Source organism: Streptomyces sp. NPDC002776 (assembly GCF_053592195.1).
Genome location: NZ_JBSFVG010000001.1, coordinates 503,130 through 863,353 on the forward strand (window position 1 = coordinate 503,130; position 360,224 = coordinate 863,353).

351 protein-coding genes, 4 tRNA genes, 1 rRNA gene, 3 pseudogenes and 2 riboswitches (1 of these 361 only partly in view) are annotated in these 360,224 nt (G+C 70.6%); of the genes and pseudogenes, 114 read left to right on the forward strand and 245 right to left on the reverse strand.

Annotation, left to right across the window (positions count from 1 at the left end):
* From ACWD11_RS02295 to ACWD11_RS02310, 4 genes are all read right to left on the reverse strand, one after another.
* A protein-coding gene (locus ACWD11_RS02295; protein ID WP_451280772.1) for a hypothetical protein crosses the window boundary here: on the reverse strand, window positions 1-147 show its 5' portion. The gene continues 909 nt to the left of window position 1, outside the view; 147 of the gene's 1,056 nt are visible here — the first part of the coding sequence; it begins with the start codon at window positions 145-147; its stop codon lies beyond the left edge, outside the window.
* A 106-nt stretch (window positions 148-253) separates the two neighbouring features.
* Window positions 254-1,432, reverse strand: coding sequence for a VWA domain-containing protein (locus ACWD11_RS02300; protein WP_451280774.1), 1,179 nt, complete (start codon window positions 1,430-1,432; stop codon window positions 254-256).
* 157 nt (window positions 1,433-1,589) lie between these two features.
* The gene (locus tag ACWD11_RS02305; protein WP_451280775.1) at window positions 1,590-3,962 is read right to left on the reverse strand and encodes a DUF5682 family protein; all 2,373 of its coding nucleotides are present in this window, start codon (window positions 3,960-3,962) and stop codon (window positions 1,590-1,592) included.
* A 66-nt stretch (window positions 3,963-4,028) separates the two neighbouring features.
* Entirely contained in the window at window positions 4,029-5,159 is a 1,131-nt protein-coding gene (locus ACWD11_RS02310) for an ATP-binding protein (protein ID WP_451280777.1), read from the reverse strand.
* Between the two features lie 133 nt (window positions 5,160-5,292).
* Between ACWD11_RS02310 and ACWD11_RS02315 the strand changes: the two genes are divergently transcribed.
* On the forward strand, window positions 5,293-6,648 hold the full coding sequence (locus tag ACWD11_RS02315; protein ID WP_451280779.1) for an SWIM zinc finger family protein: 1,356 nt from the start codon (window positions 5,293-5,295) through the stop codon (window positions 6,646-6,648).
* 151 nt (window positions 6,649-6,799) lie between these two features.
* Window positions 6,800-8,461: a DUF5691 domain-containing protein gene (locus ACWD11_RS02320; RefSeq protein ID WP_451280781.1), complete on the forward strand. Its 1,662-nt coding sequence runs from the start codon at window positions 6,800-6,802 to the stop codon at window positions 8,459-8,461.
* On the opposite strand, the gene ACWD11_RS02325 is transcribed toward ACWD11_RS02320, so the two are convergent.
* The gene (locus tag ACWD11_RS02325; protein ID WP_186281212.1) at window positions 8,437-8,859 is read right to left on the reverse strand and encodes a cobalamin B12-binding domain-containing protein; all 423 of its coding nucleotides are present in this window, start codon (window positions 8,857-8,859) and stop codon (window positions 8,437-8,439) included. The genes ACWD11_RS02320 and ACWD11_RS02325 overlap by 25 nt on opposite strands.
* A gap of 572 nt (window positions 8,860-9,431) precedes the next feature.
* Here ACWD11_RS02325 and ACWD11_RS02330 point away from each other — a divergent pair.
* The gene (locus tag ACWD11_RS02330; RefSeq protein ID WP_451280783.1) at window positions 9,432-10,292 is read left to right on the forward strand and encodes an esterase/lipase family protein; all 861 of its coding nucleotides are present in this window, start codon (window positions 9,432-9,434) and stop codon (window positions 10,290-10,292) included.
* A gap of 225 nt (window positions 10,293-10,517) precedes the next feature.
* Window positions 10,518-12,002 carry a M23 family metallopeptidase gene (locus ACWD11_RS02335; RefSeq protein WP_451281134.1) on the forward strand — a complete coding sequence of 495 codons (1,485 nt, stop codon included), beginning with the start codon at window positions 10,518-10,520 and terminating at the stop codon, window positions 12,000-12,002.
* Between the two features lie 48 nt (window positions 12,003-12,050).
* On the opposite strand, the gene pcrA is transcribed toward ACWD11_RS02335, so the two are convergent.
* Window positions 12,051-14,534 (reverse strand): DNA helicase PcrA, encoded by a 2,484-nt coding sequence (pcrA, locus tag ACWD11_RS02340; RefSeq protein ID WP_389415352.1) that lies wholly within the window; start codon window positions 14,532-14,534, stop codon window positions 12,051-12,053.
* Between the two features lie 351 nt (window positions 14,535-14,885).
* A riboswitch (cyclic di-AMP (ydaO/yuaA leader) is annotated at window positions 14,886-15,039 on the forward strand.
* 7 nt (window positions 15,040-15,046) lie between these two features.
* Between pcrA and ACWD11_RS02345 the strand changes: the two genes are divergently transcribed.
* Entirely contained in the window at window positions 15,047-16,237 is a 1,191-nt protein-coding gene (locus ACWD11_RS02345) for an NlpC/P60 family protein (protein ID WP_451280785.1), read from the forward strand.
* A 99-nt stretch (window positions 16,238-16,336) separates the two neighbouring features.
* Window positions 16,337-17,347 carry a tellurite resistance/C4-dicarboxylate transporter family protein gene (locus tag ACWD11_RS02350; protein WP_451280787.1) on the forward strand — a complete coding sequence of 337 codons (1,011 nt, stop codon included), beginning with the start codon at window positions 16,337-16,339 and terminating at the stop codon, window positions 17,345-17,347.
* Here the strand turns inward: ACWD11_RS02350 and ACWD11_RS02355 are convergent.
* Window positions 17,325-17,678: a hypothetical protein gene (locus ACWD11_RS02355; RefSeq protein WP_451280789.1), complete on the reverse strand. Its 354-nt coding sequence runs from the start codon at window positions 17,676-17,678 to the stop codon at window positions 17,325-17,327. The two genes, ACWD11_RS02350 and ACWD11_RS02355, sit on opposite strands and share 23 nt — an antisense overlap.
* A gap of 502 nt (window positions 17,679-18,180) precedes the next feature.
* Between ACWD11_RS02355 and ACWD11_RS02360 the strand changes: the two genes are divergently transcribed.
* Complete coding sequence (locus tag ACWD11_RS02360) at window positions 18,181-19,245, forward strand: NlpC/P60 family protein (RefSeq protein WP_451280791.1); 1,065 nt, start codon at window positions 18,181-18,183, stop codon at window positions 19,243-19,245.
* Window positions 19,246-19,285: 40 nt separating this feature from the next.
* Here the strand turns inward: ACWD11_RS02360 and ACWD11_RS02365 are convergent, their stop codons facing one another.
* Together ACWD11_RS02365 and ACWD11_RS02370 are read right to left on the reverse strand one after the other, a co-directional pair.
* On the reverse strand, window positions 19,286-19,996 hold the full coding sequence (locus tag ACWD11_RS02365; protein WP_389415357.1) for a LuxR C-terminal-related transcriptional regulator: 711 nt from the start codon (window positions 19,994-19,996) through the stop codon (window positions 19,286-19,288).
* The gene (locus ACWD11_RS02370; protein WP_451280794.1) at window positions 19,993-21,285 is read right to left on the reverse strand and encodes an ATP-binding protein; all 1,293 of its coding nucleotides are present in this window, start codon (window positions 21,283-21,285) and stop codon (window positions 19,993-19,995) included. The genes ACWD11_RS02365 and ACWD11_RS02370 overlap by 4 nt, the downstream gene beginning before the upstream one ends.
* A 179-nt stretch (window positions 21,286-21,464) precedes the next feature.
* On the opposite strand from ACWD11_RS02370, the gene ACWD11_RS02375 reads away from it, so the two are divergent.
* Window positions 21,465-22,904, forward strand: coding sequence for a PspC domain-containing protein (locus ACWD11_RS02375; RefSeq protein ID WP_451280796.1), 1,440 nt, complete (start codon window positions 21,465-21,467; stop codon window positions 22,902-22,904).
* The gene (locus ACWD11_RS02380) at window positions 22,891-23,151 is read left to right on the forward strand and encodes a hypothetical protein (RefSeq protein ID WP_389415359.1); all 261 of its coding nucleotides are present in this window, start codon (window positions 22,891-22,893) and stop codon (window positions 23,149-23,151) included. The genes ACWD11_RS02375 and ACWD11_RS02380 overlap by 14 nt, the downstream gene beginning before the upstream one ends.
* 231 nt (window positions 23,152-23,382) lie before the next feature.
* On the opposite strand, the gene ACWD11_RS02385 is transcribed toward ACWD11_RS02380, so the two are convergent.
* Both ACWD11_RS02385 and ACWD11_RS02390 read right to left on the reverse strand, forming a co-directional pair.
* On the reverse strand, window positions 23,383-23,910 hold the full coding sequence (locus ACWD11_RS02385) for a DoxX family protein (protein ID WP_389415361.1): 528 nt from the start codon (window positions 23,908-23,910) through the stop codon (window positions 23,383-23,385).
* Between the two features lie 179 nt (window positions 23,911-24,089).
* Window positions 24,090-25,367 carry a hypothetical protein gene (locus ACWD11_RS02390; protein WP_389415635.1) on the reverse strand — a complete coding sequence of 426 codons (1,278 nt, stop codon included), beginning with the start codon at window positions 25,365-25,367 and terminating at the stop codon, window positions 24,090-24,092.
* A gap of 165 nt (window positions 25,368-25,532) precedes the next feature.
* Here ACWD11_RS02390 and ACWD11_RS02395 point away from each other — a divergent pair, with 165 nt between their 5' ends.
* Window positions 25,533-26,447, forward strand: a complete 915-nt coding sequence (locus tag ACWD11_RS02395) for a DUF4429 domain-containing protein (protein WP_451280798.1) — start codon at window positions 25,533-25,535, stop codon at window positions 26,445-26,447.
* On the opposite strand, the gene ACWD11_RS02400 is transcribed toward ACWD11_RS02395, so the two are convergent.
* Complete coding sequence (locus ACWD11_RS02400; protein WP_389415363.1) at window positions 26,444-27,238, reverse strand: class II aldolase/adducin family protein; 795 nt, start codon at window positions 27,236-27,238, stop codon at window positions 26,444-26,446. The two genes, ACWD11_RS02395 and ACWD11_RS02400, sit on opposite strands and share 4 nt — an antisense overlap.
* Window positions 27,239-27,401: 163 nt before the next feature.
* On the opposite strand from ACWD11_RS02400, the gene ACWD11_RS02405 reads away from it, so the two are divergent.
* Complete coding sequence (locus tag ACWD11_RS02405; protein WP_451280800.1) at window positions 27,402-28,028, forward strand: hypothetical protein; 627 nt, start codon at window positions 27,402-27,404, stop codon at window positions 28,026-28,028.
* 42 nt (window positions 28,029-28,070) lie between these two features.
* Window positions 28,071-28,544 carry a pyridoxamine 5'-phosphate oxidase family protein gene (locus ACWD11_RS02410; RefSeq protein ID WP_451280802.1) on the forward strand — a complete coding sequence of 158 codons (474 nt, stop codon included), beginning with the start codon at window positions 28,071-28,073 and terminating at the stop codon, window positions 28,542-28,544.
* Between the two features lie 6 nt (window positions 28,545-28,550).
* On the opposite strand, the gene guaA is transcribed toward ACWD11_RS02410, so the two are convergent.
* Entirely contained in the window at window positions 28,551-30,125 is a 1,575-nt protein-coding gene (guaA, locus tag ACWD11_RS02415) for a glutamine-hydrolyzing GMP synthase (RefSeq protein WP_389415366.1), read from the reverse strand.
* Window positions 30,126-30,432: 307 nt separating this feature from the next.
* Between guaA and ACWD11_RS02420 the strand changes: the two genes are divergently transcribed.
* The gene (locus tag ACWD11_RS02420; RefSeq protein WP_389415367.1) at window positions 30,433-30,720 is read left to right on the forward strand and encodes a chorismate mutase; all 288 of its coding nucleotides are present in this window, start codon (window positions 30,433-30,435) and stop codon (window positions 30,718-30,720) included.
* Window positions 30,721-31,302: 582 nt separating this feature from the next.
* Entirely contained in the window at window positions 31,303-32,367 is a 1,065-nt protein-coding gene (locus ACWD11_RS02425) for an LPXTG cell wall anchor domain-containing protein (protein ID WP_451280805.1), read from the forward strand.
* 110 nt (window positions 32,368-32,477) lie between these two features.
* Here the strand turns inward: ACWD11_RS02425 and ACWD11_RS02430 are convergent, their stop codons facing one another.
* From ACWD11_RS02430 to ACWD11_RS02465, 8 genes are all read right to left on the reverse strand, one after another.
* On the reverse strand, window positions 32,478-34,253 hold the full coding sequence (locus tag ACWD11_RS02430) for a GMC oxidoreductase (RefSeq protein ID WP_451280807.1): 1,776 nt from the start codon (window positions 34,251-34,253) through the stop codon (window positions 32,478-32,480).
* Between the two features lie 12 nt (window positions 34,254-34,265).
* Complete coding sequence (locus ACWD11_RS02435) at window positions 34,266-35,879, reverse strand: succinic semialdehyde dehydrogenase (protein ID WP_389415370.1); 1,614 nt, start codon at window positions 35,877-35,879, stop codon at window positions 34,266-34,268.
* A gap of 104 nt (window positions 35,880-35,983) precedes the next feature.
* The gene (locus ACWD11_RS02440) at window positions 35,984-37,582 is read right to left on the reverse strand and encodes a serine/threonine-protein kinase (RefSeq protein ID WP_451280809.1); all 1,599 of its coding nucleotides are present in this window, start codon (window positions 37,580-37,582) and stop codon (window positions 35,984-35,986) included.
* A complete protein-coding gene (locus ACWD11_RS02445; RefSeq protein ID WP_451280811.1) occupies window positions 37,579-39,336 on the reverse strand; it encodes a serine/threonine-protein kinase in 1,758 nt (585 codons plus the stop codon). The genes ACWD11_RS02440 and ACWD11_RS02445 overlap by 4 nt, the downstream gene beginning before the upstream one ends.
* A gap of 81 nt (window positions 39,337-39,417) precedes the next feature.
* Window positions 39,418-40,524 carry a serine/threonine-protein kinase gene (locus tag ACWD11_RS02450; protein WP_389415372.1) on the reverse strand — a complete coding sequence of 369 codons (1,107 nt, stop codon included), beginning with the start codon at window positions 40,522-40,524 and terminating at the stop codon, window positions 39,418-39,420.
* A 73-nt stretch (window positions 40,525-40,597) separates the two neighbouring features.
* Entirely contained in the window at window positions 40,598-42,223 is a 1,626-nt protein-coding gene (locus ACWD11_RS02455) for a serine/threonine-protein kinase (RefSeq protein ID WP_451281136.1), read from the reverse strand.
* A 129-nt stretch (window positions 42,224-42,352) separates the two neighbouring features.
* On the reverse strand, window positions 42,353-45,454 hold the full coding sequence (locus ACWD11_RS02460; RefSeq protein ID WP_451280813.1) for a protein kinase: 3,102 nt from the start codon (window positions 45,452-45,454) through the stop codon (window positions 42,353-42,355).
* Window positions 45,455-45,628: 174 nt separating this feature from the next.
* Window positions 45,629-47,530, reverse strand: coding sequence for a serine/threonine-protein kinase (locus ACWD11_RS02465; protein ID WP_389415374.1), 1,902 nt, complete (start codon window positions 47,528-47,530; stop codon window positions 45,629-45,631).
* 170 nt (window positions 47,531-47,700) lie between these two features.
* Here ACWD11_RS02465 and ACWD11_RS02470 point away from each other — a divergent pair, with 170 nt between their 5' ends.
* A complete protein-coding gene (locus tag ACWD11_RS02470) occupies window positions 47,701-48,744 on the forward strand; it encodes a serine hydrolase domain-containing protein (protein WP_451280816.1) in 1,044 nt (347 codons plus the stop codon).
* 125 nt (window positions 48,745-48,869) lie between these two features.
* Here ACWD11_RS02470 and ACWD11_RS02475 read toward each other — a convergent pair whose 3' ends face one another.
* Window positions 48,870-50,576: a glycerol-3-phosphate dehydrogenase/oxidase gene (locus tag ACWD11_RS02475; protein WP_451280818.1), complete on the reverse strand. Its 1,707-nt coding sequence runs from the start codon at window positions 50,574-50,576 to the stop codon at window positions 48,870-48,872.
* A gap of 292 nt (window positions 50,577-50,868) precedes the next feature.
* Here ACWD11_RS02475 and ACWD11_RS02480 point away from each other — a divergent pair, with 292 nt between their 5' ends.
* Window positions 50,869-52,077 (forward strand): nucleotide sugar dehydrogenase, encoded by a 1,209-nt coding sequence (locus ACWD11_RS02480; RefSeq protein WP_389415377.1) that lies wholly within the window; start codon window positions 50,869-50,871, stop codon window positions 52,075-52,077.
* Between the two features lie 62 nt (window positions 52,078-52,139).
* Here ACWD11_RS02480 and ACWD11_RS02485 read toward each other — a convergent pair whose 3' ends face one another.
* The 4 genes from ACWD11_RS02485 to ACWD11_RS02500 all read right to left on the reverse strand — a co-directional run bounded on the left by ACWD11_RS02485 (window position 52,140) and on the right by ACWD11_RS02500 (window position 56,479).
* The gene (locus tag ACWD11_RS02485; protein ID WP_389415378.1) at window positions 52,140-53,264 is read right to left on the reverse strand and encodes a GuaB3 family IMP dehydrogenase-related protein; all 1,125 of its coding nucleotides are present in this window, start codon (window positions 53,262-53,264) and stop codon (window positions 52,140-52,142) included.
* A gap of 104 nt (window positions 53,265-53,368) precedes the next feature.
* Window positions 53,369-54,877 (reverse strand): IMP dehydrogenase, encoded by a 1,509-nt coding sequence (gene guaB, locus ACWD11_RS02490; protein ID WP_389415379.1) that lies wholly within the window; start codon window positions 54,875-54,877, stop codon window positions 53,369-53,371.
* Between the two features lie 142 nt (window positions 54,878-55,019).
* Window positions 55,020-55,607 carry a sigma-70 family RNA polymerase sigma factor gene (locus ACWD11_RS02495; protein ID WP_389415380.1) on the reverse strand — a complete coding sequence of 196 codons (588 nt, stop codon included), beginning with the start codon at window positions 55,605-55,607 and terminating at the stop codon, window positions 55,020-55,022.
* 260 nt (window positions 55,608-55,867) lie between these two features.
* Window positions 55,868-56,479, reverse strand: a complete 612-nt coding sequence (locus tag ACWD11_RS02500; RefSeq protein WP_003948568.1) for a response regulator transcription factor — start codon at window positions 56,477-56,479, stop codon at window positions 55,868-55,870.
* 381 nt (window positions 56,480-56,860) lie between these two features.
* Here ACWD11_RS02500 and ACWD11_RS02505 point away from each other — a divergent pair, with 381 nt between their 5' ends.
* On the forward strand, window positions 56,861-57,190 hold the full coding sequence (locus ACWD11_RS02505; protein ID WP_389415381.1) for a WhiB family transcriptional regulator: 330 nt from the start codon (window positions 56,861-56,863) through the stop codon (window positions 57,188-57,190).
* 41 nt (window positions 57,191-57,231) lie between these two features.
* On the opposite strand, the gene ACWD11_RS02510 is transcribed toward ACWD11_RS02505, so the two are convergent.
* On the reverse strand, window positions 57,232-58,167 hold the full coding sequence (locus ACWD11_RS02510; RefSeq protein ID WP_451280821.1) for a LysR family transcriptional regulator: 936 nt from the start codon (window positions 58,165-58,167) through the stop codon (window positions 57,232-57,234).
* An 80-nt stretch (window positions 58,168-58,247) separates the two neighbouring features.
* On the opposite strand from ACWD11_RS02510, the gene ACWD11_RS02515 reads away from it, so the two are divergent.
* The 3 genes from ACWD11_RS02515 (at window position 58,248) to ACWD11_RS02525 (ending at window position 60,556) form a co-directional block, all read left to right on the forward strand.
* Window positions 58,248-58,916, forward strand: coding sequence for an MOSC domain-containing protein (locus ACWD11_RS02515; protein WP_389415383.1), 669 nt, complete (start codon window positions 58,248-58,250; stop codon window positions 58,914-58,916).
* 88 nt (window positions 58,917-59,004) lie between these two features.
* Window positions 59,005-59,778: an SDR family NAD(P)-dependent oxidoreductase gene (locus ACWD11_RS02520; protein WP_389415384.1), complete on the forward strand. Its 774-nt coding sequence runs from the start codon at window positions 59,005-59,007 to the stop codon at window positions 59,776-59,778.
* 70 nt (window positions 59,779-59,848) lie between these two features.
* Window positions 59,849-60,556, forward strand: coding sequence for an ester cyclase (locus tag ACWD11_RS02525; RefSeq protein ID WP_451280824.1), 708 nt, complete (start codon window positions 59,849-59,851; stop codon window positions 60,554-60,556).
* Window positions 60,557-60,610: 54 nt separating this feature from the next.
* Here the strand turns inward: ACWD11_RS02525 and groL are convergent, their stop codons facing one another.
* From groL to ACWD11_RS02545, 4 genes are all read right to left on the reverse strand, one after another.
* Window positions 60,611-62,239, reverse strand: coding sequence for a chaperonin GroEL (gene groL, locus ACWD11_RS02530; protein ID WP_389415386.1), 1,629 nt, complete (start codon window positions 62,237-62,239; stop codon window positions 60,611-60,613).
* A 118-nt stretch (window positions 62,240-62,357) separates the two neighbouring features.
* Window positions 62,358-62,666, reverse strand: coding sequence for a co-chaperone GroES (gene groES, locus ACWD11_RS02535; RefSeq protein WP_149511938.1), 309 nt, complete (start codon window positions 62,664-62,666; stop codon window positions 62,358-62,360).
* A 196-nt stretch (window positions 62,667-62,862) separates the two neighbouring features.
* Window positions 62,863-63,558: a polysaccharide deacetylase family protein gene (locus ACWD11_RS02540; protein WP_451280826.1), complete on the reverse strand. Its 696-nt coding sequence runs from the start codon at window positions 63,556-63,558 to the stop codon at window positions 62,863-62,865.
* Entirely contained in the window at window positions 63,555-64,478 is a 924-nt protein-coding gene (locus ACWD11_RS02545; protein ID WP_389415388.1) for a polysaccharide deacetylase family protein, read from the reverse strand. Before ACWD11_RS02545 ends, ACWD11_RS02540 begins: the two co-directional genes overlap by 4 nt.
* Before the next feature lie 90 nt (window positions 64,479-64,568).
* Between ACWD11_RS02545 and ACWD11_RS02550 the strand changes: the two genes are divergently transcribed.
* Complete coding sequence (locus tag ACWD11_RS02550; RefSeq protein WP_451280828.1) at window positions 64,569-65,729, forward strand: THUMP-like domain-containing protein; 1,161 nt, start codon at window positions 64,569-64,571, stop codon at window positions 65,727-65,729.
* On the opposite strand, the gene ACWD11_RS02555 is transcribed toward ACWD11_RS02550, so the two are convergent.
* The 5 genes from ACWD11_RS02555 to ACWD11_RS02575 all read right to left on the reverse strand — a co-directional run bounded on the left by ACWD11_RS02555 (window position 65,717) and on the right by ACWD11_RS02575 (window position 71,089).
* Complete coding sequence (locus tag ACWD11_RS02555) at window positions 65,717-66,970, reverse strand: RNA polymerase sigma factor (RefSeq protein WP_451280830.1); 1,254 nt, start codon at window positions 66,968-66,970, stop codon at window positions 65,717-65,719. The genes ACWD11_RS02550 and ACWD11_RS02555 overlap by 13 nt on opposite strands.
* Before the next feature lie 43 nt (window positions 66,971-67,013).
* Complete coding sequence (locus ACWD11_RS02560; RefSeq protein WP_389415391.1) at window positions 67,014-67,370, reverse strand: YciI family protein; 357 nt, start codon at window positions 67,368-67,370, stop codon at window positions 67,014-67,016.
* Between the two features lie 97 nt (window positions 67,371-67,467).
* Window positions 67,468-68,511 (reverse strand): LCP family protein, encoded by a 1,044-nt coding sequence (locus tag ACWD11_RS02565; protein ID WP_451280832.1) that lies wholly within the window; start codon window positions 68,509-68,511, stop codon window positions 67,468-67,470.
* 73 nt (window positions 68,512-68,584) lie between these two features.
* On the reverse strand, window positions 68,585-69,937 hold the full coding sequence (locus ACWD11_RS02570) for an endo-1,4-beta-xylanase (protein ID WP_451280834.1): 1,353 nt from the start codon (window positions 69,935-69,937) through the stop codon (window positions 68,585-68,587).
* Window positions 69,938-70,024: 87 nt separating this feature from the next.
* On the reverse strand, window positions 70,025-71,089 hold the full coding sequence (locus ACWD11_RS02575; RefSeq protein ID WP_389415394.1) for a LacI family DNA-binding transcriptional regulator: 1,065 nt from the start codon (window positions 71,087-71,089) through the stop codon (window positions 70,025-70,027).
* A 121-nt stretch (window positions 71,090-71,210) separates the two neighbouring features.
* On the opposite strand from ACWD11_RS02575, the gene ACWD11_RS02580 reads away from it, so the two are divergent.
* Window positions 71,211-73,505 carry a beta-xylosidase/alpha-l-arabinosidase gene (locus ACWD11_RS02580; protein WP_451280836.1) on the forward strand — a complete coding sequence of 765 codons (2,295 nt, stop codon included), beginning with the start codon at window positions 71,211-71,213 and terminating at the stop codon, window positions 73,503-73,505.
* Between the two features lie 18 nt (window positions 73,506-73,523).
* Complete coding sequence (locus tag ACWD11_RS02585; protein ID WP_451280837.1) at window positions 73,524-74,039, forward strand: hypothetical protein; 516 nt, start codon at window positions 73,524-73,526, stop codon at window positions 74,037-74,039.
* Here the strand turns inward: ACWD11_RS02585 and ACWD11_RS02590 are convergent.
* The 4 genes from ACWD11_RS02590 to tsaB are packed head-to-tail and all read right to left on the reverse strand — an operon-like array spanning window position 73,990 to window position 76,493.
* Window positions 73,990-74,247, reverse strand: coding sequence for a hypothetical protein (locus tag ACWD11_RS02590; RefSeq protein ID WP_389415397.1), 258 nt, complete (start codon window positions 74,245-74,247; stop codon window positions 73,990-73,992). The two genes, ACWD11_RS02585 and ACWD11_RS02590, sit on opposite strands and share 50 nt — an antisense overlap.
* Entirely contained in the window at window positions 74,244-75,329 is a 1,086-nt protein-coding gene (gene tsaD / locus ACWD11_RS02595) for a tRNA (adenosine(37)-N6)-threonylcarbamoyltransferase complex transferase subunit TsaD (RefSeq protein ID WP_389415398.1), read from the reverse strand. The genes ACWD11_RS02590 and tsaD overlap by 4 nt, the downstream gene beginning before the upstream one ends.
* On the reverse strand, window positions 75,322-75,819 hold the full coding sequence (gene rimI, locus ACWD11_RS02600; RefSeq protein WP_389415638.1) for a ribosomal protein S18-alanine N-acetyltransferase: 498 nt from the start codon (window positions 75,817-75,819) through the stop codon (window positions 75,322-75,324). The genes tsaD and rimI overlap by 8 nt, the downstream gene beginning before the upstream one ends.
* Window positions 75,820-75,836: 17 nt before the next feature.
* The gene (gene tsaB / locus ACWD11_RS02605; RefSeq protein ID WP_389415399.1) at window positions 75,837-76,493 is read right to left on the reverse strand and encodes a tRNA (adenosine(37)-N6)-threonylcarbamoyltransferase complex dimerization subunit type 1 TsaB; all 657 of its coding nucleotides are present in this window, start codon (window positions 76,491-76,493) and stop codon (window positions 75,837-75,839) included.
* Between the two features lie 108 nt (window positions 76,494-76,601).
* On the opposite strand from tsaB, the gene ACWD11_RS02610 reads away from it, so the two are divergent.
* On the forward strand, window positions 76,602-77,156 hold the full coding sequence (locus ACWD11_RS02610; protein ID WP_389415400.1) for a hypothetical protein: 555 nt from the start codon (window positions 76,602-76,604) through the stop codon (window positions 77,154-77,156).
* Between the two features lie 3 nt (window positions 77,157-77,159).
* On the opposite strand, the gene ACWD11_RS02615 is transcribed toward ACWD11_RS02610, so the two are convergent.
* The 5 genes from ACWD11_RS02615 to ACWD11_RS02635 form a co-directional block, all read right to left on the reverse strand.
* Complete coding sequence (locus tag ACWD11_RS02615; RefSeq protein ID WP_451115057.1) at window positions 77,160-77,318, reverse strand: hypothetical protein; 159 nt, start codon at window positions 77,316-77,318, stop codon at window positions 77,160-77,162.
* Window positions 77,319-77,488: 170 nt separating this feature from the next.
* Window positions 77,489-77,995, reverse strand: coding sequence for a tRNA (adenosine(37)-N6)-threonylcarbamoyltransferase complex ATPase subunit type 1 TsaE (gene tsaE, locus ACWD11_RS02620; RefSeq protein WP_389415402.1), 507 nt, complete (start codon window positions 77,993-77,995; stop codon window positions 77,489-77,491).
* On the reverse strand, window positions 77,967-79,193 hold the full coding sequence (locus tag ACWD11_RS02625) for an alpha/beta fold hydrolase (RefSeq protein WP_389415403.1): 1,227 nt from the start codon (window positions 79,191-79,193) through the stop codon (window positions 77,967-77,969). The genes tsaE and ACWD11_RS02625 overlap by 29 nt, the downstream gene beginning before the upstream one ends.
* Before the next feature lie 21 nt (window positions 79,194-79,214).
* Window positions 79,215-80,402, reverse strand: a complete 1,188-nt coding sequence (gene alr, locus ACWD11_RS02630; RefSeq protein WP_389415404.1) for an alanine racemase — start codon at window positions 80,400-80,402, stop codon at window positions 79,215-79,217.
* 49 nt (window positions 80,403-80,451) lie between these two features.
* Window positions 80,452-81,315, reverse strand: coding sequence for a L,D-transpeptidase family protein (locus ACWD11_RS02635; protein ID WP_451280840.1), 864 nt, complete (start codon window positions 81,313-81,315; stop codon window positions 80,452-80,454).
* 97 nt (window positions 81,316-81,412) lie between these two features.
* Between ACWD11_RS02635 and ACWD11_RS02640 the strand changes: the two genes are divergently transcribed.
* Together ACWD11_RS02640 and ACWD11_RS02645 are read left to right on the forward strand one after the other, a co-directional pair.
* A complete protein-coding gene (locus tag ACWD11_RS02640; protein ID WP_250071011.1) occupies window positions 81,413-81,784 on the forward strand; it encodes a holo-ACP synthase in 372 nt (123 codons plus the stop codon).
* 22 nt (window positions 81,785-81,806) lie between these two features.
* Window positions 81,807-83,246 carry an NAD(P)H-hydrate dehydratase gene (locus ACWD11_RS02645; protein WP_389415406.1) on the forward strand — a complete coding sequence of 480 codons (1,440 nt, stop codon included), beginning with the start codon at window positions 81,807-81,809 and terminating at the stop codon, window positions 83,244-83,246.
* 15 nt (window positions 83,247-83,261) lie between these two features.
* Here ACWD11_RS02645 and glmS read toward each other — a convergent pair whose 3' ends face one another.
* The 3 genes from glmS to ACWD11_RS02660 all read right to left on the reverse strand — a co-directional run bounded on the left by glmS (window position 83,262) and on the right by ACWD11_RS02660 (window position 87,005).
* On the reverse strand, window positions 83,262-85,109 hold the full coding sequence (gene glmS, locus ACWD11_RS02650) for a glutamine--fructose-6-phosphate transaminase (isomerizing) (RefSeq protein ID WP_389415407.1): 1,848 nt from the start codon (window positions 85,107-85,109) through the stop codon (window positions 83,262-83,264).
* Between the two features lie 79 nt (window positions 85,110-85,188).
* Entirely contained in the window at window positions 85,189-85,998 is an 810-nt protein-coding gene (locus tag ACWD11_RS02655) for an ABC transporter permease (RefSeq protein ID WP_389415408.1), read from the reverse strand.
* Window positions 85,999-86,000: 2 nt separating this feature from the next.
* Window positions 86,001-87,005, reverse strand: coding sequence for an ATP-binding cassette domain-containing protein (locus ACWD11_RS02660; RefSeq protein ID WP_451280843.1), 1,005 nt, complete (start codon window positions 87,003-87,005; stop codon window positions 86,001-86,003).
* Window positions 87,006-87,189: 184 nt separating this feature from the next.
* Here ACWD11_RS02660 and coaA point away from each other — a divergent pair, with 184 nt between their 5' ends.
* Entirely contained in the window at window positions 87,190-88,158 is a 969-nt protein-coding gene (coaA, locus tag ACWD11_RS02665) for a type I pantothenate kinase (protein WP_389415410.1), read from the forward strand.
* An 18-nt stretch (window positions 88,159-88,176) separates the two neighbouring features.
* Complete coding sequence (locus ACWD11_RS02670) at window positions 88,177-89,118, forward strand: DUF389 domain-containing protein (RefSeq protein ID WP_389415411.1); 942 nt, start codon at window positions 88,177-88,179, stop codon at window positions 89,116-89,118.
* 69 nt (window positions 89,119-89,187) lie between these two features.
* Here ACWD11_RS02670 and glmM read toward each other — a convergent pair whose 3' ends face one another.
* The 4 genes from glmM to ACWD11_RS02690 form a co-directional block, all read right to left on the reverse strand.
* A complete protein-coding gene (gene glmM / locus ACWD11_RS02675) occupies window positions 89,188-90,546 on the reverse strand; it encodes a phosphoglucosamine mutase (protein ID WP_389415412.1) in 1,359 nt (452 codons plus the stop codon).
* Between the two features lie 188 nt (window positions 90,547-90,734).
* Window positions 90,735-91,247: a 30S ribosomal protein S9 gene (gene rpsI, locus ACWD11_RS02680; protein ID WP_389415413.1), complete on the reverse strand. Its 513-nt coding sequence runs from the start codon at window positions 91,245-91,247 to the stop codon at window positions 90,735-90,737.
* A 42-nt stretch (window positions 91,248-91,289) separates the two neighbouring features.
* Entirely contained in the window at window positions 91,290-91,733 is a 444-nt protein-coding gene (rplM, locus tag ACWD11_RS02685) for a 50S ribosomal protein L13 (protein WP_250070999.1), read from the reverse strand.
* Window positions 91,734-91,936: 203 nt separating this feature from the next.
* Window positions 91,937-93,121, reverse strand: a complete 1,185-nt coding sequence (locus tag ACWD11_RS02690) for a glycosyltransferase family 87 protein (RefSeq protein ID WP_389415414.1) — start codon at window positions 93,119-93,121, stop codon at window positions 91,937-91,939.
* Between the two features lie 74 nt (window positions 93,122-93,195).
* Between ACWD11_RS02690 and ACWD11_RS02695 the strand changes: the two genes are divergently transcribed.
* Window positions 93,196-94,086 carry a hypothetical protein gene (locus tag ACWD11_RS02695; RefSeq protein ID WP_389415415.1) on the forward strand — a complete coding sequence of 297 codons (891 nt, stop codon included), beginning with the start codon at window positions 93,196-93,198 and terminating at the stop codon, window positions 94,084-94,086.
* A 4-nt stretch (window positions 94,087-94,090) separates the two neighbouring features.
* Here ACWD11_RS02695 and ACWD11_RS02700 read toward each other — a convergent pair whose 3' ends face one another.
* On the reverse strand, window positions 94,091-95,512 hold the full coding sequence (locus tag ACWD11_RS02700; protein ID WP_389415416.1) for a cellulose binding domain-containing protein: 1,422 nt from the start codon (window positions 95,510-95,512) through the stop codon (window positions 94,091-94,093).
* 289 nt (window positions 95,513-95,801) lie between these two features.
* Here ACWD11_RS02700 and ACWD11_RS02705 point away from each other — a divergent pair, with 289 nt between their 5' ends.
* Entirely contained in the window at window positions 95,802-97,073 is a 1,272-nt protein-coding gene (locus ACWD11_RS02705) for a nucleotide sugar dehydrogenase (protein WP_451280848.1), read from the forward strand.
* Window positions 97,070-98,992 carry a glycosyltransferase gene (locus tag ACWD11_RS02710; RefSeq protein ID WP_451280850.1) on the forward strand — a complete coding sequence of 641 codons (1,923 nt, stop codon included), beginning with the start codon at window positions 97,070-97,072 and terminating at the stop codon, window positions 98,990-98,992. The genes ACWD11_RS02705 and ACWD11_RS02710 overlap by 4 nt, the downstream gene beginning before the upstream one ends.
* A gap of 3 nt (window positions 98,993-98,995) precedes the next feature.
* On the opposite strand, the gene ACWD11_RS02715 is transcribed toward ACWD11_RS02710, so the two are convergent.
* Window positions 98,996-100,390: a polysaccharide deacetylase family protein gene (locus tag ACWD11_RS02715; protein ID WP_451280852.1), complete on the reverse strand. Its 1,395-nt coding sequence runs from the start codon at window positions 100,388-100,390 to the stop codon at window positions 98,996-98,998.
* 239 nt (window positions 100,391-100,629) lie between these two features.
* Here ACWD11_RS02715 and ACWD11_RS02720 point away from each other — a divergent pair, with 239 nt between their 5' ends.
* Window positions 100,630-102,435 (forward strand): hypothetical protein, encoded by a 1,806-nt coding sequence (locus ACWD11_RS02720; protein WP_451280854.1) that lies wholly within the window; start codon window positions 100,630-100,632, stop codon window positions 102,433-102,435.
* A gap of 42 nt (window positions 102,436-102,477) precedes the next feature.
* On the opposite strand, the gene truA is transcribed toward ACWD11_RS02720, so the two are convergent.
* The 49 genes from truA to ACWD11_RS02965 all read right to left on the reverse strand — a co-directional run bounded on the left by truA (window position 102,478) and on the right by ACWD11_RS02965 (window position 144,868).
* On the reverse strand, window positions 102,478-103,320 hold the full coding sequence (gene truA / locus ACWD11_RS02725; protein WP_451280856.1) for a tRNA pseudouridine(38-40) synthase TruA: 843 nt from the start codon (window positions 103,318-103,320) through the stop codon (window positions 102,478-102,480).
* A 143-nt stretch (window positions 103,321-103,463) separates the two neighbouring features.
* Entirely contained in the window at window positions 103,464-103,973 is a 510-nt protein-coding gene (gene rplQ / locus ACWD11_RS02730; protein WP_389415422.1) for a 50S ribosomal protein L17, read from the reverse strand.
* Window positions 103,974-104,057: 84 nt separating this feature from the next.
* Window positions 104,058-105,080 (reverse strand): DNA-directed RNA polymerase subunit alpha, encoded by a 1,023-nt coding sequence (locus tag ACWD11_RS02735; RefSeq protein ID WP_003966937.1) that lies wholly within the window; start codon window positions 105,078-105,080, stop codon window positions 104,058-104,060.
* 130 nt (window positions 105,081-105,210) lie between these two features.
* Window positions 105,211-105,615, reverse strand: a complete 405-nt coding sequence (gene rpsK / locus ACWD11_RS02740) for a 30S ribosomal protein S11 (RefSeq protein ID WP_003956432.1) — start codon at window positions 105,613-105,615, stop codon at window positions 105,211-105,213.
* Window positions 105,616-105,681: 66 nt separating this feature from the next.
* Complete coding sequence (gene rpsM / locus ACWD11_RS02745) at window positions 105,682-106,062, reverse strand: 30S ribosomal protein S13 (protein WP_389415423.1); 381 nt, start codon at window positions 106,060-106,062, stop codon at window positions 105,682-105,684.
* A gap of 193 nt (window positions 106,063-106,255) precedes the next feature.
* Window positions 106,256-106,369, reverse strand: coding sequence for a 50S ribosomal protein L36 (gene rpmJ, locus ACWD11_RS02750; protein ID WP_003974245.1), 114 nt, complete (start codon window positions 106,367-106,369; stop codon window positions 106,256-106,258).
* 59 nt (window positions 106,370-106,428) lie between these two features.
* Complete coding sequence (gene infA, locus ACWD11_RS02755; RefSeq protein ID WP_003948620.1) at window positions 106,429-106,650, reverse strand: translation initiation factor IF-1; 222 nt, start codon at window positions 106,648-106,650, stop codon at window positions 106,429-106,431.
* Between the two features lie 195 nt (window positions 106,651-106,845).
* Window positions 106,846-107,682: a type I methionyl aminopeptidase gene (gene map, locus ACWD11_RS02760; RefSeq protein WP_389415639.1), complete on the reverse strand. Its 837-nt coding sequence runs from the start codon at window positions 107,680-107,682 to the stop codon at window positions 106,846-106,848.
* A gap of 148 nt (window positions 107,683-107,830) precedes the next feature.
* Entirely contained in the window at window positions 107,831-108,493 is a 663-nt protein-coding gene (locus ACWD11_RS02765; protein WP_389415424.1) for an adenylate kinase, read from the reverse strand.
* Window positions 108,493-109,806 (reverse strand): preprotein translocase subunit SecY, encoded by a 1,314-nt coding sequence (gene secY, locus ACWD11_RS02770; protein WP_250070977.1) that lies wholly within the window; start codon window positions 109,804-109,806, stop codon window positions 108,493-108,495. The genes ACWD11_RS02765 and secY overlap by 1 nt, the downstream gene beginning before the upstream one ends.
* Window positions 109,807-110,040: 234 nt before the next feature.
* The gene (rplO, locus tag ACWD11_RS02775) at window positions 110,041-110,496 is read right to left on the reverse strand and encodes a 50S ribosomal protein L15 (RefSeq protein ID WP_053846784.1); all 456 of its coding nucleotides are present in this window, start codon (window positions 110,494-110,496) and stop codon (window positions 110,041-110,043) included.
* Window positions 110,497-110,498: 2 nt separating this feature from the next.
* The gene (gene rpmD / locus ACWD11_RS02780) at window positions 110,499-110,681 is read right to left on the reverse strand and encodes a 50S ribosomal protein L30 (protein WP_053846785.1); all 183 of its coding nucleotides are present in this window, start codon (window positions 110,679-110,681) and stop codon (window positions 110,499-110,501) included.
* The gene (rpsE, locus tag ACWD11_RS02785; protein ID WP_013001409.1) at window positions 110,681-111,289 is read right to left on the reverse strand and encodes a 30S ribosomal protein S5; all 609 of its coding nucleotides are present in this window, start codon (window positions 111,287-111,289) and stop codon (window positions 110,681-110,683) included. The genes rpmD and rpsE overlap by 1 nt, the downstream gene beginning before the upstream one ends.
* Before the next feature lie 38 nt (window positions 111,290-111,327).
* Window positions 111,328-111,711 (reverse strand): 50S ribosomal protein L18, encoded by a 384-nt coding sequence (gene rplR / locus ACWD11_RS02790; RefSeq protein ID WP_067018998.1) that lies wholly within the window; start codon window positions 111,709-111,711, stop codon window positions 111,328-111,330.
* Between the two features lie 3 nt (window positions 111,712-111,714).
* On the reverse strand, window positions 111,715-112,254 hold the full coding sequence (gene rplF, locus ACWD11_RS02795) for a 50S ribosomal protein L6 (protein ID WP_389415425.1): 540 nt from the start codon (window positions 112,252-112,254) through the stop codon (window positions 111,715-111,717).
* Window positions 112,255-112,278: 24 nt separating this feature from the next.
* On the reverse strand, window positions 112,279-112,677 hold the full coding sequence (gene rpsH, locus ACWD11_RS02800) for a 30S ribosomal protein S8 (RefSeq protein ID WP_015658459.1): 399 nt from the start codon (window positions 112,675-112,677) through the stop codon (window positions 112,279-112,281).
* A gap of 213 nt (window positions 112,678-112,890) precedes the next feature.
* Window positions 112,891-113,076: a type Z 30S ribosomal protein S14 gene (locus tag ACWD11_RS02805; protein WP_003948630.1), complete on the reverse strand. Its 186-nt coding sequence runs from the start codon at window positions 113,074-113,076 to the stop codon at window positions 112,891-112,893.
* Between the two features lie 5 nt (window positions 113,077-113,081).
* On the reverse strand, window positions 113,082-113,639 hold the full coding sequence (gene rplE / locus ACWD11_RS02810; RefSeq protein ID WP_250070976.1) for a 50S ribosomal protein L5: 558 nt from the start codon (window positions 113,637-113,639) through the stop codon (window positions 113,082-113,084).
* Complete coding sequence (gene rplX / locus ACWD11_RS02815; RefSeq protein ID WP_053674523.1) at window positions 113,639-113,962, reverse strand: 50S ribosomal protein L24; 324 nt, start codon at window positions 113,960-113,962, stop codon at window positions 113,639-113,641. The genes rplE and rplX overlap by 1 nt, the downstream gene beginning before the upstream one ends.
* Before the next feature lie 2 nt (window positions 113,963-113,964).
* Complete coding sequence (gene rplN, locus ACWD11_RS02820; RefSeq protein ID WP_003998823.1) at window positions 113,965-114,333, reverse strand: 50S ribosomal protein L14; 369 nt, start codon at window positions 114,331-114,333, stop codon at window positions 113,965-113,967.
* 126 nt (window positions 114,334-114,459) lie between these two features.
* Entirely contained in the window at window positions 114,460-114,744 is a 285-nt protein-coding gene (gene rpsQ / locus ACWD11_RS02825) for a 30S ribosomal protein S17 (RefSeq protein WP_004984524.1), read from the reverse strand.
* Window positions 114,741-114,965: a 50S ribosomal protein L29 gene (gene rpmC, locus ACWD11_RS02830; RefSeq protein ID WP_030831683.1), complete on the reverse strand. Its 225-nt coding sequence runs from the start codon at window positions 114,963-114,965 to the stop codon at window positions 114,741-114,743. The genes rpsQ and rpmC overlap by 4 nt, the downstream gene beginning before the upstream one ends.
* Window positions 114,965-115,384, reverse strand: a complete 420-nt coding sequence (rplP, locus tag ACWD11_RS02835; protein ID WP_004927269.1) for a 50S ribosomal protein L16 — start codon at window positions 115,382-115,384, stop codon at window positions 114,965-114,967. The genes rpmC and rplP overlap by 1 nt, the downstream gene beginning before the upstream one ends.
* Window positions 115,385-115,389: 5 nt before the next feature.
* Window positions 115,390-116,217: a 30S ribosomal protein S3 gene (gene rpsC / locus ACWD11_RS02840; protein ID WP_250070974.1), complete on the reverse strand. Its 828-nt coding sequence runs from the start codon at window positions 116,215-116,217 to the stop codon at window positions 115,390-115,392.
* The gene (gene rplV, locus ACWD11_RS02845) at window positions 116,217-116,564 is read right to left on the reverse strand and encodes a 50S ribosomal protein L22 (protein WP_003974262.1); all 348 of its coding nucleotides are present in this window, start codon (window positions 116,562-116,564) and stop codon (window positions 116,217-116,219) included. Before rplV ends, rpsC begins: the two co-directional genes overlap by 1 nt.
* Window positions 116,565-116,608: 44 nt before the next feature.
* Complete coding sequence (rpsS, locus tag ACWD11_RS02850; RefSeq protein WP_003992359.1) at window positions 116,609-116,890, reverse strand: 30S ribosomal protein S19; 282 nt, start codon at window positions 116,888-116,890, stop codon at window positions 116,609-116,611.
* Window positions 116,891-116,902: 12 nt separating this feature from the next.
* Complete coding sequence (gene rplB / locus ACWD11_RS02855; protein WP_059192905.1) at window positions 116,903-117,739, reverse strand: 50S ribosomal protein L2; 837 nt, start codon at window positions 117,737-117,739, stop codon at window positions 116,903-116,905.
* A 38-nt stretch (window positions 117,740-117,777) separates the two neighbouring features.
* Window positions 117,778-118,197 carry a 50S ribosomal protein L23 gene (gene rplW, locus ACWD11_RS02860; protein WP_389415426.1) on the reverse strand — a complete coding sequence of 140 codons (420 nt, stop codon included), beginning with the start codon at window positions 118,195-118,197 and terminating at the stop codon, window positions 117,778-117,780.
* On the reverse strand, window positions 118,197-118,853 hold the full coding sequence (gene rplD, locus ACWD11_RS02865; protein ID WP_389415427.1) for a 50S ribosomal protein L4: 657 nt from the start codon (window positions 118,851-118,853) through the stop codon (window positions 118,197-118,199). Before rplD ends, rplW begins: the two co-directional genes overlap by 1 nt.
* 8 nt (window positions 118,854-118,861) lie before the next feature.
* The gene (rplC, locus tag ACWD11_RS02870; RefSeq protein WP_062706771.1) at window positions 118,862-119,506 is read right to left on the reverse strand and encodes a 50S ribosomal protein L3; all 645 of its coding nucleotides are present in this window, start codon (window positions 119,504-119,506) and stop codon (window positions 118,862-118,864) included.
* A gap of 17 nt (window positions 119,507-119,523) precedes the next feature.
* A complete protein-coding gene (gene rpsJ / locus ACWD11_RS02875; RefSeq protein ID WP_003948644.1) occupies window positions 119,524-119,832 on the reverse strand; it encodes a 30S ribosomal protein S10 in 309 nt (102 codons plus the stop codon).
* Between the two features lie 445 nt (window positions 119,833-120,277).
* Window positions 120,278-120,793 carry a hypothetical protein gene (locus tag ACWD11_RS02880; RefSeq protein ID WP_451280861.1) on the reverse strand — a complete coding sequence of 172 codons (516 nt, stop codon included), beginning with the start codon at window positions 120,791-120,793 and terminating at the stop codon, window positions 120,278-120,280.
* Window positions 120,781-125,409, reverse strand: a complete 4,629-nt coding sequence (locus ACWD11_RS02885) for a DUF6531 domain-containing protein (protein ID WP_451280862.1) — start codon at window positions 125,407-125,409, stop codon at window positions 120,781-120,783. Before ACWD11_RS02885 ends, ACWD11_RS02880 begins: the two co-directional genes overlap by 13 nt.
* A gap of 143 nt (window positions 125,410-125,552) precedes the next feature.
* Window positions 125,553-126,746, reverse strand: a complete 1,194-nt coding sequence (tuf, locus tag ACWD11_RS02890) for an elongation factor Tu (protein ID WP_217237702.1) — start codon at window positions 126,744-126,746, stop codon at window positions 125,553-125,555.
* A gap of 156 nt (window positions 126,747-126,902) precedes the next feature.
* Complete coding sequence (gene fusA, locus ACWD11_RS02895; protein WP_250070966.1) at window positions 126,903-129,029, reverse strand: elongation factor G; 2,127 nt, start codon at window positions 129,027-129,029, stop codon at window positions 126,903-126,905.
* Window positions 129,030-129,068: 39 nt separating this feature from the next.
* Window positions 129,069-129,539 carry a 30S ribosomal protein S7 gene (gene rpsG / locus ACWD11_RS02900; protein WP_003998848.1) on the reverse strand — a complete coding sequence of 157 codons (471 nt, stop codon included), beginning with the start codon at window positions 129,537-129,539 and terminating at the stop codon, window positions 129,069-129,071.
* A 2-nt stretch (window positions 129,540-129,541) separates the two neighbouring features.
* Window positions 129,542-129,913 (reverse strand): 30S ribosomal protein S12, encoded by a 372-nt coding sequence (rpsL, locus tag ACWD11_RS02905; RefSeq protein ID WP_003948652.1) that lies wholly within the window; start codon window positions 129,911-129,913, stop codon window positions 129,542-129,544.
* Between the two features lie 315 nt (window positions 129,914-130,228).
* Window positions 130,229-130,747 (reverse strand): DUF1707 and DUF4190 domain-containing protein, encoded by a 519-nt coding sequence (locus ACWD11_RS02910; protein WP_451280865.1) that lies wholly within the window; start codon window positions 130,745-130,747, stop codon window positions 130,229-130,231.
* 139 nt (window positions 130,748-130,886) lie between these two features.
* Entirely contained in the window at window positions 130,887-131,495 is a 609-nt protein-coding gene (locus tag ACWD11_RS02915) for a hypothetical protein (protein ID WP_451280867.1), read from the reverse strand.
* 167 nt (window positions 131,496-131,662) lie between these two features.
* Window positions 131,663-135,562, reverse strand: coding sequence for a DNA-directed RNA polymerase subunit beta' (locus tag ACWD11_RS02920; RefSeq protein ID WP_451280869.1), 3,900 nt, complete (start codon window positions 135,560-135,562; stop codon window positions 131,663-131,665).
* A gap of 94 nt (window positions 135,563-135,656) precedes the next feature.
* On the reverse strand, window positions 135,657-139,142 hold the full coding sequence (rpoB, locus tag ACWD11_RS02925) for a DNA-directed RNA polymerase subunit beta (RefSeq protein ID WP_389415433.1): 3,486 nt from the start codon (window positions 139,140-139,142) through the stop codon (window positions 135,657-135,659).
* A gap of 593 nt (window positions 139,143-139,735) precedes the next feature.
* Complete coding sequence (gene rplL / locus ACWD11_RS02930; RefSeq protein ID WP_389415640.1) at window positions 139,736-140,122, reverse strand: 50S ribosomal protein L7/L12; 387 nt, start codon at window positions 140,120-140,122, stop codon at window positions 139,736-139,738.
* A 121-nt stretch (window positions 140,123-140,243) separates the two neighbouring features.
* Entirely contained in the window at window positions 140,244-140,774 is a 531-nt protein-coding gene (gene rplJ, locus ACWD11_RS02935) for a 50S ribosomal protein L10 (RefSeq protein WP_389415434.1), read from the reverse strand.
* A gap of 280 nt (window positions 140,775-141,054) precedes the next feature.
* Entirely contained in the window at window positions 141,055-141,915 is an 861-nt protein-coding gene (locus tag ACWD11_RS02940; protein ID WP_451280871.1) for a DUF1396 domain-containing protein, read from the reverse strand.
* Between the two features lie 156 nt (window positions 141,916-142,071).
* A complete protein-coding gene (gene rplA / locus ACWD11_RS02945) occupies window positions 142,072-142,797 on the reverse strand; it encodes a 50S ribosomal protein L1 (RefSeq protein ID WP_389415436.1) in 726 nt (241 codons plus the stop codon).
* 81 nt (window positions 142,798-142,878) lie between these two features.
* Window positions 142,879-143,313, reverse strand: coding sequence for a 50S ribosomal protein L11 (gene rplK / locus ACWD11_RS02950; protein ID WP_250070948.1), 435 nt, complete (start codon window positions 143,311-143,313; stop codon window positions 142,879-142,881).
* Between the two features lie 159 nt (window positions 143,314-143,472).
* The gene (gene nusG, locus ACWD11_RS02955) at window positions 143,473-144,321 is read right to left on the reverse strand and encodes a transcription termination/antitermination protein NusG (RefSeq protein WP_451280873.1); all 849 of its coding nucleotides are present in this window, start codon (window positions 144,319-144,321) and stop codon (window positions 143,473-143,475) included.
* Between the two features lie 81 nt (window positions 144,322-144,402).
* Complete coding sequence (secE, locus tag ACWD11_RS02960; protein ID WP_389415438.1) at window positions 144,403-144,687, reverse strand: preprotein translocase subunit SecE; 285 nt, start codon at window positions 144,685-144,687, stop codon at window positions 144,403-144,405.
* 108 nt (window positions 144,688-144,795) lie between these two features.
* Window positions 144,796-144,868 (reverse strand) — tRNA-Trp (locus tag ACWD11_RS02965).
* Between the two features lie 251 nt (window positions 144,869-145,119).
* Here ACWD11_RS02965 and ACWD11_RS02970 point away from each other — a divergent pair.
* Both ACWD11_RS02970 and ACWD11_RS02975 read left to right on the forward strand, forming a co-directional pair.
* Window positions 145,120-146,343: a pyridoxal phosphate-dependent aminotransferase gene (locus ACWD11_RS02970; protein ID WP_389415439.1), complete on the forward strand. Its 1,224-nt coding sequence runs from the start codon at window positions 145,120-145,122 to the stop codon at window positions 146,341-146,343.
* A 131-nt stretch (window positions 146,344-146,474) separates the two neighbouring features.
* A complete protein-coding gene (locus tag ACWD11_RS02975; protein ID WP_389415440.1) occupies window positions 146,475-147,515 on the forward strand; it encodes an adenosine deaminase in 1,041 nt (346 codons plus the stop codon).
* On the opposite strand, the gene ACWD11_RS02980 is transcribed toward ACWD11_RS02975, so the two are convergent.
* The 10 genes from ACWD11_RS02980 to ACWD11_RS03025 form a co-directional block, all read right to left on the reverse strand.
* Window positions 147,460-148,152: a hypothetical protein gene (locus ACWD11_RS02980; protein ID WP_389415441.1), complete on the reverse strand. Its 693-nt coding sequence runs from the start codon at window positions 148,150-148,152 to the stop codon at window positions 147,460-147,462. The genes ACWD11_RS02975 and ACWD11_RS02980 overlap by 56 nt on opposite strands.
* Window positions 148,153-148,239: 87 nt before the next feature.
* Window positions 148,240-149,358 (reverse strand): UDP-N-acetylmuramate dehydrogenase, encoded by a 1,119-nt coding sequence (locus tag ACWD11_RS02985; RefSeq protein ID WP_389415641.1) that lies wholly within the window; start codon window positions 149,356-149,358, stop codon window positions 148,240-148,242.
* Between the two features lie 3 nt (window positions 149,359-149,361).
* A complete protein-coding gene (locus tag ACWD11_RS02990; protein WP_389415442.1) occupies window positions 149,362-149,742 on the reverse strand; it encodes a DUF3291 domain-containing protein in 381 nt (126 codons plus the stop codon).
* A gap of 10 nt (window positions 149,743-149,752) precedes the next feature.
* Window positions 149,753-151,189, reverse strand: a complete 1,437-nt coding sequence (locus ACWD11_RS02995) for an MFS transporter (RefSeq protein ID WP_389415443.1) — start codon at window positions 151,187-151,189, stop codon at window positions 149,753-149,755.
* Between the two features lie 93 nt (window positions 151,190-151,282).
* Window positions 151,283-151,852: a TetR/AcrR family transcriptional regulator gene (locus ACWD11_RS03000; protein ID WP_451280876.1), complete on the reverse strand. Its 570-nt coding sequence runs from the start codon at window positions 151,850-151,852 to the stop codon at window positions 151,283-151,285.
* Window positions 151,853-152,003: 151 nt separating this feature from the next.
* On the reverse strand, window positions 152,004-152,432 hold the full coding sequence (locus ACWD11_RS03005; protein WP_389415642.1) for a MaoC family dehydratase: 429 nt from the start codon (window positions 152,430-152,432) through the stop codon (window positions 152,004-152,006).
* Window positions 152,433-152,440: 8 nt separating this feature from the next.
* On the reverse strand, window positions 152,441-152,893 hold the full coding sequence (locus ACWD11_RS03010) for an FAS1-like dehydratase domain-containing protein (RefSeq protein WP_389415445.1): 453 nt from the start codon (window positions 152,891-152,893) through the stop codon (window positions 152,441-152,443).
* Window positions 152,894-153,018: 125 nt separating this feature from the next.
* Window positions 153,019-153,183: a 50S ribosomal protein L33 gene (gene rpmG / locus ACWD11_RS03015; protein ID WP_003948671.1), complete on the reverse strand. Its 165-nt coding sequence runs from the start codon at window positions 153,181-153,183 to the stop codon at window positions 153,019-153,021.
* An 87-nt stretch (window positions 153,184-153,270) separates the two neighbouring features.
* Window positions 153,271-153,343 (reverse strand) — tRNA-Met (locus tag ACWD11_RS03020).
* A 46-nt stretch (window positions 153,344-153,389) separates the two neighbouring features.
* Window positions 153,390-153,462 (reverse strand) — tRNA-Thr (locus ACWD11_RS03025).
* Window positions 153,463-153,733: 271 nt separating this feature from the next.
* Here ACWD11_RS03025 and ACWD11_RS03030 point away from each other — a divergent pair.
* Window positions 153,734-155,008, forward strand: a complete 1,275-nt coding sequence (locus ACWD11_RS03030) for an amidohydrolase family protein (protein WP_451280878.1) — start codon at window positions 153,734-153,736, stop codon at window positions 155,006-155,008.
* Window positions 155,009-155,228: 220 nt separating this feature from the next.
* Window positions 155,229-155,885, forward strand: coding sequence for an SDR family oxidoreductase (locus tag ACWD11_RS03035; RefSeq protein ID WP_451280880.1), 657 nt, complete (start codon window positions 155,229-155,231; stop codon window positions 155,883-155,885).
* Window positions 155,886-155,898: 13 nt separating this feature from the next.
* Here ACWD11_RS03035 and ACWD11_RS03040 read toward each other — a convergent pair whose 3' ends face one another.
* Window positions 155,899-156,111: a hypothetical protein gene (locus ACWD11_RS03040; RefSeq protein ID WP_250070935.1), complete on the reverse strand. Its 213-nt coding sequence runs from the start codon at window positions 156,109-156,111 to the stop codon at window positions 155,899-155,901.
* A gap of 87 nt (window positions 156,112-156,198) precedes the next feature.
* Window positions 156,199-156,280: transfer RNA gene (locus ACWD11_RS03045), tRNA-Tyr, on the reverse strand.
* Between the two features lie 224 nt (window positions 156,281-156,504).
* Here ACWD11_RS03045 and ACWD11_RS03050 point away from each other — a divergent pair.
* A complete protein-coding gene (locus ACWD11_RS03050) occupies window positions 156,505-156,993 on the forward strand; it encodes a YajQ family cyclic di-GMP-binding protein (RefSeq protein ID WP_389415448.1) in 489 nt (162 codons plus the stop codon).
* Between the two features lie 19 nt (window positions 156,994-157,012).
* Here ACWD11_RS03050 and ACWD11_RS03055 read toward each other — a convergent pair whose 3' ends face one another.
* Together ACWD11_RS03055 and ACWD11_RS03060 are read right to left on the reverse strand one after the other, a co-directional pair.
* On the reverse strand, window positions 157,013-158,371 hold the full coding sequence (locus tag ACWD11_RS03055) for a tyrosine-type recombinase/integrase (RefSeq protein ID WP_451280883.1): 1,359 nt from the start codon (window positions 158,369-158,371) through the stop codon (window positions 157,013-157,015).
* Window positions 158,364-158,996 (reverse strand): helix-turn-helix domain-containing protein, encoded by a 633-nt coding sequence (locus ACWD11_RS03060; protein WP_451280884.1) that lies wholly within the window; start codon window positions 158,994-158,996, stop codon window positions 158,364-158,366. The genes ACWD11_RS03055 and ACWD11_RS03060 overlap by 8 nt, the downstream gene beginning before the upstream one ends.
* A 166-nt stretch (window positions 158,997-159,162) precedes the next feature.
* Here ACWD11_RS03060 and ACWD11_RS03065 point away from each other — a divergent pair, with 166 nt between their 5' ends.
* The 17 genes from ACWD11_RS03065 to ACWD11_RS03145 all read left to right on the forward strand — a co-directional run bounded on the left by ACWD11_RS03065 (window position 159,163) and on the right by ACWD11_RS03145 (window position 169,092).
* Complete coding sequence (locus ACWD11_RS03065) at window positions 159,163-159,366, forward strand: helix-turn-helix transcriptional regulator (RefSeq protein ID WP_451280885.1); 204 nt, start codon at window positions 159,163-159,165, stop codon at window positions 159,364-159,366.
* A 125-nt stretch (window positions 159,367-159,491) separates the two neighbouring features.
* The gene (locus tag ACWD11_RS03070; RefSeq protein ID WP_451280887.1) at window positions 159,492-160,106 is read left to right on the forward strand and encodes a hypothetical protein; all 615 of its coding nucleotides are present in this window, start codon (window positions 159,492-159,494) and stop codon (window positions 160,104-160,106) included.
* Complete coding sequence (locus ACWD11_RS03075; RefSeq protein ID WP_451280889.1) at window positions 160,106-160,543, forward strand: DUF2742 domain-containing protein; 438 nt, start codon at window positions 160,106-160,108, stop codon at window positions 160,541-160,543. The genes ACWD11_RS03070 and ACWD11_RS03075 overlap by 1 nt, the downstream gene beginning before the upstream one ends.
* Window positions 160,544-160,545: 2 nt before the next feature.
* Window positions 160,546-161,637 carry an AAA family ATPase gene (locus ACWD11_RS03080; RefSeq protein WP_451280891.1) on the forward strand — a complete coding sequence of 364 codons (1,092 nt, stop codon included), beginning with the start codon at window positions 160,546-160,548 and terminating at the stop codon, window positions 161,635-161,637.
* Between the two features lie 200 nt (window positions 161,638-161,837).
* A complete protein-coding gene (locus ACWD11_RS03085; protein WP_451280893.1) occupies window positions 161,838-162,080 on the forward strand; it encodes a hypothetical protein in 243 nt (80 codons plus the stop codon).
* 269 nt (window positions 162,081-162,349) lie between these two features.
* Entirely contained in the window at window positions 162,350-162,727 is a 378-nt protein-coding gene (locus tag ACWD11_RS03090) for a hypothetical protein (protein WP_451280895.1), read from the forward strand.
* Complete coding sequence (locus ACWD11_RS03095; RefSeq protein ID WP_451280897.1) at window positions 162,711-163,124, forward strand: helix-turn-helix domain-containing protein; 414 nt, start codon at window positions 162,711-162,713, stop codon at window positions 163,122-163,124. Before ACWD11_RS03090 ends, ACWD11_RS03095 begins: the two co-directional genes overlap by 17 nt.
* The gene (locus tag ACWD11_RS03100) at window positions 163,121-163,267 is read left to right on the forward strand and encodes a hypothetical protein (protein WP_451280899.1); all 147 of its coding nucleotides are present in this window, start codon (window positions 163,121-163,123) and stop codon (window positions 163,265-163,267) included. The genes ACWD11_RS03095 and ACWD11_RS03100 overlap by 4 nt, the downstream gene beginning before the upstream one ends.
* Window positions 163,264-164,016 carry a hypothetical protein gene (locus ACWD11_RS03105; RefSeq protein WP_451280901.1) on the forward strand — a complete coding sequence of 251 codons (753 nt, stop codon included), beginning with the start codon at window positions 163,264-163,266 and terminating at the stop codon, window positions 164,014-164,016. Before ACWD11_RS03100 ends, ACWD11_RS03105 begins: the two co-directional genes overlap by 4 nt.
* Window positions 164,017-164,030: 14 nt before the next feature.
* Window positions 164,031-164,312 carry a hypothetical protein gene (locus ACWD11_RS03110; RefSeq protein WP_451280903.1) on the forward strand — a complete coding sequence of 94 codons (282 nt, stop codon included), beginning with the start codon at window positions 164,031-164,033 and terminating at the stop codon, window positions 164,310-164,312.
* A 14-nt stretch (window positions 164,313-164,326) separates the two neighbouring features.
* Window positions 164,327-165,061 (forward strand): hypothetical protein, encoded by a 735-nt coding sequence (locus tag ACWD11_RS03115; RefSeq protein WP_451280905.1) that lies wholly within the window; start codon window positions 164,327-164,329, stop codon window positions 165,059-165,061.
* Window positions 165,062-165,244: 183 nt separating this feature from the next.
* Window positions 165,245-165,505: a hypothetical protein gene (locus tag ACWD11_RS03120; protein ID WP_451280907.1), complete on the forward strand. Its 261-nt coding sequence runs from the start codon at window positions 165,245-165,247 to the stop codon at window positions 165,503-165,505.
* A 146-nt stretch (window positions 165,506-165,651) separates the two neighbouring features.
* Complete coding sequence (locus ACWD11_RS03125) at window positions 165,652-165,855, forward strand: hypothetical protein (protein WP_451280909.1); 204 nt, start codon at window positions 165,652-165,654, stop codon at window positions 165,853-165,855.
* Between the two features lie 5 nt (window positions 165,856-165,860).
* Complete coding sequence (locus ACWD11_RS03130; protein ID WP_451280911.1) at window positions 165,861-166,397, forward strand: DUF6879 family protein; 537 nt, start codon at window positions 165,861-165,863, stop codon at window positions 166,395-166,397.
* Window positions 166,394-167,236, forward strand: coding sequence for a helix-turn-helix domain-containing protein (locus tag ACWD11_RS03135; RefSeq protein WP_451280913.1), 843 nt, complete (start codon window positions 166,394-166,396; stop codon window positions 167,234-167,236). Before ACWD11_RS03130 ends, ACWD11_RS03135 begins: the two co-directional genes overlap by 4 nt.
* Window positions 167,237-167,323: 87 nt before the next feature.
* Entirely contained in the window at window positions 167,324-167,785 is a 462-nt protein-coding gene (locus ACWD11_RS03140) for a hypothetical protein (RefSeq protein ID WP_451280915.1), read from the forward strand.
* Window positions 167,786-168,549: 764 nt separating this feature from the next.
* Window positions 168,550-169,092, forward strand: a complete 543-nt coding sequence (locus tag ACWD11_RS03145; protein WP_451280917.1) for a hypothetical protein — start codon at window positions 168,550-168,552, stop codon at window positions 169,090-169,092.
* Between the two features lie 72 nt (window positions 169,093-169,164).
* Here the strand turns inward: ACWD11_RS03145 and ACWD11_RS03150 are convergent, their stop codons facing one another.
* From ACWD11_RS03150 to ACWD11_RS03185, 8 genes are read right to left on the reverse strand one after another with little or no spacing between them, the layout of a single operon-like run.
* A complete protein-coding gene (locus ACWD11_RS03150) occupies window positions 169,165-169,560 on the reverse strand; it encodes a hypothetical protein (protein WP_451280919.1) in 396 nt (131 codons plus the stop codon).
* Window positions 169,557-170,078, reverse strand: a complete 522-nt coding sequence (locus tag ACWD11_RS03155; RefSeq protein WP_451280921.1) for a hypothetical protein — start codon at window positions 170,076-170,078, stop codon at window positions 169,557-169,559. Before ACWD11_RS03155 ends, ACWD11_RS03150 begins: the two co-directional genes overlap by 4 nt.
* Window positions 170,079-170,085: 7 nt before the next feature.
* Entirely contained in the window at window positions 170,086-170,232 is a 147-nt protein-coding gene (locus tag ACWD11_RS03160; RefSeq protein WP_451280923.1) for a hypothetical protein, read from the reverse strand.
* 2 nt (window positions 170,233-170,234) lie between these two features.
* Window positions 170,235-170,576, reverse strand: coding sequence for a helix-turn-helix domain-containing protein (locus ACWD11_RS03165; protein ID WP_451280925.1), 342 nt, complete (start codon window positions 170,574-170,576; stop codon window positions 170,235-170,237).
* Window positions 170,576-170,761: a hypothetical protein gene (locus tag ACWD11_RS03170; RefSeq protein ID WP_451280927.1), complete on the reverse strand. Its 186-nt coding sequence runs from the start codon at window positions 170,759-170,761 to the stop codon at window positions 170,576-170,578. The genes ACWD11_RS03165 and ACWD11_RS03170 overlap by 1 nt, the downstream gene beginning before the upstream one ends.
* A complete protein-coding gene (locus ACWD11_RS03175; protein ID WP_451280928.1) occupies window positions 170,758-170,955 on the reverse strand; it encodes a hypothetical protein in 198 nt (65 codons plus the stop codon). The genes ACWD11_RS03170 and ACWD11_RS03175 overlap by 4 nt, the downstream gene beginning before the upstream one ends.
* Window positions 170,955-171,329: a DUF6907 domain-containing protein gene (locus ACWD11_RS03180; RefSeq protein ID WP_451280930.1), complete on the reverse strand. Its 375-nt coding sequence runs from the start codon at window positions 171,327-171,329 to the stop codon at window positions 170,955-170,957. Before ACWD11_RS03180 ends, ACWD11_RS03175 begins: the two co-directional genes overlap by 1 nt.
* Window positions 171,326-171,652: a hypothetical protein gene (locus ACWD11_RS03185; protein ID WP_451280932.1), complete on the reverse strand. Its 327-nt coding sequence runs from the start codon at window positions 171,650-171,652 to the stop codon at window positions 171,326-171,328. The genes ACWD11_RS03180 and ACWD11_RS03185 overlap by 4 nt, the downstream gene beginning before the upstream one ends.
* 484 nt (window positions 171,653-172,136) lie before the next feature.
* On the opposite strand from ACWD11_RS03185, the gene ACWD11_RS03190 reads away from it, so the two are divergent.
* Entirely contained in the window at window positions 172,137-173,381 is a 1,245-nt protein-coding gene (locus tag ACWD11_RS03190; protein ID WP_451281139.1) for an APC family permease, read from the forward strand.
* A 26-nt stretch (window positions 173,382-173,407) separates the two neighbouring features.
* Here the strand turns inward: ACWD11_RS03190 and ACWD11_RS03195 are convergent, their stop codons facing one another.
* The 13 genes and pseudogenes from ACWD11_RS03195 to ACWD11_RS03255 form a co-directional block, all read right to left on the reverse strand.
* Window positions 173,408-173,968 carry an SMI1/KNR4 family protein gene (locus ACWD11_RS03195; protein WP_451280934.1) on the reverse strand — a complete coding sequence of 187 codons (561 nt, stop codon included), beginning with the start codon at window positions 173,966-173,968 and terminating at the stop codon, window positions 173,408-173,410.
* Between the two features lie 94 nt (window positions 173,969-174,062).
* Complete coding sequence (locus ACWD11_RS03200; protein WP_389415450.1) at window positions 174,063-174,464, reverse strand: YccF domain-containing protein; 402 nt, start codon at window positions 174,462-174,464, stop codon at window positions 174,063-174,065.
* Entirely contained in the window at window positions 174,461-175,324 is an 864-nt protein-coding gene (gene htpX, locus ACWD11_RS03205) for a zinc metalloprotease HtpX (protein WP_451280936.1), read from the reverse strand. Before htpX ends, ACWD11_RS03200 begins: the two co-directional genes overlap by 4 nt.
* A gap of 179 nt (window positions 175,325-175,503) precedes the next feature.
* Window positions 175,504-177,027, reverse strand: coding sequence for an NADH-quinone oxidoreductase subunit N (locus ACWD11_RS03210; protein WP_451280938.1), 1,524 nt, complete (start codon window positions 177,025-177,027; stop codon window positions 175,504-175,506).
* Window positions 177,024-178,598, reverse strand: coding sequence for a complex I subunit 4 family protein (locus ACWD11_RS03215; RefSeq protein WP_451280940.1), 1,575 nt, complete (start codon window positions 178,596-178,598; stop codon window positions 177,024-177,026). Before ACWD11_RS03215 ends, ACWD11_RS03210 begins: the two co-directional genes overlap by 4 nt.
* 6 nt (window positions 178,599-178,604) lie before the next feature.
* Window positions 178,605-180,599 carry an NADH-quinone oxidoreductase subunit 5 family protein gene (locus ACWD11_RS03220; protein ID WP_451280942.1) on the reverse strand — a complete coding sequence of 665 codons (1,995 nt, stop codon included), beginning with the start codon at window positions 180,597-180,599 and terminating at the stop codon, window positions 178,605-178,607.
* Window positions 180,596-180,976 (reverse strand): NADH-quinone oxidoreductase subunit NuoK, encoded by a 381-nt coding sequence (gene nuoK / locus ACWD11_RS03225; RefSeq protein WP_389415455.1) that lies wholly within the window; start codon window positions 180,974-180,976, stop codon window positions 180,596-180,598. Before nuoK (ACWD11_RS03225) ends, ACWD11_RS03220 begins: the two co-directional genes overlap by 4 nt.
* A complete protein-coding gene (locus ACWD11_RS03230) occupies window positions 180,976-181,590 on the reverse strand; it encodes an NADH-quinone oxidoreductase subunit J family protein (RefSeq protein WP_451280944.1) in 615 nt (204 codons plus the stop codon). Before ACWD11_RS03230 ends, nuoK (ACWD11_RS03225) begins: the two co-directional genes overlap by 1 nt.
* Window positions 181,590-182,141, reverse strand: coding sequence for a NuoI/complex I 23 kDa subunit family protein (locus ACWD11_RS03235; RefSeq protein ID WP_389415457.1), 552 nt, complete (start codon window positions 182,139-182,141; stop codon window positions 181,590-181,592). Before ACWD11_RS03235 ends, ACWD11_RS03230 begins: the two co-directional genes overlap by 1 nt.
* Window positions 182,141-183,109, reverse strand: coding sequence for a complex I subunit 1/NuoH family protein (locus tag ACWD11_RS03240; RefSeq protein WP_389415458.1), 969 nt, complete (start codon window positions 183,107-183,109; stop codon window positions 182,141-182,143). Before ACWD11_RS03240 ends, ACWD11_RS03235 begins: the two co-directional genes overlap by 1 nt.
* Window positions 183,106-184,929, reverse strand: a complete 1,824-nt coding sequence (locus ACWD11_RS03245; RefSeq protein WP_451280946.1) for an NADH-quinone oxidoreductase subunit C — start codon at window positions 184,927-184,929, stop codon at window positions 183,106-183,108. The genes ACWD11_RS03240 and ACWD11_RS03245 overlap by 4 nt, the downstream gene beginning before the upstream one ends.
* A gap of 277 nt (window positions 184,930-185,206) precedes the next feature.
* A pseudogene (locus tag ACWD11_RS03250) lies at window positions 185,207-185,786 on the reverse strand (NADH-quinone oxidoreductase subunit B); the annotation flags it as partial.
* Window positions 185,777-186,196, reverse strand: a complete 420-nt coding sequence (locus ACWD11_RS03255) for an NADH-quinone oxidoreductase subunit A (RefSeq protein WP_389415460.1) — start codon at window positions 186,194-186,196, stop codon at window positions 185,777-185,779. The pseudogene ACWD11_RS03250 and the gene ACWD11_RS03255, both read right to left, overlap by 10 nt.
* Before the next feature lie 203 nt (window positions 186,197-186,399).
* On the opposite strand from ACWD11_RS03255, the gene ACWD11_RS03260 reads away from it, so the two are divergent.
* From ACWD11_RS03260 to ACWD11_RS03280, 5 genes are all read left to right on the forward strand, one after another.
* Complete coding sequence (locus ACWD11_RS03260; protein ID WP_451280948.1) at window positions 186,400-187,608, forward strand: sensor histidine kinase; 1,209 nt, start codon at window positions 186,400-186,402, stop codon at window positions 187,606-187,608.
* A gap of 112 nt (window positions 187,609-187,720) precedes the next feature.
* A complete protein-coding gene (locus tag ACWD11_RS03265) occupies window positions 187,721-189,058 on the forward strand; it encodes a sensor histidine kinase (protein WP_451281141.1) in 1,338 nt (445 codons plus the stop codon).
* A 236-nt stretch (window positions 189,059-189,294) separates the two neighbouring features.
* Window positions 189,295-189,954, forward strand: coding sequence for a LuxR C-terminal-related transcriptional regulator (locus tag ACWD11_RS03270; RefSeq protein ID WP_389415645.1), 660 nt, complete (start codon window positions 189,295-189,297; stop codon window positions 189,952-189,954).
* 148 nt (window positions 189,955-190,102) lie between these two features.
* A complete protein-coding gene (locus tag ACWD11_RS03275; RefSeq protein WP_389415462.1) occupies window positions 190,103-192,031 on the forward strand; it encodes a 2-oxoacid:acceptor oxidoreductase subunit alpha in 1,929 nt (642 codons plus the stop codon).
* Window positions 192,024-193,103 carry a 2-oxoacid:ferredoxin oxidoreductase subunit beta gene (locus ACWD11_RS03280; protein ID WP_451280951.1) on the forward strand — a complete coding sequence of 360 codons (1,080 nt, stop codon included), beginning with the start codon at window positions 192,024-192,026 and terminating at the stop codon, window positions 193,101-193,103. Before ACWD11_RS03275 ends, ACWD11_RS03280 begins: the two co-directional genes overlap by 8 nt.
* 108 nt (window positions 193,104-193,211) lie before the next feature.
* Here ACWD11_RS03280 and ACWD11_RS03285 read toward each other — a convergent pair whose 3' ends face one another.
* On the reverse strand, window positions 193,212-193,610 hold the full coding sequence (locus ACWD11_RS03285) for a winged helix-turn-helix transcriptional regulator (RefSeq protein ID WP_389415464.1): 399 nt from the start codon (window positions 193,608-193,610) through the stop codon (window positions 193,212-193,214).
* Window positions 193,611-193,704: 94 nt separating this feature from the next.
* Here ACWD11_RS03285 and ACWD11_RS03290 point away from each other — a divergent pair, with 94 nt between their 5' ends.
* Window positions 193,705-194,559: an SDR family oxidoreductase gene (locus ACWD11_RS03290; RefSeq protein WP_451280953.1), complete on the forward strand. Its 855-nt coding sequence runs from the start codon at window positions 193,705-193,707 to the stop codon at window positions 194,557-194,559.
* A 116-nt stretch (window positions 194,560-194,675) separates the two neighbouring features.
* Entirely contained in the window at window positions 194,676-195,689 is a 1,014-nt protein-coding gene (rarD, locus tag ACWD11_RS03295) for an EamA family transporter RarD (RefSeq protein WP_389415466.1), read from the forward strand.
* A gap of 80 nt (window positions 195,690-195,769) precedes the next feature.
* Here rarD and ACWD11_RS03300 read toward each other — a convergent pair.
* A pseudogene (locus ACWD11_RS03300) lies at window positions 195,770-196,924 on the reverse strand (MFS transporter); the annotation flags it as partial.
* A gap of 90 nt (window positions 196,925-197,014) precedes the next feature.
* Here ACWD11_RS03300 and ACWD11_RS03305 point away from each other — a divergent pair.
* On the forward strand, window positions 197,015-197,449 hold the full coding sequence (locus ACWD11_RS03305) for a winged helix-turn-helix transcriptional regulator (RefSeq protein WP_389415467.1): 435 nt from the start codon (window positions 197,015-197,017) through the stop codon (window positions 197,447-197,449).
* 37 nt (window positions 197,450-197,486) lie between these two features.
* Window positions 197,487-197,969, forward strand: coding sequence for a VOC family protein (locus ACWD11_RS03310; protein WP_451280956.1), 483 nt, complete (start codon window positions 197,487-197,489; stop codon window positions 197,967-197,969).
* 14 nt (window positions 197,970-197,983) lie between these two features.
* Here the strand turns inward: ACWD11_RS03310 and ACWD11_RS03315 are convergent, their stop codons facing one another.
* Complete coding sequence (locus tag ACWD11_RS03315; RefSeq protein WP_451281143.1) at window positions 197,984-199,021, reverse strand: tetratricopeptide repeat protein; 1,038 nt, start codon at window positions 199,019-199,021, stop codon at window positions 197,984-197,986.
* 332 nt (window positions 199,022-199,353) lie between these two features.
* Here ACWD11_RS03315 and ACWD11_RS03320 point away from each other — a divergent pair, with 332 nt between their 5' ends.
* The gene (locus ACWD11_RS03320; protein ID WP_451280958.1) at window positions 199,354-199,863 is read left to right on the forward strand and encodes a DUF6668 family protein; all 510 of its coding nucleotides are present in this window, start codon (window positions 199,354-199,356) and stop codon (window positions 199,861-199,863) included.
* Window positions 199,864-199,965: 102 nt separating this feature from the next.
* Window positions 199,966-200,547, forward strand: coding sequence for a flavodoxin family protein (locus ACWD11_RS03325; protein ID WP_451280960.1), 582 nt, complete (start codon window positions 199,966-199,968; stop codon window positions 200,545-200,547).
* Here the strand turns inward: ACWD11_RS03325 and ACWD11_RS03330 are convergent.
* The 4 genes from ACWD11_RS03330 to ACWD11_RS03345 all read right to left on the reverse strand — a co-directional run bounded on the left by ACWD11_RS03330 (window position 200,544) and on the right by ACWD11_RS03345 (window position 204,841).
* The gene (locus tag ACWD11_RS03330) at window positions 200,544-201,407 is read right to left on the reverse strand and encodes an ABC transporter permease (protein ID WP_451280962.1); all 864 of its coding nucleotides are present in this window, start codon (window positions 201,405-201,407) and stop codon (window positions 200,544-200,546) included. The two genes, ACWD11_RS03325 and ACWD11_RS03330, sit on opposite strands and share 4 nt — an antisense overlap.
* Window positions 201,394-202,365, reverse strand: a complete 972-nt coding sequence (locus tag ACWD11_RS03335) for an ABC transporter ATP-binding protein (RefSeq protein ID WP_389415473.1) — start codon at window positions 202,363-202,365, stop codon at window positions 201,394-201,396. Before ACWD11_RS03335 ends, ACWD11_RS03330 begins: the two co-directional genes overlap by 14 nt.
* A 10-nt stretch (window positions 202,366-202,375) precedes the next feature.
* Window positions 202,376-203,569: a LolA family protein gene (locus tag ACWD11_RS03340; RefSeq protein ID WP_451280964.1), complete on the reverse strand. Its 1,194-nt coding sequence runs from the start codon at window positions 203,567-203,569 to the stop codon at window positions 202,376-202,378.
* Between the two features lie 261 nt (window positions 203,570-203,830).
* Window positions 203,831-204,841, reverse strand: coding sequence for a polyprenyl synthetase family protein (locus ACWD11_RS03345; protein ID WP_389415475.1), 1,011 nt, complete (start codon window positions 204,839-204,841; stop codon window positions 203,831-203,833).
* A gap of 549 nt (window positions 204,842-205,390) precedes the next feature.
* A riboswitch (cyclic di-AMP (ydaO/yuaA leader) is annotated at window positions 205,391-205,574 on the forward strand.
* Window positions 205,575-205,577: 3 nt separating this feature from the next.
* Here ACWD11_RS03345 and ACWD11_RS03350 point away from each other — a divergent pair.
* On the forward strand, window positions 205,578-206,060 hold the full coding sequence (locus tag ACWD11_RS03350; RefSeq protein WP_389415476.1) for a transglycosylase SLT domain-containing protein: 483 nt from the start codon (window positions 205,578-205,580) through the stop codon (window positions 206,058-206,060).
* Window positions 206,061-206,069: 9 nt separating this feature from the next.
* On the opposite strand, the gene ACWD11_RS03355 is transcribed toward ACWD11_RS03350, so the two are convergent.
* Entirely contained in the window at window positions 206,070-206,876 is an 807-nt protein-coding gene (locus ACWD11_RS03355; RefSeq protein WP_389415477.1) for an HAD family hydrolase, read from the reverse strand.
* A gap of 319 nt (window positions 206,877-207,195) precedes the next feature.
* On the opposite strand from ACWD11_RS03355, the gene fahA reads away from it, so the two are divergent.
* Both fahA and ACWD11_RS03365 read left to right on the forward strand, forming a co-directional pair.
* The gene (fahA, locus tag ACWD11_RS03360; RefSeq protein WP_451280967.1) at window positions 207,196-208,416 is read left to right on the forward strand and encodes a fumarylacetoacetase; all 1,221 of its coding nucleotides are present in this window, start codon (window positions 207,196-207,198) and stop codon (window positions 208,414-208,416) included.
* Between the two features lie 219 nt (window positions 208,417-208,635).
* Complete coding sequence (locus tag ACWD11_RS03365; protein ID WP_451280969.1) at window positions 208,636-209,574, forward strand: M56 family metallopeptidase; 939 nt, start codon at window positions 208,636-208,638, stop codon at window positions 209,572-209,574.
* A 33-nt stretch (window positions 209,575-209,607) separates the two neighbouring features.
* Here the strand turns inward: ACWD11_RS03365 and recQ are convergent, their stop codons facing one another.
* The 15 genes from recQ to ACWD11_RS03440 form a co-directional block, all read right to left on the reverse strand.
* A complete protein-coding gene (recQ, locus tag ACWD11_RS03370; protein ID WP_451281145.1) occupies window positions 209,608-211,617 on the reverse strand; it encodes a DNA helicase RecQ in 2,010 nt (669 codons plus the stop codon).
* A 214-nt stretch (window positions 211,618-211,831) separates the two neighbouring features.
* Window positions 211,832-213,481: an NADH-quinone oxidoreductase subunit NuoN gene (gene nuoN, locus ACWD11_RS03375; RefSeq protein ID WP_389415480.1), complete on the reverse strand. Its 1,650-nt coding sequence runs from the start codon at window positions 213,479-213,481 to the stop codon at window positions 211,832-211,834.
* Window positions 213,478-215,049 carry an NADH-quinone oxidoreductase subunit M gene (locus tag ACWD11_RS03380; RefSeq protein WP_451280971.1) on the reverse strand — a complete coding sequence of 524 codons (1,572 nt, stop codon included), beginning with the start codon at window positions 215,047-215,049 and terminating at the stop codon, window positions 213,478-213,480. The genes nuoN and ACWD11_RS03380 overlap by 4 nt, the downstream gene beginning before the upstream one ends.
* Window positions 215,050-215,054: 5 nt before the next feature.
* Window positions 215,055-216,968, reverse strand: coding sequence for an NADH-quinone oxidoreductase subunit L (nuoL, locus tag ACWD11_RS03385; protein WP_451280973.1), 1,914 nt, complete (start codon window positions 216,966-216,968; stop codon window positions 215,055-215,057).
* A gap of 14 nt (window positions 216,969-216,982) precedes the next feature.
* On the reverse strand, window positions 216,983-217,282 hold the full coding sequence (nuoK, locus tag ACWD11_RS03390) for an NADH-quinone oxidoreductase subunit NuoK (RefSeq protein ID WP_250070882.1): 300 nt from the start codon (window positions 217,280-217,282) through the stop codon (window positions 216,983-216,985).
* Window positions 217,279-218,097, reverse strand: a complete 819-nt coding sequence (locus tag ACWD11_RS03395; protein WP_451280975.1) for an NADH-quinone oxidoreductase subunit J — start codon at window positions 218,095-218,097, stop codon at window positions 217,279-217,281. Before ACWD11_RS03395 ends, nuoK (ACWD11_RS03390) begins: the two co-directional genes overlap by 4 nt.
* On the reverse strand, window positions 218,094-218,735 hold the full coding sequence (gene nuoI, locus ACWD11_RS03400; RefSeq protein ID WP_389415484.1) for an NADH-quinone oxidoreductase subunit NuoI: 642 nt from the start codon (window positions 218,733-218,735) through the stop codon (window positions 218,094-218,096). The genes ACWD11_RS03395 and nuoI overlap by 4 nt, the downstream gene beginning before the upstream one ends.
* A complete protein-coding gene (gene nuoH / locus ACWD11_RS03405) occupies window positions 218,728-220,089 on the reverse strand; it encodes an NADH-quinone oxidoreductase subunit NuoH (protein WP_451280977.1) in 1,362 nt (453 codons plus the stop codon). The genes nuoI and nuoH overlap by 8 nt, the downstream gene beginning before the upstream one ends.
* Window positions 220,086-222,590 (reverse strand): NADH-quinone oxidoreductase subunit G, encoded by a 2,505-nt coding sequence (locus ACWD11_RS03410; protein ID WP_451280979.1) that lies wholly within the window; start codon window positions 222,588-222,590, stop codon window positions 220,086-220,088. The genes nuoH and ACWD11_RS03410 overlap by 4 nt, the downstream gene beginning before the upstream one ends.
* Complete coding sequence (gene nuoF / locus ACWD11_RS03415; RefSeq protein ID WP_451280981.1) at window positions 222,587-223,936, reverse strand: NADH-quinone oxidoreductase subunit NuoF; 1,350 nt, start codon at window positions 223,934-223,936, stop codon at window positions 222,587-222,589. Before nuoF ends, ACWD11_RS03410 begins: the two co-directional genes overlap by 4 nt.
* Entirely contained in the window at window positions 223,936-224,808 is an 873-nt protein-coding gene (gene nuoE / locus ACWD11_RS03420) for an NADH-quinone oxidoreductase subunit NuoE (protein ID WP_451280983.1), read from the reverse strand. The genes nuoF and nuoE overlap by 1 nt, the downstream gene beginning before the upstream one ends.
* Window positions 224,805-226,127, reverse strand: coding sequence for an NADH-quinone oxidoreductase subunit D (locus tag ACWD11_RS03425; protein ID WP_389415489.1), 1,323 nt, complete (start codon window positions 226,125-226,127; stop codon window positions 224,805-224,807). The genes nuoE and ACWD11_RS03425 overlap by 4 nt, the downstream gene beginning before the upstream one ends.
* On the reverse strand, window positions 226,124-226,861 hold the full coding sequence (locus tag ACWD11_RS03430; RefSeq protein WP_389415490.1) for an NADH-quinone oxidoreductase subunit C: 738 nt from the start codon (window positions 226,859-226,861) through the stop codon (window positions 226,124-226,126). The genes ACWD11_RS03425 and ACWD11_RS03430 overlap by 4 nt, the downstream gene beginning before the upstream one ends.
* Window positions 226,858-227,412: a NuoB/complex I 20 kDa subunit family protein gene (locus ACWD11_RS03435; protein ID WP_056552623.1), complete on the reverse strand. Its 555-nt coding sequence runs from the start codon at window positions 227,410-227,412 to the stop codon at window positions 226,858-226,860. The genes ACWD11_RS03430 and ACWD11_RS03435 overlap by 4 nt, the downstream gene beginning before the upstream one ends.
* Window positions 227,413-227,426: 14 nt before the next feature.
* Window positions 227,427-227,786 (reverse strand): NADH-quinone oxidoreductase subunit A, encoded by a 360-nt coding sequence (locus tag ACWD11_RS03440; protein WP_003974383.1) that lies wholly within the window; start codon window positions 227,784-227,786, stop codon window positions 227,427-227,429.
* Window positions 227,787-228,504: 718 nt separating this feature from the next.
* Here ACWD11_RS03440 and ACWD11_RS03445 point away from each other — a divergent pair.
* Window positions 228,505-229,353, forward strand: a complete 849-nt coding sequence (locus ACWD11_RS03445) for a C40 family peptidase (RefSeq protein ID WP_451280986.1) — start codon at window positions 228,505-228,507, stop codon at window positions 229,351-229,353.
* A gap of 166 nt (window positions 229,354-229,519) precedes the next feature.
* Here the strand turns inward: ACWD11_RS03445 and ACWD11_RS03450 are convergent, their stop codons facing one another.
* Window positions 229,520-230,809, reverse strand: coding sequence for a geranylgeranyl reductase family protein (locus ACWD11_RS03450; protein ID WP_389415492.1), 1,290 nt, complete (start codon window positions 230,807-230,809; stop codon window positions 229,520-229,522).
* 99 nt (window positions 230,810-230,908) lie between these two features.
* Between ACWD11_RS03450 and ACWD11_RS03455 the strand changes: the two genes are divergently transcribed.
* Window positions 230,909-231,430 (forward strand): GNAT family N-acetyltransferase, encoded by a 522-nt coding sequence (locus tag ACWD11_RS03455; protein WP_451280988.1) that lies wholly within the window; start codon window positions 230,909-230,911, stop codon window positions 231,428-231,430.
* Window positions 231,431-231,563: 133 nt separating this feature from the next.
* Window positions 231,564-231,887 carry a PASTA domain-containing protein gene (locus ACWD11_RS03460; protein ID WP_389415494.1) on the forward strand — a complete coding sequence of 108 codons (324 nt, stop codon included), beginning with the start codon at window positions 231,564-231,566 and terminating at the stop codon, window positions 231,885-231,887.
* A 42-nt stretch (window positions 231,888-231,929) separates the two neighbouring features.
* On the opposite strand, the gene ACWD11_RS03465 is transcribed toward ACWD11_RS03460, so the two are convergent.
* The 4 genes from ACWD11_RS03465 to ACWD11_RS03480 are packed head-to-tail and all read right to left on the reverse strand — an operon-like array spanning window position 231,930 to window position 236,409.
* Entirely contained in the window at window positions 231,930-232,625 is a 696-nt protein-coding gene (locus ACWD11_RS03465; RefSeq protein WP_389415495.1) for a demethylmenaquinone methyltransferase, read from the reverse strand.
* Window positions 232,622-233,728: an acyltransferase family protein gene (locus ACWD11_RS03470; protein ID WP_451280990.1), complete on the reverse strand. Its 1,107-nt coding sequence runs from the start codon at window positions 233,726-233,728 to the stop codon at window positions 232,622-232,624. Before ACWD11_RS03470 ends, ACWD11_RS03465 begins: the two co-directional genes overlap by 4 nt.
* Window positions 233,729-235,945 carry a bifunctional polysaccharide deacetylase/glycosyltransferase family 2 protein gene (locus tag ACWD11_RS03475; protein ID WP_451280992.1) on the reverse strand — a complete coding sequence of 739 codons (2,217 nt, stop codon included), beginning with the start codon at window positions 235,943-235,945 and terminating at the stop codon, window positions 233,729-233,731. It abuts the gene before it with no gap.
* A 20-nt stretch (window positions 235,946-235,965) separates the two neighbouring features.
* Window positions 235,966-236,409 (reverse strand): hypothetical protein, encoded by a 444-nt coding sequence (locus ACWD11_RS03480; RefSeq protein ID WP_451280994.1) that lies wholly within the window; start codon window positions 236,407-236,409, stop codon window positions 235,966-235,968.
* Window positions 236,410-236,551: 142 nt separating this feature from the next.
* Here ACWD11_RS03480 and ACWD11_RS03485 point away from each other — a divergent pair, with 142 nt between their 5' ends.
* On the forward strand, window positions 236,552-237,520 hold the full coding sequence (locus ACWD11_RS03485; protein ID WP_389415499.1) for a chitinase: 969 nt from the start codon (window positions 236,552-236,554) through the stop codon (window positions 237,518-237,520).
* Window positions 237,521-237,524: 4 nt separating this feature from the next.
* Here the strand turns inward: ACWD11_RS03485 and ACWD11_RS03490 are convergent, their stop codons facing one another.
* From ACWD11_RS03490 to ACWD11_RS03545, 12 genes and pseudogenes are all read right to left on the reverse strand, one after another.
* A complete protein-coding gene (locus ACWD11_RS03490; RefSeq protein ID WP_451280996.1) occupies window positions 237,525-238,172 on the reverse strand; it encodes an imidazolonepropionase-like domain-containing protein in 648 nt (215 codons plus the stop codon).
* A gap of 7 nt (window positions 238,173-238,179) precedes the next feature.
* The gene (mqnC, locus tag ACWD11_RS03495; RefSeq protein WP_451115218.1) at window positions 238,180-239,379 is read right to left on the reverse strand and encodes a cyclic dehypoxanthinyl futalosine synthase; all 1,200 of its coding nucleotides are present in this window, start codon (window positions 239,377-239,379) and stop codon (window positions 238,180-238,182) included.
* Window positions 239,380-239,452: 73 nt separating this feature from the next.
* Window positions 239,453-240,169, reverse strand: coding sequence for a prepilin peptidase (locus ACWD11_RS03500; protein ID WP_389415502.1), 717 nt, complete (start codon window positions 240,167-240,169; stop codon window positions 239,453-239,455).
* Entirely contained in the window at window positions 240,166-243,114 is a 2,949-nt protein-coding gene (locus ACWD11_RS03505) for a BTAD domain-containing putative transcriptional regulator (RefSeq protein ID WP_451280999.1), read from the reverse strand. Before ACWD11_RS03505 ends, ACWD11_RS03500 begins: the two co-directional genes overlap by 4 nt.
* 191 nt (window positions 243,115-243,305) lie before the next feature.
* Window positions 243,306-243,758, reverse strand: a complete 453-nt coding sequence (locus tag ACWD11_RS03510; protein WP_451281001.1) for a barstar family protein — start codon at window positions 243,756-243,758, stop codon at window positions 243,306-243,308.
* 15 nt (window positions 243,759-243,773) lie between these two features.
* Window positions 243,774-244,175, reverse strand: a pseudogene (locus ACWD11_RS03515) (SUKH-3 domain-containing protein); the annotation flags it as partial.
* Window positions 244,176-244,216: 41 nt separating this feature from the next.
* Window positions 244,217-244,687, reverse strand: a complete 471-nt coding sequence (locus tag ACWD11_RS03520) for a hypothetical protein (RefSeq protein ID WP_389415506.1) — start codon at window positions 244,685-244,687, stop codon at window positions 244,217-244,219.
* A gap of 26 nt (window positions 244,688-244,713) precedes the next feature.
* Window positions 244,714-245,355, reverse strand: a complete 642-nt coding sequence (locus tag ACWD11_RS03525; protein WP_451281003.1) for a hypothetical protein — start codon at window positions 245,353-245,355, stop codon at window positions 244,714-244,716.
* Entirely contained in the window at window positions 245,346-245,888 is a 543-nt protein-coding gene (locus ACWD11_RS03530; protein WP_389415508.1) for a barstar family protein, read from the reverse strand. Before ACWD11_RS03530 ends, ACWD11_RS03525 begins: the two co-directional genes overlap by 10 nt.
* A 7-nt stretch (window positions 245,889-245,895) precedes the next feature.
* Window positions 245,896-250,464 carry an RHS repeat-associated core domain-containing protein gene (locus ACWD11_RS03535; RefSeq protein ID WP_451281005.1) on the reverse strand — a complete coding sequence of 1,523 codons (4,569 nt, stop codon included), beginning with the start codon at window positions 250,462-250,464 and terminating at the stop codon, window positions 245,896-245,898.
* Between the two features lie 102 nt (window positions 250,465-250,566).
* Window positions 250,567-250,968, reverse strand: a complete 402-nt coding sequence (locus ACWD11_RS03540; RefSeq protein ID WP_451281007.1) for a hypothetical protein — start codon at window positions 250,966-250,968, stop codon at window positions 250,567-250,569.
* Window positions 250,969-251,123: 155 nt separating this feature from the next.
* Window positions 251,124-251,771, reverse strand: a complete 648-nt coding sequence (locus tag ACWD11_RS03545) for a hypothetical protein (protein ID WP_451281009.1) — start codon at window positions 251,769-251,771, stop codon at window positions 251,124-251,126.
* 72 nt (window positions 251,772-251,843) lie between these two features.
* On the opposite strand from ACWD11_RS03545, the gene ACWD11_RS03550 reads away from it, so the two are divergent.
* Window positions 251,844-252,179 carry a hypothetical protein gene (locus ACWD11_RS03550; protein WP_389415512.1) on the forward strand — a complete coding sequence of 112 codons (336 nt, stop codon included), beginning with the start codon at window positions 251,844-251,846 and terminating at the stop codon, window positions 252,177-252,179.
* 24 nt (window positions 252,180-252,203) lie between these two features.
* Here ACWD11_RS03550 and ACWD11_RS03555 read toward each other — a convergent pair whose 3' ends face one another.
* The 9 genes from ACWD11_RS03555 to ACWD11_RS03595 are packed head-to-tail and all read right to left on the reverse strand — an operon-like array spanning window position 252,204 to window position 258,593.
* On the reverse strand, window positions 252,204-252,620 hold the full coding sequence (locus ACWD11_RS03555; protein WP_389415647.1) for a Tad domain-containing protein: 417 nt from the start codon (window positions 252,618-252,620) through the stop codon (window positions 252,204-252,206).
* Between the two features lie 29 nt (window positions 252,621-252,649).
* Complete coding sequence (locus ACWD11_RS03560; protein ID WP_451281011.1) at window positions 252,650-253,060, reverse strand: TadE/TadG family type IV pilus assembly protein; 411 nt, start codon at window positions 253,058-253,060, stop codon at window positions 252,650-252,652.
* Window positions 253,060-253,497 (reverse strand): TadE family protein, encoded by a 438-nt coding sequence (locus tag ACWD11_RS03565; protein ID WP_389415648.1) that lies wholly within the window; start codon window positions 253,495-253,497, stop codon window positions 253,060-253,062. Before ACWD11_RS03565 ends, ACWD11_RS03560 begins: the two co-directional genes overlap by 1 nt.
* Window positions 253,498-253,523: 26 nt before the next feature.
* Window positions 253,524-253,775 (reverse strand): hypothetical protein, encoded by a 252-nt coding sequence (locus ACWD11_RS03570; RefSeq protein ID WP_389415514.1) that lies wholly within the window; start codon window positions 253,773-253,775, stop codon window positions 253,524-253,526.
* Between the two features lie 32 nt (window positions 253,776-253,807).
* Window positions 253,808-254,716: a type II secretion system F family protein gene (locus ACWD11_RS03575; RefSeq protein ID WP_389415649.1), complete on the reverse strand. Its 909-nt coding sequence runs from the start codon at window positions 254,714-254,716 to the stop codon at window positions 253,808-253,810.
* An 11-nt stretch (window positions 254,717-254,727) separates the two neighbouring features.
* Entirely contained in the window at window positions 254,728-255,699 is a 972-nt protein-coding gene (locus ACWD11_RS03580; protein WP_389415515.1) for a type II secretion system F family protein, read from the reverse strand.
* 4 nt (window positions 255,700-255,703) lie between these two features.
* Window positions 255,704-257,011, reverse strand: a complete 1,308-nt coding sequence (locus tag ACWD11_RS03585) for a CpaF family protein (RefSeq protein ID WP_389415516.1) — start codon at window positions 257,009-257,011, stop codon at window positions 255,704-255,706.
* Window positions 257,008-257,844, reverse strand: coding sequence for a hypothetical protein (locus ACWD11_RS03590; protein WP_451281013.1), 837 nt, complete (start codon window positions 257,842-257,844; stop codon window positions 257,008-257,010). The genes ACWD11_RS03585 and ACWD11_RS03590 overlap by 4 nt, the downstream gene beginning before the upstream one ends.
* A gap of 17 nt (window positions 257,845-257,861) precedes the next feature.
* Entirely contained in the window at window positions 257,862-258,593 is a 732-nt protein-coding gene (locus ACWD11_RS03595) for a hypothetical protein (protein ID WP_451281015.1), read from the reverse strand.
* 622 nt (window positions 258,594-259,215) lie between these two features.
* Between ACWD11_RS03595 and ACWD11_RS03600 the strand changes: the two genes are divergently transcribed.
* The 11 genes from ACWD11_RS03600 to ACWD11_RS03650 all read left to right on the forward strand — a co-directional run bounded on the left by ACWD11_RS03600 (window position 259,216) and on the right by ACWD11_RS03650 (window position 270,040).
* On the forward strand, window positions 259,216-261,234 hold the full coding sequence (locus ACWD11_RS03600; protein WP_451281017.1) for a hypothetical protein: 2,019 nt from the start codon (window positions 259,216-259,218) through the stop codon (window positions 261,232-261,234).
* Entirely contained in the window at window positions 261,224-262,468 is a 1,245-nt protein-coding gene (locus ACWD11_RS03605; protein ID WP_451281019.1) for a hypothetical protein, read from the forward strand. The genes ACWD11_RS03600 and ACWD11_RS03605 overlap by 11 nt, the downstream gene beginning before the upstream one ends.
* Before the next feature lie 6 nt (window positions 262,469-262,474).
* A complete protein-coding gene (locus tag ACWD11_RS03610) occupies window positions 262,475-263,386 on the forward strand; it encodes a hypothetical protein (RefSeq protein WP_451281020.1) in 912 nt (303 codons plus the stop codon).
* Between the two features lie 243 nt (window positions 263,387-263,629).
* Window positions 263,630-264,301, forward strand: coding sequence for a hypothetical protein (locus ACWD11_RS03615; protein ID WP_451281022.1), 672 nt, complete (start codon window positions 263,630-263,632; stop codon window positions 264,299-264,301).
* Window positions 264,298-265,380 carry a hypothetical protein gene (locus ACWD11_RS03620; RefSeq protein ID WP_451281024.1) on the forward strand — a complete coding sequence of 361 codons (1,083 nt, stop codon included), beginning with the start codon at window positions 264,298-264,300 and terminating at the stop codon, window positions 265,378-265,380. Before ACWD11_RS03615 ends, ACWD11_RS03620 begins: the two co-directional genes overlap by 4 nt.
* Before the next feature lie 24 nt (window positions 265,381-265,404).
* On the forward strand, window positions 265,405-266,046 hold the full coding sequence (locus ACWD11_RS03625) for a hypothetical protein (RefSeq protein ID WP_451281026.1): 642 nt from the start codon (window positions 265,405-265,407) through the stop codon (window positions 266,044-266,046).
* Window positions 266,047-266,108: 62 nt separating this feature from the next.
* A complete protein-coding gene (locus tag ACWD11_RS03630) occupies window positions 266,109-266,414 on the forward strand; it encodes a hypothetical protein (protein ID WP_451281028.1) in 306 nt (101 codons plus the stop codon).
* A 98-nt stretch (window positions 266,415-266,512) separates the two neighbouring features.
* Window positions 266,513-267,745, forward strand: coding sequence for a hypothetical protein (locus tag ACWD11_RS03635; RefSeq protein ID WP_451281030.1), 1,233 nt, complete (start codon window positions 266,513-266,515; stop codon window positions 267,743-267,745).
* Window positions 267,746-267,791: 46 nt separating this feature from the next.
* Complete coding sequence (locus tag ACWD11_RS03640; protein WP_451281032.1) at window positions 267,792-268,442, forward strand: hypothetical protein; 651 nt, start codon at window positions 267,792-267,794, stop codon at window positions 268,440-268,442.
* Window positions 268,439-269,083, forward strand: a complete 645-nt coding sequence (locus tag ACWD11_RS03645) for a hypothetical protein (protein WP_451281034.1) — start codon at window positions 268,439-268,441, stop codon at window positions 269,081-269,083. Before ACWD11_RS03640 ends, ACWD11_RS03645 begins: the two co-directional genes overlap by 4 nt.
* A gap of 318 nt (window positions 269,084-269,401) precedes the next feature.
* Window positions 269,402-270,040: a hypothetical protein gene (locus ACWD11_RS03650; RefSeq protein ID WP_451281036.1), complete on the forward strand. Its 639-nt coding sequence runs from the start codon at window positions 269,402-269,404 to the stop codon at window positions 270,038-270,040.
* Between the two features lie 57 nt (window positions 270,041-270,097).
* Here the strand turns inward: ACWD11_RS03650 and ACWD11_RS03655 are convergent, their stop codons facing one another.
* The gene (locus tag ACWD11_RS03655; RefSeq protein ID WP_186287136.1) at window positions 270,098-270,400 is read right to left on the reverse strand and encodes a WXG100 family type VII secretion target; all 303 of its coding nucleotides are present in this window, start codon (window positions 270,398-270,400) and stop codon (window positions 270,098-270,100) included.
* A 343-nt stretch (window positions 270,401-270,743) separates the two neighbouring features.
* Between ACWD11_RS03655 and ACWD11_RS03660 the strand changes: the two genes are divergently transcribed.
* On the forward strand, window positions 270,744-275,441 hold the full coding sequence (locus tag ACWD11_RS03660) for an FtsK/SpoIIIE domain-containing protein (protein WP_451281038.1): 4,698 nt from the start codon (window positions 270,744-270,746) through the stop codon (window positions 275,439-275,441).
* A 7-nt stretch (window positions 275,442-275,448) separates the two neighbouring features.
* Here ACWD11_RS03660 and ACWD11_RS03665 read toward each other — a convergent pair whose 3' ends face one another.
* Both ACWD11_RS03665 and ACWD11_RS03670 read right to left on the reverse strand, forming a co-directional pair.
* Window positions 275,449-277,227 carry a protein kinase domain-containing protein gene (locus tag ACWD11_RS03665; protein ID WP_451281040.1) on the reverse strand — a complete coding sequence of 593 codons (1,779 nt, stop codon included), beginning with the start codon at window positions 277,225-277,227 and terminating at the stop codon, window positions 275,449-275,451.
* A 47-nt stretch (window positions 277,228-277,274) separates the two neighbouring features.
* Window positions 277,275-278,123: a menaquinone biosynthetic enzyme MqnA/MqnD family protein gene (locus tag ACWD11_RS03670; protein WP_451281042.1), complete on the reverse strand. Its 849-nt coding sequence runs from the start codon at window positions 278,121-278,123 to the stop codon at window positions 277,275-277,277.
* Between the two features lie 284 nt (window positions 278,124-278,407).
* On the opposite strand from ACWD11_RS03670, the gene ACWD11_RS03675 reads away from it, so the two are divergent.
* Window positions 278,408-278,611 (forward strand): cold-shock protein, encoded by a 204-nt coding sequence (locus tag ACWD11_RS03675; protein ID WP_003992177.1) that lies wholly within the window; start codon window positions 278,408-278,410, stop codon window positions 278,609-278,611.
* A gap of 93 nt (window positions 278,612-278,704) precedes the next feature.
* On the opposite strand, the gene ACWD11_RS03680 is transcribed toward ACWD11_RS03675, so the two are convergent.
* A complete protein-coding gene (locus tag ACWD11_RS03680; protein WP_389415650.1) occupies window positions 278,705-279,271 on the reverse strand; it encodes a helix-turn-helix domain-containing protein in 567 nt (188 codons plus the stop codon).
* A gap of 69 nt (window positions 279,272-279,340) precedes the next feature.
* On the opposite strand from ACWD11_RS03680, the gene ACWD11_RS03685 reads away from it, so the two are divergent.
* Both ACWD11_RS03685 and ACWD11_RS03690 read left to right on the forward strand, forming a co-directional pair.
* Window positions 279,341-280,036 carry an AzlC family ABC transporter permease gene (locus tag ACWD11_RS03685; protein ID WP_389415531.1) on the forward strand — a complete coding sequence of 232 codons (696 nt, stop codon included), beginning with the start codon at window positions 279,341-279,343 and terminating at the stop codon, window positions 280,034-280,036.
* Window positions 280,033-280,347 carry an AzlD domain-containing protein gene (locus ACWD11_RS03690; protein ID WP_389415532.1) on the forward strand — a complete coding sequence of 105 codons (315 nt, stop codon included), beginning with the start codon at window positions 280,033-280,035 and terminating at the stop codon, window positions 280,345-280,347. Before ACWD11_RS03685 ends, ACWD11_RS03690 begins: the two co-directional genes overlap by 4 nt.
* A gap of 160 nt (window positions 280,348-280,507) precedes the next feature.
* Here ACWD11_RS03690 and ACWD11_RS03695 read toward each other — a convergent pair whose 3' ends face one another.
* Genes ACWD11_RS03695 through ACWD11_RS03705 form a run of 3 tightly spaced genes read right to left on the reverse strand, consistent with a single transcriptional unit; the run spans window position 280,508 to window position 282,956 of the window.
* Window positions 280,508-281,299, reverse strand: coding sequence for an ABC transporter permease (locus ACWD11_RS03695; RefSeq protein WP_389415533.1), 792 nt, complete (start codon window positions 281,297-281,299; stop codon window positions 280,508-280,510).
* Window positions 281,296-282,255 (reverse strand): ATP-binding cassette domain-containing protein, encoded by a 960-nt coding sequence (locus tag ACWD11_RS03700; RefSeq protein ID WP_389415534.1) that lies wholly within the window; start codon window positions 282,253-282,255, stop codon window positions 281,296-281,298. The genes ACWD11_RS03695 and ACWD11_RS03700 overlap by 4 nt, the downstream gene beginning before the upstream one ends.
* Before the next feature lie 29 nt (window positions 282,256-282,284).
* On the reverse strand, window positions 282,285-282,956 hold the full coding sequence (locus tag ACWD11_RS03705; protein WP_451281045.1) for a DUF4097 family beta strand repeat-containing protein: 672 nt from the start codon (window positions 282,954-282,956) through the stop codon (window positions 282,285-282,287).
* Window positions 282,957-283,200: 244 nt separating this feature from the next.
* On the opposite strand from ACWD11_RS03705, the gene ACWD11_RS03710 reads away from it, so the two are divergent.
* Window positions 283,201-283,941 carry a helix-turn-helix domain-containing protein gene (locus tag ACWD11_RS03710; protein ID WP_389415536.1) on the forward strand — a complete coding sequence of 247 codons (741 nt, stop codon included), beginning with the start codon at window positions 283,201-283,203 and terminating at the stop codon, window positions 283,939-283,941.
* 10 nt (window positions 283,942-283,951) lie between these two features.
* On the opposite strand, the gene ACWD11_RS03715 is transcribed toward ACWD11_RS03710, so the two are convergent.
* Window positions 283,952-284,374 carry an ATP-binding protein gene (locus ACWD11_RS03715; RefSeq protein WP_389415537.1) on the reverse strand — a complete coding sequence of 141 codons (423 nt, stop codon included), beginning with the start codon at window positions 284,372-284,374 and terminating at the stop codon, window positions 283,952-283,954.
* Window positions 284,375-284,489: 115 nt separating this feature from the next.
* Here ACWD11_RS03715 and ACWD11_RS03720 point away from each other — a divergent pair, with 115 nt between their 5' ends.
* Both ACWD11_RS03720 and ACWD11_RS03725 read left to right on the forward strand, forming a co-directional pair.
* Complete coding sequence (locus ACWD11_RS03720) at window positions 284,490-285,344, forward strand: helix-turn-helix domain-containing protein (RefSeq protein WP_451281148.1); 855 nt, start codon at window positions 284,490-284,492, stop codon at window positions 285,342-285,344.
* The gene (locus tag ACWD11_RS03725) at window positions 285,341-285,532 is read left to right on the forward strand and encodes a DUF397 domain-containing protein (RefSeq protein ID WP_389415538.1); all 192 of its coding nucleotides are present in this window, start codon (window positions 285,341-285,343) and stop codon (window positions 285,530-285,532) included. The genes ACWD11_RS03720 and ACWD11_RS03725 overlap by 4 nt, the downstream gene beginning before the upstream one ends.
* Here the strand turns inward: ACWD11_RS03725 and ACWD11_RS03730 are convergent, their stop codons facing one another.
* Window positions 285,533-287,464: an AMP-dependent synthetase/ligase gene (locus tag ACWD11_RS03730; protein WP_389415539.1), complete on the reverse strand. Its 1,932-nt coding sequence runs from the start codon at window positions 287,462-287,464 to the stop codon at window positions 285,533-285,535. It lies immediately after the preceding gene.
* Window positions 287,465-287,717: 253 nt separating this feature from the next.
* Here ACWD11_RS03730 and ACWD11_RS03735 point away from each other — a divergent pair, with 253 nt between their 5' ends.
* A complete protein-coding gene (locus ACWD11_RS03735; RefSeq protein WP_389415540.1) occupies window positions 287,718-288,506 on the forward strand; it encodes a MaoC family dehydratase in 789 nt (262 codons plus the stop codon).
* Here the strand turns inward: ACWD11_RS03735 and ACWD11_RS03740 are convergent.
* The 7 genes from ACWD11_RS03740 to ACWD11_RS03770 all read right to left on the reverse strand — a co-directional run bounded on the left by ACWD11_RS03740 (window position 288,499) and on the right by ACWD11_RS03770 (window position 294,510).
* Complete coding sequence (locus ACWD11_RS03740) at window positions 288,499-289,143, reverse strand: TetR/AcrR family transcriptional regulator (protein ID WP_389415541.1); 645 nt, start codon at window positions 289,141-289,143, stop codon at window positions 288,499-288,501. The genes ACWD11_RS03735 and ACWD11_RS03740 overlap by 8 nt on opposite strands.
* 10 nt (window positions 289,144-289,153) lie before the next feature.
* Entirely contained in the window at window positions 289,154-289,453 is a 300-nt protein-coding gene (locus ACWD11_RS03745; RefSeq protein ID WP_451281049.1) for a DUF4229 domain-containing protein, read from the reverse strand.
* Window positions 289,454-289,635: 182 nt separating this feature from the next.
* A complete protein-coding gene (gene mqnE, locus ACWD11_RS03750; protein ID WP_389415543.1) occupies window positions 289,636-290,799 on the reverse strand; it encodes an aminofutalosine synthase MqnE in 1,164 nt (387 codons plus the stop codon).
* 83 nt (window positions 290,800-290,882) lie between these two features.
* Complete coding sequence (locus tag ACWD11_RS03755) at window positions 290,883-291,338, reverse strand: Lrp/AsnC family transcriptional regulator (RefSeq protein ID WP_250070821.1); 456 nt, start codon at window positions 291,336-291,338, stop codon at window positions 290,883-290,885.
* A 115-nt stretch (window positions 291,339-291,453) separates the two neighbouring features.
* A complete protein-coding gene (locus ACWD11_RS03760; protein ID WP_389415544.1) occupies window positions 291,454-292,101 on the reverse strand; it encodes a UbiX family flavin prenyltransferase in 648 nt (215 codons plus the stop codon).
* A gap of 52 nt (window positions 292,102-292,153) precedes the next feature.
* Complete coding sequence (gene mqnP, locus ACWD11_RS03765; protein WP_389415545.1) at window positions 292,154-293,056, reverse strand: menaquinone biosynthesis prenyltransferase MqnP; 903 nt, start codon at window positions 293,054-293,056, stop codon at window positions 292,154-292,156.
* Entirely contained in the window at window positions 293,053-294,510 is a 1,458-nt protein-coding gene (locus ACWD11_RS03770) for a menaquinone biosynthesis decarboxylase (RefSeq protein ID WP_250070818.1), read from the reverse strand. The genes mqnP and ACWD11_RS03770 overlap by 4 nt, the downstream gene beginning before the upstream one ends.
* An 86-nt stretch (window positions 294,511-294,596) precedes the next feature.
* On the opposite strand from ACWD11_RS03770, the gene ACWD11_RS03775 reads away from it, so the two are divergent.
* Both ACWD11_RS03775 and ACWD11_RS03780 read left to right on the forward strand, forming a co-directional pair.
* Window positions 294,597-294,905, forward strand: a complete 309-nt coding sequence (locus ACWD11_RS03775) for a PLD nuclease N-terminal domain-containing protein (protein WP_389415546.1) — start codon at window positions 294,597-294,599, stop codon at window positions 294,903-294,905.
* Window position 294,906: 1 nt separating this feature from the next.
* Complete coding sequence (locus tag ACWD11_RS03780; protein ID WP_451281052.1) at window positions 294,907-295,779, forward strand: LysR family transcriptional regulator; 873 nt, start codon at window positions 294,907-294,909, stop codon at window positions 295,777-295,779.
* On the opposite strand, the gene ACWD11_RS03785 is transcribed toward ACWD11_RS03780, so the two are convergent.
* Window positions 295,676-296,632 carry a DMT family transporter gene (locus ACWD11_RS03785; protein ID WP_451281054.1) on the reverse strand — a complete coding sequence of 319 codons (957 nt, stop codon included), beginning with the start codon at window positions 296,630-296,632 and terminating at the stop codon, window positions 295,676-295,678. The genes ACWD11_RS03780 and ACWD11_RS03785 overlap by 104 nt on opposite strands.
* Before the next feature lie 82 nt (window positions 296,633-296,714).
* The gene (locus tag ACWD11_RS03790) at window positions 296,715-297,563 is read right to left on the reverse strand and encodes a DUF6281 family protein (RefSeq protein ID WP_451281055.1); all 849 of its coding nucleotides are present in this window, start codon (window positions 297,561-297,563) and stop codon (window positions 296,715-296,717) included.
* 72 nt (window positions 297,564-297,635) lie between these two features.
* On the opposite strand from ACWD11_RS03790, the gene ACWD11_RS03795 reads away from it, so the two are divergent.
* Entirely contained in the window at window positions 297,636-298,085 is a 450-nt protein-coding gene (locus tag ACWD11_RS03795; RefSeq protein ID WP_389415550.1) for a nucleoside deaminase, read from the forward strand.
* Window positions 298,086-298,121: 36 nt separating this feature from the next.
* Here the strand turns inward: ACWD11_RS03795 and ACWD11_RS03800 are convergent, their stop codons facing one another.
* From ACWD11_RS03800 to hemL, 8 genes are all read right to left on the reverse strand, one after another.
* Window positions 298,122-298,517 carry a hypothetical protein gene (locus tag ACWD11_RS03800; RefSeq protein ID WP_451281057.1) on the reverse strand — a complete coding sequence of 132 codons (396 nt, stop codon included), beginning with the start codon at window positions 298,515-298,517 and terminating at the stop codon, window positions 298,122-298,124.
* Between the two features lie 15 nt (window positions 298,518-298,532).
* Window positions 298,533-299,639 (reverse strand): c-type cytochrome biogenesis protein CcsB, encoded by a 1,107-nt coding sequence (ccsB, locus tag ACWD11_RS03805; RefSeq protein ID WP_389415552.1) that lies wholly within the window; start codon window positions 299,637-299,639, stop codon window positions 298,533-298,535.
* The gene (resB, locus tag ACWD11_RS03810; protein WP_451281060.1) at window positions 299,636-301,324 is read right to left on the reverse strand and encodes a cytochrome c biogenesis protein ResB; all 1,689 of its coding nucleotides are present in this window, start codon (window positions 301,322-301,324) and stop codon (window positions 299,636-299,638) included. Before resB ends, ccsB begins: the two co-directional genes overlap by 4 nt.
* A gap of 3 nt (window positions 301,325-301,327) precedes the next feature.
* Window positions 301,328-302,098, reverse strand: coding sequence for a cytochrome c biogenesis CcdA family protein (locus ACWD11_RS03815; RefSeq protein WP_383311253.1), 771 nt, complete (start codon window positions 302,096-302,098; stop codon window positions 301,328-301,330).
* A 1-nt stretch (window position 302,099) separates the two neighbouring features.
* On the reverse strand, window positions 302,100-302,690 hold the full coding sequence (locus ACWD11_RS03820) for a TlpA family protein disulfide reductase (protein WP_451281062.1): 591 nt from the start codon (window positions 302,688-302,690) through the stop codon (window positions 302,100-302,102).
* 66 nt (window positions 302,691-302,756) lie between these two features.
* Window positions 302,757-303,995, reverse strand: coding sequence for a hypothetical protein (locus ACWD11_RS03825; protein ID WP_451281064.1), 1,239 nt, complete (start codon window positions 303,993-303,995; stop codon window positions 302,757-302,759).
* Window positions 303,996-304,133: 138 nt separating this feature from the next.
* Window positions 304,134-304,814, reverse strand: a complete 681-nt coding sequence (locus ACWD11_RS03830; RefSeq protein ID WP_389415556.1) for a histidine phosphatase family protein — start codon at window positions 304,812-304,814, stop codon at window positions 304,134-304,136.
* Window positions 304,811-306,127: a glutamate-1-semialdehyde 2,1-aminomutase gene (hemL, locus tag ACWD11_RS03835; protein ID WP_389415557.1), complete on the reverse strand. Its 1,317-nt coding sequence runs from the start codon at window positions 306,125-306,127 to the stop codon at window positions 304,811-304,813. Before hemL ends, ACWD11_RS03830 begins: the two co-directional genes overlap by 4 nt.
* A gap of 284 nt (window positions 306,128-306,411) precedes the next feature.
* Here hemL and ACWD11_RS03840 point away from each other — a divergent pair, with 284 nt between their 5' ends.
* Window positions 306,412-307,038: a hypothetical protein gene (locus tag ACWD11_RS03840; RefSeq protein ID WP_389415558.1), complete on the forward strand. Its 627-nt coding sequence runs from the start codon at window positions 306,412-306,414 to the stop codon at window positions 307,036-307,038.
* 78 nt (window positions 307,039-307,116) lie between these two features.
* Here the strand turns inward: ACWD11_RS03840 and gcvH are convergent, their stop codons facing one another.
* Both gcvH and ACWD11_RS03850 read right to left on the reverse strand, forming a co-directional pair.
* Window positions 307,117-307,506 carry a glycine cleavage system protein GcvH gene (gene gcvH, locus ACWD11_RS03845; RefSeq protein WP_389415559.1) on the reverse strand — a complete coding sequence of 130 codons (390 nt, stop codon included), beginning with the start codon at window positions 307,504-307,506 and terminating at the stop codon, window positions 307,117-307,119.
* 43 nt (window positions 307,507-307,549) lie between these two features.
* Window positions 307,550-309,400: a glycoside hydrolase family 15 protein gene (locus tag ACWD11_RS03850; protein WP_451281066.1), complete on the reverse strand. Its 1,851-nt coding sequence runs from the start codon at window positions 309,398-309,400 to the stop codon at window positions 307,550-307,552.
* Between the two features lie 227 nt (window positions 309,401-309,627).
* Between ACWD11_RS03850 and ACWD11_RS03855 the strand changes: the two genes are divergently transcribed.
* Window positions 309,628-310,125 (forward strand): hypothetical protein, encoded by a 498-nt coding sequence (locus ACWD11_RS03855; RefSeq protein ID WP_451281068.1) that lies wholly within the window; start codon window positions 309,628-309,630, stop codon window positions 310,123-310,125.
* Window positions 310,126-310,141: 16 nt separating this feature from the next.
* Here the strand turns inward: ACWD11_RS03855 and ACWD11_RS03860 are convergent, their stop codons facing one another.
* Window positions 310,142-312,028 (reverse strand): alkyl/aryl-sulfatase, encoded by a 1,887-nt coding sequence (locus ACWD11_RS03860; protein ID WP_451281070.1) that lies wholly within the window; start codon window positions 312,026-312,028, stop codon window positions 310,142-310,144.
* 178 nt (window positions 312,029-312,206) lie between these two features.
* Here ACWD11_RS03860 and ACWD11_RS03865 point away from each other — a divergent pair, with 178 nt between their 5' ends.
* Window positions 312,207-313,937 (forward strand): DUF2254 family protein, encoded by a 1,731-nt coding sequence (locus ACWD11_RS03865; protein WP_451281072.1) that lies wholly within the window; start codon window positions 312,207-312,209, stop codon window positions 313,935-313,937.
* Window positions 313,938-314,305: 368 nt separating this feature from the next.
* Window positions 314,306-315,145: a YhjD/YihY/BrkB family envelope integrity protein gene (locus tag ACWD11_RS03870; protein ID WP_451281074.1), complete on the forward strand. Its 840-nt coding sequence runs from the start codon at window positions 314,306-314,308 to the stop codon at window positions 315,143-315,145.
* A gap of 40 nt (window positions 315,146-315,185) precedes the next feature.
* On the opposite strand, the gene ACWD11_RS03875 is transcribed toward ACWD11_RS03870, so the two are convergent.
* Together ACWD11_RS03875 and ACWD11_RS03880 are read right to left on the reverse strand one after the other, a co-directional pair.
* On the reverse strand, window positions 315,186-315,713 hold the full coding sequence (locus ACWD11_RS03875) for a sigma-70 family RNA polymerase sigma factor (RefSeq protein ID WP_451281150.1): 528 nt from the start codon (window positions 315,711-315,713) through the stop codon (window positions 315,186-315,188).
* A 247-nt stretch (window positions 315,714-315,960) separates the two neighbouring features.
* A complete protein-coding gene (locus tag ACWD11_RS03880) occupies window positions 315,961-316,671 on the reverse strand; it encodes a hypothetical protein (RefSeq protein ID WP_389415565.1) in 711 nt (236 codons plus the stop codon).
* Window positions 316,672-316,887: 216 nt separating this feature from the next.
* Between ACWD11_RS03880 and ACWD11_RS03885 the strand changes: the two genes are divergently transcribed.
* A complete protein-coding gene (locus tag ACWD11_RS03885; RefSeq protein ID WP_451281076.1) occupies window positions 316,888-318,453 on the forward strand; it encodes a carbohydrate-binding protein in 1,566 nt (521 codons plus the stop codon).
* A 42-nt stretch (window positions 318,454-318,495) separates the two neighbouring features.
* Here ACWD11_RS03885 and ACWD11_RS03890 read toward each other — a convergent pair whose 3' ends face one another.
* From ACWD11_RS03890 to ACWD11_RS03915, 6 genes are all read right to left on the reverse strand, one after another.
* Window positions 318,496-319,758, reverse strand: a complete 1,263-nt coding sequence (locus tag ACWD11_RS03890; RefSeq protein WP_451281078.1) for an ArgE/DapE family deacylase — start codon at window positions 319,756-319,758, stop codon at window positions 318,496-318,498.
* A 104-nt stretch (window positions 319,759-319,862) separates the two neighbouring features.
* Complete coding sequence (locus ACWD11_RS03895; protein WP_451281080.1) at window positions 319,863-321,275, reverse strand: ATP-binding protein; 1,413 nt, start codon at window positions 321,273-321,275, stop codon at window positions 319,863-319,865.
* Window positions 321,276-321,998: a response regulator transcription factor gene (locus ACWD11_RS03900; RefSeq protein WP_389415569.1), complete on the reverse strand. Its 723-nt coding sequence runs from the start codon at window positions 321,996-321,998 to the stop codon at window positions 321,276-321,278. It abuts the gene before it with no gap.
* Window positions 321,999-322,072: 74 nt separating this feature from the next.
* Complete coding sequence (locus ACWD11_RS03905) at window positions 322,073-322,660, reverse strand: FMN reductase (RefSeq protein WP_451281082.1); 588 nt, start codon at window positions 322,658-322,660, stop codon at window positions 322,073-322,075.
* Window positions 322,657-323,745, reverse strand: a complete 1,089-nt coding sequence (locus tag ACWD11_RS03910; protein WP_389415571.1) for an LLM class flavin-dependent oxidoreductase — start codon at window positions 323,743-323,745, stop codon at window positions 322,657-322,659. Before ACWD11_RS03910 ends, ACWD11_RS03905 begins: the two co-directional genes overlap by 4 nt.
* An 88-nt stretch (window positions 323,746-323,833) precedes the next feature.
* Window positions 323,834-324,304, reverse strand: a complete 471-nt coding sequence (locus ACWD11_RS03915) for a hypothetical protein (protein ID WP_389415572.1) — start codon at window positions 324,302-324,304, stop codon at window positions 323,834-323,836.
* Window positions 324,305-324,433: 129 nt separating this feature from the next.
* Here ACWD11_RS03915 and ACWD11_RS03920 point away from each other — a divergent pair, with 129 nt between their 5' ends.
* Window positions 324,434-324,769 (forward strand): YnfA family protein, encoded by a 336-nt coding sequence (locus ACWD11_RS03920; RefSeq protein WP_451281152.1) that lies wholly within the window; start codon window positions 324,434-324,436, stop codon window positions 324,767-324,769.
* A 21-nt stretch (window positions 324,770-324,790) separates the two neighbouring features.
* Here the strand turns inward: ACWD11_RS03920 and ACWD11_RS03925 are convergent, their stop codons facing one another.
* Window positions 324,791-325,219 carry an ester cyclase gene (locus tag ACWD11_RS03925; protein ID WP_389415573.1) on the reverse strand — a complete coding sequence of 143 codons (429 nt, stop codon included), beginning with the start codon at window positions 325,217-325,219 and terminating at the stop codon, window positions 324,791-324,793.
* A gap of 114 nt (window positions 325,220-325,333) precedes the next feature.
* Between ACWD11_RS03925 and ACWD11_RS03930 the strand changes: the two genes are divergently transcribed.
* Together ACWD11_RS03930 and ACWD11_RS03935 are read left to right on the forward strand one after the other, a co-directional pair.
* Window positions 325,334-326,110, forward strand: coding sequence for an SDR family NAD(P)-dependent oxidoreductase (locus tag ACWD11_RS03930; protein WP_389415574.1), 777 nt, complete (start codon window positions 325,334-325,336; stop codon window positions 326,108-326,110).
* Between the two features lie 53 nt (window positions 326,111-326,163).
* Window positions 326,164-327,432, forward strand: a complete 1,269-nt coding sequence (locus tag ACWD11_RS03935; protein ID WP_451281084.1) for a tyrosine-protein phosphatase — start codon at window positions 326,164-326,166, stop codon at window positions 327,430-327,432.
* A gap of 46 nt (window positions 327,433-327,478) precedes the next feature.
* Here ACWD11_RS03935 and ACWD11_RS03940 read toward each other — a convergent pair whose 3' ends face one another.
* A complete protein-coding gene (locus tag ACWD11_RS03940) occupies window positions 327,479-328,672 on the reverse strand; it encodes an RtcB family protein (RefSeq protein ID WP_389415576.1) in 1,194 nt (397 codons plus the stop codon).
* Between the two features lie 170 nt (window positions 328,673-328,842).
* Between ACWD11_RS03940 and ACWD11_RS03945 the strand changes: the two genes are divergently transcribed.
* The 3 genes from ACWD11_RS03945 (at window position 328,843) to ACWD11_RS03955 (ending at window position 331,943) form a co-directional block, all read left to right on the forward strand.
* Entirely contained in the window at window positions 328,843-329,667 is an 825-nt protein-coding gene (locus ACWD11_RS03945) for a DUF3558 domain-containing protein (protein WP_389415577.1), read from the forward strand.
* Window positions 329,668-329,774: 107 nt separating this feature from the next.
* Window positions 329,775-330,629: a DUF3558 family protein gene (locus ACWD11_RS03950; protein WP_389415578.1), complete on the forward strand. Its 855-nt coding sequence runs from the start codon at window positions 329,775-329,777 to the stop codon at window positions 330,627-330,629.
* 78 nt (window positions 330,630-330,707) lie between these two features.
* The gene (locus ACWD11_RS03955; RefSeq protein ID WP_389415579.1) at window positions 330,708-331,943 is read left to right on the forward strand and encodes a DUF2637 domain-containing protein; all 1,236 of its coding nucleotides are present in this window, start codon (window positions 330,708-330,710) and stop codon (window positions 331,941-331,943) included.
* Between the two features lie 84 nt (window positions 331,944-332,027).
* Here ACWD11_RS03955 and lysS read toward each other — a convergent pair whose 3' ends face one another.
* Window positions 332,028-333,773: a lysine--tRNA ligase gene (gene lysS / locus ACWD11_RS03960; RefSeq protein WP_451281087.1), complete on the reverse strand. Its 1,746-nt coding sequence runs from the start codon at window positions 333,771-333,773 to the stop codon at window positions 332,028-332,030.
* Window positions 333,774-333,900: 127 nt separating this feature from the next.
* Here lysS and argS point away from each other — a divergent pair, with 127 nt between their 5' ends.
* Complete coding sequence (argS, locus tag ACWD11_RS03965) at window positions 333,901-335,658, forward strand: arginine--tRNA ligase (RefSeq protein ID WP_389415581.1); 1,758 nt, start codon at window positions 333,901-333,903, stop codon at window positions 335,656-335,658.
* Window positions 335,659-335,728: 70 nt separating this feature from the next.
* On the opposite strand, the gene ACWD11_RS03970 is transcribed toward argS, so the two are convergent.
* Window positions 335,729-336,166, reverse strand: coding sequence for a peptidoglycan-binding domain-containing protein (locus ACWD11_RS03970; protein WP_389415582.1), 438 nt, complete (start codon window positions 336,164-336,166; stop codon window positions 335,729-335,731).
* Between the two features lie 229 nt (window positions 336,167-336,395).
* On the opposite strand from ACWD11_RS03970, the gene ACWD11_RS03975 reads away from it, so the two are divergent.
* Window positions 336,396-337,112 carry a peptidoglycan-binding protein gene (locus ACWD11_RS03975; RefSeq protein WP_389415583.1) on the forward strand — a complete coding sequence of 239 codons (717 nt, stop codon included), beginning with the start codon at window positions 336,396-336,398 and terminating at the stop codon, window positions 337,110-337,112.
* Window positions 337,109-337,852, forward strand: coding sequence for a helix-turn-helix domain-containing protein (locus tag ACWD11_RS03980; RefSeq protein WP_451281089.1), 744 nt, complete (start codon window positions 337,109-337,111; stop codon window positions 337,850-337,852). The genes ACWD11_RS03975 and ACWD11_RS03980 overlap by 4 nt, the downstream gene beginning before the upstream one ends.
* Here the strand turns inward: ACWD11_RS03980 and ACWD11_RS03985 are convergent.
* From ACWD11_RS03985 to hemB, 3 genes are all read right to left on the reverse strand, one after another.
* Entirely contained in the window at window positions 337,849-338,646 is a 798-nt protein-coding gene (locus ACWD11_RS03985; protein WP_451281091.1) for an arylamine N-acetyltransferase family protein, read from the reverse strand. The genes ACWD11_RS03980 and ACWD11_RS03985 overlap by 4 nt on opposite strands.
* A gap of 71 nt (window positions 338,647-338,717) precedes the next feature.
* Window positions 338,718-339,929 (reverse strand): aminotransferase-like domain-containing protein, encoded by a 1,212-nt coding sequence (locus tag ACWD11_RS03990; RefSeq protein ID WP_389415586.1) that lies wholly within the window; start codon window positions 339,927-339,929, stop codon window positions 338,718-338,720.
* 110 nt (window positions 339,930-340,039) lie between these two features.
* Window positions 340,040-341,041: a porphobilinogen synthase gene (gene hemB, locus ACWD11_RS03995; protein WP_389415587.1), complete on the reverse strand. Its 1,002-nt coding sequence runs from the start codon at window positions 341,039-341,041 to the stop codon at window positions 340,040-340,042.
* 867 nt (window positions 341,042-341,908) lie between these two features.
* On the opposite strand from hemB, the gene ACWD11_RS04000 reads away from it, so the two are divergent.
* Window positions 341,909-343,288 carry an FAD-binding oxidoreductase gene (locus ACWD11_RS04000; RefSeq protein ID WP_451281093.1) on the forward strand — a complete coding sequence of 460 codons (1,380 nt, stop codon included), beginning with the start codon at window positions 341,909-341,911 and terminating at the stop codon, window positions 343,286-343,288.
* Window positions 343,289-343,352: 64 nt separating this feature from the next.
* Here the strand turns inward: ACWD11_RS04000 and ACWD11_RS04005 are convergent, their stop codons facing one another.
* From ACWD11_RS04005 to ACWD11_RS04025, 5 genes are all read right to left on the reverse strand, one after another.
* Entirely contained in the window at window positions 343,353-345,053 is a 1,701-nt protein-coding gene (locus ACWD11_RS04005) for a uroporphyrinogen-III synthase (RefSeq protein WP_451281095.1), read from the reverse strand.
* A complete protein-coding gene (gene hemC / locus ACWD11_RS04010; RefSeq protein ID WP_451281097.1) occupies window positions 345,050-346,009 on the reverse strand; it encodes a hydroxymethylbilane synthase in 960 nt (319 codons plus the stop codon). The genes ACWD11_RS04005 and hemC overlap by 4 nt, the downstream gene beginning before the upstream one ends.
* Window positions 346,006-347,697, reverse strand: coding sequence for a glutamyl-tRNA reductase (locus tag ACWD11_RS04015; RefSeq protein WP_451281099.1), 1,692 nt, complete (start codon window positions 347,695-347,697; stop codon window positions 346,006-346,008). The genes hemC and ACWD11_RS04015 overlap by 4 nt, the downstream gene beginning before the upstream one ends.
* The gene (locus ACWD11_RS04020) at window positions 347,694-348,458 is read right to left on the reverse strand and encodes a redox-sensing transcriptional repressor Rex (protein ID WP_389415592.1); all 765 of its coding nucleotides are present in this window, start codon (window positions 348,456-348,458) and stop codon (window positions 347,694-347,696) included. The genes ACWD11_RS04015 and ACWD11_RS04020 overlap by 4 nt, the downstream gene beginning before the upstream one ends.
* A 226-nt stretch (window positions 348,459-348,684) precedes the next feature.
* On the reverse strand, window positions 348,685-348,969 hold the full coding sequence (locus ACWD11_RS04025) for a glutaredoxin family protein (RefSeq protein WP_389415593.1): 285 nt from the start codon (window positions 348,967-348,969) through the stop codon (window positions 348,685-348,687).
* Window positions 348,970-349,143: 174 nt separating this feature from the next.
* Here ACWD11_RS04025 and ACWD11_RS04030 point away from each other — a divergent pair, with 174 nt between their 5' ends.
* The 3 genes from ACWD11_RS04030 (at window position 349,144) to ACWD11_RS04040 (ending at window position 352,682) form a co-directional block, all read left to right on the forward strand.
* Window positions 349,144-350,049, forward strand: coding sequence for an HAD family hydrolase (locus ACWD11_RS04030; protein ID WP_389415594.1), 906 nt, complete (start codon window positions 349,144-349,146; stop codon window positions 350,047-350,049).
* Window positions 350,050-350,439: 390 nt separating this feature from the next.
* A complete protein-coding gene (locus tag ACWD11_RS04035) occupies window positions 350,440-351,213 on the forward strand; it encodes an ECF subfamily RNA polymerase sigma factor, BldN family (RefSeq protein WP_250070768.1) in 774 nt (257 codons plus the stop codon).
* A 233-nt stretch (window positions 351,214-351,446) separates the two neighbouring features.
* A complete protein-coding gene (locus ACWD11_RS04040) occupies window positions 351,447-352,682 on the forward strand; it encodes a DUF5667 domain-containing protein (RefSeq protein WP_451281102.1) in 1,236 nt (411 codons plus the stop codon).
* A gap of 89 nt (window positions 352,683-352,771) precedes the next feature.
* Here ACWD11_RS04040 and ACWD11_RS04045 read toward each other — a convergent pair whose 3' ends face one another.
* From ACWD11_RS04045 to rrf, 9 genes are all read right to left on the reverse strand, one after another.
* Window positions 352,772-353,833, reverse strand: coding sequence for a lysophospholipid acyltransferase family protein (locus ACWD11_RS04045; protein ID WP_451281104.1), 1,062 nt, complete (start codon window positions 353,831-353,833; stop codon window positions 352,772-352,774).
* 14 nt (window positions 353,834-353,847) lie between these two features.
* On the reverse strand, window positions 353,848-354,909 hold the full coding sequence (locus ACWD11_RS04050) for an NAD-dependent epimerase/dehydratase family protein (protein WP_389415597.1): 1,062 nt from the start codon (window positions 354,907-354,909) through the stop codon (window positions 353,848-353,850).
* A gap of 286 nt (window positions 354,910-355,195) precedes the next feature.
* A complete protein-coding gene (locus ACWD11_RS04055; protein WP_003948845.1) occupies window positions 355,196-355,294 on the reverse strand; it encodes a 30S ribosomal protein bS22 in 99 nt (32 codons plus the stop codon).
* A gap of 159 nt (window positions 355,295-355,453) precedes the next feature.
* Entirely contained in the window at window positions 355,454-355,666 is a 213-nt protein-coding gene (locus ACWD11_RS04060) for a helix-turn-helix domain-containing protein (RefSeq protein WP_004984898.1), read from the reverse strand.
* A 129-nt stretch (window positions 355,667-355,795) separates the two neighbouring features.
* Window positions 355,796-356,611: a phosphatase gene (locus ACWD11_RS04065; protein WP_389415598.1), complete on the reverse strand. Its 816-nt coding sequence runs from the start codon at window positions 356,609-356,611 to the stop codon at window positions 355,796-355,798.
* Between the two features lie 251 nt (window positions 356,612-356,862).
* On the reverse strand, window positions 356,863-358,038 hold the full coding sequence (locus tag ACWD11_RS04070; RefSeq protein WP_451281107.1) for an acetoin utilization protein AcuC: 1,176 nt from the start codon (window positions 358,036-358,038) through the stop codon (window positions 356,863-356,865).
* Entirely contained in the window at window positions 357,989-359,251 is a 1,263-nt protein-coding gene (locus tag ACWD11_RS04075; protein WP_451281154.1) for an MFS transporter, read from the reverse strand. The genes ACWD11_RS04070 and ACWD11_RS04075 overlap by 50 nt, the downstream gene beginning before the upstream one ends.
* Before the next feature lie 27 nt (window positions 359,252-359,278).
* Window positions 359,279-359,923, reverse strand: coding sequence for an HAD family hydrolase (locus ACWD11_RS04080; protein WP_389415600.1), 645 nt, complete (start codon window positions 359,921-359,923; stop codon window positions 359,279-359,281).
* A gap of 61 nt (window positions 359,924-359,984) precedes the next feature.
* A 5S ribosomal RNA gene (gene rrf, locus ACWD11_RS04085) occupies window positions 359,985-360,101 on the reverse strand.
* Between the last annotated feature and the right edge of the window lie 123 nt (window positions 360,102-360,224).

Here is a 360,224-nt window from a genome sequence, read left to right on the forward strand (position 1 = left end):
GTCCTCCGCCGCCTGAGCCCGCTGTCCGCCGAGGAGCCCTAGCGCGAACAACCCGCCCACCAGCAGCGCCAGATACAGCACACGCCGTCCGGCCGCCGTGCGCGGGATGCGCACAGCGGCACCGGGCAGGGCTGCTGACCAGGTCAAGGGGGCGGATCCTCCCGTACGGCGGCACGGAGTCGAAGTCGGTGAAGGCATCGATCCTTGCACGGGACTCCTGAGGCCGCGCAAGCCCCCCGTGACCGATGGGTACTCATGTCCGTTTTGCTGCCGCCGGATCCGGTACGGGGATCGGCCGCTTCTCGATCGCCGCCGCCATCACCTCGGGGAACAGATCCGGCGTACACGCGAACGCCGGTGCCCCCAGCGCGGCGAGCGCCGCCGCGTGTTCCCTGTCGTACGCCGGTGCCCCCTCGTCGGAGAGCGCGAGCAGCGCCACGAACTGCACGCCCGACGCCTTCATCGCCGCCACCCGCTTCAGCATCTCGTCGCGAATGCCCCCTTCGTAGAGGTCGCTGATCAGCACGACCACCGTCTCGGCGGGCCGGGTGATCTGCGACTGGCAGTACGCCAGCGCCCGGTTGATGTCCGTACCGCCGCCGAGCTGGGTGCCGAACAGGACGTCCACCGGGTCGTCGAGCTGGTCGGTGAGGTCGACGACCGCGGTGTCGAAGACGACCAGCCGGGTGTCGATCGACCGCATCGACGCCAGCACCGCCCCGAACACCGACGCGTACACCACCGACGCCGCCATCGACCCGGACTGGTCGATGCAGAGCACGACGTCCTTCTTCACCGACTGCGAGGCCCGCCCGTAGCCGATGAGCCGCTCGGGCACGATCGTCCGGTACTCCGGCAGATAGTGCTTGAGGTTGGCGGCGATCGTGCGGTTCCAGTCGATGTCGTGGTGGCGCGGCCGGCTGATCCGCGCGCTGCGGTCGAGGGCGCCGGTGAGCGTGGCCCGGGTGCGGGTGGCGAGCCGCTTCTCCAGGTCCTCGACGACCTTGCGCACGACGGCCCGCGCGGTCTCCTTGGTCGTCTCCGGCATGGCCTTGTTAAGGGAGAGGAGGGTCCCGACGAGATGCACGTCGGCCTCCACCGCCTCCAGCATCTCCGGTTCCAGCAGCAGCGTGGAGAGTCCGAGCCGGTCGATGGCGTCGCGCTGCATGACCTGCACGACGGAGGAGGGGAAGTAGGTGCGGATGTCCCCGAGCCAGCGCGCCACGGACGGCGCCGACGCCCCGAGCCCCGCCGAACGGTCCTTCCCCGTCAGCGGCCTGTCCCCCTTTCCGTAGAGCGCGGTGAGCGCCCCGTCCATCGCGGCGTCCTGCCCGGCGAGCGTGCATCCGGTGCCGTCGGCCGCGTCCCCGCCGAGCACGAGCCGCCAGCGCCGCAGCCGCTCCTGCGCCGGGTCCGTCACGTCCGTCGTCATCCGCGCATCCCTCCGTGCCGTTCCCACAGCGGGATCACCGGCACGATCGTCGCCGGCCGGCCCCCCGCCCGCGTCTCCTGGCCCTGTCCCGGCGCCTGCCGCGCGGCCCGCACCGCTCGGGCCCTCGCGCTCCGCTCCGCCCGTCCTCCGGCCGCCATCACGCCACCCCCACCAGGTCGTCGTCGTCCGTGTCCAGCCCCAACAGCAGCCGCACCACCGGCAGCACGGCGTTCCCGCGCTCCTGGTCCAGTTCGGCCGCGAACCCGGGTACGCCCCCACCCGCGACCGCCGCACCGCCCCGCTGTCCCGGCCCGCGCCGCACCAGCTCCCCGAGCGTTCTGCGCACGCCCGGCTCGTACGCCGAGAAGGTGCGCCTGAGCAGCGGCAGTACGTCGGTGAACGCGTCCGCCGGCACCCCGGTCAGCCAGGCGTCGACCAGGCCGAGCAGCCGCTCGTCGTGTACGAGCAGCATCCCGCCGCCCGAGCCGCCGCAGACGAAGCCCTCGATCCAGGCCGCCGCGTCCCCGGGAGGTGTTCCCGGCGACAGCACGAGCCCCATGAGCCGGGCCGCCTCGTCCTGAGCCAACTCCCCCTCGTCCAGCAGGAGCCGCACGGACCGGCCGCGGATCACGCCGGGAACCGAGTCCCGCAGGGACAGCACCTTGAGCACCGCCCGCCAGCGCCCGCGCAGATCACCGTGGCCCGGCGCGGGCGCGTCCCCGAGCAGCCCCACCGCCCCGTGCACGGCGTCCACATGGCGCCGTAGCTCCTCGGCGGCGTCCGCGTCGAGTCCGGCGCAGGCCGGGGGAAGTCCGACGAAGATCCGCTCGGCGAGACCCGCGGCGACCTCCGCGAGTGCCCCGGTGTCGGTGCCGCGCACGTCGCCGTACCGCAGGGAGCGGACCAGGGCGGGCAGGGCCTGGGCGAGGTGGCCGACGTCCGAGTCGAGCGCGGCCCGGTCGGCCAGCACCCGCATCACCGTCGGCAACGCGTCCGGCAGCTCGGCCAGCAGGCACCGCTCGGCGAGCGCGGTGACGTCGGAGAGGTGCTGCGCCGAGACGGCGTCCGCCTCGGACTTGGCGGTCGCGGCGGCGAGTACGGTCGTCCCCCACACCCCGGCCTCGGCGATCCGCACCGCCAGCTCCGGCTCCCAGCGCAGCCGCCAGGTCTCCCGGAAGGTGCCCGTGCTCCCCCGCGAGGCGGCCGGCTCTCCCCACGGCACGCCCAGCAGCCGCAGCCGGTGCAGCAGCCGGCTGCGCCCGGCGTCGGTCTCCTTGCGCAGGTCGAGCTCCAACTCCCGCTCCAGCGCCTCCGGCTTGAGCCGCAGCCTGCGCTGGATCCGGTCGAGGTCCCGCTGCAGGGGCACCGCGGGCGCGTCCCGCGGCACCTCGCCCAGCACGTCGCCCACAACGAGCCGGTCGTGCACCAGCGCCAGCGGCACGTCCGAGCCGTCGCACATCACCGCCCGCACGGCGTCGGTGGTCTCGCCCAGGCCGGGCAGCGGGCGGCCGCGCATCGCCGCGAGCGTCTCGGCCAGCCGTACCGCCTCGATGACATGGGCGGAGGACACCATCCGGTCCTCGGCCCGCAGCAGCCCGGCCACCTTGGTCAGCCACCGCTCGACGGGCCGGTCGGTGGCGCGGAACAGATGCCCGTACCACCCCGGCGAGTCGATGCCCGCCCCGTAGCCGCTGGCCCGCGCCAGCCTGCGATGCGTCCACGGCACCCAGGTCATGTCCGCCTTGACCTTGGGCAGCCCCTTGAGCAGGGCCCGGTCCGCGGCGACGGTGCTCCGCCCGCCCAGCGCGGGCACGTGCCAGGCCCCGCACACCACGGCCACCGCGTCCCCGAACTCCTTCTGCGCGGCGCGCACTTGGAGCCGCATGTATGCCTCGCGCACCAGGTCCCGGTCGTGTCCGCCGCTGCCGTACACCTCCCGCAGCGCCGTCATGGCCTCGGCCAGCACCGCGAACGGCGCGAGCGGATCCCCCGCCGCACCGACCCCGCGGTGCTCGACGACGTCCTCCCACCAGCGCTCGGCGTCGTCGTATCCGGCGGCGTCGGCGAGCACGGCGAGGGGGTCGACCCGCACGTCGGCGTGCCTCTCGTCCTGCTCCTCCGGGGACTCGGGCGCCGGCGTGCCCCCCTCCTTCTCCCCCGTGTCCTCCTTGTCCTCCTTCTGCCACGCCAGTGTGTGGGTGGCCGGAAGGTCGATGAAGCGGGCCGGTACCTCGTGCTCCAGCGCCCAGCGGATCGCGACCCACTCCGGGGAGAACTCGGCCAGCGGCCAGAACGCCGAGCGGCCCGGCTCGTCCACGGCATGGGCGAGGAGGGCGACCGGCGGCCGCATGTCCTCCTCGGCGGCCAGCGGGATCAGCGCGTCCGCCTCGGGCGGCCCCTCGATCAGCACCGCGCGCGGCCGGGCCGCGTCCAGCGCCGCCCGCACGGCCCGCGCAGAGCCGGGCCCGTGATGCCGTACGCCGAGCAGCAGCGGCCCGGCGGCCGTGCCGGGGTCAGCTCCCGTCGTCACACCGTCCCCCTCGCCTGGCCGGCCACCTGGTGTCGTCGTCCTGCGTGCGGAGCCTCCAGCAGGCGGTCACGCGCTCACCTCCCGGCAGGCGCGGTAGAAGTCGGTCCAGCCGTCACGCTCGCGGACGACCGCCTCCAGGTACTCCTGCCAGACGACCCGGTCGGCGGCCGGATCGCGGACCACGGCGCCGAGGATGCCCGCGGCGACGTCCGCGGGCCGCAGGACGCCGTCCCCGAAGTGGGCGGCCAGCGCCAGGCCGCCGGTGACGACGGAGATCGCCTCGGCCGTGGAGAGGGTGCCGCTGGGCGACTTCACCTTGGTCCGGCCGTCGGAGGTCACCCCGTCGCGCAGCTCGCGGAAGACGGTCACCACCCGGCGGATCTCGTCGACGCCGTCGGGCACGGCCGGCAGGTCGAGGGAGCGGCCGATCTGGTCGACGCGCCGGGAGACGATGTCGACCTCCACCTCGACGCTCTCCGGCAGCGGCAGCACGACCGTGTTGAAGCGGCGGCGCAGGGCGCTGGAGAGGTCGTTGACCCCGCGGTCGCGGTCGTTGGCGGTGGCGATGAGGTTGAAGCCGCGGACGGCCTGCACCTCCTGGCCCAGCTCCGGGACGGGCAGGGTCTTCTCGGACAGGATCGTGATGAGCGAGTCCTGGACGTCGGCCGGGATCCGGGTCAGCTCCTCGACCCGGGCCGTCATGCCCTCCGCCATGGCCCGCATGACGGGGCTCGGCACCAGCGCGTCCCGGCTCGGGCCGTGCGCGAGCAGCTGCGCGTAGTTCCAGCCGTACCGGATCGCCTCCTCCGGGGTGCCGGCGGTGCCCTGGACCAGCAGGGTCGAGTCGCCGCTGACGGCCGCGGCCAGATGCTCGGACACCCAGGTCTTGGCGGTGCCGGGCACTCCGAGCAGGAGCAGGGCGCGGTCGGTGGCGAGGGTGGTGACGGCGACCTCGACGATGCGGCGCGGTCCCACGTACTTCGGAGTGATCACGGTGCCGTCCGGCAGGGTGCCACCGAGCAGATAGGTCGCCACGGCCCAGGGCGACAGCTTCCAGCGGGCCGGGCGCGGACGGTCGTCCTGCGCGGCCAGCGCGGACAGTTCGGCCGCGAAGGCGTCCTCGGCGTGCGGTCGCAACGGCTCGGTCGGTGCGCTCTCGCGTGTTGTCTCGGTCGTCGGGTCCACGGACACGGTCATGGCGAAGTCCCCCTCCAGCTCGGCCGGTTCGGATCTGTCACCAACCGTGCACCACGCCACTGACAATCGGTTCCGACCTGCGCAAACGCGCTCGCCGGACCGATTGTCAGTGGGGGGATCTACCTTCGATGGCATGACTCAGCAGGGGGTGCGCTGGAGCGCGGAGCAGGTGCTGGCACTCGCGCCTGACACCGCGTCACGCAAAGCGGGCAGCAAACTCGGCGCGGCCGGGCCGTGGTCCGAGGCGGGCAGTACCGACGAGGGGACGGTGTGGGGGCTGTGCAAGGGCAGTGGCAGCAAGCCGTATCAGACGGTCGTCGACATCGCGGACGCGTCAGGGCCCGCGTACAAGTGCAGTTGCCCCAGCCGGAAGTTCCCGTGCAAGCACGCGCTCGGGCTGCTGTTGCTGTGGGCGGGCGGGGACGGGGCCGTGCCGCAGGGGCAGCCGCCGGACTGGGCGCGGGAGTGGACCGAGGGGAGAAGGAAGCGCGCGGAGCAGCAGCGGGCGGAGGGCGCTTCCGGTTCCTCGTCCGGCTCGGCCGATCCGGAGGCGGCGCGGCGGCGGGCGGAGCGCCGGGCGGAGAAGGTCACCGCGGGGGCGACGGAGCTGGAGCAGCGGCTGGCGGATCTGCTGCGCGGCGGACTGGCCGGCGCGGAGCAGGCGGGGTACGGGCTGTGGGAGGAGACGGCCGCCCGCATGGTCGACGCCCAGGCGTCGGGACTCGCGGCACGGGTGAGGGAGCTGGGGGCGATCCCGTCGTCCGGACCCGGCTGGCCGGTGCGGCTGCTGGAGGAGTGTGCGCTGCTCCACCTGCTGGACCAGGGCTGGCTGCACCGCGAGCGGCTGCCGGAGCCCCTGGCGGCGACGGTCCGCTCCCGCATCGGTCTGCCCGCCTCGCCCGAGGGCCCGCCGATCCGCGACCGCTGGCTGGTCCTCGCCCAGTACGACACGGCGGACGCCCGCCTGACCACCCGCCGGATCTGGCTCCACGGCGCCGGCTCGGCCCGCACCGCCCTCCTCCTGTCCTACGGCGCCGCGGGCCGCGCCCCTGAGCCGGCGCTCCCGGTCGGGCTGGCCCTGGAGGCGGAGGTGTCCCCCTATCCGGGCGCCGGTCAGCTGCGGGCCTCCCTGGGCGAGCGGTTCGCCGCGCCCGTACCCACCTCTCTGCGCCCGGCAGGGGTGACGACGGCGCAGGCGGCCGCGCGCTACGGGGAGGCGCTGCGGGACGACCCCTGGCTGGACTCCGTCCCGGTGACGCTGGAGCGGGTGATACCGACTCCGGACGGCGAGTCCTGGCAGCTGGCCGACGCCGACACCGACGCGGCCCTGCCGCTCACCCCCACGGCCCGGTCCCGCCCCGGCCTGTGGAAGCTGGTCGCCCTCTCGGGCGGCGAACCGGTGAAGGTCTTCGGCGAATGCGGCCACCACGGCTTCACCCCGCTCGCGGCATGGCCGCAAGGACCGGGCGAGGCGATACAGCTGTGCTGATCCGCCCCCGGCACACCTCAGGACGTCTACGGCCTCACCCCGCCCGCAGCCGGACGGCAAGGACCAGGCAAGGCGATACAGCTGTGCTGATCCGCCCCCGCCGCACCCCCAGCCCTCCACCCGGCAGCACCCCACAGAAGGGACGACCCTCGTGAACACCCCGGACGCGTCTGCCTGGGAAGAGCTCGTCACCACTGCCCTCCTCGGGACCGATCGCCGCACCCCGCCGGGGGCGGACCCGGCCCGGGAGGCGCCGGTCGCGTTGCTGGACGCGGCGGCCCTGGAGACCGTGCGCCGGAGGGCGGGCCTGCTCCCGGCCCGCGCGGCGGCCCGTCCCGAGCCGGCGCCCGAGGACACCCGTCCCGCGCTGCCCCCGGCGGCGGCCCGCAGGCTGGCGCTGCTGCTGGCCGACCGCGGAGGTACCGGCGGCGGACGCAGAGGCACGGCGCCGGACCTCATGGAGCTGCTGCCCCAGTGGCTGACGGCGGCCAACGCCCACGGCTACGCGGCGCCGCCGCAGCTGCTGCCGGCCCTGCTGGACGCGGCCCGGGGCCGCACGGACCTGCGGCCGGCGGCACTGCGCTTCGCGGGCACCCGCGCGGTGTGGCTGGCGCGGCTGAACCCGGACTGGCGGTTCGCCCTGCGCGCCACGCCCGGCGGCGGGACGGCGCTGCCCCGCCCCGAGGAGCGGGAGAGGGTGCGGCGGTTGTGGCAGGAGGGCCTGTTCGCCGAGCGCGTCGCCCTGCTGGCCGCGATACGGGCGCGGGAGCCCGCCGCCGCACGGGAGTTGCTGGCGACGACCTGGGCGACGGAGCGGGCCGAGGACCGGCTGATGTTCCTGGACTCGCTGCGCACCGGCCTCGGCCCGTCGGACGAGCCGTTCCTGGAGCAGGCGCTGGCCGACCGCAGCCGCAACGTGCGGGCGACGGCGGCCGAGTTGCTGTCGGCGCTGCCCGACTCGGCGCTGGCCGGGCGGATGGCGGTCCGGGCCGGGGCGTGTGTGGCCGTGGACCACACCGGGGCCACCGCGACGATCACGGTCGAGGCACCGCACGAGTGCGATCCGAGCATGGAGCGCGACGGTGTGGTGTCGAAGGCTCCGGCGGGACGCGGGGAACGGTCGTGGTGGCTCGGACAGTTGGTGGAGGCGGCACCGCTCGGCGGCTGGCCCGCGCGGCTGGGCGGCCGGACGCCCGCGCAGATCGTGGCGCTGCCGGTCGCGGACGACTGGCAGGCCGAGCTGCACGCGGCATGGTGCCGGGCGGCCGTACGGCAGCGGGACGCCGAGTGGGCGCGGGCGCTGCTCGGGACGCCGTCGGCGCCGGAGGCGGGCGGGCCCGGAGCGGTGTCACTGGCCGAGCGGGCGAAGCTGCTGGGCACGCTGGATCCGGGCGAACGGGCCGAGTGGGTGGCCGGCTTCATCGCGCGGCATGGGCTGTCCGAGGCTTTCCAGCTGCTGGGCGTGTGCGCCGTGCCGTGGGCCGCGCCGCTCGGGCGGGCGGTGGTCGACGCGCTCAACATCGCGCGGGACGCGGGGAGTTACCCGTGGAGTTTCAGCGGCGTGATGGGGCTGGCCGAGCGCTGTCTGGACCCGGCCGAGGCGAGCCGTCTCGACGGCCTGCTGGCGGTGCCCGACGAGACGGAGGACGCCTCGCCGGGGGCCGGAGGATACTGGGCGGAGGCGTTCCAGCGGCTCGTCACGACCCTGCGGCTGCGGGCGGCGATGCTGGAGGAGCTGAGCGGGACCGCGCGGGCCGGCGACCCGCCCGCCCGCGCCGGAACAACCGCTCAGCCTCCGGAGACGCTCGGCTGACGCACGTTCGCGCGGACCCAGTCCACGATCGACTGCGTGGTCGCCCCCGGGGTGAAGATCTCCGCGACGCCCTTCTCCTTCAGCGGCGCGATGTCCGCCTCGGGGATGATCCCGCCGCCGAAGACCAGGATGTCCTCCGCGTCCCGCTCCTTGAGCAGGGCGATCACCGCGGCGAACAGCGTGTTGTGGGCGCCCGAGAGGATCGACAGACCGATCGCGTCGGCGTCCTCCTGGATCGCCGTGTCGACGATCTGCTCGGGCGTCTGGTGCAGGCCCGTGTAGATGACCTCCATACCGGCGTCGCGCAGTGCCCGCGCGATCACCTTCGCCCCGCGATCGTGGCCGTCGAGCCCCGGCTTGGCCACCACCACGCGGATCGGACCGGCTGCCACACCCATCACTGCCTCCATGAAGCGACTACATCCATCCGTACCGTCAAGTACCGCACACATCACTCGCGCCGTACACGCCGCACACGCCGTGGCACGGACGCCCCGCGCCACAGCGCCCGGGGAAGTGAACGAACGTTATCGCCAGCATCGCGCACCCCGCAGTTTCACGGTGGAGACCGAGGGGGAAATCACATGGTGGGACACGTTCGCCGCGCACCGTTCCGACCCTCTGCGGCTCACGGACCGCGGACACACGCGGCCGCCGGGCCACGGCCGGAACCCGCGCAACGGGAGCCGCGACGAGATCGCCGCACCACCGCGCCGCAGGCCGCGCGGCATGGGGGTGCGGCGGGTCGGCGAGGGCACGAGGAGCACGCAGGGCAGGTACGGCACGACAGCGGAGAGCCTCGTCGCCACACCGGCAGGGAGTCTCGTCACGTCATCGGCGTCATGGACGTCACACGCCGCCCCCGCCCCGCGCGGCCCGCTCGCGCACCGTCGGCCGGCCTCGGCGCGACCTCCCATGAGGGCACACGGGGGACACAGACGTCCTCGGGCGTGCCGACAGGAGGTCGGCCATGACGGTCACCAAGGCAGTGCTGCCCCTTCTCCCGCTCTGTCAGCGGCTCCTCCCGAGCCGGCTGACCGGACTGTCCATGGCGCTGTTGAAGGCCACCGCCCTCGAGATCGCGATCCTCGCCGGACACCTCCTGCTCTATCCGTCCGGGATCTCCCCGGAGCGCAGGGCCCCCCTCCCCGCACCGGGCTCCGCGGACACCCCCCGGCTGCCGGCGGAGGCGAAGCCCCCGGTCGTGCTGCTGCACGGTTTCATCGACAACCGCTCGGTCTTCGTGCTGCTGCGCCGCAGCCTCGCCCAGCACGGCAGGCAGCAACTCGAGTCGCTCAACTACTCGCCGCTGACCTGCGACATCCGCACGGCGGCCGAGTTGCTCGGCCGGCACATCGAGGAGATCTGCGCACGCACGGGCACCAGCCGGGTGGACGTCGTCGGACACAGCCTCGGCGGCCTCATCGCCCGTTACTACGTGCAGCGGCTCGGCGGTGACCTCCGGGTGCGGACGCTCGTCACCCTCGGCACCCCGCACTCGGGCACCCGCGTGGCGCCGCTGGCGAACGCGCATCCCATCGTCCGCCAGATGCGCCCCGGCTCGGTGGTGTTGGAGGAGCTGGCCGGGCCCGCGCCCGGCTGCCGAACGCACTTCGTCAGTTTCTGGAGCGACCTCGACCATCTGATGGACCCGCTGGAGACGGCCTGCATCGACCACCCCGACCTGTCGGCGCGGAACGTGCGGGTGAGCGGGGTCGGACATCTCGCCCTGCCCGTGCACCCGGCCGTGGCGGTCGGGATACGGCAGGCACTCGACACCGACTGGACGGAAGCCGAAATCGCCCGCGCCGGCGGTCTGACGGTGGCCTGAGCCGACCCGGATCCGGCGGAAGTCTCGAACAATCTTCGAACACAAGGCCAAAGTCGCGCCCTCTGTCCCCCGAAACACGGCCGAATGCCCGTTTCCGGGAAAGGTGAAACCTGCCGAAGATTGTCGCGCCCGCATACCGCCGGGTACAGTCGCCGCACTGCTCTGGCAGCCCCTGTTGTCGAGGCGAAAGAGAAGTTGGTGAACGACCGTCACCCGTCGGGGATCATGACCCCCCCGGCTCCGGCCTCCGAGGCCGCCTCGGCGCACTACGCGTCGTACGGCACCCAGGAAGCCCAGTACGACGACTTCACCACGCAGGGTCACTACGACGCCACCGGATTTCCGCAGCCCACCGGGACGTTCGACACGGACCCGCTGTTCGGCTCGATGCCGGGCGAGAGCACCGGCGCCTACGACTCGGGCCAGTGGGCCACGGTCGGCCATCAGACCCCGCACTACGACGCGTACGCGGCCCAGCACCACGCCGCCTATGACACCGGCGTCTACGAGACGACCGCCTGGTCGGCCGGCCACCAGCAGCTGCCCGGCGTTCCGCCGCAGGCCACCAGCCCCGACGCCAGTGGCCAGTGGGACGCCAACGCCTGGCTCCAGCCCGACCCGTCCGGCGGCCCCGCCGACCGGACCCAGCACTGGGACTGGGGCACGCAGACCTTCGACACCGGCACCTACGACGCCACGCAGTGGAACTCCGACGGCGCCGCCACCGGGTCCGACGACTACGAGCACCGGGCCGAGTCGTTCGACCAGCAGCCGACGGCGACCTTCGAGCAGGTCGCGGCCGAGGAAGCGTCGTACGACGGGACGTCCTACCGCGAGACCTCGTACGAGGAACCCGCCCCGGGCGAGGGCGAGTCGAGCGACACCGGCGAGATCCCCGACGTGACCCCCCTCCTCGACGACGAGGAGGAGAGTGCCCCCGCTCCGGGTTCCCGCGCCGCCGCCCGCACCGCGTCCCGTTCCCGCCGCCGTCCCCCCGCCAAGCGCTCCGCGCTGCTGACCATCGCCGTGCCGTCGGCGTGTGTCATGGGCGTGGCCGGGATCGCCGCCGCCTCCGTCGGCACGCTGACGCCCGACGAGCAGGAGACCACGGCCACCGCGTCGGACGCGCAGGCGGTCAAGCCCTCGACGGCCAACAACATGCTGGACACCCAGCTGGAGAGCCTCTCGGCCGGCGCCGACGACTTCGCCGACCGGGCCAGCCGGACGCAGGAGCGCATCGACCTCAAGGCCGAGCAGGAGGCCGAGCGGAAGAAGGCGGCCGAGGAAGCGGCCCGCAAGGAGCGGCTGCGCCCGAAGTTCGCGCTGCCGGTGGCCCAGCACGGGCTCAGCGCCTACTACGGCCAGGCCGGCATCAACTGGATGTCCGTGCACACCGGCATCGACTTCCCGGTGGCGTACGGCACTCCGGTGCTGGCCGCGACCGACGGCACCGTGCGCACCCAGTGGAACAGCGCCTACGGCAACATGATGATCGTGACCGCGATGGACGGCACGGAGACGTGGTACTGCCACCTGTCCACGTACCAGGTCGCCTCCGGTACGGCCGTGAAGGCCGGCGACCAGATCGCGTTCTCCGGCAACTCCGGCAACTCGACCGGTCCGCATCTGCACTTCGAGGTCCGCCCGGGCGGGGGGTCGGCCATCGACCCGCTGGCCTGGCTGCGCAGCCACGGCCTCGAACCCTCGTAACTCCCCGGCAGTCCCCCGCCGCCGTTCAGCAGCGGGGGACGAGCGGGACTACAGCTTCTCCACCGGCGCGTAGCGCAGCAGCAGCCGCTTCGGCTTGTCGCCGAAGTCGATCGTCGCCTCGGCGTTGGCGCCCGTGCCCTTGACCGCCGTCACGGTGCCGAGCCCGAACTGGTCGTGCGTGACCCGGTCCCCGACCGCCAGCGAGACGACCGGCTGCTCGGAGGTCCGCCGGGTGGCGAAGCCGGACGCGCCGGAGGCCGAGGAGCGCGACCGGGACGACGACAGCGAGGCCGCCACACCCGACGCGGGCCCGGAGGACACCGGCGAGGTGGCACCGGTGCGCTTCCAGTCGACGTGCTGCGCCGGAATCTCCTCCAGGAAGCGGGAGGGCGGGTTGTACGAGGGCTGCCCCCACGCGCTGCGCATCGACGAGCGGGTCAGATACAGCCTCTCCCGCGCGCGCGTGATGCCGACGTAGGCGAGGCGCCGCTCCTCCTCCAGCTCCTTGGTCTGGCCGAGGGCCCGCATGTGCGGGAAGACGCCGTCCTCCATGCCGGTGAGGAAGACGACCGGGAACTCCAGGCCCTTGGCGGTGTGCAGGGTCATCAGGGTGATGACGCCGGAGCCGTCCTCGGCCTCGTCGGGGATCTGGTCGGAGTCGGCGACGAGCGCGACCCGCTCCAGGAAGTCGGCGAGCGAGCCGGTCGCCTCGCCCTCGCCGGACTCCTGCTCGAACTCCAGCGCCACCGCGGCGAGTTCCTGGAGGTTCTCGATCCGGGTCTCGTCCTGCGGGTCGGTGGAGGCCTGCAACTCGGCGAGGTAGCCGGTGCGTTCGAGCACCGCCTCCAGGACGGTCGCGGGTCCGGCGCCGGACTCGACGATCGTACGGAGCTCCTCCATCAGCGTGTTGAACCGCTTGACGGCGTTGGTGGAGCGCGCGGCCATGCCGTACGCCTCGTCCACGCGCTTGAGCGCCTGCGGGAAGCTGATCTTCTCGCGCTGGGAGAGGGCGTCGATCATCGCCTCGGCGCGGTCGCCGATGCCGCGCTTGGGGACATTGAGGATGCGCCGCAGCGGGACCGAGTCCTCGGGGTTGGCGAGCACGCGCAGGTAGGCCAGGACGTCCCGGACCTCCTTGCGCTCGTAGAAGCGGACGCCGCCGACGACCTTGTAGGGCAGGCCGACGCGGATGAAGACCTCTTCGAAGACGCGCGACTGGGCGTTGGTGCGGTAGAAGACGGCGACGTCGCCGGCCTTCGCGTCGCCCGCGTCGGTGAGGCGGTCTATCTCGTCGGCGACGAACTGCGCCTCGTCGTGCTCGGTGTCGGCGACATAGCCGGTGATGCGCGCGCCCGCGCCCGCGTTGGTCCACAGGTTCTTGGGGCGGCGGGATTCGTTGCGCTCGATGACGGCGTTGGCGGCGGTGAGGATCGTCTGGGTGGAGCGGTAGTTCTGCTCCAGCAGGATCGTCGTCGCGTCCGGGTAGTCCTCCTCGAACTGGAGGATGTTGCGGATGGTCGCGCCGCGGAAGGCGTAGATCGACTGGTCGGCGTCACCGACGACGCAGAGTTCGGCGGGCTGCAGGTCGTCCTCGCCGGGCGGTACGTCGACGGGGTGCTCGGCGGTGCCCACCAGCTCGCGCACGAGCGCGTACTGGGCGTGGTTGGTGTCCTGGTACTCGTCGACGAGGACGTGCCGGAAGCGGCGGCGGTAGTGCTCGGCGACGTCCGGGAAGGCGCGCAGCAGATGGACCGTCGTCATGATCAGGTCGTCGAAGTCCAGCGCGTTCGCCTCGCGCAGGCGGGACTGATAGAGCGCGTAGGCCTGGGCGAGGGTCTTCTCGAAGCCGTCGGAGGCCTGGGCGGCGAAGTCCTCCTCGTCGATCAGCTCGTTCTTCAGGTTCGAGATCTTGGCGCTGAAGGACTTCGGCGGGAAGCGCTTGGGGTCGAGGTCCAGGTCACGGCAGACCAGGGCCATCAGGCGCTTGGAGTCGGCGGCGTCGTAGATCGAGAAGGAGGAGGTGAAGCCGAGCTTCTTCGACTCGCGCCGCAGGATCCGCACGCACGCGCTGTGGAAGGTCATCACCCACATCGCGTTCGCCCGCGGGCCGACGAGCTGCTCCACGCGCTCCTTCATCTCGCCCGCGGCCTTGTTGGTGAAGGTGATCGCGAGGATCTGCCCGGGGTGCACGTTCCGCGCGGCGAGCAGATGGGCGATGCGGTGGGTGAGCACGCGCGTCTTGCCGGAGCCCGCGCCGGCCACGATGAGCAGCGGGGTGCCGGAGTGCACGACGGCCGCGCGCTGGTTCTCGTTCAGCCCCTCGATGAGCGCGGCCGCGTCGAGGGCCGGGCGCGGGGCGCCGTCGCGGTAGTAGGCGTCCCGGTCCGGGGGCACGTCGAACTTCCCGCCGAACAGATCGTCCGGAACCGACTCCGGAGCGTGATCGTCCTCGGGCGGCGGCGGGGGTTCCTCCGCATGGGCCCGAGGGGCCTGGAGGTCCGCCAGGAAGCTGTCGTCAAAGAGGCTGCTCATCGCTCTCCGAGTCTAGGGCTCCCCACTGACAGCCCGCCGCCGCCCTGAGAACATCCCCCGGATCGGCGGCCGGGGATCGTCGCGTCACGCCCGCCGGGCAGGGGGCCTTCACCCCCGTACACCTGCGGCGGAGACCTTGGTCACAGCGTCGGACGGGAGCCGGCCGACGGACAGGTCGCCGCAGATCCGGCCAGATCGATCACGACGGCCGATGCCCTGACCCAAGGTCACGAAAATGTATCGGGCATATCACCCATCAACCTTCACAGGCGCCACACGAGTTGGCTACCGTGCCGCACAGGCCGTACGACCCCCACCGGCGAACCTCGCCGGGCCGCGCGGCCTCCGCCGAGTCCGCTGCCGCCCAGGCAGCCGAGCCGGGGACCCACCGACATTGGGGTGAATCGACCCGACTCCCGCACGGGACACGGTCGTAGGGCAACCCTTCCTAACCACCCGCCCGAACCCGACAGCTAACTCGGTAGGCGGACCATTGGAAGGAGTCGCCTCCCTTGGCGTCGCACCGCAAGTCGCGTCCCGCGGGTACGCGCGTAGCAGGCATACGGACCCCCGCCCTTGCCACGGCCGCCCTCACCTCCGTGGCCCTGCTGTCCCAGACGGCCAACGCCAACCCGGCCACGGACGACAAGCCGAGCCTCGAAGAGGTCGAGAAGAAGGTCGACGACCTCTACCGGCAGGCGGAGACGGCGACCGAGAAGTACAACGCCGCCAAGGAGCGGACCACCAAGCAGCGCAAGCAGGTCGACACCCTTCTCGACGACGTCGCCGAGCGCACCCAGAAGCTCAACGACGCGCGGGAGGAACTCGGGTCCTTCGCCGCCGCCCAGTACCGCACCGGCGCCGCCGCCCCCGACACCGCGACCTTCCTGCTCGCCGATACCCCGCAGGACTACTTCGACCAGACCCAGCTGATGAGCCGGATGACCGGCCGCCAGAAGGAAGCGGTCGACGACTACATCACCGAGCAGTCGGCGACGATGAAGAAGCGCAAGGAGGCCACCGAGAGCCTCCAAACGCTGAACGAGTCGCAGACCGATCTGAAGACCGCCAAGTCCACGGTCCAGAAGAAGCTCGCCGACGCGCGGGAGCTGCTGTCGCAGCTGACGGCGGAGGAGAAGGCGCGGCTCGCCGCGATCGAGCGCAAGCGCCAGGAGGAGGCCGCGCGCAAGGCCGCCGAGCTGGCCGATCAGCAGGCGGCGGAGGAACAGCGCCGCGAGGAGGCCGCAAAGGCGGCGGCCCAGCAGCAGAGCGGCCCCTCCTCCGGTGCGACGGAGACCTCCACCGGCAGCACCGGTTCCGAGGCCACCGCGGACTCCTCCTACGCCACGAAGGCCGAGAAGGCGATCGCCTTCGCCCGCGCGCAGATCGGCAAGCCGTACGTCTGGGGCGCCACGGGCCCCGACTCCTACGACTGCTCGGGGCTGACCCAGGCCGCCTGGAACGCGGCGGGCATCTCCCTGCCGCGCACCACGTACGACCAGGTCGAGGCCGGCACGACGGTCTCCCTCGCCAACGCCCTCCCCGGTGACCTCGTCTTCTTCTACGACGACGTAACCCACGTGGGCATCTACATCGGCAACGGCATGATGATCCACGCCCCGAAGCCCGGCACGTACGTCCGCGAGGAGTCGGTCTACTACGACGGCGAGGGCTCGATCCACAGCGTGGTCCGGCCGGCCTGATCGACGCGGCACGCGCGCGGGGGTGATTCGGTGCCCCGTTTCCCCGCCCACGCGCGCGTGCCCCCTCGCCGGCCGCGCCGCGCTCCTTAGCATCGGCGCATGTCCGGCTCCCTCGCGCTCCGCTCACTTCGCGCCTGGTGGGCGCTGCGTCCTCCGGCGGCCGGGGCGGCGGTGATGGCGACCGGCATCGTGTCGGTCGGCCTGCACCTCACCGGGCACGAGATCCTCTCCCTGATCGCCCTGGCGGTGGGCTGCACGGCCTGGCTGGGCCTGGCCGGGGACTTCGTCGTACGGCTGCTGCGGCAGCCGCGGCGCTGGCGGGAGGAGGCCGGCACCCCCGCCGCGCTCACCGCCGTCGCGGCGACGGCCGTGCTCGGCACCCGTTTCTCCGCCGAGGGATGGCAGGTCCTGGCCGGGGCCCTGCTGGCGGCGGCCGCCCTGCTGTGGGCGGGCCTGCTCGGTGTCGTCGTGCGCCACTGGCACCGCGGTATGCCCGGCGCGGTGTTCCTGGGCTGCGTGGCCACGCAAGGCCTCGCCGTACTCGGCGCCACCCTCGCCGCGGCGGAGTCGGCGGCCTGGCTCGCGCACGCGGCGCTGGTGCTGTTCTGGCTCGGTCTCGTCCTCTACGCCGTCGCCCTGGCCTGCTTCGATCCGCGCCAGGTGGTCGAGGGCGCCGGGGACCAGTGGGTCGCGGGCGGCGCGATGGCCATCTCCGCGCTCGCCGGGTCCAAGCTGATCGGCGCCGACAGCGCGCGCCTGTACCTGTGGAACGACGACGCCGACGACGTCCTGCGCACGGTCACCGCCGGCGTGCTCGCGCTCGACCTCGCCTGGTATGCCGTACTCCTCGCCTCCGAGGTGATCCGGCCGCGGCCGCGCTACGACGTCCGCCGCTGGGCGACCGTGTTCCCGCTGGGCATGACCGCGGCGGCGACCCTGTCGGTCGCCGCCGCGGTGGACGTCCCCTGGCTGCAGACCCCCGGGGAGGTCCTGCTGTGGATCGCGGTCGCGGCCTGGCTCGCCGTGGCCGCGGGGGCGGTGCGGGAGGAGCGGGCCTACGCCGCGTTCGCCGCCCGGGACGCCAGGCTCACGTCCACAGCACCGCGATGAAGACGTTCGCCGTGGTGAGCAGCCCCACCATGCCGAACAGGCCCTTGTCCACCTTCTCGTCGTCCCGCTTCACATAGACGAGCCCGAGGATCACGATCAGCAGGGCCAGCTTCACGCCGATCTTGATGTTGTCGACGGCCTGGTCGTCCGCCTGGTTGAGCCCGACCATGATCACCCCGGTGACCAGCATCGTCAGCGCGCCGTGCAGCATCGCCGGCACGAACCGGGCGGTGCCCTGGCCCATCGCCTTCAGCTGGGTGAGGAATCCGCCCAGCAGGGCGGCGATGCCGATGATGTGCAGGCCGACGAAGAGATGGATGAGTACGTCCATGAGGCCGGAGCCTAATCCGGGGCCTCCGGGACGCCTGACACCGGGCCTCCGGAGCGCTCGGCACCGGCCCGTCTTCCCCACGCGGCGGATCATGCATATATGCGCGCCATAGCACCCCGCCGCCCCCACCCGCCTCGGAAACCCCCACTTCGGTCATCGCTCAGCGTGAAGGCGACCGCCCCGCTCGCGGATCACGGTCACATGCGGTCACCCGATGATCCGCTCATGGCAGTTCCGCACAAGGCGTCACCCACCCGGCACACCCAGGTTTAGCGTCCTCCTCCAGGTGACCGGCTCCCCACCGCCGCCCGGGCCAGGGGCGGCAGCCGGACACCACCGCCGAGAAAGTCCGGCGGCGGACCGCTCCCCCTGTGCGGGCCGCCGCCGGACGCGCGAAGGCCGTGCTCCGCACCGCCGGACGCGTGAGGCCGTACTCCGCTCCCCCTGGCGGCGTGCGGGCCGGGCGGGTCAGAGGAGTCGTGCGAAAGGACGTGCAGTCCCCATGGCAGCGCACCGCAAGCCCCGGCAGCGCTCGGCCGGCGGCACCACCGTCCGTACGGCCGCCACCGTCGCCCTCGCGGGCGCGGCGACCGCGACGGGCTTCGACGGGACCGGGCACGCCGAGCCCGTACGGACACCGGCGCAGGTCAAGGCGGAGGTGGACCGGTTGTACCGGGAGGCGGAGGCCGCCACCGACAAGTACAACGGCGCGAAGGAGAAGGCGGACGCGGCCGAGGCGCGGCTGAAGACGCTGCGGGACGAGGCCGCCCGCAGGACGGAGAAGCTCAACACGGCCCGGGACGCGCTCGGTTCGATGGCGGCGGCACAGTACCGCGACGGCGGTCTCGACCCCGCCGTACAGCTCGCCCTCACCGACGACCCCGAGCGGTATCTGGAGGGCGCCGAGTTCGTCGAGCGCGTCGGCACCCGACAGGCCGCCTCCGTCGCCGACGTACGCGAACAGCTGCGCGCCATCGAGCAGTTGCGCGGGGCCGCGCGGGTCGAGCTGGCCTCGCTCACCTCACGCCAGGCGGAGCTGAAGCGGCACAAGAAGACGATCACCGGGAAGCTGGACGCCGCCGAGCGGCTGCTGTCCCGGCTGTCGGCCGAGGAGCGCGCGGAGCCGGGCGAGGGCACGGGCGAGCGCGCCGCCCGTTCCGCGCCGGACCCGCGCACCCCCCTCGCGGCACCCGGGGCGGCCACCGGCCAGGCGCCCGACTCCCGCGCGGCGGACGCCGTCGCCTACGCCTACCAGAAGCTCGGCAGCCCCTATGTGTGGGGCGCCACCGGCCCGAACGCCTTCGACTGCTCGGGCCTGACCCAGGCCGCCTACCGCGCGGCGGGAGTCTCCCTGCCCCGCACCACCTACGCCCAGATCGACGCCGGCCGCCGGGTCTCCCGCTCCGAACTCCTCCCGGGCGACCTGGTGTTCTTCTACTCCGGCATCACCCATGTCGGCATCTACGTCGGCAACGGACAGATGATCCACGCCCCGAACCCGTCCGCTCCGGTCCGGGTGGCGCCGATCACCGAGATGCCGTTCGCCGGAGCGACCCGGGTCGTGTGAGGCGGGGTGTGCAGGCGGAGTGCGCAGGCGGGTCGCGTGCTCACACCAGCCGTCGGGCCGTCGCCCACCGGGTCAGCTCGTGCCGGTTGGAGAGCTGGAGCTTGCGCAGCACCGCCGAGACATGGGACTCGACCGTCTTCACCGAGATGAACAGCTGCTTGGCGATCTCCTTGTAGGCGTAACCCCGGGCGATGAGCCGCAGCACCTCGCGCTCGCGCTGGGTGAGCCGGTCCAGGTCCTCGTCGACCGGAGGGGCGTCCGTGGAGGCGAAGGCGTCGAGGACGAAGCCGGCCAGCCGCGGCGAGAAGACCGCGTCGCCCTCCTGCACCCGGAAGATCGAGTCGACCAGGTCGGTGCCGGTGATCGTCTTGGTCACGTAGCCCCGCGCGCCGCCCCGGATCACCCCGATGACATCCTCCGCGGCGTCCGACACGGACAGCGCCAGGAAGCGGACGGGTTCCACCGCGTCGGCCATCAACGGGGCGCAGCGGCGCAGCACTTCGACGCCGCCGCCGCCCGGCAGGTGCACATCGAGGAGGACGACCTCGGGGCGGGTCGCGGTGATGACCGTGACCGCCTGGTCGACGTCCGCCGCCTCGCCGACGACCTCGACGCCGGTCTGCTCGGTCTGGCCGATCTCGGCCTGGACCCCCGTACGGAACATCCGGTGGTCGTCGACGAGGACCACACGCACCCGACGCTCACCCGCGCTGCCGGTGGCCTCCGCCGTACCGCTTGCCTCGTCGCTCATGACGTCTTCTCCGCCCTCTCCATCTCCAGTTCGACCTCCGTGCCGCCGTCGGGTACCGCGCGCAACCGCGCCGTACCGCCGTAGCGCTCCATGCGGCCGATGATCGATTCTCTGACGCCCATGCGGTCGGCGGGTATCGAGTCGAGATCGAAGCCGGGACCGCGGTCCCGGACGGACACGAAGACCGTCTTCCCCTCGACCTCCGCGTAGACCTGCACGGCGCCGCCCTCGCCACCGTACTTGGCGGCGTTCACCATCGCTTCGCGCGCCGCCTGCATCTGTGCGCCGATCCTCTCGTCGAGCGGGCAGTCGCCGACGACGACGACCTCGATGGGGACGCCGTGCTTGTCCTCCACCTCGGCGGCGTTGCGCCGGACCGCGTCGGCGAGGGTGTCGGGCTCCTCGGCCTCGTCCTTCCCGGTGCCCTCGGGCTTGTAGAGCCAGGTGCGCAGGTCGCGCTCCTGGGCGCGGGCGAGGCGGCGCACCTCGCCCGCGTTCTCCGCGTTGCGCTGGATCAGGGTCAGCGTGTGCAGCACCGAGTCGTGGACGTGGGCGGCCACTTCGGCGCGCTCCTGGGCGCGGATGCGCATCAGCCGCTCCTCGGAGAGATCCTGGGTCATGCGGACGAGGTACGGGCCCGCGAGGAGCGTTATGCCGACGAGCACCGCGAGGGCCGCCTGGAGCACGGAGCCGAGATGGGCGGCGGAGCCCTGGAGCACGAAGATGCCGGAGACACCGGCGGTGACCAGCAGCACTCCGCCGGCCGCGCGCAGCAGGGTCAGGGTGCGCCGACGGCGGCCGACCTCCATCCAGCGGGCCCGACGGGCGTTGTCCGCCTGCCGCCAGACCAGGGCGACGCCCGCGCTGACGAGGACGGCGGGCCAGAGATAGGCCTGCGCCCCGGTGCCGAGGTCGACGCTGCCCACGAAGACCATGGCGACGACGACCATGAGGAGCAGGGCGACGATCTGGCCCTTGTCCGGCTTGCGGGCGACCAGTCTGCGGCGGCCGTCCGCCGAGGTCTCGGTGCCGACGAGGGAGGGCGGGCGCTGTCCCGCGACGCCGCCGACGCCGAGCGGCACGAAGAACCAGAACGCGGCGTACAGCAGGGCGCCGAGGCCGTCCGCCATGAACAGGCCCACGAAGACGAGCCGCACCCAGATCACCGGCAGCCCGAGGTGCCCGGCGAGCCCCCGCGCCACACCCCCGAGCCAGCGTCCGTCGCTGCTGCGGTAGAGCTTGCGCGGCGGCCGCGGTTCGGCGAGGGGCGCTGCTGCGGCTTCCGACATGCCACCGATGGTCACACGACCGGCAGAGCGGAGCATCAGGGTTGACCCCCGAGACTCCCCCGATCTTCGGGCGGCCATCGGCTCGAACGGGTCCCGGGCGGCGGCTCAGGGGCGATATCAGGGTCCGGCCAGGGTCGTTCCCACTGCCGCCGGGGCGCCGCGCCCGTCACCATGGACCCATGACTGATCACGAGCACGCCGCGACGGGTCCGGGACCCGGCTCCGGCCCGGGCCCCGCCGCGGGAGCCGGGCCGCGGGGTGCCGCGCCCGCCGCGGACTCCGCTCCCGGCGCGGGCTCGCGCGCACACGGGCGGGCGGGTGCGCGGGAAGAGGGGGCGGGCGCCGAGCCGCCCGGCCGGTTCCGCCGGGACCGGCGGCACAAGTTGCTCGCGGGGGTGTGCGCCGGCCTCGGACGGCAGTGCGACATGGACCCGGTGATCTTCCGGATCACCCTCACCGTGCTCTCCGCGACCGGCGGCCTCGGCCTGATCTTCTACGGCTTCGCCTGGCTCTTCGTCCCGTCCGACGACGAGGACGAGAACGAGGTGCGCAAGCTGCTCACCGGCCGGGTCGACGGCCAGGCGCTGGCGGCGGTGCTGTTCGCGCTGGTCGGCTGCGGAGTGTTCCTGACCATGCTGCGGAACGGCGGGGTGCTGTCCTTCGCCGTCATCCTCTCCCTGCTCCTCGCGGGCGCCGGGTACTGGTCGCGGCAGCGCGGCGGCGCCGATCCCGATCCGCTCGCCGCGCAGGCCGTCGCCGACGCCCCGCCGGAGGCCCAGGCGCCCCCGGCGCCCTCCGCCTACCCCTCCTGGTGGCGCGACCCCATCGTCAAGGACGGCACCCATGACGGCGGCACCGGCTATCTGTGGGGCCCCCGCGACTCCCGCGACCGGGACATCACCGCGGTGGTCGACATCAGCCTCGGCGAATACCCCCACGGCCGTGAGGAGCTGCGCGCCCGCCGCCCGGAGCCGCCGAAGCCGCGCGGGCCCCGCTGGATCGGCGGCTGGGTGCTGCTGCTGGCCCTGGTCGCGGGCGGTCTGGGCACCGGCCTGACCTGGCACGAGCATCCGCTCGGCACCAGCCTCCAGACCGGTCTGGCCTGCGCGCTGATGGTGTTCGGCGCGGGCATCGCGGTCAGCGCGTTCCTCGGGCGCACGGGAGCCGGGTCCGTCTTCATGGCCGTGGTCACCGCGGGACTGCTGGCCGCCTCGGCCGCCCTGCCCAAGGACATCGGCACCGAGTGGATACGTACGACCTGGAAGCCGGCCAGTGCGGCGGCCGTAGGGAGCCGGTACGACCTGGGCACCGGTGTCGGCACCCTCGACCTGAGCCGGCTGGAGGTCGCCGAGGGAAGGACGGTGATCACCAGCGCCGAGGTCGGCGTGGGAGAGCTGAAGGTGATCGTGCCTCCGGAGGTGACCGTGAAGGTGAGCATCGCCGTGGGCGTGGGAGACATCCAGCTCCCCGGCGACGACCAGCAGGACGTGGACGTGGCACCGGGCAAGCACAAGGAGGTCACGCTGAAGCCGGCCAAGGGCACCGAGGCGGCGGGCACGATCGAGCTCGATCTGAATGTGGGCGTGGGACAGGCGGAGGTGCGGCGTGCTGCGTCATGAGTTCCAGCCCGGGCGGCTGGTCGCGGGCGCCTTCCTCACCCTCGCGGGCGTCATCTACGCCGGGGACGCGGGCGGGGCGTGGGAGACGCCGTGGTTCGCGGTGATCCCGGTGGTGCTGGCCGGGCTGTGCCTGGCGGGTGTGGCCGCGATCGTGGCCCGGGGCGTCCGCAGGCGCCGCCGGACGGGCCGCGCGGGCGACGGCTCCCGGACGACACCGACACGGGCCGAGCGGGAGGCTGCGCGGTGACGTGGGGAGCGGTACCGGTCGGCGCCTGGCGACAGCGGGTGCCGGTCGCCACCTGGTGACAGCAGGCGCCGGTCGCCGCCCGCCGGTAACCGGTCCCAGCCGCCGCCTGCTGATAGCCGTGCCGACCCGCGCCCGCTGATAGCCGGTCCGGTCGCCGCCCGCCGGTCGCCGCCCGCCGCCGGTAACTGGTGCCGGTCACCGTCTGCTGATAGCCGTCCCGGTCGTCGTCGCCTACTGGTAGCCGGCCCGCTGCCGTCTGCGGGCGTGGAGCAGGGCGTCCAGCGAGAGGTAGGGGGCGCCGGCGAGGACCAGGGGCAGCCAGGCCATCAGGTAGGCGAGGTCGTTGCCGTAGTAGTACGGTTCCGCGGCCCAGCTCACCGTCAGCCACAGGCTGAGCGAGATCAGGGCGCCGCCGAGAGCCGCGAGGCGGGCGAAGAGGCCGAGGAGGGTGCCGATGCCGACGGCGAGTTCGCCGAAGGCGATGGTGTAGCCGAAGGCGACGGGGTTCTCCAGAGCGGTGTCGACCAGGGAGGGGACGGCGGAGGAGTCGCGGACGGCGCGCATCATGTCGCCGATGGAGCCCGAGCCGGAGTCCTGCAGGAAGGCGCTGTCGGTCAGCTTGTCCAGGGAGGCGTAGATGAAGGTGACGCCGAGGAAGATGCGGAGCGGGAGGAGGGCGTAGCGGGTCGCCAGGTCCCGCCAGTCGTGGCCGCCGTCCAGATAGGGGTCGTGTGTGTCGGTACGGAAGCCGTGCGTCATCGGTGCCGCCTCTCGCCCGTCGGGACGTGCCCCTCAAGGGACGATACGTTCACCGACCGGGGCCCACTCAATCCTGACCAGACCATTTTCTCCGGGTTGACGGTTTTTCGCCCCCGTCCTGGACCCGCCCCGCCCTGGACCCGCCCCGGCAGCCCGCCCGGGCCGTCCGCCCCGCGCGGTCACTCCGTCACGTCGATCGCGTACCGCCCGGTCTCCACCCCGGCGGCCGTCACGACCTGTACCTCCACCCTCCCCGGCTCCACATCCGCGGGGACCGGGACCGTGAGGACCGTGTCCGTCGGGTTGCTGAAGCCTCCGGCCACCGGGACCAGCGGGACGTGGACGTTGACCGGGCCGATGCGGACGACCATGCGGGAGAGCCGTTCGGCCGTGCCCGCGCCGGGCGGGACGAAGCCGGCGCCGCGGATCTCGATGTCGTCGCCGGTCCGGATCGGGCCGTCCAGATCGCCGGCCTCGCGGGAGCGGACCACGGAGAGGATCACCGGGCGGCCGCCCTCGGCGTACTTGCCGGCCAGGTAGGTCGCCGCGGAGATCAGGACGACCACCGCCAGGCCCCAGGGCAGGTCCGGGAGTTGGTCGGGGCGGCGGGCCAGGCGTACCGCGGCGAACAGCAGGGCCACCGCGCTGATGACCACGTACTGGATGTCGGCGAAGGTTCCCCGGCCCGCGTCGTCGGTCAGGAGGTCGGCGGCGCGTGGGCGGTCCGCGGGGACCTTCTGCAGGCGCTGGCCCAGCACCCGCAGGCCCACCACCCGGCGTACCAGTACGGCGAGGGCGCAGACCACGGCGAGGACGGTCACCGCACCGGCCCCGCGGGCGAGTTCGAGACCGGAGATCAGGGCGTCGCGTTCGTCGGGGTCGGAGGCGACGGCGAGGCGGCCCACCAGGACCAGTACCGCGTACGCCACGAAGAGCACCCACGCCGCTGCCACCGCGCGGGAGGTGGAGAGCCGGTTGTCCTCGCCGATGACGGGGGCCAGCGCGCCGCCCCGGGCGCGGTGGAGCCACGACGCGGCGGTCAGCGCGCCGGCCGTCACCACCGCCGCCAGCAGTCCGGCCGTACGGGCGCTGGTCCAGCCGGTGCCGATCGCGGTGAGCGACTGGACCAGGAGCAGGGCGACGACCAGGGCCCACACCGTGCACGCGGTGCGGCGCCACAGGCGGGCGAGCCAGGCGTCGCCCTCGGCGCGGCCGCGTTCGGCGACCAGTTCGGCGGACTGGGTGAGCTCCTCGGAGACCCACTGCCGGGACGCCGAGGCCGAGTGGGCGACCGCTGCGGGCAGCCCCTGCCCGGCCGCGAACTCGTCCCGTTTCAGCAGGAATTCGGCCACCGCCCGCCGGTGTCCCGCACGCGCCCCGTGCGGACAGTTCCCGCAGGTGCAGCCACCCGCGTGGGCACCCCCGTCCGAGCCCTGTCTCGCCTCCTGCACCGCCACGTCCGACGCCGCCTTCCTCGCGCTCAGTACCGTCACAACTCCAGTGCGATGACAGCGAATTGTGCCCTACATCACCCCGGCGGCGCCCGGCAGGTCCGGTCCGTGGAAGGCCGGCCGGGAGTGATGTGCGGTCCGCCGTGTTGACCCGGCTGGGAGAATTTCCCCATGGCCGAGATCATCCAGCGCGACGGGACCTGGGCCTTCGACGGCACCACGGTCAGGATCACGCCGGGTCTGCACCGCTCGGTGGCGTTGTTCCGGCAGACGTACGGGGAGATCTCCGTACCGCTGGAGGCTGTCGCCGGTGTCGTCTTCGAACCCGAACGCAGGCGGGGCCGGCTGCGGATGCGGCTGCGGGAGGGCGCCGATCCGCTGCTGCACGCGACCGGCGGACGGCTGCCCGATCCGGCGGACCCGTACCGGCTGACGGTGGACGTCGACCGGGCCGGGGTCGCCGAGTACGTGGCCGAGGAGATCCGCCGCTGCCTGCTGCTGGACCAGATCCCGAACGAGCCCACCAAGGCCTATCTGCTGCCCGGTCCCCCGGTGCCGGTCTCGGTCCGTTCCTCGGACGGCACCGTCTCCTTCGACGGGGTCCAGGTGCGCATCGACTGGGCCGACACCTCCGACCGGGTCAAGCGGGCCACCGGGCCGCGCATCATCGACATCGCCGATGTCGCCGGGGTGGAGTGGCTGCCCAACTCCGGCTACGAGGACGGCTTCCTGCGGTTCGTGACCCGTGAGACGTCCTTCTCCAAGCTGCCGCCGGAGAAGGACCCGTACGCCCTGGATCTGTGGGGCAGCGCGCGCCGCGATCTGCTCACCGCGCTGGTCGCCACCGCGGTGACGGCCCGGCTGCCGCACCCTTCCACCCGCACCGGCGTGCGGTACGCGGAGCCCGTCCATCCGCTCGCGGCGGCCGTGCCGCCCCCGGCCGACCATCACGACGTCCTCCTGCGCAGGCTGCGGGAGCTGGGTGAGCTGCACCGGGACGGCGTGCTGACGGACGAGGAGTTCGCGATGACGAAGGCCGCCGTGCTGCGCGGCTTCCAGAACGAGAACCGGACGGAGCACCGCTAGCTCAGCAGATCCGGCTCGCTGCGGCTGATGTCCTGCCACATCGGCTGGTAGTTGATCCACGCGACCAGGTCCCCGCCGAGCTGTTCGCGGGTCGCCACCGCCGCCTTGTGGTCGATCAGGACCGGCCGGCCCGCCGCCTTCGCGGTCAGCTGCACCTGGCAGGAGCGCTCCAGCGACAGGAACCACCAGGCCGCCGCGTCCACCGAGTCCCCCACGGTCAGCAGTCCGTGGTTGCGCAGGACGAGCGCCTTGTTCGAGCCGAGCGTGCCGGCGATCCGGCGGCCCTCCCGGGCGTCGACGGCGACCCCGCTGTAGGCGTCGTACAGGGCGATGTCCTCGTAGAAGGCGCAGCTCTCCTGGGTGATCGGGTCGGGGAGGTCGCCCAGGGCGGCGAGCGCGCGGCCGTGCACGGAGTGGCAGTGGGCGACGGCGACGACGTCGGGGCGGGCGGCGTGGACCTGGGCGTGGACGGTGAAGGCGGCCTGGTTGACGTGGTAGCGGCCGTCGACGACCTGCCCGTCGGAGTTGGCCAGCACCAGATCGCTGACGGTGACGTGCCGGAAGGGCATCCCGAAGGGGTTCACCCAGAAGCAGTCGCTGAACTCCGGATCGCGCGCGGTGATGTGCCCCGAGACGCCGTCCTCGAAGCCGAGGCGCCCGAAGATGCGCAGCGCGCCGGCGAGCCGTTCCTTGCGGTGCCGGCGTTCGTCCTCGACCGACTCGTGCATCGGCGGCATGGCGAAGCGCAGCCGGTCGGTGGGCAGCGGAGACGGCGGCGTGGACCCGGACATGTGGCAGCCTCCTGCACTGGTTCCGTTACGGCCCGGAAGTTACCGTCGGTCAGGGCAAAAGGGCAGGGCCGAGTGGTGAAGGTGACGCACAACCCTTTCAGGGACTCATGGGTCTGTGATGCGGAACAAGAGATTCAGCGTCACTTTTCAGCCAGGAGCCTTCGTGAGTATCGCCGACCGCCACGTCACCGCCCTCATGCGGCAGCTCGCGTCCCAGGACGTGGTCGAGCTCGTGCATCCCCTCGCCGAGTGGGAGACCCTCGGCGCGCTGGCGTACATCGCCGAGTGCTACGGCTTCCGGTACGCGGACGTCCGCCACGTCGGCAGGCAGAAGACCCTGTACGTCCGCATGGTCCGCGACGCCGACCCCCGGGCCCGGCAGCGCGCGGTGGCCAACGCGGCCGCGTTCCCGCAGGCGGGCGCGGGCGGCCCGGTGCCCGGCATGTACCAGGGCTCGCTGACGCCCGTCCCCGAGGCGCAGCCGGACGTCGACCTGATCGCCACGCTCATCCGGTACGACGCCCTGGGCGCCGCCGCCAACCGCAAGCAGCTGATCACCATGTCCTGGGCGTTCCCGCTGCTGTTCGTGCTGCTGGCCGCCGTGACCGGGAAGTTCGCTGTCCTGCTCACGCTCGCCGCCCTGACCCCGGCGTTCCTGCTGATCACCCTGCGCGTGAACGAGGCCCGGCGCGCCAAGCTGGCCGAGCGCCTGAGGGCGGCGGGCTGCACACCGGCGCGGGACGAGCGGGGCCGGGACACGTACGTACGCCCGCTGCCGTACACCGCCTGATACCGGACAGCAGATGTCGGGTTTCGGCGCCACACTCGTCGTATGACGAACAGCTGGGCCGCCTTCACCGCCGCCGAACCCGACCTCGCGAAGCTCGTCGAGGAGCGCTTCGGCGCCTACACCCACCACATCCTCGCCACCCTCCGCAAGGACGGCTCCCCGCGCACCACCGGCCTGGAGACACGGTTCCTGAACGGGGAGCTGTGGCTCGGCATGATGCCGGGCTCGCTCAAGGCGCTGGACCTGCGCCGCGATCCGCGCTTCGCGCTCCAGGCGAACCCGGGTGAGGGCACCGGCATGGGCGGCGGCGACGTGCGGATCAGCGGGCGGGCGGTCGAGGTCCACGATCCCGCGGAGAAGGCCCGGTACGGCGAAGAGGTGGAACCGCCGGAGCCGTTCCACCTCTTCCGTGCCGAGCTGACGGAGGTCGTGCGGACCTGCGTCGAGGACGACAAGTACCTCGTCCTCCAGGTCTGGAGACCCGGCGAGCCCCTGCGCCTGATCAAGCGGACCTAGTGGGGCCTACTCCCACTCGATGGTGCCCGGCGGCTTCGACGTCACGTCGAGGACGACCCGGTTGACGTCCCGCACCTCGTTGGTGATGCGGGTGGAGATCTTCGCCAGGACCTCGTAGGGCAGGCGCGACCAGTCGGCCGTCATGGCGTCCTCGGAGGAGACCGGGCGCAGCACGATCGGGTGGCCGTAGGTGCGGCCGTCGCCCTGGACGCCGACCGAGCGGACGTCCGCGAGCAGGACCACCGGGCACTGCCAGATGTCGCGGTCCAGACCGGCCGCGGTGAGCTCCTCGCGGGCGATGGCGTCGGCGTCGCGCAGCAGGTCGAGCCGCTCCTTGGTCACCTCGCCGACGATCCGGATGCCGAGGCCCGGACCGGGGAAGGGCTGGCGCTGGACGATCTCCTCCGGCAGGCCCAGCTCCTGGCCGACCATCCGGACCTCGTCCTTGAACAGCTGGCGCAGCGGCTCGATGAGCTGGAACTCCAGGTCCTCGGGGAGGCCGCCGACATTGTGGTGCGACTTGATGTTCGCCGTGCCGGTGCCGCCGCCGGACTCGACCACGTCGGGGTAGAGCGTGCCCTGGACCAGGAACTCCACCGCCGGACCCTCGTCCGCGATGATCTCGGCCTGGGCCTGCTCGAAGACCCGGATGAACTCGCGGCCGATGATCTTCCGCTTCTCCTCGGGGTCGGAGACCCCGGCCAGCGCCTTGAGGAACCGCTCCTCCGCGTCCACGACCTTCAGCTGGACGCCGGTCGCGGCCACGAAGTCCTTCTCGACCTGCTCGGTCTCGCCCTTGCGCATCAGACCGTGGTCGACGTAGACGCAGGTCAGCTGGGAGCCGATGGCCTTCTGGACGAGGGCCGCCGCCACGGCGGAGTCGACGCCGCCGGACAGCCCGCAGATGGCGCGCCTGTCGCCGACCTGCTCGCGGATGGCCGCGACCTGCTCCTCGATGACATTGCCCGTGGTCCAGTCCGGCTTCAGGCCCGCGCCCCGGTACAGGAAGTGCTCCAGCACCTGCTGGCCGTGCGTGGAGTGCATGACCTCGGGGTGGTACTGGACGCCGTAGAGCTTCTTCTCGTCGTTCTCGAAGGCGGCGACCGGGACGACGTCCGTGGAGGCCGTGACGGTGAAGCCGTCGGGGGCGGCGGAGCAGGCGTCGCCGTGCGACATCCAGACGTGCTGCTCGGCCGGGGTGCCCTCGAAGAGGGTGGAGGACGTCCGGGACACACGCAGGTCGGTACGGCCGTACTCGCGGGCGCCGGTGTTGTCGACGGTGCCGCCGAGGCTCTGGGCCATCAGCTGGAAGCCGTAGCACATGCCGAAGACGGGGACGCCGGCCTCGAAGAGCGCGCGGTCGAGCTGGGGGGCGCCCTCCTCGTAGACGGACGAGGGGCCGCCGGAGAGGATGATCGCCGCCGGGTTCCTGGCGAGCATCTCCGCCACCGGCGTGGTGCTCGGCACGATCTCGCTGTAGACCCGGGCCTCACGGACGCGTCGGGCGATGAGCTGGGCGTACTGCGCGCCGAAGTCGACGACCAGGACGGTGTCGGGGGCGGCGGGGGTCGCTGGTGACACGGGTTGCCTTCCGGCGGCTTGAAAGGGGCTGTGCCATCGATTCTACCGGGGCGGCAAACGGCGGATGGCGTCTCAGGATGCGAACCGGGTTGGCGGTCACCGAGGGGAACGGCATACTGACCGCATGCTCACGCACCCGACCTTCCGCTTTACCTATGGCACCCGGCCCGCCGGCTGCCATGGTCGTGCTGCTTGAGCAACTGACAAGCGACTTCCCAGGCGCCCCGGGCCGACAAGGCCCGGGGCGCCTGTCGTTTCCGGACCGTGTCGCCCCGGGGCACCCCACCCCGTACAGGAGACCCCCGGCATGACCGCCACCGCAGCAGAGCAGACCGGCGCCCGTACCGACGAGGCCGCCGGAGTGATCACCGGCGCCCGGCAGCGCATCGACTCCCTCGACGACCGGATCATCGGCCTGATCCAGGAACGGATGGCCGTCTCCGCGGTCGTTCAGGAGGCCCGGATCTCCTCGGGCGGGCGCCGGGTGAACCTCTCCCGCGAGATGGAGATCCTCGACCACTACCGGCAGGCGCTCGGCAAGCCGGGTACCGCCCTCGCGATGACGCTGCTCGAACTGTGCCGCGGTCGCATCTGAGTTCGGGCCCGCCCTCACCCGTACGGCGCGTGACCGGGGGCGAGGCGCTTCGTTGGTGGAGGTGTCCGTGCCAGCCAGGGGCGGGCCCGAGAGAACCACGCGTGGCTCACTGGAGCGATGAGACGTACGGATCGTGCCGTGCGTCGTGGGACCTCGCTCCAGTCGAGTGACCGGACGGCAGGGGACAGCAGCCCGGTCACCCAAGAGAAACGGCCGGCTCCGGGGACGCCCGGGGCCGACCGCCGGAACACACCCTCGCATTGCACTGTGCTGTCGCACCGCAATGCCGCAGGCCGAGATCTCACGGCCCACCACCGGACCAGCGGCGCAACCCCCGGCGCCGCTCCCGGCACCGGCGACGCCCTGACGTCGGTGCTGACGAAGGAAGGGCCCCGCGGCTCCGTCACCGCGGGGCCCTTCGCCGTGTCCGCACCCCGCCGCAGGAGAGTGATCCAGGTCACATAAAGACGGTGTGAGTGCCGGGGCAACCATTCGCAGGGTTCGCGGATCAAACCATGCGAACCGAGGGCCACACCCGCACCCCCAGGCGGAGGCCTCCCGCATCGACTTCCCGAGGTCTTCATGAAGCTTCGCCGTGCCCTGGCCGCCGCGGCCGCGACGGCCGCCATAGCGCCGATCGCGCTGCTGTCCGCACCGGCCGCGTTCGCGACGGACGAGACGTCGCCGGCGCCGTCGACGTCGGAGAGCACGCCCGCCGCCGACCAGTCCACCCCGGCAGGCGACGACAGCACCAGCCCGGCACCCGAGACCTCCACTCCGGCCGGGGACGACAGCACCAGCCCGGCACCCGAGACCTCGACCCCGGCCGGGGACGACAGCACCAGCCCGGCACCGTCGGGCACCACACCGCCGGCCGACCAGAGCACCTCCCCGTCGCCCAGCCAGAGCACCCCCTCCGACAAGGAGTCCGAGGACGAGGACGGCGACGAGGTCGTCGAGGAGTGCCCGGTCGACGAGAACGGCGACCCGGTCTGGGACATCAGCGAGGCGCTGCACAGCTCGCTGTCCGGCCTGCCGGAGACCGTCGTCGCGGGCAGCGGCTGGACGGACTTCCAGTTCAACGTCAGCAACTCCAGCGACGAGACGATCGAGGACATCATGCCCGTCGTCGGCGTCGCCGCGATGGACTGGGAGCTGGAGGACGACTACACCGACCTGGTCACCGTGCAGGTCAGGAGCGGCGGCGGCTGGGTCGACCTCGCCACGCAGTTCGGTGAGGGCGGCGCGCTCAACACCTTCACGCTGGAGGGCGGCCAGTCGATCAGCTACGACCTGCGGGTGAGCATCGCCCGCGAGGTCCCGAGCGCGGTCGGCATCGCCATCGGTCTGGCCGAGTACTCGACCGAGGACGGCTGCTGGACCTCCGAGGACGAGAACTACGGCATCTACTTCTTCGAGGTGCTGCCGGCCGGCTCGAAGCCGGGCAAGCCGGACGACTCCAAGCCGCAGACCGGCGGCAAGGACGAGATCACCGACGTCAGCGAGGTCGACGTCGACGGTGAACTCGCCGAGACCGGTTCGGACTCCGGCCTGCCGGCCCTCGCCACCATCGGCGGGATCGCGATCGTCGCCGGTGCCGGCGTCGTGTTCGCGATGAAGCGCCGCAAGGCGGGTGCCGAGGCGTAAGTCTCACCGGAGGCTCACGCACGAAAAGAGCCTGAGCAAGAACAGAGCCTGACGCAAGAACAGAGAAGGACCTGCGCTCGGAGGGGGGTGCAGGTCCTTCTCGTGTCCCGTCAGTTCTTCGGCGGCACCGCCGGCATCCCCAGGAACGGCAGCCGCAGCGCGCCGAACGCCTCCATCGGGACCGCGGGCGCCTTCGGCTCGACCGGCTGGAGCCGCTGGTACGGCCGGTCCTGCGCCGGACGCGGGTCCTCCTCGCCCTTGTTGGGCCACAGCGACATGGCCCGCTCGGCCTGCGCCGTGATGGTCAGCGAGGGGTTCACCCCCAGGTTCGCCGAGACCGCGGCGCCGTCGACCACCGAGATGCCGGGGTGGCCGTAGAGCCGGTGGTACGGGTCGATGACGCCGGTCTCGGGCGAGTCGCCGATCGGGCAGCCGCCGAGGAAGTGGGCGGTGAGCGGGGTGCCCATCAGCTCGCCGATGTTGGAGCCCGCGAAGCCGTTGATCTCGGCCGCGATCGCCGACGCGCCCTCCGTGGCCGCCTTGATCTGCATGGGGTTCGGGGAGCCGTGGCCCTGGCGAGCGGTCAGCATGCCCTTGCCGACGCCGTCCGGTTTCAGGTACGTCGTCAGGGAGTTGTCCAGGGACTGCATCACCAGCCCGATGATGGTCCGCTCCGACCAGCGCCGGTTGGACAGGGAGCGCAGGACCTGCAGCGGATGCCGGGCCGCGTGACCCAGCCAGGCCGCGACCCGGGAGGAGCCCTCGGTGTAGGGGACCTGGAGGATCGTCAGGCTGCCCATGGAGTTGGAGCCCTTGCCGTAACGGACCGGCTCGATATGGGTGTTCGGGTCGGGGTGGATCGAGGACGTGATGGCCACCCCGCGGGTGAAGTCGACCTTCTTCTCGCCGCTGACCTTGCGGTAGCGCCGGTCGGTGGTCTGCGCGCCCACCAGCGCCTCGGAGTTGGTCCGGGTCAGATCGCCCAGCCGCGGCGAGAGATAGGGCAGGTGCCCGCTCGCCTTCATCCGGTGCAGCAGGGTCTGGGTGCCGTAGGTGCCGGCGGCGAGGACGACCCGGCGGGCCTTGAAGGTGCGGCCCCCGCTCTTCCTGCGGCCCGTCGGCAGGGTGGCGACCGCGTACCCGCCCTGGGAGTCGTCGGTGACCGACACCACCGTCGTCATGGGGTGCACGACCGCGCCCGCCTTCTCGGCGAGGTAGAGGTAGTTCTCGTTCAGGGTGTTCTTCGCGCCCTGGCGGCAGCCCGTCATGCAGCCGCCGCACTCGGTGCAGGCCTGGCGGGCCGGGCCCGCCCCGCCGAAGTAGGGGTCGTCCACGACCTCGCCGGGCTTGGCCTTGACCGTGCCGTCCGCGTCCTTCCCGTCACCGAAGAAGACGCCGACCGGGGCCATGTGGAAGGTGTCCCCGACGCCCATGCGCTGGGCCGCGGCCTTCAGATGGACGTCGGAGGGCGTCATGGTCGGGTTGAGCCGGACGCCGAGCATCCGCTGGGCCTGGTCGTAGTACGGCTTCAACTCCTCCTGCCAGTCGGTGATGTGCCGCCACTGCGGGTCGTCGAAGAACGGCTTCGGCGGTACGTAGAGGGTGTTGGCGTAGTTCAGCGAGCCGCCGCCGACGCCCGCGCCGGCCAGCACCATGACGTTGCCGAGCAGATGGATGCGCTGGAGGCCGAACATCCTCAGCTTCGGCGCCCAGAGGTAGTTCTTCAGGTCCCAGGAGTTCTTCGGGAGGGTGTCGGGGGTGAAGCGGCGGCCCGCTTCCAGGACACCTACCGTGTAGCCCTTCTCCGTCAGGCGCAGGGCGGTCACCGAACCGCCGAAGCCGGATCCGACGACGATGACGTCGTAGTCGTAAGCGTCTTTGCTCACGCGTTCTCCCCTTTACCGGAACCGGAAGGCCTTCATCAGCCGCAGGCTCCTGCTCATGAACCGGGCGTACTTCTCGTCGTCCATGCCCAGCGACGGCGCCATCGGCAGCAGGCGCTGGTGGGCCACCGTCTGGGCCTCGGTGTACTTGAGGATGCCCTCGGAGCCGTGGCGGCGGCCGAGGCCCGAGTCCTTCATGCCGCCCATCGGCGACTGGACGCTGCCGTAGGCGGGGGCGTAGCCCTCGTTGACGTTGACCGTGCCGGTGCGCAGCCGGGCGGCGACCGCGCGGCCCCGGCGGCCGTCCTTCGTCCAGACCGAGGAATTGAGGCCGTACGGCGTGGCGTTGGCGTGCTCGATCGCCTCGTCCTCGCTGGTGAAGCGGTAGACGGAGACGACCGGGCCGAAGGTCTCCTCGGTGCACACCGCCATGGGCGCCTCGACGCCGTCGAGGATGGTCGGCTCGAAGAAGTACGGGCCGATGTCCGGGCGGGCCACACCGCCGGCGACGAGAGTGGCGCCCTTGGCGACGGCCTCCTCCACGTGCCGCTTGACGGTCTCCAGCTGCCGCTCGCCGACCAGGGAGCCCATGTCGGCGCCGTAGGCGAGGGAGCGGCCGAGGCGCATGGCCTTGGTGCGGGCGGCGAAGCGCTCCAGGAAGGCGTCGGCGATCGACTCGTGGACGTACAACCGCTCGATGGAGATGCACAGTTGGCCGGCGGAGGAGAAGCAGGCGCGGACGGCGCCGGCGGACGCCTTCTCGATGTCGGCGTCCTCAAGGACCAGCATCGCGTTCTTGCCGCCGAGTTCGAGGGAGACGCCGACCAGCCGGGCGGCGGCACCCTGGGCGACCTCGCGGCCGGTGCGGGTGGAGCCGGTGAAGGAGACGTAGTCGGCGCGCTTGACGACCTCGGGTCCGACGACCGGTCCGTCGCCGAGCACCACCTGGAACACCTCGGCGGGCAGACCGGCCTCGACGAGCAGGTCACGGGCCCACAGGGCGGTCAGACAGGTCTCCGTGTCCGGCTTCATGACGACGGCGTTGCCCGCGACGAAGGCCGGCAGGGCGTCGCCGACGGACAGCTCCAGCGGGTAGTTCCAGGGCGCGATCTGGCCCACGACCCCGCGCGGGTGGCGCAGTTCGGTCACCTTGGTGAGGGCCGGGATGGCACCGGTGTGCCGCTTGGGCCTGAGGTACGCGGCGGCTCGGCGGCCGTAGTGGCGGGCCGCGACGGCGACGGCCTGCACCTCCTCGTGGGCGTGCAGCCGGGCCTTGCCGGTCTCCAGCTGGATCAGGTCGAGGACCTCGGCCTGGCGGGCCAGCACCAGGTCGTGGAAGCGCAGCAGGACCGCGGCGCGCTCGCGTACCGGGGTCTGCTCCCAGATCGCCTGGGCGGCGCGGGCCGCGGCGAACGCCTTCTCCACGTCCTCGGGCGTGGACTCCGGCAGGTCCGCCAGCTTCTCGCCGGTGAACGGCGTGTGGTTGGCGGTGCGGCCCGATCCGGTCACGCCCTTGGTGAGCTGGGCGACCAGCTCGGGGGTCACCACGTCGGCCGCGGTGCGGACGCCCTCCGGGGCGGGGGCGAGGGGATTCGTGCCGGTCTGTGCCGGGGCCTGCGAGTCCGTCATGACGCGCAGGGTATGCCGCGGCGGAGCCTTTGTGTACCCGTCGGTAACGGGGATTCACCGAGTGCACACATCCCGCCAGCGTCCACTGGCAACAAACGCGCTGATCAGGGCGTTGGGGAAATCTTGAGCCGGTCGCGCGCGCTCTTGAAAACCGCCGTGCCCTCTTTCTCCTCGGCCGTGCCCTTGGGCATCTCCACCCGCAGCTCGTACAGCCGGCCGTCGTCGGTGCGGACGAAGATCTCCATGACGCGGCGGCGGGCGTCCTTGTCTCCGAAGGTGCTGTCCGACTGCACGGCCTCCCAGCCCTTGAGGCTGGTGTGGGTGTACCGCGTACTGGCACCGCCGTAGAAGTCCCAGGTCGCCGCGTGCTGCTCCGCCTGGATCAGGGGGGCGCTGGGGGCCTTGTCCCAGAGGGTGAAGCGGACCTGTACGGCGCCGTCCGGGTCCGCGTACTCGACCATGCGGGGCTGGACGGCGTCGGTGCCCTGGCGGGCGAACTCCTCGTACCCGGCGGGGAGGGCGAGGGTGGCGTGCATGGCCTTCTCGGTGTGCGCGGCCCAGGTGTCGCCGGTGGCGCCGGCACTGGGCGCCGGTTTGCGGGCGGCGGTGTTCCTGGGGGCCGCGCCGCTGTCGGGTCCGGCGAGCAGGGCGATGCCCAGCCAGCAGGAGCCGGCCAGGAGGACGCCCAGGACGGCCAGCGGGAGGGGGCGGCGCAGGAGCGGGCGGCGCCGGGTCGGCGGGGGCTGGGGCGGGGGCTGGGGCGGTCCTACGGGTATCGGCTCGGCGGGTATCGGCTCGGCGGAGGTGGCCTCGTCCGCGGCCAGCCGCATCGTCCTGATGTCGTCCCCGAACTCCGCCAGCCCCGAGGCGTCCTGGGGTGCCGGCTCCCGGGCCTGCTCGGGGACCACCGTCTCCAGCGCCTCCGCGGTCTCCTGCGCGTCCGGGCGTTCGGCGGGGTCCTTGGCCAGCAGCCGGACGAGGAGCGGGCCGAGGGCGCCGGCTCGTTTCGGCGCGGGCGGATCGACGGCGAGGATCGCGGCGAGCGTGGACTCCATCGTCGTACGGCGGAAGGGGGACCAGCCTTCCACGGCGGCGTAGAGGAGGACGCCGAGGGACCACAGGTCGGAGGCGGGGCCCGCGGTGCGGCCGGACATCCGCTCGGGGGCGATGAACTCCAGGGAGCCGACGAACTCCCCGGTGGCGGTGAGGGGTTCCTCGCCCTGGATGTGGGCGATGCCGAAGTCGGTGAGGACGACCCGGTCGTGCGGGCCGAGCAGGACGTTGGCCGGTTTGACGTCCCGGTGCACGATGCCGACGGAGTGCGCGGCGCGCAGGGCGCCGAGGACGGCGAGGCCGGTCCGGGCGGCTTCGGCGGGCTCCAGCGGGCCGCCCCTGAGCCGCTCGTGCAGGGACTCACCGCGCACCAACTCCATGACGATCCAGGGCAGTCCGTCCTCCTCGACGACCACGTCATGGATGGCGACGGCGGACGGATGGTCGACGCGGGCGGCGGCCCGGGCCTCACGGTAGAGCCGGTGGGCGGCCCGCTGGTACGCCTCGTCCTCGGGTTCGCCGGGCAACCGCGGTTGTTTCACGGCGACTTCACGGTCGACGAGTTCGTCGTGCGCGCGCCACACCGTGCCCATACCGCCGGAGCCGATGCGTTCGACCAGCCGGTACCGTCCGCCCACCAGCCGCGTCACAGCGGATTGATCTCCAGCTTCTCGATCACGTTCCTCGCCACCTCGCGGCCCCGCTCGGTGAAGTCGCCCTTGCCCGGGTAGCTGATCGTCACCTTGTACATGTCGTCCTTGGACGTCTTGTAGTAGAAGATCCGCAGTTCGCGCGGGCGCGGGTTCTGGGTGTCGGTCGTGATGTACCGGACCGTGTTCTCGGCCGCCTTCTCGCCCTTGTACCGGGTCTCCGCGGGATCGGTCCTGGGGTCCTCGGGCATGCCGAGGTTGTAGTCGCCGGTGGTCTTGAACTTCTCGTTGTCGTCGTACATCTCGGCGGCGGCGGTGTTCTTGATGGTCCCCGAGGTGTCCTCGGACTTCCTGGCCACGTTCACGCCGACCCAGATGCCGCCGCTCCAGTCGGTGTACGTCACCCAGTTCTTGTCGGTGTCGTCGGCGTCCGGCTTGCCCACCCGGTACTCCTTGGGCACGCTCAGCGTCACACCCAGGTCGGCGTGCGCTCGCTGCGCCCAGGGGTCCGGCGGCTGTTCGTCCGCGAACGGGTCGGCGATCACGACGAACACGGCCGCCAGCGCCATCGCCACGACCGCCGCGACGACGCCGATCAGGGTCTTACGGCCGACGCGGACCCCGCCCTCGGCCGCACCGCCCCCGGCCATCGCACCCCCGGTCATCCCGCCCTCGGCCATCCCGAACGGGACGACCTGCGTCGGCGCCTGCACCGGCGGGTCGGCGGCCCGTTCCAGCAGCGCCCGCGTCTGCGCGGCGTCGGGACGGCGGGCCGGGTCCTTCTGGAGCAGCCCGGTGATGACCTCGGCGAGCGGGCCCTGCGCGGAGGCGGGCGCGGCCGGGGTGGCGTTGAGGACCGACTGCAGCGTGGCCGGGGTGTTGCTGCGGCGGAACGGCGAGACGCCCTCCGTCGCCGCGTACAGCACCACACCGAGGGACCACAGGTCGCTCGCGGGGCCCGGCCGCTGGCCCAGCACGCGTTCGGGGGCGATGTACTCGGGCGAGCCGACGAAGCCGCCGGTGTCGGTCAGATTGGTCTCGCCCTCGATCTGGGCGATGCCGAAGTCGGTGAGCACGACGCGCTCGTGCCGCCCGAGCAGCACGTTGTCGGGCTTCACGTCCCGGTGCAGGATGCCCGCCGCGTGCGCGGCCTCCAGTGCGCCGAGCACGTCGAGGCCGATGCGGGCCGCCTCGCGGGCGCCGAGGGTGCCCTCCTGGAGGACGTCGCCCAGCGAACGGCCCTGCACCAGCTCCATGACGATCCAGGGCCGGCCGTCCACCACGGCGACGTCGTACACATTGACGACGGCCGGGTGGTCGAGCCCGGCCGCGGCGCGGGCCTCGCGGCGCATCCGCTCGAAGGCGTTGGCGCGTTCGCGTTCGGGAAGGTGGTCCGGGATGCGGGGCTCCTTGACGGCCACCTCGCGGCCCACGGTCTCGTCCTTGGCCCGCCACACGGTGCCCATGCCGCCGTGCCCCAGTTTGCTCAGCAGCCGGTACCGGCCGCCGATCAGGCGCCCGGCGCCCGGATCCTGCGCGGGCCGAGGCTGCTCCGGGACGACCTGGGTGGGCGTCGCGTAGGGGTTGCCGGGATGCGGCACACGGTCCGGTTGCGGATCTTGGCCCGGGTGCGGACCGTGGCCCAGGTGCGGCCCATGGGCCGCGTGCGGCACGGCCGCGGCCGGTCTCGGCGGTTGCAGACCAAAACTGGTTGGCTCGTCGGATCCGTAAGGGGCTCCCCCGTTGCTGCTCATGCGTCCATCCATATCGCGCCCGGGGCCCCGCGTTCCACCTCGAACACTGTCCGGTAGCAGACCCGTGACCCGGGGCGGGGCTTATCTCCCATTTATGTACGCGCGGGGGGACAGCGTCGGTGAAGGGGTGACCGAGGGCGAGACGGACGTGCTCACCGAGGGCCGCGGGCCGGTGCTCGACGGGGGCGGTACGGGTCCGTTCCCCTCCCCCTTCACCAGCAGCGCCACCGCCGACACCCCCGCCACCGCCACCGCGGCCACCAGCAGCACGCTCACCAGCACGCCCCGTCGGGAGCGCCAGACCGACGGGGCCGGCGCCGGTCCCGGTGGGCGGCCGGTGGCCAGGAAGTCCCGCAGCATCCACTCGGCCCGCGCCGCGTCCAGGCGCCGCTGCGGATCGCGCTCCAGCAGGCCCCGTACGACGGGCAACAGCGGCGCGGCCTGCGGCGGCGGCCGTATCTCGTCGAAGACGACCGCGTGCAGGATGCCGCCCAACGAGTCGCGCCGGAACGGCGATTCACCGCTGACCGCCGTGCACAGCAGCGCCCCCACCGACCACAGGTCGGAGGCGGGCCCGGTCCTGGCGCCGGACATCCGCTCGGGCGCGGTGTACTCGGGCGAGCCCACGAAGGTGCCGGTCTCGGTGAGGGTGCTGGCCCCCGCGATCCGGGCGACGCCGAAGTCGGTGAGCACGACCCGGCCGGTACCGGAGTCGATGAGGACGTTCGCGGGCTTGATGTCGCGGTGCAGCACCCCGGCCTCGTGCGCGGTGCGCAGCGCGCTCAGCAGGTCGGCGCCGATCCGCGCGGCCTCGACGGCGTCGACCGGCCCGTACCCGGAGATCCGGTCGTCGAGGGAGCCCCCGTCGATCAACTCCATGACGATGTACGTCCGTTCGGCGTGCTCGATGACGTCGTGCACGACGATGATGTGCGGATGCCGCAGCCGCGCGACCGTCCGTGCCTCGCGGAGTGTGCGCTCACGGCGCCGCCGGAGGGCCCCCGGGGTGAGCGATCCGAAGTCGCCCTCGTCGAAGGGGAACTCCTTGACCGCCACGCGCCGTTTGAGCAGTTGGTCGGTGGCCCGCCAGACCACGCCCATCCCGCCGCGCCCGATCCGCTCCTCCAGGCGGTAACGGCCCGCGATGACCCGGAAGTCGCCCTCCCCCTGATCCTCGTGGGTCGCCATACGTCCCATCATGCCGCGCCGGACGCCCGCGCTCCGCGGCGCTGACCGGCCAAACTGTGCCCCCGGTGGGTTCTCAGCCCTCGCGCCAGCTCTGCAGGACGATCTCGAACCGCTCCTCCGCGGCGGCCCACTCGCCGACGGGAGCGGACGCGTAGATCGCGTACTCGACGCCGCTGCGGGCGAGATACATCCGGTCGACGGCGCGGAACGGACCCGGGAAGGGCGAGTCCTTCGCCAGCTGGGTCCAGGTGTACTCCAGCCGCGCGCCCGGGCGGTCGCGGTAGGCACCGCGTTCCAGGCCGACCTGCGTGTAGTCCACCAGCCGCCCGCCCAGCACCTGGCTCAGATCGGCGAGGTGGGCATACGGGTCGTTGAAGTCCGGGGAGCTGTCCATGGTGATCCGCAGCAGGTTCCTGCCGCCGTCGGGCGAGTAGTCGACCCGCTGGAAGTCGCCCGACTTCTCGTAGTTGCTCCGCGACCAGCCCGCGGGCAGGGAGAGGCCGAAACCGAGCGGGTCGTCGACGGGCACCCAGCCTGCCGGGACGGTGCTGTCGGGATTCGCGCTCGCACTGTTCCCGGCCGTGGGCGTCGGGCTCGGCGACGGTGACGTCCGGTTCGTCCGGCGCCCCTCGTCCCACTTCTGGAGGGCCACGACGGTGCCTCCGCCGACCAGCGCGGCCAGCACGACGACCAGGGCGAGCGTACGCATCCGGCGGCGCCGGGAAGGGGCGGCGGGAGCCTGGTTGGCGGTGACAGGCCCGTACGGCGGTCCGCTCGGCGGCGGATACGGCGTGGCCGCGGCCGCTTCCGGGGTCGTGGGCGTCTCGGGCCCGGACCCGGGGCGGGCGTGCTGGGTCGGCACGTACAACTGCGCCGCGTTCGGCCGCCGGCCCTCCGCCGCCTCCGCGAGCATCAGCTCGGCCGCGACCGCGTCGGGGCGCACCGCGGGGTCCTTGTGCAGCAGCGCGGCGACGACCGGGCCGAGCGGACCGGCGTACGCGGGCCGCGGGGCCTCCTCCTCGACCACCGCCTGCATGGTGGTGAGCGGGGAGGTACGGCGGAACGGCGAGCGGCCCTCCACCGCCGTGTACAGGGTGGCGCCGAGGGCCCACAGGTCGGACGCGGGGCCCGGGTCGTGGCCGCGGATGCGCTCCGGGGCGAGGTAGTCGACGGAGCCGACGACCTCACCGGTGCGCGTGATGGTGGTGTCGCCCTCGATCTGGGCGATGCCGAAGTCGGTGAGCAGGACGCGGCCGTCGTCGGCGAGCAGGACGTTGCCGGGCTTGACGTCGCGGTGCAGGACACCGGCCGCGTGCGCGGCGCGCAGGGCGCGCAGCACCCACAGGCCGATCCGGGCGGCCTCGCGCGGCTCGATCCGGCCACGGTCCTTGACCGCGTCGGCCAGCGAGACGCCCTCGACCAGCTCCATCACGATCCACGGCCGGGCGTCGTGGTCGAGCACGTCGTGCACGGTGACGACCGCGGAGTGGTTGATCCGCGCGGCGGCCCGGGCCTCCGCCCGGGTGCGGGCGAGGAGCCGCTCCTGGTCGCTGTCGGAGACGAAGTGCGCGGCGGTCAATTCCTTGATGGCGACGGCCCGGTGAAGTACCTCGTCGTGCGCACGCCACACCCGGCCCATACCGCCGCTGCCGATGGTCTCGGCCAGTCGGTAGCGCCCCGCGAGGAGCTGGCCCTGCATCTGATTCACGTCGCCCCGCAATGTTCTTGACGGGTTCAGATTAGGGACCGGGCCGCGCCCGGGGAACCGGCGGGGTGACACGGAGACAGCACTGTGACGGCTGCCGTCACCCAGCGTCGGGCAGCGCGATCAGCCGGTGACCTGATACGTCGCCGACGCCTGCTCGAACAGCCGGGTCACCTCGTCCCGCTCCGCCTCCGGACCGCGCACCTGCACGACGTGGTACCGGTCGTCGATCAGGATGGCGAGGTTGCGGACGAACCGCTCGCGGCCTTCGTCGTCGGTCCAGGTGAACTGGCCCTCGGCCATGCTCCGTCCGCCCACCTCGATGGTCTTCAGACCGGTGGAGGTGGCCCAGCTGGAGTCCCGGTACGGCTGCAGCTCGGGCTCGTCCTCCCGCTGGTACGCCATCGGGTCGCCGCCGAACTCGTCCGCGGTGTCCCGGCCCGGTACGACGATGAGCTCGAAGTCGCCGTGCGCGTAGACCACTTGTCCGCGGCCGTTCTTCGCCTCCCGGTCCCAGCCGTTGGCGACGGCGACCCGGAAGCCCTCGTCGTCCGCGCGCAGGGTGAAGCCGTCGGCGACATCGGGACCGGTGGTCTGTGAGTCGGTCGAACGCGCCGACTCCGAAGGGCTGTTCCCGGGCTTCTCCGGCTCCTCGCCGGGTGAGGTCTGGTCGGGCCGGGGCTCACTGCTGGCCTCCGGCGCCTGGCCGACCTCGCCCGTGGCGCCGGTCCGGCCGGTGCCCTCGGCGCCGCCGCTCTCGGCCTTCGGCATGAAGAGCATGGCGTACGCGACGGCTCCCGCCATCAGCAACAGGATCAGCACGAGCAGCGTACGGCCCAGGCTGCGCGGCGAACTCTCCTCCTTACGGGCCCGCTTGTGCCGTCCCTGGTGCGCGGGCAGCCCCGCACGCCGCCTGCGCACCAGCTCGCCCCTGCGGCGCACCACCGGCAGCCGGCTGGCGTCGGCGGGCGGCGCGGCGACGACATGCGCCCCGGCCTCCGGCTCGGGCGCGGACCGCACGAGGGAGCGCAGCCAGCCGCGCAGTTCCTCGAAGTCGATCCGCTCGGTGGGGTCCTGGCGCAGCAGCGACTCCACGACCGGTCGGAGCGGGCCGCACTCCTCCGCGAAGGCGGGCGGCTCGGCGCACACCATCTGCACCAGCTCGGCGGTGGACTCCTCGGGGTACGGGGCGTGCCCCTGCACGGCCCGGAACAGCAGCGCGCCGAGCGCCCACAGGTCGGTGGCCGGGCCGATGGGCGCCGCCAACTGCCAGTTCTCGTGCACCGGACCGGCCTGCTCGGGCGCCCACCGCTCGGTGACGGGCCCCACGACGGCCATACGGGCCTGCCGGGCCCGCTCAGCGGCAAGCGCGGTGGCGGGCCCCCGGCGCACGGGGGCGCTAGCGGCCAACTCGTCCCAGCGACTGGGCGACGGGACGACGGGGGCGATCCCGGTGTGGCCGGCGGCACCGGCGGACGGACGTCCAGCGGAGCCCGGCGCACCGGCGGACAGGTGCCCGGCGGAGCCCGGCGAACCGGCGGGCGGCAGCCCCGCGGCACCCGGGGAACCGGCGGACGGGCGTCCAGCGGAGCCCGGCGCACCGGCGGGCGGCAGCCCCGCGGGACCCGGGGAACCGGCGGACGGGCGACCAGCGGAGCCCGGCGCACCGGCGGATCGGTGCCCGGCGGAGCCCGGCGAACCGGCGGGGCGTCCGGCGGAGCCTGGACGGCGGGCGCCCGTGCCCTGGGTTCCGGGGGAAGGGATCAGCGGGCCGTTCCCGGCCGGGGGCAGCGCGGTGCGGCCCGGGCCTGCCTCGACTCCGGGCCGGCCGGCCGACTCCGGGGCCACACCCGGGGCGCCCGGGCGGGGGGCGGCACCGTGCCAGGAACCGGCACGGACACCGTACGGATCGGCAATCTGACCGGGCGTCCCGGCGGGCGGCTGGTGAGCGCCGTCGGCGGAGGGGTACGGCGGCTGCTGGGCCCCACCGGCCGAGGGATACGGCGGCTGCTGGGCGCCGTTCGCGGTCGGATACGGCTGCTGGGCGCTGTTGCCCGAGGGATACGGCTGCTGCGCCCCGTTCGCCGAGGGATACGGCTGCTGCTGCGCCCCACCGCCCGTGAAGTACGGCGACTGCGACGCCCCGTTCGCAGAGGAATACGGCGGCTCCTGGGCACCGTTCGCCGAGGAATACGGCGACTGCGGCGCCCCGTTGCCCTCGGGGGCCGAGCGGGCGCCCGGCAACGCGGCTCGGCCGTTCTGCGCCTCCTGCACCCGGGCCGCGGCCCGCGCCCCCGCTCGGTACGCGGCGATCGCCCCGGCCCGCGCCGCCCGGATGTCCCCGCCGGGCCCGCCCGACCCACCGGACGCACCGGATCCACCGGATCCGCCGGATCCACCGGCCTCCACCGCCCGGGGCCCCGCCGCTCCGGCTCCCGCGCCGATCGGACCGGCGGGCCCGCCCGGTCCGCCGACCGGGGGCAGCCCAGTGGCTTCCCGGGCCTCGATCGCGGCCCGCCGAGCGGCCTCGGGGTCCATCTCCACGGAGACCGAACCGCCGGGGGGACCACCGGATCCGCCGACCCCCGCGCCGCCCTCGTCATCGTCCACCGGCACCGGGTCGTACCCGCACAGCGCCTCTTCCGCGGCCCCGACCGCGAGACCGGTCAGCATCACCCGTCCGTCGTCGCAGACGAGCACGGTCCGGGCGGTGATGTTCCGGTGCACCCAGCCGTGCGCGTGCAGCACCCGCAGCGCCATCAGCACGTCGGAGGCGACCTCGGCCGCCCGGTACGGCGTCAGCGGCTTCTCCGCGAGCAGCGCGGCCAGCGGTCGCGCCGGCACCAGCTCGCTGACGATCCAGAGCGAACCGCCCTCGGCGAACACGTCGAAGACCTGGTCCAGCCGGGGATGGTCCGGAATGCGGGCCGCGGCCTGCGCGGCCTCCACCGCCCGCCGCACGGCCGGATCGCTGGGCCGCCGGGCACTGCCGCGTGGAGCGGGCCGCCGCGCCGCGCCCCGCTCACGCGCGGTGAAACCGTCGGGCAGCCCCTCCGCGTCGAGCACCTCGGCCTCGACGACCTCCGGCAACGGCACCTGCCGGACCAGGACTTCCTGTCCGCTGTAGGTGTCGAAGGCGCGCGTCTCGGTGAGTTCGTACTCGTCGGACGGCGGCAGCGGCAGGCGGTAGCGGTCGGCGAGCACCCGACCCGCATAGTCGTCCACGACGCCTCCCCCGGCCGCCCGGTTGGTCAAATCCGTTCGCCTTGCGTCCCGTTGTGGCCGCATACCTGGATGCGTACGGTCCGCAAGCACTCACGATACGTGCCGTAGGCAACCCATAAAGAGGGGATGCCAGATCTCACGCACCAAACCGTGACCACGCACCATCGCGGTGGATCACGACTCCGGTTCGAAGGACTTCGTCAGCGTCCGCCATGTGTCCTTACGCAGCTCAGTACCCCAATTGGCGGCTTTCGCCGTGTACATCAGCCCATACCCGAGATCGTCGTCCACCACGAACCCACGGTCGATACTCCGGTACTTGGTACCCCCGTCGACGTAGGTGAACTCCCAATCGGCCGTGTTCCAGTCGCGGTAGTCCACCGCCTCTATGCGGATCCGCTGGTACTGGGAGCGCTGCATGGCGCCTTCCTGCGCCTCCCAGTCGGCAACGGGGTCGTCCTTGGGCTCAGTGGTCCAGCCGATGAGCAGCTTCTGCCCGTCGGGCCCGGTGAACCGGTCACCCGCTGCGCTCGTGGACTGGTACTTCCACCCCTTGGGCAGCCCGATGGAGTACCCCTGGCTGCCCTCATGCGTAACCGCCACACCGCCGCCACTTCCGGACGAACCGTCCGAGCCCGCCCCGCCCCCGGCGGAACCGCTCGCACTGGCGCTCGGCGTCGATCCGGTCGACGCGGACGGGCTCGCCTGCCCGTCCGGCGTCGCCGCACCGCTCTCGTCGTCCCTGGTGTCGCCGCTCGCGCTCGCCTCGGCCGAGGACTTGGTGCCCCCACCGCCCGCGGTGCCCTTGGGGTCGTCGTCCCCGCTGAACGCGACCGCCAGCACCACCCCGATGACGGCCAGCACCACGACCGCGGCGATGATCAGCAACGTCCGCCGCGGCACCACATCGGTGAGCGGTGCCCTGGGCGCCGGCCGGGCCGGCAGATCCGGCGGCGTCATCACGGGCCACCCCGAACTACGCCCCCCGCCCTGCCCGTTGCCCCCGGCAGCACCGCGCTGCTCGTCGCCGCCCGCGCCCGAACCGGCCGTCGCGCCACCCGAGTCGGCACGCGAGGCGTCCGCGGCCCCCGCCGAGACGGCGGCCTTGCGCACGGAACGCAGCGCCCCCCGCAACCGCTCCCCGGCGTCCGCCGGCGCCTCCGGCTGGGCCGGCAGCGGCACGGCCTTCGTCGCGTCCTGCACCTCCGCCTCCGCCTTGGGCTCGGGGGCATGGATGACCGCGTTCAGCATCGACCGCGCACCGGCGTCGTCGAGCCGCTGCGCCGGGTCCTTGGTGAGCAGCCCGTGGATGACGTCCCGCAGCGGCCCGGCGTTCTTCGGCTCCTCCAACGGCTCGGTCATCACCGCGGTGAGCGTGGCGATCGCGGAGCCCCTGTCGTACGGCGGCACCCCCTCGACCGCCGCGTACAGCAGACCGCCGAGCGACCACAGGTCGGCCGCCGGTCCCGGCTTGTGCCCGCGCGCCCGCTCCGGGGAGATGTAGGAGGGCGCGCCGACGAGCATGCCGGTGGAGGTGATCGACGGATCGCCCTCGACCTGGGCGATGCCGAAGTCGGTGAGCACGACCCGGCCGTCGTCGGCGATCAGCACGTTCGACGGCTTCACGTCCCGGTGCAGGATGCCCTGACGGTGGGCCGAGCGCAGCACGTCGAGCACCGCGAGCCCGACCTCCGCCGCACGTCTCGGCTTCAGCAGGCCGTCCTCCCGGATGACCTCGGCGAGCGACTTCCCCTCGACGAGCTCCATCACGATCCAGGGCCGGTCGTCCTCGTCGACCACGTCGTAGACCGTCACCGCGCTGTTGTTGCGGATCCGCGCGATGGCCTTGGCCTCCCGCAGCGTCCGCGTGATCAGCCGGCGTTTCTCCTCCTCCTCGATGCTCGAGGGGAACCGCAGCTCCTTCACGGCGACGGTCCGGCCCAACGTCTCGTCCTGCGCACGCCAGACCGTACCCATGCCGCCACGGCCCAGCACATCTCCCAGCCGGTACCGCCCGGCGAGGAGACGACCGCTGTTGTCCTGACGGGATGCTCCCGCCCGCTCCGCCTCCGACATGCGTCCCCTCATGCAACCCGCCCTGACAGAGCCTCCATTGTCTCTCACCCGACAAGTGCCCGACGCCCAGGGTGCCGCTGGTGCGCAAGTGGACCGGGAGTCGGGTGTGCCCCCGGCGGAACCGGCCGTTCCGCACCCTGCATCATGGGCCCCGACAAGGAGGTCCCGCCATGCCGCCACTGCGGACCCTACTGGCCGTTCCCGTGGCCCTGGCCCTGCTGGCGCTCACCCCGTCCACCTCCTCCGTGCCCGCCGCACCGACCACGGACGCGCTGCTTCCGCTGCTGGTCACCCGGGGCGGCGCCCCGGCCGCGGCGCTGCTCTCCCGCGCGGAGGACGGCAGCCGTTACGCCGAGGCCGGCCCCGGCATCGCCGCCGCCGACCACTTCCGGGCGGGCAGCATCACCAAGACCTTCCTCGCCACGGTGGTCCTGCAACTGGCCGCCGAAGACCGGCTGTCCCTGTCCGACCCGGTGGACAAGCACCTGCCGGGCCTGGTGCGCGGAGCGGGCCACGACGGTCGCGCGCTGACCCTGCGTGCCCTGCTCACCCAGACCAGCGGCCTGTACGACTTCACCGCCGACACCGGGGGCCTGGTCCCCCTCTCCCCTCGTCAGGCCGTCCGCCTCGCGCTCACCCACCCCCCGGCCGACCGCGGCCGATTCGCCTACTCCAACACCAACTACGTCCTGCTCGGCCTGGTCGTCCGGCAGGTCACCGGCCGCTCCTACGCGGCCGAGGCCCAACGCCGGCTGATCGCTCCACTGCGGCTGACCGGCACCTCCTTTCCCGGATCACGCACCTCGCTGCCCTCCCCGCACGGCCGCGCCTACACCTCCGGCGGGCGCGATGTCACCGAGCTCGACCCGCGGGTGGCCGGGGCCGCGGGTGAGCTGGTGACCACGCTCGCCGATCTGAACCGCTTCTACGCGGCGCTGCTCGGCGGTGAACTGCTGCCCCCGCACTGGATGCGCGAGATGCTCGACACCCGCGCCGCACACGGCCTGTACGGCATGGGCCTGTTTCCCGTGCGGCTGCCCTGCGGCACCACGGTGTGGGGCCACAACGGGATCATCTCCGGCAGCTTCGTGCGCACCGCGGCCACCGTCGACGGACGCCGTGTCCTGACCTACCGGGTGAACACGACGGCGGTGACGGACCCCGGTCTCGAACCCCGGCTGCTCACCGCCGAGTTCTGCCCCCGCACCCGGTAGAACGGCCGGGTTCCGGGCGAAGATCCCCGCTCCCGCCACTCGTTCGAGTGAACAAAGAGGTGCACGAAAAAGGGCGAACGCAAGGGCCGGCGCAAGCAAGGGCCGGCGCAAGGGCGAGCGAAGGGCTACAGCGGCACGATGTCCGGCGCCCCCAGCCGCGCCGCGTCCGCGGTCAGATCGTCCGGCTGCCGCTGCGACTCCCGCTCCGCCTCCACCCGCTTCTCGTAGTGCTGGATCTCCCGCTCGATGTGGTCCTTGGCCCAGCCGAGGACCGGCGCCATCAGCTCGGCCGCCTCGCGGGCGCTGAGGGTGCCGCGGTCGAAGGTCTCGATGGAGATACGGGTCCGCCGGGTCAGCACGTCGTCCAGGTGCCGTGCGCCCTCGTGCGAGGCGGCGTACACCACCTCGGCGCGCAGATAGTCCTCGGCCGCCCGCAGCGGCTCGCCCAGCGAGGGGTCCGCGGCGATGAGGTCGAGCACCTCCTCCGCCAGCGCGCCGTAGCGGTTCAACAGGTGCTCCACGCGCACCACATGAAGCCCCGTCCGGGCGGCGATGCGCGCCCGCGCGTTCCACAGCGCCCGGTAGCCCTCCGCGCCCAGCAGCGGGACGTCCTCGGTGACGCACTCCGCGACCCGCATGTCCAGCCCGTGCACCGCCTCGTCAACGGCGTCCTTGGCCATCACCCGGTACGTCGTGTACTTCCCGCCCGCCACGACGACGAGCCCCGGCACCGGATGGGCCACGGTGTGCTCGCGCGACAGCTTGCTGGTGGCGTCCGACTCACCGGCCAGCAGCGGCCGCAGCCCCGCGTACACGCCCTGCACGTCGTCCCGGGTGAGCGGCACGGCGAGCACGGAATTCACATGCTCCAGCAGATAGTCGATGTCGGCGCTGGACGCGGCCGGGTGCGCCTTGTCGAGGTCCCAGTCGGTGTCCGTGGTGCCGATGATCCAGTGCCGCCCCCAGGGGATGACGAACAGCACGGACTTCTCGGTCCGCAGGATGAGACCGGTCCCGGAGTGGATGCGGTCCTTGGGCACGACCAGGTGGATGCCCTTGGAGGCGCGCACATGGAACTGCCCCCGCTCCCCCACCATGGCCTGGGTGTCGTCGGTCCACACACCGGTGGCGTTGACGATCTGCTTGGCGCGGACCTCGTACTCCCCGTCGGCCTCGACGTCCTGCACCCGGGCGCCGACCACCCGCTCGCCCTCGCGCAGGAATCCGGTCACCCGCGCGCGGTTGGCCACCTGGGCGCCGTACGCGGCGGCGGTGCGGACCAGGGTGGCGACGTACCGGGCGTCGTCCATCTGGGCGTCGTAGTACTGCAGGGCGCCGACCAGCGCGTCCTTCTTCAAGGCGGGCGCCACCCGCAGGGCGTGACGGCGGCTCAGGTGACGGTGCATGGGCAGGCCCCGGCCGTGGCCGCGGGCCATCGACATGGCGTCGTAGAGGGCGACGCCGGAACCGGCGTACAGCCGCTCCCAGCCCTGGTGCTGAAGGGGGTACAGGAACGGCACCGGCTTCACCAGGTGCGGGGCGAGCCGCTCCAGCAGCAGGCCGCGCTCCTTGAGCGCCTCGCGCACGAGCGTGAAGTCGAGCATCTCCAGATAGCGCAGGCCGCCGTGGATCAGCTTGCTGGACCTGCTCGACGTGCCCGACGCCCAGTCACGCGCCTCGACCAGTCCGGTGGACAGGCCCCGGGTCGCCGCGTCGAGCGCGGTGCCCGCGCCGACCACTCCGGCGCCCACGACCAGCAGATCCAGTTCGCGCTCGGCCATTGCCGCGAGCGACTCGGCGCGTTGCGCCGGCCCCAGTGTCGCTGTCCTCACCGCTGCCTCCCGCTGTAGGTCGTCCCGGCCGCACCGGTGGGCGAAGCCCGGTCCTGTCCCCCATGCCCAAAGTCTGACCGGCTTGCCCGACTTCAGCCACCAGTCGCCCCCAGCCTGTGGACAACCTTCACGGATCTGTCCGCCGGGTGTTGCCCGCCCGCCGGGAAGACACACAGGATCAATCCCGTATTTCGGTCATATTTACTCCTAGTCTGACATTGCGCTCGCCCGTCCTGTCCACAGGGCTTGCGCACCTGTCCCGCTTCGGTTACTGGGAAGGACGGCCCACGCCATGCCCGCAGATCTCGCCGTCATCGGACTCGGCCCGTACGGCCTGCCCCTGGCCCAGGCCGCCGTGGCCGTCGGCATCTCCACGCTCGGTTACCGCACCGGGCCCGAACCCGGCTCGCTCAGCCCCGCGGAGGTGCGCCGCATGCTCGCGGCGGGCTTCCGGCACGCCACCAGCCCGGCCGAACTGGGCCGGGTGCGCACCGCCGTCATCTGCGCGCCCACCCCGCGCGGGGCGGACGGCGGCCTGGACCTCACCCAGGTCGAGACGGCCGCCCGCACGCTGGCCGGGCGCATGCGCCCGCACACCACGGTGATCCTGGAGTCACCGGTGCCCCCGGGCACCACCGAGGACGTCCTGCGCCCGCTGCTGGAGGAGGGCTCGGGGCTCCGCGCGGGCCGCGACTTCCACCTGGCCTACTCCCCCAGCCGAGTGGATCCCGGCAACCGCGACTTCACCCCCGCCAACACACCGAAGGTGATCGGCGGCCTGACTCCCGCGTGCACCGAGTCGGCGGCGGCCTTCTACGCACGCCTCACCGACAAGGTGGTACGCGCGCGTGGCCCGCGAGAAGCGGAGACGGTGCAGCTGCTGGAGACCAACTTCCGGCACGTCAACATCGCCCTCGTCAACGAGATGGCCGCCCTCTGCCACGACATGGGCGTCGACCTGTGGGACGTCATCCGCTGCGCGGAGACCAAGCCCTTCGGCTTCCACTCCTTCCGCCCCGGCCCGGGCGTCGGCGGCCACGCCGTCCCCCAGGACCTGACCGGCCACACCGGCCGCACCCTGCGCATGGTCGAACTGGCCCAGCAGGTCAACAGCCAGATGCCGCGCTACGTCATCCAGCGCGCGGCCACCCTCCTCAACGAGCACGGCAAATCGGCGCGCGGGGCCCGCGTCCTGCTGCTCGGGGTCACCTACAAGGCGGACCTCGCCGACCAGCAGTCCACCCCGGCCGAGGAGATCGCCGTCCGCCTGATGAGCCTCGGCGCCTCCGTCAGCTACCACGACCCGCACATCCCCTCCTGGAACGTCCTGGACCGCCCGGTCCCGCGCGCGGACTCCCTCTACGAGGCAGCGGCCGACGCGGACCTGACCATCCTGCTCCAGCAGCACCGGACGTACGACCTCCAGGGCCTGTCGGTGAAGGCACAGCTGCTGCTCGACACCCGGGGGGCCACGCCCACGGGGGCGGCGCACCGGCTGTGAAGAAGGTCATGGGAAGGGCCGGTCACCGCTCGGGATGACCGGCCCTTCGGACACCGTACGACCTACCGCTTGTGCTGCGAGTCGGCCACCGTGACCTCGACCCGCTGGAATTCCTTCAGCTCGCTGTACCCGGTCGTGGCCATGGCCCGGCGCAGCGCGCCGAAGAGGTTCATCGAGCCGTCGGGGGTGTGCGACGGGCCCGTCAGGACCTCCTCGATGGTGCCGACCGTGCCGAGGTCGACCTTCTTGCCGCGCGGCAGCTCCTCGTTCACGGCCTCCATGCCCCAGTGGTGGCCGCGGCCCGGCGCGTCCGTGGCCCGGGCCAGCGGGGAGCCCATCATCACCGCGTCCGCGCCGCAGGCGATCGCCTTCGGGATGTCGCCGGACCAGCCCACGCCGCCGTCCGCGATGACGTGGACGTACCGGCCGCCGGACTCGTCCATGTAGTCGCGGCGGGCCGCGGCCACGTCGGCGACCGCGGTGGCCATCGGGACCTGGATGCCGAGGACGTTGCGCGTGGTGTGCGCCGCGCCGCCGCCGAAGCCGACCAGGACGCCCGCCGCACCGGTGCGCATCAGGTGCAGGGCCGCGGTGTACGTGGCGCAGCCGCCGACGATCACCGGGACGTCGAGCTCGTAGATGAACTGCTTCAGGTTCAGCGGCTCGTGCGAGCCCGATACGTGCTCCGCGGAGACCGTCGTACCGCGGATGACGAAGAGATCCACGCCCGCGTCCACCACGGCCTTGGAGAACTGCGCCGTGCGCTGCGGGGAGAGCGCCGCCGCGGTGACCACACCCGAGTCGCGCACCTCCTTGATGCGCGCGCCGATCAGCTCCTCCTTGATGGGAGCCGCGTAGATCTCCTGGAGGCGGCGGGTGGCGGCCTCGTCGGGCAGCTCGGTGATCTCGTCGAGCAGCGGCTGCGGGTCCTCGTGGCGCGTCCACAGGCCCTCGAGGTTCAGCACGCCGAGGCCGCCGAGCTCACCGATGCGGATCGCGGTGGCCGGTGAGACGACCGAGTCCATGGGGGCGGCCAGGAACGGCAGCTCGAAGCGGTAGGCGTCGATCTGCCAGGCGATCGAGACCTCCTTCGGGTCCCGCGTACGACGGCTCGGGACGACGGCGATGTCGTCGAAGGCGTACGCCCTGCGGCCGCGCTTGCCGCGCCCGATCTCGATCTCAGTCACGTCTGTGGCCTTTCCCTGATGCGTTTCAGCGTCTTCCAGTATCGCCGACGGGCACGGCGAGGGCGGCCCCGGTGCTCCGGGGCCGCCCTGGAAGAGGCTCGCGCCTACTTGTTACGGCTGTAGTTCGGCGCCTCGACCGTCATCTGGATGTCGTGCGGGTGGCTCTCCTTGAGCCCCGCCGAGGTGATCCGGACGAACTGGCCGCCCGCCTGGAGCTCGGGGACCGTACGGCCGCCGACGTAGAACATCGACTGGCGCAGGCCGCCGACCAGCTGGTGGACGACCGAGGAGAGCGGACCGCGGTAGGGCACCTGGCCCTCGATGCCCTCGGGCACGAGCTGCTCGTCGGAGGCGACGCCCTCCTGGAAGTACCGGTCCTTGGAGAACGACTTGCGGTCGCCGCGGGACTGCATGGCCCCGAGCGAGCCCATGCCGCGGTACGACTTGAACTGCTTGCCGTTGATGAACATCAGCTCGCCCGGCGACTCCTCGCAGCCCGCGAGCAGCGAGCCGAGCATCACCGTGTCGGCGCCCGCGACCAGGGCCTTGGCGATGTCGCCCGAGTACTGCAGGCCGCCGTCGCCGATGACCGGGATCCCGGCCTCCTTGGCGGCGAGGGACGCCTCGTAGATGGCGGTGACCTGCGGGACACCGATGCCGGCGACGACCCGGGTGGTGCAGATCGAGCCGGGGCCGACGCCGACCTTGATGCCGTCCACACCGGCGTCGATCAGCGCCTGGGCGCCGTCCCGGGTGGCGATGTTGCCGCCGATGACGTCGACGCCGGCGGAGTTCGACTTGATCTTGGCGACCATGTCGCCGACCAGCCGGGAGTGGCCGTGCGCGGTGTCCACGACGATGAAGTCGACACCGGCCTCGACGAGGGCCTGGGCGCGCTCGAAGGCGTCCCCGGCCACGCCGACCGCGGCGCCGACCAGCAGGCGGCCCTCGGCGTCCTTGGCGGCGTTCGGGTACTTCTCCGCCTTGACGAAGTCCTTGACCGTGATCAGGCCCTTGAGGACGCCCGCGTCGTCGACCAGCGGCAGCTTCTCGATCTTGTGCTTGCGCAGCAGCTCCATGGCCTCCACGCCGGAGATGCCGACCTTGCCGGTGACCAGCGGCATCGGGGTCATGACCTCGCGGACCCGGCGGGAGCGGTCCGTCTCGAAGGCCATGTCACGGTTGGTGACGATGCCGAGGAGCTTCTTCTCCCCGTCGGTGACCGGCACACCGCTGATGCGGAACTTGGCGCACAGCGCGTCGGCCTCGGCGAGCGTGGCGTCCGGGTGCACGGTGATGGGGTCGGCCACCATGCCGGACTCGGAGCGCTTCACCAGGTCGACCTGGTTGGCCTGGTCCTCGATGGAGAGATTGCGGTGCAGTACGCCGACGCCGCCCTGGCGGGCCATCGCGATCGCCATGCGCGACTCGGTGACCTTGTCCATGGCGGCGGACAGCAGCGGGATGTTGACCCGGACGTTCTTGGAGACGTACGAGGCGGTGTCGATGTCGTCGGGCGCCATGTCGGACGCGCCCGGCAGCAGCAGCACATCGTCGTAGGTCAGCCCGAGTGTCGCGAATTTGGCGGGCACTCCGTCGACGTTGGCAGTCATGACACCTTCCCCAAATGGCCTTGATCGGTGCGGATGTCCATGCTAACGGGAAGCACGGCTAGCAAATTCCACGGTCCTGACCGACCTCGGGCTTCGTATGTTCGTACGGAATCGAGGGGACGCCTGTTCAAGAAAGGGCGGATTACTGCTCCGCCAGCGCCCGCAGCCTGCTCAGGGCCCGGTGCTGGGCCACCCGCACCGCTCCGGGTGACATTCCCAACATCTGGCCCGTCTCCTCCGCGGTCAGCCCCACCGCGATCCGCAGCAGCAGCAGCTCACGCTGGTTCTCGGGCAGGTTGGCCATGAGTTTCTTGGCCCATTCGGCGTCGCTGCTGAGCAGGGCGCGCTCCTCGGGGCCGAGGGAGTCGTCGGGGCGCTCCGGCATCTCGTCGGAGGGGACCGCGGTCGATCCGGGGTGGCGCATGGCCGCCCGCTGCAGGTCGGCGACCTTGTGCGCGGCGATGGCGAAGACGAACGCCTCGAAGGGGCGGCCGGTGTCCCGGTAGCGCGGCAGCGCGAGCAGGACGGCCACGCAGACCTCCTGCGCGAGGTCCTCCACGAAGTGCCGGGCGTCTCCGGGCAGCCGGGACAGCCGGGTGCGGCAGTAGCGCAGGGCGAGGGGGTGGACATGGGCGAGCAGGTCATGCGTGGCCTGCTCGTCCCCGTCGACAGCGCGATGGACGAGTGCACCGATCGCCCCTGCGGCAGTGGCCGCCTCGTCGTCGCGCATCGGTCCATGGTGCCCTGCGGCGCCGCGGTCCGCGGCACCGCGTCCCATGTTGTGCACCGAAGCGTTATGAGCAGGTGCGCCGGAACTCATCTCCTGCGCCCTCCCCTTCCGCTCGACCGACTTGTCCCCGAGAGACTCCACAACTCAAGGATGCGGCATCCGCGACGAAACGAGCACCCGCGCCCCAAACGGGGCGCGGGGAACTGCGCGACCAGCCACAGCCGACCTGCACCGAGGCGAGGGCGAGCACGACCGAGTTCTCAGCGAACCAGGCCCCATCGGAACCCGAGCGCCACAGCGTGCGCCCGGTCAGAGGCACCGAGCTTCTTGAACAAGCGCCGGGCGTGCGTCTTGACGGTGTCCTCGGAGAGGAACAGCTCACGCCCGATCTCGGCATTGGACCGGCCGTGGCTCATGCCCTCCAGCACCTGGATCTCCCGCGCGGTGAGCGTGGGCGCGGCGCCCATCTCCGCGGAGCGCAGCCGACGCGGGGCGAGCCGCCAGGTCGGGTCGGCCAGCGCCTGGGTCACCGTCGCGCGCAGCTCGGCGCGCGAGGCGTCCTTGTGCAGATAACCCCGCGCGCCGGCGGCGACCGCGAGGGCCACGCCGTCCAGGTCCTCGGCGACGGTGAGCATGATGATGCGCGCCCCGGGGTCGGCGGACAGCAGCCGCCGCACGGTCTCGACGCCGCCCAGACCGGGCATGCGTACGTCCATCAGAATCAGGTCCGAGCGGTCGGCGCCCCAGCGGCGGAGGACTTCCTCGCCGTTGGCCGCCGTCGTCACACGCTCCACACCGGGCACGGTCGCGACCGCGCGGCGGAGTGCCTCTCGGGCAAGCGGGGAGTCGTCGCAGACGAGGACGGATGTCATGGCCGCCCTCCGCAGCTGATGCACGTCACCTTGAGCCTCCAGGCTGGTACGAAATCGTCACCTGTGCGGTCGACCGTCTCGGACGCCTGCCCGAGCGCTTGTTGTTTCAACCGCATCCGCACTCTCAACGACGGTCACTCGAAAGAGTTACGGGGCCGTGCGCCGTCTTCGGCACTCTACGTGAGGGGTCGGACACGGTGCAGACATGCACGGCAGACCCTCAAGCTTTCATCACAAGCCATGCCCCATTCAGACCTTTTTCTTCCCATTTCCTGGTGTCTGAGGCTAGATTCGCAATGAGTCATATTTTCATCTACTTAGATCATAGATGTACGGTCGTAGACACCGTATCCGCCCAGAACGGCTACAAGGGGTCACGCAATGGCAGATTTCTCCCGCCTTCCCGGACCGAACGCGGACCTGTGGGACTGGCAGCTCCTGGCTGCCTGCCGCGGGGTCGACAGTTCGCTCTTCTTCCATCCGGAGGGCGAACGCGGTGCGGCCCGGAGTGCTCGTGAGAACTCGGCCAAAGAGGTCTGCATGAGATGCCCCGTCCGTGCCCAGTGCGCGGCGCACGCGCTGGCGGTGCGCGAACCGTACGGCGTATGGGGCGGCTTGACCGAGGACGAGCGCGAGGAGCTCATGGGGCGGGCGCGCCACCGGCTGGTGTCGGCGTCGACCGGCGGCGGGCACACCGCCTCGAACAACTGAAGGAACGTTTCTTCACAGCTGGGGCACGCGCAGGCGTGCCCTTACTTCGTGCACCCCGACTCGCTGTGCGCGTCCCGCACTTGACGGTCCGCCGCCCGCGCCAGTTGCTCCAGCGTCGCCGTCACCGCCGGCACCTGGGCGAGGTCGGGCAGGGTGAGGGCGACGATCTCCCGGCGCACCGCCGGTTCCAGTGTCACCGTGCGTGCACCGCGCGGGCGTACCGACTCCACCGCCAACTGGGGCAGGACCGCCACACCCAGGCCCGCGCCGACCAGGCCGACCACCGCCGGATAGTCGTCGGTGGCGAAGTCGATGCGCGGGGTGAAGCCGGCGCCCTCGCACACCTCGACCAACTGACCGCGGCAGCGCGGGCATCCGGCGATCCAGGGCTCGGCGGCGAGGTCGCCGATCGCCACGGACCGCGCCCGCGCGAGCCGGTGCCGCTCCGGGACCAGGGCGACCAGGCGGTCGGTGAGCAGGGGCCGGACCACGAGGTCGTCCCATTCGCCCTCCTGGGCCGCGCCCTCGTAGCGGAAGGCGAGGGCCAGGTCGCAGTCGCCCTCGCGGAGCAGTTCCACGGACCTCGGCGGCTCGGCCTCCTCCAGGGAGACCCGGGTGCCGGGGTGCGCGGCGCGCAGGGCGGCGAGGGCGGTGGGGACGAGGGTGGAGCTGCCGCTGGGGAAGGAGACCAGACGGACCCGGCCGGCGCGCAGGCCCGCGATGGCGGCGACCTCCTCCTCGGCGGCGGTGAGTCCGGCGAGGATGCCGGCCGCGTGCCGGACGAGGGCCTCGCCCGCCTGGGTCAGCCGCATCTCGCGGCCGCTGCGGATCAGCAGGGGGGTGCCGACGGACGCCTCCAGCGCCTTCATCTGCTGGCTGACGGCGGGCTGGGTGCAGCCCAGTTCGCGCCCCGCCGCGGAGAAGGAGCCGGTGGTGGCGACGGCGCGCAGTACGCGCAGATGTCGGGCCTCGATCACCCCACAAGGATAAGCGAGGCTTTGATCAGGCGCTCCTAAATGCGGTGAACCTTTGACCCTGCTTCGCCTACCGTGCCGCCATGAAGCTTCTCTCTGTGAATCTGGGCCGCCGGACGGCGGTGCCCTACACGGACCACCCCGAGGGTGTGACCGCGATCGACAAGCGGCCGACCGACGCGCCGGTGCGGGTGGCGGCGCCGGGGCCGAAGGGGACCGGGGCGAGCGGGCTGGCCGGGGACGACATATGCGACACGCGGCATCACGGCGGGGACGACCAGGCCGTGTACGCGATGGCGCGTGAGGATCTGGACGAGTGGGAGCGCGAACTGGGGCGTTCGCTGGCGAGCGGCGCCTTCGGCGAGAACTTCACGACCAGCGGCCTGGACGTGTCCGGCGCCCTGATCGGGGAGCGCTGGCGGGTCGGCCCGGAGCTGGTGCTGGAGGTGACGTGCGGGCGCATCCCCTGCCGTACCTTCCAGGGCCACCTGGGTGAGCAGCGGTGGGTGAAGCGGTTCACGGCGAAGGGGGCGCCGGGGGCGTATCTGCGGGTGATCGAGCCGGGTGAGGTGCGGGCGGGCGACGCGATCGAGATCCTGCACCGGCCGGACCACGAGGTGACGGTGGCGCTGCAGTTCCGGGCGGTCACCACACAGCGGGAGCTGCTGCCGCGGCTGCTGCCGGCGGGCGAGGCGCTGCACCCGGAGTCGCTGGCGGCGGCGCGCAAGTACGTGTCGCGGTACGGCGTCTGACGTGACGTCCGGCGGCGAGGTGGGCAGGTCCTGGAAAGGAGCCGGGCAGGGAGCGGATTCGCCCGGTCCGGGTCACTAATCTTGCGTCATGACAACGGCTCTCATCACGGGATCGACCGCGGGCATCGGCGCCGCCTTCGCACGGCGGCTGGCCGCCGACGGACACAACCTCGTCCTCGTCGCACGGGACACCAAGCGGCTGCGCGAGCAGGCGACCGAGCTGCACGACCGGCACGGCATCGAGGCGGAGGTCCTGACCGCGGACCTGGCGACGGACGAGGGCATCGAGGCGGTGGCCGCCCGGCTCGCCGACCGCAGGAACCCCGTCGACCTGCTGATCAACAACGCCGGTTTCGGCAACAAGGGCCGCTATCTCGACGTCTCCATGGCCGACGAGCTGAAGATGCTCAAGGTGCACTGCGAGGCGGTGCTGCGGCTGACGTCCGCGGCGGCCGAGGCGATGCGCGAGCGGGGCCGGGGCGGGGTGGTGAACGTCGCCTCGGTCGCCGCCTTCGTGCCGCGCGGGACCTACGGTGCCTCCAAGGCGTGGGTCGTGCAGTTCACCCAGGGCGCGGCGCGCGACCTGGCCGGCAGCGGCGTGCGGCTGATGGCGCTGTGCCCGGGCTTCGTGCGCACCGAGTTCCATGAGCGGGCCGGGATGGGCACGGACAACATCCCCCGCTGGATGTGGCTGGACGCCGACAAGCTGGTCGCGTCCGCCCTGGACGATCTGGCGCGGGGCAAGACGGTGTCGATCCCCGACCCCCGGTACAAGGTGCTGATGGGCGTCACGAAGGTGGTGCCGCGCGGGATGCTCGGCGGGCTCAGCTCCCGGACTGGGCGCAAGTACGGGCCGCAGTAGGGGCGCGAGTCCGGCCGAGCGGGGACAATGGAGGTGTTCGACCGGACCCTCGGGGGACGGAGGCGACGCCATGACGTTCGTACAGCTCATCGACTGCAGAACAAGCCGGTTCGACGAGATGAACCGGCTGATGGACACGTGGGTCGAGCAGACCAAGGGGAAGCGGACCGCGACGCACAGCGTGATCGGCAAGGACCGGTCCGACGCGTCGCACTTCATCGAGATCGTGGAGTTCCCGTCGTACGAGGAGGCGATGCGGAATTCGAGTCTCCCGGAGACCGGCCGGATCTTCGAGGACATGGTCGCCCTCTGCGACGAGACGCCGACGTTCACCGATCTGGACGTCGTGCGGGACGACCAGCTGGCCGAGGCGACCGTGCGGCGGTTCTTCGAGGAGATAGCCGGGAAGGGCGATGCCCCGACGCTGAATGACGTGCTCGTCGAGGACTATCACGACCACGATCCCGCCAACCCGCAGGACACCATCGGCATCGACGCGATGCGGCGCGAGGTGCGGATGTGGCGCGACGGCTTCGACTTCACGTTCACGATCGAGGACCAGCTGGCCCAGGGCGACCTGGTGTGCACCCGCTGGGCCATCGACGGCCGGCACACGGGCGACTTCATGGGCATCGGGGCCACCGGACGGCAGGTGTCCATGACCGGGTGCACCATCCACCGGTGCACCCCGGAGGGGAAGATCGCCGAGGGCTGGTGGCAGTACGACCGGCTGGGGCTGATGGAGCAGCTGGGCGCGCTGGAGGGGCTGGAGCGGTAGGCAACGCGAAGGCCCGGCACCCCTGGGGGTGCCGGGCCTCAGTGCTGACGTACGTCAGTGGGAGTGGCCGTGGCTGTGGCCGTGACCGGCGGCCGGCTCCTCCTCTTCCTTCTTCTCGACGACCAGGGTCTCGGTCGTGAGGAGGAGGGAGGCGATGGAGGCGGCGTTCTCCAGGGCGGAGCGGGTGACCTTCACCGGGTCGATGACGCCGGCCTTGACCAGGTCGCCGTACTCGCCGGTGGCGGCGTTGAAGCCCTGGCCCTTGTCGAGCTCGGCGACCTTGGCGGTGATGACGTAACCCTCCAGGCCGGCGTTCTCGGCGATCCAGCGCAGCGGCTCGACGACCGCGCGGCGGACCACGGCGACACCGGTGGCCTCGTCGCCGGTCTTGCCGAGGCCGCCCTCGAGCACCTTGGCGGCGTGCACCAGAGCGGAGCCACCACCGGAGACGATGCCCTCCTCGACCGCGGCGCGGGTCGCGGAGATGGCGTCCTCCAGACGGTGCTTCTTCTCCTTCAGCTCCACCTCGGTGGCGGCGCCGACCTTGATCACGCACACGCCGCCGGCCAGCTTCGCGAGGCGCTCCTGGAGCTTCTCGCGGTCCCAGTCGGAGTCGGTGTTCTCGATCTCGGCCTTGATCTGGTTGACGCGGCCCGCGACGTCCTCGGTGTTGCCGGCGCCGTCGACGACGGTCGTGTCGTCCTTGGTGACCGTGACACGGCGGGCGGAGCCCAGCACGTCCAGGTCGGCCTGGTCGAGCTTGAGGCCGACCTCCTCGGAGATGACCGTGGCGCCGGTGAGGACCGCGAGGTCCTGCAGCATCGCCTTGCGGCGGTCACCGAAGCCGGGGGCCTTGACCGCGACCGCGTTGAAGGTGCCGCGGATCTTGTTCACGACCAGGGTCGACAGGGCCTCGCCCTCGACGTCCTCGGCGATGATCAGCAGCGGCTTGGAGGCACCCGACTGGATGACCTTCTCCAGCAGCGGCAGCAGGTCCTGGATGGAGGAGATCTTGCCCTGGTTGATGAGGATGTAGGGGTCCTCCAGGACGGCCTCCATGCGCTCCTGGTCCGTCACGAAGTACGGCGACAGGTAGCCCTTGTCGAAGGCCATGCCCTCGGTGAAGTCCAGCTCCAGACCGAAGGTGTTGGACTCCTCGACGGTGATGACACCGTCCTTGCCGACCTTGTCCATCGCCTCGGCGATGAGCTCGCCGACCTGGCTGTCCTGGGCGGACAGACCGGCGACGGCGGCGATGTCGGACTTCTCGTCGATCGGGCGCGCGGTGGCGAGGAGCTCCTCGGACACGGCGGCGACGGCCGCGTCGATGCCCTTCTTCAGCAGCGCCGGGGAGGCACCCGCGGCGACGTTCTTCAGGCCCTCGCGGACGAGCGCCTGGGCCAGCACGGTGGCGGTGGTCGTACCGTCACCCGCGATGTCGTTGGTCTTGGTCGCCACCTCCTTCACCAGCTGGGCGCCGAGGTTCTCGTACGGGTCGTCGAGCTCGACCTCGCGGGCGATGGTGACGCCGTCGTTGGTGATGGTGGGGGCGCCGAACTTCTTGTCGATGACGACGTTGCGGCCCTTGGGGCCGATCGTCACCTTGACCGTGTCGGCCAGCTTGTTGACGCCGCGCTCGAGGGCGCGACGGGCGTCCTCGTCGAACTTCAGGATCTTCGCCATGACAGCGGGAGCCCTCTCGGATCGGTGGGTTCTCAAAAAGAAACTGCGCCCCGGGCGCCCGGCTTCTTATGTGGTCGCGGGGGCCAGGGGCGCAGCTCGAAAAACTTTGAGGTTGTGGTTACTTCTCGATGATCGCGAGCACGTCGCGAGCCGAGAGGACGAGGTACTCCTCGCCGTTGTACTTCACCTCGGTGCCGCCGTACTTGCTGTACAGCACGATGTCGCCGGTCTTGACGTCGAGCGGCAGACGGTCGCCGTTCTCGAAGCGGCCCGGGCCCACGGCAAGGACGACGCCCTCCTGGGGCTTCTCCTTGGCGGTGTCCGGGATGACCAGGCCAGAGGCGGTGGTCTGCTCGGCGTCGAGCGGCTGGACCACAATGCGGTCCTCGAGCGGCTTGATGGCAACCTTGGAGCTGGTGGTCGTCACGATCCGACCTCCCCCTTCGGAGATCTCACGGGGTTAACTGTCTGAGGTGGCGACCAGGTGGATCCGTCGTCGCGGGTGCCGGACCTGCCCGTCGCGTAGTTGGCACTCTCCAGTGGGGAGTGCCAGACCTGAGACTATGACCGTGATTAGCACTCGGTCAAGCGGACTGCTAATGCCGACGGCTCGGCGCGGCGCGTCACAGGTAGTTCTCGAGCCTGCCGACCCTCAGTCCCCGCTCCCGGATCTCCCCCAGCAGCCGCCGTGTCCGCTCCACCAGCGGCACCCCCGTCGGGTCGTCCGAGGGCAGCGAGACGATGTCGCCGGGGCGCAGGCGGTGGGGGCCCCCGGTGTAGGTCAGCCGGCCGTCGCCGCCCATCGCCGCCCGCCACAGCACCACCGCCGAGATCCCGCAGCCGGCCGCCGCGCGGAGCGTGGTCGTGTCGTACGTGCCGTGCGGGGGGCGGAAGAGGCGGGGGCGGATGCCGAAGCGGGCGCGCAGCTTGTCCTGCTGGCCGCAGATCTCGGCGCGCTGTCCGGCGTACGGCAGGCCGCGCAGGGCCCGGTGGTCGAGGGTGTGGTTCTGGATCGACGCGCCCACCGACTGCAGCCGCGCGAAGTGGCCGTAGCCCGGGCCGACCACGCTGTCCGTGAGGAACATGGCGACCGGGAGCCGCCGCGCACGGACCAGGTCGACGAAGCGGGGGTCCTGCTCGGCGCCGTCGTCGTAGGTGAGGAAGACGACCCGGTCGTCGGTGGCGACGTGCCGCACGACCGGCGGCGGAAAGGCCCCGGGCGGCCCCGGGGGCGGCCGGTCCGAGGGGCCCGCGGCCTGGGCGCAGCCCGTCAGGAGGACGGCCGCCACCGCCCCGGCCAGCGGGCCCCGGGGCCTCACAGGTAGTCCTCGAGACGGGCCACCGCGTACCCCTCGGCGGTGATCCTGTCGAGGAACCGGCGGATCATGTCGGGCATGGTGCCCTTCCAGTGCTCCTTGCCCCGGAAGTGGCTGAGCACGATGTCGCCGGGGTGGATGTCCCGGTCCCACTCGCGGTACTCCCAGCGGTCGACGAAGACCTCCTCGTTCCACAGGGGCACGTGCGTGATGCCGCACGCCTTGGCGGCGCGCAGGGTGGCGGCGTTGTAGTTGCCGAAGGGCGGCCGGAAGAGGTCGGGCCGGGTGCCGTAGCGCTTCTCGATCACGTCCTGCATGCCGCAGATCTCGCGCTTCTGGCGGGCGTAGGACAGGCCGGGCATGAAGGGGTGATGGAGGGTGTGGTTGTGCAGGCCGACCCCTCGGTCGCGCATCCGCTTGAAGTAGGCGTAGTCCTCCTTGACCAGGTAGTCGCTGAGGAAGGCGGTGTACGGGATCCGCAGCTCGGTCATCATCCGCAGGAACGCCGGGTCCTTTTCGGCGCCGTCGTCGATGGTGAGGAAGACGATCTTCTGCTCGGTGGGGACGGTGGTGAAGACCGGCGGGAGGTCGCGTTCGGTGTGCCCGTCGACCTCGAAGCCCTTGCGGGTGGTGATCCTCGGCTTCTTCGCGGGCGGGGCGGGGGCTGTCAGCGGGACCTTGGCCAGGCCCCAGCGCTTCGCGGCGGCGGCCCGGGCCGCGGCGGTGGCGCGCAGCTTGGTGGCGTAGGAGTCCAGGGCGCGGGCGGGCGGCGCCAGGAGGGGCTGCTGGCCGGGGGCCGGGCGGGACGCGGCGCCCTGGGTGCAGCCGGAGGCGATGGCGGCGACGGCGAGCACGGCGATTCCGCCGCGGATCCGGGCCCCTCGAACGGACCGTTTCTTATCATTTTGTCCTACTACTCGCATGGGGTCGGATCCTCCCAGGCACCCCCTCCGACACCCGGCCGACACCGCCGCCGCGGGCGCACCGTCCACCGACTGGCCCACAATGACCCGGTGAACGACCTCGCTCCCCTCCTCACCCCCGAGGGCCGCGCCCTCCTCGACGCGGTGCGCGGCACCGCCCCCGCCGACGAACTCGCGGTCGCCACCCGGCTGCGCCGGGACCACCCCGCCGGCCTGGTGTCGGCGGCGCTCGGCCAGGCGCGGCTGCGGCAGCGGGCGGAAGCCAAGTTCGGCGCCGAGGACGCGGGGCGGATGTTCTTCACGCCGAACGGCGTCGAGCAGTCGACGCGGGCGAGTGTGGCCGCGTACCGGGCCGGGCGCCTGCGGGACCTCGGCGTCACCTCCGTCGCGGACCTGTGCTGCGGGATCGGCGGGGACGCGGTCGCGCTGGCCCGGGCCGGGATCCGGGTGCTGGCGGTGGACCGGGACCCCCTGACGGCGGCCGTCGCCCGCGCCAACGCCGACGCGCTCGGGCTCGCCGGCCTCATGGAGGTGCGCGAGGCGGACGTCACGGAGGTCGACACGGCCGGTTACGACGCCGTGTTCGTCGATCCGGCGCGGCGCGGCGGCCGGGGCCGCATCTTCGATCCCGAGGCGTACTCGCCTCCCCTGTCCTGGGCCGTCCAGGCGGCCCGCAAGGCCCCGCACGCCGCCCTGAAGGTCGCGCCCGGCATCCCGCACGAGGCCGTGCCGGAGGGCGCCGAGGCCGAGTGGATCTCGGACGGCGGGGACGTCAAGGAGGCGGTCCTGTGGTTCGGCACCGAGCCGGGCGCCGTCCGCGCGACCCTGCTCCCCGGCCCGCGCACCCTCCTCGGCCGGGGCCTGCCCGACCCCGCAGTCCGGCCCGTCGGGCGGTACCTGTACGAGCCCGACGGCGCCGTCATCCGGTCCCATCTGGTCGCCGAGGTCGCCGAGGCGGTGGGCGGCGGGCTCATCGACGCGACCATCGCCTACATCACCGGCGACGACCTGCGCCCGACGCCCTTCGCGACGCCCTACGAGATCACCGATCGACTCCCCTTCAACGTCAAGAAGCTGAAGGCCCTGCTACGGCAGCGCGAGGTCGGCGTCCTCACCGTCAAGAAGCGGGGGTCCGCCGTCGAGCCGGAGGAGTTGCGCCGGAAGGTCAAGCCGCAGGGGCCGAACGCGGCGACGGTGTTCCTGACCCGGGTGCGGGGCGCGCCCACCATGCTGGTCGGTCACCCGCTCTGAGCCGCCCTGCGCAGCAGCAGCTCCCGCTCTCGCTCGTTGCGCGTCAGGGAGGCCGCGCGGGCGAACTCCGCGCTCGCCTCCGCCGTACGGCCGAGGCGGTGCAGCAGGTCGCCGCGGACGCTCGGCAGCAAGTGGTAGTCGCGCAGGGCGGGTTCGGCGCCGAGGGCGTCGACGATCTCCAGGGCCTCGGCCGGGCCCACGGCCATCGACACCGCCACGGCCCTGTTGAGTTCGACGACCGGGGAGGGGGCCCGGGCGGCGAGCAGGGCGTAGAGGGTGGCGATGCTCTTCCAGTCGGTCTCCTCGTAGCGGTAGGCGTGGGCGTGGCAGGCGGCGATGGCGGCCTGGAGGGTGTACGGGCCCGGGGTGCCGGCGGTGTCCGTGCGGGCCAGGGCCTCGATGCCGCGGGCGATCAGCATGCGGTTCCAGCGGCGGCGGTTCTGGTCCTTGAGGAGGACCGGCTCGCCGTCCGGTCCGGTGCGGGCGGCGAGCCGGGACGCCTGGAACTCCAGCAGGGCGGTGAGGCCGTGGACCTCGGGCTCCTTCGGCATCAGGGCGGAGAGCACGCGGGCCAGGCGCAGGGCGTCCTCGCACAGGGACGGGCGCAGCAGGTCGTCGCCCGCGGTGGCGGCGTACCCCTCGTTGAAGATCAGGTAGATGACGTCCAGGACGGAGCCGAGGCGGGCCTCGCGGTCGGCGCCGTAGGGGACTTCGAAGGCGACGTTCCTGGTGGCGAGGGTGCGTTTGGCGCGGACGATGCGCTGGGCGACCGTCGGTTCGGGGACCAGGAAGGCGCGGGCGATCTCGGCGGTGGTCAGGCCGCCGAGCAGACGCAGGGTGAGGGCGATGCGGGCCTCGGTGGACAGCACCGGGTGGCAGGTGGTGAAGACCAGCCGGAGCAGGTCGTCGTCGATGTCGTCCGGCCCCGCGGGCTCGACGGGCGGGACCGTGCTGTCCAGCGTGCGGCCGATCTCGGCCAGTTTGCGGGCGTAGTTCTCGCCACGCCGGACCAGGTCGACCGCGCGGCGCCGGGCGGTGGTCATGAGCCAGGCGCCCGGGTTGTCGGGCACCCCGTCCCGGGGCCACTGCTCCAGCGCGGCGACCAGGGCGTCCTGCGCGAGCTCCTCGGCGATTCCGATGTCGCGGACGACGCGGGCGACGGCGGCGACGATCCTCGGGGACTCGATCCGGAAGACGGTCTCGACGGCGCCGCGGGGGTCCGCGGTGGGCTGTGAAGTCACAGCCCACCATGCAACACCCCCGCGCGGCCGGGACCAAGGGGGATCAGCCCTCGGCGATCTCGCGGACCTCGCAGGTGACCGTCCAGTGCGGCTCGTGGACCTTCAGGAAGCGGGTCGTCCACTCGATCGCCTCGGCCCGGTCCTTGCACTGCATCAGGGCGTACCCGCCGATGACCTCCCTGGCCTCGGTGAAGGGTCCGTCCGTGACGGACGTCCGGCCGCCCTCGTAGTGGACCCGCACGCCCTGGGCCGTCGGCGTCAGTCCGGCCGTGTCGAGCAGCACCCCGGCCTTCGTCATCTCCTCGATCAGCTCCCCCATGCGCTGCATCAGGTCGGCGCTGGGGCCCTCGGCGGGGGCGGTCTTCTCGTCGATCTGCACGAGCGACAGGTAGCGGGGCATGGTGGCTCCTCGGATCGGACGGCCGGGTCCTTCCCGGCCTCTCACCCCTGCGTCGAACGGCGACCGCCCGGATCGACACCTCCCCGAAAGAAATTTCTCAGCGCAGCGATTCCCACAGCTCGCCCGCCTCCGGCTCCCGCGCCACCACCCGGTTGGAGTCCTGGGGCGCCGGTACGACGGGCAGGGTCACCGTCCGCACCGCGTCCGCCGAGAGCGCCTCCAGGCTCCGGCCGAGGCGGGTCAGCTCGGTCAGCGAGTCCAGTCCGGTGTCGGTGGTGAGGCTGCCGGTCACCGCGTCGGCGACCCGGTAGAGCTTCGCGGGGTCGGTGAGCAGCTCGGTCGCGGAGATCCGCGCCAGCAGCGCCTTCACCAGCTGCTGCTGCAGGACTATCCGCCCCAGATCGCTGCCGTCGCCTATGCCGTGCCGGGTGCGGGCCAGGGCCAGGGCCTGCTCGCCGTCGAGATGGTGGGTGCCCGCCTCCAGGGTGAGGTGGCTGTCCTCGTCGTCGATGTCCTCCTCGGTGGTGACCGTGACCCCGCCGAGCGCGTCCACCAGCTTCGCGAACCCCGCGAAGTCGATCTCGATGTAGTGGTCCATGCGGACGTCCGTCATCGACTCGACCGTCTTGACCGCGCACACCGGCCCGCCCACCGCGTAGGCGCTGTTGAACATCGCCGCGGAGACGGCCGGGGTGGAGCCGCCGTCCTCCAGCGGGCAGGCGGGGCGGGGGACGAGGGTGTCCCGGGGGATGCTCACCACCGTCACCCCGGAGCGTCCCGCGTCGAGGTGGACCACCATCGCCGTGTCGGAGCGGGCGCCGGTGCTGTCGCCGCCGCCGAGCGCCTGGTTCTCCGCGCCGCTGCGCGAGTCGGAGCCGAGGACCAGGATGTTCAGCGACTCGGTCGGCAGCTCCTCCGCGGCGGCCGTGGCCGACGGGGTGGCCTTCGCCGGCCGGTTGTCGCCGAGCGCGCTGTTGATGTCGACGCTGTGGATGTTGCCGTTGAGCTGCCAGTACGCCCACCCCGCAGCGGCGGCGGCCAGCACCACGACGCCCGCGAGGGTGAGGCCGGCGGCCTTGAGCGCTCTCGACCGCCGGCCCACTGTGCTGCCCTCGTCCCCGCTCGCCTCGTCTCCGGTCACGGACAGGAACGTAAGTCCGAATTATGACAACGAGCGTGCCGGGGACCATTTTCTTCGGAAATTCTCAGACTTCTCAGCCCAGGGTCACCACCGGCACCGGATTGCTCCCGCTCCAGGACGCGTTGAACCCGAAGGTCACCGAACCCCCGTTCGGCACGGTCCCGTTGTAGGAGGCGTTGGAGCAACTGACCGCGGAGCCCGACTGGGTGCAGGTCGCGTTCCAGGACTGGCTGATCCGCTGCCCGGCGCCATAGGCCCAGGTCGCCTTCCAGGACGACAGCGAGGCCCCGTCGCAGGCGATGCGCACCTGGCCGGTGAACCCGGAGTTCCACTGGCTGACGACGCTGTACGTGGCCTTGCAGGCGCCCGTCGGCGGTGTCGTCGTACCGCCGAGGGCCTCAGCGATGGCGTGGTACGCCGGTTTCGGCGCGAAGTTCTCGTCGTACGGGGTCGCCGCGCCCTGCCCGGGGAAGGTGTCCGGGATCCAGGAGTCGGAGTCGGTGAAGCCCCAGACGGTGACGCCGACACAGCGGGCCACGGCCACACAGGCGCTGACCACCTGCTTGTACTCGGTGGCCTGCTGGGCGAGCTCGGCGCTGTCCGCGGGCAGGTTGATCCGGATGTCCAGCTCGGTGATGGCCACGTCGACGCCGAGGTCGGCGAAGCGCTGGATGTTCTGCTGGAGCGTGGACGGCACCTGGCCGAGGATGAGGTGGGCCTGGAGTCCGACGCCGTCGATCGGGACGCCGCGCTCCTTCAGCGACTTGACCAGGTTGTACAGGGCCGTGGACTTCGCGTTGACGCCCTCGACGTTGTAGTCGTTGATGTACAGCTTGGCGCTCGGGTCGGCGGCGCGGGCCGCGGTCAGCGCCTGGGCGATGTAGTCGGCGCCGAGGCCGTTGTACCAGAGCGTCTGCCGGTAGGTGCCGTCCTCGTTGAACGGCTCGTTCACCACGTCCCAGGTGGCGAGCCGCCCCTTGTACCGGCCCACCTCGGTGGCGATGTGGTCGGTCATGAGCTGCCGCAACTGGGCCGCCGTCCAGGTGCCGTTGGTCAGCCAGCCCGGGTTCTGGCTGTGCCAGACCAGGGTGTGGCCGCGCACCTCCTGGCCGTTGGCCTCGGCGAACTCGACGATCCGGTCGGCCTCGGCCCAGTTGAAGCTGCCGCGCGCGGGCTCGACCGACTCCCACTTCATGGCGTTGCCGGGGGTGAGCGCGTTGAACTCACGGGCCGCGATCTCGCCGTAGGTGCCGGTGAGTTTGGAACCAGTGACGGCGGTGCCGATGACCTTGCCCTTGGCGGCGGCGAGGTCGCGCAGCGGTGCGTCGGCGGCCTGCGCGACGGGTGCCGCGAGCAGCAGGCCGCCGAGCATCGCGACGCCCGTGAGGAGTGAAGCCAGGGTGGAGCCCGTTCTCAGCGATCTCATTGCGGGTGCCTCCGAAAGTTTCGGCCGTACAACCGACTGGCTTCGGGCAGTGTGGAGGCGGTACGGGACCCCGTCAATGGGTTCCCGCTAATCGGCGGGCGGCGCTCCCGTACTGCTGCGCACCACCAGGCTCGTGGCCAGCTCCACCCGGGTCGCCGCCGGATCACCGTCCTGCTTGGCCAGGTCCAGCACCAGCCGGGCGGCCGCCTCCGCCATCTCGGTCAGCGGCTGCCGTACGGTCGTCAGCGGCGGCCCGACCCAGCGCGCCACCGGCAGATCGTCGAAGCCCACCACGCTCAGGTCCTCCGGAATGCGCAGCCCCAGTTCGCGCGCGGCCTCGTACAGGCCGAGCGCCTGGAGGTCGTTGCCGGCGAAGACCGCGGTCGGCCGGTCAGGTCCGCGCAGCAGCTTCAGGCCCTCGCGGTAGCCGGTCTCGTGGTGGAAGTCGCCGGGCCGGATCAGCGCCGGGTCGACCGGCAGCCCGGCCGTCTCCAGGGCGGCCCGGTAGCCGTCGAGCCGGGCGCGGCTGCACATCATCCGCGAGGGGCCCGTGATGGCGCCGATCCGGGTGTGCCCGAGCTCGACCAGATGCCGGGTGGCGGCGAGCCCGCCCTGCCAGTTGGTGGCGCCGATGGAGGGCACGTCGGCGCCGGGGTCGCCGGCCGGGTCCATCACCACGAACGGGATGGAACGGCTCATGAGCAGCGCGCGCTGGGAGTCGTCGAGGCCGGACAGCACCAGGATCACCCCGTGCGGACGCCGGGCGGCGACCTGGTCGGCCCAGGTCCGCCCGGGCGTGAGCCGTCCCGCGCTCTCGCTGAGCACCACGCTCAGCCCGGCGTCCCGGGCGACGTTCTCCACCCCGCGGATGACCTCCATCGCCCAGGCGCTCTCCAGCTCGTGGAAGACCAGGTCGATCAGCGGCGAGCGGCTCGCCTCGGCGCGCCGGCGCCGGTAGCCGTGGGCGCGCAGCAGTTCCTCGACCCGGCTGCGGGTGGCGGGAGCGACATCGGCTCTGCCGTTGAGGACCTTCGAAACAGTCGGCGCCGAGACGCCGGCCTCCCGGGCGATCTCGGCGAGCGTCGCGCTCTGCGCGGACCGACCTGTCGCGCGGGCTGTCGTCCGCGTTTCCGCGGGCTCGGAGGGTGTCATGGCGGCGATCGTATCCCTGCGCCCCCTCTTGACGAACCCTTCCCGCCGCCCCTAGGTTCCCGGAACATTCGAGGTGAACAACGAAACATTCGCGAGAGGCATCCGCCCCGACAGGAGTTCCATGACGACCGCCCCCTGGCGCGACCCCGCCCTGCCCGCCTCCGCCCGCGTCGACGACCTGCTCTCCCGGATGACTCTGCAGGAGAAGACCGCCCAGCTCTACGGCGTGTGGGTGGGCGCCGCCACGGACGGCGACGGGGTCGCCCCGCTGCAACGCGAGATGACCGCCGAGTACGACTGGGACGAGCTGATCACCCACGGCCTCGGCCAGCTCACCCGCTCCTTCGGCACCGCCCCCGTGGACCCGGCGCTCGGCGCGCAGGCGCTGGCCCGCGCCCAGCGCCGGATCGCGGCCGCCGGACGCTTCGGCATCCCCGCCGTCGCCCACGAGGAGTGCCTGGCCGGGTTCACCACCTGGCGGGCCACCGCCTACCCGGTGCCGCTGGCCTGGGGAGCGAGCTTCGACGCCCCGCTGGTCGAGGAGATGGCCCGGCGGATCGGCGAGGACCTGCGCTCGGTCGGCGTCCACCAGGGCCTCGCACCCGTCCTGGACGTCGTCCGCGACCCGCGCTGGGGACGGGTCGAGGAGACGATCGGCGAGGACCCGTATCTGACCGGCACCATCGGCACCGCCTATGTGCGGGGCCTGGAGTCCGCCGGGGTGATCGCCACCCTCAAGCACTTCGCCGGGTACGCCTCCTCGGCGGGCGCCCGCAACCTCGCGCCGGTGCGGGCGGGCGTGCGCGAGTTCGCCGACGTGACGCTGCCGCCGTTCGAGATGGCGCTGCGCGAGGGCGGGGCGCGCAGTGTGATGGCGGCGTACACCGAGACCGACGGCGTCCCCGCCTCGGCGGACCCCGGTCTGCTCACCGAACTCCTGCGCGAGCAGTGGGCGTTCACCGGCACGGTCGTGGCCGACTACTTCGGCATCGGCTTCCTGCGGTCGCTGCACCGCGTGGCGGGCACCGACGCCGAGGCGGCGCACGCGGCCCTCGCCGCCGGGATCGACGTGGAACTGCCGAGCCTGAAGTGCTACGGCAAGCCGCTCCTGGACGCCGTCCGCGCGGGCGAGATCCCCGAGGAGCTGGTCGACCGGGCGGCCCGCCGCGTCCTGCTCCAGAAGTGCGAACTGGGCCTGCTGGACGAGGACTGGGACCCGGAACCCGCCGAGCGCATCGACCTCGACTCCCCCGCCAACCGCGCCCTGGCCCGGCGGCTGGCCGAGGAGTCGGTGGTGCTGCTGGACAACCCGGACGGGCTGCTGCCGCTGGCCCCGGACACCCGGATCGCGGTCGTGGGGCCCCGCGCCGCGGACGCCCTGGCGATGCTGGGCTGCTACTCCTTCCCCTCCCATGTCCTCACCCACCACCCCGACGTCCCGATGGGCATCGGCATCCCGACCGTCCTGGAGGCGCTGCGCACCGAACTCCCCGACGCGAAGGTGACGTTCGCCGAGGGCTGCGGGGTCTCCGACCCCGATCTCGCGGGCTTCGAGGAGGCGGTCGCGCGGGCGTCCGAGGCGGATGTCTGTCTCGCCGTGCTGGGCGACCGGGCGGGCCTGTTCGGCCGCGGCACCTCGGGCGAGGGCTGCGACGTGAGCGACCTGCGACTGCCGGGCGTGCAGGGCGAGTTGCTGGACGCGCTGGTGGCGACGGGCGTCCCGGTCGTGCTGGTCCTGCTCACCGGCCGCCCCTACGCGCTCGGCCGCTGGCACGGCCGCCTGGGCGCGGTCGTCCAGGCCTTCTTCCCCGGCGAGGAGGGCGGCCCGGCGGTCGCCGGAGTGCTCTCGGGCCGGGTGAACCCCTCCGGACGCCTCCCGGTGAGCGTCCCGCGGGCACCGGGCGGGCAGCCGTGGACGTATCTCCAGCCGCCGCTGGGCCTCGCGGGCGAGGTCAGCAACCTGGACCCGACCCCGCTGTACGCGTTCGGCCACGGACGCTCGTACACCCGCTTCGCCTGGGAGTCCGACGCGGCGGACACGGAGATCGGCACGGACGGCTCGTACGAGATGAGCGTGACCGTCCGCAACACCGGCGACCGCGCGGGCGCGGAGGTCGTGCAGCTGTACCTGCACGATCCGGTGGCCTCGGTGACCCGTCCGGACGTCCGGCTGATCGGCTACCAGCGGCTGGAGCTGGCACCCGGCGAGGCCCGGCAGGTGACCTTCCGCTTCCACGCGGACCTGTCGGCCTTCACGGACCGCTCGCACGCGAAGGTGGTCGAACCCGGCGTGCTGGAACTACGGTTGGGCATGTCCAGCGCGGAGACACTGCACTCGGCACGCCTGACCCTGACCGGCCCGCCGCGGACGCTCGGCCCCGACCGGCGGCTGGTCTGCGAGACGGTGGTGTCCTGACCCCTGGGGAGGGGCCGGATGGACCGCTACGTCCACCACGAACTGCGGTCCGTCGGCACGGCGTCGGCCGCCGTCGCGGTCTGTGTGCCGGTGACGGCCGGGGTCCACGGGGCGCCGCTCGACGCGGGCGGGCTGGGGCTGTTCGCGGCCGGTCTCCTCGGGTTCGCGGTGCTGTTCACGCTCGCGCAGGCGTCCCGGATCAGATGGCTGAGCGAGGTGCTGGACTTCGAGGCGGCGGAGCCCCTGGCAACGCCGCCCGCCGCGGCGTCCTCGCTCCGGCATCCGGTCAACTGGTGGCTGTTCACCGTGATGACGGCCGGGACGCTCGGCGCCGCGCTCGCCTGGGAGCCCGCCGCGGCCCTGTTCCCGCTGTGGCCGGGGGCGGCCTGGCTGGGCCAGGCCTGGCTGGCCGCCGGCTGGGAGCGCCGCCACGGCAAGGTGCTGTGGCGGGGCCACGACCCCGACCGGCCCTGGCGTCTGGCGGTCAGCCCTCGTCCACTGCCTCGAACCGCCACCGGTGCACCGCCCGAGTGACCAGCTCACCGTCCGGCTCGGGCAGTTCCGGCAGTACGGCGTCGTAGTCGCCGTCCCACCAGGTGATGACCAGCACCCGGTCCCCCGGGGCCCGGAAGGTCTCCCGGCGCAGCGGAGGCTCGGCGAGCCGCTGCCGGGCGACCCAGGCCAGCAGCTCCGCGCCCCGGCCCTCGGCCGCCCGCGCCTCCCACATCAGCGCGACCGTCACGGGTAGAGGTTCCCCTTGCTGACCTCGTGCACATGGTCGTGTGCCGGCACGTGCGGGTCGGTCACCGGCAGCGAGGAGTCGGCGGACAGGTCCCAGCCGGAGGCCGGCCGGCCCCGCGCGACCATCTCCGCGCCGAGCGCGGCGACCATGGCGCCGTTGTCCGTGCACAGCTTCGGACGCGGCACCCGCAGCCGGATCCCGGCCGCCTCGCAGCGCTCCTGGGCCAGCACCCGGAGCCGGGAGTTGGCTGCCACCCCGCCGCCGATCATCAGGTGGTCGACGCCCTCGTCCTTGCAGGCCCGCACGGCCTTGCGGGTCAGCACGTCCACGACCGCCTCCTGGAAGGAGGCCGCCACGTCCCGCACCGGCACGTCCTCCCCCGCGGCCCGCTTGGCCTCGATCCAGCGGGCCACGGCCGTCTTGAGACCGGAGAAGGAGAAGTCGTACGCCGGATCGCGGGGCCCGGTGAGCCCGCGCGGGAAGGCGATGGAGCCGGGGTCGCCCTCGCGCGCGTACCGGTCGATGACCGGGCCGCCGGGGAAGCCCAGGTTCAGCACCCGGGCGATCTTGTCGAAGGCCTCGCCGGCCGCGTCGTCGATGGTGGCGCCCATCGGCCGGACGTCGGAGGTGATGTCGCTCGACAGCAGCAGGGAGGAGTGCCCGCCGGACACCAGCAGCGCCATCGTCGGCTCGGGCAGCGGGCCGTGCTCCAGCTGGTCCACGCAGATGTGCGAGGCGAGGTGGTTCACGCCGTAGAGCGGCTTGCCGAGCGCGTAGGCGTACGCCTTCGCCGCCGAGACCCCGACGAGCAGGGCACCGGCGAGGCCGGGACCGGCGGTCACGGCGATCCCGTCCAGGTCGCGGGCGGTGATGCCCGCTTCCTTCAGCGCGCGTTCGATGGTCGGCACCATCGCTTCCAGATGGGCCCGGGAGGCGACCTCGGGGACCACGCCGCCGAAGCGGGCGTGCTCGTCGACGCTGGACGCGATGGCGTCGGCCAGCAGGGTCGTCCCGCGCACGATGCCGACGCCGGTCTCGTCGCAGGAGGTCTCGATCCCCAGCACCAGGGGTTCGTCAGCCATGGATCTCTGTTCCTTGTTCTGAGGCGGGACCCGTGGCGGAGCCGCCCGTGGAGTCGGTGTTCAGGCGCATCACGAGGGCGTCCACATTGCCCGGCTGGTAGTAGCCGCGCCGGAACCCGATGGCCTCGAAGCCGTAGCGCTCGTAGAGCTTCTGGGCGCGGACGTTGTCGATCCGGCACTCCAGCATCACTTCGGCGCAGTCGAAGGCGGTGGCCGCCCGCAGCAGCTCGGTCAGCAGCCGCCCGCCGAGGCCGGTGCCCCAGTGGTCGCGGGCGACGGCGATGGTCTGGATGTCGGCGAGGTCGCCGGAGGCGGAGAGGCCGGCATAGCCGACGATCCGCTCGCCCGCGACGGCCACGAGATACCGCCGGGTCGCCCCGGCACCGCGTGCGTGGGCCAGCTCGGACCAGAACATCCCGCGGGACCAGGCGTCCTCGGGGAAGAGGTCCTTCTCCAGCTCCAGCACCGGATCGATGTCCCACCAGCGCATCTCGCGCAGCACCGCTGTCACTTGGGGGTGACCACCTTGTAGTTCTTGGGGACCTGGGCGTCGGGCCTGCGCAGGTAGAGCGGTCTGGGCGCGGGGAGTTCCTCGCCCGCCGCCAGCCGCTCGGCGGCCAGCGCGGCGAGGGCCGCCGCCGACACGTGCTCGGGTTCGTGGGCGCGCGGGAAGGTCTCGGGGTACAGCAGCGCCCCGGCCCCGACCGCGGGCAGGCCCGCGACCCGCTCGGCGATCTCGGCGGGCCGGTCGACCGCCGGGTCGGTCAGGCGGGTGCGGGAGTCGGCGTACGTGGCCCAGTAGACCTCCTTGCGCCGGGCGTCGGTGGCCACCACGAAGGGGCCCTCGGCGATGTCGGCGGCGTAGGCGAGGCCGTCGAGGGTGCACACCCCGTGCACGGGGACGCCGAGCGCGAGCCCGAAGGTGTCGGCGGTCATCAGACCGACCCGCAGCCCGGTGTACGGGCCGGGTCCGGTCCCTACGACGACGCCGGTGACGGCGTCGAGCTTCAGCCCCGCCTCGGCGAGCACACGGTCGACGGCCGGCAGCAGCAGTTCGCCGTGCCGGCGGGCGTCCACCTGGCTCGACGAGGCGATGACGTCCGTGCCGTCGTGCAGCGCGACGGTGACGGCGGGCGTGGCGGTATCCAGAGCGAGCAAGAGCACGCAAACAGCCTACGGCTCCCCGCGCCGCCGCACGGCCGCCCGGGCGGAGCGGTCACCGGCTGCTACGGTCGCCGGGAAGCACGACGTACGACAAAGAGGTGGGCGACGGTGGCAAGCAGCAGCTCCGGATTCGTGGCCGGGCTCACCACGGCGGCCCTGGTCACCGTCGGCTACCTCGCCTACCAGGCCTCGGCGAACGTCCCGGCCGACCTGGGCCGGCCGGACGCCGGCAGCACCCCCGCGGCGGCCGCCTCCAAGGCGCCCCGCGACCAGCGCAACCCGGCCGCCCTGCCCGCCGGGTCCGGCAAGGGTGAACGGGTGGTGTACTCGGTGGACGACGACCGGGTGTGGCTGGTCGGCGCGGGCGACAAGGTCAAGCGGACCTTCCAGGTGGACCCGGGCACGGTGGACCCGGCGCCGGGCGTCTACGCGGTCACCTCCCGCTCGAACGCGATCACCGGAACGGACGGCGTCCCGGTCGAGCACGTGGTCCGCTTCACCAGCGTGGGCGGTGTCGTCATCGGCTTCAGCGCGGCGGTCGACGACACGGCCGGGGCCCCGGGCGCGGCGCCCCGCACCGGCGGCATCCGCGAGACCCGGGCGGACGGCGACGCGATGTGGGACTTCGCGACGATCGGACAGAAGGTCGTCGTGATCCGCTGACCCTCAGGCCGCCTTGCGCTCCCGCTGTGGCGGAGCCTTCGGTTCCGGGGCGCGGGGCGGGGTGGACACGGCGGTTGCCGCGGCGCATGCCGCCAGCAGGTCGCGCATGGACACTCCGGGCAGCGGACGCGGCTGCGTCGCGTCCCGTTCCGTGACCGACATGGACGCCTCCTGGGAGCCGGGGGCAGACGTAGTTAGGCACACCTAACTACGGGCTGGGTACCATGTGACCACGCCCGGGACGGCGAACGCAATATCTTCCCGACGTCTTGTCGGAATGTTCATGGAGACCTTGTTACCGGAGACCCCGTTCACGGAGACCCGGGCGGGACTCAGGCGGACAGCGCCGGCAGACCCGCCTCGGCCCAGCGCTTTCCGAGCCCGGTCACCGTCACCTGCCGTACCTCGTCGGTCGTGTCGCCGACGGCCCGGTGGATGACGATCTGGAGCCGGTCGTCGGTCAGCCCCTCGACCTTGCCCTCGCCCCACTCCACGACGATCACCGAGTCCGGCAGCGACACGTCGAGATCGAGGTCCTCCATCTCGTCGAGCCCGCCGCCGAGGCGGTACGCGTCGACGTGGACGAGCGGCGGACCCTCACCCAGCGAGGGATGGACGCGCGCAATGACGAACGTCGGCGAGGTGACGGCGCCCCGGACCCCGAGCCCTTCCCCTAGCCCGCGGGTCAGTGTCGTCTTGCCCGCGCCGAGCTCCCCGCTGAGCATCACGAGGTCCCCGGCGCGCAGCAGCTTGGCGAGCCGGCGGCCGAGCTCCCGCATCTGCTCGGGAGACGTGACCGTCAGCTCGGTCTCAGCCTGGTTGTGCGGTACTGCTTCCATAGCCACCCACGGTAGCGCCCGCCGGCACCGCCCCCGCGCGGGTGAGCAGGTCGGCGAGACGGTCGGTGACCACTTCCGGGTGTTCCAGCATCACCAGATGCCCGGCGTCCGGCACGAGCACCAGCTCGGCGTCGGGGAGCAGATCGGCGATGGCCTCGCTGTGCTCGCTCGGCGTGACCAGGTCCTTGACCCCGGCCAGCACCAGCACCGGCAGGTCCGCGAAGTGGACGAGCGCCTCGGTCTTGTCGTGGTCGGCGAAGGCCGGGTAGTACTCGGCGACCACGTCGATCGGCGTGCCCTCGATCAGCCGCTCGGCGAACCGCGCCACCGCCGGGTCGACGTCCCGGGAGGCGAAGGAGTACCGCTTGATGATCCCGGCGAACAGATCGGCGGTGGCCCGGCGCCCCTTCTCCACCAGCTCGGCCCGCTGCCCCAGCGCCTTCAGCACACCGGGGAGCACGCGCCGCACGGCGTTGACGCCCGCGACGGGCAGCCCGAAGTTGACCTCGCCGAGCCGCCCCGACGACGTACCGACCAGAGCGACGGCGACCACCCGGTCCCGGATCAGCTCGGGGAACTGGTCGGCCAGCGCCATGACGGTCATCCCGCCCATGGAGTGCCCGACGAGCACGACCGGCCCCTCCGGCACGGCCGCGTCGATGACGGCCTTCAGGTCCCGGCCGAGCTGCTCGATGTCGACCGGTACCCCGTCGCGCACCTGCGCGGCGCCCCGCGCGGAGCGGCCGTGGCTGCGCTGGTCCCAGTGCACGGTCCGGACGACGCCGCGCAGCGCCGCCCGCTGGAAGTGCCAGGAGTCCTGGCTGAGGCAGTAGCCGTGGCTGAAGACGACCGTGACGGGAGCCGGGGCCTTGCGTCCGAAGAGGCGGCGCCGGCGGGGGGCGGAGCCGCCCTCGGGCTCGACGTCGTCGACCTCGTAGTACAGCTCGGTGCCGTCGTCGGAGACGGCCTTGCCGGGCATGCCGCGCAGCGCGCCGTAAGGGCCCGCCGAGTCGAGCGCGAGACGGGCCTTCTGCCGCATCCCCCGGCCGACGGTGAGCCGCTCTATGGCGACCCCGGCGGCGGCGCCCGCGGCGACCACGCCTATCGCGGCGCCCGCGAATCCCGTCGCGCGGCGCCAGGCGCCGGCGGAGGCGACGGCCGCGGCGGCCGCGACGCCCTCCGCACTGCTCTCGCTCACGTACCGCTCCTCTTCGCCGGACTACTGCTGCCCGTCAGTCTGGCTCTCGTTCACATAGACGCGCGGAACACGGGTGCCGATCCGGGTGACGATCTCGTACGCGATGGTGCCGGCGGCCTGCGCCCAGTCCTCGGCGGTGGGTTCACCGCCGTCACCGGGCCCGAAGAGCACCGCGCGCGCCCCCGGCTCGGGTTCGTCGCCGCCCAGGTCCACGACGAACTGGTCCATCGCGACCCGCCCCGCGATCGTCCGCCACTTGCCGCCGACCAGCACGGGGCCGGCTGAGGAGGCGTGCCGCGGAACACCGTCCGCATACCCGACGGGGATGAGCCCAAGGGTGGTCGCGCCGGCGGTGGTGTAGGTGTGCCCGTAGCTGACGCCGTGGCCGCCGGGCACCTGCTTGACGAGCGCCACGGACGCGGACAGCGTCATCGCGGGCCGCAGCCCGAAGTCGGCGGGGCTGCCCAGCTCGGGGCTGGGTGAGACGCCGTAGACCGCGATGCCCGGCCGCACCAGGTCGAAGTGGCTGTCGGGGCGGGTGAGCGTGGCCGGCGAGTTGGCGATGTGCCGTACCTCGGGGCGCACGCCCCGCTCCTCGGCGTACCCGGTCATCTCGCGGAAGCGGGCGAGCTGGGCGTCGATGGAGGGGTGTCCGGGTTCGTCGGCGCAGGCGAAGTGCGACCACAGGCCGGTCACCTTCAGCAGCCCGTCGCCTTCGGCGGCGAGCGCCTCCCGGACCAGCCCGGCCCAGTCCTCGCCCGGCTGGCAGCCGCCGCGCCCGAGGCCGGTGTCGGCCTTGAGCTGCACCCGGGCCGGCCGCCCGGCCTCGCGGGCCGCGGCCGTGACCTCGCGCAGGGCCCACAGGTCGCTCACCGAGACGTCGAGGCGGGCCTCGACGGCCTCCCGCCAGGGCCCGCCCGGGGTCCACAGCCAGCACATGATCCGGACGTCGTCCGGCAGCCGCCCCTTGGCCCGCAGCACGAGGGCCTCCTCGGGCGTGGCGGTGCCGAGCCAGGTCGCCCCCGCCTCGACGGCCGCGCGGGCGCACGGCAGCGCGCCGTGGCCGTAGGCGTCGGACTTCACGACGGCCATCAGGGCCGCGTCCGGCGCGAGGGCGCGCAGGGCCCGCACATTGGCCCGCACGGCGGCCAGATCGATCTCGGCGCGGGCCCGCAGGGGCGCGGTCCGCAGGGCAGCAGTTTCAGTCATGGCGCCCTCAGTCTCTCAGAGGGGTCCGACGGGCCGGTCGAGCCCCGGGTCAGCTGCCGGGGCGACGGCCCCAGGCGTACACCCGGTCCCCCTTCTTCAGCACGCTCCACAGCTTCCGGGCGTCCCCGAGGCGCAGATTGACGCATCCCATGGAGCCGACGGTGGTGAAGATCGACCCGTAGACGGCGTGGAAGGCCTGGCCGCCACTGAAGAACTGCGCGTAGGGCATGGGCTGGTGGTACAGCGTGGACACGTGGTTCTTGTGCTTCCAGTAGACCTTGTGCCATCCGGTACGGGTCCGGTACCCGGCCCGGCCGCTGCGCATGGGCACCGGCCCGTACACGACCTTCTTCCCCTTCTGCACCCAGGTCAGCTGGCGGCCGAGATCGACGCAGGCGACGCGGTACGACCGCACCGGGCACTTCCCGGCGGCGTTGGGGTTCTTGCGCGCGCCGACGAGCTGCATGGTGGCCCAGGTGACGGGTCCCGCGAAGCCGATGGCGGGCTTGATCCGGTGCTTGATCTGGAAGGCCCGGATGGCCCGGCAGTCGGCGGCGGACTGCTTCCCGTCCGCCTTCCGCTTCAGCCACCGTTCGACCTGCCGCTGATAGGGCCCGGTCCGCTTGCTGCACGTGACCCGGGCGACGGCGTCCCCGAGGGGCACGTACTCGACCGGATCGTAGGCCCCCTCGGCGGCCTCCCGCGGCTCCACGGCGTCCTCGCGGGCGCTGGGCGTGTACACCACCGGCGGCAGGATCTGGTCGGGCGTGTCCGTCACCCACACCCTGGGCGCCACGCCGGGCACCAACTCCCCCTCCGGGCCGGGCGCGGCGGCCGCGCTCCCCACCGGCAGCACACACGCCGCGGCCATCACCACAGCGACACCCCGACACGTCATACGCGAGCTGATCATGCGATCAGCGAACCGCGCACCCGGACCGTCCGGAGCGTGCCGCGCGGCGGGGTCACCCGGACGTACGCACCGCGGCCCCGGCCGTAGGGTGCTCGGCATGAGCATCATCGGGGTCGGTATCGACGTGGCGGAGATCGACCGTTTCGCGGCTTCCCTGGAGCGCACGCCCGGGATGGCCCGACGGCTGTTCCTGGACAGCGAGTTGCTGCTGCCGAGCGGGGAGCGGCGGGGAGTGGCCTCGCTGGCGGCGCGGTTCGCGGCGAAGGAGGCGCTGGCCAAGGCACTGGGCGCCCCGGCGGGCCTGCTCTGGACGGACGCGGAGGTCTTCGTCGAGGACAGCGGCCGGCCGCGGCTGCGGGTGACGGGGACGGTGGCGGCCCGGGCGGCGGAACTCGGCGTGCGGTCCTGGCATGTGTCGCTCAGTCATGACGCGGGAGTGGCCTCCGCGGTGGTGGTCGCGGAAGGCTGAGGGGCGCGAGAGACTCGACCGCATGCGTACTGCGTACAGCGTGGAGACGGTCAGGGCGGCGGAACGGGACCTCATGGCACGGCTGCCGGAGGGGGCACTGATGCAGCGCGCGGCGGCGGGCCTCGCCGCGGCCTGCGCGGACCTCCTCGGCCGGGTCTACGGCAGCCGCGTCGTGCTGCTGGTCGGCAGCGGCGACAACGGCGGCGACGCGCTGTGGGCCGGTGCCCGCCTGGCCCGGCGCGGCGCGGGGGTCACCGCGGTACTGCCGGCACCGGAACGGGCCCACGCGGCCGGGCTCGCGGCCCTGCGCGGGGCGGGCGGAAGGGTGACCGGCACCGATGCCGCGGCGCCGCTGATCGAGCGGGCGGACCTGGTGCTGGACGGCATCGTCGGGATCGGCGGCAAGGGCGGCCTGCGCCCGGACGCGGCACCGCTGGCCGAGGCCGCCGCGCGGTCCCGGGCCGCCGTGGTCGCCGTGGACCTGCCGAGCGGGGTCGACGCGGACACCGGCCAGGTGCGGGGGCCGGCGGTCCGTGCCGACCTGACCGTCACCTTCGGCACCCACAAGCCGGGCCTGCTGATCGATCCGGCGCGGGAGTACGCCGGTGCGGTCCGGCTGGTCGACATCGGGCTGCAACTGCCGGAACGGGCCGCACTGGAGGCGTTGCAGCACGCGGACGTGGCACGGCTGCTGCCGGTGCCGGGGGCGGAGAGCGACAAGTACCGGCGGGGCGTGGTCGGCATCGCGGCCGGGTCCGCGCGGTACCCGGGGGCGGCGGTGCTGGCGGTGGCGGGCGCGCTGCGCGGCGGTGCCGGAGCCGTGCGGTACGTCGGCCCGGCCGGGGACGCGGTGCTCGCCCGCTTCCCCGAGACGCTGGTCTCGGACCGGGGGCCGCGGAAGGCCGGCCGGGTCCAGGCCTGGGTGGTGGGACCGGGCGCCGGGGACGACGCGGCGACGGTGGCGGAGGTGCTGGAGGCGGACGTACCCCTGCTGATCGACGCGGACGGACTGCGCCTGGCGGACCGTCAGGCGGTACGGGACCGCACGGCGCCGACCCTGATGACTCCGCATGCCGGGGAGGCGGCGGCGCTCCTGGGCGTCGCCCGGGAGGAGGTCGAGGGGTCCCGGCTGTCGGCGGTACGGGAGCTGGCGGCCCGGTACCGGGCGACGGTGCTGCTGAAGGGCTCCACGACGCTGGTGGCGGACCCGGAGGCGGCGACGCCGGTCCGGGTGAACGCGACCGGCACGCCCTGGCTGGCCACGGCGGGCAGCGGGGACGTGCTGTCGGGGCTGTCCGGATCCCTGCTGGCCGCGGGGCTCCCGGCGCGGGACGCGGGCAGCGTGGCCGCGTACCTGCACGGCCTGGCGGGACGGTACGCGGCGGACGGGGCGCCGGTCGGGGCGCACGACGTGGCGGAGGGGATCGCCCGCGCGTGGCGGGACGTGCGGACGGCCCCCTGACCGCCCGGCGCCGGGCTACTCCACCGTCACCGACTTGGCCAGGTTCCGGGGCTGGTCCACCTCGTTGCCCCGGGCCGTCGCCAGCTCGCAGGCGAACACCTGCAGCGGCACCGTCGCCACCAGCGGCTGAAGCAGCGTCGGCGTCACCGGGATGCGGATCAGATGGTCGGCGTACGGCACCACCGCCTCGTCGCCCTCCTCCGCGATCACGATCGTCCGCGCGCCCCGGGCCCTGATCTCCTGGATGTTGGACACGATCTTGTCGTGCAGGACCGACCGCCCCCGCGGGGACGGGACGACCACCACGACCGGCAGGTCGTCCTCGATCAGCGCGATCGGCCCGTGCTTCAGCTCGCCCGCCGCGAAACCCTCGGCGTGCATGTAGGCGAGCTCCTTCAGCTTCAGCGCGCCCTCCAGCGCCACCGGGTAGCCCACGTGCCGGCCCAGGAACAGGACCGTGTTCTTCGCGGCCAGGGAGCGGGCCAGCGCGCGCACCGGTTCCATGGTCTCCAGGACCTGCTCCACCGCGCCGGAGATCTCCGCCAGGTCCCGGACCACCGCCCGGATCTCGTCGCCCCACTTGGTGCCGCGCACCTGGCCCAGGTAGAGGGCCACCAGGTAGCAGGCCACCAGCTGGGTCAGGAAGGCCTTCGTCGAGGCGACCGCCACCTCCGGCCCCGCGTGCGTGTACAGCACCGCGTCCGACTCGCGCGAGATCGTCGAGCCGTTGGTGTTGCAGATCGCCAGCACCCGGGAGCCCTGCTCACGGGCGTGCCGCAGCGCCATCAGCGTGTCCATGGTCTCCCCGGACTGGGAGATCGCGATGACCAGGGACCGCGCGTCCAGGATCGGGTCCCGGTAGCGGAACTCGCTGGCCAGCTCCACCTCGCAGGGGATCCGCGTCCAGTGCTCGATGGCGTACTTGGCGATCAGCCCCGCGTGGAAGGCCGTACCGCAGGCCACCACGACGACCTTGTCGATCTCCCGCAGTTCGCTCGCCGGGATCCGCAGCTCGTCCAGGGTCAGCGAGCCGGTGCCGTCGATGCGGCCGAGCAGGGTGTCGGCGACCGCCTTGGGCTGCTCGGCGATCTCCTTGAGCATGAAGTAGTCGTAGCCGCCCTTCTCGGCGGCCGAGGCGTCCCAGTCGACGTGGTACGAGCGGACCTCGGCCGGGCTGCCGTCGAAGCCGGTCACCGTGACGCCGTCGCGGCGCAGTTCCACGACCTGGTCCTGGCCCAGTTCGATCGCGGAACGGGTGTGGGCGATGAAGGCGGCCACGTCGGAGGCGAGGAACGCCTCGCCCTCCCCCACGCCCACCACCAGCGGCGAGTTCCGGCGGGCGCCGATGACCAGGTCCGGCTCGTCCGCGTGCACGGCGACCAGCGTGAACGCCCCCTCCAGCCGTCGGCACACCAGCCGCATCGCCTCCGCGAGGTCGGCGCAGGAGGAGAACTCCTCCGCGAGCAGATGCGCCACGACCTCGGTGTCCGTCTCGGAGGCCAGCTCGTGGCCCCGCTCCGCCAGTTCGGCCCGCAGCGCCGCGAAGTTCTCGATGATGCCGTTGTGGACGACGGCCACGCGCCCGGCGTTGTCCAGGTGCGGATGCGCGTTCGTGTCCGTGGGTCCGCCGTGGGTCGCCCAGCGGGTGTGCCCGATGCCGGTGGAACCGCTCGGCAGCGGGCGGTCGACGAGTTCCTTCTCCAGGTTGACGAGCTTGCCGGCCCTCTTCGCGGCGGCCAGCCCGCCGTCCGCGAGCACGGCCACACCCGCCGAGTCGTAGCCCCGGTACTCCAGTCGCTTCAGCCCGGCCATCACGACATCGAGCGCCGACTGCGACCCCACGTATCCCACGATTCCGCACATGAACGGCAGCCTACGATCGAATCGAGCGCCAAAGCGGTCACCGCGTGCCCGATTCCGGAAATTTCCGTGCCCTGCTCCCTCATGTCTTGGCCCGGTACGCCCGCATCGCCAGCGGATAGAACACCAGCGCTATCCCGGCCGCCCACAGCAGCGACCACAGCACCGGCTCCGCCACCGGCCCGCCGAGCAGCAACCCCCGGAAGGCGTCCGAGAGATGGGTCACCGGGTTGACGTCGCTCCACGCCTGGAGCCACCCCGGCATCGTGTCCACCCGGACGAACGCGCTGCTGGTGAAGGTGACCGGGAAGATCAGGGTGAACGCGAACGCCTGCACCTTCTCCGCGTCCCCCGCCAGCATCCCGATCAGCACCGCGCACCACGACACCGCCGCCGCGAACACGATCACCAGCAGGGTGCCGAGCAGGAAGCCGTCGAACCCGCCCGTGACCCGGAAGCCGAGCAGCAGCCCGAGCCCGATCATCAGCAGCAGCGCCCACAGGTGCTTGGCGAGGTCGGCGGTGATCCGGCCGATCAGCGGCGCCGAGCGGGCTATCGGCAGGCTGCGCAGCCGGTCGAAGACTCCCTTGGTGAGATCGGTGTTGAGCGCCATCGCCGTGTACATCGTCATGAACAGGGTGTTCTGCACGATGATCCCGGGCAGCGCGTACTTCAGGTACGCCTCGGGCGACCCGGCCATCTGCCCGCCCAGGACATAGGTGAACAGGAACACGAACATGATCGGCGTGATGCTGTAGTCGACCAGTTCGAGCGGGTTGTGCTTGACCGCGACCAGGCTCCGCCAGGCCATGGTGAAGGTCTGCCGGAGGCCGGCGAGCGGCCGCACCCGGCCCGACTTCGTGAGGGGTGCCGTGACGGTGGTGGCGGCCATGATCAGTTCACCGCCCGCGCCGGCTCGGTGTCCTCGCGGACCGACCCGCCGCCGTCCTCCTCCGGTGCGCCCCCGGGCTCGGCGCGGTGGCCGGTCAGCGCCAGGAACACCTCGTCCAGCGAGGAGCGGCGCAGCGCCAGCTCGCCCACCGCTATTCCCTCCCGGTCGAGCGTGCGGACCACGGCCGGCATCAGCTCGGGGTCCTTCACCGGGGCCGTGACCGTCTCGCCCTCGATCTGGGTCTGAGCGCCGGCCGCCTCGGCCACCAGCGCGTGCACCCGCCCCAGCTCCCGGGCGGCCAACGGCCGCACCTGCAGCACCTGGCCGCCGACCTGGGACTTCAGCTGGTCCGGGGTGCCCTCGGCGATCACCCGGCCCTTGTCGATCACCACGATGTCGTCGGCGAGCACATCGGCCTCGTTCAGATACTGCGTGGTCAGCAGGGCGGTCGCGCCGTCCGCGACCAGGCCCCGCAGCAGGTCCCACAGCTCCCCTCGGCTGCGTGGGTCCAGACCGGTCGTGGGCTCGTCGAGGAAGAGGATGCTGGGCCGGCCCACCAGGCTCGCGGCGAGGTCGAGACGCCGTCGCATGCCTCCGGAGTACGTCTTCACCGCCCGCCCGGCCGCGTCCGTCAGCTGGAAGCGCTCCAGCAGTTCCCGCGCCCGCGCCTTCGCCTCGCGCCGCGGCAGGCCCAGCAAGCGGCCGATGAGCAGCAGATTCTCCGTGCCGGTCAGGTTCTCGTCGACGGCGGCGTACTGCCCGGTCAGCCCGACCAGCGCGCGCACGGCCCCCGCCTGCCGCACCACGTCGTACCCGGCGACCCGGGCCCGGCCGCCGTCCGGCCTGAGCAGCGTCGCGAAGATCCGCACGGCCGTGGTCTTCCCCGCCCCATTGGGCCCCAGCAGCCCGAGCACCGAGCCCTGCCGGGCCGCCAGATCGACCCCGGCCAGCGCCTCGGTCTCCCGGAACCGCTTGACCAGCCCTTCCGCCTCGATCGCATACGTCATGGCTCACCCCTCGGGGGTCGGTGGACCCCGGCCTGGGCCCACCTCTCCCACAACTGTGACGCACACCACTGACATTCCCCGCCTTGTCCCGATTCGCCCGGAAATCCCCGGCGCGTGACGGATCCCACCCCGCCGTCCGTTCGTCCTCCCGTAACAATGGACTGTGATCTCTCCGGTCCCACCGATGCCCCGGAGCGCCCACCGGCACAGGCCGGAGGCGACTCCCTACCTCGACCTCACCCGAGCCGAGTGGAGCGCGCTGCGCGACAAGACGCCGCTGCCGCTCAGCGCCGAGGAGGTCGAGAAGCTGCGCGGTCTCGGCGACGTCATCGACCTCGACGAGGTGCGGGACATCTACCTCCCGCTCTCCCGTCTGCTCAATCTCTACGTCGGCGCCACGGACGGCCTCAGAAGCGCGCTCAACACCTTCCTCGGCGAACAGGGCTCGCAGTCCGGCACGCCCTTCGTCATAGGGGTCGCCGGTTCGGTCGCCGTCGGCAAGTCCACGGTCGCCCGCCTCCTCCAGGCGCTGCTCTCGCGCTGGCCGGAGCACCCGCGCGTGGAGCTGGTGACCACGGACGGCTTCCTGCTGCCGACCAGGGAGCTGGAGGCCCGGGGCCTGATGTCGAGGAAGGGCTTCCCGGAGTCGTACGACCGCCGCGCCCTCACCCGCTTCGTCGCCGACATCAAGGCGGGCAAGGAGGAGGTCACCGCCCCCGTCTACTCCCACCTCATCTACGACATCGTCCCGGACCAGCGGCTCACCGTCCGCCGCCCGGACATCCTGATCGTCGAGGGCCTGAACGTCCTGCAGCCCGCCCTGCCCGGCAAGGACGGCCGCACCCGGGTCGGCCTCGCCGACTACTTCGACTTCAGCGTGTACGTCGACGCCCGCACCGAGGACATCGAGCGCTGGTACCTCAGCCGCTTCAAGAAACTGCGCGCCACCGCCTTCCAGAACCCGTCCTCGTACTTCCGCAAGTACACCCAGGTCTCCGAGGAGGAGGCACTGGACTACGCCCGGACGACCTGGCGGACCATCAACAAGCCCAATCTGGTGGAGAACGTCGCCCCCACCCGCGGCCGGGCGGCCCTCGTCGTGCGCAAGGGCCCCGACCACAAAGTGCAGCGGCTGAGCCTGCGGAAGTTGTGAGCTGGTAGAAAGGCGCCCATGCTGCATCTGCGCCTGATCACGCCTCCCGGCAAGACGGACGAGGTGGTCGGCCTGATCGAGTCGACCGTCGGCACCACCCATCTCGTGGTGCTGAAGGGGGCCGCCCGTACCCCCGCCGGTGATGTCGTCATGTGCGACGTGGCGCGCGAGGCGGGGGACGAACTCCTCAACGGGCTGAGGCGGTTGGAGATCGAGGACTGCGGGTCCATCGCCGTCGAGAGCATCGACCTCTCCCTGTCCAAGCGCGCGGACAAGGCCGAGAAGGACGCCCCCGGCGAGGCCGCGGACGCGGTCCTGTGGGAGCAGCTGACGGACGCGACCCACGAGGAGTCGACGCTCTCCGTCACCTACCTCGCGTTCCTCACCCTCGCCACCATGATCGCGGCCTGCGGTGTGGTGCTCGACAACGCCATCCTGATCGTGGGCGCGATGGCCGTCGGCCCGGAGTTCGGACCACTGGCGGGCTTCAGCACGGCGCTGGTGCAGCGCGCCCCGCGGTTGGCGCTGCGGTCACTGGTCGCGCTGCTGGTGGGCTTCGCCGTGGCCATGGCGGTGACGGTCGGCTTCAGCCACTTCATGGACGCGATCGACCTGTTCAGCAGGGAGCAGTTGGACGCCAAGCGCCCTCAGACGGGCTTCGTCTACGCCCCCGACTGGTTCTCGTTCATCGTCGCGATCCTGGCCGGCATGGCCGGCACCCTCTCGCTGACCTCGTCCAAGTCGGGCGCCCTGGTGGGCGTCGCCATCTCGGTCACCACGGTTCCGGCGGCCGCCAACGCGGCGGTGGCCCTGAGCTTCGGCGACACCGAGCAGACCGTGGGCTCGACGGAACAGCTCCTGCTGAACCTCTTGGGCATCGTCCTGGCAGGCACCTTGACGCTGCTGGCCCAGAAGTGGTTCTGGGCACACTCAAGGCGCCGGGCAGGCACACCCACCTAGGGGCGCGGGGAACTGCGCGACAAGCCACGACGGCGCCGCAGCCGGCCAACAACAGCCCCCCGCAGACGCTCAGCCCAGTGCCGACTTCACCACATCGGCCAGCCGCCCGGCAACAGCCCGAGCCTGATCGATGTCCGCCGCCTCCACCATCACCCGGACCAGCGGCTCGGTCCCGGAGGGCCGCAACAGCACCCGCCCGGTGGACCCCAGCTCCGCCTCCGCCTCCGCGACGGCCGCCGCCAGCTCCCCGGACGTCTTCACCCGCGTCCGGTCGACGTCGGGCACGTTGATCAGCACCTGCGGCAGCCGCTCCATCACCGAGGCCAGCTCCCGCAGCGACCGCCCGGTCTCCGCGACCCGCGCCGCGAGCATCAGCCCGGTCAGCGTGCCGTCACCGGTGGTCGCGTGATCGAGGATGATCACGTGCCCGGACTGCTCACCGCCCAGGGTGTACCCGTGCTCCTTCATCTCCTCCAGCACATACCGGTCGCCGACCGCGGTCTGGACGATCTTCAGTCCCTCCCGCTCCAGCGCCAGCTTGAACCCGAGGTTGGACATCACCGTCGCCACCACGGTCCCGGCGCGCAGCGCGGAGCGCTCCCGCATCGCCAGCGCGAGGACGGCCAGGATCTGGTCGCCGTCCACCTCCTCGCCGGTGTGGTCCACGGCGAGGCAGCGGTCGGCGTCGCCGTCGTGGGCGATGCCGAAGTGCGCGCCGTGCTCGACGACGGCGGCCTTCAGCAGATCGAGGTGGGTCGAGCCGCAGCCGTCGTTGATGTTGAGCCCGTCCGGCGAGGCCCCGATCGTGACGATCTCGGCACCGGCCCGCGAGAACGCCTCCGGCGACACCCGGGACGCGGCACCGTGCGCCTCGTCGAGGACGATCTTCAGCCCGTCGAGCCGGTTGGGCAGGACGGCGACGAGGTGGGCGATGTACTTGTCGAAGCCCTCGTCGTACTCCCGGACCCGGCCCACGCCCGCGCCGGTGGGCCGCTCCCAGGGCTCACCGCGCCGGTGCTCCTCGTAGAGGGCCTCGATCCGCTGCTCCAGCTCGTCGTCGAGCTTGTGCCCGCCGCGCGCGAGGAACTTGATGCCGTTGTCCGGCATGGCGTTGTGGCTGGCGGAGAGCATGACGCCGAGGTCGGCGCCGAGCGCGCCGGTGAGATACGCCACGGCGGGCGTCGGCAGCACACCGACCCGCAGCACGTCGACGCCCGCGCTCGCCAGACCGGCGACCACGGCGGCCTCCAGGAACTCCCCGGACGCGCGCGGGTCCCGGCCGACCACCGCGGTGGGCCGGTGGCCCGCGAAGGAGCCCGCCTCGGCCAGCACGTGGGCCGCCGCGACCGACAGACCGAGCGCCATCTCGGCGGTCAGATCCGCGTTGGCGACACCGCGCACGCCGTCCGTGCCGAAGAGTCGTCCCACTTGTCCTCCTGATGAAGCGTCACTTCCGGGGATCGCCCACGATCATGCGATCACATCAGTCTTTGAACGTCTTGTGCCGTTATACGCCCAAGACCGTGATAAACGAACGCCCCGGCGGCACTGTGGCGTGCCGCCGGGGCGTTCGAACGTACTGCTGAAGTGCGAGTACGCGCTGCAGGCAGCGAAGCTTAACGCTTGCTGTACTGCGGAGCCTTACGGGCCTTCTTCAGACCGGCCTTCTTGCGCTCGACCGCACGGTCGTCGCGCTTGAGGAAGCCGGCCTTCTTCAGGGCGCCGCGGTTGTTGTCGACGTCGGCCTCGTTCAGCGCACGGGCGACACCGAGACGGAGCGCACCGGCCTGACCGGAGACACCGCCACCCGCGATGCGGGCGATGACGTCGTAACGACCCTCGAGCTCGAGCACCTTGAAGGGCTCGTTGACTTCCTGCTGGTGCACCTTGTTCGGGAAGTAGTCCTCGAGGGTGCGACCGTTGATCTTCCACTTGCCGGTGCCCGGGACGATCCGGACGCGGGCGATGGCGTTCTTGCGACGGCCCAGGCCGGCGGCCGGCTGGGGCTCGCCGAAGCGGGAAGCCGTGGACTCCGAGGTGTACTCACCCTCGACGGGGACCTCGGACTCGGTGGTGTAGCTGTCGATGTCAAGCTCTTCGAGCGGCTGCTCGGCAGTGGTCTCGGCCACGATTCTCCTCAGATTCTGTTCAGTCTTAGGGGGTGGCCGGACTTACTGCGCGACCTGGGTGATCTCGAACGGCACCGGCTGCTGGGCAGCGTGCGGGTGCTGGTCACCCTTGTAGACCTTCAGCTTCGAGAGCATCTGACGGCCCAGAGTGTTCTTGGGGAGCATGCCCTTGACGGCCTTCTCGACGGCCTTCTCGGGGTTCTTGTCGAGCAGCTCGTCGTAACGGACCGAGCGCAGACCACCCGGGTAACCGGAGTGGCGGTAGGCCATCTTCTGGGTCCGCTTGTTGCCGGACAGGTGCACCTTGTCGGCGTTGATGATGATGACGAAGTCACCGGTGTCGACGTGAGGGGCGTAGATCGGCTTGTGCTTGCCCCGGAGGAGGGTCGCTGCGGTGGTGGCGAGACGGCCGAGGACAACGTCCTGGGCGTCGATGACGTGCCACTGGCGCGTCACATCGCCGGGCTTGGGGCTGTACGTACGCACGGTTCGTAGCCTTCGCTTCGAGTGAATGGTCCTGAACAGGTCACCGAAACGATCACGACAGCCCTGACCACACTGCGGTTGACGCAAACCGCGTGCAGGTCGCTGGTCATCGGCCCGGTGGACCGGTGTAAGGGCCCGTCCCGTGAGAATGAGCAAGCCAATACACAACGAACAGGCAGAATACCTGTGCTGCCCCGGAAGGGTCAAAACGAGGTCGCTGCCTTAACGGGAACCGATTTTACCCCGTCCCCGCGCCGCCCCGCCCAGCCGTGCCCGGCGACCGTGCCCGCCAGCACACACAGCGTGAGCGCGTCCTTGAAGGCCCGCCGCTGCACCGGTTCCAGATAGGGCCAGCTCAGCCCCGGCAGCTGGGGCACCAGCGCGAGCCAGAACCAGGGCGACCGGGCCACCGACCCCGCGCACGGAACAGAGGCGAGCAGCAGCGGCACGACGATCACCAGGTAGTGGTCATACGACGGCCTGGACACCAGGAACGCCGAGAGCATCAGGGCCGCCGCCGTCTCCGTGAGCCTGAGCGGCCCGGCGTCGGCGCGCCGCCAGCGCCGGTACGCGCAGCCCACCCCGACGGCCGCCGCGAGCAGGGCGAGCAGGGCGGCGGGCCCCTGCGGCACCCCGAGCCGGGGCAGCACGGCCGCCGGGGACGCCTCGTAGAGCCGTACGAAGTCGTCGTCGCCGCGCAGCAGGAAGGGCAGGGTGCGGGTGAAGAAGCCGGTGGGGTCGGGGAGGAAGAGGGCCGCGACCGCCGACGCCGTGGCGGGCAGCGCGACCAGCAGGGCGAGGGCCCGCCACCGGCCGGCGAAGACGAACAGCAGCGCCACCGGGACCAGGACCGGCTTCAGCGCGATCGCCGTGCCGAGCACCACGGCGGCCGCCGTCCAGCGGTTCCGGTCCGCCAGGAGCAGTCCCAGCGGCAGGGCGAGCGCCGCCGTCGCCGTCCAGTTCGCCAGGAGGATCAGATGGGCGAAGGGGGCGAAACCGGCGGCGAGGCCGGCCAGGCCCAGGGCGGCCAGGCGGCTGCGGAGCGGGACGCGGTGCAGCCGCAGGGCGCAGGCCCAGCCCGCGGCGAGGCAGGCGGTGACCGCGAGCGGGACCAGCAGGCGCAGCGCGGCCGGGGAGAGCAGGGCCTGGGGGGCGGCGGCCAGGACGGCGCCCGGGAGATAGAGGAAGTGCGGATCGTCGTAGGGGGAGCCGCCCGCCAGCCAGGTGCGCGCGGCCCGCACCACGATGGCGTTGTCCATGCCGCCGTCCCTGGTCACCCGGGTGGTGCGGACCGTCGTGGCGCCGAGCACGGCCGCGAGGAGCGCCCACAGATGCCAGGACGCGGGTCGTACCAACCACCCGGAGATGTCGCTTTTGCGCTCGCTCATCGACGCAACGCTAGGCGTCCCAGGGCCTCTTGAGGCGGAACGGCACACCCCGGGCCCCGTCTAAGATGCGGCGCATGAGCTTCGGGCAGCAGGGGGGACCCCAGTCCCAGTGGGACCCCTGGAAACCGCATTCCCAGCAGCCGTGGAACAGCGGCGGCGACAGCCAGACCCCGGACTGGGCCGCGCTCGCCGAGGCGTCCGAGTCCCGTAACAAGCGGCGCCGGCTGCTGCTGATCGGCGGTGGCGCGCTGGCCACGGTCGGCGTGGCCGCGGCGGTCGCGGTGGCCGTGGTGTCGGCGAACGGCGGCGACGAGGCGTCCGGCAAGCCGAGCGCGCAGCTTCCCGCGACCGCGGACATACCGAGCGGGTCCACGGGCCCGGCGCCGTCCTTCGAGCCGACGAGCGCGCCGCCCCCGCTGGATCCGAACGACTTCATCGCCAGCGCGAAGAAGGACACCGCCCCGCTCAGCCCCGAGACCCTCTTCCCGGGCACCCGGCTGACCGTGGGCGAGACCGTCTACCAGAAGGGCGCGACGGCCGACACCGGGGACTGCTCCTCGGCCGCCCTGAAGACCCTGCCGAAGATCCTCGACGCCAACGACTGCACCCGTCTGATGCGCGTCACCTACGTCCACGACGGCGTCGCGGTCACGGTCGGCGTGGCCGTCTTCGACACCGCGGCCCAGGCCACGAAGGCCAAGAGCGAGACGGACGACAAGAGCATCGTGAAGGCGCTGGCCGGCAAGGGCGTGAAGCCCTTCTGCAGCGGCGCCGTCTGCCGCACCACGCGCAATGCCAGCGGCCGCTACGCCTACTTCACGGTCACCGGCTTCACCAGCGGCAAGGACGTCACGACCAAGGACACCGAGGTGTTCTCGGCCGACGACGACCTCCAGACGTTCACCTTCAACCAGATCCGCCGCCGGGGCGAGGCGCAGGCATCGGCGGCGGCGCAGGCGGGCTAGCCGTTCAGGAGGCGGGCAGGGTGTCGAACCAGCCGACGCCGTTGCCCTGGAACTCCTTGGCGGCCTGCTCGGCCTCCTTCGCGGTGAGCTTCTCGCCGGCCTGGTGGTAGACCCAGTCCACCTTCATGTCCCAGGCGCGGTCGCCGGCGAACGGCAGGTCCACGAACCAGGTGTTGAAGTGGATCGCCATGTCCGCGCGGGGGGCGTAGTCCGCGCCGCTGCGGTAGAGGGTCTCGCCGTCGATGCTGTAGGTGACCGACTTCTTGTCGACCGTGATCACCATGGTGTGCCAGCCGGCGATGCTCCGCTCGGTCTTGTTGGTGACGCGGTCGCCCTCGTCGGCATTGCGCCAGGTGGTGGTGTCCAGCTTCGGTCCGGGCGCGCCCCAACCGCCGTTCGGCATGTACTCGTTGTCGAGTTCGGCGTACTTGCTGCCCGAGCCGCCGATGGTGAAGAACGTCTGGTTGATGTGGTCGCCGTTCTCACCGGTCGTCGGCTTGTCGGTGAAGTGGATCCGGGCCGCGTAGGTGCCGGTGCGGAACTTGGCCTCCTTGGTGCCGAGGGCCGCCTGCGCGGTGCCGGCCTCGGTGCCGTCGGTGGCGGCGCGCAGGTTGAGGACCTGCCCGCCGAGCGCCTCGTCGTCGCCCGGGAACGAGACGCCCTTCGCGGTCCAGGTGCTCTCGATGCCGGGACCGCCCTCGCTGGTGCGCACCAGCCAGCCGTGCTTGAACAGCGCGGTGTCCTTCGGGCCCCGGTAGTTGAAGTCGTCGAAGAAGCCGCCCTCGGGCAGCTCCGGCTCGGTCCGGGACACCGGCTGCGCCGAGGTCTTCCCGTCCCCGCCGCCGGGCTCCTCGCCCCACACCAGGGCGCCGCGCTTGTAGGCGGGGATCCGGTCGGACTCCTTGTAGGTCTTCTTGGAGGCGTCGTAGGACCAGTCACCGTCCTGGTCGACCGGCTTGTGGTCGGTCCGGTAGAGCTGGATCTCCAGGCCCTTGCTGTTGGCGCCGGGCTTCAGCACCCCCGCCTTCTCGGTGAACCCCAGCTCCAGGTAGTGGTCGGCGCCCTCGTGCGGCGTGTCCATGGCGACCACGGCACCGGTCAGATTCGCGCAACCGACCGCCGCTTCCACGCAGTTGAAGCCGTAGGAGGCGTCGTCGTCGGCCGCGAAGTAGTACCGCAGGGCGACCTCGCTCAGCGGGACCGGCTGCTCGGAGGTGTTGAAGACCTCAAGCCACGGGCGGACCGCGTCGGCCTCGGCGGAGGTCTCGGTGCGGTAGCGGACCGTGAGCTCGGGGTCCTCCGGGTTGAAGTGGTTCCACAGCGGCTTGGCGGCCAGCACACCGCCGGCCAGGACGGCCACCACGAGCAGGACCTTGAAAGCGCGGGCTATGCCACTACGCCGGCGGGGTTGACGACGGGACGCCACGTAGGTCTCCTTCAGGGGGCGCGGGGCGTGCGCCCGGCGGATGGAATCGGCAAGAGGGTACCCGTCGCCGGGCCCGGCACCAGGGGTCGGTTCGAAGCGGAATCCGGCGCCGAACGAGCCGACTCATGACCATGCGTAAGGGTTGTACGCGCCTCTAGTGACAATAAAGACGGTGTGCGAGCTGTGAACACATGTGTGGTCGCTGTTAGCCTTCTCGCTCCTGTATTCGATGGATGACTGTGCGCCCGGGCCGGGGGGCCTGGGTGGCGCCGGGGTGGGAAGTATTGCCGTGAACCGAAACACCACTGTCGATCTCGTGATCATCGGGCTCGGCTACGTCGGGCTGCCCCTTGCCCGGGCAGCAAGCGCTTCCGGCCTCAAGGTCGTGGGCCTGGACCGCAGCCAGCCAGTGGTGCAGGGGCTGAACTCCGGTTCCTCGCACGTCGACGACATCAGCGACGCCGATGTACGCGCCATGCTCGACCAGGGCTTCCGCGCGGTCTCCTCGCCCGAGGTCATCGCGGACGCGGCCGCCGTCGTCATCTGCGTGCCGACCCCGCTGACCGAGCACGGCGCGCCCAACCTCGGCGCGGTGGACTCCGCCGTCGCGGACATCGCGGCCCACCTCAAGCCGGGCACCCTGGTCGTCCTGGAGTCCACGACGTACCCGGGCACCACCGACGAGGTCGTCCGCCCGCGCCTGGAGGCCGGCGGCCTGACGGCGGGCGTCGACTTCTACCTCGCCTTCTCCCCCGAGCGCATCGACCCGGGGAACCCGACCTACGGCCTGGAGAACACGCCCAAGGTCGTCGGCGGCACCACCCCGGACTGCACCAAGGCGGCCCGCGCGCTGTACGAGCGCTTCGTGGGCAGCGTGGTGGAGGCCAAGGGCACGCGTGAAGCCGAGATGGCCAAGCTGCTGGAGAACACCTACCGGCACGTGAACATCGCGCTCGTCAACGAGATGGCGATGTTCTGCCGTGAGATCGGTGTCGACCTCTGGGACTCCATCCGCTGCGCCTCCAGCAAGCCCTTCGGCTTCGCGCCCTTCTACCCGGGCCCCGGCGTCGGCGGCCACTGCATCCCGATCGACCCGAACTACCTTTCTTACAAGGTGCGTTCGCTCGGTATACCGTTCCGATTCGTGGAACTGGCCCAGGAGATCAACCAGCGGATGCCCGCCCATGTCGTCGCCCGCGCGGCCGACCTGCTCAACCAGCAGGGCAAGCCGATCCGCGGCTCGCGCGTCCTCCTGCTCGGCGTCACCTACAAGCCGGACATCTCCGACCAGCGGGAGAGCCCCGCGGTGGACGTGGCCGAGCTGCTGCTCGAGCGCGGCGCCGACCTCGCGTACTACGACCCCCGCGTCGAGGGCTGGACCGTCGAGGGCACCGCGGTGCCCCGGGTCGAGGACTACCTCGCCGGTGCGGCCGACGCCGACCTGACCATCCTTCTCCAGCAGCACAGCGAGCTCGACCTGGACGCGCTGGCCGACCGGTGCCGCCTGCTCTTCGACACGCGCGGCAGGTCGGCCGACCATCCCCAGGTGGTCAAGCTGTGACCGACGCCTACATACCGGGGGCCGTCGACACCGACGGCCGCCGCCGTCACAAGCGCCGACGGCATCTGAAGGTCTCGTACTTCTTCTTCCTCGCCATCGCCGCCGTCATCGTCACCAAGCTCGACCCGGACTCGCTCCACTACTACTCGTTCGGCGCGCTCGGGCTGCTCGCCCTCAAGATGTTCGGTGCACTCTTCTACCGGCCCGCCAAGGCGGACCGCGAGGAGCTGATGCTGCTGGACAACTCCTGGGTCACCGCGGTCATCCCGATCTACAACGAGGACCCGGTGATGTTCGAGCAGGGCATGCGCAGCCTTCTCGCGCAGAGCCGGCTCCCCAACGAGATCCACATCATCGACGACGCCAGCGCCGACAACTCCGGCATCAAGGCGGCGAAGAAGATGCGCCGCGAGTTCGAGGCGCAGGGCGTGAAGTACACGGTCAGCGTGCAGCCCGAGAACAAGGGCAAGCGCGAGGCCCTCGCCCTCGGCTTCGAGGCGGCGCCGTACACCGACCTGTTCCTGTGCGTGGACTCGGACACGATCCTGTCCCGGGACACCGTCCGTGAGCTGCTGCTGCCCATGGCCGACCCGAAGATCATGGCCTCCACGGGCATGGTCCTCGCGCTCAACCACGACAGCAACATCTTCACGCGCCTGCAGGACCTGCGGTACGGCAACTCGTTCCTGTTCGAGCGGGCCGCGTACTCCCGGCTGAAGTCGGTGCTCTGCTGCTGCGGCGCGCTCTCGGTGTACCGCGGCACGCTGGTGCGCAAGTACCTGCCGGACTTCCTCAACCAGCAGTTCCTCGGCAAGCCGGCCGTCTTCGGCGACGACCGGCGCATGACGAACTACTGCCTGATGGAGGGCCAGGTCGTCTTCCAGGAGACGGCCGTCGGCTACACCGCCGTCCCCGAGAAGCTGCCGCACTTCCTGCGCCAGCAGGTCCGCTGGAACAAGTCCTTCTTCCGCGAGTCCCTGTGGGCCTTCAGGAACCAGAAGAAGTTCCGGCCCGCCTTTTGGCTGACCTGCATGGAACTGGCGCTGTGGCTGGTCTTCGGCTCGGCGATGTTCTACTCCATGGTCATCCTGCCGATCATGCAGCCGGAGCGGTTCGTCAACCACATCGGCGACTACCTGGTCTTCATGGTCCTCATGGGGTACCTGCGCAACGTCCGGTACCTGGACTTCCCCCGCCGCGGCATGGGCTTCATCAAACGCTTCGGCATGTTCCTGCTGGCCCCGCTGTACGGCGTCATCCAGCTGCTCCTGCTGACCCCGCTGCGCTTCTACGCCCTGCTCACCCTGCACAAGGGCAGCTGGGGCACCCGTCAGGGCGGCGTCGAGGTCTCGGTCGCCGGCGACCACGAGCAGGACGTCTCCGCGGTCTACGAGGAAGAGGACGAGTACTCGTCCCAGCAGGTCTCCTCCACGATCGAGATGATGCGCCTGGAGGGCATCGCCCTCGCCCGTACGGCCCCGCACGCCTCCCCGCGCAACCCCAACGGCATGGCCCACGCCTACACCGGCCACACCCAGGGCGAGCTGCACGACATGGGCCGCAACGCGCCCCAGCAGCAGGTGGCGTGGAACGGCGTGACAGAGCCGCAGCCGATCCCCGAGCAGGGCTACATCACACCGCAGTACCAGCAGCAACAGCCGCAGTACCAGCAGCAGCCGCAGCCGTACGGCGGCCGACCGCAGGGTCCGTACCAGCAGCAGCCGCAGCACCAGCAGCAGGGGTACGACCAGTGGCAGGGCCACCAGGGCCAGCAGCCCTACGTCCCGCAGCAGCCGCAGGGTCCGTACCAGCAACAACAGCAACAGCCGCCGCAGCAACAGCAACAGCAGTGGCCCCCGGAGAACCAGCCGTACGCCCCGGAGCACCAGGACGACGGCTGGTTCAACGACCGCCGCTAGCCGTCAGGCGTAGTACGCCATCGCCTCCTGGACGGTGAGCACCTCGATCTCGCGCTTGTCGATCTCCGCCATCAGCGTGCGCAGACCGGCCTGGCTGATCTCGGTGCTCGCCGCCGGCGTACCGGCCACGATCTTGTGCAGGCACAGGATCAGCCAACTGCCGCTGTTGGCACAGCGGTCCAGCGCTCCGCCCGTGCCGACCACCTTGCTCAGCGCGGTGCCGCCGATTCCCGTTCCGTCGGTGATTCCGGTCAGCGCTTTGAGCCGGTAGGGCATGGCCGGCGCAAAGCTCTCGATGGTCTCGGAAATGATCGAGCGCGCGGTGGTGAAGTGGCGGGCGGCGAGCAGATCGACGGGCACCCCGTCGGTGGTCTTCTGAAATGCGCCGTGCGGATAGGCGAAGTGCTCGCTGGTGAATCCGTTGCCGACGAGCCATTCCCGCAGCTTTGCGAAATCCGCGTCGACCTGCTGGGCGGTGAGCTTGGGGTAACTCGCCGTGTGCGTGGCGTTGGCGTAGGAGTGCCCGGCCATCTCCCAGCCGGAGGAGTCCTGGAGCGAGCGCATCTGGCCGAGGGTCACGAAGGAGCCGGTGCCGATCACATCGGCGATGTTGTACAGCGTGCCCGGCATGCCGTACGGGTCCATGACCGGACGGGCCAGATCGTGCACCGACTTGTGCGAGTCGTCGAAGGTGATGGACACCACGCCCTTGGGGAAGACGGCTTCGGTGTCGGGCACCAGCTCGACCGCCTGGAGGTGGTACGTCACCGGTGCCGCCGCGTCGTCGTAGACCGCGAAGGACATGTCGGTGAAGCCCGTCCGCACCGACGGCTCGCCCGCCGCGGAGAGCGTGTACGTGCCGGACGCGGCGGCCACGTCCGCCCACTGCAGGTGAACCGTCACCCACTCCCCGGACTGCACGTAGTTGGCCCCGGTGCCGGAGTGGGTGTGCACCCGCCAGCTGAAGGCGTTCTTCAGCCCGGAGCTGCCCAGGTAGAAGACGATCCGGCTGAGGTGGGCGGCGTCCGAGACCCGGAAGATCAGCCGGATCATCTTGCCGCTGAGGTCCATGGCGGTCATGCCGGTCTTGCGGACGTACGACTGCACCCCGGTGCCCGCGGTGGTCACCCGGACCGAGGACGTCCCCCGGGTGAAGACGGCGGTGTCGGCCGGGTTCGACGAGGCGGTCCCGGTGCCCCCCGCCGTCCAGCCGTGCCCCGACTGGAACTGCTGGCTCCAGGTCGCCCGGCGATAGCGCGGCCGCACTCCGGTCGGCGCGTACGGCGGCACCCCGAGGCCCTCGGCCGGAGCCGCGTCCGCGGTGGCCAGCGCGCCTATGCCACCCACCGTGACCAGGCCCCCGAACCCCATGGCCCGCAGCGCGGAACGCCGCCCCATCGGAGCGGAGCCCCTTTTACCTCTTCTCAAAATGCCCTCGTTCGTCAAAAGCGTTCACTTATTCATGTGTTCAATGAGACCAGTGTGACAGTAAACTCACAGTAGAACACGTGAGGTTGATGCTTTCGGTCCTACCTTCATTTTTCAAGGGCCTGGACGAGACAGGGGAATCTCGCCGCCTCACCACGACACTTCGCAGGCCCCCGGGGGGGCTGTGTACGTATGACACCGGAGGGTTCATGAACAGGGGTTCAGTCGGCCTGCGCTTCACTGCCGCGGCCGCACTGCTGGTGGCGGGTCTGGGAGCCGGCGGGGCCTTCCCGGCCGCCGCGGCCGGGACCGCACCGTGCAAGCCGACGGAGGGCTTCACCCACTGCAAGATCTTCGACCACTCGGGCGCGGCCGTGGACTTCCAGGTCCCGGCCGGGGTCGAGGAGCTGGACTTCCGCGGCTGGGGCATGGGCGGCGACGGCAATGCCTTCGCCGGCGGCGGCAATGCCGCGTATGTGGGGGGCACGCTGGACGTCACCCCCGGTGAGCACCTGACCGTCAAGGTCGGCGGCGTGCGCATCGGCGGCAAGCTCTACGGCGACGCGCTCGGCGGCAAGGGCGGCGCGGACAGCTGGGGCGGGGGCGGCGGCGCGAGCACCGCGGTCCGCGCCGCGGACGGCACCGCGCTGTTCATCGCCGCCGGCGGTGGCGGCGGCGGGACCGGCAGCCATGACCTGGGCAGCGGTGGAGACGGTGGCGCTCCCGATGGCGGCGACGCCGGCGGCGGCGACTTCGGTGGCAAGGGCGCGAAGGGCGGCCAGGGCGGCGCGGCCGGTGCCGAGGGCGGCAAGCCCGGTGCCGATCACACGCAGGGCGGTGCCGGTGGTGACGGCGGCGCCAAGGCGGGCGGTGGCGGCGCGGGGTACGCGGGTGGCGGTGGCGGCGGCGCCCGGGAGGCGAAGGGCGACGCCGGCAGCGGCGGTGGCGGCTCCAGCTACGTCGACGCCGAGCACACCTCCGACGTACGCCTGGTGAGCAGCAACACGTCCTACCCGGCGGCGAAGGACGACCCGTTCTGGGTGCACAACCCGCTCGACGACAACACGCCCGACCTCTCCGGCATCGGCCAGGGCGGCTCCAACTCCCGCGGCGGCGACGGCCGTGTGGTCTTCCAGTGGAAGGACCCCAAGGGCATCCCCGTGGTGTCCGGGCTGACCCGGGAGTCCGGTGACGATCAGACCATTGATCCGTTCGACGTCTCCGACCCGATGGTCGTCGTGGCCCGGAACAAGGACGGGGAGCCGCTGCCCGACCAGAAGGTGACCTACACCCTGGAGGACCCGAACGGCCTCGGCGTGCGGTGGGACGACTCCACCCCGGCCGAGGTGTACACGGACGCCCAGGGACGCGCCGAGTCCCCCCGCGTCATCACCGAGGAGAAGGAGGGCGCCTTCACGGTCCGCGCGACCTCCGGTGACGCCTCCACGACGTTCACCGCCCACGTCGCGGAACTGAGCCACGCCGTCGAGATCACGGGCGGCGACGACCAGCAGGCGGCCCCCGGTGAGGCCTTCGCCGAGCCGCTGACCGTCAAGGTGACCAAGCACGGTACTTCGGCGGCCGACACCGAGGTGGAGTTCAGCGTCGAGAGCAACACCGATGAGGCCCCGACGTTCGAGGGCGAGCAGTCCGTGAGCGTCACCACCGACGCCGAGGGCGAGGCCACCGCCACCGAGCTGGTCGCGGGCCAGGAGCCGGGCACGTACAACGTCCTCGCGACGGCCGGCGACGCCGGAATCCGCTTCACCGTCGAGGTGACCGAGGAGGGCGCGACCGCCTCCCCGTCCCCGAGCCCGTCCGGCACGTCCGACACCACGACCGGCGGCACCGGCAGCACCGGCGGCACCGGAGGCACCGACACCCAGGGCGACTCGGGCAGCCTCGCCCTGACCGGCGCCGCGGGCATCGGCACCCTGGCCGGGGCGGCCGCGGCCCTGGTCGGTCTCGGCTGGGCCGCGACGCGGCTGCGCAAGCGCCCCCGCACGCAGGACTGACGCCCGCCGAAAGGGGGCCCCGCGGGATTGCGGGGCCCCCTTTCAGTGCACCTGCCCCCGCACCCGCCGAGCCTGCCGCTGCCGCTCGGCGAGCTGATCGGCGGCCGGGTAGGCGACCTCTTCCAGGGTCAGCCCGTGCGGCCGTACGACATGCACGGCACTGTCCCGCAGCCGCGCGTCGAGCACCTTCCGCGGCCACTCCACCCCGCGGTGCCCGTCGCCGACGAACAGCAACGCCCCCACCATGGACCGCACTTGGTTGTGGCAGAAGGCGTCGGCCCGGACCTCGATCTCGACGACCCCGTCGGCGGTCCGCCGCACCTCGAAGTCGAAGATCTCCCGGACGGTCGAGGCCCCCTCACGCTTCTTCGCGTAGGCGGCGAAGTCATGCTCCCCGACGAGGGACTTGGCGGCGGCGTCCATCACCGCGACGTCCAAGTCCCAGTCGTGCCACAGCACATGACTGCGCAGCAGCGGATCCACCCCGCCCGGCCGGTCGGCGACCCGGTAGACGTACCGCCGCCACAGCGCCGCGAACCGCGCGTTGAACCCGTCCGGAGCCTCGCTCAGCGCCCACACCCGCACATCCTTGGGCAGCCGCCCCGCGAGCCGCTTGACCAGCTTCTCCCGGTGCTCCTCCCACAACGCGGCGGGCAGATCCACATGCGCCACCTGCCCCCGCGCATGCACCCCGGCGTCCGTCCGGCCGGCCACCGTCAGGTCGTACGTCTCCTTCGACCGCGTCACGGTCCGCAACGCGGCCTCGACCTCCCCCTGCACGGTCCGCCGCCCCCCGGCCTGCTTGGCCCACCCGGAAAACTCGGTCCCGTCGTACGACAGGTCCAGCCGCACCCGCACGAACCCGGGCTGTACGTCGTCACTCACCCAGAGATCCTCTCCACACCACACAAAAGCGGGCCCGCCCCTCGAAAGGAACGGACCCGCTGAGCGCCCCGAAGGGGCGCGGGGAACTGCGCGAGCAACCACGACAAGGCCGCGGCCGCCGACCAACAGGACCCGGCAGACGCTTACGCGTCCTTCGACTCCTCGGCAGACGTCTCCTCGGCCTCATCGGCCTTGGCCACGTCGACCTTCTTCTCCTCCGCAGCCGGCGTCTCCGCGTCCTTGGCGGCCCGCTTCGTCGCGGCCTCCGCCTCGCCGGTCGCCTCCTGCGCCACGGTCAGCGCCTCCACCAGCTCGATGACAGCCATGGGCGCGTTGTCGCCACGGCGGTTACCGATCTTGGTGATACGGGTGTAGCCACCCGGGCGGTTCTCGTAGCGCGGGCCGATCTCGGTGAAGAGCGTGTGGACGATGCTCTTGTCCGTGATCACCTGGAGCACCTGACGGCGGTTGTGAAGGTCGCCCTTCTTCGCCTTGGTGACCAGACGCTCGGCGTACGGGCGCAGCCGGCGGGCCTTCGCCTCGGTGGTGGTGATGCGGCCGTGCTCGAAGAGGCTCTTCGCCAGGTTCGCGAGGAGCAGCTTCTCGTGCGCGGCACTGCCGCCCAGACGGGCACCCTTGGTGGGCTTCGGCATTTCTTTCTCCTGTGTGTCTGCCCCGGCCGTATCAGGTACCGGGGTCAGGAACCCGGTGAGCGGATGCTCACCGGCAACGACCGATCAGTACTGCTCGGTCTCCACGAAACCCGCGTCCGCGTCGTCGTCGGCGCCGAAGGCGTCGGCAGCGGCCGTGGGGTCGAATCCGGGCGGGCTGTCCTTGAGGGCCAGGCCCATGCCGGCCAGCTTCGCCTTGACCTCGTCGATGGACTTCGCACCGAAGTTGCGGATGTCCAGCAGGTCGGCCTCGGAACGCGCCACGAGCTCACCCACGGAGTGGATGCCCTCACGCTTGAGGCAGTTGTAGGAGCGGACCGTGAGCTCCAGCTCCTCGATCGGCAGCGCCAGATCGGCGGCGAGGGCGGCGTCCGTGGGGGACGGGCCCATGTCGATGCCCTCGGCGTCGATGTTCAGCTCGCGGGCGAGACCGAACAGCTCGACCAGGGTCTTACCGGCGGAGGCCATCGCGTCACGCGGACGCATCGCCTGCTTGGTCTCGACGTCGACGATCAGCTTGTCGAAGTCGGTGCGCTGCTCGACACGGGTCGCCTCGACCTTGTACGTGACCTTGAGCACCGGCGAGTAGATGGAGTCGACCGGGATACGGCCGATCTCCTGGCCCACCTGCTTGTTCTGCACGGCGGAGACGTAACCGCGGCCGCGCTCGACCGTCAGCTCCATCTCCAGCTTGCCCTTGCCGTTGAGCGTGGCGAGGACCAGGTCGGGGTTGTGCACCTCGACACCGGCCGGGGGCGCGATGTCGGCGGCGGTGACCAGACCCGGGCCCTGCTTGCGCAGGTACATCACGACCGGCTCGTCGTGCTCCGAGGAGACGACCAGCTGCTTGATGTTGAGGATCAGGTCGGTGACGTCCTCCTTGACGCCCGGCACGGTGGTGAACTCGTGCAGCACGCCGTCGATGCGGATGCTGGTGACAGCCGCGCCGGGGATGGAGGACAGGAGGGTACGGCGCAGGGAGTTGCCGAGGGTGTAACCGAAGCCCGGCTCCAGCGGCTCGATCACGAACCGGGAGCGGAATTCGTCGACGACCTCTTCGGTCAACGACGGACGCTGAGCGATCAGCATGTGTGGATCAGATCCTTCTGTCAGGGGCGCCCGCTATTTGACGCCCTGATATGTGACAAGGGTACGGGCGATACGACTCGAAGGAGCCGTACCGCCCGAAGACCCAGCCCGCGCGAAGCGGCGCGACGCGTCAGACGCGGCGTCGCTTCGGCGGACGGCAGCCGTTGTGCGGGGTCGGGGTGACGTCCTGGATGGAGCCGACCTCGAGACCGGTCGCCTGGAGCGAACGGATGGCGGTCTCACGACCGGAACCCGGGCCCTTAACGAACACGTCGACCTTGCGCATGCCGTGCTCCTGGGCGCGGCGGGCAGCCGACTCGGCGGCCATCTGCGCGGCGAACGGCGTCGACTTCCGGGAGCCCTTGAAGCCGACGTGGCCGGCGGAGGCCCAGGAGATCACGTTGCCCGAGGGGTCCGTGATCGAGACGATGGTGTTGTTGAACGTGCTCTTGATGTGCGCGTGGCCGTGAGCGACGTTCTTCTTTTCCTTGCGGCGCACCTTCTTGGCAGCGCCCTGACGACCCTTGGGGGGCATCTGTACTCCTACGGGAGGTGGTCGGTCCTACAGCGAAGACCGCTGGACTGCGAAGTCCGCTGAGGACTACTTCTTGCCCGGCTTCTTCTTGCCGGCGATGGCGCGACGCGGGCCCTTGCGGGTGCGGGCGTTGGTGCTGGTGCGCTGACCGCGGACGGGCAGGCCACGGCGGTGCCGCAGACCCTGGTAGCAGCCGATCTCGACCTTGCGGCGGATGTCGGCCTGGACCTCACGGCGGAGGTCACCCTCGGTCTTGATGTTGCTGTCGACGTACTCACGAATCGCGACGAGCTGCTCCTCGGAGAGGTCGCGAACGCGGGTGTTCGGGTCGACGCCGGTCGCAGCCAGCGTCGCCTGGGAGAGGGTCCGACCGATGCCGAACACGTAGGTGAGGGCAACCTCCACGCGCTTGTCGCGCGGGATGTCAACACCGGAAACGCGTGCCATTCAATGGCTCCTGGTGATCTTCGGAGGTCTTCCGCAGAACCGATTCCCAGCCGCCGTACCAGGTACGAACTGGGTCCCCGGCCTCCGAACCGGGGGTGTCAGACGATCGCTCGCCTGGGTTCTGCGTATGAACAAATTCAGCTTGCGTCGCGCGAAGTCTCTGCGAAAGAAGTGCAGAGGGAAAGGTCGTGCGTCAGCCCTGGCGCTGCTTGTGGCGCGGGTTGTCGCAGATGACCATGACCCGACCGTGACGGCGGATCACCCTGCACTTGTCGCAGATCTTCTTGACGCTCGGCTTGACCTTCATGGGATTGAGGTTCTCCGGGTCAGTGCCATCACCCCGCCGAAACGGAGCGCGGGCAAGATCTACTTGTAGCGGTAGACGATCCGGCCACGCGTCAGGTCGTACGGAGACAGCTCCACCACGACCCGGTCGTCAGGGAGGATGCGGATGTAGTGCATGCGCATCTTGCCGCTGATGTGTGCCAGGACCTGGTGGCCGTTCTGGAGCTCGACCTTGAACATGGCGTTCGGAAGAGACTCGACGACAGTGCCCTCGATCTCGATGGCACCTTGCTTCTTGGCCACGCTTCGCCCTTCGAATCGACTACCTTGATCGACTCAGTGCGAGCGCATGCAGACATGCGGGTACACAAGAGCCGACGAGTCAGTCTACGACAGCGCACCCGGAAACACGAATCGACCAAGTCTGCCCTGCCACACAGATCATTAAGCACGCGAACCCAGGGGCACAGAAAACCGCACTCCAGGCCCCCGAGCCGCTCAGGCCAGCGGATCCGGCGCGGCAGTGATTCCGTACTCCGCCAGCTTCGCCTTGCCGCCGTCCGGGGCCGTCAGGACCAGCGGACCCTGCTCCGTCAGCGCGACGGAATGCTCCCAGTGCGAGGACCAGGTGCCGTCCGTGGTGATGACCGTCCAGTCGTCCTCGAGGACCTCGGTCTTCGGGGTGCCGAGGGAGACCATCGGCTCGATGGCCAGGCAGAAGCCCGGCACCAGCTTCGGGCCCTTGCCGCGCCGGCGCTCGACGTAGTTCAGCAGGTGCGGGTCCATGTGCATCTCGGTGCCGATGCCGTGGCCGCCGTAGTCCTCGATGATGCCGTAGCGACCGCCGCCGACCTTGGGCTGGCGGCGGATGTAGGTCTCGATGGCCCGGGAGATGTCGACGAGCCGGTTGCCCGGCTTCATCGCCGCGATCCCGGCCCACATCGACTCCTCGGTCACCCGCGAGAGCTCGACCAGCTCCGGGGCGTGACCGGACCCCACGAACGCCGTGTAGGCGGCGTCTCCGTGCCAGCCGTCCACGATCGCGCCGCAGTCGATGGAGATGACGTCCCCGTCCTTCAGGACGACCTCGTCGGACGGGATGCCGTGGACGACGACCTCGTTCACGGAGGTGCAGATCGTCGCCGGGAACCCGCCGTAGCCGAGGAAGTTCGACTTGGCCCCGTGCTCGGCGAGCACCTTGCGCGCGACCTCGTCCAGGTCCTTGGTGCTGGCCCCGGGCACCGCGGCCTCCCGGGTCGCCGCATGAATGGCCGCGACGACCAGTCCCGCCTCACGCATCTTGGCGATCTGCTCGGGGGTCTTGATCTGCACCATGGCGGCGGGGGCCTTTCTGGAACCGGCGAAGGGGACTACCTCAACCATACGGGCGGCCACGCGCGGCCGTGCCGCCGGAGCGGGACCGCCCACGCAGCAGCCGCGGCCCCCTGACAAGGGAACCGCGGCTGTCGCACCGTACAAAGACCTACTGCGAGGCGCCCTCGCGCTTCAGCGCGGCCAGCGCCCGGCCCGTGACCTCGTCCACCTGACCCATGGCCTCGATCGTCACGACCAGACCCTGCGCCTTGTAGTAGTCGATGATCGGCTCGGTCTGCGTGTGGTAGACCTCCAGCCGCGTCCGGACGGTCGCCTCGGAGTCGTCGTCCCGCTGGTACAGCTCGCCGCCGCAGACGTCACAGACGCCTTCCTTGGCCGGCTTCTTGTACGAGACGTGGAAGACGTGCGCGGAGTCGTTGCGGCAGATGCGCCGGCCGGCGATCCGCTTGACGACCTCCTCCTCCGGGGCCTCCAGGTCCAGCACCGCGTCCAGGGTGATGCCCTCGGTGGTCAGCAGCTCGTCCAGCGCCTCGGCCTGGGACACATTCCGCGGAAAGCCGTCCAGCAGGAAACCGCCCTCGGCGTCCGGCTGCTCCATGCGGTCCTTGGCCATCGCGATGGTGACCTCGTCCGGCACGAGATTGCCCGCGTCCATGTAGGACTTCGCGAGCTTCCCGAGCTCCGTCTGCCGGCTGATGTTGGCGCGGAACAGGTCGCCCGTGGAGATGTGCGGGATGTTCAGCTTCTCGGCAAGGCGCGTGGCTTGCGTTCCCTTACCGGCGCCCGGCGGCCCGACGAGGACGATTCGCATCAGCGGAGGAACCCTTCGTAATTGCGCTGCTGGAGCTGGCTCTCGATCTGCTTCACGGTCTCGAGACCGACACCCACGATGATCAGGATGCTGGTGCCACCGAACGGGAAGTTCTGGTTGGCGCCGAAACCGGCCAACGCAATCGTCGGGACGAGAGCGATCAGACCCAGATACAGCGAACCCGGCCAAGTGATCCGGTTGAGCACGTAGCTCAGGTACTCAGCGGTCGGTCGGCCAGCCCGGATGCCCGGGATGAAGCCACCATACTTCTTCATGTTGTCGGCGACTTCCTCGGGGTTGAAGGAGATCGCCACATAGAAGAACGCAAAGAAAACGATGAGCAAGAAGTACACAGTGATGTAAATCGGATGGTCGCCTGTGACGAGATTCGCTTCGATCCAGGATTTCCAGCCCGAAGTACCGCTCGAGAACTGCGCGATCAGTGCCGGGATGTAGAGCAGCGACGAGGCGAAGATGACGGGAATCACACCCGCCTGGTTCACCTTCAGCGGGATGTACGTGGACGTACCACCGTAGGAACGGCGCCCGATCATGCGCTTCGCGTACTGCACGGGAACGCGGCGCTGGGCCTGCTCGACGAAGACGACCAGGCCGACCATGACGAACCCGACGAGCATGACGGTGCCGAACTCGATCCAGCCGTCGGCCAGGCTGCCCTGCGTCTTGATGGCCCACAGCGCGGACGGGAAGGTGGCGGCGATCGAGATGAACATCAGGATCGACATGCCGTTGCCGATGCCGCGGTCGGTGATCAGCTCACCGAGCCACATGACCATGGCCGTACCGGCGGTCATCGTGATGACCATGGTGACGGTGACGAAGATCGAGCGGTCCGGGACGATCTGGCCGGCGACCGTGCAGCCGGAGAAGAGGGCGCCGCTGCGGGCGGTGGCGACGAGGCCGGTGCCCTGCAGGATGGCGAGCGCCACTGTCAGGTAACGGGTGTACTGCGTGATCTTCGCCGTACCGGCCTGGCCCTCCTTCTTCAGGGCCTCCAGTCGCGGGATCACCACGGTCAGCAGCTGCAGAATGATGCTCGCCGTGATGTACGGCATGATGCCCAGCGCGAAGACCGTGATCTGCAGCAGCGCGCCGCCACTGAACATGTTGACCAGACCGAACAGGCCCTGGTTGCCGGACGCCTCGTCCACACACTGCTGGACGGACGTGTAATCGACACCGGGGATCGGTACATGCGTACCGATCCGGTAGATCACGATGATGCCGAGCGTGAAGAGCAGCTTCTTGCGCAGGTCGGGCGTCTTGAACGCCCGGGCGAACGCGGTGAGCACGGTGCCTCCTGCGACCCCCGCGCTACTGCGTCAAGGGTGACGGTCTTGAGGTTCGACGATTAGGTAACGGTCAACTGCCGCTCAGAGTGCCGCATGTGAAGCACCCAGTAAAAGTTGGCAGTGCAGGCCACCTTACCCGCGAGACTGCCACCCTAGGAACGACCAACCGGGGATACCCCATTTGTGGGGTATCCCCGGTCGGGATCGCTCAAGTCATCGAGACGCCTGATGTGTTCAGACGAGCTCGGTGACGGTACCGCCGGCGGCGGTGATCTTCTCCTTGGCGGAGCCGGAGACGGCGTCGACCGTCACCTGCAGCGCCACGGAGATCTCGCCCTGGCCGAGGACCTTGACGAGGCTGTTCTTGCGAACGGCACCCTTGGCCACCAGACCCTCGACGGTGACCTCGCCACCCTCGGGGTAGAGCGAGGCCAGCTTGTCGAGGTTCACGACCTGGTACTCGGTCTTGAACGGGTTCTTGAAGCCCTTGAGCTTCGGGAGGCGCATGTGGAGGGGCATCTGCCCGCCCTCGAAGCGCTCCGGAACCTGGTAACGGGCCTTGGTGCCCTTGGTGCCACGACCGGCCGTCTTACCCTTCGACGCCTCACCACGACCGACACGGGTCTTGGCGGTCTTGGCGCCGGGAGCCGGACGGAGGTTGTGGATCTTGAGCGGGTTGTTCTCCGCCATGATCAGTCGACCTCCTCGACCGTCACGAGGTGGCGGACGGTGTGCACCATGCCGCGGAACTCGGGGCGGTCCTCCTTGACGACCTGCGTGTTGATGCCCTTGAGACCAAGGGAACGCAGGGTGTCACGGTGGTTCTGCTTGCTGCCGATGTACGACTTCGTCTGCGTGATCCTGAGCTGAGCCATTACGCAGCACCAGCCCCGGCACGCGCACGCAGCAGAGCCGCGGGAGCGACGTCCTCGAGCGGCAGACCGCGGCGGGCCGCGATCTCCTCGGGACGCTGCAGGCCCTTCAGGGCCTCCACGGTCGCGTGCACGATGTTGATCGCGTTCGAAGAGCCGAGCGACTTCGACAGGATGTCGTGCACGCCGGCGCACTCGAGCACGGCACGCACCGGACCACCGGCGATAACGCCGGTACCGGGGGAAGCAGGCTTGAGCAGGACGACGCCCGCAGCCTTCTCACCCGTGATCGGGTGCGGGATGGTGCCCTGGATACGGGGGACCTTGAAGAAGTGCTTCTTGGCCTCCTCCACACCCTTGGCGATGGCGGCCGGCACCTCCTTGGCCTTGCCGTAACCGACACCCACGGTGCCGTCACCGTCGCCCACTACGACGAGCGCAGTGAAGCTGAAGCGACGACCACCCTTCACAACCTTGGCGACGCGGTTGATCGCGACAACGCGCTCAACGTACGCGGTCTTCTCGGCGGCAGCTGCGCCGCCGTCACGGCCCTTCCGGTCCCGCCGCTCGCCGCCACCGGCACCGCCACCGCGGCGCTGGGGTCCAGCCATTGGATTTACCTCTCTCTTTTCCGCTAGCTACGAACGGCTCAGAACTTCAAGCCGGCTTCGCGGGCGGCGTCCGCCAGGGCAGCAATGCGCCCGGCGTACTGATTGCCACCACGGTCGAATACGACAGCCTCGACGCCGGCGGCCTTGGCACGCTCGGCGACCAGGGCTCCGACCTGCTTGGCCTGGGCCGACTTGTCGCCCTCGCCACCGCGGACCGAGGTGTCCAGGGTGGACGCCGACGCCAGGGTGTGACCCTTGATGTCGTCGATCACCTGGGCCACGATGTGGCGGTTCGAGCGGGTAACGACCAGACGGGGACGCTCCGCCGTACCGGCGATCCGCTTGCGGATCCGGATGTGACGGCGCTTGATCGCGGCGCGCTTGTAGGCGTCGCCCTTCAGGATCTTCTGTCCGTATGCCATGGCTTACTTACCCGCCTTTCCGACCTTGCGGCGGATGACTTCGCCCTCGTACTTGACACCCTTGGCCTTGTACGGGTCGGGCTTGCGCAGCTTGCGGATGTTGGCCGCAACCTCGCCGACCTTCTGCTTGTCGATGCCCTCGACCTGGAAACGGGTCGGGGTCTCCACCTTGAAGGCGATTCCCTCGGGGGCCTCGACCGTGATCGGGTGGCTGTAGCCGAGCGCGAACTCGAGGTTCGAGCCCTTGGCGGTCACGCGGTAACCGACACCACTGATCTCGAGCTTCTTCACGTAACCCTGGGTCACGCCGGTGATCATGTTCGCCACCAGCGTGCGGGACAGGCCGTGCAGGGCCTTGTTCTGACGCTCGTCGTTGGGGCGGGTGACGTTCAGAACGCCGTCCTCACCCTTGACGATCTCGATCGGCGCCGAGACGGTGTGGGTCAGTTCGCCCTTGGGGCCCTTGACCTTCACCGTACGGCCGTCGATGGTGACGTCCACGCCGGCGGGAACCGCGATGGGGAGCTTGCCGATGCGCGACATAGCTGTTTCCTCCGTTCCCTTCCGTTACCAGACGTAGGCGAGAACTTCTCCGCCTACGCCCTTCTTGCCGGCCTGCTTGTCGGTGAGGAGCCCGTGGGACGTGGAGATGATCGCCACGCCGAGGCCACCCAGCACCTTGGGCAGGTTGGTGGACTTCGCGTACACCCGGAGACCGGGCTTGGAGATCCGCTTGATGCCCGCGATGGAGCGCTCACGGTTCGGGCCGAACTTCAGCTCGAGAACGAGGTTCTTGCCGACCTCGGCGTCCTCGACCTTCCAGCCCGTGATGAAGCCCTCCTGCTGGAGGATCTCCGCGATGTGCGACTTGATCTTCGAGTGCGGCATCGCCACGGTGTCGTGGTACGCCGAGTTCGCGTTCCGCAGACGCGTAAGCATGTCTGCGATCGGATCAGTCATGGTCATGAATTGGCCTTCGGCCTCTCTCGCCGGGGTTTCCAGGTGCCCATCCCTCTCCTCGATCCGAGACGAGGCGGGTGCGGTGCGGTGGACCTACGGCGTAGTAAGTCGTACGGGCGACCATCAGGCGCCCAACCCTCCAAGCCTAAGCCATGAAGGGGAGGGCGCCTGACACGCCCAGTGCTTACCGAGAGACTCCGGAATCCCTGAAAGCAGGGACTACCAGGAGCTCTTGGTCACGCCCGGCAGCTCGCCACGGTGAGCCATCTCACGAAGGCACACGCGGCACAGGCCGAACTTGCGGTACACGGAGTGGGGACGGCCGCAGCGCTGGCAGCGCGTGTAGCCACGCACGCCGAACTTGGGCTTGCGAGCAGCCTTTGCGATCAGAGCCTTCTTCGCCATCTCGCTCACGCCTCCTTGAAGGGGAAGCCGAGGTGACGAAGGAGCGCGCGGCCCTCAGCGTCGTTGGTCGCCGTGGTGACCACGGTGATGTCCATACCCCGGACGCGGTCGATCTTGTCCTGGTCGATCTCGTGGAACATGACCTGCTCCGTGAGACCGAAGGTGTAGTTGCCCCGACCGTCGAACTGCTTGGGGGACAGACCACGGAAGTCGCGGATGCGCGGCAGCGCGAGCGACAGGGTGCGGTCCAGGAACTCCCACATGCGGTCGCCACGGAGCGTGACGTGGGCACCGATCGGCTGACCCTCACGCAGCTTGAACTGCGCGATGGACTTGCGGGCCTTGGTGACGGCCGGCTTCTGACCGGTGATCGTGGTGAGGTCGCGGATGGCGCCCTCGATCAGCTTGGAGTCGCGGGCGGCGTCGCCCACACCCATGTTGACCACGATCTTGACGAGGCCGGGAATCTGCATGACGTTCTCGTACTTGAACTCTTCACGCAGCTTGCCCGCGATTTCCTCGCGGTACTTCGTCTTCAGACGCGGAGTGGTGGTGGTAGCCATCAGATGTCCTCACCCGTCCGCTTGGCAACGCGGATCTTGTTGCCCTCATCGTCGAAGCGGTAACCGACACGCGTGACAACCTTGTTGCCGTCCTTCTCAACGACCAGCTGGACGTTGGAGACGTGGATCGGCGCCTCGGTCGTGACGATGCCGCCGGCCTGCGAACCGCGAGCGGTCGGACCGGCCTTGGTGTGCTTCTTGACCCGGTTGACACCCTCGACCAGGACGCGCTCGTCGCGCGGGTAAGCGGCAATGACCTTGCCCTGCTTGCCCTTGTCCTTACCGGTGATGACCTGGACCAGGTCGCCCTTCTTGATCTTCATGCTTACAGCACCTCCGGCGCGAGCGAGATGATCTTCATGAACTTCTTCTCGCGCAGCTCACGGCCGACCGGGCCGAAGATACGGGTGCCGCGAGGGTCGCCGTCGTTCTTCAGAATGACGGCGGCGTTCTCGTCGAAGCGGATGTACGAGCCGTCCGGACGGCGGCGCTCCTTGACGGTGCGAACGATGACCGCCTTGACGACGTCACCCTTCTTCACGTTGCCACCGGGGATCGCGTCCTTGACGGTGGCGACGATGACGTCACCGATGCCCGCGTAGCGGCGACCGGAGCCACCGAGCACACGGATGCAAAGGATTTCCTTCGCACCAGTGTTGTCGGCGACGCGCAGTCGCGACTCCTGCTGGATCACGTCTATCTCCTGTTTGTCTGCCGGTTCCCGGGGCGGGGTCTCATGACCCCGCCCCGAGCCTGGCGGAACTGACCTGCGGGATTACCCCCGCAGGAATACCTTGCTTAAGGAATTCCCTTACGGGAATTACTTGGCCTTCTCGAGGATCTCGACGACGCGCCAGCGCTTCGTCGCGGACAGCGGACGCGTCTCCATGAGGAGGACGCGGTCGCCGACGCCCGCGGCGTTCTGCTCGTCGTGGGCCTTGAGCTTGTTCGTACGGCGGATGACCTTGCCGTACAGCGCGTGCTTCACACGGTCCTCGACGGCGACGACGACGGTCTTGTCCATCTTGTCGCTGACGACGAGACCCTCACGGGTCTTGCGGAAGCCTCGGGCCTCTGTGTTCTCAGTCACGTTGTTCTCGCTCATGCGTTCTCCACCGTTTCGATGCCCAGCTCACGCTCGCGCATCAGGGTGTAGATCCGCGCGATGTCCTTACGGACGGCCTTGAGCCGACCGTGGTTCTCGAGCTGACCAGTCGCCGCCTGGAAGCGGAGGTTGAACAGCTCTTCCTTGGCTTCGCGGAGCTTCGCCAGAAGCTCCTCGTCACCCAGTTCGCGCAGCTCGGACGCCTTGGTACCGGCCGACATCACGCTTCACCTGCCTCGCGCTTGACGATCCGGCACTTCATCGGCAGCTTGTGGGCTGCGCGAGTCAGGGCCTCACGGGCGATCTTCTCGTTGGGGTAGGACAGCTCGAACATGACCCGGCCCGGGTGCACGTTCGCGATCCACCACTCGGGAGAACCCTTACCGGAACCCATGCGGGTCTCGGCAGGCTTCTTCGTGAGCGGGCGGTCCGGGTAGATGTTGATCCAGACCTTGCCGCCACGCTTGATGTGGCGGGTCATCGCGATACGGGCCGCCTCGATCTGGCGGTTGGTCACGTACGCCGGCGTGAGGGCCTGAATGCCGTACTCGCCGAACGCGACCGTCGTACCGCCCTTGGCCTGACCACGGCGCTTCGGGTGGTGCTGCTTGCGGTGCTTGACCCTACGGGGGATCAGCATGACGGTCAGGCCTCCGTTCCGGTGCTCTCAGCCGGAGCGGCGGCGGGAGCCTCGGCCTTGGGGGCCTCGGCGCCGGCAGCCTGCTGCGGCTTGCGACCGCGCCGCTCGCCACCGCGGCCACCACGGGCCGGGCGGTCGGAGCCGCCGCCACCGCGAGCCGGGCGGTTACCCGCACGGGCGGCAGCGTTCTCGGCGCGGACCTCGGCGATGTTCTTGACATCGCCCTTGTAGATCCAGACCTTCACACCGATGCGGCCGAAGGTCGTCTTGGCCTCGAAGAAGCCGTAGTCCACGTTCGCGCGGAGCGTGTGCAGGGGCACGCGGCCCTCGCGGTAGAACTCCGAGCGGGACATCTCGGCGCCACCGAGGCGGCCGCCGCACTGGATCTTGATGCCCTTGGCGCCGGCCTTCATCGCCGACTGCATGCTCTTACGCATGGCGCGGCGGAAGGAGACGCGGGAGGAGAGCTGCTCGGCGACGGCCTGAGCAACCAGCTGAGCGTCCGTCTCGGGGTTCTTGACCTCGAGGATGTTCAGCTGGACCTGCTTGCCCGTGAGCTTCTCGAGGTCACCGCGGATGCGGTCGGCCTCGGCGCCACGGCGGCCGATGACGATGCCCGGACGCGCGGTGTGGATGTCCACGCGGACGCGGTCACGGGTGCGCTCGATCTCCACCTTGGAGATACCGGCGCGCTCCATGCCGGACGTCATCATCCGACGGATGGCGACGTCTTCCTTGACGTAGTCCTTGTACAGCTTGTCGGCGTACCAACGGGACTTGAAGTCCGTGGTGATGCCGAGCCGGAACCCATGCGGGTTTACCTTCTGGCCCATTACCGGGTTCCTTCCTTGCTGCTGACGACCACGGTGATGTGGCTGGTCCGCTTGCGGATCCGGTAGGCACGGCCCTGGGCGCGCGGCCGGAACCGCTTCAGGGTCGGACCCTCGTCGACGTACGCCTCGGAGATGAAGAGGCTGTCGGCGTCGGTGTGGTCGTAGTTGTGCGCGGCGTTGGCGATGGCGCTGTCCAGCACCTTGCCGACGGGCACTGAGGCTGCCTGCGGAGCGAATCGCAGAACAGCCTGAGCCTCCGTGGCGTCCATGCCACGGATCAGGTCCACCACTCGGCGGGCCTTCATGGGCGTGACGCGGATGTACCGCGCCTGGGCCCTGGCTTCCATGGTTGTCCCTCTCAGTTACTTACGTGTCTGAATGCGATCCGCTGCTAGCGGCGCTTCGACTTCCGGTCGTCCTTGACGTGACCCCGGAAGGTGCGCGTCGGCGAGAACTCGCCGAGCTTGTGGCCGACCATCGACTCGGTGACGAACACCGGGATGTGGGTCTTGCCGTTGTGCACCGCGAGCGTGTGGCCGAGCATGGCCGGCACGATCATGGAGCGACGGGACCAGGTCTTGATGACGTTCTTGGTGCCGGCTTCGTTCTGGGCGTCCACCTTCTTGATCAGGTGGTCGTCGACGAAGGGCCCCTTCTTGAGACTACGCGGCATCTAAACCCGCTCCTAGCGCTTCTTGTTCGTCTTGCGGCGGCGGACGATGTACTTGTTCGAAGCCTTCTTCGGCGAACGAGTACGACCCTCCTTCTGACCCCAGGGGCTGACCGGGTGGCGACCACCGGAGGTCTTGCCCTCACCACCACCGTGGGGGTGGTCAACCGGGTTCATCGCCACACCGCGAACGGTCGGGCGGACGCCCAGCCAGCGCTTGCGGCCGGCCTTACCCCAGTTGATGTTGCTCTGCTCGGCGTTGCCGACCTCGCCGACGGTGGCGCGGCAGCGCACGTCGACCAGGCGGATCTCACCGGAGGGCATGCGCAGGTGGGCCATCTGGCCCTCCTTCGCGAGCAGCTGCACGGAGGCACCGGCGGAGCGGGCGAACTTGGCGCCGCCACCCGGACGGAGCTCGATCGCGTGGATCGTGGTACCGACCGGGATGTTGCGGAGCGCCAGGTTGTTGCCCGGCTTGATGTCGGCCCCGGGACCGTTCTCGACGCGGTCACCCTGCTGCAGGTTGCGCGGGGCGAGGATGTAGCGCTTCTCGCCGTCGGCGTAGTGCAGCAGCGCGATGCGCGCGGTGCGGTTGGGGTCGTACTCGATGTGCGCGACCTTCGCCGGCACGCCGTCCTTGTCGTGACGACGGAAGTCGATCACGCGGTAGGCGCGCTTGTGTCCGCCACCCTGGTGGCGAACGGTCACACGACCGGCGTTGTTACGGCCGCCCTTGCTGTGCAGCGGGCGGACCAGCGACTTCTCCGGCGTGGACCGCGTGACCTCGACGAAGTCGGCGACGCTGGAGCCACGACGGCCCGGCGTAGTCGGCTTGTACTTGCGGATTCCCATTTCTCAGTCCTCGTCCGATATCGGACGATCCGACCCGCTTACGCGGTCGGACCGCCGAAGATGTCGATACGGTCGCCCTCGGCGAGGGTCACGATCGCGCGCTTGCTGTCCGCACGCTTGCCGAAGCCCGTCTTGGTCCGCTTGCGCTTGCCCTGACGGTTGATCGTGTTGACCCCGGTGACCTTGACCGAGAAGACCGCCTGGACGGCTTCCTTGATCTGGGTCTTGTTGGCACGCGGGTCGACGATGAACGTGTACTTGCCCTCGTCGAGGAGCGCGTAGCTCTTCTCGGAGACGACCGGCTTGAGCAGCACGTCACGGGGGTCCGTGATCGACTTGCTCAGCGGGGTCTCGACGGTGTTCTTGCCCTCCGTGGCGTGGCGACGCGCCTTGGCGACGCGGGCGGCCTTGGCGGCCTTGGCCGCCTTGGAGGCAATGGCGGGGTGACGGATAGCCATCAGGCCTCGCTCCCTTCGGTGTCATTGGCCTTCGGGCCGGACACGAAGGACTCGAAGGCGGCCTGGGTGAAGACCACGTCGTCCGAGACGAGAACGTCGTACGTGTTCAGCTGGCCCGGCTCCAGGATGTGGACCTGGGGCAGGTTGCGGGCGGACAGCCACGCGGCCTCGTCGGCACGCTCGACGACCAGGAGCAGGTTCTTGCGCTCCGAGATCTTGCCGAACAGCGACTTCGCGGCCTTCGTCGAGGGGGTCTCACCCTCGATGACGCCGGAGACGACGTGGATGCGGTTGTTGCGGGCCCGGTCGGTGAGGGCGTGGCGCAGGGCCGCGGCCTTCATCTTCTTCGGGGTCCGCTGCGAGTAGTCACGCGGCACGGGACCGTGCACGACGCCACCACCGGCGAACTGCGGCGCGCGGGTCGAGCCCTGACGGGCGCGACCGGTGCCCTTCTGGCGGTAAGGCTTCCTGCCACCGCCACGGACTTCGCCGCGGGTCTTGGTCTTGTGCGTGCCCTGGCGGGCAGCGGCCAGCTGTGCGACGACGACCTGGTGAAGCAGCGGGACGCTGATCTTCTCTACGTCGAAAATCTCCGCAGGGAGCTCGACGGTACCGGCCTTGTCGCCCGCCGGCGAAAGGATGTCAACAGTGCTCATCGGTTACCTCAGGCCCCCTTGGCCGCGGTGCGGACCAGGACGAGGCCGCCGTTCGGACCGGGAACCGCGCCCTTGATGAGCAGCAGGCCCTTCTCCGCGTCAACGGCGTGGACGGTCAGGTTCTGGGTGGTGACCCGCTCGTTGCCCATGCGACCCGCCATGCGGAGGCCCTTGAACACACGGCCCGGGGTGGCGCAGCCACCGATGGAACCGGGAGAGCGGTGCTTGCGCTGGGTGCCGTGACCGGCGCCGAGGCCCTTGAAGTTGTGACGCTTCATGACACCGGCGAAGCCCTTGCCCTTGCTCTTGCCGGTGACGTCGACCTTCACGCCGGCCTCGAAGACCTCGGCCGTGACTTCCTGGCCGAGCGTGTACTCGGAGGCGTCAGCGGTGCGGATCTCGACGAGGTGACGACGGGGGGTGACGTCGGCCTTGGCGAAGTGACCCTTGAGGGGCTTGTTCACCTTGCGCGGGTCGATCTCGCCGAAGGCGATCTGGACCGACTCGTAGCCGTCGACGTCGTTCGTACGCACCTGGGTCACGACGTTGGGGCCGGCCTTGACGACGGTGACGGGAACAACACGGTTGTTCTCGTCCCACACCTGCGTCATGCCGAGCTTCTCGCCCAGGATGCCCTTGATCTGCTTAGCCATTCTCAGATCACCGACCCTCAGAGCTTGATCTCGATGTCGACACCGGCCGGGAGGTCGAGTCGCATCAGAGAGTCAACGGTCTTGGGAGTCGGGTCGAGGATGTCGATCAGGCGCTTGTGCGTACGCATCTCGAAGTGCTCGCGCGAGTCCTTGTACTTGTGCGGCGACTTGATGACGCAGTACACGTTCTTCTCAGTGGGCAGCGGCACCGGGCCCGCGACCGACGCACCAGTGCGAGTCACCGTCTCGACGATCTTCTTCGCCGAAGAGTCGATGACCTCGTGGTCGTAGGCCTTGAGCCGGATGCGGATCTTCTGTCCCGCCATGGCTACTCAGTAGTCCTTTGTCTCGTAACGCTCTGGAACCCGGTGTTCCTGTCCCTCACTCTCCGCCCCACGCGGTCGGGCGTGTCGCGCTCCCGCTGACACAGATGTCCCTTGTTCGAACATCCCTGCTGGGAATGCACACGGTCCTTCCGGAACCGCAGGCCGAGGGCGAGAAGCCCACCGGGCGCCTGGTCGGTGCCGCACCACACTTCCCGGAAGATTCCCGTACGTCCGCCCCAGCGCTGCCTTGCGGCAGTTAAGGCGACGAGTACCGTGGGACTTGCTTCCAGTCCTCCCGGCGGGAGGCGCGCAGCATCAACACTCGACCGAGCAACTCCGACAGTCTGCCATATGGGGCAGCCGCCTGGCCAATCGAGCCGGAGACAATACCCCGGGAGTGACGCAGGTCAAACACCGGCGGCCCGGAGCCCCGCGGGCAGAGCCGTCAGAGCCACTCCCCCTCGTCGCCCTCCACGCCCTCGCCGCGGTCGCGCACCACCACGACCAACTGGACCGGCGCTTCGGTGTCGTCGTGCTTGACACCGGCCAGCAGGACCTTGTCGGAGAGCAGCCAGGCGGTGTGGTCGATGTAGTCCGCGCCGTCGGTCAGATCCTCGTCGGAGCTTTCCAGCCGGGCCCCCAGGGCGCCGGATTCCAGCTGGGCGGCGATGCGCGGAAGTTCGGCCGAGGCGGTGTCGTACAGGTCGTCGAGGTAGGTGTCCGGGTCCGGCCACTCCTCCTCGACCTCCCGGTACCAGAGCGTGAACTCAACCTGCACGGACGGCCCGTCGCCCTGGATCCACGCGTGCGCGTCCTCGCGCCGCCAGGTCGTCGCCCATTCCTTCGCCGGATTCCTGCGCTCGCCCGTCCAGCCCGCCGCCTCGAGCACCGCGGCCGCCGCGGGGCCGGTGAGTTCGTCGAGTTCGGACAGTCGACCCACTTCCGCGCTTACGTCAACCATTTACTCATTCCGCTCATACCATTGCCGGGCACATGAAAGACCGCCAGCGTACCATTTGCCATTGCCTCCGGGAAATGCGTGCCGAGCACTTCTCGGAAATGCGCCGCACCCGCTTCATTCGATATGGCATAGCGCACGCCTTTCCCGCCGAGTTCTTCATTCAGCTTCAGCAGCTTGGCGGCCTGGTCGGTGATTTTCTGCTCCTTGTAGAAGGAGCTTTCGGGGTTGTAGGCGGACTTGGCCCACTCGCTCTCCCGTCCGCCGGTGAACTTCGCCTCCATGATCCAGCCGTTCGTGGGGCCGCCGTCCACATGGACTTCCCGGCCGTTGGAGAGCTTCCAGATCTGCTCGTAGTCCACGCCGGACACGACCCGCTGGTACCTGAACGAGGGGCGCTTGAGCATCTTGTCGGTCAGCCAGGCGAGCCCCTTGAAGGTGGGGCAGGTCTGCAGACCCAGCGGGTCGGACCAGACCAGCGGATTGACCACGTACGCGTAGTGGTCGGGGCCCGCGGCGAGCCCGAGGGGGTCGGGCGAGAGGTACCGGGAGGTGTACGGGTCGTAGTAGCGGAAGCAGTTGTAGTGGAGTTCGCTCTCGGTGTCGACGTACTGGCCGGGGAACCGAAGCCGACAGGATTCTTCCGATTCGGAGAATTCCCATGGTTCTCCCCACAGGCTCGATCTGTTCTTCCAGACCGCCGCGCCTTCCGGGGAAAGCAATTCACGGGGACTGCCCGCGAGATCGCTCACGATGAGCCGGAATCTCCGGTCCACCTCGTCCTGCGGAGCGTCGCGGAGCCATTCACGGGTGCTCTGCGCCACCGGGCGATGACTGTCGGGGGCGTACTCCCAGGTGACGCTGGTACGGTCACCGGCTCCGCGGTCGTGTATCTCCTCCGCCAGTCGGCTGCCGTCCCAGACGAAGAAGACGGCCTCAGCGACTTCCCCGGCGGAATCCAGGCGTTCCTTCGATATCCGGCGCCCGAGGGGGTCGTAGGCGTAGCGCCAGGTCGTCCCGTCCGGGGTGACCAGACCCGTCAGCCGGTCCTCCGCGTTCCAGCTGTACGTCCAGGTCTTACGCCGGCCCGACAGCGTTCTCCGGGTACGGCGGACCACCCGGCCCTGGGCGTCGTACTCGTAGCCGGTCCGTCCCGCCTGCCTCAGCCGGTTGCCGGAGTACTCGAACCGCTGCTCGGGTTCCTCACCGGCACCGTCCGGCCGCTCCCGGCCGGAGGCGACCAGCCGGCCGCCGGTGTCGTAGGCGTAGTGCTCGGTCCCCGACCGTGCCCCGACCGCGACGGGCCGGCCCACCGCGTCCAGGGCGTAGCGCGTGCTGCCGTCCAGGGCGTCGATCTCCTCGACGGGGCCGGTGGGGCCGTGGACGTACTCACGGTCGACGAAGGCCGCCTCCGTGACGACGGTCTGCCGACGCATGCGGTGCAGCCCGTCCCAGGTCTGCCGCACCGCCGGCCGGTCGCCGAGCCTGATCTCCGTCTCCCGGCCCGCGGCGTCGTGGGTGAAGTGCAGGGCGTGGTCGAAGGCCGCGAGCTCCCGGGGCTGTCCGTCGGGGGTGTAGGACCAGTTGCTCAGCGCTCCGGAGGGGGTGACGCGGGCCGTGCGGCGGCCGGCCAGGTCGTAGCGGAAGCTGCTGGTCCGTCCGTTGACGGTCTCCTCCGTGACCCGCCCGTACTCGTCGTGCGCGAAGGTGAGGTGGACGCCGGGCGAGCGGGCCTCCGCCAGCAGCCCGGCCTCGTCGTACCGGAACACCGTGGTGGCGTCCCCGGCTCGCTTCTCGACGACGTTGCCGACCACGTCACGCAGGTACTCGACCGTCTCTCCGGCGCCGTTGACCTGCCGGACCAGCCGGCCCACCTCGTCGCGCACGTAGCCGATCCGGCGCCCGTCGAAGTCCCGCTCCGCGACCAGGTGGCCCGCCGCGTCGTAGGTGTAGGTCCAGGTGAGCCCGTGCGCGTCGGTGACGCAGGTGAGCCGCAGCTCGGTGTCGTGCGCGAAGCGCAGGGTGGCGCCCGCGGGGTCGGTCCTGCTCACCAGGAGGTCGAAGTGGGAGTACGTCGACACGGTCGTCGCCCCGGCGGCGTCCGTGTACGCGAGGAGGTTGCCCTCCGCGTCCCAGGTCCAGGACTCCCTGCTGCCGTCGGCCGCGACCCGCTCCCTCCGCCTGCCCTCCGGCGTACAGGAGATCCGGGTGATGCCGCCCAGCGGATCCGTCACGGTGTCGACGCGGCCGAACGCGTCCCGGGTGTACTCGACGGCCGCACCGGTGGCACTCGTGACCCGCACCGGCAGGCCGGCGGCGTTCGGCACCAGGGACACCGTCGCCCCCAGGGGATCGGTGATGGCGACAAGGGCGCCCGCGGGGCCGTACCGGAAGGCGGTCTCGGCGCCTCCCGGCTCCACCACGGACGTACGGTTCCCGCGCTCGTCGTAGGCGTAGGTGCGCACGGCCCCGTCGCCACCGACGGTCCTGACCGGCAGGTGCCACTGGTTGTACTCGGCACTGGCCCGGCGGCCGTCGGGGCCGGTGATCGACGTGACGTTGCCGGCGTCGTCGTAGGTGTACGTCGTCTCCCGTCCCACCGGGTCGGTCTGCTTGAGGAGCCGGCCGTGCCGGTCCCACGCGAGCGACTCCCGGCGGCCCAGGGGGTCGGTCACCCGGACGAGTTGCAACAGCTCGTTGTACTCGTACCGGAGGGAATGTCCGAGCGAGTTCGTGTAGGTCGTGCGGCGCCGGGCGGTGTCGTAGCCGATCACGCAGTCGAGGTAGCCGTCGGCGCCCTGCCCCGCCACGCAGCGGTCCGCGCCGTCGTAGGTGAACCGGTACCAGCTGCCGTTGCGGTCGGTCCAGGAGACGACACGTGCCCGGTCGTCGTAGGTGAGCCGGAGCGGCAGTCCTGAGGAGTTGTGGATCTCGGTGAGGTTCCGGTCCGCCGAGTACGCGTACCGACGCACCGTCGTCGTGCCGTCAGCCGCGGCACGGTCGCGCAGCCGCAGCCCCGTCACCAGGCCGTCCGCCGTGTCGACCTCGATGTGGTACCCGCCGGAGTGCCGTACCGCGACCGGGGTGCCGTCGGCGCCCCGGTCAATGTCGATGCGGTTGTCGTTGCGGTCCGTGATGGCGGACAGGGCCAGGGTGTACGGCATGTCCGGCAACGGCTCGGTGACCACCGCGAAGTGACGTGTGACGCCGAGGGCGGGGTCGTGGACGCGCAGGGTGCCGTGGTGCGGCCCCTCCCACTCCAGCGGCCAGCGGGGGCCCTCCAGCGGCATGGTGGGCTCACCGGGGGCGGGCACGGGATAGGCGAGGATCATGCCGTCCTCGGCGGCGAACAGCACACCCTGGTCGTCGAGTTCGACGCGCTCGTCGAGCGTGGACGCCCATGACCTGCCGAACCAGCGTCCTTCCCGGTACGTGGAGATATGGGTGCGCTTCAGCGCCAGCGCCAGGACCCCGGGCAGTTCGACGTCCGTGTCGTACATCAGCATCTCGCCGGTGACCATGTCGATGGGGTCACCGCCCGGGCAGCGCCCCGCGAGCGCCTTGGCTCGCTTCACGAGGCTGCCCGCACCGCCTCTGAGCGACCTGCCGAGCCCCTTGACGCCCGCCGCCATGCCCTTGAGCCCGACCTTCCCGGCGGCTTTGAGGCCCTTGGCGAGCCCGCCGAGGGTGGTGAGCCCCTTCATACCCGGTATGCAGTCCAGCGCGGCCAGCCCCACATCCCATAGGGACGCCCGGCCCTGCGAATACTTGTAGAGCGTGTCCGCAAGCACCACGAGCGCGGCCACCAGCACGATCGCAGCCAGGATCGGCCCCCCGATGATCAGCGCGATCACACCCACCACCGCCACGACGACCTTGCACACCGCGACGATCGTGTCCCAGTTGTCGACGAACCAGTCCCCGATGTCCTCCCACCACGACCGGTTCTGAATCCCCGCGTCCGACGCCTCATCAATCTTCGTCTTCGCGGTCCTGGCCGCCTCCTCACGCATCTTGCGCGCGTCCTCGGCCATCTTCTTCGCCGCATCCAACGCACCCTGCGCATCCGCCACATCACCACGGGCGGTCGCCTGCGCGGACTCCGCCTGCTGGACGTCCCGCGTCGCCGCACGGACCTTCGCCTCATCCGGCTTATCCGCCGCCCTACTGCCCGTGGGATCGTCCTTGTACTTGTCGGCTTCCTTCCCCGCCCGCGTCACCCACGAATCAGCCGTCGACAGCCGCGACTTGGCCGACGCCAGATCCGACCGAGCCTCCCGCCCCCGCGCCAGCGCCCGGTCCGCCAACGCCTGCGCCCGCTCCAGCTTCGGCCAGTAATCCGCCAGCGCATCACCGCACAACTCGTACGACGACTTCAGCTTCTTCAGATTCTTCGGCACATCGGCGAAGTCCTCCTTGAAGACATCAGCCGACTTACCCGCCCACTCCGCGAGCGTGCCCTCCCCCGCCATCCCCTTCACCAGACGCAACGCATCCGACACGTCATCCGCGAAGTCATGCAACTTCTTCGCCAGCTGCCGCACCTGCTGCGGATCCCCCGGCACCGGATCACCCTCCAGATCCAGGACATGCCAATCCGTGGGCCGATGCCCCGCCATACCGCAACCCCCGTCACGTACGCACCACCAACAACCGTATGCACACGGGAACATACGGCAAAGGGGCCCGTACGACCGAAGTCGTACGGGCCCCTTCAAGGAGCTCAGCTATACGGCTGGAGCTACCAGGTCAATCAACAAGCTTACTTGTTGATCTTGGTGACCTGGCCGGCGCCCACGGTCCGGCCACCCTCACGGATGGCGAACTTCAGGCCCTCCTCCATGGCGACGGGCTGGATGAGCTCAACCTTCATCTCAGTGTTGTCGCCCGGCATGACCATCTCCGTGCCCTCGGGGAGGGTCACAACGCCCGTCACGTCCGTCGTACGGAAGTAGAACTGCGGACGGTAGTTGTTGAAGAACGGCGTGTGGCGGCCACCCTCGTCCTTGGACAGGATGTAGGCCTGCGCCTCGAACTCGGTGTGCGGGGTGACCGAGCCCGGCTTGATGATGACCTGGCCGCGCTCGACGTCCTCGCGCTTGATGCCACGGAGGAGCAGACCGACGTTCTCACCGGCCTGGCCCTCGTCGAGCAGCTTGCGGAACATCTCGATACCGGTGACCGTGGTGGTGGTCTTGTCCTGCTTGATGCCGATGATGTCAACGGTCTCGTTGACCTTCAGGACACCACGCTCGATACGGCCGGTGACGACCGTACCGCGACCGGTGATCGTGAAGACGTCCTCGACGGGCATGAGGAACGGCTTGTCGACGTCACGCTCGGGGGTCGGGATCGCCTCGTCGACGGCGGCCATCAGGTCCAGGACCGACTGGCCCCACTCCTTGTCGCCCTCGAGCGCCTTGAGCGCCGAGACCTTGACGACCGGCAGGTCGTCGCCCGGGAACTCGTACTCGGAGAGGAGCTCACGGACCTCGAGCTCGACGAGCTCCAGGATCTCCTCGTCGTCCACCATGTCGGCCTTGTTCAGGGCGACGACGATGTACGGAACGCCGACCTGGCGGGCCAGGAGCACGTGCTCCTTGGTCTGCGGCATCGGGCCGTCGGTGGCGGCGACCACGAGGATGGCGCCGTCCATCTGGGCAGCACCCGTGATCATGTTCTTGATGTAGTCCGCGTGACCGGGGCAGTCGACGTGGGCGTAGTGACGCGTCTCCGTCTGGTACTCGACGTGCGCGATCGAGATGGTGATACCGCGCTGGCGCTCCTCAGGAGCCTTGTCGATCTGGTCGAAGGCCGAGGCCTCGTTCAGGTCCGGGTACGCGTCGTGCAGCACCTTGGTAATGGCGGCCGTGAGGGTCGTCTTACCGTGGTCGATGTGACCGATGGTGCCGATGTTGACGTGCGGCTTAGTCCGCTCGAACTTCGCCTTCGCCACGGGGGTCCTCCTGGGAGTGGTTCTGGTACGCCTTACTTCATCGGCGCCAGGTGATCTTTGCTGGAAAGTCCGGGGTCCTGGGACAAACACCTGCTTTTACGGGTGTTTGCCCCCTGAGGCTCCGGAGTCAAGCCTAAAGCGTGCGAACGCGGTGCGTTACTCGCCCTTGGCCTTCGCGATGATCTCCTCGGCGACGTTCCGCGGAACCTCGGCGTAGGAGTCGAACTGCATGGAGTAGCTGGCCCGGCCGGACGTCTTGCTGCGCAGGTCGCCGACGTAACCGAACATCTCCGAGAGGGGCACGAGGCCCTTCACGACGCGGGCACCGGCCCGCTCCTCCATGGCCTGGATCTGGCCACGGCGGGAGTTGATGTCACCGATGACCTCACCCATGTAGTCCTCGGGCGTGGTGACCTCTACGGCCATCATCGGCTCGAGGAGCACAGGGCTGGCCTTGCGCGCGGCCTCCTTGAAGGCCTGCGATCCGGCGATCTTGAACGCGAGCTCGGAGGAGTCGACCTCGTGGTAGGCACCGTCGAGAAGCGTGACGCGGACGCCCGTCATCTCGTACCCGGCGAGGATGCCGAACTGCATGGCCTCCTGCGCACCGGCGTCGACCGAAGGGATGTACTCCTTCGGGATACGACCACCGGTCACCTTGTTCACGAACTCGTACGAGGCGTCGCCGCCCTCGATCGGCTCGATCGCGATCTGCACCTTCGCGAACTGACCGGTACCACCGGTCTGCTTCTTGTGGGTGTAGTCCACGCGCTCGACGGCCTTGCGGATCGTCTCACGGTAGGCGACCTGCGGCTTACCAACGTTGGCCTCGACCTTGAACTCACGGCGCATACGGTCGACCAGCACCTCGAGGTGCAGCTCGCCCATACCGCCGATGATGGTCTGGCCGGTCTCCTCGTCCGAGTGAACCTGGAAGGAGGGGTCCTCCTCCGCGAGACGCTGGATGGCGACACCCAGCTTCTCCTGGTCACCCTTGGACTTGGGCTCGATGGCGACCTGGATGACCGGCGCCGGGAAGTCCATGGACTCCAGGATCACCGGGGCCTTGTCGTCGCACAGCGTCTCACCGGTCGTGGTCTGCTTCAGACCCATCACGGCGATGATGTCGCCGGCGCCCACCGCGTCGATCTCCTCACGCTTGTTCGCGTGCATGCGGTAGATCTTGCCGATGCGCTCCTTCTTGCCCTTGACGGAGTTCAGCACCGAGGTGCCGGACTCCAGGCGGCCCGAGTAGACCCGGACGAAGGTGAGCTTGCCGAGGTGCGGGTCGCTCATGATCTTGAACGCAAGGGCGGACAGCGGCTCGTCCTCGGACGGCTTGCGCTTGACGACCAGCTCGGGGTCCTTCACGTCGTGGCCCTCGATGGCCTCGACGTCGAGCGGGGTCGGCAGGTAGCGCACGACCGCGTCGAGCAGGGGCTGGACGCCCTTGTTCTTGAACGCGGTGCCGCAGAACACCGGGGTGACCGTGGTGTCGCTGGACTTGCCGGACGCGATGGTGATGCGACGGATCGCGGCGTACAGCTGCTCCTCGGTGGGCTCCTGGCCCTCCAGGTACAGCTCCATGATCTCTTCGTCGTTCTCGGCGACGCCCTCGATCAGCTTGCCGCGGTACTCCTCGGCAGCCTCGGTGTGCGTGGCCGGGATGTCGACGACGTCGTACATCTCGCCCTTGGCGGCCTCGGCGGACCACACGAGCGCCTTCATGCGGACCAGGTCCACGACGCCCTTGAAGTCGGCCTCGGCACCGATCGGAAGCTGCATGACCAGCGGCTGCGCACCGAGGCGGTCCGAGATCATGTCGACGCAGCGGTGGAACTCCGCGCCGGTCCGGTCCAGCTTGTTGACGAAGCAGATGCGCGGCACGCCGTAACGGTCGGCCTGACGCCACACCGTCTCGGACTGCGGCTCGACACCGGCGACACCGTCGAACACCGTCACGGCACCGTCGAGCACACGCAGGGAGCGCTCCACCTCAACGGTGAAGTCGACGTGCCCCGGGGTGTCGATGATGTTGATGGTGTAGTCGTTGTCCTCGAGCGGCCAGTGGCAGGTGGTCGCAGCAGACGTGATCGTGATGCCACGCTCCTGCTCCTGCTCCATCCAGTCCATGGTGGCAGCGCCGTCGTGGACTTCACCGATCTTGTACGAAACGCCGGTGTAGAACAGGATCCGCTCGGTGGTGGTCGTCTTGCCCGCGTCGATGTGGGCCATGATGCCGATGTTGCGCACCTTGGCCAGGTCAAGCGAAGTGGTAGCCATAAGGCTTCAGTCTTCTCTCGGTCTCGATGTGGACTGCGACTACCAGCGGTAGTGCGCGAAGGCCTTGTTGGACTCGGCCATCTTGTGCGTGTCCTCGCGCTTCTTCACAGCGGCACCGAGGCCGTTGGAGGCGTCGAGGAGCTCGTTGAGCAGACGCTCGGTCATGGTCTTCTCGCGACGGGCGCGGGAGTAACCGACCAGCCAGCGCAGCGCCAGCGTGTTGGCGCGGCCGGGCTTGACCTCGACCGGCACCTGGTAGGTGGCGCCACCGACGCGGCGGGACTTGACCTCGAGGGTCGGCTTGATGTTCTCCAGAGCGCGCTTCAGCGTGATGACCGGGTCGTTGCCGGTCTTCTCGCGCAGGCCCTCCATGGCGCCGTAGACGATGCGCTCGGCGGTGGAGCGCTTGCCGTTCAGCAGCACCTTGTTGATGAGGGAGGTCACCAGAGGAGAACCGTAGACCGGGTCGATGATGACCGGGCGCTTCGGGGCGGGGCCCTTACGAGGCATTCTTACTTCTCCTTCTTGGCGCCGTAGCGGCTGCGGGCCTGCTTGCGGTTCTTGACACCCTGGGTGTCAAGCGAACCTCGGATGATCTTGTAGCGAACACCCGGCAGGTCCTTCACACGGCCACCACGCACGAGCACGATGGAGTGCTCCTGCAGGTTGTGTCCCTCACCCGGAATGTAAGCGGTGACCTCGATCCCGCTGGTCAGACGCACACGCGCGACCTTACGCAGGGCCGAGTTCGGCTTCTTCGGGGTGGTCGTGAACACACGCGTGCAGACGCCGCGACGCTGAGGAGAACCCTCGAGTGCGGGCGTCTTGTTCTTCTCGACCTTGTCCTGCCGGCCCTTCCGGACCAGCTGCTGGATCGTAGGCACTACTTCTCCGGTTTCTGTGTGCCGAATGGTGAAGCTAACCTGGAACGTCTCCGACCCACGCGGTCGGGTGTGTCGAATCCGGCGGACTCCCGCCGCAAGGCGAAAAGAGCACAGATTACGGTGGCCACTCACAGCTCGCTATGCGGTTTGAAGGCACGCACGAGAGCCAGGGCACACCCCAGGCACAAGGTCTGAGCGTACCTACCTCATTCGCTGCGGTCAAAACAAATGAGGCCCGCTCACATCTCGGCACGTGTCATGTCAAGACCGTCCGCCGCGATTGATCTTCGAATCCACGAGATCGATCGTCGGGCTCTACGCTCCGGACACGGCCGCGGCCACCATCAGCAGCGTCAGCACGAGCACCCAGCCGGCCGTGGACAGCCAGCCGAGCACCAGCCCGGTCAGCGCCAGCGCGTCACCGCCCTCGCCGGTCCGCCGGATCTCGGCGCGGGCCGAGTGCCCCAGGACGACCGCCGGTATGCCGGTGAGCCCGAAGCTGACCAGACACAGCAGCCCGCACACGCCCGCCCCGACCGCCTTCCCGTTGGTCCGCGGCCGCGGTACGGCGTAATAGGGCGCCGGGTGCGGTACGGCCAGGAAGGGCACCGGCTGCGGCACAGGGCCGTTGGGCAGGTCGGCGACCAGCAGACCCAGCTCCCCCACCGTACGGGCGGCATACGCCCGCGCAACCCGCTTCTCGAACTCGGGCTGCTCCATCCGCCCCTCGCCGAACCCCGCCCTCAGCACATCCACGGCACGCTCACGGTCGGCGTGCGAGGCGAGCATCGAAGAACTGCCGCCCTGCCAGGACGGCCACACCGGTTGCGTCATGGAGCACCTCCCCGTACCGGCCGGAGTTCCTCCATCATGCGCCGAACCGGCATTCCCGGCACAGGGTGCGGCCCCGGAGAAAACCCGGAGACACCCCCGAGCAGCAGAGCAGGGCGAAGGTGATGGCGCCCGGCGGCGCTCAGGGAAGGTCGAACTCGCCCTCGGCCGTGGGCACCACGTCGGAGGGCGTGCCCGGCGTCGGCGCGGTGGTGCTCGGCCCGACGGGCGCCTCGGAGGTAGTGGTCCCCCCTCCCGTCGCCTCCCCGGAGACGGGGGCGGTGACGGTGGACCCGTCCTCCATCGTGAAGGTCAGCTCCCCGCTGTAGGGGCCCGCCTCGGTCGGAGTGACCTGGAAGATCACATCGCAGCCCTCCGGCGGCACCTCGCCCAGGCACTTCTGGATGAACGCGAGCTCCGCGCCGTCGATCTCCCCCGTGACCCCCTGCAGCGGCTTGGGCTTCTCCCCGCTCGACCCCACGACGTGCACCTCCCCCCGGGTGGACTCCCCCACCTCGGTCCGCGGGAGCTTGACCGCCGTCCCGGAACCGCCCCGCGAGTCACTGCCCGGGAAGATCGAGGCCGGCCGGTCCTTCTCCGCGTCCCCGGTCGCCGCCGTGCCGTTCTCCTCGGCCCCCGTGGGCCGCGTCCGCTCCTGGCCCGGGTCGGCGCCCTCGCCGCCGCCCCCGCAGGCCGCCAGCACCGCCGTCATCGCCGCTGCGGCGAACAGCCTGACCATCGCTGACGTCATGTCGCCTCCGCTTCCACCGGGCCGGGTCCGGGCCAACCTCGCACAGCGGCAGGGCGACCGGTGCGGACCCGCCGGGCGGCACCGCACGATCACTCGCACGCCGGGCTCGAACACGCCGAAGGGCGGCCACCCGTGTGGGTGGCCGCCCTTCGCCTCAAGCGACTCGCTTACTGGTTGTACGGACCGTAGTCGTAGTCCTCCAGCGGAACGGCCTGGCCGGAGCCGGTGCCGAACGGCGAGTAGTCGATGTCGTCGTAGCCGACGGCCGAGTACATCGCGGCCTTGGCCTCCTCGGTCGGCTCGACCCGGATGTTGCGGTAGCGGGACAGACCCGTACCGGCCGGGATGAGCTTACCGATGATGACGTTCTCCTTGAGGCCGATGAGCGAGTCGGACTTGGCGTTGATCGCCGCATCCGTGAGGACTCGCGTCGTCTCCTGGAAGGACGCCGCCGACAGCCAGGACTCCGTGGCCAGCGAGGCCTTGGTGATACCCATGAGCTGCGGACGACCGGAGGCCGGGTGACCGCCCTCCTGGACCACACGACGGTTCTCGGTCTCGAACTTCGAGCGCTCGACCAGCTCGCCGGGCAGCAGCTCGGCGTCGCCGGACTCGATGATCGTCACCCGGCGCAGCATCTGCCGGATGATGATCTCGATGTGCTTGTCGTGGATCGACACACCCTGCGAGTTGTAGACCTTCTGGACCTCGCCGACCAGGTGGACCTGGACGGCACGCTGACCCAGAATGCGCAGCACGTCGTGCGGGTTGGTGGCACCCACGGTGAGCTGCTGGCCCACCTCGACGTGGTCGCCCTCGCGGACCAGGACCTTGGCACGCTTGGAGATCGGGAACGCCGTCTCGTCGCTGCCGTCGTCCGGGGTGACGACGATCTTCTTGGTCTTCTCGGTCTCCTCGATCCGCACGCGGCCGGAGGCCTCGGAGATCGGGGCGACACCCTTCGGCGTACGGGCCTCGAAGAGCTCGACGACACGGGGCAGACCCTGGGTGATGTCGTCACCGGCCACACCACCGGTGTGGAAGGTACGCATCGTCAGCTGGGTACCGGGCTCACCGATGGACTGGGCGGCGATGATGCCGACCGCCTCACCGATGTCGACCAGCTTGCCGGTGGCCAGCGAGCGGCCGTAGCACATGGCGCAGGTGCCCACCTGGGACTCGCACGTGAGGATCGAGCGGGTCTTGACCTCCTCGACACCGTGGTGCACGAGCTGGTCGATGAGCACGTCACCCAGGTCCACGTTGGCCGGCGCGATCACCTTGCCGTCGATGACGACGTCCTCGGCGAGCATGCGGGCGTAGACGCTGGTCTCGACGTCGTCCGTCTTGCGCAGGACGCCGTCCGCGCCGCGCACGGCGATCTTCAGCTTCAGACCGCGCTCGGTGCCGCAGTCCTCCTCGCGGATGATCACGTCCTGCGAGACGTCCACCAGACGACGGGTCAGGTAACCCGAGTCGGCGGTACGCAGGGCGGTGTCCGCCAGACCCTTACGGGCACCGTGCGTGGAGATGAAGTACTCCAGCACGGACAGGCCCTCACGGAAGGACGCCTTGATCGGACGCGGGATGGTCTCGTTCTTCGCGTTCGACACCAGACCACGCATACCGGCAATCTGACGCATCTGCATCATGTTGCCTCGTGCACCCGAGTTCACCATCATGAAGATCGGGTTGGTCTTCGGGAAGTTGTCGTTCATCGCCTCGGCGACCTCGTTGGTCGCCTTGGTCCAGATCGCGATGAGCTCCTGCGTGCGCTCGTCCTTGGTGATCAGACCGCGCTCGTACTGCTTCTGGACCTTCTCGTCCTGCGCCTCGTAGCCCTTGACGATCTCCTTCTTCGCCTCGGGAACGACGACGTCGGAGATGGCCACGGTGACACCGGAACGGGTCGCCCAGTAGAAGCCGGACGCCTTCAGGTTGTCCAGCGTCGCCGCCACGATGACCTTGGGGTAGCGCTCGGCGAGGTCGTTGACGATCTCGGAGAGCTGCTTCTTGCCGACCTCGTAGTCGACGAACGGGTAGTCCTCGGGCAGCAGCTCGTTGAAGAGCGCGCGGCCCAGGGTCGTCCGCAGCCGGAACGAGTCGCCCTGCTGCCACTCCGGCTCGCCCTCCTCCCGCACCGGCGGCATCCAGCCACGCGGCGGGATGGTGCCCACCGGGAAGCGGATGTCGATCGGCGACTGGAGCGAGAGCTCGCCCGCGTCGAACGCCATGATCGCCTCGGCGACGGACGCGAAGGAGCGGCCCTCACCCTTGACGTTCCGCATCTCACCGTCGGTGGTGAGGAAGAACAGACCGAGGACCATGTCCTGGGTCGGCATCGTCACCGGACGGCCGTCGGCGGGCTTGAGGATGTTGTTCGAGGACAGCATCAGGATGCGGGCCTCGGCCTGCGCCTCCGCGGACAGCGGCAGGTGCACGGCCATCTGGTCACCGTCGAAGTCCGCGTTGAACGCGGTGCAGACGAGCGGGTGGATCTGGATGGCCTTGCCCTCGACCAGCTGCGGCTCGAAGGCCTGGATGCCGAGGCGGTGCAGGGTGGGGGCACGGTTCAGCAGCACCGGGTGCTCGGCGATGACCTCTTCGAGGACGTCGTACACGACGGTGCGGCCGCGCTCCACCATGCGCTTGGCGCTCTTGATGTTCTGCGCGTGGTTCAGGTCGACCAGGCGCTTCATCACGAACGGCTTGAAGAGCTCCAGCGCCATGGCCTTGGGCAGACCGCACTGGTGCAGCTTCAGCTGCGGGCCGACGACGATGACGGAACGCGCCGAGTAGTCGACTCGCTTGCCGAGCAGGTTCTGCCGGAAACGACCCTGCTTGCCCTTCAGCATGTCGCTGAGGGACTTCAGCGGGCGGTTACCGGGACCGGTGACCGGGCGACCACGACGACCGTTGTCGAAGAGGGCGTCAACGGCCTCCTGAAGCATGCGCTTCTCGTTGTTGACGATGATCTCCGGAGCGCCCAGGTCGAGCAGGCGCTTCAGACGGTTGTTGCGGTTGATCACCCGGCGGTACAGGTCGTTCAGGTCGGAGGTCGCGAAGCGGCCACCGTCCAGCTGCACCATCGGGCGAAGGTCCGGCGGGATGACCGGGACGCAGTCGAGGACCATGCCCTTGGGGCTGTTGGAGGTCTGCAGGAAGGCAGACACGACCTTCAGCCGCTTCAGCGCACGGGTCTTCTTCTGGCCCTTGCCGGTACGGATGATCTCGCGGAGCCTCTCGGCCTCCTCCTCGAGGTCGAAGGACTCCAGGCGCTTCTGCAGCGCCGCGGCACCCATCGAGCCGTCGAAGTAGGTACCGAAGCGGTCCCGCAGCTCGCGGTAGAGCAGCTCGTCGCCCTCGAGGTCCTGGACCTTGAGGTTCTTGAACCGGGTCCACACCTCGTCGAGACGGTCGATCTCGCGCTGCGCACGGTCGCGCAGCTGCTTCATCTCCCGCTCGGCACCTTCGCGCACCTTGCGGCGCACGTCGGCCTTGGCGCCCTCGGCCTCCAGCTCGGCCAGGTCCGACTCGAGCTTCTTGGCGCGGGCCTCGAGGTCGGCGTCGCGCCGGTTCTCGACCTGCTGCCGCTCGACGGAGACGTGCGCCTCCAGGGAGGGCAGGTCGCGGGTGCGGCGCTCCTCGTCGACGTACGTGATCATGTACGCCGCGAAGTAGATGACCTTCTCGAGGTCCTTCGGAGCCAGGTCCAGCAGGTAGCCGAGGCGCGACGGGACGCCCTTGAAGTACCAGATGTGCGTGACCGGGGCGGCCAGCTCGATGTGGCCCATCCGCTCCCGGCGCACCTTGGCGCGGGTCACCTCGACGCCGCAGCGCTCACAGATGATGCCCTTGAAGCGGACACGCTTGTACTTGCCGCAGTAGCACTCCCAGTCCCGGGTCGGACCGAAGATCTTCTCGCAGAAGAGTCCGTCCTTCTCGGGCTTGAGGGTGCGGTAGTTGATGGTCTCGGGCTTCTTGACCTCGCCGTGGCTCCACTGACGGATGTCGTCAGCGGTGGCCAGACCGATCCGGAGCTCATCGAAGAAGTTGACGTCGAGCACTATGCGTCAATCCCTCTCAGGGTTGTAAGTCTTAGGGGTCTGATACGGGGGTCCTGGGGCCGGCGGCCTTCTGGTGAAGGCCGCCGAACTCCCGTCAGACCTCTTCGACGCTGCTCGGCTCGCGCCGGGACAGGTCGATGCCGAGCTCCTCCGCCGCGCGGAAGACGTCCTCGTCGGTGTCACGCATTTCGATGGACATACCGTCGCTGGACAGCACCTCCACGTTGAGGCAGAGAGACTGCATCTCCTTGATGAGCACCTTGAAGGACTCGGGGATGCCGGGCTCGGGGATGTTCTCGCCCTTGACGATGGCCTCGTAGACCTTCACGCGGCCGGTGACGTCGTCGGACTTGATGGTCAGCAGCTCCTGGAGGGCGTACGCGGCGCCGTAGGCCTCGAGGGCCCACACCTCCATCTCGCCGAACCGCTGGCCACCGAACTGAGCCTTACCACCCAGCGGCTGCTGGGTGATCATCGAGTACGGGCCGGTCGACCGGGCGTGCAGCTTGTCGTCGACCAGGTGGTGGAGCTTGAGGATGTACATGTAGCCGACCGAGATCGGCTCCGGGAAGGGCTCACCCGAGCGGCCGTCGAACAGCCGCGCCTTGCCGGTCGGGAGCACCATGCGCTCGCCGTCGCGGTTCGGGACGGTGTGCTGCAGCAGACCCGCGAGTTCGTCCTCACGCGCACCGTCGAAGACCGGGGTGGCGACGTTGGTGCCGGGGGCGACACTGTCGGCGCCGATGGCCTGCAGACGCTGGGCCCACTCGTCGGCGAGGCCGGAGACGTCCCAGCCGCGGCTGGCGAGCCAGCCGAGGTGGATCTCCAGAACCTGTCCCGGGTTCATTCGGGACGGCACACCGAGCGGGTTGAGGATGATGTCGACCGGGGTCCCGTCCTCGAGGAACGGCATGTCCTCGATGGGCAGGATCTTGGAGATGACGCCCTTGTTGCCGTGGCGGCCGGCGAGCTTGTCACCGTCGGTGATCTTGCGCTTCTGCGCGACGTAGACGCGCACCAGCTGGTTCACACCGGGGGGAAGCTCGTCGCCCTCCTCGCGGTCGAAGACACGGACGCCGATGACCTTGCCGATCTCGCCGTGCGGGACCTTCAGCGAGGTGTCACGGACCTCACGGGCCTTCTCACCGAAGATCGCGCGCAGCAGGCGCTCCTCGGGGGTCAGCTCGGTCTCGCCCTTGGGCGTGACCTTGCCGACGAGGATGTCGCCGGCGACGACCTCGGCACCGATCCGGATGATGCCGCGCTCGTCGAGGTCGGCGAGGACCTCCTCGGAGACGTTCGGGATGTCCCGGGTGATCTCCTCGGGGCCGAGCTTGGTGTCACGGGCGTCGACCTCGTGCTCCTCGATGTGGATCGAGGAGAGGACGTCGTCCTGCACGAGGCGCTGCGACAGGATGATCGCGTCCTCGTAGTTGTGACCCTCCCACGGCATGAACGCGACCAGCAGGTTCTTGCCGAGCGCCATCTCGCCGTTCTGGGTGGCCGGGCCGTCGGCCAGGACCTGGCCCTCGATGATCCGGTCGCCCTCGTTGACGATGACCTTCTGGTTGACCGAGGTGCCCTGGTTGGAGCGGGCGAACTTGGCCAGGCGGTACGTGATGTACGTGCCGTCGTCGTTGGCGGTGGTGATGTAGTCCGCGGAGACCTCCTGGACCACACCGGCCTTCTCGGCCTTGACCACGTCGCCGGCGTCGACCGCGGAGCGGTACTCCATGCCGGTGCCGACGAGCGGGGACTCGCTCTTGATGAGCGGCACGGCCTGACGCATCATGTTCGCGCCCATGAGGGCACGGTTGGCGTCGTCGTGCTCCAGGAAGGGGATCATGGCGGTCGCGACCGACACCATCTGGCGCGGCGAGACGTCCATGTAGTCCACGTCGTCACCGGCGACGTAGTCGACCTCGCCGCCACGGCGGCGGACCAGGACGCGGTTCTCGGCGAAGCGCATGTCATCGGTGAGCGTGGCGTTGGCCTGCGCGATGACGAAGCGGTCCTCCTCGTCGGCGGTCAGGTAGTCCACCTCGTCGGTGACCTGGCCGTCGACGACCTTGCGGTACGGGGTCTCGACGAAACCGAACGCGTTGACCCGGCCGTAGGAGGCCAGCGAACCGATCAGACCGATGTTCGGGCCTTCGGGCGTCTCGATCGGGCACATACGGCCGTAGTGAGACGGGTGCACGTCACGGACCTCGAAGCCGGCCCGCTCACGGGAGAGACCACCCGGGCCAAGAGCCGACAGACGGCGCTTGTGGGTGAGACCCGACAGCGGGTTGTTCTGGTCCATGAACTGCGACAGCTGGCTGGTGCCGAAGAACTCCTTGATGGAGGCGACGACCGGCCGGATGTTGATCAGGGTCTGCGGCGTGATCGCCTCGACGTCCTGAGTCGTCATCCGCTCACGGACGACTCGCTCCATACGCGCCAGACCCGTACGGACCTGGTTCTGGATGAGCTCGCCGACGCTGCGCAGACGACGGTTGCCGAAGTGGTCGATGTCGTCGGTCTCGACGACGATCGTGCCGCCGCTGTCACCGGTGGTCTCGGTCTCGCCGGCGTGCAGCTTCACCAGGTACTTGATCGTCGAGATGATGTCCTCGACGGTCAGGATGCCCGCGTCCAGCGGAGCGTCCGCACCCAGCTTCTTGTTGACCTTGTACCGGCCGACCTTGGCGAGGTCGTAGCGCTTCGGGTTGAAGTAGAGGTTCTCCAGAAGCGTCTGCGCGGCCTCACGGGTGGGGGGCTCGCCCGGACGCAGCTTGCGGTAGATGTCGAGCAGCGCGTCGTCCTGGCCCTGGGTGTGGTCCTTCTCCAGGGTGGCGCGCATGGACTCGTACTCGCCGAACTCCTCCAGGATCTGCTCGGTGGTCCACCCGAGAGCCTTGAGCAGGACGGTGACGGACTGCTTGCGCTTGCGGTCGATGCGGACACCGACCATGTCGCGCTTGTCGATCTCCATCTCCAGCCAGGCACCCCGGGACGGGATGATCTTGGCCGAGAAGATGTCCTTGTCGGACGTCTTGTCGATGGAGGAGTCGAAGTAGACGCCGGGCGAGCGGACCAGCTGGGACACCACGACACGCTCGGTGCCGTTGATGACGAAGGTGCCCTTGTTGGTCATGAGCGGGAAGTCGCCCATGAAGACCGTCTGGGACTTGATCTCGCCGGTCTCGTTGTTGGTGAACTCAGCCGTCACGAAGAGCGGGGCAGCGTACGTGAAGTCGCGCTCCTTGCACTCGTCGATGCTGTTCTTCGGCGGTTCGAAGCGGTGGTCGCGGAACGTCAGCGACATCGACCCGGAGAAGTCCTCGATCGGGGAGATCTCCTCGAAGATCTCCTCCAGACCGGACTTGGTGGGGACGTCCTGACCGGACTCCAGAGCCGCCTCGACCCGACTCTGCCAGGCGGAGTTCCCGAGCAGCCAGTCAAAGCTCTCGGTCTGCAGCGCGAGCAGGTTGGGAACCTCGAGGGGCTCCTTGATCTTTGCAAAGGAGATGCGCAGCGGGGCGGTGCTGGCGCCGTTGTTCGTATTCGCGGTCGAGGCAGTGCGCGAGGCGGCCAAGAGGGGGTCCTTCCGAGGGCTCGGACTCACTACGCGCGTACCGGCCCCTCACTCCGGGGCGCAGAGACAGATTCCCCTTTTTGGCTGTTTGGCCAGGTCAGGGATGGTCCGGTCGTCTGTGCTCGGGCGAGGGCATGCCCCTGGTGACGGGCAGGGGACAGCTAACAGGCAGCGCAAAGGGTCAGTGTAGCCAGTTGGCACACTGATGTCCAGTGCGGGTTGTTCGCGACCCTCGTTGTCCTCAACGCCCTCGTTCTCAACGCCCTCGGCATGCACGCCCTCGATGCACGTTCATACTGCCCTCTTCGCCGTCGATCCATGCCTCGGATTCGGATCGTTGTGACGACGCGTCCTGAGAATTGCGCGCTGCGTGCGGTTCGTCAAGGCCCCCCTTGGCAGAACCGGGGGCGTCCGGAGACACGACGAAGATCACCATACCCCTCGTGACCTGAGGCGCAAGGCAACCGCGGCCGCCCCTCCGGGAACGCAGAAGAGCGACCACCCGGATGGATGATCGCTCTTCGGTGCGCTCGCGTTACAGCCCTGCCGGACCGCAATCAGCTCGCTCGGATCCGTACGGATCCGGTGAGGTGTTACTTGACCTCGACGGAGGCGCCGGCGCCCTTGAGGGACTCGGCGGCCTTCTCGGCGGCGTCCTTGGCGACCTTCTCGAGGACGGGCTTCGGGGCGCCGTCCACGAGGTCCTTGGCCTCCTTCAGGCCGAGCGAGGTCAGCTCACGCACGACCTTGATGACCTGGATCTTCTTGTCGCCCGCACCGGTGAGGATGACGTCGAACTCGTCCTTCTCCTCCTCGACGGCGGCGGCCGGGGCACCCGGGGCGCCGGCGGCGGCAACGGCGACCGGGGCCGCGGCGGTGACGTCGAACTTCTCCTCGAACGCCTTCACGAACTCGGAGAGCTGGATCAGGGTCATGCCCTCGAACTCGGCGAGCAGTTCTTCCTGGGTGAGAGCCATGATGGCTTTCCTTCCACTAATTCGGCAGGTGCCGGATGTACATGACTGGCGGGCGTACGTTCGGCCCGCTACGACCGTTGCCCGTGGCCGGAGGCCTCAGGCGGCGATCATGATGCGAGCCGAATTACTCGGCACCGCCCTGCTCGTCCTGCTTGGCGCGAAGCGCGTCCACGGTGCGGACGAGCTTCGACGGGAGCGCCTGGAAGAGCGCGGCAGCCTGGGACTGCTTGCCCTTCATGGCACCCGCCAGCTTGGAGAGCAGAACCTCGCGGGACTCGAGGTCCGCAAGCTTCTTGATCTCATCGGCGGACAGCGCCTTGCCGTCAAGGACACCGCCCTTGATGATGAGATTCGGGTTGTCCTTGGCGAAGTCACGAAGACCCTTCGCCGACTCCACCGGGTCACCGGTGACGAAGGCGACAGCAGTCGGACCAGCGAAGAGCTGGTCGTCCAGCGTGATCCCGGCCTCGTTGGCCGCAATCTTGGTCAGCGTGTTCTTCACCACGGCGTACTGGGCGTTCTCACCGAGCGAACGACGCAGCGTCTTGAGCTGCGCCACGGTGAGACCGCGGTACTCGGTCAGCACGGCGGCGTTGGAGCTGCGGAACTTGTCCGTCAGCTCGGCAACCGCGGCAGCCTTGTCGGGCCTCGCCATAGAGCCTCGGCCTCCTTCCGGGTGATTCGGACCGCGCGGACCCGAAGGAGGACTGGGGAAAACGAAACGCCCCGGCGCAGGCGCTCGGGGCGTGACTCGACCGTCATGAAGATCCATGCGGGAGCAACTTCCACAATCACCTGCGCGGGTCGTCCGCAGTTCAGCGGATCCTTCGGCCACCGCGCCCTCGAACGAGCGCACGGCAACGACCAGCGGTCTTTGGCTTCTGGAAGAGAGTACGTGACCGGATCGCCGTGAAGCAAATCCGGTCATACGGCGCTCAGCTCTCGCCGAGGTCCTTCATCATCTCGGCCAGGTCGACGGTGTCCTCGGCGGGCGGGGCCTGCACGGTCACCGGCTCGTTGTAGTCGAGGAAGGTGATGGTCAGATCGAGCGGGCCCTTGTTGGCGGCGCCCTTCATCCGGAACTGCTTGGTGTGGTCCTCGCCGTCGACCCACATGTCCATCGTGAGCTTGTCGACGCCCATGTCCGCGTACTGCTCGATGCTCTTCTCACGCTTCTCGCGCGTGGCCTTGTCCTCGTCCTTGAGCGAGTCGCGGAGCGCGTCGAGGGTGACGGTGCCCCGGTAGTGGGTCGTCTCGACGCCATCGACCTTCTCGGTGCCGATCTCCCGCACGTCCTTGGCGCCGGTGAGGAACGTGGAGTCGGCCGCGGGGTTCTGCTCGGCCCGGCCGGCGGCGGGGTTTCCCCCTCCGCCGAGCGCGTCCTCGCCGAGCGCGGACATGTCCAGCTTCATCCAGGCCTTGCCGTCCATCTCCTTGGCCATCTCGGCGTTCCCGCCGATGTACATGGCCTTGTCGACGAGCCGGATCTCGGCGGAGCCGTCCGCCCCCTCGTCAAGGGCGGTGATCTTCATGCTCATGGCCAGGGTGGGCTTCATGCGCATGGAGGCCTCGGCCTTGACCCGCCCCTGCTCCGGCACCTCGCCCGTCATGCGGTACCGCAGCGAGGTGATGTCGTCGGAGTTCTTGGCGGCCTTGGCCACGGCCGCCGCGGGCGACATCTTCGGCGACTCCTCGCCCTTGCCGCAGCTCACCGCGCCGGCGGCGAGGGCCACGGCGGCGAGCCCGGCACCGATCGTCCGAGCGCGCGCGGAACGTCGTACAGAAGGCCCCGTCATCGATTCCCCCCAAGGAACACATGAGCGATTCACAGCGAAGCGGTGAGCCTAACCGATGGCGGTGCGAGCGGTCGCTTGAATTGCGCCGGAACAGGAACGGGCCCCGCACCTGGGAAGGTGCGGGGCCCGTAGCCGACTTCAGCGAGCCTCGATGGCTCAGACCGCGGCCGGGTCCTCCTCGACGAGGAGGTTGCGGGTGCGGTTGGGGTCGACCGGAATGCCGGGGCCGATCGTGGTGGTGATGGCGGCCTTCTTGATGTAGCGACCCTTGGCGGCGGACGGCTTCAGACGGAGGATCTCCTCCAGGGCCGCGCCGTAGTTCTCCACCAGCTTGCTGTCGTCGAACGACGTCTTGCCGATGATGAAGTGCAGGTTCGAGTGCTTGTCGACGCGGAACTCGATCTTGCCACCCTTGATGTCGTTGACAGCCTTGGTGACATCGGGGGTGACGGTGCCGGTCTTCGGGTTCGGCATCAGACCACGCGGACCGAGCACGCGGCCGAGGCGGCCGACCTTGCCCATGAGGTCCGGGGTGGCGACGACGGCGTCGAAGTCCAGACGGCCCTTCGACACCTCGTCGATGAGCTCGTCGGCGCCGACGATGTCGGCGCCCGCGGCACGAGCGGCCTCGGCACGGTCACCGGTCGCGAAGACCAGGACCCGGGCGGTCTTACCGGTGCCGTGCGGGAGGTTCACGGTGCCACGGACCATCTGGTCGGCCTTGCGCGGGTCGACACCCAGACGGAAGGCGACCTCGACGGTGCCGTCGAACTTGGTCGTGGAGGTCTCCTTGGCGAGACGGACGGCCTCGAGCGGGGCGTAGAGCTTCTCCCGGTCGATCTTGGCGTCCGCAGCGCGGAGAGACTTGCTGCGCTTGCTCACTACTGCTCCTGGGGTTTTCTTAGGAGTCGTGGTCCGGGCCGAGCAGGCCCTGCCACTACTGCTGGTCTACGAGGTTGGGGCTCAGCCCTCGACCGTGATGCCCATGGAACGGGCGGTGCCGGCGATGATCTTCGACGCGGCGTCCAGGTCGTTGGCGTTGAGGTCGGGCATCTTGGTCTCGGCGATCTCGCGGACCTGCGCCTGGGTGATCTTGGCGACCTTGGTCTTGTGCGGCTCGCCGGAGCCCTTCTCCACGCCCGCGGCCTTGAGGATCATCTTGGCGGCCGGCGGCGTCTTGGTCACGAAGGTGAAGGAGCGGTCCTCGTAGACCGTGATCTCCACCGGGATGACCCAGCCACGCTGCGACTCGGTCGCGGCGTTGTAGGCCTTGCAGAACTCCATGATGTTGACGCCGTGCTGACCCAGCGCGGGGCCGACCGGCGGAGCCGGGTTGGCGGCACCGGCCTGGATCTGGAGCTTGATGAGCCCCGTGACCTTCTTCTTCTTGGGAGGCATAGCTCTCCGGGTCCTTTCGAATCGGGTGTGCCGCCACCCGGGTCGCGTCCCGGATGAAGGCATACCGCACAACGATAACGGGTATAGATGCGCGGCCAAAAACCGAGCAGGTCAGGCGCCCACATGAGCGTTCGCCTGACCTGCTCGGAAGCGTGAGATCTAGTTCTTCTGGATCTGGTCGAACGACAGCTCGACCGGGGTCTCGCGACCGAAGATCTCCACCAGACCCTTGACCTTCTTGGAGTCGGCGTTGATCTCGTTGATCGTGGCCTGGAGGGTGGCGAAGGGGCCGTCGGTGACGGTGACCGAGTCGCCGACCTCGAAGTCCAGCACCTGGACCTCGACCTTGCGCTGCGGCGCCGGCTTGCCCTCGGCCTCGGCGGCCTCGCGGGCTGCCTTCTCCTCGGCCTCGGGGGCGAGCATCTTGACGATCTCGTCCAGGGTCAGCGGGTACGGGTCGTAGGCGTTGCCCACGAAGCCGGTGACGCCGGGCGTGTTGCGGACGACGCCCCAGGACTCGTTCGTGAGGTCCATGCGGACCAGGACGTAACCCGGGAGCTTGTTCTGCTTGATCGTCTTGCGGTCGCCGTTCTTGATCTGGACGACCTCTTCCTGCGGCACTTCGGCCTGGAAGATGTAGTCCTCGACGTTCAGCGAGACGGCGCGCTGCTCCAGGTTGGTCTTCACGCGGTTCTCGTAACCGGCGTAGGTGTGGATGACGTACCACTCGCCGGGCAGGGTCCGCAGCTCTTCGCGCAGGGCGGCGACGGGGTCGGCCGGCTCGGCCGGCTCTTCCTCGGCTTCGGCTGCGGCCTCGATCTCGGTCTCGTCCTCGGCCTCTTCGGCCTCGTCCTCGACGTGGAGGGCCGCTTCCTCCGCGGGCTCGCCGGCCTCGGCGTCGGCAGCCTCGACCTCGTCCAGGTCCTCGTCCGCGCCCTCGACGATGTCGAGCTCGTCTTCGACAGTCTCGTCGGGCTCGATGGCGTCGTTCAGGTTCTGGTCAGACACGGTGGCTGCTTCTTCCTGGATACATAGGGGTGGTACATGCGAAAAGGGGCGCCGGTAACCGCGGCGCCCTTCGCTCTGTGCTCAGCCGAAGATGTACTTGGCGGCGTGGTCGAGCCCATAGTCAATCACGGTCACCAGGCCGATCATGATGACGACGAAGACAATCACCACGGTCGTGTAGGTCGTCAGCTGGCTGCGCGACGGCCAGACGACCTTGCGCAGCTCGGCGACGATCTGGCGGTAGAAGAGGGCAAGACGCTTCAGCGGACCCTTCTTGGCGCGCTTTCCGCCCTTGCGGGTCTTCCGGGAATCCGGCGCCTCGTCCTCGGCATCAGGCATGTCGATGGAGCCCACGGCGTCCGTCACTCGTCCTCACCTGATTCCGGGTCGTGGCCGTGCCGCGCCCGGTCTGAGCCGCACGGCGGTGCATTGCTGTACGTACCTGCGCACACATCCTGGCGAAGGTGTGTGTAGCAGGGCCGGAGGGACTTGAACCCCCAACCGCTGGTTTTGGAGACCAGTGCTCTACCAATTGAGCTACGACCCTTTGTGTGTTCCCCAACGTACCGCATCCACACGGGTGCTCGGTGTGCACCGTACGAGTGCGGGCTGCTGGAGGCCAACGAGGAGAGAGTGTACGTGTTCTCAAGCGCCTCGTCGAACAGAAAGTGCCCCGTGGGAGCCGGGGAGATGGAAGATCGCCCAGCGTGCGCGGCGGATCCGGACGGTTGTTCAGCTGTTGTTCAGTCCGTGAAACCCGCGTGCCGGAGCAGTTTCCGGTCTGAAACGATGGGCTCCATGAGCGCTGCAACCCCTCCCACCGACCGCCGGGTCTCCGCCCGAGTCGGCGCGATCTCCGAGTCCGCCACCCTCGCCGTGGACGCCAAGGCCAAGGCTCTCAAGGCCGCCGGGCGTCCGGTGATCGGCTTCGGCGCCGGTGAGCCCGACTTCCCGACCCCGGACTACATCGTCGAGGCCGCCATCGAGGCGTGCAAGAACCCGAAGTACCACCGCTACACCCCGGCCGGCGGTCTGCCCGAGCTGAAGGCCGCGATCGCCGCGAAGACGCTGCGGGACTCCGGCTACGAGCCCGAGGCCTCGCAGATCCTCGTCACCAACGGCGGCAAGCAGGCCATCTACGAGGCCTTCGCCGCGATCCTGGACCCGGGCGACGAGGTGATCGTCCCGGCGCCGTACTGGACGACGTACCCGGAGTCGATCCGGCTGGCCGGCGGTGTCCCGGTGGAGGTCGTCGCGGACGAGACGACCGGCTACCGCGTCTCCGTCGAGCAGCTGGAGGCGGCCCGTACGGAGCGGACGAAGGTCGTCCTGTTCGTCTCCCCCTCCAACCCCACCGGCGCGGTCTACAGCGCCGCGGACGCCGAGGCGATCGGCCGCTGGGCCGTGGAGCACGGCCTGTGGGTGATGACGGACGAGATCTACGAGCACCTGGTCTACGGCGACGCGACCTTCACCTCGCTGCCCGGGATCCTGCCGGAGCTGCGGGACAAGTGCGTCGTGGTCAACGGTGTCGCCAAGACGTACGCGATGACGGGCTGGCGGGTGGGCTGGATCATCGGCCCGAAGGACGTGGTGAAGGCGGCGACGAACCTCCAGTCGCACGCCACATCGAACGTCTCCAACGTCGCCCAGGTCGCGGCGCTGGCCGCCGTCGCCGGTGACCTGGACGCCGTCGCCACGATGCGCGAGGCGTTCGACCGGCGCCGCAAGACGATCGTGCGGATGCTCAATGAGATCGACGGCGTGGTCTGCCCGGAGCCCGAGGGCGCCTTCTACGCGTACCCGTCGGTGAAGGGCCTGCTGGGCAAGGAGATCCGCGGCAAGCGTCCGCGCAGCAGCGTGGAGCTGGCCGAGCTGATCCTGGAGGAGGCCGAGGTGGCGGTCGTCCCGGGTGAGGCCTTCGGCACGCCGGGCTATCTGCGGCTGTCGTACGCGCTGGGCGACGAGGATCTCGTCGAGGGTGTCTCGCGGATCCAGAAGCTGCTGGCGGAGGCGAAGTAGCCGAGACCGCTGCGGGCAGGGCACCTGGGGCTTCCCGGGTGCCCTGTTCCTTTGTGCTTCCTTTGTGCGAGCAAGACCACGTACGGGGAAAGCGCTACCGGGGCGGCCCGGACGTGCGGCAGGATCCTGGGATGGAGCGTGTACGTGATCTCTCTCAGCTGCCGAAGGCCCATCTGCACCTGCACTTCACCGGTTCGATGCGCCCCGCCACCGTTCTGGAACTGGCCGACAAGCACGGCGTGCGGCTGCCCGACGCGCTGACGGAGGCCCTGACGAGCGGGGAGCCGCCGAGCCTGCGGGCGACGGACGAGCGGGGCTGGTTCCGTTTCCAGCGGCTGTACGACGCGGCGCGTTCGTGTCTGCGGGAGCCGGAGGACATCCAGCGGCTGGTGCGGGAGGCCGCGGAGGAGGATGTGCGGGACGGCTCGGGCTGGCTGGAGATCCAGGTGGACCCGACCTCGTACGCGCCTCGTCTGGGCGGGCTGATCCCCGCTCTGGAGGTCATCCTGGACGCGGTGGAGACGACGTCGCGGGAGACGGGCCTGGGGATGCGGGTCGTGGTGGCGGCGAACCGGATGAAGCATCCGCTGGACGCGCGGACGCTGGCGCGGCTGGCGGTGCGGTACGCGGACCGGGGTGTGGTCGGCTTCGGGCTGTCCAACGACGAGCGCCGGGGCATGGCGCGGGACTTCGACCGCGCGTTCGCCATCGCGCGGGAGGGCGGTCTGCTGTCCGCTCCGCATGGCGGTGAGCTGGCGGGCCCGGCGTCGGTGCGTGACTGTCTGGACGACCTGGACGCGCACCGGATCGGCCACGGGGTGCGTGCGGCGGACGATCCGCGGCTGCTGAAGCGGCTGGCGGACCGGGGTGTGACGTGCGAGGTGTGCCCGGCGTCGAACGTGGCCCTGGGCGTGTACGAGAAGCCGGCGGACGTGCCGCTGCGCACGTTGTTCGAGGCCGGGGTGCCGATGGCGCTGGGCGCGGACGACCCGCTGCTGTTCGGTTCGCGGCTGGCGGCGCAGTACGAGATCGCCCGCCGGCACCACGCCTTCACGGACGCGGAACTGGCGGAGCTGGCCCGGCAGTCGGTACGGGCGTCGGCGGCGCCGGAGGACGTCAAGGCGCGGCTGCTGGCCGGGGTGGACGAGTGGCTGACTCGCCCGGTCGCCTGAAGTGGGCGTACGGCGGATACGGCTTGAAGCAGATCAGGACCTCGTAGGGGTGCCCGCCGCCGGGCGGCTGGGCCAGCGGCAGTCCCGTCATCAGCGCCGAGTGCCCTTGAGCGACCCGCTTGTGGTGCGGCCCGAAGCCTGCGGCGTGGGCGAAGCCGACGGCGGTGTCGGCGAACACGTCCCGGCTGCCGAACAGGAAGAACGTACGGGCGTGCGTGGTGTGGCGCAGCTCGTCGCGGTCCCGCCGGGCCTGCCAGGTCCGCGCGTCCCGGGCGGTGCGCGCCTCGTCGGTGCGGGCGGTCAGGGGAGTGCCCCCGCGCAGCTTGCGGCGGAGTACGGGCCACTGGCTGGGGCGCAGTCCGAGGGTGTGGTGGGCCAGGACGAGGTCGACCCGCTCGCCCCAGCCTTCGTCGGGCGGGACGCCGTCGCGCAGCGGGATGTGGACGATGGTGTGCCGGGAGCAGGCGGCGAAGGAGAACAGGCCCGCCAGCCGGCTGAGTCCGTCGTGGTCGCCGAGCAGCAGGCCGATGGGGTCGGGCGCCGTCAGTGAGGTGTGCCGCAGGGTGGTCCGGGGCTGGACCACGCGGTGTGCGTGGGGTCCGGTCCGCGGCCTGAACTCGGTCAGCCTCAGCCGCATGCGCGATGCCTCATGGCCCCAGGGTCGGGGCTGCCCGCCCTCTCCCGCAACGGAGATTGGGCCGCGAAAGAGCCGCGCTTACAGGCTCTACAGGCTGACGCCGACCGTCACCGGCTCGTTGACCAGGGTGATTCCGAAGGCCTCGCGGACTCCGGCGACGACCTCGCGGGCGAGTGCGAGCAGGTCCTCGGTGGTCGCCGTGCCCCGGTTGGTGAGGGCGAGCGTGTGCTTGGTGGAGATGCGGGCGGGCCCGCTTCCGTAGCCCTTGGTGAAGCCCGCCTTGTCGATCAGCCAGGCGGCGGAGGTCTTGGTGTGCCCCTCCCCCGCCGGGTAGGCCGGGGGCTCCACCGTGTCGCCGAGCCGCTCGTGCACGCGTGCGTGGAAGGCCGCGAACTGTTCGTCGGTGAGGATCGGGTTGGTGAAGAAGGATCCGGCGGACCAGGTGTCGTGATCCTCGGGGTCGAGGACCATGCCCTTTCCGGCCCGCAGCTTCAGGACGGTCTCGCGGGCGTCGGCGAGCGGCACCCGGTCGCCGGGCTCGACGCCGAGGGCGCGGGCGGTCTCGGCGTACTTGATCGGCCCGGACAGTCCGTCCGCGTCCTCCAGGGCGAAGCGGACGCGCAGGACGACGTACCGCTCGGGGTCGGCCTTGAAGCGGCTGTGGCGGTAGGAGAAGGCGCACTCCTCGTTGGTCAGCGTGACGGTCTCGCCGTGGTGGCGGTCGTAGGCGGCGACCTCGGTGATCGTGGCGGAGACCTCCTGGCCGTACGCGCCGACGTTCTGGATCGGGGTCGCACCCGCCGAGCCGGGGATGCCGGCCAGGCATTCGACGCCGGCGAGTCCGGCCTCGACGGTGCGGGCGACGGCGTCGGTCCACACCTCGCCTGCGGCCAGTTCCAGGCGGGTGCCGTCGAGCTCGACGCCCCGGGTGGCGATGGCGAGGGCGGTGCCCGCGAAGCCCTTGTCGCCGATGACCAGGTTGGAACCACCGCCGATGACCAGCAGGGGGGTGCCCGCGGCGTCGGCCTCGCGGACGGCGGCGATCACCTCGGCGTCGGTGGTGGCGGTGATCAGCCGGGTGGCGGGTCCGCCCAGGCGGAAGGTGGTCAGCGGGGCGAGGGGGGCGTCGTGGAGTTCCTGCACGCGCTCAAGGGTACGAGAACGGCCCCACCGGTCCGGGCGGGGCCGCTCCGTTACGTCGTCCAGGACTCAGCCCAGCCGGCGGATCGCCTCGGACCAGTCGAGCGGGAGTTCGTCGCCGCGCACCGTCCAGGTGACGAACTTCGCGTCCCGCATCAGGGGGGCCAGGTCCCGGGAGGCCGGGGCGTGCGGGCCGGAGCGGGCGAAGGTCTTCAGGGCCTGGGGCGACTCCCAGGCGGACAGGGTCCAGAAGGTCCGCCGCAGGGGCTGCGCCCTGAGGGTGGCCCCGTAGGCGCCGGGGGCGCGGCTGACCTGGCGCCACACGCCCGGGGTGCGCAGGAAGAACTTCAGCGCGCCCGCGAGGGTGCGGGTCTCGAAGCGGGAGGCGAAGACGTGCACCTCGGCGCCGTGCTCAGGGGTGTGCGGAGCGGTCCAGGGAAGAGTGGGCATGACGTTCTCCTCAGCGTCCGGCGGTCTCGAGCACGGGGGCGGGGGTGTCCGGGGTCCCGGCGGGCTCGGTGTGCCTCCGGCCGGGGATGATCAGGGCGGCGACACCGGCGAGGGCCACCAGCGCGGCGCCGGTTACCAGGGCGGGCTTCAGTCCGTCGACGAAGGTCTGTCCGGTCTCGTAGCCGCCTTGGGCCGCGAAGATCGACGACATGATGGCGATGCCGAGCGCGCCGCCGACCTCGCGCAGGGCGTTGTTGGCGCCGGAGGCGATGCCCTGCTCGCCGGCCCGGACGCTGGACATGACGAGGGCGGAGGCGGGTGCGAAGAACAGGGCCATGCCGATACCGCTGATGATCAGACCGGGCAGCTGGATGCCGTAGGAGGCGTCCGCGGTGATGACCCAGGCCAGGTAGCCGAGGCCCGCGGCCTGGAGGAAGAGGCCGGTGGCGACGACGGGGCGGCCGCCGATCCGGTCGGAGAGGATGCCGGCGATCGGCGCGACCAGCATCGGCATGCCGGTCCAGGGCAGCATCCGCAGGCCGGCCTCGGTGGGCGAGTAGCCGAGCACGCCCTGCATGTACTGGCTGAGCAGGAAGATCGAGCCGAACATGCCGAGGAACATCAGCATGCTGGCGGCGTTGATCCCGGAGAAGGCGCGGGAGCGGAACAGCCGCATCGGGAGCATGGGGTTCTTGGCGCGGGTGCTGTAGAGGACGAACCCGGCGAGCAGCGCCCCTCCGGCGAACAGGGCGGTCAGGACCGAGGGCGCGGTCCAGCCGTCGGCGGGGCCGCGGACCAGGCCGTAGACGATGCCGAAGAGGCCACCGCTGGCGAGGAGGGTGCCGGGGAGGTCGAGGGCGGCGCCGGTGCCGTGCGACTCGGCGAGGCGGAGGCGGGCGAGCGGGAGCAGGATCAGGCCCAGCGGAACGTTCAGCCAGAAGATCCACTGCCAGGAGATGTGTTCGGTGAGGCTGCCGCCGATGAGCGGCCCGGAGGCCACGGCGAGGCCGTTGACGGCTCCCCATATCCCGAACGCCATCCCGCGCTTGGCGGCGGGCACGGCGGCCGTCAGCAGGGTCAGCGTCAGCGGCATCATGATCGCCGCGCCGACGCCCTGCACCGCGCGGGCGGCGATCAGGGAATCGATGCCGGGGGCCATGGCCGCGCCGGCGGAGGCGGCGGTGAAGATCGTGATGCCGACGAGGAAGAGCCGGCGGCGGCCGAACCGGTCGCCGAGCGCCGCGCCGAACATCAGCAGGACGGCGAAGGTGAGGGTGTACGCGCTCACCGTCCACTCCAGGTCGTGCAGCCCCCCGCCGAGGTCTTCGCGGATGGAGGGCAGCGCGGTGGTGACGACGAGGTTGTCGAGGGCCGCCATGAATCCGGCGACGCTGGTGATGACGAGAGCCCAGACGGGCCCTCCGCGAGGTGCGGTCTGCTGTGACATCTCTCCCCCAGAGGGTGCTCACGCGGCATGGTTAGTTATTGATGACTAACTTTTACGATCATGAAAAGGCGCCGGAAACGCCTCTCCCTGGCGTCAGTGTTCGAGCCGCCCCTTGGTACGGGCGGCCGGGTAGAGCCCTTCCCACACCCGGTGCTCGGGCGGGAATCCCATGGCGACCAGGCAGTTGACGAGCATCCCGTACGCCATGAAGGTCGTCGTCTCCTTGACGTCGGCGCCCAGCGGCAGATGGACGGTGTCCCACAGCCGCATCCAGCCCTCGCGCACCGCGGCGCCGAGCTCCAGCTCGCCCTCCCGCTCGGCGGCCGCCACGGCGACGTACATCTGCATCTGCATGAGCAGCTGCTCAGGATGCTCCGCGATGACCTTGGTGTACGCGTCCGCCATGGCATGCAGGGCCTCCTCGCCCTCCAGCCCCTCGGACGCTTCCGAGAAGGTGCGGATGGAGTCATCCAGACACCGCTCCGCCGCCGCCAGGAAGATCGCCTTCTTGCCCGGGAAGAGCCGGAAGAGATACGGCTGCGAGACACCGACCCGCTTGGCGATCGTCTCGGTCGACGTCCCGTGATAACCGGTGCGGGCGAACTCGCCCATCGCGGCACGGATGACGCTCTCGCGCCTCTCTTCTGCGCTCATCCTGACCATGCCGGTAAGTTAGTACTCAATCACTAACTGAGTCAAGGGCGAGGGAACCGGGCCAACCCCCCACCCGTTGGGGCCGGTAGGGGGCCGCAACGCCGTAAGGGGCGCCCCACCATGGAGAACGCCCCTTACCTCACCCCCAGCGCGCGTGCCGTCAGGCCAGTCGTACGACCGCTCTGGACATGCCGAGCACCTTCTGGCCCGCGCTGGTCGCCGTCAGGTCCACGCGGACGGTGTTGTCGTCGAGCTTGGCCGCGACCTTGCCGCTGACCTCGATCGTGGCGCCCTGGTCGTCGTTGGGGACCACGACGGGCTTGGTGAAGCGGACGCCGTACTCGACGACCGCGCCCGGGTCACCGGTCCAGTCCGTCACCACGCGGATCGCCTCGGCCATGGTGAACATGCCGTGCGCGATGACGTCCGGCAGCCCGACCTCCTTGGCGAACTTCTCGTTCCAGTGGATCGGGTTGAAGTCGCCCGAGGCGCCCGCGTACTGGACGAGCGCGGCACGGGTCACGGGGAACGTCTGCGCGGGCAGCTCGGTGCCGACCTCGACGTCGGCGTACGAAATCTTCGCCGTCATGGGATTGCTCACGCCTCCTCGGCCGCGCGGGCGACCAGCTTCGTCCAGGCGGTCACGACGTGCTCGCCCGCCTCGTCGTGGACCTCACCGCGGACGTCCAGGATGTCGTTGCCGGCGAGGGACTTGATCGCCTCGATGGTCGAGGTGACCGTGAGCCGGTCGCCGGCCCGGACCGGGCGGGCGTAGGCGAACTTCTGGTCGCCGTGCACCACCCGGCTGTAGTCGAGGCCGAGCTGGGGGTCGGCGATGACCTCTCCGGCCGCCTTGAAGGTGATGGCGAACACGAAGGTGGGCGGGGCGATCACATCGGGGTGGCCGAGCGCCTTGGCGGCTTCCGGGTCGGTGTACGCCGGATTGGCGTCCCCCACCGCCTCCGCGAACTCACGGATCTTCTCGCGGCCGACCTCGTAGGGGTCGGTGGGCGGATAGGTCCGCCCGACGAAGGACTGGTCGAGCGCCATGGGCTCGGCACCTCCTGGAGTCAGCGTGTGGTTTCCCGGGATCTGCGAACCGGCCGTCGACCGGCCGACGAAACGACACGAGGCCGCCCCCGGAGTGCGGGGACGGCCTCGTGTACGAGCCTGATTTATCGCGTTTCGCGGTGCGCGGTGTGCGCATTGCAACGCGGGCAGTGCTTCTTCATCTCAAGACGGTCCGGGTTGTTACGCCGGTTCTTCTTGGTGATGTAGTTCCGCTCCTTGCACTCCACGCAGGCCAGCGTGATCTTCGGGCGGACGTCGGTGGCAGCCACGTGAGTGCTCCTTGACGAACGGATAGGACATTAACGCAAGCAAGAGTAGCCGATCGAAGGACCGACCCCGCAATCGGCTACTGTCAGTAGCGGTGACCGGACTTGAACCGGTGACACAGCGATTATGAGCCGCTTGCTCTACCGACTGAGCTACACCGCTGTGATGCGATCAGTTCCCGCCTTGCGACGGGAACCTCTCACACCAGAGCCCCAATACGGAATCGAACCGTAGACCTTCTCCTTACCATGGAGACGCTCTACCGACTGAGCTATTGGGGCGAGCGATGAAGACATTACACGCTCGGCAGCCGTTCACCCAAATCCGTTTCGCGGCGCCCTCGGCACCCTGTTCCGGCGCGCTTCCCAGGCGCCTCGGCCGCCCCCGCCGTAGGCCATCGCCCCAGCTCCCGCACGGCGGACCACACCGGTACGACTATTGCGCTCCTCCCGGCCGCGAGCGGATCACCGTCCTAGGCTCGACGCACTCTGCGTGATCTTGCGTCCCCGCGCAGTCCGCCGCGCAGCCCGAGCAGCGAGCACCTGGAGCGCGATGCCCGACAGCCAGCCCCAGCCGCATCATTCGTCGTCCTCGTCGTCGTCCCCGGGGTCGTCCGGTCCGTCCGATCCGGCCGCCCTGCTGCTCTGCGGGGCACGGCTCGCCGACGGCCGGACCGTGGACGTCCGGCTGGGCGGTGGTCGCATCGAGGCGGTGGGCACGGCGGGAAGCCTGGCGGCGAGCGGCACGCGCGCGTGCGGCTCGCGGGTGGACCTCACCGGCTACCTGCTCCTGCCGGCCCCCGCCGATCCGCACGCCCACGGCGACACCGCCCTCTCCGCCGACGCGGACGGCCCGGTCTCCTACGACCCCCAGGACGTCCAGCGCCGGGTCACGGAGGCGGCTCTGCTGCAGCTCGGCCACGGCGCGACCGCGGTGCGGGCCCACGTGCGGGTGGGCGACGTCCCGGGGCTCGGCGCGCTGTCCGCCGTCCTGCGCGCCCGGCGCTCGCTGCGCGGGCTCACCGAGCTGACCGCGGTGGCGATGCCGCGGCTGCTGACCGGCGTGGCCGGGGCGGACGGGCTGGCGATGCTGCGGGACGCGCTGAAGATGGGCGCGTCGGTGGTGGGCGGCTGTCCGGATCTGGATCCCGATCCGACGGGGTACGTGGAGGCGGTCCTGGAACTGGCCTCCGAGCACGGCTGCCCGGTCGACCTGCACACGGACGCCGACGACCCGGCGCGGCTGTCCCGGCTGGCGGCCATGGCGGGCGGCCTGCGCCCCGGCGTGACGCTCGGCCCGTGCGGCGGCCTGGGGCGCCTCCCGGCCGACGCGGCGGCCCGGACGGCGGACCAACTCGCCGCGGCCGGCGTGACGGTGGTGTGCCTGCCGCAGGGCGGCTGCGGCGGCGTGGAGCAGCGCGGGACGGCGCCGGTACGGCTGCTGCGCGCGGCCGGGGTGCGGGTGGCCGCGGGGAGCGGGGCGCTGCGGGACGTGTCCAACCCGGTGGGCCGCGGTGACCCTTTGGAGGCGGCGTATCTGCTGGCGTCCCGCTACGGGCTGAGCCCCGAGGACGCCTACGACACGGTGAGTTCAGGGGCGCGGACGGTTCTGGGTCTGCCCGAGGTCCGGGTCGAAGCGGGCTTTCCGGCGGACCTATTGGCGGTGCGGGGGGATCGGCTGGCGGGGGCGTTGTCGCTGGCGTACAGCCGGATCGTGGTGCATCGGGGGCGCGTGGTGGCGCGGACGAGCGCGGTGCGGGAGTACTGCAACTCCGCGGCGGCGGTGGAGTTGGGGTTGCCCCGGCAGGGGCGGGGGGAGGTTTCCTGAGGCGGTGGGGGCCGGGTTTCGAGGGTGGGCGGGGTGGCATCGTCGGGGCCTGTGTGCGCGGAGCGCAGGGCTTGTCGCGCTGGGTAAGTGGCGCTGAGCGGCGTCGGGGTGAGGCGTGGGGCCCACGTCGGGGCGGGTGCGGTTCCGGGGCGGTGCCGGTCGGGCCGCGCTCTGGGGACTCATGCGGCGGATGCAGCCGCCCGGGCGTACGGTCGAAGACATGCGCACAGTCATCGCTGGAGGTCATGGTCAGATCGCGCTGCGGCTGGAGCGGCTGCTCTCCGCGCGCGGGGACGAGGTCGCGGGCATCATCCGCCGCGCCGAACAGGGCGACGATCTGCGGGAGGCGGGTGCCGAACCGGTGCTGCTGGACCTGGAGTCGGCGACGGTGGAGGAGGTCGCGGCACATCTGCAGGGGGCGGACGCGGCGGTCTTCGCTGCGGGCGCAGGGCCGGGCAGCGGATCGGCCCGCAAGGAGACAGTGGACAAGGACGCGGCGATCCTGTTCGCGGACGCGGCGGTGCGGGCGGGTGTGCGCCGGTACGTGATCGTGTCGTCCATGGGTGCCGACCCTCAGCACGAGGGCAGCGAGATCTTCGACGTGTACCTGCGGGCGAAGGGCGAGGCGGACGAGTACGTGCGCGGCCTGACCGCACTGGACTGGACGATCCTGCGCCCCGGCGCGCTGACGGACGACGCCGGCACGGGCCTGGTCCGCCTGGAGGCCCACACGGGCCGCGGCCCGATCCCGCGCGACGACGTGGCCGCCGTACTGGCGGAGCTGATCGACACCCCGGCCACGGCCGGGCTGACCCTGGAGCTGGTCAGCGGCTCGGCTCCGGTGTCGGTGGCGGTGAAGTCGGTGGCGGGCAACTGAGACCGCCGAGCCCTCAGAACAGCGGCAGCTGACCGGGGAACTCGGGCACGACGTACCCGTCCAACGACGGTTGCGCGGCGCCGAGTTCCGCGGGCCGCCGAGAACCGGCGCACGAGACGAGTTCCCCGCTGCTCCGCGCACCGGGCGGATCGTGCCGCGCGAACCGCCCGGCAACCACGGCGATCTCCCGACGGCACTCGGGGCACCTTCTGCGTCGAGTGGTCATGGGGCCAGTCTGCCCGGGGAACGGCCGCACACGAAGAGACCCCCTCAGCTCTGTGTTTCCACAGTGCTGAGGGGGTCTTCCCCGAAGTGGCGGCGCCAGGATTCGAACCTGGGAAGGCTGAGCCGGCAGATTTACAGTCTGCTCCCTTTGGCCGCTCGGGCACACCGCCGGGGTTGTTGTCCTTCGAACTGCCTTTCGGCTGCGTTCCCCGGCAACGACGTAAACAATACCCGATGCCGAGGGGTGGTCCGCCACCCGATTGATCTCCGCCCCGGGGACCGGGGATGGCTAGGCTTATCCGGATGCGGCCCGGGTTGCACACCGGGCTCGGCGGTCGCCCCCACGTACGCCGATACGCACCGACACGGACCCCGATACAAGGAGCCACAGCACATGGCCGACTCCAGTTTCGACATCGTCTCGAAGGTCGAGCGGCAGGAGGTCGACAACGCCCTCAACCAGACCGCCAAGGAGATCTCGCAGCGCTACGACTTCAAGGGCGTGGGCGCCTCGATCTCGTGGTCCGGCGACAAGATCCTCATGGAGGCGAACTCCGAGGACCGGGTGAAGGCAGTCCTCGACGTCTTCCAGTCCAAGCTGATCAAGCGTGGCATCTCGCTGAAGGCGCTGGACGCGGGCGAGCCGCAGCTCTCCGGCAAGGAGTACAAGATCTTCGCCACGATCGAGGAGGGCATCTCCCAGGAGAACGCCAAGAAGGTCGCGAAGATCATCCGTGATGAGGGCCCGAAGGGTGTGAAGGCCCAGGTCCAGGGCGAGGAGCTGCGCGTCAGCTCCAAGAGCCGCGACGACCTTCAGACCGTCATCGCGCTGCTCAAGGGCAAGGACTTCGACTTCGCGCTCCAGTTCGTGAACTACCGGTGAGCTGAGCCGCTGACCTGCACTATCCGGAAATCGAGCTAGCTGGAGGGCACAACGCGGGCACATCGCCGAGGACCGCCTCGACGGCCGCCCGCGTTGTGTCCTCGTCGTCCGGCCAAAGGTGGGTGTAGATGTCGAGCGTGATCGACGGCTTCGAATGGCCGAGTCGCCGCTGCACCGTCTTCACGCTCTCGCGGTTCTTGATCAGCGCCGAGGCGTAGAAGTGCCGCAGGTCGTGCATGCTCGCCCCATCCGGTACCCGCACGGGCGCGGGCTCCTGGCCCTCCGGCCGGCCGCGCTGTACCCACACCGCGTACGCCTCGGCGTAGGCCTTGCTCAGGGCCTCGTTCGCCCGTTCCTCCATCCGCGTCCACACGTGTGACCAGCTGGCACGCTTAATGACGTCGGCGCGGTCGGTCGTGAACAGCATGTGCGCCTTCCGGCGCCGAGGCTTGCGCGGGTCCGTCCGGTCCTCGATGTCCACCACGGCGGCCGGGTACTGCTGGAGGTGCGCCGCCAGGGCGTCGACCGCCAGACCGACCAGGGGCACCGTGCGGTAGCTCTCGTGGGTCTTCGGCTCGCCGAGGTACGGCTCGGGCGTCTCGCCCTCGTTGGCGTCCGCGTCCCTGTCCGGCACGATCAGCTGCTGCCGCACCGTCACCTCCCGCCGCAGGAAGTCGATGCAGCCGACCTCCAGGCCGAAGACCTCGCCCTGCCGCAGCCCGGAGGCCACGGCCAGGAGGATCATCGCCCGGTACCGGGGCGGGGCTGCCTCGATCAGGGCGCGCACCGCGTCCCTGTGCAGAGGCACGATCTCGGGGCGCCGGACCTCGGGCAGCTTGATGCCGGCGCACGGGTTGATGGCGATGGTCCGGTCTCGCACGGCGGTGTGCATCACGGTGACGAGGTAAGCGAAGGTGATCCGCAGCGTGGACGGGGCGAGGGCCTGTGACCGGTCCTTGACCCAGGCCTGCACCTCGGACGGGCGAATAGAGACGATCGGCCGGTCGCCGAAAGTCGGGTATATGTGCAGCCGTAGGGCCCGCTCGACGCGCGAGGCCGTGCCGCTGCGGTGTACCGCCGAGGTCCGCCAGCGCTCTGCGACCGCGCGGAAGCTCTCCTTGCCGGCCGCCGGGTCGACGTACAGGCCGCGGGCAAGGTCCGCCTCGATCGTGGCCGCGCGGGTGTCGGCCTGGCTTCGCCTGGCGAAGTTCTCCTTCTGCTGCTCTCCGGCCGCGTCACGCCAACGGACCTGCCACCGCTTCCCCTTGCCATGGTCCGCGCTGGGCACCAGGACGCGGGTCTTGCTGGAGTGCTCGGCGCAGGGCTCGGCGCCCTTCTTCGGTCGGGAGAGGTGCCACCGGTCGTAGACGCTAGCCATCCCCGTCGTCCCCCTCCGCGATCCAAGCCGAAAGATCGACGCTGAGGTCGCGCGTGATGTGCCCTTGTCGGGCCTGACGCTCCTCGATGGGCAGGTCCCCTAGTTGTTGGACACGCTTGTCGCGCTCCTGTGTGAGGCTGTGACCCCACCGGCTACGAGCGGCTGCAATGACGTGCTCGATGGGGAGCCCCAAGCGCTTCGCCAGGGCAGCGTCCGCCTGCGCCGGCGTGCCGTGCAAAGCAGCTCGCACATCTTCATGGCCGTCAATGCGAACCTGCGCCTTCTCGCCATTCAGCCAGGTCCGCAGCTGCTCACGAGTCACCGTGATGGCGTGCTCGGGGAAGTCAGACCGCGGCGTCAGCAGGACGTCACCGTCCCCTGTGAACAGTTCACGCAACGGCACGTCGAGAGCCTCCCCGAGAACGATCAACGCGCCGAGATCGAGCGTTTCCCGGCGCCCGCTCTCCAGGTCCGCGATGTGCGCTCGCTTCCAGGTGAGTCCGCGAGTGGATAGCTGCGCTGCTGCCGCGTCCTGGGTCCAGCGACGCGCTTTGCGCAGGCTTCTGAGGTTCTCCCCCACGACCGCACCTACGGAAAGCGGCGGCCCATCGCTCTCTGTCTGCATGTCGGCCAGGCTCCCACAGTTGCCGTGGGTTCACAACACACACGACTTGGTGTTCGTGGGTTGACACCACGATCGACACGCCTCACTCTAGAGGCACGGTTCGTGGGACCACCCCACGAACGATGATCGCCCGCTGCCTTGCAGCTCGGAATGAGGATGATCACGGATGCGATCGACTTCTCTGCCTGAACCGCGCCGCCCTCTGGCGACGCCTGAGCAGATCGCCGAGTACTGCGGCGTCCCGCTCGGCACGGTCTACCAGTGGTCCAGCCGCGGCGGCGGCCCGAAGTTCATCAAGGTCGGCCGGCACCTTCGGGCCCGCTGGTCCGACGTCGAGAAGTGGCTCGACGCCCAGACCATCGCCGCATGAAAGCGGCCCCCAGCAGGTGCGCCAACACCTGTACGCCGGGGGCCTATCCGATCCCAGAAACGCCAGAGCCCCGGCTCATTCGCTCGCCAGCGACCGGGGCTCCAACCAGAACGGATGACGCCAGTATGCAGCACCACACCATGATCCCGCCCGTCAGCCTCGGCACGAACGGTCACCTGCCGTTCGTCGTCCAGGCCGCCGAGGACACCAGGGCGCGCACCGTTCAGGTCGCCGCCGAGACCGCCCGCGAGCACCCCGAGCACCGCCCCTGCCCGGACGGCATCGACTGGTGCACCGGCACCCCCGAGGACCACGCCGACCCGCGCGAGCACCACCACACCAGCCGCCAGTACCAGTTCAACGGCCGATACCTCCAGGACGCCGATGGCCACGGCATCGCCGCCGTTCAGCTCAGCTCGTGGGACGACGAAGAGCCTCGGATCAGCTTCCAGGGCACGGGCTTGTGGCCGGACCTCGGGCTGCCGGAGACCGACGAGCTGCTCAGCGACGCCGTGCTGTGGGTGATCGGACTGCTGGCCCTCCGCCGGCGCTTCGCGATCGCGCTGGAGCCCGGGAAGACCCCGTTCACGGAGACCGAGTCGGAGCAGACCTCGGCCGCCGCGTTCTCCCTGGCCGCTCGGGCGATCGAGGTCGCCTTGGCCCAGAGCCCGGACCGTGCCGGGACGCTGGCCGCGATGCGCTCGCTGCTGAACCTGCACGCCGACGAGGACTGCGGCTGATGAGCGAGCAGCAGGCGGACAGCCCTCGCCCCTTCACGGGGCGGGGGCCCGCTCTGCGGGCTGTGCCCGACAACGCCACCGCTGGCGAGATCACGCACCTCCGGGCCTGTGCGCAGGCCACCGCCCTACTCGGCAGCAGGGAAACGTGGCCGACGTACGGCACCCTCCCGTGGCTCCAGCTCAACCCGCAGGACCCGCGCGTCTATGTCGCCACCCTCGAAGCCGCCGAGCTGCACCGCATGGCCGAGGAACGCCGCTACGCCGACGCGCGTGAGCAGGCCGTTGCGACCAGACAGGCCGCAGCCGACGAGCGACTCGCGCGACCGCACATCATGCGCACCCGCCCGCCGCACCAGCTCGCAGCTACACCCGGTTGGCCGCCGGTCCAGATCCCGGGCCGCCCCGGCGAGTACCTGACCTACCAGGGGAACGAGTGACCATGTACGACGCGCCTCCGCCGCCGCTGCACGTACGGGCTCCGCTCGTGCGCGACCCGGCGGCGGAGGCCGTTCTTGGCCCGCTGTGGGCCGAGGACGAACAGCACGTCACCGAAGCGGAGCCGAGCCAAGAGGGCATCACGTCCTTCAAGGCTGGCGGCTCGTTCTTCCACGACGTCCCCGACACCCCTCCCGCCATCTGGGGGCAGGGCAGCGAAGTGCTGTGGGCCGAGGGCGAGGCGCTGCTCGTCGCGGCCCCGCAGGGCGTCGGCAAGACGACACTGGCCCACCAGATCATCCGGGCCCGTCTCGGGCTCCAGGACGGCGTCTTGGGCTTCCCCGTGCGGCCGGGCAAGCGGGTTCTGCTGCTGGCGATGGACCGGCCCTCGCAGACCCGCAGGGCGGGCGCTCGCATCTTCGGCAAGGACGATCCGGCGTACCTGAACGAGCACCTGACGGTGTGGGAGGGGCCGCCGCCGTACGACTTCGCGAAGCGGACCGACATCCTCGCCGCGATGTGCGAGCGGGCGAAGGCCGACACGGTCGTCATCGACAGCATCAAGGACGCCGCCATCGGCCTCTCAGACGACGCCGTCGGCGCCGGGTACAACCGGGCCCGCCAGAAGGCTCTCGCCGAGGGCGTGCAGGTCTTCGAATCACACCACATGACCAAGCGAGGGCCGAATGGCGCCGTGCCTAACACCATGGCCGACATCTACGGGTCGACCTGGATCACCTCGGGCGCGGGCTCCGTGGTCCTGCTGTGGGGCGAGGCAGGCGACCCCCTCATCTCCTTCCGCCACCTGAAACAACCCATGGACGAGGTCGGCCCCTTCCACCTGGTCCACGACCACGACGCCGGCACCACCGCCATCCAGCACTCCGCGGACCTCCTGGAGCTGGCGCGTGCCGCAGGAACCCACGGGCTCATCGCGGCAACCGCAGCAGAAGCGATCTTCGAGACCAAGAAGCCGACCGAGGCGCAGAAGGAGAAGGCCCGGCGCCGTCTCCGAAAGCTCGTCGACCAGGGTCATCTGACCCGCGTCGAAGGCACTCCGGGCAACCCCGCACGGCACTACCCAGCCAGGGCCTAACCCCCACGCGCACCCCACGCACCCCTACGGGCGTGGACCCCCACGCACCCCCCACACAAGCCCACGCGCAACACAACAGCACAGGTCACAGCCCCACGCAGACTGCCATGCACTCCCACGGCCCCTACCCCCACGATCTCCCACCCCCCTATAGGGGTGGGAAGCGTGGGACGTCCGGGACAGGCCCGAAAGGACACCCCATGGAACCCACCCGCACCGACTACCTCATCGGCACCGTCCACGCCGAAGCCATCGCCGCCACCTACCAGTGCGGCCACTGCAACAGCGAGACCAGCCTCACCACCGACGACGCCGGCATTCACCACATCGCCGTGCACCACGACGACGGATGCCCCGTCCTCACCGGCGTCCTCCCGTCGGCCCCGGACGTCGCCCGCGCCCTCACCCGCATCCCCGACACCTTCAAGCCGAGGCCCTCATGACCGAGCCCACGTCCCACGTCGAGCAGCAGGTACAGGCCCGCATCGCAGCCGCCCGAATTCGCGTCCAGGCCGCCAAGAAGCGCCGCGACGACCTCGCCGCAGCACGACGCCGAGGACTCGCCAGACGCCACGCCCAGAAGCTCCGCAACCAGGCCGCCAAACGGGACCAGCCCCCAAACGAGCCATGACCAACAGCCAGCACCAGCGCCGTTCATCCGGTTCCGCCGCCCCCGCGCATGCCGCCCGCGCACATGTACGAGGAGACCCCCATGCCCGACACCCCGACCCGCAGGCCCAACTACCCCGGCCGTGACCAGCTGGACACCGCGAACATGCGCTTCCGCCGTGCCGTCGCCCGTCTCCACCGCGAGGCCGGCCGCCACGACCCCAAGCTGATGCCCGAGGTGGAGCGCATCGTCAGGGAGGCCGCCGAGACGCTCGGCAGACTCGCCGCCGACGCCGAGGCCGCCGAGAACTCCAGCGCCCGTCATCAGGCCGCGTTGAAGGCGCAGGAGGACAAGATCAGGGCGAAGCTGCGGCCCGCTGCCCGCCGCGGTGACCCTCGGGCGGTCAGCATCCTCGCCCGGCTGGATCAGCGGCCGTCTGGCCGCCGCACCTCGGCGCCCGACGATGACGACGCTGCCTGACCCGGGCATCGCTCGCCTGCTGCGGCCGGACGGCTCCGTCATGGTCCCCGCCTCGGTCGCGGGCGAGGTGCTGCGGGCCCTGGTGCGGGACCTGTCGGGCCGTGCGCGGGCTGACGGGGGCGAGGTGTCTCCCGAGGCCCGTCGCGTCTTGTACGCGCTGCACGCCGCCGCGGTCCAGGACGAGGGCGCCGGGCCCGCTTTCGCCCCCGAAACCCCTGTCCGGGCGGCTGCGAGCGTGGAACTGACCGCGCGACAGGTCGCCGAGATTTTGGGGTGCTCAGCCCAGTACGCGCGGACGCTGGCCCGGTCGGGCCGGGTGCGGGCCCGCCGCGCCGGCCCGGCCTGGCTGATCGACTCCGCGTCGTTGGACGCCTACCGGACCGGGAGAAGCCCATGAGGGACCTTCAGGAGGCCATCGGCCGCCACTACCAAGACAAGCCCACACGCCCCGTCGCAGACCCTGAACTGCGGCGGGGCGTTGCTGCGGTCATGGCCATGAGCCGCGACACCGGCCGGGCCCGGAAGGAGAGCGCGAAGTGAGCACCATGACCCCGGCCGAGGCCGCCGCCGCGATCCGCACCGCACACGACGAGAAGGAACAGGCCGAACAGGCCGCCGCCGCGCTGGAGGAGCGCGTACTGAACGGCGACCAGGACGTGACCGCGGCGCAGCTGGCCGAGGCTCGGCAAGCCGTCACCTTCGCCGAGCTGCGCATCACCGCCGCTGAGCGCAAGCATGCCGAGGCGCAGCAGGCCGCCCTCCAGGAGAGCGCCCGCCGTGTCGCCGAGCAGGCCGTGTCCGTCGTCGCCGACGACGACGCGGACGAGCTGGCCGACGCGATGCGCGAGGCCGTGACCGCGATCGGCCGCCTGTGCTCGATCGCGCAGCAACGGCACGAAGTGATCAGCGGGCTCGGCGCCCAGATGCGCGGCATCACCGACCAGTTCGGCGGTGACTTCCGCGTGATGCGCGAGCGGTTCGGCGTCGCAGGCGACCGCGAACAGATCGTCGTGTACCAGCCGCGCACCGTCGTACGCACGGTGCAGCCGGCCGTCCTGCTGGCCGCCGCCGTCCGGCTCGGCGTCGACTCCCACGCCCTCGCGTACGGCATCGGCTCCGCCCTGGAGTCCCCCGACCAGCGCGTGAAGCAGACGTTCACCGCGGTTCCCGTCCTCGCCGACGCCTGGCGCTACAGCCCCGAGCAGTACGCCCAGCTCACCCCCGAGCAGCGCCGCGACGCGCTCGCCCTCGACCGTCAGCCCCTCGCCGCGACCTCGGCCGCCGCCTGAGAAGGAGTCCCCGCATGAAGAAGGTCACCGCACTCGCCGGACCGGTCGTCCACGGCCCGGAGAACACCCTGCACGGCGCTGACGCCCTGTGGTGGGTGCACGGCGAGATCTACACCGACGACCCCGAGGCCATCGCCCGGTTCGCGGATCTCGGCTACCCGATGGAGGACGCCGCCGAGGCGCCCGCCGACTACCTGACCGCCGTCGAGTGGATGAAGGAGAAGGCCCAGCGCGAGGGCTACGCCTCCGCCGTGGCCACTCAGGACGCCCTCGACCCCGACCGCCGTAACTACTGACCAGGACGGCCCTCATGGACCTCAACGCCCTCTCCCAGCGCTACCTCGTCACCGCCGCCGACGCCCTCGACCACGTCCGGCAGATCACCACCACGGTTCTGCCGCAGGCTCAGCAGCGCGTCACCGACGCCGCCCGCGTCGCGCAGGGCTTCACCGACCCCAACCTCTCGAACGAGGGCCTGGAGGCCCGTCGGCGGGAACTCGCCCAGCAGGCGCAGAAACTCGGCGCAACGCTGGCCGACGGGATCGGCCGCGAGGTTCAGCGCGCCGCCGCCATCGCCCGCGACGCCTTCGAGCGGCACTCCGCCCCGGGCGACACCAACGAGCAGCTCCTCGCCGAGATGCGGATGTCCCGCGCGTGGGAGCGGACACGGGCCCAGCTCGACGCCGGCGCGGCCCTGTCCGAGGTCATCGAGGGCGCCGACGTCGACACCCTGCGGGCCCTGCGCACCGAGTACCCGGCCTATCTGCGGGCGCAGGACAAGCGCAAGGGCCTGAACCGAGCCCACGGCGACCGCCCGGACCCCACGGCCGCAGTACGGGCCGTGGACGAGGCTCTCGCGCCGCTGCTGCCGGGCGAGGCCGGGAAGGCGCTGGCCGCGACCCTGGCCGCCGAGAGCGCCCTTGCCGCCACGCGGCAGGCCCTCGACGGGCTGCGGCTCACCGGTGCCGGTTCCGCCTCGCCGCTGCATACCCTCACCGCGGCGTACGCGGCGAACGATGCCGCCCGCGCGACCGCCGCAGCCTGACATCAGACGCACCCGCGCCCGGCTCCTCACCTTCGAGGGCCGGGCGCTCGTGGCTGGTCAGACGACCGGATGCGTCCACGTCTTTCGGCGGCCGAGCCAGCCGCGCTTCTGGGAACTGGATGCTGCTCACCTCCCCCAGCTGCCTTGTGGCGCTTACAAGCCCGCACATGCCACGGTTCGGCCATGGGTAACGACTACGACCGCATCCGTACTGGCATCGAATTCATGACGGCCTACGTCTCAGGTGACGACCTGCTCGGCGCGTACATGGCGGAGCGACGACGCGAAGGTCCCGCGGCGGCCGAGACCCTGATGGACGGCACAGCAGCCCTCTGCGCCGCTTTGCTGCGGACCTTGGCCCGCACGACGGGTAAGTCCGAGCACGAGATTCTGCAAGAGCTGGCTCGGGGAACCCACCGACGCGAGCAGAAATCCGGCGAGTGACCAGGGCCGCACCGCGGCACACCTCGTGTCGTGGTTGCGCGCAACGGCCCCCTTGCTGCCTGTGCGTGCAATCTCGCGCAATCCTCCAGCGCACACGCGTGAATCTCAGCATGCTGGATCTCCAACCACCCTGGATGGAGGGCGACATGACGCTCAGGTTCATCGGCACCACCTCCGACGGAGGGCAGTGCCCCACCCTGTACGAAGTTGTCGAGACTGGAGACATCGTCGTCCAGGGCGACAAGCTCACCGACCCCGAGCACCTCGCCCAGCTCCGGGACGTGAAGGACTCGGAGACCTTCGTCGTGATCCCCCGCGAGCTGCTGGCCCGCTTCGCCCCCAAGGAGTAGCCCCAGTGCCCGACCTGATCCCGTTCGAAGAGATCACTTACTTGTTCACCGAGTTCGAGCACACCGCCTGGCGGCTGGAGACCCAACGCGGGTACGCCGTAGACCAAGTCAGCGAGAAGTGGCAACGCTGGCTCGCAGGCGACCCTCTCGGCTACGAGCCGCACAGTCCGTGGCACGGCCTCGTACGCGAGGCTGCGGAGGCCGGCAAGAGGTTCGAGCGGGTGCGCCTGGTGGACGACCCGCCTACCGAGGGACAGAAGTTCCTCCTCGCCAGCGGGCTCGGCAACGTCGAGGCCGGTGAGGACATCCGGAACATGTTCCGCGCGGGCGCCGTACGGCTCGGTCTACCGGACTACGACTTCTGGCTGTTCGACTCCCGTACGGTCGTGAAGTTCGCCTTCGACGAGGACGGCAACACCCTCGGTGTGTACGTCATCGAGGAGCCGTTGGAAGTCCTCGCCGCATGCCAAATCCGCGACGCCGCATGGCACTACGCGACCCCTACGGCGGACTTCATGGCGCGAGTACCGTCTGCCATGTGAGCACGGACTTCCAGACCGCCCGGGTAGCCCTCGGCGCGCGGCTGCGCGAGCTGCGCGTCGAGGCCGGGCTGAACGGCAAGCAACTCGCACTCCTGCTGGAGTGGCAGCCCTCCAAGGTGTCGCGGCTGGAGAACGGCAAACAGACCGCCACCACTGCCGACCTCGAAGCATGGGCCGCAGCCGTCGGCGCCTCCGATGCGACGGCCGATCTCACCGCGCGGCTGCGCAATCTGGAGATCCAGAATCAGTCATGGCGTCGGCAGCTCAGCGCCGGCCACCGCGGCGTACAGGAGCGAATCGGCGCGGAGCAGCAGTCCATCAGGACTTGGCGAGGATACGAGACCGGCGTCATGCCCGGCCTTTTCCAGACTCCGGACTACGCACGTCACGTGTTCCTGCACGGCTCGAACGTCCACCGCTCGCCCCAGGACACCGAGGACGCCGTACGCGCCCGTATGAAGCGCCAGGACGTTCTGTACGAGCCGGGCAGGACGTTCCGTGTCCTGCTGTGGGAAGCCGCCCTTCACGTCCTGCTGTGCCCACACGAGACCATGGCCGGCCAGCTCGACCGGCTCGCCGGAATGATCGGCCGAGACAATGTCGAGCTGGGCATCATTCCGCTCGGCGCGCCCATCTCATCCACCACGAAGCACGGCTTCTGGATCTTCGATGAGCAGCGGGTGACCGTCGAAACGATCAGTGTTGAGCTGCGCCTCGATTCGGCCGAGGACGTGGAGTTGTACGGCAGAGTCTGGGACCAGCTCAACGAAGCTGCTGTGTACGGCCCTCAAGCGCACCGGCTGATCGCTCGTGCGCGGGCTTCTCTCGACCTCTCGTAGGCAACTAAGTTCAACCGGCCGCCCCGCGCGCGCAATCCCGCGCAATCGCCGAGCGGGCGCGCAATCGCGGCACCTACGGTCCTGGTCATGGCCCTACCGATGCGCCTCACTGAGCTGTACGAGGCCGGGGACGCGTGGCTCGCCGACTGCTCCGCGCACCCGGTTCTCGTCCACGCCGAATGGGATGCCGAACGCCTGGCCCCCATCACCTCGGGCGGCAGGTGGCTCGTGGCGGAGACGCAGCTCGTCTTCGGCATGCCGGCACTCAGCCGCATCCGTGAGGACCACCGCGGTCCCGTACTCGCCGATCCAGCCTCGGATACGGCCTGGTGGCTCGTCCCGCCCAGTGCCGCCGACGAGCTGACCGACGTGCGCCACGCAAAGCTCCGCCCCGACGGGTGGATCCTGCGCTGCCCGCCGACGGGCTGGGCCCTCGAAGGCCGCTTCTGGCTGGCGCGCCCCGACGGGTCCGGGCGCCTCACCGATCCCGCTGTCCTGGCCGCAGCGCTCGGGCCTGGCGGATACCGACACTCTGCGGAGGCATCATGACGACCGAGACGGAGACCACGCCACCTCAGACCACAGGTCTCGGATGGTGTGCTTGGCATCAGGCGTACGCGCGAGGCGTGCGACTCGTGGCCGTCATCGAGCAGGGCTCAGGGCCCGGTACGGCCGGGAACCAGTTCGCCTGTCGGCCGTGCCGCGAGGCGTACGACCTGACCCCGCTGGCCGACCGGTGAACGCCGAGGAACGCCGGAAGGCGAAGAAGGAGCGAGACGCCCGCCTGGAGGAGGCAGCAAGGTCTGCGGTCCGGGCGGCTGGCTACTGCGGGATGCAGCACCCCGACGGAAGTCCGCACTGCACTCGTCGCCCACATGCCGACCTGCACCACGTCAACCACTACCGCGGGCGGAAGTCCCCGACTGACTCAAGCGGGACCACGTGGGTGGACTGAGCCCCTGCTGCCGGCTCCGCCGTGGCCAGGCCACGCCCGAGGCCAAATCGGCCAGTTGAACTCCCGCGCCGGATGGTGGCTCTCCCCGGCGCGGGCCTGTGCGGCCGCCTTCAGCCCCGTTGGGGGCGGCCGCACTCCAGTACCTCCGGCCGGTCGACTGGAGGAGGAGCGGCCGCCCGACGGCGAGCACAACAGGGCGGCCGCTCAAGACGGCCGTCCCGTCGTAGGTGCGGAAGCCTGCGACGGGACGGGTCTAGGGCAGCCCGGTGCGTACCGTTTCCGCGCTGGGCAACGGGACGGCCCCCGAGCGCGTACCTCTGTCCGCGCTCGGGGCCGTTTCGCGTCTACGCTGCCGCGCATGGGAGGGATCAACTGGGGCGACGCCCCAACGTGGGTAGCTGGGACGTTTGCTGCCGCCGCGGCGTACTACGCGCGCGGGACCTTGAAGAGCCAGCAGCACCAGATTCAGGAGCAGCGGCAGTTCATCGCAGAGCAGTCCGCAAACCTGGCGTTGGAGCGCTCGGAGTTGCGGGCCGTGGCTGAGGAGCGCCGAAGGGCTCAGGCTGACCAGGTGGAGTTGCAGCGGGCCCCGTACTGGAGGCTGCACAACCACAGCAACGCCCCGCTGTACGACGTCACGATGATGTTCGGCGGCAGGCCAGCGACTACCTCGAATGAGTTGTTCATCACCGAGGGGATACCCAGGGCAATGGCCGGAGAGGCCGGCGGTGGGACAGTGCCGGTCATGGGCGCTGGTCGCACGTTCGTATTCTCGACGGATCCGGAACCGGCCCGTGATGAGCCGGTGTCGGTTCTGTTCACCGACGAGGACGGTGTTCGCTGGAGTCTCGACGGACACGGCAAGCTTGAAGAGCTGCCAGAGACTCCGCCCACCATCTAGAACGGGCAACGGCCCCGGAAGCTTCGAGCACCCGGGGCCGCCTTAGAGACTACGGCTGTAGTTGGCGGTAGATCAGCGGTCACCCCCATCCTTGACGCGCTTCGGATACAAGATCGTCAACCCCTCCCCCGGTCCCTCTTGGATGTGGTCGATTTCGTCGCTATGAGCGTCGTAAACGTCCGCGGAGAGGGGTGGTGGGGGAGTGGCGGACGAATCGGACATCTGCCAGGCGCCGACGGCCCACACCACCGGCACGGCGTAGATCGCTCCGGGCGCCCGCTGGAGCAGCGCCCCGTAGAAAACCGCCGCGCCGATGGAGACGGCCACCCGCCGCACCAGCACGCCGAGCCGAACGATCCCGGCTCCGTCCGCGTGCGATCCGGCGCCGAGCCACCGGCCCCAAGCCTCCAGCTGGAGCCAGGTACCGAGCGCGAGGCGGCGGCCTACGACGGCCGCGCGCGCCTTCACAGCAGACCTGCCACGTAGTCGCCGGCCGTCGACACGACCGGCGCGACGACGAGCCCGACGAGCCCGGCGATGCTCGATGCGAGGCCGAGGCTGACCCCGGCGAGGACGCCACGCACGAAGTCGAGGCGGAACCCCCGACGCGAGGCGACGGCGACGAACACGACGGTGACGATGATGACGACGGCGTGCCCGCCGGGAGTGAGGGCGATCTGCGAGGAGCGGGTTACGTCGGGGCTGGTGCCGCCGACGCCGTACACGAGGATGACCTCGCCGACGGTGTTGGTGCCCCACAGGGACCAGTCGGCGGCGGCGCCGATGATGCCGCCGGCGGAGAGGATGAGCAACGCGCCGTAGGCCATGCACAGCAGGAACGGCGCCAGTTGGCGGAGGGCCTTGAGGGCGAGTCGCTTCTTGTGGCTGACCCACCAGCGGGAGACGTCCCATGCGGCAAGGGACAGGCCGATGGTGACGCCCCCGAGGGAGACGAGGCCGTACGTCGGGATGTCGAGCGGAGGCATCGGGGTCCTATCGGACGATGGCCACGCCAAGCGCGGCGAGGGTGACGATGAAGGCGACGGTCCCCGTGATGCGGGGCACGTCGTGCAGCGCGACAGCGCACAGCCCGAAGAGGGCGAGCAGGGCGGACAGCCCGAAGCACACGGTGAGCACCACGGCTACGTCCGCGCGGCGCGGCGGGCCTGCCACTGGGCGCGCACAGTCTGTGCCGCCTGGTGGATGGCGAGCCGTGCCACGTCCTCCCGGTTGCCGCGGAACTCAGCCGCCAGGACGTTGAGGTCCTGGCGCAGCTGCGTGCTCTCAGGCAGCAGCAGGCCGGCCGCAACCGAGGGCGCAGGCTCCGGCTCCAGGGCGGGTGCCGGCGGGGGCGACTCGCGCAGGTCCCTGCGCACCGTGTCCGGGGAAACCCCCAGCTCGGCCGCGATGTCCGCCGGATTCATGCCGCGCTCGGCAAGGTGCGCAACGACGACGCGACGTGTCGCACGGGACATTGCAGCCATCACGCACCACCCCTCTTGGCGATGGCGTGTGCGAACAACCGCATGCCCTCGCGGTCGCGCACGGCGTGCGCCACCAGGAGCGCGGCGAACAGGGCTGGGAGCGGCGCGGGCTCAGCTGGCCAGCGGGCGGCACGCGCGAGGGCAGCGCGCTCGGTCGGACGGGGGATGTGGCTGCGACCGCTCACCGTCGACCACCCCCGAAGCGCTTCCGGTCCTTGGCCTCCCACGCCTCGCCCTTGGCGGCAGCGTCGCCGATGCTGCGGCGGTGGCCCTCACGGCGCTTGCGCGCGGCACGGTCGGTGGCCGACTCACGGCCGCTGTACGAGGCATCGGCAAGCTCACGGTCATCGCCGCCGCCGAGCCAGGAGAGGAACCCCATCAGCCCTCACCCCCAGCGAGGATCACGGCCAGCTCGTCGGCGAGGTCGCGCAGCCGGTCCGCGTAGCCGTCCAGGGCGGCGGCCAGCTCGTACAGGCCGCGCGGGTCCAGGGTCCGGGCGATGAGGCTCACGGAGACGCCGGGCGTGCTGCTGCCCAGCTCCGGGACGTCGATGCTCGAGAACGGGCTCAGGACGAGGCTGGCGTCCGTGATGTGGTGGCCGCGGAACGTCAGGGTGACGTCGGGGCCGCGGTGCAGAATGTCGGCGCGGTGCTCGGGTCGGTCGTCGGCGTGGCCGATGCACCACGAGGGCTCGGGGAGGGTGACCGGCCCGTGGTCGATGGTGGGCAGGGTGACGGTCCGGGGCTCGCTCATCGGCCGGCCCCCTTGGGGAGGGCGACGGCCTCGGACCACGTCTTGCCCTCGGCGAGCGCCGCGTCCGCCTGGTCGTGGGTGACGTAGCCGGTGGGCGGGTGCTCGGCGAGCCGCTCCCGCAGGTACTGCGTGGTCCAGTCGATGCCGAGCGGGTGCCCTTCGAGGGCGCCGCGGAGTGCGATCTTCGCGTGGGTGACGCGGTCGTTCAGGGTGCGGTCGTGCGCTTCCTGGTGGCCGACGGTGGCGGGGTGGGGGATGTCGAGTGCTTCGAGGACGGCCGCGAGCAACTCGCGCACGGGCCCGTCCGGGGTACGGTCCTGCATGGGTCTGGACTCCTTGATCAGGAAGGGTCTGGATCAAGGCGCCGTTCGATGTTGCGAGCATCGGGCGGCGCCGCTCTGTCTGCGAAGGGCAGACGAGCGGAGTCGGGTGGACCACGGATGCGCGAGGGCACAGCGAGGGCACAAGGCCGCGTATGACGCTGTGAAACGCTGACAAGTACTGTCAGTAGTTTTCGCACGTCAGCCTCCCTTTCAGGGCTCACGTGCAGGTCAGGCGATCAAGCGGGCGGTACGTGAACTACCGGTGACCAGCCGGTCCGGAGCACTGCGGAGCGGCTAGGAGAGAAAGGGCGGGTACCTGGGTGGGTGTCCGCCCTCCCCGTCTGCCGACGGGGAGGCAGAAAGTCCTTGCTGTTGGGGTGGCGTGTCCGTCGGTCGTGCTTTTGTTCCCCTCCTGTTGCTGACGGGGACGTCGCCGCTGCACCGGGCGTTTGCGACGATCAGTAGGGTTCGGCCCATGAAGCCCATGACACAGTCCCCTGCCGGGCTCCGGCGCACCCTGGGGGTGGGCGACGCCGTGGTCATCGGGCTCGGTTCGATGATCGGGGCCGGGATCTTCGCCGCCCTGGCGCCCGCGGCGCACGCCGCCGGGACGGGGCTGCTGCTCGGACTCGCCGTCGCCGCCGTGGTCGCCTACTGCAATGCCACCTCCTCGGCGCGGCTGGCCGCCCTGTATCCGGCCTCGGGCGGCACCTATGTGTACGGCCGTGAGCGGCTCGGGGAGTTCTGGGGCTATCTCGCGGGCTGGGCGTTCGTGGTCGGGAAAACGGCCTCCTGTGCGGCGATGGCGCTGACGGTGGGCGCGTACGTCTGGCCGGACCAGGCGCACGCGGTGGCGGTCGCGGCCGTGGTGGCGCTGACCGCGGTGAACTACGGCGGCCTGCAGAAGTCCGCCTGGCTGACGCGGGCGATCGTGGCGGTGGTGCTGGCGGTCCTCGCTTCGGTGGTGGTGGTGTGCCTGTCGTTCGGGGAGGCCGATGCCGGGCGGCTGGACATCGGGACCTCCGGTGGTGCGGGCGGTGTGCTTCAGGCGGCCGGGCTGCTGTTCTTCGCGTTCGCCGGGTACGCGCGCATCGCGACCCTCGGCGAGGAGGTGCGGGATCCGGCGCGCACCATCCCCCGCGCGATCCCGGTCGCCCTGGGCATCGCGCTCGCGGTGTACGCGTGCGTGGCGGTGGCCGTCCTGTCCGTGCTGGGCGCAGGCGGTCTCGGCACCGCGGAGGCACCGCTGGCCGACGCGGTCCGGGCCGCCGGTGTGCCGGAGCTGGTGCCGGTCGTCCGGGTCGGTGCCGCGGTTGCCGCGCTGGGGTCGCTGCTCGCCCTGATCCTGGGCGTCTCCCGGACGACGCTGGCCATGGCGCGTGACCGGCATCTGCCCGGCGCTCTGGCGGCCGTGCATCCGCGGTTCCAGGTGCCGCACCGGGCGGAGCTCGCCGTGGGTGCGGTGGTCGCGGTGCTGGCCGCCACGGTGGACGTGCGCGGGGCCATCGGGTTCTCCTCCTTCGGTGTGCTGGCGTACTACGCGGTGGCCAATGCCTCGGCCTGGACGCTCGGGTCGGGTCCGTCGGCTCGGGTGGTGCCGGCGGTGGGTCTGGTGGGCTGCGCGGTCCTGGCGTTCGCGCTGCCCTGGGTGTCGGTGGTCGTCGGTGCCGGGGTGCTGGCGGCGGGCGTCCTCGCGTACGGCGTACGGCGGTGGAGGGCGGCCCGGTAGGGCGGCCGGCTGCTCTCCCCCGGGGGCTAGGACGCCCGCGTGGTCCGTATGCGGAAGTCGGTCCACGGGACCATGTCCATGTCGTCGTTGGTCTCCTCGTACCAGCCGGTGCCTTCGACCCAGGTGTGCAGCCAGAGTTCGAGGCTGGGCGCGTCCACGTACCAGGCGTGGTCGCTGGTGTCGGCGTTCGGTTCGAAGAGCAGGACGGGGGCCTCGGGGGCGTGGCAGTCCACGCACGCGTACATCGCGCAGCCCCAGTGGGAGATCGGCAGGACGCCCTCGGGCCAGGGCCAGTCAGGGTCCTTGCGGCCGCTCTCACGGTTGGCGAGGTACTGCACCACGGCCGCGGGTTCGCCGGACGGGGGCCCTTCGAGGAGGGGCAGCAGGCCGTACTCCGGGCCGAAGCCGCCGTCTCCTATGCGCAGGTAGAGCTCGGCGAGCAGCGGGGGCAGGGAGAAGCCCAGGGCGGTCTCGGCACGGGCGAGGGCGGCCGCGTCCACGGGCTCGGGGAGGGAAGCCCAGCCCCACGGGCGGGTGTTGTGGGCCTTGGCCGCCACCCGTGTCAGCAACTGCTCGATCTCGGTCATGCGTTCATGATGCAATCCGGCACTGACAATCGAGCGGAGCCTGTGGACAACCTCCGGCTTGTGGACAACCAGCGGCCTGCGGACGGGCTGTCGGCTACCAGCGGCCCGTCGACGCGAACGCCTGGTCGGTGCGGACGATTTCGCGCCCCATCGGCAGGAGCGAGACCGGGATCAGCTTGAAGTTGGCGATGCCCAGCGGGATGCCGATGATCGTGACGCACAGCAGGAGGCCGGTGGCGATGTGGCCGAGCGCCAGCCACCAGCCCGCCAGCACCAGCCACAGGACGTTGCCGACGCAGGACGGCGCACCCGCGTCCCGGCGTTCGACCGCCGTGTACCCGAAGGGCCACAGGGCGTAGATGCCGATGCGGAAGGCGGCGATGCCGAACGGGATGCCGATGACGGTGATGCAGAGCAGCACGCCCGCGACGAGGTAGGCGAGGAACAGCCAGAAGCCGCTGAGGACGAGCCAGATGACGTTCAGAACTGTCTTCACTGGTGGGTACCTGCCATCTTCTCGAGCCGCGCGATCCGCTCGGCCATCGGCGGGTGCGTGGTGAACATCTTGGACAGCCCCTGTCCCGGGCGGAAGGGGTTCGCGATCATCATGTGGCTCGCCGTCTCGATCCGGGGCTCCGGGGGCAGCGGAAGCTGCTTGGTGCCTGTTTCGAGTTTGCGCAGGGCGCTGGCGAGGGCGAGCGGGTCGCCGGTGAGCTGGGCTCCGGAGGCGTCCGCGTCGTACTCCCTGGAGCGGCTGATGGCGAGCTGGATGAGGCTGGCGGCGAGCGGGCCCAGGAGCGTGATCAGCAGCATGCCGAACAGGCCGGGTCCGTCGTCGTCGTCCGAGCGGCCGATCGGCATCAGCCAGGCGAAGTTGACCAGGAACATGATCACGGAGGCGAGGGCGCCGGCGACCGACGAGATCAATATGTCCCGGTTGTAGACATGGCTGAGCTCGTGACCGATCACTCCGCGCAGTTCGCGCTCGTCGAGCAGGCGCAGGATGCCGTCGGTGCAGCACACGGCGGCGTTGCGCGGGTTGCGGCCGGTCGCGAAGGCGTTCGGTGCCTCCGTCGGGGAGATGTACAGGCGTGGCATGGGCTGCCGGGCCTGGGTGGAGAGGTCGCGGACCATGCGGTACAGCGCCGGGGCCTCGAACTCACTCACCGGGCGGGCGCGCATCGCGCGGAGCGCGAGTTTGTCGCTGTTCCAGTACGCGTACGCGTTCGTGCCCAGGGCGATGACGACGGCGACGACGAGCCCCATGCGGCCGAAGAAGCTGCCGATGGCGATGATGAGTGCGGACAGTCCCCCGAGGAGTACTGCGGTCCTGAGCCCGTTGTGCCGGCGGTGCACGGTACGCCCTCCAAGTGGTGCGGCAGGGGAACCCTTTGCTGGTCGATCTCCGATGCCACTGGTGTCGTGGTGACACGTCCAGTGGACCCTCCCGTACTGGTCAACGCCAGGCGAGGGTCTGGGGTTCCCTTGGGCGCACGGCCCCGCCGATGGGCCGTCCGGGTGATGCCGCCGCGGCCCTAGAAGAGGCCGGTGTCCGCGAAGCGCAGGACCAGCTGGGGTGCACCCGACAGGGCGACGGCGAGGACCGCGGTGAGGGAGAGGGCCGCCGTGAGGGGGACGGGCACGGCGTGCCGGACGGGCTCGCCCTCGGGAGCACGGAACAGCAGCGCCGTCCACTGGAGGTAGTAGAACAGCGCGATCACGACGTTGACGGCCATGACCACGGCCAGCCAGCCCAGGCCGGCGTCGACGGCCGCCGAGAACACGGTGACCTTGGCGAAGAGGCCGATGATGCCCGGCGGCAGTCCGGCGAGGCAGAGCAGGAAGAAGGCCAGGGCCAGGGCGGAGATCGGGTTCCGCGCGTACAGGCCCCGGTAGTCGGTGAGGCGGTTCAGGGAGCGGGTGCGGCCCACCAGGGCGGCCACCGCGAAGGCGCCGAGGTTCACGGCGCCGTACATGAGGGCGTAGGCCACCGTGGAACCGATGGAGCGTTCGGCGTCGTCGGAGTACGCGGCTGCGGCGATCGGTACGAGGAGGTAGCCGGCCTGGCCCACCGACGACCAGGCGAGCAGGCGTACCGCGCTGTACGCGCGCGTGGGGTGCTGGCGCAGGGCACCCACGTTGCCGACGGTCATGGTCAGGGCGGCCAGGACGGCGAGCGCCGGGCCCCAGACCTCGTCGTACGAGGGCAGCGCGATGACCGTGATCAGGATCAGGCCGGAGAAGCCGACCGCCTTGCCGACGACCGAGAGGTAGGCGGCTACGGGGAGGGGGGCGCCCACGTAGGTGTCCGGGACCCAGAAGTGGAAGGGGACGGCTGCCGTCTTGAAGGCGAAGCCGACCAGGGTGAGGACAACGCCGGTCTGGGCGAGGGTGTGGAACTGGCCGTCGACGTCCTGGATGCGCTCGGCGATCTGGGTGAGGTACAGGGTGCCGGTGGTGGCGTACACGAAGCTGATGCCCATCAGGCTGACCGCGGTCGCGGTGACCGAGGACAGGAAGAACTTCAGGGCCGCCTCGGAGGACTTGCGGTCCCCGTGGCGGAGGCCGACGAGGGCGAACGCGGGCAGGGAGGCGACTTCCAGGGCGACGACGAGCGTGGCGAGGTCGCGGGAGGCGGGCAGCAGGGCGGCGCCCGCCGCGGAGGAGAGCAGCAGGAACCAGAACTCCCCTTCGGGGAGGTTCTTGGCGTCGTCCTTCAGCGCGGTGACCGACAGCAGTGCGGCCACAAGGGCGCCGCCGAGGACCAGCAGTTGCAGCACGAGCGTGAAGCGGTCGGCGGTGTAGCTGCAGGTGTCGGGGGCGCCGGTCAGGCAGAAGGTGGAGCGGTCACCGTCGGCCAGGGGCAGCAGCATCAGCGTCGAGGCGGCGAGGCCGGCGACGGACACCCAGCCGAGCAGCGCCTTGCGGTCCTGTCCGACGAAGAGGTCGGCGACCAGGACGACGAGACCGACGACGGCCGCGAGGGTGGGCGGCGCGATGGCGAGCCAGTCGACGTCCTGGACGAGGGACGCGGCCAGCGGCTGGGCCGGGGAGCTCATCGGGTGCCTCCTGCGAGAAGCTGCTGGACGGCCGGGTCGGTCAGGCCGAGGAGGGTTTTCGGCCACAGGCCGGCGACGACGGTGAGGGCGACGAGCGGCGTCCAGGCCACGAGTTCGTACGGCTGTACGTCGGCGAGCTTCGGGGCCTGCTGCGGTACGGCGCCCATGCAGACCCGGCGGACCACGATCAGCAGGTAGGCGGCGGTGAGCAGAGTGCCGAACGCGCCGATGGTCATGAAGGTGAGGAAGGCCGGGCGGCTGAGCTGGTCGGCGGGTTCGAAGGCGCCGAACAGGGCGAGCATCTCGCCCCAGAACCCGGCGAGGCCCGGCAGGCCCAGCGAGGCGACCGCGGCGAAGGCGATCAGCCCGCCGAGGCGCGGGGCCTTGCCGTACAGCGCCGCCCCGGTCGCCTCGGCGAGGGTGTCGAGGTCGGTGGTGCCGGTGCGGTCCTTCAGAGCGCCGACCAGGAAGAAGAGCAGGCCGGTGATGAGGCCGTGGGCGATGTTGGCGAACAGTGCGCCGTTGACGCCGGTCGGGGTCATCGTCGCGATGCCGAGCAGCACGAAGCCCATGTGGCCGACGGAGGAGTAGGCGATGAGGCGCTTGAGGTCGCCCTTCGCGCCCTGCTTGGCCAGGGCCAGGCAGGCCAGGGATCCGTAGATGATGCCGACGACGGCGAAGGCGGCGAGGTAGGGCGCGAAGTCGGCGAAGCCGTCGGGGGTGATCGGCAGCAGAATCCGGACGAACCCGTACGTACCCATCTTCAGCATCACACCGGCCAGCAGGACCGAGCCGACGGTCGGGGCGGCGGTGTGGGCGTCGGGCAGCCAGCTGTGCAGCGGCCACATCGGCGTCTTGACCGCGAGCCCGAGGCCGATCGCCAAAACGGCGATGACCTGCACGGATGCGGTCAGCGACCGGCCGTTGTCAGTGGCGAGTGCCACCATGTCGAATGTGCCCGCCTTGATCCCGATCAGGAGCAGGCCGAGCAGCATGACGACCGAACCGAGCAGTGTGTAGAGGATGAACTTCCAGGCGGCCTGGGTCCGCCCCGCACCGCCCCAGCGGGCGATGAGGAAGTACATCGGGATCAGGACCATCTCGAAGGCGAGGAAGAACAGCAGCAGGTCGAGGACGGCGAAGGTGGCGAGGGTGCCGGCCTCCAGGACGAGCAGCAGGGCGACGAACGCCTTCGGGGTCGGGCCCGCGGGCATCTTGAAGTACGAGTAGAGCGCGCACAGGAAGGTCAGCAGCGCGGTCAGGACCAGAAGGGGGAGGGAGATGCCGTCGATGCCGAGGTGGATGCGCACATCGAGTGCGGGGATCCAGCTGATGTCCGTCGTGGCCTGCATCTTCGACGGCTGGTCGTGGTCGAAGCCGAGCGCGAGGACGATCGCGGCGATGAGGACCGTGCCGGTGACGGTCACGCCGTGCCGCAGCACGGCCTGCTCGGGTGACTTCCCCTTCAGCCCGGGCGGGGCCGGCAGGAGAGCGGCGGCGGCACCGATGAGCGGGCCGACGACGATCAACGCCAGAAGAAACTGCATCACGGACTCGTTGATATCGATCACGCCTGCTCACGCTCCCGTGGCGACGAGGACGGCGGCGACCGCCAGGACGACGGTTCCGGCGAGCAGCGCGCTCACATAGGTCTGCACATTGCCGGTCTGGGCACGCCGTACGGCGATGCCGAGCCAGCGGGGCACAGCGCCCGCCCCGCGGACGTAGGTGTCGACGACCTCGCGGTCGAGGAACCGGACGAGACTCGCGCCGGCCTGGACCGGGCGGACGAAGAGGGTCGCGTACACGGCGTCCAGGTGGAAGCCGACGGCCGCGTGGCGGTGCAGCGGGCCGAGCAGGAGACGGCCCGGATCCGCCGGGTCGGACGCCGAGGCCACGTCTCCGTAGGCGGCCGCGTGGCTGGCGATGGCCTCGGCCTCGACCTGTGCGGCGTCGCCCTCGGGGTGGGCGGCGACCGCGCCCAGCGGGACGCGGCCCGCGAGCGCGGTGGTGTGCCGCCAGGCCGCGTAGGTGACGATGCCGCCGACCAGGGCCACGCCGGTGCCGAGGACCGAGGTGGTCAGGGTCGGGGCGAGGTCACGGCCGTCGAACCAGTCGGGCAGCGTTCCGTAGGCGAAGGCGCCGAAGGCCAGCGACGGCACGGCCAGCACCCACAGCACCGAGGTCATGGTGAGCGGCTGCCGTCCGTGGTCGGGGGCCTCGGCTCCGTGGCCGCGGAAGGCCAGCAGCCACAGGCGGGTCGCGTACGCGGCGGTGAGCAGGGCCGTGAGCAGGGCGGCGACCAGGACGATCCAGCCCGCGGCGCCGGGGGCGTGCTCGGTGTGGCCGGTGGAGACGTGCTCGGCGGCGCCGAGGACGGACTCCTTGGAGAAGAAGCCGCTGAACGGCGGGATCGCGGCGAGCGCCAGGAGCGCCACGGTCATCGTCCAGTAGGCGTCCGGGACCCGGGCGCGCAGGTTCCGCATGCGGGACATGGCGGCCAGCGAGTTGGTGCCGGCGGCGTGGATGATCACGCCGGCCGCGAGGAACAGCAGCGCCTTGAAGGCGCCGTGCGACAGGAGGTGGAAGACGGCGGCACCGCGGTCGGCGACGGCGAGGGCGCCGGTCATGTAGCCGAGCTGGCCGATCGTCGAGTAGGCGAGGACGCGCTTGATGTCGTCCTGGGCGAGCGCGCACAGGGCCGAGCCGGCCATCGTCACGGCGGCCATGACGGCCAGGAGGACCATCGCGGCCTGGGAGGCCTCGAAGACCGGGAGGAGACGGGCCACGAAGTAGACACCGGCGGCGACCATCGTCGCGGCGTGGATCAGCGCGGAGACGGGGGTCGGGCCCGCCATCGCGTCGGGGAGCCAGGTGTGCAGCGGGAACTGCGCCGACTTGCCGGCCACGCCCGCGAGGAGCAGTACGGCGATCAGCGTGGGGTGGTCGAGGCCGCCGCTCGCGACGGTGCCGAGGATCTCCGTGATGCGGAAGGACCCGGCATCGGTGGCCAGGGCGAACAGACCGATGAGGAAGGGGACGTCACCGAGCTTGGTCACCAGGAAGGCCTTGAGGGAGGCGGCGCGGGCCTCCGGGGTCTCCCAGTAGTGGCCGACCAGGAAGTACGAGCAGATGCCCATGATCTCCCAGCCGACCAGCAGCACCATCAGGTCGCCGGAGTAGACGACGAGCAGCATCGCGGAGGTGAACAGGGAGACGAGGGCGGCGTACGAGGGATAGCGCGGGTCGTCGCTCAGGTAGCCGGTCGAGTAGATCTGCACGCAGGAGGCGACGAGCGCGACCAGCACGGCGACCAGGGCGGCGAACCCGTCGATGTGCAGGGCGAGGTCGATCGGGACCGAGCCGGTGGGCGTCAGTTCGGTGGCGGCGTTCAGGGCCTGGCCGCCGCCCTGGTCGACGGCGACCCAGACGGCGAGCACGAGGGAGGTGAGCACCGGCAGGACGGCGAGCGGGCGGACGTAGCCGGGGGCCGTGCGGCCGAGGAGCAGGCCGACGGCCGCGCCCAGGAACGGAAGGAGGGGGACGAGGACGGCGAGGGTGGTCGTGGTCACGCGGTGGCCTCAGCCTTCTCCTCGACGGGGGCCTGGACGTCCGGGGTTTCGCTCTCGTGGCCCTCGGCGGTGTCGCGGAGCCTGTCGATGTCCGCGGTGCCGCGGTTGCGGTGGACGGCGAGGACGATCGCCAGGCCGATGCCGATCTCGGCGGCGGCGATGGCGATGGTGAACAGGGTCAGGGCCTGGCCGGAGTGCAGGGTCTCCTCGGCGGCCCGGCTGAGCCAGACGTCGAAGGCGACCAGGTTGAGGTTGACGGCGTTGAGCATCAGCTCGACGGACATCAGGACCAGGATCGCGTTGCGACGGGCCAGCACGCCGTACAGGCCGGTGCAGAACAGGAGGGCGGAGAGCACGGCGGGATAGGCGAGGTGCATCAGCGGGCGCCTTCCTTGTCGGCCTGGGCGGCTCCCCCGCCGTCCGGTCCGGCGCCGCCGCCGGCCGTGGGCGGGGCGTCGGCCTTCGCCTTGCGGGACAGGACGATCGCGCCGACCAGGGCGGCGAGGAGGAGGACGGAGAGGGCCTCGAAGGGGAGGACCCAGTTCTGGAAGAGGGCCTTGCCGGTGACCTCGGTGGAGCCGGCGGGGGCGCCGTCGAGATCGATCCAGGTGGTGCGGAAGGCGTCGACGACCACCCAGATCAGGGCGGTCGCGGCGGTGAGCGCCACACCCAGGGCCACCCAGCGGTTGCCGGAGTCGGCGTCCGGGGAGCGGCCGATGGGGGCGCGGGTGAGCATCAGACCGAACAGCAGGAGGACGACCACGGAACCGACGTAGATGAGGACCTGCACCCAGGCGATGAACTCGGCGGTGAGCAGGAGGTACTCGACGGCGAGGCCGCCGAGGGTGACCACGAGCCAGAGGGCGGCGTGCACCAGTTGCCGGGTGGTGACGGTGACCAGGGCCGCGCCGAAGGTGACCAGGCCGACGAGGAGGAAGGTGATCTCCACGCCGGTCGGGGAGAGGAAGCCGTGCGTATCAGCGGCGAGCATCACGGCTGTCCCTCCTGAGGTTCGGCCTGGGCGGCGGCGAGTTTCTCCGCGGTCTTGCGGGCCGCGGCGATCTCCTTGGGCTCCTCCGCGCCGGGGTCGAGGGCGGGCGGGGCCGGCACGGTCCACATCCACTCGCGGAGCTTGTCGCGCTCGTGGGTGAGGTCGCGGATGTCGGTCTCGGCGTACTCGAACTCCGGGGACCAGAACAGGGCGTCGAAAGGACAGACCTCGATGCAGATACCGCAGTACATGCACAGGGAGAAGTCGATGGCGAAGCGGTCGAGGACGTTGCGGCTGCGTTCGCGGCCGCCGGGGGCCGCCGCCGGGACCGTCTCCTTGTGGGAGTCGATGTAGATGCACCAGTCGGGGCACTCACGGGCGCAGAGCATGCAGACCGTGCAGTTCTCCTCGAACAGACCGATCACGCCGCGGGTGCGGGGCGGGAGGTGGGGCTGGGCGTCCGGGTACTGCGCGGTGACGGACTTCTTCGTCATCGTGCGCAGGGTGACGGCCAGGCCCTTGGCGAGGCCGGAGCCGGGGATGGGGGCCATTACTCGATCACCACCTTGACGACGCCGGTGAGGGCGATCTGGGCGAGGGCGAGGGGGACGAGGAGGGTCCAGGAGAGCTTCTGGAGCTGGTCCTCGCGCAGTCGTGGGTAGGTGACGCGCAGCCAGATCACGACGAAGGCGAGGAGGGCGGTCTTCAGCAGGGTCCAGACCCAGCCGAGCCCGTCCTCGCCCCAGGGGCCGTGCCAGCCGCCGAGGAAGAGGACGGTGGTCAGGCCGCACAGGACGACGATTCCGGCGTACTCGGCGAGCAGGAACAGGGCGAAACGCAGGCCCGTGTACTCGGTGTACGCGCCGAAGATGATCTCGGAGTCGGCGACCGGCATGTCGAAGGGCGGGCGCTGGAGTTCGGCGAGGCCCGCGACGAAGAAGACGATCGCGCCGACGATCTGCCAGGGCAGCCACCACCACTCGAAGGCGTGGAGGATGCCGGGCAGGGAGACCGTGCCGGCCGCCATCGCTACGGAGGCGGCGGCGAGGAGCATGGGGAGTTCGTAGGCGAGGAGCTGGGCGGCGGTGCGCAACCCTCCGAGCAGGGAGAACTTGTTGGCGGAGGCCCAGCCGGCCATCAGCGCGCCGAGGACGCCCACGCCCATCACGGCGAGTACGAAGAAGACGCCCGCGTCGATGACCTCGCCGACGGCCCCTTCGCCGGGGCCGATCGGGATCGCCAGCAGGACGAGGAGGTACGGCAGGAGGGCTACGGCGGGGGCGAGCTGGAAGATGCGGCGGTCCGCGCCGGCCGGGACCACGTCCTCCTTCTGCGCGAACTTCACTCCGTCGGCGACGAGCTGGGCCCAGCCGTGGAAGCCGCCGGCGTACATGGGGCCGAGGCGGCCCTGCATGTGGGCCATCACCTTGTGCTCGGTCTGGCCGATCAGCAGGGGGAAGGTGAGGAAGACGACGAAGACGACGAGGAGTCGCAGGGTGACGTCGAGCACGTCGTTCACTGCGGGCCTCCTGAGGGGTGCTTGGGGTCTTCGGCGGGGGGTTGGGCGGGGGCGTGGGGGTGGTCGTCGTCGGTGGGGGCGCCGGGGCGTTCCTCGGCGGGGGCGCCGGGGTGGTCGACGGTGGGGGCGCCGGTGCGCTCCTCGGCGGGGGCGCCGGTGCATTCCTTGGCCGGGTCCTTGGGCGCGGCTTCCGGGGAGGGCTCGGGCGCGGCTTCGGGGGCGGCTTCCGGGGAGGGCCGGGTTGCGGCCTCCGGCGCGGCTTCGGGTGAGGAGTCGGTCGCGGCTTCTCGCGCGGGCCCAGCAGCAGGCTCCGGCGCGGCTTCGGGCGAGGACTCGGGCGCGGCCTGCGGGGCAGGCTCCGGCGCGGCCTCGGGCGAAGACTCTGGCGCAGCTTCCGGAGAAGGCCCGGTCGCAGCCTCCGGCGCGGCCTCGGTCGCAGCTTCCCGCGTGGGCCCGGTGGCAGGCTCCGGCGCGGCTTCGGGCGAGGACTCGGGGGCGGCCTGCGGGGCAGGCTCCGGCGCGGCCTCGGGCGCAGCCTCCAGAGAAGGCCGCCCGGTCGCAGCCTCCGGCGCAGCCTCGGTCGCGGCTTCCCGCGCGGGCCCGGTGGCAGGCTCCGGCGCGGCCTTGGGCGAAGACTCGGGCGCAGCCTCCGGCGCGGCCTCGGTCGCAGCTTCCGGCGAGGACTTGGGCGCAGCCTCGGGCGAGGACTTGGCCGCGGCTGGCGGCGCTGCTTGGCGGGGGGTGGCGGTGTTCTCGGGTGCCGGCGGGGTCGGCTCGTTCGTCGGCTTCGGGTCCTTCTTGGACGGTTCCTCGAAGGCTGGGCGGGCGTGGTGCCAGGGGGCGTCCGCGCTGCGGGGGGCCGCGGGCTGGGTGTCCTCGGCCGCCGGGGGCTGGGTGCGCTGGCTCGCGGAGCCCTCGTTCACGCCGCGGGAGCGGCGGGAGGTGGGGGCGCCGGTGGTGTCACCCGCACCCTCGCGGCCTGCCGCCTCCGTACCCGCCTGCTGGCTCGCGCTGCCCTCGCTCGCGCCGCGGGAGCGGCGGGGCGGGGTCGCCGCGGGGGCGCCCTCCGCCGAAGGCGCCGCCGTACCGGCCGCCGCGGCCTGGCTCGCCGAGCCTTCCGAGGCCGACCGGGCACGGCGTACGGGACGGTCTCCCGCAGCCCCAGCCGCAGCACCCGCACCCGCCGCGCGGGCCGGACGTTCGCCCGCCGCGCGGCCCGCACCCCGCGCCGGGCGGGCCGGGGCAGGCGGGAGCTGGCCCTTGAGCGGGCCCCACTCGTTCGGGTCGGGGACGCCGGGCGGAAGCATCTGGCGGCGCTTGGGGCCGCCGTGCTCGGACTCCCCCGGTTCCTTCGCGCCGGGCCAGGCCTTGGCGACGCGGGCGGCCAGGACGAAGTCCTTGCGCAGGGGGTGGCCCTCGAAGGTCTCCGGCAGGAGGAGGTGGTCCAGCGCCGGGTGGCCTTCGAAGGTGACGCCGAACATCTCGTGCGTCTCGCGTTCGTGCCAGGCCGCGCCCGCGTAGACCGTGATCGCGGACTCCAGGGCCGGAGCCTCGTGCGGCACGGTCGTGCGCACCAGCAGCCGGCGTACCGGGGCCAGGGCGGCCACATGGGCGGCGACCCGGAAGCCCGTGCCGGGTTCGTCGACCGCGCTCAGCCAGTCGAAGTACGTGCAGCCCAGTTCGTCACGCGCCGTACGAAGCGCGGAGGTCCAGGACGCCGACGGCACGTCGACGGTCAGGACGTCGTAGGACTCCTCGGCGGTGGCCTCCGCGCCGAAGAGCTCTTCGACGGGGGCGGGCAGCCAGCCGACCGTGCTCATCTCTCCTCCCCCGCGTCCGAAGCCGAACCGGACCCGGACGCCGGACCGGGCTCAGAAGCCGAACCCGCCCCGGACACCGGATCAGACCCAGATCCAGACCCCGACCCGTTGGCCGATCCGGCCCCCGTTCCAGAATCTGCCGCCGACCGGGAACCAGCGCCCCCCGCCGATCCGTTGACCGATTGAGAACCAGCTCCCGCCGACTCCACCGACCCTGTCGCAGAAGCCGCCGCACCCGGAGCCACAGCCGTCGCCGCACCCGACCCGGCGCCCCCCGACTCCGGCCCCTTTACCAACCCACTCTGCAAAGCCGCCGCCGAAGGACGTGCCACCCCGTACCGCTCCCCCAGCGATTCCCGGGCGATCTTCTCCTGGAGTTTCAGGATGCCCTGGAGCAGCGCCTCGGGGCGGGGCGGGCAGCCGGGTACGTAGACGTCCACCGGGATGATCTGGTCGACGCCCTTGGTCACCGCGTACGAGTCCCAGTACGGGCCGCCGCAGTTGCTGCACGCGCCGAAGGAGATGACGTACTTCGGCTCGGGCATCTGCTCGTACAGGCGCTTCACCGCGGGAGCCATCTTGTCGGTGACCGTGCCGGAGACGACCATCAGGTCGGCCTGGCGCGGGCCCGGTGCGAAGGGGATCACGCCGAGGCGGATGAAGTCGTGGCGGGCCATCGACGCCGCGATGAACTCGATCGCGCAGCAGGCGAGGCCGAAGTTGAAGACCCAGAGCGAGTAGCGGCGGCCCCAGTTGAGGACCACCTTCATCGGCTCGGGGGCCAGCCGGGCGAGCGCGCCCAGCCGCTTCGGCTCCGGCAGCGGCACGGGCTCGGAAGAAGAGGGAGTCACGTCCATGTCAGGACGCCCTTCTTGTATGCGTACAGCAGACCCACGGTCAGGAAGCCGAGGAAGATGAACATCTCGACGAGGGTGGTGGCGCCGTAGCCGGGGGCGGCGAAGACCGTCGCCCAGGGGAAGAGAAAAATCGAGTCGACAGCGAAGATCACGTACAGGAAGGCGTAGACGTAATAGCGGACCTGGGTGTGGGCCCAGCCCTCGCCGACGGGGTCGACGCCGCACTCGTACGTCATCAGTTTCTCGGGCGTCGGCACCACGGGCCGCAGCAGGCGCCCGGCGCCGAAGGCGACCGCGACGAACAGCACGCCGACCAGGGCGAGCAGTCCGACGACCGAGTAGGACTGGAAGTACTCCGCCGAGACGACGACACCCTTGTCCGCCGCGACGACGACGGTCGGTTCCGGCACGTCCGTCCCTCGCTCCCTGACCTCAGTGAACACAGCCGTTCGACGATCTAGTTCGACGATCTTTACGCACGGGAGTCTAGGCCCTGCTAAAGCGAGCGTAAGCAGCCTGTCACGGCTTCGGGGGCGCGGGTGGGGTTTTCCCCCGGGGAGGGCGGCGGTCCGCCTCATGGCGCGAGTGCCGCTCGACCGGCACGCTAGCCCATATGACCGAACGCCACCCGTCCTCCGACCGCGCCCGCCGTGCCGAACCGGCCGACGGCGACCGGCTGCCGCCGGCCCGTTTCGCCTACGACCGGCACACCTGGAAAGAGATCGCGCATCTGCTGGCGAACCTCCCGATGTCGCTGCTGGGGTTCGTCTATGTCGTGACGATGCTGTTCACCGGGGCCGGGCTGACGGTCACCGTGGTCGGCTTCCCGCTGCTGGCGGCGGGGCTGATGGGCGCCCGGCAGCTGGGCAAGCTGGAGCGGGCGCGGGCCCGCGCGCTGCTCGGGGTGCGGGTGGACGAGCCGAGCCCGATCCGGCTGCGCGGCAGCCGGAACGGGTTCTTCGCGCAGCTGTGGCTGATGCTGAAGGACCCGGTGGGCTGGCGGACGGTGCTGTACGACTTCATCCGGCTGCCCTGGGGTGTGCTCACCTTCGCCATCACGCTGGCCTCGCTGTTCGTGCTGTGGCCGGTGCTGCCGTTCATCGCGCGGGGCCTGGCGAACGCGGACCGGGCGATGGTGCGGGGGCTGCTGTCGCCCTCGGACGAGCTGGAGCGGCGGATCGCCGAGCTGGAGTCCGACCGGGGGGTGGTGGTGGACACGGCCGCCGCCGATCTGCGGCGTATCGAGCGGGATCTGCACGACGGCGCGCAGGCCCGGCTGGTCAATCTGGCGATGGGGCTCGGTCTGGCCAAGGAGAAGCTGCTGGAGGACCCGGACTTCGCCGCCTCGATGATCGCGGAGGCGCACGGTGAGGTGAAGCTCGCCCTCCAGGAGCTGCGGGATCTCGCGCGCGGGATCCATCCGGCGGTGCTGACCGACCGGGGCCTGGACGCGGCGCTGTCGTCGGTGGCCACGCGGTGCACGGTGCCGGTGAAGGTGACGGTCGATCTGGACGGGCGGCCGGCCGCGGCCATCGAGGGCATCGCCTACTTCACCGTCTCGGAGCTGCTGCAGAACGTCAGCAAGCACAGCGGGGCCCGGACCGCCTCGGTCGAGGTGTGGCGGACGGACGACCGGCTGCTGCTGCAGGTGTGGGACGACGGGCACGGGGGCGCGCGGCTGGACGGCGGTACGGGGATGCGCGGGCTCGCCGACCGGCTCGGCGCCGTGGACGGGCTGTTCGTCATCGACTCCCCGCCGGGCGGCCCCACCACGGTCACCGCCGAGCTGCCCTGGCGCGACCGGGAGCCGGAGCAGGGGTAGGGAAAACCCCCCGCCCAAGACGCCGACGGACTCCATGGCCCGCCGACCTGCGCCCGAGGAGGGTGGAGGTATCGCGAAGACCCAGCCGCACGAGCAGAAACGGACGACGTCGATGGCCACGGAGTACGGACAGGGTTACGGGCTCGGTTTCCCCGACAGTGAGCGCGCTCATCGGCTGCCCGCCGGGCTGCGGGCGCCGTTCGAGGCGCGGCACTGGCGCGAACTCGGTTACGTCCTGCTGAGCCTGCCGATCAGCATCCTGCTCTTCACCTACGCGGTCACCATGGTGTCGCTGGGGGCGGGCCTGCTGGTGACGTTCCTGGGGATCCCGGTGCTGGCGGCGGGCCTGGCCGGTTGCCGGGGGTTCGGGGCGATGGAGCGGGCACGCGCGCGTGGGCTGCTCGATCTGGAGGTCGCGGACCCGGAGCCGCTGCGGATGCGCAAGCAGGGCTTCATGGCGTGGATGGGCGCCGTCCTGAAGAGCGGCGCCTCCTGGCGCTCGCTGCTGTACGCGGTGCTGCATCTGCCGTGGGCGGTCTTCTCCTTCGTGGTCGCGGTGAACTTCTGGGCCATCGGCTGGAGCCTGCTGACGTATCCGCTGTGGTTCTGGCTGTTCCCGCTCTACGGCGGCCAGGGCGGTATCCAGCTCTACGGCGACGAGACGCACCGCATCTACCTCGACAACGCGTTCGAGATCACCGTGACGGCGCTGGTGGGGCTGCTCTTCACGCTGGCGACGCCGTGGATCGTGCGGGCGCTGACGATGGTGGACCGGCTGCTGGTGCACGGGCTGCTCGGGCCGACGCGGCTGGCCACGCGCGTGGTGGAGCTGGAGTCGGGCCGCGGGGTCGTGGTCGACACGGCCGCCGCTGACCTGCGGCGCATCGAGCGCGATCTGCACGACGGCGCGCAGGCCCGGCTGGTGGCGCTGGCCATGGACCTGGGGCTGGCGAAGGAGAAGCTGACGGAGGACCCGCAGGCCGCGGCCCGCATGGTGGAGGAGGCCCACGGCGAGGTGAAGACGGCGCTCCAGGAACTGCGCGACCTGGCCCGCGGCATCCACCCGGCCGTACTGACCGACCGGGGTCTGGACGCCGCGCTCTCCTCGGTCGCCTCCCGCTGCACCGTCCCGGTCGAGGTCCAGGTCGACCTGACCGCGCGGCCGGTGCCGGCGATCGAGGGCATCGCCTACTTCACCGTCTCGGAACTGCTCCAGAACATCAGCAAGCACGCGCGAGCCACCTGGGCGGGGGTGGACGTCTGGCGGGTGGAGGACCGGCTGATGCTCCAGGTCGTGGACAACGGCGTGGGCGGCGCGGACACCTCCGCCGGGTCGGGTCTGGCCGGGCTCGCCGAACGTCTGGACGCGGTGGACGGGATCCTGGTCGTGGACTCCCCGGTCGGCGGCCCCACCCGGATCACGGCGGAGCTGCCCTGGCGGGCGGTGTAGAGCCGTAACGGCTCAGTACGTCCGTCTCCGGCAGCCGGAGACGGACGCCTCTGTGTGTGCCCAGGCCGGAAATCAGCCCCCTCCCGGCCCTCGGATCCGAAGACGGCAGGCCGGGTTATCCACAGGCCCGGTGAGGACCGGCCGATCGCGCGATACTGAGGAGCCGCGGGACCGGGCCGGAGACAGCCGGCCGGGCGCGCAACAGGCTCGGGGGGCCGGACGTCGTGGAGGACAGGGTGCGGGTGGTCATCGCAGAGGACTCAGTGCTGCTCAGAGAGGGCCTGACCCGGTTGCTGACCGACCGCGGGCACGAGGTCGTCGCCGGCGTGGGCGACGGAGAAGCACTGATCAAGACCATCACGGAGCTCGACGCGCAGGGCACACTTCCGGACGTCGTCGTCGCGGACGTACGGATGCCGCCCACCCACACCGACGAGGGCGTGCGGGCCGCCGTACAGCTGCGCAAGGCGCATCCGGGACTCGGTGTGCTCGTGCTGTCACAGTATGTGGAGGAGCGCTACGCCACCGAACTGCTGGCAGGCTCCAGCCGGGGGGTCGGCTATCTGCTCAAGGACCGGGTCGCCGAGGTGCGGGAGTTCGTGGACGCGGTGGTGCGGGTGGCTCAGGGCGGCACGGCGCTCGACCCGGAGGTGGTCGCGCAGTTGCTCGGACGCAGCCGGAAGCAGGACGTGCTCGCGGGGCTCACCCCGCGGGAGCGGGAGGTCCTGGGGCTGATGGCCGAGGGGCGGACGAACTCCGCCATCGCCCGCCAACTGGTGGTCAGCGACGGGGCCGTGGAGAAGCACGTCAGCAATATCTTCCTGAAGCTGGGGCTGTCCCCTAGCGACGGGGATCACCGTCGCGTTCTCGCGGTACTCACCTATCTGAACTCATGACGAGTCAGGGTGGCGAACCGTCTCAAAACCGTGTCCATCATGCGAATGGCCCGGGGAAGGCGACCTTTACGGACGTAGGGTTGATCCTGTGGGGAGGGCCCGCGGGAAGGCCTGTCCCCGACAGCCGCCTCGAGGGAGGTCCAGTTCAGTGACCAGCCAGGTCAGTAGCCCAGCGGAGCAGGCCGACGAAGCAGTTCTGGGAGAGCAGCGCAAACCGGCGACGGCGAAGGACGTCCGCCGGCTGGACCGAGTGATCATTCGGTTCGCGGGAGACTCGGGTGACGGTATGCAGCTCACCGGTGACCGCTTCACCTCCGAGACAGCGTCCTTCGGCAACGACCTGTCGACGCTGCCGAACTTCCCTGCCGAGATCCGCGCCCCCGCCGGCACCCTCCCCGGTGTCTCCTCCTTCCAGCTGCACTTCGCCGACCACGACATCCTCACGCCGGGTGACGCGCCGAACGTCCTGGTCGCGATGAACCCGGCGGCGCTGGCGGCGAACGTGCAGGATCTGCCGCGCGGCGCGGAGATCATCGTGAACACGGACGAGTTCACCAAACGGGCCATGCAGAAGGTGGGCTACGTCAGCTCACCCCTGGAGGACGGCTCGCTGGACGCCTACCACCTGCACCCGGTGCCGCTGACCACGCTGACGGTGGAGGCCCTCAAGGAATTCGACCTCAGCCGCAAGGAGGCCGAGCGCAGCAAGAACATGTTCGCGCTCGGCCTCTTGTCATGGATGTACCACCGGCCCACCGAGGGCACGGAGAAGTTCCTGAAGTCGAAGTTCGCCAAGAAGCCGGAGATCGCGGCGGCGAACATCGCGGCGTTCAGAGCGGGATGGAATTTCGGCGAGACGACCGAGGACTTCGCGGTCTCCTACGAGGTCGCCCCGGCCGCCAAGACCTTCCCCGTCGGCACCTACCGGAACATCTCCGGGAACCTGGCCCTGTCGTACGGCCTGGTGGCGGCCTCCCGGCAGGCGGATCTGCCGTTGTTCCTGGGCTCGTACCCGATCACCCCGGCCTCCGACATCCTGCACGAGCTGAGCAAGCACAAGAACTTCGGTGTGCGGACCTTCCAGGCGGAGGACGAGATCGCCGGGATCGGGGCGGCGCTGGGCGCGGCCTTCGGCGGTTCGCTCGCGGTGACGACGACCTCCGGGCCCGGGGTGGCGCTCAAGAGCGAGACGATCGGGCTGGCCGTCTCGCTGGAGTTGCCGCTGCTGGTGGTGGACATCCAGCGCGGCGGGCCCTCGACCGGTCTGCCGACCAAGACCGAGCAGGCGGACCTGCTGCAGGCCATGTTCGGGCGCAACGGTGAGGCGCCGGTGCCGGTCGTCGCGCCGTGCACGGCCGCCGACTGTTTCGACGCGGCGCTGGAGGCGGCACGGATCGCGCTGACGTACCGGACGCCGGTCTTCCTGCTCTCCGACGGCTACCTGGCCAACGGCAGCGAGCCCTGGCGGATCCCGGAGCTGGACGAACTCCCGGACCTGCGGGTGCAGTTCGCGCAGGGCCCGAACCACACCCTGGAGGACGGCTCGGAAGCCTTCTGGCCGTACAAGAGGGATCCCCAGACCCTCGCCCGGCCCTGGGCCGTCCCCGGCACCCCGGGGCTGGAGCACCGCATCGGCGGCATCGAGAAGGAGGACGGCACGGGCAACATCTCCTACGCCCCCGCCAACCACGACTTCATGGTCCGCACCCGGCAGGCGAAGATCGACGGCATCGAGGTGCCCGACCTCGAGGTCGACGATCCGCACGACGCCAGGACCCTGGTGCTGGGCTGGGGTTCGACCTACGGCCCGATCACCGCGGCCGTCCGCCGACTGCGCACCGCCGGACACGGGATCGCGCAGGCGCACCTGCGGCACCTCAACCCCTTCCCGAAGAACCTCGGTGACGTGCTGGGGCGGTACGACCGCGTCGTCGTCCCCGAGATGAACCTCGGTCAGCTCGCCACGCTGATCCGGGCGAAGTACCTGGTGGACGCCCACTCGTACAACCAGGTCAACGGCATGCCGTTCAAGGCCGAACAGCTCGCAGCGGCTCTCAAGGAGGCCATCGATGGCTGAGACGTCCAGGGAAGGCACGGGCACGATCGAGGCACTCTCGCTCGTTCCCAAGGCCGAGGCCAGGCAGTCCATGAAGGACTTCAAGTCCGATCAGGAGGTGCGCTGGTGCCCCGGGTGCGGTGACTACGCGATCCTGGCCGCGGTGCAGGGCTTCATGCCTGAACTGGGCCTGGCGCGGGAGAACATCGTGTTCGTCTCAGGGATCGGCTGCTCCTCGCGCTTCCCGTACTACATGAACACGTACGGCATGCACTCCATCCACGGCCGCGCGCCCGCGATCGCGACGGGTCTCGCGGCCAGTCGGCGGGACCTGAGCGTGTGGGTGGTGACCGGCGACGGCGACGCGCTGTCCATCGGCGGCAACCATCTGATCCACGCCCTGCGGCGCAATGTGAACCTCAAGATCCTGCTGTTCAACAACCGGATCTACGGCCTGACCAAGGGCCAGTACAGCCCGACCAGCGAGGTCGGGAAGATCACCAAGTCGACGCCGATGGGGTCGCTCGACGCGCCCTTCAACCCGGTGTCGCTGGCGATCGGCGCGGAGGCGTCCTTCGTGGCGCGGACCGTCGACTCCGACCGCAAGCACCTCACCGAGGTGCTGCGCCAGGCGGCCGCCCACCCGGGCACCGCGCTGGTGGAGATCTACCAGAACTGCAACATCTTCAACGACGGTGCCTTCGACGCCCTGAAGGACAAGCAGCAGGCACAGGAGGCGGTCATCCGCCTGGAACACGGCGAGCCGATCCGTTTCGGCACCGACGGGGCGCGGGGCGTGGTCCGGGACCGGGCGACGGGTGATCTGCGGGTGGTGACCGTGACTCCGGAGAACGAGGCGGAGATCCTGGTCCACGACGCCCACAGCGCCTCGCCGACCACGGCGTTCGCCCTCTCCCGGCTCGCCGACCCCGACACCCTCCACCACACCCCGATCGGTGTGTTCCGCAGCGTCGAGCGGCCCGTCTACGACACGCAGATGACCGACCAGCTGGACGCGGCCATCGAGCAGAACGGCAAGGGCGACCTGGCCGCGCTGCTGGCGGGCGGCGACACCTGGACGGTCGTCGGCTGACCGGCCCGGCCGAACCGATCGCCGAGCGCAGGGCCCGGGTACCGCAGGGTGCCCGGGCCCTCTGATGCAACCGCGCATCTTCGACCCCGCCCCTTCAGTCCCGCCCCTTCAGCCCCTCCCCTTCTCCGCGTCGTACCGCTCCCGGGCCGCGCTGACCTCCCCCATCCGCCGCACCGTCCACGCGGCGAGCCCCCGCACCTGTTCCGCCGCCTCGCGGCCCAGGCCGGTCAGGGAGTAGTCGACGCGCGGGGGGATCACCGGCTGGGCGTCGCGGTGGATCATGCCGTCGCGTTCCAGGGTCTGGAGGGTCTGGGTCAGCATCTTCTCGCTGACCGGCCGGACCTCTCCGATCGCCCGGCGCAGTTCGCTGAAGCGGTGGGGCCGGTCCAGCAGATGGATCAGGACCAGGACGCCCCAGCGGCTCGTCACATGCTCCAGCACCAGGCGGTACGGGCACATCGCCTCACCGTCGGACTGCCCTGGGCGCGCCCCCTCACTTACCGTCATGCCCGTACCTTACTTCAAAGTGGGTACTTTCCAATAGTTAGCGCTCCTTCTAGGGTCGACGACAGATCACCCACCCCACAAGGAGCCCCGCATCATGAGCATCGTCGTCACCGGAGCCACCGGAAACCTGGGCCGCCACGTCGTGGAGCAGTTGCTCGACAAGGTGCCCGCCGCCCGGATCACCGCCGTCGTGCGCACCCCGGAGAAGGCGGCGGACCTCGCGGCCAAGGGCGTCCGGATCGCCGTCGCCGACTACAACGCGCCCGAGACCTTCGACGGCCTGTTCGCCGCGGGCGACAAGGTGCTGCTGGTCTCCGGCAACGAGTTCGACAAGGGCCGGGTCGCCCAGCACCAGGTCGTCATCGAGGCCGCGAAGGCCGCCGGTGTCGCCCTGCTCGCCTACACCAGCGCCCCGGGGAGCCTGACGGCCGCGCTCGCCGACGACCACCGCGGCACCGAGAAGGCGCTCACCGGCTCGGGCGTGCCCTACGTCCTGCTGCGCAACGGCTGGTACCACGAGAACTACACCGAGAACCTCGCCCCCGTGCTGGAGCACGGCGCCGTCGTGGCCGCCGCCGGCGAGGGCCGGGTCTCCTCCGCCGCGCGCGCCGACTACGCCGCTGCCGCCGTCGCCGTACTGACCGGCGAGGGGCACGAGAACACGACGTACGAGCTGGGCGGCGACGAGGCGTGGAGCTTCGCCGAGTACGCGGCCGAGCTGAGCCGGCAGACCGGCCGGGAGATCGCCTACAACACCGTCTCCGGTGAGGTGCTGAAGGGCATCCTCGGCGGCACCGGGATGCCGGCGCCGTTCGCCGACATCCTCGTCGGGGTGGACGCCGCCATAGCCAAGGGCGAACTGGTCGTCTCCTCCGGTGACCTGTCCCGGCTCACCGGCCGTCCGACCACGCCGTTCTCCGAGGCCATCGCCGCCGCGCTCAAGGACTGACGCCCCCCGGTGACCGGGCACCCTCGCCTGTCATGACCGTATGGCGATACGGGCATGACAGGCGAGGGTGATCGGCGCTACCTTCTTCGGGGCGAGGACGACCAGAAGGAGGGCCCGTGAGCGGGAAGCCGAAGGGCGAGCGGCACATAGGCCTGCTGAACGGCTTCGCGGCTTATGGGATGTGGGGGCTGTTCCCCCTGTTCTTCCCGCTGCTCAAGCCCGCCGAGCCGGTCGAGGTGCTGGCCCACCGGATGGTGTGGTCCCTCGTCGCGGTGGCGCTGGCCCTGCTGGTCATACGGCGCTGGAAGTGGGCCGGTGAGCTGCTGCGCCAGCCGCGCAAGCTCGCGCTCATCGCCGTCGCCTCGGCCGTCATCGCCGTCAACTGGGGCGTCTACATCTGGGCCGTGAACAACGACCGGGTCGTCGAGGCCTCGCTCGGCTACTTCATCAACCCGCTGGTCACCATCGCGATGGGCGTGCTGCTGCTGAAGGAGCGGCTGCGTCCCGTGCAGTGGGCGGCGGTCGGGATCGGCTTCGCCGCGGTCCTGGTGCTCACCATCGGCTACGGCCGCCCGCCGTGGATCTCGCTCGTCCTCGCCTTCTCCTTCGCCACCTACGGCCTGGTGAAGAAGAAGGTCAACCTCGGCGGCCTGGAGTCGCTGGCCGCCGAGACCGCCATCCAGTTCTTGCCGGCGCTGGCCTTTCTGGTGTGGCTGTCGGCCGACGGCGGCTCCACGTTCACCTCCGAGGGCCCGGGACACGCGGCGCTCCTCGCGACCACCGGCCTGGTCACCGCGCTGCCGCTGGTCTGCTTCGGCGCGGCGGCCATCCGCGTGCCGCTGTCCACCCTGGGGCTGCTGCAGTACCTGGCGCCCGTCTTCCAGTTCCTGCTCGGCATCCTCTACTTCCGCGAGGCCATGCCCGCCGAGCGCTGGGCCGGGTTCGCGCTGGTGTGGCTGGCGTTGACCCTGCTGACCGCCGACGCCTGGCGCTCGGCGCGCCGGTCCGCCCGGGCGCCGAAGGCCGATATCAGCAACCCCAGCGCCACCATCGCGACCGGCACCACCAGTGCCGTACGGAACGCGGACAGCGTCTCCTCGGGTCCCGGTCCGGTGGACGCCAGGCCGTAGACGGCCGTCACCGCGGAGATGCCGATCGCCGAGCCGAACTGGGTGGCGGTGGTCAGCAGCCCGCTCGCCAGGCCCTGCTCCCGCTCGGCGACCCCGTCCGTCGCCGCGATCGTCAGCGGCCCGTAGGCCAGCGCGAACGCCAGGCCCGCGACGAACAGCGTGGGCAGCATCGCGGCGTACGGCCAGTCCGGGCCCACCGGCAGGAACAGCGCGTAGGCGACGACGGCCAGCGCGAAGCCGCCGACGATCACGCGGGTGTTGCCGTACCGGGCGACCAGCCAGGGCGTCAGGGTCGGCGCCAGGATCATGTCGCAGCCCATGATCACCAGGGCGAGCGCGGTCTGCAGCGAGGACCAGCCGCGCAGTTCCTGGAGGTAGAGCGTCACCACGAACTGGAAGCCGAAGAAGGCGCCGACGAAGAGCAGCGCCCCGAGGTCGGCGCGCACGACGGATCCCACCCGCAGGATGCCCAGCCGGACCAGCGGGTCGGCGGTGCGGCGCTCCACGACCACGAAGGCGGTGGCCAGCAGCACCGCCGCGAGGGCCGCGGCCGAGGTCAGGGGCAGGTCTTGCAGACCGTGTTCCAGGCGTACGACGGTGTAGGCGGCCAGCAGCATGGCGCCGGCGGCGATGATCGCGCCGGGCAGGTCGAAGCTCCGTCCGCGGGCGCGCGGACCGTCCTGCCGGGGGACCAGCCGCACCGCCGCGAGCAGCAGGGCGGCGCTCAGCAGCACCGGCGCGAAGAAGACCCACCGCCAGCCCAGCTCGGTGAGCAGTCCGCCGGCCACCAGGCCGAAGGAGAAGCCTCCGGCGGCGGTACCGGCGAAGATCATCAGGGCCTTGTTGCGCCGGGGGCCCTCCTCGTACGAGGTGGTGATCAGCGAGAGCGCGGCCGGGGTCATGAAGGCGGCGGCGACGCCGGTGACGAAGCGGGCGAGGACCAGCATCCAGCCCTCGGTGGCGAAACCGCCGAGGCCGGAGAAGCAGAGGAAGACGGTGAGCCAGAGCAGGAACATGCGGCGCCGGCCCAGCAGGTCGGCGGCCCGGCCGCCGAGCAGGGTGAAACCGGCGTACCCGAGGACGTAGGCGCTCATGACCCAGGCCGCGGTGCCGGTCGTGAGCCCCAGATCGGCTCTGATCGACGGGATCGCGACGGCCATCATGGCGACGTCGATGCCCTCCAGGAAAATCGTTCCGCAGAGGACGAACAGCAGCGCCCAGGCGCGGGTGCCCATAGGAACACTCCAGGGAAGAGAGGGGAGTTACGCGAATGAGGGTCGGTTCCCTCTTGTAACCACCCCCACCCTGCGGCACCATCGGCAGACATGGAAGAAGGCACTTCTAAGTCACCGAGTAACTGCGCGAGCACCGTGGACTACGGCGACGCCGACCCCTTCCAGTGGGACACCCGCGAGGACTGCCAGGTGCGGCAGATCCTGGACCGGGTGGCCGACAAGTGGTCGCTGCTGGTCATCGCCCTGCTGGAGAACCGGCGGCTGCGCTTCACCGAGCTGCGGCGCGAGATCGACGGGGTCAGCCAGCGGATGCTCACCGTCACGCTGCGGCAGCTGGAACGGGACGGGCTGGTGAAGCGGACCGTTCATCCGGTGGTGCCGCCTCGGGTGGAGTACGAACTGACCCCGCTGGGCGGGACCCTGCACGCGACGATCCAGTCACTGGTGGACTGGACGGAGCGGCACCAGCGGGAGATCGCGGAGGCGCGGGAGGCGTACGACAAGAGGGAAGCCGCGGTCCACTAGGACAGTCCCGGACCTGATGGGCCGCTATAAGGGACCCATGACACAGGTTCCTGATTCCGCGTCCGCACCCGCGCCGCTGCACTGGAAGCTCGTCGTCGACTGCGCGAGCCCGCAGGCGCAGGCCGACTTCTGGGCCGCCGCGCTGCACTACGAGGTCGAGGACAACCACGCGCTCATCGAACGGCTGCTGGAACTCGGCGCGCTGCCCCGCGAGGCCACCGTCGAGTTCCATGCCCGGCTCGCCTTCCGGGACCTCGTCGCCGTACGGCATCCCGAGGACCCCTTCGACCCCGACAGCGGGACGGGGCTCGGGCGGCGGCTGCTGTTCCAGCGGGTGCCGGAGGAGAAGACCGGCAAGAACCGGCTCCATCTCGACCTGCACGCCCCCGAGGGGCAGCGGGAGGCGGAGGTCGAGCGGCTGACGGGGCTCGGCGCGAGTGTGCTGCGGGAGGTGAAGGAACCCTCCGGTCAGTGGGTGGTGATGGCGGATCCGGAGGGGAACGAGTTCTGCGTCCAGTGAGCCGCCGGGGTCCCCTACTGGGCGCGGGCTCGCTGCGCGAGACGGCCCATGCGGGTCCGGGCCGCGGTCAGCTTCTCGGGTTCATCGGCGGCCGGACCGGCCTCCGCCGCGAGGACGGCCCACAGGGCGATCAGGTCGTGGCCGAGGCGCAGGCCCTGCTCGGGGTCGCGTACGGCTCGCCAGGCGGTCGCCGCGCTCAGGACGTTCCCGTAGGCGGCCTCGGCGTCCTGGGCGCGGTGGTGTATCCGGGCCAGGTCCAGGGAGAGGGTGAGGGCCTGCGCCGGTTCGCCCGCCAGGTAGGCGATGTACGCGGTCAGTTCGCGCAACTGGAGCACCTCGGGGTGCTCGGGGCCCAGTGACTGCGCGGCCTGCGCCACGGTCCGCTGCGCGAGATCCGCCGCCTCCTGGGTGCGCCCGGCCCGGACGGCCTCGTTGATCCTGGCCACCGGTTCCGCGAGGAGGGTGGCGGTGGGGGGCTCGTCACCGAGTACCGCCTCGGCGACGGCGTCGAAGCCCCGGGGCGGGGTCGGGGTTTTGGGACCCGGGTCGACGCCGAGGTCGAAGGCCGGGTCCGGGGCCGCCCTGCGGGAAGGGTGCGGCGACCGCGCGGCGCCGACCGGGGGCGGGGCGTCCCGCACGGGCACGTCCGTGACCGGCCCGTCCATCACCGGCGGCGGGCCGAATGCGCCCGTCGGTGGGGCGACCGTGCCGGGGACGGCGTCCCGTACCGCCCGCGGCGTGAACGTGGGAGCGGGTTCCCGGACGGCCCGCGGTGGCTCGGGCGGAAGCGGTACGGCCGACTCCGCTCGCGGCGTCGCGTCCACCGGCTCCCCCATCAGCGCGCTCGACCCGTCCAGGTTCACCACGAGCGGCACCACGTACCCGATCCGGTCGTCCCGGATCGTCGCCCGCACCGGCGTCCCCGCGGCGAGAGCGATCCGGTGGAGGTGGGTCAGGACGGTCTGCTGGATCTCCTCGCCCGCGACCGCCGCGACCGGTACACCACCGACCGACGCGCCTCCCCCGCCGTCCCCCGGCACCCGGACCTCGATCGGCGCCGCCGCAGAGACCGCACGAGCCGTGGAAGCCCTAGCACCCGTGGCAATCCCAGGACGGCCAGAAGCCGCAGAAGCCGTAGCACCCCTGGCAACCCCAGGACCGCCAGAAGCCGCAGAACCCACAGAAGCCCCCGCATCCACCGCCCGCTCCTCCCCCTGATCCCGCTTCTTCGCGCGGCTGAGTCGAGACATCGGTTCCTCACTCCCTGGCAGCACCTACCGTCGAGTCTCTCCGCAGGTCCCCGCCGCACACGTCACCGAGTCGTCACAGCCTCGTTCCAGGACTCGCCCCCGCATCGATGGCGTGCCGAGGGGCGCACGCGGGCATGCCCACCGACGTGCGACAGGGACCGGAAATCTGGATCCGCGGGCCGGTGGCCGTACCTCAAGCACCGCCACCGCCCGCCCCGCCCGCCGGAGTCACCCCCCGGCGCTACTCCTGGGTCGGCACCCACGGCGGCGCCGGTGACACCACCCTGGCCTTGGTCTACGGCGGCCACGACTGCGGGCGCGACTGGCCGGGGCCCGGCGCTCCGCGCTCCGTCCTGCTGGCCGGCCGTACGCACGCCGCCGGCCTCGACGCCGTACTGCGCGCGCTGGACGCCTTCCGGTACGAGCCGGTGCCGCCCGGACTCGACCTGGACGCGGTCGTGCTCGTCGCCGACGCGCCGGGCCGGCTGCCGCGGCCGCTCGCCCGGCGGGTGAAGGCGATCGAGGAGGTCATCGACGTGTACCGGGTGCCCTGGGTCCACGACTGGCGGCTCGGCGAGACCGCCGGGGGGCCGCCCCGGGAGACCGAGGCGCTGGCCCACCTGACCGGCATCGGGCGACGGTAGCGGGCGGACTCCGGATAATCCCCCTCGACAACTTCTTGCGTACGCATATAATGCAGATGCAGTTTGTTCGCGTACGCCGACCATTCGCCACCTGGGGGACCCATGACCCGCCGTTTCCTGTTCGTCCTGGGCAGCAGCCGCGACGACGGCAACACCGAGACGCTCGCCCGCCGCGCCGCCGAACAGTTGCCCGAGGACGTCGAGCAGCAGTGGATCGATCTCGCCGCTCATCCACTGCCGGACTTCGTGGACCTGCGCCACGACAGCGACCGTGTCCGCCCGACCGAGGGCCCCGAAGCACTGCTGCTCGACGCCACCCTCGCGGCGACGGACATCGTGATCGTCTCCCCGCTGTACTGGTACTCCGTGTCCGCCCACACCAAGCGCTACCTCGACTACTGGGCCGGCTGGCTGCGCACCCCCGGCCTCGACTTCAAGCCGACGCTGGCCGGGCGCACCCTCTGGGGCGTCACCGTGCTCGCCGAGCACGAGCAGGTGGTCGCCGATCCGCTGATCGGCACGCTCAACAACTCGGCCGCGTACATGGGCATGCGCTTCGGCGGAGTGCTGCTCGGCAACGGCAGCAAGCCCGGTGACGTACTCAACGACGCCGACGCGCTGACCCGCGCGAAGACGTTCTTCCAGGGGGAGACCCCGCTCGCGCGCTTCCCCCACGAGAGTTAGGCCGTGATGTCCTTCGTCGTGAACCTCGCCCAGGCCGCCGAGCCGAACACGGCCGCGTACAGGGCCTGGAGGCCGAGGTTCTTGACCAGGTCGTCCCAGTAGACCGGCTCGCGCATCAGGTCGGCGAAGGACAGCCAGTAGTGGGAGAAGAAGTACGGCTGGAGGGCGTCCAGTTGGGGGATCTGGTCGAGGATCTGGACCGTGATCAGCAGGCCGACGGTCGTGGCCATCGCCGCGATGCCGCTGTTGGTCAGGGTGGAGACGAACAGGCCGAGCGCCGCGATCCCGGTGAGGGACGCGGCGACGACCAGCGCGATCAGCAGCGCGCGGCCGAGTCCCTCGCCGAAGCCGATCCGAGTGCCGGAGATCGTCGTCAGGTCCCCCAGCGGGAAGAGCAGCGCGCCCACCGTCAGCGCCGAGACCGCGACCACGAGCGTGGCCAGCAGACAGAAGGCCATCGTGGTCGCGTACTTGGTGAGCAGCAGCCGGGTGCGGCCCGCGGGGGCGACCAGCAGATAGCGCAGGGTGCCCGCGTTCGCCTCGCCGGCGATGGCGTCGCCCGCGACCACGCCGACCGCCATCGGCAGGAAGAACGGCAGTGTCGCGGCGAGCGCGGTGAACACCAGGAACAGGCCGTTGTTGGTGATCTGCGCGACGAACGCGGGACCTTCGCCGCCGCCGGCCGAACCGCCGTCGCCGGTCTCGATCTTCACGGCGACCCCGACCAGGACCGGCACGGCCGCGAGGACTCCCAGCAGGGCGAGGGTGCGCCAGCGGCGCAGGGTCGTCCCCATCTCGTTGCGCAACAGACCGAAGGTCCATCCCCTGCGCACCGGAGCGGTGAGTTCAGCCTGCGACATCGAAGCCCTCTCCCGTCAGCGCCACGAACGCGTCCTCCAGGGAGGCCCGTTCGACCCCGAAGCCACGGACGCGGACGCCCGCGGTCACCAGAGCCGCGGTGAGCTCCGCCAGGTCCCGGTCGGGCGGCTCGGCCGTCACCCGGTCCTCGGCGACCACGACATCACTCGCTCCCTGCTCCTTCAGCACCCGGGCGGCGTCCGCGGTGTCGGGGGTGGTGACCAGGAGCCTGCCGCGCACTCCGGCCGCGAGGTCGCCGACCGCGCCCTGGGTGACGAGCCGGCCCCGGGCCATCACGGCCGCGTGCGTGCACACCTGCTCGATCTCGTCGAGGAGGTGGGAGGAGAGGAAGACGGTCGTGCCGTCGCAGGCCAACTCCCGTATCAGCGAGCGGATCTCGCGCATGCCCTGCGGGTCGAGGCCGTTGGTCGGCTCGTCCAGCACCAGCAGGCGGCGCGGCTGGAGCAGCGCGGCGGCCAGGCCGAGCCGCTGCTTCATGCCGAGCGAGTACGCCCTGGCCTTCTTGGCCGCGGCGGCCGTCAGGCCCACCCGGTCCAGCGCCGCCGCGACGCGCTCGCGCCGGGTGCGCGGGTCGGCGGTCGGGTCGGCGGCGTCGTAGCGCAGGAGGTTGTCGCGGCCGGAGAGGAAGCCGTAGAGGGCGGGGCCCTCGATCAGGGCGCCCACGTGCGGGAGGACGGAGCGGGTGGCGCGGGGCATGGGGCGGCCGAGGACCCGGGCCGTGCCGGAGGTGGGTTCGATGAGGCCCATCAGCATCCGGATGGTGGTGGTCTTGCCGGAGCCGTTGGGGCCGAGGAAGCCGAAGACGCTGCCCGCCGGGACGGTCAGGTCGAGACCGTCCACGGCGAGTTGTCCGCCGCGGTAGCGCTTGGTGAGAGCGCGGGTGACGATCACGCCGTCACCCTGCTCCGGCTTCGGCTCCGCGGCGGACGTGTCGGTCATGGGTGCCTTACTACCCGGCGTTCGCGGCCTTCACCAGCGCGTCCTTGGTGACCGCGCCGACGTAGACCGTGCCGTCGTCGGTGATCAGGGCGTTGATCAGGCGGGTCTTGAAGACCGTGCCCTCGCCGAACGAGCCCTTCACCTTGTCGCCCAGGGAATCCATGAAGCCGCCGAGGTCGCCGCCGACCTCGGAGCCGGAGGGGATGCCCTCGCCGCCGGTGTCGAGGACGGCGATGGAGTTCCAGCCCTCGCCGATGATCTCCGGTTCGCCTTCCGGCTCCAGCTCGGGCGCCTTGGAGTGCTTCTCCTGCTCCTCCGCGGGGGCCTCGAGCGCGTCGTCCTCGGTGACCTTCGCGCCCTTCGGCGGGGTGAAGTCGAAGGTGGAGGCGGCCGGCTTGGCGAAGCTGACGTCGGTGAAGCCCGCGTCCACCACGGCGGCGCCGCCGCTCGACGGGGTGAGCGTGAACTTCAGCGGCATACCGGTCTTCGCGTCGACGGCCACGGTGATGGCGCCGACGGTGGTGCCGGACTGCTTGGGCTTGATGAGCAGCCGGTAGGCGTCCCGGCCCGCGACCTGCGCGGTGCCGTCGACGGTGACGGACGTGGTGTCGTCGACCGACTTCAGGGCCTCCTCGGTGAGGTCCTTGGGCGTGGCCGGGACCTCCTTGTCCGGCTCGGCGCTGTCGGGGGCGGTGCTGTGGAAGACCTCGTTGGAGGAGCTGTCGTAGCCCCAGACGTCCTTGCCGTTGTGGATGAGGCTGTACTCCGAGGAGTTCTCCAGCAGCGAGAGCTTCTGCCGGTCCGGGCCGTCGACGGCGACCCGCAGGGTGTGGCTGCCGGACACCAGCTCGGTGAGCTTGGCCGACGGGTCGGCGGACGAACCGTCCCCGGACTCCATCGCCCCGGACGCCAGCGAGCTCTCCAGACCGCCGAGGTCGGGCAGCCCCAGATCGGTGCTGACCCGCACGGTCCCGGACAGCTGCTGTACGTCGGACTCGGCGATCTTCTCGATGAGTTGCTGTGCGCTGATCTTCGGCAGGTCGGGGTCGCCGGAGTCGGCGAGGGCGGGGACGAGACCGATGGTCGCCGCCGCCACGCCCACCACCGCGACCGGAACGACGTACCGCGCGGCCTTGCGCCGCCCCGAGCGCAGGTCGTCGACCTCGTTCGCGGTCGTGCTGTCGTCGGATTCGTACGGTGCCATGTCTGACTTACCTCCGTCGTCGGCGGCGGCCTGCCAATTCCCGTGCGTCCAGCCCTTAGCCGCCATTCTCACCCGAATCGGTGAGGAGTGGTGTTTTCCGTTGTGACCATCTGACCAAATCGGCGGCCGCGAAGCGTCAGACCGCGGGCTCAACTCGGTGTACACCTGCGGTATGACACAAGAGGGCGGCGCCTCCCCCGACCCGTAGGGGTCGGGGGAGGCGCCGCCGTTTCGCCGGTGGCCCGGAAGGGGGCCGCGCCGCTAACCCGCGCGGTGCACCACCGCGTCGCACAGCTCCATCAGCGCGGCCTTGGCGTCGCACTCGGGCAGGGGCGCCAGCGAGGCCCGCGCGTCCTGGGCGTACCGCACGGTGTCCCGGCGGGCCTGCTCCAGAGCCGGGTGCGCCCGCAGCGCGGCCAGCGCCTCGGCGTGCCGCACATCGTCGGTCAGGTCGGAGTCCAGCAGCTCGCAGAGCGCGATGTCCTCCGCGAGCCCCAGCCGCTGCGCCCGCTCCCGCAGCCGCAGCACGGGCAGGGTCGCGATCCCCTCCCGGAGATCCGTACCCGGCGTCTTGCCGGACTCGCGGGAGTCGGAAGCGATGTCCAGGACGTCGTCGGCCAGCTGGAACGCGACCCCCAGCCGCTCGCCGTACTGGGTGAGCACGTCCACCACCGTCTCGTCGGCGCCCGACATCATCGCGCCGAAGCGGCACGACACCGCCACCAGCGAGCCGGTCTTCCCGGCCAGCACATCGAGGTAGTGCTCGACCGGGTCGCGCCCGTCCTGCGGTCCCGCCGTCTCCAGGATCTGCCCGGTGACCAGCCGCTCGAACGCCTCGGCCTGGACCCGGACGGCCTCCGGGCCGAGGTCGGCGAGGATGTGCGAGGCGCGGGCGAAGAGGAAGTCACCGGTGAGGACCGCGACCGAGTTCCCCCAGCGGGTGTTGGCGCTCGGCACCCCGCGCCTGACCTCGGCCTCGTCCATCACGTCGTCGTGGTACAGCGTCGCCAGGTGGGTCAGCTCCACCACCACGGCCGACGGTACGATCCCCGGCGCGTGGCGGTCCCCGAACTGCGCGCTGAGCATCACGAGCAGCGGCCTGAACCGCTTCCCGCCCGCGCGCACCAGATGCTGGGCTGCGCCCGTGATGAAGGGGACCTCGCTCTTGGTGGCCTCGAGCAGTCCCTCCTCGACAGCCGCCAATCCGGCCTGGACATCGGCTTCCAGAGCCTGGTCCCGCACGCTCAGCCCGAACGGCCCGACGACGGTCACGAGGGGTCTCCTGTCTGCTGGTGTCTACTGGCGATTACGCGGTTTGTCGATAGGTCGCTGCCTTCACTCAAGTCAGCGTATCCGGTCACGTTTCGATCACCGCTGCCGCCCACCCGTCCACGACGGGCGGTATCGGATCACGGTGGTTATGTTTTTGATCACCTGATAAGAACGGATATAGATCGACTTACGTGGAAGCGGTGGAGCGTGTCTCGAGCCGAAGAGACAACCCGCACGGATGTCCGTATCCCCCTCGCGGACGGAACCATGCTGCACGTGCCCTGCGCCTTTTAGGTTGATTGCCAGATTTGGCGCGACTTGTGATCACGCGTGATGTGACTCACGCCCCCGAGTCCGCAGGCGCCTCTCGGACTTCCCCCGACACCCCTTCCCCAGCGGCCAGTTGAGACTTGGCACTCGCAAAGATGCACCCACCACGCACCCTGTGAACGAAGATCAAAACCCTGGATATGTGAATCCGCTACTTGTTTCGGACATGTGCTCTCGCATACGTTCCCGGCCTGTCGGGCGGACGCCTAATCCTGCCGCCGTCCGGCTCCACCGAGATTCTTCGTATGGCAGGAGCGGGGGAACCAGGTAAGTCGCCGACCCGGCACGTCTTCGGACGCGCCGGTGCGGCTCGGGGTGAAGTCGCGCGCCCTTCGCGGTGCGCGGCCGGGCAGCTCCCGCCCGAACCCGACAGCTCACCTCGCAGGCGCCGGAGAGGAACTTCGTCATGCCTGCTGCCGCTCAGCACCGTCCTGCCCGCACCAGCCGGGTCGCCCGCAAGCTCGCCGTCCTCGGCACCGGAGCCGCCGTACTCGCGCTGCCGCTCCTCGGGGCGACCACCGCCGCCGCGGCCACCCCGACCGTCACCACCGCCGCCTCGCTGGGGTACGCCAACAACCTGGACGGCTGGATCCGCGCGTCCCTCCAGGTCATGGCCCAGAAGGGGATCCCCGGCAGCTACAACGGCATCTACCGCAACATCATCCGGGAGTCCTCGGGCAACCAGTACGCGATCAACAACTGGGACTCCAACGCCGCCGCCGGCACCCCCTCCAAGGGCCTGCTCCAGGTGATCGACCCGACCTTCCAGGCGTACCACGTGTCCGGCACCTCGTGGGACCCCTACGACCCGGTCGCCAACATCACCGCCGCCTGCAACTACGCGGCGCAGCGGTACGGCTCGATCGACAACGTCTTCGGGGCGTACTGACCGGGCCCGTCACCGGAAGAGTCGTTCGAGGACGACGGCGATGCCGTCGTCCTCGTTCGACAGGGTGATCTCGTCGGCGACCGCCCTGAGTTCGGGATGGGCGTTGGCCATCGCCACGCCGTGGGCCGCCCAGTCGAACATCGGGATGTCGTTGGGCATGTCACCGAAGGCGATCGTCCCCTCCGGGCCGAGGCCCAGGTGATCCGCGGCCAGGGCGAGCCCGGTCGCCTTGGTGATGCCGCATGGCTGAAGTTCGACGGTCCCGGGCCCCGACATGGTGACCGTCGCCAGCGAACCCACCACCGAACGCGCCGTCGCCGCCAACTGGTCGTCGGACAGCTCGGGATGGCGCAGCAGCACCTTGCTGATCGGCGCGCCCCACAGGTCGTCACGCCGGCCGACGCGCACCGCGGGCAAGGTGGGGTGCGGCATCAGGTACCCGGGCTCGATCAGGGTGAGCCCGTCGACGCCGTCCTGGTCGACCGCCGCGTACACCTGTCCCACCTCGGCCTCGATCTTGCCGAGCGCGGTCTCGGCCAGCTCCTGGTCCAGGGTGACGGACCAGAGCAGACGGCCCGCGCCGGCGTCGTACACCTGCGCACCCTGCCCGCACACCGCGAGCCCCTCGCTGCCCAGGTCGTCCAGGAGCGGCCGCACCCTGGGCGCCGGCCGGCCGGTCACCACCAGGTGCCGGGCCCCCGCCTCCGCCACCCGCGCGAGTGCGGCCAGCGACCGGTCGGAGAGCGTGTCGTCGCCTCGCAGGAGGGTCCCGTCCAGGTCGGTGGCGATGAGTGAATATGCGATGGGTGCGGCCATGATCAGAGAATACGGACAGGACGCCCCCACGACTCAGCGCGAACCGGACGACCCCGGCGCCCCCCTGCGCCCCACGCGCCCCCTCCAACTCCCTTGTCCTCACCCGTTGCTGGTGACATGAGGGCACTGCCGTGACGCACGGGGCGGAGGGCAGGACGGGGCGGAGCGAGGACCGCGCGACACGGCCGCCAGCAGGCCCGGCGCACCTCGGGAACTGATCGTCCCGCTCCCTTGTGCACTGCCCAAGACGGGTGCCCCACCCGTAACGTGTGCGGCGACGACACGGACCCGTGGCACGCACGAGAGTGAGGCAGCACCCATGCCCCCCTTTGATGTCCCCGAGGGCGACCCCTTCGGCCCGCACAACCTTCCGTACGGTGTCTTCTCCCTCCCCGGCGAGGACAGCGAGCGCCGGGTCGGTGTACGGCTCGGCGACCACGTCCTCGACGCGGGCGCGGCGGCGCTGGCCCTGGGTTCCCCGTACGCCTCCCTGCTCGCCCGGCCCACGCTGAACCCGCTGCTGGCGGCGGGCCGCACCGCCTGGTCGGACGTGCGCCGCGCGCTGACCGCCTGGGTCACGGTGCCGTCCCACCGGGAGACCATCGAGCCGCTGTTCCACCCGCTCTCCGCGGTGGCCCTGCACCTGCCCTTCGAGGTCGCGGACTACGTGGACTTCTACGCCTCCGAGAACCACGCCCGGAACGTCGGCCAGATGTTCCGCCCGGACGCCGCGGACTCCCTCACCCCGAACTGGAAGCACCTCCCGATCGGCTACCACGGCCGCTCGGGCACGGTCGTGGTCTCGGGCACCGACGTCGTACGGCCCTCCGGCCAGCGCAAGGCGCCGGCCGACGCGGCGCCCGTCTTCGGCCCGTCCGTCCGCCTGGACATCGAGGCCGAGGTCGGCTTCGTGGTGGGCGTGCCGTCGGCGATGGGCGGCCCGGTCGGCCTCGGCGACTTCCGGGAGCACGTCTTCGGCCTGTGCCTGCTCAACGACTGGTCCGCGCGCGACATCCAGGCCTGGGAGTACGTCCCGCTCGGCCCCTTCCTCGGCAAGTCCTTCGCCACCTCGGTGTCGGCCTGGATCACCCCGCTGGACGCGCTGGAGGAGGCCCGGGTGGCCCCTCCTGAGCGCACCCACGACCTGCTTCCCTACCTGGACGACGCGGCCGAGGAACCCGCCGGTTACGACCTGCGCATCTCGGTCTCCCTCAACGGTCATGTGATCTCCGAACCTCCCTTCTCGACGATGTACTGGACGGCCGCCCAGCAGCTGGCCCACATGACGGTCAACGGCGCCTCCCTGCGCACCGGCGACCTCTACGGTTCCGGCACGGTCAGCGGCCCGGCGGAACGCGAGCGCGGCTCCCTGCTGGAGCTCACCTGGAACGGCCGGGACGTCCTGGAGCTCCCCGACGGCAAGCGGACCTTCCTGGAGGACGGCGACGTGGTGACGCTGTCGGCGTGGGCCCCGGGAGCGGACGGGGCGCGGGTGGGGCTGGGCGAGGTCACCGGGCGGGTGGTGGCCGGCGGGGCCTGACCCCACCGCCTGCCGAACGGCCATCACCCCCGCGGGAGTTGCCGCTCGCGGCCGCTCCCCTCGGGTCGAACGGTTCGATGGCCGCCGATGTCTGCCGCGTACCGCCGCTCGCCGTCATACTGGGCGGCGGACGGTGCGCGCGGGACACGCTCTCGCACCGCCCGCGCACAGCCCGCCCCGCAGCCGCCCTTGTCCCGACCAGGATCCGGAGCCCGTGGCATGACCGTCTGCCTGCTCCTGCTGAGCGCCGTCGCTCTGCTGGCCGCCGTGCCGGTACCGCGTTCCCTGACCCGGGCCATGTGGCCGGAGCGGGAGCCGGTGGTCGCGCTGTGGGTGTGGCAGTGCCTGGTCGCGACCGTGCTGCTGTGCTGTCTGACGGCCCTCGTCCTGGGCGCCGCCGCCGTCTTCCACACGGTCCGCGACCATGTCTTCGCGCCCGCGCCGCCCGCGGTGACCGCGGCGTACGACCTGTCCACGGCGCCGGTCTGGGCGACGGCCTTCACGCTGCTGCTGGCCTGCGGCGCCGCCTGGACGACGGCGATGCTGGCCCGTGAGCTGGTCGAGGCCCGGCGCAGTCGCGGCCAGGCCAGGGCCCACCTGCGCGAACGCGCCCCGGACCTGCCCGCCGGTCTCCCGGCCGCGCGCGGCCCCCTGCTGGTGCTGGAGGACGAGTACCCGGACGCCTGGTGGATGCCCGGCAACCCGCCCCAGCTGATCGTCACCACCGGCGCCCTGCGCCGCCTGACCGACCACCAGCTGGACGCCGTCCTCACCCACGAACGCGGCCACGCCCGGGCCCGCCACGACTGGCTGCTGCACCTGTCCACCGCATTGGCCACCGGCTTCCCCCGCATCCCCCTGTTCGCCCACTTCTGCGACCAGACCCACCGCCTGGTCGAGCTGGCCGCCGACGACACCGCGTCCCGCCGCTGCGGCCACCTGACCACGGCGCTGGCCCTGATCGAGCTCAATCAGCACCGAGGCGTCCTGTCCTGCGCCTCCAGCCACCGCCTGCTGGGCGAGCGCGTGGACCGGCTGCTGGAACCCCAGCCGCGCCTGGACCGCCGCCACCGGGTCCTGACGACCACCGCGGCGGCGCTGGTGCCCCTGCTCCCGCTGCTGATCGTCTTCGGCCCGGGGCTGACGGCGCTGGCCTAGCGGCGAAGGCGCGTCCCGCCCCCGGCCGACCCCTCACTCCCAGCCGTCAGGCTCCGGCTCCGCGTCCATCTCGGGCCAGTGATCCTCCTCGCCTTGAGACACGGACTGATTCCTGGGCTCGGACTCGGGCTCGGACTTCGACTCGGGCTCGGACTCCGCCGCGCCCTCGCCCAGCCCGGCCAGAACCCCGATCACGCCCTCCCCGTAGGTCGCCAGCTTCTTCTCCCCCACTCCGCCGACGCTCCCCAGCTCCCGCACCGACGAGGGCCAGACCGTGACGATCTCCCGAAGCGTCGCGTCGTGGAAGATCACATACGCCGGAACCCCCTGCTCCCGGGCCTGCTCGGCCCGCCAGGCCCGCAGCGCCTCGAACGCGGGCACCAGCCGCTCCGGCAACTCCACCACGGCGGCCCGGGCCTTCCGCTCCCCCTTGCCGGCCGACGCCGACCGCGAGGTCACCGGCTTCTTCGGCTCCTTGCGCAGCGGCACCTCCCGCTCCCGCCGGAGCACCGCCCCGCTGCCCTCGGTCAGCACGAGCGTGCCGTACTCCCCTTCGACGGCCAGCAGGCCCTGGGCCAGCAACTGCCGGATGACGCCCCGCCATTCACCCTCGCTCAGCTCCTCCCCGATGCCGAAGACGGAGAGCTGGTCGTGGTCGAACTGGATCACTTTGGCCGTGCGCTTGCCCAGCAGGATGTCGACGATCTGCACCGCCCCGAACTTCTGCCCCCGCTCCCGCTGCAGCCGCACCACGGTCGACAGCACCTTCTGCGCCGCGACGGTCCCGTCCCAGGTCTCGGGCGGAGTCAGGCAGGTGTCGCAGTTGCCGCAGGCGGACGCATCGGGGTCCTGGCCGAAGTAGGCGAGCAGCTGTCCCCGCCGGCACTGAGCCGTCTCGCACAGGCCGAGCATCGCGTCCAGGTGGGCCTCCGCCCGCCGCTGGAACGCCTCGTCGCCCTCCCCTGACTGGATCATCTTGCGCTGCTGGATGACGTCATTGAGTCCGTACGCCATCCACGCCGTGGACGGCAGCCCGTCCCGGCCCGCCCGGCCCGTCTCCTGGTAGTAGCCCTCGACCGACTTCGGCAGGTCCAGGTGCGCGACGAACCGTACGTCCGGCTTGTCGATGCCCATGCCGAACGCGATCGTCGCCACCACGACCAGCCCGTCCTCCCGCAGGAAGCGGGACTGGTGCGCCGCGCGGGTCCCCGCGTCGAGCCCCGCGTGGTACGGCACCGCCTCCACGCCGTTGCGGCTGAGGAACTCCGCCGTCTTCTCCACGGAGTTGCGCGAGAGGCAGTACACGATGCCCGCGTCCCCGGCGTGCTCCTCGCGCAGGAAGCTCAGCAGCTGCTTCTTGGGGTCGGCCTTCGGCACGATCCGGTACTGGATGTTGGGCCGGTCGAAGCTCGCCACGAAGTGGCGGGCCGTCGGCATGTTCAGCCGCTCGGTGATCTCCTGGTGCGTCGCGTGGGTGGCGGTCGCCGTGAGCGCGATCCGCGGGACGTCCGGCCAGCGCTCGCCGAGCAGGGACAGCGCCAGATAGTCGGGCCGGAAGTCATGGCCCCACTGGGACACGCAGTGCGCCTCGTCGATCGCGAACACCGCGATCTTGCCGCGGGAGAGCAGATCCAGCGTGGAGTCGAGCCGCAGCCGCTCCGGGGCGAGGTACAGCAGGTCCAGCTCCCCAGCGAGGAACTCGGCCTCCATCACCCGGCGCTCGTCGAAATCCTGCGTGGAGTTGATGAACCCGGCCCGCACACCGAGCGCCCGCAACGCGTCCACCTGGTCCTGCATCAGCGCGATCAGCGGTGACACCACGATGCCCGTACCGGGTCTGACCAGGGACGGGATCTGATAGCACAGTGACTTGCCGCCGCCGGTCGGCATGAGGACGACGGCGTCACCGCCGGCCACCACATGCTCGATGACCGCTTCCTGCTCGCCCCGGAAGGTCTCGTACCCGAAGACCCTGTTGAGCGTGGCCAACGCCTCGCTCTCGGCTACCGCTGTCATGACACCGATCCCGCCCGTCCCGCCCATCGTCGTGCCCCCCGTACGTCGCTTCTCGACCACTGCGTCCACGATAGGCGTCCGCACCGACAGCGCCGGAGTTATCCACAGGCTGCCCCTCGTAACGCTCGGCGGTCGGCGGTCGGCGGTCGGCCGAAGCGAGCCGGTCATCCCTGCCCCCGCGCACGACGAAGACCCCGGCTCCCACCTCGGGAACCGGGGCCCTCCGTGTCGGCGGCGCGGGTCAGCGCACGAACACCCCGGCAGTGCTCGCCAGGTCCAGGAAGTACTGCGGCGCCACACCGAGCACCAGCGTGACCGCCACGCCGACCGCGATCGCCGTCGTCGTCAGCGCAGACGGCACCGCGACCGTGGGGCCCTCGGCGCGCGGCTCGCTGAAGAACATCAGCACGATGACACGGATGTAGAAGAACGCCGCGATCGCCGACGAGATCACACCGACCACGACCAGCGGGGCCGCCCCGCCCTCCGCCGCCGCCTTGAACACGGCGAACTTCCCGGCGAACCCGGACGTCAGCGGAATGCCCGCGAAGGCCAGCAGGAACACCGCGAACACGGCCGCCACCAGCGGCGAACGCCGACCCAGCCCAGCCCACTTGGACAGATGCGTGGCCTCGCCGCCCGCGTCCCGGACCAGTGTGACCACCGCGAAGGCGCCGATCGTCACGAAGGAGTAGGCGCCCAGATAGAACAGCACGGAGGAGACACCGTCCGGCGTGGTCGCGATCACACCGGCGAGGATGAAGCCCGCGTGCGCGATCGACGAGTACGCCAGCAGCCGCTTGATGTCGGTCTGCGTGATCGCGACGATGGCGCCGCCCAGCATGGTGATGATCGCGACGGCCCACATGACCGGCCGCCAGTCCCAGCGCAGGCCGGGCAGCACCACGTACAGGACCCGCAGCAGCGCGCCGAACGCCGCCACCTTGGTCGCCGCCGCCATGAAGCCGGTCACCGGGGTCGGCGCGCCCTGGTACACGTCCGGCGTCCACATGTGGAAGGGCACCGCGCCGACCTTGAACAGCAGGCCCATGACGAGCATGGCCATGCCGATCAGCAGCAGCGCGTCATTGCCCATGGTGGACGCGAGGGCCGGGTCGACGGTGGTGAGGGTGCCGTCGACGACCTGCGCGATCGTCGCGTACGACAACGAACCCGCGTAGCCGTACAGCAGCGCGATGCCGAACAGGGTGAACGCGGAGGCGAACGCCCCGAGCAGGAAGTACTTCACCGCCGCTTCCTGCGACATCAGCCGCTTGCGGCGGGCGAGGGCGCACATCAGGTACAGCGGCAGGGAGAAGACCTCCAGCGCGATGAACAGCGTCAGCAGGTCGTTGGCGGCCGGGAAGACCAGCATGCCCGCGACCGCGAAGAGCAGCAGCGGGAACACCTCGGTGGTGGCGAACCCGGCCCGCACCGCGGCCTTCTCGCTGTCGCTGCCCGGCACCGACGCGGCCTGCGCGGCGAAGGAGTCGACCCGGTTGCCGTGCGCCGCCGGGTCGAGCCGCCGTTCGGCGAAGGTGAACAGGCCCACCAGCCCGGCCAGCAGGATCGTGCCCTGGAGGAAGAGCGCCGGGCCGTCGACGGCGATGGCGCCCATCGCCACGATGCCGGCCTTCGTGGTGCCGTACCCGTCGGCCGCGAGGGCGACCACCGCGGCGAAGGCGGCGGTCAACGCGATGGCGGAGACGATCACCTGAGCGTAGTACCGGGACTTGCGCGGTACCGCCGCCTCGATCAGCACCCCCACGATCGCCGCGCCGACGACGATCAGCGTGGGCGACAATTGTCCGTATTCGATCTTCGGCGCGTCGATCTTCGAGATCGGGTCGGCCGCGGTTGTCCACAGGCTGTGGACGGCTGATGCGCTCACTTGGCCGCCTCCACCTCGGGCTGGGGGTCCTTCTTCTGTACGTCGGACATGGTGTGCTCGACCGCCGGGTTGACGATGTCCGTGACGGGCTTCGGGTAGACGCCCAGGAAGATCAGCAGTACGACCAGCGGGGCGACGACCGCGAGCTCCCGCACCCTGAGGTCCGGCATCGTGGCGACCTCGGGCTTCACCGGGCCCGTCATCGTCCGCTGGTACAGGACGAGGGTGTAGAGCGCGGCGAGCACGATGCCGAAGGTGGCGATGATGCCGACCACCGGATAGCTGGCGTAGGTGCCGACCAGGACCAGGAACTCACTGACGAACGGCGCCAGTCCGGGCAGCGACAGGGTCGCCAGACCGCCGATCAGGAAGGTGCCGGCGAGCACCGGGGCGACCTTCTGCACTCCCCCGTAGTCGGCGATGAGCCGCGAGCCGCGCCGCGAGATCAGGAAGCCGGCCACCAGCATCAACGCGGCCGTGGAGAGACCGTGGTTGACCATGTACAGCGTCGCGCCCGACTGGCCCTGGCTGGTCATCGCGAAGATGCCCATGATGATGAAGCCGAAGTGCGAGATCGACGCGTAGGCCACCAGGCGCTTCATGTCCCGCTGGCCGACGGCGAGCAGCGCGCCGTAGATGATGCTGATCAGCGCCAGGACGAGGACGGCGGGCGTCGCCCACTTCGAGGCCTCCGGGAACAGCCCGAGGCAGAAGCGGAGCATCGCGAAGGTGCCGACCTTGTCGACCACCGCGGTGATCAGGACGGCGACCGGGGCGGTGGCCTCACCCATGGCATTGGGCAGCCAGGTGTGCAGCGGCCACAGCGGCGCCTTCACCGCGAAGGCGAAGAAGAAGCCGAGGAACAGCCAGCGTTCGGTGCTGGTCGCCATCTCCAGCGAGCCGTTGGCCCGGGCCTCGGCGATCTCGGGCAGCGAGAAGTTCCCGGCGACCACGTACAGGCCGATCACCGCGGCCAGCATGATCAGGCCGCCGACCAGGTTGTAGAGGAGGAACTTCACCGCGGCGTACGAGCGCTGGGTGGACGCCACTTCCTCGCCGTGCTGGTGGGCACGGTCCCCGAAGCCTCCGATGAGGAAGTACATCGGGATGAGCATGGCCTCGAAGAAGATGTAGAAGAGGAAGACGTCGGTGGCCTCGAAGGAGAGGATCACCATCGCCTCGACGGCCAGGATCAGGGCGAAGAAGCCCTGCGTCGGCCGCCAGCGCTTGCTGCCGGTCTCCAGCGGGTCGGCGTCGTGCCAGCCCGCGAGGATGATGAAGGGGATCAGCAGGGCGGTCAGCGCGATCAGGGCCACCGCGATGCCGTCCACGCCGAGGTCGTAACGGACCCCGAACTCAGCGATCCACGAGTGGGATTCGGTGAGCTGGTAGCGGTCGCCGTCGGGGTCGAAGCGGACCAGGATCGCGACGGCCAGCGCGAGCGTGGCGAGCGAGACGAGCAGCGCCAGCCACTTGGCCGCGGTGCGCCGCGTGGCCGGTACGGCGGCCGTGACGATCGCCCCGATCGCGGGGAGCGCCGCCGTCGCTGTCAGCAGGGGAAAGGACATCGGTATCAGACCGCCCTCATCAGCAGGGTCGCGGCGACGAGGAGTGCCGCACCGCCGAACATCGAGACCGCGTACGACCGCGCGAAGCCGTTCTGGAGTCTGCGCAGCCGTCCGGAGAGGCCGCCGACCGAGGCCGCCGTGCCGTTGACGACGCCGTCGACCAGGGTGTGGTCGACGTACACCAGGGAGCGCGTGAGGTGTTCGCCACCGCGGACGAGGACGACGTGGTTGAAGTCGTCCTGGAGCAGATCGCGCCGGGCGGCCCGGGTGAGCAGCGACCCGCGCGGGGCGACGACCGGCACCGGGCGGCGCCCGTACTGCAGGTACGCGGCGGTGACACCGATGACCATCACGGCCACCGTGGACGCCGTGACCGTGGCCGCGCTGAGCGGGGAGTGGCCGTGGTCGTGGCCGGTGATGGGCTCCAGCCAGTGCACGAAGCGGTCACCGACGCTGAACAGGCCGCCCGCGAAGACGGACCCGAACGCCAGCAGGATCATCGGGATCGTCATGGAGCTGGGCGACTCGTGCGGGTGCGGCTCACGGCCGTGCTCGTCGGCCTGCCAGCGCTTCTCGCCGAAGAACGTCATCAGCATCACGCGCGTCATGTAGTACGCCGTGATCGCGGCGCCCAGCAGGGCACAGCCGCCGAGGATCCAGCCCTCGGTGCCGCCCTTGGCGAACGCCGACTCGATGATCTTGTCCTTGGAGAAGAAGCCGGACAGGCCCGGGAAGCCGATGATCGCGAGGTAGCCGAGACCGAAGGTGATGAAGGTGATCGGCATGTACTTCCTGAGGCCGCCGTACTTGCGCATGTCGACCTCGTCGTTCATGCCGTGCATGACCGAACCGGCGCCGAGGAAGAGCCCGGCCTTGAAGAAGCCGTGGGTCACCAGGTGCATGATCGCGAAGACGTAGCCGATCGGGCCGAGGCCCGCGGCCAGGACCATGTAGCCGATCTGCGACATGGTCGAGCCGGCCAGCGCCTTCTTGATGTCGTCCTTCGCGCAACCGACGATCGCACCGAACAGGAGCGTGACGGCACCGACGATGGTGACGACCAGCTGGGCGTCGGGCGCGGCGTTGAAGATCGCGCCGGAGCGGACGATCAGGTAGACGCCCGCGGTCACCATCGTCGCCGCGTGGATCAGGGCCGAGACCGGGGTCGGGCCCTCCATCGCGTCCCCGAGCCAGGACTGCAGCGGTACCTGGGCGGACTTGCCGCAGGCCGCGAGCAGCAGCATCAGGGCGATGGCGGTGAGCGTGCCCTCGGAGGTCTCGCCGACGAGCCCGGGCTCCTCGCGGGTGCCGAGGAGCGGGCCGAAGGCGAAGGTCCCGAAGGTGGTGAACATGATCATGATCGCGATCGACAGACCCATGTCGCCGACGCGGTTGACCAGGAACGCCTTCTTCGCGGCCGTCGCGGCACTGGGCTTGTGCTGCCAGAAGCCGATCAGCAGGTACGAGGCCAGACCGACGCCCTCCCAGCCGACGTACAGCAGCAGGTAGTTGTCGGCGAGGACGAGCAGCAGCATCGCCGCGAGGAACAGGTTCAGATAGCCGAAGAAGCGGCGGCGCCGCTCGTCGTGCTCCATGTACCCGATCGAGTACAGGTGGATCAGCGAGCCGACACCGGTGATCAGCAGGACGAACGTCATCGACAGCTGGTCCAGGCGGAAGGCGACGTCCGCCTGGAAGCCCTCCACCGGGATCCAGCTGAACAGATGCTGGGTCAGCGTCCGGTGGTCGGCGTCCTTGCCGAGCAGGTCGACGAAGAGGATCGCGCCGAACACGAAGGACACGGCCGCGAGGAGCGTGCCGATCCAGTGCCCGACGGCGTCCAGGCGCCGGCCGCCGCACAGCAGGACCGCCGCTCCGAGCAGGGGCGCCGCGATGAGCAGCGCAATCAGGTTCTCCACGATTCAGCGACCCCTTACAGCTTCATCAGGCTGGCGTCGTCGACCGAGGCCGAGTGGCGGGAACGGAACAGCGACACGATGATCGCGAGCCCGACCACGACCTCCGCGGCGGCGACGACCATCGTGAAGAAGGCGAGGATCTGGCCGTCGAGATTGCCGTGCATCCGGGAGAAGGCGACGAGCGAGAGGTTGCAGGCGTTGAGCATCAGCTCGACGCACATGAACACCACGATCGCGTTGCGCCGGATCAGTACGCCGGTGGCGCCGATCGTGAACAACAGGGCCGCGAGGTAGATGTAGTTGACCGGGTTCACTTCAACGCCTCCCCGCTCTTGGTGCGCTCCAGGCGCTCCTCGGCCCGCTGTTCCAGGGCCTTGAGGTCGTTGAGCGCCTCGGTGGACACATCACGGATCTGGCCGCGCTCCCGCAGCGTCTTGCTGACGGTGAGCTCCGAGGGGGTGCCGTCGGGCAGCAGACCGGCGATGTCCACGGCGTTGTGCCGGGCGTACACGCCGGGCGCCGGCAGCGGCGGCACGTTCTTGCCCTCGCGCACCCGCTGCTCGGCCATCTCGCGCTGCGTCTTGGCCCGCTCGGTGCGCTCCCGGTGAGTGAGCACCATGGCACCGACGGCGGCCGTGATGAGCAGGGCGCCGGTGATCTCGAAGGCGAAGACGTACTTCGTGAACAGCAGGACGGCCAGGCCCTCCACATTGCCGCCCGCGTTCGCCTGGGCGAGGCCGTTGAACTCCGTCAGGGAGGCGTTGCCGATCCCGGCGAACAGCAGGATGCCGAAGCCGAGGCCGCACAGAAGGGCCAGCCAGCGCTGGCCCTTGATGGTCTCCTTCAGGGAGTCCGCGGCGGTCACGCCGACCAGCATCACCACGAACAGGAACAGCATCATGATCGCGCCGGTGTAGACGACGATCTGCACGACGCCCAGGAAGTAGGCGCCGTTGGCGAGGTAGAACACCGCCAGGACGATCATGGTGCCGGCCAGGCAGAGGGCGCTGTGCACGGCCTTCTTCATGAAGACGGTGCACAGGGCGCCGATCACCGCGACCGTGCCGAGGATCCAGAACTGGAAGGCCTCGCCGGTGGAGGTGGAGTAGGCGGCGAGCTGCACGGTCATCGGCCGACCACCTTCCCCGACGCCGGTTCGTCCTCGCCGAACGTCGAGGCGGCCTCCTGCGGGACCTCGCCCTTGGAGAGCGCGACCTGCTGGGTGGTGCCCGGCGCGGCCTCCGTCACCAGGCCCCGGTAGTAGTCCTGCTCGTCCGTGCCGGGGTAGAGGGCGTGCGGCGAGTCGACCATGCCGTCCTCGAGACCGGCGAGCAGCTGCTCCTTGGTGTAGATGAGGTTGGCGCGGCTGGAGTCGGCCAGCTCGAACTCGTTCGTCATCGTGAGCGCGCGCGTGGGGCACGCCTCGATGCACAGGCCGCACAGGATGCAGCGGGCGTAGTTGATCTGGTAGACGCGGCCGTACCGCTCGCCCGGCGAGTAGCGCTCCTCGTCGGTGTTGTCCGCGCCCTCCACATAGATCGCGTCGGCGGGGCAGGCCCAGGCGCACAGTTCGCAGCCGACGCACTTCTCCAGGCCGTCCGGATGGCGGTTGAGCTGGTGCCGTCCGTGGAACCGGGGAGCGGTGGTCTTCTGCTGTTCCGGGTACTGCTCGGTCAGCCGCTTCTTGAACATGGCCTTGAAGGTCACGCCGAAGCCGGCCACGGGATTCTGGAAACCGGGCTTGGTCTCCTTGGGCTCCTCAGCCATCGGACGCCTCCTTTCCATCCAGAGATCCGTCACTCTGAGTATCGGGCCCACCACTGACAATCAGCTCCCGCTCCCGGCGCGAACGGCGTCGCGGCACCGGTGGCAGCTCCTGTCCGGGCAGTGGCGGTACGGGGAATCCGCCCGCCATCGCGTCGAATTCGGCGGCCGGGGCGGCGGGTTCCTCCTCCTTCGGCTTGCCGCGGAACATGTCCGCGACGAAGGAGAGCAGCAGGAGCACCAGGACGCCGCCGCCGACATAGAGGGCGATGTCGGCGAAGTCGTAGTTCTCGTTGCGCAGGGTCCGTACCGTCGCGACGAGCATCAGCCAGACCACGGAGACCGGGATCAGGACCTTCCAGCCGAGCTTCATCAGCTGGTCGTAGCGGACGCGGGGCAGGGTGCCGCGCAGCCAGATGAAGAAGAAGAGCAGCAGCTGCACCTTGATCACGAACCAGAGCAGCGGCCACCAGCCGTGGTTGGCGCCCTCCCAGAAGGTGGAGACCGGCCAGGGGGCCCGCCAGCCGCCGAGGAAGAGCGTCACCGACACCGCCGAGACCGTCACCATGTTCACGTACTCGGCGAGCATGAACATCGCGAACTTGATCGAGGAGTACTCGGTGTTGAAGCCGCCGACCAGGTCGCCCTCGGACTCCGGCATGTCGAAGGGGGCGCGGTTGGTCTCGCCGATCATCGTGACGATGTAGATGAGGAAGGAGACCGGCAGCAGGACGACGTACCAGCGGTCGTGCTGCGCCTCGACGATCGTGGACGTCGACATCGACCCCGAGTAGAGGAACACCGAGGCGAAGGCGGCGCCCATGGCGATCTCGTACGAGATCATCTGCGCGCAGGAGCGCAGGCCGCCGAGGAGCGGATACGTGGATCCGGAGCTCCAGCCCGCCAGCACGATGCCGTAGATGCCGACCGAGGCGACCGCGAGGATGTAGAGCATCGCGATCGGCAGGTCGGTGAGCTGCATCGTGGTGCGCTCGCCGAAGATCGAGATCTCGTTCCCGGCCGGGCCGAAGGGGATCACCGCGATCGCCATGAAGGCCGGGATGGCCGCGATGATCGGCGCGAGGACGTAGACCACCTTGTCCGCGCGTTTGACGATGACGTCTTCCTTCAGCATCAGCTTGATGCCGTCGGCGAGCGACTGGAGCATGCCCCAGGGGCCGTGCCGGTTGGGGCCGATGCGCAGCTGCATCCAGGCGACGACCTTGCGCTCCCACACGATGGAGAACAGCACCGTCACCATCAGGAAGGCGAAGCAGAAGACCGCCTTGACGACGACCAGCCACCAGGGGTCACGGCCGAACATCGAGAGGTCTTCAGCGGCGAGGAACACACTCATGCCTCCACCTCCTTGGGTGCTCCGGTGGCGAGCGTCGCCGGGCCGATGCGGACGAGGGAGCCGGGCCGCGCCCCGGTGTCGGAGGCGACGCCGCCACCGGTGGAGTTCAGCGGCAGCCAGACCACCCGGTCGGGCATCGCGGTGATCCTGAGCGGGAGTTGCACGGTCCCGGCGGTGCCGGTCACCGCGAGGAGGTCGCCCTCCTTCAGCCCCGCTTCGGCGGCCGTGGCGGCCGACAGGCGCGCGTGGGCGGTGTGCCGGGTGCCGGCGAGCGCCTCGTCACCGTCCTGGAGGCGTCCCTGGTCGAGCAGCAGCCGGTGCCCGGCCAGCACGGCCTCCCCGGCGGCGGGCCGCGGCAACTGCGCCCCGGTCTCCAGGGGTTCGGTGGCCCGGGGCCCGTCCCAGGCGCCCAGCCGGTCCAGCTCCGCACGCGCGGTGCGCAGGTCCGGCAGGCCCAGGTGGACGTCCATGGCGTCGGCCAGCATCTGCAGGACGCGGGCGTCGGTCGGGGGCAGGCGGCGGGTCATGTGGTCGGGCTTGAGCGCGGCCTCGAAGAAGCGCACCCGGCCTTCCCAGTTGAGGAAGGTGCCCGCCTTCTCGGCGACGGCGGCGACCGGCAGGACCACGTCGGCGAGCTCGGTGACCTCGCTCGGCCGCAGCTCCAGCGAGACCAGGAAGCCGGCTTCGGCGAGCGCCACGCGCGCGCGTGCCGGGTCGGGCAGGTCGGCGATCTCGAGTCCGGCGACCACCAGGGCCTGGAGTTCACCGGTGGCGGCGGCCTCCACGATCTGGCCGGTGTCGCGTCCGTAGCGGTGCGGGAGCTCGGCCACGCCCCAGGCCGCGGCGACCTCCTCCCGCGCGCGCGGGTCGGTGGCCGGACGGCCGCCCGGCAGCAGCGACGGCAGCGCGCCGGCTTCCACGGCGCCGCGCTCACCGGCCCGTCGCGGGATCCACACCAGCTGCGCGCCGGTCGCGGACGCGGCCCGTACGGCGGCGGTGAGCCCGCCCGCCACACCGGCCAGCCGCTCCCCAACGACGATCACCGCGCCCTCGGTGCGCAGCGCCTCGGAGGCCCTGGCACCGTCGCCCTCCAGTCCGACCCCGCTCGCGAGGGCGTCCAGCCACTCGGTCTCGGTGCCGGGAGCGGCGGGCAGCAGGACGCCGCCGGCCTTCTCCAGGCCGCGGGTGCTGTGCGTGGCGAGCGAGAAGACCTGCTGGCCGTGCTTGCGCCAGGCCTTGCGCAGCCGCAGGAAGATCCCGGGCGCCTCCTCCTCCGCCTCGAACCCGGCGAGCAGGACCGCGGGCGCCTTCTCCAGGAGGGTGTAGGTGACGCCCGTACCGTCGAGGTCACGGCCGCGTCCGGCGACCCGGGCCGCCAGGAAGTCGGCCTCCTCGCCGCTGTGCACGCGCGCGCGGAAGTCGATGTCGTTGGAATCGAGCGCCACGCGCGTGAACTTGCTGTACGCGTAGGCGTCCTCGATGGTGAGGCGGCCGCCGGTCAGGACACCGGCCCGCCCGCGCGAGGCGAGCAGCCCCTGGGCCGCGATCTGCAGGGCCTCCGGCCAGGACGCCGGCACCAGTTCGCCCTCGGGATTGCGCACCAGCGGCGTCTGGAGCCGGTCCCGCTGCTGCGCGTACCGGAAGGCGAACCGCCCCTTGTCGCAGATCCACTCCTCGTTGACCTCGGGGTCGTCTGCGGCGAGCTTGCGCATGACCTTGCCGCGCCGGTGGTCCGTGCGCGTGGCGCAGCCGCCCGAGCAGTGCTCGCAGACGCTCGGCGAGGACACCAGGTCGAAGGGGCGGGAGCGGAAGCGGTACGCCGCCGAGGTGAGCGCTCCGACCGGGCAGATCTGGATGGTGTTGCCGGAGAAGTACGACTCGAAGGGGTCGCCCTCGCCGGTGCCGACCTGCTGGAGGGCGCCCCGCTCGACCAGCTCGATCATCGGGTCGCCCGCGATCTGGTTGGAGAAGCGGGTGCAGCGGGCGCACAGCACGCACCGCTCGCGGTCGAGGAGCACCTGCGTGGAGATCGGCACGGGCTTCTCGTAGGTCCGCTTGCGTCCCTCGAAGCGGGACTCGGCCTGGCCGTGCGACATGGCCTGGTTCTGCAGCGGGCACTCGCCGCCCTTGTCGCAGACCGGGCAGTCCAGCGGGTGGTTGATGAGGAGCAGCTCCATCACACCGTGCTGGGCCTTCTCGGCGACCGGCGAGGTCAGATGCGTCTTCACCACCATTCCGTCGGTGCAGGTGATGGTGCAGGACGCCATCGGCTTGCGCTGGCCCTCGACCTCGACGATGCACTGGCGGCAGGCGCCGGCCGGGTCGAGGAGCGGGTGGTCACAGAAGCGGGGGATCTCGATGCCGAGCTGTTCGGCGGCCCGGATGACCAGGGTGCCCTTGGGCACGCTGATCTCCACGCCGTCGATGGTCAGCGAGACGAGATCTTCCGGCGGGACCGCCGCCTCTCCCCCTCCGGAGGGAGCGCTCGTGGTCACAGTCATGCGTTCACCTCCGTACGGTGGTCGGCCCAGGCCGTCGACTTGCCCGGGTCGAAGGGGCAGCCGCGGCCCGTGATGTGCTGCTCGTACTCCTCGCGGAAATACTTCAGCGAGGAGAAGATCGGCGAGGCGGCGCCGTCGCCGAGGGCGCAGAAGGACTTGCCGTTGATGTTGTCGGCGATGTCGTTCAGCTTGTCGAGGTCGCTCATCACGCCCTTGCCGGCCTCGATGTCGCGCAGCAGCTGCACGAGCCAGTACGTGCCCTCACGGCAGGGCGTGCACTTGCCGCAGGACTCGTGGGCGTAGAACTCGGTCCAGCGGGTGACGGCGCGGACGACGCAGGTCGTCTCGTCGAAGCACTGGAGCGCCTTGGTGCCGAGCATCGAACCGGCGGCGGCCACTCCCTCGTAGTCGAGGGGGACGTCGAGGTGCTCGTCGGTGAACATCGGCGTCGAGGAGCCGCCCGGCGTCCAGAACTTCAGCCGGTGGCCGGGCCGCATGCCGCCGCTCATCTCCAGCAGCTGGCGCAGGGTGATGCCGAGCGGGGCCTCGTACTGGCCGGGGCTCGCGACATGGCCGCTGAGCGAGTAGAGCGTGAAGCCCGGGGACTTCTCGCTGCCCATCGACCTGAACCAGTCCTTGCCCTTGTGCAGGATCGCGGGAACCGACGCGATCGACTCGACGTTGTTCACCACAGTGGGGCAGGCATAGAGGCCCGCCACCGCAGGGAAGGGGGGACGGAGCCGCGGTTGACCACGGCGGCCTTCGAGCGAGTCGAGCAGTGCGGTCTCTTCACCACAGATGTACGCCCCGGCGCCCGCGTGCACGGTGAGTTCGAGATCGAGGCCGCTGCCGAGGATGTTCTTTCCGAGGTAGCCGGCCGCATAGGCCTCGCTCACGGCCGAGTGCAACCGCCGCAGCACGGGGACGACTTCACCCCGCAGGTAGATGAAGGCATGAGACGACCTGATGGCATAACAGGCGATGACGATGCCCTCGATGAGGCTGTGCGGGTTCGCGAAGAGGAGCGGGATGTCCTTGCAGGTTCCGGGCTCCGACTCGTCGGCGTTGACAACTAGATAGTGCGGCTTTCCATCTCCCTGGGGAATGAACTGCCATTTCATTCCGGTGGGGAATCCCGCGCCGCCGCGCCCGCGCAGACCGGAGTCCTTCACATAGGCGATGAGGTCGTCCGGCGACATGGCGAGCGCCTTGCGGAGTCCCTCGTATCCTTCGTGCCTTCGGTAGACGTCCAGCGTCCAGGACTTGTCCTCGTCCCAGAAGGCCGACAGCACGGGTGCGAGCAGCTTCTCGGGGCCGGTGTCTTTCAGCTCGGGTGCCAAGGTCATCACTCCCCCTCCTCGGCAGCAGGCCCGGCCGGGTGGGCCGGGTCGGAGGCCGATGTGTCCTGCGGCGCGTCGTGTGAGCTCAGGTGCTGCGTGGGTGACGGCTCGTGCACTGCCGTGTCCTGCGGCTCCTCATGAGGTCCGCCGTCGCGCGGGTGCACCACGCGCGCGGGGGCGGTCTCCCCCTTGGCCAGCTTGAGACCGATCAGCGAAGCGGGTCCCGCGCTTCCGCCGGCCTCGACTGCCCCTTCCCGCTCGTCGGGAAAGCCCGCCAGGACCCGGGCCGTCTCCTTGAAGGTGCACAGCGGCGCCCCGCGCGTGGGGGAAACCGGTGCTCCCGCGCGCAGGTCGTCCACCATGCGCTTGGCGCTCTGCACGGTCTGGTTGTCGAAGAACTCCCAGTTGACCATCACGACCGGCGCGTAGTCGCAGGCCGCGTTGCACTCGATGTGCTCCAGGGTGACCTTGCCGTCGTCGGTGGTCTCGCCGTTGCCGATGCCGAGGTGCTCCTGGAGCGCCTCGAAGATCGCGTCGCCGCCCATCACCGCGCACAGCGTGTTGGTGCACACCCCGACCTGGTAGTCACCGCTCGGGCGGCGCCGGTACATGGTGTAGAAGGTGGCCACCGCGGTGACCTCGGCCGTGGTCAGCTGCAGCATGTCCGCGCAGAACCGCATCCCGGTGCGCGTGACATGGCCTTCCTCCGACTGCACCAGGTGCAGCAGCGGAAGGAGCGCGGACCGGGAGTCGGGGTAGCGGGCGATGATCTCGCGCGCGTCCCGCTCCAGCCGGGCTCGGACGTCGTCCGGGTAGCCGGGCGCGGGCAGTTCGGGCATGCCCAGGCTGACGCCCTGCTCCGAAGAACTGGTGGTCACCGGTCGACGCCTCCCATCACGGGGTCGATGGACGCGACAGCGACGATGACGTCGGCGACCTGGCCGCCCTCGCACATCGCCGCCATCGCCTGAAGGTTGGTGAAGGACGGGTCGCGGAAATGGACCCGGTAGGGGCGGGTGCCGCCGTCGGAGACGGCGTGCACGCCGAGCTCGCCCTTGGGCGACTCGACGGCCGCGTACGCCTGTCCCGGCGGAACGCGGAAGCCCTCGGTGACCAGCTTGAAGTGGTGGATCAGGGCCTCCATGGAGGTGCCCATGATCTTCTTGATGTGGTCGAGGGAGTTGCCGAGACCGTCCGGACCGAGCGCGAGCTGGGCGGGCCAGGCGATCTTCTTGTCGGCGACCATGACCGGGCCGGGCTGCAGCCGGTCCAGGCACTGCTCGACGATCCTGAGCGACTGGCGCATCTCCTCCAGGCGGATCAGGAAGCGGCCGTAGGAGTCGCAGGTGTCGGCGGTGGGGACGTCGAAGTCGAAGGTCTCGTAGCCGCAGTACGGCTGGGACTTGCGCAGGTCGTGCGGCAGGCCGGTGGAGCGCAGGATGGGTCCGGTGGCGCCGAGGGCCATGCAGCCGGCCAGGTCGAGGTAGCCGACGTCCTGCATACGGGCCTTGAAGATGGGGTTCCCGGTGGCGAGCTTGTCGTACTCCGGGAGGTTCTTGCGCATCTTCTTCACGAACTCGCGGATCTGGTCCACCGCGCCCGGCGGCAGGTCCTGGGCGAGTCCGCCGGGGCGGATGTACGCGTGGTTCATCCGCAGGCCCGTGATGAGCTCGTAGATGTCGAGAATCATTTCACGATCACGGAATCCGTAGATCATGATCGTGGTGGCGCCGAGCTCCATGCCGCCGGTGGCGATGCACACCAAGTGCGAGGAGAGGCGGTTGAGCTCCATCAGGAGCACCCGGATCAGGGTGGCCCGGTCGGGGATCTGGTCCTCGATGCCGAGGAGCTTCTCGACGGCGAGGCAGTAGCCGGTCTCGTTGAAGAAGGACGTCAGGTAGTCCATGCGCGTCACGAACGTGGTGCCCTGCGTCCACGTGCGGAACTCGAGGTTCTTCTCGATGCCGGTGTGCAGATAGCCGATGCCGCAGCGGGCCTCGGTGACCGTCTCGCCCTCGATCTCCAGGATCAGCCGGAGCACTCCGTGGGTGGAGGGGTGCTGGGGACCCATGTTGACGACGATGCGCTCGTCGTCGGCGCGGGCCGCGGACTGGACGACCTCGTCCCAGTCGCCACCGGTGACCGTGTAGACGGTGCCCTCGGTGGTCTCGCGGGGGGAAGCGTGGGAAGTGCTCACGAGTACGACCTCCGCTGGTCCGGAGCCGGGATCTGGGCGCCCTTGTACTCGACGGGGATGCCGCCGAGGGGGTAGTCCTTGCGCTGCGGGTGGCCCTGCCAGTCGTCCGGCATCATGATCCGCGTCAGGGCCGGGTGGCCTTCGAAGACGAGACCGAAGAAGTCGTAGGTCTCGCGCTCGTGCCAGTCGTTGGTCGGATAGACGGAGACCAGCGACGGGACGCGGCGGTCGCTGTCGGGGGCGCTGACCTCGAGGCGGATCAGCCGGTTGTGGGTGATCGAGCGCAGGTGGTAGACGGCGTGCAGCTCGCGGCCCTTGTCGTGGGGGTAGTGGACCCCGCTCACGCCGGTGCACAGCTCGAAGCGCAGGGCCGGGTCGTCGCGCAGGGTGCGGGCGACGCGGAGCAGATGCTCGCGCTCGATGTGGAAGGTGAGCTCGCCGCGGTCGACGATCGTCTTCTCGATGGCGTTCTCCGGCAGGAGGCCCTGCTCCTCCAGGGCGCCCTCGAGTTCGTCGGCGACCTCGTCGAACCAGCCGCCGTAGGGGCGGGTGGCCGGTCCCGGGAGCCGGACCGAGCGGACCAGGCCGCCGTAACCGGAGGTGTCGCCGCCGTTGTTGGCGCCGAACATGCCGCGCTGGACGCGGATCTCCTCGCCGCCGTCGCCCCGCTGGCCGGGGAGGTTCTCGGTGCCGAGGTCCTTCTCGGGGTTGACGCCGTTGTTCGTGTCGCTCATCGCAGCAGCCCCTTCATCTCGATCGTGGGGAGCGCCTTGAGCGCGGCTTCCTCGGCCTCGCGGGCCGCCTCCTCGGCGTTCACGCCGAGCTTGGAGGTCTGGATCTTCTGGTGGAGCTTGAGGATCGCGTCCAGCAGCATCTCGGGCCGGGGCGGACAGCCGGGCAGATAGATGTCGACCGGGACGATGTGGTCGACGCCCTGCACGATGGCGTAGTTGTTGAACATGCCGCCCGAGGAGGCGCAGACCCCCATGGAGATCACCCACTTGGGGTTCGGCATCTGGTCGTAGACCTGCCGGAGCACCGGCGCCATCTTCTGGCTGACCCGGCCGGCGACGATCATGAGGTCGGCCTGCCGCGGGGAACCGCGGAAGACCTCCATGCCGAAGCGCGCCAGGTCGTAGCGGCCGGCGCCGGTGGTCATCATCTCGATGGCGCAGCAGGCGAGGCCGAAGGTGGCCGGGAAGACGGACGCCTTGCGCACCCAGCCCGCGGCCTGCTCGACGGTGGTCAGCAGGAAGCCGCTCGGCAGTTTTTCTTCGAGTCCCATGAGTTAAAGGCCCCTCAGTCCCATTCCAGGCCGCCGCGCCGCCATACGTACGCGTACGCCACGAAGACGGTGAGCACGAAGAGCAGCATCTCCACGAGCCCGAAAATCCCCAGGGCGTCGAAGGTGACGGCCCAGGGGTAGAGGAAGACGATCTCGATATCGAAGATGATGAAGAGCATCGCCGTCAGGTAGTACTTGATCGGGAAACGCCCGCCGCCGGCCGGCGTGGGGGTCGGCTCGATGCCGCACTCGTAGGCCTCGAGCTTGGCCCGGTTGTACCGCTTCGGACCGATCAGCGTGGCCATGACCACGGAGAAGATCGCAAAGCCTGCCCCGAGGGCTCCCAGTACGAGGATGGGCGCATACGCGTTCACCGCTCCTCGCTCCTCTCAGTCGGCACTGACTGCTGGCGGTTGCGTCGGACTCGCCACTCCTGTCCCACCGGTTCCTCGAACCCCGCCCGTCCCGGCGAAGATCGAGAACATGTGAAGCAGGTCACAAGCCCAACTGCCTCGCATCTTATGCCCGCCGCTCTGTGATCTGCGACACGGGGTATTGCACAAGCTTTGTGATCTCCACCACCTGACGAAGGATCATGAAGTCGGATGAGTGGTGATCTTCGTACGCGAGGCATGCAAGTGATCACCTGAGGTGACATTTCCGCTCGTCGGCGCAGCTCGGAGGGGTCGTCTCAATATCAAGAGACTTCCCTTGCATGCAAATTGGAGATGGACCCGGGGCCCTGATAGAGGACCGCGTTCACACATCAGAGGGAGGCGCGGGGCGAGGTGTGGACGCGTGCACGCGTTCACGAGCGATCGGGGGGTCGGTCGCGCACGGGGGACGCACCCGTCGCTGTGACCGTTGCGTGACCTCCGCCACACTCATGAGAGGCCGATGAGAACCGGGCTTGGCCACTTGTCCCAACCAGTGGTAGGCGCGGGGCAATTCGGGCGAACCGATGAAAGCGCGTGATCACGGGCGTGCGGGGTGGCGTCCGCAATGTCCGTTACGGCGTCAATAAAGGGCGTCAGGAGAGGTTTTCGGGGGGTCGGTTGAACAACTGTGGCGCAGCACACGTTTCTTGAAGGTATGGAGGAGCCCCTGATACCGGTTGTTCTCATGTCCCACACCGCTCACATACGCAGCCACCGGAAACCCCGCCGCTCCGGGTCCACGACCCTCGCGATGCGCGCCGGAGTTGCCGGTGGCGTCCTCAGCATGGCAGCGGCGGGTGCGTCGGCCACGGCGAGCGCCGCCGAGCCGGTCACGCAGACCATCGAACTGCCCACCCTGACGGCCGACCTGGCCGCTCAGGTCGCCGAGTCCGCGGACGTCACGCAGCAGGCCGCGGCCGGTTACGAGCTGCAGGCCGAGCGCGACGCCGCAGCCGCGGCGGCCGCGAAGGAGGCCAAGGCCGACCTCGCGGAGGCCAAGAAGAAGGCGGAGGCCAAGAAGGAGGCCGCCGAGGCGGCCCGCAAGGCCGCCGCCGAGCGCGCCGCGCGCAGCGCCGAGCGGACCACGCTCGCCGCCACCAGCACGACTGCCACCGCCACCACCACCGCCACCGCTTCCGCCCCCGCGAGCGGCAGCGTCGGCACGGTCATCGCCTTCCTCAAGGCACAGCTGGGCGACGCCTACGTCATGGGCGCCACCGGCCCGAACGCGTGGGACTGCTCCTCGCTGGTGCAGGCCGCCTTCAAGCAGGTCGGCGTGGACCTCCCCCGGATCTCCCAGGACCAGTCGATGGTCGGCACGGACGTCTCCCTGTCCAGCCTCCAGGTCGGCGACATCCTCTACTGGGGCGGCAAGGGTTCGGCGTACCACGTGGGCGTCTACATCGGCGACGGCCAGTACCTGGACGCGGCCAACCCCTCCAAGGGCGTGGTCATTCAGGACCTTTCCGGCTATCCCGCCTCGGGCGCGGTGCGCGTACTCTGACGCACAGCCCGAAAAGGGGCACAACAGTACGGACGGGGCCGCAGCCGCTCGGGGGCAGCGGCCCCGTCCGGCATCGCTGTCGGCCGAGGTCGGCGGTGTGGGACGGCCGGGGCGGAGGAAGGACTCCTCCGCCCCGGCCGTCGACGTTCGGGCGCTCAGCGGCCGTTCAGGCCTTCGGGGCCACCTTGCTCAGGCCGTTGATGATGCGGTCCATCGCGTCGCCGCCCGTCGGGTCGGTGAGGTTGGCGAGCATCTTCAGGGTGAACTTCATCAGCAGCGGGTGTGTCAGGCCGCGCTGGGCGGCGATCTTCATGACCTTCGGGTTGCCGATGAGCTTCACGAAGGCGCGGCCCAGCGTGTAGTAGCCGCCGTAGGTGTCCTTGAGCACGCGCGGGTAGCGCTGGAGGGCCATCTCGCGGCCCGCGGGGGTCTGGCGGGCGTGGGCCTGGACGATGACGTCGGCGGCGATCTGGCCGGACTCCATGGCGTAGGCGATGCCTTCGCCGTTGAAAGGGTTCACCAGGCCGCCGGCGTCGCCGACCAGCAGCAGGCCCTTGGTGTAGTGGGGCTGGCGGTTGAAGGCCATCGGGAGCGCGGCGCCGCGGATCGGGCCGGTCATGTGCTCCGGGGTGTAGCCCCACTCCTCCGGCATCGACGCGCACCAGGCCTTCAGCACCTCGCGCCAGTCCAGCTCCTTGAAGGAGTCGGAGGTGTTGAGCACGCCCAGGCCGACGTTGGAGGTGCCGTCGCCCATGCCGAAGATCCAGCCGTAGCCGGGCAGCAGCCGGTCCTCGCCCGGGCCGCGCCGGTCCCACAGTTCGAGCCAGGACTCCAGGTAGTCGTCGTCGTGGCGCGGGGACTCGAAGTACGTCCGGACCGCGACGCCCATCGGGCGGTCCTCGCGGCGGTGCAGGCCCATCGCCAGGGACAGGCGGGTGGAGTTGCCGTCGGCGGCGACCACGAGCGGCGCGTGGAAGGCGACCTCGTGCTTCTCCTCGCCGAGCTTGGCGTGCACGCCGGTGATCCGGCCGGTGCGGTCGTCGACGATCGGGGCGCCGACGTTGCAGCGCTCGTACAGCCGGGCGCCGGCCTTCTGGGCCTGGCGGGCGAGCTGCTCGTCGAAGTCGTCGCGCTTGCGGACCAGTCCGTAGTCGGGGAAGGAGGCGAGTTCGGGCCAGTCGAGCTGGAGCCGGACACCACCGCCGATGATCCTGAGGCCCTGGTTGCGCAGCCAGCCGGCCTCCTCGGAGATGTCGATGCCCATCGCCACGAGTTGCTTGACCGCGCGCGGGGTCAGGCCGTCACCGCAGACCTTCTCCCGCGGGAACTCGGTCTTCTCCAGCAGCAGCACATCGAGTCCGGCCTTGGCCAGGTGGTACGCGGTCGTGGAGCCGGCTGGCCCCGCGCCCACGACGATCACATCAGCGGTGTTGTCGGAGAGGAGGGGCTCGGTCACGGCGGGATCTCCCCAAGTTCGAAATCTGCGTGCCGACCGGCACAGGACACGGGCAGTCTATTCAGCAGCAGCGATCACCCGGCTGAAGGGTTGCCCCCCGTGAACCGAGCTCTCCCCGCAGTACGGCTGCGCGTCCCCACCGACGAGGACGCGGTCGTCTGGCACCGGCTCTTCGACGACCCGGACGTCATGGAGTTCCACGGCGGCAGGTCCGCCGGACTGTCGGTGTACGAGGAGCTCACCGCCCGCCAGCGGCGGCACGACGCCGAGCGCGGGTTCTGTCTGTGGTCCGTGCTGGACGAGTCCGACCGGGTCATCGGCTTCACCGGCGCCCAGCCCTGGGAGCGCGAGTGGGGGCCCACGGGCGAGATCGAGATCGGCTGGCGGCTGGCGCGGGAGCACTGGGGCAAGGGGTACGTCACCTCGGCCGCGCGGCTGACGCTGGAGCGGGTGCGGACGGCGGGCGTGCCGAGCGTGGTGGCGATGGTGGACGCCCGCAACGAGCGCTCGATCGCGGTGACCCGGCGGCTGGGCATGCGGCTCGCCGAGGTGTTCCGCACGCCGACGAGCGATCGGCAGGGGCACTGCTACCGCTTGGACCTGACAAGCGGAGCGGCTTGACGCAGTTGCGTTACTCAGAGTAACTGACTGTCACAGAAAGACACTTAACGCTTCCGGGTGGTACCCGGCGGGGGTTACTCTGCCGGTACCGCAGGGGGTGACGTCTGTGTACATACCGCCCAGGACAACCGAAGTGCGCGTACCGCGCCTCGTCGGTCTGATGGCCGTGGACGCGCGCAGGTCGGCCGAGGCACGCGGCGTGCTGATCGCCTCCCCCGACCGCCCCGACCTCCGGCTCGCCGTCGTGGACTACGTCGTACGGCAGTACCCGGCGCCCGGCGTCGAGGTGCCGCGCGGGGCCGTGGTCACCGTCTGGTTCGAGTTCGCCGAGGGCGAGGGCGGCGGAGGTTCCGGGGTGCGCGAGCCGAGAGCGCCGCGTCCGCCGGGCGGTGGGACGCAGCGGGAGCTGGACGAGCCGACCGGTCACTCCTACGCCCCGGCGTCCGGGTTCGCCTGAGCGACGGCGTGCCGGCTCGCCTCGAAGCCCCGGCCCGGCGTCTCAGCTCTCCTTGAAGCCCCGGTGCAGGGCGACGACCCCGCCGGTCAGGTTCCGCCAGGCCACCTTCGACCAGCCGGCCTTCCGCAGCCGCTCGGCGAGGGCGGGCTGGTCGGGCCAGGCGCGGATGGACTCCGCGAGGTACACGTACGCCTCGGGGTTGGAGGAGACCGCGCGGGCGACCGGCGGCAGGGCGCGCATCAGGTACTCGGTGTAGACGGTCCGGAAGGGCGCCCAGGTCGGGTGCGAGAACTCGCAGATGACGACCCGGCCGCCGGGCCTGGTCACCCGGTACATCTCGCGCAGGGCGGCGTCGAAGTCCTGGACGTTGCGCAGGCCGAAGGAGATCGTGACGGCGTCGAAGGCGTCGTCCTTGAAGGGCAGCCTCGTCGCGTCGCCCGCCGTCAGCGGCAGCCAGGGGTGCTTGCGCTTGCCGACCTGGAGCATGCCGAGCGAGAAGTCGCAGGGGACGACATAGGCACCGGTGCGGGCGAAGGGCAGGGAGGAGGTCGCCGTACCGGCGGCCAGGTCCAGGACCTTCTGCGCGGGGCGGGCGTCGACCGCTCTGGCGACCTCCTTGCGCCACACCCGGTCCTGGCCGAGCGAGAGCACGTCGTTCGTCAGGTCGTACCGTTCCGCGACGTCGTCGAACATCGAGGCGACTTCGTGCGGCTGCTTGTTCAGGGAAGCGCGGGTCACGCGCCCATTCTTGCAGCACCCCGTCCCGGCAGAAGCCTCGGCCGCTGCTTCGCCGCCACGTCCTCCACCCACCCGCACAGCAGGACCAACCCCGCGATCAGCACCCAGCCGACGCCGAACAGGAACCACTGGCTCTCCAGCGGCAGATACGCCGCGAAGGCGGGCACCTCCCAGAACCGGTCGATCAGCGGGACGGCGAGGATCAGGGCGATCTCGTGCCAGAGGTAGATCGTCACGGCACGCGCGTTGAAGACCGTCACCAGCCGGTCCAGCTGGCGGAACCGGGCCAGCCCCGCGAAGTCGATGCGGAACCGCGCCTTGGCCCACATCAGCAGCGTCACGAACCCCGCCGACCAGACGGCCTGCGCGAGCGGGATCTCGTCCAGGTCGTAGGTGCCGTACGCGCCCTGGTGGGCGAAGGCGTACCAGCCGCCGTAGCCGAGCGCGGCGAGCGACAGCAGGACCACCGCCGCCGGTCTCGTCCGCTGGAGCACGCCGTCGCGGTGCGCGAAGCCGAGGATCCAGCAGAAGAGGTACGTCGACAGGTCCCACAGGGCGCTGCCGAGCCGGTCGTCCGGGGGTGTCCAGAGGAAGTGCAGCACCAGGACCGGGGCGAGCGAGGCCGGCAGGACGGCCAGGGGCGCGAGCCGGAACAGCCTCAGCAGCAGGGGAGACAGGAGCACGAGCCAGAGGTAGGTCCGCAGGTACCAGAGGATCTCGTACGCCTGGACGCCCCACGCGCTGCCGGGCGGGTCGCCGAGCGGGAGGACCCAGTAGACGATCGCCGGGCCCGGCATCCAGCCGTGGATCAGCATGGCGAGGACCACGAAGAAGGCCCAGAACCAGAAGGGCGGCAGGAGACGACGCAGACGTCCGCGCACCACCTTCGGCGCGGACCGCTCCAGGGACTTGGCCATCAGGGTGCCGGCCAGGCCGAACATGACGCCCATGGAGGGGAAGACGAGTCCGGCCAAGGCCCAGCCGAAGGTGTGGTAGGTCACGACCCGGATCAGGGCGACCGCGCGGAGGGTGTCGAAGTAGCGGTCACGAACGGGGTGGGCCGCTACGGCGGTGACCGTCCCCCCGCGCCGGTGCGCGCCCACTCAGCCCGCCCCCGCCGGTGTCCCGACCTCACCGGTGCGCTTCAGCTTCTGCCAGCGCAGCCGGCCGCCGGTCAGGGCCGTGATGCAGGAGTGGATCAGGACGAGGTACATCATCTGCCGGTAGGCCAGCTGCTGGAGCGGCATCATCAGCAGATAGCGGTACTTCTCGCGGTCGAGGCGGAAGGCGTACGCCGCGCACACCAGCTGGACGGCCAGCACCGCGAGCCAGGCCAGCAGGGCCGCCCCGAAGTCGATGAAGATCATCGAGTAGGCGGTGAAGACGTCGATCAGCGGGGCGAAGACCGGCGTGACGATCTGGAAGACGACCACGAGCGGCATGCCGACCCGCCCGAAGCGGCCCGAAGGCCCCTTGTCGGTCAGGGACTTGCGGTGCTTCCACAGCGCCTGCATGGTGCCGTACGACCACCGGTAGCGCTGCGACCACAGCTGCCTGAGCGAGCCCGGCGCCTCGGTCCACGCGCGCGCGTGCTCCTGATAGACGACCCGCCACCCCGCGCGGTGCATGGCGATGGTGATGTCGGTGTCCTCGGCGAGGGTGTCCTCGCTCATCCCGCCGACCTCCAGCACCGCTTCCCGGCGGAACGCGCCGATCGCGCCCGGGATGGTGGGCATGCAGCGCAGCAGGTCGTACATGCGCCGGTCGAGGTTGAAGCCCATCACGTACTCGATGTGCTGCCAGGCGCCGATGACGGTGTCGCGGTTGCCGACCTTGGCGTTGCCCGCGACGGCGCCGACCTCCGGGTCGGCGAAGGGCTGCACGAGCTGCCGTACGGTGTCCGGCTCGAAGACGGTGTCGCCGTCCATCATCACGACGATGTCGTGACTGGCGCTGCGGACGCCGTTGTTCAGCGCGGCGGGCTTGCCCGCGTTCTCCTGGCGGACGACGCGGACATTGCGCATGCCCAGTGAGTCGGCCACGGCCCGGGCGATCTCGGAGGTGCCGTCGGTGGAGCCGTCGTCGACGACGATGATCTCGATCGGATGGGTGCTCCTCGCCAGCGATTCAAGGGTGTTGGCGATGCACTCCTTCTCGTTGTACGCCGGGACGATCACGCTGACCGGCGCGGTGACCGGCGGACCCCAGCTGAACCGGCGTCTGTTGCGCTGCCGGTAGTGGCGGCGGGCGAGGAGCAGCATCATCCCGAACCGGCCCAGCACCGCCACCCCGACGACCATCAGGCCGACCGAGAGCGCCGGTACCGTCCACTCGGCGACGGCGACGGCGGCGACGAGGGCCTTGCCCTCGTACAGGGTGGCGCCGGTGGCCTCGCGGTGGGCGGCCTGGAGGCCGGAGCCGCCGGGAGCGGCAGCGGGTCCCTGTTCCTGCATGACCCCGCTGATCGTGGTGAAGGTGTATCCCTTCGCCCGCATCTTCTCGATGTAGCGGGGCAGCGCCTTGATCGTCTGGGACCGCTCGCCGCCGGCGTCGTGGAAGAGCACGGACGCGCCCTGATCCTCCGCCGGAGTGGCCCACTTGACGATCTTCGAGACACCCGGCCGCTTCCAGTCGTCGCTGTCGGTGTCGATGAAGACGCTGGTGTAACCGTCCTCGCCGAGCGCCTGGTACACGGGCCAGCTGTAGTTGTCGATGGCGTCCGTCTCCGAGGAGTACGGCGCCCGGAACAGCGTGGTCGTGATGCCGGCCGCGCCCGCGAGGGCGAGCTGGGTCTGGGTCATCTCCCGGGTGACCCGGGCGTCGCTCTGGTACGACAGGTCGACGTGGGTGAAGGTGTGGATGCCGACTTCGTTGCCCTGGTCGACCAGGTCCTTCACGATGCCCGGGTAGCGGGAGACCATCGAGCCCACCACGAAGAAGGTGGCCGGGACGTCGTACTCCTCCAGGATCTCCAGGACCTGGGGCGTCCAGGTGGGGTTCGGGCCGTCGTCGAAGGTGAGGGCGATGGTCTTGTCCGGGACCGAGACCGTGCCGGCCCGGCCGCCCCGGAAGGTGAGGATCGGGCCGCCGTCGAGGATGTCGTCGGGCACGTCGCTGGAGCTGGCCCCGCTGCGCACGCGCTGGTCGCCGCCGACCTCGGCGCGCAGGTAGCCGTCCAGCAGCATGACGCTGGTCAGCGCGAGCAGGAGCAGCAGGGCGAGGATGACACGCGGTTTCTGCAGCGCCGCGGCCTTGCCGGCCACCCGTTTCATCCGGGTGGGGGCGCGCCGACGGCCGCGTGAGGGTGGCGTCGTAGTCATGGAGTGGCTGCGGTCCAGGGTCAGTTGGCGGAGTCCGCCACGGCGGAGGTGGACGCGGAGGCGGCGGAGGTGGACGCGGGAGCGGCGGAGGTGGACGCGGAAGCGGTGGGCGCGGGTGTGCCGGCCGGCGGGGCCGACGGGGCGCCGCTGGGCGGGACCTGGCCTCCCATGCCGCCCTGCGGCTGCTCGCCCGGGACACCGCCCGGCCCGGCGCCCTGGGCACTGGTGCCGAACGGCAGCAGCTCGGCCGGGGTGATCGAGGTGCCGATGCCCATGAAGGCCATCCCCAGGACGACCGCGTACCCGACGCAGCCCACGCCCACGACGATGCCGATACGGCGCAGCATCCGCGACCGGCGTCCGGAGTTGTCAACGAACACGGGCCCTTCGACGGACCCGTTGCCGCGTTTGCGGCGGCGACCGCGGATCGCGGCGCGGCTTTCGATGGCAGGCTCGGAATGCATTCCCCGGACAGTAGGGAAGCTTTATGTGTCCGAGGCGCCGGTATTCATGTGAGACGCCCATGAAAAACTCCCTGAGCTGTCCGTTCGCTGAGAGTTCGGCCGCTGCGGCTGACTTCCGGGGGCGATGTGGGACATTCGGTGGATGCGGAGATTTCTGAAGGCGACGGCCGGACTCACCCTGATGTTTGCCCTGGCAACGAGTGGATGCTCGGCGGAATCCGGAAGCACGGCAAGCACCGAGAGCACCACGCCCTACGCCCCCTACGTCAGCGCCCTCACCGCCTCCGCCACCGACACGGCCGGCTCCCCGGCGACGTACAACCTGGCCTTCGTGATCGCGGACGGCAGTGACTGCACGCCGAGTTGGAGCGGGGTGTACGACGTGGACGCCGCCCGGGTGGCGTCCCGGGTCGCCGAGCTGAAGGAGTCCGGTGCCACGGTCCGGGTCTCCTTCGGCGGCGCCTCCGGGGACGAGCTCGCCCAGCACTGCGACAGCGCCGAGGCGCTGGCGAAGGCGTACGGCGACGCACTCGACGCGGCCGGCTCCACCCAGGCCGACTTCGACATCGAGGGCGACGAACTGACCGACTCCGACTCGGTGGACCTGCGCGCGGAGGCGATAGCCCTGCTCCAGCGGGAGCGCACCGGTCTCACGGTCTCCTTCACGCTCCCGGTGATGCCGGCCGGCCTCGACGACGCCGGCGTCGCCCTCCTCCGCTCGGCCAACGACCACGCCGTCCAGGTCTCCACCGTCAACCTCATGACGATGAACTACGGCGAGTCCTACGGCGGTGACATGGGCGACTACGCCCTCACCGCGGCGAAGGCGGCGCACGCCCAGCTCCGGGACGTCTTCGGCACGTCCTCCGCCGCCGCCTGGCGGGGCATGGCGCTGACCTCGATGATCGGCGTGAACGATGTCGACGGCGAGACCTTCACGCTCCAGGACGCGGCGCAGGTACGGCGGTTCGCGGAGCGGAAGGAGATCGCCTGGGTGTCGATGTGGTCGACGCTTCGGGACCAGGAGTGTGCGGAGGGGGCGGACTCACTGACCAAGTGCAGTGGGGTGAAGCAGAGTTCAGGCGCGTTCGGGGAGGCGTTCGCCGGCTGAGGGGTCAGCGCCGCCGGTACACCAGCCGGCCGCCGAGCACCGTGGCCACGCAGGTCCGCGCCCCCTCGGCGAGCAGTGCCGCCTCGTCCGGCACGTCGAAGACCGCGAGATCGGCCGCGCCGCCGACGGTGAGCGGGCCGTGGACGGTATCAGGGAGGCCGGAGCCCTCGGCGAAGGGATCCAGGTCCGGCCCGTCCCACACCGGCGGGGCCGAGCGCCACGGCTCGGGCACCTCGCGCAGTCCCGCGCGCACCACGGACTGCCGTACGGCGTGCGGGAAGGGGCCGCCGAGGTGGGTCGTCCCGTGCGCGAGCATCCGCTGCAGCCCGCGGCGGACGCTGCCCGCCATCCGGCCCGCGTCCGGGGCGAGTTCGTCGAGGGCGGCACCCGTGACGGGCTCGGTGCCGAGTTCGTCCGCCTCGCGGGGGTCGGGGTGGTAGACCCGGGTCAGCAGCCACCGCCCGTGCCACTGCCGCAGCCCCGGGGTCAGCACTCCCGGCCAGCGGCGGGTGCGCGCGCTCCCGAAGGACGCGGCCAGCTCGTCGTACGGCCCGATGGCCGCGACGCGGTCGCCGTCGACGACGACCGCCCCGTCGGGCACCGGCGCGGCGCCGACCGGCAGGACGAGCGGCGCCGCGTGGATCGTCAGCACGGCGGGCCTAGTTGGAGGCCAGCAGCTTCAGCTCGGGGTGCGCCGTACCGCCCTCGATCGCCGTGGACGAGATGTGCGACATGACCCTCTCGTCGACGGGGTCGTCCGCCGGGTCGTCGTGCACGACGATGTGCTCGTACGTCGTCGTCCGCTGGGCGGGAACCCGCCCCGCCTTGCGGATCAGGTCGATGATCTCCAGCCGGTTGGAGCGGTGCTTGGCACCCGCGCTGGAGACGACGTTCTCCTCCAGCATGATCGAGCCGAGGTCGTCCGCGCCGTAGTGCAGGGAGAGTTGGCCGATCTCCTTGCCGGTGGTGAGCCAGGAGCCCTGGATGTGGGCGATGTTGTCCATGAAGAGCCGGGCGATGGCGATCATTCGCAGGTACTCGAAGAGCGTGGCCTGGGTGCGGCCCTTCAGGTGGTTGTTCTCGGGCTGGTAGGTGTACGGGATGAAGGCGCGGAAGCCGCCCGTGCGGTCCTGTACGTCGCGGATCATCCGCAGGTGCTCGATGCGCTCGGCGTTGGTCTCGCCGGTGCCCATCAGCATGGTGGAGGTGGACTCGACGCCCAGCCCGTGGGCGATCTCCATGATCTCCAGCCAGCGCTCGCCGGACTCCTTCAGCGGCGCGATGGCCTTGCGGGGGCGGGCGGGCAGCAGCTCGGCGCCGGCACCGGCGAAGGAGTCGAGGCCGGCGGCGTGGATCCGCCGGATCGCCTCCTCCACGGACACCTGGGAGATGCGGGCCATGTGCTCGACCTCGGAGGCGCCCAGCGAGTGGATGACCAGCTGGGGGAATTCCTTCTTGATGGCGGCGAAGTGGTGCTCGTAGTACTCGACGCCGAAGTCCGGGTGGTGGCCGCCCTGGAACATGATCTGGGTGCCGCCGAGCTCGACGGTCTCCGCGCACCGGCGCAGGATGTCGTCGAGGTCGCGGGTCCAGCCCTTGGCCGTGTCCTTGGGGGCGGCGTAGAAGGCGCAGAACTTGCACGCCGTCACGCAGACGTTCGTGTAGTTGATGTTGCGCTCGATGATGTACGTCGCGATGTGCTCGGTGCCCGCGTACCTGCGGCGGCGCACGGCGTCGGCGGCGGCGCCGAGCGCGTGCAGCGGGGCGTCGCGGTAGAGGTCGAGCGCCTCCTCGGGCGTGATGCGCCCGCCCGCGGCGGCACGGTCGAGGACGGACTGAAGGTCGGCCTTCTCGGTCACCGGCGGCGTCCCTTTCGTCAAGGGTTGTGGACGGACTGATCCAGCGTACGCCAGGCCTAATCGGCGTCCGACGTCAGGCTGCGTAGGCCCCGGCCAGCAGGCCCAGAAAAGCCCCGGTGATCAGGAACGGGCCGAACGGGATCGCCGTCTTGCGCCCCGCCCGCCGGGCGACGACGAGGGCGCCGCCGTACAGCGCCCCGAGCAGGAAGCCGGCGAAGGTGCCGAGCATGAGCGTGGACCAGCCGTACCAGCCGAGGACCGCGCCCATGCCGAGGGCGAGCTTGACGTCGCCGAAGCCCATGCCGGAGGGGTTGATGAGGAAGAGGACGAGGTAGCCGCCGCCGAGGGCGAGGGCGCCGTAGAGAGAGGTGAGCCACTCCCCCGTGTGCTCGGGGACGAATGCGGCCACGCCGAGCAGGGCGAGGGCGGCCGCCGCGAACGGCAGGGTCAGCGGGTCCGGCAGCCGCTGCACCCGGAAGTCGACGACCGCGAGCAGCACGCCGAGGGGGGCGAGCAGCAGCCATACGCCCAGCTCGGGGCGGGTGCCGGTGGCCGCGGCGAGGGCGGCGCAGACGAGGGCGGTGGCCAGGGAGAGGGGGGCGGCGCCGGGACCGTAGGACCGTGCGCAGGTCGTGCAGTGCGCGCGCCCGAGCCAGCCGCGTACCGGATGTCCGTCCGGGCAGCCGTCCCGCCAGGGCTCCCCGGCCGGGGCCGAGAAGCGGTACACGGCCCGGGGCAGGAACGCGCCCGCCGCCGCACCCCACAGGGCGGCGGCGATCACCTCGGTCATCCCGCGGCGACGGCGCCGGAGCGCCAGGCCGGCAGCAGCTCGTCGAGCAGCGCCTCCGTGCGCGGCGGCAGCCCGCGCGCCCCGCTGCGGGTGATCAGGTCGGCGGCCAGGGCCTGGAGGCGGGCGGTGTCGCCGGTGGCGTGGGTGGCGCGCAGCAGCTCGTGCCACAGGCGCTCGTCGGCGGGCGCGGAGTTCAGGGCGGCGGTGAGTGCCTCGATGGCCTTCTCCGCGCGGTCCTTCTCCAGGTGGAACGCCGACAGCGCGAGCCCGATGTCCGCGACCAGCAGCGGGAGCTGGGCGTCGATGATCTCGTGGGTGAGCCAGCGGTAGCGGCCCTCGGGCCGGTCGGCGAGCAGCGGTCCGCGCACCAGCACGAGCGCGTCGGTGAGCAGCCGCCCCCGGACCTGTCGGCTGTTGACGCCCCGGCCCTGGGTGGCCTCGTGGTAGAGCGAGCGCAGCACGTCGAGGTCGGAGACGACGGACTTGGCGAGCGTGAGCCGCCCGGTGGCGTCGGTGCGCAGCCGGGGGCTGCCGTCCGGGTCGGTGCCGAGCCACGCGTGCAGCCGCTCCAGCAGCGCGTCGCGCACGTCCTCGGTGACTCCGCGCGGCCACAGCGCGGAGGACAGCACGCGCGGGTGCACGCCCTCGCGGTGCAGCAGCAGCAGCGCGAGCGCCTCGTGGAGCAGGGCGCTGCGCTCGCCGTCCGGGGTGTCGAGGCCGATGATCTCGTACGGGCCGACGAGCCGGGCGTAGACCGCGGGCCGTCCCTGCTCGCTGATGTCGACGAGGAACGGCGGCGTGTTGGCGGGGCCGCCCTCGGGGCCGTGGTCGGGGTCCGCCTGGACGAACAGCTCGACGACGGCCCGCTGTTGGGCGGCGGGCAGGAGCTGCGCCTCGAGTTCGAGGCCGAGCAGCGGGGCGAGCAGCTTGCCCTCGCCGGTGATCTCCATCTCCCAGGCGGCGCCCGGCAGATCGCCGGTCTCGGTGCCGACGAGGTAGCCGATGCCGAGCCGGCTTGCGTCGGAGGCGAGTTCGGCGAGCTTGACGGCGTCCTCGGCGGAGGGCTGCGCGGCGAGCAGGACGAGGTGCGGGGCCCAACGGGTGTGCTGGGCCGGCCCGGTACGGCCGGTGAGCACGGAGTCGTGTCCGGTGGCCCCCAGCGCGCCGCGGCGCTGCCGGGTCTCCGCCTCCATGGTCTCGATGAGGTCGTCGATGCCGTCGAGGTGGCGCAGCCGGTTGGGGGCGAGCGGGGTGAGGTCCTGGCCGAACCCGACGAGGGTGATGGTCATGCGGTCGGACCAGCCGTTGGTGGCCAACTCGGCGGCGACGGAGGCGAATACGGCGGCCCGGTCGGCCTCGCGTCCGCTCAGCGACACGATGCCCGGGACGGACTCCAGGTTCAGCAGCAGCCGGGAGTCGTCCATGGTGCCGAGGCTGACGAGGCCGGGGTAGGGCGCGGCGGTGTCCGCGTCCTCGTACCGTTCGGCGTCGCTGCGGGCCAGCATCCAGAAGGTCTGGTCCTGGCCGAGCTGCCAGGGCGCGGGGGGCTTCCCGGCGGGCTGGGCGAGCTGGAGATGCAGATCGCCGTTGCTGAGCCAGGCCGCGTAGACGGTGGGCAGGGCGCGGGACTCCGCCGCGAGGGACGCGGCGAGCCCGCGCAGGGAACGGTCCAGCAGTCGTACGCCTTCGGGGTCGGCGCCGACCAGGAGGGCGTCCTGGGCGTCGGCGGCGTCGCCGGTGGGCGTGGGCGGTTCCATGCCGCGCCGCCCGCCGACGGAACCGAGCGCCGACTGCCACATGGCCTGGCGGCGCCGGCGGCCGAGGGCGCCGAGGAGGCCGGCGGCGAGGAGGGGGGCGGTGAGGAGGGCTTCGGGGAGGCCGAAGGACGAGTCGGACTCCTGGGCCGGGGTGGCCTGGGGGGCCGGCTGCTGGTGCCCGGTGTGCCGGTCGGGGGCGGGGCGCTGCTCGGGGAGGGAGACGTGGGCGGCCCCCGCGCCGCCGCCCCCTTGGGCGTGGTCGCCGCCGGTCTTGGCGTAGTCGTGGATCTGCTGCTCGACTTCCGGCGAGACGTCGGGGGACTCGTCGGGCATCTCGACGAGTTCGCCGCCGCGGGCGTCGCCCGGCATCTCCATGATCCAGCCGGGCCGGATGAGGCTGGCCTCGGACAGCTTGCTGCCGTCGGGCTGCACCCGGTCCTTGTTGAGCTGGTAGATCTCCTTGTACCGGCGGCCGTCGCCGAGGTGCCGTTCGGCGATCTCCCACAGGGAGTCGTGGTGGCGGCCCTCGGGCGGCTGGATCCGGTAGTACTTCGTGTCGCCGTCCTTGGCGCTGCTGGGCGCTGCCGCCTCGGCGTGGGACGCCTGCTCGGCGAGGGCGGCGGCGGAGGCCGCGGCCTGCTCCTGCTGCTGGGCGAAGAGACCGCCGCCGGGCGCCTGCTGGGCGGCGGCGACGGTACCGCGCTGGTTGGTGTCCAGGCTCTGGCCGAGCTGGGAGAGCCCCGGCGTGAGGCTGGCGGCGGTGGCGCCGACGAGGAGCAGCGCGGCGACGAGCTGGCGGGCGAGCAACTGGCTGGGCCCGGCGCCGGGTACGCGCCCGGGGACGCCGACGCCCGACAGGGCGGCCTTCATCTCGACGATCACGCAGGCGGTGAACTGGGCCCAGGCGACCCAGACGAAGAAGGTGAGGATGTCGAGGAAGGTGCCGACGCTGAGCTCGTCGCTCAGCCACCTCTGCGGGGCCCAGGTACTGGGCAGCGGCCACCCCAACTGCGTCGCCAGCGCCCCGGGCACCCCGACGACCAGCACGAGCAGCGCGACGAACGCGAGGAACGCCTTGACGAAGTCCCCGACCGAACGCCGGTGCACCCGCACGGGCTGCGGGGTCCGGTTCCGCGGGGTGGTCGGGCTTCCCGTCGGGCTTCCCGTCGAGCTGGAGCGTCGCGGCATGGGAGGTGTCCTGGGGTGTGTGGTCGTGTGTGGCGAGGTGCGAGGTTCGGCGTGCGGGGTGAGGTGTGATGGGTGTGCTGAGCCTACAGAGATCTTATGGACTCGCCGCGGGGTCGTCGAAGGCCAGGTGGGCACGGGCGCCCGGGACCGGGTGACTCCTCACATTCCCCACACAATCGCCGACGGCAGGCTCAGGGGGCTCTCCGCTGGTGCCACACCTGCGGGTTCAGAGCGGCCGCGACGAATCCCTCCCCGACCGTGATCGTCAGGTCGGGGTGCGCCACCCTGCGGGCGACCCTCTCCCCGTCGAACTCGTTCAACTCGTCGAACTCGAACAGGGAAAAGTGGTCCGCTTCCAGGAGTCGATCCGCTTCGCCGATGACAGCGGCAACCCCAACCCCGCCGGTCACCGCACCGCACAGATCGTCCAGACAGTCCACCATCGCGTCCCAGTTCCTGCCGAAGTAGCCGGGGAACAGCAGAGCTTCGGCGAACGTGTCGTAGATCCCCTGCTCGGTCATCAGGTCACGGGAGTCGAGACGAAGGACACGGCCCCCGGCCTCCTCCAACTCCTGTAGCCGCCGGTGCACCTCGGCCGTCCCTCGGGCGACGAAGACGACGTCCCACCCACTGGCCTCGCTCATGAGCGACCTCACCCTCTATCGGATGCCCTCGACCAGCTTCTCCAGTGCCTCGTCCGCCGTTTCCGCCAGCAGCGTGACGCTGTCCATGCCGACGTATACCGCGCCGTTCGGAGCGATCCCCACATAGGTGTTGCGGCGATCGGCCGCCCCGATCGGGTAGAGGTCGACCCCGGCCTCCTCGCTGAGGACGTCGAAGATCTCGTCGTCCCATGCGGCCACGGACGGGTCGAAAGTGAACCCCATGCGGGCCATCGTCCTCCCAAGCCCTCGTTCACTGCTCTCCAGCCCGCCGAACTCGGTGAGAAAGGGCCGGGCCGCCTCGTGGATCTCGAAGCCGCCGTGCTCGCGGAGCGTGTTCTCCCACTCAGCCGTGCACACCGAGCGGCCCGGGTACCAGCCGGCTCCGCGGAGCACCCGGTCGGTCTCCGCGGACTATCGCTGCTCGTGCTGCTGCAGTTTCACGAGCGACGCCGCCGACGCAGGGCCTTCCAGGCGTCCTCGGCCGCGTCCGTGGCGGTCAGGCGCCAGGCGTCCAGCTTGTCCACCACGTTTGTCCGCATCTTCTGCCACTTGAACCACGGCGTGAGCTTGCGAAACGGCACAAATGTCAGCGTGTCCCTGATGGCGTTCTCGGCGAAACCGCCGCGGCCCTCGGCGCGCAGCACCTCGTACAGCTCCGGCGTCAGCTCATTGTTGAGCCGCGCCGCCGTACCCGCCGCCGTGAACGCGAAGCCTCGCTGATGCGGGTCCGTCAACCGCATCGCCCTGATGATCCGTGGTGAGGCCTCGGACAACGAGCAGTTGAAGGCCAATCCGATCACCGCCGAACCGAGCGGCCATTCACCCCGCTCGAAGGCGGCGTCGACCTCGGCGGGGTCATCGATACGCGACACACCTTCGCCGGTCTTCCAGTCCCATCCGCGCGTCACGGTGGGGCACCCCCCTTGTCGTACCGTCAGGCTGCTGCGAGCAGTTCCTCCAGCAGCTGGTCGTATGCCCGGAAGCCGGCCTTGCCGCTCTCCGGAGCGTCCGACTCAGGGCGGAGGATGGCCGGGAGATGAGCGACCCGCCACATCCTGAAGATGTCCGCCGGGGTGCTTCGGCCCGTGGCATCGGCCAAGTCGGAGGCGCCAGCCAGAATTTCGGCGATTTCGGGCGCCCCTCGTCCGGGTTCCGTCCCAGCGGCAATCGCGGCATTGATCAGGGCCTGCAGGAAGAGGGTGAGTTGCAGGTCCGCCGCCATACGGCACATCCGCCGCACCACCGGCGGCTCCTCAAGTCGCTCCAGCGGCTGCGGCACACCCGTGATGCCCCCTGACCAGAGCAGCAGGAAGGCCGCGGGCACGTCATGGTCGCGGAATCTGCCCAGCTCGTCGACGATCGCCATCGCGTCGTCACTGAACCGGCAGACGGACCGGATGCCCTCCAACAGACGCTCGACGTCGGACCGGTGACGCGCCAGATAGTCGCCCATGGAGACCTCGGTGAGCCGCCAGGTGCCGGTGGAGTTCACCGCACCGACTTCCACCACCCCGCCGAGCGGCCCGAACACCGCGCGTGCGATCAGGCCTTCCGCAACTGACGCCCTCAATGCCACTCATCGGGATTGAGCGCAGCCCCGACGAACCCGTCCTCCTTGGTGAGAGTGAGGTCCGGTTGGCCCACCCGGAGTGCAATCCTCTCGGAATCGAAATCACGGAACCGAAAAACGAAGTGCTCGGCGACGGCCGGCCGGTCCTGAGGGAATCCGTCCAGGTCCACCGCCGAATTCGCGCGATCGGCTCCCTGACAGAGGACCGATACGAACAGGGGGAAATGCTCCGTATCCAGCAGCCGGTCCGCTTCGTCGACGACGACGGCGATTCCCACTCCCCGAGTCACCGCGCCGCACAGGTCGTCCAGGCAGTCCACCATCGCGTCCCAGTTCCTGCCGAAGTAGCCGGGAAACTGCAGAGCTTGGGCGAATGCGCCGTAGATTCCCTGTTCCGTCATCAGCTCGCGGGAGTCGAGGTGGTAGACCTGTCCGCCTTTCGACTCCAGGCCCGACAGCTGCCGTGGCACTTCGACGTCCGTTTCGGGAACGAAGACGACCCAGGGCTCCGAAGTCCCTGTGATGTCGAAACCAGTCATTTCTGGATCACCCTGTGAATTCACCAACGTAGTAGAAGGTTCCGTAGTGGTCCGGTGTGTAGTAAGCGGGACCGGGGCCGTCTTTCGGGGTCAGAAGACGTTCAGTGCCCCTGATCTCCTTGCCGCAACCGGGTGCGCTGCACTGCGGGAGGTCGACCTTGGCGTTGACGTCCCACTCCTTGTACTTGCCGCCTGGCAGCTGGGCCTTGTTGTTACCCCAGTTCGCGTTGCCATGGTAGCCGTCGACCTTCCCAATACTTCCGGGCCGGGCATTGACCTTGTTCAGCATGTCCACAGCCCTTTGTGGCGCGGGGCCGGGGAGCAGCCCGGGGCCGTCGGGGCTGCCGGTGTCGCCACCGTGCTGGTGGCACCGAGGTGCCAGACCCAGCGGATCCGACCAGCTGTGGGGGTTGTGGACGTAGGTGACGGGGTTCGGCGCCGGCAGCAGGCCGAGGGGGTCGGGGCTGGTGTAGCGCGCGGTCTCAGGGTCGTAGTGCCGGTGGTGGTTGTAATGGAGACCGGTCTCCGGGTCGTGATACTGGCCCGGGAAGCGCAGCGGGGTGTATGCACGCGCACCGCTGTTCCAGGCAGTGGTCCCCCAGAGTGTTGACCTCGTGTACCAGGCGACTTCCCCGTTCGGGGAGACCAGCTCGGTCGGAGTGCCCACGAGATCGGTGACGATGGCGAAGAAGCGCTCGTCGATGGTTTCCTGCGGTGCCTCCGCCGCCCAGATGCGTTCGGCCTGGCTGAGAGGAGACAGACCGTCGTGATCCCAGGTGAGCGTGGTGTTGCCACCCGTACCGCCGTGCTCGGTGGTCTGTTCGCAGAGCGTGTTCCCGTCCCAGGTGAAGACGGTGCGCTCCAGGACGGTCACCCCGTCGGCGTCGAGTCTGAGCTTCGCGGTCCGTCGGCCCAGTGGGTCGTATGTGTATCGCCAGCGACTGCCGTCCGGCGTGATGACAGCCGCGAGCCGGTCCTCGCAATCCCACTCGTAGCGCCAGATGTCGGGCTTGCGGGATAGCCGCGTCTTACGTCGTACGACAACGCGTCCCTGGGCGTCGTACTCGTAGTGCACGCCACCGGCCCGCGTGAGCCGTGTGCCCGTGTACGCGCGCGACCCGGCGGCTTCATGCCCGGGATGCCGCGCGGGCCACTCGGCCTCCGTCTGATTGCCGGCGGAGTCGTAGGCATAGCGCTCGCTCCAGCCCTCGGCGTGCACCGCCGTGACCCGCCCCTGGACGTCGAGGTCGAAGCCTCGATTGCCCGTGCGGGAGTCCTGGGTACCTATGAGGTAGCCGTCGGGGCGGTAGGTGTAGGTGCGCTCGGATATCAGGCGGTCACCAGGCGCCGTACTCACCTGCGTGATCAGCCGATCGAGGCTGTCATAACCGCGAGTGAGGGTGAGTGCGCCGTCCACGCGGCGAACGATCTCCCGATCCGCCGCGTCGTGCCCGAAGTCGATGGTGTGACCCGCTGTGGCCAGCCGCGCGGTGCGGCCGGCGGCGTCATACTCCCAGGTGCTGCGCGCGCCCGATGGGGTGATGCGCGACGTCCGATTACCGGCGGCGTCGTAGGCGAAACTCACGGTCCGGCCGTCGACGGACTCCCGGATACGACGGCCCAGCGGGTCGAGTTCCACTCGCAGGCTGCTGTCAGGCCCGACAGCACCGATCAGTGAACCGTTCACCGCGTACGTGTAGACAGTGGTGGTTCCGTCGGCGTCCTTGGCGGTGATCCGGCCCAGCGGGTCCCGCTCGTAGAGGACGCTGTGTCCAAGGGCGTTGGTCCGGGTCACGAGCTGGCCCGCTGCGTCGTAGGCGTAGCGGGTGGTGCGACCGTCGAAGTCGGACTCGGCCAGGAGTCGCCCGGCCGCGTCGTAGGTGTAATCCCAGCTCAGGCCTTGTGGGTTGGTCACCGTGGTGAGGCGGAGAGCGGCGTCGTGGGTGAAGGTGAAACGCTCGCCTCCTGGACCGGTGCGTGCGCTGAGCCGGTCGAAGTGGGTGTACTCGAACGTGCTCACCTGACCCACCGCGTCCACATGACGGACGCAGTTGCCCTCGCCGTCGTACTCCCAGGTCTCGTACGCCCCATCCGGTTCGACTCGTCGAGCGGGCAGGCCCTCGACGGTCCACTCCAGGCGGGTTTCGTGACCGAGCGCGTCGGTCACCCCGGTGGTCAGTCCGAAGGCGTTGTACGCGTAGCGCGTGGTATTGCCGAGGCCATCGGTGACCGTGAGCGGGAGGCCAGCAGCATTGTTGGTGTAGGCGGAAGCACGGCCCGACGCGTCCCGGGCCTCAACGAGACTGCCGTCCGCCCCCCGGAGGAAGTGCGTGGTCGCGCCGACGGGGTCCGTGATGGCGGTGACGTTTCCGCGCTCGTCGTTGGTGTACCGCCAGACCGAGCCGTCCGGCAACGTGATGGCCGAGACGACATCCCGTTCGTCGTACTCGGCACGTACCGCGGAACCATCGGGCCGGATCACCTCCAGCGGTTGCCCCACTTGGTTGTGCACGAAGGTCGTGCGCCGCCCGAGTTGATCCGTACTCGCGATGACGTGCTGATGCGCGTCATAGGTCGTAGTGACCGTGCCCCCCAGCGGATCGACTTCGGCGACCACCAGGCACCGGTCGTCAACGACGAAGCGCGAGACGGTGCCGTCGGCGGTGGTGAGGGTGGTGACGCGGCAGTCGGGCCAGGCGGGATCTGTACCGTCGTACGTGAGGCTGATTGCAATGTGTCCGGCCTCGCCGCCCTCGGCGAGGCAGCGGTCCTGGTCGTCATAGGCGTAGAGGTATCGCCTTCGGTTCGTGTCCTCCCACGAGGTCACGCGCAGTCGCTCATCGTAGGTAAACCGGAGCGGCAGACCGGAGGAGTTGACGACTTCGCTGAGGTTGCCGTCGGTGTATCCGTACCGCTTGATGAGAACGTCAGTGCCGTCGTCGGCTGCCCCGGCAAGGCTCAGGGCGGTGACGCGGCCTCCGTCGGTGGTGAGTTTGAGGTGATATCCACCGGAGTGGCGGATCGCGAGCGGTGTGCCGTGCTCGTCGTGGTCGAAGGTGATCGTGTGCTGGTTGCGGTCGCTGATGCCCGCCGGCAGGGCTATGCCGGCGGCGGTGGGGTGGGTGAAGTGATGGGTGCGGCCGGTGAGCGGGTCGTCGATGCGGTAGCCGCCGTCGTCGAGACGGGTCAAAGGTCGTCGAGGGCCTGACTCGGGCAGGACCGACATGTGCGGGCTCGAGGGGTGGGGATAAATGAGGAGCAGACCGTCCTCAGTGACGAAGACGATGCCGGTGTCATCGACTTCGAGGCGTTGGTCGATGGTGGAGGCCCACGTGGGACCGAACCACCATCCGCAGCGGTAGTCGGAGGCGACGCGGCGAGTGAACGCCAGGGGCAGCAGGCCCGGCAGCTCGACGTCGGTCTGCGGCAAGTACATGGCGCCGGAAGCCATGTCGACGGGGTCACTGCCCTTGGACTTGACCAGGTTCTTGGCGCGGTTGTAGGCGCCCTTGGCGCCGTCGGTGACCATGGTGCGGGCGTTCTTGCCCAGACCTCGTATGGCCAACCCCATGCCCTTCAGGCCGCCCTGGATCCCCTTCACGGCGGCCATACCGCCCTTGAGGCCCCTGGCAAGTCCGCCCAGTGTCGTCAGGCCCTTGAACGCGGGTATACAACCCAGTGCGGCGAAGGCCACGTCCCAGAGCGATGCCCGGCCCTGCGAATATTTGTAGAGCGTATCCGCAAGCACCACGAGCGCGGCCACCAGCAGAATTGCGCCGAGGATCGGCCCCCCGATGATCATCGCGATCACACCCACCACCGCCACGACGACCTTGCACACGGCGACGATCGTGTCCCAGTTGTCGACGAACCAGTCCCCGATGTCCTCCCACCACGACCGGTTCTGAATCCCCGCGTCCGACGCCTCATCGATCTTCGTCTTAGCGGTCCTGGCGGCCTCCTCGCGCATCTTGCGCGCGTCCTCGGCCATCTTCTTCGCCGCGTCCAACGCACCCTGCGCATCCGCGACATCGCCGCGGGCGGTCGCTTGCGCGCTCTCCGCCTGCTGCACATCCCGGGTGGCGGCGCGGACCTTCGCCTCGTCCGGCTTATCGGCCGCCTTACTGCCCGTCGGGTCGTCCTTGTACTTGTCGGCTTCCTTCCCCGCCCGCGTCACCCACGAATCAGCCGTCGACAGCCGCGACTTGGCCGACGCGAGATCCGACCGCGCCTCCCGCCCCCGCGCCAGCGCCCGATCCGCCAACGCCTGCGCCCGCTCCAGCTTCGGCCAGTAATCCGCCAGCGCATCACCGCACAACTCGTACGACGACTTCAGCTTCTTCAGATTCTTCGGCACATCGGCGAAGTCCTCCTTGAAGACCTCAGCCGACTTACCCGCCCACTCCGCGAGCGTGCCCTCCCCCGCCATCCCCTTCACCAGACGCAACGCATCCGACACGTCATCCGCGAAGTCATGCAGCTTCTTCGCCAGCTGCCGCACCTGCTGCGGATCCCCCGGCACCGGATCACCGTCCAGATCCAGGACATGCCAATCCGTGGGCCGATGCCCCGCCATACCGCAACCCCCGTCACGTACGCACCACCAACAACCGTATGCACACGGGAACATACAAGGGTCAGACGTTCGATGCGAAGGGTGGCCGGTGGATCCGCGGACTCAGTGATACGGGTCCGGCGAGAACGAGGGCCGCTCGCTGGGAAAGTCGTCGGGGAAGAAGGGGACACGCAGAGCCCCGCCGAGGAGGGCGAGGACGAGGTCGGCCGAACTGCGGGCACTCACGACCGCACCGAGCCGGCCGGCCTGGATGATCACGGTCGGCCAGTGTTCGGGGTCACCCTCGGGAATCCATGCGAGCAGATCGGCGTTGTCGGTGACACCCCACTGCACGAGGTCCCCGGGTTCGGCCCGGTAGGCATCCAGGACGGGCAGCGGCCTGTCCTGGAGGAGTGCGCGCATCCGCCCGGTCTGCTCGGCGATGTCGAGATACCCGTTGGACGCACTCTGCGCGAAGATCCACAAAAATTCGTCGAAACAGCCCGCCCCGTAGGTGCTGGTCAATGCACGGTGGCTCGCGGGAACGGTCAGGCCGGGTTCTCCTGGTCCGGGCCGAGGTACCAGCTGGACCACGGGGCGGGGTGGCGGGGGACAAAGATCCTTGAGGTGGGAGAGCACGGCATCCGCGCCCGGCTTCTCCATGGATCTCTCCTCGCGACCTACTCCGCGAAGCGGAACGTAGAAGTAATCGCATCGAAGATGTCGAAGAACGAGTCCGCCAGATCCAGCACCTGGCTGCTCCCCGCCACCAGCGCCACCTTCCCCTCCTGGCCCGGCACCGGGATGAAGGTCTGCATCAGCACCGCGCGGATCGTGCGCTTCAGCGCGTCGTCGGGGACCGCGATGTCCTCGATGCCGTACGTCCGGGCCGCCGGGCCCACGCCCGGGATGTCGACGGTGGTCACCTTGCGCCAGGAGTCGCCCTCCTTCTTGGCCTCCTTGACCGCGAGTTGGCTCGCCATGACCGACGGGTCCGTCGACAGGGGCTCGCCCGACTGCGAGCGGCCGCCCACCAGGGACACCGTCACCGAGCCCGTGATCGGGGTGTCGCCGCCGAAACTCTCCGCCATGCAACCGCAGTACAGCGCACCCGACTTCCAGGCGTCGGCGGCTGCCTTGCGGAGGAACTCCACGTACACGTCGCGGTACTTGGACAGCTCCGGGTGGCCGGCTACGCGCTCGTTCACCATGCGGCGGATCGAGTCGTCGCGGGACTCCGGGCGGACGTCGAACTCCCACCACGACTCCGGCACCTTGATCCGGAAGCCACCGCGCTCGATCGTGAGCGCCTCCATGTAGCGGGCCATGACGTCGACCTTCCCCCTTCATCCGATGTACGGTGCCGATCAGCCTACGAGTACCAGTCGGGGGACGCATACATGGGCAAGGGCAAGAGCGACCTGTCGCTGCCGCTGACCGAGCTGGAGGACTACGGGCGGCGGCTGCGGTCCATCAAGACCCGGATGAACCACACCAAGAAGATGTTCGAGGCCTACGCGGACGACATCGGCGACGGCACCGTCAACAGCGCTCTCGGGGACTTCGAGTCCAACTGGGAGGACGGCCGCGAGGACATCGGCCAGCAGCTCGACGCCCTCGCCGGCATGTCCGACGCCGTGGTCCGCGAGTTCAAGAAGCTCGACGACGAGCTCGCCAAGCAGGTCAACGACGCGATGAAGACCGAGGACAAGCGGCCGAAGAAGGACAAGGGCTGAGCCCGGGACTTGGGCCGCGCCCCGTCAGCCCACCTCGTTCTCCGCCACCGCCTCCCCGCGGACGATCACGTCACCGCCGTAGAACATGCCGGTGAAGACCGGGGAGTACGTGAGCTGGACCTGGACCTGCACCTGGTCCACGTCCGCCGCCACGCAGTGCGTCGCCGCGATGTCCGGACCGGTCATGTCCATCTCGCGGGCGAAGGCCTTCACACGGGCGTCGCAGTTCTCGTAGTTGATCGGCGCGGGCCCGCCCTCGTTGTCGTAGAGGGCCTCGCGGTCGATGTCCTGGGCGGCGTAACGGGCGGCCTGTTCCGCGATGTCGGCCGCGCGCTCGCGCTTGCTGATGGACATGCCTCCGTCGATGACGAACGCCGCGAGGGACAGGAACAGCAGCGCGAAGATGATCACCGCGCCGGCGCCCGAACCGCGGTCGTCCATCCCCGCGCGGACCTGCGAGAACCACCGTCTCACGCCGACCTCCGGAAGGGGTCCAGCGGCGAGCTGAAGGTCGCGTCCATCGTCGGGTCGATGTCCAGGCCGAGCATCGCCAGGCCCCTGACCCTGCAGCTGACCTGGACCGAGAAGAGGGGGTCCACCTCCGGGTCGAAGCCCGCGCTCGTCTGCGTCACCGTCACCGGGCCCGAGCACACGTCCGCCAGGTTCGCGGCAGCCGCCTTGCGGGCCTCGGCCATCGCCGTGCCGTGGTCCTTCTGGATGGACCCGGCGCGGGCCGCGTCCCGGGCGGCACCGTCCAAGGCGCCCCGCCCGTCGACGAGTTGCCCGAAGGCGACCAGCACCAGGATGAACAGCATCATCACCGGGGCGAGGATCACGACCTCGATGGTGGACAGGCCCCGGTCCTCCCGCAGGGACCGCATCAGTTCTCCCCCTCCGGCACGAACCGCTCCACCGGCCCCGCCGACTGCGCGTGCACCGTCAGGTCCAGGCCCGGGAAGACCGACGGCACCCGCGCCGTGATCTCCACGCCCACCGTGTTCTGCTCCGGCTGGAGCATCGTCACGTCCGGCGAGAGCACCAGCGTCGGGCCGAGCTGCTCGATGTAGCTGTCGACGACCGTACGGGCCTCGCCGCGCCAGCCCCCCGGCTGGGCGTCCGCCGTGGCACGGGCCTTGCGGGCACCGGCCTGGGCCGCCGCCTGGGCCACGTGATCGGCGAAGAAGTACAGCGCGAACTGCACGGTCGCGAAGATCATGAAGAACAGGACGGGGGTCAGCAGCACGAACTCGATCGCGGACATGCCGGAGTCGCCGCGCGTGGCGGCTTCCTCCCGTCTACGGCGTACCCAGGCCCGCATACGTCGCTGCACCCCCGTCACCATGTTCAGCAGGTGCCGGCCGCGCTGGCGCCCTCGATGCAGTCCTCCACGTTCTCCGCGCCGGATTCCAGCGCGCGGTTGATGATCGCGGCGACCACGCCGACGATCGCCACGACGACCGCGGAGATGATGACCCACTCCACGGCCGAGGCGCCGCGGTCCAGTTCGCCGGAGCGGGCGCGCTGCACACGGCTCTGCAGGAAGGTGACGAGGAAGTCCACCGCCGGGATCCCGGTACGGAAGTTCCGTTCGGTCATGGTCAGTTGTCCTTTCAGAGGGTTGGTCGGCGTCAGACCTGGAACACGCGCATGGCGGCCGGATAGATCAGGAACACCAGGAAGCCGGCGCACAGCAGCAGCTGCGCCACGAGCATCGACTGCGACTTCTCGCCCGCGCTGCCCTCGATCTCGGCGAGTTCGCGGTGCCGCATGGTCTCGGCGCGGGAGGCGAGGGACTCCCGGACCTTCGCGCCGTCATCGGCGACCAGGGCCAACGACGCCGACAGGTCCTTCAGTTCCTCCACGCCCAGCTCCTCGCCGAGCGCACCCAGCGCCTGCCACTGGCTGGTGCCGGTGATCCGGGCGTCGGCGAGGGCGTTGCGGATGCGCTGGTTGGCCCAGCCGTCCGAGATCTCGGCCGCCGCCATCAGCGCCTCCGGCAGACCGCGTCCGCCGGCCAGGCTCATCGACACCAGGTCCAGATAGGCGCCGATCACCCGCCGCAGGTCGCGCCGCTTGTCGGCGGCGTCCCGCCGTACCTCCACATCGGGGAGGAAGAAGAAGAGGACCGCGAAGAGCAGGGCCAGCCAGACCGGGATGACCGGGCTGCTGCCGAAGCCGAGGGTCCAGACGACCGCGAACAGGAACGGGCCGAAGAACAGGCCTGCCACCCCCAGCAGCACCTTGGTCGCCAGGAACTTCTCCCAGCTGCGCTCCAGCACCGCGAGGTCCGCCCGCAGCGAGCGCTGCTCCCAGCCCTGCTGCAGGTAGAACTCGGCGACCCGGCGGCCGACTTCGGTCCGGGTCGAGGAGAAGCGGCCCGTGTCCTGCGTGGTGCGCGCCGATCCGTACGCCGCACCCCGCGCCCGCATCGCGTCGATCCGCGCGACCTGGGCGACGGCGCTGCGCTTGGTCGGCATCAGGGCGCGGACGAGGGTGTACACGCCCAGTCCGAAGATCGCGCCGACGACGATCGGCATCGTCACATCGCTCACTGGCGTGCCCCCTCCTCCGGCTGAAACGGCGACGGCTGGGCGGCACCGGAGGGTGTCCGCGGCCGCACGAACTGCACCGACGCCTCGTCGCGGACCAGGAAGCGCTCCGGTGTCTCGATCGTCGACAGCTTGCGCAGCCACAGGAAGCCCAGCGCGAACAGGCCGCAGACGCAGGCGAGGACGAGCTGGCCGATCGGGTCGCCGTACGGCTCGACGAACTCGCGGTTGAAGACGGACAGGCCGAGTACGAAGGCCACGGACACCGCGACGACGATCTGCACCGAGCGCCGGGTGGACGCCCGTTGGGCCATCACGCGCTGACGCATGTCGACCTCCTCGCGGGCGGACTTGGCGAGCGCGCCGAGCACCTGCCGCAGACCGGGGCCGCGCAGCCGGGCGTTGAGGATGAGCGCGGCGACGATGATGTCGGCGGAGGCGTCGTCGATCTCGTCGGCGAGCTGCTGGAGCGCGTCGGGCAGCGGGGTGCGTGAGCGCAGCCGGTCGACGAGCGCGTCCAGGTGCGGCCGCAGCACCGGGGCCGCGGCCCGCGCGGACGCCGGGATGGCCTGCTCCAGGCCGACCGCGCCGGCGATGGTGTCGCGCAGCGACTCCGTCCAGGAGGCGAGCGCCTCCACCCGCTTCATGGCGGCCCGCTCCTCGGCGGCCCCGCCGAAGAGCCGGTCCCAGAAGAAGACGAGGATCCCGGCCGCGATGCCGAGCACCGCCCACCGGGTGAGCAGCAGGACGACCAGTCCTACGCCCGCGGCGAGCGACCCGCGCTGACCGGCGAACCGGATCAGTTCGTTGGCGCGCTCGCTCGCCCGCTGCTTCTCGTGCTCGGGCTTGGCGGGCAGTCCGCGTACGGCGATGAGGAGCAGCGCGAGTCCGCCGCCGACGGCGACACCGCAGACGAGCGCGTACAGGACGGTCGTGGAGAACAGGCCGCCCATGGAGCCGAGTTCACTCATGTGCTCACCCCCACGTTCCGGCGGGCCGGTATCCGTGCGCCATCAGGTCCTCCAGGCAGGCGAGCGGTGCGTGCGGTACGACGCGGCCGTCGGGCGCCTCGGCGAAGACCTCGCTGGACAGCACGCGGCCGTCGACGCCGTTGACCTCGCGGATGGAGGTGACCATGCGCTGGAGTCGGCCGCCGCTCTGGTAGTCGTTGCGCCGCTGGATGAAGACGACGAAGTTCACCGCGCCCGCGATCAGCATCTGGCTGGCCTCGATGGGCAGTCGCTCGGTCGCCTGCAGCGCATAGGTGGAAATACGGTTGAAGACCTCGCTGGAGCTGTTCGCGTGGATCGTCGACAGCGAGCCGTCGTTGCCCTGCGACATCGCGTTGAGCATGGTCACGATCTCGTCGCCGAGGACCTCACCGACGATGACCCGGGAGGGGTTCATCCGGAGGCTGCGGCGGACCAGCTCGGCCATGGTGATGGCCCCCTGCCCCTCGGAGTTGGGCAGCCGCTCCTCGAACGCCACGACGTTCGGGTGGAGTTCGGGGAAGGTGTCGAGCCCCAGCTCCAGGGCGCGCTCGACGGTGATCAGGCGCTCATGGCCCGGGATCTCGTTGGCGAGGGCCCGCAGCAGCGTGGTCTTTCCGGCGTTGGTGGCGCCCGCGATCATGATGTTCTTGCGGGCGCGGACCGCGCAGGCGAGGAAGTGGCCGACCTCGGGGGTCAGCGTGCCGTTGCCGACGAGGTCGGAGATGAAGACCTTGCCCATGCGTGCGCGGCGGATGGACAGCGCGGGGCGCCGGGCGACGTCCATGACGGCCGACAACCGGGAGCCGTCGGGCAGCCGCAGGTCGAGCTGAGGGTTGGCGGAGTCGAAGGGCCGGGAGGAGAGACCGGAGTAGGCACCGAGCACCTGGATCAGCTCGATGAGCTCCTCGTCGGTCTCCGCGACCGGGTCGCCCTTGACCTCACGGCCGTCGCTGTAGCCGACGAAGACCTGGTCGCACCCGTTGATGTCGATGTTCTCGACCTCGGGGTTGTCCAGGAGCGGCTGGAGGCGCCCCACCCCGAACAGCGCCGCGTGCACGGCCGCCGCGTATTGCTCCTCGGTCTCCGCGTCCAGCGGGGTGCGCCCGGCGTTGATCTCGGTGCGGGCGTACTCCTCCAATATCTGGGCGATGACGGCACGGGCGTACTGCCGCTCGTCCTCGCTGGACATCGGGGTGACACCGCTGGCCTGGTCCAGGCGGCGCTGTTCGGAGATGCGGTCGCCGGCCTCCTGCCGGAACCGCTTGACCAGCTGGTGATCGACAGCGCTCATCGAGCCGCGCCGCCGTTCAGCTGCGCCTGGTGGGTCCATGCGGCGCCGTACTGCTGGTAGATGTCGGCGGCGACCTTGCGGGCCGAGCGGATCAGCAGCGACTTGTCGAGGCGTCCGCGCTTGCGGCCGGCCAACTGGTCGGCGCCGCTGGGGTCCTCGGCGATGGTGCCGACTACGCGGGCGCCGGTCTGGGCGTGCACGAGCATGTCGTTGACCTGGCCCGCGATCTTCGCGGCGTCGCCCGGGTCGGCGATGAGCACGACGCCGATCAGCGGGGTGGCGAGGCTCGCGGTGCCGCGCGGGCCGCCGTGCAGCTTGGTGGCGAGGGCGGCGGCGCGGTCCCGGACCCGGGCGATGGCCTCGGGTTCGGTACGGCTGATCAGCAGGACGAGGGCGGCGTGCGGGAAGAGTTCCACGGCCGGGGTGTCGCCGCTGATCCGGCCGCAGTCGGCGATGACGTCGGCGGGCGCGTGCGGGGAGTCGGCGAGGGCGGAGAAGGCGTGCCCGAGGGTGGGCCACAGCCCGGCGAGACCGGCGGCCTGCTCGGCGATGCCGAGTCCGACGAGGACCTCGAGTCCGCCGCTCAACGGCTGGACGTGGTCCCAGAGTTGGTCGGGCACGAGGCCGCGTCGCGCGGTCGCGGCTATGGAGAGCATGCCGGTGTTCGGGTTGAGCGGCCCGCCGTGCGCGGCGGCACTGCGGTACACCAGGTCGCCGCCCGCCGGGTCGGTCTCGGCGAGCAGGACGCGACGCGGCCAGACCGCCGAGAGGGCGACGGCCGCGGTGGTGACGCCGGGGGAACCCTTGTCGGCGGCGAGAGCGATGAGCGCCATGGGTGGTGTGCCGCCTTCTAGTTGCTGCCGGGGACGAGCACGAGGGCCACTTCGTTGTTGGAGGCGGCCTGGGCGAGGAGGGCGGCTTTGTCGGCGGCGACGGTGAGGGTCACGGCGAGGTTGCTGCTGGCGACGATGTCGTCGCCGCCCGCGCCCGGCACGGAGGTGACGGTGGCCTGGTCGACGATGAGGGTGTCGTTGCCGCCGGCGGCGGCGCCGCTGCCCTCCTCATCGGAGCTGGAGTTGGAGCCGCTGGTGGTGCCGACGCGGTAGGCGGCGACGGTGTCGCCCGCCTTCAGACCGGTGGGGTACTGACCGGCCTTGAGGGAGAGGCCGACGGTGGCCTTGCCCTCGGTGACTCCGACCTGCTCGCTGAACATCTCGCCGACCGGCACGACGCCGGCCGGGATGGTGTGGAGGGCCTTGAGCTCCTTCAGGTCGTCCAGGAATTCCCACTTGACGTAGTGGATGCTCTCGTCCTCGGCGACCATCACGGAGGTGACGTTGTCGTCGGTGACGGATCCGCCGGCCGGGATCTCCTTGGTGACCTTGACGACCTCGATCCGGTCACCGGCCTGCAGCACCAGCATGGTCGCGCCGAGCGCGCCGACCAGGATCAGCAGCACCGCCAGTGCGGCCAGCGCGGGTTTGCGCTCGCGAGGAGGGGTGGGAAGCCGATCGCCGACCGACGGCTGAGCCGGAGCGGCGGAACGTCCAGCGCCCGCCCCCGTACGCTCTTGGATCTTCACGCAACCGCTCCCCGTACACCCAAGAAATTGTCTGCCACGACTGTCAAATTCTCTGCAATTCCGGACACTTCACCCGGCTTCCCGCTTCATCGTCGCGGTCTGCGCGGATAGTCAGCAGCTGGGGTGAGTGTCAAGCCATGGCACCGTATCAGCCGCCCATAAGCCCCTCAAGACGCGTCCGGCCCCGTGGGGAACGGTGGCGGGACTGTTACTCATCCGCAACTGGAATGCCCCGGTGACCCAGTTGCGCACGCGGTAGTGAGCTGCGTCTGCCTGTGCGGTAGCGAAGGGGAACCGGGCACCGCACCGCCTGTTCGGCACGCGGTGACCATGAGCCCTGCACGATTCACTCACGAGATGAACCTGGTCCACACCCACGAGTGAATCGAGGACCGTTCGGATCCTTACCGTGGTGAGCCAGAGCCGCCGAGACCTGGAGGCAACTGATGTCCGTGGATCTGTCCTTCTTCCGCTCGGAGACCTCCCAGCGCCTGCGTGCGGGCCGTGACGGTGGACTCCGCCGACGACCTGTTCGCGGCCCCCGAAGCCTGATCGTCCTCTTCCCCGTAGTCCGTGCCCCGACGAGTTTCGCACCAGCGAAGCTCTCAGTAGAGTGCCGCCGGTGACAACAGCCGACGGGATACGGGGGGCGGCGACGGTGAGCGCGCTGAGGGCATACGGCACGGAAGGGGGCCGGCTCGCGCGGGCACTCCTCGCGTTCTGCGCTCTCGTGGCAGCGCTGTTCGCGGCTTTTGCCACAGCGACTCCGGCCCGCGCCGACACCCAGGCGGCCTACCTGGCCGACCGTCTCCGCGAGAGCCCGGTGTACGTCTCGGACCAACTCCCGCGCGACGTACCGAAGTCGATGACTCCGGACTTTGCCGAGGTGGCGAAGCGCACGGGCGTCCCGACGTATGTCCTCGTCCTGCCCGGTCAGGCGGCGGACGGGGAGGCCCTGCTCGGTGCAGTGCACGACCGGCTCGGCAAGGACGGGCTGTTCGTGCTGATCGACGAGTCCTCGGTCTCGCACGCCACGGCCTACGGCGTCTCCGCACCGGCAGAGAACGCCCTGACGATCTGTCTCTACGAACTGCCCTACGACGCCGGATCGTTGCGCGAGTTCGAACTGTTCGCGGAGGCCATCGCCCAGGGCCCCGAGAAGGCGGCGGCTCGGGCGGAGGCGGCTCGGGAGAAGTACCAGGACGACGACCCGGAGCAGATGTACATCGGTCCGGCGGACCGGGAGAACCAGTCCACTCTCACCGGCGTCCTCCTCGCCGGCGCACCCACGCTGCTCCTGCTGCTGATCCCCTACGTACGTCGGTGGCGGCGCCGACTGCGGGGAGCGACCGGCAAGCCCAAGTACGGCTGGTCCGCGCCGGTTCTGGCGTTGGGCACCGCCGTCGCCATCGCCGTAACCGCACCCCTCGTCTTCGACCAGACGACGTCCAGCGCCTCTCCCCCGCCCCGGGCCATCGACCTGAACGCCCGGATCGACCGCGTGGCAGAGGGCCTTGCCAAGGACCCGGTGTACATCGACAGGGAAAGCCCACGCGTCCTGGACTCCGCCCAACTGGCACGATTGCACAGCCGTATCGAACGATTTGAGCGCACCAAGGGCGGCGGCCCGGTGTTCGTCGCGGTCGTACCACAGCTGTACGCGGACGAGTCCGAGGGCCAGGAGGAGCCGTTCATCGCGGCGGTTCGCGACAAACTCGGCGGCCGCGACGGCGTGTTCGTCGTGGCCGATCCCCTGGACGGCTACATCACCGCCTTCAACTACGGCCTCGGCCTCGACCCTTACGGCCCCTTCTACGACCTCCCGGAGTCCGTCACTTACGGCGACACTAAGTCGGACGAGGCCGAGGACTTCCTCATCGGAGAACGCCTCGACGCCCTGATGACCGCGCTCGACAAGACCGACCGCACCGATGAGCCGACGACGCCCGGCGTCCCCTACTCGGTCTCGGACCCCGTCACGGAGGACGACCTGCCGCCGCTGTACGGCTCCGACTTCTGGCCGAGCCTGATCCTGGGCGTCCTGGCGGCCGGGCTCCTCTTCGGTCTGGTGGCGTCCGTGCTGGGCATCGTCGGTGGTGCGCTACGGCGCCGCAGGCCGCTGCCGACGGAGGCGTTGCCGTTCGTGTCGCCGCACGAGCCGACGGAGTCGTATCTGCGGCAGACGGCGCGGGCGGAGCTGCGGGCGTTGCCGCCCGACGGGACGCCCGAGGGCGCCGGGGACCGCTATGACGCCGCGCTGCTCCTGGTGGAAGGGGACCCGGAGAACCTTCGCCGCGCAGACCCCGCGACGCTCCTCACGGTGATCGTCCTGGCCCGCGCGGCCAGGTGGGACAACGACCTGTGCTGCGCGGTGAACCCCCTCCACGGGCCGGCGGTCTCCCGCCACCACGTACGCGTGTCCGCCACCGGCAACCGCCGCCGCATGCTCCCAGTCTGCGCAGTCTGCCGGGACACGGCGATCGCCGCGCCGCGGGACCTGCCCGGGATGCTGATGAGGCTGCCCGCTCCCGAGGGCGGACGCGTCGCCTACGACTCGGACGCGTCTCACCCGCTGGCGGCCCTTGCCGACGGGGTCTCGCGTGTGGCGGACAGAGTGAGGGAGTCGGCGCATGTCCACTAGGCGTGTCGTCGTTCCCCTGCTGGCAGCCCTGCTGCTGACCGCCCCCACCCCGGCGGCGGCCGACTCCTCCCCCAGCCCTGGGGAACGCATCGCCCGGGTTCTGCGCACGACACCGGTCTACGTCGACGATGCCTACGCGATCCCGCAGGCCCGACAGCGACAACTGGCCGCGCAGGTCGAGGCGACCCACCTCCCCATCAAGGTCGTCCTCACCCCTCTCACCAAGGGCGACGCCTTCAACGGTGACGCGGACGTCCTCGCCACGGTCGTACGCGACCGGCTCCCCCAAGGCGACCTGATCCTCATCACGACGGACGGCGACTTCACGGACTCCCTCAACGGGTACGAGTGGCCGGCCGACACCCACCAGACCGCCGACGCCGTGGCGGCGGCGGGCCTCCTGGACGAGACGAGGAACGCGAGCCTTGCGGACCTGACGTCGAAGGCGGTGAAGCTGGTGGCGGAGGGACAGGGCACGGCGGTGTACGAGGATGCGGTACGGGACCTGGGGGTAGATGCGGAGCGGCGGCCGGGCCCGGCGCCCGACGGGCTTGACGGGAAGGTGAATGGGCGGTCGTGGCCGGTCTGGGCGATGGTCGCGTTGGGGGTGCTCACCTTGGCAGCACTGGCCTCTGCCGTGAGCCGCCGCCGTCGTAGGACCCCATCACCATCGGTGTTCGCCACGGCCCGAGCCGCCGATGAGTCGGCGCTGCGCGCCAGGGCGGAGGCGGAAGTCGTGGCCCTGGCGGAGTCGGCGCAGGCGGCGGATCCGGCGATGACACCGGGCCTGCGGGACGCTCTGGACGCGTACGCGGCGGCGGGGACGGTCCTTGACGAGGCCCGGGGCGTGCCGGATCTGGCGGGAGTCCTGGCGCTGGTGGCCGAGGGCGAGGCGGCGCTCTCCGGTTCCACCGATCCCCTCCCCCTCTGCTTCTTCAACCCCCTCCACGGCCGCGCCGCCCGCCACATGACGTGGCGCCCGCCAGGCCACCGGGATCGCGCACAGGTGGCCGTGTGCGCCGCGTGTGCGACGGCTCTACGGGCCCGCCGCTCGCCCGAGGTCCTGACGGACGGCGAGTCGGTCCCGTACTTCGAGGTGCCGGGGAGCTTCTGGGCGGCTTCGGGGTACGGGTCGCTGCTGCGGGGCGGGGACAGCTTGGCGGCGCGGGTGGGGCGGGGAGAGTTCACGCGGAGCGCGGGTGGGGCGGGGAGACTTCACCGGGAGCATGGGTAGGCACGTATGACGACCAGGACCGAGCACGACAGCAGACCGCCCGCGCTGCCGCCCTCCTCCCACTCCAGAGCTCCGCGAATCGCGGCCGGTGTCGCGGCGGGCGTGCTCTCCCTCGCGCTGACCGTGTGGCTGACGATCGCGCCGGAGACCTTCGGGCTGTCGGCCTCGCCGGGTCTCTTCGATCGGGTGCGGGCCGAGGGCCGTGGCGGTGAGGCGTTCATCTTCGCCTGGGCGCTGATCGCGGTGCCGACGGCGGGCCTGCTGCAGACGCCACTGGCGCTTCGGCGCGGGGCACGGATCGGAGCGGGCTGGGCCATGCTGGCTGCGTACTGGCTGTACGTGGTGGCGATGGCGCCGGTGGCATGGCACTTGGAGGGCGTGTTCCCCGCGACGGACGGGCCGGGCAAAAGCGGGGGCATCTTCGGCGCGGCGGTCCTGTTGGTGGTGAGCGTGCCGGTGGTCGCGGCGGGTTGGGGTGCCGTGTTCCGCGTGAGGGTCTCCCCTGCTCAGGTTCGCGGCCACCTGGCAGCCGTGGTCATCCTGACCAGCACCTTCACCGGAGCGGTGGCGGGCCTGACGGCCGGCTTGGCGTTCGCGTTCCCCCGCACCGGAGCACCGGCCATGGTCCTGCCCGGCGGCATCCTCTGGGGCCTCCACGCGGGCGCGGCGCTGGGCCACGCGGTCGCCGCCCGCGTTCTCCGGTCCGGTGAGCTTTCGCAGGCGGCGGTCGCCTACGCCCGCACCGGCGCCGCGTTGTTCCTGTGCTGCCTGTGCGTGTCCCAGTTGGGCTGGGTGCTGCCGGGGTGGGCGGTCGTGCTGGTGGGGATTCCAGCACCGTTCGTGCTGCTGTTCGGGCCGTGGGGTGGACGGTGGACGGAGTCCAGGGAGGTGAAGTTGCCGAAGGGGGCGTGGGATTGAGCCGCCCGCCGGTCGATAGCTTCCGCGAAGCGGCTGGGCCGGACTGGACCCGAAACGCCCCCTCGACGTCCGAGACCGACGTCACACTCCAGTGCACACGATCAGGACACGGACGGCGCGAGATGTGCACCAGAAATGTCCTGAACACCCACCCCAGCGGGCAGGTTCCGCCTGGCGAACCCACCAGCCCCACCGATACCGTCAGTGCTCTCACCTGCATCTGTATCTCACGGGGAGTCCACTGTGAAGCGCCGCTCTTTGCCCGTTGCTGCCGCGTTCGCCGCGACGGCGGCCCTGCTGCTGACAGCGTGTGGCAGCGAGGACGACAACTCCAGCGGCAACGACAAGATCGCTGGAGCCGAGCAGGGGACGGAGAAGCCGACGAAGTCGGCACAGCCCTCCGGAGCACCGGCGGAGAACAAGCCGGACGGCGTGGACGTCTCCCTGCCGAAGGACATGAACCTGCTCTTCGACTGGGCGGAGCCGGAGGACGAGAACGAGACGGCGGCGATGGAGGATACGGCCAACTTCTTCCGTGCCATCTATCGCGGCGTGGACAAGCGCACGACCAAGGACGCAGCCGTCACCGCATACGCCACCGGTGACGGTCTGAAGTACGCGGACACGCAGATCAACGCCTGGATCGAAGGCGGCTGGACCGCCACCGGCACACTGCGCCACTACGACGTCGCCACACGGTCCGCCGAGAACGGCACGACAGTCGAGGTGGCGTTCTGCGCCGACGCGAGCCGGTTCTTCGGCAAGGAAGTCAAGACCGGCAAGGTGCTCAAGACCGACCCGAGCATCGAGGACTTCGACCACTACAAGATCATCATGGTCAAGTACCCGACGGGTACGGATCTGTGGCAGGCCTCCAAGGTGTTCGTCGAGACGAAGGCGGCGAAGTGCCAGTGAGGGAGCCGCGGCGCACACTCCTGACCACCGCAGCCCTGACGCTGGCTCTCAGCACGCTCTTCCTCACAGAATCCGCCTACGCGGGCAAGCCGGTGGGTTCCGATGAGGGAGCCGCAGAAGGGGATACGAGCGGCGGGAGCGACGGCAACGGCATCTACGCCGCAGCACAGATCACGTACTCCGGCTCCGTGGCCAAGAACGGCGGCACCGGCAACATGACGCCCACCGACGTCAACTGGACGCCACCGCCCTGCTGGTACGCCCCCTACCTCGGCGCCAAGGACTTCAAGAAAAAGATGTCCAAGGACATCGAGGGCCAGATGAACGCCCCCGGCATGGGCGGCCACGCAGGCGCCGCGCTCAGCGAATTGCAGCGCCACTACGAGGACGAATACGGCTGGACCAACACCCCGGGCTACAAGGACTACAACGTCGAGAACGACGGCAAGGGCATGTTCTGGGCCGCCGTGGAGAACCCGAACGAACCGGACCTGCTCAAGCGCAGCTCATGCAACGACCTCCCCTTCTGGGTCGAGACCGGCGAGCCCCCACCACCCCGGTACGAACAGGCGATCACCCCGCAGATCCTCGCAGCCCTCGCCTACCAGCACATGCAACTGCCCGACACCGAAGTCGCCCTCGCCCCCAAGGCGGTCACCAAGGTGAACCTGCCGACCTGGGCCTGGCTCGACAAGACCGTCTTCAACGAGATCCAGGCCACGGCCGCCATCAACGCCCCCGGTGTCAACCTCCAAGCCACGACCACGGCAAAGCCGGTGGCCCTGAAGCTGCAGCCGGGCACGGCAGACGCCGAGACCTACCCAGCGTCGGGCGAGTGCGCCATCAACACCGACGGCTCCATCGGCGAGCCGTACGCCAAGGGCAAGGCCAACAAAACCCCGCCCTGCGGCCTGAAGTACCTCCGCTCCTCCGGCAACAGCACCTACAACCTCCAGGCCACCATCACCTGGGAAATCACCTGGACAGGCACGGGCGGCACCGGCGGCAACCTCCCGAACGGCACCTTCGGCAACAACCAGGCCATCACGGTCCAGGAAATCCAGGCCATCAACCGCTGAGCAGGAGAGCTGGGACCGGCCTCGGTGGCCCTCCTCAACGCCCTCACCATCTCCGCCGAACAGGACTCGCGCATGATCTTCTTCGAATTTGAAGCCGATCCGCTCCAGTGGTTTCACCTTCCTCTCCATTGGACGGAAGAGGATCAGGACGAAATGATCAAGTGGTCCCTCATGTGCGTGGAGGCCGTCCGCCACCAGCACAAGACGTGGTGGCGTCGCCCCAAGCGACTGAAACTCGCTGAGCGTTTCCTTCAGATGGCCGAGGTTCATCCGGCACCGAACATTCCGGCGGACCAAGCCTTCCTCTACGCCGGCGATCCTCGCCGAATTCCGCAGCCGTTCTACGCCCTCGCTGGGCCCTTGGAAGGCGTGGACCGCGAGACCGGCCTCCACACGATCGTCCAGGCCACCAAAGAGAGCCCCGTTCGCCCGCCTGAGGTCACGGACTTCCACTCCCCCCGACTGGGACAAGGCCTCCGCTGCCTTCGGTACTTCGGCAGTGGAGGCGCCCTCAACGTCTCTCTGAACTATGGCTGGTGGTCGGAAGAACTCCAGGTCTACGCCTCCGTACGCACCATGTCGGCAGAGCATGACTGGCTGAACGCCCATCTCGGTATCTTCGACGGCTTCGCCCGGAGCATCTGGCTCAACCCAGACCCGAAATAAGTTGGTGCCAATCCGGCATCTCCGGAAAACCCAAACCAGACAGAGGAGACCGAGAAGCAGCCATGTCAAGCGACTCCGATCTCATCGTCAACATCGATCTACTTGTCGAGTCAGAGTCTCGGCTCAAAGGAATCAAGAAAGAACTCGAAGATCTCGACAACCGTAAAGATGACATGCACCCCTATTGGGGAAGCGGTCGAATCGCAGACGTCATGGATGATTTCGTGAGCAACTGGGATAAGTATCGGGAAAAGATGATCGAGACAGTCGACAACGTAGGCAAGCTCGTCACATCCACGATCGATGGCTTCTCAGGACTTGATTCCGAACTCGCGAAGGAACTCAGGAACGCGAGGAAGAAGAAGTAACCGCGTCCTCGAAGCCTCGCCCCAAGGACTGGCACCCACTTGCTGAGTCAGATCCAGTACCAGGCGACCCGGAAGAGATCCGGGACGAAGTAAAGCACATGGGCAACGTCGCAAAATCGCTGCGCGACCAAGCCCGCGATCTCGTAAAGATCCGAGATGACAACGAACTCAAGGGTAAGTACGCGGGCAAGCTTCGCGAGGAGTCAGGCGATCTCGAAAAACACCTCAGGGAAGTCGCGAGCAGATATGAGCGCGTCCACGGGTTCCTGAGTGACTGGGCCAATGACCTGGAGGATTGCCAGACAAATGCTGACAAAATTCTTGCGGACGCAAAAAGGGAAGAAGAGGAAATAAACGCTGCAAAAAAGAAAGCCGAGACGAATGGGAACGCAGCGACCAAAGCTCCAGGCGATGACGACCCACTGAAGGGATACCGGAAAAAGCTTGAGGGGGTTAAGGGGCATCGGGACGAGCGCGCGAACCACTACGCTACTGAGATCGGCCGGGAAATCGATGACATCATCAAAGACTCTTGGTGGGAAGGTGTCGTCGATTACGTCAAGGTTGCTATAGATGTTCTGAGCTGGGCTGCGACACTTATTGGGTTGGTGGCCCTCTTCATCACCCCCGTCGGTTGGGTCGCCATGGTCGCCACCGTGGCAACGGGATTGGTGATGGCTGGCCACGTCCTACTCGCCATCACGGGAGATGGTTCTTGGGTTGACGTTGCCGCGGATGCGTTCTCACTCGTGACGATGGGCCTCGGGGCCAAGGCCCTCAAGGGACTCAAAAGCGTCCAAGCAGGCACTCGAAAGGCTTCTGCGAAGGCATCAGGAAAGGCCGCACGCGCCCAAAAGGGTGCCGAGAACAATAACAAAATCAACAACGAGATCAAGCGAGCTGACCGGCAGGTCCGGAAAAAGACCACGAAGAAGCGGCACCGCAGAGGTGCAGAAAGAGCCTTGTACGCCGCGCAGCGGCAGAAAAACTCAGCCAAGAATGCGGCCCGGGCTGACGAGCGCAACAGGGAGCTGCCGAACTCGAGTAAGCGAGATTTGGCGGCCTCCGGTGGCGATAAAGAATTCGCCCGGCATTACAGAGACATCCAGCATATGCGGGCCAGTCACCCCGACTCACCGGAGGTCCTGAAGGTCAGTCAGGCTGCTGAGGTGTACCGCGACAGGTTCAGGGTCGCCTTCGGAGCCGGCCTGGGAGCAGACCTGGCAGACAAGGGACTCGGAACCAGTGATATCTGGCCGGATAAACCTTACGTCGAGGGCTACAACGAAACAAAGGAGCAGTTCACGGTGCAGCAGGGATCCGGTTGGTGAGATGTTGGACGCAAATCAATCCTACTAAAATTCACCAGGGGACTCAGTGAAACCAAGTAACTCCGGCGCGTCGTCAGAAGGCACATCCGATAAGATCACCGAGGGTCCGGCCGTCGGCTACTCTCTGATCCTTCCGCCGAACTGGAAGCGCATCCCTCTACGCCGTAAGCGCGACAGGGAGGCAACAGTACGCGAGATCGTCGCCGCCGCTTGCAGTGCCCTGCCGAGAGGTTTCCCAAGAGATGTCACTACACGGTATCGTCTAGAGATTGAGCGACGCCTGAACGCGGGAATCAGCAATGCTCGCAAGAGCGGTGGACTGGACTTCTACCTACCGATTATGGAACCCGGGGGAAGCCCTATAGCTACATCGTTCGTCGTCGGTGAAATCACCTCCGATCAGGACTCAATGCGATTCCTCGAGAGAATGACCGCAGGTTCAGACTACAAATCGATCGAGGTAGACCGGGCGCCCGGCATCAGGCGCGAGGTAGTGGTCGACGCCGATCCCGAGGGAGAGATTGAGCTTGCGTCCAGGCGTGTGGATTATGTAGCCGCTGTCCCGGGGAATTTTGGCAGAGTGCTGACAATCTCCTTTTCGACTTTCGGCGGCGGTGATCCACGAGATGATTTGGCCGATGCCACCGTCACCCTGTTCGACGCAATCATCACAACATTTCGCTGGAGCACCGAATGAGCTGGCTGGACATCGAGTACGACCTGGATGTGTGGTTGGAGATCCCGCCAAGGTGGACGATCGGTGCGGTGGAGCCCTGGGATGACGACGACAATCGAACTCCGCAGGAATGGGCGGCTGAGGCCGCCGAACTCTGGTGGGAGGACGCGGATGAGGAACCCGGCAAAGGTGGAGTCGAATTTTTGACGGAAACACTGGTGGCCTCCGTCGAGAGATACCCGAAGATGTTCCCTGGCTTCGGCGTGCTGCTGTATCTACCCAGCCCTTCAGCGCTTCCGCTTCCGGTCTTCATGACTCATTTTCCGGCAGAAGGCGAGAAGGACTCTGAGCTGCTCCGAGTAACGCTCGCCGACGCTGGAGGAGCGGTGGAGAAGCCGATCGTGGAGGAGTTTACAACCGAATCCCTCGGAACCGGTCTGCGCGTTATTCGTTACTCGGTGGAGGACGAAACGAATGCCGTGATCGCAAGTCTTCGCTACGCGTGGCGGAATGAGGAACATGGCCAGGACGTCGTCATCATTACAGGCTCACCAGCGCCGACGCAGGTTCTGACAGCATTGAATGACATGGATGGACTAGCTCATTCCATCACTCTGCGCCCTGATGACTACGTCTTCCCTGACGAAGAGGATGAAGACTGATCCTCACGGTGATTCCCCGAACCCGGCAATCACAATGATTGCTCGCCCTCTGATTGGAGAACCTATTCCTATGTCTTGGCTACCGCCCGGAAATGTCTCCGATGGAATGTATAGGGCCTTGATGTGCTGTGGCGGAGTCATGTGCACTTTCGGTGGCGGGTGGCTCTTGGCCACCACATCACTAGGACGATTCACCGTACTAGGCTTACTGTTGACTGCAATGGGCCTTGGAATCATGCGTCACTGGTGGACATCTCGATAGCCGAACCGATCCAAGCTGCCTCGCCTCCGCCCGGCCTCCAGGGAGACAGACCACGCATGGGCCGTTCCACCAAACCCCGACGCCGCAGAGCCGCCGCGCCCGCACTGCGGTATGAACGGCAGCCGAGAAGGCCGAGTTCGTCAGGCAAGGCGAAGAAGACGGGAGACGTCGTCTTCGGCTGTCTCATCTTCCTCGCTGTCACCGGTGCCGCCGTAGTGCTGGTCGCCCTCGACATGTTCTGGGCCGAAGACGCCTGGCAGTGGGCGGCCGACGCATGGCTCGGTGGGGCTTACAGCTTCGCAGCATTCCTGGGCGTAATCGGACCGTGTCTCGCGGCGCTCTCCTTCTACTGCCTGTGCGCCACGCAGTGGAAGTCATGGCGGCTGCACCCGTGGCGCACCCTCATCAATACGGGTGCGGGCATCGCTGCCGCGGCCGCACTGGCGCCCTGCACTGCCCTCGTCTACAGCGCGCATGACGACGGCGACAGGGCCAAAGGGAATGATGGCCCGCCCAGTTGGGTTTTCAGCAGCTACCCCTGGCTTTGGGCCGTCGGCTTGCTCTCCACCCTTGTGGTCATCACGCTGGCGATCTGGATCGCCGTGGCCTACTACAACCGGCGGCGGTCGACCGCTGCCCTGAAGACCCCGGGCACACTCGACGACGGGGAGCGCGCACCGTCTGCCGCGCTCTGACCCCCTCATTACAAAAACGGTGCGACGGGGCGCCCGAGCGCCCCACCGCACCAGAACTCACTTACCCCGAGCCTGCTTAGCCAGCTCGTCGTCGATCTGCTCGAACTTGTCCGCCGCCATGGTCAGGTAGTCCCCCATGCCGTCCAGACCGTCCAGCGTGTCCTTGGAACCCTGCACGAACTCCGTGAAGTTCTCGTCGAAGGCCTTGGAGGAGCTCTTCGTGACGTAGCCCGACTCGACCAGGTTGTTGATGTACTTCTTCAGGCCGTCGAGCTTCTCCTGGAGCCGCTCCTTCTCCTTCACGACATGCTTGGCAGCATCCCGCATGTCCTGATATGTGACATCAAGGTCCTTGGCCATGAAGCCGCTCCCTCTCCACAACGCCGCAGGGCCAACCCCCGTGGCTCCCTGTTTGCGGTCCGACAGTGACCGACCGGCCCCAACTCCTGTGCGACAGCCGGTGTGATCGTCCGCTCTTGAGGCAGCAGCTTACGGGTGAGGCCTGAGGTGTCACATCCCGGCTTTGTGAACAAGCCGTCATGGCCCCGTCACAACAACTCCCGCACTTCGTTGCCATCGGGAAGACGGAACCGGCGACCTCCCCCTCCCGCTGTCGCCGCTCCGCGCCCAGCGGATATCGTCGCTTCCAACTGTGGCCGGCGTTGCGGAAGCGGCCACAGGGGCACCGGGGAGGACAAGAGACGTGCGCCTGACTCTGACCGTCGTCGACCCGTTCGGCGGGGGCACCGCCGACGTCGTGCTCGATGCCGATCCTGAGTCCACCATGGGGGACATCGCCCAGGAACTGGCCAGGCAGGTCGGGCACAGCGGGGCTCAAGTCATCCCCATCGGGCAGCAACACCCCATCAACGGCAGCGCTCCCCTTCTCTACGTCGACGGATACGCCGTCGATCCCTCCGCCACCGTCCTCAACTCGCCCCTGCGCGAAGGTGCCGTCGTCAGTCTCCAGGACCCGTCCGGGTGTCTGCCCGGGGAACCCACCGGGCTCGTCGAGCTGCGCATCGTCGGCGGGCCCGTCGCCGGGTACGTGCACCGGCTCGGTGTCGGGCGGTACGACATCGGCAGCGGGCCGGCCAGTCACATCCGTATCGACGACCCCGAACTCGACGCCCGCGCCCTCACCCTCTCCGTCGCCACCGACGGCACCTGCCGGTTCAAGGTCCACGGCGAGACCGACGGCGTCTCCCTCGACGGCACCCCCATCGACGACATCCTCAACCCCAAGGACGACAAGGCCGGCGAGAAGGGGAAGAAGAGAAGGAAGAGGGAGAAGAAGGAAAAGGAGAAGCGGGGTCGCCCCACCGGCGCGGATGCTTCCGCCGTCACTCCTCCCCCCGACCTCGATCCCGACCTATGGCAGCTCGGCTCTCAGATCGCCATCGGTAACTCCCTGATCGAACTGGCCCGTTACTCCCCTCCCAACGCCGCCCTGAAGTGGTCCGAGGACGGCGTCGGCCTCGACTACAACCGGCCCCCGCGCCTGCGGCCCCCGGAGCGGCAGACCCGGTTCCGGCTGCCGTCGCCGCCGCGTGAGTACGAAGCCCGGCCGCTGCCCTGGCTCATGGCGCTGACGCCGCTCGTCGGCGCCGTCGTCGCCGTGCTGATCTTCCAGCGCTGGTACTACCTGATCATGGCGGCGCTCAGCCCCTTCCTCCTCTTCGCGAACTACTACAACGACAAGAAGCACGGCCGGAAGTCGCACGCGAAGCAGGTCAAGGAGTACGAGGAGCAGAAGGCGCGGATCGAGCAGGACGCCCAGGACGCCCTCGTCGCCGAGCGCGACGACCGGCGCCAGGCCATTCCCGATCCGGCGACGGTCCTGTCGCTGGGGACCGGGCCCCGCACCCGGCTCTGGGAGCGGCGGCGCACCGACCGCGATCACCTTCTTCTCCGCGTCGGCACCGGGCAGTTGCCGTCCGAGGTCGTGCTCGACGACCCGGAGCAGGACGACCACAAGCGCGAGGTCACCTGGACCATCGAGGACGCGCCCGTGGCGCTGAACCTGCGCGGCCTCGGGGTCATCGGCATGGCCGGGCCCGGCGACTCCGCGCGGGCGATGGGGCGTTGGGCCGTCGCCCAGTTTGCCGCCCTGCACAGCCCGATGGACGTGCAGTTCTACGTCCTGTCCGAGCACTCCGCCCAGGACAGCTGGGACTGGATGCGCTGGCTGCCGCACTCCAGGCCGTCCGGCGGCCAGGACGTCAACGTGCTCATCGGCACCGACGCCGAGACCGTCGGCGCCCGGATCGGTGAGCTGACGCAGATCCTCGACGCGCGCAAGAAGGCCGCCGAGCAGAACCGGAGCCAGGGCAGCACGTTCACCGACCCGGACATCGTCGTCGTATGGGACGGGTCACGGCGGTTGCGGTCGCTGCCGGGTGTCGTACGGCTGCTGCGCGAGGGGCCGTCCGTGTCCATGTACGCCCTCTGCCTCGACGCCGAGGAGCGGTTCCTGCCCGGCGAGTGCCAGGCGTTCGTCGTAGCGGAGCCGAAGGCCGAGGAGGGCCGGCAGCGGCAGGAAGGCGTCCAGCAGGCGGCCCAGCCCGCGGGGGGGTTCCCGTCCTTCCAGGCGTGGCATCAAAGCGCCCCCGAGCCCGGCGGGCCCGGCGCCCAGCAGCCCGACAAGCTGCGGCTGCGGGTCGAGGAGGCGGGGGCCGAGCGGCGCAAGGACGTACGGCCCGACTTCGTCTCCGCCGCCTGGTGTCTGCGGCTCGCCCGGTCCCTGTCCTCGCTGCGGGACATCAGCGGGGAGACGGAGGACTCGGCGCTGCCCGGTTCCAGCCGGCTGCTCGACGTCCTGCAGCTGGAGCCGCCGACCAGCGACGCCATCGTGGCGCGGTGGCGGATGGGCGGGCAGTCGACGCTCGCCGTCATCGGTGAGTCGTACGACGGTCCCTTCGGCATCGACATCCGCAAGGACGGGCCGCACGGCCTCATCGCCGGTACGACCGGTTCGGGCAAGTCGGAGCTGCTGCAGACCATCGTCGCGGCCCTGGCCGTGGCGAACACGCCCGAGAACATGACCTTCGTGCTCGTCGACTACAAGGGTGGCGCGGCGTTCAAGGACTGTGTCCATCTCCCGCACACCGTCGGCATGGTGACCGACCTCGACGCCCATCTCGTGGAGCGGGCGCTGGAGTCGCTGGGTGCCGAGCTGCACCGGCGTGAGCACATCCTCGCCCATGCCGATGCCAAGGACATCGAGGACTATCAGGATCTGGTGCGCAGGGATCCGTCCCACAAGCCCGTGCCCCGACTCCTCATCGTCATCGACGAGTTCGCCTCGATGGTGCGCGACCTGCCGGACTTCGTCACCGGTCTGGTCAACATCGCCCAGCGAGGCCGGTCCCTCGGCATCCACCTCCTCCTCGCCACGCAGCGGCCCTCGGGTGTCGTGTCGCCCGAGATCCGGGCCAACACCAACCTCCGTATCGCGCTGCGCGTGACGGACGGCGGCGAGTCGACCGACGTCATCGACTCCCCCGAGGCCGGGCACATCTCCAAAAGCACGCCGGGCCGGGCGTACGTCCGGCTCGGGCACGCCTCCCTGGTGCCGTTCCAGTCGGGCCGGGTGGGTGGCCGCCGCCCCGGCGCCGCGGATCCCGCGGTCCTCATGCCGTGGGTGTCGCCGCTGACCTGGGAGGACCTGGGGCGGGCGGCGCTGACCAAGCCGAAGGCCCAGTCGCGCGAGGACGAGGAGATCACCGACCTCAAGGTGCTCGTGGACGAGATCCGCCGGGCCAATCAGTCGCTGGGCATCCCTCCGCAGCACAGCCCCTGGCTGCCCGCCCTCGACGAGACGCTGCTGCTGGACGCGATCCCGGCACCGGCCTTCACCCCGGCCGCCGGCAAGCTGCCGCCCGCGGTGTACGGCGTCGAGGACCTGCCCGCGCTCCAGGCCCGCCGCCCGGTCGCCGTGGACTTCGCGAGCTTCGGGCATCTGATGATCGGCGGTGCGCCGCGCAGCGGCCGTTCGCAGGTGCTGCGGACCATCGCGGGTTCGATCGCCCGTACGCACTCGGTGGCCGATGTGCACCTGTACGGCATCGACTGCGGCAACGGCGCGCTGAACGCGCTGACCCGGCTGCCGCACTGTGGGGCGGTCGTCAGCCGTAACCAGACCGAGCGGGTGGTGCGGCTCGTCAACCGGCTCAAGGGCGAAATGGACCGCCGCCAGGGCGTGTTGGCGGACAAGGGCTTCGCCGACATCGGTGAGCAGCGGGCCGCGGTGGCGGAGGACGAGCGGCTGCCGCACATCGTCGTGCTGCTGGACCGCTGGGAGGGCTGGGTGCCCACGCTCGGCGAGGTCGATCACGGGGCGCTGACCGACGACCTGCAGACGATGATGCGCGAGGGCGCCAGCGTCGGCATCCATCTGGTCCTCACCGGTGACCGGACGCTGCTGGTGGGCCGTATCGCCACGCTCACCGAGGACAAGTACGGTCTGCGGCTGGCCGACCGCAGCGACTTCTCCACGCTCGGCATCCCGGCGCGCAAGGTGCCCGAGGAGATCCCGCCGGGCCGCGCCTTCAGGAACGAGGCCGGTACGGAGACGCAGTTCGCGCTGCTCGCCGAGGACACCACCGGACAGGGGCAGGCGGCGGCGCTGGCGGCGATCGGCGAGGCGGCGACCGCCCGCGACACCGAAGTGCCGCGCGCTCGGCGGCCGTTCCGGGTGGACAGCCTGCCGAGCCGGATCTCCTTCCCCGAGGCGTGGGAGCTGCGCGACCCGGACGTCTCGGGCTCCAAGCTGTACGCGCTGGCCGGTATCGGCGGCGACGAGATCGTCGGCTTTGGCCCCGATCTCGCGCAGGGCGTGCCGTCGTTCGTCATCGCGGGCCCGGCGAAGTCCGGTCGCTCGACGGTCCTGATGAACTTCGCGCAGTCGTTCCTGAAGCAGGGCGCGCGGCTCGTGGTCGCCGCGCCGCGTCAGTCGCCGGTCCGCCAACTGGACGGTGTGGAGGGCGTGCTGAAGGTCTTCACCGGTGACGACATCGACGAGGACGAGTTCGAGGAGCTCATCGACGGTGCGGAGCCGTCGGTGGAGAACCCGGTGGTCGTCCTGATCGACGACGGCGAGATCCTGGAGGACTGCGACGCCGCGAGCCAGATGAAGAAGATCGTCTCGCGTGGTGCCGAACGCGGGCTGGCGCTCGTCATCGCCGGTGACGAGGAGGACGTGTGCAGCGGCTTCTCCGGCTGGCAGGTCGACGCCAAGAAGGCCCGGCGCGGCATCCTGCTCTCCCCGCAGGAGTCCTCCAGCGGGGATCTGATCGGCTTCCGCCTGAACCGCGGGATGGTCGGCGGGCCCGCGGTGCCGGGCAAGGGCATGCTGCACCTGGGCGACGGCGAGCTGCGCACGGTGGTGATCCCCGGGTGAGGGCCGGTCACCCGGTCTTCGACAGCCGTGCCGTCGGCTTCCCCGATTCCTCGCTGTCCGAGGCGTAGTCGAGGTCGTCGCCGACCGGGGTGAGGGTGACCGTCGTCGGCGCCGGGTTGCAGCCCTTGTGGTTGGACTCGGCGCCCACGGAGGTCGCCACGAGCCGCTTGGCGCTGACGCTCTTCAGGGTCAGTACGTCGTTGCAGACGCCGCCGAGCACATCCGTCTGGCGGAGTTCGCCCAGCTCCTCGCCCGGCTCGGCCCGGTGCACGGTGAGCCGGAAGGCGCCGAGGGGGAGCTTGCCGTTGAGGGCGACGCCCTGGCCCTCCCAGGTGCCGAGGTAGGCCGTCAGGGCGTCGGGGGCGGCCGACGCGGAGCCGGAGGCGCCGGGTGGTGCCTGGGAGTAGGACGAGCCGGCGTCCGAACCGCCGGAGTCGTCCGGGGAGTTGCCGGGGAGCAGGTCGAGCACGAACACCGACCCGACCGTCACGGCGGCCAGCGCGCCGGCGACGGCCAGCGCGACCGTGCAGCTCATACGGCGTCCCCGGCCGCCGTCGCCCGGCACCGAGGTCGCCGCGACGGAGACCGACAGCTTGCCGGGCCGTGGCGTGGTGCCGGGCTCGGCGTCCCGCGGCTCGGGCACCGCGACGGAAGGCGTCGAACCGGCAGGCGTCACAGAGGCAGGCGTCACAGAGGCAGGCGTCACAGAGGCAGGCATCGCAGAGGCAGGCATCGCAGAACCAGGCATGACCGGGGGCGGCCCGAACTCCCCCACGGCAGGACTGCCGAACGCCCCCACACCGGGGCTGCTGATCTCCCCCACGGCGGGACTGCTGAACGCCACCGGCCCCGAGACCCCGCCCCCACCACCCCCACTCTCGCCCCCGCCCGTCGCCTCCAGGTTCAGCACCTGCACCGCGCTGCGGCTGACCCGCTCGACCAGCACCCCGGGCAGCCACCCGGACGCCACCAGCCGCGCCGCGCCCTGCGGAGCCAGCCGCCGGGCCAGCTCGTCCGGGGTGGGACGGCCCGCGGGGTTCTTGTCCAGGCACGCCTCCACCACCTCCCGCAACTCACCCTCCAGCGAGCCGAGTTCGGGCTCCTCGTGCACGACCCGGTAGAGCAGCGCCGCCGAGGAGTCGCCGGGGAAGGGCTGTTCCCCCGTCGCCGCGTACGCCAGCACCGCGCCCAGGGAGAAGACGTCCGCCGCGCCGGTGACGTTCTTGCCGAGGATCTGCTCGGGCGCCATGTAGCCGGGGGAGCCGATGGAGACGCCGGTGGAGGTGAGGGAGGCGGTGCCGTCGATGGCGCGGGCGATGCCGAAGTCGATCAGGGTGGGGCCGTCGACGGTGAGCAGGACGTTGGAGGGCTTGACGTCCCGGTGCACCAGGCCCAGCTCGTGCACGGTGGCCAGCGCCTCCGCGAGCCCCGCTCCCAGGACGCGCACGGTGTGGGTGGGCAGGGCGCCGGTGTCCGCGACCGCCGCCGTCAGGGAGGGGCCCGCCGCGTACACCGTGGCGACCCAGGGGACCGGCGCCTCCGGGTCCGCGTCCAGGACGGGGGCCGTCCAGGCGCCGCCGACCCGGCGGGCGGCCTCGACCTCGCGGCGGAAGCGGGCGCGGAACTCCTCGTCCAGCGCGAAGTGCGGGTGCACGATCTTGACGGCGACGGTCCGGCCGCCCGCGCTGCGCCCCAGGTAGACGCGTCCCATCCCGCCGGAGCCGAGCCGGCCGAGCAGCCGGTAGGGCCCCACGACGCTGGGTTCATCGACTCCGAGCGGCTGCATGGCGTCCCCCTCCCCCTCCCCCGTAGAACTCCCAGCAGGTTACGGCCTCAGGGCTGGAGCAGTTCCACCTTCACGTCGGCGGGGAAGCCGGTGCTGGGGCCGACGCGGCGGGCGAACTCGGCGACCGCCTGCAGCTGAGGGGCGCCGAAGCGGAAGTCGAGGGTGGTGAAGTACCGCTCCAGGATCCGCTCGTCGAAGGCCTCCCAGCGGGCCGCCTGTTCGGCGACCTTGCCGACCTCTTCCAGGGAGAGGTTGCGGGAGGCGAGGAACGCCTCGTGGACCTTGCGGGTGATCAGCGGCTCGCGCTCGAGGTAGTCGCGGCGGGCGGCCCAGACGGCGAAGACGAACGGCAGGCCGGTCCACTCCTTCCACAGCGCGCCGAGGTCGTGCACGTCGAGGCCGAAGCGCGGACCGTCGTGCAGGTTGGCGCGCAGGGCCGCGTCGCCGATCAGTACGGCCGCGTCCGCCTCCTGCATCATCAGGCTGAGGTCGGGCGGGCAGGTGTAGTAGTCGGGCTGTACGCCGTAGCGCTCGGCCAGCAGCAGTTGCGCGAGCCGGACCGAGGTGCGCGAGGTCGAACCGAGGGCGACCCGGGCGCCGTCCAGCTTCTCCAGCGGGACCTGCGAAACGATCACGCACGACATCACCGGTCCGTCGCAGCCGACAGCGATGTCGGGGAAGGCGACCAGGTCGTCGGCGTTCTTGAGGAACTCGACCAGGGTGATGGGCCCGATGTCGAGGTCTCCCTGCACCAGCTGCTCGCTGAGCTTCTCCGGGGTGTCCTTCGTGAGCTCGAAGTCGAGGAGCGTGCCCGTTCTCGCGAGCCCCCAGTACAGGGGCAGGCAGTTCAGGAACTGGATGTGGCCGACGCGCGGCCGGGTGCGAGAATTGTCCACATCGCGAGGCTAGACCCTCTGGGGTACGCTCCAGACTTCGGCCCCGACGTCAAGCGGTTTTCGGCCCTTCAAACGTTCGGGTGACGTGATCTTGACCTCTATTGCTTTCGGCTGCCCGCGTGCTAGGCTCGCCGCAAGTTGCAGTTTGGTTTCCCTTGCAGTACAGAGCCTGCGGAGCATGTAACCGCAGGCTCTAGTCGTTTTCAGAAGTATGCAGTGCAGGCATTTGCTCTCACACTTGCAGGTTCTGGAGCAGGGCAACCCTTTGGGCCCAAGGAGGGCTTATGGCTACCGGAACCGTTAAGTGGTTCAACGCCGAAAAGGGCTTTGGCTTCATCGCCCAGGAGGGCGGCGGCCCCGACGTCTTCGTCCACTACTCCGCGATCAATGCGAGCGGCTTCCGTTCGCTGGAGGAGAACCAGCAGGTCTCCTTCGACGTGACCCAGGGCCCGAAGGGCCCGCAGGCGGAGAACGTCACCCCCGTCTGAGGCGATTCCCGCCTCTGATCCGGACCTGAGAGCAGTACCCAAGGAGCCCCGCGCCGTCAGGCGTCGGGGCTCCTGCCTTTTTCCGGGGCCCCGCTACACGTGCTGCATGACCAGGACGAACGTCGTGCCGGGGGCGAGGGCCTCGTAGGAGTGGGGGACGTCTCCGCGGTACGACATGTAGTCGCCGGGGGCCAGTTCGACCTCCTCGCCCGCGGGGCCTGCCTTCATCCTGCCGGTGCTCACGATCAGGTGTTCGACCGAGCCCGGGATGTGCGGCTCCGACTCCCGGGGCGGGCCCGGTTCGGCGCGCAGGTGGTAGATGTCGCGGCGGGCGCCGGGTGGGCTGGCGGAGAGCAGGGTGGCGGCGTACGCGGCCTTCTCCGAGGCGACGGTCGGGCCCTGACCGGCGCGGATGACCTGGACGGACGGGGCAGGGGGTTCCACCAGGGCGCTGAACGGCACGCCGAGTGCGACGCCGAGCGCCCACAGGGTTTCCACGCTCGGGTTTCCGCTGCCCGCCTCCAGCTGGGAGAGCGTGGATTTCGCGATGCCGGCGCGCTTGGCGAGTTCGGAGAGGGAGAGGCCGGCGCGAGTGCGTTCCCTGCGCAGGGAGGCGGCGATCCAGTCCAGGGGGAGCCGTGGGGGCGGGGTGTCGGCCATCTGCGTTCGCTCCATCGGTACGATCGTTCGCCTTGACGGACGAGGGGTCTGCTGTCCATCGTAGTGAACATGCGTACGGTGTGGCGAACGGTGAGTGGGTCCCGTGAGTTGGTCCGGGACGCCTCGCTGGTGTGGGTGGCCAGTGGGGTGGTGGGGGTGTCCTTCGGGGCGATCTCCGTGGCGGGCGGGCTTCCGGTGTGGGTGCCGGTGGTGATGTCGGTGGTGGTGTACGCCGGGTCCGCGCAGTTCAGTGCGGTGGGGGTGTTGCTGGCGGGGGGTGGGCCGCTCGCGGCGGCGGCGACGGGGTTGCTGCTGAACACCCGTACGGCGGCCTTCAGTCTGGCGGTGGCGGACGTCCTGGCGAGCGGCGGCCGGTTCTCCCGCTTCCTCGGGGCGCATCTGGTGACCGACGAGACGGTGGCCTTCGCGCTGGCGCAGCCGGATCCGGGGCGGCGGCGGGCGGCCTTCTGGGTCTCCGGGGTGGGGTTGTTCGTGGTGTGGAACGTGGGGGTGCTGGCGGGGGCGGTGGCGGGTACGGCGCTCGGGGATACGGCGGTGTACGGGCTGGACGCCGCGTTCCCGGCGGTGCTGGTGGCTCTGGTGCTGCCTGTGCTGCGGGGGGATGCGCGGGTGCGGCGGTGTGCGGTGGTGGGGGCGGGGGTGGCTCTGGCGGTGTCGTCGGTGGTTCCGGCGGGGGTGCCGGTGCTGTTGGCGCTGGTGGGGCTGGCACTGTACGGGCGCGGGCGGAAGGTCGGTTCGGCGTGAGTGCGACGGTGGGCTTGATCCTGGTGCTGGCGGTGGGGACGTACGCGTTTCGGCTGGCGGGGCCTGTGCTGCATGGGCGGGTGGAGTTGTCGGGGCGGGTGCGGGAGTTGTTGGCGGGCGGGGCGGTGGTGCTGTTGGTGGCGCTGATGGCGACGGGCGCCTTGACGGAGGGCGGGGACTTCGCGGGCTGGGCCCGTCCGGCGGGGGTGCTGGCCGGAGGTGTACTGGCTTGGCGCCGGGCCCCGTTCGCGGTGGTGGTCCTGGGAGCGGCGGCCGTGGCGGCGGGGTTGCGCTGGCTGGGGGTGCCGTGACCGTCGGTCGGGGTCGAGGTGGGGGTGGGCACGCTCCCCCGCGCTGGCGGGGGGCCGCTGCGCCCACCCGTGCCGCCCCAGCGGCACGACTGCCCGCAGCTGGGCGGGGTATGGGGCGGCGCCCCGCTCCTTTGGGGAGGGGGCGCCGTGGGGGTGTCGGTTACTTGGGGTCCGCGTTGAAGCGGGCCGTGGACCAGCGGTAGCCGAGGGCCGTCAGGGCTGTGCACCAGGCCAGGGTCAGCCAGCCGTTGATGCCGATTTCCGTGCCCAGCAGGAGGCCTCGGAGAGTTTCGATGGCCGGGGTGAAGGGCTGGTACTCGGCGATCGGCTGGAACCAGCCCGGCATCGCGTCCAGCGGAACGAACGTGCTGGAGAGCAGCGGCAGCAGGATCAGCGGCATGGCGTTGTTGCTCGCCGCCTCCGCGTTCGGGCTGACCAGCCCCATGCCCACCGCGATCCAGGTCAGTGCCGTGGCGAACAGGACGACGAGTCCGAACGCCGCCAGCCACTCCACCACCGTCGCGTCGGTGGAGCGGAAGCCGATCGCCACCGCCACCAACCCGACCAGGACCACGCTGGCCACGGCCTGGAGCACACTGCCGATCACATGGCCGATGATCACCGACCCCCGGTGGATCGCCATGGTCCGGAAGCGGGCGATGATGCCCTCGGTCATGTCGTTGGAGACGGAGACCGCCGTGCCGATCGTGGTGCTGCCGATGGTCATCAGCACCAGCCCCGGCACCACGAAGGCGATGTACGCGGCCCGGTCCGGCCCCCCGCCCCCGATGCCCGCGCTCATCGTGTCGCCGAAGATGTACACGAAGAGCAGCAACAGCATGATCGGCGTCAGCAGCAGGTTCAGGGTCATCGACGGGTAGCGCCGGGCGTGCAGCAGGTTGCGGCGCAGCATCGTGGAGCAGTCGCGCACGGCGAGGGACACAGAGCTCATCGGACGTTCTCCTTCGGCTGGTTGGGGACGGTCGCGGCGCCGCCGGTCAGGGCGAAGAACACGTCGTCGAGGTCAGGGGTGTGCACGGTCAGCTCGTCGGCCTCCACGTCCGCCGCGTCGAGCCAGTCGAGGATGGCGCGCAGTTCGCGCTGGCTTCCGCCGCTGGCGATCTGCAGCGCCAGCGCCTCGTCGTCCCGCGTCGTCTCGTGCAGCGCGGACGCTGCGGCCCGGTAGGCGGCCGGGTCGGTGAAGCGGAGCCGTACGTGCCCGCCGGGGACCAGCCGCTTCAGTTCGTCGGCGCTTCCCTCCGCCGCGATCCCCCCGTCGTTCAGCACCGCGATCCGGTCGGCGAGTTCGTCCGCCTCCTCCAGGTACTGCGTGGTGAGGAAAACCGTGACCCCGCCCGTGACCAACTCCCGGATGATCTGCCACATGGTGTGCCGTGAACGGGGGTCCAGCCCCGTGGTCGGCTCGTCCAGGAAGATGATCCGCGGGCTGCCGACCAGCGTCATCGCGATGTCCAGGCGGCGCTTCATACCGCCGGAGTAGGTCGAGGCCGGCTTCTTCGCGGCCTCCACCAGGTCGAACCGCTCCAGCAGTTCGGCCGTCACCCGCCTGCCCTCGCTGCGGGACAGATGGTGCAGGTCCGCCATGAGGAGCATGTTCTCCTCGCCGGTGATCAGCCCGTCCACGGCGGAGAACTGACCGGTGACCCCGATGGCGGCCCGTACCGCCTGGGCCTCGGTGGCGAGATCGTGCCCGGCGACGCTCGCCCGGCCGCCGTCCGCCGAGATCAGGGTGGAGAGGATCTTCACGGCCGTGGTCTTGCCCGCACCGTTCGGCCCGAGCAGGGCGAAGACCGTGCCTTCCGGTACGGCCAGGTCGATCCCGTCGAGGACCGTCTTGTCGCCGTAGGACTTCCGCAGTCCGTCCGCCGCGATCGCCAGGTTGGTCATGAGAAGGGCTCCTTCGAAGGCTCGGTGGCTCAGAGGCTGCGGGCGGTGATGTCGCCGTGGGTGGTGGTGGCGTGGAGGGCGAGGGGCGCGGCGGAACCCTCGCTGTTCTTCAGGGAGTTGTGGACGCGGCCGTAGCCGGTGCCCGCGTCGAGGGAGGCGGATACGCCGGGGGCGGCGCCGACTTCGATGTCGCCGTGCTGGGTGGTCAGGGTGACGGTGCCGTGGGTGGCTTCGGTGATGTGGATGTCGCCGCGCTGGGTGGTGATGTCGGCGGGGCCCGTGAGGCGGCCGACGGTGATGGTGGCGTCGTGGGCGGTGAGGCGGGCGCCGGCGGTCTCGTCGAGCTTGACCGAGCGGTAGCCGCCGTCGAAGTCGACGTCTCCGAGGCGTCCGACGCCGCGCAGTTCGGCGGCGTCGGCCTTGGCCTGGACGTGGGAGCCGGCCGGGAGCTGGACGGTGACCTCGACGGAGCCGGTGTTGCCCAGGAGCCGGTGGGTGGCCTCGGGGGCGGTGATGCGCAGGACGCCGTCCTCGTAGGCGACTTGGACCTGCTCGGCGGCCTTGATGTCGTGCTTCTTGGTGGCGCCGGCGGGGCGGATGTCGACGGTGGTGTCGGTGCGGTCGCTGGCGATGATCTGGATGCGTCCGGCGGGGATGTCCAGGACGGCGGTGATGGCGGCGGGGGTGGTGAAGGTCTGCATGGTGGCTCTCCTGGTTCAGGTGGCGGGCATTCCGTCCGCCCGTCGTTTCTGTTGATGGAAAGCTACGTTGCGTTCGAGATTTTGGCAACGCCTTCGTTGCACATAAACCCAGTAACAGCAGGCCACAGGCTTGAAATCGTTGCAACGGAACTGAAACTAACGCAACACCCGCCATCCCAACCGTTGCAATGGCTAGGAAATGAACGCTATGCTGACCGCATCAGGACCCACGAAGGAGACAGCGATGCCCGGAGGCAGGCTCACCCAGCAGGAACGTCAGCAGATCGCGCTGGGACTGGCCGACGGCCTCGCCTACGCGGAGATCGCCCGGCGCCTGGACCGCCCGACCTCGACCGTCACCCGCGAGGTCATGCGCAACGGCGGCCCCACCGGCTACCGCGCCGACCTGGCCCACCGCGCCACCGAACAGCGCGCCCACCGCCGCAAGCAGGCCGCCCCCCGGGACCCGAAGGCGCCCGCACCGGCCTACGGACGCGATCCCGAGGCGGTGCGGGAGTACGAGGAGGCGTTCACCACCCTCCTCATGGCACAGGGCCTGCCCAAGATGATGTCCCGGGTGCTGACCTGCCTCTTCACCACCGACGCGGGCAGCCTCACCGCCGCCGAACTGGTCCAGCGCCTCGACGTCAGCCCGGCGTCCGTCTCCAAGTCGGTGGCGTTCCTGGAGAACCAGGGGCTCCTCCGGCGGGAGCGCGACGAACGCCGCCGCGAGCGCTACGTCGTCGACAACGACGTCTGGTTCCAGTCCATGATGGCCAGCGCCCGCGCCAGCTTCGACCTCGCCAAGACCGCACGGCAGGGTGTCGGCATCCTCGGCGCCGACACCCCGGCCGCAGTCCGCCTGGAGAACATCGCCCGCTTCGTCGACTTCGTCGGCGAGAGCATCGCCCGCGCCGCGGAACAGGCCCGCGACATACTGTATGCGGAGCCGCCCGCACCGGCGTCGGACGACGCCAACTCCTAGTAGGCGAGCCTTACTTCGGGCCCGGACCGATCTCCGCCCACACCGTCTTTCCGACGTCCCGTTCCGCCACGCCCCAGGCCGTCGCCAGCAGCGTCACCAGGATCAGGCCCCGGCCGCCCTCGCCGTCGGCCTCCGTCACGTACCGCAGTTTCCGGTCGCCCCGCGCATCGCTCACCTCGATACGGAGAGTGCCCTCCGGGAGCAGGAGCAGCCGCAGTTCGAAGGCGCGGCCGGGCACGCGGCCGTGCGTCACGGCGTTGGCGGCCAGCTCCGCGACCAGGTGCTGCGCGGTGTCGCTGACCTCGCCGTCCGGGGCGTAACCCCACAGGGCCAGTTGCTGGGTGGTCAGGTGCCGGGCCAGCCGGGCGCCGCGCGGAGTGGCGCTGATGCGCTGGGCCAGTTCAGCAGTGGGGGTGGTGATTTCGGCGTTCACGTCACCGAGAGTGGCGGGTTCTCTCTACCCTGACCAGGAGGAACGGGACGACGCTGGGTATCTGTACGACTGCGCTGAGTGCGGTGTGCGGGTTGTCGTGAGAGAGGGTGCGGACGTGAGCAAACGGGGTCCTGAGACACCGGCGGAGGCGGACGGAACGACGGGGTTGTTCACGGCCGTGGGCAAGATGCTCCGACTGCTGCGGGAGCGGAAAGGGCTGACGCAGAAGGAGTTCGGGGCGCTGGTGGGGTACGGGCCGGACGCGATCTCGGCGATCGAGCGGGGCGTACGGACGCCACAGCCGGATCTTCTGGAGAAGGCCGACGAAATCCTGGACGCCGGGGGCTTGTTGAAGGAGGTTATTCCGGAGGTCAGGGAGGCGATGTCCAGGGTCCGGACGCGGCACCCGGAGTGGTATCGCAACTACGCCGGGCTGGAGGCGGAGGCCGTCTCGCTGTACGACTACAGCACGATGGGCGTCCTGGGGCTGCTTCAGACGGAGGACTACGCGCGGACCGTGTTCACGCAACGGCACCCGCCGCTGGACGAGGAGACGATCGAGAAGCGGGTAGCCGACCGGCTCTCCAGGCAGCAGCTCTTCGAAAAGTGGCCGCCGCCGGAGTGCAGCTTCGTCATCGAGCAGGCCGTGCTGGAACGGCCGATCGGCGGGTCCTCGGTGCACTCCGGGCAGCTTCGGCAGTTACTGCGCATCGGGCGCCTGCGCAACGTGCAGCTTCAAGTGATGCCGACAGGCCGACACGAACACCCCAGCCTGGGAGGCTCGTTCACGCTGCTGATCCCCAAGGGGAGGGAACAGGTGGCGTACATGGAGGTCCAGGGATACCCGCGTCTGATTACCGACCGAGAAGAGGTGCGCATCCTCGCGGCCCGTTATGGGATCATCCGGGCTCAGGCTCTCACCCCGGACGAGTCCCTGGACCTGATCGAGAAGATGCTGGAAGAGCGATGACCATAGAGAAGTTGAACTGGTTCAAGTCGAGCTACAGCGACGGCGAAGGTGGACAGTGCCTGGAGGTCGCCGTGACCCCCTCCACCATCCACCTCCGCGACTCCAAGAACCCCTCCGGCCCCCGGCTGACCCTCACCCCCACCGCCTGGTCCGCCTTCCTCGCCTCCCCCGGAGGGAACCCGCGATGATCAGGGGCGCTCGTACAGCGCCTCGATCTCGGCCGCGAAGTCCCGCATGACCGCCGCCCGGCGCAGCTTCATCGACGGGGTGAGGTGGCCGGTGAACTCCGAGAAGTCCCTGGGCAGGATCGCGAACCGGCGGATCGACTCGGGGCGCGAGACCAGCTTGTTCGCCTCGTTCACCGCCCGCTGCACGACGGCCCGCAACTCCTGGTCGTCGACGAGGAGTTCGACCGGTACCGGGTGGCGGCCGTTCATCCGGCGCCAGTGGTTGACGCCGTCGGTGTCGAGGGTGATCAGGGCGGTGACGTAGGGGCGGCGGTCGCCGAGGACCATGGCCTGCGAGATGAGCGGGTGGGAGCGGAGCCAGTTCTCCAGCGGTGCCGGGGCCACGCTCTTGCCGCCGGCCGTGATCAGCAGCTCCTTCTTGCGGCCGGTGATGGTCAGATAGCCCTCGTCGTCCAGTTCGCCGATGTCACCGGTGGCGAGCCAGCCGTCCACCGCGGCCGGGACCACTCCCCCGGCGGCCGGGTCCCAGTAGCCGCGCAGCACTTGCTCGCCGGAGATCAGGATCTCGCCGTCGGCGGCGATCCGGACCCGGGTGCCGGGCAGCGGCCAGCCCACCGTGCCGAGGCGGGGCTTGAGGGGCGGGGTGACGGTGGCGGCGGCGGTCGTCTCGGTCAGGCCGTAGCCCTCGTAGATCTCGATGCCCGCACCGGCGTAGAACGCGGCGAGGCGGCGCCCGAGCGGGGAGCCACCGCAGATCGCGTGGCGGACCCGGCCGCCCATGGCGTTGCGGATCCGGCGGTAGACGAGCGGGTCGTAGAAGGAGCGGGCCATGCTCAGGGCGCGGCCCGGACCCGAGCCGGTGCCGTGCTGCTTGGCCTCCATGGCCTCGCCGTAGCGGCCCGCGACGGCGGCGGCCCGGTCGAACATGGTGAGCCGGCCGCCCTCTTCCGCCTTGGCGCGGGCGGAGTTGAAGACCTTCTCCAGCATGTAGGGGATGGCGAGCAGGCAGGTCGGGCGGAAGGCGGCGAGGTCCGCGAGCAGGTCCTCGGACTGGAGGCTCGGCGCGTGGCCGAGGCGTACCCGGGCGCGGACGCAGGCCACCGCCACCATGCGGCCGAAGACATGGGACATCGGCAGGAAGAGCAGGACCGAGATGTCCTCGGTGGATCTGGACTTGAAGACGGGGTAGAGCAGTTCGATGGCGTTGTCGACCTCGGCGAAGAAGTTGCCGTGGGTGAGCGCGCAGCCCTTGGGGCGGCCGGTGGTGCCGGAGGTGTAGATCAGGGTAGCCAGGGTGCTCGGGCCGAGCATGCCCCGGCGCACCTCGACCTCCTGGTCCGGTATCGGGGCACCGGCTTCCGCGAGCCGCTCGACATGGCCCTTCTCCATCACCCACAAGTGCTGCAGGTCGGGGAGGCGTTCGCGCTCGGGGCCGAGGGCGGCGGCCTGTGCGACGGTCTCGGTGACCAGGGCGACGGCGCCGGAGTCCTGGAGGATCCAGCGGGTCTGGAAGACGGAGGAGGTCGGATAGATGGGCACGGTCACCAGGCCCGCGGCCCAGGCGGCGAAGTCGAGCAGTGTCCACTCGTACGTCGTGCGCGCCATGACCGCGATCCGGTCGCCCGGCATCAGCCCTTCGGCGATCAGCCCCTTGGCCACGGCGAGCACCTGCGCGGCGAACCGCGTAGCCGTCACGTCGGCCCAACTGCCGTCCCCCGTCTTGCGGCTGAGCAGCACCTTGTCCGGCACCGCGAGGGCGTTGTCGAACGGCAGGTCGCCCAGTGAGCCGTGCGAGACGGGCGGCGCGAAGGGCGGTACGTACGCCTCCCGGACGACTCCGTCCAGCCGCCGTGTCTCCGGCTCCACGAGGGTGGGGGCGGGGGCGTCGTCGAAGGCGGCGGACGCGGCGAAGGAAGGCAGTGGCGTGGACACGGGCGGCTCCTGGCACGGCGTTCGCGGACGGCTCCCTGCGTGCGGAAAGGGGTTTCCGCCGGTTAGGAAGGAGATCGTACGGGGCTGACGTGTGGGGGCTGTGCGGGTTCGGGGAGGGCTCGGGGGCGGGGCTGTGCATCCTCGGGGGTTACGTGAGGGTCACTCCGGTTCGGGGCGTACAGACGCGCTTACCTCCGGTAACCTTACTCCGAAGTAAGCAGCCCGCACGAGGGGAAGCAAGGTGGAAGCCGCCATGACCGTCGTTCTCGGTGCCCTGCGCTCGCCCTTCAAACGGCCCCGCGCCGACGCCGACTTCCCGCGCGGCCGGCTGGTCCTGCCGGGCGTGCGCGTCGACCTCGCGCGGCTCGCCGCCTACGAGCGGGTGTGCGGCTTCGCCACCGGCGAGGACGCCCTGCCGCTCACCTACCCGCATGTGCTGGGCTTCCCGTCGGCCCTGCGGCTGATGAGCGGACGGGACTTCCCGCTGCCGCTGCTGGGACTCGTGCACACCTCGATCGAGATCACCCAGCGGGAGCGGCTCGCGGCCCTGGAGGAGTACGAACTCACCGTGTACGTCGACGGACTGGCCCCGCACCGGCGCGGCACCGAGGCGACGGTGATGACGGAATTCAGGGCCGGCGGGGCCGCCGTATGGGAGTCGCGCAGCACCTATCTCGCGCGGCACCGGACGGACACGCGTGCCGCAGCGCGCGAGGAACGGCCGCCGCTGCCCGCCGTCGCCGACTGGCGGCTCGGCGCGGACCTCGGACGGCGGTACGCCGCGGTCTCCGGCGACCGCAACCCCATCCACCTCCACCCGCTCACCGCCCGGCCGTTCGGCTTCCCCCGGCCCATCGCGCACGGGATGTGGACGGTGGCGCGCTGCCTGGCTGCCTACGGGGCTCCCCCGGCGGCCCGGGTCACCGCGGAGTTCCGGGCGCCGGTGCCGCTGCCTGGGACGGTGACGTACGGGGCGGAGCCGGGGCGGTTCGAAGTGCGCGGCGGCGAGGGCCGCGTGCACCTGGCGGGGACGGTCAGCTGACCGGCGGGACCCAGGGGCGGGCGTCCATCATGTTGCCGAGTCCCGCCCAGGCGAAGTTCATCAGGGTGGCGGCGGCCTGGCGGGCGGTGACGCCCGGGGTGGCGTTGGCCCAGTCGGCGAGCGACTCGGCGGCGCCGACCAGGGCCTCGGCGAGTCCGGCGACCTCGTCCTCGGGGAGGTCCGGGTCGCGGTGGGCGGCGCGGGCGGCGGCGAGGATCAGCTGGGTGACGAACGCGACGATCTCCTCGCGCATAGCGGTCGCCTCGGCGGCGAACGCGTCGCCGTGGGTGCGGGCTTGGAGGTGCAGCACCGCCCAGCCGTCCGGGTGGCGGGCGGTGTGCGTGAAGAACGCCCGCAGTCCGTCCCAGAGTTGGCGGTCGGCGGGCGCGTCGGTCTCGACGCCGGCCCGCACGGCGGCGGTGAGCGCCTGCGCCTCGCGGCGGATGCAGGCGGTGAAGAGGTCTTCCTTGGAGTTCAGGTACAGGTAGACCAACGGTTTGGAGACACCGGCGAGTTCGGCGATCTCGTCCATCGAGGCGGCCATGTATCCGCGGCGCCCGAAGGTCCGTACGGCGGCGTCCAGCATCTGCTGTTCACGGACCGCACGCGGCATTCGCTTGGACTTGACTGCACCCATGGGGCCAAGACTAGGACGTCTGCCCCTGCGCCCGAGCGGAGTCGTCGATGCCGTCCTCCTGGGAGCGGTTCGCCTCCAGGTTCGCCTTCACCCGGTCGACCCTCTGGACGATCTGCACGGAGGCGCGGTCCCGCTCCTTGCGCAGCACGACGAAGCTGATCGGGGCGGAGATCAGCAGGGCGAGCAGCACGATCCACATGCCGTTGGAGTCGCCGAGGCCGCGCGGGGCGACACCGGAGTAGACGAGGCCCCAGACGACCACGAGGCAGCCCGCGAAGATCCCGAGGCGCATCAGCGTGTAGCGGAGCATCTCAATCCAGTCTTCCGATTCCGACAAAGTCCCAAAGGTGCGACATCCAGTGAAGCATGTCGGGGCCGCGATCTTGGGGGCGGGGCTCAGTCGAGTGCGGGCCGGTGGGGGCTGGTCGCGCAGTTCCCCGCGCCCCTGAGGTGGGAACAGTGGAAGCCCGACCAGCCATACCGGCCTCGCCCTCACACCCGCATCGGCTGGGGGGACTCCCTGCGGGCCGGGTCCGGGCCCTCGTACTCTCGGATGATCTCGTACCGCGTGTTGCGCTCCACCGGGCGGAATCCCGCGTCCCTGATCAGGTCCAGCAGGTCCTCGCGGGTGAGTTTGTTCGGCGTGCCGTAGTTGTCCGCGTCGTGGGTGATCTTGTACTCGACGACCGAACCGTCCATGTCGTCAGCGCCGTGCTGCAGCGCCAGCTGCGCCGTCTGGACGCCGTGCATGACCCAGAAGACCTTGACGTGCGGCACGTTGTCGAACAGCAGCCGCGACACCGCGAACGTCTTCAGCGCCTCCGCCCCGGTCGCCATCTGGGTGCGCGCCTGGAGGCGGTTGCGGACCTTGCCGTCCTGCATGTCCACGAAGTCGTGCTGGTAGCGCAGCGGGATGAAGACCTGGAAGCCGCCGGTCTCGTCCTGCAGCTCGCGCAGCCGCAGCACATGGTCCACCCGGTGCCGGGGCTCTTCGATGTGGCCGTACAGCATGGTGCTCGGGGTCTTCAGACCCTTCTCGTGCGCCAGGCGGTGGATGCGCGACCAGTCCTCCCAGTGCGTGCGGTGGTCCACGATGTGCTGGCGGACCTCCCAGTCGAAGATCTCCGCGCCGCCACCGGTCAAGGACTCCAGACCGGCGTCGATCAGCTCGTCCAGGATCTCCGACGCCGACAGGCCCGAGATCGTCTCGAAGTGGTGGATCTCCGTCGCCGTGAAGGCCTTCAGGGACACGTGCGGCAGGGCGGCCTTCAGCTCCCGCAGCGAGCGCGGGTAGTAGCGCCACGGCAGGTTCGGGTGCAGGCCGTTGACGATGTGCAGCTCGGTCAGGTTCTCCGACTCCATCGCCTTGGCGAGCTTCACCGCCTCCTCGATGCGCATCGTGTACGCGTCCTTCTCCCCCGGCTTGCGCTGGAAGGAGCAGTAGGCGCAGGACGCCGTGCACACGTTGGTCATGTTGAGGTGACGGTTGACGTTGAAGTGGACCACGTCGCCGTTCTTGCGGGTCCGCACCTCGTGGGCGAGTCCGCCGAGCCAGGCGAGATCGTCCGACGCGTACAGCGCGATGCCGTCCTCGCGGGTCAGCCGCTCACCGGAGCGGACCTTCTCCTCCAGCTCGCGCTTGAGCCCGACGTCCATGCGTACACCCTCTCCTAGACCGACGTGACAAACCTACTCCCCCACCCTTCGGGCGGGCGGTACCCCCATACGGCCCTGCGGGCCTACACCTCTTCGGGCAACTCACCCACCCGGTTCTCCCACTTCGTGGAGAGCACGATGGTGGTACGGGTCCGGGAGACGCCCTTGGTGCCGCTGAGCCGCCGGATGATCTTCTCCAGGCCGTCCACGTCGTTCGCCCGCACCTTGAGCATGTACGAGTCGTCGCCGGCGATGAACCAGCAGTCCTCGATCTCCGAGAGGTCCTTCATGCGCCGGGCCACGTCCTCGTGGTCGGCCGCGTCGGAGAGCGAGATGCCGATCAGGGCGGTGACGCCGAGGCCGAGGGAGGCCGCGTCGACCGTGGCGCGGTAGCCGGTGATGACCCCGGCCGCCTCCAGCCGGTTGATGCGGTCGGTGACACTGGGTCCCGACAGGCCGACGAGGCGCCCAAGCTCCGCGTAGGAGGCCCGGCCGTTCTCCCTCAGGGCCTGGATGAGCTGCCTGTCCACCGCGTCCATGCGATTCGAAGCCTTCCGCTGAATGATCCTGATCCGAAAGATCTGAAGAGGTCTGAAGGGGTCTGAAGGGGTCTGAAGGGGTCTGAAACGGTCGATTGATCCCTGCTGTGCCGCCTCAGTCGGTGCGTGCGCCGCCGAGGTCGCCCTTCCAGCGGCGGTAGAGGCGGTGCTCCACGCCCGCCGCGTCGAGCACCCGTCCGGCGACGAAGTCCACCAGGTCCTGGATGTGGGTGGCCCCGGCGTAGAAGGCCGGCGAGGCGGGCACGACGGTGGCGCCCGCGTCGTCGAGGGTGACCAGGTGCCGCAGCGTCTGCCCGTTCAAGGGGGTCTCCCGTACGGCGACGACCAGCTTGCGGCCTTCCTTCAGGGTGACGCTCGCGGTCCGCTGCAGCAGGTCCTTGGACAGCCCGAGCGCCACACCCGCGACCGCGGCGGTGGACGCCGGCACGATCAGCATGCCCTTCGTGGGGTACGAGCCGGAGGACGGCCCCGCCGCGAGGTCCCCGGCACTCCAGTGCCGTACCCCCGCGATGTCCGGGTCGAAGGTGCCCGGCTTTCCGTCCGCCCCCCGGGACAGCCAGGCGCGCAGGTCGTCCTGCCAGTGCGCGTCCCGGAAGGGCAGCCCGGTCTCGTCGAGCAGCGTGAGCCGCGAGGCGCGGCTCACCACCAGGTCCACGCTCTCCCCCGCCGCGAGCAGAGCACGCAGCACAGCAGCCGCGTACGGCGTCCCGGATGCTCCGGACACCCCCACGATCCAAGGCACGCGCTGCGATTCTCCTGCGTTCACATCTTGAGCGTACCGGTGGACGGGACGGTCAGACGGTCAGCCCCCGCACCAGGAGGTCCAGCAGCGCACAAGCGAACAGGGCGATGCCGATGAAGCCGTTGACGCTGAAGAACGCCCTGTTGAGGCGGGAGAGGTCGGTCGGGCGGACGATGGTGTGCTCGTAGACGAAGGCGCCCGCCACGATCAGCAGGCCGAGCCAGAAGAACGCGCCCGCGCCGGTGGCGACCGCGTACCAGACGAGCAGCAGCGTGGTGACGGCGTGGCAGACCCGGGCGGCCTGGATGGACGCCGGGACGCCGAAGCGGGCCGGGACCGACCTGACGCCGGTCTCGCGGTCCGACTCCACGTCCTGGCAGGCGTAGATCAGGTCGAAGCCGCCGATCCAGATGCCGACCGCGAGGCCCAGTATCACCGCGTCCCAGGACCACTCGCCGGTGATCGCCAGCCAGCCGCCGATCGGGCCCATCGCCTGGGCCAGCGCCAGGATGGCCTGCGGGTAGTTCGTGAACCGCTTGCCGTAGGGGTAGACCACCATCGGGATCACCGCGACCGGCGCGAGGGCCAGGCACAGGGGGTTCAGCGCCGCCGCCGAGCCGAGGAAGACCACCAGCGCGATCAGCGCGCCCGTCCAGGCGTGCTTCACCGACATCGCGCCGGTGACCAGCTCGCGGTGGGCGGTGCGGGGGTTGCGGGCGTCGATCTCGCGGTCGATGATCCGGTTCACGGCCATGGCGAAGGTGCGCAGGCCGACCATGCAGACGGTGACCAGCAGCAGCCGGCCCCAGTGGATGTTCTCGTCCCACTGGAACATCGCGGTCAGGGCGGCGATGTAGGCGAACGGCAGCGCGAAGACCGAGTGCTCGATCATGACCAGGCGCAGGAACGCCTTGGTGCGGCCCGGCTGGGGAAGCGCGGCAGAGGCGGAAGTCACAGTCCGTACTCCTTCCACCGGCGGTCCACCTTCGCCGCCGTCTCCGGGTCCGACTCCACCATGTCCGGCCAGCCGCCGTCGCGGGTGTAGCCCTCCTCGGGCCACTTCTTCGTCGCGTCGATGCCCGCCTTGCCACCCCAGAACTGCTGGTAGGAGGCGTGGTCGAGATGGTCGACGGGACCCTCGACGACCGACAGGTCACGGGCGTAGTCGGTGTTGCCCAGCGCCCGCCAGGCGACCTCGTGCAGGTCGTGGACGTCGCAGTCGGAGTCGACGACCACGATCAGCTTCGTCAGGGACATCATGTGGGCGCCCCAGATCGCGTGCATCACCTTCTGCGCGTGCTTGGGGTACTTCTTGTCGATCGAGACGATCGCGCAGTTGTGGAAGCCGCCGGCCTCGGGCAGGTGGTAGTCCACGATGTCCGGGACGATGATCTTCAGCAGGGGCAGGAAGAATCGCTCGGTGGCCCGGCCCAGGGGCCCGTCCTCCGTCGGCGGGCGGCCCACGACGATCGACTGGAGCAGGGGGCGCTTCCGCATGGTCACGCAGTCGATCTTCAGTGCGGGGAACGGTTCCTGCGGGGTGTAGAAGCCGGTGTGGTCGCCGAAGGGGCCCTCGGGGAGCATCTCGCCCGGCTCCAGCCAGCCCTCGATCACCACCTCCGCCTGCGCCGGGACCTGCAGCGGGACCGTCTTGCAGTCGACCATCTCGATCCGCTTGCCCGCGAGGAAACCGGCGAAGAGGTACTCGTCGATGTCGCCGGGGAGCGGGGCGGTGGAGGCGTAGCTGACGGCCGGGGGGCAGCCGAAGGCGATCGCGACCGGCAGCCGCTCGCCCCGGCGCGCGGCGACCTGGTAGTGGTTGCGGCTGTCCTTGTGGATCTGCCAGTGCATGCCGATGGTGCGCCGGTCGTGGCGCTGGAGGCGGTACAGACCGAGGTTGCGGACCCCGGACTCCGGGTCCTTGGTGTGGGTCAGCCCCAGGTTGAAGAAGGAGCCGCCGTCCTTGGGCCAGGTGAACAGGGCGGGCAGGGCGTCCAGGTCGACGTCGTCCCCGTGCAGGACGACCTCCTGCACCGGCGCGTCGGAGGACTTGACCTTCTTCGGCGGTACGTGGGCCATCGCGCCGAGCTTGCCGAAGGCCTCCCGCACGCCCACGAAGCCGTGCGGCAGCTCGGGCCTGAGCAGCCCGCCGATCTTCTCGCTGATCTCGGCGTAGGACTTCAGGCCGAGGGCCTTCAGGAGCCGGCGGTCGGTGCCGAAGACGTTCATCGCGAGGGGCATCGAGGAGCCCTTCACGTTCTCGAAGAGCAGTGCCGGGCCACCTGCCTTCTGCACCCGGTCGACGATCTCCCCGACCTCCAGATACGGATCGACCTCAGCTTTGACGCGCTTGAGGTCGCCTTCGCGTTCCAGTGCCCTGAGCAGGGAACGAAGATCGTCGTAAGCCATGGGGTCAAGTATCCCCGAGCGGCTACCCTGGCCTTGTACCTGGGGGCTGTGATCGCGTCCCCGACCACCGATCGCTGGAGGGCCCCATGCTCCGGGTGCTGATGTTCCTGGTACCGCTGGCGCTGAGCATCTACGCCTTCATCGACTGCATCAGCACGAAGGACGAGGACATCCGGCACATCCCCAAGCCGTTGTGGGCGATCCTCGTGCTGCTGTTCCCGCTGGTCGGGTCGGTCTCGTGGCTGATCGCGGGCAAGAAGCGCAGCCCGGCCGCCGAGGGCTGGTCCGGGGTGCGCACGGGCCGCTCCCAGCAGTGGGTGGCGCCCGACGACAACCCGGACTTCCTGAAGTCCCTCGACGAGGACGACGACAAGAAGAAGCGGGACGAGCCCTGACATGGAGCTGCGGCTCCTCGTCACCTTCGAGAAGGTCGCGACCGTCCTGAGCTTCACGCGGGCGGCGACCGAGCTGGCGTACGCGCAGTCCAGTGTCACCAGTCAGATCCGGGCCCTGGAATCCTCCCTCGGCACCGAGCTGTTCGACCGGCTCGGCGGGCGGATCCGGCTGACGGAGGCGGGTGAGCGGCTGTTCCCGTACGCCCGGCAGATCATCGAGCTGAGCGCGGAGGCTCGGGCCGCGGTGACGGCGGCGGAGGAGCCGACGGGGTCGCTCGTCGTCGGCACCATGGAGTCGCTGACCTCCTACCGGCTGCCCCCACTGCTGGAACTGTTCCACCACCGCTATCCGAAGGTGCGGCTCGCGCTGCGCACGACCATCGGCGACGAGACCCGGCAGGCGCTGCGGCAGGGGACGTACGACCTCGGCTTCCTGATGGAGGCGGAGACGGACCATCCCGGCCTGGAGAGCGAGGTGCTGGCGGTCGAGCCGCTGGCGCTGGTGGCGGGCGCCCCGGTGGAGGTCTCGGGGACGGCCGATCTGCTCCGGCATCCGCTGCTCGCCACGGAACCCGGCTGCGCCTACCGGGACTTGCTGGAGCGGGAGCTCAAGTCGGTGGACCCGGCGGTGGAGTTCATGGAGTTCGGCACCATCGAGGCGACCAAGCGGGCGGCGGCGGCCGGTCTCGGGATCGCCTTGCTGCCCGAGGTGACGGTCGCCGCCGAACTCGCGGAGGGGTCGTTGGTGCGGCTGCCGTGGGAGCCGCCGTTCACGCTTCGGACGCAACTGGCGTGGCGGGCCGGGAAGCGGCTTCCGGCGCACGCCCGGCTGTTCCTGGAGCAGGCACGGAAGCTGATCGCCGAGCAAGGGTGACCTTCAGGCTCGCCGTCACGATCAGCGGGACGCCGAGCGCCTGGACCAGGCCGATGTGATGGCCGTACACCGCCCAGTCGACGGTCATCGCGACCGCCGGGTAGACGAAGGCGAGGACGGCGATCTTCGGGGTGGGCAGCTGGGCGTAGGCGGCGTACATCAGGACGTACATCAGCCCGGTGTGGATGACCCCGAGCCCGACCAGCCAGCCCCAGTCCGCGCCGGTGCCGGCCATCGCGCCGAAGTCGGCGAAGGGCAGGAGGAGCGGGATGCCGACGAGGACCTGGACCAGGGCGATGAGGTGCGGGCGGACGCCGGTGATTCTCTTGGTGACGACGGTGGACAGGCCGTAGAGGAGCGCGGCGAGGAGCGCCTGGCCGAGGCCGAGGACGTACTCGCCCGAGGCGCCGGTCAGGTCCCCGGGGCGGACGCCGGAGACGAGGACCAGGCCCGCGAAGGCGACGCCGATCCAGCCGGCCTTGGCGGCGGTGATCCGCTCGCGGAAGAGGACGGCGCCGAGCAGGACGACGTAGAACGGCTGGGTGTGGTAGACGACCGTGGCGACGGAGATGGACGTGTTCTCGTACGACTGGAAGAGGAAGACCCAGTTGAAGACGATGAACACGCCGCCGAGGACGGCCAGTCCGAGGGTGCGGGGCGTGAAGCCGAGGCCGCGCTCACGGAACCAGCCGCGGGCGAGGATGTAGCCGCCGAGGGCGAGGGCGCCGAACAGGACGCGGAAGAAGACGACGTTGAAGGGCGAGGTGCCCGACTCGACGACGAAGACACCGAGGGTGCCGGAGAGCACCATCGCCGCCGCCAGCTGAACTGAGCCCTTGCTCTGTGAGGTCATGGCGGTGACGCTACGAGCCGGTGTCGGCGCAGGTCCACGGGCTGCTGGGGCGTCCTGCCGATGGGCCCATCGAGGATGCCGATCAGTTGGCTTCAGCCTGTCCGACGTGCACGACCTTGATGTGCTCCGTGCCGAAGGCGTCCTGGATCAAGGGCTCGGCGGTGCCGGGCTCGTCGACCCCGACATGGACCCAGCCCCGCTCGTCGACCCCGACCTCGCGGAGCTGGAAGGTGCCGTCCCAGCGGTTCATGTCCTCGCTGATCCGGTTCGCGAGGGCGTCGAGGTCCTTCCGGTTGGCGTCGGTGTCGTGGATCCGGACGGTGACGCCCTGCTCGGCGGCGTCGCAGACGGCCTTGTCGAAGGCGGCGGAGGGGATGCGGTAGAGGTCGGCCGCGGTGTCGTCCTGGTCGACGGAGAGCCCGGTGAAGGACCCCGCGTACCGCTTCGCGGCGAGTCGGTCGATGTGGGCGAGGGTGCGATAGAGGGGGGTGTCGTCCGGGTTGTCGTCGGTGCCTGACGCGGTGGGGGCGGGACGGGTGCCGACGCACTCGTCCGTCGCCGCCTGCCGCAACTTCTCGACCTCGAGGGGCAGTTCGCCGTTCCGGCGGACGGCGACCAGGAGGAGGTCGTCCGGGTCGTCCCCCACGGCGATGGCCACCTCGGGGTCCAGGCCCTGGACCCGGTACGCCGTCACCTCGCGCGCGGGCGAGCCGTCGTCGCTCGGGGTGTCGTCGCAGGGGGGCTCTACCGCCGTGCCCAGCTTCCCGCCCCGCTGGAAGTCGATGTTGGCCACGTCCCCGTACTGGCGGTCGTCGTAAGCGACGCGGTACGCGCAGACCGCGTCCGCGGTCCCGCCCCCGCCCGCCTCGGCGCAGCCGACCGCGCTCAACGCCACGACCGTGATCCCGGCCATCACCACTACCGCCCTCATGGATGCCCCCTCTTCCCGCTGCCCGTGACTTGGACGTGGCAGGCACCGGTTTCGTTCGGCCAGAGTGGACCCATGGATCAGGCACAGGCACGCACCTGGCTCACCACCGCCGTCGAGGAGGCCCGCGCCGGGCTCGCCGAGGGCGGCATCCCGATCGGCGCGGCGCTCTACGGCGCCGACGGCACCCTGCTCGGCCGCGGCCGCAACCGGCGCGTCCAGGACGACGACCCGTCGACCCACGCGGAGACGGCGGCGTTCCGGAACGCGGGACGGCAGCGGTCGTATCGCGGGACGACCATGGTGACGACCCTCTCGCCCTGCTGGTACTGCTCCGGGCTCGTCCGGCAGTTCCGGATCTCGCGGGTCGTCATCGGGGAGGCCGTCACCTTTCACGGCGGGCACGACTGGCTGGCCGGGCACGGCGTGGAGGTCGTGCTGCTCGACGACCCCGAGTGCGTCGGGATGATGCGCGACTTCATCCGGCAGCGGCCCGAGCTGTGGCACGAGGACATCGGGGAGTGAGGGCCGGGTTTCCCGGGGTCTTGTCTCGTCGGGGGCCTACCGCAGTAGCTCGATCAGGCGTTCGAAGCGGGTTCTCCAGCGGTCCTCCGGCTCCGTTCCGCCCTCGTACTCGTGGGTGAAGCGGAGGGCGCTCGCCTCGTCGCCGTCGCGTTCCAGGTGGAAGCGGATACGGCCGCCGCCCGCCACGGTGTACTCGGCGACCCGGTCCACGTCCCAGGCGGTGACCTCCCCGGCGCCCAGGCCGCGCAGGGCGACGATCCCGCCGAGCCGGGGTTCGAGGACATCGACGTCGGTGAACCAGCCGGCCAGCCCCTCCGGGGTCGCGAGGGCCGGCCAGACCTCTTCCATGCGCTTCGGGAGCCGCACCAGGAAGTGCAGGACGCGCGTGCTCCCGTCGGTCCGGCTGGTGCCCTGTTCGATGGGTCCGGTCATGACACCAGCGTAGGTTCAGAACCCCACGGACTGCAGCGCGCCCAGGCCCACGTCGGCGTAGGAGTGCTTGCCGGAGACGAAGATGTTGACGCCGTAGTAGTTGAACAGCCAGCAGGCGAAGGCGATCAGGGCCAGGTAGGCGGCCTTGCGGCCCTTCCAGCCGGCCGTGGCGCGGGCGTGCAGGTAGCAGGCGTAGGCGACCCAGGTGATGAAGGACCAGGTCTCCTTGGGGTCCCAGCCCCAGTAGCGGCCCCAGGCGTCGCCCGCCCAGATCGCGCCCGCGATGATCGTGAACGTCCACAGCGGGAAGACGGCGGCGTTGACGCGGTAGGAGAACTTGTCCAGGGACGCCGCGGCGGGCAGCCGGTCCAGCACCGAGTTCGCGAACCGGCCCGGGGTGCCGCCGCCCGCGAGCTTGTTCTCGTAGCTGTCCTTGAAGAGGTACAGCAGCGAGGAGAGCGCGCCCACGTAGAACACCGCGCCGCAGAAGATCGCCGTGGAGACGTGGATGTACAGCCAGTACGAGTGCAGCGCGGGAACCAACTGGTCGCTGTCGGTGTACAAGACAGTGACGGCGAGACCGAGATCGAGGAGGACCGTGGTGATCAGGAACAGCCCGAGCCAGCGCACGTTCTTCTTCAGCGCCAGCAGCGTCAGGTACACCCCGACGGCGACCGTGGAGAAGGTGATGTTGAACTCGTACATGTTGCCCCACGGCGCCCGCTGCACCGACAGGGCCCGGGCGAGCACACCGCCGAACTCGATGAGGAAGGCGAGCACCGTGAGCGAGACGGCGATACGGCCGTAGAGGTCGCCCTGCTCGTCCCCGCCGTGCGCGCCGGGACCGTCGGGCACGTCGCGGGTGCCGCTCGCGGCCCGGACGACGACCTTCGGCCGCTCCAGGACGGCGGTGCCGCCGGCCTTGCGCACCGTGACCGCCGGAGCGCCCGCCTTCTGCGACGCGGTGAGCGCGGCGGCGGTGCGGCCGACCTTGCTGCGGCTGCCGAAGAGCCATTCGGCGATGTACGCGAAGAACGCCAGGGTGTAGACGGCCATCGCGGAGTAGATCAGCGTGTTGCTGAGGCTCGCGAGGCTTTCGTTGGTTGCGGCGGCGAGAGTCACTTCTCAGCCCCTTCGGCAGGTACAGCGGGGTCGGTTGTGGGTTCGGGGTCCGGCGCGCCGGGCGCCGCCTGTTCGTACAGGATCCCGGCGAGGTCGCCGAGCTCCTCGGGCACCTTGGCGGACTCGCTGCGGCCGAGCCCGGCCATCTCCACGACGGTCACCCCGTCGGCGCCCCTGACCGCCCGCACCCACACCCGGCGGCGCTGGATGAACAGGGAGGCGGCCAGGCCGAGGATCGCGGCGAGGGAACCGGCCAGCGCCCAGCCGCTCGCGGGCTGCTGGGTGATCTGGAAGTTCGCCCACTCCTTGGTGCCCTCGTAGGTGATCGAGCCGGCGCCGCCGGGCAGCTTCACGGTCTGCCCGGGCCGCAGGTTCTCCCGCAGCTGCTTGCCCTTGGCGTTCTTGAAGCCCTTCATGTGCTTCTTGTCGAGCTGGTACACGCTCTGCGGGATGCCCGAGTTGACGCCGAGGTCGCCGTGGTAGGGCTCCAGGTTCAGCACCGGGTTGATCAGGGCGGGGAAGGTGGAGGCGACCTCGCTGCCGGCGGTGTAGGTCGGCAGGAAGAAGGCCTTGATCCCGAGCTGCTCGGTCACGCCCTCGGCGTTCTTGTAGCCGTCGAGGACCTTGATCACGCCGGTGGAGGTGACGTTGGAGTCCAGCGGCAGCAGCGGCACGGCGTCCCGGAACACCACCTTGCCCTTGCCGTCCCGGACGGTGACGACGGGGGCGTAGCCGTGGGCGGTGAGGTAGACCTTGGAGTCGCCGATCTCCAGCGGCTGGTTGACCTTGACGGTCGTCCTGCGGTCCTTGCCGTAGGCGCCCTCGGAGTAGGTGAGGGTGGTCTGGTAGGTGCGCGGGGTGCCCTTGTTGGGGCCGGTGGTCTCGTAGGTGCCGGTGAAGTCGCCGAGGGTGAAGCTGAACGGCGTCAGGTCGTCGGTGCTGAAGAGGTTGCCGGACTTGAAGTCGTCGTAGGAGATCAGGGTGTTGGAGAAGCCGTTGCCCTCGACCAGGAGCTTGTTGCCCTCGGACTTGAAGAGCTGGCCCCAGGCGAAGGCGATCAGCATCACGATCAGCGCGATGTGGAAGAGGAGGTTGCCGACCTCGCGCAGATAGCCCTTCTCGGCGGCGACCGCGTCACCGTCGACATGCGCGCGGAAGCGGTTCTTCTTCAGCAGGGCGAGAGCGGCCTCGCGGACCTGCTCGGGCTCCGCCTCGGTGCGCCAGGTGGTGTAGGCGGGCAGCCGGGTCAGCCGCTTCGGGGCGCCCGGCGGCCGGCCGCGCAGCTGGCCCACGAACTGCCAGGTGCGCGGCACGATGCAGCCGATGAGGGAGACGAACAGCAGGATGTAGATCGCGGAGAACCACACCGAGCTGTAGACGTGGAAGAGGCCGAGCTTGTCGTAGACCGGCGCGAGGATCTCGTGCCGGTCGCGGAACTCGGCGACCTTCGTCTCGTCGCTGCCGGACTGCGGGATCAGCGAGCCGGGGATCGCGCCGAGGGCCAGCAGCAGGAGCAGCAGCAGCGCGACCCGCATCGAGGTCAGCTGCCGCCAGAACCAGCGGACCCAGCCGACGACCCCCATCGCGGGCAGGTTCGCCGGCTCCTCCTTGGGGGCGGTCGAGAGCTGGGAGCCGGCGGCGCCGAGGTCCTGGTCTTCGACGCGGTCGGTTGTCGTCTTGCTCATCGGTCAGATCCCCACGGTGAATCCAGCGGACCAGGACTGCATGTCCTGTACGAGGCTGTCCCAGGCTCCGGTCAGCAGCAGCAGACCGGTGACGATCATCATCGCCCCGCCGATCCGCATCACCCAGACGTAGTGGCGCTTGACCCAGCCGAAGGCACCGAGCGCCTTGCGGAAGGCGACCGCGGCGAGCACGAACGGCACGCCGAGGCCCAGGCAGTAGGCGACGGTCAGTATGGCACCGCGGCCCGCGCTCGACTGCTGCGACGACAGGGCGAGCACGGAGGCGAGGGTCGGGCCGATGCAGGGCGTCCAGCCGATGCCGAACAGCGCGCCGAGCAGGGGGGCGCCGACCAGTCCGGCCACCGGCCTGCGGTGGAAGCGGAACTCCCGCTGGGTCATCCAGGGCATCAGGCCCATGAAGAACACGCCCATGAGGATCATGAGCCCGCCCAGCACCTTGGACAGGACGTCCTGCTGCTCCTGGAGCGTCGCCCCGAAGTAGCCGAACAGGGCCCCGCCGGAGACGAACACGGCGGTGAAGCCCGCCACGAACAGGGAGGCGCCCGCGACCATCCGGCCGCGCCGGGCCTCGGCCAGGTCGGTGCCGCTGATGCCGGTGACGTAGGACAGATAGCCGGGGACCAGCGGCAGCACGCACGGGGAGAAGAAGGAGACGAGTCCGCCGAGCAGCGCGATGGGCAGAGCGACCAGCAGGGCGCCGTTGAGCACGGTGCCGTTGTAGCCCTCCGCGGCGAGCGTGGTGAGCGCGCTCACGTCACTTCTCCGCGAGGACCGGGTCGATCATCCTGCGGAGTTTCTCCTCACTGAGCGCGGCCAGCGAGCGGGCCGCGATCTTCCCGTCCCGGTCGAGGACGAGCGTGGAGGGGATCGCCTGCGGGTTGAGGGTGCCCTTCTCGAAGCGGAGCATCAGCTTGCTGCTCGGGTCGTACAGGCTCGGGTAGCTGACGCCGTACTGCTCCTCGAAGGCGCGGGCGCTGCGGATCTGGGGGTCGGCGACATTGATGCCGACGAACTGCACGCCCCGCGACTTGAGGTCCTTGTGGACCTTCTCGAAGTTGGGGGCCTCGGCGCGGCAGGGGGCGCACCAGGAGCCCCACACGTTCAGGACGACGACCTTGCCCTTGAAGGACGAGACCGCGAGCTGCTTGTCGTCGAGGGTCTTCCCGGACAGGTCGGGGGCCGCGTGGCGCTTGCCCTTCGCCACGGTGGAGATGCCGTCCTTGCCCATGATGAAGTTCGTGTCACCGCCGCCGCCCGAGGTGCCTCCGGACGTGCACGCGGACAGCAGCGACGCGGCGACGACGGCACCGGCGAGGGTCAGGGGGGCGCGACTGGCGGCACTCATGTGAAAAGTTTCGCATGTCCGTTCCGGGGATCTTGCACACCCCCCTTGCAGGTGAAAACCCGCATTTCAGAAGCGCTTCCACCCTTCCGCGGGCGCCTGGCCGACGTCCAGTGTGCGCAGCTTGTCCAGGACCTCCGGCGACTGCACGTCCAGCCAGTCCGTGAACTGCCGGAAGGAGACGAGCCGCACGTCCCCGCCCTTCTCCTTCTCCCGCGCCATGTGCTTCAGGGCCTCCTCGACGGCGTCCATGTAGATGCCGCCGTTCCACTGCTCGAAGTGGTTGCCGACGAAGAAGGGTGCGCGGTTTGTCTCATACGCCCGCTTGAAGCCCGATATGTACGCCTGGGCCGACTGCTCGCGCCAGGCCGGGTAGTTGTGGGCGGGGGCGTTGGTGGAGTTCACGGACTGGTTGGCGAGCATGTTGTAGTCCATGGACAGGACCTCGAAGCTCCGGCCGGGGAAAGGTATCTGCTGGAGCGGCAGGTCCCAGATGCCCTGCTTCTTGGTGGGCCAGACCTGGCGGCCGCCGGGCGAGGAGGCGTCGTAGCGCCAGCCGAGGTCGCGGGCGACGGGCAGCAGGTTGTCCTGGCCGAGCAGACAGGGCGTGCGGCCGCCGACGAGTTCCTTGTCGTAGTCGAAGGGCAGCGGGGGCAGGTCGGTCCAGCCGCTGTGGCTGCGCCACTCCTTCACGAAGGACTTCGCCTGGTCGATCTCGCTGCGCCACTGCCGCGGGGTCCAGTTGCCGACCGAACCGGAACCGGCGCAGAAGTGGCCGTTGAAGTGGGTGCCGATCTCGTGTCCGTCGAGCCAGGCGCGGCGGACGTTCTTCAGGGTGTCCTTGATGTGCGCGTCGGTGAGGTAGCCGATGTCGGAGGCGCCGCGCGGGTTGTTCGGAGGGTCGTAGAGCCGCTTCTTGGACTCGGGCAGGAGATAGAGCCCGGACAGGAAGAAGGTCATGCCGGCGCCGTGCTCCGCGGCGAGGTCGAGGAAGCGCGGGAAGAGGCCGTTGCCGACCTCACCGGCGCCGTCCCAGGAGAAGACGACGAACTGGGGTGGGATCTGCCCTGGTTCCAGCGGCACCGGCCGCTCGGGCTGCTTCGGCTGCTTGCCGGTGTACGCGGTGGAGCCGTCGCCGATGAGACGGGCCGACGGTTTCGGCCCGGAACCGGCCGGGCGGTGATCCGCGGAACCCCGGGAGGGGGTCGGCCCCTCTGACGGGGTGGAGGTCCCGCACCCGCCGAGTCCGACCGCGGCGGCCCCGGCGACGCCGAGTCCGAGTGCTCCCCTGCGGGTGAGAGTGCGCATGGCATCCCCGTTCGTCACGTTCTGTGCTGGTCACCCAGTCAGAGGACGTGACGAAGGGGGAGGTTCCGGCGGATCACATGTATTTCACAACAAATACGAAGAATGGGCACTAAGGCCCTGAGAGGGCTCAGGGCCCCTTCAGGCCCCGAATGCCTTGTTCTTGCCCTTGACCGGCCGTGCCCCGGCCCGCAGATGCGGCGGAACCAGGTCGATCGCCGGCTCGCTGTAGCCGACCGAGACGATCCGGTCGCCCTGGAACGTGAACGTCGTCAGGGACGCCAGCGTGCACTGGCGGCGGCGCGGGTCGTGCCACAGTCGGCGCTTCTCGACGTAGGACCGCACGATCCAGATCGGCAGCTGATGGCTGACCAGCACGGCCTCGTGACCGCGCGCCCGGTCCTTGGCGGTGTCCAGGGCGCCCATCATCCGCACGACCTGGTCGAAGTACGACTCGCCCCAGGACGGCTTGAAGGGGTTGACCAGGTGCTTCCAGTTCCCGGGCCGCTTCAGGGCGCCGTCGCCGACGCCGAAGGTCTTGCCCTGGAAGACGTTGTCGGCCTCGATGAGCCGCTCGTCGGTGGCGAGGTCCAGGCCGTGCGCCTTGGCGATCGGCGTGGCGGTCTGCTGGGCCCGCTCCAGCGGGGAGGAGCCGACATGGGTGATGTCCCGGGCGGCGAGGTGCTCGGCGACCCGGTCGGCCATCTGCCGGCCCAGCTCGGAGAGGTGGTAGCCGGGGAGCCGGCCGTAGAGGACGCCGTCCGGGTTGGCGACCTCGCCGTGCCGCATCAGATGGACGACGGTGATGTCGGAGCCGCTCATGCCCGCGCCTCCGCCGCCGCCCGGGCCGCCGCCGGAAGAGCGTCGGCGATCTTCTGCACGGCCCGCTCGTCGTGGGCCGTGGAGACGAACCAGGACTCGAAGGAGGACGGCGGCAGATAGACGCCGTTCTCCAGCAGCGCGTGGAAGAAGGCGGTGAAGCGGAAGGACTCCTGCTTCTTGGCGTCCTCGTAGTTCCGCACCGGCCGGTCGGTGAAGAACACCGAGAACATGTTGGAGGCGGTCTGCAGCCGGTGCGCGACGCCTTCCTTGGTGAGCGCCTCGCCGACGAGGGTCCGGATCTGCTCCGACACGGCGTCGACCTTCTCGTACGCGGCGTCGTCGAGGAGCCGGAGCTGGGCGAGCCCCGCGGCCGTGGCGACCGGGTTCCCGGAGAGGGTGCCGGCCTGGTAGACGGGCCCGGCGGGCGCGAGGTGCGCCATGACGTCCGCCCGGCCGCCGAAGGCCGCAGCCGGGAAGCCGCCGCCCATGACCTTGCCGAAGGTCATCAGGTCGGGGACGACACCGTCGACGCCGAACCAGCCGGCGCGGCTGGTGCGGAAGCCGGTCATGACCTCGTCGGAGATGTAGAGGGCGCCATTGGCCTGGCAGGCGTCCTTCAGCCCCTGGTTGAACCCGGGCAGCGGCGGTACGACGCCCATGTTGCCCGGCGAGGCCTCGGTGATGACGCAGGCGATCTCGCCCGGGTGCCGGTGGAAGGCCTCCTGCACGGCCTCCAGGTCGTTGTACGGCAGCACGATGGTGTCGCCGGCCTGGGCGCCCGTGACACCCGGGGTGTCCGGCAGCGCGAAGGTGGCGACGCCGGAGCCGGCGGCGGCGAGGAGGGAGTCGACGTGGCCGTGGTAGCAGCCGGCGAACTTGACCACCTTGGTGCGCCGGGTGAACCCGCGGGCGAGCCGGATCGCGGACATGGTGGCCTCGGTGCCGCTGGAGACGAGGCGCACCTGCTCCACCGGGCCGACCCGGTCGACGATCTCCTCGGCGAGCGCGACCTCGCCCTCACCGGGCGTACCGAAGGAGGTGCCGCGCGCGACGGCCTCCTGCACGGCGGCGATGACTTCGGGGTGCGAGTGCCCGAGGATCATGGGCCCCCAGGAACAGACGAGGTCGACGTACTCGCGTCCGTCGGCGTCGGTGAGGTAGGGACCGGTGCCGGACACCATGAACCGGGGTGTTCCGCCCACCGCGCGGAAGGCGCGCACCGGGGAGTTCACGCCGCCGGGCGTGACGGCCGCCGCACGGTCGAACAGAGCCTGCGACTCAGGCGCATCGTATGAATAGGGCAGTGAGCTCATGTCGTGCGACTTCTCCGACCTTCTCCGACTGCTCGGACTCCGGTTGCCAGTGACCTCCTCAGGGTAGGCCAGTGGGCGTCCGGGGCTGTGGGCCCGCTCTCCTCCGACCGGACATCCGACTCCTACCCCCGGGCGATCTGCGAAACTGGGGGCTGGTACAAGATCCTGCGGACAGGTGTTTCAGCGCGCACGTTTCGGCGAGCGGCCGTGGGGGAGGTCACTGACACGATGATCGGGTTGCGCGGCGGGGGCCACGCGTCCCAGAAAAGCAGTCGGGTGGAGATATGCATCGCGGTGGCGGACTGGGCGAGGGGACTGATGACCTGGGTCCTCGACGTGCCCGGCGGGGGAAGCACCGGCGCGAGGCGGCGGACACCACCGACGCACGGCAGGCACAGGGCGGACAGACCGACCCCGAGCGGATCGACCGACGTGTCGACCGGCTCCGGGAGGCGAGCGGGAATGGTGGTCGGGTGGGGGTGACGTACAAGTACTTCGGCGCGCCGGACGGCGCGACCGCGGCCCGCGTCCCGATCTCGATGCGCCCGGAGGAACTCGGCGGCGACGAGCTGGGCATGAACGGCATGTTCACCAAGATCAAGCCGGAGACCATGGCCGCGATGGTGCTCACCGGCATCGAGGGCGTCCCCCTGCACAAGGTCCCCCCGCTGGAGCTGGTCGTCCTGCATCCCGACTACGCCGTGGTGAAACTCCCCATGACGGTCGTCGACCCCCTGCGCGGCATCGGCGAGGAAGCGGTCGGCGCGGCGGCCTTCATCTGGTCCACGGTCCCCGACCGCGGGGGCCCGCGGGACGCGTTCAACGTCTACCAACTCCTGCACGAGTGGCAGGACTTCAGCCACCGCCTGCATGAGGCGGGGCATCAGCCGTACTGCCTTGTGTGGCCCTGATGCGGCTCGCCCCTTCCTGGCGGTGGTGACAGGCGCTGGCGGGCGCTCCCTGGAGTGATCGCGGCCGCCGGCGGGAGGCTAGTCCTCGGCCGTGAGGTAGGCGCCGTACTCCTTGGCGGTCATCAGGCCGTCGGTGCTCGGGGTGCTCAAGGTGACCTCGATCAGCCACCCGTCGCCGTACGGATCCGTGTTGATCAGCTCTGGGTCCTCGCCCAGACGGTCGTTGCGGGCGGTCACCTCGCCGGTCACCGGCATGTAGACCTCGGAAACGGCCTTGACCGACTCCAGGGTGCCGAACGCTTCACCGGCGACGACCTGGCCGTCGATGGCGGGGAACTCCACGAAGACGATGTCGCCGAGCTGCTTCTGCGCGTGCTCGGTGATGCCGACGCGGACCTTGTTGGCACTCAGGGTGCGGACCCACTCGTGTTCCGAGGTGTATTTCAGGTCTTCCGGGATGTATGTCATGACACAAGACTGCTACAGAAGGTGCACCTCCGGTGACACATCGTCAATTCTGGGCGGTCCTGAGCCGGGGTTTCTCGGGGGCGTCGTCCAGGTGTTCGTCCAGGGACAGGGCCGCTGTGATCAGGGCCAGGTGGGTGAAGGCCTGGGGGAAGTTGCCGAGTTGTTCGCCGGTGGGGCCGATCTCCTCGGCGAACAGGCCGACGTGGTTGGCGTAGGTGAGCATCTTGTCGAAGGCATAGCGGCCCTGGGCGAGGCGGCCGGAGTGGGCGAGGGCGTCGACGTAGAGGAAGCTGCACAGCGAGAAGGTGCCCTCGCTGCCGCGCAGTCCGTCGGGGGAGGCGGCCGGGTCGTAGCGGTAGACCAGGCTGTCGGAGACCAGCTCGCTCTCCATCGCGTCCAGGGTGGACAGCCAGCGCGGGTCGCGGGGTGTGATGAAGCCGACGGACGGCATCAGCAGCAGTGAGGCGTCGAGCACGCCGCTGCCGTAGTGCTGGACGAACGCCTTGCGCCGCTCGCTCCAGCCGCGGTCCATGATCTGCCGGAAGACGGCGTCCCGGGCGGCGGTCCAGCCGGACAGGTCGGCGGGGCGGGCCAGCTCGCGGGCGACACGGATGCCGCGGTCGAAGGCGGACCAGCACATCAGCCGGCTGTAGGTGAAGTCCTGCCGGCCGCCCCGGGTCTCCCAGATGCCCTCGTCGGGGCGGTCCCAGTTCTCCACCAGCCAGTCGAGCACGCCGGACAGGCCCAGCCAGCCGTCGTACCCCATGTGGTGGGCGAGGTCCTCGGTGCGGGTGAGGGCGTACACCGCCTCGCCGTAGATGTCGAGCTGGAGCTGGTCGGCGGCGCCGTTGCCGATGCGGACCGGGGCGGAGCCGCGGTAGCCCTCCAGATGGCCGAGGGTCTCCTCGGCGAGCCGGGGGTCGCCGTCGACCCGGTACATGATCTGCAACGGCTCCCCGGTGACCGTGCGGCCCTCGCGCAGCCGCTCGCCGAGCCACTGCCGGAAGGCGTGCGCCTCCTCGGTGAAGCCCAGGCCGAGCAGGGCGTGCAGGGAGAGGGAGGCGTCCCGGACCCAGGTGTAGCGGTAGTCCCAGTTGCGTTCGCCGCCGAGCTGCTCGGGCAGGCCCGCGGTCGCGGCGGCGACGGGGGCGCCGGTGGGGGCGTAGGTGAGCAGCTTCAGCGTGATCGCGGACCGGTTGACCGTCTCCAGCCAGCGGCCCCGGTAGCGGCTGCGGCGGATCCAGCGGTGCCAGAAGGCGTACGTCTCCTCGAACTCGGCGCGGACGCTGTCCGCCGTGGGCGAGGGGGGCGGCTCGCCACCGGCCGCGCACACCGTCAGGACCGCCGCCGCCACGTGTTCCGGCTCCAGTTCCACGAAGGCGCGCACGTCCCGCCCGTCCGGTTGCAGGGACACCGGTCCCGCCGTCTGGAGGTAGGCCTCGGTGCCGGGCGCGGAGAAGTGGGCGGTGTCCTCGCGCAGGGTGAGGCGGTGCTCGGCGCGGGCGTAGTCGAAGCGGGGACGGCAGGTGAGCGAGAAGCGGACCCGGCCCCGGGTCACCCGCATCACCCTGACCAGCCGGTGGCGGTCGGTGGCCGTCTCCGGGCGGTCCACGGGCATGAAGTCGACCACTTCGCCGACCCCGTCGGGGGTGAGGAAACGGGTGATGAGCACGGCGGTGTCGGCCAGGTACAGCTGGCGCGTGGTCACGTCCGCGCCCTCCACGGCGATCGCGAAGTGTCCGCCGCGGTCGTGGTCGAGCAGGGCCGCGAAGAGGCTCGGCGAGTCGAAGCGCGGGGCGCAGAACCAGTCCACGACGCCGTCGGAGGAGACGAGGGCGGTGGTCTGGAGGTCGCCGATCATCCCGTGGTCGGCGATGGGCGGGTAGCGCCGCATGGTGTCCCCTTCCGGTGCCTGTCCGGCGGCCCGGTCCGGCCGGCGCCGTACGCCTCGACCTTCCGCGCCGCGCCGGGAGCCGGCCACGAGGGCCGGGCCGTTCGGGCGAAGCGCGCCGCGGGGCTGTTGGTGTGAATCCCCGGCGCCCCCGGTCGCCGGGGCATGCGGGGGCTGTTCGGCGGCCCTTCACTGGGGTGACGGCTGATCACGGACAGGCAGGAGACGTCATGGTTGGACAGGTGGGACGGGCCGGACGGGCCGCGGTAGGTGCGGTGCTGGTGGCGGTGTGTGCCGCCGGGGTGGGCGGCTGCTCGGACGGCGGCGACGGTGTCGGTTCGGGCGCCGCGAGCAGGGCGGCCTCCGCGGCCTCCTCCCTGGCCTCCCGGGGTTCCGACGCCGTCGCCTCGGCCACCGCGGAGGCCGGACAGGCGATGGAGTCCATCAAGGGGGGCGTCGAGGCCAAGGACCAGGTGACGCTGGGCAAGCCGGGCACGGACGGCGACGGCCGCGCCACGGTCCAGGTGACGGCACGGAACACGGCGGGCGACCCCAAGTCCTTCGCCGTACGGGTCGAGTTCCGCGCCCAGGACGGCAAGCTGGTCGACATGGTGGTGGTGACCCTCTCCGACGTGGCCGCCAACGCCTCCGGCAGCGCGACGGCACGCAGCACCCACAAGCTCTCCGGGAGTGTGCGGGCGGAGGTCGGCACGGCCCTGCGGTACTGAACCCCGCAGAGCACCGCTAGGGGGTGACGACGGCGAAGTCGGGGTCCGGCTCCCCGAGATGGCCGAGCAGTTCGGCCAGTACGCCCGCGTCACCGGTGACCGTGATGCCGTCCCGGGACGCCAGGTCCGCCGGCGGCACCGTGCCGAGCAGGACGGCCCGCAGGTCCGCCTCGCCGAGGGTGATCTCGACCTGCGGGGCGGCCGCGGCCGGGCCGGTGCCCGTCACGTGGGTGAGGACGCCGTTGCGCAGGCGCTGGGTGACGGGCTCGCCGTCGGTCACGTTCCAGCGCACGGTGAGGTCCGCGTCCCAGGCGCGCGGGCCGTCGACCCGGATGGCGAGGGCGTCGAAGAGCTGGTCCAGGGTGAGCGCCGCGAGCAGGTCGGGCGAACTGGTCGCCGTGGGCGTACCGACGGAGCCGTGGCGCAGTTCGAGGGCGCCCATGAGGAAGAAGTTGCGCCAGGTGCCGCTCTCGCTGCCGTAGCCGAGCTGTTCGAGGGCGTCGGCCTGGAGGGCGCGGGCCTCGGTGTGGCCGGGGTCGGCGAAGACGACGTGGTTGACGACCTGGACCACCCAGCGGAAGTCGCCGGCGGCGAAGGACTCCCGGGCCCGGCGCAGGACTTCGTCGGCGCCGCCCATGAACTCCACGTACCGCTGGGCGGATTCGACCGGCGGATGCTCCCACAGGTGGGCGGGGTTGCCGTCGAACCAGCCGAGGTAACGCTGGTAGACGGCCTTGGTGTTGTGGCTGACGGAGCCGTAGTAGCCGTGGGTGTGCCAGGCCCGCTCCAGGGCCGGGGGCAGCTCGATCAGCTCGGCGATCTCCGGGCCGGTGAGGCCCTGGTTGAGCATGCGCAGGGTCTGGTCGTGGAGGTAGGCGTACAGGTCCCGCTGTTCGGACAGGAACCCGATCAGGCGCTCGCGGCCCCAGACCGGCCAGTGGTGGGAGGCGAAGGCGACGTCCGAGGAGCCGGCGAACAGGTCGATCGCCTCGGTGAGGTAGCGGGCCCACTCCTTCGGGTCGCGGACCTGCGCGCCCCTGAGCGTCAGCAGGTTGTGCAGATTGTGGGTGGCGTTCTCGGCCATGCACAGCGCCGCGTGGTCGGGGAAGTGGACGTTCAGCTCGGCCGGTGCCTCGGTGCCGGGGGTGAGCTGGAAGACCATGCGGACACCGTCGACCGTCTCGGTCTGCCCGGTGGCGGTGATGTCCACGGTCGGCGGGATCAGACCGACCGTGCCGGTGGAGACGGTCTGTCCGAGGCCGGTGCCGATCTGCCCGCGCTCGCCCTTCGGCAGGGCGGCGCCGTACATGTAGGCGGCGCGGCGGCTCATGGCCGTACCGGCGTAGACGTTCTCGCTGACCGCGTGCTCCAGGAAGCCCCGCGGGGCGAGGATCGGCACGTCATCCGTCACCACACCGCGTACGCCGCCGAAGTGGTCGGCGTGGCTGTGGGTGTACAGCACGCCCGTCACCGGCCGGTCCCCGCGATGGGCCCGGTACAGGGCCAGCCCCGCGGCGGCGGTCTCGGCGCACAGCAGCGGGTCGATGACGAAGACGCCCCGCTCGCCCTCGACCAGGGTCATGTTCGACAGGTCGAAGCCGCGCACCTGGTAGATGCCTTCGACCACCTCGAACAGGCCGTGGTCGGAGCAGAGCCTGCTCTGCCGCCACAGGCTGGGGTTGGCGGTGTCGGGGCAGTCCTGGGCGAGGAAGCCGTAGGCGTCCAGGTCCCAGACGGTACGGCCTTCCGTGTCGCGTACGACGCCGTCCCGGGCCGTGCCCATGAACCCGTGCCGCGCGTCCGCCAGATCCTGCTCGTCGTCGAAGGGGAACCGGCTGAGCACCGCCCGGTTGGCCGCGGCGATGCCCGGCTCGGCGGGCCTGGATCCGTCGGAGCGGGTCATGTCGGACTCCCTCGCAGCGTCGTGTGGAACTCCCTCACCGGAGGGGTTGGTGCCACCGTCTCCCGGACCCGGCGGCGTCACGAGCGGGTGTGGGCCGGACAGGGGAACGACGACTCGCCCCCGGCCGTGCCCCGCCGGACACTCGAAGTCCCTCTCTCCCCTGGACCTGGACCGGTGAATGGCGACAGAGCCCGTACGCGCCCGGCCGCCGCACCGCGGCAGCGGCAGTCAGCGTGCCCGGCGCGCCCGCAGCAACGGCGCCGCGCTCGTGCTGGTCGCCGCGGGGGCGCTGCTGGGCTGGGCGTTGCCGCGGTGGGAACGGCATCTGCCCGAGGCCGGGCTGAGCTTCGACGCCTCCACGGCGCAGGCCACGCTCGCCGCGATCGCCGGGGGGATGATCACCCTCGCCGGGTTCGTGGTCACGGCCATCACGCTCGTCGTGCAGACCGTGCAGGCCATGTCGCCGCGGCTGGTGTCGGCGCTGGGGCACTTCAGCCGGTACCTGGTCCTGTTCGGTCTGCTGATCGGGACGGCCCTGTACGCGCTGGTGACCCTGAGCCAGATCCGGGGTGACAGCGTGCCCCGGGTGAGTGTGACGCTCGCGATCGGCCTCGTCCTGATCGACTCCGTCACGGTCCTGCGCCTGCTCGCCTCACTCCGCCACGCCGTCACCGGGGGCGGCCTGGCCCGAGCGGTGGGGGAGCGGCTGCGGACGGTTATCGAGGAGGTGTTTCCGGTGGAGGGGGCAGGGAGGTGGGAGGGGGCAGGGAGGTGGGAGGGGGCTGGGGGTTCGGAGCAGGCGGGGGGCTCTGGGCGGGCTGGGGGCTCGGGGCGGGCTGGGGGTTCGGGGCGGGCTGGGGGTTCGGGGCGGGCTGGGGGTTCGCGCTTGGCTCGGGATACGGGGGCAACTGGGGCGGGGCCCGGGGGGCATTCGGAGGCTGGTGGGGATTCCGGCTGGGCGCGGGATACGGGGGCAACTGGGCCGGAGCCCAAGAGGCACCCCGAGGCCGCTGGGGAATCCGGCTCGACGCACTCCGCAGACGTAACCGGGCCGGAGCCCAAGAGGCACCCCGAGGCCGCTGGGGAATCCGGCTCGACGCACTCCGCCGAGACGTCCGAGGCGGAGCCCACGTGGCGTCCAGAACCGGCCCGGGATCCCAGCTCGGCGTACTCCGCCGTGTCCGGGGCGTCAGGGAGTCCCGGGGAGCCCCGCGGCATCCCGCTCGTCCATCACGGGCCCCCGGCCGTCGTCTTCGCCGTCGACGAACCGCGCCTGACCCGGCTCGCGGCCCGCCATGACGTCCAGGTCCAGCTGCGGCAGGCGGTCGGTGACTTCGTCGGATCCGGGGTCGTGGTCGGACGGCTCGACGGCCGTGGTCCCGTCCCCGCCCGCCTGGCCCGGCGGGCCGCCTCCTGTGTGCGCTACGGCCCCACCCGTACCGTGGAACAGGACGTGGGGTACGGCTTCCGCCTGCTCGCCGACATCGCGATCCGCTCGTTGTCCCCGGCCGTCAACGACCCGACCACGGCCGTCCAGGCGCTGGACCAGATCGAGGAGGGCCTGCTGCGGCTGGCCCGCCGCCCGCTGGGACCCGCCTGGCTGCTCGACCGGGCCGGCCGGCCCCGTGTCCGCTGCCCCGCACCGCAGTGGGCCGACTTCGTCTCCCTCGCCCTGGACGAGACCCTTCTCTACGGCTGCGCCAACCCGCAGGTCGTACGGCGGCTGCGGGCCCTGCTCGACCGGGTGCGCGCCGAGGCACCCGAGGACCGGGCGCAGCCGCTCGACGAGCGCCGGGCAGCACTGGAACGGCTGACCGCGACCGCCCTGCCCGACCCCCTGCTGAACCGGGTGGCGTCCCGCCCGGACTCCCAGGGCCTCGGCGCCCCGTCCGACGAGGACCCCCGCTGACACCATCGGGCCGACCCGGCCGCCGTCCGGGGGCGGGCCTCGCGGGGAGCGGCTGACCACAACACCCCGAGCCGAACCGAACCACCATCCCGCCGGCCCCTCGGGGGCCTCGATAGTCCACCCGAGGACACCCCCTGCCCCGTCGGACCACCCCCGCTCCCTGCCCCGAGGCGGACGGCCTTGCCCAGGGCCGATTGACCGCAACACCTTGAGGCGAACCTGAACCCCCAGCGGCCCCGACACCCCGCCCCAGCGTCCCAACGCCCCACCCCCGAGAACACCCCCTGCCCCCGACGGGCCACCCCCGCTCGCCGCCCCGAGGCGGACGGCCTTGACTGGGGGCGAGTGGTGCGGCCGTGGGAGGCGGTATGACGTGGACGGTGCGGATCCAGCGTCTGCGCGACCGTGCCGAGGAGCGCTTTCCCGTCCTGACCGAGGTCACCAACCGGCTGCTGTCCGCGAACCTCCTGGACGCGGGGACCAGGCTCGCCGCCCAGGCGTTCCTGGCCTCCGTACCGCTGCTGTTCGCCGTCGCCGCCTTCACCCCGACCGGCGTCCGCGAGCAACTCGGGGAGTCGCTGCGCGCGATGTTCGGGCTCAACGGCCGGGCCGAACTGGAACTGGATCAGGTCCTCGGCGGCTCCGTAGACGAGACCGCCCGCGAGACCGGCGGTGTCGTCGGACTGCTCGTCGCGCTGGTCTCCGCCACCAGCTTCAGCCGGGTCATGGCCCGCGTCTGCGAACGCGCCTGGCAGTTGCCGAGGGCGAGCACCCGGATCGCGGCCTGGCGCTGGGTGGTGTGGCTCCTCGCACTGGTGCTGTTCGTCCTGTTGCAGGGCCCCATCCGCAGCGGCTTCGGCGTCGGCCTGTGGCTGGGCGTCCCGCTGCTGTTCCTGGCGAGCACGGGCGTGTGGCTGTGGACGCAGCGCCTGCTGCTGGCGGGCCGCGTCGACTGGCTGCCGCTGCTGCCCGGCGCGATCCTCACCGCGGCCTCCACCACCGCCCTGGCCCTGACGGCCCGCCTCTACGTCCCCAACGCGCTCGACCGCAGCCTCGCGGAGTACGGCTCCCTCGGTCTGGTCCTCACCCTCCTCTCCTGGCTGATCGTGGTCTGCGCCGCGGCCACCTTCTCGGTCACCATCGGAGCGGTACTGGCGGAGGAGCCCCCGCTGAACCGGTACGTGAGGAGGGACCGGCCACCGTCATGACGGGAACGGGGTGCCGGAGACCCGGCACCCCTCCCCCGGCTCACGCCGCCTGACGCACGGCCTCCAGCAGCGCCGCCCGCGCCCGCGCCACCCGTGAACGCACGGTCCCGACCGGGCAGTCGCTCACCGCGGCGGCCTCCTCGTACGGCCGACCGAGCAGCTGGGTGAGCACGAACGCCTCCCGGCGCTCGACGGGCAGCGCGGCCAGCAGATCGCGCAGGACGACCCCGTCGTCGAACCCGGGCACGCCTCGCGGCTGAGCGTTCTCCACGGCCAGCCGCCAGTCCGCTACGTCGCACAGGCGGGGCCGCGCGGCCGCACGACGATAACTGTCGATCACCGCGCGCCGGGCGATGGCCAGCAGCCAGGACCGGGCCGAGGAACGCCCCTCGAAGCGGTGCAGACTGCCGAGCGCCCGCAGGAACGTGTCCTGCGCGAGGTCGTCCACAGCCTGGGGATCAGCCCCGAGATGAGCGACATACCGCAGCACATCCCGCTGCAGCGCCCCCACGAACCGCTCGACGGCAACGGAATCCCCGGCACGCGCGGCAAGCGCCCACCCGGTTATCGCATCGTCGAGGGCGGCGGATCTGGGGGGTGCGGGGTGGTACGGAAGGGGGTTCGGGGCGTGCGGGACGGTTGCCACCGGTTTCCACGCGCACGGCGCCGTTTCCGGCAAGGCAGGAGCGATCACCTGTTGTCCTTCGGGTCGTCCCGAGTCCGGACCGCGGCGTGCGGTGCGGGCAGGCGTGGCGGTCAGGGACCCGGTGAGGGATGTGGGGGTACGGCCACAGGGCCGTAAGCGCCGGCTGTCGTCAGGCGACAGCGGGCCCCACAGGCGGACCCCGAGAGGTGATCGCGTGGACGAGGAGAAGGCGCGGTACGCGGTCCGCGCGGCCCCGGTCGAGGCGTGGGCGCGGGGTGAGGTCGGCGGGGGCGGGCAGGGCGAGCAGCAGCCGCAGCGGCGCGGCCAGCCATCCGGCCACCGCCCGCAGGATGCGGAACGCGGCCTTCTCGCCGTACGCCAGCCACAACCCGCACAGCAGGGCGGCGAGCAGATGGGCGGCGAGCATCCCCACCGACGGAGACACCTCCGCCGGCGACGGCACCGCGGCCGTCATCGAACTCCCGTGATGCATGTGCCCCATATCCATGGCACCCATGGAGTGCACGTGCCCCGCACCCATATCCGCACCGGACGCGCCGGACGAACCGGACCCGCCGGACGCACCAGACCCGCCAGACGCACCGGACGCACCCAACCCGCCAGACGCCGACTGCGCCCAGGAGAACACCGAGTGCAGCCCCGTCTGCGCGGCCACCACGACCGTCACGACCAGCGGCAGCCCACGCTCGCGGCCCGCCAGGCACCACCCCACGGCCCCGGCGCCGGCCACCCCGGCCGCCAGCGTCCACGCGGGCACATGGCTGCCGGACATCAGGACGTGCCCCAGGGCGGCGAGCAGCACGCACACGGCCGCGAACACCGCGGCCCGTGTCGTGCGCGTACCCCACCCTGCTGTCACAGCGCCTCATCCTCGCATCCGGGCACGTCCCGTCAGGCGTGGGTACGACGTCCGCCCCCGCCCCGCACTCAATCCCGAGCCTGTGACCCACACCACGGCGTTCCGGTGTTCATGTCCGTGAATAAGAATCAAGTACCCGGATATTGACGCGCACACAACACAACTCCCAAGCTTCCGGGGAGAAAGCGCTTGCCCCCAAGAGCCTGGAGGCACCCGATGCACTTGAGACCCGCCCTCGCGTGCGCCGCACTGCTCGCCGGTGCGCTGGTCGCGCTGTCCGGCAACCCGGCACAGGCCGCGACCACCCGGTACGAGGCCGAGGCCGCCGTCTGCACCGGCACCATCGACTCCGACTGGCCCGGGTACTCCGGCAGCGGCTTCTGCAACGGCACCAACGCCACCGGCGCGTACGTCCAGTTCACCGTGAACGCGGCCACCGCCGGCACCGCCACCCTGAACGTCCGCTTCGCCAACGGCACCACCACCCCCCGCCCGGCGAACCTGATCGTCAACGGCACCACCGTGCAGACCCCGTCCTTCGAGGGCACCGGCACCTGGTCGGCCTGGACCACCAAGACGCTGACCGTCCCGCTCGCCGCGGGCAGCAACACCGTCCGCCTCAGCCCGACCACCGCGACCGGCCTGCCCAACCTCGACCACCTGGACGTCGTCACCGGCGACACCCCGCCGCCGACCGGCGCCACGCTCTACGCCGCCCCGAACGGCACCGACAGCGCGGCCGGCACCCAGTCGGCCCCGACCACCCTCACCTCGGCGATCAGCCGGATCTCCGCGGGCGGCACGATCTACCTGCGCGGAGGGACGTACCGCCAGCCCTCGACGGTCACCGTCCCGGCGGGCCAGAACGGCACCGCCGGTGCCCGCACCACCCTGGCCGCCTACCCGGGCGAGACCCCGGTGCTCAACTTCTCCGCACAGACCGAGAGTTCGGCCAACCGCGGGCTCCAGCTCAACGCCTCGTACTGGCACATCAAGGGCCTGATCGTCGAACGGGCCGGGGACAACGGCATCTTCGTCGGCGGCAGCAACAACGTCATCGAGCGCACGGTGACCCGCTTCAACCGCGACACCGGACTCCAGCTCGGCCGGATGACCTCCACCACGCCGACCGCCCAGTGGCCGTCCAACAACCTCATCCTGAGCGCCGAGTCGCACGACAACGCCGACTCGGACGGCGAGGACGCCGACGGCTTCGCCGCGAAGCTCACCACGGGCACTGGCAACGTCTTCCGCCACGCCGTCGCCCACCACAACATCGACGACGGCTGGGACCTGTACACCTACGCCGACCAGGACCCCATCGGCCCGGTGACCGTCGAGGACTCCCTCGCCTACGAGAACGGCACCCTCAGCGACGGCTCCCAGGCCGGCGCCGGCGACCGCAACGGCTACAAGCTCGGCGGCGAGAACGTGCCCGTCAACCACATCGTGCGGCGCAGCTTCGCCGTCGACAACGGCAAGCACGGGTTCACCTACAACAGCAACCCGGGCACGATGACGATCTCCGACAACGTCAGCGTCGACAACACCGAGCGCAACTTCAACTTCGACGCGGGCACTTCGGTGTTCCGCAACAACACCTCCTGCCGCTTCAGCAGCGGCACGAACGACCGGATCATCGGCAACTCCGACGCCACCAACCAGTTCTGGTCCGGTACGAACGGCTCCCGCTGCTCCTCCTACGACGGCGCCCTCGGCTGGTCCTTCGCCCCGGACGGCCGCCTGGTGGTGACGTTCGGCGGCACCGCGGTCACCCCGTAACCCCACGGCACCGGCGTCCGGCCCGCTCGCGGGCGCCGGTGCTCACCTCGTCCCCACGGTCCGCAGGATCACCGGCACCAACGTCCGTGCCGCCGCCACGACTTCGCGCACCGAGACATGCTCCCGCGCACTGTGGGCGACCTGGATGTCACCGGGCCCGAACTGGAGCGTGGGGATACCGGCCCCGGCGTACAGGCGCAGATCACTGCCGTACGTCGCCCCGCGCACCCGCGGCCTGCCGTCGCCGACGGCGTCGGACCGGGCGTCCCGCACCAGCTCCGCCAGCGGATGCCCGTCCGGCAGCGCCCCGCTCGCGAACTGCCCGCCGGGCCAGCTCACTTGAGCCGGATTCTCCCGTAGCCAGGGATCCTCCGCACACGCCCGCGCCACACACCGCTCGAACTCCGCGCGCGCATCGGCCGGTTCCTCCCCCAGCCGCACCCCGAGCCGTCCCTCGGCCACCAGCAGATCGGGCACGCTGCTCGCCCAGTCACCGGCGCGCAGGGTGCCGACGGAGAGGCCGTACGGGATCGGGTATTCCGCCATCAGCGGCGCGGGGTCCCTGTTCCGCTCGGCCTCCAGGCGGGCCAGCGCCCGGTGCAGCGGCAGATAGGCGTCGATCGCGCTCACGCCCTGCTCGCGCGAGCTGCCGTGCGCCGACTTGCCGGGTACCGCGAGGCGGAAGGTCAGCGCACCGGCGTTGGCGGTGATGACGCTCCCCGCGGTGGGCTCGGCGATGACACAGGCGTCACCGCGGTAGCCGCGTTCCAGGGTCCCGAAGGCGCCGATCCCGCCGTCCTCCTCCCCCACGACGAAGTGCACGGCGACCCGCCCGCGCAGCCTGATCCCGGCCGCCCGTATCGCGGCGAGCGCGGCGAGGTGCGCGGTCAGTCCCGCCTTCATGTCGCAGGCGCCGCGGCCGTGCACGAGATCTCCGGTGACCCGGGGGACGAAGGGGTCGCCGGGCCAGGTGGCAGGGTCTCCTGGGGGTACGACATCGACGTGGCCCTGCAGGACGAGGGTCGGCCCGTCCCCACCGGCCGTCGTCCCGACCAGACCCCAGGCCTCGTCGCGGGGGGCCTCGGAGCCGGGGAAGGCGGGGTGTGAGCGCAGGGCGTCGAGATCCATGGACCACAAGTCGACGTCCAACCCGATGAGTTCGAGGCGACGGGCGAGGTGATGCTGGATCTCGGATTCGGCGGGAGTGCCGGTGACGCTGGGGATGGCTATGAGCTCCAGCAGCGTACGGGCGATGTCGGCGTCATCGATGGCGTCCAGCGCAAGCGCCTCTTCACGGCTCAACATAACGCCGGATGCTAGGGCTCCGCAGGGGCGCGGGACAGTGTCCATATGCGGCTCCGCCGCGTGAGCGCGACCAGCCCCCACCGGCCCGCGCCCAACCACGCAACTCAACCACCCCCCACCGTGAACCCGATAACAGACCCACCCCCCGCCCGCCGCGCAGCGAACGTCGCACCCCCGTGCGCGAAGGCAACCTCCCGCACGATCGACAACCCCAGCCCCGACCCCGGCAGGGACCGCGCATCCGCGGCCCGGTAGAACCGGTCGAACACATGCCGAAGGTCGTCGTCGGTGATCCCGGGCCCCCGGTCCAGCACCTCCACCCGGACAGTCCCGTGCACCGCGGGCCCCGCCACGTTGATCTCGATCGGCGCCGTCCCGCCCCGGTCGAACTTCGCCGCGTTCTCCACCAGGTTGGACACGGCCCGCTGCAGCATCCCCGGCCGCCCGTCCGTCGTCGTATCGCCACTGGCCCGCACCACGATCCGCCGCCCGGTGCGGCGCCGGGCGAGCCCCGCCACGTCCTCCGCGACATCGGCGAGGTCCACCCGTTGCGGCGGCTCCGAGTCGGACTGCCCGGCCGCCAGGTCCACCAGCTCATTGACCAGGTCGGTCAGTTCGAGCGCCTCCTGGGCGAGGTCGGCGACCAGCTCGTCCCGGGTCTGCGGCGGGAACTCCTCGATACGGCGCAGCAGCGAGATGTTGGTACGCAGGGATGTCAGCGGGGTGCGCAGCTCGTGCCCCGCGTCCTGCACCAGCCGCCGCTGGTCCTCCTCGGACTGGGCGAGCCGTCCCAGCATGCGGTCGAAGGCCCGCCCCAGACGCCCCACCTCGTCGTATCCGGTGACCGGCACCTGGATGCCGAGCCGCCGGGTCCGCGCCACGTCCTCCGCGGCGGAGGTGAGGACGATCAGCCGGCGGGTGATGCGCCGGGCCAGCCACCACCCGAACAGCCCGGCCGCGACCACGACCGCCGACATGAGGATCAGGGTCCGCTGCTGGAGCGCGCGCAGCAGATCCTCGGTGTTGCTGAACTCCTGCGCGATCTGCACCGCTCCCCGTCCGCCCCCGAACGAGACGGTGGCGACGCGGTAGACGTCGTCGCCGACATCGACGTCTGCGTGCACGACCGTGCGCCCGGAGACCTGCTGGGCGGCGATCCGCCGGTCGGCGTCGGTGACGGGCAGGCCGGGGCGGCCGGGGTCGTAGACGGAGCCGTCCGCGCCGAGGACCTGCACGTCCGTGCGGGCGGGGCGGACCAGGTCGTGGCCGGGGGCGGTGGAGGAGAAGTCGACGGGTTGCATCCGCCGGTTGCGGACCTCGCTGCGCACGTCCTGCACGACCTCGTCGAACACGGACTGCTGATCCACCCGCACCAGCCGGGCGGCGGCGCTGTAGGACAGGATGCCGACCAGGACGGTGACCCCGGCGGTGACGGCGGCGAAGGACACCGCGAAGGTGGTGCGCAGGGAGACCAGCCGGGGCCGCGGGCGCCGCAGCAGCCGGCCGAAGCGGGCCACTCAGTTCTCCCGGAGCACGTAACCCACCCCGCGCACCGTGTGGATCAGCGGCGGGGCGCCGGGCTCGTCGAGCTTGCGGCGCAGATAGCCGACGTAGACGGCGAGGTTCTTGGAGCCGGGGCCGAAGTCGTAGCCCCAGATGCGGTCGTAGATGGTGGCGTGGTCGAGGACGATCCCGGCGTTGCGCACCAGCAGTTCCAGCAGCTCGAACTCGGTGCGGGTGAGTTCCAGCTCGCGCCCGCCGCGCCAGGCCCGGCGCGCCTGGAGGTCCATGCGCAGCCCGGCCGCCTCCACACCCCGCTCGGGCTCGGGCTCCGGCTGCTTCGGTACGTCGGCGACGGACGGGGGCTCGGCCTGTCCGGTGCGGCGCAGCAGCGCCCGCAGGCGGGCGAAGACCTCCTCGACGTCGAAGGGCTTGACCACGTAGTCGTCGGCGCCCGCGTCCAGGCCCGCGATCCGGTCCTGGGTCTCCACCAGCGCCGTCAGCATCAGGATCGGCGTGCGGTCGCCCTCGGCGCGCAGGACCCGGCAGACCTGGAGGCCGTCGATGCCGGGCATCATCACGTCGAGGACGAGCACGTCCGGCGGTGCGGTGTGGGCCTGCGCCAGCGCCTCCACGCCGTCGGCGACCGCGATGACCCGGTAGCCCTCCAGGGTCAGGGCACGCTCCAGGGCATGCCGGATGGCGCGGTCGTCTTCGGCGAGGAGCACGGTCTGAGGCACGGTGTTCAGTGTGCCAACCCGGCCCGTCCTACGGTGTGGCGAGCAGCTCACCCGGGGTGCCTCTTACCGGCCTCTCACCCCGTGGGACGCAGCGCGGCGAGCTGTTCCGCGAAGGGCACCAGACGCTCCGCCCCGGCGGCTTTCGTCGTGCTCAGCCCGCTCATCAGCGCGGCCAGCTCACCCGCGGCCCGCTCGACGCGGCCGTCCAGGCCCTCCGCTCCCCAGTCCTCCGAGGCCGCGTAGACGCCGGTCGGGACGATCACGGCCTTGAGGTAGGCGAAGAGCGGGCGCAGGGCGTGTTCCAGGACGAGCGAGTGCCGGGCGGTGCCGCCGGTCGCGGCGACCAGCACCGGCTTCCCGGCCAGCGCGTCCTGCTCCAGGACGTCGAAGAACGACTTGAACAGTCCGCTGTACGAGGCCGAGAACACCGGGGTGACGACGATCAGCCCGTCGGCCCGGGTAACCGTGTCTTGCGCGGCGGCCAGCTTCCGGCCAGGGAAGCCGCCTGTGAAGTTGTGCGCGATCTCCACCGCGAGGTCGCGCAGCTCCACGACCTCGACCTCGGCCCCGGTCCGCCCGGCGACCGCGGCGGCGAGACGGTCGCCGAGCAGCCGGGTGGAGGACGGGACGCTCAGCCCCGCCGAGACGACGACGAGCTTCATGCGACGGTCACCTCCTGGGCCTTCTTGATGAGGGAAGCGTGGGTGGGAGCCTCCGGGACACCGGCCGGGCGGTTCTTCGCGAACTCCTCGCGCAGCACCGGCACGACCTCCTCGCCGAGCAGGTCGAGCTGCTCCAGCACGGTCTTCAGGGGCAGCCCGGCGTGGTCCATCAGGAACAGCTGGCGCTGGTAGTCACCGGCGTACTCGCGGAAGGACAGGGTCTTCTCGATCACCTGCTGCGGCGAGCCGACGGTCAGCGGGGTCTGCTCGGTGAAGTCCTCCAGCGAGGGCCCGTGGCCGTAGACGGGCGCGTTGTCGAAGTACGGGCGGAACTCGCGCACCGCGTCCTGGGAGTTCTTCCGCATGAACACCTGCCCACCGAGTCCGACGATCGCCTGCTCGGCGGTGCCGTGCCCGTAGTGGGCGTAGCGGGTCCGGTACAGCTCGACCATCCGCTTGGTGTGGTCGGCCGGCCAGAAGATGTTGTTGTGGAAGAAGCCGTCGCCGTAGAAGGCGGCCTGCTCGGCGATCTCCGGCGAGCGGATGGAACCGTGCCAGACGAACGGCGGTACGCCGTCCAGCGGCCGGGGCGTGGAGGTGAAGCCCTGCAGGGGCGTGCGGAACTTGCCGTCCCAGTTCACCACGTCCTCGCGCCACAGCCGGTGGAGCAGGTGGTAGTTCTCGATGGCGAGGTTGATGCCCTCGCGGATGTCCTTGCCGAACCAGGGGTAGACCGGGCCGGTGTTGCCGCGGCCCATCATCAGGTCGACCCGGCCGTCGGCCAGGTGCTGGAGCATCGCGAAGTCCTCGGCGATCTTCACCGGGTCGTTGGTGGTGATCAGCGTGGTCGAGGTGGACAGGACCAGCCGTTCCGTCCGGGCCGCGATGTAGCCGAGCATCGTGGTCGGCGAGGACGGCACGAACGGCGGGTTGTGGTGCTCACCGGTCGCGAAGACGTCCAGACCGACCTCCTCGGCCTTCAGCGCGATGGCGACCATGGCCTTGATGCGCTCCCGCTCGGTCGGCGTCCGGCCCGTGGTGGGGTCCGGTGTGACATCGCCGACGCTGAAGATCCCGAACTGCATGGCCGCTCACCCTCCAGATTGTTGACTGTTCAACTATACCTGGGAACGGCACCCCCGGTCCCGCTATTCCCACCGCCCGGCAGCCCCCTCAGAAGTAGTACGCGTCCCCGGTGTCCAGGATCAGCACCCGCTGCCGGTCGTTGTCCGGGTTCCGGTCCACCGCCCCGCCGCTCCACACCGTGTCGATCTCCAGCCGCACCTCGGAAGCGGCCTTGTGGAGCTGGACGCGCAGCCCGATCCGCTCCCCCGCCTCGTCCGCCGCCAGCGCCCCCACCCGGCACAGCACCGCCCGCGCCCCGGACCGGGCGCACCCGTCGGGCAGTTCCTGCCGGTCGGCTAGCGGCTCGGACCAACGCAGCCGTACCGTCGCGTCCGGTACCGCCGCCGGTCCGTGATTGCGCGGGGTGAACCGCAGGTCGACCTGACCAAAGGCCAGGGACGCGGCCCCGTGATAGGCGAGATCCGCCTCCCGCCCTTCGGCGGCGCCGGCATCGGCCGCCCCGCCCGCCGCCAGCAGCACCGCCGCTACCCCGGTCCCGAGCACCCGCACACTCCGCATACCGCCCACTCCTCCGCGATCGCACACCGCCGGTCATCTCGTCGTACGGATGTATCCCACGCGGAGCGGGCCGCAGGCGCCCTCCATCAGGTGACGGCCCGCGGACGGCCGTATGCGAAGCTGCTGCGCATGCTCGTCGCCCGCTCCGCAGCCCTCTTCGCCGTCGCCGCCCTGTTCGAGATCGGCGGCGCCTGGCTGGTCTGGCAGGGGGTACGCGAGCACCGCGGGCTGCTGTGGATCGGCGCGGGCGTCGTCGCGCTCGGCGCCTACGGTTTCGTGGCCACCCTCCAGCCCGACGCGGACTTCGGGCGCATCCTCGCCGCGTACGGCGGGGTCTTCGTGGCCGGCTCCCTCGCCTGGGGCATGGTCGCGGACGGCTACCGGCCCGACCGGTGGGACGTGACGGGCGCGCTGATCTGCCTCGCGGGGATGGCCGTGATCATGTACGCCCCGCGAGGCGGCTGAGCCGGGGGATCAGCCCGGGGATCAGCCGGGCGGCAGCAGGCCGAGCTGGTCGAGGAACTCCATCTCGTCGAAGTAGAGCCGGTAGTCGACGATGTGTCCGGTGTCGTCGACGGTGGCGAAGTCCACCCCCCGGATCCTGATCTCCTTCTGCGTCGGGGGCAGCGTCTCCCCGGTGGGGAGCTGGATCGGCCCCGTGTTCCGGCCGGTGTAGATGCCCTCGTCGATGGCCGTGTCACCGACCTCGTACGAGTGCACCGACTCGAACCTGGCCTCCGGCATCGCCTCCGTCATCTGCCGCCAGTACGCGGCGATGTCCTCCCGGCCGTGCAGCTCACCGCCGTCCGGCGTGATCGCGACGGCGTCCTGCGCGTAGAGCTCGCCGATGGTCTTCTGGTCCGCCGACGTGATCGCTTCCGTGAGCCGGTCCATGACCTCACGTGCCTGTCCCATGGTCCACCTCCCACAGTGGGGATCACCCGTTTCATTGTCCCACCGCCCGCCTATCCTGGCCGGACAGTCCGCCGACCCGAGACCTTCCACCGGTCCGCCCCGAGGAGCAGCCCCATGGCCACCGCCGCACCCTCCGCCGCCTCCCGCATCGCCGTCGTCACCGGTGCGAGCAGCGGAATCGGCGCCGCCACCGCACGGCGGCTCGCGGCGGCCGGATACCGGGTCGTCCTCACCGCCCGCCGCAAGGACCGCATCGAGGCGCTGGCCGAGGAGATCAGCGCGGCCGGCCACTCGGCGGCGGCCTACCAGCTGGACGTCACCGACCGCGCCGCGGTCGACGAGTTCGCCACCGCCTTCCGGACCATCGGCGTCCTGGTGAACAACGCCGGCGGAGCCCTCGGCGCCGACCCGGTGGCCACCGGCGACCCGGCCGACTGGCGCACGATGTACGAGACGAACGTCATCGGCACCCTCAACCTCACCCAGGCCCTGCTCCCGAAGCTGGAGGCGAGCGGCGACGGCACGGTGGTCGTCGTCTCCTCCACCGCGGGCCACAGCACCTACGAGGGCGGCGGCGGGTACGTCGCCGCCAAGCACGGCGCCCACGTCCTGGCGGAGACCCTCCGCCTGGAGATCGTCGGCCGCCCGGTCCGCGTCATCGAGATCGCGCCCGGCATGGTGAAGACCGACGAGTTCGCGCTCACCCGCTTCGGCGGCGACGAGGAGAAGGCGGCCAAGGTCTACCAGGGCGTGGCCGAGCCGCTGTCCGCGGACGACGTGGCCGACACCATCACCTGGGCGGTGACCCGCCCCAGCCACGTCAACATCGATCTGCTGGTGGTCCGCCCGCGCGCCCAGGCGTCCAACACCAAGGTGCACCGCGACCTGTGACGACCTTTCCGTTTCCGGGGGCTTCGCAACACAACGGGCAGTAGAACGATCGTGTGGACAGACACATACGCTTCGACGCCCTGCACAACTTCCGCGATCTGGGCGGCTATCCGGCCGCGGACGGCCGCCGCGTCCGCCCGTCCCGCCTCTACCGCGCGGACTCCCTGAGCAAGCTGGCCGAAGCCACCCCGGACTGGTCCCGCTTCCGCTCCCTGGGCATCCGCACGGTGATCGACCTGCGCCATCCCTGGGAGATCGAGAGCCGCGGCCGCGTCCCGCACCACGACGGCCTCGCCTACCACAACCTCAGCATCGAGCACCGCCCCTACGACCAGCCCGCGCTCGCCGCCGACGTGGATCCGGGCCCGTATCTGGCGGAGCGCTACCTGGAGGTGGCGCAGGACGGCACGGAGGAGATCCGCCGGGCCCTGGAACTGGTGGCCGATGCGGCCGAGGCGGACCAGCCCCTGGTCTTCCACTGCGCCTCCGGCAAGGACCGTACAGGACTGCTGGCAGCCCTGGTCCTGGGACTGCTCGGCGTCGACGACCACACCGTCATCGAGGACTTCAGCCTCACGGAGCTGGCGGCCCCGGCGCTCCTCGCCGAGTGGCGGGCGCGGAACGACGGCCGGACACCGACCTGGCTGGGCTACGGCCGCGCCCCCGAGTCGGTGATGCGCCTGTTCCTGGCCTCCCTCACCACCCATTACGGCTCGCTCGAGGACTACGTCACCAAGGCCCTGTCCCTGGACGCGCAGGCCCTCACGCACACCCTGCGCACCGCACTCCTGGAACAACCCCCCGTCACCTGGCCACAGTTGACCTACCGCAAGGCGGTGGAGACCGACACCGGCACCCTCGCCCGCCTCCACGACTCCGCGGCCCTGTGGCAACTGGCCCGCGGCATCGACCAGTGGAAGCCCGGCGAGAAGGACGAGGCCCATTTCCTCGACCGCATGCGGGACGGCGAGGTCTGGCTCGCCCACGCGGGCGGCCGGCTGGCCGGCGCCTGGGAACTGTGCTGGACCGACCCCGAGGCCTGGGGCCCCCGCCCGGACGACGCCGGTTACATCCACCGCCTGATGACCACTGCCCACACCGCCCCACCGGGCACGGGCCGAGCCCTGCTGGCCGAGGCGGAATCCCGCATCACCACAACCGGCCGCCCCTACGCCCGCCTGACCTGCCCCACCGCCAACCCCCGCCTGCGCACGTACTACGAGTCCGCGGGCTACCAGGTGGTCGGCGAACACCCCACGAAACAGGGCGACCTGAGAGGCCCGTACCCGGTGACGCTGCTGCTGGAGAAGAAGCTGGCCTGACGCGCGAAAGGGCCCGAGCCAGAACGGCCCGGGCCCCCGCGGTCGGTCAGCCCTTGACGCAGACGACCTGCTTCAGCTTCGCCACGACCTCGACGAGGTCCCGCTGCTGATCGATGACCTGCTCGATCGGCTTGTAGGCACCCGGGATCTCATCGACGACCCCGGAGTCCTTGCGGCACTCCACGCCCCGCGTCTGCTCCTCCAGGTCCTTCGTCGAGAAGCGGCGCTTGGCGGCGGTACGGCTCATGCGCCGGCCCGCGCCGTGCGAGGCCGAGTTGAAGGACAGCGGGTTGCCGAGGCCCTTCACGATGTACGAACCGGTGCCCATCGAGCCCGGGATGATCCCGTACTCGCCGGAGCCCGCACGGATCGCGCCCTTGCGGGTGACCAACAGGTCCATCCCGTCGTAGCGCTCCTCGGCCACGTAGTTGTGGTGCGCGCTGATCTCCGGCTCGAAGGTGGGCCGCGCCTTCTTGAACTCCTTGCGGACCACGTCCTTCAGGAGCGCCATCATGATCGAGCGGTTGTACTTCGCGTACTCCTGCGCCCAGAACAGGTCGTTGCGGTACGCCGCCATCTGCGGGGTGTCCGCGATGAAGACGGCGAGGTCGCGGTCGACCAGACCCTGGTTGTGCGGCAGCTTCTGGGCCACACCGATGTGGAAGTCGGCCAGTTCCTTGCCGATATTCCGCGAACCGGAGTGCAGCATGAGCCAGACGGCACCCTCGGTGTCCGTACAAACTTCAACGAAGTGGTTGCCGCTGCCCAGCGTCCCCATCTGCTTGGTGGCCCGCTCCTGCCGGAACTTCACCGCGTCCGCGATTCCGTCGAAGCGGCCCCAGAAGTCGTCCCACCCGGCCGTGCCGAAGGCGTGCATCCGGGTCGGGTCGACGGCGTCGTCGTGCATCCCCCGGCCCACCGGGATCGCCTGCTCGATCTTCGACCGCAGCCTCGACAGATCCCCCGGCAGATCGTTCACCGTGAGGGACGTCCGGACCGCCGACATACCGCAGCCGATGTCGACGCCGACCGCCGCCGGGCACACCGCACCCTGCATCGCGATCACCGAGCCGACCGTCGCGCCCTTGCCGTAGTGAACGTCCGGCATGACCGCCAGACCTTTGATCCACGGCAGGGTCGCCACGTTCCGCAGCTGCTGGAGGGCCACGTCCTCCACCGTCGCCGGATCCGTCCACATCCGGATCGGAACCTTCGCGCCGGGCATTTCCACGTACGACATATCGTCCTCATTCCCCCGATAAGCAACACAAGTCTTAAATCGCAAAACCGGCGCCAAGGTCAACGTAAGGGACAACGGACCGGCGTTCACGGCAGTGCGTGCGATACACATTGTCTGCAGGGGCCGCCCCCACCCCGCAAACGATTAACCCGCAGCGAGAGGAGCCGACCGTGCAGCGGAAGGCGTACGTATCCGGCGCCGTCGCGCTCCTCGCGGCCCTGCTGGCCGGCTGCACCGGCGGCTCCGCGGACACCGGCACGACGGACGGCTCCAACGCGGACGACTCCGGTACGGCGACGACGGCGGCCGAGCCCGGCCGCTACCGCACGCTGCCCGAACCCTGCGGCGCGGTCAGCGCCGACACCCTCGACGTCCTGCTGCCCGGCATCCCGCAGATCGCCGACCCGAACCAGCGCGAGAAGGCCTACGAGGGCACCGCCACCCTCACCTACGACACCGACCGCAAGGTCGGCTGCCGCTGGAAGGTGGAGTCCGCCGACGCCACCGACCACCTCTTCATCGACTTCGAGCGGGTGGTGTCCTACGACAACAGCGTCAGCGACGACACCCAGGCCGAGCAGCTCTTCGCCGGCCGGCGCACGGCGGCCGACCTCCCGGTGCCGACCGTCACCGAGTCCGACTCCGTGGCCCCCACCATCACCCCGAGCGGCTCCGCGTCCGCCTCGGCGACCCCCTCGGAACCGGACCCCGCCTCTTCCTCCCCCTCCTCCTCGCCGTCCGCCACCCCCACCGACCTCCAGCCCCGCGTCCTGGACGACGTGGGCGACGAGGCGTTCCTGGACGACGTGTTGAGCAGCGCCGGTTCGACGGTCCAGCAGCGCACGGTGACTGTGGCGTTCCGCACGTCCAACGTCATCGTGACCATCCAGTACGAGGAGCAGCCGGCCACCGTCGGCACCGTCCCGGACAGCAAGGAAATGCAGGACAGGGCGCGGAATCTGGCGGCCGAGCTGGCGGACGCGCTGGCCGGCTGAGGTCCGTTCGCGGCCGTTCGCGAAGACGGCGAAACCGAAACGCCCGCCGTGCTCACCGCGTACCGTGGCCCCTCGGACCCGATCCGACGGCAGGAACCACGAGTCTCATGAGTGAAGGAACCATGCAGCGAGCAGTCCAGCGTGACCCGAGCCCCCAGCGAGCCAGGCGCCTTTCCCGCGCTGTTGTCGGTGCGGCCGCCGTCCCCGTGATGCTGATCGCCGCGGGCTGCTCCTCGGACTCCGGCACGGACGACGCGAGCAAGAGCTCCGCGAGCGCCTCGGCCTCGGCGAGCCCGTCGCCCACGGTGCAGGCCGCCGCGTACGGCAAGCTGCCCGAGGCCTGCGACGTGCTGTCGAAGGGCACCCTGAGCGATCTCGTGCCGAAGGCGAGCAAGTCGGGCAAGGAGGGCGCGTCCAACGACACGGCGGCGCGCGCCAGTTGCTCCTGGAACAGCCTGGACAACAACGGCGTGGACGGCTCGCAGTTCCGCTGGCTGAACGTCTCGCTGCTGCGCTTCGACTCCGACGTCACCCGCGGCGAGGGCGACAAGCTGGCGCAGGAGTACTACGCGAAGCAGGTCGAGGACGTCCAGGCGGTGGACGGCGCGAAGAACGTCAAGTCCGAGCCGGTCACCGGCACGGGCGACGAGGCGACGGCCGTGCGCTACGACCTGAAGAAGAAGGAAGGGCTCTTCAAGCAGCAGTCGGTCGTGGCCCGCGTCGAGAACGTCGTCGTCACCCTCGACTACAACGGCGCCGGTCTCGCCGGTGAGCAGACCCCGAGCGCGGACACCCTCACCAAGCTGGCGAAGAAGGCCGCCAAGGAGGCGGTGGCCGCGGTGACGGAGGCGAACGGCGCGGGCGGCGGCTCGGCGAGCGCGAACCCGGCCAAGTCGGCTTCCGGCTCGGCCTCGAAGTCGCCCTCGAAGAAGCCCTCCGCCACGGCGACGAAGAAGAGCTGACCCCCCTCCGGCACCACGTGCACCGCACACATGTGCCACCCTGTTGCGCGCAACACCAGGTAAGGGAGGGGAGTACGGGTGGCCGCGCCAATACAGCTGACCCGGATGCACCGCGTTCTCATCGGCGTGGTCGTGTTCGGCGCCGTGATCATCGCCGGCATCGGCTTCGCGGGGTCGTACGCCGCCGTCCGCGAGCTGGCCCTGCAGAAGGGGTTCGGGAACTTCTCGTACGTCTTCCCGATCGGCATCGACGCGGGCATCTGCGTCCTGCTGGCGCTGGACCTGCTCCTGACGTGGATCCGCATCCCGTTCCCGCTGCTGCGCCAGACGGCCTGGCTGCTGACGGCGGCGACGATCGCCTTCAACGGCGCGGCGGCCTGGCCGGACCCGCTGGGCGTCGGCATGCACGGGGTGATCCCGATCCTGTTCGTGGTCTCGGTGGAGGCGGCCCGGCACGCGATCGGCCGGATCGCGGACATCACGGCCGACAAGCACATGGAGGGCGTCCGGCTGACCCGCTGGCTGCTGAGCCCGGTCCCGACGTTCCTGCTGTGGCGCCGCATGAAGCTCTGGGAGCTCCGCTCGTACGAGCAGGTCATCAAGCTGGAGCAGGAGCGCCTGGTCTACCAGGCCCGCCTCCGCTCCCGTTACGGCCGGTCCTGGCGCCGCAAGGCCCCGGTGGAAAGCCTGATGCCCCTGCGCCTGGCCCGCTACGGCGTCCCCCTGGCGGAAACGGCCCCGGCGGGCCTGGCGGCGGCGGGAATCGAACCGGCCCTGCTCCCTCCGGCGCCCCGGCCCGAGCCGGTCACGGCCGGCCGCGCCGACGCGGCGGTGCCCGCCCGCGAGCAGCGCCCCGAACTGCCCCGCGATCCGCACCCCGAGTACCTCGACCACGAACCCGAGCCGGAAGAGAGCCCCTGGCTGCACGCCAGGCACCCGGAAGAGATCGAGTACCACGGCGGCTACGACCCCACGTACGACCCGGGCTTCGACCAGTGGCACCAGGAGGAACCCCCCACCCCGGAGCCCTCCATGGAGGAAACCGGCAGCTTCCCCATCCCCGTCGCCCCCGGCCGCACCCGTGAACTCGGCGAGGGCGGCGGCACCCTCCCCGCCGAACCGGACGAGGACGCCTACTACCAGGTCTTCCGCGAGTCGATAAAGAGCGGCAACGGAGCCCCCACGCCCCGCGGCTTCATGGCCGACGTGGAGGCGACCTACGGGGTCACGCTCCCCGAGGCCGAGGCCAAGCGCATGGTGAACCGTTTCTCGAACCGCCTCAACGCGGAACTGGCGGACGAGCACATCGCCTGACAGGCACAGAAACAGCAGGCACACGAAAGGGGGCCCTCGACCAAGCCGAGGGCCCCCTTTCCGTACGTACCGCCTACGTACCGCCTACTCCCCGAGCAGGGCCCGCACCCGCTCCTGCCCCACCGCCAGCAGCAGCGTGGGCAGCCGGGGCCCGGTGTCCCGCCCGACGAGCAGGTGGTACAGCAGCGCGAAGAACGTCCGCTGAGCCGTCTTGATCTCCGGCGGCAGCTCCTTGGGCGTGGCGTCGGCCGAGAAGCCGGCCTGCACCTTGGGCACGCCGTAGACGAGGTGGGTCAGCCCGTCCAGCGACCAGTGCGAGGCCAGCCCGTCGAGCAGCAGCCGCAGCGACTGCCGGGACGCCTCGTCCAGCGACTTCAGCAGCTCGGCGTCGGGCTCGGACCGCACGATGGTCCGCTGGTCGGCGGGCACATGCGTGTTGATCCACGCCTCGGCCTTGTCGTACCGCGGCCGGGCCTCGTCCAGCGAGCCGAGCGGGTTCGCCGGGTCCAGCTCGGACAGGATCCGCAGCGCCTGGTCCGCGTGCCCGGCGGTGATGTCGGCGACGGACGCGAGGGTCCGGTACGGCATCGGCCGGGCCGTCCGGGGCAGCTCCCCGGCGGCCGTGCGCACCGCACGGGCGTGCGCGGCGACGTCCGCCGGGAGGGCGGAGCCGTCGGCGACCTTGGCGTCGAGCTTGTCCCACTCGTCGTACAGCCGCTGGATCTCCTGGTCGAAGGCGATCTTGAAGGACTGGTTGGGGCGGCGGCGGGCGTACAGCCAGCGCAGCAGCTGCGGCTCCATGATCTGGAGGGCGTCCGCGGGCGTGGGCACGCCGCCGCGCGAGGAGGACATCTTCGCCATGCCGGAGATGCCGACGAAGGCGTACATCGGCCCGATGGGCTGCCGGCCGCCGAAGATCCCGACGATCTGCCCGCCGACCTGGAAGGACGACCCCGGGGACGAGTGGTCGACACCGCTCGGCTCGAAGACGACACCTTCGTAGGCCCAGCGCATGGGCCAGTCGACCTTCCACACCAGCTTGCCGCGGTTGAACTCGCTCAGCCGGACGGTCTCCGCGAAGCCGCACTCGTTGCAGGTGTACGACAGCTCGGTGGTCTCGTCCTCGTAGGAGGTGACCGTGGTGAGGTCCTTCTCGCAGTTGCCGCAGTACGGCTTGTACGGGAAGTACCCGGCCGAGCCGGAGGAGCCGTCGTCCTCGGCCGCGGCCCCCGAACCCTCGGCGGCCTCCAGCTCGGCCTCGTCGACGGGCTTCTGCTGCTGCTTCTTCGCGGGGGACTTCTTGGTGCGGTACTGGTCGAGGATCGCGTCGATGTCGCCGCGGTGCTTCATGGCGTGCAGGATCTGCTCGCGGTACACCCCGGAGGTGTACTGCGCGGTCTGGCTGATCCCGTCGAACTCCACTCCCAGCTCGGCGAGCGAGTCGATCATCGCGGCCTTGAAGTGCTCGGCCCAGTTCGGGTAGGGCGAGCCCTTGGGCGCCGGCACCGAGGTGAGCGGCTTGCCGATGTGCTCGGTCCAGGCCTCCTCGTCGACCCCGGCGATGCCCTTGGGCACCTTGCGGTAGCGGTCGTAGTCGTCCCAGGAGATCAGGTGCCTGACCTGGTGGCCACGGCGCCGGATCTCGTCCGCGACGAGGTGGGGGGTCATGACCTCACGGAGGTTGCCCAGGTGGATGGGCCCGGAGGGGGAGAGCCCGGACGCGACGACGACCGGTTTGCCCGGGGCCCGACGCTCCGACTCCTCGATGACCTCATCCGCGAAACGGGAGACCCAGTCGGTGGTCTCGGTGCTCTGAGCCACGATCGGCACGTCCTTCTTTCTGAACGGGTGAGGCTCCATTGTCACAGACCTGCGTGCGGCCGGAAAAACGGCTTTACCCCCCGTGGGATACTGACCGTGCCCATCGATTCCCACGAGGAGAACGGCACCCACTCCTATGGCTCCGGTCACGTCCCTCAGCGACTCCGTCGAACAGCAGCTCACCGCCGCCCTCTCCGCCGCCCTGCCGGAGACCTCCGCGGACCCCCTGCTGCGACGCAGTGACCGGGCCGACTTCCAGGCGAACGGTGTCCTCGCACTGGCCAAGCAGGCCAAGGCGAACCCGCGGGAGCTGGCGGCGCAGGTCGTCGGCAGCATCGTCACCGGCGACGTGATCAAGGACGTCGAGGTCTCGGGCCCCGGCTTCCTCAACATCACGCTCACCGACAGGGCGATCACCGAGAACCTCGCCGCCCGGTACGCCGACCCCGACCGCCTCGGCGTGGCGCCGAAGCAGAACCCCGGCGTCACGGTCATCGACTACGCCCAGCCGAACGTGGCGAAGGAGATGCACGTCGGCCACCTGCGGTCCGCGGTGATCGGCGACGCCCTGCGCGGCATGCTCGACTTCACCGGCGAGAAGACGATCGGCCGGCACCACATCGGCGACTGGGGCACCCAGTTCGGCATGCTCATCCAGTACCTGCTGGAGCACCCCGGCGTGCTGGCCCCCGCCTCGGAGGTCGACGGCGAGCAGGCCATGTCGAACCTGAACCGGGTGTACAAGGCCTCCCGCGCGCTCTTCGACTCCGACGAGGAGTTCAAGGAGCGGGCGCGCAAGCGGGTCGTGGCCCTGCAGTCCGGCGACCGGGAGACCCTGGAGCTGTGGCAGCAGTTCGTGGACGAGTCGAAGGTCTACTTCTACTCGGTCTTCGAGAAGCTGGACATGCGGGTCCGGGACGAGGAGATCGTCGGCGAGTCGGCGTACAACGACCTGATGCCGGAGACGGCCCGGCTGCTGGAGGAGTCCGGCGTCGCCGTGCGCTCCGAGGGCGCGCTCGTGGTCTTCTTCGACGAGATCCGCGGCAAGGACGACCAGCCGGTGCCGCTGATCGTGCAGAAGGCGGACGGCGGCTTCGGCTACGCGGCCTCCGACCTGTCCGCGATCCGCAACCGGGTCTTCGACCTGAAGGCGACGACGCTCCTGTACGTGGTGGACGTCCGCCAGTCGCTGCACTTCAAGATGGTCTTCGAGACGGCCCGCCGGGCGGGCTGGCTCGGCGAGCACGTCACCGCGCACAACATGGGCTACGGCACGGTGCTCGGCGCGGACGGCAAGCCGTTCAAGACCCGTGAGGGCGAGACGGTGAAGCTGGAGGACCTCCTCGACGAGGCCACCCAGCGGGCCGCCGAGGTCGTACGGGAGAAGGCGCGGGACCTCACCGAGGACGAGATCCAGGAGCGGGCCGCGCAGGTCGGCATCGGCGCCGTGAAGTACGCGGACCTGTCGACGTCGCCGAACCGGGACTACAAGTTCGACCTGGACCAGATGGTGTCGCTGAACGGCGAGACGAGCGTGTACCTGCAGTACGCGTACGCCCGGATCCAGTCGATCCTGCGCAAGGCGGGCGCGACCGAGCCTGCCGCGCACCCGGAGCTCGCACTCGCCCCGGCCGAGCGGGCTCTCGGCCTGCACCTGGACGCCTTCGGCGACACGGTCTTCGAGGCGGCGGCGGAGTACGCCCCGCACAAACTGGCCGCGTACCTGTACCAGCTGGCGTCGCTGTTCACGACGTTCTACGACAAGTGCCCGGTGATCAAGCCGGAGCCGCCGAGGGACGTGGCGGAGAACCGTCTGCTGCTGTGCGACCTCACGGCCCGCACCCTCCACCGGGGCATGGCCCTGCTGGGCATCCGGACGCCCGCACGGCTGTAACCGCGCACGCGGGACCGCGGCCCGTCCTCTCCCCCGCTGGGAGGACGGGCCGCGGCGTGTGCGGGGGCGCTCAGCAGCCGATGGAGTTGAAGTCGGCGAAGGCGGCCCTGGTCTTCGTTCCGGCGACCCCGTCGACGGTGAGGCCGTAGTCGAAGATGTTCAGATAGCGCTGGAGCGCCTTGACGGTGTTGGTTCCGACGACTCCGTCGACGGCACCGGCGCCCAGGCCCAGGTCGTTGAACTTCCGCTGGGCCGCCTTCCAGCTGTTGGTGCCCAGCTGGCCGTCGATCGCGCCCGGGTTGTAGCCCGTGTCGCGCAGCCAGCACTGCCAGTTCTTGGCCTGGGTGGTGTTCAGGCCGAGGTTGTTGACCGCGAGCGGTGCGACGGCCTCGGCGCTCACGGCCGGCCGGGCGGCCGGTGCGGAGGCCGCGTGGGCGGTGCCCGTGGCGGCCAGGCCCCCCGCGGCGATCCCGGCCGCGGCGGTCAGACTGACGAGGGTCCTCGTCATGGCTCCCATGGTGTTCCCCCTTCGATGGGACGGTGGTGCGTCGCCATCGAGACTGCGGGGTCGGGCCGACCGCCCGCCACGGTCACCGGGCAAGTGACGGCCTCCCGGGACGTCCCGCGCGCTGACCTGCGAGGACGCGGTCGGCCGAGACGGCGGCGCGGGACGGCCGCGGTGGCCGGTTCCGGACGGCGGCGGGAACCGCGGGGCGGTGGGGGCCGTACTTGCCGGCATGGCGCGTTGGAGAGAGCTGCCCGCCGGATTGAGCCCGCAGGTGCGCCAGTTGGTGGTGCGCCTGCGCCGGCTGAAGGACCACAGCGGGCTGAGCATGCGGCAACTGGCCGTCAAGACGGGGTACAGCGCGAAGTCCTGGGAGCGGTACCTGGGCGGCCGGTCGCTGCCGCCCCGGGAGGCCGTGGCGGCGCTGGCCCGCGTCGGCGGGGACGATCCGACGAGGCTGCTCGCCCTGCACGAGGTCGCCGCGGAGGCGTGGGGTGCGCGCCGGGTGGCACCGGAGGCACCGCGGCGCCTGCGGGTCGTGTTCGTGTCGGGTGCGGTGGCCCTGGTGGTGGCGATCGCCACGTCGGTCGTGCTGGTCGTGCGGTTCACGGACGGCGGCTCCGGGGAGGAACGCGCGGCGGCGCCTCCGAGGCCCGCGTCGGCGTCCCGGTCCAAGCGCACCTACGAGTGCCGGGTCGAGCGGAGCGCGGACGGCCGCTGGTACGCGGGCAACAGCCGTACCCGGGACGCGATCCTGGCGTACGGCCAGGCGGGCCCGGAGGTAGCGGAGGCGCAGTGTCTGCTGCGCCGGGCGGGGTTCCCGGCGGGCGAGATCGACGGGATCTACGGCCCGTTGACGCAGGGCGCGGTCAAGCGGATCCAGGAGCGGGAGGGTCTGGTCGTGGACGGCATCATCGGGCCGCACACCTGGAAGGCCCTGCGCGGATGACCAGCGCCCGACTCGCCGCCGAGCTGCGGGAGTTGCGGTCGCGTACGGGCCTGAGCATGGCGGCGCTGGCGGGCCGGACGACGTACAGCAAGTCGTCCTGGGAGCGGTACCTCAACGGCAAGACGCTGCCGCCCCGGCGGGCCGTGCAAGAGCTGTGCCGGATCGCCCGGGAGCCCGAGGGCCGGTATCTGGCGCTGTGGGAGATCGCGGAGGCGGAGTGGAGCGGCCGGGCGAAGGAACCGGAGCCGCCCGTCGCGGCAGGCCGGCGGCGGCGCGCTCCGCTCGTGGCCGGGTGCGCCGTACTGCTCGCCGGGGTCGTCGCGGCGGGCCTGCTCCTGCTGCCGGGCGACGGCGCCGAACCGTCCGCCGCCCCCGCCGGCACGCTCACCGGCCCCCGCTGCCGAGGCGCCGCCTGCGAGGGGCAGGACCCCATGCACATGGGCTGCGGCAGGGGCCCCGCCACCCTCGCCGAGCACCGCACGGCCTCCGGAGCCTGGGTGGCGGTGCGCTACAACCCGGCGTGCGGGGCGAGTTGGGGCCGGATGTGGGGCACGCGGGTCGGGGACCGGCTGGAGGTGGAGGCGGGCGGCGCGACCCGCGGCAGGCGGATCGAGGACGGCATCGACGCGGACGCCTACGTCTACACGCCGATGACCGCGACGCCCCCCGGAGCCACCGTCCGCGCCTGCTTCTGGCCCGCCGACGGCCGCCGGGAGTGCGTGGACGCCCGCGCCGGCTAGGCCTCGATCCCGAACTCCTCCTTCAGCAGCCGCTCGACGTCCTCGTCCGCGACCTCGCGTGCGCTGACCGTGCCGTCGGCGCGGGTCTCGGTGAGGAGGTTGCCGTGCAGCAGGACATGGCGGTCGGGGGTGACGCGCTGGACGTAGCGGCTCTGGGTGAACGGGGAGCGCGGGTTGGTCCCGACGTGCCAGTTGAACACCTCGTAGTCGGGCTCCTCGAAGGGGTCCAGGGTGAAGGCGTACTGCTGCTCCCAGTCCTTGCCGTCGTGCCACTCCAGCATCCACAGCTCCAGCGGCCCGTGGTGCGGGACGTGCACGAGCCGGTGCCGGCGGCCCGCGCCGGGGAACTCGGCGCCGGTCCTCAGCGGCACCGGCTCCAGCAGCGCGCCGATGGCTCCGTAGCCGACGTCGGCGAGGTAGGGCTCGGGTTCGCCGGGGACCTGGACGAGCAGGGTCATGTGGGTGCGGGGCCGGCTCTCGGGCCGGTCCGCGCCGAGGACGACCCGGGCCGCCAGCGTGGTCACCCGGAAGCCGAGGGCCTCCAGGGCGTGCCGGAAGAGGGTGTTGTGCTCGTAGCAGTAGCCGCCGCGGCGCCCGTGGATCAACTTGGCCATGAGGTCGCCGAGTTCCAGCGAGGGCGCCCTGCCGCTGACGGCGTCCAGGTTCTCGAACGGAACGGACCGGGAGTGCGCCAGATGCACCCCCCGCAGCGTGGCCAGGTCGGCCCTGCGCTCCCCGTCCCATCCGATGCGGCCGAGATACGCGTCGAGGTCGAACTCCACTGTGTCGGACATGCCTTCACCCTAGGCAGCCGCCCCCGCCCCTGTCGGCGGACCTCAGCCGCAACAGCGCCGGGACTTCCGTCCTAGTCCCGCAGCCCTCGGCCCAACCGCCGCAGCCCTTCCGCGATCTGCTCCGGGGTCTCCGTCACGTAGCACAGGCGCAGGGTCGAGGGGTCGGGCTCGCCGGCGTAGAAGGGGGCGCCGGGGACGTAGGCGACGTCCTCGCGCACCACCTTCGGCAGCAGGGCGGCCGTGTCGTACGACTCGGGCAGCCGGGCCCACAGGAACATGCCGCCCTCGGGCCGGTTCCAGGTCGAGCCGGGCGGGAGGGCGTCGGCCAGGCCCGCGAGCATGGCGTCGCGCCGCTCGCCGTAGACGCGCGCGACGCGGGCCACGTGGGCGTCGAGGTCCCGGTCGGCCAAGTAGCGTGCGGCGGCGAGCTGGTTGACGGTCGGGGTGTGCAGGTCGGCGGCCTGCTTGGCGACCGTGCAGGCGCGGCGCAGCCCGGCCGGGGCGCGCAGCCAGCCCAGGCGCAGCCCGGGTGCCATGACCTTGGAGAAGGATCCGAGCAGGACGGTACGGTCCTCGGCGCCCGGGTGGGCCGCGATCCACGGCACGCGCTCGCCCTCGAAGCGCAGTTCGCCGTACGGGTCGTCCTCGACGATCCACAGCCCGTGCCGGGCGGCCACCGCGGCGACGGCGGCCCGGCGGGCGGCGGGCAGGGTGCGGCCGGTCGGGTTCTGGAAGGTGGGGACGGTGTAGAGCAGCTTGGGGCGCTCCCGGACGACCAGTTCCTCCAGCGCGGCCGGGTCGACGCCGTCCCCGTCGCCCGGCACCGCCACGAGCCGCGCCCCGGTGAGAGCGAAGGCCTGAAGTGCCGCCAGATAGCAGGGGCTTTCGACCAGCACGGTGTCCCCGGGCTCCAGCAGCGCGGTGGCGAGCAGGGACAGCGCCTGCTGCGAGCCGGTGGTGACGAGGATGTCGTCGGCGTCGGTGGCGAGCCCCCGCGCGGACGTCCGCGCGGCGAGCGCGGCCCGCAGCTCCGGCTCGCCCTCGGTGGGGGCGTACTGGAGCGCCCGCGCGGGCACGTCGGCCAGCACCGCCCCGTAGGCCGCCGCGATCCCCGCCACGTCGAACAGCTCCGGCGCCGGCAGCCCGCCGGCGAAGTTGATCACCTCGGGCCGCGCGGTGACGGCCAGGATGTCGCGTACCGGCGACCCTCCCACCGACCGGGCGCGGGAGGCGAGCGGCGGAACGGGCGCGGAACGGAACGGCACGGGCTCGACGACGGTCACGGGGCGGCTCCTCGTTGGCGATACGGCTGCTTCCCGCACTGTAAGGAGCTAGGTGGTGCCTACAAGCAGCTTTCCGCGATACGGACGCCCGGCCTCCGGGACGCGCTGGGCTACTGACGCTCCTGGAGCTTCTGAGCAGCCTCGGTGGCCCAGTAGGTGAGGATGTTCCGCGCTCCGGCCCGCTTGATCCCGGTGAGCGTCTCCAGGATGGCCCGGTCCCGGTCGATCCAGCCCTTCTCGGCGGCGGCCTCGACCATGGAGTACTCGCCGGAGATCTGGTAGGCGGCGACGGGCACGTCCACGGCGTCCGCGACGCGCGCGACGATGTCGAGATAGGGCCCGGCGGGCTTGACCATCACCATGTCGGCCCCCTCCTCCAGATCGAGGGCCAACTCCCGCAGGGAATCCCGGGCGTTGGCGGGGTCCTGCTGGTAGGTCTTGCGGTCCCCCTGGAGGGAGGAGCCGACGGCCTCGCGGAAGGGGCCGTAGAAGGCGGACGCGTACTTGGCGGTGTACGCGAGGATGGCGACGTCCTCCCGGCCGATCTGGTCCAGAGCGTCCCGGACGACCCCGATCTGCCCGTCCATCATCCCGCTGGGCCCGACGACATGGGCGCCGGCGTCGGCCTGGACCTGAGCCATCTCGGCGTACCGCTCCAGGGTGGCGTCATTGTCGACGCGCCCCTGGGCGTCGAGCACCCCGCAGTGTCCGTGGTCGGTGGTCTCGTCGAGACACAGATCGGACATCACGAGCAGCTCGTCACCGACCTCGGCGCGCACGTCCCGCAGGGCGACCTGCAAAATGCCGTCCGGGTCGGTCCCGGGGGTGCCGAGGGCGTCCTTCTTGCTCTCCTCGGGCACGCCGAAGAGCATGATCCCGGAAACGCCGGCGGCGACGGCCTCGGCGGCGGCCTTCTTCAGGCTGTCCCGGGTGTGCTGCACGACGCCCGGCATGGCGGCGATCGGCACAGGCTCACTGACCCCTTCCCGCACGAAGGCCGGAAGGATGAAGTCGGCCGGATGCAGCCGGGTCTCGGCAACCATCCGCCGCATGACAGCGGAACCCCGCAACCGCCGGGGCCGAGTCCCCGGAAAAGATCCATACGTCGTCATACCACCTACGCTACGCCCGCCCAGACCCCCCCGATGCCGACGCAATGTCGGCCTCCCCCACCCACCACAACCCCGCCCACGCAGCTACAGGCAGCCGTGCCCAACGCACGCAGCCGCGAGCCGTCGTCCTCCACCCACGCAGCCACGGACAGCCGCCCCCAACCCACGCAGCCGCAGGCAGTCGTGTCCTCCACCCACACAGCCGCAGGCCGTCGACCTCCACCCACGCCACCACAGACAGCCGCCCCCAACCCACGCAGCCGCAGGCAGTCGTGTCCTCCACCCACACAGCCGCAGACACCCGCCCCACCGCGACACCAGCGCCCCCACCGGCGCAACCACAGACACCCGCCCCCACCCACGCCACTGCGCACCGACACCCGACCCGCGCAACCGCGGGCAGCCGCGCCCCCAGCCCACGCAGCCGCAGGCCGTCGTGCCCCACCCACGTCACCGCGACACCAGCGCCCCACCCGCGCAACCGCGGGCCGTCGTGCCCAACCCGCGCAGCCGCAGACAACCGTCCCCCACCCGCGCGGCTGCAGACAGCCGCCCCCAACCCGCGTAGCTGCGGGCGTCCGCCGCTGGGGCGGCACTGGTGGGCTGGGGGTTCCCCCTCTGGGGGAGGCATCCCGCCAGCGGGGGCTCAGCGAAACCCACCCCACCCCAGCCCCAACCAACCCGCACCCCAAAAAGGCCCCCACGAAGGCGCCCCGCAACCCCCGCACCCGCACCCGCCCCCACCCCCACCAACCTGCACACCCCACCCCCACCAGTCATCCTGGAAGAACAAGCGCGCGCACCCAGGACCCCGACGGCCGCCCCCGACCGCCGCCGTCCCTCCGTACACCCCCGACGGAGGACCACATGACCGCCCCCCACCCCACCCCCGACCTCTTCGCCCTCTCGGAGATCCAGGGCCCAGTCCTGCGCCCCCGCGACCCCGGCTACGGCGACGAAGTCACCGGCTTCAACCTCGCCGCCCTCCACACCCCGGACGTCGTCGTAGGAGCCACCAGCCCCCACGACATCGTCACCGCCCTCCGCTGGGCCTCGGCCACCCACACCCCCGTCGCCGTCCAGGCCACCGGCCACGGCGCCAACTTCCCCATCGACCACGGCCTGCTCATCAACACCACCCGCATGACCGACGTGACGGTCACCCCGGAAACCCGCACCGCGAAGATCTCCGCGGGCGCCAAGTGGCGACACGTCCTGGACGCCGCCACCCCCTACGGCCTCGCCGCCCTCAGCGGCTCCGCCACCGACGCGGGAGCCATCGGCTACACCCTCGGCGGCGGCCTCCCCGTCCTGGGCCGCGCCTACGGCTTCGCCGCCGACCTGGTCCACAGCTTCCAGGTGGTCACCCCGGACGGCACCCTGCACGAAACGGACGCCACCCACGAACCGGAACTCTTCCGGTCCCTGAAGGGCGGCAAGGGAAACGTAGGCGTCGTCACCTCCATGACCTGCGGCCTGCTCGAACTCCCCACCCTCCTCGGCGGCGGAATCTACTGCGAGATCCAGCACGCCGAAGCCCTCATGACCGCCTGGGCACAGTGGGCCCAGGACGTCCCGGAGACCATGTGCAGCGCGTTCACGCTGCTGCGCCTGCCCCCGATCCCCCAGATCCCCGAACCCCTGCGCGGCGGCTCCTGGGCCCGCGTCGCGGTGGCCTGGCCCGCGGACCCCGCCGAGGGCGAAGCCCTGCTGGCACCGATCCGCGAGGCCGCCCCGGTAGCCGTCGACCTGGTCGAGGAGATGCCGTACGCGGCACTCGACCGCATCTACATGGAACCCCAGGACCCGCTCCCCGCCCGGGAATCGTGCAGCCTGCTGCGCGACCTCCCGCCGGAGGCGATCCGCGCCTTCCTCGACGAGGCGGGCCCGCAGGCAGCCGACTACCCCCTGCTGGCGGTCGGCCTGCGCCACATGGGCGGCGCCCTGTCCCGCCCGGCACGCACCGAGGACGCGATCTGCGCCCGGGACGCCACCTTCCTCCTCGAAGCGGTGGGCGTCCTGGCCGCCCCGCCGGCGGCGGAAGCGATCGAGCGGGCCACGGCCTCCCTGCACCGCACCATGGCTCCGTACGGCACCGGCCGCACCATGGTCAACATCCACGGCACCCCGGGCGACGCCGAGGACCGGGCCCGCGCCTGGACCCCGGAGGTCCTCACCCGCCTGCGCGAGGCCAAGAAGACGTACGACCCGGACAACCTGCTGCGCTACGGCCACACCGTCACGTAGCACGGCAGCCGGACATGCCACTGGGGCGGCACCGATCCGGTGCCGCCCCAGCCGACCGTCACGTTCAGGTCGTCGTACGCCTCCGCCGCGCCCCCGGCCGCCGCTCGCTCGGCCGGGTCACCGCGTCCCCCGCCTCCAGGGCCGCGGCCCGGCGCTGCGCGCCGAAGTCCGCCAGCGCCTCGGCCAGCTTGTGCACGGACGGCTCCGGAGCCATCACGTCCACCCGCAGCCCGTGCTCCTCGGCGGTCTTCGCCGTGGCGGGACCGATGCAGGCGATCACGGTCACGTTGTGCGGCTTGCCGGCGATCCCGACCAGGTTCCGCACCGTGGAGGACGACGTGAAGAGAACGGCGTCGAAGCCACCCCCCTTGATCGCCTCCCGGGTCTCCGCCGGCGGCGGCGACGCCCGCACGGTCCGGTAGGCCGTGACGTCGTCCACCTCCCAGCCCAGCTCGATCAGCCCGGCGACCAGCGTCTCGGTGGCGATGTCGGCCCGCGGCAGGAACACCCGGTCGATCGGGTCGAAGACCGGGTCGTATGGCGGCCAGTCCTCCAGCAGGCCCGCGGCCGACTGCTCCCCGGACGGCACCAGATCCGGCTTCACCCCGAAGGCGATCAGCGCCTTGGCCGTCTGCTCCCCCACCGCCGCGACCTTGATCCCGGCGAAGGCCCGCGCGTCGAGCCCGTACTCCTCGAACTTCTCCCGCACGGCCTTGACCGCGTTCACCGAGGTGAAGGCGATCCACTCGTACCGCCCGGTCACCAGCCCCTTGACCGCGCGCTCCATCTGCTGGGGCGTGCGCGGCGGCTCGACGGCGATGGTCGGCACCTCGTGCGGCACGGCCCCGTAGGACCGAAGCTGGTCGGAGAGCGAGGCCGCCTGCTCCTTGGTGCGCGGCACGAGCACTCGCCAGCCGAAGAGCGGCTTGGACTCGAACCACGACAGCTGCTCGCGCTGGGCGGCTGCGGAACGCTCACCGACCACGGCTATGACCTGCCGCCCGCCCTCCGGCGAGGGCAGCACCTTGGCCTGCTTCAGCGTCTGCGCGATGGTGCCGAGCGTGGCGGTCCAGGTCCGCTGACGCGTGGTCGTGCCGGCGACCGTGACCGTCATCGGCGTATCGGGCTTGCGCCCGGCCGCCACCAGCTCACCGGCGGCCGCGGCGACGGAGTCGAGGGTCGTCGAGACGACCACCGTGCCGTCGGAGGCACCCACCTCCGTCCAGCACCGGTCGGACGCCGTGCGCGCGTCCACGAACCGCACGTCCGCGCCCTGCGCGTCACGCAGCGGCACACCGGCGTACGCGGGCACACCGACCGCGGCCGCGACACCCGGGACGACCTCGAAGGGCACCCCCGCCGCGGCGCACGCCAGCATCTCCTCGGCGGCGTAGGCGTCGAGCCCGGGGTCCCCGGACACCGCACGCACGACCCGCCTGCCGCCCCGCGCGGCCTCCATGACAAGATGTGCGGCATCCCGCACAGCGGGTGCACCAGCGGTTGTTGACGTACCGTCAACGACCGCGAGCTGAGGCGTGCCTGTGCCCGGAACAGGGTCCGAAGAGGGATCCGTGTTCACGACGGACACGCCCGGCCTGGCGTGCACCCGGACGACGTCGAGCACGTCGTGCTCGGCGACGAGGACGTCCGCGTTCGCCAGCGCCTCGACGGCGCGCAGAGTCAGCAGCCCCGGATCCCCGGGTCCGGCACCGAGGAAGGTGACGTGACCGTGTTCCAGGCCGGCGGAAAGGGCGGTGGGGCTCACTGTGCTCGCTCCCCCATCAGACCGGCCGCGCCCTGGGCAAGCATGTCGGCCGCGAGTTCGCGACCGAGTGCCAGCGCATGGTCGTGCGTCTCGGGCACGGGACCGGTGGTGGACAGCTGCACCGTACGAGAGCCGTCGGTCGTGCCGACGACGCCCCGCAGGCGCATCTCCTTGACAATCTGCCCGTCGCCCAGCAGGTCGGCCAGCGCGCCCACAGGGGCGGAGCAGCCGGCCTCCAGGGCGGCGAGCAGGGACCGTTCGGCCGTCACGGCGACCCGCGTGAACGGGTCGTCGAGCTCGCCGAGCGCGGCGATCAGGTCCGCGTTGTCCGCGGAGCACTCGATCGCCAGGGCCCCCTGGCCGGGGGCGGGCAAAACCGTGTCGACCGAGAGGAAGTCGGTCACCTCGTCGATGCGTCCGATGCGGTTCAGTCCGGCGGCGGCGAGCACGACGGCATCCAGCGCGCCGTCCCGCACGAACCCGATCCGCGTGTCGACGTTGCCGCGGATCGGCACCGTCTCGATGTCCAGCCCGTGGCTGCGCGCGTACCCGTTCAGCTGCGCCATGCGGCGCGGCGAACCCGTACCGATGCGCGCCCCGCGCGGCAGGTCGGTGAACTTCAGCGCGTCCCGGGCGACGATCACGTCCCGCGGGTCCTCGCGCTCCGGGATCGCGGCCAGCGCCAGGTCCTCGGGCTGCCCGGTGGGCAGGTCCTTGAGGGAGTGCACCGCGAAGTCGACCTCGCCGCGCAGCAGCGCGTCCCGCAGCGCGGTGACGAACACCCCCGTGCCGCCGATCTGCGCGAGGTTCTCCCGCGACACATCGCCGTACGTGGTGATCTCGACGAGCTCAACGGGCCTTCCCGTCACCCGGCGCACGGCGTCCGCCACCTGCCCGGACTGGGCCATGGCGAGCTTGCTGCGCCGGGTCCCGAGCCTCAGTGCCTTGTCTTTCATGCCGGCCCTCGGTCCTTCTCGGTGCTGTCCTCGGCCCGGGAGACGGCGGCCACCGTCTCGGGGTCGAGGTCGAACAGGGTCCGCAGTGCGTCCGCGTACCCGGCGCCGCCGGGTTCGGCCGCGAGCTGCTTGACCCGTACGGTCGGCGCGTGCAGGAGCTTGTCCACGACGCGCTTCACGGTCTGGGTGATCTCGCTGCGGTGCTTGTCGTCGAGACCCGGCAGCCGCCCCTCGAGCCGGGCGATCTCCCCGGCGACGACATCCGCGGCCATGGTGCGCAGCGCGACCACGGTCGGCGTGATGTGCGCGGCCCGCAGCGCCGCCCCGAAGGCGGCGACCTCGTCGGAGACGATACGGCGCACCTGGTCGACGTCGGCCGCCATCGGAGCGTCCGCCGAGGCGTCGGCGAGCGACTCGATGTCCACCAGCCGCACCCCGGCCAGCCGGTGCACGGCCGCGTCGATGTCCCGCGGCATCGCGAGGTCGAGCAGGTACAGCACGGGTTCGGGCCGCGCGGACTCGGCCACCGACTCGGGCCTGCGACGCTCGGGGATCCGTCCGGCGGTGGCCGCGGCGGCCGCGAGCGCGGCGATGGCCTCGGCCTCGTCGGGGGTGGTCTGCGGGCGCGGGGCGTTGTCCACCCAGGCGGCGTGCTGCTCCAGCTCGGCGGCCCCCATCCCGGCCACGGCGGCCTCCCCGAGCACGGAGAAGCCGGCGGTGGCCCGGACGGCGGGCAGGTCGAGCGGGCAGTTCTCCTCGGCGGCGGGACCCGCGACGGACGCGGAGCCCGCGGGCTGCCGTACCGCCGGGGCGGAGACCGGAGCCTGATCGGGGCCGGGCTGCGCGAAGGGCACCCGGCCCGTCAGCGCTCCGGCGATGGTCTCCGCGGCCAGCACGATGCCCGTCGCCCCGGTGCAGGACACCGCGACATCGGCACGTGTCAGTTCATCGGGCACCGCGTCCATCGGCACCGCACGCGCCGGCCCCGCCGCGCCCTCGTTCAGGATCTCGACGAGCCGCTCGGCCCGGTCGGCCGTACGGTTCGCGATCACGATCTCGGCGACCCCGGCCCGCGCCAGCGTCGCCGCGGCCAGCGAGGACATCGACCCGGCGCCGATGACCAGCGCCTTCTTCCCGCGCGCCCAGTCCTGCACGGCCGTACCGCCGGAGAGCTGCTCCAGCCCGAAGGTGACCAGGGACTGCCCGGCGCGGTCGATGCCGGTCTCGGAGTGCGCGCGCTTGCCGACCCGCAGGGCCTGCTGGAACAGGTCGTTGAGCAGGCGCCCCGCGGTGTGCAGGTCCTGCGCCCGGGCCAGCGAGTCCTTGATCTGCCCGAGGATCTGCCCCTCGCCGACGACCATGGAGTCCAGCCCGCAGGCCACCGAGAACAGGTGGTGGACAGCCCGGTCCTCGTAGTGCACGTAGAGATAGGGCGTGAGCTCGTCCAGCCCCACCCCGCTGTGCTGGGCGAGCAGCGTGGACAGCTCGGCGACACCGGCGTGGAACTTGTCCACGTCGGCGTACAGCTCGATCCGGTTGCAGGTGGCGAGCACCGCGGCCTCGGTGGCCGGCTCGGCGGCGACCGTGTCCTGGATCAGCTTGACCTGGGCGTCCGCGTTCAACGCGGCCCGCTCCAGCACGCTGACCGGGGCGCTGCGGTGGCTCAGTCCTACGACGAGAAGGCTCATGCCGGCATCACGGCGGGTACGTCCCCGTCGGGTCCCTTGTCGCCGGACTCGGCGCGGACGGCGGGCACACGACCGGCGCCGTCGGCCGCCGCGGCTTCCTCGCCGGCCTTGCGCTGCTCGTGGAAGGCGAGGATCTGCAGCTCGATGGAGAGGTCGACCTTGCGCACGTCGACGCCCTCGGGGACGTTCAGCACGGTCGGCGCGAAGTTCAGGATGGAGGTGACCCCGGCGGCGACCAGCCGCTCGCACACCTGCTGGGCGGCTCCGGCCGGAGTGGCGATGACACCGATGGACACGCCGTTGTCGTCGATGATCTTCTCGAGCTCGTCGGTGTGCTGCACCGGGATCCCGGCGACGGGCTTGCCGGCCATCGCGGGATCGGCGTCGATCAGCGCCGCCACCCGGAAGCCGCGCGAGGCGAAGCCGCCGTAGTTGGCGAGCGCCGCGCCGAGGTTGCCGATACCGACGATCACAACCGGCCAGTCCTGGGTCAGCCCCAGTTCGCGGGAGATCTGGTACACGAGATACTCGACGTCGTAACCCACGCCACGCGTCCCGTAGGAGCCCAGGTACGAGAAGTCCTTGCGCAGCTTCGCGGAGTTGACCCCCGCCGCGGCCGCGAGTTCCTCGGAGGAAACCGTGGGTACCGAGCGCTCGGAGAGTCCGGTCAGCGCACGGAGGTACAGCGGAAGCCGGGCGACGGTGGCCTCGGGAATCCCTCGGCTACGGGTCGCCGGTCGGTGAGTTCGGCCAGTTGCCACGGTGCTCCTGCGGGTAGAGCGGGGCTGTAGGCGGTCATGCGTCCCCAGACCGCCCCGTCGAATGCAGGCTATGTCTTTGTGAACGCGTGCACAAAGATGGTGTCCGATTTGCCCGGCCAACGTGACCGGGGTCACGCGCGTCCGTCTCGGAGGCAAAACCGCACACTTCCCTCATCAATCTCGCCCCCAAGACCAACTCTCCATCGATCCTAAGCGACCGGCCGGACTAGTTGGACTGGTCGGTCAGTGCCTTGCGGAGCCGCTCCTCGTTCACGCGCCAGAACGTGTGCTGCTCTCCGTCGACGAGCACGACGGGGATCTGTTCCCAGTACTGGTCGTGGAGTTGGGGGTCCTGGGTGATGTCCTTCTGCTCCCAGCGGACCCCGAGATCACCGCAGACCTTCTCGATGACGATCTGTGCGTCATCACACAGATGACAGCCCGGCTTGCGGACGAGAGTGACGAGCCGGTCCTGGGGCGCCTGCGCCTTGCGGCGGAAGAGTGGACTCATGTCAGCCATTCTCGCCCGCGCCGAGGCGGCCGGGACAGCCGCCGACATCGCCCGGGAGCCCGCGGACAGGGGCCGCCGCGGCGATGACTTCTTTAACGGCACGGTCGCGGAGAGTTCACAGCCTCCCAACCTCTCGACTCCGGAACCCCCGAACAAAATGGCTATGCTCACGCCATGGCCGCTCTCGGATGGCTCACTCCCCGTAGGCGCTCCGCCACCGCGCGGAGCGTGTTGGCAGGCGAGGCCTCGGCGGAGGCCGCGCGCAAGTCGGTCCCCCCGGAGGACGAACCGCAGTTCCCGGTGCTCGGGGACGACCGGGCGGCGGCGTTCTTCGACCTGGACAACACCGTGATGCAGGGCGCCGCACTGTTCCACTTCGGCCGTGGCCTGCACAAACGGAAGTTCTTCGAGACCCGTGACCTGGCCCGCTTCGCCTGGCAGCAGGCGTGGTTCCGGCTGGCCGGGGTCGAGGATCCCGAGCACATGCAGGAGGCGCGGGACTCGGCGCTGTCGATCGTCAAGGGCCACCGGGTCTCGGAGCTGATGTCGATCGGCGAGGAGATCTACGACGAGTACATGGCCGAGCGGATCTGGCCCGGGACGCGGGCGCTGGCGCAGGCCCATCTGGACGCGGGCCAGAAGGTGTGGCTGGTGACGGCGGCACCGGTGGAGATCGCGCAGGTGATCGCGCGCCGACTGGGCCTGACCGGTGCCCTCGGCACGGTGGCGGAATCGGTGGACGGCGTCTACACGGGCAAGCTGGTCGGGGAACCCCTGCACGGCCCGGCGAAGGCGGAGGCGGTCCGGGCGCTGGCGACGGCGGAGGGCCTGGACCTGACCCGCTGCGCGGCCTACAGCGACAGCCACAACGACATCCCGATGCTGTCCCTGGTGGGCCACCCCTACGCGATCAACCCGGACGCCAAGCTCCGCAAGCACGCCCGCGAACTGGACTGGCGCCTGCGCGACTACCGGACGGGCCGCAAGGCCGCCAAGGTCGGCATCCCCGCGGCGGCCGGAGTCGGCGCGGTGGCCGGCGGCACGGCCGCGGCGATCGCCATCTCGCGCCGCCGCCGCTGAACCGGCCCGCGCCCGCGTCTCCGGCCGACCGGACCGCGCCCACCCGCGCCCACCTCTGATCACCAGCCCTCCGCGCCGACGGAACCCGGCCAATCGCAAGACCGTACCCACTCAACCCGCTGTCCAGCCCCCTTGGCTGCACACGGCCACAACACGCCCCGGCCCCGACCGGAATACGCCCACACCTGATCAACAAACGATCACAGTGCGGCACTTGATCGGGCCTCATTCGGTTACAGAAGCGACGTAATCGATGATTTGAGCAACTGGGTGTAGCAGCGCCTGTACGAAGCGTTATTCTCCTCAGACGCAATCCGGTACCCCTCCGTCGCTACGACGGGTGAACGGTCCCGTACTGCACGTGATGGAAGCTCTGCCTCTGGGAGTCCCGTGTACCCACACGTCGGGGTTGACGCCTCGGGCCTGGCTACGCTGCGCGCAACGGTCCAAGACCTGTTGCGCGGCTTCGTCCCCACCGCGTACGCCGTCCCCACCCTTGCCGTAGCCGCCACCCCCGTCGGGCCGTGCTACGCGCTCGCCGACGGCGGCCCCGCCGTCGGCAGACGGGGGCGTTCGACCGGTGCCACGACCGCCCGGCGTCCGGCCGCTGACAGCGACAGCGCCCGCATGATGGATCTCGTCGAACGCGCACAGGCCGGCGAGGCCGACGCCTTCGGGCGTCTCTACGACCAGTACAGCGACACTGTCTACCGGTACATCTACTACCGCGTGGGCGGAAAGGCCACCGCCGAGGACCTCACGAGCGAGACCTTTCTGCGCGCCCTGCGGCGGATCGGCACCTTCACCTGGCAAGGGCGTGACTTCGGCGCCTGGCTCGTCACCATCGCCCGCAATCTCGTCGCCGACCACTTCAAGTCCAGCCGCTTCCGGCTGGAGGTCACCACCGGCGAGATGCTCGACGCCAACGAGGTCGAGCGCTCCCCCGAGGACTCGGTGCTGGAGTCGCTGTCCAACGCGGCCCTGCTGGACGCCGTCCGGCGGCTCAATCCACAGCAGCAGGAGTGCGTCACGCTCCGCTTCCTCCAGGGCCTCTCCGTCGCCGAGACCGCCCGCGTCATGGGCAAGAACGAAGGGGCCATCAAGACCCTCCAGTACCGCGCCGTACGCACCCTCGCCCGGCTCCTGCCGGACGACGCCCGCTGACCGCATACGGTCGGTAATGGCCAAGTCGCTTTCGGTAATAGTCCGTTGACTTCCCGATCCGATCATCCGCCGTCCGTAACCCAAGTGCCGCGACGCTCGTTGTGCGGGATGCAGGCTCCCTGTGGTCACCACCCGGCCACCGCCGATCACCCGATCGTGTGGATGTGCTCAGGTGGTGCAACCCTCAGGACCCCCTGGGGAGTCGACCGTCATGACGAGAGGAGGTGCCGCCAGTGATCGCGAACGTATCGGCGCACCGGCGGGCGAACGCCTTCGCCCTGGCCCTGGAGGAGCAGTCCGACCGGGGCACGGCGGCCGAGCAGTCCGAAGGACCGGCACCGGCCCCGGCTGCTGCGGAACAGACCGGGCAGGGCCGCCTGTTGGCCCTCGCCTCGGGTCTCGGCGAACTGCCCAAACCGGAGATGGATCCGGAGGTCAAGGTCGTGCAGCGGGCCCAGCTCGTGGCCGCGATGGAGGCCATGCTGCTGGAGGGCGCGGGCGGCGGGATGGATTCCGCGGTACCCGAACAGCGCTCCCATCGGGCCCGGGGCGCACACCGGGCGACCCCGCTCGGCAAACTGCGACCGCGGTCCCGGCTCACCAAGGGCCTGGCCGCTGGCGGCCTCAGCGTCGGAGTCGCCGCCGGTGCCTTCGGCGGAGTCGCCGCCGCCAGCGGTGACGCCCTGCCCGGCGACTCGCTCTACGGCCTCAAGCGCGGCATCGAGGACTTCAAGCGCGGCCTCACCGACACCGACAGCGAGCGCGGCCAGGTCTTCCTCGACCAGGCCTCCACCCGGCTCAGCGAAGCGCGCCGGCTGATGGAGCGCGACCGCGGCGGCCACCTCGACCACGAATCCCTCGGCGAGATCCGCCGCGCCCTGTCCGGGATGCACCACGACGCCTCCGAGGGCCACCGGCTGCTCTCCGCGGCGTACGCGGCCGACCCGGACTCGCTCGGCCCCATGCAGGCGCTGTCCGCCTTCTCCCGCTCGCACCGCGACACCTGGGGCGCCCTGCGCGACCGGCTCCCCGTGCAGCTCGGCGACGTCGGTGAGCGGGTGTCGTCGGTCTTCGACGCCATAGACGAAGAAGTGGCCCCGCTGCAGACCCTGCTGCCCGAGCCTCCCGCCAAGGGCGGCGGCTCCGGCCCCCGGCAGGGCGGTTCCGGCGCGGCCTCCACCGGCTCGTCCGGCACGGACCGCTCGGCGGCCCCCAGCAGCGGCAACAGCGCCTCCGACGGCCGCCAGTCCAGCAGCGGCGGTCCCAGCAGGTCCGCGAGTTCCGGTGGCGAGGACGACGGCCTGCTCGGCGGCAGCACCGGCGGCCTGCTCGACCCGCCGAAGGAGAGCACGGGCAGTACGACTCCGTCGACCAGCACCCCGCCGGTCCCGGAGCCGGATGTGACACTCCCGCCGCTCCTCCCGGGCCTGCTCCCCGGGTTCGGCATCGACGGCGAGAACGCGGACTAGCCGGTACGCGGATCGGGGGCGCCCTTCTCGGGAAGGACGCCCCCGTTGCCGTACAAACGTTTCTTCGGTCCGCCCGGGTGCGGCAGGGCTCAGAAGAAGACCGACCTGCGCTGCACCAGCAGCTTGTACAGGGTGTGCTGGATCTGTTCCCTGACCTGGTCCGTCAGGTTGAACATCAGCATCGGATCCTCCGCCGCCTCCAGCGGATAGCCGTCGGTGAGGATGGGCTCGCCGAACTGGATCGTCCACTTCGTCGGCAGCGGGATCGCGCCGAGCGGGCCGAGCCACGGGAAGGTCGGCGTCAGCGGGAAGTACGGGAATCCGAGGACCCGGGCCAGCGTCTTGGCGTTGCCGATCATCGGGTAGATCTCCTCCGCCCCCACGATCGAGCACGGGATGATCGGGGCGCCTTGGCGCAGTGCCGTGGAGACGAAGCCGCCGCGGCCGAAGCGCTGGAGCTTGTAGCGCTCACTGAAGGGCTTGCCGATGCCCTTGAAGCCCTCCGGCATCACGCCGACCAGTTCGCCCTGGCCGAGGAGGCGTTCGGCGTCCTCCGCGCAGGCCAGGGTGTGGCCGAGCTTGCGGGCGAGCTCGTTGACCACCGGCAGCATGAAGACCAGGTCCGCGGCGAGCAGCCGTAGATGACGCCCGGCGGGGTGGTTGTCGTGGACGGCGACCTGCATCATCAGGCCGTCCAGCGGCAGGGTGCCGGAGTGGTTGGCGACGATCAGGGCGCCGCCCTCGGCCGGGATGTTCTCCACACCCTTCACCTCGACCCGGAAGTACTTCTCGTACACCGGGCGCAGCAGCGACATCAGGACCTGGTCGGTCAGCTCCTCGTCGTAGCCGAAGTCGTCGACCTCGTAGTCCCCGGTGAGGCGGCGGCGCAGGAAGGACAGACCGCCGGCGATGCGCTGTTCCAGGCCGCCGCCCTCCTGCTGCTCCCGCATCTCTTCCGTCACCGGGACATCATCCTGCGCGGCCGCCGGGTCGGGCAGGGGCTGGGCCTCAGGGACCTCACGGACCTCATGGACCAGCGCGGGCTCCGCGCTCTTGCGCCGGTTCCCCACGCTCCGGCGCCGCACCGGCCGCTGTACGGCGCCCGCGCGGGACCGGTCGTCGTCGAACGGAATGACCTTGGCGTCCGCCATCGTTGATGCGCTCCTCAGTTGGCGCTCTGCGTCGGGGGGTGACCGCTGCCCTCGAGGGACAGCGCGGCGATCCGGTCGACGGCCCCCGCGAGGGCCTCCGGCGGGAGCAGTCCGGGTCCGCGGCTGCGCGCGAAGTCCGCGAAGGTCTCCGCGGTCGTGTACTTCGGCTGGAAGCCGAGCGTCTCCCGCATCTGGTCCGTGGCCACGACCCGGCCGTGGGTGAGCAGCCGGATCTGTTCGGGCGAGAAGTCCGTCATGCCGAGCGTGCGCACCAGCGAGCCGGCCCAGGTGACGGCGGGCAGCAGCAGGGGCACGGTGGGCCGGCCGAGCCGTCGCGAACACTGCGACAGCAGCAGGACTCCGTCACCGGCGATGTTGAAGGTGCCGCTGTTGAGGGTGCCGCGCTCGGGTTCGTGCGAACCGATTCGCAGCACCTCGATCACATCGTCCTCGTGCACGAACTGCAGCCGTGGGTCGTAGCCGAACACGGTCGGCAGCACGGGCAGTGAGAAGTACGCCGCGAGCGGGGTGTCCGCGGTCGGGCCGAGGATGTTGGCGAACCGCAGCACACAGACGGCGACGTCCGGCCGCCGCCGGGCGAAGCCGCGCACATAGCCCTCGACCTCGACGGTGTCCTTGGCGAACCCGCCGCTGGGCAGCGACTTGGGCGGGGTGGTCTCGGTGAACATAGCGGGATCGCGCGGCGCCGACCCGTACACGTTCGTACTGGACTTCACCACCAGCCGCTTGACGGCCGGCGACTTCTGGCAGGCCCCGAGCAGCTGCATGGTGCCGATGACGTTGGTCTCCTTGACCGTGGTCCGGCTGCCGGCGCCGAGCGCCGTGCCCGTGACGTCCAGGTGTACGACCGTGTCGGCGCCCGTCTCGGCCAGCACCCGCGCTATGCCGGCCTGCCGGATGTCGGCCTGGATGAAGTCCGCACCGCCCAGATGGTGCTCGGGCGGAACCGCGTCCACGGCGACGACCCGGTCGACCTGGGGGTCACGCTGGATCCGCCGTACGAACCGGCCCCCCAGTTGACGGGCCACTCCGGTCACGAGCACGACCTTGCCCAAGATCAGCGCCTTCCTTCCAGGAATCGTCCAGACCTGATGTACCGCTGCTCGTTACCCTGCCGGGTTCCCCGTGTGCCGCCAACTTAGCGGCTCGGTGTCGCGCTGTGAGGACCACCCACTGCACGAAGTGACGGCACCCCCGGACGTACGAACAGACCGAGCCATCCCGGCGTCCAGACCTACGCACAGGCTCCGGTCCGCCGCACACCGGCCCCGGGAACGCGCGCGGCCCCCCACCTGTCCGGTGGGGGGCCACACGTACGCTCTCGCGGCTCGCGTCGCGACCTTACTTCTTGTTGCGACGCTGAACGCGCGTGCGCTTGAGCAGCTTGCGGTGCTTCTTCTTGGCCATCCGCTTGCGCCGCTTCTTGATAACAGAGCCCACGACTACCCTCGCTCACTTCTCATCACTCGGTGTTTGGGCGCCATGGGCCCACACGACCTACGAGGGGCTAGCCTAACCCGCCCGAGCGCTGAGGTCGTAATCGAGGTGGCCGGGGGAGATCCGATGGTGCCCTGAGGACTCCCCCGCACCCGTGTGCCGTCAGGCGGTTTCCACCCCCACATAACTCTCGCGGAGGTACTCGTGCACCGCTTGCTCGGGGACGCGGAAGGACCGCCCCACCCGGATCGCGGGCAGATGACCGCTGTGCACCAAGCGGTACACGGTCATCTTCGACACTCGCATCACCGAGGCGACTTCCGCCACGGTAAGGAACTGAACCTCGTTCAGAGGCCTCTCGCCAGCTGCAGCCATGACACACCTGAACCTTCCGCACTCGACGGCCACCGGCTTCCCCTTCCGGTGACTCTTCGTCGTTGCGTGCTCACTCCCCAATGTAGGGGCGGGTGATGCGAGTGGGGAAGAGGTGCACCCATCGGCGGCCTACTGTGACAGACACGCTCGATTGAGTACGTAGCGGGTAAGCGGCCGGTAGTAATCGGACCGCACAGCGTCATCAAGTGGAACGACGACGGACACGGTCCCCTCGGCCTCCCCCACGAAGAGCGCGGGGTCATCCGTATCGGCGAGACCAATGGCCTCGAACCCCAGCTGACCTGCTCCGCAGACCCAGCCGTGATCCCCGATGACCAGCTCCGGCAACGGCCCGCCGGCCTCGGCGGCCGCGGCCAGCGCGGTACGAACCGGGAGGGGCGAGTGGGTGTGTGCGCCGGTCTCACCACCGGAGCCCGGGTGGCCCGGTTCTCGCACGAGCGCGACTCCTCGTACGTAGTCCAGGTTGTACGTGCGTAGACCGAACCGGGTCGTTATGTCGACACAGCGACCCTGCGCCGGTGTGAGTACAACACAGCCGGCCGTCGAGAGAGCGTCCGCCAAAGCGACGTAGAAACCGAGCAGCCGATGCGGATGTCCGGTGCCGATCAGCACGGGGCCGCTGCGCTGAGCGACGGCCGCGATCCGGGCGGCGAAGGAGTCGAGAGCGGCCACAGTTCGCGCCGGATCGATGACATCATGCCCGTCCACGCGCGACGGATCAGCGGAAACTCCACATTTATCGGCCATGAGTGCGACCAATTCGCGGGGCTCCCAGGAACATTGCGGATCAATCCCGAGCAAAACCCTCGGATCCCGGGCCGCGAAGAGCCGATAACTCCGCAGACTCGCCTCCCGCGAGGTGGCCACCACCCCCGCCAGCCGAGCAGCGACCAGATGAGCACGCAGAGCACCGATGGACAACACGGGAGCGATGCTGACGGACGAACCCGCCCGGGACGACCAGAACGGCAGAACACCCCACGGTCGGCGTAACGGCCCCATCAGCCCGTCCGGCGTTTGAGGACGAGGCCCTCTCAGCCCGTCCGGCGTTTGAGGACGAGGCCCTTTCGGGGCCGACCGGGGGGTCCAGGGGGCGGAGCCCCCGGGCGGGGCGGAAGGGGCGGCAGCCCCTGGGGGTGGGACGGGTAGGGGCGGCGGGGGCGAAACCCCCTCCCCTACGGCAACAGCCCCCGCAACGGAAACACCGCCCGCCGAGCCGCCAGCACGGCCTGGTCCAGCCGATCCGCAGGGTCGTACCCCGCCTCCCACGCCCCCCACTCCACCGGCCACCGCCCGTCCGTCATCCGCGCCGGCGCCAACTGCCGCGTACGAGCGAACACTTCCTGCCGCCACCCCTCAGGAATAACGGCCTCCGGCGCGATCTCCCGCCCCGCCGCGATCCCCACCAGATGCGTCCACGACCGCGGCACGACATCCACCACCGCGTACCCGCCACCCCCGAGCGCCACCCACCGCCCCTCGGCGAACTCATGCGCCAGCTCATGACAGGCGACCTGCACAGCCCGCTGCGCATCCAGCGACACCGCCAGATGCGCCAACGGATCCTCGAAGTGCGTATCCGCCCCATGCTGCGTCACCAGCACCTGCGGCCGGAACTCAGCAATCAGCTCCGGCACCACGGAGTGAAACGCCCGCAACCACCCCGCGTCCCCCGTCCCCGCCGGCAACGCCACATTCACCGCCGATCCCTCGGCCTCCCCGGCCGCCCCGGTCTCCTCCGGCCACCCGGTCTGCGGGAACAGCGTCCGCGGATGCTCGTGCAGCGAGATCGTCAGAACCCGCGGATCCTCCCAGAAGGCGGCCTGCACCCCGTCCCCGTGATGCACGTCCACATCCACGTACGCGACCCGCTCGGCACCCAGCTCCAACAGCCGCGCGATGGCGAGCGACGCGTCGTTGTAGATGCAGAACCCCGACGCACTCGCGGGCATCGCATGATGCAGCCCGCCCGCGAAGTTCACCGCGTGCAGCGCGTCACCCCGCCACACGGCCTCCGCGGCCCCCACCGACTGCCCCGCGATCAGCGTCGAGACCTCGTGCATCCCCGCGAACGCCGGATCATCGAGCGTCCCCAGCCCGTACGACCCGTCCGCCGCCCCCGGATCCACCGACGCGGCCTTCACGGCCGCGATGTAGTCCTCCCGGTGCACGAGCCGCAGCGTCGACTCCCCCGCCGCCTTCGCCGCGACCACATCGACCTCCCGGTCGAGCCCGAAGGCCTCGACCAGTCGCCGGGTCAGCGCGAGCCGGACCGGATCCATCGGATGCTCCGGACCGAAGTCATATCCCGTTACTGCCTCGTCCCACATCAGCTGTGCGCGGCCGCTCATGCCCGCCACCGTATCGGTCCGGTTGAGCGTCGAACGACCGGGCGTACACGAGCGTCACCAGCACCAACACCATCGGCGCCAGCATCGCCCCGCGATAACTCCACGCATCGCCCAAGGCCCCCACCAACGGCGAACCGATCAAAAAGCCCACATAGTTGAACACATTCAGCCGGGCAACGGCCGCATCGGACGCCCCCGGGAACAACCGCCCCGCCGCCGCGAAGGTCTGCGGCACCAGCACACACAACCCCAGCCCCACCAAGGTGAACCCGAGCATCCCCACCCACGCCCCGGGCGCCACGGCCACGACGGCGAACCCACCCGCCGCGACCACCGTCCCGCCCCGCACCACCGCCACGGCCCCGAACCGCCGCACCCCGAAGTCCCCGATGGCCCGCCCCACCAGCGTGGTCACCATGTAGACGGCATACGGCACGGTCGCGAGCTGCTCACTGCTCCCGAGCACGTCCTGGAGGTACTTCGCGCTCCAGTTGGAGACCGTGGAATCCCCGATGTACGCGAAGGTCATCACCAGACACAACGGCAGCAGCACCTTGAACCCGACGCCCCCCGCCGAGCCCTTCACCGCCTCCCCCCGCACAGCCGCCGCCGGCTCCCCGTCGACGTACCACCGACTCCCCACGAACGCGGCGGGCAGCAGCACGACCACGACGGGCAGGTACGACACGAACAGCGCGAGATCCCAGTGCGCCCCCGCCCACGCCAGCGAGGCCCCCAGAATCCCGCCCAGGCTGTACGCGGCGTGGAAACTGAGCATGATGCTGCGCCCGTACGACCGCTGCAGACTGACCCCGAGCATGTTCATCGAAGCGTCCAACGCCCCCACCGACAGCCCGAACGCCCCGAGCGCCGCGGCCAGCTCGACCATCCGGTCCCCGGCCGCGACCCCCAGCAGCGCCAGGAACACCACCGGCTGGGACCACCGCAGCACCCGGCTGGGCGGCACCCGCTTCACCAGCCGCCCGGTCGCCACGCTCCCGACACCGGCCAGGACGGGCACGGCGGCGAGGAAGACCGGCAGCAGCGCGTCGGAGACCCCGTACCGGTCCTGGATGGCCGGGATCCGGGTCACCAGCAGCGCGAAGGCGACGCCCTGGGCGAAGAAGCTGAACGCCAGCGAGGCCCTGCCGCGCCGCAGCACATCAGTCATGGCGGGAGCGTAGGGCCCGTGCGTACTCGTGGGTAGATCCAGCCAAAGATGAGTTTCCCTCAGCTTCGGTCAGACCAGCAGGTCGTTCAACTCCCCCATGTCACCGAAGAGTCCGGTGGCACCCTCCAGCCGCGCGGCGGGCGTCATCGCCGTGAAGCCGTAGACATCCATCCCGGCCGCGACGGCGGCACGCACCCCCAGCGGACTGTCCTCCACGACGACACACCGCTCCGGCGCGACCCCCATCCGCTCGGCCGCGTACAGGAACAGATCCGGCGCCGGCTTCCCCCGCCCCACATCCTGCGAGCTGAAGATCCGCCCGTCCTCGAACCACCGCGTCAGCCCGGTCGTCCGATGCCCCACCCGAATCCGCTCATGACTCCCGGAGGAGGCCACGCAGTACGGCACCCCGTCCGCGGCCAGCTTCTCCAGCACTCCCTCGGCCCCGGCCACCGGCTTCAGCTCCTGCTCGAAGGCAGCGAACACCCGAGCGTGAAAGACATCATCGAAGTCCCCCGGCAGCCGCTCCCCGGTCCGCGCCTCGACGAGATCGTGTACGCGGTGCATGGCGGCGCCCATGTAGTCGCGCAGGGAGTCCTCGTAGGAGGTCGGGTGCCCCAGCTCGGTGAGATAGGCGGCGAGCAGCCGGTTGGAGATGGGCTCACTGTCGACGAGCACACCGTCGTTGTCGAAGATCACGAGGTCATAGCGCATAACAAGGAGCCTAAACGCAGAAAACCCCGCACCGATAAGGTGCGGGGTTCTCCCAAAAATTGTTCGGCGGTGTCCTACTCTCCCACAGGGTCCCCCCTGCAGTACCATCGGCGCTGTAAGGCTTAGCTTCCGGGTTCGGAATGTAACCGGGCGTTTCCCTCACGCTATGACCACCGAAACACTATGAAGTTGGACCGGAAAAAAACACGGTCGTTGCCTCAGAACTAACACAGTGGACGCGAGCAACTGAGGACAAGCCCTCGGCCTATTAGTACCGGTCACCTCCACACCTTACGGTGCT

Excerpts from the sequence above, each read along its gene's own strand:
- ACWD11_RS02300 (WP_451280774.1), bottom strand. The coding sequence starts at position 1,432 with ATGACGACGGACGTGACGGACCCGGCGCAGGAGCGGCTGCGGCGCTGG.
- ACWD11_RS02310 (WP_451280777.1), bottom strand. The coding sequence starts at position 5,159 with ATGACCGTGTCCGTGGACCCGACGACCGAGACAACACGCGAGAGCGCA.
- ACWD11_RS02315 (WP_451280779.1), top strand. The coding sequence starts at position 5,293 with ATGACTCAGCAGGGGGTGCGCTGGAGCGCGGAGCAGGTGCTGGCACTC.
- ACWD11_RS02325 (WP_186281212.1), bottom strand. The coding sequence starts at position 8,859 with ATGGGTGTGGCAGCCGGTCCGATCCGCGTGGTGGTGGCCAAGCCGGGG.
- ACWD11_RS02330 (WP_451280783.1), top strand. The coding sequence starts at position 9,432 with ATGACGGTCACCAAGGCAGTGCTGCCCCTTCTCCCGCTCTGTCAGCGG.
- ACWD11_RS02335 (WP_451281134.1), top strand. The coding sequence starts at position 10,518 with ATGACCCCCCCGGCTCCGGCCTCCGAGGCCGCCTCGGCGCACTACGCG.
- pcrA (WP_389415352.1), bottom strand. The coding sequence starts at position 14,534 with ATGAGCAGCCTCTTTGACGACAGCTTCCTGGCGGACCTCCAGGCCCCT.
- ACWD11_RS02350 (WP_451280787.1), top strand. The coding sequence starts at position 16,337 with ATGTCCGGCTCCCTCGCGCTCCGCTCACTTCGCGCCTGGTGGGCGCTG.
- ACWD11_RS02355 (WP_451280789.1), bottom strand. The coding sequence starts at position 17,678 with ATGGACGTACTCATCCATCTCTTCGTCGGCCTGCACATCATCGGCATC.
- ACWD11_RS02360 (WP_451280791.1), top strand. The coding sequence starts at position 18,181 with ATGGCAGCGCACCGCAAGCCCCGGCAGCGCTCGGCCGGCGGCACCACC.
- ACWD11_RS02365 (WP_389415357.1), bottom strand. The coding sequence starts at position 19,996 with ATGAGCGACGAGGCAAGCGGTACGGCGGAGGCCACCGGCAGCGCGGGT.
- ACWD11_RS02370 (WP_451280794.1), bottom strand. The coding sequence starts at position 21,285 with ATGTCGGAAGCCGCAGCAGCGCCCCTCGCCGAACCGCGGCCGCCGCGC.
- ACWD11_RS02375 (WP_451280796.1), top strand. The coding sequence starts at position 21,465 with ATGACTGATCACGAGCACGCCGCGACGGGTCCGGGACCCGGCTCCGGC.
- ACWD11_RS02385 (WP_389415361.1), bottom strand. The coding sequence starts at position 23,910 with ATGACGCACGGCTTCCGTACCGACACACACGACCCCTATCTGGACGGC.
- ACWD11_RS02395 (WP_451280798.1), top strand. The coding sequence starts at position 25,533 with ATGGCCGAGATCATCCAGCGCGACGGGACCTGGGCCTTCGACGGCACC.
- ACWD11_RS02400 (WP_389415363.1), bottom strand. The coding sequence starts at position 27,238 with ATGTCCGGGTCCACGCCGCCGTCTCCGCTGCCCACCGACCGGCTGCGC.
- ACWD11_RS02410 (WP_451280802.1), top strand. The coding sequence starts at position 28,071 with ATGACGAACAGCTGGGCCGCCTTCACCGCCGCCGAACCCGACCTCGCG.
- ACWD11_RS02420 (WP_389415367.1), top strand. The coding sequence starts at position 30,433 with ATGACCGCCACCGCAGCAGAGCAGACCGGCGCCCGTACCGACGAGGCC.
- ACWD11_RS02425 (WP_451280805.1), top strand. The coding sequence starts at position 31,303 with ATGAAGCTTCGCCGTGCCCTGGCCGCCGCGGCCGCGACGGCCGCCATA.
- ACWD11_RS02435 (WP_389415370.1), bottom strand. The coding sequence starts at position 35,879 with ATGACGGACTCGCAGGCCCCGGCACAGACCGGCACGAATCCCCTCGCC.
- ACWD11_RS02445 (WP_451280811.1), bottom strand. The coding sequence starts at position 39,336 with ATGAGCAGCAACGGGGGAGCCCCTTACGGATCCGACGAGCCAACCAGT.
- ACWD11_RS02450 (WP_389415372.1), bottom strand. The coding sequence starts at position 40,524 with ATGGCGACCCACGAGGATCAGGGGGAGGGCGACTTCCGGGTCATCGCG.
- ACWD11_RS02455 (WP_451281136.1), bottom strand. The coding sequence starts at position 42,223 with ATGCAGGGCCAGCTCCTCGCGGGGCGCTACCGACTGGCCGAGACCATC.
- ACWD11_RS02465 (WP_389415374.1), bottom strand. The coding sequence starts at position 47,530 with ATGTCGGAGGCGGAGCGGGCGGGAGCATCCCGTCAGGACAACAGCGGT.
- ACWD11_RS02470 (WP_451280816.1), top strand. The coding sequence starts at position 47,701 with ATGCCGCCACTGCGGACCCTACTGGCCGTTCCCGTGGCCCTGGCCCTG.
- ACWD11_RS02480 (WP_389415377.1), top strand. The coding sequence starts at position 50,869 with ATGCCCGCAGATCTCGCCGTCATCGGACTCGGCCCGTACGGCCTGCCC.
- guaB (WP_389415379.1), bottom strand. The coding sequence starts at position 54,877 with ATGACTGCCAACGTCGACGGAGTGCCCGCCAAATTCGCGACACTCGGG.
- ACWD11_RS02495 (WP_389415380.1), bottom strand. The coding sequence starts at position 55,607 with ATGCGCGACGACGAGGCGGCCACTGCCGCAGGGGCGATCGGTGCACTC.
- ACWD11_RS02500 (WP_003948568.1), bottom strand. The coding sequence starts at position 56,479 with ATGACATCCGTCCTCGTCTGCGACGACTCCCCGCTTGCCCGAGAGGCA.
- ACWD11_RS02505 (WP_389415381.1), top strand. The coding sequence starts at position 56,861 with ATGGCAGATTTCTCCCGCCTTCCCGGACCGAACGCGGACCTGTGGGAC.
- ACWD11_RS02515 (WP_389415383.1), top strand. The coding sequence starts at position 58,248 with ATGAAGCTTCTCTCTGTGAATCTGGGCCGCCGGACGGCGGTGCCCTAC.
- ACWD11_RS02520 (WP_389415384.1), top strand. The coding sequence starts at position 59,005 with ATGACAACGGCTCTCATCACGGGATCGACCGCGGGCATCGGCGCCGCC.
- ACWD11_RS02525 (WP_451280824.1), top strand. The coding sequence starts at position 59,849 with ATGACGTTCGTACAGCTCATCGACTGCAGAACAAGCCGGTTCGACGAG.
- groL (WP_389415386.1), bottom strand. The coding sequence starts at position 62,239 with ATGGCGAAGATCCTGAAGTTCGACGAGGACGCCCGTCGCGCCCTCGAG.
- ACWD11_RS02545 (WP_389415388.1), bottom strand. The coding sequence starts at position 64,478 with ATGCGAGTAGTAGGACAAAATGATAAGAAACGGTCCGTTCGAGGGGCC.
- ACWD11_RS02560 (WP_389415391.1), bottom strand. The coding sequence starts at position 67,370 with ATGCCCCGCTACCTGTCGCTCGTGCAGATCGACGAGAAGACCGCCCCC.
- ACWD11_RS02570 (WP_451280834.1), bottom strand. The coding sequence starts at position 69,937 with ATGAGATCGCTGAGAACGGGCTCCACCCTGGCTTCACTCCTCACGGGC.
- ACWD11_RS02575 (WP_389415394.1), bottom strand. The coding sequence starts at position 71,089 with ATGACACCCTCCGAGCCCGCGGAAACGCGGACGACAGCCCGCGCGACA.
- ACWD11_RS02580 (WP_451280836.1), top strand. The coding sequence starts at position 71,211 with ATGACGACCGCCCCCTGGCGCGACCCCGCCCTGCCCGCCTCCGCCCGC.
- ACWD11_RS02585 (WP_451280837.1), top strand. The coding sequence starts at position 73,524 with ATGGACCGCTACGTCCACCACGAACTGCGGTCCGTCGGCACGGCGTCG.
- tsaD (WP_389415398.1), bottom strand. The coding sequence starts at position 75,329 with ATGGCTGACGAACCCCTGGTGCTGGGGATCGAGACCTCCTGCGACGAG.
- rimI (WP_389415638.1), bottom strand. The coding sequence starts at position 75,819 with ATGCGCTGGTGGGACATCGATCCGGTGCTGGAGCTGGAGAAGGACCTC.
- ACWD11_RS02615 (WP_451115057.1), bottom strand. The coding sequence starts at position 77,318 with ATGTCGGTCACGGAACGGGACGCGACGCAGCCGCGTCCGCTGCCCGGA.
- tsaE (WP_389415402.1), bottom strand. The coding sequence starts at position 77,995 with ATGGAAGCAGTACCGCACAACCAGGCTGAGACCGAGCTGACGGTCACG.
- alr (WP_389415404.1), bottom strand. The coding sequence starts at position 80,402 with ATGACTGAAACTGCTGCCCTGCGGACCGCGCCCCTGCGGGCCCGCGCC.
- ACWD11_RS02635 (WP_451280840.1), bottom strand. The coding sequence starts at position 81,315 with ATGATCAGCTCGCGTATGACGTGTCGGGGTGTCGCTGTGGTGATGGCC.
- ACWD11_RS02640 (WP_250071011.1), top strand. The coding sequence starts at position 81,413 with ATGAGCATCATCGGGGTCGGTATCGACGTGGCGGAGATCGACCGTTTC.
- ACWD11_RS02645 (WP_389415406.1), top strand. The coding sequence starts at position 81,807 with ATGCGTACTGCGTACAGCGTGGAGACGGTCAGGGCGGCGGAACGGGAC.
- glmS (WP_389415407.1), bottom strand. The coding sequence starts at position 85,109 with ATGTGCGGAATCGTGGGATACGTGGGGTCGCAGTCGGCGCTCGATGTC.
- ACWD11_RS02655 (WP_389415408.1), bottom strand. The coding sequence starts at position 85,998 with ATGGCCGCCACCACCGTCACGGCACCCCTCACGAAGTCGGGCCGGGTG.
- ACWD11_RS02660 (WP_451280843.1), bottom strand. The coding sequence starts at position 87,005 with ATGACGTATGCGATCGAGGCGGAAGGGCTGGTCAAGCGGTTCCGGGAG.
- coaA (WP_389415410.1), top strand. The coding sequence starts at position 87,190 with ATGCCCCGGAGCGCCCACCGGCACAGGCCGGAGGCGACTCCCTACCTC.
- ACWD11_RS02670 (WP_389415411.1), top strand. The coding sequence starts at position 88,177 with ATGCTGCATCTGCGCCTGATCACGCCTCCCGGCAAGACGGACGAGGTG.
- ACWD11_RS02690 (WP_389415414.1), bottom strand. The coding sequence starts at position 93,121 with ATGAGCGAGCGCAAAAGCGACATCTCCGGGTGGTTGGTACGACCCGCG.
- ACWD11_RS02695 (WP_389415415.1), top strand. The coding sequence starts at position 93,196 with ATGAGCTTCGGGCAGCAGGGGGGACCCCAGTCCCAGTGGGACCCCTGG.
- ACWD11_RS02715 (WP_451280852.1), bottom strand. The coding sequence starts at position 100,390 with ATGGGGCGGCGTTCCGCGCTGCGGGCCATGGGGTTCGGGGGCCTGGTC.
- ACWD11_RS02720 (WP_451280854.1), top strand. The coding sequence starts at position 100,630 with ATGAACAGGGGTTCAGTCGGCCTGCGCTTCACTGCCGCGGCCGCACTG.
- rplQ (WP_389415422.1), bottom strand. The coding sequence starts at position 103,973 with ATGCCGAAGCCCACCAAGGGTGCCCGTCTGGGCGGCAGTGCCGCGCAC.
- ACWD11_RS02735 (WP_003966937.1), bottom strand. The coding sequence starts at position 105,080 with ATGCTGATCGCTCAGCGTCCGTCGTTGACCGAAGAGGTCGTCGACGAA.
- rpsK (WP_003956432.1), bottom strand. The coding sequence starts at position 105,615 with ATGCCCCCCAAGGGTCGTCAGGGCGCTGCCAAGAAGGTGCGCCGCAAG.
- rpsM (WP_389415423.1), bottom strand. The coding sequence starts at position 106,062 with ATGGCACGCGTTTCCGGTGTTGACATCCCGCGCGACAAGCGCGTGGAG.
- rpmJ (WP_003974245.1), bottom strand. The coding sequence starts at position 106,369 with ATGAAGGTCAAGCCGAGCGTCAAGAAGATCTGCGACAAGTGCAGGGTG.
- map (WP_389415639.1), bottom strand. The coding sequence starts at position 107,682 with ATGGTGCAGATCAAGACCCCCGAGCAGATCGCCAAGATGCGTGAGGCG.
- ACWD11_RS02765 (WP_389415424.1), bottom strand. The coding sequence starts at position 108,493 with ATGCGAATCGTCCTCGTCGGGCCGCCGGGCGCCGGTAAGGGAACGCAA.
- rplO (WP_053846784.1), bottom strand. The coding sequence starts at position 110,496 with ATGGCGGAGAACAACCCGCTCAAGATCCACAACCTCCGTCCGGCTCCC.
- rpmD (WP_053846785.1), bottom strand. The coding sequence starts at position 110,681 with ATGGCTCAGCTCAGGATCACGCAGACGAAGTCGTACATCGGCAGCAAG.
- rpsE (WP_013001409.1), bottom strand. The coding sequence starts at position 111,289 with ATGGCTGGACCCCAGCGCCGCGGTGGCGGTGCCGGTGGCGGCGAGCGG.
- rplR (WP_067018998.1), bottom strand. The coding sequence starts at position 111,711 with ATGGCATACGGACAGAAGATCCTGAAGGGCGACGCCTACAAGCGCGCC.
- rplF (WP_389415425.1), bottom strand. The coding sequence starts at position 112,254 with ATGTCGCGCATCGGCAAGCTCCCCATCGCGGTTCCCGCCGGCGTGGAC.
- rpsH (WP_015658459.1), bottom strand. The coding sequence starts at position 112,677 with ATGACCATGACTGATCCGATCGCAGACATGCTTACGCGTCTGCGGAAC.
- ACWD11_RS02805 (WP_003948630.1), bottom strand. The coding sequence starts at position 113,076 with ATGGCGAAGAAGGCTCTGATCGCAAAGGCTGCTCGCAAGCCCAAGTTC.
- rplE (WP_250070976.1), bottom strand. The coding sequence starts at position 113,639 with ATGGCTACCACCACCACTCCGCGTCTGAAGACGAAGTACCGCGAGGAA.
- rplX (WP_053674523.1), bottom strand. The coding sequence starts at position 113,962 with ATGAAGATCAAGAAGGGCGACCTGGTCCAGGTCATCACCGGTAAGGAC.
- rpsQ (WP_004984524.1), bottom strand. The coding sequence starts at position 114,744 with ATGAGCGAGAACAACGTGACTGAGAACACAGAGGCCCGAGGCTTCCGC.
- rpmC (WP_030831683.1), bottom strand. The coding sequence starts at position 114,965 with ATGTCGGCCGGTACCAAGGCGTCCGAGCTGCGCGAACTGGGTGACGAG.
- rplP (WP_004927269.1), bottom strand. The coding sequence starts at position 115,384 with ATGCTGATCCCCCGTAGGGTCAAGCACCGCAAGCAGCACCACCCGAAG.
- rpsC (WP_250070974.1), bottom strand. The coding sequence starts at position 116,217 with ATGGGCCAGAAGGTAAACCCGCATGGGTTCCGGCTCGGCATCACCACG.
- rplV (WP_003974262.1), bottom strand. The coding sequence starts at position 116,564 with ATGGAAGCCAGGGCCCAGGCGCGGTACATCCGCGTCACGCCCATGAAG.
- rpsS (WP_003992359.1), bottom strand. The coding sequence starts at position 116,890 with ATGCCGCGTAGTCTCAAGAAGGGGCCCTTCGTCGACGACCACCTGATC.
- rplB (WP_059192905.1), bottom strand. The coding sequence starts at position 117,739 with ATGGGAATCCGCAAGTACAAGCCGACTACGCCGGGCCGTCGTGGCTCC.
- rplW (WP_389415426.1), bottom strand. The coding sequence starts at position 118,197 with ATGGCTATCCGTCACCCCGCCATTGCCTCCAAGGCGGCCAAGGCCGCC.
- rplD (WP_389415427.1), bottom strand. The coding sequence starts at position 118,853 with ATGAGCACTGTTGACATCCTTTCGCCGGCGGGCGACAAGGCCGGTACC.
- rplC (WP_062706771.1), bottom strand. The coding sequence starts at position 119,506 with ATGGCTAAGCAGATCAAGGGCATCCTGGGCGAGAAGCTCGGCATGACG.
- rpsJ (WP_003948644.1), bottom strand. The coding sequence starts at position 119,832 with ATGGCGGGACAGAAGATCCGCATCCGGCTCAAGGCCTACGACCACGAG.
- ACWD11_RS02880 (WP_451280861.1), bottom strand. The coding sequence starts at position 120,793 with ATGGTTGACGTAAGCGCGGAAGTGGGTCGACTGTCCGAACTCGACGAA.
- ACWD11_RS02885 (WP_451280862.1), bottom strand. The coding sequence starts at position 125,409 with ATGGCGGGGCATCGGCCCACGGATTGGCATGTCCTGGATCTGGAGGGT.
- fusA (WP_250070966.1), bottom strand. The coding sequence starts at position 129,029 with ATGGCTACCACTTCGCTTGACCTGGCCAAGGTGCGCAACATCGGCATC.
- rpsG (WP_003998848.1), bottom strand. The coding sequence starts at position 129,539 with ATGCCTCGTAAGGGCCCCGCCCCGAAGCGCCCGGTCATCATCGACCCG.
- ACWD11_RS02910 (WP_451280865.1), bottom strand. The coding sequence starts at position 130,747 with ATGACGCAACCGGTGTGGCCGTCCTGGCAGGGCGGCAGTTCTTCGATG.
- ACWD11_RS02915 (WP_451280867.1), bottom strand. The coding sequence starts at position 131,495 with ATGACGTCAGCGATGGTCAGGCTGTTCGCCGCAGCGGCGATGACGGCG.
- rplJ (WP_389415434.1), bottom strand. The coding sequence starts at position 140,774 with ATGGCGAGGCCCGACAAGGCTGCCGCGGTTGCCGAGCTGACGGACAAG.
- ACWD11_RS02940 (WP_451280871.1), bottom strand. The coding sequence starts at position 141,915 with ATGACGGGGCCTTCTGTACGACGTTCCGCGCGCGCTCGGACGATCGGT.
- rplK (WP_250070948.1), bottom strand. The coding sequence starts at position 143,313 with ATGCCTCCCAAGAAGAAGAAGGTCACGGGGCTCATCAAGCTCCAGATC.
- ACWD11_RS02970 (WP_389415439.1), top strand. The coding sequence starts at position 145,120 with ATGAGCGCTGCAACCCCTCCCACCGACCGCCGGGTCTCCGCCCGAGTC.
- ACWD11_RS02975 (WP_389415440.1), top strand. The coding sequence starts at position 146,475 with ATGGAGCGTGTACGTGATCTCTCTCAGCTGCCGAAGGCCCATCTGCAC.
- ACWD11_RS02980 (WP_389415441.1), bottom strand. The coding sequence starts at position 148,152 with ATGCGGCTGAGGCTGACCGAGTTCAGGCCGCGGACCGGACCCCACGCA.
- ACWD11_RS02990 (WP_389415442.1), bottom strand. The coding sequence starts at position 149,742 with ATGCCCACTCTTCCCTGGACCGCTCCGCACACCCCTGAGCACGGCGCC.
- ACWD11_RS02995 (WP_389415443.1), bottom strand. The coding sequence starts at position 151,189 with ATGTCACAGCAGACCGCACCTCGCGGAGGGCCCGTCTGGGCTCTCGTC.
- ACWD11_RS03000 (WP_451280876.1), bottom strand. The coding sequence starts at position 151,852 with ATGGTCAGGATGAGCGCAGAAGAGAGGCGCGAGAGCGTCATCCGTGCC.
- ACWD11_RS03005 (WP_389415642.1), bottom strand. The coding sequence starts at position 152,432 with ATGACGGCGAAGATTTCGTACGCCGACGTCGAGGTCGGCACCGAGCTG.
- ACWD11_RS03010 (WP_389415445.1), bottom strand. The coding sequence starts at position 152,893 with ATGGCGCTCGACCAGTCCTTCGTCGGGCGGACCTATCCGCCCACCGAC.
- ACWD11_RS03030 (WP_451280878.1), top strand. The coding sequence starts at position 153,734 with ATGCCCGACAGCCAGCCCCAGCCGCATCATTCGTCGTCCTCGTCGTCG.
- ACWD11_RS03035 (WP_451280880.1), top strand. The coding sequence starts at position 155,229 with ATGCGCACAGTCATCGCTGGAGGTCATGGTCAGATCGCGCTGCGGCTG.
- ACWD11_RS03040 (WP_250070935.1), bottom strand. The coding sequence starts at position 156,111 with ATGACCACTCGACGCAGAAGGTGCCCCGAGTGCCGTCGGGAGATCGCC.
- ACWD11_RS03050 (WP_389415448.1), top strand. The coding sequence starts at position 156,505 with ATGGCCGACTCCAGTTTCGACATCGTCTCGAAGGTCGAGCGGCAGGAG.
- ACWD11_RS03055 (WP_451280883.1), bottom strand. The coding sequence starts at position 158,371 with ATGGCTAGCGTCTACGACCGGTGGCACCTCTCCCGACCGAAGAAGGGC.
- ACWD11_RS03060 (WP_451280884.1), bottom strand. The coding sequence starts at position 158,996 with ATGCAGACAGAGAGCGATGGGCCGCCGCTTTCCGTAGGTGCGGTCGTG.
- ACWD11_RS03065 (WP_451280885.1), top strand. The coding sequence starts at position 159,163 with ATGCGATCGACTTCTCTGCCTGAACCGCGCCGCCCTCTGGCGACGCCT.
- ACWD11_RS03070 (WP_451280887.1), top strand. The coding sequence starts at position 159,492 with ATGCAGCACCACACCATGATCCCGCCCGTCAGCCTCGGCACGAACGGT.
- ACWD11_RS03075 (WP_451280889.1), top strand. The coding sequence starts at position 160,106 with ATGAGCGAGCAGCAGGCGGACAGCCCTCGCCCCTTCACGGGGCGGGGG.
- ACWD11_RS03080 (WP_451280891.1), top strand. The coding sequence starts at position 160,546 with ATGTACGACGCGCCTCCGCCGCCGCTGCACGTACGGGCTCCGCTCGTG.
- ACWD11_RS03085 (WP_451280893.1), top strand. The coding sequence starts at position 161,838 with ATGGAACCCACCCGCACCGACTACCTCATCGGCACCGTCCACGCCGAA.
- ACWD11_RS03090 (WP_451280895.1), top strand. The coding sequence starts at position 162,350 with ATGCCCGACACCCCGACCCGCAGGCCCAACTACCCCGGCCGTGACCAG.
- ACWD11_RS03095 (WP_451280897.1), top strand. The coding sequence starts at position 162,711 with ATGACGACGCTGCCTGACCCGGGCATCGCTCGCCTGCTGCGGCCGGAC.
- ACWD11_RS03100 (WP_451280899.1), top strand. The coding sequence starts at position 163,121 with ATGAGGGACCTTCAGGAGGCCATCGGCCGCCACTACCAAGACAAGCCC.
- ACWD11_RS03110 (WP_451280903.1), top strand. The coding sequence starts at position 164,031 with ATGAAGAAGGTCACCGCACTCGCCGGACCGGTCGTCCACGGCCCGGAG.
- ACWD11_RS03115 (WP_451280905.1), top strand. The coding sequence starts at position 164,327 with ATGGACCTCAACGCCCTCTCCCAGCGCTACCTCGTCACCGCCGCCGAC.
- ACWD11_RS03120 (WP_451280907.1), top strand. The coding sequence starts at position 165,245 with ATGGGTAACGACTACGACCGCATCCGTACTGGCATCGAATTCATGACG.
- ACWD11_RS03125 (WP_451280909.1), top strand. The coding sequence starts at position 165,652 with ATGACGCTCAGGTTCATCGGCACCACCTCCGACGGAGGGCAGTGCCCC.
- ACWD11_RS03140 (WP_451280915.1), top strand. The coding sequence starts at position 167,324 with ATGGCCCTACCGATGCGCCTCACTGAGCTGTACGAGGCCGGGGACGCG.
- ACWD11_RS03145 (WP_451280917.1), top strand. The coding sequence starts at position 168,550 with ATGGGAGGGATCAACTGGGGCGACGCCCCAACGTGGGTAGCTGGGACG.
- ACWD11_RS03155 (WP_451280921.1), bottom strand. The coding sequence starts at position 170,078 with ATGCCTCCGCTCGACATCCCGACGTACGGCCTCGTCTCCCTCGGGGGC.
- ACWD11_RS03165 (WP_451280925.1), bottom strand. The coding sequence starts at position 170,576 with ATGGCTGCAATGTCCCGTGCGACACGTCGCGTCGTCGTTGCGCACCTT.
- ACWD11_RS03175 (WP_451280928.1), bottom strand. The coding sequence starts at position 170,955 with ATGGGGTTCCTCTCCTGGCTCGGCGGCGGCGATGACCGTGAGCTTGCC.
- ACWD11_RS03180 (WP_451280930.1), bottom strand. The coding sequence starts at position 171,329 with ATGAGCGAGCCCCGGACCGTCACCCTGCCCACCATCGACCACGGGCCG.
- ACWD11_RS03185 (WP_451280932.1), bottom strand. The coding sequence starts at position 171,652 with ATGCAGGACCGTACCCCGGACGGGCCCGTGCGCGAGTTGCTCGCGGCC.
- ACWD11_RS03190 (WP_451281139.1), top strand. The coding sequence starts at position 172,137 with ATGACACAGTCCCCTGCCGGGCTCCGGCGCACCCTGGGGGTGGGCGAC.
- ACWD11_RS03195 (WP_451280934.1), bottom strand. The coding sequence starts at position 173,968 with ATGACCGAGATCGAGCAGTTGCTGACACGGGTGGCGGCCAAGGCCCAC.
- ACWD11_RS03210 (WP_451280938.1), bottom strand. The coding sequence starts at position 177,027 with ATGAGCTCCCCGGCCCAGCCGCTGGCCGCGTCCCTCGTCCAGGACGTC.
- nuoK (WP_389415455.1), bottom strand. The coding sequence starts at position 180,976 with ATGCACCTCGCCTATCCCGCCGTGCTCTCCGCCCTCCTGTTCTGCACC.
- ACWD11_RS03230 (WP_451280944.1), bottom strand. The coding sequence starts at position 181,590 with ATGCTCGCCGCTGATACGCACGGCTTCCTCTCCCCGACCGGCGTGGAG.
- ACWD11_RS03235 (WP_389415457.1), bottom strand. The coding sequence starts at position 182,141 with ATGGCCCCCATCCCCGGCTCCGGCCTCGCCAAGGGCCTGGCCGTCACC.
- ACWD11_RS03245 (WP_451280946.1), bottom strand. The coding sequence starts at position 184,929 with ATGAGCACGGTCGGCTGGCTGCCCGCCCCCGTCGAAGAGCTCTTCGGC.
- ACWD11_RS03260 (WP_451280948.1), top strand. The coding sequence starts at position 186,400 with ATGACCGAACGCCACCCGTCCTCCGACCGCGCCCGCCGTGCCGAACCG.
- ACWD11_RS03265 (WP_451281141.1), top strand. The coding sequence starts at position 187,721 with ATGGCCACGGAGTACGGACAGGGTTACGGGCTCGGTTTCCCCGACAGT.
- ACWD11_RS03280 (WP_451280951.1), top strand. The coding sequence starts at position 192,024 with ATGGCTGAGACGTCCAGGGAAGGCACGGGCACGATCGAGGCACTCTCG.
- ACWD11_RS03285 (WP_389415464.1), bottom strand. The coding sequence starts at position 193,610 with ATGACGGTAAGTGAGGGGGCGCGCCCAGGGCAGTCCGACGGTGAGGCG.
- ACWD11_RS03290 (WP_451280953.1), top strand. The coding sequence starts at position 193,705 with ATGAGCATCGTCGTCACCGGAGCCACCGGAAACCTGGGCCGCCACGTC.
- ACWD11_RS03305 (WP_389415467.1), top strand. The coding sequence starts at position 197,015 with ATGGAAGAAGGCACTTCTAAGTCACCGAGTAACTGCGCGAGCACCGTG.
- ACWD11_RS03310 (WP_451280956.1), top strand. The coding sequence starts at position 197,487 with ATGACACAGGTTCCTGATTCCGCGTCCGCACCCGCGCCGCTGCACTGG.
- ACWD11_RS03320 (WP_451280958.1), top strand. The coding sequence starts at position 199,354 with ATGCCCACCGACGTGCGACAGGGACCGGAAATCTGGATCCGCGGGCCG.
- ACWD11_RS03325 (WP_451280960.1), top strand. The coding sequence starts at position 199,966 with ATGACCCGCCGTTTCCTGTTCGTCCTGGGCAGCAGCCGCGACGACGGC.
- ACWD11_RS03330 (WP_451280962.1), bottom strand. The coding sequence starts at position 201,407 with ATGTCGCAGGCTGAACTCACCGCTCCGGTGCGCAGGGGATGGACCTTC.
- ACWD11_RS03335 (WP_389415473.1), bottom strand. The coding sequence starts at position 202,365 with ATGACCGACACGTCCGCCGCGGAGCCGAAGCCGGAGCAGGGTGACGGC.
- ACWD11_RS03340 (WP_451280964.1), bottom strand. The coding sequence starts at position 203,569 with ATGGCACCGTACGAATCCGACGACAGCACGACCGCGAACGAGGTCGAC.
- ACWD11_RS03350 (WP_389415476.1), top strand. The coding sequence starts at position 205,578 with ATGCCTGCTGCCGCTCAGCACCGTCCTGCCCGCACCAGCCGGGTCGCC.
- ACWD11_RS03355 (WP_389415477.1), bottom strand. The coding sequence starts at position 206,876 with ATGGCCGCACCCATCGCATATTCACTCATCGCCACCGACCTGGACGGG.
- fahA (WP_451280967.1), top strand. The coding sequence starts at position 207,196 with ATGCCCCCCTTTGATGTCCCCGAGGGCGACCCCTTCGGCCCGCACAAC.
- ACWD11_RS03365 (WP_451280969.1), top strand. The coding sequence starts at position 208,636 with ATGACCGTCTGCCTGCTCCTGCTGAGCGCCGTCGCTCTGCTGGCCGCC.
- recQ (WP_451281145.1), bottom strand. The coding sequence starts at position 211,617 with ATGGGCGGGACGGGCGGGATCGGTGTCATGACAGCGGTAGCCGAGAGC.
- ACWD11_RS03380 (WP_451280971.1), bottom strand. The coding sequence starts at position 215,049 with ATGTCCTTTCCCCTGCTGACAGCGACGGCGGCGCTCCCCGCGATCGGG.
- ACWD11_RS03395 (WP_451280975.1), bottom strand. The coding sequence starts at position 218,097 with ATGACCGTGCAGCTCGCCGCCTACTCCACCTCCACCGGCGAGGCCTTC.
- nuoI (WP_389415484.1), bottom strand. The coding sequence starts at position 218,735 with ATGGCTGAGGAGCCCAAGGAGACCAAGCCCGGTTTCCAGAATCCCGTG.
- nuoH (WP_451280977.1), bottom strand. The coding sequence starts at position 220,089 with ATGAGTGTGTTCCTCGCCGCTGAAGACCTCTCGATGTTCGGCCGTGAC.
- ACWD11_RS03410 (WP_451280979.1), bottom strand. The coding sequence starts at position 222,590 with ATGACTGTGACCACGAGCGCTCCCTCCGGAGGGGGAGAGGCGGCGGTC.
- nuoF (WP_451280981.1), bottom strand. The coding sequence starts at position 223,936 with ATGACCTTGGCACCCGAGCTGAAAGACACCGGCCCCGAGAAGCTGCTC.
- ACWD11_RS03430 (WP_389415490.1), bottom strand. The coding sequence starts at position 226,861 with ATGAGCGACACGAACAACGGCGTCAACCCCGAGAAGGACCTCGGCACC.
- ACWD11_RS03435 (WP_056552623.1), bottom strand. The coding sequence starts at position 227,412 with ATGGGACTCGAAGAAAAACTGCCGAGCGGCTTCCTGCTGACCACCGTC.
- ACWD11_RS03445 (WP_451280986.1), top strand. The coding sequence starts at position 228,505 with ATGGAGGAGCCCCTGATACCGGTTGTTCTCATGTCCCACACCGCTCAC.
- ACWD11_RS03475 (WP_451280992.1), bottom strand. The coding sequence starts at position 235,945 with ATGACTACGACGCCACCCTCACGCGGCCGTCGGCGCGCCCCCACCCGG.
- ACWD11_RS03480 (WP_451280994.1), bottom strand. The coding sequence starts at position 236,409 with ATGCATTCCGAGCCTGCCATCGAAAGCCGCGCCGCGATCCGCGGTCGC.
- ACWD11_RS03485 (WP_389415499.1), top strand. The coding sequence starts at position 236,552 with ATGCGGAGATTTCTGAAGGCGACGGCCGGACTCACCCTGATGTTTGCC.
- ACWD11_RS03500 (WP_389415502.1), bottom strand. The coding sequence starts at position 240,169 with ATGACCGAGGTGATCGCCGCCGCCCTGTGGGGTGCGGCGGCGGGCGCG.
- ACWD11_RS03505 (WP_451280999.1), bottom strand. The coding sequence starts at position 243,114 with ATGCCGCGACGCTCCAGCTCGACGGGAAGCCCGACGGGAAGCCCGACC.
- ACWD11_RS03510 (WP_451281001.1), bottom strand. The coding sequence starts at position 243,758 with ATGAGCGAGGCCAGTGGGTGGGACGTCGTCTTCGTCGCCCGAGGGACG.
- ACWD11_RS03530 (WP_389415508.1), bottom strand. The coding sequence starts at position 245,888 with ATGACTGGTTTCGACATCACAGGGACTTCGGAGCCCTGGGTCGTCTTC.
- ACWD11_RS03535 (WP_451281005.1), bottom strand. The coding sequence starts at position 250,464 with ATGGCGGGGCATCGGCCCACGGATTGGCATGTCCTGGATCTGGACGGT.
- ACWD11_RS03545 (WP_451281009.1), bottom strand. The coding sequence starts at position 251,771 with ATGGCCCGCTACATGGAGGCGCTCACGATCGAGCGCGGTGGCTTCCGG.
- ACWD11_RS03550 (WP_389415512.1), top strand. The coding sequence starts at position 251,844 with ATGGGCAAGGGCAAGAGCGACCTGTCGCTGCCGCTGACCGAGCTGGAG.
- ACWD11_RS03555 (WP_389415647.1), bottom strand. The coding sequence starts at position 252,620 with ATGGACGACCGCGGTTCGGGCGCCGGCGCGGTGATCATCTTCGCGCTG.
- ACWD11_RS03560 (WP_451281011.1), bottom strand. The coding sequence starts at position 253,060 with ATGCGGTCCCTGCGGGAGGACCGGGGCCTGTCCACCATCGAGGTCGTG.
- ACWD11_RS03565 (WP_389415648.1), bottom strand. The coding sequence starts at position 253,497 with ATGCGGGCCTGGGTACGCCGTAGACGGGAGGAAGCCGCCACGCGCGGC.
- ACWD11_RS03570 (WP_389415514.1), bottom strand. The coding sequence starts at position 253,775 with ATGACCGAACGGAACTTCCGTACCGGGATCCCGGCGGTGGACTTCCTC.
- ACWD11_RS03575 (WP_389415649.1), bottom strand. The coding sequence starts at position 254,716 with ATGCCGATCGTCGTCGGCGCGATCTTCGGACTGGGCGTGTACACCCTC.
- ACWD11_RS03580 (WP_389415515.1), bottom strand. The coding sequence starts at position 255,699 with ATGAGTGAACTCGGCTCCATGGGCGGCCTGTTCTCCACGACCGTCCTG.
- ACWD11_RS03585 (WP_389415516.1), bottom strand. The coding sequence starts at position 257,011 with ATGAGCGCTGTCGATCACCAGCTGGTCAAGCGGTTCCGGCAGGAGGCC.
- ACWD11_RS03590 (WP_451281013.1), bottom strand. The coding sequence starts at position 257,844 with ATGGCGCTCATCGCTCTCGCCGCCGACAAGGGTTCCCCCGGCGTCACC.
- ACWD11_RS03605 (WP_451281019.1), top strand. The coding sequence starts at position 261,224 with ATGTCCACTAGGCGTGTCGTCGTTCCCCTGCTGGCAGCCCTGCTGCTG.
- ACWD11_RS03610 (WP_451281020.1), top strand. The coding sequence starts at position 262,475 with ATGACGACCAGGACCGAGCACGACAGCAGACCGCCCGCGCTGCCGCCC.
- ACWD11_RS03630 (WP_451281028.1), top strand. The coding sequence starts at position 266,109 with ATGTCAAGCGACTCCGATCTCATCGTCAACATCGATCTACTTGTCGAG.
- ACWD11_RS03635 (WP_451281030.1), top strand. The coding sequence starts at position 266,513 with ATGGGCAACGTCGCAAAATCGCTGCGCGACCAAGCCCGCGATCTCGTA.
- ACWD11_RS03645 (WP_451281034.1), top strand. The coding sequence starts at position 268,439 with ATGAGCTGGCTGGACATCGAGTACGACCTGGATGTGTGGTTGGAGATC.
- ACWD11_RS03650 (WP_451281036.1), top strand. The coding sequence starts at position 269,402 with ATGGGCCGTTCCACCAAACCCCGACGCCGCAGAGCCGCCGCGCCCGCA.
- ACWD11_RS03655 (WP_186287136.1), bottom strand. The coding sequence starts at position 270,400 with ATGGCCAAGGACCTTGATGTCACATATCAGGACATGCGGGATGCTGCC.
- ACWD11_RS03665 (WP_451281040.1), bottom strand. The coding sequence starts at position 277,227 with ATGCAGCCGCTCGGAGTCGATGAACCCAGCGTCGTGGGGCCCTACCGG.
- ACWD11_RS03675 (WP_003992177.1), top strand. The coding sequence starts at position 278,408 with ATGGCTACCGGAACCGTTAAGTGGTTCAACGCCGAAAAGGGCTTTGGC.
- ACWD11_RS03680 (WP_389415650.1), bottom strand. The coding sequence starts at position 279,271 with ATGGCCGACACCCCGCCCCCACGGCTCCCCCTGGACTGGATCGCCGCC.
- ACWD11_RS03685 (WP_389415531.1), top strand. The coding sequence starts at position 279,341 with ATGCGTACGGTGTGGCGAACGGTGAGTGGGTCCCGTGAGTTGGTCCGG.
- ACWD11_RS03695 (WP_389415533.1), bottom strand. The coding sequence starts at position 281,299 with ATGAGCTCTGTGTCCCTCGCCGTGCGCGACTGCTCCACGATGCTGCGC.
- ACWD11_RS03700 (WP_389415534.1), bottom strand. The coding sequence starts at position 282,255 with ATGACCAACCTGGCGATCGCGGCGGACGGACTGCGGAAGTCCTACGGC.
- ACWD11_RS03705 (WP_451281045.1), bottom strand. The coding sequence starts at position 282,956 with ATGCAGACCTTCACCACCCCCGCCGCCATCACCGCCGTCCTGGACATC.
- ACWD11_RS03710 (WP_389415536.1), top strand. The coding sequence starts at position 283,201 with ATGCCCGGAGGCAGGCTCACCCAGCAGGAACGTCAGCAGATCGCGCTG.
- ACWD11_RS03725 (WP_389415538.1), top strand. The coding sequence starts at position 285,341 with ATGACCATAGAGAAGTTGAACTGGTTCAAGTCGAGCTACAGCGACGGC.
- ACWD11_RS03735 (WP_389415540.1), top strand. The coding sequence starts at position 287,718 with ATGACCGTCGTTCTCGGTGCCCTGCGCTCGCCCTTCAAACGGCCCCGC.
- ACWD11_RS03740 (WP_389415541.1), bottom strand. The coding sequence starts at position 289,143 with ATGGGTGCAGTCAAGTCCAAGCGAATGCCGCGTGCGGTCCGTGAACAG.
- ACWD11_RS03745 (WP_451281049.1), bottom strand. The coding sequence starts at position 289,453 with ATGCTCCGCTACACGCTGATGCGCCTCGGGATCTTCGCGGGCTGCCTC.
- mqnE (WP_389415543.1), bottom strand. The coding sequence starts at position 290,799 with ATGGACGTCGGGCTCAAGCGCGAGCTGGAGGAGAAGGTCCGCTCCGGT.
- ACWD11_RS03755 (WP_250070821.1), bottom strand. The coding sequence starts at position 291,338 with ATGGACGCGGTGGACAGGCAGCTCATCCAGGCCCTGAGGGAGAACGGC.
- ACWD11_RS03770 (WP_250070818.1), bottom strand. The coding sequence starts at position 294,510 with ATGGCTTACGACGATCTTCGTTCCCTGCTCAGGGCACTGGAACGCGAA.
- ACWD11_RS03775 (WP_389415546.1), top strand. The coding sequence starts at position 294,597 with ATGCTCCGGGTGCTGATGTTCCTGGTACCGCTGGCGCTGAGCATCTAC.
- ACWD11_RS03780 (WP_451281052.1), top strand. The coding sequence starts at position 294,907 with ATGGAGCTGCGGCTCCTCGTCACCTTCGAGAAGGTCGCGACCGTCCTG.
- ACWD11_RS03785 (WP_451281054.1), bottom strand. The coding sequence starts at position 296,632 with ATGACCTCACAGAGCAAGGGCTCAGTTCAGCTGGCGGCGGCGATGGTG.
- ACWD11_RS03790 (WP_451281055.1), bottom strand. The coding sequence starts at position 297,563 with ATGAGGGCGGTAGTGGTGATGGCCGGGATCACGGTCGTGGCGTTGAGC.
- ACWD11_RS03795 (WP_389415550.1), top strand. The coding sequence starts at position 297,636 with ATGGATCAGGCACAGGCACGCACCTGGCTCACCACCGCCGTCGAGGAG.
- ACWD11_RS03800 (WP_451281057.1), bottom strand. The coding sequence starts at position 298,517 with ATGACCGGACCCATCGAACAGGGCACCAGCCGGACCGACGGGAGCACG.
- resB (WP_451281060.1), bottom strand. The coding sequence starts at position 301,324 with ATGAGCAAGACGACAACCGACCGCGTCGAAGACCAGGACCTCGGCGCC.
- ACWD11_RS03820 (WP_451281062.1), bottom strand. The coding sequence starts at position 302,690 with ATGAGTGCCGCCAGTCGCGCCCCCCTGACCCTCGCCGGTGCCGTCGTC.
- ACWD11_RS03825 (WP_451281064.1), bottom strand. The coding sequence starts at position 303,995 with ATGCGCACTCTCACCCGCAGGGGAGCACTCGGACTCGGCGTCGCCGGG.
- ACWD11_RS03830 (WP_389415556.1), bottom strand. The coding sequence starts at position 304,814 with ATGAGCGGCTCCGACATCACCGTCGTCCATCTGATGCGGCACGGCGAG.
- hemL (WP_389415557.1), bottom strand. The coding sequence starts at position 306,127 with ATGAGCTCACTGCCCTATTCATACGATGCGCCTGAGTCGCAGGCTCTG.
- ACWD11_RS03840 (WP_389415558.1), top strand. The coding sequence starts at position 306,412 with ATGCATCGCGGTGGCGGACTGGGCGAGGGGACTGATGACCTGGGTCCT.
- gcvH (WP_389415559.1), bottom strand. The coding sequence starts at position 307,506 with ATGACATACATCCCGGAAGACCTGAAATACACCTCGGAACACGAGTGG.
- ACWD11_RS03850 (WP_451281066.1), bottom strand. The coding sequence starts at position 309,400 with ATGCGGCGCTACCCGCCCATCGCCGACCACGGGATGATCGGCGACCTC.
- ACWD11_RS03855 (WP_451281068.1), top strand. The coding sequence starts at position 309,628 with ATGGTTGGACAGGTGGGACGGGCCGGACGGGCCGCGGTAGGTGCGGTG.
- ACWD11_RS03860 (WP_451281070.1), bottom strand. The coding sequence starts at position 312,028 with ATGACCCGCTCCGACGGATCCAGGCCCGCCGAGCCGGGCATCGCCGCG.
- ACWD11_RS03865 (WP_451281072.1), top strand. The coding sequence starts at position 312,207 with ATGGCGACAGAGCCCGTACGCGCCCGGCCGCCGCACCGCGGCAGCGGC.
- ACWD11_RS03870 (WP_451281074.1), top strand. The coding sequence starts at position 314,306 with ATGACGTGGACGGTGCGGATCCAGCGTCTGCGCGACCGTGCCGAGGAG.
- ACWD11_RS03885 (WP_451281076.1), top strand. The coding sequence starts at position 316,888 with ATGCACTTGAGACCCGCCCTCGCGTGCGCCGCACTGCTCGCCGGTGCG.
- ACWD11_RS03890 (WP_451281078.1), bottom strand. The coding sequence starts at position 319,758 with ATGTTGAGCCGTGAAGAGGCGCTTGCGCTGGACGCCATCGATGACGCC.
- ACWD11_RS03905 (WP_451281082.1), bottom strand. The coding sequence starts at position 322,660 with ATGAAGCTCGTCGTCGTCTCGGCGGGGCTGAGCGTCCCGTCCTCCACC.
- ACWD11_RS03910 (WP_389415571.1), bottom strand. The coding sequence starts at position 323,745 with ATGCAGTTCGGGATCTTCAGCGTCGGCGATGTCACACCGGACCCCACC.
- ACWD11_RS03915 (WP_389415572.1), bottom strand. The coding sequence starts at position 324,304 with ATGCGGAGTGTGCGGGTGCTCGGGACCGGGGTAGCGGCGGTGCTGCTG.
- ACWD11_RS03920 (WP_451281152.1), top strand. The coding sequence starts at position 324,434 with ATGCTCGTCGCCCGCTCCGCAGCCCTCTTCGCCGTCGCCGCCCTGTTC.
- ACWD11_RS03925 (WP_389415573.1), bottom strand. The coding sequence starts at position 325,219 with ATGGGACAGGCACGTGAGGTCATGGACCGGCTCACGGAAGCGATCACG.
- ACWD11_RS03930 (WP_389415574.1), top strand. The coding sequence starts at position 325,334 with ATGGCCACCGCCGCACCCTCCGCCGCCTCCCGCATCGCCGTCGTCACC.
- ACWD11_RS03940 (WP_389415576.1), bottom strand. The coding sequence starts at position 328,672 with ATGTCGTACGTGGAAATGCCCGGCGCGAAGGTTCCGATCCGGATGTGG.
- ACWD11_RS03950 (WP_389415578.1), top strand. The coding sequence starts at position 329,775 with ATGAGTGAAGGAACCATGCAGCGAGCAGTCCAGCGTGACCCGAGCCCC.
- argS (WP_389415581.1), top strand. The coding sequence starts at position 333,901 with ATGGCTCCGGTCACGTCCCTCAGCGACTCCGTCGAACAGCAGCTCACC.
- ACWD11_RS03970 (WP_389415582.1), bottom strand. The coding sequence starts at position 336,166 with ATGACGAGGACCCTCGTCAGTCTGACCGCCGCGGCCGGGATCGCCGCG.
- ACWD11_RS03975 (WP_389415583.1), top strand. The coding sequence starts at position 336,396 with ATGGCGCGTTGGAGAGAGCTGCCCGCCGGATTGAGCCCGCAGGTGCGC.
- ACWD11_RS03980 (WP_451281089.1), top strand. The coding sequence starts at position 337,109 with ATGACCAGCGCCCGACTCGCCGCCGAGCTGCGGGAGTTGCGGTCGCGT.
- ACWD11_RS03985 (WP_451281091.1), bottom strand. The coding sequence starts at position 338,646 with ATGTCCGACACAGTGGAGTTCGACCTCGACGCGTATCTCGGCCGCATC.
- hemB (WP_389415587.1), bottom strand. The coding sequence starts at position 341,041 with ATGACGACGTATGGATCTTTTCCGGGGACTCGGCCCCGGCGGTTGCGG.
- ACWD11_RS04000 (WP_451281093.1), top strand. The coding sequence starts at position 341,909 with ATGACCGCCCCCCACCCCACCCCCGACCTCTTCGCCCTCTCGGAGATC.
- hemC (WP_451281097.1), bottom strand. The coding sequence starts at position 346,009 with ATGAAAGACAAGGCACTGAGGCTCGGGACCCGGCGCAGCAAGCTCGCC.
- ACWD11_RS04015 (WP_451281099.1), bottom strand. The coding sequence starts at position 347,697 with ATGAGCCTTCTCGTCGTAGGACTGAGCCACCGCAGCGCCCCGGTCAGC.
- ACWD11_RS04025 (WP_389415593.1), bottom strand. The coding sequence starts at position 348,969 with ATGAGTCCACTCTTCCGCCGCAAGGCGCAGGCGCCCCAGGACCGGCTC.
- ACWD11_RS04030 (WP_389415594.1), top strand. The coding sequence starts at position 349,144 with ATGGCCGCTCTCGGATGGCTCACTCCCCGTAGGCGCTCCGCCACCGCG.
- ACWD11_RS04045 (WP_451281104.1), bottom strand. The coding sequence starts at position 353,833 with ATGGCGGACGCCAAGGTCATTCCGTTCGACGACGACCGGTCCCGCGCG.
- ACWD11_RS04060 (WP_004984898.1), bottom strand. The coding sequence starts at position 355,666 with ATGGCTGCAGCTGGCGAGAGGCCTCTGAACGAGGTTCAGTTCCTTACC.
- ACWD11_RS04070 (WP_451281107.1), bottom strand. The coding sequence starts at position 358,038 with ATGAGCGGCCGCGCACAGCTGATGTGGGACGAGGCAGTAACGGGATAT.
- ACWD11_RS04080 (WP_389415600.1), bottom strand. The coding sequence starts at position 359,923 with ATGCGCTATGACCTCGTGATCTTCGACAACGACGGTGTGCTCGTCGAC.